The sequence below is a fragment of the Shinella sp. OV683 genome (assembly GCF_057787725.1).
The window spans coordinates 5,176,719-5,561,554 of record NZ_CM173543.1 but is presented as its reverse complement, the minus strand read 5'-3'; the positions used below and the strand labels follow the sequence as shown (position 1 = coordinate 5,561,554).

Annotated in this window: 380 protein-coding genes, 2 tRNA genes, 2 pseudogenes and 1 riboswitch (1 of these 385 only partly in view); of the genes and pseudogenes, 180 read left to right on the top strand and 204 right to left on the bottom strand. The window is 59.6% G+C overall.

Annotated elements, in window-relative coordinates:
* Window positions 1-267: 267 nt before the first annotated feature.
* The gene (locus ACXHRN_RS26920) at window positions 268-2,214 is read left to right on the top strand and encodes a M23 family metallopeptidase (RefSeq protein WP_488639325.1); all 1,947 of its coding nucleotides are present in this window, start codon (window positions 268-270) and stop codon (window positions 2,212-2,214) included.
* 70 nt (window positions 2,215-2,284) lie between these two features.
* Here ACXHRN_RS26920 and clpB read toward each other — a convergent pair whose 3' ends face one another.
* The 4 genes from clpB to ACXHRN_RS26900 all read right to left on the bottom strand — a co-directional run bounded on the left by clpB (window position 2,285) and on the right by ACXHRN_RS26900 (window position 8,058).
* Window positions 2,285-4,891, bottom strand: a complete 2,607-nt coding sequence (gene clpB, locus ACXHRN_RS26915) for an ATP-dependent chaperone ClpB (protein ID WP_488639324.1) — start codon at window positions 4,889-4,891, stop codon at window positions 2,285-2,287.
* A gap of 28 nt (window positions 4,892-4,919) precedes the next feature.
* Window positions 4,920-5,129: a hypothetical protein gene (locus ACXHRN_RS26910; protein WP_488639323.1), complete on the bottom strand. Its 210-nt coding sequence runs from the start codon at window positions 5,127-5,129 to the stop codon at window positions 4,920-4,922.
* 695 nt (window positions 5,130-5,824) lie between these two features.
* A complete protein-coding gene (locus ACXHRN_RS26905) occupies window positions 5,825-6,976 on the bottom strand; it encodes a CobW family GTP-binding protein (protein ID WP_488639322.1) in 1,152 nt (383 codons plus the stop codon).
* On the bottom strand, window positions 6,976-8,058 hold the full coding sequence (locus tag ACXHRN_RS26900; protein WP_488642039.1) for a D-alanyl-D-alanine carboxypeptidase family protein: 1,083 nt from the start codon (window positions 8,056-8,058) through the stop codon (window positions 6,976-6,978). Before ACXHRN_RS26900 ends, ACXHRN_RS26905 begins: the two co-directional genes overlap by 1 nt.
* Window positions 8,059-8,253: 195 nt before the next feature.
* On the opposite strand from ACXHRN_RS26900, the gene ACXHRN_RS26895 reads away from it, so the two are divergent.
* The 3 genes from ACXHRN_RS26895 to tsaA are packed head-to-tail and all read left to right on the top strand — an operon-like array spanning window position 8,254 to window position 11,229.
* Window positions 8,254-9,423: a M20 aminoacylase family protein gene (locus tag ACXHRN_RS26895; protein ID WP_488639321.1), complete on the top strand. Its 1,170-nt coding sequence runs from the start codon at window positions 8,254-8,256 to the stop codon at window positions 9,421-9,423.
* A gap of 52 nt (window positions 9,424-9,475) precedes the next feature.
* Complete coding sequence (locus tag ACXHRN_RS26890) at window positions 9,476-10,702, top strand: AGE family epimerase/isomerase (RefSeq protein WP_488639320.1); 1,227 nt, start codon at window positions 9,476-9,478, stop codon at window positions 10,700-10,702.
* 11 nt (window positions 10,703-10,713) lie between these two features.
* On the top strand, window positions 10,714-11,229 hold the full coding sequence (gene tsaA / locus ACXHRN_RS26885) for a tRNA (N6-threonylcarbamoyladenosine(37)-N6)-methyltransferase TrmO (protein ID WP_488639319.1): 516 nt from the start codon (window positions 10,714-10,716) through the stop codon (window positions 11,227-11,229).
* Between the two features lie 16 nt (window positions 11,230-11,245).
* Here tsaA and ACXHRN_RS26880 read toward each other — a convergent pair.
* From ACXHRN_RS26880 to ACXHRN_RS26870, 3 genes and pseudogenes are all read right to left on the bottom strand, one after another.
* Window positions 11,246-11,448, bottom strand: a pseudogene (locus ACXHRN_RS26880) (TOBE domain-containing protein).
* Window positions 11,449-11,505: 57 nt separating this feature from the next.
* Window positions 11,506-11,943, bottom strand: coding sequence for a YqaA family protein (locus ACXHRN_RS26875; protein WP_488639318.1), 438 nt, complete (start codon window positions 11,941-11,943; stop codon window positions 11,506-11,508).
* Window positions 11,944-11,955: 12 nt separating this feature from the next.
* On the bottom strand, window positions 11,956-12,918 hold the full coding sequence (locus ACXHRN_RS26870; protein ID WP_488642038.1) for an endonuclease/exonuclease/phosphatase family protein: 963 nt from the start codon (window positions 12,916-12,918) through the stop codon (window positions 11,956-11,958).
* Between the two features lie 227 nt (window positions 12,919-13,145).
* Here ACXHRN_RS26870 and melA point away from each other — a divergent pair, with 227 nt between their 5' ends.
* Complete coding sequence (gene melA, locus ACXHRN_RS26865; RefSeq protein WP_488639317.1) at window positions 13,146-14,498, top strand: alpha-galactosidase; 1,353 nt, start codon at window positions 13,146-13,148, stop codon at window positions 14,496-14,498.
* Between the two features lie 476 nt (window positions 14,499-14,974).
* Here melA and ACXHRN_RS26860 read toward each other — a convergent pair whose 3' ends face one another.
* The 3 genes from ACXHRN_RS26860 to tesB all read right to left on the bottom strand — a co-directional run bounded on the left by ACXHRN_RS26860 (window position 14,975) and on the right by tesB (window position 17,888).
* Window positions 14,975-16,399, bottom strand: coding sequence for an ammonium transporter (locus ACXHRN_RS26860; RefSeq protein ID WP_488639316.1), 1,425 nt, complete (start codon window positions 16,397-16,399; stop codon window positions 14,975-14,977).
* 30 nt (window positions 16,400-16,429) lie between these two features.
* Window positions 16,430-16,780, bottom strand: a complete 351-nt coding sequence (locus ACXHRN_RS26855; RefSeq protein ID WP_488639315.1) for a P-II family nitrogen regulator — start codon at window positions 16,778-16,780, stop codon at window positions 16,430-16,432.
* A gap of 223 nt (window positions 16,781-17,003) precedes the next feature.
* Window positions 17,004-17,888 carry an acyl-CoA thioesterase II gene (gene tesB / locus ACXHRN_RS26850; protein ID WP_488639314.1) on the bottom strand — a complete coding sequence of 295 codons (885 nt, stop codon included), beginning with the start codon at window positions 17,886-17,888 and terminating at the stop codon, window positions 17,004-17,006.
* 78 nt (window positions 17,889-17,966) lie between these two features.
* On the opposite strand from tesB, the gene ACXHRN_RS26845 reads away from it, so the two are divergent.
* The 7 genes from ACXHRN_RS26845 to ACXHRN_RS26815 all read left to right on the top strand — a co-directional run bounded on the left by ACXHRN_RS26845 (window position 17,967) and on the right by ACXHRN_RS26815 (window position 24,906).
* A complete protein-coding gene (locus ACXHRN_RS26845) occupies window positions 17,967-19,181 on the top strand; it encodes a ubiquinone biosynthesis hydroxylase (RefSeq protein ID WP_488639313.1) in 1,215 nt (404 codons plus the stop codon).
* A gap of 105 nt (window positions 19,182-19,286) precedes the next feature.
* Window positions 19,287-19,715 (top strand): ribosome silencing factor, encoded by a 429-nt coding sequence (gene rsfS / locus ACXHRN_RS26840; RefSeq protein WP_488639312.1) that lies wholly within the window; start codon window positions 19,287-19,289, stop codon window positions 19,713-19,715.
* A 109-nt stretch (window positions 19,716-19,824) separates the two neighbouring features.
* Window positions 19,825-20,307 (top strand): 23S rRNA (pseudouridine(1915)-N(3))-methyltransferase RlmH, encoded by a 483-nt coding sequence (gene rlmH / locus ACXHRN_RS26835; RefSeq protein ID WP_488639311.1) that lies wholly within the window; start codon window positions 19,825-19,827, stop codon window positions 20,305-20,307.
* 82 nt (window positions 20,308-20,389) lie between these two features.
* Window positions 20,390-21,787, top strand: coding sequence for a murein hydrolase activator EnvC family protein (locus ACXHRN_RS26830; RefSeq protein WP_488642037.1), 1,398 nt, complete (start codon window positions 20,390-20,392; stop codon window positions 21,785-21,787).
* Entirely contained in the window at window positions 21,777-23,108 is a 1,332-nt protein-coding gene (locus ACXHRN_RS26825; RefSeq protein ID WP_488639310.1) for a S41 family peptidase, read from the top strand. The genes ACXHRN_RS26830 and ACXHRN_RS26825 overlap by 11 nt, the downstream gene beginning before the upstream one ends.
* 66 nt (window positions 23,109-23,174) lie before the next feature.
* Window positions 23,175-24,374: a divergent polysaccharide deacetylase family protein gene (locus ACXHRN_RS26820; RefSeq protein ID WP_488639309.1), complete on the top strand. Its 1,200-nt coding sequence runs from the start codon at window positions 23,175-23,177 to the stop codon at window positions 24,372-24,374.
* A gap of 7 nt (window positions 24,375-24,381) precedes the next feature.
* Entirely contained in the window at window positions 24,382-24,906 is a 525-nt protein-coding gene (locus ACXHRN_RS26815) for an RNA pyrophosphohydrolase (RefSeq protein ID WP_488639308.1), read from the top strand.
* An 84-nt stretch (window positions 24,907-24,990) separates the two neighbouring features.
* Here ACXHRN_RS26815 and bfr read toward each other — a convergent pair whose 3' ends face one another.
* The 6 genes from bfr to ACXHRN_RS26785 all read right to left on the bottom strand — a co-directional run bounded on the left by bfr (window position 24,991) and on the right by ACXHRN_RS26785 (window position 30,273).
* A complete protein-coding gene (bfr, locus tag ACXHRN_RS26810; protein ID WP_488639307.1) occupies window positions 24,991-25,476 on the bottom strand; it encodes a bacterioferritin in 486 nt (161 codons plus the stop codon).
* 188 nt (window positions 25,477-25,664) lie between these two features.
* Window positions 25,665-25,976, bottom strand: coding sequence for a (2Fe-2S)-binding protein (locus ACXHRN_RS26805; RefSeq protein ID WP_488639306.1), 312 nt, complete (start codon window positions 25,974-25,976; stop codon window positions 25,665-25,667).
* Window positions 25,977-26,140: 164 nt separating this feature from the next.
* Window positions 26,141-27,448 (bottom strand): nicotinate phosphoribosyltransferase, encoded by a 1,308-nt coding sequence (pncB, locus tag ACXHRN_RS26800; protein WP_488639305.1) that lies wholly within the window; start codon window positions 27,446-27,448, stop codon window positions 26,141-26,143.
* A gap of 21 nt (window positions 27,449-27,469) precedes the next feature.
* Window positions 27,470-28,069: a bifunctional nicotinamidase/pyrazinamidase gene (gene pncA / locus ACXHRN_RS26795; RefSeq protein ID WP_488639304.1), complete on the bottom strand. Its 600-nt coding sequence runs from the start codon at window positions 28,067-28,069 to the stop codon at window positions 27,470-27,472.
* Between the two features lie 86 nt (window positions 28,070-28,155).
* Window positions 28,156-29,361 carry an MFS transporter gene (locus tag ACXHRN_RS26790; RefSeq protein WP_488639303.1) on the bottom strand — a complete coding sequence of 402 codons (1,206 nt, stop codon included), beginning with the start codon at window positions 29,359-29,361 and terminating at the stop codon, window positions 28,156-28,158.
* A gap of 132 nt (window positions 29,362-29,493) precedes the next feature.
* Window positions 29,494-30,273: a DeoR/GlpR family DNA-binding transcription regulator gene (locus ACXHRN_RS26785; RefSeq protein WP_488639302.1), complete on the bottom strand. Its 780-nt coding sequence runs from the start codon at window positions 30,271-30,273 to the stop codon at window positions 29,494-29,496.
* Between the two features lie 157 nt (window positions 30,274-30,430).
* On the opposite strand from ACXHRN_RS26785, the gene ACXHRN_RS26780 reads away from it, so the two are divergent.
* Together ACXHRN_RS26780 and ACXHRN_RS26775 are read left to right on the top strand one after the other, a co-directional pair.
* Window positions 30,431-30,886: a hypothetical protein gene (locus ACXHRN_RS26780; RefSeq protein WP_488639301.1), complete on the top strand. Its 456-nt coding sequence runs from the start codon at window positions 30,431-30,433 to the stop codon at window positions 30,884-30,886.
* A 6-nt stretch (window positions 30,887-30,892) separates the two neighbouring features.
* The gene (locus ACXHRN_RS26775) at window positions 30,893-31,726 is read left to right on the top strand and encodes a DUF2066 domain-containing protein (RefSeq protein ID WP_488639300.1); all 834 of its coding nucleotides are present in this window, start codon (window positions 30,893-30,895) and stop codon (window positions 31,724-31,726) included.
* Between the two features lie 106 nt (window positions 31,727-31,832).
* Here ACXHRN_RS26775 and ACXHRN_RS26770 read toward each other — a convergent pair whose 3' ends face one another.
* The 13 genes from ACXHRN_RS26770 to ACXHRN_RS26710 all read right to left on the bottom strand — a co-directional run bounded on the left by ACXHRN_RS26770 (window position 31,833) and on the right by ACXHRN_RS26710 (window position 47,321).
* Complete coding sequence (locus tag ACXHRN_RS26770) at window positions 31,833-33,494, bottom strand: putative bifunctional diguanylate cyclase/phosphodiesterase (protein ID WP_488639299.1); 1,662 nt, start codon at window positions 33,492-33,494, stop codon at window positions 31,833-31,835.
* Between the two features lie 199 nt (window positions 33,495-33,693).
* On the bottom strand, window positions 33,694-37,152 hold the full coding sequence (gene pyc / locus ACXHRN_RS26765) for a pyruvate carboxylase (protein ID WP_488639298.1): 3,459 nt from the start codon (window positions 37,150-37,152) through the stop codon (window positions 33,694-33,696).
* A 326-nt stretch (window positions 37,153-37,478) separates the two neighbouring features.
* Window positions 37,479-38,222 (bottom strand): autoinducer binding domain-containing protein, encoded by a 744-nt coding sequence (locus tag ACXHRN_RS26760; protein WP_488639297.1) that lies wholly within the window; start codon window positions 38,220-38,222, stop codon window positions 37,479-37,481.
* Between the two features lie 285 nt (window positions 38,223-38,507).
* The gene (gene purU, locus ACXHRN_RS26755; protein ID WP_488639296.1) at window positions 38,508-39,392 is read right to left on the bottom strand and encodes a formyltetrahydrofolate deformylase; all 885 of its coding nucleotides are present in this window, start codon (window positions 39,390-39,392) and stop codon (window positions 38,508-38,510) included.
* Between the two features lie 214 nt (window positions 39,393-39,606).
* Window positions 39,607-40,914, bottom strand: a complete 1,308-nt coding sequence (glnT, locus tag ACXHRN_RS26750; protein WP_488639295.1) for a type III glutamate--ammonia ligase — start codon at window positions 40,912-40,914, stop codon at window positions 39,607-39,609.
* Between the two features lie 44 nt (window positions 40,915-40,958).
* Window positions 40,959-41,420 (bottom strand): OsmC family protein, encoded by a 462-nt coding sequence (locus ACXHRN_RS26745; RefSeq protein ID WP_488639294.1) that lies wholly within the window; start codon window positions 41,418-41,420, stop codon window positions 40,959-40,961.
* Window position 41,421: 1 nt separating this feature from the next.
* The gene (locus ACXHRN_RS26740; protein ID WP_488639293.1) at window positions 41,422-42,747 is read right to left on the bottom strand and encodes an FMN-binding glutamate synthase family protein; all 1,326 of its coding nucleotides are present in this window, start codon (window positions 42,745-42,747) and stop codon (window positions 41,422-41,424) included.
* Between the two features lie 14 nt (window positions 42,748-42,761).
* The gene (locus ACXHRN_RS26735) at window positions 42,762-43,445 is read right to left on the bottom strand and encodes a protein GlxC (protein ID WP_488639292.1); all 684 of its coding nucleotides are present in this window, start codon (window positions 43,443-43,445) and stop codon (window positions 42,762-42,764) included.
* A 32-nt stretch (window positions 43,446-43,477) separates the two neighbouring features.
* Window positions 43,478-44,374 (bottom strand): class II glutamine amidotransferase, encoded by an 897-nt coding sequence (locus ACXHRN_RS26730; protein WP_488639291.1) that lies wholly within the window; start codon window positions 44,372-44,374, stop codon window positions 43,478-43,480.
* Window positions 44,375-44,448: 74 nt separating this feature from the next.
* Entirely contained in the window at window positions 44,449-45,138 is a 690-nt protein-coding gene (locus ACXHRN_RS26725) for a helix-turn-helix domain-containing protein (protein WP_488639290.1), read from the bottom strand.
* A 69-nt stretch (window positions 45,139-45,207) separates the two neighbouring features.
* The gene (locus ACXHRN_RS26720; RefSeq protein WP_488639289.1) at window positions 45,208-46,152 is read right to left on the bottom strand and encodes a GlxA family transcriptional regulator; all 945 of its coding nucleotides are present in this window, start codon (window positions 46,150-46,152) and stop codon (window positions 45,208-45,210) included.
* A 14-nt stretch (window positions 46,153-46,166) separates the two neighbouring features.
* The gene (locus ACXHRN_RS26715; RefSeq protein ID WP_488639288.1) at window positions 46,167-46,622 is read right to left on the bottom strand and encodes a cyclic nucleotide-binding domain-containing protein; all 456 of its coding nucleotides are present in this window, start codon (window positions 46,620-46,622) and stop codon (window positions 46,167-46,169) included.
* A 15-nt stretch (window positions 46,623-46,637) separates the two neighbouring features.
* Window positions 46,638-47,321 (bottom strand): response regulator transcription factor, encoded by a 684-nt coding sequence (locus tag ACXHRN_RS26710; RefSeq protein ID WP_488639287.1) that lies wholly within the window; start codon window positions 47,319-47,321, stop codon window positions 46,638-46,640.
* Window positions 47,322-47,488: 167 nt separating this feature from the next.
* Here ACXHRN_RS26710 and ACXHRN_RS26705 point away from each other — a divergent pair, with 167 nt between their 5' ends.
* The gene (locus tag ACXHRN_RS26705; protein WP_488639286.1) at window positions 47,489-48,016 is read left to right on the top strand and encodes a L,D-transpeptidase family protein; all 528 of its coding nucleotides are present in this window, start codon (window positions 47,489-47,491) and stop codon (window positions 48,014-48,016) included.
* A 219-nt stretch (window positions 48,017-48,235) separates the two neighbouring features.
* Window positions 48,236-50,545, top strand: coding sequence for a rhodanese-like domain-containing protein (locus ACXHRN_RS26700; RefSeq protein WP_488639285.1), 2,310 nt, complete (start codon window positions 48,236-48,238; stop codon window positions 50,543-50,545).
* A 173-nt stretch (window positions 50,546-50,718) separates the two neighbouring features.
* Here the strand turns inward: ACXHRN_RS26700 and ACXHRN_RS26695 are convergent, their stop codons facing one another.
* Complete coding sequence (locus tag ACXHRN_RS26695; protein ID WP_488639284.1) at window positions 50,719-51,249, bottom strand: SixA phosphatase family protein; 531 nt, start codon at window positions 51,247-51,249, stop codon at window positions 50,719-50,721.
* A 188-nt stretch (window positions 51,250-51,437) separates the two neighbouring features.
* Between ACXHRN_RS26695 and ACXHRN_RS26690 the strand changes: the two genes are divergently transcribed.
* Window positions 51,438-52,268 carry an aldo/keto reductase gene (locus ACXHRN_RS26690; RefSeq protein WP_488639283.1) on the top strand — a complete coding sequence of 277 codons (831 nt, stop codon included), beginning with the start codon at window positions 51,438-51,440 and terminating at the stop codon, window positions 52,266-52,268.
* Between the two features lie 9 nt (window positions 52,269-52,277).
* Here ACXHRN_RS26690 and ACXHRN_RS26685 read toward each other — a convergent pair whose 3' ends face one another.
* From ACXHRN_RS26685 to ACXHRN_RS26655, 7 genes are all read right to left on the bottom strand, one after another.
* Window positions 52,278-53,090, bottom strand: a complete 813-nt coding sequence (locus tag ACXHRN_RS26685; RefSeq protein ID WP_488639282.1) for a class I SAM-dependent methyltransferase — start codon at window positions 53,088-53,090, stop codon at window positions 52,278-52,280.
* A 154-nt stretch (window positions 53,091-53,244) separates the two neighbouring features.
* Window positions 53,245-54,654, bottom strand: coding sequence for a 3-isopropylmalate dehydratase large subunit (gene leuC, locus ACXHRN_RS26680; protein ID WP_488639281.1), 1,410 nt, complete (start codon window positions 54,652-54,654; stop codon window positions 53,245-53,247).
* A gap of 234 nt (window positions 54,655-54,888) precedes the next feature.
* On the bottom strand, window positions 54,889-55,128 hold the full coding sequence (locus ACXHRN_RS26675) for a formate dehydrogenase subunit delta (protein ID WP_488639280.1): 240 nt from the start codon (window positions 55,126-55,128) through the stop codon (window positions 54,889-54,891).
* On the bottom strand, window positions 55,118-55,942 hold the full coding sequence (gene fdhD, locus ACXHRN_RS26670; RefSeq protein ID WP_488639279.1) for a formate dehydrogenase accessory sulfurtransferase FdhD: 825 nt from the start codon (window positions 55,940-55,942) through the stop codon (window positions 55,118-55,120). Before fdhD ends, ACXHRN_RS26675 begins: the two co-directional genes overlap by 11 nt.
* Before the next feature lie 150 nt (window positions 55,943-56,092).
* Entirely contained in the window at window positions 56,093-58,972 is a 2,880-nt protein-coding gene (gene fdhF / locus ACXHRN_RS26665; protein WP_488639278.1) for a formate dehydrogenase subunit alpha, read from the bottom strand.
* A gap of 4 nt (window positions 58,973-58,976) precedes the next feature.
* Complete coding sequence (locus tag ACXHRN_RS26660; RefSeq protein ID WP_488639277.1) at window positions 58,977-60,533, bottom strand: formate dehydrogenase beta subunit; 1,557 nt, start codon at window positions 60,531-60,533, stop codon at window positions 58,977-58,979.
* The gene (locus ACXHRN_RS26655) at window positions 60,530-61,006 is read right to left on the bottom strand and encodes a formate dehydrogenase subunit gamma (protein WP_488639276.1); all 477 of its coding nucleotides are present in this window, start codon (window positions 61,004-61,006) and stop codon (window positions 60,530-60,532) included. Before ACXHRN_RS26655 ends, ACXHRN_RS26660 begins: the two co-directional genes overlap by 4 nt.
* A gap of 304 nt (window positions 61,007-61,310) precedes the next feature.
* On the opposite strand from ACXHRN_RS26655, the gene ACXHRN_RS26650 reads away from it, so the two are divergent.
* Complete coding sequence (locus ACXHRN_RS26650) at window positions 61,311-61,580, top strand: type II toxin-antitoxin system prevent-host-death family antitoxin (protein WP_488639275.1); 270 nt, start codon at window positions 61,311-61,313, stop codon at window positions 61,578-61,580.
* Between the two features lie 420 nt (window positions 61,581-62,000).
* On the opposite strand, the gene ACXHRN_RS26645 is transcribed toward ACXHRN_RS26650, so the two are convergent.
* The gene (locus tag ACXHRN_RS26645) at window positions 62,001-62,879 is read right to left on the bottom strand and encodes a LysR family transcriptional regulator (RefSeq protein ID WP_488639274.1); all 879 of its coding nucleotides are present in this window, start codon (window positions 62,877-62,879) and stop codon (window positions 62,001-62,003) included.
* Between the two features lie 143 nt (window positions 62,880-63,022).
* Between ACXHRN_RS26645 and leuD the strand changes: the two genes are divergently transcribed.
* On the top strand, window positions 63,023-63,631 hold the full coding sequence (gene leuD, locus ACXHRN_RS26640; RefSeq protein ID WP_488639273.1) for a 3-isopropylmalate dehydratase small subunit: 609 nt from the start codon (window positions 63,023-63,025) through the stop codon (window positions 63,629-63,631).
* 68 nt (window positions 63,632-63,699) lie between these two features.
* On the opposite strand, the gene ACXHRN_RS26635 is transcribed toward leuD, so the two are convergent.
* On the bottom strand, window positions 63,700-64,638 hold the full coding sequence (locus ACXHRN_RS26635) for an NAD(P)H-binding protein (protein ID WP_488639272.1): 939 nt from the start codon (window positions 64,636-64,638) through the stop codon (window positions 63,700-63,702).
* Window positions 64,639-64,737: 99 nt separating this feature from the next.
* On the opposite strand from ACXHRN_RS26635, the gene ACXHRN_RS26630 reads away from it, so the two are divergent.
* Window positions 64,738-65,634, top strand: a complete 897-nt coding sequence (locus ACXHRN_RS26630; protein ID WP_488639271.1) for a LysR family transcriptional regulator — start codon at window positions 64,738-64,740, stop codon at window positions 65,632-65,634.
* Here the strand turns inward: ACXHRN_RS26630 and ACXHRN_RS26625 are convergent.
* The 4 genes from ACXHRN_RS26625 to ACXHRN_RS26610 all read right to left on the bottom strand — a co-directional run bounded on the left by ACXHRN_RS26625 (window position 65,628) and on the right by ACXHRN_RS26610 (window position 67,092).
* Window positions 65,628-66,068 (bottom strand): metallopeptidase family protein, encoded by a 441-nt coding sequence (locus ACXHRN_RS26625; RefSeq protein ID WP_488639270.1) that lies wholly within the window; start codon window positions 66,066-66,068, stop codon window positions 65,628-65,630. The two genes, ACXHRN_RS26630 and ACXHRN_RS26625, sit on opposite strands and share 7 nt — an antisense overlap.
* 66 nt (window positions 66,069-66,134) lie before the next feature.
* A complete protein-coding gene (locus tag ACXHRN_RS26620; protein ID WP_488642036.1) occupies window positions 66,135-66,293 on the bottom strand; it encodes a M15 family metallopeptidase in 159 nt (52 codons plus the stop codon).
* 266 nt (window positions 66,294-66,559) lie between these two features.
* On the bottom strand, window positions 66,560-66,838 hold the full coding sequence (locus ACXHRN_RS26615; RefSeq protein WP_488639269.1) for a hypothetical protein: 279 nt from the start codon (window positions 66,836-66,838) through the stop codon (window positions 66,560-66,562).
* The gene (locus tag ACXHRN_RS26610) at window positions 66,838-67,092 is read right to left on the bottom strand and encodes a GlsB/YeaQ/YmgE family stress response membrane protein (protein WP_488639268.1); all 255 of its coding nucleotides are present in this window, start codon (window positions 67,090-67,092) and stop codon (window positions 66,838-66,840) included. The genes ACXHRN_RS26615 and ACXHRN_RS26610 overlap by 1 nt, the downstream gene beginning before the upstream one ends.
* Before the next feature lie 155 nt (window positions 67,093-67,247).
* Here ACXHRN_RS26610 and ACXHRN_RS26605 point away from each other — a divergent pair, with 155 nt between their 5' ends.
* A complete protein-coding gene (locus ACXHRN_RS26605) occupies window positions 67,248-68,075 on the top strand; it encodes an alpha/beta fold hydrolase (protein WP_488639267.1) in 828 nt (275 codons plus the stop codon).
* 236 nt (window positions 68,076-68,311) lie between these two features.
* Here the strand turns inward: ACXHRN_RS26605 and rhaI are convergent, their stop codons facing one another.
* Both rhaI and ACXHRN_RS26595 read right to left on the bottom strand, forming a co-directional pair.
* Window positions 68,312-69,601, bottom strand: coding sequence for an L-rhamnose catabolism isomerase (gene rhaI / locus ACXHRN_RS26600; protein ID WP_488639266.1), 1,290 nt, complete (start codon window positions 69,599-69,601; stop codon window positions 68,312-68,314).
* Window positions 69,602-69,770: 169 nt separating this feature from the next.
* The gene (locus ACXHRN_RS26595) at window positions 69,771-71,870 is read right to left on the bottom strand and encodes a bifunctional rhamnulose-1-phosphate aldolase/short-chain dehydrogenase (RefSeq protein WP_488639265.1); all 2,100 of its coding nucleotides are present in this window, start codon (window positions 71,868-71,870) and stop codon (window positions 69,771-69,773) included.
* A gap of 199 nt (window positions 71,871-72,069) precedes the next feature.
* On the opposite strand from ACXHRN_RS26595, the gene ACXHRN_RS26590 reads away from it, so the two are divergent.
* From ACXHRN_RS26590 to ACXHRN_RS26540, 11 genes are all read left to right on the top strand, one after another.
* The gene (locus ACXHRN_RS26590) at window positions 72,070-72,879 is read left to right on the top strand and encodes a DeoR/GlpR family DNA-binding transcription regulator (RefSeq protein WP_488639264.1); all 810 of its coding nucleotides are present in this window, start codon (window positions 72,070-72,072) and stop codon (window positions 72,877-72,879) included.
* A 44-nt stretch (window positions 72,880-72,923) separates the two neighbouring features.
* Window positions 72,924-73,913, top strand: coding sequence for a rhamnose ABC transporter substrate-binding protein (rhaS, locus tag ACXHRN_RS26585; RefSeq protein WP_488639263.1), 990 nt, complete (start codon window positions 72,924-72,926; stop codon window positions 73,911-73,913).
* A 245-nt stretch (window positions 73,914-74,158) separates the two neighbouring features.
* Window positions 74,159-75,676, top strand: coding sequence for a sugar ABC transporter ATP-binding protein (locus ACXHRN_RS26580; protein WP_488639262.1), 1,518 nt, complete (start codon window positions 74,159-74,161; stop codon window positions 75,674-75,676).
* Window positions 75,673-76,653, top strand: coding sequence for an ABC transporter permease (locus ACXHRN_RS26575; protein ID WP_488639261.1), 981 nt, complete (start codon window positions 75,673-75,675; stop codon window positions 76,651-76,653). The genes ACXHRN_RS26580 and ACXHRN_RS26575 overlap by 4 nt, the downstream gene beginning before the upstream one ends.
* Window positions 76,650-77,657 carry an ABC transporter permease gene (locus tag ACXHRN_RS26570; RefSeq protein ID WP_488639260.1) on the top strand — a complete coding sequence of 336 codons (1,008 nt, stop codon included), beginning with the start codon at window positions 76,650-76,652 and terminating at the stop codon, window positions 77,655-77,657. The genes ACXHRN_RS26575 and ACXHRN_RS26570 overlap by 4 nt, the downstream gene beginning before the upstream one ends.
* Window positions 77,658-77,675: 18 nt before the next feature.
* Window positions 77,676-79,055 (top strand): FGGY-family carbohydrate kinase, encoded by a 1,380-nt coding sequence (locus tag ACXHRN_RS26565; RefSeq protein ID WP_488639259.1) that lies wholly within the window; start codon window positions 77,676-77,678, stop codon window positions 79,053-79,055.
* Between the two features lie 133 nt (window positions 79,056-79,188).
* Window positions 79,189-81,936, top strand: a complete 2,748-nt coding sequence (locus ACXHRN_RS26560) for an FtsK/SpoIIIE family DNA translocase (RefSeq protein WP_488639258.1) — start codon at window positions 79,189-79,191, stop codon at window positions 81,934-81,936.
* Window positions 81,937-82,138: 202 nt separating this feature from the next.
* Window positions 82,139-82,813: an outer membrane lipoprotein carrier protein LolA gene (locus ACXHRN_RS26555; RefSeq protein WP_488639257.1), complete on the top strand. Its 675-nt coding sequence runs from the start codon at window positions 82,139-82,141 to the stop codon at window positions 82,811-82,813.
* A 127-nt stretch (window positions 82,814-82,940) separates the two neighbouring features.
* Window positions 82,941-83,744, top strand: coding sequence for an exodeoxyribonuclease III (locus tag ACXHRN_RS26550; RefSeq protein WP_488639256.1), 804 nt, complete (start codon window positions 82,941-82,943; stop codon window positions 83,742-83,744).
* An 18-nt stretch (window positions 83,745-83,762) separates the two neighbouring features.
* Window positions 83,763-84,341, top strand: a complete 579-nt coding sequence (locus ACXHRN_RS26545) for a hypothetical protein (protein WP_488639255.1) — start codon at window positions 83,763-83,765, stop codon at window positions 84,339-84,341.
* An 11-nt stretch (window positions 84,342-84,352) separates the two neighbouring features.
* Window positions 84,353-85,573: a glycosyltransferase gene (locus ACXHRN_RS26540; RefSeq protein ID WP_488639254.1), complete on the top strand. Its 1,221-nt coding sequence runs from the start codon at window positions 84,353-84,355 to the stop codon at window positions 85,571-85,573.
* Here ACXHRN_RS26540 and ACXHRN_RS26535 read toward each other — a convergent pair.
* The 4 genes from ACXHRN_RS26535 to ACXHRN_RS26520 are packed head-to-tail and all read right to left on the bottom strand — an operon-like array spanning window position 85,566 to window position 92,026.
* On the bottom strand, window positions 85,566-86,816 hold the full coding sequence (locus ACXHRN_RS26535; RefSeq protein ID WP_488639253.1) for a glycosyltransferase: 1,251 nt from the start codon (window positions 86,814-86,816) through the stop codon (window positions 85,566-85,568). The genes ACXHRN_RS26540 and ACXHRN_RS26535 overlap by 8 nt on opposite strands.
* Window positions 86,813-88,903 (bottom strand): glycosyltransferase family 2 protein, encoded by a 2,091-nt coding sequence (locus tag ACXHRN_RS26530; RefSeq protein WP_488639252.1) that lies wholly within the window; start codon window positions 88,901-88,903, stop codon window positions 86,813-86,815. The genes ACXHRN_RS26535 and ACXHRN_RS26530 overlap by 4 nt, the downstream gene beginning before the upstream one ends.
* Window positions 88,893-90,281, bottom strand: coding sequence for an HlyD family type I secretion periplasmic adaptor subunit (locus ACXHRN_RS26525; RefSeq protein ID WP_488639251.1), 1,389 nt, complete (start codon window positions 90,279-90,281; stop codon window positions 88,893-88,895). The genes ACXHRN_RS26530 and ACXHRN_RS26525 overlap by 11 nt, the downstream gene beginning before the upstream one ends.
* A complete protein-coding gene (locus ACXHRN_RS26520) occupies window positions 90,278-92,026 on the bottom strand; it encodes a type I secretion system permease/ATPase (protein WP_488639250.1) in 1,749 nt (582 codons plus the stop codon). Before ACXHRN_RS26520 ends, ACXHRN_RS26525 begins: the two co-directional genes overlap by 4 nt.
* 255 nt (window positions 92,027-92,281) lie before the next feature.
* Between ACXHRN_RS26520 and ACXHRN_RS26515 the strand changes: the two genes are divergently transcribed.
* Window positions 92,282-93,106 (top strand): glycosyltransferase family 2 protein, encoded by an 825-nt coding sequence (locus ACXHRN_RS26515; RefSeq protein ID WP_488639249.1) that lies wholly within the window; start codon window positions 92,282-92,284, stop codon window positions 93,104-93,106.
* On the opposite strand, the gene ACXHRN_RS26510 is transcribed toward ACXHRN_RS26515, so the two are convergent.
* The 4 genes from ACXHRN_RS26510 to ACXHRN_RS26495 form a co-directional block, all read right to left on the bottom strand.
* A complete protein-coding gene (locus ACXHRN_RS26510; protein ID WP_488639248.1) occupies window positions 93,103-94,236 on the bottom strand; it encodes a polysaccharide pyruvyl transferase family protein in 1,134 nt (377 codons plus the stop codon). The two genes, ACXHRN_RS26515 and ACXHRN_RS26510, sit on opposite strands and share 4 nt — an antisense overlap.
* Window positions 94,237-94,341: 105 nt before the next feature.
* Window positions 94,342-95,724 (bottom strand): glycosyltransferase family 2 protein, encoded by a 1,383-nt coding sequence (locus tag ACXHRN_RS26505; protein WP_488639247.1) that lies wholly within the window; start codon window positions 95,722-95,724, stop codon window positions 94,342-94,344.
* A gap of 15 nt (window positions 95,725-95,739) precedes the next feature.
* Entirely contained in the window at window positions 95,740-96,984 is a 1,245-nt protein-coding gene (locus ACXHRN_RS26500) for a glycosyltransferase family 4 protein (RefSeq protein WP_488639246.1), read from the bottom strand.
* A gap of 7 nt (window positions 96,985-96,991) precedes the next feature.
* Window positions 96,992-98,794, bottom strand: a complete 1,803-nt coding sequence (locus tag ACXHRN_RS26495) for a glycosyltransferase family 2 protein (protein WP_488639245.1) — start codon at window positions 98,792-98,794, stop codon at window positions 96,992-96,994.
* Window positions 98,795-99,081: 287 nt separating this feature from the next.
* Here ACXHRN_RS26495 and ACXHRN_RS26490 point away from each other — a divergent pair, with 287 nt between their 5' ends.
* Window positions 99,082-99,504, top strand: coding sequence for a hypothetical protein (locus ACXHRN_RS26490; RefSeq protein ID WP_488639244.1), 423 nt, complete (start codon window positions 99,082-99,084; stop codon window positions 99,502-99,504).
* A 67-nt stretch (window positions 99,505-99,571) separates the two neighbouring features.
* Here ACXHRN_RS26490 and ACXHRN_RS26485 read toward each other — a convergent pair whose 3' ends face one another.
* The 8 genes from ACXHRN_RS26485 to ACXHRN_RS26450 all read right to left on the bottom strand — a co-directional run bounded on the left by ACXHRN_RS26485 (window position 99,572) and on the right by ACXHRN_RS26450 (window position 108,402).
* Window positions 99,572-101,071: an aldehyde dehydrogenase gene (locus ACXHRN_RS26485; RefSeq protein ID WP_488639243.1), complete on the bottom strand. Its 1,500-nt coding sequence runs from the start codon at window positions 101,069-101,071 to the stop codon at window positions 99,572-99,574.
* A 9-nt stretch (window positions 101,072-101,080) separates the two neighbouring features.
* On the bottom strand, window positions 101,081-102,217 hold the full coding sequence (locus ACXHRN_RS26480) for an iron-containing alcohol dehydrogenase (RefSeq protein ID WP_488639242.1): 1,137 nt from the start codon (window positions 102,215-102,217) through the stop codon (window positions 101,081-101,083).
* Between the two features lie 180 nt (window positions 102,218-102,397).
* The gene (locus tag ACXHRN_RS26475; protein WP_488639241.1) at window positions 102,398-102,799 is read right to left on the bottom strand and encodes a F0F1 ATP synthase subunit epsilon; all 402 of its coding nucleotides are present in this window, start codon (window positions 102,797-102,799) and stop codon (window positions 102,398-102,400) included.
* Between the two features lie 65 nt (window positions 102,800-102,864).
* Window positions 102,865-104,331, bottom strand: a complete 1,467-nt coding sequence (gene atpD / locus ACXHRN_RS26470) for a F0F1 ATP synthase subunit beta (RefSeq protein ID WP_488639240.1) — start codon at window positions 104,329-104,331, stop codon at window positions 102,865-102,867.
* 22 nt (window positions 104,332-104,353) lie between these two features.
* Window positions 104,354-105,235, bottom strand: coding sequence for a F0F1 ATP synthase subunit gamma (locus ACXHRN_RS26465; RefSeq protein WP_488639239.1), 882 nt, complete (start codon window positions 105,233-105,235; stop codon window positions 104,354-104,356).
* 25 nt (window positions 105,236-105,260) lie between these two features.
* Window positions 105,261-106,790, bottom strand: a complete 1,530-nt coding sequence (atpA, locus tag ACXHRN_RS26460) for a F0F1 ATP synthase subunit alpha (RefSeq protein ID WP_488639238.1) — start codon at window positions 106,788-106,790, stop codon at window positions 105,261-105,263.
* Window positions 106,790-107,350, bottom strand: coding sequence for a F0F1 ATP synthase subunit delta (locus ACXHRN_RS26455; RefSeq protein WP_488639237.1), 561 nt, complete (start codon window positions 107,348-107,350; stop codon window positions 106,790-106,792). Before ACXHRN_RS26455 ends, atpA begins: the two co-directional genes overlap by 1 nt.
* 269 nt (window positions 107,351-107,619) lie before the next feature.
* Window positions 107,620-108,402, bottom strand: a complete 783-nt coding sequence (locus ACXHRN_RS26450; RefSeq protein ID WP_488639236.1) for a hypothetical protein — start codon at window positions 108,400-108,402, stop codon at window positions 107,620-107,622.
* Between the two features lie 268 nt (window positions 108,403-108,670).
* Between ACXHRN_RS26450 and ACXHRN_RS26445 the strand changes: the two genes are divergently transcribed.
* The gene (locus tag ACXHRN_RS26445) at window positions 108,671-109,708 is read left to right on the top strand and encodes a GSU2403 family nucleotidyltransferase fold protein (RefSeq protein WP_488639235.1); all 1,038 of its coding nucleotides are present in this window, start codon (window positions 108,671-108,673) and stop codon (window positions 109,706-109,708) included.
* Between the two features lies 1 nt (window position 109,709).
* Here the strand turns inward: ACXHRN_RS26445 and ACXHRN_RS26440 are convergent, their stop codons facing one another.
* On the bottom strand, window positions 109,710-111,917 hold the full coding sequence (locus tag ACXHRN_RS26440; RefSeq protein WP_488639234.1) for a primosomal protein N': 2,208 nt from the start codon (window positions 111,915-111,917) through the stop codon (window positions 109,710-109,712).
* Between the two features lie 80 nt (window positions 111,918-111,997).
* On the opposite strand from ACXHRN_RS26440, the gene fsa reads away from it, so the two are divergent.
* Together fsa and ACXHRN_RS26430 are read left to right on the top strand one after the other, a co-directional pair.
* Window positions 111,998-112,651: a fructose-6-phosphate aldolase gene (gene fsa, locus ACXHRN_RS26435; RefSeq protein ID WP_488639233.1), complete on the top strand. Its 654-nt coding sequence runs from the start codon at window positions 111,998-112,000 to the stop codon at window positions 112,649-112,651.
* A 192-nt stretch (window positions 112,652-112,843) separates the two neighbouring features.
* Window positions 112,844-113,080 carry a hypothetical protein gene (locus ACXHRN_RS26430; protein ID WP_488639232.1) on the top strand — a complete coding sequence of 79 codons (237 nt, stop codon included), beginning with the start codon at window positions 112,844-112,846 and terminating at the stop codon, window positions 113,078-113,080.
* 108 nt (window positions 113,081-113,188) lie between these two features.
* Here ACXHRN_RS26430 and ACXHRN_RS26425 read toward each other — a convergent pair whose 3' ends face one another.
* The 5 genes from ACXHRN_RS26425 to ACXHRN_RS26405 form a co-directional block, all read right to left on the bottom strand.
* A complete protein-coding gene (locus tag ACXHRN_RS26425; RefSeq protein ID WP_488639231.1) occupies window positions 113,189-114,013 on the bottom strand; it encodes an amino acid ABC transporter permease in 825 nt (274 codons plus the stop codon).
* A 10-nt stretch (window positions 114,014-114,023) separates the two neighbouring features.
* Window positions 114,024-114,821 (bottom strand): basic amino acid ABC transporter substrate-binding protein, encoded by a 798-nt coding sequence (locus ACXHRN_RS26420; RefSeq protein WP_488639230.1) that lies wholly within the window; start codon window positions 114,819-114,821, stop codon window positions 114,024-114,026.
* 114 nt (window positions 114,822-114,935) lie between these two features.
* Entirely contained in the window at window positions 114,936-115,997 is a 1,062-nt protein-coding gene (locus ACXHRN_RS26415) for a 5-(carboxyamino)imidazole ribonucleotide synthase (RefSeq protein WP_488639229.1), read from the bottom strand.
* A 13-nt stretch (window positions 115,998-116,010) separates the two neighbouring features.
* Window positions 116,011-116,505, bottom strand: a complete 495-nt coding sequence (purE, locus tag ACXHRN_RS26410; RefSeq protein ID WP_488639228.1) for a 5-(carboxyamino)imidazole ribonucleotide mutase — start codon at window positions 116,503-116,505, stop codon at window positions 116,011-116,013.
* Window positions 116,506-116,522: 17 nt separating this feature from the next.
* Entirely contained in the window at window positions 116,523-116,726 is a 204-nt protein-coding gene (locus tag ACXHRN_RS26405; RefSeq protein ID WP_488639227.1) for a YdcH family protein, read from the bottom strand.
* Window positions 116,727-116,947: 221 nt separating this feature from the next.
* On the opposite strand from ACXHRN_RS26405, the gene ACXHRN_RS26400 reads away from it, so the two are divergent.
* Complete coding sequence (locus tag ACXHRN_RS26400; protein WP_488639226.1) at window positions 116,948-117,124, top strand: YdcH family protein; 177 nt, start codon at window positions 116,948-116,950, stop codon at window positions 117,122-117,124.
* Window positions 117,125-117,223: 99 nt separating this feature from the next.
* On the opposite strand, the gene ACXHRN_RS26395 is transcribed toward ACXHRN_RS26400, so the two are convergent.
* Both ACXHRN_RS26395 and ACXHRN_RS26390 read right to left on the bottom strand, forming a co-directional pair.
* Entirely contained in the window at window positions 117,224-117,481 is a 258-nt protein-coding gene (locus tag ACXHRN_RS26395; RefSeq protein ID WP_488639225.1) for an ArsR/SmtB family transcription factor, read from the bottom strand.
* A gap of 97 nt (window positions 117,482-117,578) precedes the next feature.
* Window positions 117,579-118,358: a sulfite exporter TauE/SafE family protein gene (locus tag ACXHRN_RS26390; RefSeq protein WP_488639224.1), complete on the bottom strand. Its 780-nt coding sequence runs from the start codon at window positions 118,356-118,358 to the stop codon at window positions 117,579-117,581.
* A 128-nt stretch (window positions 118,359-118,486) separates the two neighbouring features.
* Between ACXHRN_RS26390 and ACXHRN_RS26385 the strand changes: the two genes are divergently transcribed.
* A complete protein-coding gene (locus ACXHRN_RS26385; protein ID WP_488639223.1) occupies window positions 118,487-119,140 on the top strand; it encodes a thiamine phosphate synthase in 654 nt (217 codons plus the stop codon).
* A 26-nt stretch (window positions 119,141-119,166) separates the two neighbouring features.
* Window positions 119,167-120,291: a tetratricopeptide repeat protein gene (locus ACXHRN_RS26380; RefSeq protein ID WP_488639222.1), complete on the top strand. Its 1,125-nt coding sequence runs from the start codon at window positions 119,167-119,169 to the stop codon at window positions 120,289-120,291.
* 115 nt (window positions 120,292-120,406) lie between these two features.
* Here the strand turns inward: ACXHRN_RS26380 and ACXHRN_RS26375 are convergent, their stop codons facing one another.
* From ACXHRN_RS26375 to ACXHRN_RS26365, 3 genes are all read right to left on the bottom strand, one after another.
* Window positions 120,407-120,937 (bottom strand): GNAT family N-acetyltransferase, encoded by a 531-nt coding sequence (locus ACXHRN_RS26375; protein WP_488639221.1) that lies wholly within the window; start codon window positions 120,935-120,937, stop codon window positions 120,407-120,409.
* 271 nt (window positions 120,938-121,208) lie between these two features.
* Complete coding sequence (locus ACXHRN_RS26370) at window positions 121,209-121,394, bottom strand: hypothetical protein (protein ID WP_488639220.1); 186 nt, start codon at window positions 121,392-121,394, stop codon at window positions 121,209-121,211.
* 22 nt (window positions 121,395-121,416) lie between these two features.
* The gene (locus ACXHRN_RS26365) at window positions 121,417-121,662 is read right to left on the bottom strand and encodes a hypothetical protein (protein ID WP_488639219.1); all 246 of its coding nucleotides are present in this window, start codon (window positions 121,660-121,662) and stop codon (window positions 121,417-121,419) included.
* Window positions 121,663-121,877: 215 nt separating this feature from the next.
* On the opposite strand from ACXHRN_RS26365, the gene ACXHRN_RS26360 reads away from it, so the two are divergent.
* On the top strand, window positions 121,878-122,684 hold the full coding sequence (locus tag ACXHRN_RS26360; RefSeq protein WP_488639218.1) for an inositol monophosphatase family protein: 807 nt from the start codon (window positions 121,878-121,880) through the stop codon (window positions 122,682-122,684).
* A gap of 51 nt (window positions 122,685-122,735) precedes the next feature.
* Here the strand turns inward: ACXHRN_RS26360 and ACXHRN_RS26355 are convergent, their stop codons facing one another.
* Both ACXHRN_RS26355 and ACXHRN_RS26350 read right to left on the bottom strand, forming a co-directional pair.
* Window positions 122,736-122,951, bottom strand: a complete 216-nt coding sequence (locus ACXHRN_RS26355; RefSeq protein WP_488639217.1) for a hypothetical protein — start codon at window positions 122,949-122,951, stop codon at window positions 122,736-122,738.
* A gap of 134 nt (window positions 122,952-123,085) precedes the next feature.
* Entirely contained in the window at window positions 123,086-123,325 is a 240-nt protein-coding gene (locus ACXHRN_RS26350) for a hypothetical protein (RefSeq protein ID WP_488639216.1), read from the bottom strand.
* A gap of 247 nt (window positions 123,326-123,572) precedes the next feature.
* Between ACXHRN_RS26350 and ACXHRN_RS26345 the strand changes: the two genes are divergently transcribed.
* Together ACXHRN_RS26345 and ACXHRN_RS26340 are read left to right on the top strand one after the other, a co-directional pair.
* Window positions 123,573-125,216, top strand: coding sequence for an FAD-binding dehydrogenase (locus tag ACXHRN_RS26345; RefSeq protein WP_488639215.1), 1,644 nt, complete (start codon window positions 123,573-123,575; stop codon window positions 125,214-125,216).
* A 140-nt stretch (window positions 125,217-125,356) separates the two neighbouring features.
* Window positions 125,357-125,644, top strand: a complete 288-nt coding sequence (locus ACXHRN_RS26340) for a DUF6894 family protein (RefSeq protein WP_488639214.1) — start codon at window positions 125,357-125,359, stop codon at window positions 125,642-125,644.
* A 3-nt stretch (window positions 125,645-125,647) separates the two neighbouring features.
* Here ACXHRN_RS26340 and ACXHRN_RS26335 read toward each other — a convergent pair whose 3' ends face one another.
* Entirely contained in the window at window positions 125,648-127,444 is a 1,797-nt protein-coding gene (locus ACXHRN_RS26335; RefSeq protein ID WP_488639213.1) for an ABC transporter transmembrane domain-containing protein, read from the bottom strand.
* Between the two features lie 199 nt (window positions 127,445-127,643).
* Between ACXHRN_RS26335 and rpmE the strand changes: the two genes are divergently transcribed.
* Entirely contained in the window at window positions 127,644-127,865 is a 222-nt protein-coding gene (gene rpmE, locus ACXHRN_RS26330) for a 50S ribosomal protein L31 (protein ID WP_488639212.1), read from the top strand.
* 114 nt (window positions 127,866-127,979) lie between these two features.
* Here the strand turns inward: rpmE and ACXHRN_RS26325 are convergent, their stop codons facing one another.
* The 7 genes from ACXHRN_RS26325 to ffh all read right to left on the bottom strand — a co-directional run bounded on the left by ACXHRN_RS26325 (window position 127,980) and on the right by ffh (window position 133,336).
* A complete protein-coding gene (locus ACXHRN_RS26325; RefSeq protein WP_488639211.1) occupies window positions 127,980-128,672 on the bottom strand; it encodes a pentapeptide repeat-containing protein in 693 nt (230 codons plus the stop codon).
* Between the two features lie 98 nt (window positions 128,673-128,770).
* Complete coding sequence (gene rplS, locus ACXHRN_RS26320) at window positions 128,771-129,343, bottom strand: 50S ribosomal protein L19 (protein WP_488639210.1); 573 nt, start codon at window positions 129,341-129,343, stop codon at window positions 128,771-128,773.
* 305 nt (window positions 129,344-129,648) lie between these two features.
* Entirely contained in the window at window positions 129,649-130,341 is a 693-nt protein-coding gene (gene trmD / locus ACXHRN_RS26315) for a tRNA (guanosine(37)-N1)-methyltransferase TrmD (RefSeq protein ID WP_488639209.1), read from the bottom strand.
* Window positions 130,342-130,917: a ribosome maturation factor RimM gene (gene rimM, locus ACXHRN_RS26310; protein WP_488639208.1), complete on the bottom strand. Its 576-nt coding sequence runs from the start codon at window positions 130,915-130,917 to the stop codon at window positions 130,342-130,344.
* A 109-nt stretch (window positions 130,918-131,026) separates the two neighbouring features.
* Window positions 131,027-131,389 (bottom strand): 30S ribosomal protein S16, encoded by a 363-nt coding sequence (gene rpsP / locus ACXHRN_RS26305; protein WP_488639207.1) that lies wholly within the window; start codon window positions 131,387-131,389, stop codon window positions 131,027-131,029.
* A gap of 42 nt (window positions 131,390-131,431) precedes the next feature.
* On the bottom strand, window positions 131,432-131,755 hold the full coding sequence (locus tag ACXHRN_RS26300; protein WP_488639206.1) for a chorismate mutase: 324 nt from the start codon (window positions 131,753-131,755) through the stop codon (window positions 131,432-131,434).
* Window positions 131,756-131,767: 12 nt separating this feature from the next.
* Window positions 131,768-133,336 (bottom strand): signal recognition particle protein, encoded by a 1,569-nt coding sequence (gene ffh, locus ACXHRN_RS26295; RefSeq protein ID WP_488639205.1) that lies wholly within the window; start codon window positions 133,334-133,336, stop codon window positions 131,768-131,770.
* Between the two features lie 348 nt (window positions 133,337-133,684).
* Between ffh and ACXHRN_RS26290 the strand changes: the two genes are divergently transcribed.
* Window positions 133,685-133,933, top strand: a complete 249-nt coding sequence (locus ACXHRN_RS26290) for a hypothetical protein (protein ID WP_488639204.1) — start codon at window positions 133,685-133,687, stop codon at window positions 133,931-133,933.
* A 69-nt stretch (window positions 133,934-134,002) separates the two neighbouring features.
* Here the strand turns inward: ACXHRN_RS26290 and ACXHRN_RS26285 are convergent, their stop codons facing one another.
* Window positions 134,003-134,776 (bottom strand): sulfotransferase family 2 domain-containing protein, encoded by a 774-nt coding sequence (locus tag ACXHRN_RS26285; protein WP_488639203.1) that lies wholly within the window; start codon window positions 134,774-134,776, stop codon window positions 134,003-134,005.
* Window positions 134,777-134,845: 69 nt separating this feature from the next.
* Window positions 134,846-135,616 (bottom strand): hypothetical protein, encoded by a 771-nt coding sequence (locus ACXHRN_RS26280; RefSeq protein WP_488639202.1) that lies wholly within the window; start codon window positions 135,614-135,616, stop codon window positions 134,846-134,848.
* A gap of 214 nt (window positions 135,617-135,830) precedes the next feature.
* Between ACXHRN_RS26280 and ACXHRN_RS26275 the strand changes: the two genes are divergently transcribed.
* From ACXHRN_RS26275 to ACXHRN_RS26250, 6 genes are all read left to right on the top strand, one after another.
* Window positions 135,831-136,844 (top strand): MBL fold metallo-hydrolase, encoded by a 1,014-nt coding sequence (locus ACXHRN_RS26275; protein WP_488639201.1) that lies wholly within the window; start codon window positions 135,831-135,833, stop codon window positions 136,842-136,844.
* Window positions 136,845-136,917: 73 nt separating this feature from the next.
* Window positions 136,918-137,808: a diaminopimelate epimerase gene (gene dapF, locus ACXHRN_RS26270; RefSeq protein WP_488639200.1), complete on the top strand. Its 891-nt coding sequence runs from the start codon at window positions 136,918-136,920 to the stop codon at window positions 137,806-137,808.
* The gene (gene mtaB / locus ACXHRN_RS26265; protein ID WP_488639199.1) at window positions 137,805-139,079 is read left to right on the top strand and encodes a tRNA (N(6)-L-threonylcarbamoyladenosine(37)-C(2))-methylthiotransferase MtaB; all 1,275 of its coding nucleotides are present in this window, start codon (window positions 137,805-137,807) and stop codon (window positions 139,077-139,079) included. The genes dapF and mtaB overlap by 4 nt, the downstream gene beginning before the upstream one ends.
* A gap of 21 nt (window positions 139,080-139,100) precedes the next feature.
* The gene (gene ftsY / locus ACXHRN_RS26260) at window positions 139,101-140,573 is read left to right on the top strand and encodes a signal recognition particle-docking protein FtsY (protein ID WP_488639198.1); all 1,473 of its coding nucleotides are present in this window, start codon (window positions 139,101-139,103) and stop codon (window positions 140,571-140,573) included.
* A 65-nt stretch (window positions 140,574-140,638) separates the two neighbouring features.
* On the top strand, window positions 140,639-141,307 hold the full coding sequence (locus ACXHRN_RS26255; protein ID WP_488639197.1) for a septation protein A: 669 nt from the start codon (window positions 140,639-140,641) through the stop codon (window positions 141,305-141,307).
* Window positions 141,304-141,891 (top strand): DUF2585 domain-containing protein, encoded by a 588-nt coding sequence (locus tag ACXHRN_RS26250; protein ID WP_488639196.1) that lies wholly within the window; start codon window positions 141,304-141,306, stop codon window positions 141,889-141,891. Before ACXHRN_RS26255 ends, ACXHRN_RS26250 begins: the two co-directional genes overlap by 4 nt.
* 3 nt (window positions 141,892-141,894) lie before the next feature.
* On the opposite strand, the gene ACXHRN_RS26245 is transcribed toward ACXHRN_RS26250, so the two are convergent.
* The 7 genes from ACXHRN_RS26245 to ccmA form a co-directional block, all read right to left on the bottom strand.
* Entirely contained in the window at window positions 141,895-142,194 is a 300-nt protein-coding gene (locus ACXHRN_RS26245; RefSeq protein ID WP_488639195.1) for a HigA family addiction module antitoxin, read from the bottom strand.
* A gap of 19 nt (window positions 142,195-142,213) precedes the next feature.
* Window positions 142,214-142,495, bottom strand: a complete 282-nt coding sequence (locus ACXHRN_RS26240) for a type II toxin-antitoxin system RelE/ParE family toxin (protein ID WP_488639194.1) — start codon at window positions 142,493-142,495, stop codon at window positions 142,214-142,216.
* A gap of 92 nt (window positions 142,496-142,587) precedes the next feature.
* On the bottom strand, window positions 142,588-143,190 hold the full coding sequence (locus ACXHRN_RS26235) for a DsbE family thiol:disulfide interchange protein (protein WP_488642035.1): 603 nt from the start codon (window positions 143,188-143,190) through the stop codon (window positions 142,588-142,590).
* Between the two features lie 8 nt (window positions 143,191-143,198).
* Window positions 143,199-143,369 carry a heme exporter protein CcmD gene (gene ccmD, locus ACXHRN_RS26230; RefSeq protein ID WP_488639193.1) on the bottom strand — a complete coding sequence of 57 codons (171 nt, stop codon included), beginning with the start codon at window positions 143,367-143,369 and terminating at the stop codon, window positions 143,199-143,201.
* Entirely contained in the window at window positions 143,366-144,136 is a 771-nt protein-coding gene (locus tag ACXHRN_RS26225; protein ID WP_488639192.1) for a heme ABC transporter permease, read from the bottom strand. Before ACXHRN_RS26225 ends, ccmD begins: the two co-directional genes overlap by 4 nt.
* Window positions 144,137-144,204: 68 nt before the next feature.
* Complete coding sequence (gene ccmB / locus ACXHRN_RS26220; protein WP_488639191.1) at window positions 144,205-144,864, bottom strand: heme exporter protein CcmB; 660 nt, start codon at window positions 144,862-144,864, stop codon at window positions 144,205-144,207.
* A 228-nt stretch (window positions 144,865-145,092) separates the two neighbouring features.
* Complete coding sequence (gene ccmA, locus ACXHRN_RS26215; protein WP_488639190.1) at window positions 145,093-145,728, bottom strand: heme ABC exporter ATP-binding protein CcmA; 636 nt, start codon at window positions 145,726-145,728, stop codon at window positions 145,093-145,095.
* A gap of 271 nt (window positions 145,729-145,999) precedes the next feature.
* On the opposite strand from ccmA, the gene acnA reads away from it, so the two are divergent.
* Window positions 146,000-148,690: an aconitate hydratase AcnA gene (gene acnA / locus ACXHRN_RS26210; protein WP_488639189.1), complete on the top strand. Its 2,691-nt coding sequence runs from the start codon at window positions 146,000-146,002 to the stop codon at window positions 148,688-148,690.
* Between the two features lie 62 nt (window positions 148,691-148,752).
* Here the strand turns inward: acnA and ACXHRN_RS26205 are convergent, their stop codons facing one another.
* The gene (locus ACXHRN_RS26205; protein ID WP_488639188.1) at window positions 148,753-149,223 is read right to left on the bottom strand and encodes a hypothetical protein; all 471 of its coding nucleotides are present in this window, start codon (window positions 149,221-149,223) and stop codon (window positions 148,753-148,755) included.
* 245 nt (window positions 149,224-149,468) lie between these two features.
* Between ACXHRN_RS26205 and ACXHRN_RS26200 the strand changes: the two genes are divergently transcribed.
* A complete protein-coding gene (locus ACXHRN_RS26200) occupies window positions 149,469-150,107 on the top strand; it encodes a LysE family translocator (RefSeq protein ID WP_488639187.1) in 639 nt (212 codons plus the stop codon).
* A 59-nt stretch (window positions 150,108-150,166) separates the two neighbouring features.
* Here the strand turns inward: ACXHRN_RS26200 and ACXHRN_RS26195 are convergent, their stop codons facing one another.
* Window positions 150,167-150,832 carry a YiaD family glycine zipper/OmpA-like lipoprotein gene (locus tag ACXHRN_RS26195; protein WP_488639186.1) on the bottom strand — a complete coding sequence of 222 codons (666 nt, stop codon included), beginning with the start codon at window positions 150,830-150,832 and terminating at the stop codon, window positions 150,167-150,169.
* Window positions 150,833-151,101: 269 nt separating this feature from the next.
* Here ACXHRN_RS26195 and ACXHRN_RS26190 point away from each other — a divergent pair, with 269 nt between their 5' ends.
* Complete coding sequence (locus ACXHRN_RS26190) at window positions 151,102-151,500, top strand: VOC family protein (protein ID WP_488639185.1); 399 nt, start codon at window positions 151,102-151,104, stop codon at window positions 151,498-151,500.
* Window positions 151,501-151,515: 15 nt separating this feature from the next.
* On the opposite strand, the gene ispG is transcribed toward ACXHRN_RS26190, so the two are convergent.
* Together ispG and ACXHRN_RS26180 are read right to left on the bottom strand one after the other, a co-directional pair.
* On the bottom strand, window positions 151,516-152,769 hold the full coding sequence (ispG, locus tag ACXHRN_RS26185; protein ID WP_488639184.1) for a flavodoxin-dependent (E)-4-hydroxy-3-methylbut-2-enyl-diphosphate synthase: 1,254 nt from the start codon (window positions 152,767-152,769) through the stop codon (window positions 151,516-151,518).
* A 98-nt stretch (window positions 152,770-152,867) separates the two neighbouring features.
* Window positions 152,868-153,464, bottom strand: a complete 597-nt coding sequence (locus ACXHRN_RS26180) for a TetR/AcrR family transcriptional regulator (protein WP_488639183.1) — start codon at window positions 153,462-153,464, stop codon at window positions 152,868-152,870.
* A 59-nt stretch (window positions 153,465-153,523) separates the two neighbouring features.
* Between ACXHRN_RS26180 and ACXHRN_RS26175 the strand changes: the two genes are divergently transcribed.
* The 3 genes from ACXHRN_RS26175 (at window position 153,524) to ACXHRN_RS26165 (ending at window position 157,334) form a co-directional block, all read left to right on the top strand.
* Window positions 153,524-153,982 (top strand): (2Fe-2S)-binding protein, encoded by a 459-nt coding sequence (locus tag ACXHRN_RS26175; RefSeq protein WP_488639182.1) that lies wholly within the window; start codon window positions 153,524-153,526, stop codon window positions 153,980-153,982.
* A gap of 2 nt (window positions 153,983-153,984) precedes the next feature.
* Window positions 153,985-156,261: a xanthine dehydrogenase family protein molybdopterin-binding subunit gene (locus ACXHRN_RS26170; protein WP_488639181.1), complete on the top strand. Its 2,277-nt coding sequence runs from the start codon at window positions 153,985-153,987 to the stop codon at window positions 156,259-156,261.
* A gap of 77 nt (window positions 156,262-156,338) precedes the next feature.
* Window positions 156,339-157,334 carry an MDR family oxidoreductase gene (locus ACXHRN_RS26165; RefSeq protein ID WP_488639180.1) on the top strand — a complete coding sequence of 332 codons (996 nt, stop codon included), beginning with the start codon at window positions 156,339-156,341 and terminating at the stop codon, window positions 157,332-157,334.
* Window positions 157,335-157,434: 100 nt separating this feature from the next.
* Here ACXHRN_RS26165 and ACXHRN_RS26160 read toward each other — a convergent pair whose 3' ends face one another.
* Complete coding sequence (locus tag ACXHRN_RS26160; protein WP_488639179.1) at window positions 157,435-157,890, bottom strand: Lrp/AsnC family transcriptional regulator; 456 nt, start codon at window positions 157,888-157,890, stop codon at window positions 157,435-157,437.
* Between the two features lie 273 nt (window positions 157,891-158,163).
* Between ACXHRN_RS26160 and ACXHRN_RS26155 the strand changes: the two genes are divergently transcribed.
* The 4 genes from ACXHRN_RS26155 (at window position 158,164) to ACXHRN_RS26140 (ending at window position 161,964) form a co-directional block, all read left to right on the top strand.
* Window positions 158,164-158,907 carry a DUF1223 domain-containing protein gene (locus ACXHRN_RS26155; protein WP_488639178.1) on the top strand — a complete coding sequence of 248 codons (744 nt, stop codon included), beginning with the start codon at window positions 158,164-158,166 and terminating at the stop codon, window positions 158,905-158,907.
* A gap of 129 nt (window positions 158,908-159,036) precedes the next feature.
* On the top strand, window positions 159,037-159,423 hold the full coding sequence (locus ACXHRN_RS26150; RefSeq protein ID WP_488639177.1) for a DUF2794 domain-containing protein: 387 nt from the start codon (window positions 159,037-159,039) through the stop codon (window positions 159,421-159,423).
* A 73-nt stretch (window positions 159,424-159,496) separates the two neighbouring features.
* Window positions 159,497-160,141: a thiamine diphosphokinase gene (locus ACXHRN_RS26145; RefSeq protein ID WP_488639176.1), complete on the top strand. Its 645-nt coding sequence runs from the start codon at window positions 159,497-159,499 to the stop codon at window positions 160,139-160,141.
* A gap of 2 nt (window positions 160,142-160,143) precedes the next feature.
* On the top strand, window positions 160,144-161,964 hold the full coding sequence (locus ACXHRN_RS26140) for an ABC-F family ATP-binding cassette domain-containing protein (protein WP_488639175.1): 1,821 nt from the start codon (window positions 160,144-160,146) through the stop codon (window positions 161,962-161,964).
* A 113-nt stretch (window positions 161,965-162,077) separates the two neighbouring features.
* Here the strand turns inward: ACXHRN_RS26140 and ACXHRN_RS26135 are convergent, their stop codons facing one another.
* Window positions 162,078-162,314: a hypothetical protein gene (locus ACXHRN_RS26135; protein WP_488637952.1), complete on the bottom strand. Its 237-nt coding sequence runs from the start codon at window positions 162,312-162,314 to the stop codon at window positions 162,078-162,080.
* Between the two features lie 199 nt (window positions 162,315-162,513).
* Here ACXHRN_RS26135 and ACXHRN_RS26130 point away from each other — a divergent pair.
* From ACXHRN_RS26130 to aspT, 5 genes are all read left to right on the top strand, one after another.
* A tRNA-Arg gene (locus ACXHRN_RS26130) sits at window positions 162,514-162,590 on the top strand.
* Between the two features lie 666 nt (window positions 162,591-163,256).
* Window positions 163,257-163,445: an NAD(P)(+) transhydrogenase (Re/Si-specific) subunit beta gene (locus ACXHRN_RS26125; RefSeq protein ID WP_488639174.1), complete on the top strand. Its 189-nt coding sequence runs from the start codon at window positions 163,257-163,259 to the stop codon at window positions 163,443-163,445.
* A gap of 68 nt (window positions 163,446-163,513) precedes the next feature.
* A complete protein-coding gene (locus tag ACXHRN_RS26120) occupies window positions 163,514-164,512 on the top strand; it encodes a 2-hydroxyacid dehydrogenase (protein ID WP_488639173.1) in 999 nt (332 codons plus the stop codon).
* 48 nt (window positions 164,513-164,560) lie between these two features.
* Window positions 164,561-166,180: an L-lactate permease gene (locus ACXHRN_RS26115; protein ID WP_488639172.1), complete on the top strand. Its 1,620-nt coding sequence runs from the start codon at window positions 164,561-164,563 to the stop codon at window positions 166,178-166,180.
* A 195-nt stretch (window positions 166,181-166,375) separates the two neighbouring features.
* Window positions 166,376-168,046, top strand: coding sequence for an aspartate-alanine antiporter (gene aspT, locus ACXHRN_RS26110; RefSeq protein ID WP_488639171.1), 1,671 nt, complete (start codon window positions 166,376-166,378; stop codon window positions 168,044-168,046).
* A gap of 249 nt (window positions 168,047-168,295) precedes the next feature.
* On the opposite strand, the gene ACXHRN_RS26105 is transcribed toward aspT, so the two are convergent.
* The 7 genes from ACXHRN_RS26105 to ACXHRN_RS26075 all read right to left on the bottom strand — a co-directional run bounded on the left by ACXHRN_RS26105 (window position 168,296) and on the right by ACXHRN_RS26075 (window position 178,466).
* Complete coding sequence (locus ACXHRN_RS26105) at window positions 168,296-169,387, bottom strand: porin (protein ID WP_488639170.1); 1,092 nt, start codon at window positions 169,385-169,387, stop codon at window positions 168,296-168,298.
* Window positions 169,388-169,652: 265 nt separating this feature from the next.
* Entirely contained in the window at window positions 169,653-171,134 is a 1,482-nt protein-coding gene (locus ACXHRN_RS26100) for a Na+/H+ antiporter NhaC family protein (protein WP_488639169.1), read from the bottom strand.
* Window positions 171,135-171,184: 50 nt separating this feature from the next.
* Window positions 171,185-172,123, bottom strand: coding sequence for a carbamate kinase (gene arcC, locus ACXHRN_RS26095; protein WP_488639168.1), 939 nt, complete (start codon window positions 172,121-172,123; stop codon window positions 171,185-171,187).
* 2 nt (window positions 172,124-172,125) lie between these two features.
* The gene (locus ACXHRN_RS26090; RefSeq protein ID WP_488639167.1) at window positions 172,126-173,130 is read right to left on the bottom strand and encodes an ornithine carbamoyltransferase; all 1,005 of its coding nucleotides are present in this window, start codon (window positions 173,128-173,130) and stop codon (window positions 172,126-172,128) included.
* Between the two features lie 41 nt (window positions 173,131-173,171).
* Entirely contained in the window at window positions 173,172-174,401 is a 1,230-nt protein-coding gene (arcA, locus tag ACXHRN_RS26085; RefSeq protein WP_488639166.1) for an arginine deiminase, read from the bottom strand.
* A gap of 54 nt (window positions 174,402-174,455) precedes the next feature.
* On the bottom strand, window positions 174,456-175,928 hold the full coding sequence (gene arcD, locus ACXHRN_RS26080; protein WP_488639165.1) for an arginine-ornithine antiporter: 1,473 nt from the start codon (window positions 175,926-175,928) through the stop codon (window positions 174,456-174,458).
* A gap of 609 nt (window positions 175,929-176,537) precedes the next feature.
* Window positions 176,538-178,466, bottom strand: a complete 1,929-nt coding sequence (locus ACXHRN_RS26075) for an adenylate/guanylate cyclase domain-containing protein (RefSeq protein ID WP_488639164.1) — start codon at window positions 178,464-178,466, stop codon at window positions 176,538-176,540.
* Here ACXHRN_RS26075 and ACXHRN_RS26070 point away from each other — a divergent pair.
* Entirely contained in the window at window positions 178,424-178,711 is a 288-nt protein-coding gene (locus ACXHRN_RS26070) for a hypothetical protein (RefSeq protein ID WP_488642042.1), read from the top strand. The genes ACXHRN_RS26075 and ACXHRN_RS26070 overlap by 43 nt on opposite strands.
* Window positions 178,712-178,714: 3 nt before the next feature.
* On the top strand, window positions 178,715-178,957 hold the full coding sequence (locus tag ACXHRN_RS26065; protein WP_488639163.1) for a hypothetical protein: 243 nt from the start codon (window positions 178,715-178,717) through the stop codon (window positions 178,955-178,957).
* A 370-nt stretch (window positions 178,958-179,327) separates the two neighbouring features.
* Here the strand turns inward: ACXHRN_RS26065 and ACXHRN_RS26060 are convergent, their stop codons facing one another.
* The 4 genes from ACXHRN_RS26060 to ACXHRN_RS26045 are packed head-to-tail and all read right to left on the bottom strand — an operon-like array spanning window position 179,328 to window position 182,873.
* On the bottom strand, window positions 179,328-180,071 hold the full coding sequence (locus tag ACXHRN_RS26060; RefSeq protein ID WP_488639162.1) for an ABC transporter ATP-binding protein: 744 nt from the start codon (window positions 180,069-180,071) through the stop codon (window positions 179,328-179,330).
* A complete protein-coding gene (locus ACXHRN_RS26055) occupies window positions 180,068-180,904 on the bottom strand; it encodes an ABC transporter ATP-binding protein (RefSeq protein WP_488639161.1) in 837 nt (278 codons plus the stop codon). Before ACXHRN_RS26055 ends, ACXHRN_RS26060 begins: the two co-directional genes overlap by 4 nt.
* Window positions 180,901-181,806, bottom strand: coding sequence for an ABC transporter permease (locus ACXHRN_RS26050; protein WP_488639160.1), 906 nt, complete (start codon window positions 181,804-181,806; stop codon window positions 180,901-180,903). Before ACXHRN_RS26050 ends, ACXHRN_RS26055 begins: the two co-directional genes overlap by 4 nt.
* The gene (locus ACXHRN_RS26045) at window positions 181,806-182,873 is read right to left on the bottom strand and encodes an ABC transporter permease (protein WP_488642034.1); all 1,068 of its coding nucleotides are present in this window, start codon (window positions 182,871-182,873) and stop codon (window positions 181,806-181,808) included. Before ACXHRN_RS26045 ends, ACXHRN_RS26050 begins: the two co-directional genes overlap by 1 nt.
* 141 nt (window positions 182,874-183,014) lie before the next feature.
* On the opposite strand from ACXHRN_RS26045, the gene ACXHRN_RS26040 reads away from it, so the two are divergent.
* Window positions 183,015-183,617, top strand: a complete 603-nt coding sequence (locus ACXHRN_RS26040) for a helix-turn-helix domain-containing protein (protein WP_488639159.1) — start codon at window positions 183,015-183,017, stop codon at window positions 183,615-183,617.
* A gap of 66 nt (window positions 183,618-183,683) precedes the next feature.
* Window positions 183,684-185,267, top strand: a complete 1,584-nt coding sequence (locus ACXHRN_RS26035) for an ABC transporter substrate-binding protein (RefSeq protein ID WP_488639158.1) — start codon at window positions 183,684-183,686, stop codon at window positions 185,265-185,267.
* Window positions 185,268-185,307: 40 nt separating this feature from the next.
* On the opposite strand, the gene ACXHRN_RS26030 is transcribed toward ACXHRN_RS26035, so the two are convergent.
* A complete protein-coding gene (locus ACXHRN_RS26030) occupies window positions 185,308-186,264 on the bottom strand; it encodes a LysR family transcriptional regulator (RefSeq protein ID WP_488639157.1) in 957 nt (318 codons plus the stop codon).
* Between the two features lie 108 nt (window positions 186,265-186,372).
* Between ACXHRN_RS26030 and ACXHRN_RS26025 the strand changes: the two genes are divergently transcribed.
* Window positions 186,373-187,209, top strand: a complete 837-nt coding sequence (locus ACXHRN_RS26025; RefSeq protein WP_488639156.1) for an oxidoreductase — start codon at window positions 186,373-186,375, stop codon at window positions 187,207-187,209.
* A gap of 60 nt (window positions 187,210-187,269) precedes the next feature.
* On the opposite strand, the gene ACXHRN_RS26020 is transcribed toward ACXHRN_RS26025, so the two are convergent.
* The 6 genes from ACXHRN_RS26020 to ACXHRN_RS25995 form a co-directional block, all read right to left on the bottom strand.
* Window positions 187,270-188,529 carry an ABC transporter substrate-binding protein gene (locus ACXHRN_RS26020; RefSeq protein ID WP_488639155.1) on the bottom strand — a complete coding sequence of 420 codons (1,260 nt, stop codon included), beginning with the start codon at window positions 188,527-188,529 and terminating at the stop codon, window positions 187,270-187,272.
* A 66-nt stretch (window positions 188,530-188,595) separates the two neighbouring features.
* Window positions 188,596-189,024: a hypothetical protein gene (locus ACXHRN_RS26015; RefSeq protein ID WP_488639154.1), complete on the bottom strand. Its 429-nt coding sequence runs from the start codon at window positions 189,022-189,024 to the stop codon at window positions 188,596-188,598.
* Window positions 189,021-190,073: an aldo/keto reductase gene (locus ACXHRN_RS26010; RefSeq protein ID WP_488639153.1), complete on the bottom strand. Its 1,053-nt coding sequence runs from the start codon at window positions 190,071-190,073 to the stop codon at window positions 189,021-189,023. Before ACXHRN_RS26010 ends, ACXHRN_RS26015 begins: the two co-directional genes overlap by 4 nt.
* Before the next feature lie 5 nt (window positions 190,074-190,078).
* Window positions 190,079-190,429: a TIGR04076 family protein gene (locus tag ACXHRN_RS26005; protein ID WP_488639152.1), complete on the bottom strand. Its 351-nt coding sequence runs from the start codon at window positions 190,427-190,429 to the stop codon at window positions 190,079-190,081.
* A 1-nt stretch (window position 190,430) separates the two neighbouring features.
* The gene (locus ACXHRN_RS26000) at window positions 190,431-190,919 is read right to left on the bottom strand and encodes a DUF3830 family protein (protein WP_488639151.1); all 489 of its coding nucleotides are present in this window, start codon (window positions 190,917-190,919) and stop codon (window positions 190,431-190,433) included.
* Window positions 190,916-191,653 (bottom strand): GntR family transcriptional regulator, encoded by a 738-nt coding sequence (locus tag ACXHRN_RS25995; RefSeq protein WP_488642033.1) that lies wholly within the window; start codon window positions 191,651-191,653, stop codon window positions 190,916-190,918. The genes ACXHRN_RS26000 and ACXHRN_RS25995 overlap by 4 nt, the downstream gene beginning before the upstream one ends.
* A 130-nt stretch (window positions 191,654-191,783) precedes the next feature.
* On the opposite strand from ACXHRN_RS25995, the gene ACXHRN_RS25990 reads away from it, so the two are divergent.
* From ACXHRN_RS25990 to ACXHRN_RS25970, 5 genes are read left to right on the top strand one after another with little or no spacing between them, the layout of a single operon-like run.
* Entirely contained in the window at window positions 191,784-192,584 is an 801-nt protein-coding gene (locus tag ACXHRN_RS25990) for an ABC transporter ATP-binding protein (RefSeq protein WP_488639150.1), read from the top strand.
* Window positions 192,581-193,327 carry an ABC transporter ATP-binding protein gene (locus ACXHRN_RS25985; protein ID WP_488639149.1) on the top strand — a complete coding sequence of 249 codons (747 nt, stop codon included), beginning with the start codon at window positions 192,581-192,583 and terminating at the stop codon, window positions 193,325-193,327. The genes ACXHRN_RS25990 and ACXHRN_RS25985 overlap by 4 nt, the downstream gene beginning before the upstream one ends.
* Window positions 193,324-194,232 carry a branched-chain amino acid ABC transporter permease gene (locus ACXHRN_RS25980; protein ID WP_488639148.1) on the top strand — a complete coding sequence of 303 codons (909 nt, stop codon included), beginning with the start codon at window positions 193,324-193,326 and terminating at the stop codon, window positions 194,230-194,232. Before ACXHRN_RS25985 ends, ACXHRN_RS25980 begins: the two co-directional genes overlap by 4 nt.
* Window positions 194,229-195,209, top strand: a complete 981-nt coding sequence (locus tag ACXHRN_RS25975) for a branched-chain amino acid ABC transporter permease (protein WP_488639147.1) — start codon at window positions 194,229-194,231, stop codon at window positions 195,207-195,209. Before ACXHRN_RS25980 ends, ACXHRN_RS25975 begins: the two co-directional genes overlap by 4 nt.
* A complete protein-coding gene (locus ACXHRN_RS25970) occupies window positions 195,206-196,492 on the top strand; it encodes an NAD(P)/FAD-dependent oxidoreductase (protein ID WP_488639146.1) in 1,287 nt (428 codons plus the stop codon). Before ACXHRN_RS25975 ends, ACXHRN_RS25970 begins: the two co-directional genes overlap by 4 nt.
* Here ACXHRN_RS25970 and ACXHRN_RS25965 read toward each other — a convergent pair whose 3' ends face one another.
* Window positions 196,493-197,248 (bottom strand): tryptophan 2,3-dioxygenase family protein, encoded by a 756-nt coding sequence (locus ACXHRN_RS25965; protein ID WP_488639145.1) that lies wholly within the window; start codon window positions 197,246-197,248, stop codon window positions 196,493-196,495.
* 125 nt (window positions 197,249-197,373) lie between these two features.
* Between ACXHRN_RS25965 and ACXHRN_RS25960 the strand changes: the two genes are divergently transcribed.
* On the top strand, window positions 197,374-197,850 hold the full coding sequence (locus ACXHRN_RS25960; protein ID WP_488639144.1) for an Lrp/AsnC family transcriptional regulator: 477 nt from the start codon (window positions 197,374-197,376) through the stop codon (window positions 197,848-197,850).
* Between the two features lie 128 nt (window positions 197,851-197,978).
* Here the strand turns inward: ACXHRN_RS25960 and ACXHRN_RS25955 are convergent, their stop codons facing one another.
* A complete protein-coding gene (locus tag ACXHRN_RS25955; protein WP_488639143.1) occupies window positions 197,979-198,293 on the bottom strand; it encodes a hypothetical protein in 315 nt (104 codons plus the stop codon).
* A gap of 164 nt (window positions 198,294-198,457) precedes the next feature.
* Here ACXHRN_RS25955 and ACXHRN_RS25950 point away from each other — a divergent pair, with 164 nt between their 5' ends.
* Window positions 198,458-199,465, top strand: a complete 1,008-nt coding sequence (locus ACXHRN_RS25950; RefSeq protein WP_488639142.1) for a glycosyltransferase family 4 protein — start codon at window positions 198,458-198,460, stop codon at window positions 199,463-199,465.
* Between the two features lie 69 nt (window positions 199,466-199,534).
* Here ACXHRN_RS25950 and ACXHRN_RS25945 read toward each other — a convergent pair whose 3' ends face one another.
* Window positions 199,535-201,826: a polysaccharide biosynthesis tyrosine autokinase gene (locus ACXHRN_RS25945; RefSeq protein ID WP_488639141.1), complete on the bottom strand. Its 2,292-nt coding sequence runs from the start codon at window positions 201,824-201,826 to the stop codon at window positions 199,535-199,537.
* A 466-nt stretch (window positions 201,827-202,292) separates the two neighbouring features.
* Here ACXHRN_RS25945 and ACXHRN_RS25940 point away from each other — a divergent pair, with 466 nt between their 5' ends.
* The 6 genes from ACXHRN_RS25940 to aguB all read left to right on the top strand — a co-directional run bounded on the left by ACXHRN_RS25940 (window position 202,293) and on the right by aguB (window position 207,492).
* Window positions 202,293-202,496, top strand: coding sequence for a hypothetical protein (locus ACXHRN_RS25940; RefSeq protein WP_488639140.1), 204 nt, complete (start codon window positions 202,293-202,295; stop codon window positions 202,494-202,496).
* 2 nt (window positions 202,497-202,498) lie between these two features.
* Complete coding sequence (locus ACXHRN_RS25935; RefSeq protein ID WP_488639139.1) at window positions 202,499-203,887, top strand: oligosaccharide flippase family protein; 1,389 nt, start codon at window positions 202,499-202,501, stop codon at window positions 203,885-203,887.
* Complete coding sequence (locus ACXHRN_RS25930; protein ID WP_488639138.1) at window positions 203,887-204,924, top strand: glycosyltransferase family protein; 1,038 nt, start codon at window positions 203,887-203,889, stop codon at window positions 204,922-204,924. Before ACXHRN_RS25935 ends, ACXHRN_RS25930 begins: the two co-directional genes overlap by 1 nt.
* Before the next feature lie 193 nt (window positions 204,925-205,117).
* Window positions 205,118-205,459 carry a hypothetical protein gene (locus tag ACXHRN_RS25925; protein ID WP_488639137.1) on the top strand — a complete coding sequence of 114 codons (342 nt, stop codon included), beginning with the start codon at window positions 205,118-205,120 and terminating at the stop codon, window positions 205,457-205,459.
* The gene (locus ACXHRN_RS25920; protein ID WP_488639136.1) at window positions 205,456-206,523 is read left to right on the top strand and encodes an acyltransferase family protein; all 1,068 of its coding nucleotides are present in this window, start codon (window positions 205,456-205,458) and stop codon (window positions 206,521-206,523) included. The genes ACXHRN_RS25925 and ACXHRN_RS25920 overlap by 4 nt, the downstream gene beginning before the upstream one ends.
* Window positions 206,524-206,625: 102 nt before the next feature.
* On the top strand, window positions 206,626-207,492 hold the full coding sequence (aguB, locus tag ACXHRN_RS25915; protein ID WP_488639135.1) for an N-carbamoylputrescine amidase: 867 nt from the start codon (window positions 206,626-206,628) through the stop codon (window positions 207,490-207,492).
* Window positions 207,493-207,495: 3 nt separating this feature from the next.
* Here the strand turns inward: aguB and ACXHRN_RS25910 are convergent, their stop codons facing one another.
* Complete coding sequence (locus tag ACXHRN_RS25910) at window positions 207,496-208,089, bottom strand: hypothetical protein (RefSeq protein WP_488639134.1); 594 nt, start codon at window positions 208,087-208,089, stop codon at window positions 207,496-207,498.
* A gap of 109 nt (window positions 208,090-208,198) precedes the next feature.
* Between ACXHRN_RS25910 and dxr the strand changes: the two genes are divergently transcribed.
* Window positions 208,199-209,377: a 1-deoxy-D-xylulose-5-phosphate reductoisomerase gene (dxr, locus tag ACXHRN_RS25905; protein ID WP_488639133.1), complete on the top strand. Its 1,179-nt coding sequence runs from the start codon at window positions 208,199-208,201 to the stop codon at window positions 209,375-209,377.
* 182 nt (window positions 209,378-209,559) lie between these two features.
* On the opposite strand, the gene ACXHRN_RS25900 is transcribed toward dxr, so the two are convergent.
* The 6 genes from ACXHRN_RS25900 to ACXHRN_RS25875 all read right to left on the bottom strand — a co-directional run bounded on the left by ACXHRN_RS25900 (window position 209,560) and on the right by ACXHRN_RS25875 (window position 217,698).
* Window positions 209,560-210,678: a serine hydrolase domain-containing protein gene (locus ACXHRN_RS25900; protein ID WP_488639132.1), complete on the bottom strand. Its 1,119-nt coding sequence runs from the start codon at window positions 210,676-210,678 to the stop codon at window positions 209,560-209,562.
* 100 nt (window positions 210,679-210,778) lie between these two features.
* Window positions 210,779-211,993: a 5-aminolevulinate synthase gene (gene hemA / locus ACXHRN_RS25895; RefSeq protein WP_488642032.1), complete on the bottom strand. Its 1,215-nt coding sequence runs from the start codon at window positions 211,991-211,993 to the stop codon at window positions 210,779-210,781.
* Between the two features lie 194 nt (window positions 211,994-212,187).
* The gene (locus tag ACXHRN_RS25890; protein WP_488639131.1) at window positions 212,188-213,816 is read right to left on the bottom strand and encodes a methyl-accepting chemotaxis protein; all 1,629 of its coding nucleotides are present in this window, start codon (window positions 213,814-213,816) and stop codon (window positions 212,188-212,190) included.
* A gap of 209 nt (window positions 213,817-214,025) precedes the next feature.
* Entirely contained in the window at window positions 214,026-214,826 is an 801-nt protein-coding gene (locus tag ACXHRN_RS25885) for an FAD binding domain-containing protein (RefSeq protein ID WP_488639130.1), read from the bottom strand.
* Between the two features lie 18 nt (window positions 214,827-214,844).
* Window positions 214,845-217,184: a xanthine dehydrogenase family protein molybdopterin-binding subunit gene (locus ACXHRN_RS25880; protein ID WP_488639129.1), complete on the bottom strand. Its 2,340-nt coding sequence runs from the start codon at window positions 217,182-217,184 to the stop codon at window positions 214,845-214,847.
* 28 nt (window positions 217,185-217,212) lie between these two features.
* Window positions 217,213-217,698, bottom strand: a complete 486-nt coding sequence (locus tag ACXHRN_RS25875) for a (2Fe-2S)-binding protein (protein ID WP_488639128.1) — start codon at window positions 217,696-217,698, stop codon at window positions 217,213-217,215.
* 307 nt (window positions 217,699-218,005) lie between these two features.
* Between ACXHRN_RS25875 and ACXHRN_RS25870 the strand changes: the two genes are divergently transcribed.
* From ACXHRN_RS25870 to ACXHRN_RS25860, 3 genes are all read left to right on the top strand, one after another.
* Complete coding sequence (locus tag ACXHRN_RS25870; protein WP_488639127.1) at window positions 218,006-218,284, top strand: YMGG-like glycine zipper-containing protein; 279 nt, start codon at window positions 218,006-218,008, stop codon at window positions 218,282-218,284.
* A 162-nt stretch (window positions 218,285-218,446) separates the two neighbouring features.
* A tRNA-Leu gene (locus ACXHRN_RS25865) sits at window positions 218,447-218,531 on the top strand.
* 186 nt (window positions 218,532-218,717) lie between these two features.
* Window positions 218,718-219,932: a tyrosine-type recombinase/integrase gene (locus ACXHRN_RS25860; protein WP_488639126.1), complete on the top strand. Its 1,215-nt coding sequence runs from the start codon at window positions 218,718-218,720 to the stop codon at window positions 219,930-219,932.
* Between the two features lie 637 nt (window positions 219,933-220,569).
* Here the strand turns inward: ACXHRN_RS25860 and ACXHRN_RS25855 are convergent.
* The 5 genes from ACXHRN_RS25855 to ACXHRN_RS25835 form a co-directional block, all read right to left on the bottom strand.
* Entirely contained in the window at window positions 220,570-221,550 is a 981-nt protein-coding gene (locus tag ACXHRN_RS25855; RefSeq protein ID WP_488639125.1) for a restriction endonuclease, read from the bottom strand.
* A 230-nt stretch (window positions 221,551-221,780) separates the two neighbouring features.
* Window positions 221,781-223,082 (bottom strand): type I restriction-modification system subunit M, encoded by a 1,302-nt coding sequence (locus tag ACXHRN_RS25850; RefSeq protein WP_488639124.1) that lies wholly within the window; start codon window positions 223,080-223,082, stop codon window positions 221,781-221,783.
* Between the two features lie 187 nt (window positions 223,083-223,269).
* Window positions 223,270-223,959 (bottom strand): restriction endonuclease subunit S, encoded by a 690-nt coding sequence (locus ACXHRN_RS25845; RefSeq protein WP_488639123.1) that lies wholly within the window; start codon window positions 223,957-223,959, stop codon window positions 223,270-223,272.
* A gap of 16 nt (window positions 223,960-223,975) precedes the next feature.
* Window positions 223,976-226,798 carry a type I restriction endonuclease subunit R, EcoR124 family gene (locus tag ACXHRN_RS25840; RefSeq protein WP_488639122.1) on the bottom strand — a complete coding sequence of 941 codons (2,823 nt, stop codon included), beginning with the start codon at window positions 226,796-226,798 and terminating at the stop codon, window positions 223,976-223,978.
* Entirely contained in the window at window positions 226,795-226,980 is a 186-nt protein-coding gene (locus ACXHRN_RS25835; protein WP_488639121.1) for a helix-turn-helix transcriptional regulator, read from the bottom strand. Before ACXHRN_RS25835 ends, ACXHRN_RS25840 begins: the two co-directional genes overlap by 4 nt.
* A 995-nt stretch (window positions 226,981-227,975) precedes the next feature.
* Here ACXHRN_RS25835 and ACXHRN_RS25830 point away from each other — a divergent pair.
* A complete protein-coding gene (locus ACXHRN_RS25830) occupies window positions 227,976-228,611 on the top strand; it encodes a hypothetical protein (RefSeq protein ID WP_488639120.1) in 636 nt (211 codons plus the stop codon).
* Window positions 228,612-228,705: 94 nt separating this feature from the next.
* Here ACXHRN_RS25830 and ACXHRN_RS25825 read toward each other — a convergent pair whose 3' ends face one another.
* The 3 genes from ACXHRN_RS25825 to ACXHRN_RS25815 form a co-directional block, all read right to left on the bottom strand.
* The gene (locus ACXHRN_RS25825; RefSeq protein ID WP_488639119.1) at window positions 228,706-229,512 is read right to left on the bottom strand and encodes a hypothetical protein; all 807 of its coding nucleotides are present in this window, start codon (window positions 229,510-229,512) and stop codon (window positions 228,706-228,708) included.
* A 317-nt stretch (window positions 229,513-229,829) separates the two neighbouring features.
* On the bottom strand, window positions 229,830-230,177 hold the full coding sequence (locus ACXHRN_RS25820; protein WP_488639118.1) for a YidB family protein: 348 nt from the start codon (window positions 230,175-230,177) through the stop codon (window positions 229,830-229,832).
* A 146-nt stretch (window positions 230,178-230,323) separates the two neighbouring features.
* The gene (locus tag ACXHRN_RS25815) at window positions 230,324-231,124 is read right to left on the bottom strand and encodes a DUF72 domain-containing protein (RefSeq protein ID WP_488639117.1); all 801 of its coding nucleotides are present in this window, start codon (window positions 231,122-231,124) and stop codon (window positions 230,324-230,326) included.
* A gap of 146 nt (window positions 231,125-231,270) precedes the next feature.
* Here ACXHRN_RS25815 and ACXHRN_RS25810 point away from each other — a divergent pair, with 146 nt between their 5' ends.
* Both ACXHRN_RS25810 and ACXHRN_RS25805 read left to right on the top strand, forming a co-directional pair.
* The gene (locus tag ACXHRN_RS25810; protein ID WP_488639116.1) at window positions 231,271-231,861 is read left to right on the top strand and encodes a hypothetical protein; all 591 of its coding nucleotides are present in this window, start codon (window positions 231,271-231,273) and stop codon (window positions 231,859-231,861) included.
* Between the two features lie 91 nt (window positions 231,862-231,952).
* Entirely contained in the window at window positions 231,953-233,623 is a 1,671-nt protein-coding gene (locus tag ACXHRN_RS25805) for an AMP-binding protein (protein ID WP_488639115.1), read from the top strand.
* Between the two features lie 2 nt (window positions 233,624-233,625).
* Here the strand turns inward: ACXHRN_RS25805 and ACXHRN_RS25800 are convergent, their stop codons facing one another.
* Window positions 233,626-234,630, bottom strand: a complete 1,005-nt coding sequence (locus tag ACXHRN_RS25800) for a DUF2125 domain-containing protein (protein WP_488639114.1) — start codon at window positions 234,628-234,630, stop codon at window positions 233,626-233,628.
* A 39-nt stretch (window positions 234,631-234,669) separates the two neighbouring features.
* Between ACXHRN_RS25800 and ACXHRN_RS25795 the strand changes: the two genes are divergently transcribed.
* Complete coding sequence (locus tag ACXHRN_RS25795; RefSeq protein ID WP_488642031.1) at window positions 234,670-235,215, top strand: gamma-glutamylcyclotransferase; 546 nt, start codon at window positions 234,670-234,672, stop codon at window positions 235,213-235,215.
* Window positions 235,216-235,221: 6 nt separating this feature from the next.
* Here ACXHRN_RS25795 and ACXHRN_RS25790 read toward each other — a convergent pair whose 3' ends face one another.
* From ACXHRN_RS25790 to ACXHRN_RS25780, 3 genes are all read right to left on the bottom strand, one after another.
* Entirely contained in the window at window positions 235,222-237,210 is a 1,989-nt protein-coding gene (locus ACXHRN_RS25790) for an ABC transporter permease (RefSeq protein WP_488639113.1), read from the bottom strand.
* The gene (locus tag ACXHRN_RS25785) at window positions 237,191-238,294 is read right to left on the bottom strand and encodes a quaternary amine ABC transporter ATP-binding protein (RefSeq protein ID WP_488639112.1); all 1,104 of its coding nucleotides are present in this window, start codon (window positions 238,292-238,294) and stop codon (window positions 237,191-237,193) included. The genes ACXHRN_RS25790 and ACXHRN_RS25785 overlap by 20 nt, the downstream gene beginning before the upstream one ends.
* A gap of 235 nt (window positions 238,295-238,529) precedes the next feature.
* Complete coding sequence (locus ACXHRN_RS25780; protein WP_488639111.1) at window positions 238,530-239,504, bottom strand: ABC transporter substrate-binding protein; 975 nt, start codon at window positions 239,502-239,504, stop codon at window positions 238,530-238,532.
* Between the two features lie 468 nt (window positions 239,505-239,972).
* Here ACXHRN_RS25780 and ACXHRN_RS25775 point away from each other — a divergent pair, with 468 nt between their 5' ends.
* The gene (locus tag ACXHRN_RS25775) at window positions 239,973-240,335 is read left to right on the top strand and encodes a cupin domain-containing protein (RefSeq protein WP_488639110.1); all 363 of its coding nucleotides are present in this window, start codon (window positions 239,973-239,975) and stop codon (window positions 240,333-240,335) included.
* Between the two features lie 72 nt (window positions 240,336-240,407).
* Here the strand turns inward: ACXHRN_RS25775 and ACXHRN_RS25770 are convergent, their stop codons facing one another.
* Window positions 240,408-242,195, bottom strand: coding sequence for a trimethylamine N-oxide permease (locus ACXHRN_RS25770; protein ID WP_488639109.1), 1,788 nt, complete (start codon window positions 242,193-242,195; stop codon window positions 240,408-240,410).
* Between the two features lie 268 nt (window positions 242,196-242,463).
* Between ACXHRN_RS25770 and ACXHRN_RS25765 the strand changes: the two genes are divergently transcribed.
* Window positions 242,464-244,818, top strand: coding sequence for a trimethylamine N-oxide demethylase (locus ACXHRN_RS25765; protein WP_488639108.1), 2,355 nt, complete (start codon window positions 242,464-242,466; stop codon window positions 244,816-244,818).
* 63 nt (window positions 244,819-244,881) lie between these two features.
* Here ACXHRN_RS25765 and ACXHRN_RS25760 read toward each other — a convergent pair whose 3' ends face one another.
* The 3 genes from ACXHRN_RS25760 to ACXHRN_RS25750 form a co-directional block, all read right to left on the bottom strand.
* On the bottom strand, window positions 244,882-245,391 hold the full coding sequence (locus ACXHRN_RS25760) for an invasion associated locus B family protein (RefSeq protein WP_488639107.1): 510 nt from the start codon (window positions 245,389-245,391) through the stop codon (window positions 244,882-244,884).
* Window positions 245,392-245,631: 240 nt separating this feature from the next.
* Complete coding sequence (locus ACXHRN_RS25755) at window positions 245,632-246,012, bottom strand: YkvA family protein (protein ID WP_488639106.1); 381 nt, start codon at window positions 246,010-246,012, stop codon at window positions 245,632-245,634.
* A gap of 53 nt (window positions 246,013-246,065) precedes the next feature.
* Window positions 246,066-246,368 carry a 4a-hydroxytetrahydrobiopterin dehydratase gene (locus ACXHRN_RS25750; protein WP_488639105.1) on the bottom strand — a complete coding sequence of 101 codons (303 nt, stop codon included), beginning with the start codon at window positions 246,366-246,368 and terminating at the stop codon, window positions 246,066-246,068.
* A 30-nt stretch (window positions 246,369-246,398) separates the two neighbouring features.
* On the opposite strand from ACXHRN_RS25750, the gene ACXHRN_RS25745 reads away from it, so the two are divergent.
* Entirely contained in the window at window positions 246,399-246,872 is a 474-nt protein-coding gene (locus tag ACXHRN_RS25745) for a low molecular weight protein-tyrosine-phosphatase (protein WP_488639104.1), read from the top strand.
* Here ACXHRN_RS25745 and ACXHRN_RS25740 read toward each other — a convergent pair whose 3' ends face one another.
* The 3 genes from ACXHRN_RS25740 to ACXHRN_RS25730 form a co-directional block, all read right to left on the bottom strand.
* Entirely contained in the window at window positions 246,873-247,154 is a 282-nt protein-coding gene (locus ACXHRN_RS25740) for a hypothetical protein (RefSeq protein WP_488639103.1), read from the bottom strand. It lies immediately after the preceding gene.
* Window positions 247,155-247,375: 221 nt separating this feature from the next.
* Window positions 247,376-247,951, bottom strand: coding sequence for an RNA 2',3'-cyclic phosphodiesterase (gene thpR / locus ACXHRN_RS25735; protein WP_488639102.1), 576 nt, complete (start codon window positions 247,949-247,951; stop codon window positions 247,376-247,378).
* Window positions 247,952-248,039: 88 nt separating this feature from the next.
* A complete protein-coding gene (locus tag ACXHRN_RS25730) occupies window positions 248,040-248,675 on the bottom strand; it encodes an arylesterase (RefSeq protein WP_488642030.1) in 636 nt (211 codons plus the stop codon).
* A 65-nt stretch (window positions 248,676-248,740) separates the two neighbouring features.
* Between ACXHRN_RS25730 and ACXHRN_RS25725 the strand changes: the two genes are divergently transcribed.
* From ACXHRN_RS25725 to ACXHRN_RS25710, 4 genes are all read left to right on the top strand, one after another.
* On the top strand, window positions 248,741-249,421 hold the full coding sequence (locus tag ACXHRN_RS25725; protein ID WP_488639101.1) for an ABC transporter ATP-binding protein: 681 nt from the start codon (window positions 248,741-248,743) through the stop codon (window positions 249,419-249,421).
* Complete coding sequence (locus ACXHRN_RS25720) at window positions 249,421-251,976, top strand: ABC transporter permease (RefSeq protein WP_488639100.1); 2,556 nt, start codon at window positions 249,421-249,423, stop codon at window positions 251,974-251,976. Before ACXHRN_RS25725 ends, ACXHRN_RS25720 begins: the two co-directional genes overlap by 1 nt.
* Window positions 251,977-252,185: 209 nt before the next feature.
* A complete protein-coding gene (locus ACXHRN_RS25715; RefSeq protein ID WP_488639099.1) occupies window positions 252,186-252,932 on the top strand; it encodes a Bax inhibitor-1/YccA family protein in 747 nt (248 codons plus the stop codon).
* Window positions 252,933-253,003: 71 nt separating this feature from the next.
* Window positions 253,004-253,552, top strand: coding sequence for a GNAT family N-acetyltransferase (locus ACXHRN_RS25710; RefSeq protein ID WP_488639098.1), 549 nt, complete (start codon window positions 253,004-253,006; stop codon window positions 253,550-253,552).
* A gap of 181 nt (window positions 253,553-253,733) precedes the next feature.
* On the opposite strand, the gene ACXHRN_RS25705 is transcribed toward ACXHRN_RS25710, so the two are convergent.
* On the bottom strand, window positions 253,734-253,940 hold the full coding sequence (locus ACXHRN_RS25705; protein ID WP_488639097.1) for a DUF1737 domain-containing protein: 207 nt from the start codon (window positions 253,938-253,940) through the stop codon (window positions 253,734-253,736).
* A complete protein-coding gene (locus tag ACXHRN_RS25700) occupies window positions 253,937-254,842 on the bottom strand; it encodes an HpcH/HpaI aldolase/citrate lyase family protein (RefSeq protein ID WP_488639096.1) in 906 nt (301 codons plus the stop codon). Before ACXHRN_RS25700 ends, ACXHRN_RS25705 begins: the two co-directional genes overlap by 4 nt.
* Before the next feature lie 120 nt (window positions 254,843-254,962).
* Here ACXHRN_RS25700 and ACXHRN_RS25695 point away from each other — a divergent pair, with 120 nt between their 5' ends.
* The 6 genes and pseudogenes from ACXHRN_RS25695 (at window position 254,963) to rhuM (ending at window position 260,405) form a co-directional block, all read left to right on the top strand.
* Complete coding sequence (locus ACXHRN_RS25695; protein WP_488639095.1) at window positions 254,963-255,226, top strand: hypothetical protein; 264 nt, start codon at window positions 254,963-254,965, stop codon at window positions 255,224-255,226.
* Between the two features lie 122 nt (window positions 255,227-255,348).
* On the top strand, window positions 255,349-256,191 hold the full coding sequence (locus ACXHRN_RS25690) for an AAA family ATPase (protein WP_488639094.1): 843 nt from the start codon (window positions 255,349-255,351) through the stop codon (window positions 256,189-256,191).
* A 78-nt stretch (window positions 256,192-256,269) separates the two neighbouring features.
* A riboswitch (SAM riboswitch) is annotated at window positions 256,270-256,347 on the top strand.
* A 43-nt stretch (window positions 256,348-256,390) separates the two neighbouring features.
* Window positions 256,391-257,338, top strand: coding sequence for a homoserine O-acetyltransferase MetA (gene metA, locus ACXHRN_RS25685; RefSeq protein ID WP_488639093.1), 948 nt, complete (start codon window positions 256,391-256,393; stop codon window positions 257,336-257,338).
* A gap of 12 nt (window positions 257,339-257,350) precedes the next feature.
* Window positions 257,351-258,535 (top strand): vWA domain-containing protein, encoded by a 1,185-nt coding sequence (locus ACXHRN_RS25680; protein ID WP_488639092.1) that lies wholly within the window; start codon window positions 257,351-257,353, stop codon window positions 258,533-258,535.
* A gap of 50 nt (window positions 258,536-258,585) precedes the next feature.
* Complete coding sequence (gene ubiG, locus ACXHRN_RS25675; protein WP_488639091.1) at window positions 258,586-259,332, top strand: bifunctional 2-polyprenyl-6-hydroxyphenol methylase/3-demethylubiquinol 3-O-methyltransferase UbiG; 747 nt, start codon at window positions 258,586-258,588, stop codon at window positions 259,330-259,332.
* 44 nt (window positions 259,333-259,376) lie between these two features.
* Window positions 259,377-260,405 (top strand): annotated as a pseudogene (rhuM, locus tag ACXHRN_RS25670) (RhuM family protein).
* A 96-nt stretch (window positions 260,406-260,501) separates the two neighbouring features.
* On the opposite strand, the gene secA reads toward rhuM, so the two are convergent.
* A complete protein-coding gene (secA, locus tag ACXHRN_RS25665; protein ID WP_488639090.1) occupies window positions 260,502-263,216 on the bottom strand; it encodes a preprotein translocase subunit SecA in 2,715 nt (904 codons plus the stop codon).
* 243 nt (window positions 263,217-263,459) lie between these two features.
* Between secA and ACXHRN_RS25660 the strand changes: the two genes are divergently transcribed.
* The 5 genes from ACXHRN_RS25660 (at window position 263,460) to ACXHRN_RS25640 (ending at window position 267,271) form a co-directional block, all read left to right on the top strand.
* A complete protein-coding gene (locus tag ACXHRN_RS25660; protein ID WP_488639089.1) occupies window positions 263,460-264,317 on the top strand; it encodes a peptidylprolyl isomerase in 858 nt (285 codons plus the stop codon).
* 96 nt (window positions 264,318-264,413) lie between these two features.
* On the top strand, window positions 264,414-265,655 hold the full coding sequence (argJ, locus tag ACXHRN_RS25655) for a bifunctional glutamate N-acetyltransferase/amino-acid acetyltransferase ArgJ (protein ID WP_488639088.1): 1,242 nt from the start codon (window positions 264,414-264,416) through the stop codon (window positions 265,653-265,655).
* Window positions 265,636-266,415 carry a GNAT family N-acetyltransferase gene (locus tag ACXHRN_RS25650; RefSeq protein WP_488639087.1) on the top strand — a complete coding sequence of 260 codons (780 nt, stop codon included), beginning with the start codon at window positions 265,636-265,638 and terminating at the stop codon, window positions 266,413-266,415. The genes argJ and ACXHRN_RS25650 overlap by 20 nt, the downstream gene beginning before the upstream one ends.
* Window positions 266,412-266,828: an 8-oxo-dGTP diphosphatase MutT gene (mutT, locus tag ACXHRN_RS25645; RefSeq protein ID WP_488639086.1), complete on the top strand. Its 417-nt coding sequence runs from the start codon at window positions 266,412-266,414 to the stop codon at window positions 266,826-266,828. Before ACXHRN_RS25650 ends, mutT begins: the two co-directional genes overlap by 4 nt.
* Window positions 266,829-266,953: 125 nt before the next feature.
* Window positions 266,954-267,271 (top strand): hypothetical protein, encoded by a 318-nt coding sequence (locus ACXHRN_RS25640; protein WP_488639085.1) that lies wholly within the window; start codon window positions 266,954-266,956, stop codon window positions 267,269-267,271.
* A gap of 220 nt (window positions 267,272-267,491) precedes the next feature.
* Here ACXHRN_RS25640 and ACXHRN_RS25635 read toward each other — a convergent pair whose 3' ends face one another.
* Window positions 267,492-268,355 carry a methyltransferase domain-containing protein gene (locus ACXHRN_RS25635; protein ID WP_488639084.1) on the bottom strand — a complete coding sequence of 288 codons (864 nt, stop codon included), beginning with the start codon at window positions 268,353-268,355 and terminating at the stop codon, window positions 267,492-267,494.
* 112 nt (window positions 268,356-268,467) lie between these two features.
* On the opposite strand from ACXHRN_RS25635, the gene gloA2 reads away from it, so the two are divergent.
* The 8 genes from gloA2 (at window position 268,468) to ACXHRN_RS25595 (ending at window position 275,767) form a co-directional block, all read left to right on the top strand.
* The gene (gene gloA2 / locus ACXHRN_RS25630) at window positions 268,468-268,881 is read left to right on the top strand and encodes an SMU1112c/YaeR family gloxylase I-like metalloprotein (RefSeq protein WP_488639083.1); all 414 of its coding nucleotides are present in this window, start codon (window positions 268,468-268,470) and stop codon (window positions 268,879-268,881) included.
* Window positions 268,881-269,621: a ComF family protein gene (locus ACXHRN_RS25625; RefSeq protein ID WP_488639082.1), complete on the top strand. Its 741-nt coding sequence runs from the start codon at window positions 268,881-268,883 to the stop codon at window positions 269,619-269,621. Before gloA2 ends, ACXHRN_RS25625 begins: the two co-directional genes overlap by 1 nt.
* A gap of 63 nt (window positions 269,622-269,684) precedes the next feature.
* Window positions 269,685-269,942 (top strand): glutaredoxin 3, encoded by a 258-nt coding sequence (grxC, locus tag ACXHRN_RS25620; protein ID WP_488639081.1) that lies wholly within the window; start codon window positions 269,685-269,687, stop codon window positions 269,940-269,942.
* A complete protein-coding gene (locus ACXHRN_RS25615; protein WP_488639080.1) occupies window positions 269,939-270,790 on the top strand; it encodes a carbon-nitrogen hydrolase family protein in 852 nt (283 codons plus the stop codon). Before grxC ends, ACXHRN_RS25615 begins: the two co-directional genes overlap by 4 nt.
* A 4-nt stretch (window positions 270,791-270,794) precedes the next feature.
* Window positions 270,795-271,223: a DUF1178 family protein gene (locus tag ACXHRN_RS25610; RefSeq protein WP_488639079.1), complete on the top strand. Its 429-nt coding sequence runs from the start codon at window positions 270,795-270,797 to the stop codon at window positions 271,221-271,223.
* Window positions 271,224-271,728: 505 nt separating this feature from the next.
* Window positions 271,729-272,748, top strand: a complete 1,020-nt coding sequence (locus tag ACXHRN_RS25605; RefSeq protein ID WP_488639078.1) for a calcium-binding protein — start codon at window positions 271,729-271,731, stop codon at window positions 272,746-272,748.
* A gap of 323 nt (window positions 272,749-273,071) precedes the next feature.
* Window positions 273,072-274,493: a lipopolysaccharide biosynthesis protein gene (locus ACXHRN_RS25600; protein WP_488639077.1), complete on the top strand. Its 1,422-nt coding sequence runs from the start codon at window positions 273,072-273,074 to the stop codon at window positions 274,491-274,493.
* Window positions 274,490-275,767: a GNAT family N-acetyltransferase gene (locus tag ACXHRN_RS25595; RefSeq protein ID WP_488639076.1), complete on the top strand. Its 1,278-nt coding sequence runs from the start codon at window positions 274,490-274,492 to the stop codon at window positions 275,765-275,767. Before ACXHRN_RS25600 ends, ACXHRN_RS25595 begins: the two co-directional genes overlap by 4 nt.
* A 12-nt stretch (window positions 275,768-275,779) precedes the next feature.
* On the opposite strand, the gene ACXHRN_RS25590 is transcribed toward ACXHRN_RS25595, so the two are convergent.
* Both ACXHRN_RS25590 and ACXHRN_RS25585 read right to left on the bottom strand, forming a co-directional pair.
* The gene (locus ACXHRN_RS25590) at window positions 275,780-276,706 is read right to left on the bottom strand and encodes a prephenate/arogenate dehydrogenase family protein (RefSeq protein WP_488639075.1); all 927 of its coding nucleotides are present in this window, start codon (window positions 276,704-276,706) and stop codon (window positions 275,780-275,782) included.
* Between the two features lie 50 nt (window positions 276,707-276,756).
* Window positions 276,757-277,512: a class I SAM-dependent methyltransferase gene (locus tag ACXHRN_RS25585; protein WP_488639074.1), complete on the bottom strand. Its 756-nt coding sequence runs from the start codon at window positions 277,510-277,512 to the stop codon at window positions 276,757-276,759.
* Window positions 277,513-277,605: 93 nt separating this feature from the next.
* Between ACXHRN_RS25585 and gloB the strand changes: the two genes are divergently transcribed.
* From gloB to ACXHRN_RS25570, 3 genes are all read left to right on the top strand, one after another.
* The gene (gene gloB, locus ACXHRN_RS25580) at window positions 277,606-278,376 is read left to right on the top strand and encodes a hydroxyacylglutathione hydrolase (protein WP_488639073.1); all 771 of its coding nucleotides are present in this window, start codon (window positions 277,606-277,608) and stop codon (window positions 278,374-278,376) included.
* Window positions 278,377-278,379: 3 nt separating this feature from the next.
* Entirely contained in the window at window positions 278,380-279,021 is a 642-nt protein-coding gene (locus ACXHRN_RS25575; protein ID WP_488639072.1) for a DNA-3-methyladenine glycosylase family protein, read from the top strand.
* 104 nt (window positions 279,022-279,125) lie between these two features.
* Window positions 279,126-279,683 (top strand): HNH endonuclease, encoded by a 558-nt coding sequence (locus ACXHRN_RS25570; RefSeq protein ID WP_488639071.1) that lies wholly within the window; start codon window positions 279,126-279,128, stop codon window positions 279,681-279,683.
* A gap of 332 nt (window positions 279,684-280,015) precedes the next feature.
* On the opposite strand, the gene ACXHRN_RS25565 is transcribed toward ACXHRN_RS25570, so the two are convergent.
* Together ACXHRN_RS25565 and ACXHRN_RS25560 are read right to left on the bottom strand one after the other, a co-directional pair.
* Entirely contained in the window at window positions 280,016-280,525 is a 510-nt protein-coding gene (locus ACXHRN_RS25565; RefSeq protein WP_488639070.1) for a disulfide bond formation protein B, read from the bottom strand.
* A 12-nt stretch (window positions 280,526-280,537) separates the two neighbouring features.
* On the bottom strand, window positions 280,538-281,128 hold the full coding sequence (locus tag ACXHRN_RS25560) for a YqaA family protein (RefSeq protein WP_488639069.1): 591 nt from the start codon (window positions 281,126-281,128) through the stop codon (window positions 280,538-280,540).
* A 422-nt stretch (window positions 281,129-281,550) separates the two neighbouring features.
* On the opposite strand from ACXHRN_RS25560, the gene ACXHRN_RS25555 reads away from it, so the two are divergent.
* Together ACXHRN_RS25555 and ACXHRN_RS25550 are read left to right on the top strand one after the other, a co-directional pair.
* The gene (locus tag ACXHRN_RS25555; protein WP_488639068.1) at window positions 281,551-283,347 is read left to right on the top strand and encodes a methyl-accepting chemotaxis protein; all 1,797 of its coding nucleotides are present in this window, start codon (window positions 281,551-281,553) and stop codon (window positions 283,345-283,347) included.
* A 2-nt stretch (window positions 283,348-283,349) separates the two neighbouring features.
* A complete protein-coding gene (locus tag ACXHRN_RS25550; RefSeq protein WP_488639067.1) occupies window positions 283,350-283,823 on the top strand; it encodes a chemotaxis protein CheW in 474 nt (157 codons plus the stop codon).
* A 169-nt stretch (window positions 283,824-283,992) separates the two neighbouring features.
* Here the strand turns inward: ACXHRN_RS25550 and ACXHRN_RS25545 are convergent, their stop codons facing one another.
* The 10 genes from ACXHRN_RS25545 to tlpA all read right to left on the bottom strand — a co-directional run bounded on the left by ACXHRN_RS25545 (window position 283,993) and on the right by tlpA (window position 294,776).
* A complete protein-coding gene (locus tag ACXHRN_RS25545; protein ID WP_488639066.1) occupies window positions 283,993-284,763 on the bottom strand; it encodes a DUF4167 domain-containing protein in 771 nt (256 codons plus the stop codon).
* 70 nt (window positions 284,764-284,833) lie between these two features.
* Entirely contained in the window at window positions 284,834-285,088 is a 255-nt protein-coding gene (locus tag ACXHRN_RS25540) for a hypothetical protein (RefSeq protein ID WP_488639065.1), read from the bottom strand.
* Window positions 285,089-285,943 (bottom strand): peptide chain release factor N(5)-glutamine methyltransferase, encoded by an 855-nt coding sequence (gene prmC, locus ACXHRN_RS25535; RefSeq protein ID WP_488639064.1) that lies wholly within the window; start codon window positions 285,941-285,943, stop codon window positions 285,089-285,091. It abuts the gene before it with no gap.
* Window positions 285,944-285,946: 3 nt separating this feature from the next.
* Entirely contained in the window at window positions 285,947-287,026 is a 1,080-nt protein-coding gene (gene prfA, locus ACXHRN_RS25530) for a peptide chain release factor 1 (protein ID WP_488639063.1), read from the bottom strand.
* Window positions 287,027-287,038: 12 nt separating this feature from the next.
* A complete protein-coding gene (gene ptsP / locus ACXHRN_RS25525; RefSeq protein ID WP_488642029.1) occupies window positions 287,039-289,306 on the bottom strand; it encodes a phosphoenolpyruvate--protein phosphotransferase in 2,268 nt (755 codons plus the stop codon).
* Window positions 289,307-289,397: 91 nt separating this feature from the next.
* Window positions 289,398-290,651, bottom strand: coding sequence for an aspartate kinase (locus ACXHRN_RS25520; RefSeq protein WP_488639062.1), 1,254 nt, complete (start codon window positions 290,649-290,651; stop codon window positions 289,398-289,400).
* Window positions 290,652-290,797: 146 nt separating this feature from the next.
* Entirely contained in the window at window positions 290,798-291,247 is a 450-nt protein-coding gene (locus ACXHRN_RS25515) for a hypothetical protein (protein ID WP_488639061.1), read from the bottom strand.
* Window positions 291,229-292,278: a hypothetical protein gene (locus ACXHRN_RS25510; RefSeq protein WP_488639060.1), complete on the bottom strand. Its 1,050-nt coding sequence runs from the start codon at window positions 292,276-292,278 to the stop codon at window positions 291,229-291,231. Before ACXHRN_RS25510 ends, ACXHRN_RS25515 begins: the two co-directional genes overlap by 19 nt.
* Window positions 292,279-292,474: 196 nt before the next feature.
* Window positions 292,475-292,897 carry a hypothetical protein gene (locus ACXHRN_RS25505; protein WP_488639059.1) on the bottom strand — a complete coding sequence of 141 codons (423 nt, stop codon included), beginning with the start codon at window positions 292,895-292,897 and terminating at the stop codon, window positions 292,475-292,477.
* Window positions 292,898-294,104: 1,207 nt separating this feature from the next.
* Window positions 294,105-294,776 (bottom strand): thiol:disulfide interchange protein TlpA, encoded by a 672-nt coding sequence (tlpA, locus tag ACXHRN_RS25500; protein WP_488639058.1) that lies wholly within the window; start codon window positions 294,774-294,776, stop codon window positions 294,105-294,107.
* A gap of 32 nt (window positions 294,777-294,808) precedes the next feature.
* On the opposite strand from tlpA, the gene argH reads away from it, so the two are divergent.
* The 3 genes from argH to lysA all read left to right on the top strand — a co-directional run bounded on the left by argH (window position 294,809) and on the right by lysA (window position 298,055).
* The gene (gene argH, locus ACXHRN_RS25495; RefSeq protein ID WP_488639057.1) at window positions 294,809-296,209 is read left to right on the top strand and encodes an argininosuccinate lyase; all 1,401 of its coding nucleotides are present in this window, start codon (window positions 294,809-294,811) and stop codon (window positions 296,207-296,209) included.
* Window positions 296,210-296,561: 352 nt separating this feature from the next.
* Window positions 296,562-296,774, top strand: a complete 213-nt coding sequence (gene lptM, locus ACXHRN_RS25490; protein WP_488639056.1) for an LPS translocon maturation chaperone LptM — start codon at window positions 296,562-296,564, stop codon at window positions 296,772-296,774.
* A 12-nt stretch (window positions 296,775-296,786) separates the two neighbouring features.
* Window positions 296,787-298,055, top strand: a complete 1,269-nt coding sequence (gene lysA, locus ACXHRN_RS25485; protein WP_488639055.1) for a diaminopimelate decarboxylase — start codon at window positions 296,787-296,789, stop codon at window positions 298,053-298,055.
* On the opposite strand, the gene ACXHRN_RS25480 is transcribed toward lysA, so the two are convergent.
* A complete protein-coding gene (locus ACXHRN_RS25480) occupies window positions 298,056-298,367 on the bottom strand; it encodes a BrnA antitoxin family protein (protein WP_488639054.1) in 312 nt (103 codons plus the stop codon).
* Entirely contained in the window at window positions 298,351-298,611 is a 261-nt protein-coding gene (locus ACXHRN_RS25475; RefSeq protein WP_488639053.1) for a BrnT family toxin, read from the bottom strand. The genes ACXHRN_RS25480 and ACXHRN_RS25475 overlap by 17 nt, the downstream gene beginning before the upstream one ends.
* A gap of 159 nt (window positions 298,612-298,770) precedes the next feature.
* Here ACXHRN_RS25475 and ACXHRN_RS25470 point away from each other — a divergent pair, with 159 nt between their 5' ends.
* A complete protein-coding gene (locus tag ACXHRN_RS25470; protein ID WP_488639052.1) occupies window positions 298,771-301,386 on the top strand; it encodes a TIGR02302 family protein in 2,616 nt (871 codons plus the stop codon).
* A gap of 214 nt (window positions 301,387-301,600) precedes the next feature.
* On the opposite strand, the gene ACXHRN_RS25465 is transcribed toward ACXHRN_RS25470, so the two are convergent.
* The 3 genes from ACXHRN_RS25465 to ACXHRN_RS25455 form a co-directional block, all read right to left on the bottom strand.
* Window positions 301,601-301,960 carry a response regulator gene (locus ACXHRN_RS25465; protein WP_488639051.1) on the bottom strand — a complete coding sequence of 120 codons (360 nt, stop codon included), beginning with the start codon at window positions 301,958-301,960 and terminating at the stop codon, window positions 301,601-301,603.
* A gap of 125 nt (window positions 301,961-302,085) precedes the next feature.
* Complete coding sequence (hpt, locus tag ACXHRN_RS25460; RefSeq protein ID WP_488639050.1) at window positions 302,086-302,628, bottom strand: hypoxanthine phosphoribosyltransferase; 543 nt, start codon at window positions 302,626-302,628, stop codon at window positions 302,086-302,088.
* Window positions 302,629-302,689: 61 nt separating this feature from the next.
* The gene (locus ACXHRN_RS25455; protein ID WP_488639049.1) at window positions 302,690-303,349 is read right to left on the bottom strand and encodes a hypothetical protein; all 660 of its coding nucleotides are present in this window, start codon (window positions 303,347-303,349) and stop codon (window positions 302,690-302,692) included.
* Between the two features lie 157 nt (window positions 303,350-303,506).
* Here ACXHRN_RS25455 and ftsE point away from each other — a divergent pair, with 157 nt between their 5' ends.
* The 4 genes from ftsE to ACXHRN_RS25435 all read left to right on the top strand — a co-directional run bounded on the left by ftsE (window position 303,507) and on the right by ACXHRN_RS25435 (window position 306,754).
* Complete coding sequence (ftsE, locus tag ACXHRN_RS25450) at window positions 303,507-304,166, top strand: cell division ATP-binding protein FtsE (RefSeq protein ID WP_488639048.1); 660 nt, start codon at window positions 303,507-303,509, stop codon at window positions 304,164-304,166.
* Window positions 304,159-305,166, top strand: coding sequence for a cell division protein FtsX (locus ACXHRN_RS25445; protein ID WP_488639047.1), 1,008 nt, complete (start codon window positions 304,159-304,161; stop codon window positions 305,164-305,166). Before ftsE ends, ACXHRN_RS25445 begins: the two co-directional genes overlap by 8 nt.
* 58 nt (window positions 305,167-305,224) lie before the next feature.
* Window positions 305,225-305,887 carry a YdcF family protein gene (locus tag ACXHRN_RS25440; RefSeq protein WP_488639046.1) on the top strand — a complete coding sequence of 221 codons (663 nt, stop codon included), beginning with the start codon at window positions 305,225-305,227 and terminating at the stop codon, window positions 305,885-305,887.
* 69 nt (window positions 305,888-305,956) lie between these two features.
* Window positions 305,957-306,754: a lysophospholipid acyltransferase family protein gene (locus ACXHRN_RS25435; protein WP_488639045.1), complete on the top strand. Its 798-nt coding sequence runs from the start codon at window positions 305,957-305,959 to the stop codon at window positions 306,752-306,754.
* A 7-nt stretch (window positions 306,755-306,761) separates the two neighbouring features.
* Here the strand turns inward: ACXHRN_RS25435 and mtgA are convergent, their stop codons facing one another.
* Window positions 306,762-307,436 (bottom strand): monofunctional biosynthetic peptidoglycan transglycosylase, encoded by a 675-nt coding sequence (gene mtgA, locus ACXHRN_RS25430; RefSeq protein WP_488639044.1) that lies wholly within the window; start codon window positions 307,434-307,436, stop codon window positions 306,762-306,764.
* Window positions 307,437-307,655: 219 nt separating this feature from the next.
* Here mtgA and ACXHRN_RS25425 point away from each other — a divergent pair, with 219 nt between their 5' ends.
* Both ACXHRN_RS25425 and hisC read left to right on the top strand, forming a co-directional pair.
* Window positions 307,656-308,582 (top strand): polyprenyl synthetase family protein, encoded by a 927-nt coding sequence (locus ACXHRN_RS25425; RefSeq protein WP_488639043.1) that lies wholly within the window; start codon window positions 307,656-307,658, stop codon window positions 308,580-308,582.
* A gap of 1 nt (window position 308,583) precedes the next feature.
* Window positions 308,584-309,648, top strand: a complete 1,065-nt coding sequence (gene hisC, locus ACXHRN_RS25420) for a histidinol-phosphate transaminase (protein ID WP_488639042.1) — start codon at window positions 308,584-308,586, stop codon at window positions 309,646-309,648.
* 1 nt (window position 309,649) lies between these two features.
* Here hisC and ACXHRN_RS25415 read toward each other — a convergent pair whose 3' ends face one another.
* From ACXHRN_RS25415 to ACXHRN_RS25405, 3 genes are all read right to left on the bottom strand, one after another.
* On the bottom strand, window positions 309,650-310,063 hold the full coding sequence (locus tag ACXHRN_RS25415) for a PIN domain-containing protein (RefSeq protein ID WP_488639041.1): 414 nt from the start codon (window positions 310,061-310,063) through the stop codon (window positions 309,650-309,652).
* Window positions 310,060-310,308, bottom strand: a complete 249-nt coding sequence (locus ACXHRN_RS25410; protein WP_488639040.1) for a plasmid stabilization protein — start codon at window positions 310,306-310,308, stop codon at window positions 310,060-310,062. The genes ACXHRN_RS25415 and ACXHRN_RS25410 overlap by 4 nt, the downstream gene beginning before the upstream one ends.
* A 93-nt stretch (window positions 310,309-310,401) precedes the next feature.
* Window positions 310,402-310,845 carry a hypothetical protein gene (locus tag ACXHRN_RS25405; RefSeq protein ID WP_488639039.1) on the bottom strand — a complete coding sequence of 148 codons (444 nt, stop codon included), beginning with the start codon at window positions 310,843-310,845 and terminating at the stop codon, window positions 310,402-310,404.
* A gap of 326 nt (window positions 310,846-311,171) precedes the next feature.
* Here ACXHRN_RS25405 and sdhC point away from each other — a divergent pair, with 326 nt between their 5' ends.
* The 23 genes from sdhC (at window position 311,172) to ACXHRN_RS25290 (ending at window position 331,129) form a co-directional block, all read left to right on the top strand.
* Window positions 311,172-311,564 (top strand): succinate dehydrogenase, cytochrome b556 subunit, encoded by a 393-nt coding sequence (gene sdhC, locus ACXHRN_RS25400; RefSeq protein ID WP_488639038.1) that lies wholly within the window; start codon window positions 311,172-311,174, stop codon window positions 311,562-311,564.
* Window positions 311,565-311,574: 10 nt separating this feature from the next.
* Complete coding sequence (gene sdhD / locus ACXHRN_RS25395; RefSeq protein WP_488639037.1) at window positions 311,575-311,955, top strand: succinate dehydrogenase, hydrophobic membrane anchor protein; 381 nt, start codon at window positions 311,575-311,577, stop codon at window positions 311,953-311,955.
* 5 nt (window positions 311,956-311,960) lie between these two features.
* Window positions 311,961-313,802, top strand: a complete 1,842-nt coding sequence (gene sdhA / locus ACXHRN_RS25390) for a succinate dehydrogenase flavoprotein subunit (protein ID WP_488639036.1) — start codon at window positions 311,961-311,963, stop codon at window positions 313,800-313,802.
* Between the two features lie 63 nt (window positions 313,803-313,865).
* Window positions 313,866-314,105, top strand: a complete 240-nt coding sequence (locus ACXHRN_RS25385) for a FitA-like ribbon-helix-helix domain-containing protein (RefSeq protein ID WP_488639035.1) — start codon at window positions 313,866-313,868, stop codon at window positions 314,103-314,105.
* A gap of 5 nt (window positions 314,106-314,110) precedes the next feature.
* On the top strand, window positions 314,111-314,551 hold the full coding sequence (locus ACXHRN_RS25380; protein ID WP_488642028.1) for a type II toxin-antitoxin system VapC family toxin: 441 nt from the start codon (window positions 314,111-314,113) through the stop codon (window positions 314,549-314,551).
* Window positions 314,551-315,330 (top strand): succinate dehydrogenase iron-sulfur subunit, encoded by a 780-nt coding sequence (locus tag ACXHRN_RS25375; RefSeq protein WP_488639034.1) that lies wholly within the window; start codon window positions 314,551-314,553, stop codon window positions 315,328-315,330. The genes ACXHRN_RS25380 and ACXHRN_RS25375 overlap by 1 nt, the downstream gene beginning before the upstream one ends.
* 5 nt (window positions 315,331-315,335) lie before the next feature.
* Window positions 315,336-316,142, top strand: a complete 807-nt coding sequence (locus ACXHRN_RS25370; protein WP_488639033.1) for a nucleotidyltransferase domain-containing protein — start codon at window positions 315,336-315,338, stop codon at window positions 316,140-316,142.
* 103 nt (window positions 316,143-316,245) lie between these two features.
* On the top strand, window positions 316,246-316,782 hold the full coding sequence (locus ACXHRN_RS25365) for a protease inhibitor Inh/omp19 family protein (RefSeq protein WP_488639032.1): 537 nt from the start codon (window positions 316,246-316,248) through the stop codon (window positions 316,780-316,782).
* Window positions 316,783-316,803: 21 nt separating this feature from the next.
* The gene (gene zapE / locus ACXHRN_RS25360) at window positions 316,804-317,976 is read left to right on the top strand and encodes a cell division protein ZapE (protein ID WP_488639031.1); all 1,173 of its coding nucleotides are present in this window, start codon (window positions 316,804-316,806) and stop codon (window positions 317,974-317,976) included.
* A gap of 161 nt (window positions 317,977-318,137) precedes the next feature.
* Window positions 318,138-319,100, top strand: coding sequence for a malate dehydrogenase (gene mdh / locus ACXHRN_RS25355; RefSeq protein WP_488639030.1), 963 nt, complete (start codon window positions 318,138-318,140; stop codon window positions 319,098-319,100).
* Between the two features lie 45 nt (window positions 319,101-319,145).
* A complete protein-coding gene (gene sucC, locus ACXHRN_RS25350; RefSeq protein WP_488639029.1) occupies window positions 319,146-320,339 on the top strand; it encodes an ADP-forming succinate--CoA ligase subunit beta in 1,194 nt (397 codons plus the stop codon).
* A 5-nt stretch (window positions 320,340-320,344) separates the two neighbouring features.
* Entirely contained in the window at window positions 320,345-320,557 is a 213-nt protein-coding gene (locus ACXHRN_RS25345) for a hypothetical protein (RefSeq protein WP_488639028.1), read from the top strand.
* A gap of 16 nt (window positions 320,558-320,573) precedes the next feature.
* A complete protein-coding gene (gene sucD / locus ACXHRN_RS25340; protein WP_488639027.1) occupies window positions 320,574-321,476 on the top strand; it encodes a succinate--CoA ligase subunit alpha in 903 nt (300 codons plus the stop codon).
* 101 nt (window positions 321,477-321,577) lie between these two features.
* Window positions 321,578-324,565, top strand: coding sequence for a 2-oxoglutarate dehydrogenase E1 component (locus ACXHRN_RS25335; RefSeq protein WP_488639026.1), 2,988 nt, complete (start codon window positions 321,578-321,580; stop codon window positions 324,563-324,565).
* A 10-nt stretch (window positions 324,566-324,575) separates the two neighbouring features.
* Window positions 324,576-324,878 carry a YciI family protein gene (locus ACXHRN_RS25330; protein WP_488639025.1) on the top strand — a complete coding sequence of 101 codons (303 nt, stop codon included), beginning with the start codon at window positions 324,576-324,578 and terminating at the stop codon, window positions 324,876-324,878.
* 42 nt (window positions 324,879-324,920) lie between these two features.
* Window positions 324,921-326,129 carry a 2-oxoglutarate dehydrogenase complex dihydrolipoyllysine-residue succinyltransferase gene (gene odhB / locus ACXHRN_RS25325; RefSeq protein WP_488639024.1) on the top strand — a complete coding sequence of 403 codons (1,209 nt, stop codon included), beginning with the start codon at window positions 324,921-324,923 and terminating at the stop codon, window positions 326,127-326,129.
* Between the two features lie 53 nt (window positions 326,130-326,182).
* Window positions 326,183-326,572: an MAPEG family protein gene (locus ACXHRN_RS25320; RefSeq protein WP_488639023.1), complete on the top strand. Its 390-nt coding sequence runs from the start codon at window positions 326,183-326,185 to the stop codon at window positions 326,570-326,572.
* A 31-nt stretch (window positions 326,573-326,603) separates the two neighbouring features.
* On the top strand, window positions 326,604-327,245 hold the full coding sequence (locus ACXHRN_RS25315) for a LysE family transporter (protein ID WP_488639022.1): 642 nt from the start codon (window positions 326,604-326,606) through the stop codon (window positions 327,243-327,245).
* A gap of 16 nt (window positions 327,246-327,261) precedes the next feature.
* Window positions 327,262-327,741, top strand: coding sequence for a hypothetical protein (locus ACXHRN_RS25310; protein WP_488639021.1), 480 nt, complete (start codon window positions 327,262-327,264; stop codon window positions 327,739-327,741).
* Complete coding sequence (locus ACXHRN_RS25305) at window positions 327,741-328,493, top strand: SDR family oxidoreductase (protein ID WP_488639020.1); 753 nt, start codon at window positions 327,741-327,743, stop codon at window positions 328,491-328,493. Before ACXHRN_RS25310 ends, ACXHRN_RS25305 begins: the two co-directional genes overlap by 1 nt.
* A 24-nt stretch (window positions 328,494-328,517) precedes the next feature.
* On the top strand, window positions 328,518-329,924 hold the full coding sequence (gene lpdA / locus ACXHRN_RS25300) for a dihydrolipoyl dehydrogenase (protein ID WP_488639019.1): 1,407 nt from the start codon (window positions 328,518-328,520) through the stop codon (window positions 329,922-329,924).
* 120 nt (window positions 329,925-330,044) lie between these two features.
* Window positions 330,045-330,536 (top strand): cytochrome b, encoded by a 492-nt coding sequence (locus ACXHRN_RS25295; RefSeq protein WP_488639018.1) that lies wholly within the window; start codon window positions 330,045-330,047, stop codon window positions 330,534-330,536.
* 98 nt (window positions 330,537-330,634) lie between these two features.
* On the top strand, window positions 330,635-331,129 hold the full coding sequence (locus ACXHRN_RS25290; protein ID WP_488639017.1) for a DUF2867 domain-containing protein: 495 nt from the start codon (window positions 330,635-330,637) through the stop codon (window positions 331,127-331,129).
* Here ACXHRN_RS25290 and ACXHRN_RS25285 read toward each other — a convergent pair.
* From ACXHRN_RS25285 to tsaD, 7 genes are all read right to left on the bottom strand, one after another.
* On the bottom strand, window positions 331,122-332,228 hold the full coding sequence (locus ACXHRN_RS25285) for a TraB/GumN family protein (RefSeq protein WP_488639016.1): 1,107 nt from the start codon (window positions 332,226-332,228) through the stop codon (window positions 331,122-331,124). The genes ACXHRN_RS25290 and ACXHRN_RS25285 overlap by 8 nt on opposite strands.
* Before the next feature lie 70 nt (window positions 332,229-332,298).
* On the bottom strand, window positions 332,299-333,237 hold the full coding sequence (locus ACXHRN_RS25280) for a tyrosine recombinase XerC (protein ID WP_488639015.1): 939 nt from the start codon (window positions 333,235-333,237) through the stop codon (window positions 332,299-332,301).
* 48 nt (window positions 333,238-333,285) lie between these two features.
* Window positions 333,286-333,930 (bottom strand): class I SAM-dependent methyltransferase, encoded by a 645-nt coding sequence (locus tag ACXHRN_RS25275; RefSeq protein ID WP_488639014.1) that lies wholly within the window; start codon window positions 333,928-333,930, stop codon window positions 333,286-333,288.
* On the bottom strand, window positions 333,927-334,361 hold the full coding sequence (locus ACXHRN_RS25270; protein WP_488639013.1) for an EVE domain-containing protein: 435 nt from the start codon (window positions 334,359-334,361) through the stop codon (window positions 333,927-333,929). Before ACXHRN_RS25270 ends, ACXHRN_RS25275 begins: the two co-directional genes overlap by 4 nt.
* A gap of 3 nt (window positions 334,362-334,364) precedes the next feature.
* Window positions 334,365-334,658, bottom strand: coding sequence for a YciI-like protein (locus ACXHRN_RS25265; RefSeq protein WP_488639012.1), 294 nt, complete (start codon window positions 334,656-334,658; stop codon window positions 334,365-334,367).
* An 11-nt stretch (window positions 334,659-334,669) separates the two neighbouring features.
* Window positions 334,670-335,659 carry an NAD(P)H-dependent glycerol-3-phosphate dehydrogenase gene (locus tag ACXHRN_RS25260; protein ID WP_488639011.1) on the bottom strand — a complete coding sequence of 330 codons (990 nt, stop codon included), beginning with the start codon at window positions 335,657-335,659 and terminating at the stop codon, window positions 334,670-334,672.
* Complete coding sequence (gene tsaD / locus ACXHRN_RS25255) at window positions 335,656-336,750, bottom strand: tRNA (adenosine(37)-N6)-threonylcarbamoyltransferase complex transferase subunit TsaD (protein WP_488639010.1); 1,095 nt, start codon at window positions 336,748-336,750, stop codon at window positions 335,656-335,658. Before tsaD ends, ACXHRN_RS25260 begins: the two co-directional genes overlap by 4 nt.
* A 74-nt stretch (window positions 336,751-336,824) precedes the next feature.
* Here tsaD and hemC point away from each other — a divergent pair, with 74 nt between their 5' ends.
* From hemC to ACXHRN_RS25225, 6 genes are all read left to right on the top strand, one after another.
* On the top strand, window positions 336,825-337,754 hold the full coding sequence (gene hemC, locus ACXHRN_RS25250) for a hydroxymethylbilane synthase (RefSeq protein WP_488639009.1): 930 nt from the start codon (window positions 336,825-336,827) through the stop codon (window positions 337,752-337,754).
* Window positions 337,755-337,756: 2 nt separating this feature from the next.
* Complete coding sequence (locus ACXHRN_RS25245; protein WP_488639008.1) at window positions 337,757-338,482, top strand: uroporphyrinogen-III synthase; 726 nt, start codon at window positions 337,757-337,759, stop codon at window positions 338,480-338,482.
* A gap of 79 nt (window positions 338,483-338,561) precedes the next feature.
* Window positions 338,562-339,737: a COG4223 family protein gene (locus ACXHRN_RS25240; RefSeq protein WP_488639007.1), complete on the top strand. Its 1,176-nt coding sequence runs from the start codon at window positions 338,562-338,564 to the stop codon at window positions 339,735-339,737.
* A 14-nt stretch (window positions 339,738-339,751) separates the two neighbouring features.
* Complete coding sequence (locus tag ACXHRN_RS25235) at window positions 339,752-341,383, top strand: heme biosynthesis HemY N-terminal domain-containing protein (protein ID WP_488639006.1); 1,632 nt, start codon at window positions 339,752-339,754, stop codon at window positions 341,381-341,383.
* Between the two features lie 34 nt (window positions 341,384-341,417).
* On the top strand, window positions 341,418-341,879 hold the full coding sequence (locus ACXHRN_RS25230; RefSeq protein ID WP_488639005.1) for a tellurite resistance TerB family protein: 462 nt from the start codon (window positions 341,418-341,420) through the stop codon (window positions 341,877-341,879).
* A gap of 80 nt (window positions 341,880-341,959) precedes the next feature.
* A complete protein-coding gene (locus ACXHRN_RS25225) occupies window positions 341,960-342,697 on the top strand; it encodes a glutamine amidotransferase (protein ID WP_488642027.1) in 738 nt (245 codons plus the stop codon).
* On the opposite strand, the gene ACXHRN_RS25220 is transcribed toward ACXHRN_RS25225, so the two are convergent.
* Window positions 342,694-343,932 carry an MFS transporter gene (locus ACXHRN_RS25220; RefSeq protein ID WP_488639004.1) on the bottom strand — a complete coding sequence of 413 codons (1,239 nt, stop codon included), beginning with the start codon at window positions 343,930-343,932 and terminating at the stop codon, window positions 342,694-342,696. The genes ACXHRN_RS25225 and ACXHRN_RS25220 overlap by 4 nt on opposite strands.
* Window positions 343,933-344,060: 128 nt before the next feature.
* Between ACXHRN_RS25220 and ACXHRN_RS25215 the strand changes: the two genes are divergently transcribed.
* Complete coding sequence (locus ACXHRN_RS25215; protein ID WP_488639003.1) at window positions 344,061-344,351, top strand: YggT family protein; 291 nt, start codon at window positions 344,061-344,063, stop codon at window positions 344,349-344,351.
* A gap of 116 nt (window positions 344,352-344,467) precedes the next feature.
* Here the strand turns inward: ACXHRN_RS25215 and ppa are convergent, their stop codons facing one another.
* Window positions 344,468-345,007, bottom strand: coding sequence for an inorganic diphosphatase (gene ppa / locus ACXHRN_RS25210; RefSeq protein WP_488639002.1), 540 nt, complete (start codon window positions 345,005-345,007; stop codon window positions 344,468-344,470).
* 173 nt (window positions 345,008-345,180) lie between these two features.
* On the opposite strand from ppa, the gene ACXHRN_RS25205 reads away from it, so the two are divergent.
* A complete protein-coding gene (locus ACXHRN_RS25205) occupies window positions 345,181-345,819 on the top strand; it encodes a hypothetical protein (protein WP_488639001.1) in 639 nt (212 codons plus the stop codon).
* 41 nt (window positions 345,820-345,860) lie between these two features.
* Window positions 345,861-346,475 (top strand): hypothetical protein, encoded by a 615-nt coding sequence (locus ACXHRN_RS25200; RefSeq protein ID WP_488639000.1) that lies wholly within the window; start codon window positions 345,861-345,863, stop codon window positions 346,473-346,475.
* Between the two features lie 7 nt (window positions 346,476-346,482).
* Here the strand turns inward: ACXHRN_RS25200 and ACXHRN_RS25195 are convergent, their stop codons facing one another.
* The 6 genes from ACXHRN_RS25195 to ACXHRN_RS25170 form a co-directional block, all read right to left on the bottom strand.
* Window positions 346,483-346,992 (bottom strand): GNAT family N-acetyltransferase, encoded by a 510-nt coding sequence (locus ACXHRN_RS25195; protein ID WP_488638999.1) that lies wholly within the window; start codon window positions 346,990-346,992, stop codon window positions 346,483-346,485.
* A gap of 195 nt (window positions 346,993-347,187) precedes the next feature.
* Window positions 347,188-349,020 (bottom strand): translational GTPase TypA, encoded by a 1,833-nt coding sequence (gene typA / locus ACXHRN_RS25190; protein ID WP_488638998.1) that lies wholly within the window; start codon window positions 349,018-349,020, stop codon window positions 347,188-347,190.
* Between the two features lie 120 nt (window positions 349,021-349,140).
* Entirely contained in the window at window positions 349,141-349,626 is a 486-nt protein-coding gene (locus ACXHRN_RS25185) for a hypothetical protein (RefSeq protein ID WP_488638997.1), read from the bottom strand.
* A complete protein-coding gene (locus tag ACXHRN_RS25180; RefSeq protein ID WP_488638996.1) occupies window positions 349,623-350,105 on the bottom strand; it encodes a hypothetical protein in 483 nt (160 codons plus the stop codon). The genes ACXHRN_RS25185 and ACXHRN_RS25180 overlap by 4 nt, the downstream gene beginning before the upstream one ends.
* A gap of 209 nt (window positions 350,106-350,314) precedes the next feature.
* Window positions 350,315-351,895, bottom strand: a complete 1,581-nt coding sequence (locus tag ACXHRN_RS25175; protein ID WP_488638995.1) for an alkaline phosphatase D family protein — start codon at window positions 351,893-351,895, stop codon at window positions 350,315-350,317.
* A 117-nt stretch (window positions 351,896-352,012) separates the two neighbouring features.
* Window positions 352,013-354,076, bottom strand: coding sequence for a M3 family metallopeptidase (locus tag ACXHRN_RS25170; RefSeq protein WP_488638994.1), 2,064 nt, complete (start codon window positions 354,074-354,076; stop codon window positions 352,013-352,015).
* A 166-nt stretch (window positions 354,077-354,242) separates the two neighbouring features.
* On the opposite strand from ACXHRN_RS25170, the gene ACXHRN_RS25165 reads away from it, so the two are divergent.
* Together ACXHRN_RS25165 and ACXHRN_RS25160 are read left to right on the top strand one after the other, a co-directional pair.
* Window positions 354,243-354,728 carry a MarR family winged helix-turn-helix transcriptional regulator gene (locus ACXHRN_RS25165; RefSeq protein WP_488638993.1) on the top strand — a complete coding sequence of 162 codons (486 nt, stop codon included), beginning with the start codon at window positions 354,243-354,245 and terminating at the stop codon, window positions 354,726-354,728.
* Window positions 354,725-355,981 carry a multidrug effflux MFS transporter gene (locus ACXHRN_RS25160; protein WP_488638992.1) on the top strand — a complete coding sequence of 419 codons (1,257 nt, stop codon included), beginning with the start codon at window positions 354,725-354,727 and terminating at the stop codon, window positions 355,979-355,981. The genes ACXHRN_RS25165 and ACXHRN_RS25160 overlap by 4 nt, the downstream gene beginning before the upstream one ends.
* A gap of 46 nt (window positions 355,982-356,027) precedes the next feature.
* On the opposite strand, the gene ACXHRN_RS25155 is transcribed toward ACXHRN_RS25160, so the two are convergent.
* Window positions 356,028-357,251 carry an argininosuccinate synthase gene (locus ACXHRN_RS25155; protein WP_488638991.1) on the bottom strand — a complete coding sequence of 408 codons (1,224 nt, stop codon included), beginning with the start codon at window positions 357,249-357,251 and terminating at the stop codon, window positions 356,028-356,030.
* Window positions 357,252-357,510: 259 nt separating this feature from the next.
* On the opposite strand from ACXHRN_RS25155, the gene ACXHRN_RS25150 reads away from it, so the two are divergent.
* Both ACXHRN_RS25150 and ACXHRN_RS25145 read left to right on the top strand, forming a co-directional pair.
* On the top strand, window positions 357,511-358,380 hold the full coding sequence (locus ACXHRN_RS25150) for an SDR family NAD(P)-dependent oxidoreductase (protein ID WP_488638990.1): 870 nt from the start codon (window positions 357,511-357,513) through the stop codon (window positions 358,378-358,380).
* Window positions 358,381-358,382: 2 nt separating this feature from the next.
* Window positions 358,383-359,024, top strand: coding sequence for a LysE family translocator (locus ACXHRN_RS25145; RefSeq protein ID WP_488642026.1), 642 nt, complete (start codon window positions 358,383-358,385; stop codon window positions 359,022-359,024).
* Here the strand turns inward: ACXHRN_RS25145 and ACXHRN_RS25140 are convergent.
* From ACXHRN_RS25140 to ACXHRN_RS25070, 15 genes are all read right to left on the bottom strand, one after another.
* Entirely contained in the window at window positions 359,005-359,418 is a 414-nt protein-coding gene (locus ACXHRN_RS25140) for an iron chaperone (protein WP_488638989.1), read from the bottom strand. The two genes, ACXHRN_RS25145 and ACXHRN_RS25140, sit on opposite strands and share 20 nt — an antisense overlap.
* 41 nt (window positions 359,419-359,459) lie before the next feature.
* Complete coding sequence (locus tag ACXHRN_RS25135) at window positions 359,460-360,710, bottom strand: RNA polymerase sigma factor (protein WP_488638988.1); 1,251 nt, start codon at window positions 360,708-360,710, stop codon at window positions 359,460-359,462.
* The gene (locus ACXHRN_RS25130) at window positions 360,710-361,063 is read right to left on the bottom strand and encodes a YciI family protein (protein ID WP_488638987.1); all 354 of its coding nucleotides are present in this window, start codon (window positions 361,061-361,063) and stop codon (window positions 360,710-360,712) included. Before ACXHRN_RS25130 ends, ACXHRN_RS25135 begins: the two co-directional genes overlap by 1 nt.
* A 93-nt stretch (window positions 361,064-361,156) precedes the next feature.
* Window positions 361,157-361,543 carry an MAPEG family protein gene (locus ACXHRN_RS25125; RefSeq protein WP_488638986.1) on the bottom strand — a complete coding sequence of 129 codons (387 nt, stop codon included), beginning with the start codon at window positions 361,541-361,543 and terminating at the stop codon, window positions 361,157-361,159.
* An 88-nt stretch (window positions 361,544-361,631) separates the two neighbouring features.
* On the bottom strand, window positions 361,632-362,258 hold the full coding sequence (locus ACXHRN_RS25120; RefSeq protein ID WP_488638985.1) for a DUF1287 domain-containing protein: 627 nt from the start codon (window positions 362,256-362,258) through the stop codon (window positions 361,632-361,634).
* 99 nt (window positions 362,259-362,357) lie between these two features.
* Window positions 362,358-363,152 carry an ABC transporter ATP-binding protein gene (locus ACXHRN_RS25115; RefSeq protein ID WP_488638984.1) on the bottom strand — a complete coding sequence of 265 codons (795 nt, stop codon included), beginning with the start codon at window positions 363,150-363,152 and terminating at the stop codon, window positions 362,358-362,360.
* Complete coding sequence (locus ACXHRN_RS25110; protein ID WP_488638983.1) at window positions 363,149-364,030, bottom strand: ABC transporter permease; 882 nt, start codon at window positions 364,028-364,030, stop codon at window positions 363,149-363,151. Before ACXHRN_RS25110 ends, ACXHRN_RS25115 begins: the two co-directional genes overlap by 4 nt.
* Window positions 364,031-364,115: 85 nt before the next feature.
* A complete protein-coding gene (locus ACXHRN_RS25105) occupies window positions 364,116-365,069 on the bottom strand; it encodes an ABC transporter substrate-binding protein (protein WP_488638982.1) in 954 nt (317 codons plus the stop codon).
* Between the two features lie 136 nt (window positions 365,070-365,205).
* On the bottom strand, window positions 365,206-366,429 hold the full coding sequence (gene rlmN, locus ACXHRN_RS25100) for a dual-specificity RNA methyltransferase RlmN (RefSeq protein ID WP_488642025.1): 1,224 nt from the start codon (window positions 366,427-366,429) through the stop codon (window positions 365,206-365,208).
* 161 nt (window positions 366,430-366,590) lie between these two features.
* Window positions 366,591-367,190 carry a PAS domain-containing protein gene (locus ACXHRN_RS25095; protein ID WP_488638981.1) on the bottom strand — a complete coding sequence of 200 codons (600 nt, stop codon included), beginning with the start codon at window positions 367,188-367,190 and terminating at the stop codon, window positions 366,591-366,593.
* A 188-nt stretch (window positions 367,191-367,378) separates the two neighbouring features.
* A complete protein-coding gene (locus tag ACXHRN_RS25090; RefSeq protein WP_488638980.1) occupies window positions 367,379-368,716 on the bottom strand; it encodes a trimethylamine monooxygenase in 1,338 nt (445 codons plus the stop codon).
* A gap of 50 nt (window positions 368,717-368,766) precedes the next feature.
* On the bottom strand, window positions 368,767-369,807 hold the full coding sequence (locus ACXHRN_RS25085) for a heme-dependent oxidative N-demethylase family protein (protein WP_488638979.1): 1,041 nt from the start codon (window positions 369,805-369,807) through the stop codon (window positions 368,767-368,769).
* A 33-nt stretch (window positions 369,808-369,840) separates the two neighbouring features.
* Window positions 369,841-370,806, bottom strand: coding sequence for a PDR/VanB family oxidoreductase (locus tag ACXHRN_RS25080; protein WP_488638978.1), 966 nt, complete (start codon window positions 370,804-370,806; stop codon window positions 369,841-369,843).
* Complete coding sequence (locus tag ACXHRN_RS25075; protein ID WP_488638977.1) at window positions 370,803-371,402, bottom strand: dimethylamine monooxygenase subunit DmmA family protein; 600 nt, start codon at window positions 371,400-371,402, stop codon at window positions 370,803-370,805. Before ACXHRN_RS25075 ends, ACXHRN_RS25080 begins: the two co-directional genes overlap by 4 nt.
* Before the next feature lie 10 nt (window positions 371,403-371,412).
* Complete coding sequence (locus ACXHRN_RS25070) at window positions 371,413-372,546, bottom strand: aminomethyl transferase family protein (RefSeq protein WP_488638976.1); 1,134 nt, start codon at window positions 372,544-372,546, stop codon at window positions 371,413-371,415.
* Between the two features lie 288 nt (window positions 372,547-372,834).
* Here ACXHRN_RS25070 and ACXHRN_RS25065 point away from each other — a divergent pair, with 288 nt between their 5' ends.
* From ACXHRN_RS25065 to ACXHRN_RS25040, 6 genes are all read left to right on the top strand, one after another.
* On the top strand, window positions 372,835-374,037 hold the full coding sequence (locus ACXHRN_RS25065) for a hypothetical protein (RefSeq protein ID WP_488638975.1): 1,203 nt from the start codon (window positions 372,835-372,837) through the stop codon (window positions 374,035-374,037).
* 199 nt (window positions 374,038-374,236) lie between these two features.
* Complete coding sequence (locus ACXHRN_RS25060) at window positions 374,237-375,529, top strand: ABC transporter substrate-binding protein (protein WP_488638974.1); 1,293 nt, start codon at window positions 374,237-374,239, stop codon at window positions 375,527-375,529.
* A gap of 124 nt (window positions 375,530-375,653) precedes the next feature.
* The gene (locus ACXHRN_RS25055) at window positions 375,654-376,535 is read left to right on the top strand and encodes a branched-chain amino acid ABC transporter permease (RefSeq protein WP_488638973.1); all 882 of its coding nucleotides are present in this window, start codon (window positions 375,654-375,656) and stop codon (window positions 376,533-376,535) included.
* The gene (locus ACXHRN_RS25050; RefSeq protein WP_488638972.1) at window positions 376,532-377,494 is read left to right on the top strand and encodes a branched-chain amino acid ABC transporter permease; all 963 of its coding nucleotides are present in this window, start codon (window positions 376,532-376,534) and stop codon (window positions 377,492-377,494) included. Before ACXHRN_RS25055 ends, ACXHRN_RS25050 begins: the two co-directional genes overlap by 4 nt.
* On the top strand, window positions 377,491-378,219 hold the full coding sequence (locus ACXHRN_RS25045) for an ABC transporter ATP-binding protein (protein WP_488642024.1): 729 nt from the start codon (window positions 377,491-377,493) through the stop codon (window positions 378,217-378,219). Before ACXHRN_RS25050 ends, ACXHRN_RS25045 begins: the two co-directional genes overlap by 4 nt.
* Window positions 378,210-378,920: an ABC transporter ATP-binding protein gene (locus ACXHRN_RS25040; protein WP_488642023.1), complete on the top strand. Its 711-nt coding sequence runs from the start codon at window positions 378,210-378,212 to the stop codon at window positions 378,918-378,920. The genes ACXHRN_RS25045 and ACXHRN_RS25040 overlap by 10 nt, the downstream gene beginning before the upstream one ends.
* Here ACXHRN_RS25040 and ACXHRN_RS25035 read toward each other — a convergent pair.
* The gene (locus ACXHRN_RS25035; RefSeq protein ID WP_488638971.1) at window positions 378,917-380,335 is read right to left on the bottom strand and encodes a hypothetical protein; all 1,419 of its coding nucleotides are present in this window, start codon (window positions 380,333-380,335) and stop codon (window positions 378,917-378,919) included. The two genes, ACXHRN_RS25040 and ACXHRN_RS25035, sit on opposite strands and share 4 nt — an antisense overlap.
* A gap of 144 nt (window positions 380,336-380,479) precedes the next feature.
* On the opposite strand from ACXHRN_RS25035, the gene ACXHRN_RS25030 reads away from it, so the two are divergent.
* The 3 genes from ACXHRN_RS25030 to ACXHRN_RS25020 all read left to right on the top strand — a co-directional run bounded on the left by ACXHRN_RS25030 (window position 380,480) and on the right by ACXHRN_RS25020 (window position 382,071).
* Window positions 380,480-381,127, top strand: a complete 648-nt coding sequence (locus ACXHRN_RS25030) for a glutathione S-transferase family protein (protein WP_488638970.1) — start codon at window positions 380,480-380,482, stop codon at window positions 381,125-381,127.
* 156 nt (window positions 381,128-381,283) lie between these two features.
* A complete protein-coding gene (gene rpmF / locus ACXHRN_RS25025) occupies window positions 381,284-381,469 on the top strand; it encodes a 50S ribosomal protein L32 (RefSeq protein WP_488638969.1) in 186 nt (61 codons plus the stop codon).
* A gap of 194 nt (window positions 381,470-381,663) precedes the next feature.
* Window positions 381,664-382,071: a hypothetical protein gene (locus tag ACXHRN_RS25020; protein ID WP_488638968.1), complete on the top strand. Its 408-nt coding sequence runs from the start codon at window positions 381,664-381,666 to the stop codon at window positions 382,069-382,071.
* Window positions 382,072-382,137: 66 nt separating this feature from the next.
* Here the strand turns inward: ACXHRN_RS25020 and phaR are convergent, their stop codons facing one another.
* A complete protein-coding gene (gene phaR, locus ACXHRN_RS25015; RefSeq protein WP_488642022.1) occupies window positions 382,138-382,728 on the bottom strand; it encodes a polyhydroxyalkanoate synthesis repressor PhaR in 591 nt (196 codons plus the stop codon).
* Window positions 382,729-383,026: 298 nt separating this feature from the next.
* On the opposite strand from phaR, the gene ACXHRN_RS25010 reads away from it, so the two are divergent.
* Window positions 383,027-384,208 (top strand): acetyl-CoA C-acetyltransferase, encoded by a 1,182-nt coding sequence (locus tag ACXHRN_RS25010; protein ID WP_488638967.1) that lies wholly within the window; start codon window positions 383,027-383,029, stop codon window positions 384,206-384,208.
* Window positions 384,209-384,286: 78 nt separating this feature from the next.
* Window positions 384,287-384,836: the 5' portion of an acetoacetyl-CoA reductase gene (gene phbB / locus ACXHRN_RS25005; protein ID WP_488638966.1), read on the top strand. The gene runs 176 nt beyond the window's last position; 550 of the gene's 726 nt are visible here — the first part of the coding sequence; the start codon lies at window positions 384,287-384,289; its stop codon lies off the right edge, out of view.

The following is a 384,836-nucleotide window of genomic DNA, read 5'->3' as shown; positions in this document are numbered from 1 at the left end:
TCGAGAAATGTGAAGTTTTTTTGAAAACGCGAGATTTCCAGTGCTTTGCGGTGCAATAATTATTGGAAGGCGCTTGTGCGGCGCGAAAAGTCACTGGTTTTTGCCGATTTGCCCCGAACTTTTCACATTTTCGGTCGATCTCCCTTACGTGCGTATACGTGCGCACCGCGCGGGCACGGTCAGTTTGACTTGATCGGCGGAATGTTGCACTCATGGCGCCACCGGACAGGGCGCACAGCAGGCAGATAGAAAAGCAATGGCTCATCCATGACAGATGCGAGACTCCTCCGTTCGATCGGCGAACAGCCGCCGATCCTTGCTGACGGAAGACGCACTCCGGATCGGCGTGAAGTGTCGCTGCGCTGGCTGTCGGGAACATTCCTGACCGGCCTCACCAGCTCCATCCTTATGGGCGTTGCGCTGTTTGCCGCGCTTGAGGGCCGCGAGATCCTCGCGATCCCTGCCGAAGCCTCCGCGATGATTCGCTCGAATGCCGGCAGCAAGGACGACGGTACCGAGGCCGTGCAGAAGGGCAAGCGGCTGATTGCCAATGCCGTTGCCGCCAAGCCGGCCGACAAATCGATCATGGATGTGCCGACCGTCGTCATCGAGGGCGAAAAGCAGGTGATCCGCAAGCGGCCCTTCGCACATGTGAAGATGGCGCTCGCCATGAACTACCCCCGGGATGAAGACTATCCGCGCTTCGATCCGCTCAACATCGCCTCTTCCGGCGAGAAAGCCGTCGCTGCCGCCCCCTCACCTGTCTTCTATGGTTCCGATATCGAATCGGAAGTGGCGCTGAAGACCACGGACTTTCCGACCAAGCAATCACATTTCCCGCTCGCGGCTTCGATGTCGCTCGACGAGGTCGAGGAAAACGTTCGCACCAACGGTTCGGTGCTGACCGATGGTGACGCACAGGTGGCCACGCTTAATTACGTCGACCCACAGCGTTTCGCCTCCAGCACCGACACGCTCGACATCATCCCTCGTCTTTCCGCCCGCGTGGTAGAAGAGAACACCACCGTCACCACTCCGACAACGGTCAATCCGAACACGCCCGAATATGCCGACGACATCATCCCCGTTCGCAATGCTGCAAGCCTCAGCGCCGTCATGGCATCGGCCGGCTATGCCAGGGCGCAGTCGGAAGAGATCGAGGACTTCGTCTCGACCATCCTGCAGCGCCGTGAACTGAATGAAGGCGAAGTGCTGCGGGTGGGCATCATTCAGGAGGGCGAGAAGGCCAGCATCGTCCGAGTCAGCGTCTACAAGCGCACCAGCCACGAACTAACCGTGGCGATGGACGACGAGGGCAAGTTCGTCCCCGGTACCGAGCCGCCCTATCTCTCCGCAATCGCCAATGCCTTCGACGAAAATGCACCTGCCGTTGCCGATACCGGCGACCTGCCGCGCGTTTATGACGGTATCTACCGCGCATCCCTCTCTTATGGGATGAGCAAGGACATGACCGCTCGGATGATCCGGCTGTTGTCGTCGAGCGTCGACTTCCAGGCACGACTGAAGCCTTCCGACCAGCTCGAGGCCTTCTATTCGGTCGAGGACGAGACCGGCGAGGCCACCAAGGATTCGGAACTGCTTTATGTGCATGCCAAATTCGGCGACACCGACACTAGGCTCTACCGCTTCCAGGACCCGTCCGACATGTCGGTCGATTACTACGACCAGGACGGCAAGAGCCTGAAGCAGTTCCTGATCCGCAATCCTCTCCCCAACGGCACATTCCGTTCCGGCTTCGGCATGCGCCGCCACCCGATCCTCGGCTACATGCGCATGCATACCGGCGTCGACTGGTCCGCTCCCAAGGGCAGCCCGATCATCGCCGCCGGCAATGGCACGGTCATCAAGGCCGGCTGGGACAAGGGCGGCTATGGCAACCAGACGCTGATCCAGCATCCCAATGGCTATGTCACCTCCTATAATCACCAGTCGGCGATCGCCAAGGGCGTCGTCGAAGGCGCCAAGGTAACCCAAGGCCAGGTAATCGGCTGGGTCGGCACGACAGGCCAATCGACCGGCCCGCATCTGCATTATGAAGTCATCGTCAACGGCAACAAGGTCGACCCGCAGCGCATCCGCCTGCCGGGCGGCAAGAGCCTCGGCGGCGATCTGCTCGCCAAGTTCGAGCAGGAGCGCAAGCGCATCGACGACCTCCTGAACAAGGGCGACGCCAAGCAGGTCGCCAGCCAGTAATTGATTCCCACAGACGCAAAAACCGGCGGCATTTCTGCCGCCGGTTCTGTTTCATCCAATCTCGCAGTCCTTATGCCGCTTCCTGTGCCTCGGCGGGCTTGGCCGTGAACACCAGCCGGTCGGAACCAGCCGCAACACGGATCTTCGATCCATCCGGGAAATCGCCGGACAGGATGCGCTCCGAAAGCGGATCCTGAACATAGCGCTGGATCGCTCGCTTCAGCGGCCGCGCGCCATAGATCGGATCGTAGCCCTTGTCGGCCAGCCAGTTCCGAGCATCGGCACCCAGCTCCAGCTCGATCTTGCGATCGGCCAGCAGCCGCAGCAGGCGGGTCAGCTGGATGTCGACGATGGCGCCCATCTGATCGCGATGCAGCTTGTGGAACAGGATGATCTCATCGACGCGGTTGAGGAATTCCGGCCGGAACGAGGCCTTCACCACGTCCATGACCTGATCGCGCACCTTGTCGCTGTCATCATTTTCACCGAGCTGGACGAGATATTCCGCGCCCAGATTCGACGTCATGATGATGATCGTGTTCTTGAAATCCACGGTGCGGCCCTGGCCATCGGTCAGACGACCATCATCGAGCACCTGCAAGAGCACATTGAACACATCTGGATGCGCCTTCTCGATCTCGTCGAACAGCACGACCTGGTAGGGCCGCCTGCGGATCGCCTCGGTCAGAGCGCCACCTTCGTCATAGCCGACATAGCCCGGAGGGGCGCCAATCAGCCGCGAGACGGAGTGCTTCTCCATGAATTCCGACATGTCCATGCGGGTGATCGCGCTTTCGTCGTCGAACAGGAAGCGTGCCAGCGACTTGGTCAGTTCGGTCTTGCCGACACCGGTGGGACCGAGGAAGATGAACGAGCCGATCGGCCGGTTCGGATCCTGCAGACCTGCCCGCGCACGGCGAACCGCCCGCGACACGGCCTGGACGGCATCGCCCTGCCCGACCACCGTTTTCGCCAGTTCGTCTTCCATCCTGAGCAGCTTGTCGCGCTCGCCCTGCAGCATCTTGTCGACCGGAATGCCGGTCCAGCGGGAGACGATGTGGGCGATATTGTCGGGGGTCACGACCTCCTGCACCATGGCAGCGGCCTGGCCGACACCTTCGCTTTCGGCATCCACCAGCTGCTTTTCAAGGCCCGGGATCGTGCCATAAGCGAGCTCGCCGGCGCGCTGGTACTCGCCCTTGCGCTGGGCAATCGCCAACTCGTTGCGGGCGTCTTCAAGCTGCTTCTTGAGATCGGCGGCAAGGCCGAGCTTTTGCTTTTCCGCCTGCCAGCGATTGGTCAGCGCATTGGCTTCTTCCTCGAAGCGGGCCAGATCAAGATCGAGCTTTTCCAGCCGATCGCGCGAGGCATTGTCGGTTTCCTTCTTCAGGGCCTCGCGCTCGATCTTCAGCTGCATGATGCGGCGGTCGAGTTCGTCGAGCTCCTCGGGCTTGGAATCCACCTGCATGCGCAGCCGCGAGGCGGCTTCGTCAACCAGGTCGATTGCCTTGTCCGGCAGGAAGCGGTCGGTGATGTAGCGGTTCGAAAGTGTTGCCGCCGCCACAAGCGCCGAATCCGAGATCCGCACCTTGTGATGCTGCTCGTATTTTTCTTTCAGGCCGCGCAGGATCGAGATCGTGTCCTCGACCGTCGGTTCGCTGACGAACACCGGCTGGAACCGGCGGGCAAGTGCCGCATCCTTTTCCACATGCTTGCGGTATTCGTTCAGCGTGGTGGCGCCGACGCAATGCAGTTCGCCGCGAGCAAGTGCCGGCTTCAGGAGGTTGGATGCATCCATCGCGCCTTCCGCCTTGCCGGCACCGACCAACGTATGCATCTCGTCGATGAACAGGATGATCTCGCCGTCCGCGGCCTGCACTTCGTTGAGCACGGCCTTCAGCCGCTCCTCGAACTCGCCGCGGAACTTGGCACCGGCAATGAGCGAACCCATGTCGAGCGCCATCAACTTTTTTTCTTTCAGCGATTCAGGCACGTCGCCATTGACGATGCGCAAGGCAAGGCCCTCGGCGATCGCCGTCTTGCCGACGCCGGGTTCACCGATCAGCACGGGATTGTTCTTGGTACGGCGGCTGAGCACCTGGATCGTCCGACGAATTTCCTCGTCACGACCGATAACGGGATCAAGCCGGCCTTCGCGGGCTTCGGCTGTCAGGTCACGCGCATATTTCTTCAGCGAATCGAAGCCCGCTTCAGCATTCGCACCATCGGCGGTGCGGCCCTTGCGAATTTCGTTGATGACCTGATTGAGCGATTGCGCAGAGACCCCGGCCTTCTTCAGCGAATCCGCCGTCGAGGCAGTCGATTCGACAGCCAGAGCAACCAGCAGCCGTTCGACGGTGACAAACGAGTCGCCGGCCTTCTTGGCCTGCTCCTCGGCACCGTTGAAAATACGCGCCAAAGGCTGGGCAAGCGAAAGCTGGCCGTTGCCACCGGTCGATTTCGGCAGCTTCTTGAGCGCTTCGTCATTGGCAAGTCTGGCGATCTTGGCGTCGCCACCGGCACGATCGATCAGCGATGCCGCCATGCCCTGCTCATCATCAAGCAGCGCCTTCAGCACATGCTCGGCGGTAAATTGCGGATTGCCTTCACCCAGCGCATAGGTCTGCGCATTCTGAAGGAATCCGCGGACTCGTTCGGAATACTTCTCTAAGTTCATATTTTATCTCCGTTTCCCGCTCCGCCCATCAGGCACGGAACGAACAGTCAGGAACTGGCTCCCATTGCGGCAAGCCGTCTGGAGAAGTTGCCTTCTCCGTTGACCAGAATATGGGATCGATTTCCACGAAATAAAGAGCGGCCCCAGCAGTTTTTGGCACGTTTTCAGTAATTTGCGAATCGACAAGCAGATCGACCCCGGCAAGGAGATTTCCTTCCGGGTGATGCATCATTTTCATGTGATCCTAAAGCTATCTGCCTTGCAGATGCATAGAGGATCGGCCGGGGCGCAAATCGTGCCTCGTAAGTAAATAATATACGGCGCGCTTTGCGCCCCGTTTCGGTGGTTTTTGCCTGCGAACCTGGAGATCTGCTTCCCCACCGCGGCAGTGTGCCGGGTGGGGAGATGTGTGCCTCTGAGGCACGTCCGCGGCCAGTCGCGCTCTTTCGAACGCCGCCGAAGAGGTCTCCGTTTCTCACAAACCCCCGATAAGAGAATTTACGTCGTCCTCTCAAACCAGGCACCGACCCCACCTCGCCATGACGCCTCATGGTGTATCCGTGATGGGACGGGAATCAGTATAAGCGGGTTGGAAAGGGCGGAGATATTGGCGGATAAGGCATTGAGTATGTTGGCGGATCTCAATTCACATGATGGCAGGTTTGGTTTGTTTCCACCTCATGAGCCCCTCATCTGCAATTTCTATCGTTTAGCGATTGCGCGCACGTCCCACTTGTAGACACCCTTTTCGGGCGCAATCGCTAAGCCGATGAAATTGCTTCTTCTCCCACAAGGGGAGAAGTAGAGGTGCGGCGCAGCCTCGATTTTGCCTCTCCCCTTGTGGGAGAGGATAGCAAGCCCGCGAGAGGCAAAGCCCATCGCTTGGGCGCGCTTGGTGAGGGGTGCCCTTGGCCATAACCGGCCAACAGCCCCTTACATCCGCATCCCCGGAATCGCCAGCGGATTGTCCTCCAGCGCTTGCCGATCCGGCCGGTCGATGCGTGGCGTGCCGGTGAAGGCGTCGAACAGGCTCTGGACGAAGTCCTGTGGCAGGTCCTTGGTGATCAGCACCATGCGGGTGCGGCGATCTGTCTGGTCCTGCCATTTTGCCAGCCGTTCCGGCGGATGAAACACCGATTGCACGCCATGCAGGATCAGCGGCCGGTCGGGATCGTCGGCCAGCGCCACCACTGCCTTCATGCGCAAGAGCTTCTCGCCGTGTGCCGAACGCAACAGATCGATGAACATGCCAAGCGCCTGCGGCGCAATCGGCTTGTCGTGGATGATGCTGAACGACTGTATGCCGTCGTCGTGCCGGCCATGGTGATGGTCATGTGAATGATCGTGACCATGGTGATCATGATGGTGGTGATCGTGGCCGCAATTGTCGTCGCAGATATGGTCGTGATGATCATCATCATGTAGCCAGCGGCCGACATCGGCAATCTTGGTGGCGGGATCATAGAGCCCGGCAGACAGTGTCGCATACTGTGCCGCCCGCGCGGAATCGCCATCGATGATCTCGGCCAGCGGATTGAGCGCGCGGATGCGATCGGTGAGTTCAGTGACCTGCCCCGGCGAAGCCAGCTTGAGCTTGGTGAAGACGAGCCGGTCCGCGACGGCAGCCTGGCGGCGTGCTTCTTCATGATGGTCGAGTGTGGACAGACCGTTGACCGCATCGACCAGCGTGATCACGCCATCGACCGAAAAATCCTGGGAGATTGCCGGATTGCCGATGATCGACTGGATGACCGGCGCCGGATCGGCAAGCCCGGTCGTCTCGATCACCACGCGCTGCATGGCCTTTATGCGGCCGTCGGCCAGCGCTTCGCGGAAATAGACCAGCGTGTCGGTGAGTTCCCCGCGTACCGTGCAGCAGACGCAACCATTGGAGAGCTCGACCAGCGCATCGCCCGAAGACTCGACCAGCAGGTGATCGATACCGACCTCACCATATTCATTGATGATCACGGCCGTGTCGGCCATCTCAGGATCTTTCAGCAGCCGGTTGAGCAAGGTCGACTTGCCGGCGCCGAGAAATCCGGTGAGGATCGAGACGGGAATGCGTTCGGCAGCCGCGGCCATCAGTTCAGCGGGCGCGGTTCGGGGATAGGGACGTTGAAGCCGACGTCGACATCGCCCTGGCCCGCATCCAGCTGGACATCGGCAACTTTCTTGCCGGCAGGAATGACGGTGACCAGCGCCACGTTCAGCGGCCGGTTGATTTTGACGCTGTAAGGCGATTTTACCTTCGGATCATGCGCCTCGTCGGTGGACTCGGAGCGGACCTTCTTGCCCTTCCGCTTGCAGATCTGCTGGGTGACATCATTGACCATGTCGAGATGAGCGCCGTAGGGCTTGAGCTTGTAAAGCGAGGTCATGCCGAAGCTGGTCTTGCCCGCCAGGCCCTTCTCCAGAAGATCTGCCGAAAGATCGGCGCGACCGACGAGACTGTCGGCGCCGAGCACGACCGACAACACGGTGTGGCCGTTACGGGTCGCCGTCGAAACCTGGTTGAAGCCCGAGGCGCAGATAAAGCCGGTCTTCATGCCGTCAGCGCCGGCGAAGCGGCCGATCAGCTTGTTGTAATTGCCGTAATCCCTGTTGCCAACTCGCACGCCTTCCAGCCGGAAATAGCCGGAATATTCCGGAAACTCGCGGCGGATTGCCATGGTCAGCACGGCCAGATCGCGCGCCGTCGTATATTGCCCCTTGCCGGGCAGGCCGTTTGGATTGATGAAATGGCTCGAACTCATGCCGAGACGAGCAGCCTCGGCGTTCATCATACCAACGAAATTGTCCTTGCTGCCGCCGACATTCTCGGCGATCGCATAGGCGATGTCATTGGCGGATTTTACCAACAGAACCTTCAGTGCATCGTCGAGCGTCAGCGAATCGCCGGGCTTGAGATACATTTTCGACGCGGGCTCGGCGGCCGAGCGCTTGCTCATGACGATGGGGGTGTCGAGCGAGATGCGACCGGCCTTGATCTGGGTGAAGGTGACGTAAGCGGTCATCAGCTTGGTCAGCGATGCCGGATACCACTTCTGGAAAGCGTCCTCATGCTCGATGACTTTGCCGGTCTTCACATCGACCAGAATATGCGGCTCGGCAAAGGTCTCGGCAGCACCGCCGATTGCAAGCAGCGTGCCCAGGCCAATCACCATCGCCCGCTTGGCTCCATGCCGCAAAATCTCTCTCATCGCGCTAACCGCTCCAAATTCCAACCATCGAAGTGCATTGTTTACCGCCCGTTATTTAGACTATATGGCAGGGAAATGGCAGCCGTCTTTTTTATATAAGCAAAAACTGTTGCGGAAAAGCCGGGCTGCGCGCCGACCAGCTGAGAGGATCAACCCGAGATGCCAATCCTGAACCGCGCAAGCGAGATGCACGACGAGATCACCGCATGGCGCCGCGAGCTGCACCAGATGCCGGAGCTGATGTTCGACGTGAAGCGGACCGCGGCCTTCGTTGAATCGAAGCTGAAAGCGTTTGGCATCGATGAAATCGTGACTGGCCTCGGCCGCACCGGCGTCGTGGGACTGATCAAGGGTGCCAATGGCCCCGGCCCGACCATCGGCCTGCGCGCCGACATGGATGCGCTGCCGCTGACCGAGGTCACCGGCAAGGACTGGGCCTCCAAGACTCCCGGTAAGATGCATGCCTGCGGCCATGACGGGCACACCGCGATGCTCTTGGGCGCAGCAAAGTACCTCGCTGAAACCCGCAATTTCGCGGGCTCGATCGCGGTGATCTTCCAGCCGGCGGAAGAAGGTGGCGGTGGCGGCAACGAGATGGTCAAGGACGGGATGATGGAGAAATTCGCCATCTCCGAAGTCTATGGCATGCACAACATACCGGGCCTGCCGATCGGCACCTTCGCCAGCCGCAGCGGCCCGATCATGGCCTCGACCGACGAATTCACCATCTCCGTACGCGGCCGTGGCGCCCACGCCGCCATGCCCAACAAGGGCATCGACCCGGTGGTGATCGCTGCCCATATCATCACCTCGCTGCAGTCGATCGCCTCGCGCGTCACCGACCCGTTCGATTCGACCGTTGTCTCGGTCACCAAGATGCAGGGCGGCAATGCCCATAATGTCATCCCGGACGAAGCGACACTCGGCGGCACGATCCGCACGCTGACGCCGGAACTCAGGACGCTCACCCAGCAGAAGCTCAGGCAGATCGCCGAGGGTGTTGCCGCGGCCCATGACGCCGTGGCCACGGTCCGCGTCCATGCCGGCTATCCGGTCACCGTCAATCACAGCGCCCAGACCGAGGTGGCGCTGGCGGTTGCCAATGAGATCGCCGGTTCCGCCAATGTCGATTGCGAAGTGCGGCCGACCATGGGCGGGGAGGATTTCTCCTACATGCTCAACGCCCGGCCCGGCAATTTCATCTTCATAGGCAACGGCGAAACGGCGGGGCTCCACAATCCCGGCTACGACTTCAACGACGAGATCATCCCGTTCGGCGTCTCATACTGGGTGCGTCTAGCCGAAAGCCGCCTGACTTCGCTCGCCTGACCTATCGCAAGGCCGACCCATTGCAAGGCCGCGCTACCCTAAGGATTGCATCATGACTGCTGACAACTGGCTGAACCTTCCCACCCATCGCGACTGGCTGCGCGGCGAAGCCAATCGCCTGTTTGACTATTTTCAGTGGCGTTCAATCAATCCCAAGGGCGGCTTTTACGATTTCGATCCGGACGGCAAGCCGCTGAACCCGGACAATGCCGTGCGCGGCATCCATTCGACCGCGCGCATGGTCCACTGCATGACCATCGGCCATCTGCTCGGCCGTCCCGGCTCGGCCGATCTCGTCGATCATGGCATGGACTTCCTCTGGAACGCCCATCGCGACACCAAGCATGGCGGCTATTACTGGCAGGTCGACAATTCCGGCCCGGTCGATGCGACCAAGCAGGGCTACGGCCACGCCTTCGTGCTGCTGGCGGCATCGTCGGCCTCGCTGATCGGCCATCCGCTGGCCGAAGACATGCTGGCCGACGTCACTGAAATCCTCGACACCAAATTCTGGGAAGAAAAGCACGGCGCGATCGCCGAAGAGTTTGCTGCGGACTGGTCACCGATTCCTGGCTATCGCGGCCAGAATTCCAACATGCACCTGACCGAAGCCCTGATGGCGGCCTATGAGGCAACCGACGAGGACCACTATCTCCAAAAGGCCGAGCGCATCGCCGATCTCATCATCAACAGGCGCGCGCGCGAGACGGGCTTCCGGGTCGGCGAGCATTTCGACGAGAACTGGAACCTGCTGAAGGACTACAAGGGCAACGAAATGTTCCGGCCTTCGGGCACCACGCCCGGCCATTGGCTGGAATGGTCACGCCTGCTGTTGCAACTCTATGCACTCGGCGACCGCCAGCACGACTGGATGCTGGAAGCGGCACAGGCGCTGTTCGCCCAATCGATGGCGCTCGGCTGGGATATCAACAAGGGTGGCTTCTTCTATACGCTGGACTGGAACGACGAGCCGGCCAAACGCTCGAAGCTCTGGTGGCCGATGGTCGAAGGCGCGGGCGCTGCGTCCTTCCTCATCAATCACGCGCCGTCGGACATGCATGAAGAGTGCTACCGACTGATCTGGAACACCATTGCCTCCAAATTTCTCGACCGCGACAAAGGCGGCTGGCACGAAGAGCTCGACGAGAACCTGGTACCGTCGCATGAGCTGTTTGTCGGCAAGGCCGACATTTATCATGCGCTGCAGGCCTGCCTGATCCCGATCTATCCGGCCGACGGCTCGCTGACCAAGGGCATCATCGAGCAACAGGCAGAATAGAGGACACAGCCGTGGTGCGCGAAAACGAGATCCGCGAAAACGAAGTGGCGGTGACGTCACCAGAACCGTCGGACGCGCATCTCCGCTATATCGGCCGGATCTCGACGCCCTGGACATCGCGGATGATGACGCCGCGCCAGGGCCGCCACGACGGCCCCATCTGCACGATCGAGATCTTCGAGCCGTGGGTTGCGGCACTCCAGGGCATTGAGAGATTCGAGCGACTGGAAGTGCTTTACTGGCTGGATCAATCGCGACGGGATCTCGTGCTGCAAAGCCCGGCCAGCAGCGGCAAGGTGCATGGCACGTTTTCGCTCAGATCGCCGGTCCGGCCAAACCCAATCGGCACGTCGATCGTCGTGCTCGACAAGGTCGACGGCGCGCTACTCTATGTGCGCGGCATGGATTGCCTCGATGGCACGCCGCTTCTCGACATCAAGCCCGACCGGACGCTTTTCAAACCGATCGCGCCACCCCAGCCCGGCGATTTCGAAACCGGGCCGAAGGGTCATTGCGAAAAAATCTGATCCGAAGACGAGATCCTCAGCCGATGGCGACCATGACGTCGGATGCCTTGACGACCGCATAGGCATCACCACCGACGGCCAGGCCGAGTTCGGCAACCGCCTCGTTGGTGATCGACGCAGGATCGAGCCGCCGACATCGATGCAGACATGTGCAGTGGTCGCACCGAGCTTGACGTCGACGATCTTGCCCTTGAGGCGATTGCGTGCGCTGATCTTCATGGTGCAGTTTGATTTGCACGGTACATAGCATGCCGGCTAAAGCGCTCAAATGACGGCTCACATCCAGCTCAGGGTAATCGTCGCGACGGCGATATAGCGACCGGTCTTGGCGATCGCCACCAGCAGGATGAACATGCCAAGCGGCTCTCGCATCACTCCGGCAATCACCGTCAGCGGATCGCCTATGATCGGCACCCAACTGAGCAGCAAGCTCCATTTGCCGTAGCGCTGGTAGCGGGCCTGCGCACGCTCAAGGGTCGCGGGACCTGCCGGAAACCAGCGGCGATCGCGAAAGCGTTCGATCCCCCGACCCAGCAGCCAGTTGATGACGGCGCCCAGCGTGTTGCCGACACTGGCGGTGAGAACCAGCAGGACGACCGAATAGTCCGTCGTCAACAGCAGTGTCGCAAGCACGGTTTCGGATTGCAGCGGCAGAAACGAACCGGCAATCAACGCGGCAAGAAACAGGCCGCCAAAGGCCGCGAGCAGGCTCATCGGCGCAATCGGCTATTTCTGAGCCAGCGCCGCAGTGTGCGGTACGCCGAGATCGACAATGACGGGCAGGTGGTTTGAGCCGAATTTCGGTCCGATCTGCCAATCCGACATCGTCACGTCAGGCGACAACGCAACATGATCGATCGTCGAACCGAAGGTCATGAAGGACTCGAACCGCATGAGAAATCGCGTCGTTGCGGGCCAGGAACACCCCTGGAGATAGCGGTAGCCGGTCTTGTCGAAAAACGCCCTGAAAAAGGCCGACCATGGTGGCGTGTTCCAGTCGCCAGCAACGACGACCGGCAAGGTCTTCGGCTCCGCAGCGACATAATGCGCCAATGTCTCAAGATAGAGATTGCGTTGCTGCCAGCGATCGGGATCGCGCGGGCTGTCGGGATGGACAGCGTAGAGGACAAGCGGCCCGCTCGGCGTATCGACCACCAGCCGCATCGGATGACGCTCCAGCACCGACGAGCCGACTGACTCACTGACCTGGGTTTCCTCTCTCAAAGGAAAGCGGCTGAATACCTTCTTGTCGTCGCGCGCCCGCATGTCGCGGCTGCTCTCGAACGGAAACAGGCCGGAATTGCGGATCGCATCCTCGAAGGCCGGCGTCGTCTCCTGGGTCACCACGATATCCGGCTGCTCCTTGACCAGAAAGGCCACGAACTCGCGCGGATCGGTATTCTCGACGAACAGATTGGCAGTGATGAGCCGGAGATTGTGTTCCTCGGCCGTCGTCGGTGCCGGCGGCATACGGATCACCGGCACGCAGGCGATACCGATGGCGATCACCGCAACAATCTTGACGCCGAGACCAGGCAGGAACAGCGACGCCAGCAACACCAGCACCGCAAAGGCGATCACCAAGGTCCAGAAGAAGGTGAGGAGATCAAGCGGCCAAAATTGCCGTCCGGAAAAAACAGTCAGCGACAATCCGGCGAGAAAGACGACTTCGAAGATGAGGAATAACATTCGCAGCACGTCATATCATCCTGTTAAGTATCGCTGCCTTCTACAGGGGATTGCGTGGCCAAGGCAATCACCAAGTCGTCCATCCCGCCGGTGGGCAGGACATCGAGCAAATTTCCAGCCTGAGCACAAAATTACCCGCAAAAGCATATCCGTCCTCTTATCGGTTTTTTTCTTTGTTTATATGCTGGTCGTCAACTCAGTTGGCTTGATTTCGGAGTAAGCATAAAATGACACGGAACCCAAAGATCGCCTTTATCGGCGCCGGTTCAACGGTTTTCATGAAGAACATCATCGGCGACGTGCTGCAGCGCCAGGCTCTGGGCGGTGCGACGATCGCGTTGATGGACATCAATCCCGAGCGTCTGGCCGAAAGCGCTGTCGTCGCCGGCAAGATCGTCTCGACCCTCGGCGTCGCGGCCAAGGTCGAGACCCACGACAACCAGCGCCGGGCGCTCGACAAGGCCGACTTCGTCATCGTCGCCTTCCAGATCGGCGGCTTTGAACCCTGCACCGTCACCGATTTCGAATTGCCGAAAAAGTTCGGACTGCGCCAGACGATCGCCGATACGCTCGGCGTCGGCGGCATCATGCGCGGCCTGCGCACCGTGCCACATCTCTGGTCGATCTGCGAGGACATGCTTCAGGTCTGCCCGAACGCCATCCTGCTGCAATATGTCAACCCAATGGCGATCAACACCTGGTCGATCGCCGAGAAATTTCCGACGATCAAGCAGGTCGGCCTCTGCCATTCGGTGCAGGGCACGGCGTTTGAGCTGGCCCGCGACCTCGACATCCCGGTCTCGGAAATCCGCTATCGCGCCGCCGGCATCAACCACATGGCCTTCTATCTCAACTTCGAGCATCGCCAGCCCGACGGCTCCTACAAGAACCTCTATCCCGATCTGCTGGCCGGCTATCGCGAGGGCCGTTTCCCGAAGCCGAGCCACTGGAACCCGCGCTGCCCCAACAAGGTGCGTTACGAAATGCTGACCCGTCTCGGCTATTTCGTCACCGAAAGCTCGGAGCATTTCGCCGAATATACGCCGTGGTTCATCAAGGATGGCCGCGAGGATCTGATCGAAAAGTTCGGCATTCCGCTTGATGAATATCCAAAACGCTGCGTCGAGCAGATCGCCCGCTGGAAGAACGAGGCCGAGGTGCTGAAGAACACCAATACGATCGAGATCAAGGAAAGCCACGAATATGCCTCCGAGATCATCAACTCGGTCTGGACCGGCGCACCGTCGGTGATCTACGGCAATGTCCGCAACAATGGCTGCATCACCTCGCTGCCTGAGAATTGTGCCGCCGAAGTGCCGTGCCTGGTGGATTCCAACGGCATCCAGCCGACCTTTATCGGCGAGTTGCCGACCCAGCTGACGGCGCTGATCCGCACCAACATCAACGTCCAAGAACTGACGGTGAAGGCGCTGATGACCGAAAACCGCGAGCACATCTACCACGCCGCGATGATGGATCCGCACACGGCGGCCGAACTCGACCTCGACCAGATCTGGGAGCTGGTTGACGGCTTGCTCGAGGCGCATGGCACCTGGCTGCCTGAATGGGCTCGGGGGTGATCTTTCTACTGGTCACGACCGGAAGCATGAAAACCCTCCGCCGGCAGCCGGCGGAGGGTTTTTGTTTGAGCTAACTCTTATCTGCAATCTTTAGATTGCATAAAGTTGCATATCTCGTAAAAGTTGATTTTCCCTGAAGATGATGGTAATTACGCTGCGTTTATGAACACATCAGGGAGCACCAGCATGCCGAAGAAATCGCCTTGGCATTCCGTGAAGCAGAACGTCCATCACGACAATACGAACTGCAATATTGGCAATAACATAGAGACGGAAAATCTCAGACAGGGCACAGGCGGCAAGCCGCTATGCTCAGAATGCTCGAGGCTTGATAGCGCCGGCAAATAATTTCCGACCCGAACTTGCTCTGCACAAAAAAAGCCCGAAGCTTTCGCCTCGGGCCAAGAGCGGCATAGTTTCCCATTGCCGCGACAGGAGTGTGAGCGGCGCCCGATGAGGGCGCCGCAATTGCTTTATCAGTTGTGGTAGGCGGTTTCGCCGTGGAACGAGAGGTCGAGACCTTCGCGTTCGGCTTCCACCGAGACACGCAGACCGAAGATCAGGTCGGTGATCTTCCACAGGATGGCCGAGCCGATACCCGACCAGAGCAGCGTCACGAGAACACCCTTGAGCTGGTTGAAGACCTGCGTAGCAGTTCCGGCGTAGGTCGCTGCGAAGTCGGCGGTCGAGTAATCAACGATGCCGGCGCCGCCGAGAGCTGGGTTGACCAGGATACCGGTCATGAGGGCGCCGAAAATGCCGCCGATGCAATGGACGCCGAAGACGTCCAGGCTGTCGTCATATTCGAACTTGTTCTTCACCGCGCCGACGAAGAAGTAGCACAGCGGCGAGACGAGAAGGCCGAGAACGATCGAACCGAGCGGACCTGCAAAGCCTGCAGCCGGGGTCACGGCAACCAGACCGGCAACCACGCCGGATACGGCGCCGAGCATCGAGGCCTTGCCGCGCATGAGCGTTTCAACCACGCACCACGACACAGCCGCAGCAGCGGTGGCCACGAAGGTGTTGATGAAGGCGAGCGAGGCATAAGCGTTGGCTTCGAGGTTGGAGCCGGCATTGAAGCCGAACCAGCCGACCCACAGAAGGGCAGCACCGACCATGGTCAGCGTCATCGAATGCGGAGCCATGACTTCCTTCTTGAAGCCGATGCGCTTGCCTAGCATGATCGCGCCCACCAGACCGGCAATACCGGCATTGATGTGAACGACGGTGCCGCCGGCAAAATCAATCGCGCCGAACGAGAAGATCAGGCCAGACGGATCGCCATATGCGCTCGGACCGCCCCAGAACCAGACCATGTGGGCGATCGGGAAGTAGATGAAGGTCACCCAGAGGATCGCAAACAGGATCATCGACTTGAACTTGATGCGTTCGGCAACTGCACCGACGATCAGGCCCGGCGTGATGCAGGCAAACGTCATCTGGAAGATCACGAAGGTGAGCTCGGGAATAGCAACGCCCTTCGAGAATGTTTCCGCCAGCGACGACGTCGTGACACCGTTGAGGAACATCTTGGAGAAGCCGCCGACGAAGCTGTTCAGGCTGCCACCGTTGGTGAAGGCCATCGAGTAGCCGTAGACGATCCAGATCAGCGACACGACGGCTGCGATGACCAGCACCTGCATGAGCACCGAAAGCATGTTCTTGGTGCGCACGAGGCCGCCGTAGAACAGTGCGAGGCCCGGCACGGTCATCAGAAGGACGAGGGCCGAGGAAACGAGCATCCAGGTGTTATCACCCTTGTCCATCGTCATGGCGGGCGCGACGGCGGGGGCTGCTGCGGTCGTCGCTTCCTGCGCGAACGCGATAGCCGGCGCAAGCATTGCGCCAAGCGCAATACCTACCCGGCTGAGAGAATATGTAAGCTTGGTTAGTGACATCAGGTAAAACTCCCCTGCAATTTCCGGCCGTCAGAGCGCTTCGGAATCGGTTTCGCCGGTGCGGATGCGCACGGCATGATCAATCGAGTAAACAAAGATTTTGCCGTCGCCGATCTGGCCGGTCTTGGCTGCGGTGGCGATTGCCTCGACGGCCTTGTCCACCAGTTCGCTCGAAACGGCGAGTTCGATCTTCAGCTTCGGCAGGAAGCTGACGGCGTATTCGGTGCCGCGATAGATTTCCGTGTGTCCCTTCTGCCGGCCGTAACCCTTTACCTCGGTCACGGTCAGGCCCTGAATGCCGACAGCTGTGAGCGCTTCGCGCACTTCATCCAGCTTGAACGGCTTGATAATGGCCATCACTATTTTCATCTGGTTTCCCATCCTTTGACGAATAACTCTGGCGGCGGGCCGCCTCTCCGTAATCGCGGGATAACCTTGCTGCCCTCCCGTGACTCCCCTCTCTCATACAAGGGGCGTGCCAGTTTCACGGACGGTGAGTAAGTTACTGTTTTTTAAGGAAAATTTTTAAATGCACTAAAAAACGTGCAAATGTTTCCGAGATCGTCGGTTAAAAAATAGGCAACTTTTGAAAAATGCGCTCTATTTAATCATTTGCACGATTACGAATCAGACCTTCCTGGGCAACCGACGCAATAAGCCGTCCAGAACGGTTGTAGATGGACCCAAAACTCAATCCACGGGCGCCGCCGGCGAACGGACTGTCCTGCGTATAGAGAAACCAGTCGTCGATTTTCTCCGAACTGTGAAACCACATGGCATGGTCGAGACTGGCCACCTGCAGTGTCTGGTCGAACACCGAACGGCCATGCGGAAACAGCGATGTGTCGAGCAGGGTCATATCGGAGAGATAGGCGAGGAAAGCCGATTGCAGCGCCCGGTCGTCGGGAACAACACCATTCGGCTTGACCCAGATATGCTGCAGCGGCGGCTGCGGCTCGTCTGAGATGTAGTGGGTCATCGAAACCGGACGCATTTCGAATGGCCGCTCGCGCAGCCAGTAGCGCTTGATATGCTCGGGCGCGCCCTTGAGGAATTTTTCCGCCACCGACGCCGGATCGTCGAGTTCTTCCGGCGGCGGCACATCGGGCATCGTGGACAGATGTTCGAAGCCCGGCTCGTCGAGCTGGAAGGAGGCCGAAAGCGTGAAGATCGGTTTGCCATGCTGGATTGCCACGACGCGACGGGTGGTAAAGCTGCCGCCATCGCGGATGCGCTCGACGTCGTAGAGAATCGGCACCGAGGGATCGCCGGGCCTGAGGAAATAGCTGTGCAGCGAATGCACGAAGCGATCGGCGACCACGGTGCGTTGCGCCGCCACCAGCGCCTGCGAGATCACCAGCCCGCCGAACACTCGCTGCCAGCCGACATTGGGGCTGGAGCCTCGAAAAAGGTTCTCCTCGATCTTCTCGAGGTCCAGAATGCCGATCAGATGTTGCATGTTCGAGACAACGATGTCTGGGCGCGTCATTTTGGCATTCTCCGGCGGTTTCTTCGCAGTTGCACATCCTCTATACTCCAAGCCAATTCATCAGCAAGGGAGTTTCCGATGCTCGATATTCTGGTCGCCGGCGGCGGATATGTCGGCCTTTCGGTCGCGGTCTCGATCAAGCAGGCAGCGCCGCATCTCAAGATCATGGTGGTCGATGCCGGCGCGCGCGACGGCTGGAAGAAGGACGGACGCGCATCGGCCATCGCCGCCGCGGCCGGCCGTATGCTGAATGCGCTGGGCGTCTGGGAAGAAATGCTGCCCGAGGCGCAGCCGATCAACAAGATGATCATCACCGATTCGAAAACGGCCGATCCCGTTCGCCCGGTCTTCCTGACCTTCGATGGCGACGTCGCGGCCGGCGAACCGTTTGCCCATATGGTGCCGAATCCCGCCATGGTCGGCCCGCTCGTCCGCAGGGCCGAGGAACTCGGCGTCGAACTGCGCTACGGCGCCACCGTCGACGATTTCAAGAATGTTCCGGGCTCCGTGACGGCAACGCTCTCCGATGGCTCGACGCTATCGGCCCGGCTGCTGGTCGCCTGTGACGGCGTCAAATCCAAGCTCCGCGATATCGCCGGTATCAAGACCGTGCATTTCGATTACGGCCAGTCGGGCATCGTCACCACAGTCGAGCACGAACGCCCGCATGACGGCATCGCCGAGGAACATTTCCTGCCGGCCGGACCGTTCGCCATCCTGCCGCTGAAGAACAACCGCTCATCGCTGGTCTGGACAGAACGCACACCGGATGCAGAGCGGCTTGTCGCCTCCGACGACCTGGTGTTCGAGGAAGAGCTGGAGCGCCGCTTCGGCCACAAGCTGGGCACGCTCAAAGTGGTCGCCGGCCGGCGCGCCTTTCCGCTCGGCCTGACCATGGCACGCGCCTTCGTCGCCGATCGTTTCGCGCTTGCCGGCGATTCCGCCCACGGCATCCATCCGATTTCCGGCCAGGGCCTCAATCTCGGCTTCAAGGATGTCGCAGCCCTTGCCGAGACGATCGTCGACGCCGACCGGCTGGGGCTCGACATCGGCGCACTCACCGCGCTTGAACGCTATCAGTCCTGGCGGCGCTTCGACACGTTCCGCATGGGCGTCACCACGGATGTGCTCAATCGGCTGTTTTCCAACGACATCACGCCCATTCGCGTCGCCCGCGATTTCGGACTTGGCCTGGTCGAGCGGATGCCGGGATTGAAGAGCTTCTTCATCAAGCAGGCGGCCGGCGTGGGCAACACGCAGGACCCAAAACTGTTGCAGGGCTTGCTGCCTTAACGGCTCATACAAAATAGTTAACTTCCTTGTCTTGAAAGTTTTAAGGTTTGATGACTATCTTTAGACATCCGGGTGCGTCGCATCTGGGTGCCTGTCCTGTTCAAGATGAAAGGAATGACTCTGACAACAGTGCACGCAAAAGGAGTAGCGCCTTTTGCCTACTCCCCGAGCATGGAGCGCAGTAACGATACTGCCGCCAACGCTCTTAAGCTGGTCCTTGAAAGCCTCGAGGACTCAAAAGCGGAAAACGTCACCCCAATCAACATCACTGGCAAATCTGCGCTCGGCGACTACATGGTCGTGGTCACGGGCCGGTCGAACAGGCATGTCACGGCAATTGCCGACCACCTGATCGATGACATCAAGGCCGGTGGCTTCGGTTCGGCGCGCGTCGAAGGTCTGGAGACCGGCGACTGGGTGCTGATCGACGCAGGTGACATCATCATCCACATCTTCCGTCCGGAAATTCGCGAGTTCTACAATCTTGAAAAGATGTGGGCTGCGCCGGATCTCGATGAGGAAACGGTACACTAGTAGATCCACGCGGCCGCATAAAACGGCTGTGGGTATGGCATGATATGCAATCTGCGGAAGGGCTTTCCTTCCGCAAGAGAAGATTTGGTCCGGAATTGGAGTGCCGACAGTGCGGATTTCCTTGTTCGCGGTGGGCAGGCTGAAAAACGGGCCTGAAAAAGAGTTGGCCGAGCGCTATTTCGATCGCTTCGCCAAGGCAGGGCCTGCTATCGGCCTCGAACTCGCCAAAATCAACGAAATCACCGAAAGCCGCGCCTCGAACGCCGAGACCCGCAAGCGCGAGGAAGCCACCCATCTCGACAAGATGCTGGGCGAAGGCGCCGTGCTCATCCTGCTCGACGAACGCGGCAAGGCGCTCGACAGCCCCGGCTTCGCCGACCTCATCGGCGGCATCCGCGACCAGGGCAAGCGCGACCTGGTCGTGGCGATCGGCGGCCCCGATGGCCTCGACCCAGCGCTTGCCGAGCGCGCGGCGCACATGATTTGCTTCGGCAAGATGACCTGGCCGCACCAGATGGTGCGGGTGATGATCGCCGAACAGCTCTATCGCGCCGTCACCATCCTGTCGGGCCATCCCTACCACCGGGTCTGACCCAATCAAATGAGTTGGCCATTCCAACAAATCAGCATAAAGTTCGCGCCGATTGCTAGGGATGCGGCGAATTCTGGTGCGGATGATTTTGCGTAGGACGACGAAAGGTCGATGGACGGCGGGTGCAATCGCGCTCTGTGCTGCCCTGACCGGTATGCCGTCCCATTCGCAAGAGACCCAATCGATCCCCGGCGCCGCAGCGCAAGAGACCAGTTCGGTTAGCGCCGAAGGCGTGCTGACGATCCGCCGCAATGCCACCGCCAGCGAATTGCGCGACCTCGCCAAATCCATCGCCGATGCCAAGTCCAAGACCCAGGCCCTTGAGATCAACCTTGCCGGCATCGAGAAGACCTCGGCCGGCATCCGCTCGGCGCTGGTCGCCTCCGCTGCCCGCCGCAAGGATCTCGAACGTCAGGTGCTGGGCAACGAGGCCCGGCTGAAGGAACTCGAGGGCAAGGAGAAGGCGACAAAGGCATCGCTCAAATCCCGGCGCGGCGTGCTGGCCGAGGTGCTTGCGGCCCTGCAACGCATGGGGCGCAATCCGCCCCCCGCCCTTTTGGTAACGCCCGACGATGCGCTTTCCTCGGTCCGGAGCGCCATCCTGCTCGGCGCCGTGGTGCCCGGCATTCGCGGCGAAACCGAGAAACTTGCGGCGGACCTAAAATCGCTCATGGACCTGAAGGTCGCGATTGCCTCGGAAAAAGAGCGCTATGTCGCCACGATGGCGTCGGCTCTCGAGGAAGAAGGCCGGATGACCAAACTGGTTGCCGCCAACGACCAGCTCAGCAAGAAGAACCGTGAGGAGTTGCAGAGCGAAAGCAAGCGCGCCGCCGAGCTGGCAGCCCGCGCGACCAGCCTCGAAGGCCTGATTTCCTCGATGGAGCGCGACATCGCCTCGGCCCGCGATGCCGCCGCTGCCGCCAAGGCCGAGGACCTCAAGCGCAAGAACCTGACCGCGGACGAAATCGAAACTGCCAGGCGCGAGGCCGAGACTGGATTGCCCGACAAAAACCGCATTGCTCCAGCATATGCGTTTTCAACGCTGACGGCCAAGCTCGACCTGCCGGTGGCCGGTAATGTGCTGCGGTTCTTCGGCGACGACGATGGCACCGGCCATCCCGCGCAGGGCTTGACGGTGGCGGCCGGAGCGGGTCTTGTAGTGACGGCGCCCGCGGATGGATGGGTGATGTTTGCCGGACCGTTCCGCAGCTACGGCCAGATGGTAATCATGAATGCCGGGGAGAATTATCACATTGTTCTTTCAGGCATGGACATGGTGACCGCCCGGCAGGGACAATTCGTCGTGGCCGGCGAACCGATCGGCCAGATGGGAGCAAAGAGAATTGCTAGTGCGGCGGGACTTAATCTGGAAACGGATCGTCCGACACTATACATAGAATTCCGAAAGGACGGAAAACCGGTCGATTCGCGATCTTGGTGGTCCGCCAAAGACCTTGGAAAGGCACGAAATGATACGTAAAACTTCTTTGGTGCTTCTCGGCGCGTTGTTGGGTTCGACGGCGATGATGGCGGTCAATGCCGCCGGCATTCCGGCCGAAGCCGCGGGAACATCGACCTACCGGGAGCTCAGCATATTCGGCGAAGTCTTCGAACGCGTGCGGGCGCAGTATGTGACCCCGCCGAACGAGGAAAAGCTCGTCGAAGCCGCGATCAACGGCATGCTTACTTCGCTTGACCCGCATTCGAGCTACATGAACGCCAAGGATGCGGACGACATGCGCACCCAGACGCGTGGCGAGTTCGGCGGCCTCGGTATCGAAGTCACCATGGAAAATGATCTGGTCAAGGTCATCACCCCGATCGACGACACACCGGCAGCCAAGGCTGGCGTGCTGGCCGGCGACCTGATCTCCAAGATCGACGGCACGGATGTGCGCGGCTTCAAGCTTGAAGACGCTGTCGACAAGATGCGCGGCGAAGTCGGCACACCGATCAAGCTGACTATCCTGCGCAAGGGCGCCGACAAGCCGATCGAAATCACCATCAAGCGCGACATCATCGCCGTGCAGGCTGTCAAGGTTCGTGTCGAAGGCGACGTGGGTTATCTCCGCGTCATCTCCTTCACTGAAAAGACCTATGACGACCTGAAGAAGGCGATCGAGAAGATCCAGGCACAGGTGCCGGACGACAAGCTCAAGGGCTATGTCCTCGACCTGCGCCTCAATCCGGGTGGTCTGCTCGACCAGGCGATCAACGTCTCCGACGCCTTCCTCAACAAGGGCGAGATCGTTTCGACGCGCGGCCGCGTCGAAAGCGAAACCCGACGCTTCTCGGCAACCGAAGGCGACCTCGTCAACGGCAAGCCGGTAATCGTGCTGACCAACGGCGGCTCGGCTTCGGCATCTGAAATCGTCGCCGGCGCCCTTCAGGACCTCAAGCGTGCGACCATTCTCGGCACCCGCTCGTTCGGCAAGGGTTCGGTCCAGACGATCATCCCGCTCGGCGACAACGGCGCGCTGCGCCTGACCACGGCGCTCTATTACACGCCGTCGGGCAAGTCGATCCAGGGCATCGGCATCACGCCTGACATTAAGGTCGAAGAGCCGATCCCGCCTGAATTGCAGGGCAAGATCGAAAAGGCTGCCGAATCCGCGCTGACCGGCCACATCAAGGGCCAGAACGAAACCGACGAAGGCTCCGGCTCGCAGGCCTATGTTCCGCCGGATCCGAAGAACGACGTCCAGCTTAACTACGCCTTCGATCTCTTGCGCGGCAAGAAGATCGACCCGGCCTACCCGCCGGACCAGGCCAAGGCGGTTGCCGCCGAACAGGCAAAGTAAATCGATCGCGGCGGGATTTTCGGATCCCGCCGCTTCTCTCTTCTTCCAGGGGCAGGCGGGCACCCTTTGAATTCCGGTATTCACACACCCCTGGGCCAGGACCGAAAGAACCCAACTCCGCGCCGGTCCTTCCTCACGCTTGGCCGCCTGCTGGCCGTCCTTGTCGTGATCGGCGCAGTCGGCGCCTCGGTCTATCCGCTGACCCGCCCGGAAAAGCTCGAGAAACCCGCCGTCGCGGTGGCCGACGCCACCAAGACCGAGAAAGCCACTCCCGAACTTCTCGCGGACGAGGCAGATTCCAGTTCCAGCCAATTCGACAAGCTCAAGCGCACCAAACCGCTCGATGCCGCCAATGTCGAAAGGCAAGTGATGGACGACGGCTCGATCGTCACCAAGATCACCCCGCGCGACCGTGACAAGAACGGTCCGGTGATCATCGACGCGACTGCCAACTCCGCCCAGGATCCGAACATGGCGGCCTATCCGGACGATGCCCTGATCGAGGACACGCCGGAGGGCAAGCTGCCTGTTGTCTCCGCTGACGGCACCCGTCCGGTCGATCGCTACGCCCGCCCCTGGTCAGGCGCCCGTGGCACGCGCATCGCCATCGTTATCGGCGGGCTGGGGCTCAGCCAGACCGGCACCCAGCGGGCGCTAAAGACGTTGCCCGAGGAAATCACCGTCGCCTTCGCGGCCAATGGCAATTCGCTGACGCGCTGGATGCCCGAAGCTCGGCGCGGCGGCCATGAAGTGCTGCTGCAGGTGCCGCTCGAGCCCTTCGACTACCCCGACAACGATCCCGGCCCGCTGACATTGCTGCATGACAATTCCGAAGCCAAGAATCTGAAACTGCTGCACGAATCGATGGGCAAGATGACCAACTACACCGGCATCATGAACTATCTCGGCGGCCGGATGCTGGCGGACACGACGGCGCTGGAGCCGATCATGCGCGACATCGGTAGCCGTGGCCTGCTGTTTCTCGACGATGGCTCGTCGGCACAATCACTCTCAGCGACTTACGCCAAGGCCTTTACCATGCCGCAAGCCTTTGCCGACGTCGTGCTCGACAATGAGGTCAACCGCACCGCCATCCTGAAGAAGCTCGACGAACTCGAGCGCGTCGCTTTCCGCAAGGGCAGCGCCATCGGCGTCGCCTCGGGTTTCGACGAAAGCATTGACGCGATCAGCGAATGGGCGAAGGAAGCCGGCGGCCGCGGCATCGAGGTTGTCGGCGTCTCAGTGCTGGCCGAAGTCCCGAATTGAGGAAGATATGAGCAAGAAGATCAAGGCCGAAGACCTGCCCTACCGCCCCTGCGTCGGCATCATGGTGCTGAACCGTGACGGCCTGGTCTGGGCCGGCCACCGCATTCCGGTGGGCAATTCCGAATATGACGGCTCGCCCGAACTCTGGCAGATGCCGCAGGGCGGCATCGACAAGGGCGAAGACCCCGAAAAGGCCGCTTATCGTGAACTCTACGAGGAAACCGGAATCACGTCAGCAAAAGTGATTGCCAGGGCAAGCGACTGGATCAACTACGATCTGCCGGAACACCTGATCGGCATCGGCCTGAAGGGCAAATATCGCGGCCAGACCCAGGCCTGGTTTGCCTTCCGCTTCGAAGGCGACGACAGCGAGATCGCCATCAACCCGCCGCCGGGCGGCCACGAGCCGGAATTCGACCAGTGGGAATGGAAGCGCATGGAAGAGTTGCCGAAGCTGATCGTGCATTTCAAGCGCAATGTCTATGACCAGGTGGTCAAGGAATTCGCGCATCTGTCGGGCGTGAAAGCTTAAGCAATCCCGTCCGACGGGCATTGCTCTAAACAAAAACCCGCCGATCGCTCGGCGGGTTTTTCGTTGATGTCTTAGCCCAAAAGCTTACTCGGCTTCGTTTGCCGGCTCTGCATTGAGCTGGCCATACTTCTCTTCGCCGAGCTTGGCGAACAGGTCGAGCTGCGTTTCGAGGAAGTCGATATGGCCTTCTTCGTCCGCCAGCAGCGTTTCGAACAACTTCATCGACACATAGTCGCCGGCGTCGTGACAGATGTCGCGCGACTGCTTGTAGGCGGTGCGGGCGTCATATTCGCCGGCGAGATCGGCTTCCAGCACTTCCTTGAGGTTCTGGCCGATCCGGAGCGGCGCCAGTGTCTGCAGGTTCGGATGGCCTTCGAGGAAGATGATTCGTGCCACGAGCTTGTCGGCATGGTGCATTTCCTCGATCGATTCGGCCCGCTCCTTCTTGGCGAGCTTCTGGAAGCCCCAGTCCTCGAGAAGACGGTAATGGACCCAGTACTGGTTGACCGCACCGAGCTCCAGGAACAGCGCCTGATTCAACCGTTCGATGACTTTTGCATCGCCCTTCATGACCGAATACTCCTTCTTATGACATTCAAATTCCGTGGCGATAAAAACAGCATTGCACTCGAAAGTCGAGAAATTTTTAGAATCATTCCAGTTTTATTTCATCGATCACAGATCGCCGCCGCGAAAAATGGGCACGCGCAATACTCCGCAAAAGCGGTGCAACAGTATGGAAGGGGAAATCGAGAAAATCAGGCGGCAGAAGCGGTGCGATGGCGGCGCTCGATGATGGCCGTCTTCTGTTCGACATGGAAAGCCTTCAGGCGCTCCATGAAATCGATGACTTCGACACCGTTGGAATCGCGCGAGGCATGATAATCCTGCGTGGTCTTGACGATGATATCGACGACATTGGGGAAGCATCCGCAGCAACGACCACGCTTCTGCATGGCGTGATAGACCTTGCCCGGCACGATCAGCTGCCAACAGTCTTCATCGAGGAGTGAGGTGATCACATCCCTGATGTCCTTGTCGGTAATGATATTGCAGCTGCAAACCATCATGGCCGGAGAATCCGTTCGAAAACTAACTCGCCCTCTTTAATCAAAAGGGGAGTGTATGTGTCAAGATAACTTATGTCGCAGGCGTGCGAAATTCAACAAACTGCGACAAGTTTTCCTGATGCAAAACCATCATTCGGCGATCGGTCGAGCAGGAATTGATGAAATCAGACCTTGACCAGCAATTCGTGGAAATCCTCGGTGCCGAAATAGCGCTTGTAGCGCTCGACTTCGGAGGGTTCGCCGGTCGCCTTGCGCGGGTTGTCCGAGAGCTTCACCGCGGGCCTGCCATTGGCTTCCGTCACCTTGCAGACCACCGAGATCGGCTCGAGCCCGACCACGCCGTCGGGCGCGCAATCGTGGAAATCGTTGGTGAGGTTGGTGCCCCAGCCAAAGCTCATCCGCACCCGCCCCTGGAAATGCCTATAGGTCGCGATGATCGTATCGACATCCAGTCCATCGGAGAAGATCAGCAGCTTTTCGCGGGGATCGCGGCCATGCTCCTTCCACCATGTGATGATCTTCTCGCCGCCCTCGATCGGCGGGGCGCTGTCGGGCCTGAAACCCGTCCAGTCTGCCACCCAATCCGGCGCGTTGCGCAGGAAGGCCGCCGTGCCGAACGAATCGGGCAGCACGATCAGCAGGTTGCCGCCGTAAAGCTGCGTCCAGTCCTCGAGCACCCTGTACGGCGCCTCGCCCAATTCCTTGTCGGTCCGGGCAAGCGCGGCTTTCACCATCGGCAGTTCATGCGCATTGGTACCGACCGCTTCGAGATCGGTGTCCATGGCGAGCAGGACGTTGGATGTGCCGGTAAAGGCAGGGCCGATACCTTCCTTCAACGCTTCCACACACCAACGCTGCCAGAGAAAGGAATGCCGGCGCCGCGTGCCGAAATCAGAGATTCGCAGGCCCGGATATTGCCGCAGCCGCTGCACCTTGTCCCACATGCGCGACTTGGCGCGCGCATAGATGATGTCGAGCGTAAATTGGCCAAGACCCTTCATCGCCGCGCGCGAGCGCAGCTCGTTGATGATCGCCAGTGCCGGGATTTCCCACATCGTGGTTTCCACCCAGCGGCCTTCGAACGTGATCTCGTATTGACCGTCCTTGCGTGACAGCTCATAGGCCGGCAGCTGGAAATTGGCGAGCCAGGCGAGGAACTCGGGCTCGAAAATCTGGCGGCGGCCGTAGAAGGTGTTACCCGCCAGCCAGATCATTTCCTTCTTGCTGAAGCGCAATTCGCGGCAATGATCGAGTTGCTCGCGTAATTCCATCTCGTCGATATCATCGGCAAGCCGCACCGACTTGGTCCGGTTGATCACCGAAAACGTCGCATTGACGTCCGGATGAAGCTTCCAGATCATCTGCAGCATCAAAAGCTTGTAGAAGTCCGTGTCCAGCAGGCTGCGGACGATCGGGTCGAGCTTCCAGGCGTGATTGTAGACACGCCTGGCGATATCAGTCTTGGCCGCCATGCGGCACCTCCCCTTGCAATGCTATGACAGCGCGACGCCGGCCTGCTTCATCCGGTCGAGCATGGCGGCCATCGAGCCGCCGAGATCTATTCCCCGGCAGGCGTCCAGCACCAGCTCTACTTCGAAGCCGCTGTTGATGGCGTCCAGCGCCGAAAAGCCGACGCAGAAATCGGTCGCCAGCCCACACAGCGTGATCTTGCCGATGCCGCGTTCCTTGAGATAGCCGCCGAGCCCGGTCGGCGTCTTGCGATCGTTCTCGAAGAACGCCGAATAGGAATCGATATCCCTCCGATAACCCTTGCGGATGATGTTTTCGGCCTTGGTCCAGACGAGCCCCGGGTGAAACTCGGCACCCGTCGTGCCCTGGATGCAGTGATCCGGCCACAGCGTCTGCTCGCCATAGGGCATGGCGACCGTCTCGAACGGAGACTTGCCGGGATGCGTGGAGGCAAAGCTGGAATGCTGAGGGGGATGCCAATCCTGTGTCAACACCACATGCTGGAAGCGCTCGATCAGCAGGTTGACGGCCGGCACGATCCGATCGCCGTCGGTGACGCCAAGCGCGCCGCCGGGGCAGAAATCGTTCTGGACATCGATCACGACAAGCGCTTCAGCCGCCATTTGGACACCTCATTTTTCAGAGCATCAAGGTCAACCATGTTTGACGCCCGGAGACAAGCCACGAAGTCAGCAAAAGCGCGGCGAAATCAATGTCCGCCGCCTTTGATTCCATCGGCGTGGCGCGCAAGGCCGGACAAGGCCATGACCACGATCAGCAGCATCGGGGTGGCGATGTAGATGGCCTGGTAGCCGGTATGCTCGACAACGAAACCAAACAAAGTGGGCGCAAACAAGGTGCCGGAATAGCCCATGGCGGTGACAACGGACAGGCCCACGCCCTTGGCCATGCCGGGCAGATTGCCGGCTGCGGAAAAGGCAATCGGCACGAGGTTGGAAACGCCGAGGCCGGACAGAGCAAAACCTGCGATCGCCACCCAGGCATTGGGCGCAAAACCACCGATCAGCATGCCGATAAAGGCAATCACGCCAGAGACCTGCATTGTCCGCACCGCGCCGAGACGGTCGCGGATGCCGTCGCCGAAGAAGCGCATGACGGTCATCGTGCCATGGAACGCGGCCGCGCCGAAGGCTGCGACCGTCAAGGTCGCCTGCAGTTCGCGGTTGAGATAGAGCGCGCTCCAGTCGATGACGATGCCTTCCTGGATCATGCAGAACAGCGCCATGATGCCAAGCAGCCACGGAAGCGGGCTCTTGAAGATGCTGGTCTTCGGTGCGGCCTCATGCGTCTCCTCATGATGCGGACCGTCCGGCAGGATTGTCGGAAAGGCGATCAGCATCGCCAGCGCTGCGGCCGCAGTTGCAATGAAGGCATGCGGGATTTCGCCGAAATGGTCGATCAGGAAACCACCGGTGGCGGCACCGATCAATGCACCCAGGCTCCAGAACGCATGGCAGGACGACATGATCGACTTGCGCATGGCCTTTTCGACCTCGACCGCATTGGCATTCATGGCGATATCCATTGCGCCGGCAAAACCGCCATAGAGGAACACCCCGAGCGCCGCCACGTAGACATTGGGCGCAAACGTGATGATCAGCATGACCGGCAGGAACATCAGCGATGTCGCCTTGAGCACGGCGGTCGAGCCGAACCTGGCGATCTGGGCGCCGCCGATCGGCATGATGACGATCGAGCCGACGCCGAACGCGACGAGCAGGAGCCCGACGAACTGCGGCGTCAAACCCAATCTGAGCGACAATTCAGGGATTTTCGCCGACCAGCCACCGATATAGAGGCCATTGGCCAGAAACAGCAGGCAGACGGCGATCCGCTCCCTGGGTATCGATCCAACCAGGCGCGGCGGGCTCGCGGTTGCGGATTGCTCGGTCATGTTCCCTCCAGACAAAGGCAGTCTCTCTGGCTGCCCTCTTGGCTTTCCGGCTGCGAGCAACCCTTGAAAGCGATTTCAATTTCTTGGCAAAGCAGACTGGCCGGAGCTGTTCCCGCCAATTGCCACATTCAATCAGGCTTTAGCCCGGATTACATTCGTGCCAGGCTGGGCGATGGCATCAGCCGCCGTCTTGTCGGCATCATGCTCCACCACGACGTGCCGGCAATTTTCGAGCGGGATCACCGCAAATGGAGCCGGCACGCCGAGCTTCTCATTGGTGATGGCCGCGACCACTGCACGGCTGCGCAGGGCAATGTATCGCTTGAACTCGGCCTCCTCGAAAAAGGAAGCTGTGACGCCAGTCCTGACATCGAGGCCGCAACTGCCGAGCACACAGAGGTCCGGATGAAAGCCGGCCACATCCTGCATCGCCTTGGAACCCAGCACCGCGCCGGATTTCTGATCGAGCCTGCCACCGATCACCACGACATCGACGCCCGGCTTGTCCAGAAGGGCCGCAGCGATCACCGGCGCATTGGTGATGACAACAAGGGGCAGCCCTGCCGGGATTGCCTGCGCGATTGCCAGATTGGTGCTGCCTGCGTCGATGAACAGGGTCATGCCGGCAGAAAACAGGCCGATGGTCGCCTGCGCCAAGGCATGCTTGCGCTCAGGCTGGGCGGACACGCGCTTGGTCAAAGTATCGTAGTCCAGCACATCCGCCGGCAAGGCACCGCCATAAACTCGCTTGCAGAGCCCGGCCGCCGCCATTTCCCGGAGATCGCGGCGTATCGTGTCCTCAGACGTCGAGAATTCCTGTGCGAGATCGGCCGCAATCACCCGCCCTTCGTCCGCAAGGCGCTTGCGGATGAGGTTTTGGCGTTCATGAAGAAGGAGTTCCAAGTTGGACATGCACGAATCCGGTATTAATTGGCACAAACATGCATAAACGTGCAAACGATGTCAAGGGCGGCGAACAAATTTTGGTGAGCTTGAAGTGTGCTCTTGGCAGCCGTGCAAAACGGGCGCAATTTTCGTGATGGCTTACCAAAACTCATTGGAATGCGCCATGTCGACAAAAGCTCACCTTTCCTCACTACTCTGGCTCGTTCTCACCATTCCCGCTGTCGGCTATGCGCATACCGACGCGGAGACCGGGCAGGACTATAGCGGTTTTGAGCGCAATGACGGCCGGGGCTCGTGTTGCAATTGGCTGGATTGCCGCCCGGCCTCCGAGCCCTTCATGGAAAAGGACGGCGAAAAGATAACCGACCGTGCCGGCAGCAAGTTCTTCTTCGACCCAAGCAAGGTGGTGAAACGCCCGTCCGACGACGGCAACTGGCATCTCTGCGGCAATGGCACGACGCTCAAATGCATCATAGCGCCGGCGGAAACGTTGCGTGAATCCATCCCGCTCGAAGGACTGTTCGGCTGGATCACGCCAAAGCGCCCCACAAACCAGAGCCCGTTGCCCAGCGCCGAGGAAATCGAACTGCAACTCACCCTCGCCCCCATTTGCAAGTGAGGCTCAATGCACAGATGGTCCGCTCTGCTCTGCATGATACCAACACTTTGCATAGGGCATTCTGCAGCCATCGCAGGCAGCAAGGCTTCTCTTTATCAAGCGGTGACGATAGTCACCGGGCAAGGCGCGAAGAACAGGCAGGCCGGCTTGAAGGATTGTCTCGACAAGGTTCTGGTGCGCGTTTCCGGCGACCAACGGCTACCGAAGCGGCCGCAAATGGCCGAACTGCGGGCAAGAGCGGGTGACTTCGTTCACTCTTATTCCTATCGCGACAGACTGGAAGGCATCCCCATTCATGACGAACAGGGTACCTATGATCGTCCGCATGACCTCACCTGTCGATATCAGCCAGAGACAATCGATCGGCTTCTTGCGCAGCTTGGAAGCCGGCCCTGGCTGTCGGCTCGACCAAAGCTGACGATCTTCCTGGATGTCCAACGTGACGAGCAAGCCTATGACGTCGTCGCTGACAATGATCGCGACAAGGCCATGCGCGAGGCCTTCGATGCCGCGGCCACGCCGCTGGCCTTCACGATCGATTTCCCGACACGCGCGCAGGCGACGGAATTGCTCGCAAAATCGAATCGAGATCGAATCGGCGAACTTGAACCCAGCGATATTCCGTCGACCGATGATGTCGCCGTGATGGGCCAGCTGATATGGAGCGACCAGGATCTCGGGTGGGTCGCCACTTGGCGGATTGAGTCGCACGGCAAGCCCGTCCAATGGATGGTACGCGGTGTCAATTTCGACGAAGCCTTCAGGGTCGCCGTCAGGGGCGCGGCGCAGATCCTGTCGAGGAACGGCAATCCCGATCCTTCCGTTCGCGGCGAAAACTAAAGCATGTTGCGCAAAAGTGTGCAGCGGTTTTGCACTTAAACATGCGTCAAAACAAAGAGCTAAAGTGCCACAAGCGAGTCCGAAGGATCGCGGCACACTTTAGGGGTCAGGCGCTCAGTCGCTGCGGTCCGATATCGATCTCGGGGCGATCGAAGGAGGTCTTCTGTTCCGGGCGGCCGAACAGGTAGCCCTGGCCTTCGCTGCAGCCCCAATCGGCCAGCATCTGCAGCTCGCCCTGATGCTCGATGCCTTCCGCCGTGCAGCGGACGCCAAAGCTGCGCGACAGGTTGAGAATGGCATCGACGATCTTGCGGCTGTCGCTGTTGTCGGAGAGCGAACCGATGAAGGTGCGGTCGATCTTGATCCGGTCGAAATGACAGACCTTGAGGTGATTGAGCGTCGAATGACCCGTACCGAAATCGTCGAGCGCCACCGAGACACCGGAGGCGCGCAACTGGCGGATTGTGTCGCCGGCGGTTTGCAGATCGGAAACAAGCGCATTTTCGGTGATCTCGATCTCGAGCCGGCTCGCAGGGAAATCGGCAACCGCCAAAATGTCCAGCACTTTGCGGGCAAGGCCCTTGTCACGCAGCTGCACCGGGGAAAGATTGACCGAGAGCATGATATGGGCCGGCCAGTGGCGGGCAACCGCGCAGGCTTTGGCCAGCATCATCTCGCCGAGTTGCGAGATAAGCCCGCACTCTTCGGCAACCGTGATGAAGTCTGCCGGACTGATCAGCCCGCGCTCCGCATGCTGCCAGCGCGCCAGTGCTTCGTAACCGATGACATCGCGCGTGGCGAGATCGACCACCGGCTGGAAATAGGGGATGATATCGCCATTGGTCAGCGCCGTGCGCAGCTCGGTTTCGATCCAGTTGCGCTCCTTGACGATACGCTCAAGCGTATCTTCGAAGAAGGCGATCTGCATGCGGCCGCCGCGCTTGGCCTTGTATAGCGCGATATCGGCGCGCCGAAGCGCCTCGGCGATCGTCTGTTCGCCATTGCCGATCATCGCCACGCCGACCGAAGAGCCGAGATGCAGCAGCGTACCGTTGTAATCGAAAGGTTCGGACACACCGGCGATGCAGAAGCGCGCGTAGTGATTGGCTTCGCTGTTTTCCTTCAGCGGCGGCGTGATGACGGCAAATTCATCGCCGCCGAAACGGGCAACGATACCACCCGGAAAATGGTTCTGGATACGGCTGGCGTAATCGATCAGCACCTTGTCGCCAGCCGCGTGGCCGTAGACGTCGTTGACTGTCTTGAAGTGATCGAGGTCGATCAGAAAGACCGCGCGGCGCTCCGAGGCAGGCCGCTCGAACGTTACGCGCTGGCCGAATTCCTCGAAATTGCGGCGATTGGCAAGGCCGGTCAGTTGGTCGTGCATGGCGAGCTGCCGTGATTGTTTTTCAGCTTCGCGCTGGCTCTTCAAAGCGCGGCGAAGCCGGCCGTATTGAACAAATGCAAAGGCCGTCAGGCCGAGGCTGGCGGCCAGGCCGAAGGACATCAGCACGGCAAGGTCGATGTCAACCGGTTCGGCCGCTTGTACCCCGGCGGGAAAAATCAGCGACTTTGAATCTTCAAGCGCCCGCATCTTGAAATGGGTCGCCGGGCTGCTGCCGTTGACGAAATCATGGATCAGCTCATGGAAGTTGCCAAACATGGCGGCCAGGAATAGGCCGACGCTGACAGTCAGGATCGCCACATTCTCGATCATGTAGCGTCGCGTCACTTTGCTTGGCGCCAAATTCCCGTCATCGCTGCGCATGGCCGATCCCCAAAAGGCTGTTGCGGTGACATCAATACCAACGGCGCATTGCGGAAAAGTTTAATTTTGAGTCCAATTGTAATAAAAAGCCGCGTTTCTTGCCTGCATGCTTAACCGATGCTGAAAATAGACCTCTATAGGTAAGAAAGCCTGGCATCGATATCGAGCCCGGCTCCCCGTTACTTAAGAAGTGGCAATATTAGCCGTAAACAACCAGCAGATCCTTGGCGTCGATCTGATCGCCGGCGCGCACCAGCACCTCGGCGATCGTGCCGTCCTTTTCGGCATGCAGCGCCGTTTCCATCTTCATCGCCTCGATGGAGAGCAGCACATCGCCGGCCTTGACCGCCTGGCCGGCAGCAACGCCGACCGTCGAGATGACACCCGGCATGGGTGCCCCGACCTGCAGCGCATTGCCCAGCTCCGCCTTGCGGCGGACCGCGCCATTCGTCGCGCCATGTGCCCGATCGGGCACCTTGATGCGGCGCGGCTGGCCGTTGAGCTCGAAGAACACGGTGACATTGCCCTTCTGGTCGAGCTCGCCGTGCGCCTGATTGAGAACGACCAGCGTCTTGCCGCGTTCGATCTCTGCAAACAATTCCTCCCCCGCCGGCAGGCCGTAGAAATAGGCATGGGTCGGCAGCACCGAAACCGGACCATAGATATCGGCGGCAATGGCGAAGTCGGTGAACACTTTCGGATACATCAGGTAGGAGGCAAACTCGTAGTCGCTGACCTTGCGTTCCAGCTTGGTCTCGATATCCGAGCGCTCCTTGGTAAGGTCGGCGTCGGGCAGCAGCGAGCCGGGACGCACGGTGTAGGGCTTCTCGCCCTTCAGCGCCTTTTTCTGCAACGCTTCCGGCCAACCCGACGGCGGCTGGCCGAGATCACCCTTCAGCATCGACACCACCGATTCCGGGAAGGAGATTTCCTTGGCCGGATTGACGACATCCTCGACCGTCAGGTCCTGGCTGACCATCATCAACGCCATGTCGCCCACCACCTTGGAGGACGGCGTCACCTTGACGATGTCGCCGAACATCTGGTTGGCATCGGCATAGGCCTGCGCCACCTTGTGCCACTTGGTTTCCAGACCGAGCGAACGCGCCTGTTCCTTGAGGTTGGTGAACTGTCCGCCCGGCATTTCATGCAGGTAGACTTCCGATGCCGGTCCCTTGAGATCGCTCTCGAAGGCGGCATACTGGGTGCGGACGTTTTCCCAATAGAAGGAAATGCGGCGGATCCATGCCGGGTCGAGGCCGGGATCGCGCTCGGTGCCGGCCAGCGCCTCGACGATCGAGCCGAGGCAGGGCTGCGAGGTGTTGCCCGAAAGCGCATCCATCGCCGCATCGACCGCATCAACGCCCGATTCGACAGCCGCCAGCACGGTGGCGGCGGCAATGCCCGACGTGTCATGCGTATGGAAGTGAATCGGCAGCGATGTCGCCTGCTTGAGCTCGCGGAACAGAACGCGGGCGGCCTGCGGCTTCAGCAAGCCGGCCATGTCCTTCAGCGCAATGATGTGCGCACCGGCCTTTTCCAGTTCCTTGGCGAGGTTCACATAGTATTTGAGGTCGTATTTCGGCCGGGCGGAGTTGAGGATATCGCCGGTGTAGCAGATCGCCGCTTCGCAGAGCTTGTTCTCCTCGGCAACCGCATCCATCGACACCCGCATGTTCTCGACCCAGTTCAGGCAGTCGAATACCCGGAAAAGGTCGATGCCGCCCTTCGCTGCCTGGCGGACGAAATACTTCACGACATTGTCGGGATAGTTCTTGTAGCCGACGCCGTTGGCGCCGCGCAGCAGCATCTGCAGCAGGAAGTTCGGCGCGTTTTCGCGAATCCGCGCCAGACGCTCCCACGGATCCTCGGTCAGGAAGCGCATGGAAACGTCGAATGTCGCGCCACCCCAGCATTCCAGCGACAACAGGTTCGGCAGCGCCTTGGAATAGGTGCCGGCAATGTTGGCGATGTCGAAGGTGCGGACGCGGGTTGCGAGCAGCGACTGATGGCCATCACGCATCGTCGTGTCAGTCACCAGCACGCGTTTCTGCGCCACCATCCACTCGGCAAACTTCTGCGGACCAAGCTCGTCGAGCAACTGCTTGGTGCCGGGCTGCTGCGGCAGGTCGCAATACGGAACCACTGGCAAAGCGGCATCCACCGGCGGCCGGGCGCGGCCCTTGGCTTCAGGGTGGCCATTGACCGTGACATCGGCGATGTAGGTCAAGAGCTTGGTGGCACGGTCCTGGCGCTTGACCTGCTGGAAGAGTTCCGGCGTCGTGTCGATGAAGCGCGTCGTATAGGAATTGTTCTGGAACGACGGATGCGTGATAATCGCTTCAAGGAAGGTCAGGTTGGTCGCCACCCCACGGATACGGAATTCGCGGAGCGCGCGATGCATGCGGTGGATCGCCTCGATCGGCGTCGGCGCCCAGGCGGTCACCTTTTCCAGAAGCGGATCATAAAAGCGCGTGATCACCGCGCCGGAATAGGCCGTGCCGCCGTCGAGCCGGATACCGAATCCGGTGGCGCCGCGATAGGCGGTGATGCGGCCGTAGTCGGGAATGAAATTCTGCTCCGGGTCTTCGGTGGTGATACGGCATTGCAGGGCATGGCCGTTGAGCTTGATGTCTTCCTGCCTGGGTACGCCCGATTCCGGCGTACCGATCGCAAAGCCATCGAGGATGTGGATCTGCGCCTTGACGATATCGATACCGGTCACCTGTTCGGTGACGGTATGCTCGACCTGGATGCGCGGATTGACTTCGATGAAGTAGAACTTGCCGCTGTCCATATCCATCAAATATTCGACCGTGCCGGCGCCGATATAATTGGTGGATTGCGCGATCTTCAGCGAGTAGGCGGCAAGCTCGGCGCGCTGCGCTTCGGTGAGATAGGGCGCAGGCGCACGCTCGACGACCTTCTGGTTGCGGCGCTGGACGGAACAATCGCGCTCGAACAGATGCACGACATTGCCATGCGTGTCGCCGAGCACCTGGCTTTCGACGTGACGGGCACGCTCGACCAGCTTTTCGAGATAGACTTCGTCCTTGCCAAAAGCGGCCTTGGCCTCGCGCTTGGCTTCCACCACCTCGCGGGCCAGATCCTTGGGATCGCGGATCGCCCGCATGCCGCGGCCACCGCCGCCCCAGGAGGCCTTGAGCATGATCGGATAGCCGATCTCCTCGGCCATCTTGGCCACCACGGCCATATCATCTGGCAGCGGATCGGTGGCGGGCACGACCGGCACGCCGATTTCAATGGCGAGATTGCGCGCTGCCACCTTGTTGCCGAGCCTGCGCATCGTATCGGGCTTCGGACCGATGAAGATGATGCCGGCTTCAGCACATGCGTCCGCGAATTCAGGGCTTTCGGACAAAAGCCCGTAGCCGGGATGAATGGCATCGGCGCCAGAAAGCTTGGCAACGCGGATCACCTCCTCGATCGACAGGTAGCTTTCGATCGGCCCGAGATCGCGTTCAAGATGCGGCCCGCGGCCAACCTGGTAGGACTCATCCGCCTTGAAGCGATGCAGCGCGAGCTTGTCTTCTTCGGCCCAGATGGCGACTGTTTTCAGTCCCAGCTCATTGGCGGCACGAAAAATGCGGATGGCGATTTCAGATCGGTTGGCAACGAGGATTTTCTTGATCGGCAAGGCCGGGGCTCCTGGGACTAGAGGCAGGGTCGAACGCTAGAGTGGGAGATGTTCACATGGAATAGGGCAGCCGAAACCAGCAGCCCGCCGCATCAGATGCAGCGGTTCCGGTTCGAGCCGACAGAATTGATTCCATTTGAACATCCCCCACCTCAGCACATCTATCTCCCCGTCATCACCAATTCGGGCCTGAACCCGACCACCGGATGTTGGATTCCGGCAGGATATTGTGCAGGACGGCAAGACTTTTGTGCAAGCGCGAAGAAATCCTAGCGCGTTGCAAAGCGAAGTGCAAATTCGAAAATTGTTGCAGGGGCCGGCTTATTTCACGATATCAGCCCGCGCCGGAACGCCAGGGCCACCGCATGGCTGCGATTGCGTGCATCGAGCTTGGCCTGCACGCTGTTGACATACCAGTCAACAGTGTTGGAAGAGACGTCCAGAATGTTGGCGATCTCGGGCGATGTGCCGCCTTCGGCAATATTGTTGAGCGCCTGCATCTCGCGATGGGTCATGGTGATTTCCTTGCCGGTGCCGATGCTGTCGGCATGCTTGTCACCCATGAATTCGAGGTATTTGAGATAGGCGGTGCGGAACGCCGTTTCCAGCAACGCGACCTCGACAAGCGTCAGCTCGATTTCCTTCGGCCCGCCGATCGTGGTGGCGCCGATCAGGCCGTTGCGGCTGAAAACCGGAAAGATATAGCCCGATGCCAGGCCATGCGCCTTGCCATCGGCCATCATCGTCTTCATGCGACGATAATGTGGATTTTCCTTGTAGGCTTCCACGGCTTGCGCCCAGGAAAAGCTGCGGTTGGCACGCAACAGGAAGCGGATCGTCGGATCCATGACGATGTATTTCTTGGCAACGTAGCGCGCGACCCATTCCGGCGGCCAGTTTGCGGCGACGATCAGTTCGGCTGCATTCTCGATGGGCTTGGGCTGGTGGAAAACGCAGTAATATTTGAATTCGAAGAAATCCAGCAGGCGCTCGATTTCGAGTGTCAAGGTTTCGGCCGACGGCACTTCGCCGATTGTCACGAGAAAATGAAGTATGGTCCTGAACCGCAAGATATTCCCCAATATGTATGCGCTACGAATAATCGATAAATCCGCGCGCGACGCTCCAAAGCCACTTTCCGGTTAACAAAAACAAAACACCTACCGATGCCAGAGAACACCATCGAAAGGCTTGTTTTTGTGCAGGAAAGTTCAATTGCGACACGCGCAATCCAATAGCGTCATTGTGCCAGAATAATACATACAGGAAAAGCGAAAAAAATAGGCAGGGGTAATAAGGGCATCGAAACAGCGGGATAGCATCCGCCAGCTTATGCCGGCGGATGCCGAGTTCTATCAGCCCATGCGCTCGGAAGCGTAGGAACCCGGGCTGGCCGGGAACACGATCGTCTTGTTGCCATTCATGAACACGCGGTTGTTGACATGCGCATGGATGGCGCGCGCCAGCACCTGGCTTTCCACGTCACGGCCAATCGATACGTAGTCGGCCGCGCTCTGGGCATGGGTGATGCGGGCAACGTCCTGCTCGATGATCGGACCTTCATCGAGGTCCTCGGTGACGTAGTGGGCGGTGGCGCCGATCAGCTTCACACCGCGCTCATAAGCCTGCTTGTAAGGGTTGGCACCCTTGAACGACGGCAGGAACGAGTGATGAATGTTGATGATGCGGCCCGACATCTTCTTGCAGACGGCGTCGGACAGAACCTGCATGTAGCGCGCCAGCACGATCAGTTCCGCACCCGAGCTTGTTACCACATCCATCAGGCGTGCTTCGGCTTCCGGCTTGTTGGCCTTGGTGACGTTGATGTGGTGGAACGGGATGTCGTGATTGACGACGACCTTTTGATACTCGAAATGGTTGGAAACGACGCCGACGATATCGATCGGCAGCGCGCCGATCTTCCAGCGGTAGAGCAGGTCGTTGAGGCAATGGCCGAAGCGCGACACCATCAGCATCACCTTCATGCGATGGTCGCTGTCATGAAACTGGCAGGTCATGCCGAACTTCGCCTTCACAGCTTCGAAGCCGGAAGTGATCTCCTCGATCGTGGCACCTTCCTGGCTGGTGAAGGTCACGCGCATGAAGAACAGCCCGGTTTCCAGATCGTCGAACTGTGAGGAGTCGATGATGTAGCAACCCTTGTCGGCGAGGAAGCCGGAAATCGCAGCGACGATGCCGCGTGTGGAGGTACAGGTGACGGTGAGGACGTAGCTCTTCATGGGGCGCCTTCGGAGGTTATGATGCGTTGCAACAATTCATGCTTCCAACCCGCAAATATAGCGCCTTCAGAGAGGTGGCAAGGGCCACAGGCCCCCACCACCCCCGAAGCTGTCAAAATTGCAAGAGGCTGTCGGAAAGCCTGATATGAAACGTAGCATAGGGCATTTCAGGTGTCGCAATTTTCTGTTTGCGACACCGCCGTGATGCCGCCCGTCAAATATCGAGCGTGTTGGCCTTTTCCCATTCGTTGAAATGCGAGCAGAATGCATTCCATTCCTGCTGCTTCAGCTTGAGATAGGCGGCCGAGAACTCTTCGCCCATCAGTGCCTTGAGCTCGGTATCCTTGTCGTATTCGCGCAACGCGTCGAGCAGGTTGAGCGGCAGCTTCGCCCCACCATTCAGCGTGTGGCCATCCTTGTACATGTCGATATCGGAGTGCGGGCCGGGATCGGCCTTCGAATTGATACCGGAAAGGCCGGCGGCGATGATGATCGACTGCAACAGGTACGGATTGACTGCTCCATCGGGCAGGCGCAGCTCGAAGCGGCCGGGGCCGGGCACGCGCACCATGTGCGTACGGTTGTTACCGGTCCAGGTCACCGTGTTCGGCGCCCAGGTCGCACCGGAGATCGTGCGCGGCGCGTTGATGCGCTTGTAGGAATTGACGGTCGGATTGGTTACTGCGGCAAGCGCCGATGCATGCTTCATGATGCCGCCGAGGAAGGTGCGACCCTGGGCGGAGAGGCCGAACGGCATCTCCTTGTCGGCAAATGCATTCTTCTTGCCGTCGAGATCCCAGACCGAGATATGCGCATGGCAGCCATTGCCGGTCTTGCCCTGGAAAGGCTTGGGCATGAAGGTGGCGCGCAAACCGTGCTTTTCGGCGACGGACTTGACCATGAACTTGAAGAACGAATGCTTGTCGGCGGTCGACAGCGCATCGTCATATTCCCAGTTCATTTCGAACTGGCCGTTGGCGTCCTCGTGGTCGTTCTGGTAGGGACCCCAGCCGAGCTCGAGCATGTAGTCGCAGATTTCGGCGATCACGTCATAGCGTCGCAACAAAGCCTGCTGGTCGTAGCAGGGCTTCTCGGCAGTATCGGCGGCGTCGGAAATTGCCGAACCATCCGGCGTGATCAGGAAGAATTCCGGTTCGACACCGGTCTTGACGCGCAGACCTTGCTTGGCCGCCTCGCTGACCAGACGCTTCAATGTCACGCGCGGTGCCTGATCGACTGCCTTGTCGTCCATCACGCAATCGGCAGCGACCCACGCGGTCTCCTTCTTCCATGGGAGCTGGATGACGGAGGATGGATCTGGCTTGGCGAAAAGGTCGGGATGGGCGGGGGTAAGGTCAAGCCACGTGGCAAAGCCGGCAAAGCCCGCGCCATCTTCCTGCATGCCCTTGATCGCCTGTGTCGGCACCAGCTTGGCACGCTGGCCACCGAACAGATCGGTATAGCTGATCATGAAATACTTGACGCCGCGTTCCTTCGCCCACGCCTCGAGATCGATAGTCATTCGCACGTTCCCCATACATTGTTTTCAATCGGCCCAAAGGGCCATCATTCAGCCGGCTCGCACCGAACGTCGGTGCGGACCGAATTGGCTATGAAGCACTCTTCGTGTGCCGCATGGTGAAGCTCGTCTATGGTCTCTGCTCCGGGCGCCGTACCTTCCCAGTCAATGCGCGGATGCAGAACCACCTGGGACACCCACATGCGTCCCAGGTCATTTTTTGCCATGATGCCTTCGGCGGTATCCTCGTAGCGATTGATGGCCAGTCCCCGCTTTGCCGCCAGATAAAGAAACGTCATCATGTGGCAGGAGGACAAGCTGGCGACAAACGCCTCTTCCGGATCGACACCGGCAGGATCCGAGTAGCGGGGCACGACATGCGGTGACGACGACGCCCGGAAGCTGACGCCGCCATCGAACGACCAGGTATGGCCACGGCTATAACGGTTGTCCGTGAACGCTTCTCCAGGAGAGCGTTCCCACACAATCGTTGCCGTGTACTTGCCCATCTTAGAAGCCCTTACCCGGGATCCAGCTCGTACCGGCGAGCGGCACCTGTGCCATCGCCGAAGCCTCGATCGTCAAGGCGACCAGATCTTCCGGCTCGAGATTGTGCAGGTGGTTCTTACCGCAGGCGCGCGCGATCGTCTGCGCTTCGAGCGTCATGACCTTGAGATAGTTCGCAAGGCGACGGCCTGCAGCCACCGGATCGAGGCGCTTCATCAGCTCCGGATCCTGGGTGGTGATGCCGGCGGGGTCCTTGCCCTCATGCCAGTCATCATAGGCACCGGCTGTCGTGCCGAGCTTCTGGTATTCCTCTTCCCACTTCGGGTCGTTGTCGCCGATTGCTACCAGTGCTGCAGTACCGATCGCCACCGCATCGGCGCCAAGCGCCAGCGCCTTGGCAACATCGGCGCCCGAGCGAATGCCGCCCGAGACGATCAGCTGCACCTTGCGATGCATACCGAGATCCTGCAGCGCCTGAACCGCCGGACGGATGCAGGCAAGCGTCGGCATGCCGACATTTTCGATGAACACATCCTGGGTGGCCGCCGTGCCGCCCTGCATGCCGTCGAGCACGACGACATCGGCGCCGGCCTTCACGGCAAGCGCGGTGTCGTAATAGGGGCGCGCGCCACCGACCTTGACGTAGATCGGCTTTTCCCAATCGGTGATTTCGCGGATTTCGAGGATCTTGATTTCCAGATCGTCCGGGCCGGTCCAGTCAGGATGGCGGCAGGCCGAGCGCTGGTCGATGCCCTTGGGCAGGTTGCGCATGTTGGCGACGCGATCCGAAATCTTCTGGCCGAGCAGCATACCGCCGCCGCCCGGCTTGGCGCCCTGGCCGACAACGATCTCGATCGCATCGGCACGACGCAAGTCCTTGGGGTTCATGCCATAACGCGAAGGCAGGTACTGGTAGACGAGCGTCTGACTATGGCCGCGTTCTTCGTCGGTCATGCCGCCGTCGCCAGTGGTGGTCGACGTTCCGGCAATCGTCGCACCGCGGCCAAGTGCCTCCTTGGCATGGCCGGACAACGCGCCAAAACTCATGCCGGCAATGGTGATCGGCGTCTTCAGCGTGATCGGCTTCTTGGCATGGCGCGCACCGAGCACGACGGTCGTGTCGCATTTTTCGCGATAGCCTTCGAGCGGATAGCGAGAGATCGAGGCACCAAGGAACAACAGGTCGTCGAAATGCGGCACCTTGCGCTTGGTGCCGGCGCCGCGAATGTCATAAATGCCGGTGGCAGCCGCGCGGCGGATTTCGGCCAGCGTATAGTCATCGAAAGTCGCCGACTTGCGGGGCGGGGTATAGGGGTTGTGATAGGACATATTCTTTCCCTGCCTCAATACGCGTCAGCGTTGTCGATATTGAAATTGTAGAGCTTGCGCGCCGAGCCGTAACGCTTGAATTCCTTGGGGCTGGCGTCCATGCCGGTCTTTTCGAGAATGTCGGCCAGAAATTCGAGGTGCTCGGGACGCATTTCCTTCTCGATGCAATCGGCACCGAGGCTTTTGACACTGCCGCGCACGAACAGGCGCGCTTCATAGAGCGAGTCGCCCAGCGCTTCACCTGCATTGCCGAGCACGACGAGGTTGCCGGACTGGCCCATGAAGGCCGACATATGGCCGATATTGCCACCGACGACGATATCGATGCCCTTCATAGAGATGCCGCAGCGCGAGGCTGCATTGCCCTTGATCACCAAGAGGCCACCGCGACCGGTGGCACCGGCATACTGGCTGGCATCGCCTTCGATGACGACGGAACCCGACATCATGTTCTCAGCAACGCCGGGGCCAGCCGAACCGTGAACGGTGACCGCACCGCCGTCATTCATGCCGGCGCAATAGTAACCGACGCTGCCGCGTACCTCGACGGTAATCGGCGCATCGATACCAACCGCGACGGCATGGCTGCCGCGCGGATTGACGACTTCGAAAGCCGTCTCGTTGGAGCCTTGGGGGATATTGTGAAGCTTTGCGTTCAGGTCGCGAAGCGGAGTCTCAAGTAGGTCGATGACCGGCATGTTGTAACCTTGCTCTCGTGGGCCAAGTATGATCAGTGTTCCCAGAAATAGACGGTCGCTGGCTCCGGCTCCCAGATGCGCGCATTGGCGATGCCCGGCAGGTTGACGAGCGCACGGTATTCCGAACCGAAGGCGACGTAGCGATCGGTCTCGGCCATGACAGCAGGCTTGCAGGCGATCGGATCGCGCAGCACGCCAAAGCCATTATGTGTGCCGACGACGAAAGTGTAGAAACCGTCGAGATCGTCGAGCGCCGAGGTCAGTGCCTGACCGAGATCCTTGCCCTTGGCCATCTCGGCCGTGAGGTAGGCAGCGGCAACTTCGGAGTCGTTTTCAGTCTCGAAGGTCATGCCGAGGCGCTTCAGTTCGCGGCGGATATTGTTGTGGTTCGACAGCGAGCCGTTGTGTACCAGGCACTGGTCGGCTCCGGTGGAGAACGGATGAGCGCCGAGCGTCGTCACTGCCGATTCCGTCGCCATGCGGGTATGGCCGATGCCGTGGCTGCCGGACATCTGGCGGATCGCAAAGCGCGACACGACGTCCTTCGGCAGTCCGGTTTCCTTGTAGATTTCGATCGTGTCGCCGGCACCCATGACGCGCACGCTTGGCAGCGTCGTGCGCAGAGCAGCGCGCGCCGCATCGATCCTGTCCGCAGCGATGGCGGCCACCGCATGCGTGTCCTTGACGTGCAGCGAAGCCACAGCAACACCCGCTTCGCTCAAAACGTCGGCAAGCATCGCAAAATCGCGAGCCGGCGTAGCCGACTGAACGGTCAGCTTGGCCAGCCCTTCGGCACCACCGCCATAAATGGCGATGCCCGCGCTGTCCGGCCCGCGGTCGGTCAGGGTCACCAGCATGTCAGAAAGCAGGACGCCCAATTCGGGCTCCAGCGACTTGTCCTTGAGAAAGAGGCCAGCAATGCCGCACATGGTTTTATACTCCAAGTTAGATGGTGGAGAATTATCACTCACATGAAATTAAATCAACTACCATGAAAATCATTTTATCGCTTGCCGCGGCTTTTTTCAGGGTAGCAAATGATCGACAGATAGCGCGCCGGAAGCTTCACCAGTACCTCCGGCCCATGCGGCGCATCGGCATCGAAAAACAGGCTGTCGCCCGGCGTCATCGGGTAAAGCTTGTCGTCGTGGCGGTAGTGCACCTCGCCTTCGAGCATGTAGAGAAACTCCAGCCCCTCGTGCTGGAAAGTCGGAAACACGTCTGAATCGGTATTGAGCGAAATGAGATAGGGCTCGACCAGCACGCCAGACGTGTTGTTGCTGATATGGCCGAGCAGATTGTATTGATGGCCGGCACGCGTGCCGCGACGTTCGAGCTCCACCCCCTCACCTGCCTTGACGAAGACCGCGTTGCGGGTTTCCTCGAAGCGGCGGAAGAACGCAGTGACCGGCACGCCAAGCGCCTTCGCCAGCGCCTGGAGCGTCGTCAGCGAGGGAGACGTATTGCCGTTCTCGATCTTCGACAGCATGCCGAGCGAGATGCCTGTGGCCGAAGCCAAGTCGGCACCGGTGATGCCGAGCTTTTTCCTCAGGGTCCGAACCTCGTGGCCGATGGCCATTTCGAGATTGTTTTCCTTGGCCTCACGCACCGCATGCGGATCCTGGAATGGCAGAGCAACCTCGTCATCGTCAGGGGTTTCAGTCGCACGTCCGGGTATCGTGGCTTTGGCCATGGGTGCTCCTTGCTTTCCTCAAGGGAAAGAAACTATCAAATGACGAATAATTTGGAACAGCAGAAATGACTATTTCCGCATAGCGCCCGGGTTTTCCCCGAATTGCGCGCGAAATGCCCGCGCGAATTGCGACGGCCCCGCAAACCCGCACGCCAAAGCGATCTCGGAAATCTTCATCGGGCTCTGTTTGAGCAGCATGCGGGCGCGTTCCAGCCGGATTTTCAGATATTCCTTCTGGAAGCCGGATTTCATCACGGTCAGGAACAGTCGGTCGAGATGGCGTTCCGAGATGCCGGCGAACCTCGCCATGTCATGACGGCTGAGCGGCTTTTCGACATGGCTCTCCATCCTCTCGAGGATACCAGCCAGCCCCTTGTGATGGATGCGATAGCGCTCTGCGATCGAGGAACGCTGCGGGCTGGCCGGCTCATCGACGTGGGTATGCAGGAACCAGTCGCTGACCGAGCGGGCAAAGTCAGGCCCCTCGCGGGCCTCGATCAACGCATGCATGAGATCGAGCGGCGCCACACCGCCACCGCAGGTAATTCGGTCGCGATCGATGACGAAACGAACACGCTCCGGGTGCAGATCGGGCCATCGTTCCATCAGTGCCGAGGCATGCTCCCAGTGGATGGTGAAGCGCCGATCCGCCAGCAATCCTGCGGCCGCCAGCAGGTGGGGTCCACCGGATATGCCGCCGATCGTCAGCCCCGACCGTGCCATGCGGCGCAGGCAGGAAAACAGCGCCGCATCCGGCTTCGATCCCGCCGGGTCGCCACCGGCGACCACGAACAGCGCATCCAGTCCATCCGCCTTGCGCGGCAACGGCTCGGTCTGCATCATCGCGCCGGCAGAAGCGGCGACGGGACTGGCATCGCTGGAGAAGAACCGGATCTCGAACACGGCGCGTCCGGCCAGAAGGTTGGCCGCCCGCAAGGGCTCGACGGCCGAGGCAAACGACATCAGCGCATAGCCGGGCACCAGGATGAAACCGATCCGGTAGGAATCCGACATCGGCCCCGCAGCCCTCAACTGAACTTGTCGGTGGAGGTCTGCGCCGCCGAGACCAGTCGGGTGAAATTCTCACGTAGGCGGCGGTCGGTGGCGACGGCCACTTCGGGATATTCCTCCAGCATGCGCCTGAAGAGAATGCGGCTGATGCGGATCACTTCGCTTTCCTCGAGCGCGCTGGCAGTAAAATGCCGTTCGGCCTCGGTGATCATGGCAATCTCGGTGAGGATCGATCCCGGACCCGCCTCGCCCAGTTGGCGGTCGCCGCCGGTCGCCGCATGCATCGTGAGCTTCAACCGGCCCCTGGTAATGACAAAGGCGGAATCAGCCGACGCCCCCTGACGGAAGAGCACATGGCCTTTTTCCAGCCGGCGCCGTTCGGCGCCGAAGGCGAGCAGGCGCAAATGTTCCTCCGACAGTCCTTCGAAAATCGAAAGCTGCTGGAAAAGCGCGATGTCGTCTTTCAGTGCCATCTATGCGGCGTTCCCTCAGGGTATGATTTTATAGCCGCCATTCTCGGTCACAAGAATCTCGGCATTGGACGGATCTTTCTCGATCTTCTGCCGAAGGCGATAGACATGCGTTTCGAGCGTGTGGGTGGTGACGCCGGAATTGTAGCCCCAGACTTCTTCCAGCAATTCGTCGCGAGTCACGGATTTCTGTCCGGCACGGAAGAGATAGCGGATGATCGCCGCTTCCTTTTCGGTCAGGCGGATCTTCTTGCCATCGCCATCGGTCAAAAGCTTCTGGGCCGGCTTGAAAATATACGGCCCGACATTGAAGGTCGCGTCCTCGCTCTGCTCATACTGGCGAAGCTGGGCGCGGATGCGCGCGAGCAGCACCGCCAGCCGGAACGGCTTGGTGACATAATCGTTGGCGCCGGCTTCAAGGCCGAGGATTGTGTCGGCATCTGTGTCATGACCGGTCAGCATGATGACGGGACTTTTGAACCCGCCCTTGCGCAGCAGCTTCACCGCCTCGCGGCCATCCATGTCGGGAAGGCCGACATCCATGACCAGCAGATCGATCTGGCCGGCGCGCGCCGCCTGAATCCCCTTGGTGGCCGTTGCCTCCTGGAGCACGGAGAATTCCTCATAGAGTCCCAATTGCTCGACGAGTGTTTCACGCAGGTCCTGATCGTCATCGACCAGCAGGATTGTCCGGGCTGTCATATCAGTTATACTTCCGGTTTTTCACGTAGAGTGATGATTGGTATGCCATATTCGCAGGCAAGAGCAAGGGTTTGCGGCCACGTGAGCCGGCATGCACCGGCTTTTCGCTCACCTGCAACGCAATTAGTTGTGAAAAGTCGAGAGCAAGCGTTTCGCGAGGAATCATATTGAAAAGAACGATTTCCGAAATCCTCGTCCGCCCGGCGCCGGGAAATCCACGCCAGGCGATCGTGCAGGCCGGACCCTGGACCTTTCGTGCCGCACTGGGCCGCAGCGGCCGCACATCCAACAAACGCGAAGGCGACGGCGCAACGCCGATCACCGAAATGCGCCTGATACGCGGCTATTATCGCGGCGACCATGTAGCCCCGCCGAAGACCAGCCTGCCCATGCTGCCGATCCGCCAGTCCATGCTCTGGTGCGATGCGCCCAACAACGCCAATTACAACAGGCCGGTGAGCTCCCCCTTCAAGCCGAGCCACGAGCAGATGTCGCGCACCGATCACCTCTACGACATCTGTTTGGTGATGGACTGGAACATCTCCTCGCGCCAGCGCAACAAGGGCTCGGCGATCTTCTTCCATCTCGCCAAGCCCGGCTACCAGCCTACCGAAGGCTGCGTCGCCATCAAGCTCCGCGACATGCAGCGCCTGCTGCCGCTGATCGGGACGGAGACGGTGGTGCGGGTGGTTTGATGGGGCGGGGCAAGGGATTGCCCTCCTCAACCCCTCGGCGGTCGGGCGTGGGGTCTGCTTTTGGCCCGAAACGGCCATTCCGGCAAGGTCCCAAGCCAGGCAATAAATCTGGCACGAGCGAGGAAACAAGTATAGCTTGCGAGGGCTGGGAGGCTGGGAAGTTCCCATCCTGAACCGACGCAATAGCGACGCCTTCTACACCTTGCGGGAGAGGTGGCCATGGGAGCAGTTCACGCCGAACGGCGGCTGGTTGCGATCCTCGCCGTCGACATTGTTGGTTATTCGCGACTCATCGAAGCCGACGAGACCCGCACCCTGGCAGCAATGAAGGCTTGGCGTTCCGAAATCTTCGATCCCTTTCTGGAAGATTATCGCGGACGCATCGTGAAGCTCATGGGCGATGGTGCGATCGTGGAATTCAGCTCCGTGGTCGACGCCGTCGCTTGCGCAGTCGCGTCGCAAAGTAAGCTCGCTGCACGCCAAGTGGATGTCGCATCCCAATATCGACTTCTCTTCCGCATGGGCATCAATCTCGGCGATGTAGTCATCGACGGGGATGATTTGCTGGGCGATGGCGTCAACGTCGCGGCTCGCCTTGAGCAGATGTGTGAGCCGGGAGGACTTTTCGTATCTGGCACTGCTTTTGATCATTTGCAGGGCAAGTTCGAATTGCCGCTGGAATTCATCGGCGAGCAGCATGTGAAGAACATCCAGCGGCCTGTCCGTGTCTACCGGGTGAGGTTCGAGGGAAATGCGCGGCTTCGGCGCTTCAACGTCAGAAGCTTTCGCAGTTGGACAATTCCGGCAGCTTTGGCCCTCCTGCTCCTGATCGTCGTTCCCGCAGTATGGCTGGCCCAGAGGCGCGAGAGTGCCGACGCGGCGTCCGTTGCGCGGATGGCTTTTCCGCTACCGAAAAAACCCTCGATCGCCGTCCTGCCATTCGACAACCTCAGTTCTGATGCCGGGCAGAGCTATTTCGCCGACGGAATGACTGACGACCTTATCACTGAACTCTCAAAACTGTCTGGCATCTTCGTGATCGCGCGCAACTCTACCTTCACCTACAAGGACAAGCCCACCAAGGTGCAGGAGGTGGCCAAGGAACTGGGCGTCCATTACATCCTGGAGGGCAGCGTACGTCGAGAGGGAAACCATGTCCGGGTCAACGCCCAATTGATTGATGCGATTGACGGACACCACCTCTGGGCTGAGCGCTATGATGGTGAAATGAGCGGCGTCTTCGGGCTGCAGGATAGAGTGATAGGACAGATCGTGTCGACGCTCTCCGTGAAGTTGACGAGTGCTGAACAGGGCGTAGCAACAGTACCGGAAACGACGAATCCGCAAGCCTACGATACTTTACTACGAGGCTGGGATCATCTTCGCCGGGACAGCGAGTCGGAAACGGTCACGGCCGCCCTATTCTTCCAGAAGGCTATAGTGCTCGATCGGAACTACAGCCGCGCCTATGCGTCGCTGGCGGCTGCAAACTGGAGGATTAGCGTCTCATCCTGGGATGTTGCCCGTAGAGAGAACGCTTCCAAGAACCTAGACAGAAATATTGCAAAAGCCATGGAGAAGCCGACGCCGCTTGCCTATGCGATATCGGCGCAATTGCTTGCTCAACAGGGGCGTTATGACGACGCATTCGCTGCCATCGACCGGGCGATGAAGCTTGCGCCGAATGATCCCGACAACCAAGTCAGCATGGCGCGGATTCTCAACGCGACGGGACATGCGGCGGAGGCGGAACAGCAAGTCCGCCTGGCGATGAGAATCGACCCCCATCCCCCGCAGGCAACGCTGCGTATGCTCGCAATCTCGTTCTTCTCCCAGGGAAAATACGACGAAGCCGTCAACTCCCTTAAACGCGTGATCGAAAAAAAGTCTGATATACTAGCGGATTACGCCACGCTGATATCGAGCTACGGGCACCTCGGACGCACTGATGGCATTCAGGCACTGATCGACAAGTACAACAAGTTAGCTATGTCCTCCTACTCCGATCCGCTCACTGTCCAGGAAAGTGCGTTTGGTTGGTATGGTAGCGTGTTCAGCTATCATAGGCCGTACATTACCCGCCTGCAGGATGGACTCCGCAAGGCTGGAGTGCCCGAGGGGGCTGGTACCGACCTCGCCCTTGACGACTACGTCAAGTTCATGAGGCTGACGAAGGGCGAACTCAGTATCGACAAAACGATAAAAATCGATGTGACGGAAGCAAGGGCGCTGCTCGCACGCGGCGTGCTCTTCATCGACGTGCGTGCCCCGTTCAACTATGACAATGGCCATATCCCCCAGGCCATCAACTTATCGCTGGTCACCGGCCTGTCGAAGGAAAACCTCGCCAAGGTGGCGGGCAAGCAAGACGAGGTCGCCTTCTATTCCCAGGGCAAAAGTTCCCCCTATTCCGCCTATGCTTCGGCCAAGGCGATTGCCTGGGGTTACACGCACATCTACTATTTTGCCGGCGGATTTTTGGAGTGGAGCGACGAGGGCTATCCTCTTGTGATCGAGGTCAAGAGGTAGCTTGGGCAGGAATTGCCACATAAAACCACATGAGTTGTCAAACGCCATCCGCGATCTCAGCGGCTGCTACTTGGCGTGTTCCGGACATCACCGCAGTGCCGCTGTTGGCGCAAAGCAGACCCCGATTTACACGATGGATTAGCTATAGGCCGTGACGGGGGTTTCTCACAACATCAACCGATCGACTTCGGCGTTACAAACCGATCGAGCGAGCCGGTTTCCGCTGCGATGTCAGCCCAGGATTCGACCTCGAACGACAGCACAGCAATCGCGGCCGTCGGATATTTCTCGCGCATGCGCTTGCCAGCATCGCCGCCGAGATCCTTCATCAGCATCCGCGCAAGCTCTTCCAGCCCCGGATTGTGGCCGACAAGCATCAGCGTACCCACAGACGCGTCGACGCCGTGAATGACATCGAGCAGCCTCTCCGCCGACGCCGCATAAATCTCTTTGGTGTTGCGCGCCTCGATCGGACCTTTCATGGCCCGAAGCGCGCGGCTCCAGGTCTCCTGCGCCCGCCTTGCCGTCGAGACCAGAACCAGATCCGGCTGCAGGCGCGCCTTGGCGAGATAATGGCCGATAACCGGTGCTGCCCTCCGACCGCGATCCGCCAGCGGCCGTTCATGATCTTCCAGGCCTTCCGACCAGGAGGACTTCGCATGACGAAAAAGAATGAGACGCTTACGCTTGCTTGATTTGATCATGACCGGAAAAAGGCACTGGGAAATTGGAATTGTCTCAGCCTAGCAGGTTTTTGCAACCCGTCAGGTAAAAATTGCTGCATTGCGACCTATATGCAAGATTGTGCTTTGCACATCAGCGGGACATTGCGTTCCCGATCCCACCATTTCGCGCGCCTCGCGCATATCCGCCAAACAATCGGAGTTGATACATGTCCGCTCAAACCCATCTTACCCTCAATGATGGACGAACGATCCCGCAGGTCGGGCTCGGCGTCTGGCAGACGCCCAATGACACCGCCACCCCCGCAGTCAAAGCCGCGCTCGATGCCGGCTACCGCCACATCGATACGGCGGCCATCTACGGCAACGAAGACGGGGTCGGCGCCGGCATCCGTGCCTCCGGCGTCGCACGTGGCGATATTTTCCTGACCACCAAGATCTGGAACGAGGCACAAGGCTATGACTCGACGCTGAAGGCCGCGCGAGAGAGCCTGAAGCGGCTCGGCACCGACTATGTCGACCTGTTGCTGATCCACTGGCCCTCGCCCCGCCGCAATCTCTATCTCGAAACCTGGAAGGCGCTGATCCAGTTGCAGAAGGACGGCTTGGCAAAATCCATCGGCGTCTCCAATTTCGGTGCCGAGCATCTGGAGCGGATCATCGCCGACACGGGCGTCACCCCTGTACTTAACCAGATCGAGCTTCATCCGGATTTCGAGCAGCACGAACTGCGCAAGATACATGGCCGGCTCGGCATTTCGACAGAATCCTGGAGTCCGCTCGGCCAAGGAAAGTTGCTCGACAATCCGGTGATCGGCAAGATTGCCGCCAAGCACGGCCGCACGCCGGCGCAGACAATCGTCCGCTGGCACATCCAGAACGGCCTGATCGTCATTCCGAAATCGGTTACGCCAAGCCGGATCGTCGAGAATTTCAAGGTCTTCGATTTTGAACTTGACGAGAGCGATCTCGAGACCATCGCTAAGCTCGACGACCCCAACGGCCGCATCGGCCCCAACCCGATGACCGCATCGTTCTGACCGATCGGGCTAGCGGACAGCCGTGATGATATGGGCGCGGATCTTGCCCTGAATAGCCCCGTGGCCGAACCGCTTCTCCAGCGCTTCGGCCACACCTTCAGTGACCTCCTGAAGCTGGCCCGGCGCACGCGCCTCGATCTCGCCGCTGAGTGGATTGCCCTGACAGTAGGCCGTTGCGGCATGCAGTGCCGAGGTGGCCGTGCTGATCTCGTCCACCGTCTCGGTATCCACTGACGCAAAACCCGCAGCGTCGAGTTCGCCGCTGATGACCTTCAGGTCGTGGTATCCATGTGGCACGCGCGACATGAACCGTGGCGGATCATCCGGAAACCGGTTCGCCAGCGCCTCACTCACGGTGGTGATAAATTCATTTGAATCGAGCCTGTCCCAGACGGCGAAGATATAGTTTCCGCCAGGCCTGAGAACGCGGCGTGCCTCGCGATAACCCTGCACCTTGTCGGGAAAGAACATCACGCCGAACTGGCAGGCAACAGCGTCGAATGACTGATCCTCGAACGGTAAGGCAAGCCCGTCAGCCTGCCTCCAGGTCATGACGCTGCCGGCACTTTGCTTGACAATCGCGACATCGAGCATCGCTTGATTGAGGTCGGTGGCGGTGATGTGCACGTCAGGGCCGAGACTGACGGCCATTGCCCGCGTCAGCACCCCGGTGCCTGCAGCGACCTCCAGCACATCACGTGGTTTGAGCTCGGCCAGGCGTTTGGCGATCTCCACCGCATAAGGCTCAAAAATCATCGGCACCAGGAAATTTTCATAGATAGCCGGTATGCCGCCGGCAAACACCTTGTCTGCGCCCGTCATGGAATTTCTCCGTCGAAGACCCCTCATCCTGTGGGGCTGGCCGAAACGAGCATACCTTGCAAACGCCAAGGGCGGAAGCAATCGCTTCCGCCCTTTTCGATATTCCAAAAATCCAGCACTATGAACGCCGAGAGCCTGGGCTCACGGCGCGACTTTAGCTCCAGTCGCGGATATCGACGAAATGGCCCTCGATCGCCGCTGCGGCGGCCATCGCCGGCGAGACGAGATGGGTGCGGCCCTTAAAACCCTGGCGGCCTTCGAAATTGCGGTTCGAGGTCGAGGCGCAACGCTCGCCCGGCTTCAGCCGGTCGTCGTTCATCGCCAGGCACATCGAGCAGCCCGGCTCGCGCCATTCGAAACCAGCAGCCAGGAAGATCTTGTCGAGGCCTTCGGCTTCCGCCTGCTCCTTCACGAGACCCGAACCCGGCACGATCATGGCGTTGACGGTCGATGCCACAGTCTTGCCTTCGACCACCTTGGCGACTTCGCGCAGGTCCTCGATGCGGCCGTTGGTGCAGGAGCCGATGAACACTCGATCAACCGCAATATCGGTGATCGGCGTGCCGGGCTTCAGGCCCATGTAATCGAGCGCGCGCCACTTCGACGTCCGCTTGTTTTCGTCGGCGATCTCGTCGGGGTTGGGAACCACGCCCTGTACCGAGATCACGTCTTCCGGCGACGAACCCCAAGAAACGATCGGCGGCAGGTCGGCGGCATTCAGCACGACGACGCGATCATAATGAGCGCCTTCGTCCGTCTTCAACGTCTTCCAGTACTCGATCGCCGCTTCGAGCTCTTCGCCCTTCGGCGCGCGCGGACGACCCTTGATATATTCGAAGGTCTTCTCATCGGGCGCGATCAGGCCGGCGCGGGCGCCGCCTTCGATCGTCATGTTGCAGACGGTCATGCGGCCTTCCATCGACAGCGCGCGGATCGCTTCGCCGGCAAATTCGATGACGCTGCCAGTGCCGCCGGCGGTACCGATCTCGCCGATGATGGCCAGGATGATGTCCTTGGCGGTGACGTGGTCGGGCAGGACGCCATCGACACGCACCAGCATGTTCTTGGCCTTCTTCTGGATCAGCGTCTGGGTGGCCAGCACATGCTCGACTTCCGACGTACCGATGCCATGCGCGAGCGCCCCGAAGGCACCATGGGTCGAGGTGTGGCTGTCGCCGCAGACGATGGTCATGCCCGGCAGGGTAAAGCCTTGCTCGGGGCCGACGATGTGGACGATGCCTTGGCGCTTGTCGTGCTCGGAATAGTATTCGACACCGAACTCGGCGGCATTGGTCGCCAGCGCCTCGACCTGGATGCGGCTTTCCTCGTTCTTGATGCCCTCATAGCGGTCGAGCGTGGTCGGCACATTGTGGTCGACGACGGCGAGCGTCTTCTGCGGTGCGCGCACCGTGCGGTGGGTCATGCGAAGACCCTCGAACGCCTGCGGACTTGTCACCTCGTGAACGAGATGACGATCGATATAGAGAAGACAGGTGCCGTCGGCCTGCTGGTCGACGACGTGGTCGTCCCAGATCTTGTCATAGAGTGTGCGAGGTGCGCTCATTGGATTCACCATGGAAATACGATTGATGGTTTTGGAAGATATGTGGGGCAGCCGATCGCCGCCAGCAAGCCCTAGCGAAGGTGGGCGGTCGCAAGGCCGGAGAGCTCGGCAAAAAACCGCGCCGGCAGACGCTTGCGGTCCTGCAGCACGAAGAGATGGTTTTGTGCGGTTCTCTGCCTCATGGCGTCGCCATTAGCATTTTTTGGATGGGGGGGCAATGGAGGAGTTGCCGCCTCAATGGACCGGCGTGGCTTCCTTGACCGCTGGCCGGTTGACCAGCTTTGCAGCCTCGATCACCAGAGGCTGCAATCCTTCGCCGCCAGCATCGACATGCGCAAAGAACGCGCTACGCATGCGCGGTTCCCAGAACTTGTTGATATGGTTGGCCACGCCCTTGGCGCGCTCGGCTTCCGGCTGGGAGCTGAAGAACGTGGCAATCTGGTTTGCCATGCGGACGAGTTTATCAGGCTGCATCGGCCTTTGCTCCCATTTTGATCCGGTCCGAGCCGGTGAATATTTCATAATCTTCGCCGCGCGCCAGCGCCACCAATGTCATGCCGGCGCGCGTCGCCATGTCGATGGCGAGCGCGGTCGGCGCCGAGATGCCTATCAGCATGCCGCTGCCGAGTTTGGCTGACTTCTGGATCAGCTCGACCGAGAGCCGCGAGGTCATGATGACGGCACCCTCAGAGCCCCCAACCCCACTACGGGCGAGATGACCGATCAGCTTGTCCAACGCATTGTGCCGGCCGACATCCTCGCGGACGGCGATCATGCCCTTGCCCGGAATGTAGAATCCGGCCGCATGCACGGCACGTGTCTCAGCATTCAGCGGCTGGTTGGCCGACAGCGATGCCATGGCATCTGCGATATCGGCTTGTGACATCGCCAGGACAACGTCGGAGACATCTGCCGCCGGCTTCAGCGCTTCCTCGATCGATTCCACACCGCAAAGCCCGCAACCGACCGGGCCGGCCTTGGCCCGCCTGCGGGCGCGCAATGTCATGTCGACATCGTCCTTGAGGCTGATCTGCAGGTCGATGCCGCCTGAGGCTTGCTCGACGGCAATTTCGGTGACCTCATTGATCGAGCCAATAATGCCTTCCGACAGTGAAAAGCCGATGGCGAAATCTTCGAGATCGGCCGGGCTCGCCATCATCACCGCTTCCGTCGAACCGCCATAGGAGAGCGCGATCGCAGCCTCTTCGGCGACGATGCGATAGCCGCTGGAGAGGACGGCGTTCTTGAAGATGACTTCAGGGACTCTCTTGGACGTTTTGATTGTCATATCTGCCCCTCATCCGCCTACCGGCACCTTCTCCCCGTTGAAACGGGGAGAAGGTACCTGTGGCAGTGTCGGTGCCCCATCGTCCCCTCGCCCCGCTTGCGGGGAGAGGGCTAGGGTGAGGGGCAAATGATCAATCTGCAAGGGCAAAGTTTACTCCGCAGCTTCCAGCTTGCCGACGATGCGGCGCGACTGGCGGGAAAGCTCGCTATAGTCTTCCTGCCATTCCGACGGACCGTTGGAGGGCGAGATCTGCACCGCCGTCACCTTGTATTCCGGGCAATTGGTCGCCCAGTCCGAGAAGTCGGTGGTGATGACATTGGCCTGCGTGTCGGGATGGTGGAAGGTCGTATAGACCACGCCCGCCGCCACCTTGTCGGTGATCAGGGCCTGCAGCGACGTCTCGCCGGCACGCGATGCGAGCCGCACCCAGTTGCCGTCGCGAATGCCACGCAATTCGGCGTCATGCGGATTGATTTCCAGCCGATCCTCGGCATGCCAGGCGACATTGCCGGTACGCCGCGTCTGGGCGCCGACATTGTACTGGCTGAGCACGCGGCCGGTGGTGAGCAGCAGCGGGAAGCGCGGACCGGTCTTTTCGTCCGTCGCCACATATTCGGTGCGGATGAACTTGCCCTTGCCGCGCACGAAGCCGTTGACATGCATGATCGGCGACCCCTCGGGGAACTTCTCGTTGCATGGCCACTGCACCGAGCCCAGCTTCTCCAGATAGTCGTAGGACACCAGTGCAAAGCTCGGCGTCGTCGCGGCAATCTCGTCCATGATCTGCGAGGGGTGGGTATAGTTCCAGGCCAGCCCCATCGCCTTGGCCAGTTCCTGGGTGACTTCCCAATCGGCATAGCCGTTCTTCGGGCTCATCACCTTGCGGACGCGATTGATGCGGCGTTCGGCATTGGTGAATGTGCCGTCCTTTTCGAGGAAGGTCGAACCCGGCAGGAACACATGCGCATAATTGGCGGTTTCGTTGAGGAACAGGTCCTGGACAACAACGCATTCCATCGCGGCCAGACCGGCAGAAACGTGCTTGGTGTCCGGGTCGGACTGGAGGATATCCTCACCCTGGATATAGATACCCCGGAACGTACCATCGACGGCGGCATCCAGCATGTTGGGGATGCGCAGGCCCTGTTCAGCCGAGAGTTCGACGCCCCAGAGTTTTTCGAAGATCGCACGCGTCGCGTCATCAGAGACGTGACGATAGCCGGGGAATTCGTGCGGGAACGAGCCCATGTCACAGGAGCCCTGGACATTGTTCTGGCCGCGCAGCGGGTTCACACCGACGCCAGGACGACCGATATTGCCGGTGGCCATTGCCAGGTTGGCGATGGCCATGACTGTGGTGGAGCCCTGGCTGTGCTCGGTAACACCGAGGCCGTAATAGATCGCGCCATTGCCGCCACGGGCAAACAGCCGCGCCGCGCCGCGGATCAATTCGGCATCGACACCGGAATAGGCTTGGATCGCCTCTGGGCTGTGGCGTTCTTCCGAAACGAACTCGGCCCAATCCTGGAATTCCGACCAGTCGCAACGCTCGCGGATGAAGGCCTCATCATAGAGGCCCTCGGTGACGATGACATGGGCGAGCGCGGTGACGACAGCGACATTGGTGCCGGGCTTCAGCGGCAGATGGTAGTCGGCCTTGACGTGGGCCGTCGAGACAAGCTCGGTCTTGCGCGGATCGACGACGATCAGCTTGGCGCCCTGGCGCAGGCGCTTCTTGAGACGCGAGGCGAATACCGGATGGCCTTCGGTCGGGTTGGCGCCGATGACGATGACGACGTCGGTCTGTTCGACCGAATCGAAATCCTGCGTGCCGGCCGAAGTGCCGAATGTCTGGCCGAGGCCGTAGCCGGTCGGCGAATGGCAGACGCGGGCACAGGTATCGACATTGTTGTTGCGGAAGCCCGAGCGGATGAGCTTCTGCACCAGATAGGTTTCTTCATTGGTGCAGCGCGACGAGGTGATGCCGCCGATCGAGTCGCGTCCATATTGATACTGGATGCGGCGGAACTCGGAAGCGGTATGCGCAAGCGCTTCTTCCCAGGTCACCTCGCGCCACGGATCGGAAATCTTTTCGCGAATCATCGGATTGAGGATGCGGTCCTTATGGGTCGCATAGCCCCAGGCGAACCGGCCCTTGACGCAGGAATGGCCACGGTTGGCCTTGCCATCCTTCCAAGGCACCATGCGCACCAGTTCTTCGCCCCGCATCTCGGCCTTGAAGGAACAACCGACGCCGCAATAGGCGCAGGTGGTGACTTCCGAATGTTCCGGCTGACCGATTTCGATGACGGATTTTTCAATAAGCGTCGCGGTCGGGCAGGCCTGCACGCAGGCGCCGCAGGAAACGCACTCGGAAGACAGAAAATCCTCGCTCATTCCGGCCGACACGCGGCTGTCGAAACCGCGGCCCGAAATCGTCAGGGCGAACGTGCCCTGCACTTCCTCGCAGGCACGGACACAGCGCGAGCAGACGATGCACTTGGCGGGATCATAGGTGAAATACGGATTGGATTCGTCCTTCGGCATCCATTTGAGATTGGCTTCGCCATTGGAGCGCGCCGTGACATGGTTCTCGCCTTCGTAGCCATAGCGCACGTCGCGCAGGCCGACAGCGCCGGCCATGTCCTGCAGCTCGCAGTCGCCATTGGCTGCGCAGGTCAGACAGTCCAAGGGATGGTCGGAGATATAAAGCTCCATCACGCCCTTGCGGATGTCCTTCAAGCGGCTCGTCTGGGTATGGACCTTGAGGCCAGGTGCAACCGGCGTGGTGCAGGAGGCGGGCGTGCCGGCCCGGCCCTCGATCTCGATGAGGCAGAGCCGACAGGAGCCGAAGGCGTCCATCATGTCCGTGGCACAGAGTTTGGGAATTTCGATGCCGGCATCCATGGAGGCGCGCATGATCGAAGTACCTTCCGGCACGGTGATCTCGCGATCATCGATCATCAGGGTAACCATCTTCTCGGATTTCGAGGCAGGCGTACCAAAGTCGATTTCGTGAATAAGGCCCATGATACTACTCCGCTGCCTGAAGGGTCGCTGCCGGACGGAAGTCATCCGGGAAGTGGGTGATGGCACTCATGACCGGATAGGGCGTGAACCCGCCCAAGGCGCAGAGCGAACCGAATTTCATCGTGTTGCTGAGATCCTTGACCAGCGCGAGGTTCTTCTCGGGCTCGATACCGGCAACGATCTTGTCGATGGTCTCGGCGCCGCGCGTCGAGCCGATGCGGCAAGGCGTGCATTTGCCGCAGGATTCGACCGCACAGAACTCGAAGGCGAACTTGGCCTGCGCCGCCATGTCAGCGGTATCGTCAAACACGACGATGCCGGCATGGCCAATGAGGCCGTCCCGCGCCGCGAAGGCTTCGTAGTCAAACGGCGTATCGAACAGCGACACCGGGAAATAGGCGCCCAGGGGACCGCCGACCTGCACCGCCTTGACCGGCCGGCCGCTTGCGGTGCCGCCGCCAATGTCGTTGATGATCGCGCCGAGCGTCAGCCCGAATGCCACCTCGTAGAGACCGCCATGTCGGACGTTGCCAGCGATCTGGATCGGGATCGTGCCGCGCGAGCGGCCCATGCCGAAATTCTTGTAGAACTCGGCGCCGCGCTCCATGATCACGGGCACGGAGGCCAGCGAGATGACATTGTTGACCACCGTGGGCTTGCCGAGGAAGCCCTCGAGCGCCGGCAGCGGCGGCTTGGCGCGGACGATGCCGCGCTTGCCTTCGAGCGAGTTGAGCAGCGCCGTTTCTTCGCCGCAGACATAGGCACCCGCACCGGCCCGCACTTCCATGTCGTAGGCCTTGCCGGAACCGAGAACGGAGCTGCCGAGTACGCCTGCCTTGCGGGCGATCTCGATCGCCTCGCTCATGATCAGGATCGCGTTCGGATATTCCGAGCGCGTATAGATGTAACCCTTGGTCGCGCCGACTGCGATGCCGGCGATTGCCATGCCTTCGATCAGCACGAAAGGGTCGCCTTCCATGATCATCCGGTCAGCGAATGTGCCGCTGTCGCCCTCGTCGGCATTGCAGACGATGTATTTCTGCGGGCCGGCGGCGTCATGCACCGTCTTCCACTTGATGCCGGTCGGGAAGCCTGCGCCGCCGCGACCGCGCAGGCCGGAATCGGTGACTTCCTTGACCACCTCGGCGCCGCTCATCGAAATGGCGCGTTCAAGACCCTTCAAGCCGCCCAGCGCCTTGTAGTCTTCCAGCGACAGCGGATCGGTGATACCGCAACGGAAGAAGGTCAGGCGCGTCTGGTTCTTGAGCCAGGAAATTTCCTCTGTCAGCCCATGGCCAAGCGCATGGCTCTTGCCGTCCAGCATTCCTGCATCCAGCAGAGCAGCGACATCGCGTGCCCTGACCGGCCCATAGGCGACCCGACCCGCCGGCGTCTCGACCTCGACCAGCGTCTCCAGCCAGTGCAGGCCACGCGAGCCGTTGCGGACGACATTGGCATCGAGGTTGCGAGTGGCGATTTCGGTCTCGAAAGCCTTGGCGACCTTGTCGGCGCCAACGGCGAGTGCGGCGGAATCACGGGGAACGAAAATCTTGGTGGTCATGCACGCACCTCCTTCAAGAGGGCAGTGAGTTCGTCGCGGTCGAGGCGGCCGTGGAGCTCACCGTCGACTTGCGCCGAGGGAGCGATGGAACAGAGCCCGAGACAGTAGACAGGCTCCAACGTCACCTTGCCGTCCGCCGCCGTCTCATGCCAATCGAGGTCGAGGGTCTTGCAGGCATGCTCGGCGAGCTCGCGCCCACCCATGGATTGGCAGGCTTCGGCGCGACAGATGCGTACGACGTGTTTGCCCGCCGGATGACTACGGAACTCATGATAGAACGTCACGACACCGTGCACTTCAGCCCGGGAGAGATTGAGTTCGCGGGCGATCAGCGGCAGGGCAGCTTCCGGCACATAGCCATAGTCTTCCTGCAGCGCATGCAGGATCGGCAAGAGCGGGCCTTCAAGCGATTTGAGCTCGTTGACGATTTCAAGCGTACGCTCGGACACGTCGTCTTTCACATGGATGTTCATCGGGCCTCCACCCTCGGCATAACCTCCGCGCGGGACCGGCAGATCACCGCCATTCCGCATTATGCCAGAAATATCAGGAAGTTTCATGGCGGAATCGGAACCCTGTCGATCACGCCGCATATTTTAGCGAATGATGGCGAGAGGGCAGCGAAAGGTCAATAACGTCGTTTCGTCGGTCGATAGAAATTTTCTATCGACTTGATCAGCAAAATAATGCGCAGCGTACTTTCCAATACAATTCGTATTGATGACTTGCAAAAGAAGCGTATAATTCAGAACATTCGAAACTTTCGAGGAATTCGCTATGAAAGTCTCATCTGCGGAATTTATCAAGAACTATGGCAGCCTGTCCGACAAGGCACTTCAGGAACCCGTGACGATCACCAGAAACGGCCGCGACCGGCTCGTGCTGATCTCGACCGAGGAATATGCGCGACTCAGGGCAAGTTATCGCCGCGCGATAAAGGTCGAAGATCTTTCCGACGAGGACATGGAGCTGATTTCTAAGGCCGAAGTACCAGCGGAATACGCCTATCTCGACGAACTTCTGAAGGACTGGAAGCCTGAAGAATGAGCTGGCCGGCACCAGTTCCCGGCATGGTCGTTCGCTATTCCTTCCTTTGGTCGATGGAGGCCGCTGAGTGCCGCGAAGAAAGGATGAAGGACAGGCCATGCGCAATAATACTTGCCACAAGCGACGTCGAAACCGGAACCCGGACACATATCCTGCCTATCACGCATACGCCACCTGCAAACCCGCGAGACGCCGTCGAGCTTCCGCAGCCGCTGAAAGCGCATCTTGGTCTGGATCCCGAGCGGTCATGGATCGTGCTTAACGAACTCAACGTATTCGTTTGGCCGGGCTATGATCCGCGACCGGTCGGACGAACCGCAAGCCCTGTATACGGCGTGCTTCCACCGACATTTTTCCGCCATTTGCGCGCACGCTTCGTTGCGCATCGAAATCCGGCTGTCACCAACCGCACCTAGCCTGCTATCCCAAACCCCGCGCCGCATTGAGCAGTGCCGACACCAGCGGCGTATTCGGATCCCGCTCCAGCGCCACCACACCAACGGAATGGCTGACCTCCGGCTCCACTAGCGGAATAACCACGACATCGTCGACAAAGCCGAATGACCGCACCGCCTCCAGCGGCATGATCGACGCCCATTGGCCGGTCAGCACATGCGTAAACAGCACGATCATCGAATTTGATTCGAGCCGCGGTGCGATCGTGGCTCCGGCATCTGCCATGTGCCGGTTGATGATGCGGCGGTTCTGCATGTCCGTGGTCAGCAGGCAGAGCGGCATTTGGCTGGCTTCCCGCCAGGTGATCGAGGCGCGATTGGCGGGTGCGGCCGCTTTTGCGGCCACCAGATGATAGCGTTCTTCAATCAGCGGCACGGTGACGACCCGGCCAAGCGGCTCGTTTTCCAGATAAGTGATGCCGATATCGGTCTCGAGATTTTCCAGCCGGCTCATAACCTGCAATGAGGTTGCCGACTGAATCGAGAAGGTGACGTCGGGATGCTTCGCCTGGAAGGGCGCAGTGATCTTGGGGATCAGCGACAATGCAGTCGGAATCGCCGCGATCCGTACATGCCCGGAAAGACCGGTGCGAGCCGCACGCATCTCCTCCTTCATCGTGCGGGCGTCGCCGACGATGCGCCGCGACCATTCCAGCACCCGCTGTCCCTCGGGCGTCAGTCCTTGATAACGCGAGCCGCGATTGACCAGCATGACGCCGAGTTCGTTTTCGAGCTGGCGGATGGCGGCTGAAAGCGTAGGCTGGGTGATGCCACACTCCTCGGCGGCACGACCGAAATGCTGCTCACGCGCCAGCGCCAGGAAAAACTGCAGCTTGTCGATCATCCCACTCACCTCCCAAGCCCAACGCGACTTGCAGGGGCAATTGCACCGGACTATAGGACGATTGCAAGATTCTCCTTCAAAAAGCCGACGATCTGCGCTATGGCGCAGGCACGTACAGTTAGTCTACCCAGAAGGCCTGACCCATGGACAAGTTCAATACGCTGACCGGCATTGCTGCGCCCTACCCCGTCATCAATATCGATACGGACATGATCATTCCGAAGGATTACCTGAAGACGATCAAGCGCACCGGCCTCGGCACCGGCCTGTTTGCCGAAGCGCGCTACAAGGACGATGGCTCGGAAAACCCCGACTTCGTGCTCAACAAGCCTGCCTATCGCCATTCGCAGATTTTGGTCGCGGGCGACAATTTCGGCTGCGGCTCTTCGCGCGAACATGCGCCCTGGGCGCTGCTGGATTTCGGCATTCGCTGCGTGATCTCCACCAGCTTCGCCGACATCTTCTACAACAACTGCTTCAAGAACGGCATCCTGCCGATTGTCGTCAAGCCGGACGAACTGGAAAAGCTTCTCGACGATGCAAGCCGCGGCTCCAACGCCACGCTCACCGTCGATCTCGAAGCCCAGGAAATCAAGGGCCCGGATGGCGGCACGATCAAGTTCGATATCGATCCCTTCCGCAAGCATTGCCTGCTCAACGGCCTCGACGATATCGGCCTGACGCTTGAAAAGGCCACCTCGATCGACACATACGAAAAGAAGGCTGCTGGCACCCACCCCTGGGCGGCCTGATTTAATCCTTGCAATAGAACAAATGGCCCGGATTTCCGAGCCATTTTCATTTTGGCCAGAGATTGCTCTCAGGCGACCTTCTTGCCCTGATCGATGAGCGACTGGCGGATCGCCACATCCGCCGGCGTGACCGCAAGCGCGCCAACCAGGGCCTTGAGCTTGGCACCATCAAGCGAATGCGGCGTATTCCACAGATAGCGCATTTCCAGCACTTCCCGGGCGATGCCATAAAACGGGCTGATCAGCCGGAACATCCACCAGGGCGCGGCGCCAAGCTTCATCTTCCGGCCTGTCGCCTTTTCCACGCTGCGCTTGAACTCGCTGCCATTCAGCGTGTGGCCTTCGAATGTGTAGGCGTCGAATACCGGCAGCGTATCGATCTTCTCGGCCAGCAGGACGAAGGCGTTGCCAAGGTCCGGCAGATAGGCAAGCGCATGCGGAATATTGGCGGGACCGGGCCAGGTGAAGGTGCCCTTGTTGACGCCCTTGATCATGAACAGGTCGAACCACGACCCGGTACCGGATGTGCCGTAGAAATCGCCGGCGCGCAGGATGACGGTCTTGGTGCCGTTGCGGCGGGCTTCATCTTCGAACATCCGCTCCATCTCGATGCGGATCTTGCCCTTGCGGGTTTCGGCGAACTGTCTTGTGTCCGGGCCGGCATTCACCGGAATGGCATGGCCATAGTTGTAGACATTGCCGATAAACAGATGTGGCACCCCATGCGCCTTGGCTGCAGCCATGACATTGCGCGCCATCGGCATCACCTTCTTGGCCCATTGATCATAGGGCGGGTTCAGGCCGTTGAAGATCAGGTCGACACCAGCCGTCGCGGCAATCAGTGCAGCCTCCGACATCGCATCGGCGGCACGGAACTCGACCTTGCCTTCAACGCCTTCGCAGCGACCGCTGCGAGTGACGGCGACGACGTCATGGCCCTGTGCGAGAAAGGCTTTGGCGACCTCATGGGCGATGCGGCCATTGGCTCCGAGAATTGCGATGCGCATGTCATTCACTCCATTTGGTGTTTGCTATGCGTCGGATATAATCGGTGTTTTTGTTATAATAAATTGACGTATTTTTATATCTTATATAACAATTGGCATATGAACGAACTCGACTGGAATCTCATCCGCACCTTCATCGCCGTCGCCGACAGCGGCAGCCTGTTGGCGGCGGCGGCAAAGCTCGGCGTCACCCAGCCGGGAGTGGGCCGGCACATCAATCAACTCGAAGAGGCTCTTGGCCTGACGCTGTTCATCCGCGGTCGCAGCGGCATGAAGCTGACCGATGCCGGCCTAGCGGTGCTCGATGACGCGCGCGCCATGCGCGCCGAGTTCGACCGCTTCATGCTGAAGGCCGGTGGCCATGACGAACGTGTGGCGGGTCCGGTGCGGATCACCGCGAGCCGCATCGTTTCGGTCTACATCCTGCCATCAATGCTGGCCCGATTGCGCGCCGCGGAGCCGGAACTGGAGATCGAGCTGGTGCCGGACAACGCGGTCGCCAACCTGCTGGCGCGCGATGCCGATATTGCCATCCGCATGGTCCGCCCGACCCAGAACGACCTGATCGCCACCAAGATCACCGATATTCCGCTCGGTGCCTTTGCCCATGTCGACTATCTCACCGCACATGGCACGCCGGACAGAATCGAGGATCTGAAGGGACATGCGGTCATCGGCTACGACCGGGAGGATCGCATTCTGCTCGCCATGCGGCAACTGGGCCTGCCGGCGGAGCGCTCGATGTTTGCCTTCAGGACGGATGACGAAGTGGCTGCACTGGAATTGGTCAAGGCAGGCGCCGGCATCGGCTTTGCACAGCTGCATCTGGCCGCGAAAATCCCGACGCTGCGGCGCGTGCTGCTCGATCTTGCTATTCCGTCGCTGCCTGTGTGGCTGTGCGCACATCAGGATCTCAAGACCAGCCGCCGGATTCGCCGGACGATGGATTTTCTGCAAGAGGAATTGAGGAAGCTGCCGGTATCAGGTAGTCACTGAATTTCGTTCGGCGAGACGACAGTGGCTTCGATCGCCTCGATATCATCGTCGGAGAGGCCGAAATGGTGGCCGATCTCATGGATCAGCACGTGGCTGATAATATCGCCAAGCGTCTCTTCATTTTCGGCCCAGTAATCGAGGATCGGCCGGCGATAGAGCGAAATTCGGTTCGGCAATTCGCCATTTTCGACCGAGAAACGCTCGGTGACGCCGCGGCCCTCGAACAGGCCCAGCAGGTCGAACGGGGTTTCCAGCGCCATGTCCTCAAACACGTCGTCGGACGGAAAGTCGGAGATTTCGATGATCAGGTCCTGACAGAGCGCACGGAAATGCTCGGGCAGCTGCCCATAGGCCTCACGGGCCAGTTGCTCGATTGCTTCCAATGTCGGGGCATATGCGTCCCGCCACTCGTCTGTCTGGTCTATACTGGCCATATCAACTCCTGTCCGCCCTATATAGAGAGTCCATCCGGCTTTTGCGAGCACGAAAACGGAGGCTGTTCAGGACGGTTTCGGCGGGATATCGAAATCGAAGCGGCGGGTTGGAAACGGTGCCAGGCGATGGCTGAAATGCCACCATTCGCGCCGATAGCCCGTGAAGCCACGCCGCGCCATGGCCTCGGCAAGCAGCAATCGAAGTTTGCGCGCATCTTCCGGTATGGCGACACTGTCGATATGGGCGCGCGGGTCGAAGAAGTCGAATGGCGTGCCAGATCAAGCGTCGTGAAGCTGTCCTTGGTGAGCCGAACCAGCGTCAGGTCAACGGTGCCGCCCGAGGAATGCGCGGACGCCTTGCCGATATAGCCCTCGGCGACCAGCCGGTTGCGCGGCACATTGGGATTATGATCGGGATCTGCCGGGCCGTTTTCCCAGGCCCATTCGACGAAGTGCTTCACCGCCTTGACCGGCCGGTAGCAATCGAGAACCTAGATAGCGTAGCCCTTGGGCATCAGATCACGCTGCACGGCCGCCAGCGCCTTTGCGGTCCGCTCCGTCAGAATGCATTCACCGGCGAGGTAGCCGGGCACCCGCGCGTGGGTAAAGTTGTTTTCACCCGCATAGCGCATGTCCTGCGCGATGGTCGGATCGATATCGGAGAGATAGACAAAACCCCGCGGCAACTCGGTCGCGAATGCCGCCGCTGTCAGAAAAGACGAGAAAACGCCGGCCACCAGGACGGTGGCCGGGCGAAAGTGCAAGAACATCAGACCCTTTTGACCAACCGGATCAGAAGTAGCAGGATGATCGCACCGATCGCTGCCGATATGATTGAGCCGATCCATCCGCCGCCAAGGCTGATGCCGATACGCGGAAACAGAAAGCCCGCGATAAAGGCGCCGACAATGCCGACGACGATGTTGCCGATCAGGCCGAAACCGTAACCCGTGACGATCAGCCCGGCCAGCCAGCCGGCGATAGCGCCGATAATAAGAAATATGAGAAGACTCTCGATGCCCATGATTGCTCCCTTGATGCTGTAGCGGAAACTGAACGCACTTCCCGCACTTTGGTTCCTCGCCCCCGCTGATATCACACGCCTAAGTACTCGACATGTCAAACTGATTTGTTGAGGATTGACTCGCGGGCAAATGATGAGGCTACAAGAGCACGACGATGGCAATGAAGACGATGGCAATTGCGGGCGCAGATTTCGACTGTCTCGATCTCGGCAGCGGCACTCCCGTGATCTTCCTGCACGGTGCGCTGGGCGACGTCCGAACCTTTGCGCCACATTGCGAGATTCTCGCCACGGGCTTCCGGGCGATCACCTATAGCCAGCGCTATTTCGGCACAAAGCCTTGGCCGGAAAACGGTCCCACCTTCGGCATCGAAACCCATGCGGCCGATCTCGTCGCTTTGGTCGAGGCGTTGGGCATCGGGCCGGTCCTTGTCGTGGCATGGTCCTATGCCGGGCACGCTGCCTTGCGGGCAGCACAAATGCGGTGTGACCTTTTCCGAGCGATGCTGATTTATGAAACCGGCTTCCAGACCTTCATGACCGACAAGGCGGAGATCGCAGCCTTCAAGGCTGACCTCAACGAGATGTTTGCGCCGATCCTTGCCGCAGCGAGCGAGGGCCGGTTGGAGGATGCCGCACGACTTGTGATCGATGGGTCGGCGGGCGAGGCAGGATATTTCGATCGACAATCGCAGCGCAGCCAGACTATCGAGCTTGAAAACGCGCACATGCTGCCGCTGCTGCTTAACCAGACGCCGCCGCCGCGCATCACAGCAGATGATCTCAAGGCATTGGATGTGCCCGCGACCATCGCCTGCGGCGAATGCTCACGCCCGGCCTACAGGCTCGTATCGGAAGCGGCAATGCGCATTCTACCCGGCCCGCACCATGTCGTCGCTGGCGCCAGCCATTTCTGGCCGGACGCCGAGCCCGCGGCGTTTTGTGGGTTGGTGAGGGATTGGGTGAATGCTCCGAGAGCATAAGGCCCGCTCATCCGGCCTTCGGCCACCTTCTCCCCGCTGGGGAGAAGAGGGATAGTGTCTAAAGCCGCCCAAGGTGGGCATCACCCAAAGCGCAGGAGTGATTGACGCAAAACAGGGCAACAAACCGGTCTTCTCCCCTTGGGGAGAAGGTGGCCCGAAGGGCCGGATGAGGGGGTTGGCACCCATGACGGTGAATCAAGGGCACGAGTCTTCCCAGCCGACTTTTGGGCAGTCTATCAAACGATCCCGCCGCCCGAACCAGTCACCGCCGGACGCTCGTCCGAGACCTTGGCTCGATAGCCAGACGCGCGATAGGTCGCGACCGGATTGATCGCGCCTTCCTGCTCCAACCGTGCCATGGCGAGAATCGGCTCGACGTCGGTACGGAACGCCTTCTTCAGCGTCTCGTATGCCATCAGCGCATCGCCGCCTTCCTGGTAGCCGGAAAGCGCTTCGCGATCGACAATGAGGGCCTGTGCATAGGCGCGCGACACCTCCATCGCGGAAGTCATCAGGCTCTCGATCGGGTCGGTGACATTGTGGCTCTGGTCGAGCATATGCGCCGGGCTGAAACCATCGGCCTCCGAAAGCTCGGCATCGGCCAGTTCGTTGAACACGAGGAAAAGACGGTAGGGGTCGATCGAGCCCGTATCGAGGTCGTCGTCGCCATATTTTGAATCGTTGAAGTGGAAACCGCCGAGCTTCTTGAACTGGATCAGCCGCGAGACGATCATTTCGATATTCACATTCGGAGCGTGATGGCCGAGATCGACCAGGCAGAAAGCCTTGGGGCCAAGCTCCTGGGCGATCATGTAGTTGGTGCCCCAATCCTGCACCACGGTCGAATAGAAGGCCGGCTCGTACATCTTGTGTTCGGAGAAGATCCGCCAGTCATCCGGCAGCTTGCTGTAGATCGATTTCATCGACTCCAGATAACGCTCGAAGCTCCTGGCAAAATGGCTCTGGCCGGGAAAGTTCGAGCCGTCGCCGATCCACACGGTCAGCGCCTTGGAGCCCAGCGCCTGGCCGATCTCGATGCATTCGAGATTGTGATCGACCGCCTGCTGGCGAGTGGCGCTGTCGGCATTCGACAGCGAGCCGTATTTGTAGGACAGCCGCTGCTGCGGCTGGTCCTGGAAGGTATTGGAATTCATCGCGTCGAAACCGAGGCCAAGTTCATCGCCCCGCTGCTTCAGCGCCTTGAGGTCATCGACCTTGTCCCACGGGATATGCAGCGACACCGTCGGCGTCGCCCGCGTCAGCTGCTGGATGACCGAACAATCCTCGAGCTTGTCGAAGATGTTGCGCGGCTCACCCTTGCCGGGGAAACGCGCAAACCGCGTGCCACCGGTGCCGACACCCCATGAGGGAACGGCGACGCCATAGGCAGCGACCTTGTCCTTGACCCAACCGATATCGACGCCGCGGCGCGACAGCACCTCGCCGAGATGATCGTAATCCGCTTCAAGCGCCGCATGCGCCTTTTCGTTCTCGGCGTCGATAACGCCGTTGGAAATCATCGTCATCTCTTTCCTCCCAATATAACTTTGCGGCCGTGGCTGCCCCTCATCCGGCTGCCGCCACCTTCTCCCCGTTAAAACGGGACGAAGGGACTTGTGGCACTGTCAGCACTTCTAGCGTCCCCTCTCCCCGTTCTTACCGGGAGAGGGTTAGGGTGAGGGGCAGCCCAAAGGCTTACCGCGTGAATGCCTGGGCGTTGCCCGCGTCGACATTCAATATGTTGCCCGTCGATTTGGCCGAGGCCGGCGAGGCGAAGAAGTAGATGCCTTCGGCTATGTCTTCCGGGAACACCGACAGCTTCAGCATCGAGCGCGAACGATAGTGCTCCTCAAGATCGTCGGTCGACATCTTGTAGGCCGCCGCGCGTTGTTCCTTCCACTCGCCACTCCAGATCTTCGAGCCGCGCAGCACAGCATCCGGATTGACGGTGTTGACGCGGATGCCCTTTTCCGCACCTTCAAGCGCCAGGCAGCGGGCGAGATGGATTTCGGCCGCCTTGCCGGTGCAATAGGCCGCAGCATTCGGCGATGCCGCAAGGCCGTTCTTGGATGCGACGAAAACGATATTGCCGCCGATCTTCTGGCTCTCGAACACCCGGAAGGCCTCGCGCGACACGAGGAAATAGCCCTTGGCGAGAATGTCGATATTCTTGTCCCACAGTGCCAGCGTCGTCTCGGTGATCGAGGCCGAAGAGGCCAGTCCGGCATTCGACACCAATATGTCGAGGCCGCCATATTCGGTCACCGAGCTGGCAAAGCCGGCGATCACGGCGTCTTCGCTGGTGACGTTGATCAGCGCCGAACGCACCTGGTCGGCGCCATAGCGCTTGGAGAAATCGTCACTTGCGGCTTCGAGCGCGCCGGCGTCGATATCGGCGAGCACCACGCAAGCGCCCTCTTTCAGGAACCGTTCAGCCGTCGCGCGGCCGATACCGCCGGCACCGCCGGTGATCAGCGCGACCTTGCCGGCCAGCGATTTCGACTTTGGCATACGCTGCAGCTTGGCTTCCTCGAGCAGCCAGTATTCGATGTCGAAGGCTTCCTGCTCCGGCAGGCCCATATAGGTCGAGACCGAGGACGAACCGCGCATGACGTTGATGGCGTTGACATAGAACTCGCCGGAAATTCGCGCTGTCGCCTTGTCCTTGGCAAAGGTGATCATGCCGACGCCGGGCACCAGATAGACCACGGCATTCGGATCGCGCATGCCAGGCGAATTGCCGTGCTTGCAACGCTCGTAATAGGCCTTGTAGCCCTCGCGATAGTCGGCGACCGCCTGGTCGAGACCAGCCAGCGTGCCGGCGACATCCGGGTTGCCGGGGTCGAAATTTACCACCAGCGGGCGGATCTTGGTGCGCAGGAAATGGTCGGGGCAGGATGTGCCGAGTGCGGCCAACGGCTCAAGATTGTTGGAGGACACGAATTCCAGCACCGCGTCGCTGTCGTCGAAATGACCGACCTTTGCTTCCGATGACGAGATCATGCCGCGAATGACCGGCATAAGCGCACCGGCGACCTTCTTGCGTTCGTCAGCGCCGAGCGGGCGATACTTGTCGCCGCCGAACACCGGGCCGGTGATCTTCTTTTCAAACCAGGCAATCGCCGTGTTGATGATTTCGATCGTGGTCAGATAGCTCTCTTCAGCCGTGTCGCCCCAGGTGAACAGGCCATGGCTTTCCAGCACCAGGCCGCGCGCCTTGGGATTTTCCAGGCAGAATTTTTCGAGCCATAGACCCAGTTCGTAACCCGGACGCTTCCATGGCAACCAGCCGATCTCGCCGCCGAAGATTTCCTGCGTCAGCTCCTTGGAATTCTTGGCCGCGGCAATGGCAATGATCGCGTCGGGATGCATATGGTCCACGTGCTTGCGCGGCACATAGGCATGCAGGGGCGTATCGATCGAGGCGGCACGCGGATTGAGATTGTAGGTGCAATGGGGGAGAAGATCGACCATCTCGTCTTCGAACTGGACGCCGCGATAGACATTCTTCAGCGCCTGCAGCTTGTCCATGTAGAGTGTCGCAAAACCGTCGCGCTTGATCGTGCCGACGTCGCCGCCCGAGCCTTTGACCCACATGACTTCGACCATCTGGCCAATGAGCGGATCCTTCTCCATCACCTTGGCCGAGGTGTTGCCGCCGCCGTAATTGGTGATGCGCTTGTCCGACCCCAGGAGATTGGAGCGGTATATCAGCCGCTCCGACTCGCTCATGCCAGCGGCACGGTCCTTGTCCCACAGGTTGGCAAGGCGCGCGCCTTTCTGCTCAGCACTCATGATATTTCCTCCCGGCATGTTTTTGTCCGCGTGAAAGTGCGCGGTGACGATTGGCGATCAAATCACACGGATTGGCGCAAGTTGTCAATCATAAATGATCATTTCCGATCATATTGCAACGCACAATGAAATAATTTGATCGTATGTGATTGACACTGCGCGAAATTGATGGAACGTTAAGGACATTGGGGGAGGCCATATGCACGAGAAAGAGCGCCACAGGATCATCATGTCAGCGGTTCAGGAGAAGCCGGTTGTCACCGTGCCTGAGCTCGTTGAACTGACTGACAGCTCGGAGGCGACGATCCGGCGTGATATCGCGGCGTTGCATGTGCAGAAGAAAGTGCGTCGCGTTCGTGGCGGCGCCGAAGCCCTTCACCCGCCGCAATTCGTCGGCCTGGCCGGACGACCCTTTTCCGTCAACGAAACGATCAACAGTCGTCAGAAGCAACAGATCGCCCGCGAGGCGGTGGCGCTGTGCGAGGACGGCGATGCGGTGATCATCAATGGCGGCACCACGACCTTCCAGATGGTGCACTTTCTCTCCAATCGCCGTCTGCAGGTGTTTACCAACTCGTTTCCGATCGCCGAGCATCTGCTGAAGAATTCCAAGAACACCGTGATGCTGTCGGGCGGCGTGATCTATCGCGAGCAGAACATCATCCTGTCGCCGTTCGACAATGACGTGACGCGCAATTTCTATGCGCAACGGATGTTCATGGGCGCACAGGGGCTCGGGCCCCTTGGACTGATGGAAGCCGATCCGCTGCTGATCCAAGCGGAACAGAAACTCATCGACCAGGCAGACGATCTGATCGTGCTGGTCGATTCATCGAAATTCAGCAAGCGTTCGAGCCTCATCCTTTGCGGCCTCAAGCGCATTGCCACTGTCATTACAGATTCCGGCATCGAGGACAGGCATGCCGCGATGCTAGAAGCCGCCGGCGTCACATTGATCGTCGCCGGTCGTGAAGAAATGAAGACAGAGAAATCGTCCGTCGGATCCTGAAGGAGGGGATCAGGCGGGAGACATTAAACCCCAGGGAGGAAATCATGGGTATTCTGAAGAAAATTCTAATGACTGCAGCCATTTCGACGGCGCTGATCGCCAATGTGGCGCATGCTGAAAACAAGAAGATCGCCATCGTCGTCAAGGCGCTCGGCATCGGCTTCTTCGACGCCGCCAACAAGGGCGCCCAGGAAGCCGCCAAGGAACTCGGCGACGTCGACATCATCTATACCGGCCCGACGACGACGACGGCCGAAGGCCAGATCGAAGTCATCAATTCGCTGATCGCCCAGAAGGTCGATGCCATTGCCGTTTCGGCCAATGACGCCGACGCGCTGGTTCCGGCGCTCAAGAAAGCCATGGATCGCGGCATCAAGGTGATCTCGTGGGATTCGGGTGTCGCCAAGGACGGCCGCATGATGCACCTCAACCCGTCGTCCAACCCGCTGATCGGCAACATGATCATCAAGCTGGCTGCCGACAACCTGCCTGAAGGCGGCGACGTTGCCGTTCTCTCGGCAACCGCGACAGCGACGAACCAGAACACCTGGATCGCCGAAATGAACAAGGTGCTCCCGAACTACAAGGGCATCAACGTCGTTGCCACCGTCTATGGCGACGACCTCGCCGACAAGTCCTATCGCGAAACGCAAGGCCTGATCCAGAAGTACCCCAACCTCAAGGCCATCATTGCGCCGACCTCCGTTGGCATCGTTGCGGCTGCCCAGGCAGTTGAAGACGGCGGCAAGGTCGGCCAGATCAATGTCACCGGTCTCGGCCTTCCCTCCGAAATGGCAGGCCACGTGAAGGCCGGCTCGTCCAAGTCTTTCGCGATCTGGAACCCGATCGACCTCGGCTATACCGCAACCATGATCTCCTACGACCTGATCAATGGCGCCGAAGCCAAGCCGGGCGCGGAACTGAAGACCGGCCGCATGGGCAGCGTCAAGCTCGACGACAACAACGAAGCGGCCATGTCCGATCCGTTCGTCTACGACGCCACGAACGTCGAGGAATTCGCCAAGATCTTCTGATCTCAGCGACGACCCTTACCCGGCCTCCTGATCGGAGGCCGGCTTCTATTGAATGGCGAGGCTGCACCGGGCACCCTCTTCTCCCCTTGGGGAGAAGGTGGCTCGAAGAGCCGGATGAGGGGTTCTCATTCCAACTAAAACCCCTCATCGCCTCGCATTCGCTCGGCTCTTCTCCCCAAGGGGAGAAGAGGGTGCACGACGCGCCTTCGCTATAAAATCCATCACTCCGACCTTGCAGATTGCCCATGGACGCCATGACACCAAAACCGGACGCAACGATCAGGCTCGAAGGAATTTCCAAATCCTTCCCCGGCGTCAAGGCGCTGAGCGGCGTGTCGCTCTCTCTCTATCCCGGCCAGGTCACAGCGTTGGTGGGCGAAAATGGCGCGGGCAAGTCGACGCTCGTCAAGGTCCTGACCGGCATCTATCAGCCCGACGAGGGCGAAATCCATCTGGGCGATGTCCACACCATTTTCCCGACCGCACATGCGGCCCTGAAAGCCGGCATCACCGCCATTCATCAGGAAACAGTGCTGTTCGATGAGTTGTCGGTCGCCGAGAACATCTTCATCGGCCACTCGCCGCGCAATCGCTTCGGGCTTATCGACTGGTCTGTCATGCTCGACAAGGCACGCGGCCTGCTCAAGCGCGCGGGCGCCGACATCGACCCGAAAATGCGGCTTCGCGATCTCTCCATTGCCTCTCGACACCTGGTCGCCATCGCCCGGGCGCTGTCTGTCGATGCGCGCGTCGTCGTCATGGACGAACCGACTGCCGCCCTCTCCCACAAGGAGATCGGCGAACTCTATGAACTGGTTGATCGCCTGAAGGCCGACGGCAAGGCGATCCTGTTCATCTCCCACAAATTCGACGAGATCTTCCGCATCGCCGATCGCTACACCGTCTTCCGCGATGGCCAGATGGTCGGCGAGGGCCTGATCCGTGACACCAACAACAACGACCTCGTCCGCATGATGGTCGGCCGCGACATTGGCCAGGTTTTCCCCAAGAAGCAGGTGGAGCCGGGCGCATCGGTGCTCACCGTGTCCGGCTACTGCCATCCCACCGAATTCGAGGACATCGGCTTTGAGCTAAAGAAAGGCGAGATCCTCGGCTTCTACGGCCTGATCGGCGCCGGCCGCTCGGAATTCATGCAGTCATTGTTCGGCATCACCAAGCCGTCCAAGGGCGCGATCAAGATCGACGGCGAGATCGCCGTCATCCGCAGCCCCGCCGAAGCGGTCGACAAGGGCATCGTCTATGTGCCCGAAGAGCGCGGCCGCCAGGGTGCGATCACCGCCATGCCGATCTTCCAGAATGTGACGCTCCCGTCGATTTCGAAGACCTCGCGCGCAGGTTTCCTGCGGCTGGCCGAGGAGTTCAAGCTGGCACGCGAATATACATCGCGGCTTGACCTGCGCGCCGCCTCGCTCGACCAGGATGTCGGCACGCTGTCCGGCGGCAACCAGCAGAAGGTGGTCATCGCCAAATGGCTGGCCACCAAGCCAAAAGTCATCATTCTCGACGAACCCACCAAGGGCATCGACATCGGCTCCAAAGCCGCCGTGCATGAATTCATGAGCGAACTCGCGGCCGCTGGCCTGTCGGTGATCATGGTGTCCTCGGAAATCCCTGAAATCCTCGGCATGGCCGATCGCGTCATCGTCATGCGCGCAGGCCGGATCGCTGGCCAATTCGCGCGCGAGGGCCTGACCGCCGAGACGCTGGTGCGCACAGCCGCCGGCATTGGAGAAGCAGCATGATGCGCCTGCTGAAATATCGCGAAATCCAGCTGCTGTCGGCGATCATCGCGCTGACGCTGCTGATCTCGCTCCGTGTGCCAGTGTTCCTGACCCCCGCCAGCCTCGGCAATGTCTATAACGACACGTCGATCCTGATCATCCTGGCGCTCGGCCAGATGGGTGTCATCCTGACCAAATGCGTTGATCTGTCGATGGCCGCCAATCTGGCGCTCTGCGGCATGGTCACCGCGATGCTGAACCTGGCCTTTCCGGGCATTCCGGTACCGCTGCTGATCCTTGCGGCCATCGCGCTCGGCGTCTTCCTCGGTTCGATCAACGGCCTGCTGGTCTGGAAACTCGACATGCCGCCGATCGTCGCCACACTCGGTACGATGACGATTTTTCGCGGCATCATTTTCCTGCTGACCGACGGCAAGTGGATCAATGCCCACCAGATGTCGGCGGCCTACAAGGCGTTCCCACGTGATTTGCTGCTGGGGATCCCGGTATTGAGCTGGACCTCGATCATCGTCGTGCTGATCATGCTTATCGTCATTGGCCGCACCGCACTCGGCCGCTCGTTCTTCGCCGTCGGTGGCAACGCCAATGCCGCCATCTATGCCGGCATCGATCCCGGCCGCACCCGCTTCGTGGCCTTTACCATCTCCGGCGCGCTGTCCGGGCTGGCGGGCTACCTGTGGATTTCACGCTATGCCGTCGCCTATGTCGATATAGCACTCGGCTTCGAGCTCGATGTCGTCGCAGCCTGCGTCATTGGCGGCGTCTCGATTGCCGGCGGCATCGGCTCCGTACCGGGTGCCCTGCTCGGCGCCTTATTTCTCGGCATCATCAAGAACGCGCTGCCGGTCATCAATGTCTCGCCCTTCTGGCAATTGGCGATCTCCGGCACCGTCATCATCATCGCCGTCGCCTTCAATGCCCGCGCCGAGCGCAAGAAGGGCCGCATCATTCTCAAGAAAGCCGAGGTTCTGGCATGAGCACGGTCGAACATACCTCCCGCCAGATCCCTGATCGCCTGAAGGGCGGTGCCGAACGCTTCTTCAAGAGCTGGGAGAGCCTGCTGTTCGTGGTTGTCGTGATGATTTTCATCGTCAACTCCTTCGCCTCCCCCTATTTTCTCGACCCATGGAACCTGTCGGACGCCACGTTCAATTTCACCGAGAAGGCGCTGGTGGCGCTGGCGATGGCGCTGGTGATCATCTCGGGCGAGATCGACCTTTCGGTCGCCTCGATCATCGCCATTGCCTCGACGATGATGGGCACCGCCCTGCAATATGGTGCTGGCCCGTTCGAACTCGTGCTGGTGGGCCTTGCAACGGGCGTCATCTGCGGCGCCATCAATGGCTGGCTGGTCACGGGTCTCGGCCTTCCCTCGATTGTTGTCACCATCGGCACGATGAGTCTCTTCCGCGGCCTCGCCTACATCATTCTCGGCGACAAGGCCTATACCGGCTACCCCTCCGACTTCGCCTGGTTCGGCCAAGGTTATGTCTGGTGGGTGTTCTCGTTCGAGCTCGTGCTGTTCGTCGTCATGGCGCTGGTATTCTATGTCCTGCTGCAGCGGACGAGTTTCGGCCGGCTGGTCTATTCTATCGGCAACAACCAGACAGCTGCGATGTTTTCCGGCGTCAAGGTCGCCCGGGTCAAGTTCATCCTGTTCGTGCTGACCGGCCTGATGTCCGGCGTCGCCGCCGTCTGCCTGACCTCACGGCTTGGCTCGACACGGCCGTCGATCGCCACGGGGCTTGAACTCGAAGCCATCACCATGGTCGTCTTGGGAGGCGTCGCCATCAACGGCGGCTCGGGCAGTATTCTCGGCGTCGTGCTGGCCGCCATCATCATGGGGCTGGTCACTTTCGGATTCGGCCTGCTCAATGTCCCCGGCATTGTCATGTCGATCTTCATCGGCCTGTTGCTGATCCTGGTGATTGCAATTCCCGTCATTCTCGGGAAAATCGGCCGCAGCCGCAAAGCCGGCTGACGGGGGGACGAAGCCAGAATGAATGCATACCGCAATATCGCCGTGATCGACATTGGCAAGACCAATGCGAAGGTCACGCTGTTCGACCTCGAAACATCAACCGAATCCGACGTGTTCTCGATCGAAAACAAAGTGGTGCCAACGGGGCTCTATCCGCATCACGATATCGATGGCATCTGGGCCTTCCTGCTGTCATCGTTGAAGAAGCTCCAGGCCAACACGTCAATTGATGCAATTGCGATTTCAGCCCATGGCGGCTCGGTCACATTGGTCGGTGCCGATGGCGAACTTGCCATGCCGATGCTCGACTATGAGCATGACGGACCTGACAGCCTGGGCACGGACTACGACGCCATCCGTCCTCCTTTCTCCGAAACCGGATCGCCGAGGCTCGCCACCGGCTTGAATGTCGGCGCGCAGATCTACTGGCAGGCAAAGACCTTTCCCGCAGAGTTCGCCAAGGTCACCGCAATCGTCCCCTATCCACAGTTCTGGGCACTGCGCCTGACCGGCAAAAGCGCCATGGAAATGACCTCGATCGGTGCGCACACCGATCTGTGGAACCCCTATAAGAAAGACTACTCGTCGCTGGTCGACAGCATGGGCTGGCGAAAGCTGATGCCGCCGATGAGCAGCGCCTTCGACATTCTCGGCACTATCAAGCCCGATGTCGCCGCCGCGACCGGCCTTTCTGTCAGCACACCGGTCTTCAGCGGCTTGCACGATTCCAATGCCTCGCTGCTGACACATCTGAAATCACGCCCGTCACCGTTCTCCGTTGTCTCGACCGGAACCTGGGTAATCTGCTTCTCGGTAGGCGGTAAAAAGGTCGTGCTCGACGAGACGCGCGACACACTGATGAATGTCAACGCCTATGGCGATCCGGTGCCCTCCGCCCGCTTCATGGGCGGCCGCGCTTTCTCACTGTTGAAGGCGGACGGCAAGGCCGGGATCACCGAGGCCGATCGCGATCAGGTGCTCGACGGCGGCATCATGCTGCTGCCGTCGGTTCCGGACGATTCCGGCCCCTTCGTGCATCGCAAAGGCAGCTGGCTGGGCGATGTCGAAGCGCTGACGCCGGGCGGGTACCTCTTCGCCGTGTCGCTGCATCTCGGCATGATGACATCGACCTCGCTCGAACTGATCGGAGCGGATGGCCCGGTGATAGTGGAAGGCCCATTTGCCGCCAATCGCACGTTCCTCGAGGTGCTCAATATCATGACCGGCCGCGATATCGTCACCGGCGGCGGCATTACCGGCACCAGCGCGGGTGCGGCATGCGTGGCGCTTGGCCGCGAGGCGACTATCACCACGGGCGCCAAGGTCGTGACGCTTTTGCCCGATCCGCGTATCGCTTCCTATGTTGCCAAATGGCAGCAGACGATCGCAAACGGGTAGGCAACACCTACATTTCTATCTGCGCAAACACGCATGGTTAATGGTCGATTAACCCCTCGCCGATACGATTGGATCAATATGGCCGCATCCTCCCCGCGGCCATGATTCCTTTCGAGTTGGCGGGTCGATCTACATGGCAAGAAGCATTCCGGCGGATTACGAGAGTCAGTCCCTGCGCTTCACTCTGACATCCTTTCTCTGGCGACAGGCCAAGGTCATGGCCGGGCTTGCCCTGCTTGCCGTGCTGGCGCTGGCGATCACGGCACTGTCGACCTGGAATGTGCTCGACCCCAGCTATTCCAATGCCACCTCGCGCGAGCCATCGAACCTGCTCGGCGCCTGGGGCGCCTACTTTGCCGACCTGATGATGCAGTTCTTCGGCCTTGGCGCGGTCGTGGCCCTGCTGCCGGTATTTGCCTGGTCGCTGATGATGATCTTCAATGTCCCGGTCCATCGGCTGATCAAGCGTCTGTTCGCCTGGTTCGGCGGCTCCATTTTTGCCGCAGCTGCCCTGTCCTGCTTTCAGGCGCCGGTGACATGGCCAATCCCCAACGGTCTTGGTGGCGTGTTCGGCGACCTGATTCTCAAATTCCCCGCTCTCTTTCTCGGCAACTATCCGCACGGGCTGGTCGCCGGCTTCATCGGCACGCTCTGCGCCGCCCCCGCCCTCGGGCTGCTGGCCTTCGCCGCCAACCTGATCGTCACATCGGAACCTGAAGTGATCGCAAAGCCGGGCGGCAAAGCTGTGATGCCCGTCAAGATCGTCAAGCAACAGCCCATCGTGCCCGACGAGGACGATGAGGAGGAGCGCGAATCGCCGTTCTCCTACATCATGGGCTATGCAACGCACGCCTGGTACTCGACCCAGGCCCGCCTTCGCCGCCTCAGCGGGGCACCCGCCAAGCGCCCGCAGCAGCGCCGCGAGATCGATACGCCCTACGATCTCAACGAGGACGAATTCGGCCTCATGCATGTCAGCGCGTCCGAAGCGCGTACCAAGGGCCGCGCCGAGCCTTCGATGTTTGCCGAGGACGGCAAGCAGCCGATGTCGACGCTTCGTCGCATCATATCAGCGCCCTCGATGAACCCCGACATCGACGACGATGACGAACCGCCATTCGACCTCGATCGCCATCATCCCGACGGACTTCTCGCCGATGAAGACGACGACGAAGATCTTGATGATTGGCAAGTAAAGCCTGAAGTCCGCGCTCCGCAGCGTGTTGCGGCAGCCGGCCGCGGCGCGACCCCGGTCGCAAAGCAGGCTCAGCAGCCACAAATGATCCAGCAGCCTGCGCGCCCAAAGCCGGCCCCAGCCGCCCCGCCGCGGTTCATCGCAGGTAATCGCGGCGAAGGCTTCGACCTGCCGCCGATTGAACTGCTGACCGAGCCCAAGAACGTAGCCAAGGACGCCAGCCTCTCCAACGAGTCGCTCGAGCAGAACGCCCGCATCCTTGAAGGCGTGCTGGATGACTTTGGCGTCAAGGGCAACATCATCCACGTCCGCCCCGGCCCTGTGGTTACGCTCTATGAACTGGAACCGGCACCGGGCATCAAGTCTTCGCGGGTCATCGGCCTCGCCGACGATATCGCCCGCTCGATGAGCGCGATCGCCGCCCGCGTCGCCGTGGTTCCCGGCCGCAACGCCATCGGCATCGAACTGCCCAACAAGATCCGTGAAATGGTCTTCCTGCGTGAAATGTTCGCAGCACGCGATTTCGACACATCCAAGGCCAAGCTTGCGGTAGCGCTCGGCAAGACGATCGGCGGCGAACCGGTCATTGCCGATCTCGCCAAGATGCCGCATCTGCTGGTCGCCGGCACCACCGGCTCGGGTAAATCGGTCGCCATCAACACGATGATCCTGTCGCTGCTCTACCGGATGACACCGGAACAGTGCCGCCTGATCATGATTGACCCGAAAATGCTCGAGCTCTCTGTCTATGATGGCATCCCGCATTTGCTGTCGCCCGTTGTCACCGATCCGAAGAAGGCCGTCGTCGCGCTCAAATGGACCGTCCGCGAGATGGAAGAGCGCTACAAGAAGATGTCGAAGATCGGCGTCCGCAACATCGACGGCTTCAATGCGCGCGTCAGCCAGGCCATGGAAAAGGGCGAGGCGATTACCCGCACCGTGCAGACCGGTTTTGACCGCCAGACAGGCGAGGCGATCTACGAGAGCGAGGAATTCGACCTCAAGCCGATCCCCTATATCGTCGTGATCATCGACGAAATGGCCGACCTGATGATGGTCGCCGGCAAGGATATCGAAGGGGCAGTCCAGCGCCTGGCGCAGATGGCGCGTGCTGCCGGCATCCATGTGATCATGGCCACTCAGCGTCCGTCGGTCGATGTCATCACCGGTACCATCAAGGCGAATTTCCCGACCCGCATTTCCTTCCAGGTGACGTCGAAGATCGACAGCCGCACGATCCTGGGCGAACAGGGCGCCGAACAGCTGCTCGGCATGGGCGACATGCTCTACATGGCCGGTGGCGGCCGTATCCAGCGTGTCCACGGCCCGTTCGTCTCCGACCTCGAGGTCGAAGATGTGGTGGCCTTCCTGAAAACGCAGGGCACGCCGCAATATCTCGATGCCATCACCGCCGATGACGAGGAAGATGATGACGGCGACGGTCGCGGCCCCTCCGGAACCTCGAACCTCTCCGATTCCGATGACCCCTACGACCAGGCGGTCGCCGTGGTGCTGCGCGACGGCAAGGCCTCAACATCCTATGTGCAACGGCGCCTCGGCATCGGCTACAACAGGGCGGCGTCGATTATCGAGCGGATGGAAAAGGAAGGTATCGTCGGACCGGCAAATCACGCCGGAAAGCGTGAGATTCTCGTGCCGACCGAAGACGATATCCTGGCACGCTAAGCATGTTGCGCAAAAGTGTGCTGCGGTTTTGCGCTTACGGCATACGTCAAACAAAGAGCTAAAGCGCGACAAACGAATCCTGAGGATCATGACGCGCTTTAGATGATCACGCAAATTTGTCGCGACTGAAATCAGCCCCGTGGGGAACGCCTTGAAGGTGCCCCAGTTTCTGTTCAAGGAAGAACGGAAAAAGGAGACCGGAATGGACCGAATCGAAAAAGCCAAGCCCTTCACCGAAGCCAGCGTGAGCCGGCGCACCCTGATAGGTAGCGCTGGTGCGCTGTTTTTGGCGTCGATGCTGCCGCCGGACTTCGCGCATGCGCAGGGTTCGGCAACGGCGCAGAAGATCGCCGATCATTTCTCCTCGGTCAAAACCATGCAAGGCGAGTTCGTCCAGTTTGGCCCGCGTGGCGAACAAACCGGCGGCAAGTTCTATCTCGAACGGCCAGGTAGGATCCGCTTCAATTTCGAAGCGCCCTCGCCAATGCGGGTGATTTCAGACGGCAAGTCCGTCGTCATCGGCAACAGCAAGCTCAAGACCTGGGACATTTATCCGCTGTCGAAGACACCGCTGGCACTGCTGCTCAGCAACAAGATCGACCTCGGCAGCAAGACGGTTCGCGACGTCAAGGAAGAGCCAGACCTGATCACCATCAAGCTCGGCGACAAATCCCTGTTTGCCGATTCGACCATCACCATGATGTTCGACCCCAAGACCTACGATCTCAGGCAGTGGACGATCACCGACCAGCAGGGCAAGGACACGTCGGTAATGATCTTCAACGTCCAGACCGGTGTGACGCTCGACGACAAGGTCTTCAGGGTTCCCTACGACGAAGTTCACAAGCAGAATGCCGGCGGCAACCCCAGCCGTTGAGTGCTGCGACTGGCCGGATTGTGGAGAATCGTCGCATTCGTACGTCGGTGACCAGTTTTGGCTTATAAGCGCATAAATTAGTTGCTAGTGTCCGGCGCGATTTGCATGGCGGGCCGGGGAATTTTGAATGCAGCTGAGTATAGCCTCTTGGAACATCAATTCGATCCGCCTACGCATGCCGATCGTCGAGAAATTCCTGGACCAGTGGCAACCCGACATCCTGTGCCTGCAGGAAATCAAATGCCCGAACGGCGAATTTCCGTCAGCGCCGCTGAACGCGCGCGGCTACGTCCATCAGGCCATTCACGGCCAGAAGGGCTATCATGGCGTCGCGATCATCTCGAAACTGCCGCTCGACAGCCATGACCGTCGCGACTACTGCAATGTCGGCGATTCCCGGCATATCTCGGCACTGGTCAAAGCCGGCGGCAAGTCGATCCGGCTGCACAATTTCTATGTCCCGGCCGGTGGCGACGAACCCGACCGCACCATCAATCCGAAATTTGGCCATAAGCTCGATTTCCTCGAGGAGATGAAGCTGCTTGAAGCCGATGGCGAGGATGGCATCTCGTCGATCCTGGTTGGCGACCTCAATATCGCGCCCTATGAGCACGATGTCTGGTCACACAAGCAGCTCCTCAAGATCGTCAGCCATACACCAGTCGAGACCGACGGCATGAAGGAAGTTCTGGCGCGCGGCAAATGGCTGGATCTGATCCGCCACCGGACGCCGGAGCCGGAAAAGATCTACACGTGGTGGAGCTACCGCTCTGCCAACTGGCAACTCGCCAACAAGGGCCGCCGTCTCGATCATATCTGGTCGTCGCAGGACCTCGGCCCACATCTCGTTTCCACCGAAATCGTTACCGAGGCGCGTGGCTGGGACCGCCCTTCGGACCACGTTCCGGTGATCGTCCGGCTGGACGTCTAATCTAGGAAGGAATTCACCATGCTGATGGGCCGTGTCGATAGAATTTTCAGCGGCAAGATTTGCGGCTGGGCGTTTAGCAGCGATACACCCGCAGAGCATCTCGTTATTCGCGTCATGCAGGGTCCGAAGGTCATCGCCAGCGGCGTTGCGAACTTCGTTCGCGACGACCTCCCGGAGGCCGGTATCGGTGAGGGCGACCATGCCTTCAAGATTCCGCTGCCGGATGGCGTGACCACGATGCAGGGGCTGCTGCTGATTGCGCAATCGACCAAGCATGGCGAGATCGTGCTGCCGATGGCGGACAACGACGATCGGCGCATCGACCAGCTTTTCACGATGTTTTCCAATCAATACGAAGAAGCGCTGGTCGCCCTCAAGGAAGAGCTCGACACGACCAAGGAGCGCTGCGAAGTGCTCGAAAGCGCGCCGCCTGCTGAAAGTGCCGCGTTGCCCCCAGATCTCGCTGACAGACTTGCCCGGCTGGAATCGCGCATGGAGGCAGCCGAGGTCTTCTTCATCCGTATCGATGAGATGGTCCATAGGCTCGTTGCGGACCAGAAGAAGGGCAAGCGGAAACGCGTCCTCGGCATCTTTTAGGTTCCATGCCGATGCGCATCCTGTTCGCCCATCAGTACTTCCCCGGTCAGTTCCAGCGGATCGCACGGCACTATGTCGAAAGCGGCAGGCACGACATCGTCGCCTTCCACCGCGGCCTGCGAGACGGCCGCTCGATGCCGCTGATCGACGGCATCAGGATGCTCGAATACGGCCAGGAAGTGGTGGCCGACCGGCCTCGCGATCACGTCCTCTTTGGTACCGAGGAATTCATCCGGGAATCGGCAAGCCTCGCGATCCACGCCCATGAACTGAAAGAAAGTGGATGGCTGCCGGATATCGTCTATAGCCACACCGGCTGGGGCACCGGCGCCTTTCTGCATGACATCTTTCCCAATGCGAAATTCGTCAAATACTGCGAATGGTTTTATAACAACTCAGCTGAAAGCGGCGAGTTTCTCAATCCAGATCCGCCATTTGAATCGCGAATCATGATGAGCCTGATGAACATTCCGGTTCTCAGCGACCTCGCCCGCGCAGACCTGCTGATCGCACCGACCGAATGGCAGAGATCGCAATTTCCGTCACATATGCGCAATGCGATCGAGATTGCGCCCGACGGCGTCGATACCGCGCTCCTCAAACCTGATCCGCATGCCACGTTCGAACTTGCCAATGGTCGCCGCTTCTCCGCCGGTGATCGCGTTATCACTTACGTCGCACGCGGAGCTGATCCCTTCCGTGGATTTCGACAGTTCATCGACGCGCTGGCGCTCGTCCAGGAGCGTGATCTCGGTGTCGAGGCGATCATCGTTGGCGACAAGACTGTCTATTACGGAGCCGGAAACGGCACGGATCGCCACTTCAACGACGTCATGGCGTCGGCCCAGATCGATATGGCGCGTACCCACTTCACGGGCACCCTGCCCTATGAAGACTATCGCAAGGTGCTGCAGGTGTCGGCCGCACATGTCTATCTGACGGTGCCGTTCATCCTGTCGTGGTCGGCGTTCGAAGCGCTGTCGACGGGCTGCGCCTTCATCGGCTCGGATACATCGCCGGTACAGGAGTTCGTGACCCACGGCGAAAACGGCCTGCTCGCGGATTTCTTCGATGCAGAAGCACTGGCTGCCAACATCGCTCGCGCGCTGCCTGGTGGCAGCGAGATCGAGGCAATGCGCAGGAAGGCCCGCGAGACGGTCCTTGAGAGATGGTCGGCAGAGGGCGCAATCGCGCGCCACGAGGCGCTGATCGCCACGTTGATGGTCAGCTGAAATAGACCCTGGAATAGGCATCGAGCAATTCCGCACGGGCTGGAACGGGCGGGTTGGCCTTGACCTCCGCAAGCCGGGGATTGTCGATCACTCCACGCATTGCGGCGGCCAGGGCTTGCGGCTCCGAGCGGTCGGCGAAGATGCCTGCGCCGTGACGCTTGAGTATTTCCGGCGCGCCTCCATGCGGATAGGTTATGACCTGCTTTGAATGGTAAAGCGCCTCGTAGATCACCAGCGGCGCGTTTTCCCACCAGACCGAAGGGAAAACCATGCAATCGATATCGGCAAGCAGTTGCGGCATTTCCTCGGCCTTGTAGCTACCAGAGAAATGGACGCGCTTGCCGAGCATCTCGCTCGCTGCCTGCATGCGGCGATGAAGCACAGTATCCTCGATCAGTTGCGCACCATGCACGTTCAGCCTGAAATCCAACTTATCGTCCGACGCGAGCAACTCGATGGCATCGAGCAAGTCGCCAAGCCCCTTGACGGCGGCGATGTTGCCGAAATAGCCGAAGCACACCGGTCTGCCGCCGCGGCTCCGATGCGCTGAGCTCTCGACCGGCGTGCCCACATAGCCGTTTTCCACGACAGCGATCCGATCACCGTTTCCGAGTGCGCGATCGAACATTTGCTTGAGGAAATGCGACGGCGACACCAGCCGGTCGCACAAGGAAAGCGCATTCTTGACATTGAGCGCCCGCATGGCGAATTCATTGGCATTGCGGTCAGGCAAACACTTCAGACATTCATGCAGCTCCGGGCCGCCGCACCTCTCCTTGCTGGCCTGCTTGTAGAGCTGACCGTTGTTGGCACAGATCAGATAATAGTCATGCAAGGTCAGCACGATTCGCGTATCCGGCAGCACATTGCGGACCATGTGAATGGCCTCAAGTCCGAAATTGATCACGTGATGAAAATGCACGACATCGGGACGGAGATGTTCGAGATAACAGCGAAACTCGCGCAGGAACTCGAAATGGTCGTCCTGTTCGAGCGCGAACCAGACAAAGCGCGGCGCATAAAGTGCCGCCTCGCGATTGTCCGGCGACAGCGCAAGCATGCGCGCCCCCTGCGCTGTCTGAAATCGAGATTCGCTGTGAGCCCCGAGATACCAACTGTCGAGACCGGATTTCAGCGCTTCGCGATGCAGCGCCAGCGCCGTCAGCTCCGTCCCGCCCGGGAAGAAATGCGGATGGCCATGCGCGATCTGCAGGATGCGCTTTGCTTGTCCGGGCTGCGTCATATCGACATTCCGTCCGCCATGATCTCTTCGATCTGGCTCGACCATCTCAATGTATGGAGTGCCTGGTTATAGGCTAATGTACCTGAGATCAGCTGCCCCAGATCCTTCGGCATGGACTGCCGCTCGAAATGAAACAGCAAGATTGACGGCATATACAAGCTGACACCGCCGTTTTGGCGCAGCTTGAGGCAAAGATCGCTGTCCTCGAAATCACCGATGATGTAGTCGCTGGTGAAACCGCCGACCGCCAAGTAGTCCGCCTTGCGGATCAGCATGCAGGCGCCGGTCACCGCCGACACGGCCCATTCGACATTTGCGGCCGCGAAATCCGAGCCGTAACCCTTCCAGTAATGCATGTTCTGCCATTGGCCATTCGACAGTCGGTAGAAATACATCCCGGCATGCTGGAGCGTCATATCGGCATAGACCAGCTTTGGCCCAATGACCGAGAAGGCTGGCAAGGTGCCAAGCCGCCGAAGGGCGGGCTCAAGCCAGCCTTTGCCCTCCGGGATGACATCGGAATTCATCAGGACGAGCGTGTCACCGGCTGCTTCGTCGACGCCGAAATTGTTGGCGAGCGCATAGCCGCCATTGACGGCGAGCATGACCAGCTTCATGTCCAGCGGATAGACAAAGGCCGAACCCTCAAGAATGCCGGCCACCTCAAGCGCGATCAACGGATCATCGAGCACATAGACGATCTCGCAATTCTCGCGAATGAACGGATCAGCGGAAAACGCCATCAGTTGCGAGCGAATGAAGCCAGTTTCCCGATAGAGTGGGATGATCAGCGAAACCGCTTGCCGCGATCGTGTGCCGTAGACGCGTGTCTCGCGCACGGACTGCCGTGTGTTTATCGCGGCCTGCAAAGGTTCGAGCGCGGGCGCATAGATCTTCTCGAGCATGTCCAAATCGAACGCATGAGCGGCGATTGAATCGACAATGAGCTTGCGCTTGCCGATCAAATCCTGTGTCCCGGATTCCGCCGAGGCGATATGGCTTTCGCCGATGGAAAGCGTGATCCGCACGGCAGGTGCCGCCAAAGGCATGCGCGTCTCGGGCTTGCGCGGCAGGAAAGCCACGAACCGCTTGATCTGCTTTTCACCGCTGCCAAGATCGGCTCGCCCATCGAAGCTGATCCAACTCTCCATTACGTCCTGGTCTTCAAGCCCGGGATCGATGGCGATGAAGGCCTCGACCAGCCCATCCGGATCCAGATACCAGCCGCTCAGAAACAGCCCGCTCTCAAGCGGAACGGAGGTCACGAGCTCGAAATGGAAATTGTAGAACGTCTCATCGACGACGGCACCGTTGTCGTTGCGGCGGCTGAGCCGGTCGAGCAACGGGCCGGCCTCGTCATCGGCGAGAGCCAGAAGCGCGACGAGATCGGGATTTTTGCGTGAATGTTCCGCGTGAAATTTCTCAACACTCGGCTGGCTTCTCACTGTGGCCTCGACCAGTGCCGGCCCCTTGTCGCCGATTAGGAGATAGTCGTTGCCGGCTGGCCTAGCGGAAAACCGCACGGCCGCCAGCTTCCTCTTATCGTCATCACGGGCGAGAAAATGTGTGACGTGCTCGACTGTGCCGATATCCACGGTCTCACCGATTTCGACCAGCAAGTCACCCGCCGCAATGCCCGCACGCGCAGGCACGGTCGCGATGGTAGTATCCAGGCCTTCAATGACGTCCAGGGCGATCCCCGCCTTGCGCAGATCTCCTGTCGCCCGGAGCGTACGTGCCAGCTCTGCAAACACCGGATCAGAGCTGAGCTGAAACATGCGGGCGATGCCGAACAGCCGTTTGAGGAACAAGCCATGTGCAGCAGGCGCGAGCGCCACGGCAAGGAAGCTGCCGATATCCTTGGCCACTTCAACCGTGCCGGAGTGGCTATCGACGTCAGACAGATCCTCGCCAGCGGGCATCTGCAACAGGAAAAACCGCTCGCCGCCCGCGGTAAATTCCATCTGCCGTGCGGCACGTTCCGCCAGCGCCTCGACTACGTTTGGGTTGGCGCCAGCAACCGCGACGAGCACGCGCTGGCCGATGCGACAGAGCCGGACATTGGCCGACGTCAGACTACTGCTCACGGAAAGCCCTGTTGAAGCTCTTTTCGATCGGCTCGGCGAGGTAGGCGAGCGCCGTCCGGTGGCCGTTGACGATGAACACCTCAGCCATCATGCCGGGATAGAGAAACAGGTTCGGCTGCTTCTTCATGTCTTCCGTGTCGATGGTGGCGCGGAACACATAGCTGACTTCCCCGGTCCGCTCGTCAGCGGTACCATCGGGCGCGACATAGCTGACCTTGCCGATCAGCGGCTGCGCCTCGGATGAACCGAAGGCCGAAAGCCGGATCTCGACCTTTTCGCCGAGATGGATCGAATCGATATCGGCGGCGCGCGCATGGCCCTCGATCAGCATCGGCTGGTTGTCCGGAACGATATCCAGCACCGGCTGGCCGGCGATCACCGCCGAACCCTGGGTACGAATCTTGATATTGGCGATGACGCCGTCCTGCGGCGAACGGATCGTTGACTTGGCAACCACGTCCTCGGCCGATATCACCTCCTGCTGGACGCGGGCGACATCCGACTGCACCTGGGAAATCTGCTCCGAAATGCTGCGGAAATAATCCGACCGGCGATTGGCAAGCGACAGTTCGAGCTGGTTCTTGCGCTGGCTGTTTTCGGCGATCGCGGCATTGGATTCGGCGATCCGCGCTTCCATATCCACCACCTGCAGCTTCTTTTCGTTGACGACGCTCTTGGTCACCAGCTGCTTGACCTGCAGCGCCTGGTAGGATTCGTAATCGAAGCGCATCACCTTGGCCTGCTCGATCGATGACAGCCGACGGGCAACAAGCGCCTCGCGTTGGCTCTGCAACTGGTCGATCGACGACTGGTCCGCGGCGAGTTGGTCGGCAAACTGGTTGCGCCGCTCGGCAAACAGCTTGCGCTCCGTGCTGACGATCTGCGCGGCACTGTCCGGATTCATGCCATCAGGCACTTTCTGGTCGAAGGTGAATTCGGATTTCTCGTCCTTTTCGGCATAGAGCCGCGCCAGCCGCACACCCTGCACGAAAAGCTGCTGCCGGAGCTGGGTGGCGGTCGATTGGCTACGCGTCACATCCAGCGTCGCCAGCAGCGCGCCTTCCTTGACCTTTTCGCCCTCATGCACCAACAGCGCCTTGAGTGTACCGCCTTCGAGATGCGTCACCGTCTTGGTGTTGCTCTGGACGATGACGCGGCCGGAGGCGACGGAGGCCTGCACCACCGGCGTCGTCGACGCCCATGCAAAGAAGCCGCCGACGCCGATGACCAGCGTCGCAAGCCCGACCAGAACTGGACCCCAAAGCGTGACCGAGCCGCTGGTTTCCTCGGCAACCACCGTGTCCCAGTCGCTCAACGGCCGGGTAGTGCTACCGGTGCGATGGAATTCGGAAGGTGAAAGCGTGATCGGCTTGCTCATTCCTTGTCTCCCTGCGAGGAGACGACCCGGATGCCGCTGTTGCGGCGGCGATCACTCATCGCACGCGCTTCCGGCGAGATCATTTCGATGACTTCAGTGCGCGGGCCGAACTGGGTGATGACGCCGTGTTCGATGACCATGATCTTGTCGGCGGCCGCCATGACCGATGGCCGGTGGGCGATCATGATGACGATGGCGCCGCGCGCACGCGCCACTTCGATCGCGCCGATCAGCGCCTGCTCGCCACTGCTGTCAAGATTGGAGTTGGGCTCGTCGAGGATCAGCAGTTTCGGATCGCCATAGAGCGCGCGGGCCAGCGCCAGCCGCTGCATCTGGCCACCCGACAGCATGTGCAGCCCTTCGCGCACCGGCGTATCATAGCCATGCGGCAACTTGCCGATCATTTCATGGATGCCGGCCGACTGGGCGGCGGCGATGACATCGCGCGGATCGCTGTCCTGCATGCGGGCGATCGTCTGGCGGATGGTGCCGTCGATCAACGACAGGCTCTGCGGCAGGTAGCCGACGGCACGCCCGAAGGATCCGCGCTCCCAGAGATAGGTGGAGTGACCGTCGAGATAGACGCCGCCGGCGGTCGGCTTGATAATGCCGGTCAGACAGCGCGCCAAGGTAGACTTACCAGCACCGGATGGCCCGGCAATGCCGAGCACCTCGCCCGGCGACAGCGAAAAGGTCAGGCCGCGAAGCACCGGGATATCATGGCCGTCCGGCAGGTAGACGAGATTTTCGACCGACAGATCCCCATCGCCGACCGGCGCCGGCATCGTCTGGCGCACCGAACCTTCTTCATTGATCAGTTTCTTGATGCGACCCCATGCCTGGCCGGCATTGACCCACTGCTGCCAGCTCTCGATCATCCCGGCAAACGGCCCGACGGCCTGGCTGGTCAGCACCATGCCGGCAAACAGCACGCCGGCATTGATGGCGCCGGACAGGACCAGAAACGCACCGGTCGCAACCGTCACCATCTGCAGGCTTTTTTGCAGCGACTTGGTGATGGCGAGCACGACGCGGGTGCGGACATTGGCGGTGTTGGAATATTCCAGCATCTCGCCCTGCGAGCGGCGCCACATGCGCACCAAAGCCGGCAACATGCCCATCGCCTCGATCGCCTCGGCATGGCGCATGGAATTGGCAACTTCCTGCACATGCCGTTGCTGGGCGGCATTCGCCTCCTTGATCGCCTGACGCGTCAATGCGTCGGTGATCAGGTTCATCACCACCATGACGACGATGAAACCCAAGGCCACCATCGCATAAACCGGATGGATGAAAAGCAGGGCGACGAGGAAAAGGATAGACCAGAAAGCATCTAGCGGCATCGAAACCGAATTGCTGAGGACGAACTGACGGACCTCATTGATGTCGCGGATCACCGCGCCACCTTCACCCACACCACCCTCGATCGATTTCATCACCCCCGCCTGCAAGGCAGGCAGGTTGAGCCGCTGGGCAAAGCCATGCGCCATCACCGAATAGGTCCAGCTGCGGACGAAATCGAGCACGCCATACAGCACGATGCCGAAGATGCCGATGACGATCAGCCCATACAGCGTGTCGTAGCTCTTTGCCGGAAGGACGCGCTGATAGACCTGGATCATGAAGATCGGCCCGATCAGCATCGCGAGATTCACGAAAAAGCTGACGATCCCCGCATAGATGAAACCACGCAGGAAAATTTTACGCGCGGATTGCAGGAGAGTGAGCTGGCTATTTTTGTGCATACGACAGTCCAATGCTTACACGGCGCTTTTGCCATATAACTCGAATCCATTCTAGGTACGGTTCAGTTAAAATGGGATTTCGCCTATGCAAAAAATTGCGCACGAATCGGGCTTACCTAGCCTTTGACTACTCTGTTCTGGGGCCTTAGGAAACAATCAAAGCCAGCTTGCAGCAAACCAAGTTAGTGATTGCATGCCAGGTTCAGAGCCGAGATAGACAGATCGATGGCTACTATTGAGTAAAGTGGAGCAGATATGAGAACCGCAATATGCGCAATTGTTAAAAATGAGGCACCGTATCTGGCCGATTGGATCGCTTACCATAAGACTATCGGATTCGATAAATTCTTTATTTGCAACAACGAAAGCGAAGATAAAACGGGAGATATACTTGAAGAGGCAAAGAGCCTCGGGATATGCGAATGTTATTACTGGCCATACAAGGACGGCGTTCGAACTCAGGACGCGGCCTACAAACATTTGCTGAACGAGCACAGAGCAGATGTGGATTGGATGCTATTTCTCGATGTCGATGAATATTTGCTTTTGAAGAAGCATCCCGATGTTAAGGCGCTCTTGAACGATTATGATGGTATTTCAGCCATAGGAATGAATTGGCGAATTTTCGGTGATTCGGGTCAGTCTTCATACGACACGGCGCCGCTGTTCGAGAGGTTTTTGCAAGCCTCGCCCCGCAATTTTGGACCAAATCATCTCATCAAGACAATTGCCAGAACGGCAGACATTGTTACTGCTGGCGTTCATACTCACGAACTTGTTGAAAATGCTAAGTTCATCAATCCTATCGGCACGAACCTAAAACACTACCCCTCTGCGAGGCAAGATTCTGTCTCCCACGATATTGTGCAGATAAATCACTACTACTCCAAAACACTCGAGGAATATGTTTGGAAGAAAAACAGAGGCTCCGCCACCTTGTGGAAAGGCCACAAGGATTTCATCAGTCGGAACGATGACCACTTCAACTTTCACAACAGGAATGATTTTGTCGACGACGAAATTTTGACAAAAATCACCGAGGAATTTCGCTTGCTGAGATCCAATTTTAGAGACTGCTAAATAGCTCTTAGGATTCGATTTGAGGCCTTAATGCCGGCCGATTCCAACAGATGCAGATAGGTAGCCCCATGCATGGCACGGAGGCGCAGAAACTCGTCCCTATCGAATGCAAACATTTGCTGCAAACGTGACCGAGAAATTCCGCCGCAGATCTCCTCATATTTCACAACAGGCACGCCCATTGTCTGGCACATCTCATAAACGCGGCTGTCGTGCGAGATGCAGCCGGCCGGCGTGCCAGCCTGTATTGCCAACATCGCGCCATGGAAGCGCGTCCCCACAGCAAAATCGTGGCGGTGCAGTTCGTCCATCCATTGCCGAACGTCGGTGAAAGCGCGCGCATAGTTCCGGCACCACAGTTTGAAGGCTTCTGTCGGCAAATGCGGCGCGATATAGGCGCGATTGAATTCAACGGCCTCGTCGGTCAGCGAGTGAAACTCGCCGCGCCCCAGGCGGATCATATCGAGACTGTGCTGGACGATGTAGAGGCCGTGCGTCGAGGTGGCCAGATCAGCCAGATCCTGTTCGATCTTCGCAAGCTTCGGCAAATGCGGAATGCCCGCCGTAACGGCAACATTCTGTATCGGTCTGGCGAGCTTCATCTGGATCTGATCCAGGAAGGACATATCCGGCGCTATGAAGTTCGAGGGACAGCCCATCACCACTGCGCTGTCGCCCAAACCCAGCTTTTCCAGCTGCTGCCGCGTATATTCGCCGCGTACGCCGAGGTTGGGTCCACCCGTTGGCGACAGCGAAGCCATGGTCCTGACCCAACGCTCTGTGCCTTCAGTCAGCTTGATATCCTGCGCCTGGTCTGGCGCTTGCGCACCCAAGCCGATACCGATCACCGGAAGCTGCGCAGCCTCAAGCGTGTCAGCGATGTTGCCGAGATCGGTGTGGCTTCCCAATTGGTTGGCAAGCGGCATGACGATGATGTCGCCCGCTTCCTTCAACGCTTCCGGTCTCGAACCCAAGGGCATGATCCGATGTTCAGACGCGATGTGTTGCAGAACGGCAAACTGGAACGCCATATTGCCAGTGTTGCCGCCGGTGAGATCAAATAATCTTTCAGCACTAACCGTCCATGGATCAGGTATAAAAGGGCTCAGGCTGAGGACGATGACGCGCATGGGGATTCCGATTGTTTCGAGGATCTATGCGACTACTGTCCGATGTTGATGGCGTCAAGCTGACTGACGCTATGATTCGTTGAACCGACATATCTTTGGCGCTCGCTACGCCACGCCTTCATGCAAAGATGCGGCACCGAGAACCTCCTTCGCATACAGGTCCCTGCCTTCGATTTTCACCAGCAAGGAAAACTCTGCACCAAGCTTTCGCGTCTCAAACAGGACACCAATCACCTGTTGCTCGCGCTCGCTAATATTGGCCTTTAGAATCATCAAGCTAGAACGATCGCAAACGTAATTGAATGCGGCGATGGCCGCAGCGTGTATTCCACCGATTACAACAACGTCTGCACCCTCTCCCAATCGACAATAGTCAAGAGCGGACACAGACCCATCCGCAATCCCCTGCACGAGGCGAATACCGATTTTCTCCAGATTCTCCGAAAAGTCTTCCGGCGCGCGCCTTTCCTTATCTTTCATTGGAGCTGCCACGCCCGACACTGAAGCAAAACCAGCCGCAACGGCCGCAAGCGACAGGTCGGAGATGCCGTACTCGAACAGTTTCTGGCTGGGTGTCATCAGCCGCAGCGCCTGCTTGATATTATCGCCTATCGCGTCCCATTGCGGAGCATCGATATTGAGCTCGCTGTAGAGCATATCCCTCAGCGCATCGGTGAAGACCGGCGCCCGGCTCGAATATGGTATCGGCAATTGAGCCATCAATTGCAGCCCGCCAAGGTTGAACTTAGTCTCCCGAAAAGACCCGTAATATTCCTGTTCGGAGATCTCGAAATACCTGCAGATATGCCGCCCCGCCCCCCGATAATTCTTCAGCGTTTCTTTGGAAAAATCGGGCACGCGCAACCTGAGTTTTTGCCGCGCAGCCGCAAGAAGATCCGGGAAAAAGCGATTGTGAAGATGAGCGTATCCAATCCCCGTCGGTGCGAAGTTGGCCGCGTCGATCGTTGGCGTTTTGGTATCCCAGGAAAACAGATGATATCCCATATCCAGATCTATCCCCGAGCCGGTACGGACGATGGTCTTCTGAAAGCCCAAAGGATACGCACCCGTCGTTTGCGGAACATTCCAATACGAGCGCGACACTCGCAACACCGGGCGGCCTTCAGATGCCGCGCGGTCAAGCTCCGCAAATATGTCTTCACGCGCAGTCGAAAGGCGCCCATCGATCTCGAGCACGACAAGTTCGTCTATATCGAGGGGAAAAATCCAGTCGTAGCTGTCCTTCTCGGTTTCGATTATCTCGGAGACAATCGCGCCCTTGTATTCGAAATCGTAGCGACCACTCTTTTCGAATACGCGCACGCCAAGGCGTTCGAGATTCGCCAATATCTTCAATGTGTCGATATTGCTCGATCCGTTGTCGAGTATCATAAGGTTCTGGTAGCCGAACAGCCTGCCGTGGTAAGCAGCCCAGAAATCGAGCAGTTCCGTCTCGTCTCTTTGCATTGCGACCGCAGCGATCCGCATGCGATTACCTCTATGCTATTCTGTCGAAGCGCACGTCGTGGAAAGATGCTGCTGGACGATCTCGGTCCGTTCCGCTGGCGGCCTAACATTGCCCGCCAGCGTCGCCCAGCCCCCCGCGTTGCTTGCGGCCGTTCTCAGCGTGTCGGCCCAGGCGAGCACATTGCCGACCGGTACATGGATGCCGTCGATGCCGTCGCGGACCTTTTCGGCCATGCCGCCGATATCCGAGCAAATGACCGGCCGGCCGCAGGAAAACGCTTCCTGGATGATCATCGGCGAATTCTCCCACCACACCGACGGCATCACCACCCAGTCGACATGCGCCATGCGACGCGGCAGGTCCTCGGGCTCATAGGCGCCGACCCATTGCAGCACGCCACGCGCTTCGAGCGTCTCGCGAAGCACGCCGACCTTTTCCCGGAAGTCCTCAGGCTGCTCGTCGAGCTTGGCGCCATGTACCTCGAGAAAGAGCGGCGCCTCGATCTGCCTTGAGGCCTGTTCGAAGGCCTGCAGCAGCATATCCACGCCCTTAAAGCGATTGACCTGGCCGAAATAGCCAAACCGGTTGCGCGCCTCGCCCTGGCCAAGCATGCGCGGCGCAATCGTGCCGTGATCGACCTGGGCGTTCTCGATCACGCTGATCCTCTCCGCCGGCAGGCCCCAGTCGACGTAGCGCTGCTTGAGGAAGTGTGATGGCGCAATGAAGCCGTCGATGATCGAAAATGCATTCAGCAGCGAATTCTTCCGCAGCCAGATGTCTTCGCGGCTTGTGTCGGGGAAACACTGGCCGCAGGCTTCCAGCGAGGCGGCGCGACAGAGCCGTCCGCTGCCTGTCTTGATCATCTGGCCGTTGTTCTGACAGATCGCCATGAACTCATGCAGCGTCAAATAGATCTTCGCATCCGGCAGCGCGTTGCGGATCACTCGGAACAGGTCCAGCCCCATATGCGCGTAATGATGGGCATGCACGACATCCGGACGGGCAAATTGCAGCCACTCGGCAAGGTTCCTGGCGCCGGCGCGGCGCTCGACGCCCCGGAGAAACGTCCAGTCATGCATCGACTGTTCCCAGAAGAACTCGTTGTCGCGATACCAGCTGATGCCACCGGTCGGCGGTCGCTTGCGGTCGATACGGGCGAGATAGAAGGCCTGCTCGACCTCGGGGCTCTGGCTATAGCCCTGAAACAGGTTGTAGGAGGCGGTCTCGGCGCCGCCTGCGGAGAATTCCGGATGTCCCAGCGAAATGACGGCAATACGCATTGATTCTTCAAGCCTCTTGGGTGGTGGCGTCTTCGCTGGCTTGCCCGGCGCTTTCAAGAATGGCGCGCTTCCAGCGATTGAAATGCCGCCAGGCATTGAAGATGACCACCATCTGACGATAGCCGCCGTCTCCGATCGAGCCGAAGGATTGCCGCTCGAGATGCGTGAGCGTGAAGTCGTTGCTATAACCGATTCGCTTACCTGTGGCCTTGATCTTGAGACAAAGGTCGGAATCCTCGAAGTCGCCGATCAGGTAGCCCATGTCGAAACCCTCGACAGCCCAGAAATCTTGCGAGCTGATGGCCATGCAGGCGCCGGTCACCGCTATGCGCTCCTCAAGGCCACGCGCGGTATCAGCCGCCACAGGCAAGCCAGCCAGCGGATGCTTGTTCACCCAGATGGAGAATTCCGGCTCGTATTGGAATGCCATGCCGGCATGCTGGATCGAGCCGTTGGGATAGACCAGTCGTGGCGCGACAATGCCGTAGTCCGGGTTGGCCCGCAGCAATTCGGCAAGCCCGCTCGCCCATCCCGGTTGTGAGGGAAAGACGTCGCTGTTGAGCAGGATCAGGGTGTCGCCACTCGCATTCGCTGCACCAAAATTATTGGCGCCGGAATAGCCGCGATTCAGTCCGCCCCAGATAATCCTAAACGGGACGCGATAAAGCTCGTAAAGCAGCGGCGCTTCCCGCTTGAGCGCCTCAACAATGCCCGGATCGTCGATGACATAGAGCAGTTCGATCCTGTCCCGGAAATCCGCATCACCACTGAATGCCGCAAGCTGGTGCTCGACAAAATCCCAGCGCTTGTAGAGCGGCACGATCACGCTGATATCGCAGTCTTCGCTGATCTCGCCAAAACGCAGATCGAGTTCGCAGTCATCCGACCAGCCGGCCGCGCGCTGTTCGATGAGGGCAGAAAGTGCGGCGCCTTCGTTGCGCTCCAGCCGCTCGGCAAAGGTTGTAGGTGACGGTGCCAGCGCGAACAGCAACTTCGACAGCTTTATCGGGTCGTCGTGGGTGATCGCCGCCGATCCCGCCGCAGCGATACAGATCGTGCCAGGCCCGACTGCGATCAGCGCAACCTCATCACCCCTGGAAAACGCACCGGCAAAGCAGGTATAAAAGCCGGACTTTGTCGCCATGGCGCGAGGATCATCGTCATGAGCGCCAGCGACATCGTCACGCTCCAGGCCAATGGTGTCGTCGAGGGAACGCCACATGCCCCTGGCGACCAGCCAGTAATTCGTTTTTTGCGGCCCGAGAATCCACCCGGTGACCACAAGCCCGACGTTACCGACAGTTGCAACACCATCGATCGCGCAGGAGATGCTGGAGGGGCGCTCGGTGGAGGTCAGCGCGTTGAACAGCGGCCGCCAGGTAGCCTTACGCACCAGCAGGGGAAAAAGCAGATGTATGCGAGGCATCTGCTCGTTGAGAACCCGTTCGCCCTCCCGGATATCGGACGACAGCGAAATGGCGGTGACCTGGTTGATGTCGCCATGGCTGATAAACAGTTCGACAGAGGGCGCGGGTTCCTCGATATCACAAACAATCAGGAAACCATTGATATCGTCGCCGACCACGCCGTTGACATCAGCCCTTTCATGCCTGTGGTTCAGCCGCGCTTTTGATATTCGGAGCGCTATCGACTTCGAGCACCAGCCTGTCAGCACCACCGATCCATCGAGATAAACCGCATGGTCTATTTTCAGGACTGCACCTTCACGGAGGTATTTCAGCGTCGACCCGAAACTCTCGAGTCTCTGCCAATCGATTCTCGTACGTGAGGGGCGTATAGAGATTTCCATAAATTGCCTTTTCTCGAGCACAACTGTGGCATGCAAGTCACACCCAAAAAATATGTCAACCTGACTTACCCATCCAGCATGCTGTTTTAGACCAGGGCAGAGCGCACCACCATTGTGAAAACGGCCTTTTGCACCAGTTTCGCCCAATATTTGGTCGCTAGCATCAAAAAGCTGAAAATCAATTACCGCGCAAGTTCTAGATCTCGCAGTTGGAACCTTGAGGGGTAGCGTGTATCAGTCGATCTCGTCTCACATTCATCATGATTCGCGCAAGCAGGGGAGTTAGCATGGCAACGAATATCGGCAATAACAAAGATAACACCATCATTGGCAAATCCTTCAAGGATCAGCTGTTTGGCAACGGCGGCAACGACACCCTGAAGGGCCAGGACGGCAACGACAAGATCGAGGGCGGCAAGGGCAACGACACCCTGACCGGCGACAAGGCTGGCGGCAGCTTCAAGGACACTTTCGTGTTCGGCAAGGACTCCGGCAAGGATGTCATCACCGATTTCGACGTCAAGAAGGACGTCATCGAAATCGCCAAGGGCATCAACGGCATCAAGAAGGCCGCTGACGTTCTCAAGCATGCAACGCAGAAGGGCAAGGACGTTGTCATCGACCTCGGTGGCGGCAACAAGATTACCCTCAAGGACGTCAAGATCTCCGAGCTCAAGAAGGCTCCTGGCGATCACTTCGACATCGGCTAATCGCTGACATCGGCAAGCAAAAGGGCGCTTTCGGCGCCCTTTTTTGTTGCGTTGATTTCCGACGAAATCAGTTGAAGCGCTGCCAGATGGTCTTGTAATCGCAGTATTTATCGATCGCGTGCACGGAGCGATCGCGGCCGAAACCGGATTGCTTGAAGCCGCCGAACGGCGTCGCAAAATTCGACAGGTCATAGCAGTTGACCCAGACCGTTCCGGCATGGATGGATTCGGACATCCGGTGGGCACGATTCATGTCCGAGGTGAATACCGCGCCAGCGAGACCGAACGCCGTATCATTGGCAATATCAAGCGCCTGTTCTTCGGTGTCGAACGGGATGGCGGTCAGGACCGGGCCGAAAATCTCCTGGCGGGCGAGTGAAGCATCGTTCGTTGGCGCGATGAACACGCCTGGCGAAAGATAGTAGCCGCCTGTCTCGGCCATCACCCGCTCGGCGCCGAAAGCGCGCTTCGCACCCTCACGTTCGCCGGCTTCGATCATGCCCAGAACCTTACCGAGATGTGCGTCTTCGATCAACGCGCCGATCTGTGCTGCGGGATCCAGGGGATGAGCCAACGTGATTTCACGAGCGGTGACTTCCCGGATCTTTTCGACCAGGGCGTCCATGATGCTGGCTTCCGCGACCAGCCGCGTCGAGGCATGGCAAGTCTCGCCGGAGTTGTAAAAACAACCCCAGGCGGCAGCAGAGGCTGCTGCATCGAGATCGGCGTCGGCAAATACAACCAGTGGTGACTTGCCGCCGAGTTCCAAAGCCACGCGCTTGAGATTGCTCGCCGCCGCATACCCCATGATCAGCTTGCCGACTTCGGTCGAGCCGGTGAATGCGATCATGTCGACATCCATATGCTTGGCCAGCGCCTGGCCAACCTCTTCGCCATAGCCGGTGACGACATTGAACACGCCATCGGGAAGACCCGCTTCGCTGGCGAGCTCGGCCAGGCGAATCGCCGACAGCGATGATTGCTCGGCAGGCTTCAGCACCACGGAATTGCCCGCAGCGAGCGCCGGACCGAGCTTCCAGGTCTCGATGATCATCGGATAGTTCCAAGGCGTGATCGCGCCGATGACGCCGATTGGCACCTTTCGGACCAATGCCCGATCATTCGGGCCGGTGGGTGCGATCTCGTCATAGAGCTTGTCGCACATCTCGGCGTAGTACTGGATGCAATTGGCGGCCAGCGTCACGTCGACATTCAGCGATGCCATCACCGGCTTGCCGACATCGATGGTCTCGAGCAGCGCCAGTTCCTCTGCATGCTTGCGGACCAGATCGGCCCAGGCGAGCATGATCTTCTTCCGGGCCACAGGCTCCATCTTCCGCCAGACGCCGCTCTCAAACGCCTTGCGGGCAGAAGCGACCGCGCGGTCGATGTCATTGATGCCGCCGCGGGCGATATCGGCGGCGGGCTTGCCGTCCATAGGACGGATGCGGGTAAACGTCAGGCCGGTCGCAGCCGGCGCGCGGGCGCCATCGATAAACAGGCTACCATTCGGCTTGATGTCAGCAAGGGCTTTTTCCCAATAGGCGCGGGTATATTCGGTGGTCATCTCAAATCCTTACTTCATGGCGATCATGGCAGCGGCGATCCGGTCGATGTCGGCGTCCGTGACATCGCGGATCGTCGACTTGCGCATCGGCTGGTTTTCCGGCGCGCGCATCTCGGCAGCGAGATCGGCGGCGCTGACGTTGGCAAAGGCGTCGGGCAGCTTGCGGGCGATGCCACAACGATCCATCAGATCACTGATGAAGCCGGGCAGCTCGGCGGCCGATGTGAGACCACAAGCGCGGGCGGCCGCATTGAGATCGTCGGTATTCGCTTCCACCAACCACGGCAGCGTCGCCTCAAACCCGAGCGCAGTGGCAAAGCCGTGATGGACCGGTGCCAGGCCAGCCATAGCATGCGATATATTGTGCGCGATTGCCGTGCCACAATTGTCGATCGCAGCACCCGCGTAGCAGGAGCCGAGCAGGACATTGCCGCGCGCAACGAGATCGTCGGGATGCTTGACGGCGGCTTCGAGATTGGCCGACAGCAGCCGCAACGCCTCGTGCCCGAACAACTTGCCGGTCGGGTTGGCGTTTCGATTGGTCGAGGCCTCAAAGGCATGCACCAGCGCATCCAGACCGCACCACGCGGTCATATTGGCCGGCAGCGACACCGTGAGTGCCGGATCGAGGATGACTAGATCCGACTTGGTCTCCGGACCCCAGATCCAAAGCTTCTTGCCCTCGGAACCAGCGAAGATGTTGGTCGCCGATGTCTCGGACCCTGTCCCGGCCGTGGTCGGGATCATGATCTTCTTCAGCGCATTCTTCGGCAGCGGATTGGCCGCCAGCGCATAATGCATCGCGTCCTCACCCGATGCGACAGTGCAGGCGGTGATCTTGGCGATATCAAGTGCCGAACCGCCGCCGATGCCGATCACCAGGCTCGCACCTTCGGCCACCCTGCTCGCTGCCTGCACATGCTTCAACTTCGGCTCACCGGCAAAATCCGAATAGACCGCGGCATAGACGCCTTCCTTCGCAAGCAGGTCGACGACCTTAGCTCCGAGGCCCGAGGCCGTGAGGAAACCATCCATGACCACAACGGCCTTGCCGTTGTCGCACAGCGACTTGGCATGTGCGCCAATCCGATCGATTTCATTGATTCCGAACTGGATGTCGGGAACCTTCGAGAGGGAAAAATTCATAAAATCTCCGAGAGAAGCTTTCGGCGACGCTGGGAGTGCGCCGCGAATTCGGAGAAAAGCTATCTTTTTCCCGACGTCATTTCACGCATCAAATGCGACATGAAAACAGGGATAAAAGTGTAAAACAGCAAAGCCCCCGACAATGCGGGGGCTTCGGCAAAAACAGTCCGGAAAATCGGATCAGATACTCAGCGAATTGAGGCCGTCGAGATCGGCGATCAACTGAGCGAGCCGCGTCTTGGCCTCGTCGCTCGGTGCATTGGCGAGATCAGCCTTTGCGACTTCCAGGCGCTTGGCCAGCAGGTCCTTGCTGAAATCGGCAACAGCGAGCGCCGATTCGGCGAGAACCGTGCAACCGGTCGGCAGGATGTCGGCAAAACCACCGAACACCACGAAGCGATCGGTTTGGCCGGAAGCGCTCTTGACCGTCAGCACGCCCGGACGGATCGTGGTCATGACAGGAGCATGATTGGCCATCACGGTCATCTCGCCTTCCGAACCCGGAAGCACGACTTCGCTAACCGCTTCCGAGAGAAGCAGCTTTTCCGGCGAAACGAGTTCAAAATTGAAGCTTTCAGCCATTTAATCTAACTCTTCCATTCAGAGATGGTGAAAGCGCCCGCTGACGGGCGCTTTCGAACCGGTCATCAAGCGGCTTCAGCAGCCAGCTTCTTGGCCTTCTCGATTGCTTCCTCGATCGTGCCGACCATGTAGAAGGCAGCTTCCGGAAGATGGTCGTAGTCGCCGTTGACGAGGCCCTTGAAGCCCTTGATCGTGTCTTCGAGCGCAACCAGCTTGCCCGGCGAACCGGTGAACACTTCGGCAACGAAGAACGGCTGCGACAGGAAGCGCTCGATCTTGCGGGCGCGGGCAACGGCCAACTTGTCGTCTTCCGAGAGTTCGTCCATGCCGAGGATGGCGATGATGTCCTGGAGCGACTTGTAGCGCTGCAAAGTCGTCTGCACGCGGCGCGACACTTCGTAATGCTCTTCGCCGACGACCATCGGGTCGAGCATGCGCGAGGTCGAGTCGAGCGGGTCAACAGCCGGGTAGATACCCTTTTCAGCAATCGAGCGCGACAGAACGGTCGTTGCGTCCAAGTGGGCGAACGAAGTTGCCGGCGCTGGGTCGGTCAAGTCGTCGGCGGGGACGTAAATCGCCTGCACCGAGGTAATCGAGCCCTTCGTTGTGGTGGTGATGCGTTCCTGCATCTGGCCCATGTCGGTGGCCAGCGTCGGCTGGTAACCAACGGCCGAAGGAATACGGCCGAGCAAAGCCGACACTTCCGAACCTGCCTGGGTGAAGCGGAAAATGTTGTCGACGAAGAACAGAACGTCCTGGCCCTTGTCGCGGAAGTCTTCGGCGACGGTCAGACCGGTCAGAGCAACACGGGCGCGGGCGCCCGGCGGCTCATTCATCTGGCCGTAAACAAGAGCAGCCTTGGAGCCTTCGCCGCCACCGTGCTTGTTAACGCCGGATTCGATCATTTCGTGGTAAAGGTCGTTGCCTTCGCGGGTACGCTCACCAACGCCGGCGAACACCGAGTAACCACCATGCGCCTTGGCGACGTTGTTGATCAGTTCCATGATCAGAACGGTCTTGCCGACGCCGGCGCCGCCGAACAGGCCGATCTTGCCGCCCTTGGCGTAAGGCGCGAGCAGATCAACGACCTTGATGCCGGTGACGAGGATCTGTGCTTCCGTCGACTGCTCGACATAGGCTGGTGCGTCCTGGTGGATGGCGCGCTTGTATGGGGTCGTCAGCGGGCCGGCTTCATCGACGGGCTCGCCGATGACGTTCATGATGCGGCCGAGCGTTTCAGCGCCGACCGGAACCATGATCGGTGCACCGGTATCGACGACTTCCTGCCCACGAACGAGACCTTCGGTCGCGTCCATGGCGATCGTGCGGACAGTGTTTTCACCGAGGTGCTGGGCAACTTCGAGAACCAGGCGGTTGCCCAGGTTCTGCGTTTCCAGCGCGTTCAGGATCGGCGGCAGAACGCCACCTGCGAATGACACGTCGACGACGGCGCCGATGACCTGGGTCACCTTGCCGACTGCGCCTGATGCAGCCGTTTCCACTGCGGATTTCTTCGTAGCTGCACGAGCCATGATATATCCTCTTTCCTAACCCTTAGAGCGCTTCCGCGCCCGAAATAATTTCGATCAGTTCCTTGGTGATCTGCGCCTGCCGCTGACGGTTGAACGTCAAGGTCAGCTTATTGATCATATCACCAGCATTGCGCGTGGCATTGTCCATCGCGCTCATCTTTGCGCCCATCTCGCCGGCGACGTTCTCGAGCAGCGCCCGGAAGATCTGGACCGTGATATTGCGCGGAATAAGGTCGCCGAGAATGGCGCCCGCATCTGGTTCATAGTCATAAACCGCCGACGCGGAAGTCTGCTGCACAGGAGCCGCCGGAGGCGCAGCCGGGATCAACTGCAACGCCGTCGGGACCTGCGAGATGACCGACTTGAACTCGGAATAGAACAACGTGCAGATGTCAAACTCGCCCTTGTCGAACAGTCCGATCACTTTGCGACCGATCGCTTCGGCATTCTCGTAGCCGATCTTCTTGACTTCGCGGAGATCTACACGGTCGATGATCAGGCTTGCGAATTCGCGGCGAAGGATATCGTAGCCCTTCTTGCCGACGCAGATGATCTTGACCGTCTTGCCCTCGCTAACAAGCCGGCGGGTGTGATCGCGCGCGAGACGCGCGATCTGCGAATTGAAGCCGCCACAAAGGCCGCGTTCCGCGGTGCAGACCACGAGAAGGTGGGTCTGGTCGCGACCGGTACCCGTCATCAGGGTCGGAGCATCGCTTCCGCCAGCCGCAGCCTGGGCGATATTGGCAAGAACCACACCCATGCGTTGCGAATAGGGGCGCGCTGCTTCAGCCGCTTCCTGGGCACGCCGAAGCTTTGCCGCGGCGACCATTTTCATCGCCTTGGTAATCTTCTGCGTCGCCTTGACGGAGGCGATCCGGTTTTTCAGATCCTTTAGTGAAGGCATCCGTTTTCCGTCCTAACTATGCCGCTCAGGCGAAGGTCTTGGAGAAGCTGTCGAGCGTCGCCTTCAGCTTCGCACGCGTATCATCGCTCAGGGCCTTTTCCGTGCGAATGGTGTCGAGCAGAGCCTTGCCTTCGCTACGAACGTTGGCCAGCAGGGCCTGTTCGAACTTGCCGACCTGGTTGACGGCGATCCTGTCGAGGTAGCCATTGACGCCGGCGAAGATCACGACGACCTGTTCTTCCGTCTTCAGCGGCGAGAACTGCGGCTGCTTGAGAAGTTCGGTCAGACGCGCACCGCGGTTAAGCAGGCGCTGGGTCGAAGCGTCAAGGTCCGAGCCGAACTGGGCGAAGGCGGCCATTTCACGATACTGGGCGAGTTCGCCCTTGATCGAGCCGGCAACCTGCTTCATGGCCTTGACCTGGGCAGCAGAACCGACGCGCGACACCGACAGACCGACGTTAACAGCCGGGCGGATACCCTGGTAGAACAGGTCGGTTTCGAGGAAGATCTGGCCGTCGGTGATCGAGATCACGTTGGTCGGAATGAACGCCGACACGTCGTTGCCCTGCGTTTCGATGACCGGAAGAGCGGTCAGCGAACCAGCGCCCTTGTCGTCATTGAGCTTGGCAGCGCGCTCGAGCAGACGCGAATGGAGATAGAAGACGTCGCCCGGATAGGCTTCGCGGCCCGGCGGGCGGCGCAGCAGCAGCGACATCTGGCGATAGGAAACGGCCTGCTTGGACAAGTCGTCGTAGCCGATCAAAGCGTGCATGCCATTGTCGCGGAAATATTCGCCCATCGCGCAACCGGCGAACGGCGCGAGATACTGCATCGGAGCCGGCTCGGAAGCCGTGGCAGCGACGATGATCGAATACTGCAGGGCGCCGCGCTCTTCGAGCACCTTGACGAACTGGGCAACGGTCGAGCGCTTCTGGCCGATCGCGACGTAGACGCAATAAAGCTTCTCAGCCTCGGGGCCATTGTCGTGAACTGACTTCTGGTTGAGGATCGTGTCGAGAATGATGGCGGTCTTGCCGGTCTGGCGGTCGCCGATCACCAGCTCGCGCTGGCCGCGGCCAACCGGGATGAGGGCGTCGACGGCCTTGAGGCCAGTCGACATCGGCTCATGCACCGACTTGCGCGGAATGATGCCGGGAGCCTTGATGTCGACGCGCGAGCGGCGCGTGGCGTTGATCGGGCCCTTGCCGTCGATCGGGTTGCCCAGCGCATCGACGACGCGGCCGAGCAGTTCCGGGCCAACCGGAACGTCAACGATGGCGCCAGTCCGCTTGACGGTGTCGCCTTCCTTGATGTCGCGGTCGTTGCCGAAGATAACCACGCCGACATTGTCGGCTTCAAGGTTCAGCGCCATACCACGGATGCCGCCGGGGAATTCGACCATTTCACCGGCCTGGACATTGTCGAGGCCATAGACACGGGCAATACCGTCGCCGACGGACAGAACCTGTCCAACTTCGGAGACTTCAGCCTCTTTGCCGAAATTCTTGATCTGGTCTTTGAGAATTGCGGAAATTTCCGCGGCGCGGATATCCATCAGCCAACCTCTTTCAGTGAAAGCTTAAGAGTAGAGAGTTTTGTGCGAAGCGATGAGTCGATCTGCCGGGACCCGACCTTGACGATCAGACCGCCGAGAATGGACGGGTCCACCGTGACATTGATCGTCACATCTTTTCCAGTGACGCCCTTGAGCGCCTCCTTCAATTCTTTTTCCTGCGCTGCCGAGAGCGCATGCGCCGAAGTGACGTCGGCGGACGCCTCGCCGCGATGGCGAGCATAGATTTCGCGGAACGACTTGATCATGCCGGGAACCGCAAACAGCCGACGGTTGGATGCCGCCACCTTGATGAAATTCGCAGCCAGGCCGGTGATGCCGGCCTTGTCGAGGATCGCGGAAACCGCGCTCAACTGCTCTTCTGCCGTAAACACCGGGCTCTTGACGAGGCGGCCGAGATCTTCCGAGCTGTCGACCAGGCCCTGAAACGCATCCAGTGCTGCCGAGACTTCAGGCAACGCGTTTGCTTCAAGCGCAAGTTCGAAAAGCGATGAGGCGTAACGTTCGGCGACGCCTGAAACGGATTGCGATGAACCTGCCACGCTCTGAGTTTCCCTAATTCCTCTCAAGACTCTCTCGCCGTGATTGCTCAGGCAAAACAAAATCTTGATTTCGTTGCATTTTTTGCGGTTTGCAGCGGGCTTTGAGCCCCATATCCCCCAAAAACTCGAAAGCCATCTAACATAGCTCGTTTGGACTCGCAACACAGGATATTACCGAATGTTACGGCAGTTGCGCTTTTCTTTGCCAATCGAGGAAGGAAAAGAATTTGCTCGTAGAAAATTTTTCCTTTTGCCCTGAGGGCAGTCTATCACATCATGGCCGTGACATAGGAAATAATGAGCGCCGCACCCGCCCCTTCGACCACCAGCGCAATGACGGCATAGACGTAGTTGCCGCGGTTGAACGCGAGCGCAATCAGCCGTCCTATAACAGCGAGACCCAGCGCCGCGCCAAAGCCGAGATCGACCATCGGATTGGAAATCGCCATGCCGGCAAGCCCCGCCCCCAGTGCAAAGCCTCCGGCGGAACGAATCGTTGTGATCGCCGACGGCTTCTGGGCAGTGACGCCCAGTCCGGAGATCGCCATGGACATGCGCGGGCCGAACATGACAAGCGCGCCGAGCACGGCAAGCGCCGCATAGGTGTAGAAGACAAGTTTGGCGTCGAACGCTTCCGGCACGGCAAACTGCATGTCTGGCGTGAAGACATCGAAGAAGTAATAGAGCGTCGCCCCCGTCAACACGATCTGCACCGCAAGTAGCAGAAAGTTCAGCAGCGTCGCCGCGCTATCGGACATCAGCGACAGGACGCGCCCGAACGTGGATATAAGAAGCGCGATCGCCAGCGCCGTATAGAGCACCGGCTGGTCGAACATCAGCGTAGCAATCGCGAGACCCGCCAGCAGACCACCGGCAGCACGCAGTTCGCCAATCGCGCCGGGCCGCGTCTCGCGGCTCTCAAGCCCGAGAAATCTGCCCACCGAAGCCGGGAAAATCAAGAACAACAGGCCGACGAGAATCAGGAAGCACACGGCGGCAAATGCCGCTTGTGCTCCCGGCGCAGCCGGAAACTCGGGTAGTGAAAATTCCATGGCGCCCCTCAATCCGCCGCGATGTCTGTGATTCTTATGACATATCAGCATTTCGGAGGGAATGCGGCTGATCTCCGATGCCGGATTTTCTTGAAGGAATCTGCCGATCTACCAGCGGTAATTTCGGAGAAATTAGCACAAGTCATTATAAAGCAAAGAATTATCCCTTTTATATCGTATTTCGCCATAAAAGAGATAATCCATTGCAAGCTATTGATTTCAAATCTATTATCCCTATATGGGAGTATTTTCTCTCCAGAGGGATAATGTGAACCAGTTCAAGGAATTGACGGGCGAGCAAATCCGCCAGACGATCGATACTGAGCAGGTCTTTGCGGAATGGACGCGCACATCATTCGAGGTCGGCCATCGTTTTCACGGCGCCATGGGCTGGAAGGTCGTGTCTGGCAAAAAATATCTGTATCGGAAGAGTGGCGCGATCTGGAAATCCCTGGGCCCGCGATCCGAAGAGACCGAACGGATGCACCAGCAATTTCACGAGGGGCGTGAGATTGCCAAGATGCGGCTGCGAGCACTGACCACGCGCCTTGACGAAATGGCGGCAATCAATCGCGCCATGCGTATTGGGCGCTTTCCGACACTCACTGCCCGTCTGTTGCGCACGCTTGGTCGTTCCGGCCTGATCGGCACGGCATTCGACATTGTCGGCACGAATGCACTTTATGTCTATGAGCGGCTCGCGGGCGTGCGGATAGACAGCAGCTTGCTGGCAACGGGCGATGTCGACAGACGCGCAAAACTGAAACTGATCGGCAGGTCGGCCAATCCTGCCAGCCTGTTGTCGATACTTCAAGGCGTCGACAAGTCGTTCAGGCTGACATCGAAAAACAGCTTTCGTGCCGCAAACGAAGACGGCTTTCTGGTCGATCTCATCATGCCCACTGCAAAGGACCAGTTGAAACATGCAAAGAAAACCGGACTTGGCGAGTCCGGTGACGATCTCGTTGCGGTGGAAATCGAGGGGCTTCAGTGGTTGGTCAACAGCCCCAAAATCGAGGCCTCGCTCATCGACGAAAGAGGATATCCGCTTAATTGCTCCAGTCCTGACCCAAGGAGCTTCGCCATTCATAAACTGTGGCTGGCAAAGCGTGAAGATCGGGATCTCTTAAAGCGAACGCGCGACCGGCAACAGGCAGAGTTGGTGCACGCGATGGTCACGCGCCATCTCAGCCACTTGCAATTCGATGATCCGTCTCTCGGGGCAATGCCCAAGGCATTGCGCGAACAGGTCGGATATTTCACCAAGGACGGGAAATCGGGCTCAGCCCTGGAACCCGATTGGTAAATCAGAGAAAACTCTGCGGATCGATATCGAGCTGCACCTGCACCGAGCCTCGCTCCTTCGGCCCATTGTCCACCATTGCGCGGATAAAACCCTGCATGTCAGCTCCGCGCTTACCGTGGATCAAAAGCCGAAAGCGATGGCGCCCGCGCACTAGCGCCAGCGGCGCCTCAGCTGGGCCTAGCACCGATATGCCCGATGCATTGGGCGCAGCTTGCCGCAATCCGCGCGCATGGCTCTCGGCGTCGTTGCGCGAATCGGCCGATACGATAATCGAGGCCAGCCGCCCGAATGGCGGCATCATCGCCCTTTCGCGTTCCGCCACCTCGCGCTCATAGAAAGCCTCCGCATCGCCGGAAACGATCGCCTGCATCACCGGATGCATCGGCTGGTAGGTCTGGATCAGCCCGACGCTCTTGAGGCCTGTCCGCCCTGCCCGGCCGGTTACCTGCGACAACAGCTGGAACGTTCTCTCCGCTGCGCGCGGATCGCCATTGGCGAGCCCGAGATCGGCGTCGACGATCCCGACCAGCGTCATCTTCGGAAAGTTGTGGCCCTTGGCCACCAGCTGCGTGCCGATGACGATGTCGGCCTCGCCGTTGGCGATTGCTTCGAGCTCAAGCCTGAGCCGCTTGACGCCGCCGGCCATGTCGGAGGACAGCACGATGATCCGGCTTTCTGGAAAGATCTTCTCGACCTCTTCGGCAATCCGTTCCACGCCCGGCCCGCAAGCGGCGAGATGGTCGAGCGTGCCGCATTCCGGGCAGGACTCCGGGGATTTTTCCGTATGTCCGCAATGATGGCACTGCAGGATGCCGCGAAACCGGTGCTCTACCAGCCAGGCCGCGCAATTGGGGCACTGGAAGCGGTGCCCGCAGACCCGGCACAGCGTCAGTGGCGCATAGCCGCGTCGATTGAGAAACAGCAGTGCCTGCTCGCCGCGCGCCAGCGTCTTCTCGATGCCCTTGGTCATGACGGGCGACAGAAAACCACCTCGCAGCGGCGGATGCCGCCGCATGTCGATGAGATGCAGATCGGGAAGGGCCGCTCCGCCGAACCGGCCCGGCAGATGGACTTTGGCATATCGCCCTTGATCGGCATTCACCCGACTCTCGACCGACGGGGTCGCCGACACCAGCACGACGGGAAAATCGCCGATCCGGCCGCGCACCACAGCCATGTCGCGGGCATTGTAGAAGACGCGGTCTTCCTGCTTGTAGGCGGGGTCGTGTTCTTCATCGACGATGATCAGTCCGAGATTTTCAAACGGCAGGAACAGCGCCGAACGGGCGCCTGCCACCACATGTACCCGTCCCTCGGTCACCTGCCGCCAAACACGCTCGCGGGTCTTGGGTGCAAGGTCGGAATGCCATTCGGCCGGCTTGGCGCCGAAGCGGTCCTGGAAGCGCTCGAGGAAGGCCGGTGTCAGCGCGATTTCCGGCAGCATGATCAGCACCTGCTTGCCCTGCCGAAGTGTCTCGGCAATCGCCTCGAAATAGACCTCGGTCTTGCCGGAACCGGTCACGCCATCGATCAGCGTCACGCCGAAGCTGCCGGCACGCACCGCCTCGATCAGCGCATCTGCCGCATCCTTCTGGTCGGCTTCGAGCTCGGAATGGGCATAATCCGGGTCGGGTGGCGGCGTGACCGGCGGCGGCGAAAGGAACACATGCTCGAACACGCCATGCGTGGCCAAACCGTCGATGACCGAGGTCGAAACGCCGGCGGCATGTGCAAGCCCGCTGCGCGTCCAGGCCGGGCCGTCCTCGGCCGTGGCGATCACACGGCTACGCGCGGGGGTCATCCGCTCGGGCCGCTCATCGGTCAGCTTCAGGCCCTCGATCATCGGTTCCGGATCAAAGGCCGGCGGCGCCCGCAACGCCATGCGCGCCACCAGCCCCGGCGGCGACAATGTATAGCCCGCGATCCATTCGAGAAAATCCCGCATGTCGCCCTTGAGCGGCGGGCAATCGAACACGGTGGTGATCGCCTTCAGTTTCGACGGGTCGACCTTGTCCTCATCCACGTCATTCCAGACGACGCCGAACACCTGCCGCGGCCCGAGCGGCACCTGCACGATCGACCCGGACTCGACATGCACGCCTTCCGGCACCAGATAGGAGTAGGGTTTTGGTACCGGCAGTGGTACCATCACAGGCACTGCCCTCAGCGCTTTCGGTGCGCCAAACAAATCGAGCGAATCTTTTCCCATGCGCACGACCTTGCACTTGCTTTTGGGCAAAGAAAACATCAAATACACATAAAAGTTTGCCGCCTAGGGAGTGCACGGACATGAAGTTTTTCGTCGATACCGCTGATATCAAGGACATCAAGGAGCTGAACGACCTTGGTCTCCTCGATGGCGTGACCACCAATCCGTCGCTGATCCTGAAATCCGGCCGCAACATCTTCGAAGTCACCAAGGAAATCTGCGGCATCGTCGATGGCCCGGTTTCGGCCGAAGTCGCTGCGACCGATTACGAGCAGATCATGAAGGAAGCCGCGGTCATCGCCAAGATCGCCGACAATATCTGCATCAAGCTGCCGCTGACGCTCGACGGCCTCAAGGCCTGCAAGGCACTGAGCTCGGATGGTCACCAGACCAATGTGACTCTGTGCTTCTCGGCCAACCAAGCTCTGCTTGCCGCCAAGGCTGGCGCGACCTTCATTTCGCCTTTCGTCGGCCGGCTCGATGACATCGCCTTCGACGGCATGGACCTGATCCGCGAGATCCGCCAGATCTATGACAACTACGGCTTCGAGACCGAAATCCTCGCCGCCTCGATCCGCACAGTCAACCACGTCAAGGATGCCGCTCTGATCGGCGCCGATGTCGTCACCGTGCCACCGGCAACGCTGAAGGCGCTCGTCAAGCATCCGCTGACCGACAAGGGCCTCGAGCAATTCGTCGCCGACTGGGCCAAGACCGGCCAGAAGATCGCCTGATCGATCTCATACTTCTGAATCAGTGAAGCCCGGCGGAGAGATCCGCCGGGCTTTTTCGTGTGGATTTTCCGACCTGTTCCCATGGAAACAGCGCGGGCAGGGTGGATGTGGGAAAAAGGCTTCAACGGATGGAAATAGGCATCCAGACAAATGAAACCAGAACCAAGCCAATTCACTCCGAGGAGAACTCAAATGAAAAAGTACATCATCGCTGCCGTCGCTGCCGTTGTCGCCACCGTGTCGCTGTCGTCGGTTGCCGAGGCCGGCTGGCGCCGCCATCATGGCTGGTATGGCCATCACGGCTACTGGGGCGGCCCGCGCATCGTCATCCGCCCGGCTTACTACAACGACTATTGCTTCATCAAGAAGGTCCGTCGTTACGACGATTGGGGCAATGTCTACATCAAGCGCGTTCGCATCTGCGGCTGATTTCTAACCCTTCGCATACCTGATCATCCGGCGCTTCCCCTGCAACCCGGATGGTCAGCGCTCTGATCCTCCCCAGAATTCGCCCGGTTCCTCCAGAACCGGGCTTTTTCATTTGCGTTCCTGCTTTTCGCGCATGCGCTTCTCCACCTGGCGGAGCGCGAGAGAAAGCCCGATCGTCAGGACGAGATAGATATAGGCGACGATCGAATAGGTCTCGAAGAAGCGGAACGATCCCGATGCATAGACTTTGCCCATCTGGGTAATGTCGGCAACGCCGAGCACCGAGACCAGCGACGAGTCCTTGACCATCGCCACGAAATCGTTCGACAGCGGCGGAAAGATCACCTTCAGCGCCTGCGGAAAGACGATGAAGCGGAAGCGCTGGAACCGCGACAAGCCAAGCGCCTTGGCCGCTTCGATCTGCCCCTTGTCGACCGACTGGATGCCGGCCCGGAAGATCTCGGCGATAAAGGCGGAATAGGCGATCATCAACGCCAGGATCGCCCGCCACATCAATGACAGGTCGCGCACCAGCAGAGGCTCGGTCCAGCCGGCATTGATCAGCGGCTTCGCCAGGAAATTCCACGCATAGACGATGCCCGGGGCACCGACGAAGGCGATGTAGAACAGCAGCACCAGCACCGGAATGCCGCGGATCAGCTCGATATAGAACCGCGAGAATTGCCTGAGCACCTTGTGGTCGGAAAGCCCGAGCAAGGCCATGCCGAGACCCAGCAGGATGGCCAAGGTGAAGGCGATCAACGTCACCATGACGGTGACCGTCAGACCCTGCACGACCTTGTCGAACACCTGCGAATAAAGGTCGCTCGAGACGATGACCGCCCCGATGCCAATACCAATGACAGAGAGGGCGACCAGCCACCAGGGAAAGTCGCCCTCTCCGGCCTGCCCAGAATTTTGCGAAGCGGCCATTGTCCGGGGACTACTGGCCCATTTTGTAGTTCAGGAACCACTTGGTGTTGAGCTTGTCGAATGTGCCATCGGCCTTCAGTGCCGCAATCGCTGCATTGACCGGGCCCACCAGTTCAGAGCCCTTGGGGAAGATGAAGCCGAAATCCTCGGTGCCGAGCGGGCCGCCGATCAGCTTCAGGCCGCCGGAAGAGGCGTCGACATAGCCCTTGCCGGCAGTGCCGTCGGTGAGCACGACATCGACATCGCCCGACTTGAGTGCCTGCACGGTCGCGCCGAAGGTTTCAAACAGCTTGATACGTGGATTCTGTTCGTTGCCGTCCAGCACGCTGTAGACCGCGGTGTAGAACGGCGTCGTGCCCGGCTGCGCGCCGACCAGGCCATCCTTGAAGGCGCCGAATGTCTTGGCGTCGGTAAAGCGGTTCTCGTCGCCACGCACCAGCATGAACTGTTCCGAACGCATATAGGGATCGGAGAAGTCGACCTTGGCCTTGCGCTCGTCCTTGATGGTGATGCCGGTCATGCCGATATTGTACTGGTTGTCCGATACCGCCTGGATCATCGCGTCCCAGGAGGTGTTCTGGTACTCGACCTGGAAATTCAGCCGCTTGGCGATCTCGTTCATCGCGTCATATTCCCAGCCGATCTGCTTGCCGGTCTTGGGATCGATGAACTGCAGCGGCGGATAGGCGTTTTCAGTGACGACAACGACCTTCTTGCCGCCAAGATCGGGCAGGTCAGCCGCAAAGGCGGCGAGTGGCGTGAGCGCAATGGCGGCGAGGCCGAGAAGAAAGCTGCGGCGCAAAGTCATGTCTGAAACTCCGAAAAGATGTGGCTGGCGAAACTGTCACAAATCGACCACATTTGGCAAGCCGCAAAGCGACTGCCGCGACGCTCGCCGGGTGGAAGAATTGCGCCGAGTGGGCTATTTCCGGCCGGTCAGCCGTGTGATGTGACCCATCTTGCGGCCCGGCCGTGGCTCGGTCTTGCCATAGAGATGGATCAGCACGTCCTTTTCCAGCGCCCAGCTTTCGAGCGCCAGTATATCGTCGCCGATCAGGTTCTGCATCACGCAATCGCTGTGGCGATGGGGCGAGCCGAGCGGCAGGTCGCCGACGGCGCGGATATGCTGCTCGAATTGGGAGATCACCGAGGCGGCTTCCGTCCAGTGGCCGGAATTATGGACGCGCGGCGCGATTTCATTGGCGATCAGCTGGCCGTCTGATGTGACAAAGAACTCGATCCCCAGCACACCAACATAATCGAGTGCCGAAAGCAGTCGGATCGCGCAATCGCGGGCATGGGCGGCGACATCGGCCGAGACATTGGCCGGCAGCGTCGAGGTGTGCAGAATGCCGTTGCGATGCACATTCTCAGCCGGATCATAGCATTCGATGCGACCGTCGAGCCCACGCGCGGCAATGATGGAGATCTCACGGACAAACGGCACGAAGCTTTCGAGGATCAGCGGCACGCCGCCCAGCCGGTCGAAAGCGCCATCCGCCAGGTCACCCTTGCGGAACACCACCTGGCCCTTGCCGTCATAGCCGAGACGCCGGGTCTTCAATACGCCTTCGCCGTCAAACTCTTCCAGGGCAGTCTCAAGATCTGCCTGGTCGTTGATGGCGCGAAAGCCGGCGGTCGGAATGCCACAGGAGTTGAGATACTGCTTTTCGGTCAGCCGGTCCTGCGCCACTTCCAGCGCCTGCGGCGGCGGGTAGACCGGAACCAGCTTTTCGAGGAAGCGCGCGGCCTCGACGGGCACGTTCTCGAATTCGTAGGTGACGACAGCGCATTCATCGGCAAGCTGCTGGAGGGCGGCACGGTCGTCATAGGCCCCAACGATCTGGCTGTTGGCGAGCTGGGCCGCCGGGCAGTCGGCCTGCGGCTCTAGAATGACGGTGCGGAAGTTCAGTCGGCTGGCGGCAATCGCCAGCATGCGTCCAAGCTGGCCGCCGCCAATGATGCCGATTGTCTTGGTTTTCACGTCTGGTTTTCCACTACTTATCCACAGGATATTCAGCCACGGAGGCGCTCTGTTCCTCGCGCCACGTATCGAGCCGATCGGCGATTTCCTCGTCCGAAAGTGCAAGGACAGCGGCAGCCAGCAAGGCTGCATTGACGGCACCGGCGCGCCCGATCGCCAGCGTTCCCACCGGAATCCCGGCCGGCATCTGGACGATCGAAAGCAGGCTGTCCTGGCCCGAAAGCGCCTTGGATTGCACCGGAACGCCGAATACCGGCAGCGGCGTCATCGCAGCCGCCATTCCCGGCAGGTGGGCGGCACCGCCGGCACCTGCAATGATCACCTTGAAGCCTTCGTCGCGGGCCCCCTTGGCGAAATTGACGAGACGATCCGGCGTGCGATGGGCGGAAATAATCCGCGCTTCATAAGGAATTTCAAGCGCGTCGAGCGTGTCGGCAGCGTTCTTCATAGTTTCCCAGTCGGACTGGCTGCCCATGATGATCGCAACGGGAGGTCTGGAAATCTGCATCGGTCCGCGCCTCGCCTTCAGGCTATGATATCGGGGATGATCTGGTCGTCGACCTGGGTGAGCTTGTCCTTGATGGCAAGCTTCTTCTTCTTCATCCGCTGGATACGGAGCGCATCACAACCGGTCGCGATCATCGCATTGATCGCCACATCGTAATCCTCATGCTCCTGCCGCAGTCTTGCCGCATTCAACCTCAGCTCAGCCTGCTCCTGATCTGGCATCCCGTCATTTCCCCATTTTCCGGCATTCCTGGCAACGACTGCTATCCCCGTGCCTGCATCGATTTGCTCCTATCACAAAATATCCGCTAACGGGAAGTTTTCCTTTTTGAAGAATTCGGCTTCGACAAACGCAAAATTACGTGGCAGACTTCCTCTGTTGCAGCCTGAGACATCCGGTGGAAGGATGGCCGGATGTGGGCCGAGACGGGAAGGAAATGTCTATGACAATTGAAGCCCACATCGAGACTCTTGAAAAGAAGCACGGAGCTCTCGAAGACGAATTGCACACTGCAATGTTGCACCCATCCACAGGCGACGTCACTATCGCCGAGCTGAAAAGACAAAAACTCAAGATCAAGGACGAAATCGAACGACTGCGTTACACCACGCAACACTGACGCTCAATGAGCGGGTGGCCGCCGGATGACGGATTCTAGAAGCTGAACGTGTAAAGATTTCGCCGGAACCGACTGATGGCGGCCATCGCCGCCAACCTCTCACACCCAGAACTGATCCAGCCAGAAACCGATTTTTTGAAAGCCTTGCGGGTTGATCGCATAGATCCGCCGGGTGCCTTGCGTCTGGACGGTGACGAGATGGCAATCGAGCAGCGCCTTGAGATGCTGCGACACAGCCGGACGGCTAACCGGCAAGAGTGATGCGAGGTCGTTGACCGTGCGCGGCGCGCGCCTGAGTTCCTCAAGCAGGAACCGGCGGTTTGAATCCGAAATTGCTGCGAATGGATCAGTGCTCATCGACCGAAAGCTAAGCCAGACTTTCAGGCAGGACAAGTATTTTTGTGCGCCGCATCAAAAATACTTCGCGCCGCACTGTCCGTACACGATGCGCCCCTCAGAACACCACCTTCAGAAGGGGCATTATACCTTCATAGGTGAGCTTCATCCCCGCGAGCGCGCACATCGCATACATGAACGGATAGAAGAAATCCGGCCGCATGCGCCGGACGATCATCGCGCCGCAAATCGTGGCGATCGGTGCGAAGGGAAACAGCGTCGCCGACAGATAGAGATTGGTGAAATCGAGCTGGCCGAGCTGATAGTAGGGGATCAGCTTCACCGCGTTCAGGATCGCAAAGGTCCGCACCGCCGCTCCTGTGTAGTCGCGCGGCGGCAGCTTCAACGGCAGCGCATACACCTGGAAGGGCGCCCCACCGGCATGGGCAACGAAGCTTCCATAGCCGCAAAGCGTGCTCCAGATACCGGCGCGGGCGATGTTGTGAGGCTGGGCCTCCACGACGACGTTTCGCGCGAAATACCTGTTGTAATAGAATCGCGCGGTAAAACTGAGCGCCACCAGGCCGATAATCAGTTCCATCATGTATTTCGGCACGACGGACCAAGTGAGCCACCCCACCGCGATGCCGACTAGGGCGCCTGGTAGCATGGTCTTCACCAGTGTGGGATTATTGTGCTTGCGCCACATCCACAGCGAGGCGAAATCCATGAGGATCAGGATCGGCAATAGGATAGCTGCAGCCTGATTGGGAGCGATGACGAAGGAGAGGATTGGCACACCCAGAAGCCCCAGCGCATCCCCCATTCCCCCCTTGCTTAGACCAACCAGAATAACCGCCGGAATGGCGACAAGATAAAATGTGGAATCGATAGGCATATTGATCGTTTTCTCTAGGCGGTCTATCGGATTGCTGATGGAGCGCGCAAAGCGGGCTTCGAGGCGGGACCCTAGACCTATCGTGCCAATCGGCATGTGGGAAGACCACAAGTGAGGTAAAAGAAATCATGTCAACATCTGAAAGCCGTTGCCGGCTGGTTCTGGTCACGCCGGAGATCGCCGATCCCGCTGAGGCGGCGCGGATCATCGGCGATGCTCTCAAGGGTGGCGATGTCGCCTCGGTGATCATCCCGCAATATGATCTCGACGATACTGCCTTCCAGAAACTTGCCGAAGCCATCGTGCCGGTGGTGCAGGCTGCGGGTGCCGCAGCGCTCATTTGCGGCGACAGCCGCGTGGCCGGACGGGTCAAGGCCGATGGCCTGCACATTCCGGGCGGCCTGGAGCCACTCGGGGAGGCAATCGAGAAATTTACGCCGAAGATGATCGTCGGCGGCGGCAATGCCCAGGACCGGCACCACGCGCTGGAGATCGGCGAATTGCAGCCCGATTATATCTTCTTCGGCAAGATCGACGGCGACATCAAGCCCGAAGCGCACCCGAAGAACGTCGCACTGGCCGAATGGTGGGCATCGATGGTGGCCATTCCCTGCATTGTCATGGGTGGCACGGATGCGGCGTCGGCGCTTGATATCGCCGAGTCGGGCGCGGAATTTGCAGCCCTTCGCCTCGCAGTGTTTGCCGAGCCCGCGCGTGCGGCGGCCATAATTCAGGAAACAAATGCGTTGCTTGACGAAAAAGCGCCACGCTTTGGAGCTTGATAGGGCCGATGTCAGGGCATAGGCGGATGAGATTTGGATATTTGGGCGCGGTCTTCGTGATCGCGACTGCTTATGCGTGGCCGGCTGCAGCGCAGACCCCGGCGGCGAATTCGATCCCCAACCGGCCGCTCGACGCGGGCGTCGACAGCCAGAAGCTCGAAAAGACCGAGCGGCTGTTTCCGACCGACAATGACAAGAAGCTGCCAATTCTGGCTTTTCCGGACGATTCCAAGAAGAAGGACGCACCGTCTGCCGGCCTCATCCTTCTCGACCGCATGGGCGGCACCTTGCCCGATTTGCCGCCGGAGAAGAAATATAGCGGCAAGCTCGATGACGCCTATGGCGCCTTCCAGCGCGGCATGTATCTGACGGCGATGAACCTGGCGCTGCCGAAGGCGCAGTTGGGCGAAGCTGCGGCCCAGACGCTGGTCGCCGAACTTCTCAACAATGGCCTCGGCGTGCGCCGCAATCCTTCGGACGCCGCCTTCTGGTATGAGCAGGCCGCCAATGCGGGCGATGCCAACGCCCAGTTCAAATATGCCATGATGCTGATGGACGGCCAGATTGTCGCGCAGGACAAGAAGAAAGCCGACGTGATGATGCACAAGGCTGCGGAAGGTGGAAACCGCGAAGCCCAGTTCAACATCGCCCAGTTGCTGGTGGCGGCGACGCCGGGCGAAAAGGGCCTCACCGCGGCCCTGCCCTGGTATGAGAAATCAGCCGAGCAGGGCGTGCCCGATGCGCAATACGCGGTTGCCGAGCTCTATATCAACCTGCCGGTCTCCAAGGAGAAGAAAGAGCAGGCCCGAAGCTGGATGATCAAGGCCGCCAATGCGCGCTTCGACACCGCGCTTTATGACATGGCCGTCTGGTACATTAACGGCGTCGGTGGCGAGCGGGACTATGAACAAGGCTTCGAGTGGATGAAGCGGGCGGCCAATCGCGGCCATGTCGTCGCCCAGAACAAGCTCGCCCACCTCTACATCAACGCGATCGGCACAAGGCCCGACCCGATCGAAGCGGCCAAGTGGTATATTCTTTCACGTCGCGCAGGCCTTGCCGATCTCGAGCTCGAGGATTTCTATCTCGGGATCGAAGATGCGACCCAGAAGGAAGCACTGCATCGGGCCAATCGCTTCCGCACGCAGTGAATCAGAAAGGCCACCCTTCCGAAGGGTGGCCACATGCTGCGATGTGTCTCGTGTGTCAGTCAGCAAGTAGAGAAGCCCACACATGATTTCCATGGCGGGCCTTCGGACAATGCACCTACCCGCTGCGGGAACGCCAACTCTCAAGCGACTGGCCATAGAGATCGACAGCTACTTTCTCGGACGGGGGCGGGAGCTGGCCAGGTCCCAGTCGTCGCGACCCCAAACGCAATGCGACCTTAATGGATGCTTGGTTCTCGGGTGCGATCACATGAATCACGTTAAGCCATCCCAATTCATCGAAAACATAGCCCATGCAGGCGATGGCGGCTTCCGTTGCATAGCCCTTGCCCCAAGCAGCACGATCAAAGGCCCAGCCCACTTCCGGTCCCGGCCAAGCGGCAGGCATCCACGGGCCAGCCCGGCCAATCCAACGCCCAGAGGCTTTCTCGATCACCGAGAAGTTGCTGTAGCCATTGATCGTCCAACTCCCTGCCATAAGGGAAAGGTTGCGCCATGCTCCATTTTCGGACTGGACGCCGCCGATGAATCTCGATGCCTCGGGGTCGGAAAGCATAGCCCCCCACGGTGCCAGATCGTCGGCCATCGGTGGCCGCAAAAATAGCCGTGCGGTTTCAATGGTTATCATTCACATTGTCCTCGAAGCTTGCCCTTCGATGCAAGGTCAGCCGTGCCATGCCGGCCATACGTTTACGGAGGCTCCAAGAGCATACTTTTCCACCGCTAACCAGTAATTTTCGATCGTTTCCCCGCAGGGTAGTCGGCGCAGGCGTAGTCGTCAGAGCAGTCCGAAGTGAACTTCTCCAGCGATGGCTGACTTGTCCTTAGCCCGCCCCGTAGGAAACAGTTTCTCGCTCATCCTGCTCCTATATCGGAGCAGGAGCACTCGTTGTGCGCGCTCATCGATCCTGAGTGGAGAGATGCGTTGACGTGTTGATCCGCGTGTTGGCCTGCTGGCCCTGCTTGGCGGGATCGGGGACGCCGCCGCCATGCATCGCGTGGGTCTTGTCATGCAGATGCGCGTCCTCACCGGGACCCTTGTCGCTGCGGTTTGCCGGCGGGACCGGCGGTGCCTTGGTGTTCATGGCTGTGTCCTTTCCTGGCCTGTCATGATCCAGGGAACTTTCTGTTGAGTTCGGCAATCGGGATCAGACGATTGGCGGCATGGTCCTGATATTGTTCGCTTTTGGCCGTGTTGCCGTCGAGGCCTCTGCCATCGCGTCTTGACTTGTCGCGATTGGACAGGATGTCATTTTCGCCGATCTTTTCGAGATCCATATGCGTTGAGGCGCCTGTTCCGGATTTCTTGCCGCGGCTGCCCTCGCCGAACTCTTTCTGGCTGGCATGCGCCATGTCTGTCTCCTTGTTGATTATACTAAGGGTTCAGCCGGCGAGCCATAGGAATGTTCCACCTGCGAGCCACGGACCGGAACATCGCGATTAGACTTGAAAAAAGCGGGCTTTTATGGTCTTGAGGCGCCAAACACGCAGGCTGCAGTGCATACCGGCCAGCAATATCCTCTTTGCCGGCCCCTGACGGGGCCGATTGATTTTGAAGGAATCCGAAAATGGCCCGTTCGGCGCTGTTGAATGTGATGGTGCAATCTGCACTCAAGGCCGGCAAGTCGCTGACCCGCGATTTTGGTGAGGTGCAGAACCTGCAGGTCTCGCTGAAGGGTCCAGGCGACTATGTCACCCAGGCCGACCGCCGCTCGGAGCGGATTGTACGCGAGGAACTGCTGCGCGCCCGTCCGACCTACGGGTTCCTCGGCGAGGAAAGCGAAGAGATCAAGGGAACCGACGGCGCGCATCGCTGGATCGTCGATCCGCTCGATGGCACCACCAACTTCCTGCACGGCATTCCGATGTTTGCCGTCTCGATCGCACTGGAGCGCAACGGCGAAATCGTCGCCGGCGTCATCTATAATCCGGCCACCGACGATCTCTATACGAGTGAAAAAGGTGGCGGCGCCTTCGTCAACGATCGCCGCCTGCGCGTTTCAGCCCGCAAGAACCTGTCCGATTCCGTCGTCGGTTGCGGCGTGCCGCATCTCGGCCGTGGCATGCATGGCCGTTTCCTTGTCCAGCTTCGGCATGTGATGGGTGAAGTCGCTGGCATTCGCCGTTTTGGCGCGGCCTCGCTCGATCTCGCCTATATCGCAGCGGGCCGCATGGATGGCTTCTGGGAAGAAGGCCTGAACGCCTGGGATATCGCCGCCGGCATCATCCTCATCCGCGAAGCGGGCGGCTTTGTCAGCGATCTCTCGGGCGGCGCCGACATGTTCGGCAGCGGTACTCTCGCAGCCGGCAACGAACACATCCACAAAGCGTTGATCGACGTGGCCAACCGGCCGGTTCCGAAGGCCTCGGCCTGATAGGCCGTATCGCGGCAGTCCCGGTCTATTACCGCCGGGACTGAGATCCCGTCACATCATGTTCATCGCGCTGCTGTGGCGCTTCGTGCAGTCGGATCGGCCGTCTTCGATGTAGACCGGCTTTGCGGCATTGTCTTTGCTGACCGCACTCGCGGCGCTTGCCTTGGCCATTTCAGGCGTCTGGCCCTTATTCGTCGTCGCATCATCAGCGAATGCCGGGAGTGCGAAAGCTGCCAGCACCGCCGCAGTGATCACTGTCCTTCTCATCGGTATTCCCCTCTTGACTTGAGTTGAACGCGGCCTGGAGTGTGCAGCCACTTGGAGGGCAATGCCAGTCACCTTTTTGTGAGCCGAAAATCCGTCGCGCCGCAATGGAGTGCGGAGCGACGGGATAGGCAGCGTCACATCTGCTTCATGGCCTTGTCGAGATGCATCGAGCAATCGTCCTTCTTGCCGTCCTTCATGGACGACTTGGCCATGTCGACTTCCTTCATCGCCATGGTCATGGAGTCGCCCTTCATCATCTTGGCGTGGTCCTCGGCTTTCATCATCGAGGCGTCGTCGCATTTCATCATGTCCATGGCGAAGACCGGCATGGCGAAGGATGCGAGCAAGCCCGCTGCAATAAGTGTCCTGATCATCGAAAGTCTCCTCAGCATTCGGTTAAGGGCCGTTGCCCACGCAGAATTTGCGGTGTTTCAGCGCTCACTTACAAATCACCACGCCGTGTGGCACGCAGTTGTGACCAGGCGTCACACGGTGGTGATATAGCTTCCGCCGGCGCACTACTTTCCAAAAAATGTGATCAACGATCATAAATTTGCCTGCCGACACATTGCGCCTGACGAAATCCCGCCGTAGAAATTTCCATCGGTTCGGGAGGAGCCTATGGATTGTGATGTTCTTGTGGTGGGTGCGGGGCTGGCGGGACTGGTTGCCGCAGCAGAGGCGGCTGACCGTGGCCTGAAAGTGATCATCCTCGATCAGGAAGGTGAACAGTCGCTCGGCGGACAAGCCTTCTGGTCGCTCGGCGGATTGTTTTTCGTTGATAGTCCCGAACAGCGTTTCATGGGCATTCGCGACAATGCAGAACTCGCCCGCCAGGACTGGATGGGTTCTGCCGCCTTCGACCGGCCCGAGGATCATTGGCCGCGGCAATGGGCGGAAGCCTATCTCGATTTCGCCGGCGGTGAGAAGCGTAGCTGGCTGCATCAGCAGGGCATGCGCTGGTTTCCCGTAGTCGGCTGGGCCGAACGCGGTGGCGGTCTGGCATCCGGTCATGGCAATTCGGTGCCACGCTTCCATGTCACCTGGGGCACCGGGCCAGGCGTGCTGGCCCCTTTCCTTCGCCGGGTGAAGGAGCATCAGGCCGCCGGTCGGATTGCCTTTCGATTCCGCCATCGGGTCGACGGGCTGGTCACCACGGATGGCGCGGTCACTGGCGCGCGCGGCACGGTCCTTACGCTGGACAATGCCCAGCGCGGCGCCAAAAGTAATCGCGATGTTAGCGGGACATTCGAGATCTCCGCCGGTGCGACAATCGTGTCTTCCGGCGGTATCGGCGGCAATCATGATCTCGTGCGCAAGAACTGGCCGGTTGACCGGCTGGGCCAACCGCCACAATTCATGGTCACGGGCGTGCCGGATCACGTGGACGGCCGCATGCTAGCGATCACCGAAAACGCCGGCGGGCGCATCATCAATTCCGACCGCATGTGGCATTATACCGAGGGCGTCCGGAACTGGGATCCGATCTGGCCTGGGCACGGAATTCGTATCCTGCCCGGGCCGTCGTCGCTCTGGTTCGACGCCGAGGGGAATCGTTTTTCGGCGCCCGCCATGCCGGGCTTCGACACACTGGGCACGCTGGAGGCCATTCTCGCGACAGGCCATGACTATTCCTGGTTCATTCTCGACAAGGCGATCATCAAGAAGGAATTCGCGCTCTCCGGCAGCGAACAAAATCCCGATCTCACCGGCAAGGATATCCGGCTGCTGCTGAAGCGGCTCGGCAAGGAACCGCCTGGCCCCGTCAAGGCCTTCATGGACAAGGGCGAGGATTTCGTCGTCCGCAACACACTGGAGGAACTGGTTGAGGGCATGAACCAGCTCGCGGGCTCCAACCTGTTGGACACTGCACATGTCCGCTCACAGATCGAGGCACGTGACCGCGAGATAAACAATGCCTTCTCCAAGGATGCACAGGTCACCGCCATTCGCGGCGCCCGCAATTATCGCGGCGACAGACTGATGCGCACCGCCAAACCGCATCGCATCCTCGACCCCAAGGCAGGACCGCTGATCGCCGTTCGCCTCAACATCCTCACCCGCAAGACGCTGGGTGGCCTCGAGACCGATTTGCAGGCGCGGGTACTGGGCAGCGACGGCCAAGCAGTGCCCGGCCTCTATGCGGCGGGCGAAGCCGCCGGCTTCGGCGGCGGCGGGGTACATGGCTATAATGCACTGGAAGGCACCTTCCTCGGCGGCTGTATTTTCTCGGGCCGGATCGCGGGGAGAAGTGTCGGCAAGTAAAGACGTTTTCCCTGCAGCATTCAACGCGCCGCCAAGCTGAACGCCAGGTGAACGAGCAATTCAGCGCCCGTTCGACTCAAGTATGGTTTTATCGGTCAGGATCGGCGCCGCAATCGGCGTCCGTCAGCCGAGGGGCCGACATGCAGCACTACTTCTTCGACATATGCTGGAACGACGAAACTGTCGTGGACGACGAAGGCACCGGCCATTTCGACGATGGATCGGCCATCTACTACGGCCGCACCGTGGCAAGCCGCATCGCGCGCTGCGGCAGCGGTGAATCGGTCCGCATCCATGTCCGCGACAGCCGGGGTCGGCTGCTCTCGATCGTGACACCCGGCATCTATCGCTACACCGCACAGTCCCAGGCGCCGATACGCGCCATCATCGAACGCGATCTTGCACGGCAGTCCATCGCAATCGGCTAAAGCCTATCGCACCACATGCAGCACATTGTGCCGGTCGACGCCGAATTGCAGGCTGGCGAGCCGTGCATAGATGCCGCCCTTGGCCACAAGACTTTGATGCGTGCCTTCCTCAACCACCTCACCCTGATCCATGACGAGAATACGGTCGGCCTTGAGCACGGTCGCCAGCCTGTGGGCGATGACGATCGTGGTGCGGCCTTGCATCAGGCCGTCGAGCGCAGTCTGCACCAGCGTCTCGCTTTCGGCATCCAGCGCCGAGGTGGCCTCGTCGAGCAGCAGGATCGGTGCGTTGCGGAGGATGGCGCGGGCGATGGCGATGCGCTGGCGCTGGCCGCCGGATAGCATGATACCGCGCTCGCCGACTTCCGTGTCATAGCCGTTCTCCAGGCGCAGGATGAATTCTTCCGCATGTGCGGACCGCGCCGCTGCCTCAACCGCGTCACGGGTGGCGCCCGGGGCACCGAAAGCGATGTTGTCATGGATGGAGGCTGCAAAGATCGTCGTGTCCTGCGGCACGATGGCGATGCGGGCGCGGATATCGCTGGGATCTGCGTCCCGGACATCCACGCCATCGATCAGCACCTTGCCCGACGACGGATCGTAATAGCGCAGGATCAGCGAAAACAGCGTGCTCTTGCCAGCCCCCGAGGAGCCTACGACCGCGACCCGCTCGCCGGGTTGAACGGACAATGTCAGTCCTTCGAGCGCTGACGCGCCCGGCCGGCTGGGATAGGAAAAGCGCACATCCTCGAAAGCGACGCTGCCGATCGGCGGCTGCGGTAGGGCAACCGGCTTGGCCGGCGCCAGGATCGCCGGCTTCTCGGCCAGCAGTTCCATCAGGCGTGAGGAGGCGCCAGCGGCCTGGCTGAGTTCGCTCCAGACTTCCGAAAGGGCTGCGAGCGCGCCGGCTGCCATCACCGAATAGAGCAGAAACTGGCTGAGTGTGCCGGGCGTGATCGTGCCGGCCAGCACGCCTTGTGCGCCGAACCACAACACGGCGACGACGCTGCCGAACACCATGGTGATGGCAAAGCCGGTGAGGATGGCGCGCTGACGGGTGGACATCCGCGCTGCATCGAAGGCGTTCTCGGCGGCGGCGCCAAACCGATCCCGCGACAGGCCGGAGTTGTTGAAGGCCTGGACGGTGCGGATGGCGCCGATCGCTTCGGAAGCATAGGCCGAGGCGCCCGCAAGCCTATCCTGCGCTTCCCGCGCGCGCTTGCGCACCGAGCGACCGAAGCCGACCAGCGGGAAGACGATCAGCGGAATAGCCAAAAGCACCAGGCTGGAGAGCTTCGGGCTGGTATAGACCATCATCACGATAGCGCCGAGACAGAGGATGGTGTTGCGCAGCGCCAGCGACGCCGATGCGCCGACAGCGGATTTGATCTGCACCGTATCGGCCGTCAGCCGCGAGACGATTTCGCCGGACTGATTGACGTCGAAGAAGGCCGGCGACAGGCGGGTGATGTGATCGAAGACATCGCGGCGGAGATCGGCAACGATGCGCTCGCCGAGTGTGATGACGAAGTAGTAGCGCAGCGCAGAAGCGGCAGCCAGCACCACGGCAAGCACCATCAGCATGCCGAAATAGGTATTGACGAAGCTGGCGTCCGAATTGGAGAAACCGTGATCGATCAGCCGACGGACGGCGGTGGGCAGCAGCAGCGTGGTGACGGCGGCAAGAAACAGGAAGACCAGTGCCCCGGCGACCAGCTTCTTGTAGCGCAGCATGTATGGAAATAGCCTTGCGAGCGGACGCATCGTGGTGCGACCTGCATTGGTGTCCTGAGCTGCCATCGGCTGAATGCCTTCCGATTCGTGCGCCTCAGGGCTTGAATCCTGCGAACTGGCACTTGTTAAATCACTATGCTTCATGTATACGCCACGCCATCAAACGAAGCCGTGGTTCTGAAACGTACTGCGGCTTCATTTATTCGTTTGGATCGGAAGCTGCAAGTCATGCGGCAAAAGACCACTGTCACCGCAGGACAATGTCATGAGAGATAAGATTCATCCCGACTACCACAAGATCAAGGTCGTCATGACCGATGGCACCGAATACGAAACCTACTCAACCTGGGGTTCCGAGGGCCAGACTATGAATCTTGAAATCGATTCCAAGTCGCACCCAGCATGGACCGGCGGCAACCAGCAGCTTATGGACCGCGGCGGCCGCGTCTCGAAGTTCAACAAGCGCTTCTCCGGCCTCGGCATCTAATAGACGCCAAAGTCGACCTATCGAAAAAGCTCGGCTTCGTCCGGGCTTTTTGTCGTTGGGTCCGGTCATCGCAGCCAGTCACGCGCGGCCGGCTTTGAAGGCAGTGGCTGAGGTTCAAAGAACCTTCAGCCCCAACTCAGCCAGCAGTTGACCAGCCTGAGCGCGAGAGATCGTCGCACCCTTGAACAGCTTGGCATTCAGCAGGCGAATTCCACCGAGATCGGCGCCGCGCAGATCCGCACCCTCGAAACGGCAGTCGGCGAGATTGGCATCGCGCAGGATGCAATCGTGAAATACCGCCTCGCGGAAGTCGCAGCGCTTAAGATCCGCAAGCTCGAAATCCAGCTGCCGGAGCACCGCCTTCCGGAATGAAAATCCCGGCATTCGCGCACTGCCCAGCCGGCATTCCTGGAAGGTGGCGTTCAGCGTCTTGGTCTCGGCCAGGTTGGCGCCCGTCACCTTGCAACCGACGAAAGACGCACCGGTCAGCATCGCGCCGCGATAGTTGCTGTTGTTGAAATCGCTCGACTGGAACTTCGCCTCGCTGAGATCGGCACCGGTGAAATCGGCAAATGCGCCCCGGCAGCCGGAAAACGAAACCTCGGCAAGCTTTGCGCCCACCAGCCGTGCGTGCTTGAAGACACAGGAATCGAAAGCCCAACCGCCCAGCTCAAGGCCCCCGAGATCCGCCTCTTCGAGATCACAGCGCCGCAGTAGGACCGACGACTTGCCGGCCACCAAGGTCTCGAGAGCCGCACGATCGAGCGTTTGATCCTCGATCACGGTGTGCGGCGATGCATCGGTCATGTCCGGCTCCGTTCGGCTTTCGAGAGACTTTCAGATCAGCAAAGAAAAAGGCGACATCCGGAGATGCCGCCCTTTGCATGCAAGCGATCAGAAAGATCTTATTCTTCGGTCTTGACTTCGGCAGCAGCAGCTTCTGCGGCAGCGGCTTCAGCAGCAGCCTTTTCGGCAGCAACCTTCTCAGCGGCAGCAGCGGCTTCCTGGGCGGCCTTCTCGGCAGCCAGAGCCTGTGCGGCAGCGATCTTTTCAGCTTCCAGACGGGCCTTCTCGGCATGAGCGGCCTGACGTTCGCCGTCATTGAGCTTGCGGGCGCGGACGCTGGTGTTCTCGATGATGCGGGCCTTTTTGCCGCGCAGGTCGCGCAGGTAGTAAAGCTTGGCGCGACGGACCTTGCCGCGGCGAACGATTTCGACGCCTTCGACGAGCGGCGAATAGATCGGGAACACGCGCTCGACGCCTTCGCCGTAGGAGATCTTGCGAACCGTGAAGTTCTCGTTCAGGCCGGCGCCTGAGCGGGCGATGCAGACGCCTTCATAGGCCTGCACGCGGGTACGCGTACCTTCAACAACGCGAACGTTGACGCGAACCGTGTCACCCGGCGAAAAGTCGGGGAAGGTGCGCTTGGCAGCGATCTTGGCCATCTGTTCAGCGTTCAGCTGTTCAATGATATTCATGTCTTCAACCTCGTTTTTGGTTCGACAGCCAGAGCGCTCGACATAGAACCCTTGGTCTTGCCTCGGGTGCTTGCCTTTCGGCAGGAGTGGATGCATCTGTCATTCATTGCTGGTTGATGGGTTTTGCCCATTCCGGTCGCGCACATACAGGATGATCCGGCGCTTGTCACCCCCTTGGAGACAAAAAAGGCGCGCAAACCGGTCGAATATCAGGCTTTCGCTGCGATCCGTCGAAACAGTTGCGCAGATGGCTTCGCAGTCGCAGTCGGCCGGAGTGAGTTCAGGCTGACTGAGATCGGCGACCGTTAAGGCTTCTTGGCCGGTTGATCGAGCAGATCCGGGCGGCGTTCCGCTGTCAGCAGGCGCGCCTCCTCGAGCCGCCACTCATCTATCGCCGCATGGTTGCCCGAGGTCAGCACACCGGGGATTTCCATGCCTTCGAACACCTGCGGCCGCGTGTAGTGCGGATATTCCAATAGCCCGTTCTCGAAGCTCTCATGGGTGCCGGAATCCGGATTGCCCATCACGCCGGGCAGCACGCGGACCACCGCATCAACCAGGATCAGCGCCGCAGGCTCACCGCCCGAGAGAATATAGTCGCCTATCGACACCTCTTCGAGCCCTCGGGAATCGATCACCCGCTGGTCGACACCTTCGAAACGGCCACAGACGATCACCGCGCCTTCGCCGCTTGCAAGTGCCCGAACTCGCGCCTGGCTCAAGGGCTTGCCTCGCGGGCTCATCAGCAGGCGCGGTCGTCCATCGTCTGCTATGGAATCGATGGCGCGCGCCAGAACGTCGGGCCGAAGCACCATGCCCGCGCCGCCGCCGGCCGGCGTATCATCAACGCTGCGATGCCTGTCGGTGGCGAAATCGCGGATCTGTATCGCTTCCAGCGACCAGTCGCCGCGCGCCAGCGCCTTGCCGGAAAGAGATTCTCCCAGAAAGCCCGGAAACATCTCGGGATAAAGCGTCAGGACCGAGGCATGGAAAGGCATTCAGGCGCCTTTCCCCTCTTGGTCGTCGTCATCATCGTCGTCGCCAACCAACCCGGCAGCGACAGGATCGATGAGGATCGTGCCGCCATCGAAATCGATCTCCAGCACGGAGTTCTCGGAGAAGGGAATCATCTGGGCGCGCTTGCCGGATTGGGTGATTTCGAGGATATCGCCAGCGCCGAAATCAAAGATCGCGGTAATAATCCCGTAGGAATTGCCCTCGCCGTCGCGCACTTCCAGCCCTTCGAGATCGGCGTAGAAATATTCGTCCTCGTCGAGATCGTCATCATCAAGGCTGTCGCGTTCGACAAACAGCTGCGTGCCGTTCAGCGCCTCGGCCTGGTTGCGGTCATTGACGCCACGGAAGCGGATCACGGCCATTTCCTTCGCCTGACGGACGTCCAGAACTTCGAAGGCCCTGCCATCGGCGCCATAAAGGGTGCCGTATTCGCCAATCGCCAGTGGATCATCGGTAAAGGGTTTGACGCGAACTTCGCCGCGCAGCCCCTGGGCGGCACCAATCACGCCCATCAGGACAGGATTTTCGAGTTTGGTGGCGGGCTTTTTTCCATTCATGCGAACGTTCCGGCAATGGGACCACGGGAGGGAAGGTCAGGTCATACTATAAAGAAAATCCTCCGCACGGCAAATGCGGAGGATTTTCAATTCATGCGGCAGCTGAAGATTATTCAGCGGCAGCAGCAGCGGCGTCAGCGATCTTCTGAGCCTTTTCAGCAACGCGCTCCTGGGCCTTCTTGCCCGGGGCTGCCTTTTCCGGATTGTTGCGGGCTTCGCGCTTGGCAAGGCCGGCATCGTTCAGGAAGCGCAGGACGCGGTCGGTCGGCTGGGCGCCGTTGTCGAGCCAATGCTTGACGCGCTCGCCGTTGATGACGATGCGGTTGGCATCGTCCTTGGCAAGCATCGGGTTCCAGGAGCCGAGCTTTTCGATGAAGCGGCCGTCGCGCGGGCTGCGTGCATCGGCAACGACGACGGTGTAGTAAGGACGCTTCTTGGAGCCGCCGCGGGCAAGACGAATTTTCAGGGACATGTTGTTTCTCCTTGGTCTCTGTATCTGGTGGCCACTTCCCGGTCAGGAAGCGGTATTCTCTGTAACGCCACCGAAATCGGCAGCAATGGCCTCATGATGCCGGATGACTTCCTTGATGATGAAGTTCAGGAATTTCTCGGCAAAATCAGGGTCCAGGTCGGCGTCTTTGGCAAGCTGCCGGAGACGGTTGATCTGGTATTCCTCGCGCGCCGGATCGGCCGGCGGCAAATTGTATGTGGCTTTCAGAACGCCGACTGCCTTGGTGCAGCGGAAGCGCTCGGCGAGCATATGGATTAGGGCCGCATCGATATTGTCGATCGACTGGCGATAGCCGGAAAGCTGGCTCTTGACGTCTGGATCAATCATTCAATCCGTTCCTCACTTCTTCTTTGGCAATCCGGGCAGGCCCGGAAATCCGCCACCCAGGCCGGGAAGCTTCGGGCCACCCAGCCCCGGCATGCCGCCAAGACCGGACATTCCGCCCGGACGTCCAAGGCCGGCCGCTTCCGCTTGCTTCTGCAGGGCTTCGAGCTGCTTGGGGTCGAGCTTTGAGAGGTCGGGCATGCCACCCATGCCGCCGCCGAGGCCACCAAGGCCCATCTTGTTGGCGAGGCCGCCCATCATCTGCTTCATCATGCCGCCGCCCTTGCCGCCGCCCATGGCCTTCATCATGTCGGCCATGCCGCGATGCATTTTGAGCAGCTTGTTGATTTCGGCGGCATCGGTGCCGGAGCCGGCAGCGATGCGCTTCTTGCGCGAATGCTTGAGCAGGTCGGGATTGGCGCGCTCGGCCTTGGTCATCGAGCCGATGATGGCGATCTGGCGCTTGATCGACTTGTCGTCGAAGCCGGCGCCGGCCAGCTTGTCCTTCATGCCATTCATGCCGGGCATCATGGACATGATGCCGCCCATGCCGCCCATCTTCTGCATCTGGCCGAGCTGGTCGGCGAGGTCGTTCAGGTCGAACTTGCCCTTAGCCATCTTGGCAGCCATGGCGGCAGCTTTTTCGGCATCGATATTCTCGGCAGCCTTTTCGACCAGCGAGACGATGTCGCCCATGCCGAGGATACGGTCGGCGATACGGCGGGGATGGAACTCCTCGAGCTCCGTCATCTTTTCACCGGCGCCGATCAGCTTGACCGGCTTGCCGGTGACGGCACGCATCGAAAGGGCTGCACCACCGCGTCCATCACCGTCCATGCGGGTGAGCACGAGACCGGTAATGCCGACGCGTTCGTCGAAATTGCGGGCGAGGTTGACGGCGTCCTGGCCGGTCAGCGCATCGGCGACCAGCAGGATTTCATGCGGATTGGACTTCCGCTTGATTTCCGCCATCTCGATCATCAGCGGCTCGTCGATATGCGTACGGCCAGCGGTGTCGAGGATGACGACGTCATGGCCGCCGAGCCTGGCAGCCTGCAGCGCGCGCGAGGCGATATCAACCGGCGACTGGCCGGCTATGATCGGCAGCGTGTCGACATTGGTCTGGACGCCCAGCTGGCGGAGCTGTTCCTGCGCGGCCGGACGGCGCGTGTCGAGCGACGCCATCAGCACTTTCTTGCGTTCGCGCGTCGTCAGCCGCAGCGCCAGCTTGCCTGATGTCGTTGTTTTGCCCGAGCCCTGCAGACCAACCATCATGATGACGACGGGGGCCGCAGCATTCAAATCGACCGAGGAGCTCTCGGAACCCAGCATTTCGATCAACTCGTCATGGACGATCTTGACGACCATCTGGCCGGGCTTGATCGATTTCAGGACTTCGGCACCAACGGCCTTGGCACGAACGCGATCGGTAAACGAGCGAACGACCTCGAGCGCCACGTCGGCTTCGAGCAGGGCACGGCGAACCTCGCGCAGGGCTGCGGCAACATCAGCTTCCGAAAGTGCACCGCGGCCAGTCAGTCCGTTCAATATCGCGCCAAGGCGTTCCTGAAGGCTCTCAAACATCCATTCAATCCTTTTGTCCGGAGATATCTCCGCAACATCGGTATCTCGCCAATATGAAACAAGAGACAAAGCGAAAAAGCACCCGAGGGCGCATCGCGCTGTCGGGTGTTGACCTCCGGGATCGGCTTCAGACCGTCCTGGTCGGCTGCGTCATCATTGTCTCAGACTGGCAGATGGCGGGCTTAAACAACAAGCCTTGGCAAAAGTCAAGCGCAGCCGGGAAACGGCACTGTTTTGCCGGTGATCCAAGGCCGAGTTCCCGCGGAAACAGCGCCAGCGGACGAGCCATGCGACAAAGAGATCACGAACGCGGCGTCCCGCACCAAACAGGCACACGGAGAAACAATCATGAAAAAGATCATCCTCGCATCGGCAGCAACCGTTATCGCAGCACTTTCCTTCGCCTCCGTCTCGGAAGCCGGCTGGCGCCATCACCATGGCCCGCACTTCTTCGGCGGCATCGACCTCGTCCTTGATGGCCCAAGCTACGTCTCCGACGACTATTACGGCGACGAGGGCGATTGCTACCTCAAGAAGATCCGCAAGTACAACCGCTACGGCGAACTGATCATCAAGCGCGTCCAGGTCTGCGATTGATTCCTGTCATAATACCGACAACCCAAACCCGGCTGCCCAAGGCGCCGGGTTTTCGTTTTGGTGGCATGATCAGAATTCGTAGCCGAACAGCTCGATGAACATCCGGTCGCGCTTGGCGACGAGGTCACGCAGCTCGGGTGTGTAATAGTCGCGATAGGATTTCAGCGTGCGGTCGGATGTGTTCTTCAACGTCGGAGCGTTGCGCTTGAGAATTCCCACAGCATTCGGCTTGAAGCCGCAACGCTCCTTGTTTGCAAGCACGAATTCGGAAAATTCTTCCGTCAGCGTCTCGCTCTTGAACACCTTGTCGTAGATCGCCCAGCGCTTCTGGTGGGCAATGGCGGCGTCCACGCTACGCATGTACCAGGTGTGCAGGAAGAGTTCGGGATGCGGTGTGGTCACACGGATGAAGCGGTAGGAATAGAAGCCGAGAAACTTGTTGACCGCAGAGCGCGAATAAGGATGACCGCGCATGACCTGCTTGAGGAAAACCGGATCGTTGATGGACTTGAGCCAGATAGCGAAAGACTCTTTCGGATGCTCCGGATCAAAGAGCTTTTTTGCGCCCTCTTCGCCGAGCGCGGTACGAACATCGCGGAAAAACAGCACATTCGGCTGCTTGATCGAATAGGCCCACATCGAGACATACCAGTCCCACGGGTTGCGGACCGTTGCGAAGGCGAATTTGCCCTTTTTCCAAAAGAAGGGCCGGCCTTTGGTTAGCGGCGCGTGGCGCGTCGAGCGCATCGGCTTCTTGGCCATGAGCTTGTTGAGAAGCGAAACGACATAGGTGCTGCCAGTCTTGTACACATCCAGATATATGAACTTCTCGTACTCGATCATGTGCACCTCATGCGCCTTGGTTGCGCGTCTTTATGACGGATTCCTAACCAGGTCAAACCGGCCGGGCACTCAGAACGTGTAGCCGAAGAGATCGATGAACAGCCGGTCGCGTCGAGCAACGAGATCGCGAAGTTCGTCAGTGTAATAGTCGCGATAGGAAGCTAGCGTCCGCACCGAAGTGTTCTTGCGCTTTTCGGCCTTTTCCCTGACGAGATCGCCGGCCTGGTGGATGAAGCCGCAGCGCTCGCGATATTTGACGACGAAATCGGCGAATTCCTCGTCGAGCGTTTCGCTCTTCATCATCACGTCATAGGTAGCAAACCGCTTCTGCAGCGAAATCGCCCCATCCAGCGATCGGATGAATGGCTTGCGAAGTAGGAGCTCGGGGTAGGGAAGCGTTACCCGCATGAAACGGTAGGTGTAAAAGCCCATGAAATTCGCCAGACCGGACGTCGGAAGCCTGTGGCCGGCCAGCACTTTCGCAAGAAACGCGGGGTCATGAATCGACGACAGCCAGAGTGGAAACGACGTCTTGGGATTTTCGATATCGTAGAGCTTGCCCAGTTCCTTCTTTCCGAGCGCGTCGCGGATATGGCTGTAAAGTGGGTTTTCCTTGGTATGGCCATAGGCCCACATCGAAACATACCAATCCCACGGATTGCGTACGGTGGCAAAGACCAGCTTGCCGCCCTTCCAGGTGAGTGGCCGCACCTTGGTGAGCGGCGCGTGCCGATTCCGGCGTATTTCCGGTTCGAGAGAAATCTGCTGAAGCAGCCCGTTGATATGTGTGCTGCCCGTTTTGTAGACATCAAGGTAGATGAACTTCTTATACTCGATCATGCGTTCCCCGCCAGTTCTGCAAAGCCGTAATCCCTTGGCGAATGGAGGTCAACTCGCGAGCTTTCAAACGCATGCCCGAAGAGTGGCACGACCGGATTTTGCCGGTCGAACATCAACCGCATTTCCCTCAAACGCAGATCGACGCAAAAGTTCGACTTGAAATCGACGGGAAGCCGACTATTTCGAACCTGAAACCAGCAGTGACCGAGGGCCGATGGCAGAAAACGAAAAACGGGTTCGGAACGGCTACTATCAGGGGCCGAAATCCGACCACTTCAACGGAAGACGATTTTTCAATCCGGGCGGCATCGCTCCCTTGGGCTTCCGCGAATTGTGGAAATGGAAGACCCGGGACAAGGCGGAGATCTGGCCAAAACTGTTTGCCAGTCCCTTTGCGGGCACGAGGCCGGAAGAGCGTATCGATGGCGATAGCTTGCGTGTGACCATGATCGGGCATGCGAGCCTGCTGATCCAGGTCGCCGGCGTCAATATCCTCACCGACCCTCTCTGGTCCGATCGCGTCAGCCCCGTCTGGTTTGCGGGGCCCAAGCGGCACAATCCGCCGGGGGTCGCACTCGGCGACCTGCCGCCGATCGACATCATTCTGGTCACCCACAACCATTATGATCATCTCGATCTCGCAACGCTCAAGGCTCTTCACCGCGCGCATTCGCCCCGAATCGTCACGCCGCTCGGCAATGATGCTGTCATCGGCAAGGCAGTGCACAAGGCTCGCCTGTCCGTGACCGATTGGGGCGATGAAACCCGGCTCGACAACGGCATTACAATCCATACCGAGCCATGTCATCACTGGTCGGCGCGCGGTTCGCGCGACCGGCGGATGGCGCTTTGGGCGGCCTTCGTGATCGAGACACCTGCCGGCAAAATCTACCACATTGGGGATACGGGCTTTCACGACGGCATCAACTACCGCGCCGCAGCCGAAAGGCATGGCGGCTTTCGCCTCGCCAACCTGCCGATCGGCGCCTATGAGCCACGCTGGTTCATGCAGGCGCAGCATCAGAATCCTGAGGAGGCCGTGGAAGGAATGGTGCTCGCTAATGCCGCCCATGCCATCGGCCATCATTGGGGCACGTTCCAGCTGACCAACGAGGCGGCGGATGCGCCGATCAAGGCGCTCGATGTGGCCTTGGCGGAAAAGCAGGTCGATCCCGCGCGCTTCCGGGCCTTGCGGCCGGGCGAAGCCTTTGATGTGCCCCCGGCGTAGTTCGGGAAAGGACTGGCAATTTCGACCTGTTTGCTCCATATAGAGGCCAAATTGCAAGCATACGGCCGAGAGCATGACCACCGATACGCCATTCGCCAAGATGAACGGGCTGGGAAACAAGATCCTGGTGGTGGATATGCGTGGCCGCAAGGATAAGGTCGTGCCGGAAGCCGCCATCGCGCTTGCCGGCAATCCGCTGACCTCTTTCGACCAGATCATGGCAATACACGACCCCAAGGCCGACGGCACCGACGCCTGGATCGACATCATCAATTCCGACGGCTCTCTTGCCCAGGCATGCGGCAACGGTACGCGTTGCGTCGTGCAGGCGCTCGCCGCCGAGACCGGACGCAAGGCCTTCACCTTCCAGACCATCGCCGGCATCCTCAATGCCGAGGAACACGACGACGGCTCGATTTCCGTCGATATGGGCAAGCCGGAATTTGCCTGGAACAGGATTCCGCTGTCGGAAGAATTCCACGACACGCGTCGCATCGAGCTGCAGATCGGCCCGATTGACAATCCCATCCTGCATTCGCCTTCGGTCGCCTCGATGGGCAATCCGCATGCAATCTTCTGGGTCGATCGCGATGTCTGGGATTTCGAGCTCGATCGTTTCGGACCGCTGCTCGAGAACCATCCGATGTTCCCCGAGCGCGCCAACATCTCGATCGCCCGCATCCGCTCGGATCGTGAACTCGACCTGCGCACCTGGGAGCGCGGCGCCGGCCTGACGCTCGCTTGCGGTTCTGCTGCCTGCGCGGCTGCTGTTTCCGCCGCACGCACTAACCGCACGAGGCGTACTGTCAAGGTCAATATGCCCAGCGGCGGCGCACTCAATATCGTCTGGCGCGACGACGACCATGTCGTCATGACAGGCCCGGCCGAATGGGAATGGTCCGGCATGCTCGATCCCGCCAGCGGCAGCTTCTCGCGCGATGCGCAGGAGGCGGTGGCGCAGTGAGCGGGGTCGACGTCATCACCTTCGGCTGTCGGCTCAACACCTATGAATCCGAGATCATCAAGGCGGAGGCGGGCAAGGCCGGTCTCAACAACGCGTTGATCTTCAACACCTGCGCGGTAACCTCCGAGGCCGTGCGTCAGGCGCGCCAGGCCATTCGCCGTGCCCGCCGCGAAAACCCCGAAAGCCGCATTATCGTCACGGGCTGTGCCGCCCAGACCGAAGGCTCGGTTTTCGCCGAAATGCCTGAGGTCGACACCGTGCTTGGCAACGAAGAAAAGCTCACTTCTGCCAGCTACCGCAAGCTGCCGGATTTCGGCGTCGCCGCGAGCGAGAAGCTGCGGGTGAACGACATCATGAGCGTGCGGGCCACCGCACCGCAGATGGTCGAGCTGATTGACGGCCATGTCCGCGCCTTCATCCAGGTGCAGAATGGCTGCGACCATCGTTGCACCTTCTGCATCATCCCCTACGGCCGTGGCAATTCGCGCTCGGTGCCGATGGGTGCCGTCGTCGAGCAGGCCCGAATGCTGGCCGAGAGCGGCTACCGCGAAGTCGTGCTGACCGGCGTCGATGCCACCAGCTACGGCGCCGACCTGCCCGGCACTCCGTCGCTGGGCCAATTGGCAAAGTCGATCCTCAAGCATGTGCCGGAGATTAGCCGGCTAAGATTGTCGTCGATCGACAGTATCGAAGCCGACGATCACCTCTGGGATCTGATCGCCGACGAGCCGCGCTTCATGCCGCATCTGCACCTCAGCTTGCAGCACGGCGACAACATGATCCTCAAGCGGATGAAGCGCCGGCATGCGCGCGACGACGCCATCGCCTTTACCGACCGCGCCCGTACGCTCCGTCCGGACATCAGTTTCAGCGCCGACATCATTGCCGGTTTTCCCACCGAAGACGAAGAGATGTTTTTGAATTCCGAGCGGCTTGCCGAGGAATGCGCGCTTTCACGGCTGCACGTCTTTCCATTCTCGCCCCGACCGGGTACCCCTGCCGCCCGCATGCCGCAGCTCGATCGTGGCCTGATCAAGGAACGCGCGGCGCGTCTTCGCGCTGTTGGCGAACGGCTGCACCATGCCCATCTCGACTCAATGGTCGGCACATCGCAGGTGCTGCTGATCGAGAACTCGGGCATGGCGCATACCGAAAATTTCACGCTGGTTGATGCCAAGACCTGGAAGCCGCGCATGTTCGTGCCGGTGCGCATCAGCGGCCACAACGGCAAGCATCTGATTGCCGAATCCCTTCAGGAGGCGGCGGCCTGACGGCCTGACCGAAAGCATTTCATGGCGTTAGGTTTCATCAAGAAGATCTTTTCCTTCGGCAAGGAAGACAAGCCGCCGGCTGCTCCGGCCCCGGAAGAAGCCGTGGTGCTGGAAGAGGCGACGCCTGCCGTCGAGCATTTCCCTGCAGAGAGTGCCCCGGCCTTCACGCCCGAAACCGCCGACGAACCCGACCTTTCGACACCAACACCTGCCGACGCTGAGCATGCCGCCGAGCCCGGCGAAGTCAGGGAGCCCGCCGTTCTCTCCGAAGATCTGCCGCAGTTGCTTGACGACGACCGGGCGCGGTTTGAGACGCTGCGCGATCAGGAAGAAAACCTTCCCGCGTCCATCATCGACGAGATCATCGGTGAGGAAGAGGACGCGCCGGTCGAGACCGTCGAGGATATTCTCCACGACGAGGACCAGCAGGCGCTTGAGATCGCTGACGAACAGCATCCGGCCTCAGACGTGGTCGAGCCGATCACGAAAGCCGAGCCTGTGCTTCCCGCCGGTTTCACGACCGCATCCTCGCGCCTGCCCGAACCTGTTGCTGAGCCGGAAAAGCGCCGCACTTGGATCGAGCGTTTGCGCCAGGGGCTTGCCCGCACATCCCAACAGCTTTCGTCGCAGATCACATCGCTGTTCACCAAGCGCAAGCTGGACGAAGAAACGCTGCAGGATCTGGAAGACCTGCTGATCCAGGCAGATCTCGGCGTCGAGACCGCATTGCGCATCACCGACACGCTGTCGTCGGAACGCTACGGCAAAGATGTCAGCGGCGACGATGTCAGCCGCATCATGGCGGGCGAAATCACCAAGGTGCTGGCGCCGGTCGCCAAGCCGCTTGAACTCGATCTCAGCCACAAGCCGCATGTCATCCTCGTCGTCGGCGTCAATGGTACCGGCAAGACGACAACCATCGGCAAGCTTGCCGCAAAACTGTCGCGCTCGGGCCTCAAGGTCATGCTGGCCGCCGGCGATACATTTCGTGCCGCTGCGATCGAGCAATTGCATATCTGGGCACAAAGGACCGGCGCCGACATCGTCTCCAGCAAGCTCGGCTCGGATGCCGCCGGCCTTGCGTTTGAAGCCTACGAGAAGGCCAAGCAATCCGGCCATGACGTGCTGATCATCGACACCGCCGGCCGGCTGCAGAACAAGAAAGAGCTGATGGCCGAGCTTGAAAAGATCGTCCGGGTGCTCGGCAAGCTCGACCCGGATGCGCCGCATACCGTACTGCAGACGCTGGATGCCACGACCGGGCAGAATGCGCTGAACCAGGTGGAGATCTTCCGCAACATCGCCGGCGTATCAGGGCTGGTGATGACCAAGCTCGACGGCACGGCGCGCGGCGGCATCCTCGTGGCGATCTCGGCCAAGCACAAGCTGCCGATATATTTCATCGGCGTCGGCGAAGGCGTCGATGATCTCGAACCGTTCAATGCGAGTGACTTCGCCGAAGCCATTGCGGGCCTGCAAGCCACGAACAAATAGCGCTTTCCAGCCGTTACGCTTGCGACTATAGCGAAAAGCACTGAATTTACGGAAGACTGACAGACATGGCCGGGAATATCGAAACGAAATTGCCGGAAGGCCATGCCAAGGAAAATGTCGGGCTAAAGCTCGTGCTTGAGCTCGGCCCGCTGCTGGTGTTCTTCTTCGGCAATATCTACGGCGAAACGCTCGCCAAGAAATTCCCGTTTCTCGCCTCGCTGGGCGGTCCGCTCTTCGTGGCGACCGGCCTGTTCATGGCCGCAACCGTTCTCTCGCTGGTCGTTTCCAAGATCCTGATCGGCAAGCTGCCGCTGATGCCATTGGTGTCTGGGGTCGTCGTGCTGGTTTTCGGCGGGCTGTCGATCTGGCTTCAGAACGAGATGTTCATCAAGATGAAGCCGACCATCATCAACACGCTGTTCGGCGTCATCCTGCTCGGCGGCCTTGTGTTTGGGCGTTCGCTGCTCGGCTATGTCTTCAATTCAGCCTTCCAGCTGGATGACGAGGGCTGGAACAAGCTAACGCTGCGCTGGGGGCTGTTCTTCCTGTTTCTCGCCGTGATGAACGAAGTCGCCTGGCGCGGTCTCAACTGGTATTACCTGCCCGATACCAAGCGCGCCGACGATCTTTGGGTGCTGTTCAAGGTCTGGGGCACGATGCCCATCACCTTCCTGTTCACGCTCAGCCAGATGCCGCTGATCATGAAGCATTCCATCGACGCCAAGGAGCAATGATGCCGCAAAGCCAACCGGACGTCAGACGCCAGCTTGCCATCGGGCTTTGCATCTTCCTTGCCATTCTCCTCATCCAAGTCATCACCGAGCGGCTGATGGGCCGCGTCTGGATTTGCACCTGCGGCTATGTAAAGCTGTTCGAAAGCCAAGTGCATTCGGCCGGCAATTCGCAGCATCTGTCGGACTGGTACACGCCGAGCCATATCATCCATGGCTTCCTGTTCTATGGGCTCGGCTGGCTGCTGTTTCGTAAACGCTCGATCGCCTTTCGCCTTGGCTTTGCCACGCTGATCGAGGCCGGCTGGGAAATCCTCGAAAACAGTCCGCTGATCATCAATCGCTATCGCGCCGCCACCATCGCCTACGACTATGTAGGCGACTCCATCCTCAATTCGGGCATGGATACAGTATTCATGGCACTCGGCTTCCTCGCCGCCTGGCGCCTGCCGATCTGGGTGACGATCGCGCTGGCCGTGATCGCCGAGATCACCACGGCAATACTAATCCGCGACAATCTCACCCTCAATGTGCTGATGCTGATCTATCCGGTGGATGCGATCAAGGTCTGGCAGGGCGGGGTTTAGCCCTCAGGCAGCTTCCAGCTCAGGAATTTCAGCGAGTTCATCCTTCATGGCGGCCTCTGCAATCTTGATATCGTAACTCGCCTGCATGTTGAGCCAGAACTGCGGCGTGGTCTTGAAGAACTTGCCAAGGCGCAAAGCCGTATCGGCACTGATGCCGATCTTCTCCGCCACGATCCGCTCGATACGAGTACGAGGAACCTTGAGGCTCTTCGCCAGCGCATAGGGTGTCATTTCAAGAGGCTCCAAATAGATCTCCCGCAGAATTTCGCCGGGATGAATGGCGGGAAGCATGTCGCGGAGCATGGTGGTTTCCTCATGGTCGTTAACGGTAGTCTGTGATCTCAACCTCATCAGGACCGGCATCGGTCCAGACAAAACAAATTCGCCATTGTTTATTTATCCGAATGGAATGCTGGCCGTCACGATCAACAGAAAGCTTCTCAAGCCGATTGCCAGGTGGAGAGCGCAATTCACTCAAATCGCCGGCGGCTTTCAACACGATTAGAAGCTGTTGAGCGCGGCGCACCAAATCTGCCGGAAAACCCTTCTTCACAGTGCCGCTAGCGATCGACTCAGTAAGCTTGTCCTTAAAGGAGCAGATCACGTTTGGCCCCTATTGCCGGTATCATAGATTGATACGAATGTAAGTCAATATGAGCGTATCAATAAATGATACTAAATTTTGATTGGGCCAAATCAGCCCTGCGCTCCACGTACAGCCTTCTCGATCGCCGGCAACAGCTCGTTCTGCACCGAATTGTCATCGAATGGGCCGACATGCTTGTAGAGGATCACGCCGTCGGGACTGACGAGGAAGGATTCGGGGATGCCATAGACGCCCCAGTCGATGGCTGCAGCACCCTTCGGATCGACACCGATCGCCTTGAAGGGATTGCCAAGTTCGCCGAGGAAGCCCAGCGCCGCATCGTTGCGGTCCTTGTAGTTGATGCCGACGACATTCAGGCGGTCATCGCGCGACAGACCCAGAATGACGGGATGTTCCTGTCGGCAGGGAATGCACCATGATGCCCAGACATTGACCAGCGTCAGCTTGCCCTTGATCGCCTCCGTCGTCAGCGCCGGTGCTGGCTTGCCGGCAATCACTGCGCCATCGAGTGGCGCGAGCATGAGCGTCGGCGCAGGCTTGCCAATCAGTGCCGAGGGCAACACCGATGTATCTCCGCCGGAGATGAGCTGTTTCATGAAGATTCCGGCAAGGCCGAGAAACAGGATGAGCGGGATCAGCGCGACGACGATGCGGCGCGACCTGGATGGTGGCTGGGGGATTTCCGGAAGCATTTGACTGGTCACTTTTTTCCGCCCTGCGGTTCTGCAGAACGCCGCCGAATTCCCTTGGCTTCCAGCCGCTTCAGCTCTGCCTGCAGGCGGAAATTCTCGACCAGCGTGTAACCGACCACGCCCAGCACAGTGACGGCGGACACTCCCCAAGCGGAGTAGATATAGAACGCATGGGTCAACGGCCTTCACTCCCGGCTTGCGCGGCGCGGGCGGCATGCCTGCGCATCACGGAAATCCGCCGCCGCCAGATCTCGTTGCGCATCGCCATCAGATGCAGCGTGAAAAACAACAACGTGAAGCCGATCGCCATCACCAGCAGCGGCCGCAGGAATTCCGGGTCGATGGTCGAACCACCAAGCCGCATGACGCTTGCCGGCTGGTGCAGCGTATTCCACCATTCCACCGAAAACTTGATGATCGGGATGTTGACGAAGCCGACCAGGATCATGATGGCGCTGACACGTGCCGCACGACCCGGATCATCCATGGCACGGTTGAAGGCGATCAGCCCGAGATACATCAGGAAGAGAATGAAGACGGAGGTCAGTCGTGCGTCCCACACCCACCATGTGCCCCACATCGGCTTGCCCCAGAGCGAGCCGGTGATCAGCGCCAGAAAGGTGAAGGTCGCGCCGATCGGTGCTGCCGTCTTTGCCGCCACATCGGCCAGTGGATGGCGCCAGACAAGTGTGCCGAGCGCCGCAATCGCCATGACCGTGTAGCACATCATAGACAGCCAGGCCGACGGGACATGGATATACATGATCCGCACCGTCTCGCCCTGCTGGTAGTCGCCTTCGGTTGTGAAGCTCAGCCACACTCCGGCCGCGAGACAGACGAAGGTCAATCCGGCGAGCCACGGCAGGATCCTGCCCGCGAGCGCGAGAAAGCGCGTCGGGTTGGCAAGTGCCGAGATCCTGGAAATGGGAAGGCTCGTTTCGGTCATGGCGATCTCATAGCGTTTTTGGTCCGAGGCTGCAATTGATCCACATCATAGACGGCCTCACTTTCCTGTCATTCCGACGAAGCCCGCAGCGCCAGCGCCGCTGCCAGCGGGCCGAGCACTGCGAAGAACAGACTGAGCGCGACCAGCGCCATGAACGGCGGCAGAAACGGCGCGGGCTCTTCCACCGCAGCATAAACGGCCGACACGCCGAAAATCAGCACCGGCACGGTCAGCGGCAGCACAAGAATGGAGACGATCAACCCGCCGCGCGGCAAGGCAACGGCGACCGCAGCACCGGCCGCACCGATAAACGTGATCGCTGGCGATCCCGCCAGTAGCGTCAGCATCAAGGCACCGATAGAGATCTCGTCCATATTCATGAACAGGCTGAGCAGCGGTGAGGCGACGATCAGCGGCAGCACGGCCGACACCCAATGCGCCAGGCATTTGACCAGCACGATCAGCGGCAACGGCGTTTCCTGCATCAGCAGCAGATCGAGCGAACCATCCTCGCGCTCCGCCTGGAAGAGGCGGTCGAGACCAAGCAGCGAGGCGAGCAATGCGCCAACCCAGAGGATTGCCGGCCCGATTCGCGCCAGCAGCTTCAGGTCCGGCCCGACGCCGAATGGGATGACGGCAACGATGGTCATGAAAAACAGCACGCCTGTAAGCACGCCACCACCGGCACGGAAGCCGAGTTTGAGGTCGCGGAGGAAGAGGGCGATCATGGGCGCTCTCGCGATCCGGGGCCATACCCCCCTCTGCCCTGCCGGGCATCTCCCCCACAAGGGGGGAGAGCAGATGGAGCGGCCGCGTCATCCACAACTGCGCATCCGTTGCTCAGCGCTTCTTCCAGTGAGGCAGGGAGCAAGCCGACAGCCACTCTCCCCCCTTGTGGGGGAGATGCCCGGCAGGGCAGAGGGGGGTAAGCTGGCGCCGAAACAAATGCGTCGGGTTCAACTCGCAGCATACTCAAACCCCTTCATCACCAGCTCCTGCGCCCCATCCAGCCCCAACTCCTGATGCGTCGCCGCAACCACCATCCCGCCCCTTGCTCGATGCGCCTGCATCAGTCCGGCAAAAATCTCTTCGGATTGCACATCCAGCGCCGCGGTGGGCTCGTCGAGTAGCCACACCGGCCGCCAGGCGCAAAGCAGTTTCGCCATTGCCATGCGGCGCTGCTGGCCGGCCGAGAGGTAGCCGAAGGGTAGATGCAGTAGGCTTTCGAGACCGAGCGCCTCGGCGGCATCTTCCGGATCGAGGCTCTTGCCGCCGGCGAAATCGCCCATCAGATTTTTCCAGAACCGCAGGTTTTCTTCCACCGTCAGTTCGCGCTTCATTGCATTGCGGTGACCGAGATAATGACACGCCTCGGCGGCACGGGGAATCACCCCTGCCGCATCATAAATTTTCACCTCGCCGCCATCCTGGGAAAGCAGGCCGGCCAACACCCGCAGAAGGGTGGATTTGCCGCTGCCATTGCGGCCGCGAACCATCAGGGCATCGCCTGAATCCAGTGAAAATGCCAGGCCGGAAAATATTCGTTCTTCCCCTCTGATCGCCGAGAGATTCCGGACTTCCAATCGCGTCACACCTACCTCCGAACGACGCTTTTCGCCGCAATGCAAAAATATTTTTTATATGACCTTGGTATGTATGGAACCTTGTTTAGAAATTATCTATAAGGTCCGCAATCGCGCCAGCAGCCGGCGTGAATATCATCCTAGCGCCGAACTTGGAATTGCGGCTTAAGCAATTTCGCGTGCGGACAGCGGAAATGGCTGTACCCGCATCCCATCAAGCGCTTCCCGCGCCGGGCGTTCGCACGTCAGTTCAAGCTGATCAGACGAAACGGGTCAACCCATGTCGCACTCTCTCGATAGTTTCAAATGCCGCTCGACGCTGACGGTCAACGGCAAAAACTATGTCTATTACAGCCTCCCCAAGGCCGAGGCCAACGGCCTTACGGGTGTTTCAAAACTTCCCTATTCCATGAAGGTTCTGCTCGAGAATCTCCTCCGCAATGAAGACGACCGTTCCGTCACCAAGGAAGACATCCAGGCGGTTGCCGACTGGCTGGTCAACAAGGGCAAGACCGAATACGAAATCGCCTATCGCCCGGCTCGCGTGCTGATGCAGGACTTCACCGGCGTTCCCGCCGTCGTTGACCTCGCCGCGATGCGCGATGCGATGGCATCGCTCGGTGGCGACCCGGAAAAGATCAACCCGCTGGTTCCCGTCGACCTCGTCATCGACCACTCCGTCATCGTCGACGAATTCGGCACCCGCACCGCTCTCGCCCGCAATGTCGAGCTTGAATATGAGCGCAACGGCGAGCGCTACCGCTTCCTCAAGTGGGGCCAGCAGGCATTCGAAAACTTCCGGGTCGTGCCCCCGGGCACTGGCATCTGTCACCAGGTGAATCTTGAGTATCTCGGCCAGACCGTGTGGATCCGCGAAGAAGACGGCGAAACAGTTGCCTATCCCGACACCTGCGTCGGCACTGATTCGCACACGACGATGATCAACGGTCTCGGCGTGCTCGGCTGGGGCGTCGGTGGCATCGAAGCCGAAGCCGCCATGCTCGGCCAGCCGGTTTCCATGCTGCTGCCTGAGGTCATCGGCTTCAAGCTCACCGGCAAGGTCAAGGAAGGCGTCACCGCCACCGACCTGGTACTGACCGTGGTGCAGATGCTGCGCAAGAAGGGCGTTGTTTCGAAGTTCGTCGAATTCTTCGGCCCCGGCCTTGATTCGATGTCGCTCGCCGACCGCGCCACCATCGGCAATATGGGTCCGGAATATGGTGCCACCTGCGGCTTCTTCCCGGTCGATGGCGAAACCATCAACTACCTCACCATGTCCGGCCGCGAAACCGACCGCATTGCCCTCGTCGAAGCCTATTCCAAGGCGCAGGACATGTGGCGCACGGGTGACGGTGCCGATCTGGTCTTCACCGACACGCTGGAGCTCGATCTCGGCGATGTCGTGCCGTCGATGGCCGGCCCGAAGCGTCCGGAAGGCCGCATCGCGCTTGAAGGCATTGCGCCCGGCTTTGCAGCCGCTCTCGAAGGCGACTACAAGAAGCCGGGCCAGTTGACCAACCGCTACCCGGTCGAAGGCACCGACTACGATCTCGGCCATGGCGATGTGGCGATTGCCGCCATCACGTCGTGCACCAACACCTCAAACCCCTCGGTACTGATCGCCGCCGGCCTGCTGGCCCGCAACGCTGTCGCCAAGGGCCTGAAGTCCAAGCCGTGGGTCAAGACCTCGCTGGCACCGGGATCACAGGTAGTCGCCGAATATCTGTCGAAGTCCGGCCTGCAGACCGATCTCGATGCACTGGGCTTCAATCTCGTCGGCTTCGGCTGCACGACATGCATCGGCAATTCCGGCCCGCTGCCGGCGCCGATTTCCAAGACCATCAACGACAAGGGCCTGATTGCCGCCGGCGTACTCTCCGGCAATCGTAATTTCGAAGGCCGCGTGTCTCCGGACGTCCAGGCAAACTACCTGGCTTCGCCGCCGCTGGTCGTGGCCTACGCGCTGGCCGGCTCAGTGCAGAAAGACCTGACCTCCGAGCCGATCGGCGAAGACCAGCAGGGCAACCCGGTCTACCTCAAGGATATCTGGCCCTCCTCCAAGGAGATCCAGGAATTCATCATGAAGTATGTGACGCGCGAACTCTACGCGTCGAAATACGCTGATGTCTTCAAGGGTGACGAGAACTGGCAGGCCGTTCAGATCCCCGACGGCAAGACCTATGCCTGGGACGACAACTCGACCTATGTGCAGAACCCACCCTACTTCGTCGGCATGGGCCTCAAGGCCGGTGGCGTCACCGACATCAAGGGCGCGCGCGTGCTCGGCCTGTTCGGCGACAAGATCACCACCGACCACATCTCGCCGGCCGGTTCGATCAAGGCAGCATCGCCGGCTGGTGCCTACCTCATCGACCATGGCGTTGGTGTCGCGGACTTCAACCAGTACGGCACCCGTCGCGGCAATCATGAAGTGATGATGCGTGGCACCTTCGCCAATATCCGCATCCGCAACCACATGCTCGGGCCGAACGGCAAGGAAGGTGGCTACACCATCCACTATCCGTCGAAGGAGGAGATGTCGATCTACGATGCGGCCATGATGTACAAGGAAGAAGGCGTTCCGCTCGTCATCTTCGCCGGTGTCGAATATGGCAACGGCTCGTCGCGCGACTGGGCTGCCAAGGGCACCAACCTGCTCGGCGTCCGCGCCGTCATCGCCCAGTCCTTCGAGCGTATCCACCGCTCCAACCTCGTCGGTATGGGCATCGTGCCCTTCGTCTTCGAGGAAGGCGCTGGCTGGGCATCGCTTGGCCTCAAGGGCGACGAGATCGTGACGATCGAGGGTCTGGCCACGATCAAGCCGCGTCAGAAGACGGTCGCCAAGGTGACCTACGGCGACGGATCGGTGAAGGAAATCCCCATCATCTGCCGCATCGATACGCTCGACGAGATCGACTACTACCACAATGGCGGCATCCTGCAGACGGTGCTGCGCGATCTGGCGGCTTGATTTCACGGTGCAGAACAAGCAAGCCGCCGGGAGTAATCCCGGCGGTGTCTTAATCCAAGGACCTAACTCTTCCTCGATTTTTCGAGAACTTTGGTGATTATTTCGTCTTCGGAACTGAAGTGTCCTTCAATCTTTTCCAAGAGCAGTTTCAGTCTTTTCTTATAAGAAGATTCTCGTTGTGGCATTTCTGGAGCCGCAATGAGAAATCGCAGATGTCTGACACTTAGGTTGCGGCTTAAAATTCGCGCACCTTTTTCATTCGATAGTCCAAATTTTCTTGCGTCGAACGACGCCGGTATTCCAACAAGCTCTGAAAAAAGCTCCCCTTGAGTCGAGTCAAAATTGCGAACCTGCTTTGCGTCAACGTCAGCCAACAAACGCTTCAAGGCGACGTCCTCGAGTCTGCGAGAATTGGCAGTAACCAACTCAGGATATTTTTTGCGCAGTTCGCGAATAACGTCAATGTGACTATAAAGCTGGCCGGTTTGACCCAACTGATTTGATATTAATCTTAAAGCTGCGCGAAGATTCACATCAGACTCCTTATGTTGGCCCGAAAAATTGACTACGTATTGATTCCAATGAAATTGATCAAATCGTGAACATACAGCACAACCCTGTCAAGCTATGATGAAGCAAATGCACCTATAAGATTTGCTAGTCCACCGAGATCCGGTGCCCTTGATCAATTTCTGTGAACCTGACGTCAATTTTTTTCGTTATTTCGCGACAGGCCTGTGGCTTAGGGTCTCACTCTCTCTCCGGAGGATGTGCACAAATGTCTGCTAGCGAATATCTGCCCTATCTCGCCGCTGCATGGTCGGTGTATTTCATCGCTGTCGTCAGCCCCGGCCCGGCGGTGGTGGCGTTGATCAACACGTCGATGACCAAGGGTCGCAAGGCTGGAATGGCGTTTGCAACCGGCATCATGACGGGCTCGCTGGTCTGGGCCAGCCTTTCAGCGATCGGCCTTGCTGCGCTGATCGCCGCCTACGCCGAATTGCTCGTTGTCATCAAAATCGCGGGCGGGCTCTATTTGCTCTATCTCGCCTGGAAGGCTTTCAGGAGTGCAGCGTCTACGGATGACGCAGTCCGACACGCGTCCGGCAACGGCGGCGAAACGCTCGGACGCCTTTATCTGAAAGGCTTCCTGCTGCACCTCACCAATCCCAAGGCGATATTTATCTGGATTTCGCTGGTATCGCTCGGGCTCCCCAGCGGTGCACCGGCCTCCATCATGGCCGTCTATATCGTCGGCTGCCTCAGCATCGGCCTTCTGTCGCTCAACGCGATGGCGCTGATGTTCTCCACGTCGCCGGTCGTTGCCGGCTACCGCAAGGCGCGCCGCTATATCGAGGCGACGATGGGCGCGTTCTTTGCCTTTGCCGGGGTGAAGATGCTGACGACGCAGGTGTGAATGCAAAAACGCCGCCCAGCAAGGCGGCGTCTCCGATTTTTTCGTCAAGCCAGACCCGATCAGGCAGCCTTGAGCGGCGAAATCGAGATTTCGACGCGGCGATTTTGCGCGCGGCCATCCGGGGTGGCATTGGAGGCGATCGGCAGGTCAGCCCCATTGCCGATGGCAGCCATGCGGCGCACGTCGACACCCTGCGAACCCAGATAGTTCGCGACCGAAACGGCGCGGCGTTCCGACAGTGCCTGATTGTGCTCGGCGCTGCCAGTCGAGTCGGTGTTGCCCGCGACATCGACCAGCGTCTTGTTGAATTTCTTCAGTACCAGCGCGACCGAGTTGAGCGTCGGGTAGAATTCCGGCATCACCGCATCCTGGTCGGTCGCAAAGGTGATGTTGGACGGCATGTTGAGAATGATCCGTTCGCCCTTGCGGGTCACGGAAACTCCGGTTCCCTCGAGCTGGGCCCGCAATTCGGACTCCTGGGTGTCCATATAGTTGCCGACAGCGCCGCCGGCCAACGCACCAACCGCCGCGCCGATCAGCGCCGCATTGCGCTTGCCGACACCGGGTTTGCCGACGGCGAGGCCGGCCAAGGCGCCGAGGCTCGCGCCGATCACCGCGCCGCTTGTCGTGTTGGAGACTTTCTTCTCGCCCGTATAAGGATCCGTCGTCGTGCAGGCCGACAGATAGGTTGCGCAAAGCGCAAGTAGCATGAATCGCTTGATCACCGTGTTCCCTCCATGATGCCGCAGTCCGCAAGATAGAATAATTGCGGCAAAATGAGGAGCGTTTTGGCGAACCGCCGCTGATCAAGGGCAATCGTGCACAGATCTCTGTCGCGAGTACGGTGCGGCTGCTTGGCCGGCGTCAGGACGCTGATCAAGCGGTGACCATCCGCGCGCCGCCGCAACCGGTGTGATACTGCCAAATTGAGGAATCGAACTGGCGTAAAAGCCTCTCGACTTAAATTGCCGAAAACAATCCAGCGGAGTCCTCAATGAAATTTGCCTCAACCCGACTGATTTGCGCTGATATCAAAGCCATGGTGGAGTTTTACGAGATGGTCACCGCTCAATCGGCGGAGTGGCTTGTGCCGGTCTTCGCCGAAATCGTTACGCCCACCGCCACGCTTGCCCTAGGAAGCGCCGAGACCGTGGCCTTGTTCAAGGAGGGCAGTGCGGAGCCCGGCGCCAATCGCACCGCAATCATCGAATTCCGCGTCGACGACATCGATGCCGAGTTTGAGCGTTTGCAGGGCAAGGTCGATTTCGTCCACGAACCCAAGATGATGCCGTGGGGCAATCGTTCGCTGCAGATGCGCGATCCGGAAGGCAACATCGTCGCCTTCTTCATGCCGGTCACCGACGCGGCAAAGGCGCGCTTCGGCTCGCGGTAGAGTGAAGGGTGCCTTCTATTCCGCCGCCTGCGCCCCGCGCCCAAAGCGCTTTTCGATGTAATCGAGAACCAGCGCCTCGAAATCCTCGGCGATTTTCGGGCCCCGCAATGTCAGCGCCTTCTGGCCGTCGATGAAGACGGGCGCGGCTGGATTTTCACCGGTACCGGGCAGCGAGATGCCGATATCGGCGTGCTTGCTTTCACCCGGACCGTTGACGATGCAGCCCATGACGGCGACGTTGAGTGCCTCGACGCCCGGATATTTTTCGCGCCAGACCGGCATGTTCTTGCGCAGGTCACGCTCGATATTCTGCGCCAGCTCCTGGAACACGGTGGAGGTCGTGCGGCCGCAACCGGGACAGGCGGCGACGACCGGCAGGAACTGCCGGAAACCCATGACCTGAAGCAGTTCCTGCGCGACGATGACTTCCTTGGTGCGGTCGCCATTCGGCTCGGGCGTCAGCGATACACGGATCGTGTCGCCAATACCCTGCTGCAGCACATAGCCCATGGCAGCGGACGAGGCGACGATGCCCTTAGAGCCCATGCCGGCCTCGGTCAGGCCGAGATGCAGAGCGTGATTGGAGCGATCGGCCAGCATCGAATAGCAGGCAATGAGGTCCTGGACCTGGGAAACCTTGGCCGACAGAATGATGCGGTTGCGCGGCAGACCGATCTCCTCGGCAAGCTCGGCCGACAGCAGCGCCGACTGGACGATCGCTTCGCGGGTGACCTGGCGCGCAGTGAGCGGAAAGCCCTCGGCCTGGTTCTTGTCCATCAGGCTGGTCAGCAATTCCTGATCCAGCGAGCCCCAGTTGACGCCGATGCGCACCGGCTTGTTGTACTTGATCGCCGTCTCGACGATATCGCCGAACTGCTTGTCCTTCTTGTCCTTGAAGCCGACATTGCCGGGATTGATGCGGTACTTCGCGAGAGCCTCGGCGCAGGCCGGATGATCGGCAAGAAGCTTGTGGCCGATATAGTGGAAATCGCCGATCAGCGGCACGTCCAAGCCAAGGCGCAGAAGGCGATCGCGGATCTTCGGGACGGCAGCGGCGCTTTCGTCGCGATCGACGGTGATGCGCACGACTTCGGAGCCGGCACGCGACAGCGCCGCGACCTGGGCAACGGTGGCATCGATATCGGCCGTGTCTGTGTTGGTCATAGATTGGACGACGACCGGCGCTCCACCGCCGATGATCACCCCGCCGACATCGACGGCGACGGACGCCCGGCGCGGTTTCGGATCAAAATCAGTGACGGACGACATGGATGGCCTCACGGGAAGCAGGAATAGACATTCAGGTGGCAAAGACCGAGTTCAATGTCAACCTTGAGGCTTTTCGATGACAACCATTTGATCGCCGCTTAATGAGCGCGCTGTACCAGCGGCCGCACCATCAGGTCAATCAGGCGCGCAATGTCGGCTTCCGCCTCATCCCAGTCGCCCACCCGTTTCTTCAGGCCCTCGATCGTCGATACTATCAGGCGGGAAAGGTTGCCAGCCGACACGCTGGCTGCGGGAAGGGCAATCTCGCCGGCTGTGTCGGCGCGCCTAATGGCGCGCTCCAGGGTTCGCTCCAGCACAGTGCTCCAATCATCGCCGAGATCGCCCGCCAGTTCCTGCTTGATCTCGAAGAGTTCGGCGCCATGCGGCATGCTGGCGATCCGCCGCATCGGCGTAATGATGGCCGCATCGAGCGCCGCAATCAACCGGTCAGGGAAAGGCGCCTCGCCTTCGAGTTCCGCATCGACGTCGCGGAATGTCTTTTCCAGCATATCGACAAAGCCGGCACGATAGATGTCTGCCTTGTTCTTGAACTCGAGATAGAGCACCGGCCGCGAGATCCCGGCGGCAACGGCAATATCGGCCATCGTCGTGCGCTTGAAACCATAGGACATGAAGACTTTGAATGCGGCTTCCAGGATGATCGAGCGGCGATCGAGTGTTTCTGTATTTTCCATATTTGACATTCTGACATTATTTGATATTTTGTCAACGACGTGATTTGGAGGACAGTGTGATGAAGCTGACGGTGAATGGCAAGCTCCACGAGGTTGATGTCGAAGAGGATATGCCTCTCCTCTGGGTGCTTCGCGATGAACTCGACATCAAGGGTCCCAAATTCGGCTGCGGCCAGGCGCTGTGTGGCGCCTGCACGGTTTTGATTGATGGCGATCCAGTCCGCTCCTGCTCGGTGCCTATCGGCACGGTGCAGGGCAAAGTCACCACGATCGACGGCATTTCCGATGGTACAACTTTGCACGTGGTGCAAAGAGCCTGGATGGAAGAGCAGGTCGCCCAATGCGGCTACTGCCAGTCCGGCCAGATCATGAGCGCGGTCGCGCTCCTCAGCCAGAATCCCAATCCCGACGACCAGGCCATCAACGACGCGATGAGCGGCAATCTCTGTCGATGCGGCACCTATCCGCGCATCCGCGCAGCCATCCTGCGTGCCGCAACCGAATTGCAGGGAGCCTGACCATGGGCGCGATCGCAAAATTCACCCGACGTACTCTCCTCGTGGGCGCAGCAGCCATCGCTGGCGGAGTGGCCTTCGGCTACTACAAATACAAGCAGCCCTTCGCCAATCCGCTGGAGGACGGCCTCGCCGACGGCGAGCAGACCTTCAATCCCTATGTGAAGATCGCCAACGACAATACCATCACGGTGATCGCGCCCCGCGCGGAGATGGGCCAGGGCATTTTTACCATGCTTGCGGCGCTGGTCGCAGAAGAACTCGACGTCAGTCTTGACCAGATCAAGATCGAGCACGGCCCCGCCGCGCCTGCCTATTACAACAGGGCAGCACTGGAGGAAGGCGCTCCCTTTCCCCGCTTCGATGAGAGTTTTACCGCCGAAGCCGTTCGTTCGGCGATGGGCGTGGTAGCGAAGTTCCTGGCGCTGCAACTGACCGGCGGCTCGACCTCGACGGTAGATCATTACGAGAAGATGCGGCTGGCCGGTGCCGCCGCCCGCGAAATGCTGAAATCCGCCGCCGCCAAGAGTTTTGGCGTCGACGTTTCGACATTGACCACATCGGACGGCAAGGTGACGGACCCGAAAAGCGGCAAGAGCCTTGCCTATGGCGAGCTTGCCGAAGCAGCTGCAAAGCTCGCACCGCCCCAAGAGATCAAGCTCAGGGGAAAGGCCGAGTGGAAGATCCTCGGCAAGTCGCCGCCGCGCCGCGACATGCTGGCCAAGGTCACCGGCGGCCGGATCTTCGGCATCGATGTCGCGGAAGCCGACATGGTCTATGCGACGATCCGCATGAATCCCAATCTGGGCGGCAAACTGGAGTCGCTCGATGCATCTGCCGCCAAGGCGATGCGTGGCGTCAAGAAAGTCGTTGAGATAAAGAGCCCGCTCGGCGAAGGCTTCGGGGTCATCGCCGACAATACCTGGCGCGCCTTCCAGGCAGCCGATGCGGTGACTGCCAAATGGGGCAAGGCCGCCTATCCCCAGACATCGGACGGTATCGAAAAGCTGCTCGACAACCAGCTCAATGGCGAAGTCGGTTTCACGCTCCGGACGCTTGGCGATCCCGATCGGGTATTTGCCGAAGCGCCCAAGGAACGCGTTGTCGAGGCCGAGTACTTCGCGCCCTTCCTGTCACATGCAGCCATGGAGCCGATGAACGCCACAGCGCGCCTCAAGGACGGCTGGCTCGATATCTGGGCACCGCACCAGTCGCCCTCGATCGTCAAGATGATCGGCGCTGAGATCTCGGGTCTTCCGGAAGATCGCGTCCGCGCCCATATCACCTTCCTCGGTGGTGGATTCGGCCGTCGCGCCGAGCCGGATTTCATCGATTACACCGTGCGCATGGCTCTCGAAATGCAGGGCAAGCCGGTTAAGCTCACCTGGACGCGCGAGGAGGACATGACTCACAGCCCGCTCCGGCCCGTCGCCAAGTCGCGCTATCGGGCGGTGCTCAACGAGGACGGCACGCCGAAGGCGCTTACGGGTTCCATCGCGTCGCCTTCGATCACCAAGAGCTTTGTCGGGCGCGTCTACCCATCGGTACCGATGGGCGGACCCGATATCGCGCTGATCGACGGCGCCTACAACCAGCCCTACCAGATCGAGAATTACCGTATCGACGGGCGGCCGATCGAACTCGCCATCCCGACCACCTTCTGGCGCTCGGTGGGTTGCTCCTACAATGCTTTCATGCACGAAAGCTTCATCGACGAGGTGGCTAGTGTCGGCAAAACCGATCCGCTGGCGCTGCGCCAAAAGCTGATGGCGCCATATCCGGTGGCAACCAAGCTGCTGGAAACCGTCGCTGGTATGTCGGACTGGCAGACGCCGTTGCCCAAAGGCAAGGCGCGGGGGCTCGCCTTCACGCTGTCCTTCGGCACCTGGGTCACGCAAGTGGTGCAGGTCGCGCAGGAAGAAGGCGGCATCCGCATCGAGAAAGTCTTTTGCGCGGCAGACGCCGGCCTCGTGCTCGACGAGCGGAATTTCCGCGCCCAGATGATGTCTGGCATCATTTTTGGTCTGTCGGCCGCAACCGGTCAGAAGATCACCTTTGCCGATGGCATGGTCGAACAGCAGAACTTCTCCGATCATGACGGCATGCGCATGTACCAGTGCCCTGTGATAGAGGTCGAGCTGCTGGAAAACTCCAAGCATATGGGTGGCGCGGGCGAGCCGGCGACCCCGCCCGTTATGCCAGCGCTTGCCAATGCAATCTTCGCGTTGACCGGCAAACGCGTCCGCCGCATGCCGCTTTTCGACGAGGTGACGTTCGTCTGAGGCCGCGTTCAAAACTTGCTCCTGGCGGTGTTTTCGTTGCAGATATCAGTAAGAAAACAGCGACAGAAAGAACGGCCATGACATTTCGCGCGCTCGTGATCGAAAAGGCGGAAGACGGGAGCCTCTCCCAGACGGTGCAGGAACTTGACGACAGCAGGTTGCCTGCCGGCGATGTCACGGTAAAGGTCGAATATTCGACGCTGAACTACAAGGACGGGCTCTGCATGCACGGCCGGGGCGGTCTGGTGCGCACCTACCCGCATATTCCCGGCGTCGACTTTTCCGGTGTGGTCGAACAATCCGACGATCCGCGCTATCTCCCGGGCGATCGGGTCGTGCTGACCGGCTGGCGTGTCGGCGAGGCCTGGTGGGGCGGTTACGCCACGTGCGCCAGGGTCAAGGCCGACTGGCTGGTCAAGCTGCCGGACGAAATCTCCACCCGGCTCGCCATGGCAATCGGCACGGCCGGCCTGACCTCGATGCTCGCCGTCATCGCGCTGGAAAAGGCCGGATTGACACCGGACCAGGGCGAAGTGCTGGTGATGGGCGCTGCGGGCGGCGTCGGATCCGTTGCCGTGGCGATCCTGGCAAAGCTCGGCTATTCCGTCGCTGGCGTCACTGGGCGGCCCGAAGCGGCCGACTATCTCCGAGCGCTGGGCGCCGCCACCATTATCGACCGGTCCGAACTGACCGAGCCCAGCAGCAAGCCACTGGAGTCCGAGCGCTGGGCCGCAGCCGTCGACGCTGTCGGCGGGCAGATGCTCGCCCGCGTGCTCAGGCAGGTGAAGTACAATGGTTCTGTTGCAGCCATCGGGCTTGCCGGAGGCGCAGATGTGCCGGGCTTCACGGTCATTCCGTTCCTGCTGCGCGGCGTCAACCTGCTCGGCATCGATTCGGTCATGCGGCCCTATCCCGACCGTGTCGAGGCCTGGAAGCGGCTGGTCACCGACCTGCCGCGGGAAAAGTTAGAAAGCATGATTTCCGAACATGGCCTTGCAGAGATGCCCGCCCTCGGCGCCTCGATCCTGAAGGGCGGGGTCAGGGGTCGCGTCGTGGTCAACACGGCGATCTGACACGGCTGAGCCGCGCAGTTGTACGCGAAAGTCAGGCAAGGACTTTGGCTGGCAATGACCGGCGGACTCTGAAAATCATTCGCAAGAAAAGATAAAAAAATCAGACGTCGAGCGTCGACACTTCCTTGGCGGAGGAAAGCACGATCAATGTCTCCGTGCGCATCAGGCCTTCGATGCCCTTGAGTTCTTGGGCGAGGAAGCGTTCCAGCTCGCGCGTGTTTTTCAGCCGCACCTTGAGCAGATAGTTCCAGGCACCGGTCACGTGATGACATTCCAGCACCGCGCCACTATTGGCGATCTTGGTGAGGAAGGCGGCCTCGACCTCCGGTTCGTTCCAGCCGACGAAGACGAAGGCCAGCAGGTCGAGCCCGACTTTCTCGGGATTGACGGCCGCATGGAAGCCGGAAATGATCTCGTTGCGGATCAGGCGCTTGATGCGATCGTTGACGGTGGACGGTGCCAGCTTGAGCTCCTGGCCGATTTCAGCCAGCGACAGCCTGTCGTTTCGTTGCAAGAGAGCAAGGAGGTTTCGATCCGTCTCATCCAAAATACTCATCTTGCAGTCTCCAAATCGATTAAGCTTAAACTAAGCATCTAGAGCGAAATTTTCCACGCCGAAAGTGCAATATTTCGCATCTTAAGCGGTCGGCACAACCGCACGATGCGATTCGATACCGCGCAGTGGCCATATTGATAATTCTATCAAACGCCAGTCAACCGATTTTGATTTAAACGTGATGGCACAATGCACTATAGGAAGGGGATGCGGCCTGCAGGACCGGACGAGTTTGTCCGGCAGTGGGTCGGCGATCGTTGACCAGGAATTTCAATGCGCTTTTCAGGATATTTTATCGTGGCGGCTGCCGGTTTGGCGGCGGGCTTGCTTGCGCAGGCTGCGAATGCCGATGAAGTCGCACATTCACGCCCCATCGGTGTCGTGGAACTCTTCACGTCGCAGGGCTGCTCCTCCTGTCCGAAGGCGGATCGGGCGATCTCCGAAATGGCCGACCGGCCCGACGTGGTGACGATCACCTATCACGTCGACTACTGGAACTATCTCGGCTGGCAGGACACACTGAGCGCCAAGGCCAATACCGACCGGCAATATGCCTATGCCAAGACATTGGGCAACACCAACGTCTATACACCGCAGATCGTGCTGAACGGCACGCATGACATGAAAGCGGCAGCGCCCTTCGTCATCCAGGCCAATCTGAAGAAACTCGCCGAGAACGGCGAAGGCGTCACCGTGCCCGTGACCGCCACGCTGTCATCCGATGAATTGACCATTTCCGTTGGCGAGGGATCGGGCAAGGCCGACGTGGTCATCGCCTATTTCAAGAAGGCGACCGTGGTCGATATCAAGAGCGGCGAAAACCAGGGCAAGCAGATGACCTATCGCAACTCCGTGACCAAGCTGGAGACGGTCGGCATGTGGGACGGCAAGGCGCTGACGGTCAAATTACCCGCGGCGATGATCGGCAAGCAGGGCCAGGACGGCTGCGCTATCCTGCTGCAATCGCACGATAAGGACGGCAATCCGGGTCGGATTCTGGGTGCGGCGGCACTGTGAAACGGCGCCGGAATCGGTAAAACTTCGGCTTGCAATTCATTTCTCTTCAGGCAAACTGTCACTGTTCCGTCACCAAGGGCCTGTTCGAATCGGGCTGCCGCCCGGCGGAAACCTTGGAAAAGGCTTGAGATGGCAGATCAGTCGGAGCATTCAGGGGCATCCAGCCGAAAGAGCGAGGGTGTCGTCGATCTCAGGGAATATCGCGACGCACGCGACCCGATGCCGGTCACCTTCCATCGACTCGAACTCAACCAGATCTTGCGTATCTACGGCCGCATGGTCGGCGAAGGCGAGTGGCGCGATTACGCGATCGATTTCTTCAAGGACAAGGCGGTGTTTTCCGTCTTCAAGCGGTCGGGTGACCTTCCCCTCTACCAAGTCGAGAAGAATCCGAAATTCGCATCCAAGCAAGGCGCATTCTCCATCGTCAACACCCAGGGCAAGATCCTCAAGCGCGGCCACGAATTGGCGCAGGTGTTGAAATTCTTCGACAAGGTGCAGTTCCTGCGCGACTGAGATCTCCCTCCCCCTGCTTTTCCCGGACTTTACCCCTTCCCCCTGATGGCCACTTTGCGTTAGAGCATCGGCCATGACGACATTTGCCATCCTGCTTGGCGGCCCGCTCCGCAACACCAGCCGCCTTGCCGACGTCCTCGGCGGTGCGCGCTTCATCGCGGCCGATGGCGGCATGAAGCATGCGGCATTGCTCGGAATCGTGCCCGAGCTGTGGGTCGGCGATTTCGATTCCGTCACCGACGGGCTGATCGAGCATTACCAGTCCGTCGAGCGGCAGACCTATCCCGCCGAAAAAGCGATGACCGACGGCGAGATCGCCATCGACGAGGCGCTGGCACGTGGCGCAAGCCGGCTCGTGCTCGCCGGGGCGCTGGGTGGCGAACGCACCGACCACTCGATGGGGCACTATGTCAACGCGCTGTCGCTGACCGGCAAGGGCCACGATGTGTTGCTGACCTCGGGCGAGGAGGAGGCCTATCCGCTGATTGCCGGCACGCTGTCGCTCGATCTGCCCGCCGGCAGCCTGTTCTCGATTATCGGCTTTGAGGATCTCCACGGCCTGTCTATCGAAAATGCCCGCTATCCGCTGTCGGACTTTACCCTGCCTTTCGGCTCGTCCCGCACCCTTTCCAATGTCGCCGAAGGTGCGATCACCGTCCGCCTCGAAAGAGGCCGCGCCATGGTGTTCGCTCGGCCCTACGATTTTTCCGGAGTATAGATTTGGCCCCGCCAATCCTGAAACTTGACGATATCTTCCTGAGCTTCGGAGGCGCCCCACTCTTGGCCGGCGTCAATATGCAGATCGAACCCGGCGAGCGCGTCTGCCTCGTCGGTCGCAATGGTTCCGGCAAATCGACATTGCTGAAAATGGCCGCCGGCCTTGCCGAACCGCAGAGCGGCGATATCTTCCGTCATCCGTCTTCGACCGTGCGCTATCTCAACCAGGCACCGGACTTCGATGGCTATTCGACCGTCGAAGCCTATGCGGCGGCCGGCCTCGGCCCGTCCGACGATCCCTATCGCGTCACCTATCTGCTCGAGCATCTCGGCCTGTCCGGCGACCAGAACCCGGAAAGCCTGTCTGGCGGTGAGGCGAGGCGCGCAGCGCTCGCCCGCGTGCTGGCGCCCGAACCCGACATCCTGCTGCTCGACGAGCCAACCAACCACCTCGACCTGCCGACCATCGAATGGCTGGAAACCGAACTGACCAAGACCCGCAGCGCGCTGATCGTCATCTCACATGACCGTCGCTTTCTCGAAAAGGTCTCGACCGCGACCATCTGGCTCGACCGTGGCGTCGCTCGCCGGCTCGACCAGGGTTTCGGCTATTTCGAGGCCTGGCGCGACAAGGTGCTTGAGGAGGAAGAACTCGAACAGCACAAGCTCGGCAAGCAGATCGAACGCGAGGAACACTGGCTGCGCTATGGCGTCACCGCGCGGCGCAAGCGCAACATGCGCCGTCTCGGCCAGTTGCAGGACCTGCGCCAGGAACACCGCACGCATAAGGGCGCGCTCGGGCGCGCCGAGGCCACCGTCGCCGAGGCGCGAGAGTCCGGCAAGCTGGTTGCCGAAGCCGACAAAATCACCAAGGCCTATGGCGACCGAACGATCGTCGCGCCGTTTTCGATCCGCGTGCATCGCGGCGACCGCATCGGTCTCGTCGGCCCCAACGGCGCCGGCAAGACGACGCTGCTCAAGATGCTGACCGGCCAGCTCGAGCCTGACAGCGGCACGATCAAGCTCGGCACCAATCTCGAGATCGCCACGCTCGACCAGCGCCGCGACGGGCTTGATCTCAGCGACACGCTAGCGGGCTACCTCACCGACGGTCGCGGCGAGAGCTTGTTGGTCAATGGTGTGCAGCGTCACGTCACCGGCTATATGAAGGAATTCCTGTTCCAGCCCGAACAGGCCCGCACGCCGATCCTCAATCTTTCGGGCGGCGAGCGCGCCCGGCTGATCCTCGCCCGCATCCTGGCAAAGCCGTCAAACCTGCTGATCCTCGACGAGCCGACCAACGATCTCGACATCGAGACGCTCGACCTGTTGCAGGAAGTCGTCTCTGGCTATCAGGGCACCGTCATTCTCGTCAGCCACGACCGCGACTTCCTCGACCGCACCGTGACCTCGACGATTGCGCCGGCCAATCCCGAATTTCCCGATGGCCAGTGGATCGAATATGCCGGCGGCTACACCGACATGCTCGCGCAACGCAAATCGCTCGCCGACGAGAAGAAGAAAGCGGAGAAGCCTGCCGCCAAGACCGACACGGCTTCGTCTCGCGGCGATGGCGGCCAGCAGAAAGGCAAGCTCTCCTTCAAGCAGAAATTCGCTATCGAGAACCTTCCCAAGCAGATGGCGGCCAAGGAAGCGGAAATCGCCGGCTTCGAGAAGAAGATGGCCGACTCGAAATTCTTCGCCCGCGACCCCGATGGCTTTTCCAAGGTCGCCGCACAGCTGGAAGCCGCCCGCAACGCCATCCACAAGATGGAAGAAGAATGGCTGGAACTCGAAATGCTGCGCGAGGAACTCGAAGGTTGAATAAAAAAAGCCCGGTTCTTAAAGAACCGGGCGAATTCTGGGGAGGATCAGAGCGCTGACCATCCGGGTTGCAGGGGAGGCGCCGGACGGTCAGATATGCGAAGGGCTAGACATCAGCCGCAGATGCGGACGCGCTTGATGTAGACATTGCCCCAATCGTCGTAACGACGGACCTTCTTGATGAAGCAATAGTCGTTGTAATAGGCCGGGCGGATGACGATGCGTGGGCCGCCCCAGTAGTGGTGATGGCCATACCAGCCATGATGGCGGCGCCAGCCGGCTTCGGCAACCGACGACAGCGATACGGTGGCGACGACGGCGGCAACGGCAGCGATGATGTACTTTTTCATTTGAGTTCTCCTCGGAGTGAATTGGCTTGGTTCTGGTTTCATTCGGTTCGGATGCTTATTTCCATCCGTTGAAACCTTTTTCCCACACCTACACTGCCCGCGCTGTTTCCATGGGAACAGCTCTGTGCTGCGATGATTTTTCAGGTGAGACCGAAAAGCCCTTGGCGAACCGCATCCACTTTTGTAAGGAAGGGTAAGTGGTCCCGTAGCTCAGCAGGATAGAGCACCAGATTCCTAATCTGGGGGTCGCGCGTTCGAATCGCGCCGGGATCACCATTTTTGTCAATGGCTTGCAAAATCGAAACGTCGATCTGTTTTCATGTAGTCACACTGTAGTCACAGTGAGACATTTATGGCGACGTTTAGAAAGCGGAACAACAAGTGGCCGGGCCAAATCCGTCGGCAGGACAGCAAGCCGATTTCCAAGAGTTTCCTTAATCGAAAAGACGCGGAAATCTGGGCACGTGGCATAGAGCGTCGCTTGGATCAGGGCGAGATTGCCCTGCCTTCCAAAGAAATTGACGAACGCACTTTGCGGGATTGTTGAGCACCTAGAGGGAAAGAACACGCCTGGCAAAAAGAGTGCGCCCCAAGAAGGTTATCGGATTGGGAAACTCCAACGGCACCAGATCGGGTCAGTCCTTGCGACCACAATCACTTCAGAACACATTGCTGCCTTTCGTGACGAGCGGCTGAAGGATGTGTCTGGCGAAACGACCCGTCAAGATTTGGTTCTTATCCGCTGCGAGCGCCAACCTGATGCGCCCGCACCATGACGTTGTCGATCAGAACATCATTCATTCGAGGTCAGCTCGCACTCGACCCGAAAACCTCAAACGTCATTCAGAATCACATTGCCAAGCAGGCGTCATCCAGACATGATCGGTGCCTGCGACATGGTCAATTCATGCCGCCCGCGTGGATAAGCCATCAGCGATCGACATGCCCATTCTCGATGCCGACAAGGCTCATCAAGTGTACGTCGTCAAGCGCGGCGAGGGAAAAGGCTATGCAGGAATCGTCAATACTCTTTTCTACAATGACAATTACAACATGGTATACGGCGATGTGCGTGCGGTTCGTGTCAAGATGATCGAAGGCATCCGCGGCCCTGGATCCGCCGCCGCCTGAGCTGTTTCCAAGCAGACCGACGCGGGCCTCCGCCAGTCGCCGCTCCTCATCTACGATAGGATTCTTCGATGAAAATTGCAGTGTTCAGCGCTCAAAGCTACGACAAGCGATTTTTGGACGAGGCGAACCAGCGTGAGGCGGTGCCCTTCGATCTGCTCTATCAAGAGGCCGGCCTGTCTCTGCAGACGGCCACCTTTGCGCAAGGCTGCGATGCCGTATGCATCTTTGTCAACGACCTGGCCGATTCGCGCGTACTTGAAGCGCTACACAATCTCGGTGTAAGGGGCATCCTTTTGCGGTGCGCTGGTTTCAACAACGTCGATATAGAGGCGGCCGACAAACTTGGCCTCCTTGTGGCGCGTGTACCGGCCTATTCGCCGGAGGCCGTCGCCGAGCACACGGTCGCACTGATCATGACGCTCAACAGGCACACGCATCGTGCCTATAACCGCGTTCGTGAAGGCAATTTCATGCTCGACGGTCTGTTGGGCATGACACTTCACGAAAAGACGGTCGGCATTGTCGGCATGGGCAAGATCGGACTTGCTACCGCGAAGATTGTGAACGGTTTTGGCTGCCGTGTACTGGGGTTCGATCCGGTGGCTTCTCCAGAGTTTGCAACTCTAGGCGAGATGGTAGACCTCAATACCCTGCTGGCGCGCTCCGATATCGTCACGCTCCATTGCCCGCTTTTTGAAGATAACCGGCACATGATCAACGTAGAGACACTGGGTTTGATGAAACCGGGCGCAATGTTGATCAATACTTCGCGCGGAGCATTGATCGATACGCGGGCGGTCATCCGTGCACTCAAATCCGGTCGCCTGGGCGCTCTCGGTATCGATGTCTACGAACAGGAGAGCGCACTTTTCTTTCACGATCGATCCTCCGACATCATTGCCGACGATGTCTTCCAGCGGCTGATGACGTTTCCCAATGTGCTGGTGACAGGACATCAGGGCTTTTTCACTACCGAAGCCATGCGCGAGATTGCGGAAGTGACTTTTCAAAACACGCACTGCCTTGCCGACGGAACCAAGTGCCCAAACGCCCTCGGGAAGGCGTGATTTCTCCTCCTGCGCTACGTTCAAACCACACAAGTCAGGACATAGCTGATGTGGCAACAAGTATACGACCCGTTGGGAAATCCATATCTTTCGGCATTGGTCGCAGCGCTTCCAATCTTGTTCTTCCTCGTCGCATTGACGTTCCTGAAGCTCAAGGGATTGAATGCCGCGATCGTCACGTTGGCACTATCGATCGCCGTATCTTTCATCGTAGTTGATATGCCGATGGAAAAGATACTTGGGGCGGCCGTCTTCGGCATCCTCAGCGGTCTGTGGCCGATCGGCTATATCGTGCTCATGGCGGTCTGGCTGTATAAGTTGGCGGTCAAAAGCGGCAAGTTCGATGTTATCCGGGGAAGTATTGCAACGATATCGGATGATCAGCGCATTCAGGTCATTCTAATTGCTTTCTGCTTCGGTGCCTTTCTTGAAGGTGCGGCTGGATTCGGTGTGCCCATCGCCATCTGCGCCGCGCTACTCGTGGAGCTGGGTTTCAAGCCGATCAAAGCAGCTATGCTCTGCCTGTTGGCCAACGCTGCCTCTGGCGCATATGGCGCCATCGGCATTCCCGTTGTGGTCGGGGCTCGCGTGGGTGGGGTCGATCTCACTGAAATGTCTCTCATGATGATCGCCATCGTCCAGCTGTCCACGCTGTTCGTGCCACTGTTGCTCATTCTTGTTCTCGATGGCTTTCGCGGCGTGACCGAAACCTGGCCAGTGGTGGTCCTGATTGGCGTACTCTTCAGTAGTCTTCAAAGTCTCACATTGTATTTCCTTGGCCCGGAACTGACTGACATCGTAGCCCCGTTGGCCTCGATGGGCACACTGGCCTTGTTCATGCAGTTCTGGCAACCGAAGCGGATTTACAGAGAGGATGGCGCTCCGCCCGTATCGGCTCAACGCTGGTCCCTCACGGAGGTAATCAGGGCCTGGTCTCCCTTTTACATTCTGACCGGTGTTATCTTCGTATGGAGCATGCCGCAGTTTAAGCAGCTCTTTGCGGATGATGGTCTTTTCGCGGCCGCGGTGTTGAAACTGCCAATCCCGTTCCTGCATTTGCAGGTCGAGGAAATACCTCCGATTGTCGATGCAGCCCATGCTCTGCCTGCTGTCTGGAACGTAGCTCTGATCAGCGCATCGGGAACGGCAATTCTAATCGCCGTAATCATCACAACATTGTTCTCGTCGAATTTGTCAATTTCGGAAGCATTCAACCAGCTCAAGACCGCAATCCGTGAGCTGTGGAGCCCGCTGACCATGATCTCTCTCATCATGGCCGTCGCCTATATCGCTAATTTCTCTGGAGCATCATCCAGCATCGGCCTGGGATTGGCTCAAACCGGCCGGATCTTTCCGCTGATTGCGCCTGTAATCGGTTGGTTTGGCGTGTTCATCACCGGATCGGTTGTCAACAGCAATACCCTCTTTGCCCATCTGCAATCGGTTACAGCTGCCCAGATCGGCACCAGCCAAGCCCTGTTGGTGGCCGCCAATACGAGTGGTGGAGTGATGGCAAAACTAATCTCGCCGCAGTCCATCGCAATAGCCGCCGCCGCTGTTGGCCAAGTCGGCCGAGAATCCGACATCATGCGGACGACTCTGTTCTACAGTTTTGCGCTTCTCGTTTATGTCTCCCTGTGGACACTTATGTTGTCATTCATAGTTTGAGCGAAATAAAATCGATAATTGCTGAAGATCGCGCCGCATGCAGATCTTGAGGCCGAGGTGATGTCCGCAGATTGCCATGGCGACCCTTTCGCGATGGACAGTTCATGCGATATCTCTAAGATATCTAGCGTAGAAATTGCCGAGCGTCGACCGGCGCAATCTGCCCGGAGTGACGGCACAGGAACGGGGGCTCGCTTGCTGTGGCTGCTTGCCGAATTGAAGTCGCATCCGGAAATGGTCGTGTTCCTCACGCTTGCTTTGGGCTACACCGTCGGCCGGATCAGGATCGGCAGTTTCACCCTCGGCTCGGTCACCGGCGTGCTGTTCTGCGGCGTGCTGATCGGGCAGATCCGTGTGCCGGTTTCCGATGATCTCAAGGCGACGTTCTTTCTGCTGTTCCTCTTCTCCATCGGCTACAAGGTCGGCCCGCAATTCTTCTCGAGCCTGAAGAAGGAGGGACTGCAGCAGTTCGCCGTCACCATCCTTTTTTGTTTCGCCGCGCTGGCCGCCAGCCTGGTCGCGGCCGTCGTCTTTCAATTCGATCCCGGCACGGCTGCGGGGCTAGCCGCCGGCGCACTGACGGAATCGGCCGCCGTCGGCACGGCTGGCGATGCGATACGTTCGATGAATCACGATCCCGCCCGGATCGCTGAACTCACCGCAAACGTTGCGACGGCTTTCGCCGTCGCCTATCTGGTCGGCGTGGTCGGGGTGACCTGGCTGCTCGGAACACTGGCGCCGCGCCTAATGGGCATCGATCTCGCAGCCGAATGCCGCAGCCTTGAGGCACAAATGAACCTCGGCCGGGATACGGACTTCTTGTCGGCTCGGCGAGCATTCGAACTGCGTGCCTTTGAAATCAAGGACAGCTTCGACGGCAAGACGATCGCGGAGTTCGAAAACTCGATCGGCGACCGCTTGTTCGTTGAGAGAATCCACCAGTCCGGTACGATCATCGATGCAACGCCGAAGATGGTTTTGCACAGCGGCGATATCATCGCGCTCTCCGGCCGGCGTGAATTCCTGGTGCATGACCGCCTCGGCCAGATGGCCGAAGTCGAGAATGTCGAGCTCCTCGATATCCCCATCGACACCGTCGACGTCATCGTCACCAGCGGCAACATCATCGGCAAGACGCTTGCCGAATTGTCCGAGGCTCCCATGGCACGCGGGGTATTTCTCCGGCGCATCGCCCGGTTGGGCAACGAACTGCCCCTGACCCCTGCAACCATGATACAGCGCGGCGATGCCTTGACGCTCGTCGGCCTGCAGCCGCGCATCGCGAGCGCGATTTCGTTGCTCGGCTATGCCGACCGCCCGACATCTGTCACCAACATGTCCGTGGTCGCGACTGCGATCTTTCTCGGCGCGTTGATTGGTCTGCCGGCACTACATATCGGCAGCGTCGAGATTGGCCTGGGAACGAGCGTCGGCACATTGCTGGGCGGGCTTGTCTGCGGTTGGCTGCGAGCAACGCGCCGCACCTTCAGCCGCGTGCCGGAAGCCGCACTCTGGATATTCGACTCGCTCGGCCTCAACGCCTTCATCGCCATCGTCGGTCTGACGGCAGGGCCGCGTTTCTTCAGCAGCCTGATGGATTCCGGCCTTTCGCTGTTCGTCGCGGCGGTCTGCGTCGCCTTCCTACCGCATCTTCTCACCATCTTGGTCGGCCGGAAGCTGATGCACATCCATCCGGGAACCCTGCTCGGCATCTGCGCCGGCGCGGGAACCTCAGGTCCCGCCCTCGCAGCGATACAGGAAACGGCGCAAAGCAAGATCCCGACGCTGGGTTATGGCGTTTCCTACGCTGTGGGCAATGTGCTCCTCGCGCTCTGGGGCACTGTCGTGGTGTATGTGGTGCATTGAAGAGACGGTCAGGAAGGCTTCAGGCGAAGAGGTGGACTTGCGCCCTTTGGAATGGACCGTTTCAGGCTGCGGGGTTGCCGGTGAGTCCTCGAACTGTTGTGGGAGGAGATAGCCCAATGCGGAATGGAGACTGCACCGTGTGACCGATAAGGTTCATGATGCGTACCTTGTTTTGACAGGGCGTCTCAGAGGCAGTCGACCGATGCGGAAGGCCAGGTCTTCGGGCCTTCCCCTCGTCATATCGTCAGATCAGAACGCGCGCTCGAAGCGGAGCATAGCAGACTTGGTATCCGGGCCCTGATCGAGGTCATAGTAGATGCCTTCGAAGAGAACCGAGAAGCCAGAAGCAACTTCCCAGTTGACATCGCCAACCAACCGCCAGGAGCCATCATCCCACCACTGGATGTCCTTCGACAACGTGATGGTGTCGGTAACCTTGGCCTGCAGGCCGAGAATCGCGCTGAAGCCGTCGTAGGCGAAGAAGATGTTCTGCGAGCTATCAGACCACAAAGGCATGAAGCGGACGCCGAACATTCCGAAGTTGCCGGCAACCAAGCCCTTCAGCGAGACTGATTCAGCCGATTCGTCGTAAGCTGCACCACCAGCAACCTCCCACTCGCCGACTTTAACGGACACACCGCCAGTGACGTCGGGCATATACTTACGACCACGATTCAGGTCGTTGAGGTCAGCACCGCTATGGTCCTCGCCGCGGTAGAGCTTACCGTTTACATCCGACGTGGAGTAGTACTCGTCAGCATCGTTGTCCAACGAAATATAGGCCTTCCAACTGCCAAATTCAGCGGTGTAGCTGACATACTGGCGAGAATCCGGGTAGTCCCAATCGGTTTGGTAGATTCCGCCGTCATCGGTGAAGCCGCCGTTGTCGCCGAAAAACTTGGCCCACTGGCTGTCCCAGTTGCCAAATTCCAGGCCGCCGATGCCGAAGTAGTAGTACCAGACCAATGAGTCAGCGGGGCCGGAACCGTCTATATCGGTTCCATTGTTGACCTGGTTGCCTTCAAGGCGCACCCAACTGAAGACCGTACCCCATTCGGAATCGTTCTTGGCTTCGACGTTGAGCCTGATGCGGCCGTGGTTGTCGTAGACCTCGTCTTGGTTGCCTGTCTTTTGGACGCGCTTTTCATAGCGCAGCGTGCCGCCGATCTTGAGGCAGGTTTCCGTTCCCGGAATGTAAAAGAAGCCCGTGCCGTAAGCATCGCAGACTTTGACATATTCCATGGGTTCCGGTTCAGCCGCAACCACTGCATCGGCAGCGCTGGCGCCGGAGACGACCGCAAACGCTGCCGCAGTTCCAAGAAGAAGGCTCTTCATGCTCATTTCCCCATCTCCAGTAACTCTTCAGGAGCCGGGCTCTGTCGCTATGCGATGCCCTCGTCCAGATCCTTGCGCGGAAAAGATCGCTCCTCTTGATCCCGACCGGAGAATTAGCATTTCAGTGAATCGTGAACAATGGCAAGAAAGCTCGACTGGCAATGGCAGCGGCGATCTGGAGAATGGTGTTGTATAATTAACACTGCATATACGAAGAACCCGCATTTCCGTCACATCGCCCATGCTGCTGAGATGCGGTGTATGTGTACTGCTACGGCGATTGCATTTCACCATTGGGCGGCCGGTTAGCAGGGACCGTAGTAATCACGCGCCACCCTAACCATGTGAATGCGATACTCACGAGGGGATTGAGTATGTTGAAAAAGCAGAACCCGAAATATGCTGTGGTGCTCACTCCCAGTGCTGATGCCATGTAGGCACCGCAGCTGTTCCACGGAATAAGCGGTGACGTGACGGTTGCCGAGTCCCCCACCACCCTTGAAAGCATTACTGGAGCCAATCGACGGGCGGCGAACGACGGCCCGAACAGCCGGGCGGGCAGGGCGATGGAGATGTATTGGTCTGAGGTGACGATATTCGAAAGCACGGAGGTGCCCACCACGGTCGAGACGAGACCACCGTCCGATTTCGCACGCCGGATCAGAGGATCGACAAGCCGGTTCAGGAGGCCGGCATGCTCCATGACGGCTCCAAAGGCGAGCGCGGTGATGATCAGCCAGACGGTGTTCATCATGCTGGACATGCCGCCTCGCGTCATGATTTGATCAAGTGCTTTGTCTCCCGTCGAGGCGACATATCCATTCGAAAGCACTGACCATACTCCCTTGAGCAGGCCCAAGCTTCGGGGAAGTTCCGGCGCATTGGCAAACGCCAGCACTCTTTCTGGATCCTGGAGGATGGCGAGCAGGGCACCTGCGACCGCGCCCGCGAAGATCGCCACGAATGGCGCGATTCGGGCTACGGAAAGCGTGAAGACAAGCACGAGGGGGATAAATGCCCAGATGGAAACGTGCATTTTGCTATCGATGGCGCGAAGAAACACGGTTGCGTCGAAATCACCGGGTCGGCCGAGCATCGAGAAGGCCACGGCTGCGATGCCGAGCGACGGAATAGATGTCCAGAGCGATTCACGGATATGTCTGTAGATGTCCGAACCAGCGGTCGCTGTCGCCAGGTTGACCGTGTCGGACAGTGGTGACGCCTTGTCACCGAAATAGGCTCCGGAAATGATTGCTCCGCCTGTGATAGCGGGCGAGAGGCCCATACTGGCAGCAACGCCCATCAACCCGATACCGATCGTGCCGGCAACCGTCCATGAGCTGCCTATGCTAAAGGCCACGAAAGCACAGACGAGCAGGGTTGTTGCGTAGAAAAAATTAGGACTGAGCAGCTTCAGGCCATAATAAACCATTGACGTGATCGTACCGCTGATCGCCCAGGCGCCGATCAGGGAGCCGACAGCAAGCAGGATCAGGATTGCCGGAAGACCCGTGGCGATACCATTGACGACAGCCTCCCTTATCCCCTCCCAGGACATGCCGTTCTTGTATGCAACACCGGCTGCAATCGCGCCGCAAAGCAAGAGCGCCACCTGATTAGGGCCCGATGATGCGGCATCGCCATAAAGCAGATACGAAAGTGCCAGGAGAGCGATCAGCGCGATGCTCGGAATCAGCGCATCGGTCAGTGACGGCGGTCGAATACCATTTTCACGTTCCGTTTTCTCAACCATGGCTACGACCTTGTTAGAAGACGGCGTACATCCTTAGCGCCGGGCGTTGGTCAGCCATGCCATGCTATTCCGGAAAAGGCCGGACTGATGATTGTGCCGCGCTCATGGTTCAAAATTGCAGGAATGTCAGCCAATGCACCGATAGCTGCTGCCTTTCCGGTCGACGTGGCGAAATGACAGGCAGCGTCGACTTTTGGACCCATCGAACCTGCCGGAAACTTATATTGGCTCATTGCTTCCGGATTCGCTTTATGGATTGCCTTTTGTTGTGGGGTTCCCCAGTCAGTGAATACCGCGTCCGCATCGGTGGCCATGATGAAAAGATCGGCATTCAATTCGCGCGCCAACAGTTCCGTGCACAGGTCCTTGTCGATCACAGCCTCGACACCGATCAGTTTCCGATCTTCGCCCGCCGCATACATTGTCGGGATGCCACCGCCGCCGGCACATATGACGATCGTTCCTTTTTCGAGAAGCCAATGGATCGGACGATTCTCAAAAATGCGTTTGGGCACAGGTGACGGCACAACGCGACGCCATTTCTCGCCATCCTGCTTGAAAACCCACCCTTTGTCCTGTTTAAGCCGGTCTGCATCTGCCTTCTCGTAGACCGGGCCCACGAATTTCGTGGGATTCTTGAAACCCGGATCATCACCATCGACCTCGACCATGGTCAACAGCGTCGCGAAAGGCACTTCGAAGGGCAGGAGGTTGCCGAGCTCCTGCTCTAGCATATAGCCGATCATGCCTTCCGTCTCAGCACCCAGCACGTCGAGCGGATAGGCTTCATCAGGCTTGTAGGACGCGCCCTGCAGGGCAAGCAGCCCCACCTGCGGACCGTTGCCATGGGTGATCACCACCTGATGCTCCTTTGTGATCGGCGCAATAGCTTCCGCAGCCACCTTGATGTTCTTGCGTTGCATCTCGGCAGTCATTGGCTCGCCACGTTTGAGAAGCGCATTTCCGCCCAAGGCGATGACGATACGCATGATCAATCCCCCAGAGTGGCGACGAGCAGAGCCTTGATGGAATGGAGGCGGTTCTCCGCCTGTTCGAAGGCGATATTGGCCTCGGATTCGAAGACGTCATTGGTCACTTCGAGTCCATTAGACATGCCGTAATCGTTGGCGATCTGCTTGCCGAGCACGGTCTCCGTGTCGTGGAAGGCCGGCAGGCAGTGCATGAACTTGACATGCGCGTTGCCGGACGCCTTCATCAGTTCGGGATTGACCTGGTAAGGCGTGAGAAGCTTGATGCGCTCCTTCCAGACTTCTTTCGGCTCGCCCATCGACACCCAGACGTCGGTGTGGATGAAGTCGACATCCTTGACGGCAGCCTTAGGGTCCTCGGTGATCGTCAGGCGGGCGCCGGATTTTGCCGCCAATTCATCGGCAATCTTGCGATACTCATCGGCGGGCCACAGCGACTTCGGGCCACATATGCGGACATCCATGCCCATCAGGCAACCGACGATCAGCAGTGAATGCCCCATGTTCGACCGGGTGTCGCCGACATAGGCGTATTTGATCTGCTCGATCGGCCTGTCGCTGAATTCACGCATCGTCATGACGTCAGCGAGCATCTGGGTGGGGTGATACTCATCCGTCAGGCCGTTGTAGACCGGGACACCCGCCCATTTTGCCAGCGTTTCCACGCCGCCCTGGGCCGCGCCGCGATACTCGATCGCGTCATACATGCGGCCCAGCACGCGAGCTGTGTCCTTGAAAGATTCCTTATGACCGATCTGCGAGCCGGCCGGATCGAGATAGGTGACGTTCGCTCCCTGGTCGGAGCAGGCGACCTCGAAAGCGCAGCGCGTCCGGGTCGAGGTCTTTTCGAAGATCAGGCAGATTTCCTTGCCCGCGAGGTGCTGCTGTTCGGTGCGGGCATATTTGGCCCGCTTCAGGTCGCGGCCAAGGTCGAGCAGGAAACGGAACTCGCGCGGCGTGTAGTCCTGGACGGTCAACAGCGAGCGGTTGCGAAGATTGAGACTCATGATGCTTCTCCAGATTTTTCGAGATTTCGGTTTGGATCCCGTCAGTAAGCCGGATCCCGTGAAATCGGGCAGGTCATGCAGTGGCCGCCGCCACGACCGCGGCCGAGTTCGGAACCGCGGATCGTGATGACTTCAATGCCTGCCTTGCGCAGCAGCGTGTTGGTGTGAGTGTTGCGGTCATAAGCCACGACCACGCCAGGCTCGAGGGCGACGACATTGTTGCCGTCATCCCACTGCTCGCGCTCGGCCTCATAGGCATCACCACCGGTGGCGACAGTCCTGAGTTTGCCGATGCCAAGGGCCTCGCTGACCACTTCCAGCATGGGTTTCTCGTCTTCTCGGACTTCGAAGCCGCCGTTGTCGTCCTTGGGATAGATGCTGTAGCAGCGGATCTGGTCGACGACATCGCGAAACAGGGTAACGACATCGCGGTCGCAAAAGCTGAAGACGGTATCGAGATGCATAGCGGCCCGGCTCTTGGGCATCAGGCAGCCGATGACACGCTCCGCTGCCTTGTTCTTGAAGAGTGAACTCGCGACCTGGCTGACCGCCTGGTAGGTCGTGCGCTCGCCCATACCGATCAGCACGTTACCCTTGCCGATCGGCATGACGTCGCCACCCTCCATTGTGGAGTTGGCGAATTGTTCGTCTGAGTCGCCCCACCAGATCTTGAAGTCGCCACCCTTGAAAGACGGATGGAACTTGTAGATCGCCCGCTGGATAAGCGTTTCCGGACGGCGCGCGGGCCAGAACATCGGATTGACGGTCACGCCGTTGTAGATCCAACACGAGGGGTCGCGCTGAAACAATGTGTTGGGAATAGGCGGGGTGACAAATTCCGACGGTCCAAAGGCGTCGAGCAGCATTGTCTTGGCTTTGGAATCGGGAAGATCGGCATTGGCGATGCCGCCGATCAGGAAGGCTGCCAGCTGCTCTGCAGGCAATTCGTCCAGCCACGGACGAACGGTGTCGACAATTTGCATGCCGAGGGCATTGTGGACAATCCGCCTGTCGAGCACAAACTTGCGAGCCTCGGCATCTGCCACCGTCTCGGCCAACAGATCATGCATTTCCAGGACTTCAACGCCCCGTTCCTGCATTTTCAGCACGAAATCGTAGTGGTCTTTCTGGGCCTCGTGGACCCAGATGACATCGTCGAACAGGAGGTCGTGGCAATTGCCGGGAGTGAGCCTTTGATGTGCAAGCGATGGCCTGCATACCATCACCGTCCTTAGCTTGCCGACTTCCGAATGGACACCAAAATTAGGCACGATTAGGTCCTCCATTGGTCACTGGAATGTTCAAGGCCTGCAGGTCGCGTTCGATCAGAGCGGGCTGATCTTCCCGACGATGAGCAGGTATGCCGCTATCAACGCCAGCACGACTATGATGCCCGCGATCAGAGCCTCGGCGCCGGTAAATATCTTTTCGCCGTGCTCCCGCCTTGCCATGACGAAGACAAGGATGCCCGGGGCAAACAGGATCGTGCACATCAGCAGGTATGTAAGTCCGGCGGCATAGACCAGCCACAGGCCGTAAAGCGTGGCGACCAAGCCGACGATCAAGTCGCGGTTGCGTCCCGAGCCGTTGGTGTAGGTTTCGCCCGTCAGTGCAAGCTTCAGCGCATAAGCTCCCGAGAACACGTAGGGAGGCAGAATGGCGACCGAAGCAATGAAGTAGAAGAACTGGTAGGCGCTCTTCGAGAAGAAGCTGAGTACGAGGAACACTTGGATGAGCGTGTTGGTCGCCCACAGGGAGTTGACCGGTGATCCGTTTGAGTTTTCCACTCCGAACCATTTCGGAAACGTACCATCCCGTCCGCATGTGAAGGGAATTTCGGCGCAAAGCAGTGTCCAGGACAGGAACGCACCGCCGACCGATATCATCAGCCCGACATTGATCAGCGCCGCGCCCCAGCGCCCGACGAGCGGCTCCAGTACGCCGGCCATGGACGGAACCTTCAGGCCGGCAAGTTCAGGCTGGCTGAGCACGCCGGTTGATATCAGAGAAACGAGAACATAGACTCCGAGGGCGCCGATGAAGCCGATAACCGTGGCGCGCCCGACGTCGGAGCGTCTGGCCGCGCGTGCGGAATAGACGCTGGCCCCCTCTATGCCGATGAACACCCAGAGCGTCACGAGCATCGTGCTCTTGACCTGATTGACGATGCTGCCGAGACCGGTATCGCCCTCCGCGCCGGTCGGGTTGCCCCAGAAATTGAAGGTGAACTTGTCCCAGTTGAAGGCGATGATCGCGATAACCACGAACAACAGCAGCGGCACGAGTTTTGCAACCGTCGTGATGATGTTGATGAAGGCGGCTTGCTTCACGCCCTTCAGCACGAGGAAATGTACCAGCCACAGGCAGATCGAGGCACCGGCAATGGAGATCAGATTGTTGCCGTCGCCGAAAGCCGGGACGAAGAAGGACAGCGCGGAAAATATGGCTACGGCATAGGCAACGTTGCCCAGGAAGGCGCTGAGCCAATATCCCCAGGCACTGTTGAAGCCTATAAACGCGCCGAAACCGGCTTTCGCATAGGCGTAAGGCCCGGCATTGAGATCCGGCTTCCGCACGGCGAGTGACTGGTAGACGAATGCGAGCATCAGCATGCCGATGCCGGTAATGATCCAGCCGATGATGATCGCCCCGGGCGAAGCTCCACGGGACATGTCGGAGGGCAGGTTGAAGACGCCGCCGCCGATCATCGAGCCTACCACGAGAGCCGTCAGCGGCAGGAGAGTGAGTTTGTCGGAGCGTTCCTCTGTTGCGAATGCTTGCTCATGAACAGCTGCCATGTTGACACCTTCGCTAGCTAAGAAAAGCAATGAGTAGATTGTGTCCTCGATAACGCAGTTCAGTTCCGTTGGTGCACGGCTTTCAACTTCGGTATCGTTTTAGGGCAGCGTGCGTTGAGAATCCGCTGCGTGTGCAAGGGCAATGGGTTTCGTGCAATGCTTAGGTTGCACAATTTTCGGATGTCCGAGACAATCGGACCAAGATCCGAGAATGCATAATTGTCGGAATGGGTTTGGCCACCCATCCGCATCGCTAGGGCCCCGCCAGTAGCTGTAGTGGCGGCCCCTCGCTCTCCGTTATGTATATTTCCAGTATCTATATTAGAATATATTAATGGTAGACGCTTGAACCGAAATGTCAACACCGTCGCGTGAGCCTTCATCGAAATCGCCTGCAAGACAACTGCCGTATACGTTTAGGCATTCAAATGTGCTGATCGAGCGCCCCATCGCTAAATCGGTGAGGCGTTGAGAGACTGCACGGGCAAAGTCGCACATGGGGCCCAATGCGCGACTGGGTGCATGTCCTTGCATTCGAAGATGGAAAACAGCCTGGGGCTTGCAGGAACGATTCATGCACTCCACATAAATGCATTGCGTGACGATTGCTCAGAGCTTTTCCGGCGCCTGGACATCGACGATCTCATAGATCTCCAGGGCACCTTCGCGTCCCTTCGCCGTCGCCTTTCCCAGCGGCTTGAAATTTGATCTGTCATGACATTTCGCAACAACAGCGGCTGTCGTCAGGATGGCCGTACCATAAGTCTTGTTCATTCCCTCGAGCCGTGAGGCAACGTTGATCGTGTCGCCCATGGCGGTATATTGCAGGCGATCGCGTGCACCGACGCTGCCAACGACGGCCATGCCGGTATGAATTCCGCAACGTGTGCGGAATTCCGGAAGGTTTCTGGCTTGTTGCCTGGAGTTGAAATCCTTCAATCTCCTGTTCATGTCGATCGCGCAGCGACAAGCGCTTTCTGCGTGCTGGGCATCAGCGACGGGTGCATTCCACATCGCAAAGATGGAGTCTCCGAGAAATTGAATGATCGTGCCGCCGTGCGCCTCGACACTCTCATTGAGGATATCGAAATATTCCGAGAGCATCGCCACGACATCTTCCGGCGTGTGGTGTTCGCTGATCGTCGTGAAATCGTAGATATCGGTGAACAGTGCCGTGACTTCCTGCCGGCGTGCCGATCTGCCCGAGAAGTGCCCGGCTTCTATTCCTTTGCGAACAAACTCTTTCGGAACGTAGAGGGTGAACGTGAAAATCGCGTCACGCGCCCTGTTCATCGCTGTTCCAAGGGCGCTGATCTCGCGGACGCGGCTTGGTACGTCGATAGGCGTCCTGAACTCAAGATGCTGAAAGCGGTTGGCGCTCTCTGTCAATTGAGAGAGAGATTTGGTGATCAGATGGGCCAGCAGCAGAGCACAGAGAATCGCCAATGCCAGTACGGCACCGGCAATTGCAAGCCCTTGTATGAAGCCGCGTTTGGCGGACACCATAAGCTCTTCCAGCGGCGCTGCAATGACCAGCCTGTCTCCGGAAAACAGCAGGGCGGATTTGATCGGCGTGGCCATCACGACGAAGGTCCGGCCCTCGACATCAACGAAGCTCGTCTTTCCAGGCACAGGAGGTTCTGCCTTGATCCTTCTCAGGAGCGGATCGGAGAGCATTGATTGGTCGAAATCGCGCTCGACCTTGGAGGTCATGATACGATTGTTGATCGCCTTGTCGGAATGAATGATCAGCTTGGCATCGGCATTGATCAGAAAGGCGACGGAACCGGGGGTGATCCGCTCCTGTGCCAGGAAGTCGGTGACCGTTTGCAGAACGACATCCGCCCCGATGACGATCTTGGGATTGTGGATATGCGCCTGCGATATCGTCATGCCGAGCGCGCCGGTGGTTGCCATCACATAGGGGCCGGTGGCAACAGGCTCGGTCCCGTCCACCGCCATGACATACCAGGCGCGCAGCCGCGGATCGAAGCGGGATGTGCTTATCTTCTCACCTGACACTCGGTTTCCCATCGCGTCAAAGAAGAGAACATGCACCATAGGCAGCCCGCCACCGGTCGGAACAATCAGTCGGATCGCAAGTTTTGCTTCGTCGGGCGCGTTAAGAACCTTACGCCATGCGACGCTTCTCAGATCGACGACATGGAAAAATGAGCCGTCAGGATAGCCAGCGTAAACGCCTTCGATGTGATGGGATCGCCTGATGACCTCGCGCAACACCGCGAACTTGTCATCCACTCGTTCTGTCGATTTTGCCAGCAGTGAATTTGAAACCGATGCGACCATTCCGACCAGCGCCGACGTGTCTCCCGAAAGCACTTCCAATCGCCCGACCAGGCGGTCCGCAAAGCCGTGCATGTTGTCTTCGACGCGTTCAATCGCGAGATTGCGTGCACGGATATAGGTGATCCCCACCAGCGTCGCAGATACTGCCGTCAGCAAGGCGACCATGACGAAGCCTAGGATCAGTCTCAATGATGCCCTTCGAGGTACATCTGCTGCCGTTCTCCCGATCATGCGCGTCACATTCCTTTGCTGCCGCCCGTCAACAGCAATTTTACCTTCGTAAGGTAACTTTGCGGGCTCGTCAGAAGAAGTACGTTACAGTAACAACAATGCAAATCCGCCGCGAATATATCGAGAAGCAATGTTCTGCACAGACGGAAGCTTGCGAACTGCTCCATGCAAACGGATGGCATATCGGCGAGCTTGACTCTCTCTCGTCGCTGACCCACCGTGCTGGTCCTATGCGCGCGGAGTGAAGCATGACGACCAAACCGAAACTCATCGTCCTGGCCGCCTTTAACGAGACCGACGAGGGCGAGATGACGCCGGCTTTCGATGCCAGGCAGTTCGACAGCGAAGAACGTGCCATCCGCGAAGCCAGGAAGATCTCAGGGGACCATGCCGCGGTCGTCGCATGGTCGCGCGAGGCTGATCCGGATCTCGGCGATTATGGCCCGCCGAAAGTGCTTTTTCAGCAAGGCAATATTCCAGACATGGAGTAGCATGGCTTTCGGTCCCATTCCGATGAGACCGCATATCGACACTGGCTTGCTGGGGAGATGGCACATGACGCTTGATGTGAAGTTATCGGCAGCCGCTGACGGCGACTCGTCCAAACATCTCTGTCGTCACGCTGGCTGCAAGAGATGGGGCGGATGGGGATATGACGCAGGCGCAGGCATCAGCGAATGGTGGTGCTTGGAACATCGCCCCAATCACGATCCAGTCCAGCCGACCATGGAGGCGAACTGGATCTCGGACGGCAACGAGGGTTGACTGTTCCGTCAAATTCCACGCCCAAATCGCCCAGATGCTCTGGCGGCCGTTGTGCTTGTTGAAGCCGGTCGCCGACTTTTGCTCGCCATTTCCCCGCTACGCGACCAGGTCGCCGATACTGGCGGCGTAAAGCGCCTGGCCATAAGTCGAGCCGAGCTTGCCGGCCTTGAGCTGGGCAACATCGGCAATCTCCTCGATCCGACCCTTGCGCATGACGGCGAGCCTGTCGCAGAGGAAGGACACCACCGGCAGATTGTGCGTCACCAGCACATAGGTCAGGCCGCGTTCCTTCCTCAGCCGCTTCAGCAGGTTGAGCACCTCGGCCTGCACCGATACGTCCAGCGCCGAGGTCGGCTCATCAAGCAGCAGCACCTTCGGCTCCAGCATCAGGGCGCGGGCAATGGCCACACGCTGGCGCTGGCCGCCGGAAAGCTGGTGCGGAAAGCGGAAGCGGAAGCGACGGTCCAGCCCGACAGCCTCCATCGCCGCCTCGACCTTGGCGCCGCGATTGCCGATTCCATGGATGACCAGTGGCTCGGTCAATGTCGCGTCAATCGTTTTCTTGGGATGCAGCGAGCCGTAGGGGTCCTGAAACACCATCTGGCACATGAGCGCGATATCGCGCGAAATGCGGTGATGCACGGGCTTGCCCAGCATGCTGATCGAGCCGGACCATTCGGTCGCGAGACCGGCGATGGCTTTCAATACGGTCGATTTTCCCGAGCCGCTTTCCCCCACCAGCGCAAAACTCTCGCCAGCCGCGACGTCGAAGCTGATGTCATGGGTGATCTTCGACGGACCATAGGAGATGTCGAGATTCTTCAGGCTGAGCGCTGTCATGTCCGAGCCCCTTGGGTACGGGCGAGAACGGGCAGTTCGTCGCGGGTTTCGTTCATGCGCGGCATCGCGGCCAGCAGGCCACGCGTATAGGGATGCTGCGCCTCGGACAGTTTCGAAGCGATGCATTCCTCGACGATTTTGCCGCCATTCATCACCAGGATGCGATCGCAGTAGCGCGACACCAGCGCGAGATCATGGCTGATCAGGATCAGCCCCATGCCGCGCCGCGTCACCAGCTCGTCGATGATATTAAGCACTTCGGCCTGCACCGAAACGTCGAGAGCCGATGTTGGCTCGTCGGCGATCAGCAGATCCGGTTCCGGGATCAGCATCATGGCGATCATCACCCGCTGTCCCATGCCGCCGGAGATTTCATGCGGATAGAGCTTGAAGACCCTCTCAGGATCGTTGATCTGCACTGCCCTTAGCATCTCGAAGACGCGGGTGCGGATATCGCGGCCGGAGAGCTTCGTATGGATTTTCAGCGCTTCGGCGATCTGTTCGCCGATCGTCATCACAGGATTGAGCGAGAATTTCGGGTCCTGCATGACCATGGAGATCCGCGCACCGCGGATTGCCCGCATCTGCCTCTCGCTCTGGGTCAGCAGGTCGATGCCCTCGAATGACATCTTCTTGGCACTGACCTTGCCGGGCGAACGCACGAGCTTGAGGATCGAGCGGCCGGTCATGGATTTGCCGGAGCCGCTTTCACCGACGATGCCGAGGCGTTCACGACCCAGCGTGAAGGATATGCCACCGACCACGTCGACATCGCCGTTGAGGCCGGGGAATGTGACGCGCAGGCTTTCGACTTCAAGAATTGTCTCGCTCATTTCTTTTCTCCCTGCCGAGGATCGAGCACATCGCGCAATCCGTCACCGAGGAAGCAGAAGCCGAGGCTGACCACGATGATGGCGATGCCGGGCATGGTCGCCACCCACCACTGGTCGAAGATGAATGTGCGGCCGCGCGAGATCATCGCGCCCCATTCGGGCAGCGGCGGCTGCGCACCGAGACCGATGAAGCCGAGGCCGGCAGCGGTGAGGATGATGCCCGCCATGTCGAGCGTCACACGAATGATCATCGACGATGTGCAGAGCGGCAGGATATGCCGCAGCACCACGCGCATGGCGGATGCCCCCTGCAACTGGATAGCAGAGATGAATTCCGAATTGCGAAAGGTCAGCGTTTCGGCCCGCGCGATGCGGGCATAGGCCGGCCATGTGGTGATGGCGATGGCGATGATCGCGTTTTCAATGCCGGGTCCGAGCGCGGCGACAAAGGCCAGTGCCAGGATCAACTTCGGCATCGACAAGAAAATGTCGGTGATCCCCATGAGGATGCGGTCCACCCAACCGCCAGCATAGCCGGAGACAGCGCCGATCACCAGGCCGAGCGGGGCAGCGATCACGGCCACCAAAAGCACGATGGTCAGCGTGATGCGCGAGCCGTAGACGATACGCGAAAAGATATCGCGACCGAGCTCGTCGGTGCCCATCCAATGCGTCAGGCTCGGATGCGCAAGCCGGTTGGCCAGATCCTGCCCATCCGAGACATAGGGCGCGATCCAGGGCGCAAACAGCCCGGTGATGATCAGGATGAAGATGATGATTGCGCCGATCACCGCCAGCGGATTGCGCGCCAGCGCCAGCACGATGCGGTAAAAGCGGCCGATATCGGCCTGTAGCCGGGACTGCGGAAATTCGTCCAGCAGCCATTCGCGAGTAGTCGACATCAGCGAGCCCTCGGATCGAGGACGCGGTAGAGAACGTCCGATAGTTTGTTGATAAAAATGAACACGGCGCCGATGACCAACGTCGAGCCGAGCACGGCATTCATGTCGGCATTCAGAAGCGCGGAGGTCAGGTAGTTGCCGATGCCGGGCCAGGAAAACACGGTCTCGATCATCACGGAGCCTTCGAGCAGGCCGGCATAGGAGAGCGCGATGACGGTGATCAACGGCACGCGGATCGGCCTTAGTGCATGCCGCCAGAGCACCAGCCGTTCCGGCACGCCCTTGACCCGCGCAGTGGTGATATATTCCTGGCCGAGCTGGTCCAGCATGAAGGAACGCGTCATGCGGGCGATATAGGCGAGGCTGTAGAAGCCCAGTACGAAGGCCGGCAGCATTATATGGCTGACCGCACTCCAAAACACGTCCATGTCGCCGGCGACCAGGCTATCGACAAGCAGCAGGCCGGTGATCGGCGCGACCATGCCGTCGTAATAAATCTCGACGCGGCCCGGCCCGCCGACCCATTGCAGCTTTGCATAGAACAGCGCCAGCCCGACAAGACCGAGCCAGAAAGCCGGTACGGAATAGCCGAGCAGCCCCAGCACGCGGATAATCTGGTCGGTGAGCGAGCCCTGTCGACTGGCGGCATAGATGCCCATCGGCACGCCGATGACGACGCCGATGATGATGCCGAGCGTTGCCATTTCCAGCGTCGCCGGAAAGACACGGGCAAGGTCATCGATCACCAGGTTCTTGGTTGAGACTGAAGTGCCGAAATCGCCATGCAGGATATTCCAGACATAGTGCAGGAATTGCATGATCCACGGCTGGTCGAGGCCCAGTGCAAGCCGCGCCTTCTCATAGACGGCCGGCGGCGCACGGTCGCCAACGACGGCCAGAACCGGATCGATCGGCACGACACGGCCGATGAAGAATGTGATGGCCAGCAAGCCAAGGAAGGTCAGCGCCACGGTCAGCACGAATCCGGCAAATCCACGAAGAAATGACAAGGATCCCTTGGAAATTCGATTCGGACCCGGATCGCCCAAGGCGTTTCCTGGTGGCATCGCGTCTATGGTGCTCAAGCTGTTTCCCTTCGTCCGGCGCCAATCTCAACACCGGCAATTTTCCGGAAGCATAAAAATATGCTTGGAGGATGCAAGTTTATTTGCTTATATCAAAAAAATTTTTGTGGGAGAAAAACTTTTTTGCCGAATTCCGCACTCGCAAAGGAGGCGCCGGGAGCGCCCAAAGTCGGCGCCCTGATCAGGGCGCGGCGCCAGCAACTGAAGATGACGCTGTCGGATCTCGGCACCGCGTCAGGCGTCTCGGTCGGCTATCTCAGCCAGGTCGAGCGCGATCAGGCGACTCCGTCTCTCGGCACGCTGACCCAGGTGGCGCGTGCGCTCGATGTTGGCGTCGAGTATTTTATTGCCACGCCCAGCGCCCAGGACGCTTTCAGCCGCGCCGGCCAGCGGCCCAAATTCTCCATCGACGGCTCATCGATCATCTATGAGCGCTTGGGCGCCGATTTTCCCGGCAGCTCGCTGTCCTCCTACATCCTCACCGTGCCGCCGGGTTACCGCTCTGAGATGGTCAGCCACGAAGGCGAGGAGATTCTCTACATTCTCGAGGGTGAGATCACCCAGCGCGTCGATGACGACGAGTTCGTCATGCGGGCGGGCGACAGCCTGCATTTCCGGGGCAATCGGCCGCATGCCTGGAGAAACAATTCCGAACAATCCGCCCGACTCTTCTGGGCCGGCACGTTGGCGATGTTCCGCACCGGCAACGACAAACCATCCGAATAGGATATTCCGCCGGGCTGTTGTTCCGGCGGCAATGAAACCGACCTTGTTGAAAAGGGGGACTAAAAAATGAAGCTCTTCAAAGCGGCACTACTCGCCGCAGCACTCGCGATTCCCTTCGCGCCGCTCGCCGCCAAGGCCGAGACGCCGCCGAACGTTCTCGTCGTCGCCCAGAACATCGATGATATCGTCGCCATCGATCCGGCCGAGGCGTATGAGTTCTCCTCGGGCGAATATGTCACCCAGGTTTATGATCGCCTCGTTCAGTACGAGCCCGAGGACCTGACCAAGGTCAGCCCGGGTCTCGCTGAAAAGTGGACAGCCGACGAAGCGGCCAAGACCATCACGTTTACGTTGCGCGAAGGCGTCAAGTTCCATTCCGGCAACCCGCTGCGTGGCGAAGACGTCGTCTATTCGCTTGCCCGCGTCGTCAAACTCAACAAGGCCCCGGCCTTCATCCTGACCCAGCTCGGCTGGACGCCTGAAAACATCGGCGACATGGTCAAGGCCGATGGCAACACGGTGACCGTCAAGTTCACCGGCTCGTTCTCCTCGGCCTTCGTGCTCAATGTGCTGGCTGCCCGTCCGGGCTCGATCGTCGACGCGGAAACCGTCAAGGCCAACGAGAAGGACGGCGACTTCGGCAACGCCTGGCTGAACGCCAATTCGGCCGGTACCGGCCCGTTCAAGCTCAAGACCTATCGCGCCGGCGAAATGCTGGCGCTCGACGCCAACCCGGATTATTTCAAGGGTGCGCCGGCGGTAAAATCGGTCATCATCCGCCACGTTGCTGAATCGGCCACCCAGCAACTGCTGCTGCAGTCGGGTGACGTCGATATCGCCAAGAACCTGACGCCCGACCAGATCGCCGGCCTTAAGGATCTGACGGTCGAGACCTATCCACAGGCTGCTGTCCACTTCCTCAGCCTCAACCAGAAGGCCGCCGCGCTTCAGCCGGAGGCCGTCTGGGAAGCTGCGCGCTACCTCGTCGACTACAACGGCATGACGGATTCGTTCCTCAAGGGCCAGATGGATGTCCACCAGGCCTTCTGGCCGAAGGGTTTTCCCGGCTCCTATGACGAGAACCCCTACAGCTACAATCCGGAAAAGGCCAAGCAGATCCTGGCTGACGCCGGCATCAAGACGCCGGTCAAGGTGACCCTCGACGTCATCAACTCGGCGCCGTTCACCGACATGGCCCAATCACTGCAGGCATCGTTCGCCAAGGGCGGCATCGAGTTTGAAATCCTGCCGGGCACCGGCGGCCAGGTGATCACCAAGTACCGCGCCCGCACCCACGAAGCCATGCTGCTCTATTGGGGCCCGGACTTCATGGATCCGGATTCCAACGCCCATGCCTTTGCCTTCAATGAAGACAATGCCGATGACAAGTACCAGTCGACCACGACCTGGCGCAACGCCTGGGCCGTGCCGAAGGAGCTGAACGACGAAACCAAGGCGGCTCTTGCCGAGCCCGACCAGGCCAAGCGCAACGAGATGTATGTCGACTTGCAGAAAAAGGTGCAGGCCAAGTCGCCGATCATTGTCATGTTCCAGGCCGAGCTGCAAATTGCCATGTCCAAGAAGGTGCATGGTTATGTCAACGGCGCCCTGCCCGACTTCGTCTTCTACCGCACGGTCAAGAAAGACTAAGCTTGAACAATCGCTCCGGGCCGCTTGCCGGCCCGGAATCTCACTTGCCGCTTGATGTGGCGGTGGCTGTCTGTGGAGCGTCTTGGACCGAGCCCCCGATCGAACGCACCACGTCGATGAAGGCACGCAGGGCCGGCGCCATCTGCCGCTGCTGCGGATAGCACAAGAAATGCCCGGGGAAAGCCACGGACCAGCGTTCAAGCAGCGCCACCAGCCGTCCCGCATCTATATCGTCCCGGACAGCCTCCTCGGTCGAAAATCCGATACCGATCCCCTTCAACGCCGCCTGGGCTGCAAACTGCTTGTCATTGACGATCAGCGGGCCATTGACTGCGACCGAAAACCAGGCGCCGTTCTCGAAAAACTCCCAGGCATAGGGCGTCGTATGACCGGGCCAGCGCCACCGTATGCATCTGTGTTTCAAGAGATCCCGTGGATGTTCCGGACGGCCATGAACTGCCAGATATTCCGGCGACGCCACGGCGATTTGCCTGAGGTCCGGGCCTAGCCGCACCGCAACCATATCCCGCTCGATCACCTCGCTGATTCGGATCGACGCATCGTAACCACTGCCGACGAGATCGACCACGGCATCGTCCAGGGTGATGTCCAGGACGACGTCCGGGTAGTCCACGGCAAACCTCGTCAAGATCGGGTCAACGTATTTGGCGGCGGCTGAGCGAAATGCATGAATGCGCACCGTACCTGCAGGCCGCTCGCGATAAAGGCGGACCGAGCCGATCGCATCACCGAGTTCCGAAACCGCCGGCTGCACGCGCTTGAACAAGTTCTCCCCGGCTTCGGTCAGTCCGACACTGCGTGTCGTGCGATTGAGAAGCCGGATACCCACCCGCTCCTCAAAGCTCCGCACCATCTGGCTGAGCGCCGATGGAGAGACGCCGAGCATCTCGGCGGCACGGCTGAAGCTCAGCAATTCAGCGACGGCCACGAAGGCGCGCAGTTGGTTGTAGTCACTTCCGGACAGAACAGGTTCCATCCGCACTTATCACATTGTTTAGCCAGTCTTACAAGCACAGTAAGAAATGGCACCATTATGCATAACGATAACAAGTCCTATTTCCATGGCGTCACAGGAGATATCCACATGAAGACTTGGTTTATTACAGGCATTTCACGCGGGCTCGGCCTCGCATTGGCTAAGGCGGCTTTGGCACAGGGCGATACCGTCATAGGTACCGTCCGCAGCGGACATCCCGATCTGCCGGCCAGCAAGGGCTCGCTGCATGTCGTCACCACCGACGTGACCGACGCCGCGGCGATCCAGACGGCTGTAAGACAGGCGTTCGAACAGGTGGGCCAGATAGATGTCATCGTCAACAATGCAGGTTACGGCCTGCTTGGCGCGATAGAAAGCGCGGCGGACGAAGAGGTTGCGCGTCTGTTCGAGGTCGACGTGTTCGCGCCATTCCGTATCATCCGCGAGGCGCTGCCCTATCTCCGCAAGCAGAAAGGCGGCCACATCATCAATGTCACTTCGATCGCAGGGCGGGCGCCCGGTGCGGCATCGGGGATGTATTCCGCGGCGAAATATGCGCTGGAAGGCATGTCGGCGGCGCTCGCGCAGGAGGTGGCACCGCTGGGCATCAAGGTTACCGCTGTCGCGCCGGGCGCATTCCGCACGGATTTTCTATCGACCCATTCGATCCGCAAAAGCGAAACCCAGGCCGACGCTTATGCCGACAGCGTCGGTCGCGCCTATGCCGCACTCGATGCCATGGCAGGCAGCCAGATAGGCGATCCGGAACGCGCCGCCCATGCAATTCTGCAGCTTGTGCAGAGCGACAATCCGCCATTGCACCTTCTGTTGGGATCCGATGCGCTGCGTCGCGCCCGCATCAAGCTCGATGCCATGATCGAGGAGATCGACCGCTGGGAAGACGTCACCCTCAGCACCGATTTCGAGAAAGAGGCCGCAGGCTAAACAACGGGGACGGCGGCACATGCATGGATGCGCCGCCGTCCAATATCGTGAGTTCGACGCTTACTTGATCTGCGCCTGCAGCTTGCCGACATCGTCGGTGGTCATTTCACCTTCGGTCTCGACCTTGCCGTCCTTGATCTTCCAGAGGCGGAATGGGCCGGTGATGTCGCCATACTGGTCAAAATTGACCGGGCCGATCACGCCTTCATACTTGATCGGCTTGCCATCCTTGATCAGGCCGAGCGCCTTTGCGAACTCTTCCTTGCCGGCAAAGATCGGCGTGCCGGCCGGATCAACTGCCTTGAACATTGCATCCTTGATCTTGGCCGGATCTTCCGAGCCGGCAATCGCGATGGCCAGGCCGACAATGGCGCCGGCATCATAGGAGCGGTCGGCAGCCGGGTTGGATGGCTCGATGCCGGAGAATTCCTTGTAGTTCTTCATGAAATAATCGGTCGAGGCCGTCGGGCTGGTGCCGGACGACGTGCCGTAGGCTTCCTTCAGATAATCGGCGCCGACCGAGTCGATGAAGTCGGGGCTGTTCATGCCGTCATTGAGCAGGAATTTCTGCACGCCACCCTGCGAGATCCATGTGCGGGCAATGGTTGCGCCATCGACGGGATAGCTGATGAGATAGAGGCCATCCGGCTCGCCGCCCATGGCAGCAGTGACTTCAGAAGCATAGCTCGACTGCTTCTCATTGTAGGGCGTGTCGGAGACGATCGTGCCGCCGAGCGCCTTATAGGCGCGTGAGAATTCGGCCACCATGTTGACGCCGAAGTCGTTGTTGACATGGATGATCGACAGTTTCTTGAAGCCCTTGTCGATGGCATATTTCGCAGCCGCAACGCCCTGCAGCGCATCCGACGTGATGGTGCGGAAGAAGATGCCGTTGGTCTTGCCGTCGCGGCCGAGCGCGGTCAGCGTCGGCGAGGACGAGGCGGGCGAAACCTGGACGATCTTGGCCGGACCGGTGACCGAGGTCAGGATCGGGATCGACACCGACGAAATGATGCCGCCGATGACGACAGGCACCTTCTTGACTTGCACGAGCTGCGTGGCAGCGTCGACGGCGACATTGCCCTGGCTCTGGCTGTCGCGGGTATCTGTGGCGAGATCGCAACCGCGCACGCCGCCGGCGGCGTTGATGTCGCGGAACGCCATTTCGACGGATTTCGCGCCCGCCTGGCCGTATTCGCCGGCCGGGCCGGTCAGTTCCATCACCAGGCCGACGGTGATCTTGCAATCGGCGGCGTTGGCGATACCGGCGGTGCCGGCAAGCAGCAGCGCTACAGTGAGTTGAATGAGTGTCTTCTTCATCGTGGTTCCCTCTTTTTAGATGTGACTTATTCCCAGATTTGAAGGCGGACGTTATCCGCCGGCCTGTCAGGTCTCGACCGTCTGCATCCAGGTTTCATGCAGATGGCGCCATTCGACGCCGCACGGCGCCGATGAACTCTCGATGAAAAGCGCGCTTGCACGACGGGCGGTTCGTGCGCCATCGCGATGCTGCTTTTCGATATAGGTGACCGCGATCATGTCATTGCGCTGCCAGAGCGGCGTGATGTCGATGATCTCGATGCTGAAATTGCCGGCATGGCTGCCGCGATTGGCGCGCACGTAGTCGACCACGGCGGTGCGATCGAGCATGGCGCCGCTCGGTGGGATCATGTGCATGTCCTGGCCCATCGCGCGCTCGAACCGACCGAAATCGGTATCCGCTGAAGTCGCCTTGTCGTACCACGCGACGAAGAAGTCGTGCAGTCCGACGATTTCGGCAGTGGCGCGTTCAAGCAGCGAGGGCGAATTGCTCATTGCTTCCCCGCATTCAGGTTGTAATGCATGATCGAGCCGTGGCGGCCGTTGCGATCGCGTTCCAGCGTATAGACGTCGCCGAGCGGGCCCGTGCTCTGGTCGATGATTGCCCTGATCTTTTCGTGGTCGGCCGCGCTCAAAGCGATGTCCATGATGCCGGCATTGGCCATCGCATGCGCCTGGTTGCGGGCGCCGACGATGACGGCGGCCACCTGCGGCTGGGTCAGAACCCAGGCGCTGGCGATAGTGGCGACATCGACACCATATTGATCGCCGATGCTCTTCAACGTTCCGAGCAGTTGCTGGAACAGGTCCCAACCGCCGAAATCGTCGATGATCAGCTTGTATTTGACCAGCGAACGGTTTTCGAGCGGCATATCGGGTTCCGGCTGGCCAAGCCACTTGTCGCTGAGGAAGCCGCCGGCGACCGAGCCATAGCAGAGGAACTTGACGTTGTTCTCCACGGCAAGCGCTGTCAGATGATTGGCGGCTCGCTGGTCGAGTACCGAATATTGCAGCTGCTGGCTGACCAAAGGAATGCCGGCCTTGAGGATTTCGGCGACGCGCGGCGTGTCGAAATTGGTGGTGCCGACATTGCGCACCTTGCCTTCGATGCGCATCTCGTTCAGCCAGCCCATCGCATCGACATAGCCGGACTGGGCGTAGTCCCACCAATGGAACTGGACGAGATCGAGCCGCTCTGTCTTCAGCCGTTTCAGCGATTGCTCGACGATGCCTCTGATATAGTCTCGGCTGATGCGCGGCAGCACTTCGAGGTCGGGCACCAGCTTGGTGTGCACCTTCATGCTGGCGGCGACATCGAGACCGCGTTCGCTGGCGAGCCGAAGACGCGCGGCACCGATCAGTTCCTCGACGCCTGCGTAGATGTCGGCGCAATCATAAGTGGTGATACCGGCATCGAAGGCGGCGATGAGGTCGGTGACCGCCTGGTCGCGGTCGACCGCTCCATGTCCGCCAGCCAGCTGCCAGCCGCCGCGAATGACGCGGGAAATAGTGTATCCGGGGCTGAGTTCGAAGGTCTTGGTCATGTCACTTACTCTTTCTCGGCGTCCGGCAGCGGCACAGCCGTCGTGGCCGCGTGGCTGAATTTGCGCTTCTCGAGCCGCACGATCCGCAGCCGGCTGGCACAATGAGGGTCCGGGCAGGCGATCTCGGCATCCGAGGTCATCCAGTCGTTCTTGTGGGTCGGCCGCTGCTTGGCTGCCAGAAGAGGCAATACGGCGGAAATCGAATAGATCGAAAATCCCTGGCCGGCCGGCATCGACAGCATCTCGCCCTTGAGCTCGAAGTAATCGCCTTCCTTAGCCCCGCAATAGATCGGCTTGCCCTCGGGGATCACCGCCTCGACGCGCAGGTCGTAGAGTTCGAAGCTGTCGTCGCTCATCTCACACCTCCGTGCGCGAGAAGGTCACCTCGCATGCGCCGTTCTGGCGAATGATGCCGCAGGCCGTAGCGAAATGCTCGCGTTCCTCAGGCCGCACCTGCGCCACGACACTGCCGGCCAGCCAGCCGATGGGGAACAGCAGCCGCGCGCCGGCACCATAATAAAGGCCGATATCGAAGACCGGGTCGGGATTGCCGCCCCACATGCGCGGCGGCACGTAGGAGAGAACGATATCGCCGGGCTGCGGATTGAGAGTCGCGTTTTCCGGCGGCAACGCCACGGCATAGGAAGCGCCGACGAGATGTGCCGACGGGATCGGGCAGGAGATTTCCGGACCGGTCCACATCGCATGGATGCCCCCGACCACGCGCGGCTCCGAGAGATAATCCCAGAAAAAGGCTGCATTGTCCGGCGCCTTGGCTGGCAGCAGCGGGGCAGTGACGGAAAGGCCGGATCTCGGCTCGGTGATGAGGATTGCTGATGTGCTCATGCGTTGTTTTCCTGTGCTTGGGCGTCAGCCAGCAGCTTGGTGCGGAGAAAGGCGAAGGGGCGGCTGATATCGGCGGCCAGCGCCTCGCGGGCTGCTTGCTGATCCTTGGCGGCGAGAGCCGTGACGATGCTGCGGTGATAGTGGGCGGTGTCGACCTCGCCGGCCTCCGAGAAGGCATAGATTGCCACGCGGATGCAGGGGCCGGATTGCAGCCAGAGGCTCTCGATCATCGGGATCAGCACGGCCGAGCCACAGGCGCGGTAGATCTCGAAATGGAAGCTCTGGTTGAGCGTTACCTCGCGGTCGACATCCTTTTTCTGTTTCAGCGCGCGCATCTCGTCCCACTCGCCGAGCATGCCTTCAGTGATGGCGATCTGGCGCGGCGTCATGCGGCTGGCGGCAAGGGCGATCGCCTCGCCCTCGATGAGGATCCGGGTGCGAAGCAGGTCGTCCATGCGTTCAAGCGTAATCGGCGGCACGCGGACGGAGCGATTGGGCAAGGCTTCCAATGCTTTTTCGGTGATCAGCCGCCCCACGGCTTCGCGCACCGGCATGGTGCTGGTCGCCAGCGCATCGGCCAGACCGCGAATAGTCAACACCTGGCCGGGCTCGAACAAGCCGCCGATCAGTGCGCGCCGTAGCTCGGTGTAGACGCGATCCTGCACGGTCTCACGTCCCACAGGCGCCAGCTGCACTGTCGCAACGTCATTGGTTTTTTCCAGGCTGGGCTTCATCAACATCGGTCATCCAAATTTTTTGCTTGCGAATTATTTTAAGCTTAATATTGTGATCAATGCAAGTGTGATCACAGATCACAACAAAAAATCATGAGGCGGCGATGATCCGTTTCGGCCAGAGGGTACGATGAGTTCAGTTTCAATGAGAGAGGCGCAACCTCCCGGCGGCTCCGTGCTCGCGGCGCGGAATATCGTCCGCCGCTTCGGCGGGCTCTATGCCGTCAACGATGTGTCGTTCGAAGTGCGGCGTGGCGAAATCCTCGGGCTGATCGGGCCTAACGGCGCCGGCAAGACGACGATGTTCGATCTTCTCGCCGGCAGCATCCCGCCGAGCAGCGGCAGGATCATATTGAACGATGTCGACGTTTCCGGCGAGGTGCCGCACCGGCGCATCAACCGTGGGCTTGGCCGCACGTTCCAGATCCCGCGGCCGCTCGCCAATCTCAGCCTGGTCGAAAATGTCATGCTCGCCGGCCAGAACCAGACGGGCGAAAGCTTGATCGCCAATTTCCTGAAACCGTTCCGCGTCGCGGCCGAGGAGAGGATCGCCGAGGAAAAGGCGATGGAACTGCTGGACCTCGTGCTTCTGTCACGGCTGGCCCACGAGCCCGCCCGCGTGCTTTCCGGCGGCCAGCGCAAGCTGCTGGAACTCGCTCGCGTCATGATGGCCGACCCCGCGATCATCCTGCTCGACGAGCCAGCCGCCGGCGTCAATGCCACGCTTCTCGAGGTGATCATGGACCGCATCCGCGAGATCAATGCCCGCGGCGTCACCTTCCTGCTCATCGAGCACAATATCGATATGGTCACCCGGCTCTGCCACCGTGTGCTGGTGATGGCCAGCGGGCAGTTGATCTGCGAGGGCACCGCAGCGGAAGTCGCGCGTGATCCAAGGGTCATCGAAGCCTATTTGGGAGGTGCGGCATGAGCGAAGCGGTCCTTCAGGTTCGAGATCTCGTCGCCGGCTATGAGCCCGGCGTTCCGATCGTGCGTAGCGCGTCCATCACGGTCAATCGCGGCGAGATCGTCGTGGTGCTCGGCCCCAATGGTGCCGGCAAATCCAGCCTTATCAAGGCAATCGCCGGCCTTGTTCCTGTGTCGAGCGGCACCGTGCTGCTTGAGGGGAAGGACATCACCACCACGCCTGCTCACCAGATGGTGCGCATGGGCCTGGCCTTCGTGCCGCAGACGGAAAACATCTTTCCGCTGATGAGCGTCGAGGACAACCTCAAGACCGCGGGCGGCATCCTCAAGCCCAGGGAAGCGGCCGAACGCATCGACAAGATGTATGTGACCTTTCCCGATCTCAAGGCGTTCCGCCGCACAGGCGCTGGTAATCTCTCCGGCGGCCAGCGGCAGATGCTGGCGGTTGCGCGTGCGCTGATCGTCGAGCCGAAACTTCTGGTGCTTGACGAGCCTTCGGCAGGCCTGTCGCCCAAATTCGTCTCGATGGTGTTTTCGATGCTCAGCGATATCCGCAATTCCGGCGTCACCATCCTGCTGGTCGAGCAGAACGCCAAGGCAGCCCTGAAGATCGGCGACCGCGCCTATGTGTTGGTCGAAGGCAAGGATGCGCATGAGGGTGTTGCTTCCGAACTCTGGAACGATCCTGTCGTCGCCGAGCTCTATCTCGGCCAGCGTGCCCATAAGAATGCAGGAGGCACAGCATGAACCTGCAATTCATCGTCGACGGATTGCTCACCGGCTCGATGATCGGCCTTGGTGCGATTGGCGTCACGCTGACCTATTCGATCCTCCGCTTTTCGAATTTCGCGCATGGCGACTTCATGGCCTGGGGCACCTATGCAACGCTGGCCGTGGTCAGCGCCATTGGCGCGATGTTCGGTAAATTTGCACCGATCGGCGCGCTGTCCTTCGGCTGGCCGCTGATCGTTGCCGTCATTCTCGGCTGTGCCCTGACAGGCGTCCTGGCGCTGACGCTTGATCTCGTGTTGTTTTCTCGGCTACGTTCGAAGGGCCAGTCGATCATCGTCGTGATGGCCAGTTTCGGCGCCTCGATGGCACTCAGGAGCCTGCTGGAATTCATCTTCACATCGCGGCCGGCCTATTTCTCCAAGGCGATCCAGATGGCGATGCCGGTCGGTTTCGGCATCCGCATCACGCCTGACCAGATCGCACTGTTGCTCGTCACCGCCGCATTGGTTGCCGGTACGCATCTCCTTATGACGCGCACGCAGACCGGACGCTCCATGCAGGCCGTAAGCCAGAATGCGGCGCTCGCCCGTGTTGTCGGTATCGACGTTAACAGGGTCATTCGCGTTACCTGGGTGTTGGGCGGCGCACTCGCCTGCGTGGCGGGCGCTATGATCGGCATTCTCGTGCAGATCCGGCCGCTGATGGGCTTTGACATGCTGCTGCCGATGTTTGCGGCGGCGATCCTTGGCGGGATCGGCAGTGTGCCGGGCGCGGTGCTGGGCGGGCTGATCATCGGCGTCGCCGAAGCCGGCGCCGTGCAACTCGTCGGCGCGGAATGGCGCGCCGCGATCTCCTTCGTCATCCTCATGGCGGTTTTGTTCGTCCGACCTATCGGCATATTCGGAGTGCGCGAGAGATGATCGATCTTCTTGGATATGGCGCGTTCTTCCTGACCACAGCGCTGATTTTCGCGCTCATTACCCTTGGTCTGAACCTGCAATGGGGCCTGACCGGCCTCTTCAACGTCGGTGTCGCCGGTTTCGTGGCGATCGGCGCCTACACATCGGCGTTGCTGACCACGCCGGACGATATCGCCCGCTTCGGTGGCTTTGACATGCCGATCGTTATCGGCTGGCTGGGCGCGATGCTGGTGGCTGGCCTCGCGGCTGCCGTCACCGGTTTTGCGACGCTCAGGCTGAAATCGGATTATCTGGCGATCACGACATTCGGCGTTGCCGTCGTCGTGCAACTCGTGGCGCTGAATGCGCAAGGGCTGACTGGCGGCGCGTTCGGCATCGGCTTCATTCCCCGGCCGTTTGCCAGTCTTGCCGAAACCCCGCTGTTGTTCAATCTCTCCAACGTGGCAATCGTCGCCGTCGTGACGCTGGTGACCTATCTCGCGCTCCAGCATCTGACGAGAAGCCCGTGGGGTCGGGTGCTGAAGGCGCTGCGTGAAGACGAACGTGCCGCGATCTCGCTCGGCAAGAGCGCGCGTTTCTATCGCGTCCAGGCCTTTGCGGTCGGCGGTGCCTTGATGGGTCTGGCGGGCGCCGTGCAGGCACATTTCATCGGCTTCATCGCGCCGGAAAATTACCTGCCGATGCTGACATTCCAGGTCTGGGTGATGCTGATCGTCGGCGGATCGGGAAGCAACAAGGGTGCTGTGATCGGCGCTATCCTCGTCTGGGCAATCTGGGCTGGATCGGGCACCTTTGTCAGCACCTTCGTTCCGCCCGAGCAACAGGCGCGTGCCGCCGCGCTGCAGATCGTCGCCATCGGCGTCATGCTCTGCGTCATCCTGCTGGTGCGACCGAATGGATTGTTTGGCAACATGACGGAACGCCGCCGCTTCGGGCTCAGGAAGCAAGCCGCGGATGCAGCCGGTCCAGCGAAATGACCGACATCTCGCTCTGGCATGCTGTGGGCCGCAATCGCCGGGACCGCCCAAGGCTGGAAACAGAAGTGGTGGCCGATCTCGCCGTTATCGGCGGCGGCTTTTCCGGCCTGTCGGCTGCCTTGCATGCGGCGGAACGAGGCCTCTCGGTTGTCGTGCTCGAGGCCGAGATCATCGCCTGGGGCGCGACTGGCCGGAATGCCGGTTTTGTCGTGCCGAACTTTGCCAAGATGGACCCGGATCACATCACGGCCTATCTCGGTGCCGAGCGCGGCGAGCGCCTGATCGACTTCGCCAGCGGAAGCGGCGACCTCGTGTTCGATCTCATCAAGCGCCACGGCATGGAGTGTGATGCGGAGCAAAGTGGCTGGATCCAGCCGGCGCATTCGGAGGCCGCCTTCGACAAGGTGAAGTCCCGGGCTGATCAATGGGCCAGGCGGGATCGATCTGCCGTGGTTCTCGACGCCAGCGAGATAGAGAAGACGACCGGGGCCAAGGGCTACGCTGGCGGCTGGACGGATCGTTCCGGCGGGCTTCTCAATCCGGTGGAGTATGCGCGTGGTCTGGCCGATGCGGCTGAAGCAGCCGGGGCTCAAATCTTTGAACGCAGCCCCGTAACCGCGATTGCCCGAGAGAAGAATGGATACCGGCTGAAGACGCCACTGGGTTCAGTGCGTGCCGGCAAGGTCTTCATCGCCACCAATGCTTATGGCGGTGCACTCGACCCGACGCTTGCCAGGACCTATTTTCCGCTCAGGGTTTTCCAGATCGCTACCGAGCCCCTACCGCAATCGGTTCGTTCGCACCTGCTGCCGGGCAATCAATGTGTCTCCGATACCCGGCGAAATCTTTTCACCTTCCGTTTTGACGCTGCAAACCGGCTGATCTCGGGGGGCATGCACATTTTCAGCCCGGGAGCCGAAGAACGGGTGCCCCGTGCCATCCGTCAACGCTTGGCCTATATGCTGGAACTCCAAGATATTCCGCCGATCGCCTATGCCTGGTCGGGGATGGCGGCTGTGGAGCCGGATTTCCTGCCGCATCTCGTCGATCTCGGCCCCGGGCTGATCGCAGGTTTCGCCTGTAATGGTCGCGGGATTGCATTGACGACGGCCATGGGCAAGGTGCTGGCCGATTGGGCCAGTGGCGCGAACGCCAGGGATCTGGCCATTCCGTTCTCGCCGCCGAAAGCCATTCCGCTGCACGGTCTCGTGAAACACGCGCCCAACATGCTCCTGCCATGGAGCATGCTGCGTGACAGACTCGACGAGGTCGGATCGGTCTGATCAGGAGCCGGCGGCCTCTTTCGGATGGCTGATCGAGTCGCGCACCTTGCCATATTCGCTGCCCCAGTCGTCGGTCATGTCGCAACGGACATCCCACAATTCCGGGAAGAAGCGATGCCGTCCGCCGGCGGCCAGCAATTCGACTGGTCGGCCCTTCAGCGACTTCGAGCCCAAGCCAATCGAGCGGTGAATAAGGTAAAGGTGCATGGCGCGGAATTTCTGGAACAGTTCGTCGAACTCGATCAGCGCCTCGGCGACGACATAGCTGTCGCCATGATCGTATTTGGTATCGTAGATATCACGGACGGTCTGGCCGCGACCATCGAGGTAATGGGTCTTGAAGGCTTCCCACAGATCCATCGGCATGCGCAGCAGAAACTTGAAACCGGGCGATTCCTGGCCGCTGCCATTGCCAAGCTGCAAGCGGATTTCCTGATATTCCTTGGGCGACATGGTTTCGAGCACATCGAGTTGCTCGGTCATCATCCGCATCAGCCGATGGACGCGGCCCATCAGCGTGACGATGCGATGGGCATTCTGCTTTTCGATGTAATCGATGACATCAACCAGCGTATAGGCGATCAGCTTCATCCAGAGCTCTTCAACCTGGTGGACGATCTGGAATTGCAACTCGTCTGAGTTGGCCATGTCAGCCAACGGCTTCTGACAGTCGAGCAGCCTGTCGACATTGAGATAGACGCCGTAATCGAGCATCTGCGGCGCTTCGATGCGGGCGTAATAGTCTTGTTTGTTCATGTCGATGTCGCTCCAGTCGTTTTTCGTTCCCGAGGGAAGTTTACGCTTCGGCGCACAGATATTGTTCTTATTTGTTGTGCGATGTAAGGGTATGGGAGAACGATGCATTCGGATGGACGAAATTTATGGAACAATCGAATCTGGATGCGATCGATCTGAAGATCGTCGCGCTTCTGGAGGCCGATGCCCGGCTCTCATTTGCGGAATTGGCAGAGCAGGTGGCGCTCAGCAAGACGCCGTGCTGGAAACGCGTCAAGGCGCTTGAGGAGGCCGGCATCATTCGCGGCTATGGCGCGCGGCTCGATCCCGCGAGGCTGGGCTTCAGCCTCGAAGCGTTCGTGCAGGTGTCGATCGACAATGAGCAATCGCACGCCTTCGAAGCCGCAGTTCTGAGGCATCCATTGATCCGTCGCTGTCATGCCACGACCGGCGAGGCCGACTATCTCCTGCACATCATCGCCACCGACATGGTTGCGCTCGACGACCTGCTGCGCGAGGGCATCAGCCGCCTGCCGGGCGTCAGGCGAACGGTCACGTCGATGTCCACCAGGGCGATCAAGACGGATATCTCGCTCGCCGCCGCACAGAGGTTTCGATCGTAGCGGCGAGGCAAGAGCATGTTGCACAAAAGTGTGCAGCGGTTTTGCGCCGAAAACATGCGTCAAAACAAAGAGCTGAAGCGCTGTAAGCGAATCCGAAGGATCGCGACGCGCTCTAGGTCGACCATCCGTTACTTTTCGGTGCTCGAGCGACGCATGCCGCATTTTGTCAGATCACGCGCAATATAGATGTTACCGGGATCCTTGCGGCGCTTCGTCAAGAGATCGGCGCAAGTGGCCCGCAACTTCGCTTCCTGCGCTTCACGATAAGCCCGTTGCTGGGCATAATCATTATAGAAAAACCAGTTGGCGCCGATACTGAGGCCCACGGACAACACGAAAGCCAGACATGCCAGAAGAAGGTTCTCGATAGTCTGGCTGCCGCGGGTCGAAGCTGTGCGCTCCTTCATGATCATTCCAAATAGAAAAGAGGAGAGATTATCCAATCCACTATCCGGACTGCGGTTCCATAAATCAAGATGGGAAAGCTATTGTCTTCCCGACTGCGTTGCAGCTAAAGTCAGAAATTGTGCAATGCAGCGAAAATCTCGCGCATCAACCGAAAGGGCGATGGATGAAAATTATGGTCTGGTGTGCGGCGCGAGGCGGAATGCGCAGCGTCGTGGAAGCCTATCAGCGGGATGGCTTCCTGGATCGCGAAAACGTGCGGCTTGTCACGTCCTATGTCGATGGCAATGTGCTTACGCGCCAGCTTGTCCTCGCCAAGGCGCTGTGCGTCTATCTCTATCTGCTCACCACGAAAAGGGTAGAACTCGTACATGCCCATGCTGCGATGCGCGGCAGCTTCTGGCGCAAGGGACTGTTTGCGTCTCTCGCCAGGCTCTTTGGCATCCCCGTAATCCTGCATCTGCATGGCTCTGAAATGAAGCCGTTTTACCAGAGCCAGCGGCCCTTCCTGCAGAGGCTCATCCGCCGGCATCTCGAGCGCGCCAGCAGCGTCGTCGTACTGTCGGAGAGCTGGCGCCAATTCGTTGGCTCCATAGCACCGGCCGCAAAGATTATCGTCGTGCCGAACTATGTGACCGTTCCCCCGGCAAGCGATCCTGCTGCACGGGCAGAGCACGACATCCTGTTTCTCGGCCTGATCGGCGAACGCAAGGGCGTGTTCGACATGATTCCCGCCTTTGCCCGGATTGCCGATGATTTTCCCGACGCCCGCCTGATCATCGGCGGCAACGGCCAGGTCGAAGTGGCAGAAAAACTGATCAAGGAACTCAATCTCCATGGCCGCGCCGTGCTTGCAGGCTGGGTCGGTGGCGATACCAAGGAAGAGCTTTTGAAGTCCAGCAGCATCTATATCCTGCCGTCCTATAATGAAGGCCTGCCAATGAGCGTTCTCGAAGCCATGGCCGCTAACCTCGCTGTCATTACCACCAAGGTCGGTGGCATTCCGGAATTGATCACCGATGGTGTCGATGGTGTTTTGCTCGAACCGGGCGACAAGGCTGCGCTGGCAAATGCCATGGCCTCGCTTCTCAGGGATCGACAGCTGCGGCTCCGCCTGGCGGACGCCGGACGTCAGCGCGTCAAGGACCACTATAGCGATGTCGCTGTTCTGCCGATGCTACATGACCTCTACAAGGCCACCGCGAAATAGGGGCAAAAAGAAAGGCGGCCAACGGCCGCCTTTTTTATGATCATGCGAGTTCGGCACAGCAGGCCGAGCCTAGTCGTTGCGATAATAGGACGAGTAGCGCGAATAATAGAACTCTGACGACCCATAGGTCTGGTAGAATTTCATCCGCTCGGTATCGACCTTGTTCAGGATGGCGCCGGCGCATTTCGCCGCCACGGAGGAATTGGCAATCAGCGTCTTCTTGATGACGTTGCGCGCCGTCTTGCCCCACTCCACCACGAAGAGATAGGTGTCGAGCTTGCTGCTCATCGCACGCGCATCAACGACGGGCGCCAGGGGCGGAAGGTCGAAGATGATGTAGTCGAAGGCGTCGGAAACGTCCCGCACCAACCGGTCCATAGCCTCGGATGCCAGGAGCTCGGACGAGTAGGGAATGCGGCGCTTGATCACGGCTGGCAGGAAAGCCAGCTTGGTGTCCGGATTGATCATGATGATATCGCGCACCGGAACGCCGTCCTGCAACGCTTCCAGAATGCCGCGCTCTGCATGACGTGCGATCTGGCGGGTGGCACCCGGATTGCGCAGGTCGGCGTCGATCAGCAGCACCCGCGAACCCTGGCTGGCAAGCAGTTCGGCGAAGTTGATCGAGATGGTGGATTTTCCTTCGCCGGGCAGCACGGATACGATGCCGACCGTTTTCGGCTTTTTCTGCCCGACGAACACGTCGATTGCAATCTTCGAACTGCGCATCGTCTCGGAGAATGACGACAGCGGGTGATCGATGACATAGTTCGAGATCGGACTTGCCTTGCTGACGACCCGGCTGCTTGCAGCAACGCTGACAGAATCCCTATGCTTGATCATCTCGGTCGGCTGGGTGAGCGGCACCATGCCCAGAGGCTCAAGCTCGAAATGTTCGCGGATCTGGTCGATGGTACGCACGAAGCGATCGCGGAATTCACGGAACGCGCCGACACCGGAGCCTACCATCAAGCCGAGAAAAATCGAAACGGCGAGGGCCATACTTAGCTTGGGTGAGCTGGGGCGGTCAGGCGTCGTCGCTTCCGAAATGACGCGAGCTTCGTTGACCGGGAATGACTGCTGCTGCACCGACTCCTGGTAACGCTGCAGGAACGTCTCGTAAAGCTTCCTGTAAGTCTGGGATTCGCGTGTCAGTTCGCGCAGTTGAACCTGGGCGTCATTGGCGCTCGCGCTCGTGCTGGTTGCTTGGGCGACCTGCGACTTCAGGCTGTTTTCGCGAGCAAGAGCCACATCCAGGTTGCTCTGGTAGCCTTGGGCGATGCGTGAGAGTTCGTCGAACATCAGGCGCTGGTATTCCGCCATCTCGTTTCGGAGGCGAACAGCCTGCACATGCGTGCGGCCAAGCCGGCTCGAAATGTCGGCCTCCTTGCGGGACGCCTCGAGATACTTCGTGCGAAGATCGGCAATGATCGAGCTGTCGAGCGATTCCGTCACAGCACCCTGCATGTCGCGAGAACTGATGATGCTCTTGATCCGGTTGGCCTTGGCCTCGGCACTTGCCGATTCCGAACGCGCGATAATCAGCTGACTGTTGATCTCCGTAAGCTGCTGATCACTGACAAGCCGGCCGTCGCTGGTGATCAGACCATTGACGGCCTTGAATTTCTGCACTGCAAGGTCGGTTTCCAGTGACTTCTGCCGGAGTTCGGCAATGCGCTTCTGCAACCACTCGCCGGCGCTGCGCGTCGCCTCGTACTTGGCGTCGAGCTGGTCGGTCATGTAAGCATCCGCATATGCATGCGTGATTGACGCCGCCAAGCCGGGATCAGGCGAAGCAAACGACAGTTCGAGCACGTAGCTCTTGCCTACGCGCTCAACATTCACACCCTTGATGAGACCATCGACGATGTCTTGCTGGATTGCTTCGTCGCTCTCCACCGTCTCGCTTCTGAACCACGCCGGGAAGTTGATGACGGAAACCAGCGACTTCATCATCGCCTGGAGGGGGTAAAGCCTGGGCTCCATGAAGACTTCATTGTTCTTCAGATCCAGTGCCTGGCTGACATTGCGGGCGATCTTCTGCGACTTCAGCAATTCAACTTGGCTGAGTATGGAGGACTCGTCATCCAATACACCTTCGAGCGCAAATATCTTGTCGCCTATCTGATTATTATTCTTGTCGATAAGAATGCTTGTCGACGCGGAATATATCGGTGTCGCCGTGAACTTGTAAATGACCCCGAGCACAGCAAAGAAAGCGACAGCTAGCGCCACCACTCTCCATTGCCGCCGGATAATGGCGAATACCTTGTCAAAATCGATGACGTTTTCATTTTCATGAAATGAATCCAACAGCCTGTAGTCCTGATTTCTGTCGTTCATCTCGAGAGAATACTTCATGAAATAACGTCTCTCCAGTTTATCCCGTCCGTACTGAGCCGGCAGCTCGGAAAGATTGGCCAATCACACGCGTAGTGGTGTGCCGAGTTGAACACGAGCAGTGCCGGATACTAGTCACTTTTCGCTGCAGCGCAAGAGCGCGCAGGTTGGCGAAGGCGTTTCGATGTCCCGGATTGCACCATGCGAAGCTCTCGTGAAAGCACCTGTAAACCGTCGCCACCAGCGTCCACCAACTCTGCAAAACCCCGAAAGCCACTGAATTATCGACGTTTTCTTTCTCGTCAAATCTACTTTCCGTCAAATAGGACATGTGACGGGGTAGCGCTGAACTGGTAGATCCTGAAAAATGTTGCATAGCAAAAAAAATCATATACCGTCGCCACGTCCAACCTGGAGATCGCGGCAATACATCTCCGCTATTGTGGTATCGGCCTAGAAGGCTCGCGGTTTTTCAATGGTATAGCGCATGAGTGAACAAAGCCTGAATTGTGTTGCCCGGTCGATATCCGCCGAGATAAACGGCTTTCGCCTTGTGTGCGGCATGCTGGACCCGGGTGGATCTTCAAGACGATTGAGAAAAATTGAACCGAACTGGGGCCACCGAGCAATGAACTTTCTGCGCCAAGCTGAAAAATCATCGACATCATCTTCCAACGGCGTGCATGATTGACCATGGCATCGACTGAAACCCTCCGCCAGACCGCGCTCAAGGGTGGCGCCTATCTCGTTGGCCGGCAGGTCGTCTCGATTGCGCTCAAGGCCTTCGGCGTCCTTGTCATCACCCGCCTGCTTGGGCCTTCGGGCTATGGGACCTACGTGTCCGCCTTCAGCGTCTACCAGTATATCCTGATGCTCGGCCAGGCGGGCGTCGGCGTCTACCTGTTGCGGCAGGAGGGTGACGTTGCCGACAAGGCCTATGGCACAGCCTATACGATGCTGGCCTGCATGACCGTCGTGCTGATGGCGGCGCTGGAGTTCGGAAGAGGCTCGCTTGCAAGCTGGATCAGCGTTGAAGGCTTTTCGCAGGTCGCAGCGGTTATCGTCTTCGCGCTGCCCTTCCAGCTGATTTGCGTGCCGGCAACGGTAAGGCTTGAGCGCGCGCTGAATTTTCGGGCTATCGCATTTCTGGAAATCACCGGCCAGGTTTTCTTCTATCTCGTTGGCGCGCCATTGGTCTGGATGCAGGTCGGGCCTGTCTCGCTGGCAATCGCACTGGTGGTCCAGCAGGCTGTGACCTGCATCGCGACCTTCGCTCTGGTGAAAACCTATCCCAAATTCGATTTCGACGGCGGCATTGCCAAGGCGATCTTCGTCTATGCCGCGAGCTACTCGTTTTCAAACTGGGTCTGGCAGCTGCGCATGCTGGTCAATCCGATGATTGTCGGCCCCGCATTGGGCGCCCAAGCGGTCGGTCTGGTCGGGATGACGGCGGGCCTCCTCGATATGATCAGCGTCATCAAGACCATCGTCTGGCGGCTGTCAGTGGCGATTCTTGCCCGCTTCCAGGATGATCTCGCCAAGCTGAGAATTGCCGTGCGCGAGGGGATGGAACTCCAGGCCCTGGCGATCGGCGCGGCGATGGTCGGCTTTGCCTGGTTCGGCCCGGTTCTGGTGCCGTGGTTCTTCGGCGAGCGCTGGGCGCCGGTGATGGATATCTACCCCTATGTCGCGCTCGGCTATTTCACCAATGCGCTGTTCAACATGCATTCCTCGGTGCTGTCGCTGCTGAAGCGCAACTTTCGCGTGGCGATTTTCCATGCCGTTCATGTCTGCCTGTTTGCTGGCGTGGCGGCGATCATGGTGCCGAAAGTCGGCATGCTGGGATATGGCTACGGCGAAGTCGCTGCCTTGCTGAGCTACGTCGTCATCCACTATTTCACGGCGCGCGCGGTCGGCAGCCCCAATTACATGCCGGCTGCCGTCTGGTGGGTTGGCATTGCGATCGGCCTGTTCTGGCGCGATCTTGGCTGGTGGGCTATCGCAGCGCCCTTCGTGGCGCTGGCGCTGCCGCCTTCGCCCGGCCGCATCCGCTATTACTTCGACAAGATCCGGGGACGCTGATGCCCAATACACCGACCAAGCCCTGGCATGTCCTGTTGCTGACATGCAGGGATCCCGAAACGGACTTCCGGCTGCCGCTGGCCAAGGAACTGCAGGCGCTCGGCCATGACGTCTACTACATCTATCTGAAGCGGCGCCCGGTGGTCATTTCGATGAGCGGCAAGGATCCGCGCCTGGAGTTTTCGATATTCGCCTTCCTCCTCCATGCGTTCAGAAACTTTCGCCCGCTTTCACCGCTGCTCGTCTTCAATTCCACCAATCTGGTTTTTCCGGGTATCAGCCGCATCCTTCGGCTGATATGTGGCGGCTTCTGGATTCTCGACATGCATGACGAGCTGACCTACGGCAAGACCGGACCAGCGAAGGACAAGGCGCTGAAGGCCTTGCAGACGCTGCTTTCCGGGTCAGACATGATCGTTCATGCGGCACCGACGCTGAAGGAGCTGTTTCCGACCTCACAGCATCTCGGCAATGCATCCACGGTCACGGCAATCGTCCGGCCACAACCGGATTTCAGCAAGGTGCTGATTCTCGCCAGCATCGATGAACGGCTGGATTTCGATTTCCTGCTGTCGGCCGCCCGCGCTGCGCCGGAACTGACATTCGAGATCTATGGACAGATCGCCGGCAACAATCCGGAAATCAGGAAACGTGTCGACGACGCTGTCAGGACGCAAGCCAACATTCGCCATCGTGGCGCCTATGTGAACAGCGACCTGCCGCGCATCCTGGGAGACTACGCCGTCACCGTGGCACCCTACATGCTATCCTCGCCGCTCACCTATTACATCGATCCGCTGCGCTATTATCACTGCCTGAATTCCGGCATGGAAGTGATCTCGACCGCGATTCCCAAGGCCGAGGATTTTGGCAAACAGATTCACATCGCCCGCGATCCCACCGAGATCGGGCCGCTGGTGAAAGGCCTTGCCGACGGCACGATCGCCAAACGCAATGCCGGCTCGACGGCAGCGGTTCACAACTGGAAGAACCGGGCGATGCGTGTCATCGAATTGGCAAACGCCGCGCAAGCTTAGAGTCTGTCAGAGCTAAATAGAGGCAGTTCTGTTGGCTCAAACGGAGTCGGATGTTTGGCCGGCTGGCGCGCGTCGTAGCCAAAGCATACGGCCAAGCTAGCCGGCCAAACAGCCGGCCCGTTTCAGCCAACCCGAAGGGCCGGGCATCTTTCCGCCGGGATCAGAGGCGACTGGCTCGACCATACCTGCGCGTATGACCTTCGCCAATCGCCTCTGCCCCGACACAAACCTGCTCCGGCAGAACTGCCTCTATTTAGCTCTGACAGACTCTAGGGTAGACAGCCAAGGAAATGGGGTCGACCCGGGCGCACAAGAGCGCTATGCTGCACCGCAAACAGAAATCGCATTGGACGAAATCTTGCCAGCAAGTGCCAATCCCTCCCCGGAAGATCATCCGATCTTGTGTCTTAGGAACGCGGTTTTGATCGCGACTTTTGATGATGGCAGGAACCATGTCTTCAATGAGACAGGCGTGATCGATGCATTGCGAGAACGCCTGAAGGTGTCCGCACGATTCAAGGCTGCAGTGGAATGAGCCAGCAAAAATCGAACAAGTTCCAGCTTCTCGAGGCAGGCCGCGGATTTGCCGCGCTGCTCGTGGTCGTTCTCCATACCCGCAACATGATGGCGCAGCCGCGGTTCTTCAACACCGAGCTTCTCGGCGGCTACCTGGGGAATTTCAACGTCGGCGTCGATTTCTTCTTTGTGCTTAGCGGCTTCATCATCGCCTGGGTTCATTGGGGTGATATCGGCAATCGCCAGCGCATCGGCAACTACGCCACAAAGCGCTTCCTCAGGATCTATCCGCCCTATTGGGGCATCGTGATTCCGCTGATCGTGCTCTACCTGATCTTCCCGCGCGCCGGCATTCCCAGCCAGCACGATCCGGTCAATATCGTGCTGTCCGTTTTCCTGGCACCCTACACCAGCCAGCCAGTGCTTGGCGTAGCATGGACGCTGACGCACGAAATTTTCTTTTATCTGCTGTTCGGTCTCATCATCTATCTCGGACGCAACGCACTGCTGGTGTTGCCGATCTGGGCGGCCGCGATTGTTGCCGCGAATCTCGCCGGTCCGCTGGACTACCCGCTTTCCTTCTTCCTCAGCCCATTCAATCTCGAATTCATTATGGGGATTGCAGCCGGTGCGCTCCTGCGTCGCTATTCGATTCCGATACCCCGAGTGATGCTGGTTGTCAGTGCGACGGTCTTTATCGCGATCATGGTGTTCGCCCATCATATCCAGGACAACAATCTTTTCGCTCGTATTGCCTTCGGCATCCCGGCGATGGTCTTCGTGCTCGCAGCCGTGGAAATCGATCGCATGAAACCGATCCCCGTGCCGAAATTCGCACTACTCTTGGGTGCCGCTTCCTACTCGATCTACCTGATCCATCCGGTGGCGCTGTCATTCATGACCAATGCGCTGTCGAGGATCCATTTCGACCTGCTGCCGATCGGCGTTGCAGCTGTGATCATCTTCGTGGTCGGTGTAGCGGTCGGTGTGATCTATCACCTGCTGTTTGAGAAGCGGTTGATGAACCTGTTTCGCAATCTGCTGAGCGCGTGGTTCGGTCAGAGAAAGCCGTCCACGGTGTAAGGCATTAGGCGCTGACCTACTGGATCCGCAATATTTCTGCTCGGCCTTGATTTCCCAGGCCTGCTCTCAATAGAGTGCCGCCAGGGAAATAAGGAAAGCAGAATGCGCAATGTCACCGTCGCCGCCACGCAGATGTCCTGCAGCTGGACCATCGAGGACAATCTCGCCAAGGCCGAACGGTTGATCCGGCAGGCCGCGAGCGATGGTGCGCAGATCGTGCTGATCCAGGAGTTGTTTGCGACACCCTATTTCTGCCAGGACCAGATCGCCGATTTCTTCGATCTCGCCCAGCCACTCGACGGCAACCCGATTGTCGAGCGATTCTCTAAGCTGGCCGCAGAACTGAATGTCGTGCTGCCGATCAGCTATTTCGAGAAATCGGGCAAGACCTATTTCAACTCGATCGCCATCATTGACGCCGACGGCGAGGTGCTCGGCAATTACCGCAAGAGCCACATCCCCGATGGTCCAGGCTACACCGAGAAATTCTACTTCTCGCCCGGCGACACGGGCTTCAAGGTCTGGAAAACCCGCCACGCGACGATCGGCGTCGGCGTCTGCTGGGACCAGTGGTTTCCCGAAGCCGCCCGCGCCATGGCGCTGCAGGGCGCCGAGATTCTGTTTTATCCCACCGCTATCGGCTCGGAGCCACAGGATGCTACCATCGATTCATCAGCCCATTGGCAGCGGGTGATGCAGGGCCACGCGGGCGCCAACTTAATGCCGGTCATTGCGTCCAACCGCATCGGCACCGAGCCGGGCCGCGATGGCACGGAAATCACCTTCTATGGCTCGTCCTTTATTGCCAGTCAGACGGGCGAAAAGATTGCTGAAGCGGATCGCGCCACGGAAACCGTGCTGACGGCAACCTTCGATCTTGACGCTATAGAGAAACAGCGTCGCGCCTGGGGTCTGTTCCGCGACCGGCGGCCGGAGCTTTACGCGCCGCTGATGTCGCTAAGTGGCTGAGCCTCAGCTGAAAACCGCGCTGGCGTCGGCCACAACCGACGTCCCGAGATAAATGGCAAAGCCGCAGAGAATCACCGCTGCGGCTTTGCCTATCCCGTTCGAGCCGACGCTGCCGGCCGACAGCATCGCACCGGCAAAGATCCAGGCAATGCCGGCAACCACGGCCAGGATCACGAACAATACTGCTTTCACCAGAACGTCCGTTGCGCCGAGCACCGGTGGAAAGATCGCAAACGCAAAGATCAGTGCTTTGGGATTGAACAACGTCATCCAGAATATGTCAGGCATCGTCACCAGCCGGGCCGCGCCCGAACCGGCCGGCCTTGCCCGCCACAGCCGATAGGCGATCACCAGGATGATGGCGATAGCGATCGATTTCAGCACCAACCCACCGACTGCACGCCAGGCACCCAGTGCTTCATGAAAGATCAGTAGCGGTGCAATCGCCAGCGCATAGGCCACCAGTTCGGCCGCAATCAGCGGCAATGCCCGGCGCAGCTTGTGGCCGGCACCTGCCGTCATCAGCAGCGCATTGGTCGGACCTGGCAGGATCAGCAGCAGGCCGGCGGCAGCGATGAAGGCGAGATAAGTGTCCATGATACTCGTTCGAATGCGTGGCGCGATACTGGAATTCGGCTACCGCGCCTTGCCGCTCCCTGCAAGCTTCTATAGAGAATGAACACGGATATGTAACGGGCCGACCAGCATGAGTGCGCAGACGATTACCATTCTCGGCTCGACGGGCTCGATCGGCTGCAGTACGCTCGACGTCCTGAGCCAGCTGCGCGGCGACCATCGCATCGAGGTCGCAGCACTGACCGGCAACGGCAATATTGCACTGCTCGCCGCCCAGGCGCGTGTCTCCGGCGCCCGCCTTGTGGTGACGGCGGATGACAGCCGCTATCTCGATCTCAAGGAGGCACTGGCCGATACCGGCATTGCAGTGGCTGCCGGGCGTAGCGGCCTGATCGAAGCCGCCGAAATGCAATCGGACTGGGTGATGGCGGCCATCGTCGGCACGGCGGGCCTCGCGCCCACATTGGCGGCCGCCAAGCGCGGCGCCGATATCGCGCTTGCCAACAAGGAATGCCTGGTGTCCGCGGGCGATCTGTTCCTCAAAGCCGTGGAACTCGGCGGCGGCCGGTTGATCCCGGTCGACAGTGAGCACAACGCCATCTTCCAGGTGCTGGAGGAAAACCAGCGGCATGCACTCGAGCGCATCGTGCTGACCGCATCCGGCGGTCCGTTCCGCACCTGGAGCCGCGAGCAGATGGCCAATGTCACCGCCGCCACCGCGCGCGCCCACCCCAACTGGTCCATGGGCCTGAAGATCTCGATCGATTCCGCTTCGATGTTCAACAAAGCGCTGGAGATGATCGAGGCCAAGCATCTCTTCAATGTGGCGCCCGAACAGATCGAGGTCATCGTCCATCCGCAATCCGTCATCCATTCGATGGTCGGCTACAAGGATGGTTCGGTTCTCGCCCAGCTCGGCTGTCCGGATATGCGCACGGCGATCGGTTACGCGCTGACCTATCCGCGCCGGCCGACGCTTTCGGTCGAACGGCTTGATTTCGCAAAACTGTCGCGGCTCGATTTCGAGGCGCCGGATGAGGCCCGCTTCCCGGCCCTGCGCCTGGCACGGCTGGCCATGACGCGCGGCGGATTGCAGGGTGCTGTGCTCAACGCCGCAAAGGAAGTCGCGCTCGACGCCTTTATCGAGGGCCGCTCGGGTTTCCTGCAGATGGCCGACGTCACCGAAGGTGTGATGGACGCGATGCTGTCGGTACCGCAGGCGTCGTCTATGGATGACGTCTTTGCCGTCGATGCCGAGGCTCGACGACTGGCAGGCTCGGCGATTGAACAAAGCGTAGCTGCGGCTTAGCATCTAAGAAAGACCCCTCCCAAAACCTCCCCACAAGGGGGAGGGCTTAAGATGTGGCACCCCTTCCTCCATCAAGCGACCGTCCAGCATTTGGGACACTCATCTTTACAGATGGACGCGCAGCGGATTAAGCCCTCCCCCTTGTGGGAAGGGTTTGGGAGCGGTCTTGGATATTGGCAGGACTAAACCCCATAGACCGCGTTGACGATGCGGTTGGGATAGTCGCCCAGGCAGCCCTCGAGGGCATTGTTGGTGAAACTCATCACGGTCAGCCCCTTTTCGGGGTCCACGCACCAGTTATGGCCGTAAACCCCGCCCCAGCGCAATGTCCCCTTGGATTGCGGCGTCACCGCCAGTGCCGGATTGTCGACGATGCCGCCGAAATAGCCGAATTTCATGCCGACATCCTGGTCCACGGTGCCGATCTGGTTGGAGAAGGCTGCCTTGACTGTCTCGGGCTTGAGAATGCCCTTGCCGCCCAGCCGCATTGCCTCAAGGAAGGTCAGGAAATCCTCGGCCGTTCCGGCCGCACCTGCGCCGCCGGACTGGAACGCCTTCGGATTGAAAATCCGGCTTGGCGAAAAAGCCAGCGCCCAGTCGAACGGCGCACCGGCCACCCATGGATCCGGCATCCTGATCGGAAGGTCTTCCGTGTCGCCGTAGGCCGTCGCCAGCCGGTCTGGATCGGCGACATGGAAGCGCGTGTCGTGCATACCGAGCGGTCCCGCGACATAGGCGACGACCGCATCCTCCAGCGTGCCGCCATGCGTCTTGGCCACCACGGCGCCTAGAATGTCGGTCGCAAATGAATAGAGCCATTGCGTGCCGGGCTCGAAGGCCAGCGGCAGGGCATTGTGACGGCCGAAGTTGGACTCGTAGTCGAGATCGGTATTGGAAAGGCCCGCCGTGATCCGCTGCATCTTCGGCAGAAGTTCGAGCGCCGGATCATAGGCAAGACCCGATGTGTGGGTGAGCAGATGATGCAGCGTAATGTCGGGCACCTTGCCGTCCGACGTCTTCGGGCGGAACCAGGGGAGGTGATCGGCCACCTTGTCATCCAGGCCGATCAGGCCTTTCTCGACCATTGCCAACGCGGTGGCAGCGACAATCGGCTTGGTCACCGATGCCAGGCGAAAGATCGTGTCGAAAGCCACCGGCTTGCCGACTTCGCGATCTGCAAACCCCGCCGCGCGCCGTACAATCGGGTTGCCATCCTGGTAGACGAACACCACGGTGCCGGTGATCTTGCCGCTTTTCAGGGTCTCGTCAACAACGCGGTTGACCCGTTCCTCAATACCCATTCACTCCCCCCGAAAAATCCATAAATTAAAAAATGCGGATCATATGTCGATGATCCGCATTCCAATTTCAAGTCGAAAGACGCCCAAGTCAGGTGACCTGTCAGGCGACGGCGCGGGCCAGCGCGCAACGCGCCCAAAGCTGCTGCAGCGAGCTGACGAGATGCTCGATATCGGCGTCGGAATGGTAAGGAGCCGGGGTGATGCGCAGGCGCTCGGTCTTCTTCGGCACCGTTGGGTAATTGATCGGCTGGACATAGATGCCGCAATTGTCGAGCAGCAGGTCCGAGATCCACTTGCACTTCGCCGCATCCTTGACCATCACGGGCACGATGTGGCTGGCATTGTTGAGATGCGGGATACCGGCGGCATCGAGTGCGGCGCGCAGCTTGCGGACGCGATCCTGATGACGGGCGCGTTCGAACGGGCTGATCTTCAGGTGCTGGATCGAAGCCAAGGCGCCTGCGGCAATCGCCGGCGGCAGCGAGGTGGTGAAGATGAAGCCCGAAGCGAACGAGCGTACAAAATCGCAAAGCGCGGTGGAGCCGGTGATATAGCCACCCATGACACCGAATGCCTTGCCAAGCGTGCCTTCGATCACATCGAGGCGATGCATCTGGCCGTCGCGCTCGGCAATGCCGCCGCCGCGCGGGCCATAGAGGCCCACGGCGTGAACTTCGTCGAGATAGGTCATCGCGCCGTACTTGTCGGCGAGGTCGCAGATTTCCTTGATGGGAGCGATGTCGCCATCCATCGAGTAGACCGATTCGAAAGCGATCAGCTTCGGCGCTGCCGGGTCGGCGGCCGCAAGGCGCTCTTCGAGATCGCGCAAATCATTGTGCTTGAAGATGACGCGTTCGCATTTCGAATGGCGAATGCCCTCGATCATCGAAGCGTGGTTACCAGCATCCGAGAACACGATCATTCCCGGGATCTTCGAACAGAGCGTCGAAAGCGTCGTCCAGTTGGACATGTAGCCGGAATTGAACAGCAGTGCGGCTTCCTTGCCATGCAGGTCTGCGAGCTCCCGCTCAAGCAGTACATGGTAGTGGTTGGTACCGGAAATGTTGCGCGTGCCACCGGCGCCTGCGCCACAAGAGTCGATCGCCTCTTTCATCGCGGCAATGACCTTGGGATGCTGGCCCATGCCGAGATAGTCGTTCGAGCACCAGACGGTTACTTCCTGCTGGCCATTTTCCGTATGGCGGATCGCCTTCGGGAAGCTGCCGGCCTGGCGTTCGAGATCGGCAAAAACGCGATAGCGTCCTTCCTGGTGAAGGCCGTCCAGCGCGTCTTTGAAAAAGGCTTCGAATTCCATCATTCTCTCCAGATAACAGACGATTGTTTTGTTTTGAATCATTCCAATCGTCAACCCCCGGGCGCCAGCTTTTGACGATTCCGCGGCGTTAGGGCGCATCACGCTGCCGTGATGCCCGTGATTCTATATCTGGACGTTCCAGAGTCCGATTTCATTGACCTCGATCAAGAAATTCCTACAGGTGGCTGGATTCCTCAGAATTCTTCCCATGCGTCCTGTGCGAGCGCCGTGTTGCCGACGATTGCTGGCATACGCCTCGCCGCTACAACCTGCTTTGCTGCGGGGGGAGCGGCGGTCTTTGAAATCGGTCGCGCGGCGCGACGCGGCTCGGCTGCAGCCGGGGCCTGCTCATAGCCGGTGCTGAACTCGGAAAGCATCTGGTTGATCCGCACCGCTTCCTCGGCCAACCTGTCGCTGGCGACATTGGTTTCCTGCACCATGACGGCGTTCTGCTGCGTGCCCTGGTCCATGACGTTGACGGCGACATTGATCTCGGAAAGCGCCGAGGTCTGTTCGCGCGCGGCCTGATAGATGGCGTTGATATGCTGGCTGATCTCGGTGACCTCGCTGACGATTGTACCAAGCGCCTCTCCGGTCTCGGCCACCAACGCCACGCCGGCCTTCACCTGGTCGCCGGAGGTGGAGATCAGGTTCTTGATTTCCTTGGCAGCCTTTGCCGTGCGCTGGGCAAGTTCGCGCACTTCCTGTGCGACAACAGCAAAGCCCTTGCCGGCGTCGCCGGCGCGCGCTGCTTCGACGCCCGCGTTCAGCGCCAGAAGGTTGGTCTGGAAGGCGATCTCGTCGATCACACCGATGATGTTGGAAATCTCGTGCGAGGAATGCTCGATCGCGCCCATGGCGGTGACCGCCTTGTTGACGACATCGCCGGAGCGTTCGGCGCCGGACCGCGCCTTGGCCGCAAGGCTGTTGGCCTCTTCGGCGCGTTTGGTCGAATCGGTGACGGTTGCGGTGATCTGTTCGAGCGCGGCTGCAGTTTCCTCTACCGAGGCGGCCTGCTGTTCGGTGCGCTTGGCGAGGCTGTCGGCGGACGAGTGGATTTCCGTGGCCGCGTGGCTGACGCCTGAAGCCGAGGCTTCGATCCGCGCGATCGTCTGGCCGAGTTCGGCCACTGCGTCATTGAAGGCATCGCGCATACAGGCAAAGGCATCCGGCAACGGCTCATCGATACGATGGTCTAGCCGCTTGTCGGAAACGGCGGAAATCGCCCGGCCGAACACGTCGGTAACCGCCTTGGCTTCTTCGAGAATACGGTCCTGCGTCTTCTGGATCGCGGCTTCCTTCTCGTCGATATAGACCGAGATCGCCAGATCCATGTCGAGCATCACGGCTTTCGCGAGGCTGCCAAGCATTGTGCCGAGGGCGTCAGCGTCGACGGTGCGTTTGGAGAACAGGCCGCCCTTGGGGAAATGTTCCTTGATGCTTTCCTTGATCAGGTGATCGAGGATCATTGCATAGCCACCGATATACCATTGCGGCTCAAGCCCGATGCGGGCATGCACCTTACCGATGGTCTGCACATTGCTGCCATACTGCGCATTGAAGTCGCCCTTGGCGATATTGGCCCAATGACCCACCTGTGCACCCTTTGCGCCGGCGACATGTTGGTCGGACGAAAAGAACTTGCTGGTCTCGGGTGTCTTGCGGACCATCTGATAGAACTTGTCGAGCGCCTTCGGCAGCTCGCGTTCGACGACCGGACGAAGCTCTCGCAACTTCTTGCGGCTATCCTCGCCGAGTTGCATGAAATCCAGCCGCTGCTCGATGTTGATGGGCTTTTCGGAGGGGGATTTTGCAGCGCTCATGGTTCTATCCTGTTCTGGCATGTGCCAGCTCCACGGATCACCTTCCGACGACCGGAGCATCTGGCTTCCAGTCCCGATTAACCAACGAAGTTAAAGATTTAATAAACTTAAAATGCTGATTTTATGGCTTTATCAATCGGTGAGACGAGCTGTCGCATACGGAAAGGCCCGCGCTAGGCGGGCCCTCATCTCTCAGTGTTTGGTGTTGATCATCCGGCGGCAATAACCGCGCGCTTGGCCATGACCTTCACCAGGTTCGCCCGATATTCCGACGAGCCATGGATATCGGCAAGCATGTCGCTGGGATCCACGGATTGGCCGGCGATCGCATCCGGCGACCACTTGGCCGCCAATGCCTGCTCCATGCCCTGATGCCGGAAGACACCATCCGAGCCGGCCCCGGTCACCGCGACGCGAACACTGCCGTCGCTGGCCTTGGCGACGAACACACCGGCCATCGCATAGCGTGATGCCGGGTTCGGGAATTTCGAGTAGCCCGCCTTGGCGGGCGCCTCGAATTCAAAGGCGATGATGATTTCGCCATTCTCCAGCGCCGTTTCGAACATGCCCTGAAAATAATCGTCCGCAGCGATCGTCCGCTTGTTGGTGATCACCTTGGCATTCAGCGCCAGCACTGCCGAGGGATAATCCGCGGCCGGGTCGTTGTTGGCAACCGAGCCGCCGATCGTGCCCATATGACGAACATGGGGATCGCCGATCATGCCGGCGAGCGCCGAGATCGCCGGGCAAACGGCCTTCAACGCCGTCGACGTGGCGACCTCGAAATGCGTTGACGCGGCACCGATCCGCACGGTCCGTCCGTTGACGCTGATGCCCTTGAGCTCAGGGATATGACGGAGATCAACGAGATCGCTCGGCGCGGCCAGTCGTTGCTTCATCGTGGCGATCAGCGTCATGCCGCCGGAGACATATTTACCCTCGTCGGCCGCCGCCTGCTGGGCGACAGCATCTGCAACCGAAGAGGCGCGATGATAAGTGGTGTTATACATAGCTCAATCCTCCTGCAGTCAGGCATGTGCCAGCGACCAGACCTTTTCAGGTGTCGCGGGCATGCTGAGATTGTTGTTGCCGATGGCATCGGTAATCGCATTGATCAACGCCGGCGGCGAGCCGATGGCGCCGGCTTCGCCGCAGCCCTTGATCCCGAGCGGATTGCTGGGGCACGGGGTGTTCTGGTGCGACAGATCGAACGACGGCAGGTCGTCGGCGCGCGGCATGGCATAGTCCATGTAGCTTGCCGTCAGGAGCTGCCCCGTTTCGTCATAATGGACACCTTCCAGCAGCGCCTGGCCGATGCCCTGGGCGATGCCGCCATGCACCTGGCCCTCGACAATCATCGGATTGATGATGTTGCCGAAATCATCGGCGGCGACGAACTGGATGATCTTCGTCTTGCCGGTTTCCGGATCGACCTCCACCTCGGCGATGTAGCAACCCGCCGGGAAGGTGAAGTTCGATGGATCGTAGAAGGCGGTTTCCTTGAGGCCCGGCTCCATTCCCGACGGCAGGTTGTGGGCGGTGTAGGCCGCAAGCGCCACCTGGAACCACGGCAGCTTCTTGTCGGTGCCGGCCACCACCAGCTCGCCGTTCTCGATGCGGATGTCGGCCTCATCGGCTTCCATCAGGTGGGCGGCGATCTTTTTCGCCTTGGCCTCGACCTTGTCGAGCGCCTTGACCACCGCCGACATGCCGACGGCACCCGAGCGCGATCCATAGGTGCCCATGCCCATCTGCACCTTGTCGGTGTCACCGTGGACGATGTTGACGCTATCGATCGGCACGCCCAGTCGTTCGGCGACCAGCTGCGCAAAGGTCGTCTCATGGCCCTGGCCATGGCTGTGCGAGCCGGTGAGCACCTCGATCGTGCCAACGGCATTGACCCGCACCTCCGCCGATTCCCACAGGCCGACGCCGGCGCCGAGCGAACCGACGGCTGCCGACGGCGCGATGCCGCAGGCTTCGATATAACAGCTCATGCCGATGCCGCGCAGCATGCCGCGCGACTTGGCCGCCGCCTTGCGCGCCGCAAAGCCGTTCCAGTCGGCAGCGGCCATGGCGGCATTCAGCGAAGCCTCGTAGTCACCCGCGTCATAAGTCATGATCACCGGCGTCTGATGCGGGAAGGTGCGGATGAAGTTGGTTTTCCTGAGTTCGGCCGGCGAGACGCCGAGCTCGCGCGCCGCAGTCTCCACGGTACGCTCGAGAAGATAGGTCGCTTCCGGACGGCCGGCGCCGCGATAAGCGTCGACCGGGACAGTATTGGTATAGACGGTCCGCACATTGCAATGGATCGCTGGGATATCATATTGCCCTGACAAAAGCGTCGCATAGAGATAGGTCGGCACCGCCGAGGAAAACAGCGACATATAGGCGCCGAGATTGGCTATCGTGTCGACCTTCAGCGCCGTGATCCGGTTGTTGGCGTCGAACGCCATCTTGACGGTCGAGACATGGTCGCGGCCATGCGCATCAGTGAGGAATGCCTCGGTGCGGTCGGACGTCCATTTCACCGGCACGCCGGTCTTCTTGGAAGCCCAGAGACAGACGATCTCCTCCGGATAGATGTAGATCTTGGACCCGAAGCCACCGCCGACATCCGGCGCAATGACGCGCAGCTTGTTTTCCGGAGCGACATTGTAGAACGCGCTCATCACCAGCCGCGCGACATGCGGATTCTGCGAGGTCGTGTAGCAGGTGTAATGGTCCTCGGCCGAATCGTAGATACCGAGCGTTGCGCGCGGCTCCATCGGATTGGGCGACAGCCGATTGTTGGTGAGCCGTATTTCGGTGACATGGGTCGCCGCCGCAATCGCCGCATCCGCCGCGGTGCTGTCGCCGATCTCCCAGTCGAAGATGACATTATCGGACGATTCCGGATGGATCTGCGGCGCACCGAGCTTGATCGCATCGATAGCCTCGGTTACCGCGTCGAGCACTTCGTAATCGATCGCGACCTTCTCGGCCGCGTCGCGCGCTTCCGCCACGCTATCGGCGACCACGATGGCCACCGCGTCACCGACATATCTAACCGTGTCGACGGCCAGCGGACGCCACGCGCCCATCTTCATCGGCGAGCCATCCCTGGAATGGATCATCCAGCCGCAGATGATGTTGCCGATGCCATCGTCCAGCAATTGCTTGCCGCCGAGAACGCCGATCACGCCCGGCATCTCCTTCGCCTCAGTGAAATCGATGCTCTTGATCCTGGCATGCGCATGCGGGCTACGGACGAAGGCCGCATATTTCATGCCCGGCACGCTCATGTCATCCGTGTACCGGCCCTTGCCGGTGAGGAAGCGCTTGTCTTCCTTGCGCGTCACGCGCGCTCCAATTCCTTCGACACCCATCTTGTTCCTCCTCCGAGAAAGCTGGTGATTATTCGGCGGCCTGCTTGGCGCCCATTTCATGGGCGGCGGCCAGCACGGACTTGACGATATTGTGGTAGCCGGTGCAGCGACAGATATTGCCCTCGAGCTCGTGGCGCACCGTCGCCTCGTCGAGATTGCCGCCATGCCGGCGGATCATGTCGACCGACGTCATCACCATGCCCGGCGTGCAGAAGCCGCATTGCAGGCCGTGATTTTCCTTGAAGGCCGCCTGCACCGGATGCAGCTCGCCGTCCTTGGCAAGACCCTCGATGGTGGTGATGTCCGAACCGCTGGCCTGCACGGCCAGGATGGAGCAGCTCTTCACCGAGAGGCCGTCCATATGAATCACGCAGGCGCCGCATTGCGTCGTGTCGCAGCCGACATGCGTGCCTGTCAGTCCCAGATTGTCGCGTATGAAGTTGACCAGCAGGATACGATCATCACAATCACCGCTTACCTTGCGGCCGTTGACCGTCAACGTCACCTTTGTCATTTTTTCCTCCCTTATCAGTAGGATCTCATGTTGCCACATTCCCAGCGAGTTCCAAGCAATGATTGGACGAAGCATTTCGATGGCCGCACAAACTGGCGCAACTGTGAGACACTGGCTTCAAAAGGGTGATTTTAACGTTTCATAAGCCGTCTCGAACAAACATGACGAGCCTGGGAACATTTTCACAATTTAAACTCTTTTACGCCCTAGCCGGAAAAAGCTGGACATCGACTTTCGGCTTGACCGTCCGAGGCAATACTGAAATTTCTTAAGCCGCTTAAACGGCATACTTACGGAGGCAATGCAAATGTACAAGGCAATCGCTGTTCTTCTGATGGGTCTTTCCGTCGCCAGCTGCACGCAGACCGAAAAGGGTGCCGCGGTCGGCGCTACATCCGGCGCCATCATCGGCGGCGTGCTTGGCAACGACGTCCGCAGCGCAGCAGTCGGCGCAGCCATCGGTGGCGTGCTCGGCGCCGTCGCGGCCCAGCCCGGCCAGTGCTACTATCGCGACCGCTACGGCCGCCGCTATATCGACGATTGCCCGGCACGCTACCGCACCCGCACCAGGGTCGTGGTTTATTGATTTTCAAATGAGGTCCGGGGCGCGTCAATCGCGCCCCGAAATCTGTCCGCAGCCGTTCCGGCTAAATGCCGAATTCCCTAGATCAAGCAGAAAAAGCGGTTGACCGCACGACGGTCATTCGTATAGTCCGCCGCTGTCTCCGATTGATTTCCCTGACGGAATGCCCCATTGGCGGAACTGGTAGACGCGCTCGACTCAAAATCGAGTTCCGAAAGGAGTGCTGGTTCGATTCCGGCATGGGGCACCACCTTCTGTTCCACCACCATCTATGATAGTCCATATGCTAGACGCAAAGAGCTGATTTATCAAACTCTTCCGTCTACGACTGTCCACGGCTGTCCACTTGCAGCCAAGATGTTTGGGGGTATGTCTGGGGGTGCTACTTTGATGGTGCCCTCGCCAATACCCCCATAATGCCCCCAGGAGGTTTGACATGAGTTTGACGGACACAGCGATTCGAAGTCTCAAGTCCACAGACAAGCCGAAAAAATATGCGGATGGCGAGGGGCTGTATCTTCTGGTTAACCCCAACGGCTCAAAACTGTGGCGGCTGAAGTACCGGTTCGGTGGTAAGGAGAAGACGCTTTCTTTCGGAGCCTATCCCTCCATCACTCTCAAGGATGCCCGGAAGCTGCGCGATGAAGCCAAGGCTTCTTTGGCGAAGGCGGTCGACCCATCCGTGACCGCGAAAATTGAAAAAGCTCAACGCCTTGTTGGTGGGAACAGCTTCAAGGAAGTCGCTGACGAACTGGTGGCCAAGAAGCTGGCCGAAGGCAAGGCAGCAGCAACAATGAAGAACAAACACTTCTATCTGGGGTTTGCCATAGCCGACCTGGGTTCAAGGCCTATTTTTGAGATCAAAGCACCGGAAATTCTTGTCACACTCCGCAAGCTGGAAAAGCGTGAAAAGTTGGCAACAGCTGGCAGAGTGCGGGCTGTGATTGGCGAAGTATTCCGCTACGCCATTGCCACCGCACGGGCTGAGAGCGATCCTACTGGCGCTCTAAGGGGTGCTATTAAAGCCCATAAGGCAAAGCACCAATCCGCCATCACCGATGCAAAGGGCTTTGGGGACTTGCTCCGGGCCATTGATGCCTATGAGGGTCGTGGGCCGGGTGTGAAGGTGGCGCTGCAGTTGATGGCTCTGCTTTACCCGAGGCCGGGTGAACTCCGTCAAGCGGAATGGAAGGAATTCGATCTTGACAAGGCCACATGGACGATCCCCGCAAGTCGGGCGAAGATGCGGCGGGATCATAAGAAGCCTCTGCCTCCGCAAGCTGTGGTGCTGTTGAAAGGCATGCAAGAGTGGACGGGCGATGGACGCTACGTCTTTCCTTCGGAGCGGACCGTCAAGCGTCCCATGAGCGACATGGCCATGAACACGGCCCTGAAAAGCATGGGCTTTTCCAAAGACACGCATGTCCCGCACGGCTTCCGCACAACGGCTTCAACGCTCTTGAATCAGAGCGGCAAGTTCAACCCGGATGCTATTGAAGCAGAGCTGGCGCACATGGATCAAAATACCGTCCGCGCTGCCTATCATCGTGGCGTTTATTGGGATGAGCGCATTCGCATGGTGGCATGGTGGGTAGGTGAGTGCGATAAGATGCGCCGTGGGGCGGAGGTTGTTCAACTGAAAAGAGGCTAAAGCACACTCGCGGCATCGGATGCTCTGTCCTGCCACACTACCACCTACTGTCCGGACGTCATGCCCCGTCTCCCATAAGCACCGACGAGCTAGCACAACGTAAAAATCCGTTCTCTATGCGCGCACGAACTGACCAAAAGTTGCGAGGCACTGAGGCATTTTCTAAAGTCATCAATGAATTCAACGAAAAGCCATGCCTCGCAACTCGGAATATTGTGAGGCAGTGGTGAGGCATTTGGGGAGTCGCGAGGCAATTTGGAATAGAGGCGAGAAACAGTAACCCGTGCTCCGGCCCCACGTTGTCCTCGCCGCCCTTAACCAGGACACTTACCGCGATCGTCTACAGCCACAAGCCGAGCCGGATCGAAGAGCTTCTGCCTTGGAAAGGTGGAAGAGATTCAAGCGCCCCAGAATTCTCCTTGTCCCGTTTAGGATAGACTAAGGAAAACGATCATCAATTGGCCGTCGCTCTGCCGTTCGATGCAGGTGCACAGGGAGTCTCCGCCCTCATCAGCGACGGCATTTTCCCGAGATTATGACCGCGCAGCAGCGCGGCTGCAAATATTTTGGCGCGGATCGTGATGCGTTTCGCTACATTGGCATCAGCTCGCATTCGTCGCGGCGACTCGGAAGGGAGCTAGCTATTACCCCGCAGCGTTCTATCAATCCACTGGTCGAGGTCGTTACGATCAACCTTTCCTAGCAAGAACTTATCGCGCTCAACACGTTGAAGCGCGCCGCTTGTAAGGAACGACGTAGTAACGATGAATGCCTTGCTGGCCTTATGCTCGAGTCGGGTGTCGGCGAGCTCGCGGACAATCGATAGGCCTACTTTTCGGTCAATGTGGTTCTTCTTGGCTTGCCATATCGACTTCATAAGGCCAGCAGTGCCAAGATCTCTGACCGCAACGACGTCGACGCCTCCGTCCTTGGTACCCTGCATTAGATCGACACTATAACCGTCGGCTTCAAGCATCTTAGCAATCAGCTCTTCGAACTCTCGCCAAGAAAGATCATCGAGTTGTAGCAGCTTGCGCTGTACCTTCTGTAAGAGCCCTAAGCTCGGCGCAAACTTTTGAAGAATCGTCTGCGTGTCCGGCCGCGCCAGGGCATCGCTGCCGAAGAATTCGAACGTGAACTGCCAATCCACTGTGATCGGTGGAACCTCGGTGGACACAAACAGCGCACGCGAGCCGGGGAACCGTGCGATTGCGTCAGCTGCTATCGCTTCGGCCTTTTCACCGGCCCAATCTACTTCATCGAAAACGAAAAGCCAACGCGTATGGGGAGCGACGTCCCTCCACATCCGATCCGGATCGCGGGTCAATGCGGCATAAGTGGTAGTAACCGATATGCCGTCTACCGCATCGATTGGCCATGGATCGGTGTTTTGACCGACATGTTGCCACTGGTCCCCTAGCGCCCGGTGAGCGCTTATGAGCAGAACCTTATCGACGAGGCCAGCCGCAACCATGCGGGTCGCCGCAACGTGGGATGTCACGGTCTTGCCCGTACCCGGTGCCGCGACGAGCAAAGTTCGCGGGTCGCTTCTCGTGAGAAAACCTTGCAAGAAGTTTTCCTGAAGCGGCGCAAGCTGTAGTGAACGGAATTCGGTCAATCAACGTTCCTCAATGCCTTGGTCATCGGCCGAAACGCTGACCTCCGCCTCATATTTCAGCAGGCCAGGCAAGCGCATTAAGTGCGGGTGGATTAGTTCTACCCATCGGGACCACGTCGCAGTCGTTGAAGCCAACTTCGCCATCAATTGGGATATCCCTTCTTTAGCGTTGCTCGATGTCTTAACTCGCAGGGCCTAAGTCCGAATAATCGGACTATAGGCCCAAGTCACTAATCGGCAGTTGGCAAAAGGGGAAGCCCAAGCTCCTGTAGAAATGTGTTGTGTTTCGCTGCCGCCTCGCCAACCTGCTTCTCGATCTCGACCAACTCCCTGTGCGTGGCTGACAGATCGATCGCGGTCTCCTGTTCGGCTGTGCTGATATAGCGGGAGATATTGAGGTTGTAGCCTTCCTCGGCGATACGCTCCATACCAATGCGCCTGGAGTATCGGTCCTCTTCCTTCCGGAATTGGTAGGTGTCGATGATCTTGGCGATGTGCTTGTCTGAGAGTTGGTTCTGGCGCTTGCCCTTATCAAAATGCTCAGGCCCAGCCGCGTTGATAAACAAGACGTCGTCCGGTTTCTTGCACTTCTTCAGCACGAGGATGCAGACCGGAATGCCCGTGGAATAAAAAAGGTTGGCCGGTAGGCCTATGACGGTGTCAATATGACCGTCCTTGAGAAGCTTGGTGCGGATGCGTTCTTCAGTACCGCCCCGGAAGAGCACGCCATGGGGCATGATGATGGCCATCACGCCTTCTTCTTTCAAAAAGTGGAAGCCGTGCAGCAAGAAGGCGAAGTCGGCGGCGGATTTTGGGGCCAGGCCATAGTTCTTGAACCGCACGTCGTCGCCCATTGCCTCGGTCGGTTCCCACCGGAAGCTAAAGGGTGGATTGGCGACGATGGCGTCAAACGCGGGTTTTCTGGCGGGGTTTTGCTCGCGCAGCATGTCCCAGTCGTTGGTCAGCGTATCACCATGGTAGATTTCGAATTCCGTGTCCTTCACCCCGTGCAGCAGCATGTTCATCCGGGCAAGGTTGTAGGTGGTGATGTTGCTTTCCTGGCCGAAAATTTTGCCAATGCCATGCGGCCCCATGCGGTTGCGGACATTGAGCAACAGGGAGCCGGAACCGCAGGCGAAGTCGAGCACGCTCGCGAGGCGATCCTTCTTGCCCGTGGCGGGCTCCTGGCTGTCGAGAATGACGATGGCTGAGAGGATATCGGAAATCTGCTGTGGGGTATAGAACTCGCCCGCCTTCTTGCCTGAGCCCGCCGCAAACTGGCCGATCAGATATTCATAGGCATCGCCCAGAGTATCAATTTCGGAAGAAAATTCCGCCAAGCCTTTGGCGATTTCGGTGATGATGGCACAGAGCTTGGCATTGCGGTCCTCATACTTACGACCCAGCTTGTCTGAACCGAGATTGATCTCGGAGAATAGGCCGTTGAAAGTGCTCTGAAATGACTCCGTTTCGATGTACTTGAAGCCCGCCTGCAGCGTGTTGAGCAGTTCGCCATCTTGGGTGCGGGCCATGTTGGCGATGCTGTTCCACAGGTGGGGTGGCTGGATACCTCCTTGAACTCCATGGACAGCCGTGTTTTTCCCGTTCCGTTGTAAGCGTAGAGCAAGACAAAGTCCTGATTGCCGCTGGTCAGGTCGTCCCGTAGGCGAGTGACAAGTTTCTGCATGTTTGGAAAGCGATGAATCTTTGGCTTGCCGCTCATGCTTCAACCTCCTCCATCAATGGGAAAAGCTGCTGCATCAGGCCTTTTTTGTGGGTCGTGAGGGCGCTGAGTTTTAGGGTTGCGGCGGTGATGAGGTTGTCAAGCGAGGCGAGGCAGTCGGCTATGCGTTGCTGTTCGGGCGGACATGGAAGAACTAACTCGTACGCCAGGAGAGAGTCGCGGTTCACTTTTGGGATTTTACTTCGGTCTGAATGTCTTGTGGTATATGCAAGAAAGCCATCCGTCTGAAGAAGATAAGCGAGGTATTGCCGATTCAATTTTCGATTGGATGGTCGGAGCGGGTAGATATCGGCGCTACAAATTCCTTCGAAGTCCGGAGTGGCCACTTTGTTCAAGGCAGGGCGAATCTTCGAGTAAAGAACATCACTTCCGTCGAAGAGATACTTTCCGCTAATAAGTCCAAGCTCTCTTGCTGTCCTCACGCCTTGTAGTTTCCCTGTTTGTGACTCAATATTTTCGCCGCCGATATGCGGCATGTCGCAATATGGCGCCTCCGTCGGATCAACCTGACCGGATGCTACTTCCACAATTTCTCCAAGAATTGTCTCCTCCCAGATCCCGGCATCTTGGAATTCGGGGAAGTGGAGACGGGGTTGGGTTTCGCCTTCGTAGGGGAACCCCGGAAAGCGCAGTTTCGGCATCAATACGGGTTTGTCGTCGTTCATGGCCATGGTTCTAGTCTTATTGTTCATAGGCGCTGAGTCCGGAGATTTCGCGCCCTCCGGCGCGTTTGGTGAGGAGAGGCAGAAGTTGGGTCATGAGGTCAAGTTCCGCCACACGGCGGGCTTTCCAGTTCAAACCGAGCGGTTCCATCAGGTCGGTGAGTTGCTCACCATCGAAGATCATGCGTTGCAGGACGCCATCCACGAACGTTTCCAAGGCGGGGGTGGTTAGGCCATGTTTGTCCGCGATGCCAGCCAGTTCCGCCGCTTCCTGTTCGCCTTTGAAGCGCGTGTAGCCATCGCGGATGGCTTTTTCGCTTAGCCCCTCGCCTGCTTTCAAGGTGGCAATGTAAGCGGCAATGTCCGCGCTTTGGTTCATGAACTTGGCGTCGGACTGGATGAGGCCAACGAGCTGCTCGCGGCTCATTTTCTGCTTGCCCGGCGTCGCTTGAGAGAAGCGAGCGATAAGTCCCATGATATAGTCGTAGTCAATGACGGCAGAAGCAAAGAGGACGAACTCGAAATCGAGCTGGTCCACTTCCGGGCTCGGCTTGTCCGTGACCTTGTCCTGTTGGGCTTTGAGGCGTTGGGCGGTTTCCAGATAGGCACCGCGGAAGCCGAGAAGATTTTCCTTGGGCATAATCTGCTCGATGGCGGCGGCGTTTTCGTCGGTGATGTCGGTGTATTGGTCAAGTTGGGTCTTGAGGCGCTGGACTTCCTTGAAGCGCTCAATGAAAACGGCACGGGCGGCGTCGCCCTTGAGGCTTGGCACCGCGTCCGGGGCGCAGTCGAGGCCCTGGGATTTCATGAAGGCATCCAGTTTCTCCACCGCGGCTTCCAGTTTCTGGATGACGACGGGGGCCTTGTCGACCAGCCAGATTTCGCGGGCTTTTTCCCCCGCTGACTCGCCAGAAAAAAGGGCGATGGCGGCATCGACGGCGTCCTGCTGCTGACGGAAGTCGAGAATGTTGCCATAAGGTTTCGTGGCGTTGAGCACGCGGTTGGTACGGGAGAAGGCCTGGATCAAACCGTGGTGCTTGAGCTTCTTGTCCACATAGAGCGTGTTCAAGTATTTGGAATCGAAGCCGGTGAGCAGCATGTCCACCACGATGGTGATGTCGATTTTCTGCGCATGCGGCTGGTTGTCATTGGGCCACTGCTGGTCTTTGATGCGCTTTTGCACATCCTGATAATAGAGGTCGAACTCGCCAATGCTGTGGTTATGGGCGTTGAATTTTTCGCCAAAATCCTCGCCTTCGATGGTCTGGTGATTGTCCGGCCCCAGAAGGCTCTTGATGAGTTCCAAGAGCTGCCCCTTGCCGATCTGTTGTTCCGGGCTGGCAAGCAGATAGGCGTGGCGGATTTTTTCACCCGGATGCTGAACGATATAAGAGAGGCAATTCAGCAGGTGTTCGAAGGCGATCGCGCCGTCATCAGGATCTGAAAATAGCAGGTCGAGATGACGCCGGAAAACGGGCCAATCCCCTTGCACGGGTTGGAGTGGCGAGGGCGTCCAAAGATTCAGGGCAGGGATGCCGTCATCGGTTTTGGTGATGCGGTCGTGATTGCCCGGCAGGTATTGGGCAAGGCGGACGCGCTGGGCCTCGGGAGACGCCATGAAGGCAGCATGGGCCTTCCCTTCAAAAAGATAGCCAATCTCAGAGTCGAGGGCGTCCGGCAGAAGCTCTATGTCCCGGCTCAAATGATCCAGATCGAAGTAGCGAACATTGGGTGTCGCAACACGGATGAAACGACGGATGGCATCAGCTTTTTCAATATCGGAGGGGAGGCGAAAGCCAAAGGTGATGGGCGAGCGACCCTGATCCATCAGCGGACAGCCAGCACATTTCTTAGTACCGCACGTCTGTTGAATGGTCTCGCACTTGTGGGGCGGCGTGCGGCGTCCCATGTAGGCAGTGAATTCGACCTCGTTGAAACGGTCATCAAGCTGCGAGAGGTCGCGAGCGATGGCTTCGCCATCATCGCAGGCGCAGGCAAGGCTCAGAAAGTGGCGCCATTCAGGCTCGGGGAGATGAACGCCATTCATCATGCGGGCGACCCAATCGGCCACGACAGGGCAATTGGTTTTGATGTCATCGAAATCAGCGACCTTGCGCCGATCGTTATGATCGGCCGTGTTCAGCTTGTTGGTTACGAGGGCAGCGTCGAGAGCTGCGGTACGCGGGTGAGCTTTGGTGACCCATTCATCAAGTTCGGCGGCGCTGTAGCGAAGATTCTCATCTGCACTGACAAGCAGCACCGGCGTGACGATGTCCCTCTTCCGGTTCCAAGTGCCAGGGTACCGAAGCACGCGGGCCAGGTCCGAGGTATTGTCGAGCTTCCACCGCTTCTTCTTGTGAGCAAGTTCAATGATAGCCCGCTGGAAACGGCGATGGGCGGTCTGGGCTTCATACGCCGGCATAGGGCTATTCAGAAACCAGTACGTGTGCAAACCGTTGCCGGAATGTACAATGGCGCTTGGCGGGGGAAGACCAATGTCATCCATAAATGCCTGAAGCTCATCGACGCTCTGCGGAATTGCCGTTTCGGCGTGAGCGTTGACGTTACTGGGGTTCAGAACGTCGAAATCAAAGATGAATGCGGAGATATGGCCGATGTAGCTACCGTCACCCCGTTTGCCCTCAGGAGGGCGCCTGTCCAGCGGGGCGACAGTGCAATAGACCTCTTGAGTGACGGCTGCTTTTCGCATGAAGGCATCGGCTTCGGGCAGCTGCTTCATCGTAAAGAAGCCGAGCGGAGGGAATGCGTTTCCAACCTTATGGCTGATGGAAATGAGACCATCCGCCGGGCTGTGCCGGTGGAGCATTTCGAGGAAATTCAATGGCGAACCTCCCGGCCGTTTTCAAGAAGAGCTTCAATGTCAGAGATTTTCAGGAGCGTGCGCTTACCGACCTTGACGTAGGGAAGGTGCTTAGCCTTCATGAGATTGTAGAGAGTGGAGCGGGAAAGGCCAGTTGCCTTAGTGGCATTGGCAATGGTGCAAGTGATCGGTGCGACGTTCATAAACGGTGGTCCTCTGTGCTGTATTTTCGCGACAGAGGGGAAGTAAGAGGGGTAGTGTAGGTCCGCAACGTTCAGAATTAATCGTAGCGATGCAGAATGCATCATGGTTGTGTACTTGAATTTATGATTGACCAACCCACTGCGATGATATCAGTCCCGTTTTCTAAAAATCGCCCGGAGTTTCTCTGACCCTGTTTGAGCCGCTATGCGCTGGGATCGCAGGAAAATCGTGGTACCCTTCCGATTGCTACAATTCCTGGGTTGCTATATAAAAATCTGTTCACGCAGCGATGGTATCTGGATGATGCAATCATTTGATGCTTTACATAAATATTGCAATCTTGAGAATGCAGTAGGAACGGTAGCCTCTGGGTTTGGGGGTATTATTGGGGGTGCGGCGTAAGCTGTCGAAAGATACTTGTGAGCTTAATCAATGAGTTATGCGATATCTTCGAATTCGGCATGGCACCACTAGGTTTTTTTGGCCTTGAAATCGTTGGGTAAATTAGGTCAAAGTGTCCAGAAAATTTGCACCAGTTGAAAAAGCTGGGCACATTTGTTCTGGTTTTGCACTCACTCACCGACAGAAACATCGCAGTTGGCTGATACTAGCGATACGTCCGATGGCGGGCATCGCACCACTCAAGGCGCAATAAAGGGGGCTGCGGTTATCGCGGGCATAGCAGGTATGTAGCTTCATTCGTGAGCAAGATAGCAAGCGCCCGCGTCTAGTCGAAAGGTTCCCGCATATGAAGACACCGCGTATTCGATATCAGCTGAGCGCAGGTGGCCTACCTCTGAACATTTTTTCGCTACAGCTCACAAGCGACGGAACGCTTTTCTACGTCGCTCGAGCGGGTCGAAATCATGGGTTCACAAGTGAGAGCGAAATTGTTGAAAAAGGGGTATCTGTTCACTTTGGGACCCGAAGCCCTCAATTCTCCACGATAAAATCTCACTATCGGCACGCAGAGTTGGAGAAGGAACTGACCTCAGTGGCACTTACCTCCGCGGTTAAGCAAAATGGTACCTTTGCTTGGGTAGGCTCAACGCTATGCGAGTTCATGCCATCCTTGCATTACATGGCGGAGCCCGCGGATCAGCCCGGTGTGATATTTGGGGAGCTCACCTCGTCAAATGGACAGATTTTCTATTCCGTGTTCGTTGGGCACAAGGACACCGCGTTTGGCGCCGACGAGGCATGCGAACATGCCGAGGCAACGAAATTCGAGATCGTTTTGGGGGCGTTCAGGGTCGTCGTGTTGTGGCGAATGCTGCTGATGCCGCCAACGAGGCTCGGCCACGCAATGCGACCAAAAACTTTCGACCCTGCAGCGCTGGACGCCGAAGGCAAAAGTAAGATGGAAAAGCTGATGCAAGGGGATGCACCCGCCACATGCGCAGCCAACAGCTACATGTGGTCGGCGGTAGCGGCATATAAGGTCGCTGATGCAGTCGTATCGGGCGTTGTTGGCCAAAACGCATTGGTGCTGCATGATATGAGTATTGCGAAAGAAATTTTCGAACACCTGCGTCATGACGCGTACGAGATGCTCCAAGAATGCAACGCACTACATTACATAGGCGAGGTCCCACATCCGCTGAGCGAGTGGTTTCCCGATCAATCTTGATATAGCGACGGACTGCGACGGCCCATCAGCGGGCTTGTACCGGTTGATTGCACCGTGCTCATCAGCAGATGTGGGGTGCGGAACGCTGCCTAAATCAATTGATGGGAAAGATCGGTTGGCCATCCAACAACAGCTTGCTGCGGTCCGCATAAAACCAAACGCGGTGAGCGATCATCTTGTTGCAATGTGCTTTTGAGGTCTTCGAGCAATGCCTGGCAACCAAGTCGACGGCCATGCGCCGGGACCACTCCATTAGTAATTCGGGGAGCTTCTCGGGCGGATGTGACGCAATGCCGTCTCCGAACGGCTCGCGCTGAGGTACATCATCAATCCTCTCCGGCGAGGTCATGAGTATAAGAAATGACCCGGAATCCAAGCCGGGAACGTTCGCAATCGTTGTGTAAACGAGCACCCTAAACCGGGAAAAGTCTGTCGCCTGAAGAGAATATCCTTCGAGTTCCGGTGCGGAAAAATCGCGGTCGCAGACCAATACATGGTACATGAGGCAGGCGTGATCGTACTTACCAAACGTCGCTATGGTCAGGACTTTGTCCCGCGCCTTCGGCTGACAGAGGTATCGATCGGCGGGCATCGGTACGCGGAATGATAGAACGTGAGCAAGTAAGTTCTGCTTTGAATTCTGAATGAACGACGCGAAAGTTCGCTTGGTCTCGTCGCCGAGAAGGTAGGTGCACTTTATCGTCGTCCCAGTGCTGTCCTTGCTAGAATGGATGGAATGGTGTGTTTCCCTGATCGCGATATTTTTTCCACCAGCTAAGTCCTCATAGTTGGTGGACTTTTTAACGAACAGGATCAGGCTTTCATCCGACAGCTCAGAGATCGAAAAGACCTCATATAGCCGTTCTCCGCTCCTAAAGGCGTATCGCGTCTTAGACCGCATTCTTTAGACGCTCTCCCCGTAGTTGAGAGCGATGATGCCACGAGTGGCGGAGGTGTCAACCAAACGCACTGTGGCGACGTAGGCTACCCCACGCCTCAACATCAATTAGGGGGTACCAGGCGGTCGCAGGGGAGCGAAGATTGTGCGTCTCACTTCACTTTCTTGATGCCGCATGGCGCAGCATCCCCGCCCGGTTTCTAATATATACCATTAAGCGAAATGACCGGCCATCCCCCAAGGGATGACACATCCCACACAGCAAAACGACGGCAAATGCCGTCGCTGCCATTCAGATTGACGTGGTGTCGGCTCGAAAATCAGACCTGAAGCTGGCCGTCCGGGCTTGCCTGGTCGACGGCGTTCGGCAGATGTTGCGCCAGGACTTGCGAGACCTGGCTGACGTCGATGCCGAAGGATGCTGCAAGCTTGGCAAGTTGCTCGTTGCTCAGCGCAGCCTGGATCTGCTCGGCTGAGATCGGCAGGTTGGAGCCCTTGCCGAGCCAGGACGAAACCTGGTCGCCAAGGCCGGCCGACTGAAGCTGTGAAAGAATACCGCCAACGCCGCCGCTGGATGCGAATGCCTGCTCTGCAAGGCCGACGAGGTCCACCTGCTTGCCAGCCATGATATCCCCGAGGATACCGCCGATATTATCTAGGAGACTCATGGATTTATCCTCCAGTTGATACCACACCCGCCACCTGCGATAGTACCCTCGGTTTGATACGAGTCAATGACAGTGCCCGCGACAAAAGCGGCACGCCGGTCAGGACACTGATAGCAAGGCTTCCAAACTGCGCGCCGGGAGCCCGACTATTTCACCCGCTCGATCAGTTCCATCGCCGCGGCCGGATTCTTTTCCTTGAAGCCGCTGATCACGTAGAGATAGACGTCGCGCGGCTCGGGCTTCGGTTGGTCCTGGCCGGCCGATTTGAGGTCCTTCGGTACCTCGCCGGCCGCCCATTCCTTGGCGCGCTCGGCCCAGCGGTCGAGTTCGCCAGGCGTGTAGCCCAGCTTGTGACCTTCCGTCGTGCCCATGATGCGGGAATAGACGAAGGGCGCAGTGATATCGGCGATTTGCGGGAATTTGGAATCACCGGCGGCGATGACGGCCACCTTGTATTGCCTCAGCAGCGCGATGAAATCCGGTGCGTTGAAACTGTCGTGACGGACCTCGACGGCGTGCCGTAGCTGCCTGCCGTCGACCTCGTGCGGCAGGAGCTTGAGGAAGGCCTCGAAATCGTCGGGATCAAATTTCTTGGTGGCCATGAACTGCCAGTTGATCGGCCCGAGCTTGTCCTTGAGTTCAGTGATACCGCCGGTGATGAATTTCTCGATCGAGCCTCCGGCCTCGGCCAGCACCTTGCGATTGGTGGCAAAGCGTGGCGCCTTGAGCGAAAAGACGAAATTCTCCGGTGTCTCGTCATGCCACTTGGCAAAGCTGTCGGCCTTGATGGAACCGTAGTAGGTGCCATTGACTTCGATCGAGGTCATCTTGCTGGCGGCGTATTCAAGTTCGCGCTTCTGGGATAGCTTGTCGGGATAAAAAGGGCCGCGCCAGGGCTCGAAGGTCCAGCCGCCAATGCCCATGCGGATCGTGCCTGTCTTGCTCATGCGATTCCTCCTGTGTCTTTGGTACAATTTGTAGTGCCGGAAGCCAAAAGCGGCAAGCAACCCGAAAATATTCATCGCGTCCAAGACGTCATAACCAGGCTAACTGCCTTTTCTTGTCAGCATGTCCCGCCAAAACGGAGTTTCCGATGCTCAGAATGATTGCCTATAGCATGCTGTTCATTCTCGCCTTTGGTGGCAGCAGCGAGGCGGAGGAGAAATTCCTCGGCTTCAATATCGGCGGCGAGGTCATCAACCCGATGTGCCTACAGAAGATGCGCCCGTGGTTCAGCGACGGAGCAATCATCATCAAATCCATCGTGCTCGACAATTGCCAGAACAGCAACTGGGCCTATGCCGTCAATCCGATCACCATTGGCGGGAATGTTGTGTCGACGAAGGTCGAGGACGCTGTCGCCTCCGAGGTGGAGTCGGAGGTTTTCAGCTATGAGGTCGTCGGCCGGACCGACAGCGGCGTGTTCGTATTGAGGCTGTCGAACAACTGGGTTGCCGCCTACCGCATCGATGAGCAGGTGATGAAGGACGAGCTATTCAAGCCGCAAACCGCAAAGGTGCATGTGCTCACTGCACTGGGAGAATCCTGGGTGCCATGTCTGCAGACGGTGAAAGTGAAGGGCAACAAGGTCGTTATCGAAAAGCAGATCTATCATCAGGATGCCGCGCGCCCGGACCAGTGCGACACCAGGATGGAGACGCTGGAATACGACATTGGCAAATAGCCCGGCAGACAAACAAATTCAGCCTTGAACTAAATATTCCCAGCGCCGCGGAAAAGTGCTATTGCAATGCACAAAGTGCGGAGTTTTGTGAATGTTTCTGCCGAAACGCAGCGATTATGCCAGCCTGATCCGGGATTTTCGCTGGGAAATCCCCGAAAAATTCAATATTGGCCGCGCGGTGGCCGATGATTGGGCCGAGCGCGATCCGTCGCGCCTTGCGCTGCAGCATTTCTCCACAGACGGCGCGCACCGCTCGATGAGCTATGGTGAGTTGCGGGATCGCTCCAACCAGTTGGCCAATGGCCTTGTGGCTCTTGGCATCCGGCCCGGTGATCGCGTGGCGATCCTGCTACCGCAGAGTTTTGAGACGGTCATCGCCCATGTGGCGATCTACAAGCTGGGCGGCATTGCGCTGCCGCTGGCGCTGCTGTTCGGCGCCGATGCTCTCGAATACCGCCTGAAGGATTCCGGCGCGGCTGCGGTGATTACCAATGCGTTCGGCTGGACGAAGCTCGATGGCATACGCGCCGAGCTTTCGGCGCTCCGAAGCATTGTCGTCACTGGCGATGGCGAACATGCCGACGCCATTTCGTTTGATGCACTCTGCGCCGCGCACCCGGCTCTCTTCGATGTCGCCGACACGTCGAAAGACGATCCGGCGCTGATGATCTACACATCAGGCACTACGGGGCCACCCAAGGGCGCGTTGCACGCCCATCGGGTGCTTCCCGGCCATGTACCCGGTGTGCAGATGGCACAGGAATTCATGCCGCAGCCTGGCGATCTGTTCTGGACGCCTTCGGACTGGGCTTGGGCGGGCGGCTTGCTCAACTGTCTGCTGCCGGGACTGATGATGGGTGTACCCTGTGTCTGTTCGCCGGCCCAGAAATTCGATCCCGACCTCGCCTATCGGATCATGGCCGAGATGGGCGTCACAAACGCCTTCATTCCGCCGACCGCGCTGCGGTTGATGGCTGCGATCGAAAGTCCACGCGACAAATACGATCTCAAGCTCAGGGCGATCGGCTCGGCTGGCGAATCGCTTGGCCGCGAAACCTATGAATGGGCAAAGCGCGCGCTCGGCATCACCGTCAACGAGTTTTACGGCCAGACGGAATGCAATATCGTGCTGGGATCGATGATCTCGCTTGGTGTCAGCCGCGCCGGCGCCATCGGCAAGGTGACCGCAGGCCACATAGTGGCGATCATCGATCCGCAGGGTCGTGAACTGCCGGCGGGTACCGCTGGCCAGATTGCCGTACGAAGACCTGATCCCGTGATGTTCCGGGGCTATTGGAACAACCCGGAAGCAACGGAAAAAAAATTCATCGGCGACTGGATGCTGACCGGCGATGAAGGCGTCATGGACCGCGAAGGCTATGTCGACTTCTTCGGTCGCGATGACGACGTGATCACTTCGTCCGGCTATCGCATCGGCCCGGCCGAAATCGAGGACTGTCTGTTGTCGCATCCCTCGGTGCAACTGGCTGCCGCCATCGGCAAGCCCGACCCGATGCGCACCGAGATCGTCAAGGCCTATGTCGTCCTCAAGCCTGCCTTCCAGCCGTCGGATGCGCTTGCCGTAGAAATCTCGGCCTGGGTCAAGAATCGCTTGTCGATGCACGAATATCCGCGCGAAGTTGCGTTCGTCGACGCCCTGCCGTTGACGACGACCGGCAAGGTCATCCGGCGGATCTTGCGCGACCAGGCGATTGCCGAAGCCGGTAGCGCTGCGTCAGTGAAGAAGTCCGCGCGCCGATAGGTTCAAATTGGCGGAATTTTTCCGAGCGGCAGCAGGCTGAGCGAGATGTTGCCATCATTGACCTTGAGCTTGACAGTCACCTCATCCTTGCCCTTGGCAAGTCCCTTGAGCAGGATCGCCACGGCTGAAATCGTGTCGCCCGCCTCGGGGAAAATGCCGCGCAGCCTGTCTTCCCAGAGATCGAGCTTTTCCAGCTTGGTCTTGAACGTGCCCGAGATGTAGCCCTCGTCATCGACGGTAAACGGACCCGACATCTCTCCATAGATACCGTCTGAAGTCTCGATCTTGAAGCTGGTGAGCTTGCCCTTCATCGCCTTCGACCCAAAGAGCATACCTTCGAGCACAGCGCCTTTGCCAGCCAAAGTAAGCTCTACGCTTGTCGACAACAACGGCAGCAGCCGCGTATTCGAGCTATCGGTGAGCGAGAAATCCGCAGCACTCACGGCGGCGTCCAGATCGCCAGCGTTGTTGCGCAGATGCAGCTGTCCATCCTTGGCGGCGAAGGTCAGGGCGTCCACGAGTTCCGGCGAATTCACCTTGATGTTCAGCGCCTTGCCGTCACTCGAAAATGTCGAGAGGCCGGAGAAATTCGCCTGGAAAGACGCCCTGAGCTGGTCCCATTGGCCCTCGATCGTACCGCCGTTTTCCAGCGCGACATTGGCCGGACCCTTGAGCTCGACCACCGCCGTGCCGGGATTATAGATGCGGGCGGCGACGTTCAGAGCGCCGGCCATCAGCATATTGCCGTTGTTCTTGTCGCTGATCGCCGTTCGGTCGCAGGAAAATCCGATCAGGAAAGGAAAACCCGATGTGGTGGGTTTGTCGCACTGGACATTCAGCCCGCCCGGCCCGGTGTGGTTGACCATCCCGTCGAGATAGGTTTCGATTTTGCTTGCAACGAAGAACCAGCCGGCGGAATAAAGAACAACGATGACTGCCACCGTGATGCCAAGCCGCCGGATCTTCCGCGAGGCTGGCGAAGGCCCGGCAATATCGGATGCAGCCATGCGTTACTCCTTACGAGCGGAATCAATTTCTCTATGCCAATGCCTGCGGATATGGACGAATTTTGGGTGTTTGGCTATGGCTCGCTCATGTGGCATCCCGGCTTCGAATTCGAAGAGCGGCGGCTCGCGGTGCTCAGGGGCTATCGGCGGGCGCTTTGCATCCATTCCTGGGTACATCGCGGAACACAGGATGCGCCGGGACTGGTGCTCGGCCTCGACCGTGGCGGCGCCTGCAAGGGAGCGGCCTTCCGCATCCATCCCGACAACCGCGACGATGTCGTCGCCTATCTCCGCGAGCGCGAACTGGTCACCAATGTCTATCTCGAACGCTGCCTGCCGGTGCACATCGAGGACGGCAGGCGAGCGGTGGCGATCACCTATGTCGCCGACCGAAACCACGTCCAATATGCCGCCGGCCTGACGATCGACACAGCAGCCAGGACAGTCGCGACCTCCGTGGGCAAATCCGGCAAGAATTCCGATTATGTCGCCAACACGCTGGCCCACCTGCGCGAACTCGGCATTCGCGACAACTGGCTCGAAGCCGTGGCGGACAAGATGCCGGCCTATCAGGACGCGATCTAGATTTCTCTAGGCCACCAGACGACTGCGGCTGCGGGCGCTCATGGCGTTGAACAGCCGGTCGGCGATGATTCCAATGAATGCGATGGCGAGGCCGGCGACGATGCCTCGCCCCGAATCGGCCTTTGACAAGGCGATAAATACTTCCTGCCCAAGATCGCGAGTGCCGATCATGGCGCAGATGATGATCATCGCCAGCGCCATCAGGATCGTCTGGTTGATGCCTAGCATGATCTCGGGCAGCGCCAGCGGCAATTGCACCCGCCAGAACATCTGCCGCTTCGTGCAGCCCGAGACAACAGCTGCTTCGATCAGCGAAGGCGGAACCTGGCGTATGCCATGATTGGTGTAGCGGATGGCCGGCACGATGGCGAAGGCGACCGTGGCGATCATGGCGGTCACATCGCCGACCCGGAACAGCATCACCACTGGAATGATGAAGCAGAAGGATGGCATGACCTGCAGCGTGTCGATGACCGGTGTGATGATGCGCTCGAACCGGTCGCTCCGCGAGGCCATCAGGCCGATCGGGATGCCGATCAGGCAGGCGATCACCGCCGAGATACCGCAGAGATAGACCGTCGACATGGTCTTTTCCCAAAGCCCGGTGACAGCGCAGAACGTCGTCAACAGCGCGACGGTTACGGCCAGACGCGGGCCGCCCAGCTGGTAGCCAGCCAGCCCAAGCAGCAGCACGGCGCCGAGCCACGGAAACCCTTCGCAAAAGGCACGCACGGGATTGAGCACATAGAGGATCAGCGTGACGCGAAAGACCTCGATGACATCGAAGAGGTTGACCGTCACCCAGTTGAGCGACGCCTTCCAGAGCGGCGCCGTCGACAGCGTCAGCGATTTTGGCAGTTGCACCAGCGCCGGCACGGTGAGGCTGAGAGCAGTAGTGAGGAGGAGGATGGCGATTGCCAGCGTGAGATTGGGATAGCGCTTCCAGAATGGCTTGGCCGCGTCGTCCGGCGCATCGGCATGCGTCTGCTTCACCGCCATCGCCTGGCTCAATCGGTCGAGTGCAATCGCCAGCGCCACGATTGCCAGCCCGGCCTCCATCGCCTCGCCTACTTTCAGCGCCCGAAGCGCCAGCAGCACGTCATAGCCAAGCCCGCCGGCGCCGATCATCGAGGCGATGATCACCATGTTGAGCGCCAGCATGATCACCTGGTTGACGCCGATCATCAATGTCGGCCGGGCCGACGGGATCAGCACCCGCCAAAGCTTCTGGCGCCTTGTACAGCCCGCCATGTCGCTGAAATCAACGATTTCAGGGGGCACACGTTGCAGGCCGAGGATCGTGGCGCGCACCATTGGCGGCGTCGCGAAAATTGCCGTGGCGATCATCGCGGAAACCGGGCTGTTGCCGAACAGTAGCAGCATCGGGATGAGATAGGCGAAGGTCGGGATCGTCTGGGCAAGATCGAGCGCCGGAGATACGATCAGCCGATTGGCCCAAGGCCGCCGCCACGCCCAGATACCCAGCAGCAGGCCGGTGAGTATGCAGAACGGCACGGCGATCGAAATCAGCGCCAGCGTCAGCATCGCGCTCGTCCACTTGCCGAACAAAGCCACATAGAGAAAACAGCCGCCGACAATGAAGGCGAGCCTAGTACCTTCATAAGCGCGGCCAGCCAGGAAGGCGGCGGCAACGATGCCGAGCCATGACAGGCGCGGGATGACCGTCGCCTCCAGGCCATGGCCGATCTTGAAATTCTTGGCGAGCAGCTCGAGCGCAAAATCCAGCGGCACGCCGAGGATGGTGGTGATCAGCCGCGTCAGCCAGGTGATGTTGGTCTTCAGCCATTGCATGATTGCCGTGATCCAGTCGGCCAGCGGCACGACGGCACTTTCGGGATAGTTGACGGCAAAGGCGAACCTGTCGCGCAACAGGAAGAGCACCAGCACGGCTGCCAGCGCCAGTGCCCAGACCATCAGCCAAGCCTGCGCCGGCCGCGGCTCCGATGTGCCGGCCTCAGAGGTGAGCAGCGCCATGCGCAGGCTCCTCTTCGCCAAGTCCGGCCAAAAGAGCGATCACCGAATCCGGGGTGACCTCGCCCAGGATTTCGCCCGACGGATCGACGACGGCAAACGGCTTGCCCGACGCCACGATCGCAGCCGAAAAGCTCGAGATGCGCGCATCCGGTCCGACCGAACCGCCATAGTCTCCGCCCGCGGTAGCCCGCATCAGGCGTCGCGCCGAGACCACCTTGGCTCGCTGCACATCCCGCGTGAATTCCGCGACATAGTCGGTTGCCGGATGAACGACCAGTTCCTCCGGCGTGCCGATCTGGATGATTTCGCCATCCTTCATGATCGCGACGCGGTCCGCCAGCCGAATGGCCTCGTCGAAATCATGGGTGATGAACACGATGGTCTTGTGGAGCACGGCCTGCAGGCGCATCAGCTGATCCTGCATCTCGCGCCGGATGAGCGGATCGAGCGCTGAAAACGGCTCGTCGAGAAACCAGATTTCCGGCTTGGTGGCGAGGCTGCGGGCAATGCCAACGCGCTGCTGCTGGCCACCCGAGAGTTCGCGGGGGTAGAAATGCTCGCGCCCCTTGAGGCCCACGAGTTCGATGACTTCGCGGGCGCGCTTGTCACGATCTCCCCTGCCCATGCCCTGGATCGACAGCGGAAAGGCGATGTTCTCCAGCACGTTGAGATGCGGCAGCAGCGCGAAATTCTGGAACACCATGCCCATGCGATGCCGTCGGATCTCGATCAGCTCGGCATCGGAGATGGTCAGCAGGTCCTTGCCCTCGAATTCCACCTTGCCGAAGGTCGGCTCGATCAGCCGCGACATGCAGCGCACCAGCGTCGACTTACCCGAACCCGAAAGGCCCATGATGATGAAAATCTCGCCCTGGCGGATTTCGAGGTCAACGCCGCGAACCGCGCCCACCAGCCCTGCCTGCGTCAGATCTTCGGCGCTGGCCCTGCCATCACGTGTCGAAATGAAAGGCCCGGCGTTGGCCCCGAAGAGTTTCCAGACTTTCCGACAGGCGAGCTTGATTGGTCTCGAGTCAGGTAAGTCGTCGGAGGACGAGATCGCACGTACCTCGGCAACAGTATTCATGGAATTTCCTCGGCTCTAATCGACATGCGGTGCAGTTGCTCAGGGGGTACGCAGTGAGCGCCGCATTCTCCCTCTTCTCCCCTAGGGGAGAAGTGCCGAGCGAATGCGAGGCGATGAGGGGTTCCAACCCGGGTGAAAACCAGTTCTAACCAAGGTGAAAACCCCTCATCCGGCGCTGCGCGCCACCTTCTCCCCAAGGGGAGAAGAGGCAGCCCCTCGGCCGGTCTCGCCCGACCTACTTCGCCCATTCCTTCCAGGTTGCCTCATTGGCATCGATCCACTCGGCGGCGACATCCTCGGGTGTCTTGCCGTCCAGGTCGATCTCGCCGCTCATCTTGTTAAGCACGTCGGTGTCGATCTTGTAGTTCTTGGCGATGTTGTAGGCGATCGGCCACTTCTCCTTCATGCCCTTCCAGGAGTATTTGTAGATCTCGCCATGCGGCTTGCCGCAGTCATACTTGGCATCGGGGTTGGAGCCCCATTTGGGATCGGTGTAGCATTCCTTGGTATATTCCGGGAACTGCACCCATTCGCCCTTGTATTTCGCCGGCGCCCAATGCGGCGAGTACACCCAGAGCATGATTGGCGCCTTGCGCTGATAGGCCGAGTCGAGTTCGGCAAACATCGCCGCATCCGTGCCGGCATGGATGACGGTAAACGGCAGCTTCAATGCCGCGACCCGTTCGTCGTCAAAGCCTTCCCAGGTCACCGGTCCGCCGAGGTAGCGGCCCTTCGGAGCTGTTTCCGGCGTCGAAAAGGCCTCGGCGCATTTCGGATCCTTCAGCGCTTCCCCATTGGGCAGGCCCGGGCACTTTTCCTTCATATATTCAGGGAACCACCATTCCTCCTTGGCGGCCGGGCCAAGTGGTCCGAGATTTTCGGTCTGGCTCGTGGCGTCGGATGCCGCCATCGCCTCGCCCGCCGTCGTCGCCCAGAATTCCATGCCGATGGTCAGGTCGCCATTGGTCAGGCCGGTCGTCAAGCTGGAGAGATAGTCGGCTGTGGGATACTCGACCGTGTAGCCCATCTTCTCGAGGATGCCGCCGAGGATCTTGGCGTTGAGATTGACGCTGGTCCAGTCGAACAGAGCGATTTTGATCGGGTCGCTGGATTCAGGCGCGTCGGCATAGGCAAGGGGTGCAAATGAGGTCACCGCCGCAAAAGCGAGCGCCCCGACTTTCATTTTCGAAAGCAGTCCGGATACTAGCATGCTGAAATCTCCCGTTTGAACTCTGCATTGCGGAGGTTGTTCCCCAAAGTATTTTCATGGACGAATGGATGCCGTCTCTGCTGATACGTATGGATAGTGGGAAGTTTCGAGGTTCCTTATGACGTGATTGCGGAGTGGCTGCCTGTGGCTAGAGGCATAAAATAAATGGTGGCTGTACGAATTCTTTCGTCCGAGGAATATTAATACACTGCTAGTAACATTTGCAAAGCGCAAACCTCGTCAGAAGCCGGCATTTTCGGTATTTCTTGCGGGAATTCATGTTTTTAGCTGCAGCCTGCATAGTAGATCAGCGCGTTGCTTAACAATCAATCCTGTTCTGCCTGCTTGCTATGCAGATAGAAACTCTGGCGCCGCTTTCGCGCTCCCGGCATGCGGGAATTGGCTGGTATTTTCGCATGTGCTGGCGATAATGGGCGCCGACCGCAGCAATAAATGAGGGAGAAACACATGCAGCCAGTCAAGCCGGAAGACCGCAAAGTCGCCAATATCTATTCCGCCGCGTTCAAACCTTTCGTCTATGACGATGGCTTGGCGCTCGGCGACAGCGTTCTGCAGCTCGATCAGCAGCTGCCGCTGGGCATCGGCTTTCACGTCTACCGCATGCCGCCGGGCATGACCTCTCGTCCACATCGCCACAACGGCCACGAACAGTTCCTGATCCTCGACGGTGAGCTGATCGAAAACGACGGCACGGTGTTCAAGAAGGGTGATCTCGTCTGGTTCAAGGACGGTACGGAACATTGCTCCTACACGCCCGAGGGCTGTCTGCTCGCGGTCCATATTGCCGGGCCGGAAGTCACGGTCGAGTAATCAGTCCATGCATAGGCAGAAAAAGAAATGCGCGGCCTGGGCCGCGCATTTTGCATTTCAGCTGATGGCTGCTCAGCCCGGCAGGACGAAGAACCAGTTGGCCCAGAGCACGATGGCGAGACCTACCGCCAGTGTCAGATAGGGCAGCATGCCCGCCTTCTTGACGCCGAGATCCTGGCCGATCAGACCGAGATCCTCCATTGCACCCGCCGGGAACTTGCCACCGTCCCTGACATAGTGACGGAAGGCGAAGACCGGCAGAATGAGGGCTGCGAAGATGAAACCAACCCACAGAGCATTCGAATAGCCCCAGACCTTGGCGCCGGCGCCGAGGAATAGAACGTTGACAAAGGCGAGGATGGTGTTCAACCCGATCAGCCAGGTCGGCGCCTTCCACGGGCGTTCGATATGACCCGAATCCACACGGTGGATCCAGCCGGCGTTGAGGTTGAGGAAGTTGAAGATGATATAGCCGACATTCGAGACGGCGAGCACGAAGAAGTAGCCCGCGGCATCGGATGCGATCGCCAGGAGGAAGAGGTTGAAGGCGAAATCGGTCCACATCGCCCGGGTCGGGGCGCCATGCTCGTTGGTATGGTCGAGGTACTTCGGCAGCCAGCCGTCCTTGGAACCCTGGTAGAGGGTACGCGAGGAGCCGGCCATTGCCGTCATGATCGCCAGGAACAGCGCCATGATCATCAGGATGACCAGGATCTGTGTAACCACCTTGCCGCCATGAACCATGTTCCCCAGTGCTTCGCCGACACCCGTACCGTCAACGATACCAGGTGCGAGCATGCCGGCATGGCCGAGCACGCCCTGGAAGGTGAACGGGATCAGGAAGAAGAACAGGCAGCAGAGCAGGCCGGAATAGAAGATCGCCTTGAACGTATCCCGCTTCGGATCCTTGAGTTCGCGCGTGTAGCAGACTGCGGTCTCGAAGCCGTATGTCGACCATGCCGCGATGTAGAGGCCGCCGAGGAACAACGTCCAGCCACCGAGCGACCACGTCCCATCAACACCGGAATAGCCTGCCGTCGGTGGCACGAGGCCCGTGACATTGGTGTAATCGATCGCGCCGGTCAGGATCGGATAGATGCCGATTAGCAGCAACGGCACGAGCACGATGATCGCCAGCCACTTCTGCACGCTCGCCGTACCCTGGATTCCGCGATGCTGGATCGCGAAGATGATCAGCATCAGGATACCGCCGATGACAAAGGTCATGTTGATATTGGCAGCGGCGAGATAGGGAATCTGGAAGCTGAACAGCGACCAGCTGCGGATCGCCGGCGTCAGTGCCGCAACGGCATCCGTCGAAAGCAGCGCTTGGATGGCCGCATCCGGCGCGGTGCCGGCATGGGCGGCGATATATTCGACTACGCGCGGGCTGTCAGCCGTCAAAGAGGCGGCGTTGGCCTTGATCCAGTCGAGCACTGGCTGCGAATCTGCCAGCGGGATCGGGAAAAGCGAATTGAGGATGTAGCCGGCTGCAATGGCGCAACCCAGCGACAGAACCGGCGACCAGGCAAACCAGTTGCACCAGACCGACAGCGGAGCGATGAATTTCGAGTAGCGCAGCCAGGCCGTGGCACCATAGACAGATGCACCGCCCGACTTGTTGCCGAACATGCCTGCAATTTCCGCGTAGGTGAAGGATTGCAGGAAGCCCATGACCATCGAGATGATCCAGACCAGGAAGGCAAGCTTGCCGGTGGTGCCGGCGATGCCGCCGATAGAGAACAGGACGAGCGGCGGTACGCCCGCGGCGACCCAGAAGGCGCCTTTCCAGTCGAGTGCGCGGTGGAGGTTGCTGCTCTCCGCCGCCGGAGTTGCCCCCGCTTCCAATACTTGTGTCATTGATATCAGGCTCCTCAGCCAGTTTTCGTAGCGCGGATTACGCGCAGTCCCCTTTTTGTGCGGCGCATCATTCCAGATGCCTCGACAGCCCGAGTTTTCTCGGCATTCTGCCACTGTCGATCGGCGATTCACCCGGCGCCGGCGCGTTACTAAGAGTGAATAATTTTTCATACAGGTCAAGAGGGCTTTACATTGGCAACCGGTTTTGAAAATATTATTGCACTGCTTTTATGGGAGTAGGGCTCTAATTGCCCGCTTAGGAGTCCTCATGCAGGAAACGGTTCTCTCGCCGCCCAGGCCAAGTCTCGTTCTGCAGCCTGGTCTGCGGACATTCGTGCCCGGTATGGAACGCTATCGCGTGCGGGGCGGCGGCTCTGTCGTGGTGCGCGTTGCACCGGGCGATAAGGTGTCGCTCAGAGACCTCGAGGGCTGCCAGCCCTGTGAAGTAACCTTCGTCGACACAAAGGGGCAATTCGATGCCGGGGCGCTGGGAACAGCCTTCACCGGACAGGCAGACGGCCTCAAGATGATCCTCGCCTCCGACGATCCGAGCGCAGCACGGACGCTGGCGGCCCTCAAGCGCCGCAAGGTCGACCTCGCGCGCGCTGGCGCGTTGCGCCTGTTCGGTGGAGCGAGCCTGCCAGGCACCTGTGCCGACCTGTCGATCTCACGCGAAGGGCTACTGATCGTTGCTGCCCCGGGCACTCCGATGGCGCCGGACGAGCAATCCACCGCGACACCGATCGAGATGCGCATCCAGCGCAGCCATGTCGATCGTTCCTACGAATCGCTGCTGCCCGAGCCGATGGCCGATCCGCTTCAGGACATCAGGGTGCGCGCAGCTCATGCTTCGGCCTATTTCGTGCGCGCCGGCGAATTCATCCAGATCATCGACGTTTCGGGCCGCCAGTGCACCGACTTCCAGGCGTTTGCGGCGCGCAATGTCGACAAGGGTCTGGATCTTGCGCTCGACGCAACAATCACCCGCACATTGCTCGGCCGCTCCTACCCGACGCCGGGCCTGCCGTCGAAGGCCTTCGACCGTGATTTCCAGCCGCTGGTCGAGATCGTGCAGGATACGGTCGGCCGGCACGATGCCTTCGCCACCGCCTGCAATTCGCGCTACTATGACGACATGGGCTATCCTGGCCATGTCAATTGCACCGACAACTTCAACCATGCCCTGGCGCCGTATGGCATTGCTCCACGCAAGGGCTGGGAAGCCATCAACTATTTCTACAACACCAATATCGACCATAACAACCAGCTCTATCTCGACGAGCCGTGGTCGCGGCCGGGTGACTATGTGCTGATGCGGGCGGTGACCGACCTGGTCTGCGTGTCATCCTCCTGCCCCGACGACATCGACGCCGCCAATGGCTGGAATCCGACCGACATCCATGTCCGGACCTTTTCGGATAAAGAGAAATTCACACGAGCGGTAGCCTATCGAATGACCCCAGATGCCGACGCCGAACTGACGCGCGAAACAGCGTTCCATCCGCGCTTCTCCGAGATGACCCGCGACTTCGCCGAATATCGCGGCTACTGGCTCGCCAATCGCTTCACATCGACCGGGCCGATCGAAGAATATTGGGCCTGTCGCGAGGCCGCCATCGTCACTGACCTCTCCCCGCTGCGGAAGTTCGAAGTCACAGGCCCCGATGCCGAATCCTTGTTGCAATACTGCCTCACCCGCGACGTCAGAAAACTCTCGACGGGCCAGGTTGTCTATTCCGCCATGTGCTACGAACACGGTGGCATGATCGACGACGGCACGCTGTTTCGTCTGGGCGATAACAACTTTCGCTGGATTGGTGGCGACGACCAGAGCGGCATCTGGTTGCGCCAGCAGGCCGAGAAGATGCGTTATCGCGCCTGGGTGCGGTCGTCGACCGATCAGATGCACAATATCGCCGTGCAGGGCCCGAAAAGCCGCGACATCCTCAAGGAGATCATCTGGACGGCGCCCAAGCAGCCGACGATTGCCGAGCTCGAATGGTTCCGCTTCGCGGTCGGCCGCATCGGCAGCTTCGAAGGCGCACCGATCGTCGTCTCGCGCACCGGCTATACCGGCGAACTCGGCTACGAAATCTTCTGTCATCCCAAGGATGCGCTGACGGTCCTCGATGCGGTTCTGACGGCGGGCGAACCGCATGGGCTGAAGCCGATGGGACTCGAGGCGCTGGACATGTTGCGCATCGAAGCGGGATTGATCTTCGCCAACCACGAATTCACCGACCAGACCGATCCGTTCGAGGCTGGTATCGGCTTTACCGTGCCGCTGAAATCCAAGGGCGACGATTTTATCGGCCGCGACGCGTTGATCAAGCGCAAGGAAAATCCGCGCCATATTCTGGTCGGTCTCGATATCGCATCGAGCGAAGGCGCCGGCCATGGCGATTGCATCCATATCGGCCGCGCCCAGATCGGCGTCGTGACGTCGGCGACGCGCTCGCCGATCCTCAAGAAATCCATAGCGCTGGCGCGGGTCGAGGCGATCCATGCCGCGGTCGGCACCGAAGTCGAGATTGGCAAGCTCGACGGGCATCAGAAGCGGCTTCCCGCTGTGATCGTGCCGCTCTCGCACTACGATCCGCAGAAGACGCGCCCAAGAATCTGAACCAATCGAAGATACGAAAAAGGCCGGCAATGCCGGCCTTTTTCAATAGGTGCTCAATGCCGCTTACTGGCAGCCTTCGATCTTCTTCAGGGCAGCCGAGATTCCCGACAGCGAGAACACATAACCAGTCTGGGTGCCCTTCTTGGACACGGCGCCCATCGTCATGCTGTGGCCGGTGCGCATGGCATTGACCAGCGCGGGTTCCTCGGCGGCATTTTCGAGCCATGCCGATTTGCCCTTGGTGAACATGGTGAAGGTCTTCTCGTCGACCTTGATGGTGACCTTCGAGCCCGCTTGCATCTCGTAGCCGACCATCGCCTGTGGTTCATAGGAGATGTTCTGGCCGGGACGCTGGGTCACCAGGAAAAACACGTCGCCATGATCGACCTTCGGCGGCGTCAGCTGCTTGGGATCGGGAACGGTCAGCACATAGCAGACCTTGCCGCTGGCGCCCTGGTAGAAATACGCGCCCCAAGCCTTGAACTGCTCGATACGGGTCGGCGCCTGTGCGGCAGCGGATGAAGCAATGGCCATGACAGCCAGGAGGGCGGCAGCCAGTTTTCTCACGAACATGTTTTCCTTCCGATTTTATTCACGGCCGGCCGGGGATGGGGACGAACCTGGATTTTTCCATTCATTATGACTTAATTCAGGTTACCAATCCGTCAACGCCGATGGTCCGGGGGGTTTTATTGCCTCGAACTGGCACATCAGATTTATCTTACGAACCGGAAGCTTGTAAAGTTTCGCGGCCGGGCAAGCAAACCCAGTTCTGATCGAAAGAATCAGGCAAGAATTTGGCGGAGTTCCACGTCAAGTTAATGTATCTTCACTGGCGAGCGCATCATCGGCCTTTTGATAGTGATCCGGACGGATATGTGCGCGCACGGCGGCGAGTGCGGCCGCCAGCACGGCGATATCGTCGGTGAAGCCGACGACGGCCAGGATATCGGGAACGGCGTCGAAGGGCAGGATGAAATAGGCGAGCGCCCCGAGCAGGATCGCCCGCACCCGTCTGGGTGTCGTCGGATCCATCGCACAGTAATAACCGGCCGCGACGTCGCGCGAAAACGGCAACTGCTTGAAGGCACGCTTGAAAACCGGCCAGAAACCTTTCTTGACCTTCTTCGCGCGCTTTTCAGTATCGGATTCCTCACCTGGCAGCAGGATCTCGCCGATCTTGATGTCGTCCATCGTCTTCCTCAAAGAATACACCAAATCCGATATGGTATATGATCGCAGCGGATTCAATGATGCGATGCGGCCGTGTCCATGAAGGCGGCGAGATCGAAATCGAGTTGGCTCAGGCCTTTTGCCGTATGTGTGCTGAGTTTGACAACGACGGTGCGGTAGACGTTGCTCCATTCGGGATGATGGTCGGCCTTCTCGGCAAACAGCGCACATTCCGCCATGAAACCAAAGGCCTGGGCGAAGCCGGAAAACTTGAATGTCCGTTCGATCGCCAACCCGTCCGCACTCAGCGACCAGCCATTCAACGCTTGAAGCTTCGTCTCGACGTCTTTACTGGATAGCTTCTCGCGACTCATCATCCCTCTCCCGAATTATTGCGGCAGTTTACCATGGATTCCAGACGGATTCTCTTTGTTTGTCTCGGCAACATCTGCCGTTCGCCGCTCGCCGAGGGCATTTTGCGCAAATTGGCGGACGAGCGCGGCCTGGCGTCGAAGGTCGAGACCGACTCGGCCGGCACCGGCGGCTGGCACCAGGGCGATCCGCCAGACATGCGGTCGATCGATACCGGTCGGGCGCACGGCATCGATATCTCACGTTTGCGCGGCCGGAAGGTAACGTCGAGCGATTTCAACACATTCGACCTGATTTTCGCGATGGACCGCAGCAATCTGCGCGATCTCGTCAAGATCGCGCCACATGATTCCTCGGCCGACATCCACCTGTTCATGGATTTCGTCAGCGGCGAAAAGCGCGACGTTCCCGACCCCTATTACGGCGACATGCAGGATTTCGAATCTGTCTATGCGATGCTGGCGACGGGTTGCGACAGATTGCTCGCAACCCTGTTCAAGCCAGCCTGATCACGCCGCAGGGCAGGCCTTGGATTGGGAGGCCTGGTTGATCGCGTTGATCTGCCCCTTCACGCGGGAAATCTGCGGCTCGAGATCGCCACCGCTCATCGAGGCGACCGGCACGTGGACGATGGTCATCCAGGCCTTATCGCGATTGGACGTTTCGGTCTGAACATCTTCGTGGCGCTTTAGCTCGGCCTGCTTGGCTCGCCGCTCCTGCGCCAGCCCCTCACACGACATCTGCATATAGGGGTCCGCCGACACCGCAGTCGGTGCAATATCTTTCGGCATTTTCGCGCATCCTGCCAGCAGCAGCAACGCGCATATCCAAGCTCTCTTCATGAAATGATTCCGTGCGCCTATTGTCCCAGTCAACCACGTCTCGTTTATGGAATGTCGATCGCAGCTTGTAAAGCGCGGGATAATCTGTCCCACGCAAACAAATGCTCTCGATCTCATTTACGAGAGGCGAGGCGTACTGGATTTGTCGCCAAACGTGGAAACTCTTACCTTTAAGGGCGGAGTTCCAACGGCGCGACACGTGGCGCAAGCGGCAGGTCGAGAGGATAGGCTTCCTCGACCATGTAAGGCCCGCCACCCACCGAATCCCGCGACGACATCAGCACGAAGCGCGAGCAGGTAAACGCCCCGGCCGCGAAATTGCCGCGTCCGGTGAGATAGTGGACCACGTCGTCGACCCGGGCATTCCGGAGCCGGGCCAGCGTCACATGCGGCGTGAATTTCCGGGGCTCGGCGGGAAGGCCGATGCGCTGGCAAATCCGCTCATGCTCGGCCTGAAGCGCCATCAGCGCCGGGGTCGGCTGCACGCCTGCCCAGATGCTGTGTGGTTTCTTCGAGCCGAAAAATCCGGTTCCGGAAAGGGTGAGATCGAATTGCTGCCGGCGTACACGGTCGAAGGCGGCAACCACCTCGTCGGCGGTGCGGTGATCGACGTCACCGATGAAGCGCAGGGTAATGTGATAGTTTTCCCTGTCGATCCAGCGTGCACCCGGAAGACCACCCCGCAACAACGACAGACTCATTGCAGCATTCTGCGGGATTTCGAGGGCGGTAAACAATCGCGGCATTTAGGCCTCCTCGAATCGCTTCTACTTCTTCAACGAATCACCGAATGGAAGTCGGCGCAATCAATTTGCATCTTTCATTAACAATTAATCATGGTGTGAGGCTTTTGAGAAACGCTTCTGCTGTTGGCAAGAACTTCTCTGCCATCATCTTTGTTCCATCGCCGTTGGGGTGCATGCCGTCTTTAAGTTGCAAGCTCGGCTGCATCGCGACACCGTCCAGAAAGAACGGATAGAGGGGTGCCGAGTAGTTCGCGGCAAGATCCTTGTAAATCGAATTGAACTTCGCCTCATAGTCGGTTCCCATATTGGGAGGTGCTACGATGCCGACCAGTAATACCGGAATCTCTCGTTCTTTCAAGCGCTTGAGGATGGCATCGAGATTGCTGCGACTTTCCTCGGGCGACAAGCCACGCAGCGCATCATTGGCGCCGAGCTCGAGGATCACACCCCGAGTGCCATCCGGGATCGACCAGTCCACGCGGGCAAGCCCATCCGCTGTCGTGTCGCCGGACACGCCGGCATTGGTGATCGTGACGTCATGGCCCTTGTCTTTCAGCAGCTTTTCCAGCCGCACCGGAAAGGCCTGGTCGGCCGGCAATTCATAGCCCGCCATCAGCGAATCACCGAAGCCGACGAGGTTGATTGGCTGCGCCTGACCCTTCGCGCTTGCGAAAAAGAATAGGCCGAGGGCAAGGAATGTGCTCGCAAGCGCTTTAAATCTCATGGCTACTTCCCTAAATCTCGATGCACTGGCCAACAAACTCTCCCGACAATATAGGAACGGACCGCATGGATGAAACCATCATCGAGCTGAAAGATGCGGATCTCACCCTGGGTCATGGCGCGAGCGCGGTCCATGTCCTCAAGAAGCTGCAGCTTAGTATCGGTGCGGGAACATCCAATGGCATCACCGGTCCTTCGGGGTCCGGCAAGTCGACATTGCTGATGGTACTCGCAGGCCTCGAACGGCTCGACGCCGGCGAGATCCGCATTTCGGGCCACGCGCTGCACGATGCCAGCGAGGATAATCTTGCCGCCTTCCGTGGCCGCAACATCGGCATCGTCTTCCAGTCCTTCCATCTCATCCCCAACATGACGGCACTCGAAAACGTCGCCGTGCCGCTGGAACTGGCAGGCCGCCGCGATGCTTTCGAAATCGCCAGGGCGGAGTTGAAAGCCGTGGGGCTCGGCGAGCGGCTCGAACACTATCCCGGCCAGCTTTCCGGTGGCGAACAGCAGCGCGTGGCCATCGCCCGCGCCCTCGCCCCATCACCGAAACTGTTGATCGCCGATGAACCCACCGGCAATCTCGATGGCGAGACCGGCCGCCAGATCGCCGATCTGCTATTCTCCAAGCAGGCCGAGCGCGGCATGACGCTGTTGCTGGTCACCCACGACACGTCGCTTGCCGCCCGTTGCAGCCGCCAGATCAAGATCCGCTCCGGCGAGATCGTGGACGCTGGTCTCTGATGGTCAACGCGATCACCTTTTTTCAAAGCCTGCCGCTCGCCATCCGCTTCGCGCTGCGCGAGATGCGCGGTGGACTGGGCGGCTTCTACATCTTCATCCTCTGCATCCTGCTCGGAACCGGCGCGATCGCCGGCGTCAACTCCGTCGCCCAGTCGATGACCCAGGCGATTCATGCCAAGGGCCAGGAAATCCTTGCCGGTGACATCCGCTTCGAGCTCAAGCAGCGCGAGGCCAAGCCCGAGGAACGTGCCTATCTCGACAGCCTCGGCAAGGTCGCGGTCTCCAGCAATCTCCGCTCGATGGTGCGCAGCGAAGACAAGTCGGCGCAGGCCTTGACGGAGCTCAAGGCGGTCGACGACGCCTATCCGCTCTACGGCAAGTTCGTTTCCGATCCGGAAAGGCCGCTGAGCGAGCTGCTCGCCGAAAAGGACGGCGTGTTTGGTGCGCTGGCCGCACCTGCCTTGCTCGACCGGCTCGGCCTGAAGCCGGGCGACCGTATCCTGCTCGGCGATATGCTACTGGAAATCCGTGGCCGGGTGGTCAGCGAACCCGACCAGCTCTCCGACGGCTTTGCTTTTGCGCCACGGCTGATGATCTCGCGAAATGCGCTCGCCAGGACAGGTCTGGTGCGCATCGGCAGCCTCGTCGACAACAACTATCGTATCAAACTGGACGAGCCTACCAACCGGCCCGGCGTGATCCGCCGTGAGGCAAAGGCAAAGTTTCCCGAGGCCGGCTGGGCCATCCGCACCGCCAACAATGCCGCGCCATCGCTGACCGACAATATCAGACGCTTCTCCACCTTCCTGACGCTGGTCGGGCTCGCAGCCCTGGCCGCCGGCGGCGTCGGCGTCGCCAATGCGGTTACCGCATTTCTCGACCAGAAGCGTCAGGTCATCGCCTCCTTCAAGAGCCTTGGCGCACCCGGCCATCTGATCGTATCGATCTACCTCATCCAGATCCTCTCGATCGCCGCATTGGCGATAGCGGGCGGGCTGATCGTCGGCATCTTCATCACGCCCATCGCCGGCTATTTCCTGCGCGGCTTCCTGCCGGTGCCGGATGGCTTCCCGATCTATCCGCGCGCTTTGGCAATTGCCGCAGCCTTCGGCCTCCTGACAACGGCAGCCTTCTCGATCCTGCCACTCGGGCGGGCGCGGCTGGTGCGGGCCACCGAACTGTTCCGTTCGCAATCCTATGACGGATGGCGCATCGTACCATGGCACTATTACCTCGCAGCTTTCATCGCCTTCGGCCTGATCGCAGCGCTAGCGATCGTCACCTCCGCCGACAAGTTCATCGCCTCGTGGTTCCTGGGCGCGACCGCCGCCGCCTTCGTGGTGCTCAGGCTGGTCGCGGCAGGCATTTCCGCCATCGCGCGACGGGCGCCAAAAGTCCGTTCACCGGCGCTCAGGCTGGCGATCGGCAATATTCACCGGCCGGGCTCGCTGACCTCAGCAGTGGTCCTGTCACTCGGTCTCGGCCTGACGCTGCTGGCGTCGCTGGCACTTATCGAGGGCAATCTGCGCGGCAGCCTGACCGGCTCGCTCGCCGACAAGGCACCGAACTTCTTCTTCGTCGATATCCAGGGCAAGGATGTCGATTCCTTCCGCACCCTGTTGCAGCAGCAGTCGCCCAAGGGCAGGATCGCCGAAGTGCCGATGCTGCGCGGCCGTATCGTCGCCTTCAACGGCGAGGACGTGCAGAAGCGCAACGTGCCGCGGAGCGCCCGCTGGGTGCTGCAAGGCGATCGCGGCATCACCTATTCGGAGACGGTGCCGGCCAATGCCTCGCTGGATGAGGGCAAATGGTGGGCCAAGGACTATGGCGGCGAGCCGCTGGTGTCCTTCTCGGGTGAAGAAGGCCGCGAGCTGGGCCTGAAGATCGGCGACACCGTCACCGTTAATGTATTGGGTCGAAACATCACCGCGAAAATTGCCAATTTCCGGGCGGTCGAATGGCGCTCGATGTCTATCAATTTCGTCATGGTCTTCTCGCCAAACACATTCAAGGGCGCGCCGCATGCCTGGCTGGCGACGCTGACCAGCCCCAGCGCCCCGGCATCGGAAGAGGCTGCCGTGATGAAGGCTATCACCAATGCCTTTCCCGCCATCACCACGATCCGCACCAAGGACGCGCTCAACACAGCGCAGGATATGATCGGCCAGATGGCGGTCGGCGTGCGTGCCGCCTCGTCGATTGCGCTGGTAGTCTCGGTGCTGGTGCTGGCTGGGGCGATTGCCGCCGGCAACAGGGCCCGCATCCATGACGCGGTGGTGCTCAAGACGCTCGGCGCCCGGCGGACGATGCTGATGTCGGCCTATCTCTACGAATATGTGCTGCTGGGGCTCTCCGCTTCGGTCTTCGCGCTCGCCGCCGCCACGGCCGCATCCTGGTATGTGGTCACCGAAATCATGGAACTGCCATTCACTTTCCTGGCCACGACGGCGTTGACGACCCTGCTGGTCGCACTGGCGGTGACAGCGGGGACAGGGCTCGCCGGCACCTGGTCGGTACTTGGCCAGAAGGCGGCGCCGGTGCTTCGCGAACTGTAGCAAAACGGGAAAAGATAGAGCGACTCAATCGAAAGACGCAAAACATGACTCTTTTGTCATGGTAAGGCCCTTGCTTCAAATTGAAAGCGCCCCCATATTCAGCCCATGCTTGCTGGAGCTCCGCAGCGGCGCACGGGCGATGACTGCCATGGGTGGCCTATGGTCCGGTACCGTGAAATCTGAGAAACCGGAGCTTTTTAGAGGGAACTATGTCTGATATCAGAGACTTCCAAACCCGAACCGTCAATCCGGCTGTCGGTCGCACCGATGCCGCGATCGACCAGGGTCTGCGCTCTTATATGCTCAAGGTCTACAACCTTATGGCCGTGGGCGTGGCGCTGACCGGACTGGTCGCCTATGCCTTTTCAGAGATGGCCGGTACCCGTGAAGCGCTGACGCCGTTCGGCGTCGCCATCTATACGAGCCCGCTCCGCTGGGCCATCCTTTTCGCTCCGCTTGCGTTGGTGTTCTTCATCAGCTTCCGGATCGAAAAGATGAGCGCCTTTGCCGCTCAGCTGACGTACTGGATCTATGCCGGCCTGGTTGGCGCTTCGCTGTCGAGCATCTTCCTGGTCTATACCGACGCCTCGATCGTCAAGACCTTTGCGGTGACCGCTGCCTCGTTCGCGGCGCTTTCGCTTTACGGTTACACGACCAAGCGTGATCTTTCGGCCATGGGCTCGTTCCTGGTCATGGGTCTTTTCGGCCTGATCATCGCCTCGCTCGTCAACATCTTCCTGAAATCTTCGGCGCTGGATTTCGCGCTGTCGGCCATCGGCGTGCTCATCTTCGCCGGCCTGACCGCCTGGGACACCCAGAAGATCAAGGAAATGTACCTCGAAAGCGACGGCGTGGAAGCCATGAGCAAGAAGGCCATCATGGGCGCGCTTGCCCTGTACATGGACTTCATCAACCTGTTCCTTTTCCTGTTGCGCTTCATGGGCAACCGCGAATAAGACAGGTCGAAAGCCTGAACTATCAAGGGCGGCTCTCAAGCCGCCCTTTTGCTATGTGGAGAATTTGAGCGATGAAGATCCGCGTTCGCGATGCCGCCGTCACCGACGTTTCCATCATCACCGAGATCTATCGGGAATCGGTGCTCAATGGCATCGGCACCTACGAGCTCGAGGCGCCGTCCGAGACCGAGATGACATCGCGGTTCAACACGATCGCATCGCAGAACTATCCCTACCTCATCGCCGAGGATGAAAACGGCGGCGTATTGGGATATGCCTACGCCTCGCCTTTCCGCACCCGCCCCGCCTATCGCTATCTCGCCGAGGACTCGATCTATGTCTCCGCCGACGCGCGGGGTTTGGGCGTCGGCGCCATCCTGCTGGATGCGTTGTTGAGCCGTACAGCCGAACTCGGCATCCGCCAGATGGTGGCCGTCATCGGCGGCGCCAATCCGGCCTCGGTCGCGTTGCATGAAAAGGCCGGCTTCAAGCATACAGGACTGATGCCCGCCAGCGGTTTCAAATTCGGCAAATGGGTCGATACCGTTCTGATGCAGCTGGAACTCGGCGAAGGCGCCGACACGATTCCGACAGAAGAGCCGAAGCTCAAGACGGTTTGAGGGCCGGGGCGCTAAGATGAACCTTTCCTCTTCTCCCCACGGGGAGAAGGTGGCCCGAAGGGCCGGATGAGGGGCATCGCCGCATTTGCAAGCACCCCTCATCGCCTCGCATACGCTCGGTACTTCTCCCCGCAGGGGAGAAGAGGGAGTTCGCCTCTAACTAACCCCGATACTCAATAGCCTACTGCTCACCGAGCTTGATATCAGGCGTATATTCCTTGCCCTCGACCTCCTTGACGACCGCCTGGCCCGCCATCATCAGGTTGGTCTGGGAATTATAGGCGTAGCTCGGCGAACCGTGCAGCGACCAGCCGTTGTTGAGCGCCGCCGTGACGCGGTGGCAGAATGCGGAATCGTCCTGGCCGGTGAGGAAGCGGTAGAGTTTCATGCTGATGTCCTTGACTTGATCTTGTCCGCGCGGGCGGCGAGCGCCAGCGCCTGATTGTAGTGCAGCCGCTCGACCATCTTGCCGTCTACGTCAATCGCGTTGAGTGTCTTGGCGGTGGGATTCGAGAAAGCCTTGATGATCGCCTCGGCCTCGGCAACATCTGCGGCTGACGGCTGGAACAGTCTGTTGGCGGCCTCGACCTGGGAAGGATGAATGAGCATCTTGCCGTCAAAGCCCATTGCGCGGCCCTGCGCGCATTCGGCCTCGTACGGCGCCAGATCGCGAAAATCGTTCGACACCGAGTCCAGTACCGAAAGTCCGAAGGCGCGGCCGGCCAGCACCACCTGCATCAGCCAGGGCACCAGATAGGTGCGCGCCGGATCAGCCAGCACGCCGGTATCCTTGCGCAGATCGTTGAGCCCGACCACGAGGCAATCCAGCCGCCCGCCGCGTGTCCTGCCGGTCTCGGCGATCGAGCCGGCATTGAGGATGCCGAGCGGCGTTTCCATCATCGCCCAGATCCGCAAGGTTTCAGGCGCGTCGTTGTCGGCGAGGAAGCCGGAGAGGTCGAGAATGTCGTCCGCGGTATTTACCTTGGGCACGAGCACCGCATCCGGCTCACATTCCACCACCAGCGCCAGATCGGCCTCGTAGTGGGCCGTCGAGGCGGCATTGATGCGGATGACGATCTCGCGATCCTTCAAAGGACGGGCAGCCAGAAAATCGCGGATATTCTTGCGTGCCTCTTCCTTCTGTTCCTCGGCCACAGCATCCTCGAGATCGAGGATGACGGCATCCATTTCGAGGCTCGAAAGCTTGGCGATGGCGCGCGCGTTGGATGCAGGCAGGCACAATACAGAGCGGCGAAGAGGGAGGGACGTGGGATCGGAATTCAGTGTCATGGTCGTTTTATGGCCCGAATTCCGCCGGAGTTCAAGAATATGTGACGGAGGCTAGACCATGGGACCCTTGCAATTGAGGGGAAACTACCTCATCTTATGGTCAAAGGAATGGTGATTACCATGAGAAGCTTGCGTTCATTCTTGCTCACGCTCAGCGGCTTGACCTTCGTCGCAGTTGCAGCCTTGTTTACAGCGTCCATCGGCCTGGCGATCGCTGGCGCCGTGACGGTGCTGTTGTTTGGCCAATGGCTTTCCAATGTGCTTTCCGGCAACCAGCCGCAGCCTGTGCGCGCCTATACGCGGCCACGCCGCACGACTGCAGAGCAGCATGCCGAGGCGCTCCGCATCTGGAATGACGGCAAGGGCACGATCATCGACATGTGATACATCGGCCGGGCTTTCAGCCTTGGCCGGATAGAAGGCGGACGTTCACGTTCCGCCTTTTTTGTTGCCTAGAATTTCCCCAAATACCAATGACCGAATGAATTCAGATAACGGATAGAGACATGCAGTTTACCGGCACCAAACACTACATCGCCGACAAGGACCTGATGGTCGCGGTCAATGCCGCCATCCGGCTCGAACGGCCGCTGCTGGTGAAAGGCGAGCCGGGTACCGGCAAGACGGAGCTTGCGCGGCAGGTGGCGGAAAGCCTCGGCCTGCGGCTGATCGAATGGAACGTCAAATCCACCACCAAGGCCCAGCAGGGCCTTTATGAGTACGATGCCGTCTCGCGCCTGCGCGACAGCCAGCTCGGCGATATCAGAGTCCACGACATCAAGAACTATATCCGCAAGGGCAAGCTCTGGGACGCGTTTCAGGCAAACGAGAAAGTCGTGCTGCTGATCGACGAGATCGACAAGGCCGATATCGAGTTTCCCAACGACCTCCTGCAGGAACTCGACCGCATGGAGTTCCACGTCTACGAGACCAACGAGACGATCGAGGCGCGTGTACGGCCGATCGTCATCATCACCTCCAACAACGAGAAAGAGCTGCCGGACGCATTCCTGCGCCGCTGCTTCTTCCATTACATCCGCTTTCCCGACGCCGATACGCTGGCAGCAATCGTCGAGGTGCATTATCCAGGCATCAAGAAGCGCCTGCTGTCCGAGGCGCTGAGCCGTTTCTTCGAGATCAGGGAAATGCCCGGCCTGAAGAAGAAGCCATCGACATCGGAAGCACTCGACTGGATCCGCCTGCTCGTTGCCGATGACGTCGAGCCCGAAACGCTTGCCGCCAGCGACAAGAACGCTTTGCCCAAGCTACATGGCGCACTGCTCAAGAACGAGCAGGACGTTCACCTGTTCGAGCGGCTGGCATTCATGGCGCGCAGAGAGATGCGCTAGGGCGTATGCCCAAGAGGCCTACGCCCGCCAAATCGCCTGCTTTCAACCCGATTGATAAATTTCTTCACCCGGTATATGAGACATATCCGTGGTGATTTGCCGGCCGGCTTGCAGCCACGTTAAACAAATTGCTAAATGGGGCCACCGCATTCGGGGACCGGCAATCTGTTTAAGCGCCGGTAATCTATGGAGTACCCCGATGCCTATCAAGATTCCAGACCAGCTCCCTGCCTTCCAGACGCTCATCGACGAGGGCGTTTCGGTGATGACGGATTCCGTCGCCATCCGCCAGGATATCCGCCCGCTGCATATCGGTCTGCTGAACCTCATGCCCAACAAGATCAAGACAGAGATCCAGATCGCGCGGCTGGTTGGCGCGTCGCCGCTGCAAGTGGAGCTGTCGCTGATCCGCATCGGCGGCCACAAGTCAAAGAACACGTCCGAAGATCACATCCTGTCGTTCTACAAGACCTGGGACGAGGTGAAGCACCGCAAGTTCGACGGCTTCATCATCACCGGCGCGCCGGTCGAGATGCTCGACTACGAGGACGTGACCTATTGGGACGAGCTCAAGCAGATCCTCGATTGGACGACAACGCATGTCCATTCGACGCTCAACATCTGCTGGGGGGCGATGGCGGCGATCTATCATTTCCACAAAGTGCCGAAGTATACGCTGTCGGAGAAGGCCTTCGGGGTTTATCAGCACCGCAACCTCAAGCCCACCTCACCCTATCTGCTGGGTTTTTCGGATGATTTTGCCGTGCCGGTGTCGCGCTGGACAGAGGTGCTGCGGAGGGATATCGACCCGTCTTCCGGGCTTGAAGTGCTGATGACCTCGCACGATGCGGGCCTGTGCCTCGTCGCCGAAAAGAAGGGCAACCGGCTCTACATGTTCAATCATGTCGAATATGACTCGACGTCGTTGGCCGACGAATATTTCCGCGACCAGTCCGCAGGCATTCCGATCAAGATGCCGGCACACTATTTTCCGCACAACGATCCCAGCCAGGTGCCGCTCAACCGCTGGCGCAGCCACGCGCATCTGCTGTTCGGTAACTGGATCAACCAAGTCTACCAGACGACAGAGTTCAACATCGCCGACATCGGCGAGAAAGAGAAGTCGCCGCAATTGCTGCCGGCATGAGGTCACGCCGGCATGTTCCTCCCGTTCTTCCTCGAGCTCAAGGCAGCGAAAGTCCCGGTGACCCTCCGGGAATTTCTGCTGCTGCTCAAGGGAATGGAAGCCCACATAGCCGACTATGATATCGAGGCGTTCTATTATCTCGCCCGTGCCTCGCTGGTGAAGGACGAGCGCTTCATCGACCGCTTCGACCGCGTCTTCGCTCACTGCTTCAAGGGCGTACAAGCTGTCGGCGGCACATCCGTGATCGATGTCGCAGAGATACCGGACGAATGGCTGATGCGGCTGGCCGACAAACACTTGAGCCCGGAAGAAAAGGCGCTGGTGGAAAGCCTCGGCGGCTTCGAGAAGTTGATGGAGACGCTGAAGGAGCGACTGGCCGAACAGAAGGGCCGGCATCAGGGCGGCAACAAGTGGATCGGTACGGGCGGCACCTCGCCGTTTGGTGCCGGTGGCTACAATCCGGAAGGCGTTCGCATCGGCCAGAATGAATCGCGCCATCGCCGTGCGGTGAAAGTCTGGGACAAGCGTGCATTCAGGAATCTCGATGATTCCGTCGAACTCGGTACGCGCAATATCAAGGTGGCGCTGAAGCGCCTGCGGCGTTGGGTGCGCGACGGCGCCGACGAGGAACTCGATCTCGACAACACCATCCGTGCCACGGCTGAGCATGGCTGGCTGGACGTGCAGACACGGCCGGAGCGCAAGAACAAGGTCAAGCTGCTGATGTTCTTCGATATCGGCGGCTCGATGGATGATCACCTGAAAATCGCCGAGGAACTGTTTTCTGCCGCCAAGGCCGAATTCCGGCAGCTGGAATATTTCTACTTCCACAATTGCCTTTATGAGGGCGTCTGGAAGGACAATTACCGCCGCAAGTCGTCGATGATCGACACGTCGGAGATCATCCGCACCTATGGGCCGGACTACAAGGTGATCTTCGCCGGCGACGCCTCGATGAGCCCCTATGAGATCACCATGGCCGGTGGGTCGGTCGAGCATTGGAACAAGGAACCGGGTGCTGCGTGGCTCAACCGCGTGACCGGGCATTTCCGCAAATGCGTGTGGCTCAACCCGATCAACGAGCAATATTGGGGCCATACCCAGTCGACCGGCATCATCCGCGAACTTTTTGCGGGGAAGATGTATCCGCTGACCCTCGGCGGGCTGGAGGCTGCGGCAAAAGAACTGTCGCGATAGGCTGTATCGGCCTATATAGAGCATGTATCGAGCATAGCCGGAGTATCACCATGTCCGAAGCCGCCAAGACCACTATCGACCAGACGGAAGTCGACCGTTTTTCGGCCATGGCCGCCGAGTGGTGGGATCCGACAGGCAAATTCCGGCCACTGCACAAGTTCAATCCGGTGCGCATCGAATATATCCGCAACAAGGTGGCCGAAAAATTCGGCCGCGATCCGAAATCCCGGCCATTCGAGGGCCTGCGCGTGCTCGATATCGGCTGCGGCGGCGGCCTTCTGTCCGAGCCGATTGCCCGGATGGGCGCCAATGTGCTCGGCGCCGACGCCTCGGAACGCAATATCGGCATTGCCAAAACCCATGCCGAACAGACCGGCGTCGTGGTCGACTACCGAGCCGTGACCGCCGAGGCACTGGCGGCCGATGACGAGAAGTTCGACGTCGTGCTGAACATGGAAGTCGTCGAGCATGTCTCCGACGTGCCGTTCTTCATCGAGACCTGCGCCACCATGGTCAAGCCGGGTGGGCTGATGTTCGTCGCCACCATCAACCGCACCTTCAAGGCCGCAGCCCTTGCCATTGTCGGCGCCGAATATGTGCTGAAATGGCTGCCGCGCGGCACCCATCAATATGAAAAGCTTGTGCGCCCGGAAGAAATCGAGGCTCCCCTGAACGCCGCCGGCATGACGGTGGTGGAGCGCACCGGCGTGTTCTTCAACCCGCTCTCCAACCAGTGGAACCTGTCCAAGGACATGGACGTGAATTACATGCTGGTGGCGGAAAGATCAGCGGAATAGACTTCTTCTCACAGCGATTCTGTTGATATTCGTTTGGGGACTGCATGAGCGACGAGAAGAATGAGCCGGTTCACCTGACTGAAGATTCAACGACGGGGGACAGATTTCTAGTCTATGGAACCAGCAAAGGCCTGAAATTGGACATCCGATTTGAGGGCGAAACGCTTTGGATGACGCAGGCTCAAATCGGAGACCTTTTTGGCCGCGATGTTTCCAGTATCTCTCGGCATATTACTAACATCTTCGAAGAAGGCGAACTTGACGAGCCGACTTCTTTGCAAAAAGTGCAAACAACTGCTGGTAGGCCAGCCGTCATTTATAATCTGGATGTGATCATTTCCGTTGGTTACCGCGTCTCATCGACGCAAGCGACGCTCTTTAGACGTTGGGCGACGGGCGTCCTTGTCCAATATGCCAAACGAGGTTTTGTGGTCGACTCGCCACGTCTGAAGCTACCCGAAAATCACGACAGAATTGCTGAGCTTCGCGAGATAATCCGAGATATTCGGTCGGATGAAGCAAACATCTATCGCGAGCTACGGCAAATATGCTCGATGTGCCAGGATTACGATGGCACGACAGAGGCCGCTCGCGAATTCTATCAGCGCATACAGGCAAAGCTGATCCATGCAGTCACGTCACACACTCCAGCTGAAATCATCGTTGCCCGAGCGGATCATCATATCGAGAATATGGGACTTCAAACCTAGCAAAATGACAATATCCGTAAGAGCGACGTGTCCATTTCCAAGAACTATCTAACTGCGCGGGAAGTCAAGGAATTGAACAGGCTTACAACAATCTTGCTCGATATTTTTGAAGACCAATTGGACATCGGCCGGCTGGTTATCATGCAAGATGCGCAGAATTTTCTTGATCAGCAATTGGCTCAGTTGGGACGGTCAGTGTTGAAGAGTGGCGGTTCGATCAAATCCTCCGAAGCAAAACGGCGCTCGGAGGAAGAGTATCAAAAGTTCGATCAAATCAGGAAAATCCAGCGACAAAAAGAGGCGGACTCGTTGATCGATGATCTGACGGCCGAGGCGAAGAAACTGCCGCGTACAAAGAAATAGCGCTCGTTACATTGGACGGGCTGTCAAAAGGCCATCACAAATGAAAAAACGCCGCCCTTTCAGGCAGCGTTTCGCATTTCCGGCAATATCGAGGCCTCAGGCGATCGTCTCGTAGGCGCCATGGCAATGCTTGTACTTCTTGCCGGAGCCGCAGGGGCAAGGCTCGTTACGACCGACGTCACCCCAGGTCGCGGGGTTGTTCGGATCGCGCTTGACCTCGTTTGCGGCAAAACCAACCGAAACGCCTTCGCGGAAATCGTCCTCGCCCGTCGTCGCATCGATGTGATGGCCGACCATGAAGGGCAACTCCTCGGGCTCCGGCGCGTTCTGCGCGAGTTCGACGCGCATCAGCTGGCTGACCACCTGATTGCGGAGATTGGCAAGCAGCGCCTGGAAGAGTTCGAAGGCTTCCTGCTTGTATTCCTGCAGCGGGTCGCGCTGCGCATAACCACGGAAACCGACCACCGAGCGCAGATGCTCGAGGTTGACGATATGCTCGCGCCAGAGCGTGTCCAGCGTTTGCAGCAGCACGGAGCGCTCGACATAGGCCATCAGCTCGGGACCGAAACGCTCGGCCTTGGCCTTCATCTCGCTGTCGGCGGCTTCCTTGATGCGATTGTAGACATCGTCTTCCGCGATGCCTTCCTCGGCAGCCCATTCTTCGATCGGCAGGTCGAGATTGAGGCTTTCGAGCACGTCCTGGCGCAGGGCCTTGACGTCCCACTGTTCGGCATAGGCCTTTTCCGGCATATGCTTGCCGGTGATCACCTGGATCACGCCATCGCGCATATCCTCGATGGTCTCGGTCATGCCTTCGGCTTCCATCAGCTCGAGGCGCTGCTCGTAGATCACCTTGCGCTGGTCGTTGAGCACGTCGTCATACTTGAGCAGATTCTTGCGGATATCGAAGTTCCGGGCTTCGACCTTCTTCTGGGCGCGTTCCAGCGCCTTGTTGATCCAAGGATGGACGATCGCCTCGCCTTCCTTGAGTCCAAGCTTGACAAGCATCGAATCCATCCGCTCGGAACCGAAGATGCGCATCAGGTCGTCCTGCAGCGACAGGAAGAACTTCGAACGGCCCGGGTCGCCCTGGCGGCCGGAGCGGCCACGCAGCTGGTTGTCGATGCGGCGGCTTTCGTGACGTTCGGTTGCCAGCACGTAAAGACCGCCGGCGGTAATCGCCTTTTCCTTGAGAACCTGGATTTCGGCGCGGATGGCCGCTTCGCGTGCATCGCGCTCGGGACCCGCCTCGACATCAGCCAGTTCCGCGGCAACCCGCATATCGGCATTGCCGCCAAGCTGGATGTCAGTGCCGCGACCGGCCATGTTGGTGGCGATGGTGATCGCGCCTGGCACACCGGCCTGGGCGACGATGAAAGCTTCCTGCTCGTGATAGCGAGCATTCAGCACCTGGAATTCGCTAAAACCTTCCTTGCGCAGGCGGTCGGCGAGATATTCCGACTTTTCGATCGAGGTCGTGCCGACCAGCACCGGCTGGCCGAGCTTGGCGGATTCGAGGATGTCGGCGATGATCGCCTTGTATTTCTCCTCGACGGTCCGGTAGACCTCATCGTCCTCGTCGATACGCTTGATCGGCACGTTGGTCGGCACCTCGACGACTTCGAGGCCGTAGATATTGCCGAATTCTTCCGCTTCCGTCGATGCGGTACCGGTCATGCCAGCGAGCTTGTCATACATGCGGAAATAGTTCTGGAAGGTGATCGAGGCCAGCGTCTGGTTTTCCGGCTGGATCTGCACCTTTTCCTTGGCTTCGAGCGCCTGGTGCAGGCCTTCGGAGAAACGGCGGCCCGGCATCATGCGGCCGGTGAATTCGTCGATGATGACAACTTCGCCGTTGCGGACGATGTAGTCCTTGTCTCGCGCAAACATCTTGTGCGCTTTCAGCGCATTGTTCACGTGGTGGACGATGGCGACGTTCTCGACATCATAGAGGGATTCGCCCTTGAGATGGCCGGCCGCACGCAGCAGGTTCTCGAGCTTTTCGGTACCGGATTCGGAGAAGTTGACCGAGCGCTGCTTTTCATCGAGCTCGTAGTCGCTTTCGACCAGCATCGGGATGAAGGCGTCGATGGTGTTGTAGAGTTCCGAACGGTCGTCGAGCGGGCCGGAAATGATCAGCGGCGTGCGCGCTTCGTCGACCAGGATCGAGTCGACTTCGTCGACGATCGCAAAGAAGTGATCGCGCTGGACCATCTGGCCCTTCTCGAATTTCATATTATCGCGGAGATAATCGAAGCCGAGTTCGTTGTTGGTGGCGTAAGTGACGTCGCAGGCATAGGCCTCGCGGCGCTGGTCGTCGTCGAGACCGTGAATGATGACGCCGGTCGACAGGCCCAGGAACGCGTAGATCTTGCCCATCTGTGCGGAGTCGCGCTGGGCGAGGTAGTCGTTGACGGTCACCACATGCACGCCCTTGCCGGCGAGCGCGTTGAGGTAGACGGGCAAGGTCGCAACCAGCGTCTTGCCTTCGCCGGTCTTCATTTCGGCGATACCCTTTTCATGCAGGATCATGCCGCCGGTAAGCTGTACGTCGAAAGGCCTGAGCCCCAGCACGCGCTTGGCGGCTTCGCGAGCAACCGCGAATGCCGAGGGCAGCAGGTCATCCAGCGTCTTGCCGTCGGCGAGTTCCTTGCGGAAGGCCGCCGTCTTTTCGCGCAGCTGCTCGTCGGTCAGAGCCTGGACCTGCGCTTCCAGTGCATTGATTTCCACAACGCGCGTTGCATAGGAGCGAATGCGGCGATCGTTGGACGAGCCAAACAATTTGCGGGCGAGGCCGCCAAGACTGACCATCGTCGTGGTCCTTTCTGAACTATAACCAGCACGTTCAAACGTTTTCGGCGATTCAATCAAATCTGCCAGTAAACGTTCCGCAGCGCCGAACTATTCGTGTGCACAAAACTGCGAGACAGATAAGAGTGGGCACTGTTCATGTCAACTCGAACCGCTGTCGCACCCGCTTTTCCGATTGCGTTTTGGCCGGAAAAATGCAAATCCCGAGCACCAAAACTCAAATTGTTCCAAAATGGTGAGAAGATGTTTCGCAAAGGCCTGTTCGCAGCCACCGCACTGACCGCCCTCGTGGCCCTGTCCCACACTGCCTATGCGGCAGATGCCAAGGACCCGGTCGTCGCCACGGTCAATGGCGTTGACGTCACAAAGACCGATCTTGACCTGGCTGAAGGCAATATCGACCCGCAGCTTTCGCAGCTGCCGCCCGAGCAGAAGAAGCTCGCAGCGCTGACCGCCGTCATCGACTCCAAGCTCATCGCCGCCAAGGCGAAGACCGAAAAGCTCGACGATACCCAGGACTTCAAGGATCGCATGGAGTTCATCACCGACCGCGAACTTCACAATGCCTACTTCAAGAAGCATGTCGTCGATGTCGTCACCGACGCCGACGTCAAGGCGCGCTACGACAAGGAAGTTGCTGGCATGCCGAAGCAGGAAGAGGTTCACGCCCGCCACATCCTCGTCAAGACCGAGGATGAAGCCAAGGCCGTGATCAAGGCGCTCGGCGAAGGCAAGGATTTTGCCGAACTCGCCAAGGAAAAGTCCACCGATCCGAACAAGTCGGATGGCGGCGACCTCGGCTATTTCCACAAGGGCCAGATGGTTCCGGAATTCGAAACCGCTGCGTTCGCGATGAACAAGGGCGACGTCTCCAAGGTTCCGGTCAAGACCCAGTTCGGCTACCACGTCATCAAGGTCGAGGACAAGCGCGACGCACCGCCGCCGGCACTCGACAAGGTCAAGGATCAGGTTCGCCAGATCATCATGCGCGACAAGTATATCGAGTTGCTCAAGACCTCCAAGGAAGAAGCCAAGATCGTCATCGTCGATCCCGAGCTGAAGAAGGGCTACGACGAAGCCAACAAGGCTCCGGCAAAGTAATTCGGTCGGGGGCCGCCTTCGGACGGCCCTCTCGTCATTCCAACGTCACGTTTCTACCTTGCTATGGGACATCACCGGTCCTGAATTGAGGTCAGCATGTCCCACACCGTCTCCCCGCTCGCACCGAAATCCTTTGCCGAGATGCCCGCCATCGACGGCGTCCGCATGGCAACTGCCGAAGCCGGTATCAAATACAAGAACCGCACCGACGTGCTGCTGATGGTGTTCGACGAGGTCGCCAGCGTCGCCGGCGTCTTCACCCGCTCGAAGTGCCCCTCGGCACCAGTGGATTTCTGCCGCCAGAACCTTCCCGCGGGACGCGCTCGCGCCGTGGTCGTCAATTCCGGCAATGCCAACGCCTTCACCGGCAAGAAGGGCAGGGCAGCAACTGAACTGACCGCCAAATCCGCTTCCGAAGCCGTGGGCTGCGCCACCGACGAGATCTATCTCGCTTCGACCGGCGTGATCGGCGAACCGCTTGACGCCACCAAATTTGCCGGCGTTCTCGGCGACATGAACAGCCGCGCCACGGGTGACTTCTGGTTCGAGGCCGCCAAGGCGATCATGACCACCGACACCTATCCCAAGGTCGCTACGCGCTCGGCCAAGATCGGTGGCATCGACGTCACCATCAACGGCATCGCCAAGGGTGCGGGCATGATCGCGCCCGACATGGCCACAATGCTGTCCTTCGTGGTCACCGATGCCGATATCGCACCGAACGTGTTGCAGTCACTACTGTCGGCTGGCGTCGGCCCGAGCTTCAATTCCGTCACTGTCGATAGCGATACATCGACATCAGACACGCTGATGCTGTTTGCTACCGGCGCTGCCGCCAAGCGCGGCCAGAAGAAGGTCGTCAGCGCTTCCGCCAGCGAACTCGCCGATTTCGCCGAGGCGCTGAACAGCCTGTTGCTCGACCTCGCCCATCAGGTCGTCTGCGACGGCGAAGGCGCCCGCAAGATGGTCGCCGTCACGGTGAGCGGTGCCGTCAGTGACGATAGCGCCAAGAGAGTCGCGCTTTCGATTGCTAATTCGCCTTTGGTCAAGACGGCCGTTGCCGGCGAAGATGCCAATTGGGGCCGTGTGGTGATGGCGGTCGGCAAATCCGGCGAACCCGCCGATCGCGACCTGCTGCAGATCAGCTTCGGCGACGTACGCGTGGCATTTGAGGGTGAGCGCGATCCGGATTACTCCGAAGCTGCGGCCTCCGCCGTGATGAAGGAACCGAAAATCCCGATCAATGTCGATCTCGGCCTCGGCTCGGGGCAGGCCACCGTCTGGACCTGCGATCTCACCAAGGAATATGTCGAAATCAATGGCGACTATCGCAGCTGACATCACCAAGCCCTGGCTGCCGGCGGTCCGCCGGCTGGAAGCGGCGGGCTTTCGTGCCTGGCCGGCTGCGGAGGTGTCTTTCGATGGCAGCTGGCAATTGCGCCTGACACCCGGCCATCCCTCGAAGCGATTGAACAGCCTCGTGCCGCTCGATCCCGCCGACGCCCGTGACATGAAGGCCCGCGTCGCGCATGCACGCGGTCTGTTCGACGTCGCCGGGGTGAAGGCTGCCATCCGCCAGTCGCCACTCTGCCCGCCGGGTCTGCTCAATATCCTCTCCGACGATGGCTGGACTCCGGGATACGAAACCATCGTCATGGCCGCCGATCTCGATAAGATCGACATCCCGGCCGGCATGGACCACCTGCCGACCCATGATATCCTGCGGTTTACCGAAGCCTGCGTGCGGATTGACAGTCGCGAGACAACGGCACCGGTGCTGGCCAATATCATCTCATCCATCGAGCCCACCGCCGGCCTCTTCCTGATGGAAGGGTCCGAAGGCCCGAAAGCGGTCGGCATCTGCGTGCAGGACAACGATCTCGCCGGCCTGCAGCAGGTCGTCGTCGAGCCGTCGCTGCGGCGGCAGGGCATCGGCCTCGAGCTGGTGACGGCAGCTTTGCGCTGGGCGAAATTGCGTGGCGCCCGCTATGCATGGCTGCAGGTGATCGCCGACAATCACCCGGCCCGCAGCCTTTACGAACAGCTCGGCTTCAAATCGATCTACCAATACGCCTATTGGCAGAAGGCCGATCGATGACGGAAGAATCCAAGCGCATGCTTCTGGTCGCGGCCTGCGCGCTGATCGATGCCGATGGCCGCGTTCTGCTCAGCCAGCGCCCGGAGGGCAAGTCGCTGGCCGGCCTCTGGGAGTTTCCCGGCGGCAAGGTGGAAGTCGGCGAGACTCCAGAGGAGGCGCTGATCCGCGAGCTCCGCGAGGAACTCGGCATCGAAACCAAGGTGGCGTGCCTCGCACCTCTGACCTTTGCGAGCCATACCTACGACGATTTTCATCTGCTGATGCCACTCTATATATGCCGCCGCTATGAAGGCATCGCGCGCGGGCTCGAAGGCCAGGCAATCAAGTGGGTGCGCGCGAAAGACCTGCGCAACTATGCGATGCCGCCGGCGGATGACCCGCTTGTGCCATTTTTGGTCGATCTTCTCCCCTGAAATGTGGATAAATAACGATCTGTTAAGAGATCGTTTAGCACCTCGTGGCAATTATCATTCCAGTAACCAATATCGGCCGGCGAGTTTGCCGCCAATCCCGAGTCTGGAATCACACAGGATTGCCCATGATGGACGATGAATTCTGGAAAACGCAAGGCGACCAGGAGTTTAAGGGCGAACGCGCCAACCGCATCGGCGCGGTCAACATGGCGTTGCTTTTTGGCACGGTGGCGATTGCACTGACTCTGATCCTCACACCAGTGCTTTCCCCCGACAAAAATCAGATGGCCTCGAGCAACATGGCCTATGACGATATCAAGACCGGCTCGATCCCGACCCACGACGGCAAGGTCAAGCGCTATACCATCCGACGCAGCATCCTGCAGAAGGATCCCAGCGAGGTCTGCATCATCGATGAGAACCGCAACAAGAGCGGTTGCTGAGACCCGTCTGAAGGCCCCCTCATCCGGCCTTCGGCCACCTTCTCCCCGCTGGGGAGAAGAGGTAATATGCTGAACCCCTCCGCCAAAAAAAGCGGAACCCGCACGTTCTGAAATACTTCATGGAAGTGAACCGATACAGCGAACTCCCTCTTCTCCACTTGGGGAGAAGGTGGCCCGAAGGGCCGGATGAGGGGTCTTCACTCCGACATCACTTGGAATGTTACGACGGCCGGACCGCCTTGATCGCGTCTTCCAGCCGCATCTTCGCCGAGCCCGGCTTCAAGGGCTTCTGCTGGCTGACATGCGGCGCCCAGCCGGAGAGGTAGATGAACGAAAACGTCGCGCGGATGCGACCATCCGAATCTGCGTGCCGCTCCTGATAGAGCTTGGCAGCCTCGAGAAAAAACGCCTGCGATACCGGCCGCCGCGACCGCGCTGTCAGCGCATTGGTCATGCCCATCGCCCGAAGGTCGGCCATCAGCCCGAACAGGGAATCATAGCGAACCGTATAAGTGTCGACATCGGCAACCGGCAGCGCAAATCCGGCCCGCTGCAGCAGCGCCCCCATGGCGCGGACCTCGCCGAACGGCGTGACACGCGGGCTTGCACCACCGTAAAGCCGCGTCTCGGTGTCGAGCAGCACGTCGTTGAGTTCGCCTAGAGTTCCGGCACCGGGAAGGGCGGCCAGAAACAGGCCGTCGGGTTTGAGGCTGCGCTGGATGCGGATCAGGCTGCCCGGCAGGTCGTTGACCAGATGCAGGAACAGCGGCGCCAGAACCAGATTGTATGTCTGCGCCTCAAGCGGCACATCCTCGAACGAGTCGGTGAGCCGGGTCTCGCCGCCACCGACGATATCGACGCTGGTGAGCTCGCCGATCTTGCCGGTTGCCAGGCATTCCCGCCCGACCGCACCGGTGCCACCAAACAGCTCTGCCGCCCGGTCGAAATGGCGCTCGACGGTGGAGAGGCGCATTGCCAGCTCCTCGGCCGCGACATCCATCAGGAATCCGGATTTGGGGTCGAAATTCCGTGCAGCGCGCTTGCGCCGTGTCGCGGCAAGTGCCGCGTCGATCAATATGTCCATAGTCTCAAGGCCTGTTCGTCACGCTGTCGCAAAGTCACCAAACATGCATTAATGTCAAGCAACTGGGCCGGCTGGCAGCCAGCTGTAATAATATAGGAAACAAGGTCGGGTCATGCTGCATCGCTTCCATCACATCGCAATCCTTTGCAGCGGCTATGCGGTGTCGAAGGCGTTCTATGTCGAACGCCTCGATTTCGAAGTAATCGCCGAGAACTGGCGGGAACAGAGCCGTTCGTGGAAATGCGACCTCAGGCGCGGCGATGCCCAGATAGAGCTCTTTCATTTTCCCGCCTCCCCACCACGTCCGTCGCGGCCCGAGGCGTGCGGCTTGCGGCATCTGGCGTTCGCGATCGACAACATGAGCGAAACCCTGTCGTGGCTCGCAAGCCGCGGCATCGAAACCGAGCCAGTTAGGATCGACCCCTATACGCAATGCGCTTTCACTTTCTTTGCCGATCCCGACGGTCTGCCGATCGAGATCTATGAGGTTCCACCCGTCAACCCATCGAAGGAGGAACGGGGATAGTGCTTGGCACCCTGTCGAAGCTGGCACGCCAGACCGGCGATTTCCTGTTTCCGCCGGCCTGTCCGGGCTGCGGCAGGATGCTGTCGCGCCATGCTGCGGTCTGCCAGGCCTGCTGGTCGTCGATCGTCTTCATCGAACGGCCCTATTGCGAGGTACTGGGTGTACCTTTCTCGCATGATCTCGGCGCCGGCATCCTGTCGGCCGAGGCGATCGCCAATCCACCGGATTTCGACCGGCTCCGCTCGGTCTGCGCCTTCGATGGCGCGGCCAAGAGCCTCGTCCACTCACTCAAATATCGTGACCGCACCGAACTCGCCGGCATGATGGCGGGATGGATGGTCCGTTCCGGCCATCAGGTGCTCACCGATTGCGACGCGCTGATCCCCGTGCCGCTGCACACATTCCGGCTGATGAGCCGCAAATTCAATCAGGCAGCGGAATTGGCCAGTGTCATCTCGCGGCTTACGGGCAAGCCCATGCTCGCCTCCGCCGTCCGCCGCACCCGCAACACTGAACACCAGGTTGGGCTCGGCCGCACAGGCCGCGAGGAAAATGTCCGCGGCGCTTTCAAAGTAACCGAACGCGGCAAGCAGGACGTGCTCGGCAAGCGCATCGTGCTGATCGACGACGTCTACACGACGGGAGCGACCGTTACGGCGATATCGAGGGTTTTGCGTCGCGCAGGGGTGACCGACATTTCGGTTTTAACCTTTGCAAGGGCGCTGCCAGACACTATATGAATTTGAAATGACAGGTTTAACCGCCAGGGCCTATGCGCACCGGGGCGTTTTGCGGAGACTTCCATGACGTCCGTCGTCATCTATACCAGACAGTTCTGCGGCTACTGTTCCGCCGCCAAGGCGCTGCTTGCCAACAAGGGCGTCGATTTCGTCGAACATGACGCAACCGGCAATCCGGAACTACGCGCTGAAATGATCCAGAAGGCGCGTGGCGGCAGCACGTTCCCGCAAATTTTCATCAACGACAAGCATGTCGGCGGCTGCGACGACCTGCATGCACTCGATCGGGCCGGCAAGCTCGATCCCCTGCTGGCGGTATGACGATGACCAAGGTCGCGGCCATCCAGATGTGCTCCGGCACCGATCCGGTCAAGAATGCCGAGCGTCTCGAAGCGCTGGTGCGCGAAGCCAATGCCCAAGGTGCCGTCTACATCCAGTCGCCGGAAATGACCGGCGCCCTGCAGCGTGACCGCAAGGGCCTGGCTGCGATCCTGAGGCCGGAAGAAACCGATCTCATCGTCGCCAAGGCGGCGTCGCTGGCGCGCGAGTTGAAAGTCCACCTGCATGTCGGCTCGACGGCCATCGCGCTTGCCGACGGCAAGATCGCCAATCGCGGCTTCCTTTTCGGACCGGATGGCGCAATCGTCTGCCGCTATGACAAGATCCACATGTTCGACGTCGATCTCGACAATGGCGAGAGCTGGCGAGAGAGCGCGGTCTATCGTCCCGGTTCCGAAGCCCGCACCGCTGACCTGCCCTTCGGCCGGTTGGGCTTTGCCATCTGTTACGATGTGCGCTTTCCGCAATTGTTCCGGGCCGAAGCGCTGGCCGGCGCTGATATCATCAGCCTGCCCGCCGCCTTCACCCGCCAAACCGGTGAGGCGCATTGGGAAATCCTCATCCGCGCCCGCGCCATCGAAAATGGCGTCTTCATGATCGCCGCCGCACAGGGTGGCGTACATGAGGACGGCCGCGAAACCTTCGGCCATTCGATGATCGTCGATCCCTGGGGCCGCATCCTCGCCGAGGCCTCGGCATCGGGCGAGGCCGTGATCGTGGCCGATATCGATCGTGCCGCGGTGCTCGCGGCCCGCTCCAAGATCCCCAATCTCAAGAATGGCCGCGATTTCGAGGTCGTTGCGGCCCAAACGACAGCAATGGCGGACTAACATTGTGATCCACTACTCCCTGCGCTGCGACAATGGACATGATTTCGAGGGCTGGTTCGGCTCGTCGGCCGATTTCGACGACCAGTCGTCAGCCGGCCATGTCTCCTGTCCTGCCTGCAACTCGCAAGCCGTGACCAAAGTGCTGATGGCACCCAATGTCACCACCGGCCGCCAGAAGGATCAGACCAAGGCGCTGGTGATGGACAATACCCGCCGCGAGATGATCGCCAAGCTCAAGGAAGCGGTCGGCGAAATCCGCAAGAACGCCGAGGACGTCGGCGAAAAATTCCCCGAGGAAGCCCGCAAGATCCATTATGGCGAGAGCCAGGCGCGCGGTATTATCGGCCAGGCAAGCACGGACGAGGCCGAAGCGCTGATCGACGAAGGCATCGAGATATCGGCCCTTCCCGTCTTTCCTGACGACGTCAACTAAACTCACCCAGCAAGCCCCGGCATTTACAATCAACAGTTATGCGGATGTGTACTATTTTGCAGCATCCACGCTTGCCTTGTGCTGCTATCTATGGCATCCGCCAGGTCATGTTTCAAAACGGCACAACTCCGGCAGCACCGATACTCAAAATTACTCCACCCAAAAAAAGTTCTTAACTTTGACGTACAGCGCTCTATTATCACTACATGCCTGCAATAGTCTGCGGTCAGTCAAAGCAAACAACCGCAAAAACGCAACCTTTGCGTGAGGCAGCGATGTATTCTCAATAGCATAGACATATTTGTCTCTATTGTGACGAAAATTGAAAAAAATGATTTAATATTTCGTTAGGAAAGTGAGTGACAAGTGCAGTGCAATATGCTTTGTGTTCTGAATGTATGAACGAAAGCAATGGACATGGAAACTCTTCGCCCCGAAGCAATGATGTGTCCTGACCGCAACAAATATCAATAAATAAACTCCCGTAACAGTATAAGGATGAAAAATGTCTAAGCGCTTTGGAAGAGCACTGGGTAGCACTGTGTATGGTGATGCGCAGGATAACACGATTTATGGCGGAGCTGATGACGACACCATCTGGGGCCAGAAGGGCAACGATTGGATCTTCGGCGGCCAGGGCAACGACACGCTTCACGGCGGCGATGACAACGACCGCGTCGTTGGCGGCCTTGGCGACGACAAGATAACAGGCGATGCTGGCGACGACGTGCTGCAGGGCAGCGCGGGCGACGACAACATGAATGGCGGCGACGGTTCCGATAACATCGGCGGCGGCGACGACGATGACGTCATGAATGGCGGAGCCGGCGACGACACCATCAACGGTGACGACGGCAACGACTATTTGAACGGCGGGATCGGAAACGATTTCCTTTACGGCGCGGCTGGCGATGACACGCTGGATGGTGGCGACGGTGATGACAATCTGGAAGGCGGAAGCGGCGACGACGTGATCGGCGGCGGCGCCGGTAGCGACTTCATCTCCGGCGGCGGTGGCGACGATCACCTGGTCGGCGGCGCAGGAAGCGACCATCTGGTTGGCGGATTGGGCAAGAATTACCTCAGCGGTGGCGCTGGCGGCGATTTGCTCATCGGTGGCGGCGAGCGCGACTACCTCCTGGGCGACGCTGGAGCCGACACACTGTTTGGCAATACCGGCAATGACATCATGTATGGCGGTGCCGGCAATGATACGTTCCAGTTCCGCGACATCGCAGAAAGCGGCGTTGGCTTTGGCAATCGCGATACGATCTTGGACTGGAATACCGGTGACAAGATCGACGTCAGCTTCATCGATGCTGACAGCGCCGAGAAGAACGGCAACCAGGCATTTGAATTCGTCGGCACCGACGCTTTCACCGGCGCTGGCCAGATCCGCTACGTACAGGACGACCACGGCAACACGGTCGTTCAGGTCAATGCAGACTCCGATGCGAGCACTGTCGAGTTCGAAATTGAACTTCAGGGCCAGATCACACTGACGGAAGGTGATTTCCAGCTCTAAGCCGGATCGCCATCACGGAAGACAGAAGCCCGGCATATCTGTTATGCCGGGCTTTTCAGCTTAAATGGCTTCCGGTTTTTGCAACGCTCGTTCAACAAACATCTCGTTCGAAACAGCGTCTTACGGGTGGGCCGCTTCGGCATTGCCGATGATCAAATGACCTGTTTCATTCCGCAATCATCCTCATGAAAAAGCTGCGTTTTGATGCCGATGCACGCGAACCCGTGCGAAAGCAAGAACCCGCCCCTCGAACCGTTTCTTAACCTCGTTGTGCCTAGAATGCGGACGTTGTTTTTGCGTCACAAAGTCGGGTACTGCGTTTCATGGCCATTCTCCAGGCATCCGCAAAGGATCTGCCGGAAAACCGCATTGCGAGGTTGAAGACCTTTGCAGGCAGGGCCGCGACCTATTTGACGGCGGAAGATGGTGCCGGCCGCGCCGGCCGCATGGCACTGATAGCCTTCTTCATCCGCGTCTTTTCCGCGGCAATCGCCTTCGTCTCGCAGATCATTCTCGCCCGCATCATGGGTGAACACGAATACGGCATCTTCGTTTTCGTCTGGGTACTGGTGATCCTGATCGGCAATCTCTCCTGTCTTGGCTTTCATTCGGCCCAGATTCGCTTCCTGCCGCAATTCGAGGCCGACAACGACTATGAGCGGGTCCGCGGTCTGGCGATCACCGCGCGTGTCTTTGCGCTTCTGTCCTCGACCACGGTGGCGCTGGTCGGCTTTGTGGCGCTCAAGCTGTTCGGCGCCGCGGTCCAGAGCTATTATCTCGTGCCGCTGTTCATCGCGCTCTGCATCCTGCCGATGGTGGCGTTGGGCGACACGATGGAGGGCACGGCGCGTGCCAATTCCTGGGCCTTCGTGGCGCTATCCCCCACCTACATCATCCGCCCGACGTTGATTCTCGTCTTCATGCTGGCAGCAATCTGGTATGGCGCGCCGCAGACCGCCGAAACCGCGATGCTGACCAGCCTTGCCGCGACCTATGTCACCACTATCGGCCAGTTCTTCAACATCAAGTGGCGGCTTCATCGGCGCTACGAGAAGGGGCCGATGCATATCGAATTCGGCGCGTGGCTCCGAGTGGCCCTGCCGATCTTCCTGATCGAGGGTTTCGGCTTTCTGCTGACCAATTCAGACACGGTGGTCACCGGCCTGTTTCTCGAACCCGCCCAGGTCGGCATTTATTTCGCAGCATCCAAGACCATGGCGCTGGTGCAGTTCGTCTACTTCTCGGTCAAGGCCGCCTCCGCGCCGCGCTTCTCGGCGCTCTATGGCGCAGGCGAGCATGCCGAACTCAGCCAGTTTGCGGGACAGACCGTGCGCTGGGCCTTCTGGCCCGCTCTGGGCGTCGGCCTGGTGATGCTGGCGGCCGGGCATTTCCTGCTTGGCATGTTCGGCGCGGGGTTCACTTCCGGCTATTCGGTGATGGTCATCCTGTTCTTCGGCATTCTCGCCAAGGCCTCGGTCGGGCCCGGTGAAGTGCTGCTGACCATGGCTGGCGAGCAGGCGCTCTGTGTCAAGCTCTATGCCTTCGCGCTTGCCGCCAATATCGGTCTCAACATCATCCTCGTGCCGCTCTATGGCATCGAGGGTGCCGCCTTTGCCGCCGCCGGCGCGATGTTCATCGAAGCCATCCTGCTGCATGTCACGGTGCGGCGTAAACTCTCCATAGTACTCTTCGCCTTTGCCCGCCCCGATGGCCCGCAAGGCGCAGTCGAGGATACCAGCAAATGACGCCCGCCCCGGTCTATCACGACGATACGCTCGAGACTTCGATGCGGCTTGCCCACGGAGACATTGGAACGGTGAGCCAGTTGCCGGTGCCGATGCTCGAGCTGAAGACAGCCAAGGAAGGCCGCACGCTTTCCGTCTATCACACCGCTGCCGGCTATGACCTGCAGGAAGAACTCGACTTCCTCTCCAATCGCGCCATGGAGCCGAATGTCTTCTTCTCGAGCCGTTTCCTGGCACCCGCCATGCCCCGTCTCGACGATCGCGAAATCCGTTTGGCCGTCATTCGCGACGACAATGGCCAGCGCAGCCGATTGCGTCTTCTGCTGCCGTTCTCGATCGAAAAGCCCGGATTTTCGATCGGCACGCCGATCATGCGCGCCTGGGCCAATCCATTCGGCCCGATCGGCACGCCATTGGTCGACAGCGAGAATGCCGCCGAGACGATCGACCATTTCTTTGATGTCCTGGCTCGCGAACGCAGCCAGTTGCCGCCGGTTCTGGTGCTGCCCGATGTCCGCCTGCATGGCCCCGTCACCCTGTTGATCAAGGCGATCGCGCTGTCACGCAACCTGCCGCTGACCATCGCCGATCCCTATCTGCGGCCGATGCTGGAAAGCGTGAAGGACGGTGAGACCTACCTGCGCGGCTCGATCAAATCGTCGCATATGCGCGAGATGCGCCGTCAGTGGTCCCTGTTGGAGAAAATCGGCAAGCCCAGCTACTCGGTTGCCCGTCAACCCAGGGAAATCCGTGCGCGCATGGAGGAGTTCCTGCTGCTCGAAGCCTCGGGATGGAAAGGCAAGAAACGTTCCGCCATGCTGTCGGATCGATACCGTGCCGCGTTCGCCCGCGAGGCAGTCAACAATCTCGCCGAGATCGACGGCGCCCGCATCCACACAATCGACCTCGACGGTCGCGCTATCGCCTCGATGATCGTGCTGATCATGAATGGCGAGGCCTATACCTGGAAGACAGCCTACGATGAAAGCCTTGCCCGCTTCTCGCCCGGCAAGCTGTTGGTCGCGCAACTGACGGAATGGCATCTCGACGACGCCAACATCACACGCACCGATTCCTGCGCGGTGCCCGACCACCCGATCATGAGCCGCCTTTGGCAGGAGCGCGAGGAGATGGGCACGCTGATCATCGGCCTGACGCCGGACGCCGACCGCATGACCCGGCAGGCCGCAACCCAGCTGCATCTATACAAGAACACCCGCAACGTCGCACGGCTGATCCGCGAAAAGATCCGCTCGATGGCCGGCAGGGGCTGACCCTTTCGGCGGCTACTTCTCGTGCTTGACGTGGCGGCCGAAATCGGCCTCTGATGTGTCTTGCCCAGCCTCGATGATCGAGCGGCGCACGGCACGCGTGCGGGTGAAGAGATCAAACAGCTTGTCGCCTTCGCCCCAGCGGATTGCCCGCTGCAGAAACGCCAGATCCTCGGAGAACCGCGCCAGCATTTCGAGCAGCGCATCCTTGTTGTGCAGGCAGACGTCACGCCACATCACCGGATCGGATGCTGCGAGTCGGGTGAAATCGCGAAAACCGGAAGCGGAATACTTGATGACTTCCGATTCCGTCACCGTCTCGAGATCGGCCGCCGTGCCGACGATATTGTAGGCGATGATGTGCGGCAGGTGCGAAACGATCGCCAGCACCTTGTCATGGTGCTCGGGATCCATCTCATCGACCCGTGAGCCCAGCGACTCCCAAAACGTCCGAAGCTTCTGGATCGCACCGGCATCGGTATCGGCGACCGGGGTCAGAATGCACCAGCGGCCCTCGAAAAGATCCGCGAAGCCGGCATCGGGACCGGAATGTTCCGTGCCGGCGATCGGATGGCCGGGTATGAAGTGGACGCCGCGCTGGATATAGGGCGCCATCTGGCTGATCACCGACGCCTTGGTCGAGCCGACATCGGTGAGGATCGCGCCCGGCTTCATCGCACCTGAAATTTCCTTGGCAACGGCACCGGATGCACCGACCGGCACCGAGACGACGACCAGGTCCGCATCGCGAACGGCTTCGGCAGCACTTTCGGTATAGAATGTGCCCAGTTCCAATTCCTCAGCGCGCGCCAGCGTCAGCGCGCTGCGGGTGGTGATCGCCACCTCGCGGGCAAGGCCCTTTTCCTTGACGGCACGTGCAATGGACGAGCCGATCAGGCCGATGCCGATCAATGCGATCTTTTCAAACTGGATGTCGCTCATATCTTGGAAATTCCGTTAGGCAGGATATGGGCAAAGGCAATAGCGGCCACTCAGTCCTTTGTCGAGAGGCCGACACGCGTCGTTGGTACGCCCTGCGGCGCTAGAACCGGCACGAAGACGCGGCGTGACGCCCGCGCAAACACCGGCAGGCCCTGATAGAGCCGCTTCTGCGCCTCGACCGCGATCACCCCTGAAAACACCGGCATCAGCCGGCGGCCAATCGGTTCTATGCCGTGGAAGAGCTTCAGCAGCCATCGCGTACGATAGGGCGGATAGAACAGCGCATCCGCATAGGCGCCGGGCGTGAAATTGGTCTCGCGCAACAGCGACGTGAGCTGGCCGCGCGAATAAGGCCGACCGGCCCCGAACGGTGTGTGCTCGAACCGCGCCCAGACGCCGCGCCGGTTGGGCACGACGATGACCAGCCGCCCGCCGGGCGCCAGAACCCGCCAAAGTTCCTTCAGCGTCTCACGTGGATTTTCGGCAAATTCCAGCGAATGCACCAGCAGTATCCGATCGATGGACGAATCCGGCAGCGGCAGTTCTTCGTCGAAGATCAGCGCCGTGGCCGAAAGCGCGCCGGGTGGCCAATTCACCGCCCCCTGTCCCGCCGGCATGAAGGCGAAGGCGCGCTCGGCGTCGCCCTTGAAGCGCTCGAGATAGGGAAGCGCATAGCCGATACCGACCAGCCTTTCGTCCGGCAGCCGCGACCAGAGTGACGCCAGCGCGTGGCTGATCGACGCCTCGGCGAACTGGCCGAGCTGGGAATGATAAAACTCACGTAAATCAACGATATCGGTCTGCATCCCACGAATGTAACCCTGCCGGGCTGGACTTCAAGGCCGCAAAACCTAAATAATGCAGCATAAAATCAAGATGATAATTGGGACGAACATGCCATGGCCGAACTTCAGATCGAACTCTTCAGCGCCCGCGGCGACAATTTCGGCGTGCTTATCCACGATCCGGACACCGGCCGCACGGCATCGATCGATGCGCCGGAGGAAGCCCCGATCATTGCTGCACTGGAGCGCCGCGGCTGGTATCTCACCGATATCTTCACCACCCACCACCATCAGGACCATGTCGAGGCCAATCTGGCGCTGAAGGCAAAATACGATTGCGAAATCACCGGCCCGAAGAACGAGGCGGACAAGATTCCCGGTCTCGGCTTCGCCTTCGGCGATGGCGGTGCCTTCATCTGGGCGGGCCGGCCTGTGATGGTGATCGAAACGCCCGGCCACACGGCGGGCCATATCTGCTACTACCTGCCGGACGACCACCTGCTATTTTCCGCCGACACGCTGTTTGCGTTGGGCTGCGGCCGACTGTTCGAGCGTCCTGCCCGCGATATGTGGACATCGCTCTCCAAGCTGAAGGAACTGCCGGAAGAGACGACGGTCTATTTCGGCCACGAATACACGTTGTCCAATGCCCGCTTTGCCGTGACCGTCGATCCGCGCAACGATGAGTTGCTGGCGCGCGCCCGTGACATCGAAGCGCTGCGTGCCGAAGGCAAATTCACCGCACCGACGACAATTGGGCTGGAACTACGCACCAACCCGTTCCTGCGCGCTGATGACACCGAGATCCGCAAGCATCTCGCCATGGAAGGCGCCGAAGACTGGGAAGTGTTTGCCGAGATTCGTTCGCGCAAGGATAATTTCTAGGCCATGCGGCCGATCCGCACCGAAGCCGATATCGAGGCGGCGATCGCTGATCTGGCCGCCATCGCACCCGACTTTGCTGTGGTGGCTGAAAAGGCGCGACCGATTCCGCTGCGCTACCAGCCGCCGGGCTATCGCGGATTGGCCAGCATCGTCATCTCGCAGATGGTGTCGCGCGCCTCGGCCGATGCGATCTGGGCGCGCCTCGAAACGCTCGCCGGCGAAGTCAGCGTCGAATCAATTCTGGCGCTCAGCGAAGACCAGATGCGCGGCGCCGGCCTCTCCGGTGCCAAGGCGGGAACCCTGCGACGTCTGGCTGCAGCATGCCATGACGGACTCGATCTCGAACACACCGCTTTCCTGCCGGTAGACGAGGCACTTCACGCACTGACATCGGTAAAAGGCATCGGCCCCTGGTCGGCCGAGGTGTTCCTGCTGTTTTCCGCCGGCCACCCCGATATCTTCCCGGCCGGCGACGTCGCCTTGCTGAGCGCTTATGTCAATGCCTTCGGGCTCGAGACCCGCCCGACGACGAAGCAATTCCGTGCGCTTGCCGAGCCTTGGCAACCCTATCGATCGATTGCCGCGCGCCTGCTTTGGGCCTATTATGGCCGGCAGATGAGACGCAACGGCCTGCCTGTTGCCTGAAAACAACAGAGGCAAAAAACTCTTTCTTTTCAGGGCTTCACAATCCTGTTGCAATCCGCCTAGTATGAAGAAGCAGGGAAATCGAATCGGTCAGGGAGCACGTCTTGACGATTGCAGTGTCACCCCAGTCATTACCGGCGCTGGTCCTCAATGCGGACTATCGGCCGCTGAGCTATTACCCCTTGTCGCTATGGTCCTGGCAGGACGCGATCAAGGCGGTCTTCCTTGACCGCGTCAATATCATCGCGGAATACGAGCATTCGGTCTCATCGCCCAGCTATTCGATGAAGCTGCCGAGCGTCGTCTGCCTGAAATCCTATGTGCAGCCGTCGCGTTATCCCGCGTTTACGCGCTTCAACGTCTTCCTGCGCGACAAGTTCGAATGCCAGTATTGCTCGGACGACGACGACCTGACCTTCGATCACGTCACGCCGCGCGCGCTGGGCGGCCAGACGACGTGGGAAAACGTCGTAACGGCCTGCGCGCCCTGCAATCTCCGCAAAGGCTCGAAGCTGCCGAAGCAAGCCGGCATGTTCCCCAACCAGAAGCCTTACCGGCCGACGGTGCAGGACCTGCACAACAACGGCCGGCTGTTCCCGCCCAACTACCTGCATGAAAGCTGGATGGACTATCTTTACTGGGATACCGAGCTGCAGCCGTAAGAAGGTTTGGCTTTTCCTGGAATGGACCCGCGCCTTGCAGCCATGGTTTTGCTCTTGCCAAATTGACTATCAGGGTCGCTGAAAATTCGAGGATGGATTGAAGCGAGGCGACAGCGGCAGGTCTATCTCGCCCCTGGCGGGCGAGAAAGCAATTTCAGCATTTAGCTTGAGCGAATAAGGGGCTTCACCAGGCTCGGCAGCCAGCGCGAAAGCTAAGTGCTAGAAATTGCCAGAGCCGGGGTCAGGAACAGGAACATTGCCAGATAAGTCACTAAAAATTGTCTTATCTCGATTTTCACTATTGCCGCGTATTTGCCTTCCGCCGCCTTGCCTCACCCCTTTACAGCCCCCCGAAATCCGATGGCTGCCAGCACCAGGCTGCAGATCACGTTCCAGCCCGCAAACGATAGCCCGAGCACCCGCAGCGTCGCATCGGTACAGGACGGACCATGCTGCGTGTTGAGATCGTCGAGCAGGTTGCCGGCGTTCTGGGTCACCGCATTGACCGAAGTCGAGCAGCTGGCCGGACCTTCCCAGAACTTCCATTCGACGCCGGCGTGATAGACGCCGAGGCCTGCGCCGATCAGCATGGCGATACCGGCCAGCGCAAACAGCGTCCTGGTTACCGCCGGCGGCAGGCCGAGGGCGGACGAAATCACGGCGAGAAGCGCAATCGGCACGCCGATGTAATAGGGCCAGCGCTGCAACAGGCAGAGCGCGCAGGGAATATAGCCACCGATATACTGGAAGCCCAGGGCCGAAAGGATCACCGCGGCCATGGCGACCGTCAGCAGCAAGGCGTGGGTGAGGGATGGCTTTTGACCGCTAGTCGTCGATGTCATCGGTGCATTCCGTCAATGCTTGAGAAAGTGATAGGCGATGTAGGCGAGGATCAGCAATCCCGCGACCAGTCCTGCCAGAAGATTGAGGCGCTTTTCGATGAAGTCGCGGATCGACGGACCGTATTTTGCAAACAGCCATGAGAGCAGCATGAACTTGCCGCCACGCGCCACCACCGCTGCGATGAAAAACAGCAAAAGATTCACGTGAAGCACGCCGGCAAGGATCGTCACCACCTTCAGCGGCGGCAGATGCGCCGCGCCCGATGTGACCAGGAACAGCAGCACCAACTCGATGCTGACGGCATTCTTTAGCGAGTCGAAACTGTCCATCTTGCCGTAGAATTCGAGGATCGGCCGGGCGATGGTCTCGAAGGCGTAGTAGCCGATCATCCAGCCGGCAACGCCGCCCAGGATAGATCCGGCAGCCGCAATCAGCCCATAGCGCCAGACCTTCTTGGGATTGGCGATCGCCATCGGCAGGAACAGCACTTCGGCCGGAACGAGAAAGATGGAGCTTTCGACAAACGAGATGATGAACAGCCAGATTTCGGCGGATGGACGTTCTGCAAGCCGCATCGTCCAGTCGTAAAGTCGCTTCAGCATGAATATTCCTGAGCCGTGTTCGTTGACGCTGTTAAAGCCGGATATCAGCTATTTGTAAACCGATGGCGCTGATGGGAATGTCTCCTGTCACGGAGTTTTGAAGACAATACGGCCCAGCGATACGTTTGGGCGTGATCGAATTGCGAAGAGAACGAATTAGAAGCATTCACTAATTTAGCCTACAGTAATTTTCGAGACTATTTACATCAAGATGTATATGTTAAGTTTTTCTTTCGTATTATACATCGCTATGGTAGTATAATGCGCCACATTAGCGCTCATTTAAGTCCCCGTTAACCAATTCATCCTATTTCTCCTATAGCCAAGCGCCACTCTCCATGAACGCGCCCAGCCACAGTGCGAAGCGACATCGAAACCATTGGCAGGCAATCCCGCAAGCCGGGATAATAAGGGAAAGTACCATGAGCCTTCTTTCAATCGCATTGCGTTCCGACGCACGTCATGTGCTGGATGCCTTCGGCAAATCCCAGGCAATCATCGAGTTTTCGCTGGATGGCAACATCCTCACCGCCAACCAGAACTTCTGCCAGGCGCTGGGCTACGAACTCTCTGATATCATCGGCAAGCATCACCGGATGTTTGTTGATCCCGCTGAAGCATCGGTCAGCAACTATGCGACATTCTGGGCTCGCCTTAACAGTGGCCAGTTCGATCGCGGCCAGTACAAACGCATCGCCAAAAGCGGTCGCGAAGTCTGGATCGAAGCCTCCTACAATCCGGTCTTTTCCGGTGGCAAACCCTATAAGGTCGTCAAGATCGCCACCGATATCACCGCAGCCAAGCTGAGGACTGCCGAGGACGCCGGCAAGATCGATGCGCTGTCACGAGCCCAGGCGGTGATCGAGTTCACGCCGGCGGGCGACATCCTCACTGCAAACAGCAATTTCCTCGGCGCGTTGGGTTATGAATTGTCCGAGATTACCGGCCGCCATCATGCGATGTTCTGCGAACCGGATTACACGCGCTCGGACGCATACAAAAAGTTCTGGGCCGATCTTGCTGCGGGCCAATTCCAGGCGGACGAGTTCCGCCGCATCGGCAAGGGTGGCCGCGACGTCTGGATCCAGGCTTCCTACAATCCGATCTTCGACATGAACGGCAAGGTGTTCAAGGTCGTGAAGTTCGCCACCGACGTCACCCCGCGCGTCCATGCCGTCGGCAATCTGGCGAAGGGTTTGCAGGAGCTTTCCCAAGGCAATCTCGAGCAACAGATCACGACCGTCTTCCCGCAGAATCTCGAGACGCTTCGCCAGGATTTCAACGACTCGATCGAGCGGCTGCGGCATGCCATGAGGGAAGTCGGCGAAAACGCCCAGGCGATCGGCAGCAGCGCCAACGAGATTCGCGGCGCGGCCGATGCGCTTGCCCAGCGCACTGCCCAGCAGGCGTCATCGGTCGAGGAGACGGCAGCTGCACTCGAGCAGATCTCCACCGCCGTCGCCGATTCGACCCGCCGGGCCGAGGATGCGGGCAAGCTCGTCACGCTCACCAAGCAGGGCGCCCAACGCTCGGGTGACGTGGTCAGAAGCGCCATCAACGCCATGGGCGAGATCGAAAGCTCCTCCAAGGCTATTTCCAGCATCATCGGCGTCATCGACGACATTGCCTTCCAGACCAATCTGCTCGCACTGAATGCCGGTGTGGAAGCAGCCCGCGCTGGCGATGCCGGTAAGGGCTTCGCCGTCGTCGCCCAGGAAGTGCGCGAACTGGCCCAGCGCTCGGCGCAGGCCGCCAGGGAAATCAAGACGCTGATCAACACCTCCTCCGAGCAGGTGAAGAAGGGCGTCGGCCTCGTCGGCCAGACGGGCGCCTCGCTTGGCGAGATCGTCACCCAGGTGCAGGAAATCGATCTCAATGTCAGCGCCATCGTCGTTTCGGCACGCGAGCAGGCCGGCGGTTTAAAGGAAATTAACGAAGCTGTTGTAACTCTGGATCAGGGCACACAGCAGAACGCCGCGATGGTGGAAGAATCGACAGCCGCAAGCCATGCTCTGGCGACGGAAGTCGAAGCACTGAACCGGCTGCTCGCCACTTTCCGCACCGGCGGGGAAACGCCCGTTTCCTCACCAGTCCGGAAAATGACCGCCCGACCCGCCTCCGCGCCGGTCCGACCGATGGCGCAGAAAACCACAAGGGCATTGGCCTTCAACGGCAATGCCGCCATCGCTCAATCAGCCGAAAGCTGGGAGGAGTTCTGAGAATGACCGCTGCGAATTCGACCACGATGTTCGAAACCGACACGCTCGAGATCATCGCCTTTCACCTGCATGACCAGGAATTCTGCGTCAAGACGACCACGATCCGCGAAATCCGCGGCTGGGCGCCCTCGACCCCGATCCCGCATGCACCGAAGGATGTCGTCGGCGTCATGAACCTGCGCGGCACCGTCATTCCGATCATCGATCTCGCCTACAAGCTCGGCATGCAGTCGACGGCGGCAAACGAGCGCAGCGCCATCGTGGTGACCGAAGTCAAGAACATGATCATCGGCATGCTGGTCGACAAGGTCTCCGACATCCTGACGATCAAGAGCTCCGACGTGCAGCCAGCACCGGAAATCACCACGTCCTTCGACAAATCCTACACCGACGGTATCATCGCCCGCGAAAACGGCATGATCTGCTTCCTGAATCTCGCCAAGATGTTCCAGGACCAGGAAGCACTGGCGGCCTGATCTTTTACTTGATGACAAGCAGAAGCCGCCGGCATGAACCGGCGGCTTTCTGTTTTCAAGCATCTGGGCGTCTCTCAGGCTTGCACACGCAGCATGAGATCACGCGCCTCAAACAAAAATGCCGCGCCCTCTCGGACGCGGCAGTTTGATCTTGTTGTAGCGAACCGCCTTATTCGGCGGGTTCGTCGACCGGAGCCGGGGTGTCCGCAGCGACAGCGCCTTCAGCCTTCGGCTGGCGCGGCGTGCGGCGCGGTCGGGCCGGGGCGCGGCGGCGCGGCTGGGACTGCTCGGCATTCTCCTGCGCCGATGTCTCCTGCTCGATTTGAACTTCCGCTGGCGTGCCTTCAAACACCGGCTGAGGCGTCGAAGCGTCGATCACGATTGGCTGTGGCTGCTGCTGCGGCACTTGGTGCTCGTTGCGGCGCGGTGCCTGTTGCTGATGCTCGCGACGAGGTGCCTGCTGCTGATGTTCACGACGTGGCGCCTGCTGTTCGGCGGGCTGCATATCGCTGTCCGACGTACCGTTCGATGAATTTTCATTGTCGTTGCTGTCGCTGTCGTCGTCTTCGCGCTCATTGTAGTCTTGGCGCTCGGATGAGAACTCCTGGCGTTCGTCGCGCTGGAAGCGCTCCTGATACATCGCCTGGGCGGCCGCAATGATGCGATTGTAGTGTTCGGCGTGCTGGAGATAGTTTTCGGCCATCACCCGGTCGCCCGAACTGGTCGCATCGCGCGCCAGCGTCATGTATTTCTCGGCAATGCTCTGTGCAGTGCCGCGAACCTTTACATCGGGACCGGAACTGTCATAGCTCCGCGTCAGCGGATTCTGGCCCTTGCGCTGGTTGTTGTTGTTATTATTGTTATTGTTGTTGCTGCCACCACCGCCGTTATTGTTACGACCGCGGCTGCGCTGCTTCTGCTGTTGTTGTCCAGGCCTCATCAATCACTCACCCGAAAATTGCGGTTTCCATTGCGAACCATCCGTGCCCGACCTCCGCCGCGGTTCAGGCTCACCTGATCCTTGGCTGAAGCGTCGCGGACGCCGCTGATCCCGGAATCAATCCAAAAATCCAGAGTCCAGCACCAGTTCCGTTAAAGCCGGTAATTTCTCTTGAGATAACCCAAAGCGCGACAGTCCATCTTCGAATCATTTGATTTCTTTGGAAGTCGCCCGGTGCTGCCTTGGAACCTAGACCGCTTTTTGCGCGAATCCAAGCCTTTTCTTTGGCCAGATTGCGAAAAAAGCAGGAATTCAGATAAACCATTCACATTTCACTGCGAAACGCCTGAACCCGGTCGTTTCCACCGTAATCCTTAACGGTAAAGACCTGCGCGAAACTGTTTTTTTCGAAGATCGCCTTCACCTCATCGTGCTGGTCGAAGCCGGTTTCAACGGCAATCAACCCTTTCTCGGAGAGATGGTTTTTGGCTTCCTTCGCAATAGCCCTGTAGGCGTCGAGCCCGTCTTCACCGCCATCGAGGGCGATCAAGGGGTCGTGTTCGCGCACTTCGCGGTCGAGCAGCGGAATGGTTCCGCTACTGATATAGGGAGGGTTCGAGACGATTACATCATATCGCCCGGAAATATCTTCAAACCAGCTGCTCTGCACCGCCTCGAAGCGATCGCCAAGACCATTGGCGGCGGCATTCTCGACCGCCGTCCTGAGTGCATCCTGGGAGACATCGACGCCCGTGCCTCGCGCATTGGGCAATTGCGACAAAAGTGCCAGGCAGATCGCACCGGTGCCGGTGCCAAGATCGAGGATGCTGAGGGGTTCGTCTTCCCGACCCTTCAACGCATCGAGCACCGCATCGACAAGAATCTCCGTATCCGGGCGCGGCTCGAGCGTGCCCGCGCTGAGCTTCAGCTCCAACCCGTGAAACCCCCGCGATCCGAGGATGCGGTAGGGCGGCTCGCCACGTGTGCGGCGGCCGACGGCATCATGAATGCGGGCTTCGTCGTCGAGCGCGAGCTGCATGTCGCCCCGCGTGATCAGCTCAGTACGCGACAGGCCGAGCAAGCCGCCCACGAGGATGCGTGCCTCGGCGGCTGGATCCTCGACGCCCGCAACCGACAGGCGGTTGCGGATCTGGTTCATCGTCTCCGCAAGCGAGGTCATGGCCTAGTTGTCACTGCCGAGCCGGGCGAGTTCACCGGCCTGGTAGTCCGCAATCAGCGCATCGACGACTTCGTCGAGATCGCCGGCAATGATCCGGTCCAGCGAATAGAGCGTCAGGTTGATGCGATGGTCGGTAAGCCGTCCCTGCGGAAAATTATAGGTGCGGATACGTTCGGAACGATCGCCCGAACCGACCTGGCTCTTGCGGTCGGCCGAGCGGGCATTGTCGATCTTCTGCCGTTCCATGTCGAACAGCCGCGAGCGCAGCACCGCCATCGCCTTGGCGCGGTTCTGGTGCTGGGATTTTTCCGAGCTCGTCACCACGATGCCACTCGGCAGATGGGTGATGCGCACCGCCGAATCCGTCGTATTGACGTGCTGGCCGCCGGCGCCTGACGAGCGCATCGTGTCGATGCGGATGTCCTCGTTGCGGACTTCGATATCGATGTCTTCGGCTTCCGGCAACACGGCCACGGTCGCCGCTGAAGTATGGATGCGGCCCTGCGATTCGGTCGCTGGCACCCGCTGCACGCGATGCACGCCGGATTCGAATTTGAGCTTGGAAAACACCCCGCGGCCGGAAATCTCGGCAATGACTTCCTTGTAGCCGCCAGCCTCGCCTTCGCTTTCAGACAGCACTTCGACCTTCCAGCCCTTAGTCGAGGCATAGCGCTCGTACATCCGGAACAGGTCGCCGGCAAACAGCGCTGCCTCGTTGCCGCCGGTGCCGGCGCGGATTTCGACGATCGCGCTACGCTCGTCCGCCGCGTCCTTGGGCAGCAGCTGAATCAGCATCTCTTTTTCGAGCTCTTCGATCCGTTCCTGGATTTCCGGCAGCTCCATTTCGGCGAGGTCGCGCATCTCGCGGTCCGTGCCGGAATCGGCGAGCATGGCCCTGATACCGGTCAGCTCGTCGCTGGCCCGGTTATAGTCGCGGATCTTGCCGACAACAGGCTGCAGCTCGGCATACTCGGCGGCCAGCTTGACATAGACATCCGCCGCCGGACCCTCGCCCATGCGTGCCTCGACCTCCTGGTAGCGGCGTTCGAGGTCTCTCATCTTGTCAAGCGGAAGCGTGGCCACGTCGGTCCTATTTCACAGCGGGATATTGTTGGTTTCGGCGAAGCGCTTGAGGATTTCCCTCATCGGCACGTCACCGGCCGGGCTGTCCAGCGCCTCGGTCATCACCTGGTTGAGCGCCGTCGTGTCGAGCCCGAGCAGCATCGCCTTGACCGGACCGATCGACGCCGGCGACATCGATACCGAACGGAAGCCGATGCCGAGCAGCGCCATTGCCGAGAGCGGCTTGCCGGCCATCTCGCCGCACAGCGTCACCGTCGTCTTGTTGCGCTCGCCAGCGCGCACGATGTCGCGCAGCAGCCTGAGGAACGGCCGGCCGAGAATGTCGAAGCGATCGGACACCCGCGCATTGCCGCGATCCACCGCCATGGCAAACTGGAAGAGGTCGTTGGAGCCGACCGAGACGAAATCCACCTCCGCCATCAGCTCATCGAGCTGCCAGAGCAGCGCCGGCACTTCCAGCATCGCGCCATATTGCAGCTTGCGCGGCAAGGGATGGGCGAATTTCGACAGGTGCTGCACTTCCTTCTGCAGCAGCGCCCGCACTGCCTTCAGCTCCTCGACCTCGGTGACCATGGGAATCATGATCTTGAGTTCGGTACCGGCGGCAGCCTTCAGCAGCGCGCGCAGTTGCGTCCGCAGCAAGCCGGGCCGGTCAAGCGCCAGGCGAATTGCCCGCCACCCAAGGGCGGGGTTCTCTTCCTTGATCGCCTGGAAATACGGAACGACCTTGTCGGAACCGATATCGAGCGTCCGAAACGTCACCGGCCGGCCAGCGGCCTGCTTGATGACGCTGCGATAAAAAGCTTCCTGTTCCTCACCGCGCGGCATGGTCGAGGCGATCATGAACTGCAGCTCGGTCCGGAACAGCCCGATGCCCTCGGCACCCGATTCCGCCAGCTGCGGCAGATCGACCAGCAGGCCGGCATTCATGTTGAGGCTGATGCGCTTGCCGTCGCGCGTCACCGGCTCGACCGAGCGAAGCGCGCGGAACTGTTCCTGCCGGCGGGCGCGGAAGCGGGCCTTTTCCTCGTAAGCCTTCTGCACGTCCTGTGCGGGCCTGAGATGCACCTTGCCGTCCTCGCCGTCAATGATGACGGCATCGCCCTTTTCAGCCAGCCCGACAACACCCTCTGCCTGGCCGACGACCGGAATGCCCATGGCCTTGGCGACTATGACCACATGACTGGTAATGGCGCCTTCCTCAAGCACCAGGCCGCGCAGATTGGCACGCGGATAATCGAGCAGCTCGGCCGCACCCATGGCGCGGGCAATGACGATCGCATCGTTGGGAAATTCTTCGCCCGCCGCATGCGCCCCGAAACCGGAGAGCTGCCGCAGCAGCCGGTTGGCGAGATCGTCGAAATCATGCATCCGCTCGCGCAGATAAGGGTCCGTCAGCCGCATCATCCGGGCGCGCGTCTCGTTCTGGACGCGCTCGACAGCCGCTTCGGCGGTGAGACCGTTGCGGATCGCCTCTTCCAGCTTGCGCACCCAGCCGCGATCATGCGCAAACATCCGGTAGGCTTCCAGCACCGCCCGGTGCTCGCCTTCCATCGACACTTCGCGCCGCGAGAGCATGTCGTCGATATGGATGCGCAACGAACCAAGTGCCTCGCCGAGCCGGTTGAGCTCGAGTTCGACATCTTCGTTCAGCAGGTTGGTGACCACGACACGCGGATCGTGCAGCACGACATAGCCCAGCCCGATACCATCGCCATAGGCGTCGCCGTCGACTGTAACGGGGCGGGAGAGATCGAGTTCCTGACCCGGCTTGGTAAGCTTCTTGAGCTCGCCCGACGCCACCATTTCGGCGAGCACCATGGCGATGGTCTCGAGCGCCTCGACCTCGTCGTCGCTGTAATGGCGCTGGGCGCGGTTCTGCACGACGAGAACGCCGAGCGAACGGCCGGCGCGCAGGATCGGCACGCCGAGGAACGAGTGGTAGAGTTCTTCGCCGGTTTCCGGCAGGTATTGGAAGGCGGGATGTGCCTGGGCGTCGGAAAGATTGAGCGGCTGGGCCGATGCGGCGATGGTACCGACAAGGCCTTCGCCCATCTTCAATTGCGCTAAGTGGACCGATTCCTTGTTCAGGCCTTCGGTCGCATAGAGTTCGAGCACGCCGTCAGCACGCAGCACGTAGACGGAGCAGACCTCCGCCACCATGTTGCGGGCGATCTGCATGACGATCCGGTCGAGCCTGTCCTGCGGATCGAGCGGCTCGGCGGAAAGTTCCCGCAATCGTCTCAGCAGGATGCGAGGACCGGCAGCTAGGTCTCTGATCACTGGGCGCCCTTCTGAATTGCAACATCAAGAAGAGGGCTTACCGCAGATCGAGAAGATTCGCCTACTGCCAAAGCCCTCCAGGCTCAAACTATTTCTTATCGAGTCCGTAGGCCGAATGCAAAGTGCGTACGGCCAGTTCACCATAGGCGCCATCGATCAAAATTGAAATCTTGATTTCAGACGTCGTGATCGCCTTGATGTTGATGCCCTTTTCGGCCAGCGCCTTGAAGGCGGTAGCGGCAACGCCCGCATGGCTGCGCATGCCGACGCCGATGACCGACACCTTGACCAGGCCCGACTCGCTCTGGATGACGTCGAAGCCGACGGTTGGCTTCTGCTCGTCCAGTACCTTCAGCGCCTTGTCGAGATCGCCGGTGGGCACGGTGAATGTCATGTCGGTGCGCGAACCGTCTTCGGAGATGTTCTGCACGATCATGTCGACATTGATGTGGGATTCGGCCAGCGGCCCGAAGATGGCAGCGGACACGCCCGGCCGGTCGGCGACGCGGCGCAGCGAAATCTGGGCTTCATCCTTGGCATATGCGATGCCGGTTACGACTTCCTGTTCCACGATTTCTTCCTCATCACAAATCAGCGTACCGGGGGGATTTAGGAAATCACCCATGCCCGGCGCATCGGGATCCTCGAATGACGAGCGCACGAAAGTGCGCACCTTGAATACCATGGCCAGTTCGACGGAGCGAACCTGCAGGACCTTGGATCCGAGTGATGCCATTTCCAGCATTTCCTCGAATCCGACCTTCTTCAGGCGCCGCGCCTTCGGCTCGATGCGCGGATCAGTCGTATAGACACCATCGACATCGGTGTAGATATCGCAACGGTCAGCCTTGACAGCGGCGGCAATCGCCACAGCCGAGGTATCCGAGCCACCGCGGCCGAGCGTGGCGATCCGGTTATCCGGGCCGAGACCCTGGAAGCCGGCAACAACGGCTACCTGGCCCTCGCCCATGCGCTTGATGATTTCCGAACCGTCGATCTCGAGGATGCGGGCCGCGCCATGGGTGTTGTCGGTGCGGATCGGGATCTGCCATCCCTGCCAGGAGCGGGCATTGATGCCCATCGACTGCAGCGTGATTGCCAGCAGGCCTGATGTCACCTGTTCGCCAGAGGCAACCACGGCGTCATATTCGCGGGCATCATGCATGGCGTCGGCGGCCTTGGTCCAGCCCACCAGCTCATTGGTCTTGCCGGACATGGCGGAGACGACCACCGCCACCTCGTGGCCGGCGTCGACCTCGCGCTTGACGTGACGGGCGACATTGCGGATGCGGTCGATATCGGCGACCGACGTTCCGCCGAACTTCATGACGATGCGTGCCATTCTCTTTACGTTTCCAGTCCCTTTGCGCGCCTGGGATGGATCGGCCTTGGCACGCCCGCTTTCTCAACCCCGCCATCGGGCGGATTTGGCGGTCTCTTAGCGGAAGAAGATCAGGGATTCAATGGTTCGTATCTGCCTCAGAACTTTTAGCCCCGTTTGTGCGGCGCCTTCCTTCCTACAGGTCTTTTCCTTTCCGCGATTGAATTCACTTCGCCGTCTTCGACCGAGGGTGGGGAACCTTGCAAATTCTCTGACGCCACTTCGGGTGGACCACTTATGATTTTAACACTTACTTTCGGCTCCGGCGCCGCTACGAAATCCAACCCAAAAATCTCGCGATACTTTGCTAGGAACTCTGGAGTTTTGCGCGTCTTAAAAAAAACCGGCCACTCCCTGAAATCTTCTATTGTGATATCCTCCTGAAGATCCACTTTGTCCATAAGGGTGCAAACCTCCTGAATATCCCCAAGCACTGAGGCCTTGCACAGGCAAAACACATTATTTGCGGACGACCAATCTTCGGCACTAATTACTGCTTTTGCTCCGTCAGCATCGTCATCCAACCTACATGCGTTTGCTAGATTAATTGCATACATCTTCTTATCTGAATCTGACGCACTCTTCTTATATATATATCTGCCAAAAAACTGTAATAAGCACGCGAAAACTTATAACGCCTATTTATCAGCATTCCATACCCCGTATTGAGTATAGTTTTGTTGGCCTCGTCGCTCTCCGTCTTAAACAATTTACGCCAAACCAGCTGATGAACCAACGTTCCGCCAATAAAAACTCTCTGGATTGCTCTATCGATATACTCGTTGTCTACGTTTATTACTTCTCCAATATTTCCGTACGAGTCGCCGTACCGATCAATGAAATTCTTATTAACTCTTCCGTTATTATGTACGAACAAATTTCTTCTATCGATTATCTCCTTGATATCATTAAAAAATATCAATTTATCCTGAATATTTTTTTCTCCGATGCGCACGCCAATCCATTTTAGTTGTCCTGATATATTCTCATAAAGCAAACGCTCTATTTCTGAGTCTACAAGTTTGGTCTTGAGCTCTTCAATACTGGACGATTCCAAAACGCTGAACACTTCGACCTTCTTATCTTCGCCGAATGCCGCGCGTGGATTTGTTTCGATAATTTTCCTGATAATATTCGAGATAAAAAACTCGAAGCTCGTTACAACGGATATCAAAATACTGCGTACGAACGTCTTGTGGTAATGAAACGCGCTAGATAATTTGTCGTGTATTCTTTTGTACTCGCGATATTGTTCAGATGTCAGCTCATATAGAATCTCATCTTCAGTTATCTTTTCACGATGACATTTATCCAGATGACTTTGGATAGCGCCTGACCACATATTTATTGTGATAGCGGAGGTCATCTCGGCCAATACGGGCGAGAAGTCCAAAATTGAGTACATCGAATCTACGAAATCTCCGTAGATTAAATCCATGTCAAATATGACTATATTTCCGTTGGAATCAAATTTGCTTCGATCAAAATACCTTTTCTCCGAGCCATCTAATTGATAATTGTTATTGCTGCCAAACTGACGCCTTGTGGCAATTCCATCTTTTCGAAATTCTCTTATGTAATACTTCATCAGAACCCATCCCATAGAAGACAAATGTTATTCGCCGTCATATCCCCGCCGAGCACCCAATTCGTTCAATAAAATCTTGATTAGAGTGGCCTACGGCGGGCAAAGAAAATGCCACGATCCATCATGCATTTTCAAATTGAAGATCGCGGCGTTGGTCATGGAAAAAGTCTATCAAAGTAAAGGTGGTTTGCAACACCTAGTTGATGATCACGCCGGAGCCATCGGCAAATTCGACGCTGTCGACGCAGGCGATCACATCCACATCGTTCTTGGTTCTGGCGAGCAGCCGCTTGTTGGCTTCGGTCGCAGGTTCGGCATAGACGATGACGGTCTCACCCTTGGCTTCAACGACGTCGGCAAGGCGGATCTGGATCCGTGTCACCGGTTGCATGCCCTGGTCGACGAATTCGACTGTGCCGCCAACGCCCTTGATCGCTTTTTCATGGCCAGACTTCAGCGTGACGGTGAACTGGATCTTGTCGCCCGTGGCCTCGGCTCGCCAATCTTTCACGCCCAGCACGGTGGCAGAGCGGAGCCCGCAATAATCCTTGGCCTGTGCTGCGGTGGACACCCAAAGACCGAGCAATGCGACGACAATAGCAATGAGATACATTTTCATAAGTATTCCCCAGTAATCGATATGATTGTCCCGCAATGCCGAAACGGGTGGGTGTGGGGAATTATTCGGTAGGATGGGATTGGCGGTGCGTCGGTGACCAGCACCTATTGTCCAGAGTCCTTTCGCCTCATGACCCCCGCTCTTGCGATTTCTAACACTTAAGCTTTGCGAGCCACGTCGCACTCGCCTAACCGTTTCCAGACGCAAAGCTTAAGAGTTGAAATCGCTTTCTCGGCCGCCAGGGGCGAGATAGAAGCTCGCGGTTCTCGCCCGCCAAAATTCGATGTCGAGATTGCAGCACGAGGGTGCAGCAGGTTTATCTCGCCCCTGGCGGGCGAGAAAGCAATTTCAGTATTTAGCTTGAGCGAACGAGACGCGTCCGCACGCTGGGCAGCCAACGCGAAAGCTAAGTGCTAGAAATTGCCAGAGCGGGGGTCGGGAGGCAATTGGCCAGCAACCGTTCGAATTGAGATACACCAACATACTCAATGCCTTATCCGCCAATATCCCCGCCCTCTTCACCTCGCATATACTGATCCCCGTCCCATCACGGATACACCATGAGGCGTCATGGCGAGGTGGGGCCGGTGACCGGTTGGAGAGGATGACGTAAATTCTCTTATCGGGGGCCTGCGAGAAACGGAGACCCCTTCGGAGGCGCTCGAAAGAGCGCGGCTGGCCGCGGGCGTGCCTCAGAGGCACACATCTCCCCACCGGGCGCACTGTCGCGGTGGGGAAGCAGAGCTCCAGGTTCGCAGGTAAAAACCACCGAAGCGGGGCGCATTATGCGCCACATATAAATTACTGAACGAGGCACGTAATGCGCCCCGGCCGGCCCTAACGGGCCAAGAGAATGGAAATGCCGCATGCCACGGACGGAATCCCGCCGCGTGAACGCTCTTGACATCTTGGAATCAGTAATACCGGCGATCTGCCTCATACTTGTCCCGCAACTTTCGAAAGAACGCTGTGATGGGAACTCCGAATAAGACCTGCAAAAACAGAACGCTGAAGAAGCCAACTTTCAAGTCGAGACCAAAAACAAGGTGTAACGCCACAACAAGCAGAAGCCCTATCAACGCATTGGTTTGGGAGCTGAGAGGACCAGTCAGAAGCCAGAACAGCAGTCTCATTAGGAAACCCATCGAGGATCGTTGTGTCAGTGGCAACTTGGCGCAAAGATCCTAAAAACTCAAAAACTGAATAGTTAAACTCCCTCGCCAACCGCCGCCTTGATCAGTGCCTTGGCATCGTCGCTTTCCCAGGCCGCCGGGCCGTTGAGCGCACCCAGCATGCAGCCCTTGCCATCGACCAGCACGCTGGCGGGCAGGCCCATGGCGACGCCGGCCTTTTTCAAGGTGTTGAAGCTCGCCAGCCCGCCATCGTGATAGAGCGCCAGCGCATCGATCTTGGTCTCGGCCAAAAATTCCTTGGGCTTGGTCTGGTCGTCGCCATTGTCGAGATTGATCGCAGTCACCTGGAATTTTGGGCCGCCCAGGGCTTTCTGCAGACCATTGAGCGCCGGCATTTCCTCGCGGCACGGCACGCACCATGTCGCCCAGAGATTGACGAGCTGTACCTTGCCGGCAAAGTCTGTGAGCTTGACGTCCTTGCCCTCGCCATTCTTGAAGGCCGGCAGCAGCAGCGCCGTCGAATTGGCCGACGGCACGAAAGCGGCCACCTGACCCCTCGCAAACGGCGTCAGCCGGGCAATCGCAGCTGCGGCCGGCGCACAATCGACGCTGGCGACCTGATCAACGCCATTGCCATTGGCCGTCTCCTTCATGTAAACGGCGACACCACCGGCGATGATGCCCGCAAGGGCCGCGATTGCCACCAGTTTCATCGAGGGGAAGAGGCTCGGCTTCTTGTCCTGCATTCGGTTCACTCTCGTATCTCTCAAGGCGCGCCATGTCCGACGGCAATTCCAATTCTTCTTCCAACCAGATGTGGGGCGGCCGCTTTGCCGCCGGTCCTTCCGCGATCATGGAGGAGATCAACGCCTCGATCGGGTTCGACAAGAAGCTCTACGCCCAGGACATCCAGGGCTCGATCGCCCATGCCACGATGCTGGCCGCACAGGGCATCATCACCTCGGCCGATCGCGACCAGATCGTCCAAGGCTTGAAACAGATAGAGACCGAGATTGAAAGCGGCAAGTTCGAATTCTCACGCAAACTTGAAGACATTCATATGAATGTCGAATCCCGGCTCGCGACGCTAATCGGCCCGGCCGCTGGACGCCTCCACACCGCCCGCTCGCGCAACGACCAGGTGGCGCTGGATTTCCGCCTCTGGGTCAAGGCCGAGATGCAGAAGACCGAAAAGATGCTAACCGGCCTGATCGGTGCCTTCCTCGACAAGGCCGAACAGCACGCCGCCACCGTCATGCCGGGCTTCACCCATCTGCAGACCGCCCAGCCCGTCACTTTCGGCCATCATTGCATGGCCTACGTGGAGATGTTCGGACGCGACCGCAGCCGCGTCCGCCACGCCATAGAGCATCTCGACGAGTCCCCTATCGGCGCAGCTGCCCTTGCCGGCACGCCCTATCCGATCGACCGGCACATGACCGCCAAGGCACTCGGTTTTCGCGAGCCGACCCGCAATTCGATCGACACCGTTTCGGATCGCGACTTCGCGCTGGAGTTCCTGTCGATTGCGGCGATCTGCGCCGTGCATCTGTCGCGCTTTGCCGAGGAAATCGTTATCTGGACGACGCCGCAATTCGGCTTCGTGCGCCTGTCTGACGCGTTTTCGACCGGCTCCTCGATTATGCCGCAGAAGAAGAACCCCGATGCCGCCGAACTGGTGCGCGCCAAGACCGGCCGCATCAACGGTTCGCTGGTCGCACTCCTGACCATCATGAAGGGCCTGCCGCTCGCCTATTCCAAGGACATGCAGGAAGACAAGGAACAGGTGTTCGACTCCGCCGAGAACCTCGAGCTGGCAATCGCCGCCATGACCGGCATGGTCGCCGACCTCACCGTCAATGAAGCGAAGATGAAGCAGGCAGCGGGCTCCGGCTATTCGACAGCCACCGATCTCGCGGACTGGCTGGTGCGCACGGTTGGCCTGCCCTTCCGCGATGCCCACCACGTGACCGGCCGTGTCGTGGCGCTCGCTGAAAGCAAGGGCTGCGATCTCGCCGACCTCTCGCTCACCGAATTGCAGGCGATCCACCCCGAGATCACCGACGCGGTCTACGATGTCGTCACCGTCGAGGCCTCGGTCGCCTCGCGCAAAAGCTTCGGCGGCACGGCACCCGACGAGGTGCGCAAGCAGATCGCCTGGTGGCGGGCGCGGAACTAAACCACGGCATTTGCAAATAACAGGGGCGGCCGAACCGTTACAGATCAGCCGGATAGCATCTCATCCGGCCCTGCCGGTTCGGCCACTCTGTTAAAGGAATTGCCTTGTGAATATTTCCAGATCGATGCTGCTGTTCTTCATTGTCCTGATGCCTGTTCTTGTAGTTGTCAGTGGCTGCGGCACCCGCAACGGCGGCAATCTGATCGTCAACCGGCTGATGTAATATCTGCGGTGCATGCCCATCTTGGCAATGATCGATCTTGTTAATGGGTCCATCATCAGATTAGGGATGCCAAGCGCATCAGAATTGACTATGACTGGCGCCAAACCAATTGCTGCCTGAAGGATAACCATGCTGGCCTCGCTTCGAACATTCCTCGCTCCAGTCATTTTCATGGCCTGCGCCGGGCTGGCTCTGTCCGGCTGCGGCCGCAAGGGCGATCTCGATGTGCCGGGCGCGCCGCCAACTGCCAAGACCGACAACAGTTTCAGCAGCACCAGCACGACGCCCAAGCCGAAACCCAAGGTAGAGGACCGCCCGTTCTTCCTTGATCCGATACTTTAAGGCCTGAAACCCGTGAATCATTTTGAATACAGGAACGGCGTTCTGCACGCCGAAAACGTTGCTGTCCCGGAGATCGCCGCTGCGGTCGGGACACCCTTCTATCTCTATTCCACGGCCACGCTCGAGCGCCATGTCCGCGTCTTCCAGGAAGCCTTTGCCGATGTCGATTCGCTGACCTGCTACGCGATGAAGGCCAATTCCAACCAGGCGGTGCTGAAGACGATCGGCCGCATGGGCGCCGGCATCGACGTGGTGTCCGAGGGCGAATTGCGCCGGGCGCTGAAGGCCGGCATTCCCGCCAACCGCATCATGTTCTCCGGCGTCGGCAAGAAGCCGCGCGAGATGGACTATGCGCTCGACGCCGGCATCTATTGCTTCAATGTCGAAAGCGAGCCGGAACTCGAAGTGTTGAATGCACGCGCGCTCGCCAAGGGAAAGAGGGCGCCCGTCTCCTTCCGCATCAATCCGGATGTCGACGCCAAGACCCATGCCAAGATCTCGACCGGCAAGAAAGAAAACAAGTTCGGCATCGCCTATGAGCGGGCGCGATCGATCTACAAGCATGCCGCGACACTGGCCGGCATCGAAGTCACCGGCATCGACATGCATATCGGCAGCCAGATCACCGAGCTGCAACCCTTCGACGACGCCTTCAAGCTGCTGCGCGAACTGGTGGAGACGCTGCGCGCCGATGGTCATCTTATCGAACATGTCGACATCGGCGGCGGCCTCGGCATCCCCTACAAGCTCGACAACGATCCGCCGCCGAACCCCGACGCCTACGCCACGGTCGCCAAGAACCAGCTCAAGAGCCTCAACTGTAAGATCGTCACCGAACCCGGGCGGCTGATCGTCGGCAATGCCGGTATCCTGGTGACCGAAGTCATCTACGTGAAGGACGGCGGCGAAAAGACCTTCGTGATCGTCGATGCCGCGATGAACGACCTGATCCGCCCGACGCTCTACGAGGCCTGGCATGAAATCGCACCGGTGACGATCCAGGCTGCGAATGCCCCACGCATCCGCGCCGATGTCGTCGGCCCGGTCTGCGAGACCGGCGACTACCTGGCGCTCGACCGCGAAATGGCGATGCCCAAGCCGGGCGATCTGATGTCGGTGGGCTCGGCCGGTGCCTATGGCGCAGTGCAGGCCGGCGAATACAATTCCCGGCCGCTGGTGCCCGAAGTGCTGGTCAAGGGCGACCAGTTCCACGTCATCCGCCCCCGCCCCACCTACGACGAGATGATCGGCGCCGACAGCCTGCCGGCCTGGCTCGATTGATCAGAGGCCTGCGGCCTTCCGTAGCGCCTCGTTCATCCGGCTCTGCCAGCCTTCACCACCGGCCTTGAAATGCTCGACCACATCCTGGTCGAGCCGGATGCTGACGGGCTGCTTGGGGTGTTCGAGCTTCGGCCGCCCGCCGAGATTCTTGGCAATGCTTTCGGCAAGCTCCGGAAAGACCTCGGCGAAAGGCCGGGCATTCTTGAAATCGTCCTCGGTCCATTCCGGATTGTCGGAAACCGCGTCCCAATCTTCTTTGGTAAAGCCATGCCCCGGTTCGAACTGCTTCAATGTCTTATGTTTTTTGAGCATCAAACAGGCTCCTTTCCTTATCACTGGCCGGACGCATCGAAATGATCGAGATTGCTTCCATACCCAGCGTGGCGAAGATCACCGAGAGCGTTCCATCCGCAAGCCGGCCAATTGCCTGAAAACGGCCATGCTTGGCATTCTTGATCGTGGCTTCGAGGAAAAATGCATCTGTCAGGTCTGCGAAATCGAGACCGTGTTTCTCGAGATTGGCCTCGCGCTTCGGCTCATCCCATGTGATCAACATGGTATTCGTATATACGAAAACATGTCCTCGGTCAATCGGAGACGTCGGACCACCGCACTTGCACTAAAATCATTGTGATCGGTTAATCGCCCGCTTCGCCTCGCCTTTGCCCAAAACAATGCTATGCTTGTGCTTCGTAAGAATTGGCAAAGGCAAGGAATGACGGAGATCGGCAGGCAGGCGCCTGATCCATCGAGAAGCAGATTGAAATGGCGGATCGCCGGCATGCGCGCGGTCGGCTATACGGTGCTGCTGATCGAGCGGTTGCTGATCACGGCTCTTCCGGCGCTCGGCGTTGTCGCTCTTTTTCTCGTCATCAGCTGGTTCGGCCTCTGGCGAATGATGCCCCCACTTGCGAAGGGGGCAGTGACCACCGCGCTGCTCGTGGCATTCGCCGCAACGCTCGTGCGTTTCCGGAATTTTCGCCTACCGGGCCAGTCTTCGATCGACCGGCGGCTGGAGGAAAGAAGCGGACTTGCGCATCAGGCCATAAGCATCCAGACAGATGTCCCGGTCGGCAACGATCCGTTCTCGCTAGCGCTCTGGAAGACCCATCAGCAGCGCATGGCCAAGTCGATCTCGGCCATCGATAGTGGTGGCCCCGCCCCCGATATTGCCCGGCACGACCCTTTCGCGCTACGTGCTCTGGCCGTACTGGGCTTAATCGTCGCCTGGACCTTCTCCTGGTCCAACTATGGCGGCCGCATCGCCGACATGTTCGACTACAGCCGTCAGACCATCGCCGGAACCGGCCTGAGGATCGACGCCTGGGTGACGCCGCCAACCTATACATCAGTCGCACCGATCTACCTCAGCGGCATGCAAGCCAAGGTGCCTGACGAGCCGATCCGCGTGCCGCAGTTTTCCGAACTGACCATCCGCATCAGCGGCAAGGGCAGCGATGCGCCGGTCCGCTTCAATCCCGCTGGCAAGCACGCACCCGTCGTCCTGACCGCCGAAAAGGCCGAGGCGGCCGACGGAAATCAACCAGTCACCGATGAAGGCGCAAGCCACACCTACAAGGTCAAGCTTGCCCGTGACGGCGATGTCAGCGTCGATAGTTTGAGCTTCGCATTCCTGATCACACCGGACAAGCCACCAACGATCAGCTTCTCGAAGGAGCCGGGCAGGGCCGTCAATGGTGCGCTGGAAGTGGCTTTCGAGGCGAAAGATGACTATGGCGTCTCGGAAGCCAGGGCGGAAATCCTGCCGGTTGAAAGCGATGCCGAGGCGATCCCGTTGTTTGCGGCGCCGGAATTCCGGCTCGACTTGCCGGGCGGTGATGCCAAGGACGTCAAGTCGACCGTCAGTCGCGATCTCACCGAGCATCCGCTGTCGGGCAAGAAGGTCCGCCTGACGCTGATTGCCAAGGATGCCGCCGGCGTCGAAGGCCGAAGCGAAACCAAGACCATCGTGTTGCCGGCGCGCTTCTTCAACGAGCCGCTGGCCGGATCGGTTGCGGAACAGCGCCAGATCTTCAGTCTCGACATCAACAAAATCCCCCGGGCGCTGGAACTCAACGAAGCCGCAAGCTTCCGTCCCGAGGACCAGATTCCCAACCTCAATCATTACCTGCTGCTGCAATCGGCCAAGAATCGGCTGAAATTCGCCCAGAGTATTGCCGCTTTGGAAGAGACCTCCGCCTATTTCTGGGATATTGCCCGCTATATCGAGGACGGTGATCTCTCTGCCGCTGAAAAGCGGCTGCGCGATGCGCAGGACAAGCTCGCCGATGCGCTCTCGAAGAATGCGTCGGACGAGGAAATCAAGAAGCTGATGGACGAGTTGCGCAAGGCGATGAAGGACTATCTCTCCGAGATGGCCAAGCGCATGCAAAACCCAGACAATATGCAGATGTCGCGCCAGGCGATGCGCATGATGCGCGCCCAGGATTTCGACAACATGCTGAACCAGCTGGAAAACCTCGCGCGTTCCGGCTCCAAGGACGAGGCACGGAAGCTGCTTTCGGAAATGCAGCGCATGCTCAACAACATGCAGACGGCGCGACCGCGCAACGGCGACCAGCAACAGCAGAATCCGATGCGGGAGCAGATCGACAAGCTCGGCGAGCTGATGCAGAAGCAGCAGAAGCTGATGGAGGATACCCATCGCACCGAGCAGGCACTGCGCGACCGAATGCAGCGCGGCGATCCCACCGATGAGGACGGGCTTTCCGACGACGAGCAGCAGGGCGAGAACCAGCCGCCGCTCACCGAGGACCAGAAGCCGCAGGACAAGGCCGATGGCCAGCAAACGCCCGAGCAGAAGATGACGGCCGACGAGCTGCGACAGGCGCTGAAGGACATGAAGGAGCGCCAGCAACAGCTGCAAGGCGACCTCAAGAAGCTCCAGAAGGGTCTTGCCGATCTCGGCATGAAGCCGATACCCGGCTTCGGTGATGCCGGCAAGGAAATGGGCGAATCAGCGGATGCACTCGACAAGTCGCAGGGCCAGCGTTCCGCTGATGCTCAGGGCAGGGCACTAGAAGCGTTGCGCAAGGGTGCGGGCGATCTGATGCAGCAGATGCAGCAAGCGGGAAAGAATGGCCAGCCGGGCATGCCGATGCCAGGCGGCGAACAGGCTGAGGGCAACGATCCGCTGGGCCGTCGTTCGGGCCAACTCGGCAGCGAAGTCGATGACCAGGTAAAGGTGCCGGACCAGATCGACGTCCAGCGTGCCCGCGAAATTCTCGACCAGATCCGCCGCAAGCTGGGCGACGGCCCAGCCAGCATCATCGAGAAGGAATACCTCGAACGGTTGCTGGATTTGCGGTGAGGTTCAACTCTGCGTCACCCCCTCATCCGGCGCTGCGCGCCACCTTCTCCCCGCTGGGGAGAAGAGACAACTCGCTTCGCCACCTCGCATGATCGCAATCCCGAATATGTAGAGCGGCATTTTTAGGGTGAAGCTATCGACAACGCTCCCTCTTCTCCCCAGCGGGGAGAAGGTGGCCGAAGGCCGGATGAGGGGGTCTGCGGCAGATGAAATTTTACGCCGCCAAAGCCAGCGCCACCGCTTTGCGGATATCAGGCAGTGTAAACGGCTTGGAGACGACATCGACGATTTTTTCCATCAGATCGTCGGCGCGCTCGCGCTGCTCGGCATAGCCGGTCATCAGCAGGATTTTCAGGCCCGGCTGGCTGGCAGAAGCCTTATGGGCAAGCTCGATGCCGTCCATCACCGGCATGCGGATATCGGAAAGCAAGAGGTCGAAACGGCTGGCGCTGAGCGCCTCCAGCCCTTCAGCGCCGTCAGCGGCTTCCACCGTATCATGACCATCCATACGCAGGGCCCGGGCCACGAATGTGCGTAGCGAGTCCTCGTCCTCGGTAATGAGAATGCGTGCCATAGTGTTTACTCCGCTTTAACTGCTGGCGGCAGCTAACACCCCCGGCACTTTGAGAAGGGTAAACGGCAATTAGGATCGGCGGGCTAATTCCGATTATGCTTGCTCAAATCTTTACAGCAGCGCTTTCACGCGTCGCCGGTGACGACGCCGACAAAGGGCAATTCGCGGAAGGCATAAGCGACATCCATGCCGTAGCCGACGACGAAATGATCGGGGCATTTGAAGCCGACATAATCGGCTTCGAGCGTCGTCTGACGCTTGTCATGCTTGTCGAGCAGAACGGCGATCGACACGTGGTTCGCGCCGCGCTCGATCATCAGATCCTTGGCAAACTGCAGCGTCCGGCCCGATTCGAGGATATCGTCGATCAGCAGGATATCACGGCCCTTCACTTCGCTGTCGATGTCCTTGATGATGCGCACGCCCTGCGACACGGTGCCGATGCCATAGCTCGAAAGCGTGATGAATTCGACTTCCGGCGCCAGGCCGACATGGTGCAGCGAGCGGATCAGGTCGGCGGCGAAAATGAACGAGCCCTTGAGGACGGCAATGACCAGCATGTCCTTGGTCGGTCCGGTCGCAATCTGGTCGGCAAGCTCGTCGTTGCGCTTGGCGATCATCTCGGCGGTGAACAGCGGCTCGATTTTTTTGCCGCGAATGACGTGCATACTGGTGCTCCGGTAACTCTAAAATGGGAGCCAGCGTTAACACATGCCTGCCGCGCCCGCATCACTGCGTTTCCGGAATTATCGCGATATCGCCGAATTTTCCACCGGCAAGCTTGAAGCGCCCTGAGAAACGGACAGAAGCCGCGGCATCGATTTTGAGAGATGACGAGGCAATGGTGCCGAATGTGGTCTTGCCATCGCGACTCACGACCCTGAGCCCCGGCGTGACCTTTGCGACGCTCGATCTATTGGTCAGTGTCCCGGTCACCGAGAGGACTTTCATGCCATTGGCATCCTCGCTCTCCACGGAAATATCGCCGATGGTGAAGGGGACGAAAGGCGCTTCAACCACTTTGGCCGAGCTGAGCGCGGAAAAGCCCCCACACAGCCAGAAGACCGCAAAGAACACCGTCACCAGCATGGTGCTGAAGGCCGGCGCCGAGAGTTTTAGCAGCTGGCGTTCGACCACGGCGATCGCGCTGACGGCGACGCGCGTCGCCAGCGGCAGGATCTCGGGCGGCTTGGCTTTGATGCGTGGCCGTGGATTGTCGTTGACCCGGCTCGGCCGGTTCGGCTGACTGCCAATGACTTCGAAGACGGCATCCTCGACAGCAGCGTCACGCGTGGCATCCGGCTCGATGCGTTTGCGGCGCTGAGGCTCCGGCAGCAGGAAGTCTGACGCGTCGATGGTGCGGAAGGCAGTCTTGCGCTGTGCTTGCATGGGGTCGTCCACCGTTCGTTGATGGGGCAAGGCGGATCGAGCCGCAAATGCCGCCATTGAACTTCACGTTTACGAGAAGTAAACTGATATGGTTAATGCTTCGCAAATCACTCGCATTGACGCATTTCCCCTGATTTCGCAGGAACTGGACGAAACATTGATTCATTTCGAAAATGTCGGCCTGCGCTATGGCATGGGGCCAGAGATCCTCAAGGATCTGACATTTGATATTCCGAAAAAATCGTTCCAGTTTCTCACCGGCCCATCGGGCGCCGGCAAGACGACGCTGCTTCGCCTGCTGTTCATGTCGCTGAAGCCGACGCGCGGCCTAATAAAAGTGTTCGGCCGCGACATGTCGGCCATCCCGCAGGCAGAGTTGCCGATGCTGCGGCGTCGCGTCGGTATCGTCTTCCAGGATTTCCGGCTGCTCGACCATCTCACCACCTACGAGAATGTGGCGCTGCCACTCAGGGTGCGCGGCAAGGACGAATCAGGCTATCGCAACGATGTGCTCGAGCTTTTGAAATGGGTGGGTCTCGGTGACCGGATCAACGTGCTGCCGCCGGTTCTTTCTGGCGGCGAAAAGCAGCGCGTGGCAATCGCGCGCGCCCTGATCGACCAGCCCGAGCTGTTGCTGGCCGACGAGCCCACCGGCAATGTCGATCCACCGATGGCCAAGCGCATCCTCAAGTTGTTCATGGAGCTCAATCGCTTTGGAACCGCCGTGGTCATCGCCACCCACGACCTGACGTTGATGGACCAGGTAGAGGCGCGCCGCATGATCCTGACGGCCGGACGGCTAGACCTCTATGACTGACGCCCCATCCGCGCCCGACACCACGAAGAAACAACAGCTGCCGCAACGCGACATAACCTTGCGCCGTATGGCGTCGATCGTGCCGCAGCAGAGTGTCCAGAGCCGTTCGCTGCTGGCGGTGATCGTCATCATGTCGTTTCTGGCCTGCCTGACGATCGGCGCAGTCGGCATGATCCGCGCCACGGCGTCTTCCTGGGCAAGCCAGATTTCGCGCGAGATCACCATCCAGATCAAGCCCGACGACACGATCGACATGGAGAAGGCGCTGGTCCAGGCGCGCGACCTGGCACTGTCCTTCGTCGGCACCAAGAGCGGCAGCATCCTCGACAAGGACGCCACCGCCCGCCTGCTCGAACCCTGGCTCGGCGCGGGCCTGGATATCGACGAATTGCCGGTGCCGCGGCTGGTGATCATCACCATCGACGAGCAGAACCCTCCCGATTTCACCGCCATGCGCACTGAACTGCAGAAGAAGATCCCGCAGGCCTATCTCGACGATCACCGCACTTGGGTCGATCGCTTGGTATCGATGGCGCGGACCACCGTGATCATCGGTTCGGCGGTGTTGGGCCTGGTGTTCTTCGCCATGGTGCTGACCGTAATCTTCGCGACCCGGGGCGCGCTGGCCGGCAATCGGCACATCATCGAGGTGCTGCATTTCGTCGGCGCCGAATCGTCCTTCGTAGCCGAGCAGTTCCAGAAGCACTTCCTGCTGATCTCGCTGAAAGGGGCCCTGGCCGGCGCCTTCCTCGCCGCCTTCTGCTTCGCCGCCGCCGGCTGGTGGCAGACACGCACCATTGCCACCCCGGAAGGCGATCAGGCTGCGGCTCTATTCGGGTCCTTTACGATCGACTGGACCGGCTATGTCGGCATATTCCTGACCATGGTGGTGATCGCAGCGCTCACAACCCTGACGGCACGTTTCACGGTGATGAAGACAATCGACGATATAGATCACATCCGCTCCGACCCCGGCCGGATCGACCAATATCAGCCATGACGAATTCAACGTAGGATGCCTATTTAAAACCCCAAAGTTTGATTAAAATGCGCAAATCATGTCGAATGGCGCTGAAATGAGTGGCGAGGTGAACGACGGGCAAGCGTTTGCTCCCGGCGTCGTCAGTCGGCTTGTGCGCTACTTCCTCAGATTGATCGGCTTTGTCTTGCTGGTTTCATTCGCCGCCTTTTTCGGCGGCTTCCTGATTTTCTACCAGCATGTCGCGACGATGAGCCCGCCTATCCATCCGAAAGCGGATGCGATCGTGGTTCTGACCGGCGGCTACCAGCGCGTCGACCAGGGCGTGCAGCTGCTCGCCAATGGTTCGGGCCAGCGCCTGCTGATCTCCGGCGTCAATCCGGCCACGACAGGCAAGCAGATACGCATGTTGACCCGCAGCCCCACCGATCTCTTCGACTGCTGCGTCGATATCGGCCATGATGCGCTCGACACCGCCGGCAATGCCTCGGAAACCGCTCGCTGGATCAAGGCCAACCACTTCAAGACGGTGATCCTGGTCACCAACAATTATCACATGCCGCGCAGCCTGGCGGAAATCCGCCGTGCCGACGGGCATACCAATTTCATTCCCTATCCCGTCGAAAATGGCCTGTCTCTCAGCGACCTTGCGGCCAAGCCGCTGCTGATCCGCACGCTTGCTTCGGAATATGTAAAGTTCCTGCTGGTCGAAAGCCGCGACTGGATCGGAATTTCGATCTGATCTCCCTTTTCCTTATCCCGTCTATCGGCTAATCAGGGAGCCTCGCCGCTTACCCAGGAAACTTCCGGCATGATCTATCTGCGCTCCGGCCTCTTTCAGCTCGCCTTTTATGTGAGCTTCATCGTCCAGATGATCATCTTCACGCCGATCTATTTCTTCCTGCCGCGTAAAGTCGCCTACAAGATCCCCAAGAACTGGGCAGCCGGCAATCTGTGGCTGGCGGAAAAGATCATCGGCCTGCATTATACGATCGAAGGGCTCGAGAACCTTCCCAAGGGTGGCTACATCATTTCGGCAAAGCACCAGTGCTTCTGGGATACTTTCGCCCTGATCCCGACGCTTCCCGACCCGGTCTACATCCTCAAGCGCGAGCTTCTGTGGATCCCGCTGTTCGGCTGGTATGCCGCCAAGCAGAAGATGATCCCGATCAATCGCGCCGCCAAGAGCCGCGCCATCCCCGAAATGGTCGCCCGCGCCAAGGTGGAACTGGCCCAAGGTCGCGAGCTGATCATCTATCCCGAAGGCACCCGCAAGGCGCCGGGCGACGAGCCGGACTACAAGTATGGCATCGCCCGTCTCTACAGCGACCTCAAGGTTCCGGTCGTGCCGATCGTCATGCATCCCGGCCTGTTCTGGCCGCGGCACGGCTTCATCCGCTATCCCGGTCACGTGAGAATCCGCATCCTCAAGCCGATCGAACCGGGCATGCCGCCGACGGACTTCTTCCGCCATCTCATCGACTATACCGAAACCGCGAGCGACCAGATGCTCCTGCAGACGGTGGCCGAGAACCCGCACGTGCCACTGCCGGAGGTGACGCAGAAGCGTTTGGTGGAGCTTCGCGCCGACAACCAGTCCGTCGCCTGAACCGGGTTTAATCGTAGAGGCACCGGATGTAGTCGCCGGAGCCCTTGGCCCGACGCTCGATCAATCCGGCAAGACGCTTCATGCCCTTGCCGGGCTTCGAGGCAATGCGGGTGATCGGATTGGGCAGCGAGACCGCCAGCAAGGCCGCCTGACGGCGCGTCAACTTCGACGCCGGCACCTTGAAATGATATTGCGACGCCGCCTCGATGCCGTAGATGCCCGGACCCCATTCGGCGATGTTGAGATAGATCTCCATCAACCGCTGCTTGGACCAGACGAAATCGGCGCCAAGGGCCAGCGGCAGTTCCAGCCCCTTGCGGATGAACGACCGTCCGTTCCAAAGGAACAGATTCTTGGCCGTTTGCATCGGAATGGTCGAGGCGCCGCGCGTCGACTCGCCATCCAGCGCATCCTGGATGACCCCATTCATCTGCACCCAGTCGACGCCGTTGTGGATGCAGAACTGGCCATCCTCCGACATCATTACCGCTTGCACGAGATTGGGCGAAATGTCCTCGAACGCTACCCAGCGACGATCATAGCCCTTGAGCGTTGCGAGATCCCAGAGCATCAGGGTCGAGACTGGGTGGACGAACGGCAATGCATAAAGAAGGATCAGCGCACAAGGCAGAAGAGCAAGCGCAATCACCCATTTGACGATCTTTCGGAGACGTTTTCGCATCGGACTGTCAGCGTCTTGCCCTGCCGTGGCCGATGTCTCGGCAACGGGTGACGACTGCTGCACCAAAGCTGCCTCTGGGGTGATGTCCAAATTCCAATGCCCCGGTTTTCCTCGCGTCCCGACACGTGTTCATAAACTGTGAAACGCCGCATTGCCAGTATTTTGACGGCAATTTGCCCTTTCCACAGGCACCTGCCCTGTTGCAAGGCTGGAATTGGCATGCCAAAGAGCGTTTCCATGCAGGACAGGGAATTCTTCGACAGGCTGAAAGCAAACGCACAGGCAGTGGAGACACTGCTGGGCGAACTCCTCTCATCCGATGTGCGCAGCGGCGAGATTGCGCGGCCCGAGCAAATGTTCGCCGCCATGCGCCATGGGGCGCTGAATGGCGGCAAGCGCATGCGGCCGGCGCTGGTGATTGAAAGCGCTGCGCTTTGCGGCGGCGATCCGATCGCAGCCTTGCGTGTCGCCACCGCACTTGAATGTATCCACTGCTATTCGCTGATCCATGACGACTTGCCGGCGATGGACGACGACGATCTTCGCCGCGGCCAGCCGACGGTGCACAAAGCCTTCGACGAGGCCGCCGCAATCCTTGCTGGCGACAGCCTGCTGACCTATGCCTTCGAGCTCGTCGCATCCGACGACACACCCCTGTCGCCCGAGCGCAAGGTGCAGCTGACGGTGGCTCTGGCGCGCGCGGCCGGCGGCGGCGGCATGGCCGGCGGTCAGGCACTCGACCTGCAAGCCGAGACGCGCGCACTCTCCGAGGCCGAAATCACCACAATGCAGGCGATGAAGACCGGCGCCTTGATCCGATTTGCCTGCGAAGCCGGCGCGATCATCGCCGGCGCGAACGCCGAAGAGCGTGCAAACCTGCGCCGCTTCGGCGAGATCATCGGCCTGGCATTCCAGCTGCGCGACGACCTGCTCGACCTCACAGGCGATGGTGCCACGCTCGGCAAAGCAGCCGGCAAGGATGCGGCGCGCGGCAAGGGTACGCTCCCGTCACTTCACGGCGTCGAATGGACCGAGCGGCGGCTGGCGGAGCTGATCGATGAAGCGCAGGCCCTGCTTTCTGCTCATGGTGCAAAAGCCGACATGCTGACCAAACTCGCCTCCTATGTCGCAACGAGAGAACATTGAGATGAGCAAGTTCTGGTCGCCGATCGTCTCGAACCTCAAGCCCTATGTGGCCGGCGAACAGCCGCGCCTTGCTGAACTCATCAAGCTCAACACCAACGAAAACCCCTACGGCCCGTCGCCGAAGGCAATTGCGGCGATCGCCGCCGAAGCGGGCGAACGGCTGCGGCTCTATCCCGATCCATCATCGATGAAGCTCCGGCAAGCCATTGCCAAACGTCATGGCGTTGAAGTCAACGAAGTCTTTGTCGGCAACGGCTCTGACGAGGTGTTGGCACACGCTTTCCAGGCGCTGCTGAAGCATGACAAGCCGCTGTTCTACCCGGATATCACCTACAGTTTCTATCCCACCTATTGCCTGCTGTTCGGCATCACGGCGCAGGAAATTCCGCTCGACGAAAATTTCCTTATCCGGCTAAGCGATTATGGCGCGGATTGCGGCGCGATTATCCTGCCCAATCCGAATGCCCCGACCGGCATCGGCCTGCCGCTCCCCGAAATCGAAGCACTCGTTTCATCGCACCCGGATGTGCCTGTCGTGATCGATGAGGCCTATATCGATTTTGGCGGCGAAACAGCCATTCCGCTGACCCGCAAGTATGACAACCTGCTGGTCGTTCATACCCTGTCCAAGTCACGCTCGCTGGCGGGTCTGCGCGTCGGCTTTGCGATCGGCCAGCGCCCGCTGATCGAGGCGCTGGAGCGGGTCAAGGATTCGTTCAACTCCTATCCGATCGACCGCCTCGCCGAAGCCGGCGCAACTGCCGCCATCGAGGACGAGGAATGGTTCGATGAGACGCGCCGCAAGGTAATGGAATCGCGCGAACGCGTCACCGGCGCGCTCCGCCAGCGTGGTTTCGAAGTACTGCCTTCGCAGGCGAATTTCATCTTCGCTCGCCACAACAAGCACGCGGGCACCGATCTCGCCGCAGCACTTCGCGCTCAGTCGATTCTGGTGCGGCATTTCAACAAACCGAGGATTTCCGATTTTTTGCGCATTTCGATCGGCACGGCAGAAGAATGCGACCGCCTGATCGAAGCGGTCGATTCGATCGTCAGCAACGCTTAAGTCAAAACTCCCATGGGGATATCAGCTCTATCCCTGTCGGCTGGAAATCCTTCAGATTGCGCGTAGCCAGACGGCCTCCATTGACCCGCGTGATCGCTGCAATCATTCCATCTGGCACGGACATGCCCAGGCCTAGCTGTTTCGCCGTGCCCATGATTTCGCCGTAAGCCAGCGCGGCCTCTTCGGTGAGCCCAAAAATCCGGCTTGCAAATCGGCGCCGCCAATCCGACAGCCCTTGTTCAAGCCGGTCGGCTCGCTGATCGGGTCGAATTTTCTGGATGCCAAATGCAATCTCGGCAATGGTGACGGTTGGAAGGGCAAGCTCTGCGTCAAACCGGATCAACCAGGTGATAACCGCTGGATCAGGTGACTTCTTCAACGTTTCGGAAACGACATTTGTGTCGACGAAAATCAAAGATCGATTCCCTCGTGGACTTGCCTGTCCTGTTTAATCAAAGCTTCAAGATCGATATCAGCGGCGCCGTGTTCCGCCAGACGCTGATAGAAGGCGGAGGCCGGCTCGCGGCCAGCCTCGCGGACCTCGTAGGCCTCGAGTGCGCGCTCGACAATATCTGCGATAGAGCGGTTCTCGCGTCGGGCAAGACGATGCGCGATGTCGCGTGCCCGCGCACTGCGTACAGAGAGTTGAGGTTCAGCCATTTCGCTTCTCCTTTTCCCTCAATATAAAGCAACGGCGGCCAGCCATCAAGATGGCAGCGGCCGGCATGATGGCTCAGCAACGCGTGAACGCCATCAAGGCCGGATGACGCAGACGCCTCTTTCCATCGAGCAATCGTTGTTGCTGCTGTTAAGGTCGATGATTCTCACAGTCGAGCTTTCAACGACGACTTCAGATTGAAGCGCAGAGGTTGTGCCGTATGACCACGTGCCCACGCCAGGCTGGTAGTTTATGTCGACGTCACCGGAATAGGTATTGACGCCGCGAACATTGCGATAGGCGCGATAGCCGTCATAACGATGATAATGGCGGCGCGTGTCGATGTTGATCACCACCTTTTGTCGAACACTCACGCGCGGCCTGCCGATCCTGCCCATCACCTGGTGGACGCTGTGATGAGCATGAAACCCCGAATGGCGGTGGCGCTGGTGGCGATTGCCGGCATCGGCATCCGCCACGATCATCGTCGAGGCCAGCAGACCGAGCAATAGGACGAGGGTCTTGGAACGCAAAGACATGACCATCCCTTTCGATGACCGACGGGCCGGCCGAAGCAGCCGCCACAATCGTTAACAAATAGTTAACACCCGACATTCATGGAAATCAATGCTGGTGCCGTGTCGCGCGCCGCGAACTTCCACTATGGTTAACGACCGCTGGCGATGTTTTTGAAAAGACTTGAAATAAATAATCGATTAAATCGGACTTACATCTTTCGCAGGGCTTGCAGCGGCGCAATACGGCTATTAAACAGCGTTTTGACGCAGTGCACATCAAACACGCCAGCGCCTTTTCGACTGCGCCGAATTCAGGCGCGTGACATTGCCCTCCCGGGAGGTTCCTAATGGCGAACGCGGCAAAAAACCGTCCTTTGTCTCCCCACCTGCAAATCTACAAGTTCATCCCGACGATGGCCAGTTCCATCACCCACCGCATCACCGGCGGTGCGCTGTATTTCGGTACGTTGCTTGTCGCCTGGTGGCTGATCGCAATCGCCTCCGGCGAAAATTATTATGCCGTCGTCAGCGCGGTGTTCGGCTCGATCATCGGCCAGATCATCCTGTTCGGCTTCACATGGGCGCTGGTGCAGCATCTGCTCGGCGGACTGCGCCATTTCATGTGGGACCTCGGCTACGGTTTCGAAAAACATTTCACCACCAGGATGGCCAAGGCGACCTTCGTCGCCGCGCCCATCATCACGGTCCTGCTCTGGGTCGTCGGTTATCTCGTTCGCTGAGGATTACTCCATGGATATGCGTACGCCTCTCGGCAAGGTTCGCGGGCTTGGCTCGGCCAAGGACGGCACCGATCATTTCTGGCGCCAGCGCCTGACGGCAGCGGCCAATGTGCCGCTCATCCTGTTCTTCATCGGGTTCATCATCGCCCACAGCAACTCGTCCTATGCAGAAGTGCGTACTGCCCTCGGCAACCCCTTCGTGGCTGTCATCATGGGCCTGGTGGTGATTTCCGGCCTCGTTCACATGCGCCTCGGCATGCAGGTGATCATCGAGGATTACGTCCATCACGAGGGCGGTAAAGTCGCCCTTCTGATGCTGAATACATTTTTCACGGTTCTCGTCGGCGCGCTCTGTCTTTTCGCCGTCCTGAAGACCGGTTTTGCAGGATAATGGTCATGGCAGTACCTTCTTCTCCCGCGTCTGGCGGCAAGGCCTATGAGTATGTCGACCATTCCTACGACGTCGTCGTCGTGGGTGCCGGCGGCGCTGGCCTCCGCGCCACGCTCGGCATGGCCGAACAGGGCTTCAAGACGGCCTGCATCACCAAGGTCTTCCCGACCCGCTCGCATACGGTCGCGGCCCAGGGCGGCATTGCCGCTTCGCTGCGCAACATGACGCCGGACAGCTGGCAATGGCACCTCTACGACACCGTCAAGGGTTCCGACTGGCTCGGCGACGTCGATGCCATGCAGTATCTGACCATGGAAGCGCCGAAGGCTGTTTACGAGCTTGAACACTACGGCGTGCCCTTCTCGCGCACCGAAGACGGTCGCATCTACCAGCGCCCATTCGGCGGCCACATGCAGAATTACGGCGAAGGTCCTCCGGTGCAGCGCACCTGCGCGGCTGCCGACCGCACCGGCCACGCCATCCTGCATACGCTTTACGGCCAATCGCTGCGCCACAACGCCGAATTCTTCATCGAGTATTTCGCGCTCGACCTGATCATGTCGGCCGATGGCCGCTGCACCGGCGTCGTCGCCTGGAACCTCGACGACGGCACGATCCATCGCTTTAGCGCCAAGATGGTCGTGCTGGCGACCGGCGGCTACGGCCGCGCTTATTTCTCCGCCACCTCGGCACATACCTGCACCGGCGACGGCGGCGGCATGATCGCTCGTGCCGGCCTACCACTCCAGGACATGGAATTCGTGCAGTTCCACCCGACCGGTATCTATGGCGCCGGCTGTCTGATCACCGAAGGCGCGCGCGGCGAAGGCGGTTACCTCGTCAACTCCGAGGGCGAGCGTTTCATGGAGCGCTATGCACCGAACGCGAAGGATCTTGCCTCGCGGGACGTCGTATCGCGCTGCATGACGCTGGAGATTCGCGAAGGTCGCGGCGTCGGCAAGGCCAAGGACCATATCTTCCTGCATCTCGACCATCTCGACCCGGCCGTGCTGCACGAACGCCTGCCCGGCATTTCCGAATCGGCAAAGATTTTTGCTGGTGTCGATGTGACACGCGAGCCAATCCCGGTGCTGCCGACCGTCCATTACAACATGGGCGGCATCCCGACCAACTATTGGGGCGAAGTCCTCAATGCCAATGCCGACAATCCCGAGCGGATCGCGCCGGGCCTGATGGCTGTCGGCGAAGCCGGCTGCGCCTCAGTGCATGGTGCCAATCGCCTCGGTTCCAACTCGCTGATCGACCTCGTCGTCTTCGGCCGCGCCGCCGCCATCCGCGCCGGTGAAGTCATCGACCGCGCCTCGTCGATTCCGGCGCTCGATGTCGCCGCTTGCGACAAGATCATGGAACGCTTCGACAAACTGCGCCACGCCAACGGCTCGACGCCGACCGCAGTGCTGCGTGAAAAGATGCAGCGGACGATGCAGGAAGACGCAGCCGTGTTCCGCACGCAGGAATCGCTGGAATCCGGCTGCAAGCGCATGAGCGCCATCTGGAAGGAACTGCCCGACATCAAGGTCACCGACCGCTCGATGATCTGGAATTCCGATCTGGTCGAAACGCTGGAGCTCGAAAACCTGATGGCCAACGCCATCACCACGGTCTATGGCGCCGAGGCCCGCAAGGAGAGCCGCGGGTCACATGCCCGCGAAGACTATGTCGACGGCCCGTTCGGCGGCCGCGATGATGTCAACTGGCGCAAGCACACCCTTTCCTGGGTCAGCGACGCAGGCGACGTCAAGCTCGACTACCGCCCGGTGCATACAAAGCTCATCGCAGAAGGCATCGATCCGCACAAGATCGAGCCGAAGGCACGGGTGTATTGAGTGGGCATCGGTGGTATTTTGTCGAGATATGAGGTTTGATTTTCCGGAATACGGAGCGTTGCAATGGGTGAAATGCGCATCAAAATCGAGGACGAAGTTCTCTTAACACGGCTTGCAGATCTTGCCCGAGAGCATAACCGATCCGTCGATCAGGAAATTGTGGCGTTGTTGCAGGTAGCGCTTGCGGCGCGCCCGCGCCGTGAAGATCTTCCGGCAATAGCAGCGCGGATCGCGGCAATGACGCCGAAAGGCGTAAAGCAGACGGACAGTGTCGAGATCTTGCGCGAGGTGCGCGACAATTGAAGCTGGTGATCGATACTTCGGTGGTCATCAAGTGGTTCGTCGAGGAGGCCGACTTCGATAGGGCACGCCTTCTGGTTGAGCCCTCGATTCAACGGATTGCCCCGGAATTGGTGATAGCCGAAGCAGCGAATGTGCTGCAGAGGAAAATGCGTGTCGGTGAGTTGGGCGCTGGTCATGCGACATACGCTGTGGGGAACCTGCAGTATTTTTTTGATGAACTTATCGCCTCGGTTTCCCTGATCGAAAAGGGATTTGAATTGTCGAAGTCACTCGATCATTCGGTTTACGATTGTATGTATCTTGCGGCAGCCTTGATGGAAGATGATCGAAGGCTGGTTACGAGCGATATGAAGTTCGTCGATAAGGCCGCGGCCGCCGGCTTCGGCGAAAGAATATGGAACTTGAAAGTCGCCAGCGAGGCTTTCGCCCGGACAGGAAAACGGTAATGGTTGAACTCACTCTCCCCAAGAATTCGACGATGTCGGAAGGCAAGACCTGGCCGAAGCCGGAAGGCGCCAGGAATGTCCGCGAGTACCGCATCTATCGCTGGTCGCCGGATGACGGCAAGAACCCGACGATCGACACATTCTACATCGATGTCGACGATTGCGGTCCGATGGTGCTCGACGCGCTGATCTACATCAAGAACAACATCGATCCGACGTTGACCTTCCGCCGTTCCTGCCGCGAAGGCATCTGTGGCTCTTGCGCCATGAACATCGACGGCACCAACACGCTCGCCTGCACCAAGGGCATGGAAGAGGTCAAGGGCACGGTCAAGATCTACCCGCTGCCGCACATGCCCGTCGTCAAGGACCTGGTGCCGGACCTCAGCAATTTCTACGCCCAGCACCGCTCCATCGAGCCCTGGCTGAAGACCGTGTCGCCCGAGCCGGCCAAGGAATGGAAGCAGAGCCACGAGGATCGCCAGAAGCTCGACGGCCTCTATGAATGCATCCTCTGCGCCTGCTGCTCGGCCTCCTGTCCCAGCTACTGGTGGACCGGCGATCGCTATCTCGGTCCCGCCGTGCTGCTGCAGGCCTATCGCTGGCTGATCGATTCCAGAGACGAAGCCAAGGGCGAGCGCCTCGACAATCTCGAGGACCCGTTCCGGCTCTATCGCTGCCACACGATCATGAACTGCGCCCAGGCCTGCCCGAAAGGCCTGAACCCGGCCAAGGCCATCGCTGAAATCAAGAAGATGATGGTGGAGCGCCGGCTCTGACCACGATGCTCGCAGGTTTTGCTGCCGATTCCGTCCAGCAGATTAGAGCCCGGCTCGATCTTGCCCGGCAAACGGGGGCAAAGATCCTGTTCGCAATCGAAAGCGGCAGCCGTGCATGGGGCTTTCCGTCGCCGGACAGCGATTACGACTGCCGCTTCATCTATATTTGGCCAGCCGAAGACCATCTGGCATTAAACGTCCAGCGCGACGTCATCGAGTTCCCGATCGAGAGCGAGATCGATGCAGGTGGCTGGGATCTGCGTAAGGCACTGCTGCTGGCGTTGAAGGGCAATGCCGTCATCGTCGAATGGGTAAACTCGCCGCATGTCTACGAGGAAGTCGACGGCTTCCGTGCATCGCTGAGGAAGTTGCTGGCCGAGATTGTCGAACCCGGCCTTGTAGCCCGTCACTATGTCGGACTTCTGAGGCGGCATAGCCCGGCGAATACCGCTGACGTCAAGCTGAAAAGGCTGTTCTACGCACTTCGGCCGGCACTTTCGCTCCAATATATGCAAGAGCGCGGCTTTCGAGAATTGCCTCCCATGGATCTCGGGCAACTGCTCGAGGGTGTCACTCTAAGCCAGGACCTCCGCCAACTCATTGATGTCATGGTAGAAACTAAGAAGATCACCCGTGAGATGGGAACCGGGCCAGTGCCTGCACCATTGACGGAGTATCTCGACATCGCGATGGCAAACTACGCAGATCTCGCCGACAGGCTGGACAAGCCCAGCCCATCCGATGTAACGGAGCGCTACCGCGTTGCACAAAATTTTTATCGGAATACAGTTCTGGGTGCTTCGATAGGATGAAACCTCGGCAGTTATCGCTTGATTAACCATATCGGCCTACGGTAATTCCGCCATATTTTTCCGGTTGTGAGTGACAAGCCGGTACGAGTTCAAGGAGTTGGGGATGCGGATTTCGCTTTCTGTCGTGTCAATCGCGGTGGCCGTCATGCTGTCTGGCTGCGCCAGCGACCGGATGGATACCTATCAGGATTCTGCCGCCAAGCCGCAGCCGCTGGAAGCGCAGCCCGTGGCGCCGGTCGAGGCTGGCCAGCTGCCGGACCCGACCACCGATACCGCCCAATTCCCGCAAAAGCCGGTCGTTGATCCCGCGCTCGGACAGACCCAGACGGCGGACGCCTCCGCTGCGGCAGCCGGCATGGACGTCAAGAAGGAGCAGATGGTGGGTGGCTGGAAGGTCAATGCCGGCGGCTCCAACTGTGATATGTTCCTGACGCTGACCAATCTCGGCTCCGGCTCGCGCGGTGGCACCCGCGGCTGCTCAGGCGAACTGGTGGCGATGGGCTCCTGGGAAGTCGCAGGCAAGCAGGTCGTTCTCAAGGATCGCGCCGGCAATCCCCTGGCACGTCTCTACAAGACAGCCGAGAACCGCTTCGATGGTTCACTCGCTTCGTCCGGCCAGCCTGTGAGCCTTTCCCGCTAAGCCTGAACCGGATTTTTCCCGATGAAGCCACCGCCGGACTACTCCGCAAGCGTCGTCGAGCGCTTGGAAGTCATGGTGGCCGAGGGAAAAGTCCAGAAAGACCCGCAGCAATTTGCCATTGCGCGCCGTCTCGACGGCGTGCTGGACGCCTTTCATGCGCGCAAGCCCGCTGCAAAAGGCTCGGCGCTCGGCTGGCTGTTTGCCTCTCGGCGCAAAACTGAAGATCCGATAAAGGGCCTTTATATCCACGGCAGCGTCGGCCGCGGCAAGACCATGCTGATGGACATGTTCTTCGGCATTGCGCCGATCCAGCGCAAGCGCCGCGCGCATTTCAATGAATTCATGGCCGATGTGCACAATCGCATCCACGCCCATCGGCAGAAGCTGAAGAATGGCGAGACCCGCCAGGCCGACCCCGTGCCGCCGGTCGCTGCCAGCCTGCATGCCGAGGCCGTACTCCTCTGCTTCGACGAATTCTCGGTGACCGACATCGCCGACGCGATGATCCTGTCACGCCTGTTCACCGAGCTTTTCCGGCTGGGTTCCGTATTGATAGCCACGTCGAATGTCGAGCCGGACAATCTCTATCGTGACGGTCTTAATCGAGGCCTGTTCCTGCCCTTCCTTAATGTCCTCAAGCAGAATGTCGATATCGTCTCGCTCGACACGCCAACCGACTACCGGATGGAAAAAACCAGGAGCCTGCCGGTCTGGCTGGTGCCGATCGATGGGGTCAACGACACGCGAATCGAGGCCGCCTGGCGCGAGGTGACCGCCGGGGAAAAATGCCTGCCTGAGTCGATTCAGATGAAGGGCCGCCACATCGTCGTGCCCAGCGCGGCAAACGGTTGCGCCCGTTTTACTTTCCGCGATCTCTGCGAAGCACCACTTGGAGCAACCGACTTTCTGGCCATCGCGGCGCGCTACCACACCTTGGTGGTGGAGCACATACCGATTCTGGCACCAGAAAAGCGCAATGAAACCAAACGCTTCATCAATCTCATCGATACGTTATATGATCATCAAATTCGCCTGATAGCATCCGCTGCAGCAATGCCGGAAGACCTGCTTCCGGTGCGCAAGGGAACGGTCGGCTTCGAGTTCGACCGCACCGCCTCCCGCCTCTTCGAGATGCGCAGCGCGGACTATCTGCAAGCCTGGAGCAAGGCTCGCGAAAATTTGGTTGCCTCGTAAATTAATTGACGTTTACGTAAGAACATTTATATCTAACCGATTGAATTTGCTAGGCCCAAATTTATCTGTTGAAATTTTAAGGTTTTGAGCTTAAGCCCATCGCCATTGGAGCGAGGTATGCCAAACCGCGCCCCGCAGTCTAACTATGAAGGACATATTCCATGGCGCGTAAGAAAATCGCACTCATCGGTTCGGGCATGATCGGCGGCACGCTGGCGCATCTCGCGGGCATGAAGGAACTGGGTGACGTCGTATTGTTCGACATTGCCGACGGCATTCCGCAGGGCAAGGGTCTCGATATTGCTGAATCCTCCCCTGTCGACGGCTTCGACGCCAATTATTCCGGCGCGAGTGATTACTCCGCCATCGAAGGTGCTGATGTCTGCATCGTCACCGCAGGCGTGCCGCGCAAGCCCGGCATGAGCCGTGACGATCTGCTCGGCATCAACCTCAAGGTCATGGAACAGGTCGGCGCGGGCATCAAGAAATATGCCCCCAACGCTTTCGTGATCTGCATCACCAACCCGCTCGACGCTATGGTCTGGGCACTGCAGAAGTTCTCCGGCCTGCCGAAGAACATGGTCGTCGGCATGGCCGGCGTTCTCGACTCTGCGCGCTTCCGCTATTTCCTGGCGCAGGAATTCAACGTCTCCGTCGAAGACGTCACCGGCTTCGTGCTTGGCGGCCACGGCGACACGATGGTTCCCCTTGCTCGTTACTCGACGATCGGCGGCATTCCGCTGACCGACCTCGTCACCATGGGCTGGGTCACCAAGGAACGCCTCGAAGAAATCATCCAGCGCACCCGTGACGGCGGCGCCGAGATCGTCGGCCTGCTGAAGACCGGCTCGGCCTATTACGCTCCGGCGGCTGCGGCCATCATGATGGCTGAATCCTTCCTGAAGGACAAGAAACGCGTCCTGCCCTGCGCGGCGCACCTCACCGGCCAGTACGGCGTCAAGGACATGTATGTCGGCGTTCCCACGGTCATCGGTGCCGGCGGCGTCGAGCGCATCATTGAAGTCGACCTCAACGGTCCGGAAAAGGCAGCTTTCGACAAGTCCGTCGGCGCCGTCGCCGGTCTTTGCGAGGCCTGCATCACCATCGCGCCGGCTCTCAAGTAAGCCCGACCAGCAAGCTCGATACGTCCCACTGACAGGATCAGAGACATGAACATTCATGAATATCAGGCCAAAGCCCTTCTCAAGGGTTTTGGCGCCCCGGTGGCCGAAGGTGTCGCCATCTTCTCCGCCGGTGAAGCGGAAGCCGCTGCCAAGCAGCTCCCCGGCCCGCTTTACGTGGTCAAGAGCCAGATCCACGCCGGCGGCCGCGGCAAGGGCAAGTTCAAGGAGCTCGGCCCCGACGCCAAGGGGGGCGTGCGCCTCGCCAAGTCGATCGACGAAGTCGTTGCCAACTCCAAGGAGATGCTCGGCAACACGCTGGTGACCAAGCAGACCGGTCCCGCCGGCAAGCAGGTTAATCGTCTTTACATCGAAGACGGCGCCGACATCGACCGCGAGCTTTATCTCTCGCTGCTCGTCGACCGCGCGGTCGGCCAGGTTTCCTTCGTCGTTTCGACCGAAGGCGGCATGGACATCGAAACCGTGGCCCACGAGACGCCGGAAAAGATCATCAACGTCGCGATCGACCCGGTTGCCGGCGTTACCGCCGAAAACCTCAAGGCACTGACCTCGGCGCTGAAGCTCGAAGGCGAAGCCAAGGCCGACGCCGAAAAGCTCTTCCCGATCCTCTACAAGGCCTTTGTCGAAAAGGACATGAGCCTGCTCGAGGTCAACCCGCTGATCGTCATGAAGAATGGCCGCATGCGGGTTCTGGACGCCAAGATGTCCTTCGACGGCAACGCCCTGTTCCGTCACGAAGACGTGGTTGCACTCCGCGACACGACCGAGGAAGACGCCAAGGAAATCGAGGCATCCAAGTATGACCTCGCCTATGTCGCTCTCGATGGCAATATCGGCTGCATGGTCAATGGTGCCGGCCTTGCCATGGCAACCATGGACATTATCAAGCTCTATGGCGCAGAGCCCGCGAACTTCCTCGATGTTGGCGGTGGCGCCAACAAGGAGAAGGTTACGGCTGCCTTCAAGATCATCACCGCCGATCCGGCCGTGAAGGGCATCCTGGTCAACATCTTCGGCGGCATCATGAAATGCGATGTCATCGCCGAAGGCGTGATCGCTGCCGTCAAGGAAGTCGGCCTCAAGGTTCCGCTTGTGGTTCGCCTCGAAGGCACCAATGTCGAACTGGGCAAAAAGATCATCAACGAAAGCGGCCTGAACGTGATTTCGGCCGACGACCTCGATGACGCCGCCCAGAAGATCGTCAAAGCCGTCAAGGGCTAAGGAATATGAGAGCCGTCATCGCCTTTGCTGTGATGGCTCTTATCGCTTGCTGGTTTTGGTGGCAGGAAGAAGAAAAATGGTGCGGGGCTTTCTACGAAGGTACCTCACCGGTGGCGGCTACGATTTGCTTGCCCCTTTCTCCTTTCGTCGCCCTCGGCATTGTTTTGATTAGTGGCGTCGCCATCCTCTGGATGAAGCTTCGCAAACGCCAAACTTAGAGATCGGGATTTACGCATGTCCATTCTCATCGACAAAAACACAAAGATCCTGGTTCAGGGTCTGACCGGCAAGACCGGCACGTTCCACACCGAACAGGCGCTCGCCTATCACGGCACCAAGATGGTCGGTGGTATCCATCCCAAGAAGGGTGGCGAGACCTGGACCGGCGCCAAGGGCGAACAGCTGCCGATCTTCAAGTCGGTTGCCGAAGGCCGCGATGCCACCGGCGCCGATGCCTCGGTCATCTACGTGCCGCCAGCCGGTGCCGCCGAAGCGATCATCGAAGCCATCGATGCCGAGATCCCGCTGATCGTCTGCATCACCGAAGGCATTCCGGTCGCCGACATGATCAAGGTCAAGGCCAGGCTCGACAAGTCGAAGTCGCGCCTGATCGGACCGAACTGCCCGGGCGTCATGACCCCGGACGAGTGCAAGATCGGCATCATGCCGGGAAATATCTTCAAGAAGGGTTCGGTCGGGGTTCTTTCCCGTTCCGGAACGCTTACATATGAAGCTGTGTTCCAGACCACCAATGAAGGCCTCGGCCAGACGACGGCTGTCGGCATCGGCGGCGACCCGGTCAAGGGTACCGAATTCATCGATATCCTCGAAATGTTCCTGGCTGACGACGCGACCAAGTCGATCATCATGATCGGCGAAATCGGCGGTTCGGCCGAGGAAGATGCTGCCCAGTTCATCAAGGACGAAGCCAAGAAGGGCCGAGCTAAGCCGATGGTCGGCTTTATCGCCGGCCGCACGGCACCTGCGGGCCGCACCATGGGCCATGCCGGCGCCGTGATTTCGGGCGGCAAGGGTGGCGCTGAAGACAAGATCGCAGCGATGGAATCGGCAGGCATCCGTGTCTCGCCGTCACCCGCACGCCTTGGAAAAACCTTGGTCGAAGTGCTCAAGGGTTGATCCCGAAAGCGGGAGCCAACGCTCCCGCTCTCACCACTTTGCCGGCAGCGTCCGGTGACGAAAAACGACAGGAGGCGGAGCAAAAACTCCGCAATGGAAAAATGGCAAGGCAAGAGGCCAACCAGCAGTTTTCAGCAACTTCGTTCCTCGATGGCGCCAATGCGCTCTATATCGAGCAGCTCTATGCACGCTTCCAGGAAAATCCCGGATCGGTGAGCGCCGAGTGGCAGGAATTCTTCCGTGCCCTCGAAGATAGCCCCGCAGATATTTCCAAGGCAGCCAAGGGCGCCTCCTGGCAGAAGAAGAACTGGCCCGTGCCACTCAACGGCGAGCTGGTCAGTGCGCTGGATGGCGACTGGCCGGCGGTCGAAAAGGCCGTAGCCAAGAAGATCGAGGCGAAAGCTGTCGAGATCACCGGCAAGCCTGCAAGCCCCGAAGAAATCCAGCGGGCCGCGCGTGATTCCGTCCGCGCCATCATGATGATCCGCGCCTATCGCATGCGCGGTCACCTGCATGCCAAGCTCGATCCGCTGGAAATTGCCGCCCCCGTCGAGGATTACCGCGAACTGTCGCCGTCCAATTACGGCTTCGGCCCCGAAGACATGGATCGCAAGATCTTCATCGACAACGTGCTTGGCCTGCAATACGCGACCGCGCGCGAGATGATCGAACTGCTTGAGCGCACCTACTGCTCGACGCTCGGCGTCGAGTTCATGCATATCTCCGATCCGGAGATCAAGCAGTGGATCCAGGAACGCATCGAAGGCCCCGACAAGGGCGTCGATTTCACCCCTGAAGGCAAGAAGGCGATCCTCTCCAAGCTGATCGAGGCCGAGGGCTTCGAACAGTTCATCGACGTCAAGTACAAGGGCACCAAGCGCTTTGGTCTCGACGGCTCGGAATCGCTGATTCCGGCGCTTGAACAGATCATCAAGCGTGGCGGCTCCGAAGGCTTGCAGGAAATCGTCCTCGGCATGGCCCATCGCGGCCGCCTCAACGTGCTGACCAACGTCATGCACAAGCCGCACCGCGCGGTCTTCCACGAATTCAAGGGCGGCTCCTATGCGCCTGACGATGTCGAAGGCTCGGGCGACGTCAAGTACCATCTCGGCGCCTCCTCCGACCGTGAATTCGACGGCAACAAGGTTCACCTGTCGCTGACAGCCAACCCATCGCATCTGGAAATCGTCGACCCCGTCGTCATGGGCAAGGCGCGCGCCAAGCAGGACCAGCTCGCCACCCAGTGGGACGGCGATATCATTCCGCTCAAGGAGCGCTCCAAGGTGCTGCCGCTGCTGCTGCACGGCGATGCGGCATTTGCCGGCCAGGGCGTGATTTCCGAAATTCTCGGCCTGTCCGGCCTGCGCGGCCACCGTGTCGCCGGCACGATGCATTTCATCATCAACAACCAGATCGGTTTCACCACCAATCCGGCCTTCTCGCGCTCGTCGCCCTATCCGTCCGACGTTGCCAAGACGATCGAGGCGCCGATCTTCCACGTCAACGGTGACGATCCGGAAGCTGTCGTTTTTGCGGCGAAGATCGCCACCGAATTCCGCATGAAGTTCTACAAGCCTGTCGTCATCGACATGTTCTGCTACCGCCGCTACGGCCACAATGAAGGCGACGAGCCTTCATTCACGCAGCCGAAGATGTACAAGGTCATCCGATCGCACAAAACGGTCGTGCAGATCTATGGCGAACGCCTGATTGCCGAGGGCCTGATCACCCAGGGCGAGCTTGAGAAGATGCGGGCCGATTGGCGCGCCAGTCTCGAGCAGGAATTCGAAGCCGGCCAGGCCTACAAGCCCAACAAGGCCGACTGGCTCGACGGCGTGTGGTCCGGTCTCAGGACCGCAGACAATGCCGACGAGCAGCGTCGCGGCAAGACTGCCGTGCCGATGAAGCAGCTCAAGGAAATTGGCCGCAAGCTCTCCGAGATTCCGGAAGGCTTCAAGGCGCACAAGACCATCCAGCGCTTCATGGAAAACCGCTCGCAGATGGTCCAGACGGGTGAAGGTATCGACTGGGCAATGGGCGAAGCCCTTGCCTTCGGCGCACTCTGCCTCGATGGCCACAAGATCCGCCTGTCCGGCCAGGATTGCGAACGCGGCACGTTCTCGCAGCGTCATTCGGTTCTCTACGATCAGGAAACCGAAGACCGTTACATCCCGCTCGCCAATCTGTCGGCGACCCAGGCAAAGTTCGAGGTCATCAACTCGATGCTGTCCGAAGAAGCCGTGCTTGGCTTCGAATACGGCTACTCGCTGGCCCGTCCGAACGCGCTGACGCTCTGGGAAGCCCAGTTCGGCGACTTCGCCAACGGCGCCCAGGTGGTGTTCGACCAGTTCATCTCGTCGGGCGAACGCAAGTGGCTGCGCATGTCAGGCCTCGTCTGCCTGCTGCCGCACGGCTATGAAGGTCAGGGTCCGGAGCATTCCTCGGCCCGCCTTGAGCGCTTCCTGCAGATGTGCGCCGAAGACAACATGCAGGTCGCCAACGTCACGACCCCGGCCAACTACTTCCACATCCTGCGCCGGCAGATGAAGCGCGACTTCCGCAAGCCGCTGATCCTGATGACGCCGAAGTCATTGCTGCGCCACAAGAAGGCAGTTTCTTCGCTGTCCGAGATGGCAGGCGAATCCTCTTTCCATCGCCTGCTCTGGGACGATGCGGAAGTCATCAAGGACGGCCCGATCAAGCTGCAGAAGGATGCCAAGATCCGTCGCGTCGTGATCTGCACCGGCAAGGTCTATTACGACCTGCTGGAGGAACGCGAAAAGCGCGGTATCGACGACATCTACCTGTTGCGCGTCGAACAGCTCTATCCGTTCCCGGCCAAGGCACTGATCAACGAACTCAGCCGCTTCCGTCATGCCGAAATGGTCTGGTGCCAGGAAGAGCCGAAGAACATGGGCGCCTGGTCGTTCATCGATCCGTATCTGGAATGGGTGCTGGCGCATATCGATGCCAAGTATCAGCGCGTTCGCTATACGGGCCGGCCGGCCGCTGCCTCCACGGCAACGGGCTTGATGTCCAAGCATCTTGCGCAGCTCGCCGCCTTCCTCGAAGACGCACTCGGCAGCTGAGGACAGAGCGATGGGCTACTTTCATCTGAAGCTCATCGCACCGCGACCGACTTTTCCCTTCGACATGAGCGAAGCGGAAAAGACGGCCATGAACGCGCATGCCCAATATTGGCGGGGGCTGGCTGAAAAGAAGCTGGCCGTCGCCGTCGGACCGGTATTCGATCCCAAAGGCCCGTGGGGCATGGCGGTGGTCGAGACCGAAAACGAGGCGGAAGCAGAAGCGCTCGGCGAGGCCGATCCGGTCGTCAAGGCGCTACTCGGTTTTCGCTATGAAGTTGCACCTATTCCTTCGCTCATTCTTCGCGAAAACTGAAACCAGACATTCCTCAAACGTCAAACATTCAGGAACTGAACAATGTCCACCGAAATCCGCGTCCCTACCCTTGGCGAATCCGTCAGCGAAGCCACGATTGGATCCTGGTTCAAGAACGTCGGGGATACGGTCAAGGCCGATGAAATTCTCTGTGAGCTCGAAACCGACAAGGTGACGGTCGAAGTCCCCGCACCGGCCGCCGGCATTCTTTCCGAAATCACCGCCAAGGCTGGCGACACCGTCGCGCCGGGTGGCCTGCTCGGCCAGATCTCGGCCAGCACCGGTGCTGCCGCGGCCCCCGCTGCCAAGCCTGCCGAACCCGCGCCTGTCGCTGCGGCTCCGGTGGCAGCACCTGCCCAGGCAGCCATGCCCGCTGCGCCCTCTGCTGCCAAGCTGATAGCCGACAGCAGTGTCGCTGTGGCCGAAGGTTCGGGCAAGCGCGGCCAGGTGCTCAAGGAAGACGTGCTCGCCGCCATCGCCAAGAGCTCGTCCGTTGCAGCGCCGGCCGTCGTGCCTGCTGCTGCGCGCCCGACTTCATCGGCTGACGACCAGGTTCGTGAAGAACGCGTCAAGATGACCCGTCTTCGCCAGACGATCGCACGCCGGCTCAAGGACGCACAGAACGCTGCGGCCATGCTGACCACCTATAACGAAGTCGATATGTCGGCCGTCATGGCGCTGCGCACCAAATACAAGGACGTCTTTGAGAAGAAGCATGGCGTCAAGCTCGGCTTCATGGGCTTCTTCACCAAGGCCGTGACCCACGCGCTCAAGGAAATTCCATCCGTCAACGCCGAGATCGACGGCACCGACATCATCTTCAAGAACTATGCCCATATCGGCGTCGCCGTCGGGACCGACAAGGGTCTTGTCGTGCCTGTCGTGCGCGATGCTGACCAGATGTCGATCGCCGAGATCGAGAAGGATATCAGTCGGTTGGGCAAGGCTGCCCGCGATGGGCAGCTTTCGATGGCCGACATGCAGGGCGGCACCTTCACCATCTCCAACGGTGGCGTCTATGGTTCGCTGATGTCCTCGCCGATCCTCAATGCACCGCAGTCCGGCATTCTCGGCATGCACAAGATCCAGGATCGCCCGATGGCGATCGGCGGTCAGGTCGTCATCCGCCCGATGATGTATCTGGCGCTCAGCTACGATCACCGCATCGTCGACGGCAAGGAAGCGGTCACCTTCCTCGTCCGCGTCAAGGAAAGCCTCGAGGATCCGGAACGCCTGATTCTCGACCTCTAAGAACTAGCCAAGGCCGCCTTCGGGCGGCCTTTCCTTCCCGCGAGACGTTGCCGATGTCGACCGAATTGCTTTGCCTTGTCTGGAGTACGGCCCTCGGCTTCGCCTATATCAGCGGGCAAGTCGTCGTGCTCTATGCCGAGCGAGGAATTCGCAGCTATGATTCCAGGCGCGACAGGGTGTTCACGCCAGGACTTTACACATCACGCAGCGATCGGGCGCTGAGGAATCTCCTCGAGACCTATCCGTTCTTCGTCGCTCTCGTGGTAGCCGCCGAGCTTTCCGGCGGCAGGGACTGGTTCACGGCCTGGGGCGCGATCGTCTATATCGCCGCCCGGGTGTTATATTGGCCGTTCTATGTGGCAGGCCTCGGCTACCTGCGGACAACAACCTGGACCATTGCCGGCATCGGCCTTGCCATGATGTTCATCGGCGTGCTTTTCTGATTGCATTCAACTGGCCTGCTCGGAGACTGACATGCATCACTATCTCATCGAAATAGCCTCGCTGATGGCGATCTTCTCCTTCGTGATCGTCTCGCCGGGCGCGGATCTCGCCATGGTCATCCGCCAATCCGTCGTGCATGGCAGGCGCGCAGCGATCTTGACGTCATTCGGCATCGGCACGTCGCTGATATTCCACATGACCTATACGATCCTCGGGCTTGGGCTGATCATCTCGCAGTCGATCCTGCTGTTCAACATCGTCAAGTGGCTGGGCGTCGCCTACCTCATCTATATCGGCATTTCGGCGCTGAGGGCCGGCAAGACCGACGTCAACGCCATGGCTGCAACCGGCACCAGCGATAGCAGGCGGCAATCGAAGAAAAAGGCGTTCCTGCTCGGCTTCATGGCCAATGCGCTGAACCCGAAGCCAGTGTTCTTCTTCCTGTCGGTGTTTTCGAGTGTCGTCAGTCACGACACGCCCGACAGCGTCAAATTCGTCTATGGCTTGGTGATGGCGAGCGGCCTGATCGCCTGGTTCGTCGGCGTCTCCTTCTTCATGACCACGGCGCGGATGCGTGCAGCTTTCAGCCGGGCCTCGAAATGGATCGACCGCGTCAGCGGCGTGGTGTTCATAGGCTTCGGCCTGAAACTCGCGACTGAAAAGGCTGGCTGAGATGATGCGCCGCTGGATGACAATAATGACCAGTGCCGCGCTCCTGGCGCCATCTCTTGGCCATGCCGCATGCGTCCAGCAGAAAGCCTTCTACGGCGACAGGGACGGCGCCTATGAACTGTCCTTCGAGCCGGTGGATTCCGACGCTGCGTCCTCCAGCCACCGCATCAAGGTCAAAATCAACAATTCCGAAGTGGTGCTCGACGGCTATGTCATGCCGTCCGAACCCGTCAACCGATCGAACGGCATCCTGTTCAACAATTGCCCCGAAGGCGACGTAACCGGCGCCGACCTCGCCGCCTGCACCGTCTGGGAAGGCTTCGTCTACGCCAACAATGCGGGCAGGCTGGATCTGTTGCCATCGCAGGAGGCTGACGCCGCACCAGAAATCTTGTTGGCCGGCTTCGGCCCATCGCTCGCCCAATCGAGCGCCTGGGGTCCGAAAAAGGCCACGGTTGCGCCCTGGGACGTATTCACGTTGAAAGGTTGCCGCTGATGAGCGACGGACCCGTTCTTCTCGTCACCGGAGGAAGCCGAGGCATCGGCGCCAGCGTCTGCCGCAAAGCGGGGGCTGCTGGGTGGTGCGTGCTGATCAACTATGTCTCCAACGAGAGCGCCGCCAAGACCCTTGCAAGTGAAATCACCACGGCAGGCGGCATTGCGGAGATCATTCGGGGCGACACTGGTACGGAAGAGGGCGTTCTCGCAATCTTCGACGCGGTCGACAAAAAATTTGGCCGGCTCGATGGCTTGTTCAACAATGCCGGCGTCGTCGACCAAAAGGCCAGGCTGGACAGCTTTTCGCGCGAGCGGCTCGAGCGAATGTTCAATATCAATGTCATCGGCGCGATCCGTTGCGCCGGCGAGGCGGTCAAGCGCATGTCCACTGTCCATGGCGGCCATGGTGGCGCGATCGTCAACAATTCCTCGGTCGCAGCTCTGCTGGGTGGTCCGAACTACTACATCGACTACGCCGCATCGAAGGGCGCGATCGACACTCTCACGGTCGGTCTTGCGCGCGAAGTGGCAGCGGAAGGCATCCGCGTCAACGCAGTGCGGCCGGGCATCATCGACACTGACATCCATGCCTCCGGCGGCACGCCCGACCGGGCCCGAGAGGCTGCAGATGGCATCCCGATGCAACGCGCCGGCCAGGCGGACGAAGTCGCCGATGCGGTGCTCTTTCTTCTATCCAACCAGGCTTCCTATATTACGGGTGCCATTCTGAATGTCAGCGGCGGGCGATAGCCGCCTGAAACAAGGGAAATGTTCATGTCTTACGATGTTGTTGTTATCGGTAGCGGCCCGGGGGGCTATGTTTGCGCCATCAAGGCCGCCCAGCTCGGCCTGAAGGTCGCAGTGGTGGAGAAAATGGCCACCTTCGGCGGCACCTGCCTGAACATCGGCTGCATTCCCTCCAAGGCGCTGCTGCACGCTTCCGAACTCTATGCCCACGCCTCGCACGGCATGGACAGCCTCGGCATCGAACTCGGCAAGCCCAAGCTCAATCTTGAAAAGATGCTCGCCTTCAAGGACAGCGTCGTGAAGTCGAATGTCGATGGCGTCTCGTTCCTGTTCAAGAAGAACAAGATCGACGGCATCCACGGCACCGGCCGCATTCTCGGCCAGGGCAAGGTCGAGGTCACCAGCCCGACCGGCGAGGCTCAGGTGCTTGAGACGAAGAACATCGTCATTGCCACCGGCTCCGATGTTGCCGGCATTCCGGGCGTCAAGGTCGATATCGACGAGAAGATCATTATCTCCTCGACCGGCGCGCTGGCGCTCGAAAAAGTACCGGCAAACCTCGTCGTGGTCGGCGGCGGCGTCATCGGCCTCGAACTTGGATCGGTCTGGAGCCGGCTGGGCGCCAAGGTCACGGTCGTCGAATATCTCGACACCATTCTCGGCGGCATGGATGGCGAAGTCTCCAAGCAGTTCCAACGCATGCTCGCCAAGCAGGGTTTTGAATTCAAGCTCGGCGCCAAGGTGACCGGGGTCGAAAAATCCGGCAAGGGCGCCAAGGTGACTTTCGAGCCCGTCAAGGGTGGTGAGGCCACCACCATCGATGCCGATGTCGTGCTGATCGCCACCGGCCGCAAGGCTTTCAGCGACAAGCTCGGCCTCGCCGAAGCGGGCGTCGTGATGGACAACCGTGGCCGCGTCGAAGTCAACCTCTCCTACCAGACCTCGGTCACCGGCATCTACGCGATCGGTGACGTCATCAAGGGACCCATGCTCGCCCACAAGGCCGAGGACGAAGGCGTTGCCGTCGCCGAAATCCTGGCCGGCCAGCATGGTCACGTGAATTACGATGCCATCCCGGGCGTGGTCTATACCCAGCCGGAAGTCGCCTCGGTCGGCAAGACAGAGGAAGAGCTGAAGGCTGCCGGCATCAACTACAAGGCCGGCAAGTTCCCCTTCACCGCCAATGGCCGCGCGCGCGCCATGGAGGCCACTGAAGGTTTCGTCAAAATCCTCGCCGATGCGACGACTGACCGCGTGCTTGGCGTCCACATCGTCGGTTTCGGCGCCGGCGAGATGATTCACGAGGCCGTGGTGCTGATGGAATTCGGCGGCTCGTCGGAAGATCTCGCTCGCTCTACGCATGCCCATCCAACCATGTCGGAAGCGGTCAAGGAGGCTGCACTGGCGACCTTCTTCAAGCCGATCCATATGTGATCCGCGGCGATGTTACGGCAAGTTTAAATCGCCGTAAGAAATGAGATTGCGCCTTGGTCCTGGCGCAATCTGTCATTCTATTGCCCAGTACCCACTATCATCTTGATAAAAGGCAATAAAATGAAACCGTTGGCCTACAGTATTCCCCAGCGCGTCATCCATTGGCTGACGACGCTGCTGATCTTCTTCAACCTGCTCCTTCCGGGACAGATCGAACGCGTCGCCGACCTTCTGGATGGTGGCAAGACGCCGACGCCGGACCAATGGACCTCGGCTAGCATCCACATTTACACAGGCTTTACGATCCTCGGCCTGACACTATTGCGGCTGATCCTGCGCCTCGTGCAGGGCGCACCCGAAGCGCCTGCAGATGAGCCCGCGCTCTTCCGCCTCCTGTCAAAGGTCGCACACGGACTTCTCTATCTGCTGCTGATCGCCATGCCGATCACTGGCATATCCAAGTTTTACTGGGGCGTGGATTTCAATGGCTTCCTCCACAGCGGACCTCTTAAGCTGGTGCTTTGGGTGCTACTCATCGGCCATATAGCTGCGGTCTTCGTGCACAAATTCTATTGGAGAACCAATGTGCTGGAACGCATGACGCGAGGATAGCAGGCAAGCGCGTGCATATTGCCGCAGCCAGCCGAAATAACCACTGTCGAAGCCGGAGATGGGGTAGGATCAAGCGATCGACAAAGGGTAGTTCGGCCATGACGCAAAAACCGGTTTCGGTAAAGCCATACCTGCCGCATCCGGCATTGCCGACGGCCAATTGGGCCGATTGCTACGAGCTCGAGATTAGCACGCCTGACCTCTCGGCAGTGGCTGCTGCACACATGGCGGTCGGCCAGTTTCCACCCTGGGTCCGGCTGCTGATGCGCCTGCGCAACGCTGCGACCAGCTTGGTTGGCTTGAAACCCGCAACCGTGCAATCACCCGGCCAAATCGAGATGATCGGCATGTTCCCGGTGGTCAGCAAGAGCGATCGCGAAGTCGTGCTCGGCTTCGACGACCGGCACCTGGATTTTCGCATTGTCATCGAGGTCCGGAACGCCGGCGGCATGCACAAGATCGTCAGCGCCACGACACTGGTCAATCGCAAGATCCTGCTGGGCCGGATATACATCGCCGCCGTTACGCCATTTCACCGACTGATCGTTGTGTCGACGCTGACGGCTCTTGGCAGACGTTTCGCGCCTACATGATCGGCGTTGCGGTGTAGCCCTCCTGCCGCAGAAGTTCGATCAGGCCCTCGTCGCCGATCAGATGCAGGGCGCCGACAGCCATGAACACATTGCCCCTGGCGAGAATGGGTGCGCCGCGATCGGCCATGTGATGATTGCGGTCGGTGATAAGGCGCTGCTCGAACACCTGCTGGTCCTTGAAGTCCTGATCGTTCTTCTCCGGCGCGAAATAGATGGTCGCCGGAAACACAAGGCCGATATCGCCTGTGAGATAGAGGCCCAGCGTGGTTTCCATCATGTCGGCGGTGAATTGCGGATAGCGCGCAATGCTGACAAGCGCCCGCACGTGAAAATCCATAGGCAGGCTGGCCATCGCCTCGATCTGTTCGGCAAGCGTCTCGACGCCCTTGACGTCCTTGCCGGCAGCTTGCGCTTCCTGGGCGAGCTTCTGGTCGAGGAACGGCGCACCGCCGGCCTTGCGGGACAACTCGCAGGGCGACAACGCCACCATCGACGACAGGATGTAAGGCTTCATCTTGATGACGGTACCAAGCGGAATGCCACGCGCCTTCAACTGCTGCTCGAGCACGATCGTGTCAGCAGGGTTGAGATAATCGCGAATGCTTTGCGTGCCGGAAAACATCATCAGGTCGGGCTTGGCCATCAGCTTGGCCGCCGCCCTGGTCTGATCGAGGATCTCGTCGGATTCCAGCACCACGGTAGAGGCGTTGTCGAAGGCGGATCTCGCCTCGGCCGGCATGCTGGTGACGCGGGGGTCGGAAAGGTGCATCGTGCCAAGCAGCCAATTGGGCTCCTGGCCCGGCTTTTCCAGCTTCCAGAATCGCGTGCCGGAATTCTTGATCTTCGCGCCCTCGGCCCTCAGCTTGGCATAGGCTGCGGGATCCTTGATCTTCAACTCGGCCACGAGATCCTTGGCGCCACAGGCAAGATCCTCGGCCGCTGCGGCCGGACGCGCAAACGCCAAGATCATCACCAGCGACAGCGCCGCCAGCAGATGAATGACAATCAGCGAATAGAGCGCGCCGCTGGCCAGCCGCTCACCGAGCAAGGAAGCGAGCTTGCGGGTGGAAAATGTGTTTTCGGGCGCGGCAGCGGACATGGAAACCCCATTTCAAACAGTCGGGCGGAGAATAGGCAACCAGCCGCTCATTTTCCCTTAACCGATATGGTTAACCGGCGCGCGGATGCGCCCGCTCGAAGATGTCGAGCAGCCGGGCGGCATCGACGCCCGTATAGATCTGCGTGGTCGACAGGCTGGCATGGCCCAGCAATTCCTGGATGGCGCGAAGATCACCGCCAGCCGACAAAAGATGCGTGGCAAAAGAATGGCGTAATGCATGCGGCGTTGCCGTTTCCGGCAGGCCGAGGGCCGACCGCATCTTCTGCATTTCGCGCTGGATGATCGCCGGCTGCAGCTGCCCGCCACGCGCACCACGAAACAGTGGTGCATCCGCATCGATGGCGAAAGGGCAGGTCTTGAGATAGGCTGCAATCGCCTCCTTCGCCGCCGCCAGCAGCGGTACGATGCGCGTCTTGTTGCCCTTGCCGGTGATCCGCAGCGAATTTGTGCTGTCGGGAATATCATTGCGCGTCAGTGCAAGCGCTTCGGAGATACGCAAGCCCGATCCGTAAAGCAGCGTCAGGATCGCCGCATTGCGCGCCGAGATCCACGGCTCGTCGGCCAATTGCCCGGCATCCGACGACACCAGCAGCGCCTGTTCGGCCGACAGGGGCTTCGGCAGGCTTTTGGGCTGCTTCGGCGAGCGCACGGCACGCGAGCCCGCCGCATTCGCCATGCCCTTCTTTTCCAGAAATCGCAGGAAGGAGCGCAAGCCTGCCAGCGAACGCCCCAGCGTACGGGCGCCGGCGCCATCCTTGCGGCGGCGGGCAAGAAAAGCGCGCAAATCGGCCGGTCTCAGCGCCTTGATATCAGAGAGCCGCGCCGGCCCACCGGCATGGCCGGACAGGAAGAACAGAAACTGTCGCGTGTCGCGCTCATAGGCCTCGACGGTGAGATCCGACAGCCGCCGCTCATGCGCCAACCCGTCAAGCCAGAGCTTTCGCTCGGCCAGCAGGGCCTCATCGGCCATGACAAGGATTTCGTTCACATTCATCTCCGCAATCTGCCTGAGCATTGCGGCGAAATAGTTAGGACTTTATGAAAACCGCCAGACCGTCGTCTTCTTGACTTCGGCATCTTCCAGCGCCCTCGTCACCGGCACCTGATAGGTCGCCAGCGACTGCATGCGGTCGCGCGGGCAATAGGAGCGTCCGGGATCGCCGACGATGATGGTCATGCCAGCCTTGGCGAGCGCTTCAAACCAGGGAATCAGGCGGTCCGCGAAGCTCTTGTCGTAGAACACGTCACCAGCGAGCAGCACATCGGCATCGAGCCGGGAGCCGATAATGTCGGCACCGGAGAAATCCAGCTCCATATTGTTTAGCCGGCTATTGAGCTTGATCGCCGCCTGTGTCCAGGGATCGATATCGACCGCCTGCACCGAGGCTGCGCCCGCCATGCAGGCCGCAATCGCCACCAGCCCCGAACCGGAAGCGAAATCGACAACCCGCTTGCCGACGATCGCTTCGGGATGATCGAGGATGTAGCGCGCCAATCCCTGACCGCCCGCCCAGGCAAAGGCCCAGAAGGGTGGCGGCAGGCCGATCTCCTCGAGTTCCTCCTCGGTCCTCAGCCAGAGATCGTGCGCCTCATCCGCAAGCTGCAGCCGGATTTCCGGCACATGCGGCGGCGACATTACCGAGGTATTGTCGAGAATGAACCGTTCGGGATCGGTCTTCATGGAGAGCGGGGCGGATTGTCCACGCCGCCCATGCGGCAGATGATCTCATATTCCGCAGGTGTAACCGGCTGGACGGACAGGCGCGACAGCTTGACCAGCGCCGTTTCGCTGAGTTCCGGCGTCGCCTTGACCACTTCGAGCGTCACCGGCTTGGGCACGTCGACCACGGCCTTGATATCAACGCATTCCCAGGTGGGATTGTCGGCGGTGGAATCGCGATGCGCAAGGGCGCAGACCTCGACGATACCCACGACGGCTAGGCCTTCGTTGGAATGGTAGAAGAACCCCTTGTCGCCGATCTGCATCGCCCGCATGTTGTTGCGGGCGGCATAATTGCGCACACCATCCCATTCCTGTCCGGCGTCGCCCTTGGCCTTCAGCATCTCCCAGGAGAACTTGAAGGGTTCGGACTTGAATAGCCAATAGGCCATCGATCAGGCCTCCGGATTGTTGAACACCCAGTTCCACGGGCGGATATCGACGGAGGCGAACAGGCCGGCCTTGGCGAAAGGGTCGGCGGCAGAAATGGCCTTGGCTTCCTCAAGCGACTCGGCCTTGACCACGACGAGGCTGCCATTCGACTTGCCCTCGGCATCCAGGAACGGGCCGGCGAATTTCAGCGTGCCGGCGGCGTTGATGCTGTTGAGCCACTCGACATGAACGGGACGCGTATCGGTGCGAAGCTGCAATGAATTCGGCTTGTCCTGGCAGATAAAAGCAAAAAGCATGGGTCTCCCTTTCATTCCGTGGTGATGGGCCGGCTCATCAGGCCTGATATGGCTGACTTTACGTCGATGCGTCCTTCTATGATCGAAGCGACCGCATTTGTCACCGGCATTTCAATGTGTTTTTCAGAGGCCAGACGCGCAGCAACGGCTGCGGCATGCGCGCCTTCGACCAGTTCGCCTTCGGGCAGTACGGCGCGCCCGGTGCGGCCGGTCTCGATGCCGAAGCGCAGGTTGCGCGACTGGTGGCTCGTGGCCGTCAGCACGAGGTCGCCCAACCCAGATAGGCCCATCAGCGTATCCGGGCTGGCACCATAGGCCGAAGCCAGCCGCGACATCTCGGCAAGCCCACGCGAGATCAGGGCGGCACGCGCAGAATCGCCGAGCCCCGCGCCCTCGACAATGCCGCAAGCAATCGCCAGCACGTTCTTGAGCGCGCCACCCAATTGCACGCCGATACGATCGGCTGAAGGATAGAGCCGGAAGGTCGGCCCCGAGATCAGTCTTGCGATCCGCTCGGCCTCTTTGATCGTCGGCGAGGCGACGACCATGGCGGTCGGCAGGCCCTTGGCAATATCGGCGGCAAAGCCCGGACCGGACAGCACCGAGATCTGGTGTTCCGGCAGCTCCTCTTCCAGCACCGTGGTCAGCAATTCGCCGGACGATTTCTCGATGCCCTTGGCACAGGTGACGATCGATTGATGTTGCAAGAGATGCGAGTGGAGTGCACGGGCGGCCTGCCGGTGCGCCTGGCTCGGCATCGCAAACAGCACGATGGATGCCGTCCGAATCACGCTCTCGTCTGCGGTATAGGCCAACCCCTTGGGCAACTTGATCCCCGGAAGATTTCGTTCGTTGACACCCGTGGCAATCAGCGTCTGCAACTGCTCGGCGCTGCGACAGACGAGGGTCACATCGGCATTGCCCGAAATCGCTGAAGCGGCGGCCAGCGCCGTGCCGAAGGCACCTGAACCGACGACAGCGATCCGTTCGCGACGGCTCATGCCTTGGCCCCACGCTTGCCGGTGCCGAGCAGGGTCTGGGCATTCTGGTCGAGCGGCCAGCGCGAGCGCGGCGACACGTCGAGATCGTCGGCGGGGAAATGTTCTGCCACGCGTTCCAACCCAGCCCAGGCGATCATGGCGGCATTGTCGGTGCAGAGCGCAAGGGGCGGCGCGATGAAGCGGAAATTGTTGCCGTCGCAGATCGATTGCAGCGTCTGGCGCAACTCCGTGTTGGCGGCCACGCCGCCGGCGACGACCAAGGCCGGCTTGTCCGCCGATTTGCCGAACCGTTCGTTGAAGCGCTGCAGCCCGCGTCCGATGCGATCACGCATTGTGCGGCTGACGGCATTCTGGAAGGAGGCGCAGATGTCGGAAATATCCTGGTCGGTAACCGGTGCGATCGATTCCGCAGCCTGCCGCACGGCCGTCTTCAATCCGGAAAACGAGAAATCCAGTCGCGCTTCCCCCACCAGCGGGCGCGGAAAGGCAAACCGGGTGGGATTGCCGGTGCGGGCAGCCTTCTCGACGGCTGGACCGCCGGGATAGGGCAGGCCCAGCAACTTGGCTGTCTTGTCGAAGGCTTCGCCGAGCGCATCGTCGATTGTCGTGCCCCAGCGTTCATAGTCGCCGACAGCCTTCACCAGAATCAATTGCGTATGGCCGCCCGAAACCAGCAGCAACAGATAGGGGAATGCCAGCCCGTCGGTCAGCCGTGCCGTCAGCGCATGACCTTCGAGGTGATTGATCGCGTAAAGCGGCTTGCCGGTCGCCATGGAAATAGCCTTGCCGGTCATCAGCCCGACGATCAGCCCGCCGATCAGGCCCGGGCCCGAGGTGGCGGCGATGGCATCGACCTGATCGAGCGTGGTATCTGCGCGTAAAAGCGCTTCCTCGATCAGCGCATCCAGCGCCTCGACATGGGCGCGCGCAGCAATCTCCGGAACCACACCGCCATAGGCGGAATGCTCCTCGAGTTGCGACAGCACCACGTCGGACAGGATGCGTCCAGAACCATCCTCGGCGCGCTCGACGATGGAAGCGGCGGTTTCGTCGCAGCTTGTCTCGATCCCGAGGACGCGAAGAACGGGCATGTTGGACCTTTTGGCAGATTGCAGATGTAGCGAAAGATGGTTACTTGGAACGCGATTACAACGGATTCCGGTAAATGCAAACAAAAGCTTTCAGGATCGGCACCAGGGGCAGTCCACTGGCTTTGGCACAGGCCCATGAAACCAGGCAGCGCCTGATGGACGCGCATGGCTTGCCCGTGGACACGTTCGAGATCGTCTCGCTTTCGACCAAGGGCGATCGCATCACCGATCGCGCGCTTTCCGAGATCGGCGGCAAGGGCCTGTTCACGCTCGAACTCGAAGAGCAGTTGCTGAGCGGCGAACTCGATTTCGCCGTCCATTCCTCCAAGGACATGGCGACGAAGCTGCCTGCGGGCCTGACGATCTCCGCCTATCTGCCGCGCGAGGATATGCGCGACGTCTTCGTCAGCCACGTCGCAGCGCGGCTGATGGACTTGCCGCAAGGTGCCGTGGTTGGCACGGCCTCGCTGCGTCGTCAGGCGCTGGTGCGCAGGCTGAGGCCCGATCTGCAGGTCAAGATTTTCCGCGGTCAGGTGGACACGCGGCTGCGCAAGCTCGCCGAAGGCGAGGCGGACGCCACCCTGCTCGCCTATGCCGGGCTCAAGCGGCTCGGCAAGCCTGAAGTGGCCACCGAATTGCTGGATCCCGAAATCTTTCCGCCAGCACCGGCACAGGGCGCGATCTGCATCGAGACCCGCGAGAACGACAAGGCGATCCTCGACCTGCTGGCCCCGATCAATGACGCCGACACCTTCGCGGCCGTCAGCTGCGAGCGCGCCTTTCTCGAAGTGCTGGACGGCTCCTGCCGCGCGCCGATCGCCGGTTATGCAACGATCCAGGGCGGCCGGCTGCGCTTTTCCGGAATGGTATTGACCCCGGATGGCCAGACCCATCACAGCATTGTCGATGAAGGCCCCGTGACAGAAGCAGCCGAGATAGGCCATCGCGCCGGACATGCTATAAGGCAAAAAGCGGGACCGTCGTTTTTCGAAAGCTGGAGTTAGAGATGCGCGTGCTGGTGATACGGCCTGAACTCCAGGGCCTGCGAACGGCCGGCAAGCTTGCAGCGCTGGGGCACGAAGCAGTGATCATGCCGCTGCTTGCGCCGGTGCACGATCTGGCATTGACCCTAGACGCGCTGAAATCGCCCTACTGGGCACTTGCCGTCACTTCGGCGGAGGCCGTCCGCTGTCTGCAGCAATTGGGCCCGCTGCTGGACCCTTATCTCGCCACACCGATTTTCACCGTTGGCAAAGCGACCGCCTGGGCCGCACAGGAAGCGGGCTTCACCGACGTCAATGCTGCCGGCGGCAATGGCCGCGAACTGGCCGCCATGGTTGCGGGCTATTATGCCGCCAAGGGCGGGCCATCCAAGCCGCTCCTCTATCTGGCCGGCGCCAAGCGCTCCGGCATGTTCGAGCGCACGCTGAGGGAAAACGGCATCGATTGCGTCACGGCCGAAATTTATGACATGTCCGAGCTGCATTATCCGATCGAGCAGCAGCAGGCGTTGCTGGTCGGTAAGTCCGTGGACGCCGTCTTCCTTTTCTCACGCGAGAACGCGAAGGCGTTCTTTTCGCTTGAGGTTTTCCAGGTGAGTAAGGAAGCATTAAGAAAAACACTGTTTTTCTGCCTTAGCCGCAATATTGCCGAAGCGGTACCGGAAGAGTTCGCCAACAGCGCCGTCGTCAGCCAGCAACCGGACGAAGACGAGCTGATCGACCTGCTCTGATTTCGCTGACGCGACAGAATCGTCTTGCAGCGCGTTATAGGCAGGTTAAGGTTTAGGACGAAAAGCAAAGGGACGACCCATGGACACGGACCCAACCCGCCATTCAAAGCCGAATGACGAACCCCGCACCATCGATCTCTCCGCCGAGGAAGTGCGGGATATCGCACCGGGCGAAGCGGAAGGCACGGAGGAGGACGTATCCGCGTCCTCTGCGGCTGAGTCGGTAGAGGAGCCCGCAAGCACCGCGTCATCCGCAGATGCGAGCAATACGCCGCCATCAAATTCCGCTTCCCCCAAGCCCGCCGGCAGCCTGTCGATGATTGCCGCCGCTGTTATCGGCGGCGTTATTACGCTCGGTGGCGCGGCTGGCCTGCAATATTGGGGCGTGCTGCCGTCGCTGGCAGCCGAAAACCGCAACGCCGAATCGCTCAAGCTCCTGTCCAGCGAAATGGAAAGCCTCAAGACATCGGTCGCCAATGTCGAGAACGCCAAGCCACCGACAGTCGATCTTTCACCGGTCAACGACAAGATCGCGGCAATCGAGCAGAAGATGGCCAGCCTGCCCGCCGCCAATGGCCTGTCGGTGGATGCCGATACAAGACTATCAGCGCTCGGCAGCGACATCTCAGCGATTCGCACCTCGCTTGATGAGACAAAGAAGGCCCAGGATGAAGCCAAGGCCGCGCTGCTGATCCGCATCGAGGCGCTGGAAAAGAAGTCCAACGAGCCGCGCGATGATGTTCAGGTGGCCGTCGCCATCGCCTCGGCGGGCCTCAAGGCTGCGATCGACCGCGGCGGTCCGTTCGGCCCCGAGTTGCAGGCGCTCGAAGGCATCAATCCCAACGATCCCTCCGTGAAGGAACTCAAGACCTTCGCGGCCACCGGTGTGCCGGCGCGCGCCAAGCTCGTCAGCGATTTCTCTGGCGTCGCAGACATCATGCTGGCCGAAGTGGCCGGCCAACAGCCCGACCAGAGCTTTGCTGATCGGCTGTGGTCGAGCGCCACATCCGTCATCAAGGTCCGGCCTGTCGGCTATGTCGAGGGTGAGGGCGCCGATGCCGTTGTTGCGCGTATCGAGGCCAATCTCACCGATGGCAATCTCAAGGGCGCGGCCGCTGAATGGGCTAAGCTTCCCGAAGCAGCCAGGAAGGCCGGAGCCGATTTCAAGGCATCGCTCGATGCACGCATCAAGGTCGAGGATCTCGTCGGATCGACGCTGTCCAAGGCGATCAGCACCACAGAGCCCAAGGGCTGAAGAAGGAATTTTTGATGATTCGTATCCTTTTCTTCATCGCCGTTATCCTCGCTCTTGCCTTTGGCTTTTCCTGGCTTGCCGAGCGTCCGGGTGATCTCACCCTGATGTGGCAGGGCAGGCGCATTGAAATGAGCCTGATGGTGGCAGCGACGCTGATTGTCGCGCTCGTGGCGATCGTGATGTTTGCGTGGTGGGTCGTCCGGGTGATCTGGACTTCGCCGCAATCGATGACCCGCTATTTCCGCGCCCGCAAGCGCGACCGTGGCTACCAAGCCCTATCGACAGGGCTGATCGCCGTTGGCTCCGGCGATGCCCCGCTGGCCCACAAGATGCTAGATCGCACCAAGGGACTGATCTCAAGCGATTCCGAACCGCTGATTCATCTGCTGGAGGCCCAGGCCGCGCTGATCGAAGGCCGGACTGAGGACGCCCGCAAGAAATTCGAGGCGATGGCGGAAGATCCGGAAACACGCGAGCTTGGCCTTCGCGGGCTCTATCTCGAGGCACAGCGGCTGGGCGCCCACGAGGCGGCCCGCCACTACGCCGAGAAAGCCGTCGAGAAGGCGCCGCACTTGCCCTGGGCGGCGGAGGCAACACTGGAATACCGCACCCAGGCCGGCCGCTACGACGATGCGATTCGTCTGCTCGAGACCCAGCGCGTGCTGGCGGGCATGGACCGCAAGAAGCATGACCGCAAGAAAGCCGTGCTGCTGGCTGGCCGTGCGCTGTCGAAGCTCAATGGCGACCCCAAAGGCGCCCGCGAGGATGCCGTTCATGCACTGAAGCTCGCGCCGGACCTCATGCCGGCGGCGTCCATAGCCGCCAAGGCCTATGTCAGGGAAAGCAACGTCCGGAAGGCAACCTCCGTTCTCGAACAGGCCTTCAAGCAGGACGCCCATCCGGAAATCGCCGCAGCTTATGTCGCGGCCGGTGGTGGCTCCGCGCAGGAAAAACTCAAGCGCGCCGAACGGCTGGAAAGCATGAAGCCCGATAGCTACGCAGCGCTTTATGCAATCGCCTCGGCTGCTTTCGATGCCCGCATCTTCCCGCTGGCGCGGGCCAAGGCGGAAGCTGCGGCGAAGATCGAAGAACGCGAAAGCATATACCTGCTGATGGCCGACATCGAAGAGGCCGAGACCGGTGATCAGGGCCGCGTTCGCCATTGGCTGTCGCAGGCACTGCGCGCGCGCCGCGACCCCGAATGGGTGGCCGACGGCCAGATCTCGGAACATTGGCTGCCGATCTCGCCTGTAACGGGCCGTCTCGACGCATTCGAATGGAAACGTGCTTACGCACCGGCCGGTGCAACGATCGACGCCGACGGCAACCAGGCCGACGAGGCATTCAGGCTGCTGCCGGCCGCCGACAACATTCGGGTGGTAGAACCCGCCCCTGCTGCTACAGTCATCGTCGAAGAGCGTCTGCCGGCCAACGATATCAAGCCGGTTGTCGTCGTGGCCGACGCCAAGCCGCCGAAGGTTGCTGTGGAGGGCAAGCCAGCGGTCATCGCGGCAGAGGCAAAAGCTGCAGGCGGCGACAACCGAGAACGTGACAAGGCGGAAGCCGTGCCCTTCTACGGCAGGCCACCGGATGATCCGGGCGTCAAGATCAAGCCGGTCGAAAAGACCGCATTCCGTCTCTTCTGACGGGCATGAAGGGTGAGCATGGGGCAAGGACGCGATGTTTGACAAGGTGATGGCGTTTCTCAACTCGCTCGGCGGCGAAAGCCAGGGCGTCGAACTGGACAGCACGACCATCGCCGTCATCGCGCTGGCGCTCAATGTCGTCCAGGCCGACGGTGTGATCCAGGAATCCGAGACCGAAACGCTGGAATCGGTGATCCGCGCCTATTTCAATCTTAGCAAGGGCGAATTCGACCAGATGCTGGCCGCCGCGCGCAAGGAGGAGGAGGACGCGATCGACCTTTTCCGCTTTACATCACGAATCAATCGCGCTCTTGATGAGAGCCAGAAGACCGAGTTTATCGGCATGCTTTGGCAGATCGTGCACGCGGACAATGACCGCAACGAGCTGGAAGACCACCTTGTGTGGCGGATTGCAGAGCTGATCGGCGTCTCCGATCGCGACCGCGTTTCCAAGCGCAAGGAAGCCGAACAGCGGCAGCAGGAGAATAAGAGTTAAAGCCATTTCCAGGCGACCTGGGAGGATTTCGCTATCCGGAAATGGTGAAACTAACCGTGTGGGGTTATCGAACGCAGATGATGCTGAGACATGCCGTTAAAACCAAGAAGGTCGATGATCGGCCCGTTTTGATCGTTCTTCACCAGGAAAACTCGACACCCGGCCGCGCCGGCCAGATGCTCGAGGCACGCGGCTATCGCCTTGATATCCGCCGACCGGCGCTCGGCCAGAGGCTGCCGGACACCATGCGCAATCATTCCGGCGCCATCATCTTCGGCGGACCGATGAGCGCCAACGATCCCGATGACTTCGTCAAGCATGAGATCGACTGGATTTCCGTACCCCTCAGTGAAAATCGCCCTTTTTTGGGGATCTGCCTCGGCGCGCAGATGCTGGTCAAGCATCTCGGCGGCAAGGTCGAGAGCCACACGGAGGGCCATACCGAGATCGGCTGGTATCCGATCGAATCAACCGAAGCCGGTCGCAAGATCATGGACTGGCCCGATATGGTCTATCACTTTCACCGTGAAGGCTTCGACCTGCCGTCGGGCGCGACACTGCTGGCGACCGGCAAGACCTACGAGAATCAGGCGATCCGCTATGGCGAGAATGCCTGGGGCGTCCAGTTCCATGGCGAACTGACGCGCGTGATGATGCATCGTTGGGTCGTGCGTGGCGCGCACCGCTTCGAGTTGCCGAACGCCCAGACCGGCGACCGCCATCTCGAAGGCCGCTTCCTGCATGACGCAGCGCTCAAGAACTGGATGTCTGGCATGCTCGACACCGTGTTTGGTCATAGGCTGGTGGCCGCGGCTTAGCTCCTGTCCGGGGCGGCCAATGAATCGATCTTGCGGAGTTTGGGAAAGAGTCCCGCCCAGGCGAGCGACACGACAAGCGTTCCGACCCCACCGATCACGACGGCCGGGATAGCACCGAAAGCCGCCGCCATCGTGCCGGCGCGGAACTCGCCGAGTTCGTTGGATGCGCCGACAAACACCATGTTGACCGCATTGACGCGCCCGCGCACTTCGTCCGGCGTCCAGAGCGCAATTAGCGTCTCGCGGACATAGACGGATATCATGTCGCCGGCGCCCATGAGGACCAGCGCGACGATGGAAATCCAGGTCGTGTTGGACAGGCCGAAAACCAAGGTGGCGACTCCGAAGATTGCCACCCCGGTGAACATCGCCACGCCAGCACTGCGTTTGATCGGGAAGCTTGCCAGATAGAGCGCCATCGCGATGCCGCCGATGCCCGGCGCTGAACGCAGCAGGCCGAGCCCAAGCGGTCCAAGCACCAGGATCTCCGAGGCAAACACCGGCATCAGCGCGGTTGCCCCGCCCAGCAGCACGGCAAACAGGTCGAGCGAGATCGCGCCGAGCACGATCTTCTCCTTGCTGATGAAATCGAACCCGGCGATCAGATATTCCCAACTATGGGGCTCTGCAGATGTTCGTTGCGCGGGCTTGGGGATCATCGCCACCAGCACGGCACCGGCGATCATGAACACCAGTGCCGCGGAATAGGCGACCTCCGCGCCCAGCCCATAGAGCAGGCCGCCGGCCACCGGTCCGGCAATTGATGCCGTCTGCCACGAACTCGAGTTCCACGCAAATGAGTTTGGCAGCGCTTCAACGGAGACGAGGTTGGGCGCCAGCGACTGCACTGCCGGGCCGGCAAATGCGCGCTCGATGCCGAACACTCCAAGAATGCCGAACACGATCAGCGGCGAAAATCCGCCCGTTAGTGTCAGCACCAGCAGTGCCAGGGCGCAAAGCGAGCTGACGGTCAGGCAGATGGAGACGATCGCGCGCCGGTTGTAGCGGTCGGTGACCGAACCCGTGACCAGGATCAGCAGCAAGGACGGCAGGAATTGCACAAGCCCGATCAGGCCGAGATAGAGCGTGCTCTTGGTCTGGTCGTACATCTGCCAGCCGACGGCGACTGAGATGATCTGTGTTGCAAAACCGGAAAGGAAGCGGGCAAAGAAGAAAAGAGTATAGGAGCGATGCCGAAACGCTGCGAAGCGGTCGTCAGCTTGGTCTAGGGACATGCGAGGGAGGCTTTCTCGACGATAAATCTGCGCTGGACGTTAAGCATGTGATTGATGCGATGCCGCGCGCTCTTGCCCGATAAAGAGCCAATGATTAGATGTCTGTCAACGTCTAAACGGAGACCACAATGATTCCGCTTCTCAACACGCTGATGTACGCGCTGAATATCTACATCTGGATCCTTATCGCGGCCGCAGTCTTTTCCTGGTTGTTTGCATTCAACGTGATCAATTCGCGCAATCAGTTCGTCAACATGCTCGGCCGCGCCCTTTATAACATGACCGAACCGGTGCTGAAGCCAATCCGGCGCTTCATGCCCGATCTCGGCGGCGTCGACATTTCTCCGATCGTGGTGTTCATCCTGATCTACCTGATCCAGCAGCTGATCATCTATTATCTCTATCCGCTGGCGATGTGACCGGGCGGGCTTCGGCCCATCGCGTCTGATCCTTCAGCAGCACTGAGAACAACACATAAAAAATCCTCCGGATCGCCAGCGACCCGGAGGATTTAATTGTGCCTTAGCAGGACTGATTACTTGCCCTTGGCAGCCTTGGCGCGCTCGATCGCCTCGACGATCAGTTCCTTGGCCTTGGCGGAGCCTTCCCAGCCGAACAGCTTCACCCACTTGCCGGGCTCGAGATCCTTGTAATGCTGGAAGAAGTGCTCGATCTGCTTGATGGTGATTTCGGGCATGTCGGTATATTCATGCACCTTCTCGTAGCGCAGCGTCAACTTCGGCGACGGCACGGCGATGATCTTTTCATCCTTGCCGGAATTGTCTTCCATCATCAGCACGCCGATCGGGCGGACATTGATGACGCAGCCCGGAACCAGCGGGCGGGTCGAGGCAATCAGCACGTCGATCGGATCGCCGTCGTCGGACAGCGTGTGCGGCACGAAACCGTAATTGCCGGGATAGGTCATCGGCGTATAGAGAAAGCGGTCGACGACCAGCGTGCCGGCTTCCTTGTCCATTTCGTACTTGATCGGGTCGCCGCCAACCGGCACTTCGACGATGACATTGACGTCTTCGGGTGGGTTCTTGCCGATGGAAATGGCGTCGATACGCATAGGGAGTGCCTCCAGATCAGGATTTTGCACCGCAATATAGGAATCCGGCAGGGATGACAATATTGTTCTTCGAAACAAAACCGCGCGACAAGGATAGGCTTACGTAGACCGGGTGGCTGAGAATATCGCAGCGTGATGACCCGTTACCCCTGAAGGAAACAAGGATTGGTCCCATGCATTTTCGCGCCGCCGCATTTGGTTTGCTGATGGCCCTGCCCGCCGCTCACCATGTTTCTGCGGCCGAAAGCGTCTATACCAACCTCAATTTCAGCGACGACAGCTGCAAACCGGTCAATCCGGTGGTCACGAAGGAAGACGAGGAAATGGGCGTGGTCGCGGTCACCTGTCCGGGCTACAAGGGCTATTCCGTCCAGTTCGATTCAAACGACGAGCGCGAAAGCGTCCACTACGGCGATCCTGCTACGGCAACGGCAGGCGCGGCCTGGGAGTCCTTCGCCCCATTCAACAGCATCGTGGACAAGGTCGAGTGGCGCCTCGAGGGCGGCGTGCCCTTCGCCGCCATCCAGCGCTTCATGATTTCAACGGGCGAGGAGGAACCGGCACCCGGCTCTACCGCCAAGGGCCCGATCAAGGGACAGGTGCTGGTCATCTCAAGGGTCGGCCAGCCCGGCGAACCTTCAGGCTGCGTCGTCGGCCTGGTCGATGCGCTCGCCAATCCCGACGCCAATGAGCTGGCCCGCAATACCGCAGACGCGCTTGCGCGCGGCTTCAGATGCGGGCAGGACAAGGCGGTCTATCATGGGAAGCGCGGCGACAAGGCGGCTGATCTGCAGGCCTACTTCGGCGAATAGGGAACGGTTCGGGGGATGTGATGATCCGAAGCTTCAGCGCAATGACACTGCTCCTTGGCATCCTGCTGCCGACAGCTGCCTTCGCCGCCGAGAGCGCCTATACCGATGTAAACCTCGATCATTGCAAGACCATATCGCAGACCGCACCGGATGAGCCCGGCGACTTCGTCTCGATGAAATGCGAGGGCTACAAGGACTATCCGTTGTATTTCAAGGAAGGCGATGTCCGGCAGGCCGTGTATTTCGGCCATCTCGACCAGGAAATCATCGACAACGCATTCGACACATTCGGCCCGTTCAACCATATCGGCACCAAGGCGGAATGGCGGCTCGATGACACGGGCAAGCCCTATGCCGCGATTCTACGCTTCCATATCGAAAACTCGAACCCCGAAACCGGCATGTCGGACAAGGCGCATGCGGGACAGGTGCTGGTGATCTCACGCGTCGGCCAGATCGATGATTCCAGAGGCTGCGTCGTCGGCTATGTCGACGCCCTCGCCAATTCCGATCCGAACACGCTGGCGCGCAAAGTGGCGGACGACAAGGCGGTCGCCTTTGCCTGCGGCAAGGACAAGCCGATCTTCTATGGTGTGAAGGGCGAGAAGGCTGGGGAGCCGAGCAACAATCTCCCCGAAGCCGAGACCGCGCAATAGGCGCTGATCAGTTCTGCCAGACGAAGCCGAGCTTGCGCAGCGACGTACCGTCGAAATCTTCCAAACCTTCGGCAACGTCCATGCCACCGATGGCGCGGAAGAAGGTTACGGCATTCTCGCTGTCTTCGAGACACCATGCCACGAGGCCGTTGAAGCCGAGATTTCTGAGGATGGCGCGGCATTCGCGGAACATGTAGCCGCCAAGGCCCGTGCCCTGGCATTCCGGCAACAGGTAGAGTTCGTAGATCTCGCCTTCCTGCTTCAATGCAGTCGCGCGGTTGAGCCCGATCGTTGCATAGCCCGCGATTCGTCCGGAGATTTCCAGCACCAGCAACGTCGAGGGGCCATTGGCCGCGCGGCGCCACCAGGCATCGCCACGGCGCTCGAGCATAGCAAGCAGTGCTCTGTGGGGGATCAGGCCACTATAGGCGTGCAACCACGATGCACGGTGGACATCCGCCACGGCCCGCGCATCACTCGGTTCGGCCCGCCTGACCTCAATCGACAACGTCTTCATGACGCTATTTCACCCGTACGCTCGGAAACTGGAAGACAGCGCATTCGCCTTCACGAGGTTTCCCACACAAGAATTAATACACGCCCGAAAATTTAACGCTTTTTTAACCTTGCCCGCAAGCGGCAACGATGATTGTCCCAACAAAAAACCCGGCCATTGAGGCCGGGTTTCGCATTCAGGATAGACAGCGGATAATCAGGCAGCGCCCGCGTTGCGGGACTTTTCCTGACGCTTGCGCTCATTGGGGTCGAGATACATCTTGCGCAGACGGATCGACTTCGGCGTGACTTCCATCAGCTCATCGTCCTGGATCCAGCTGAGCGCCCGGTCGAGCGTCATGCGGATCGGCGGCGTCAGCTTGACGGCCTCGTCCTTGTTGACCGAGCGGATGTTGGTCAGCTGCTTGCCCTTGAGCACGTTGACTTCCAGATCGTTGTCTCTGGAGTGGATACCGATGATCATGCCTGCATAGACTTTTTCGCCCGGCTCAATGATCATTGGGCCGCGATCTTCCAGGTTGAACATTGCATAGGCAACGGCTTCGCCGGATGCATTGGAAAGCAGGACACCATTGGTGCGGCCACCGATTGCGCCCCGGAAAGGCTGGTATTCGTGGAACAGGCGGTTCATGATCGCCGTACCGCGCGTATCCGTCAGCAGTTCCGACTGGTAGCCGATCAGGCCGCGGGTCGGGGCGAAGAAGCGCAGGCGCAGGCGGTTGCCGCCGGACGGACGAAGCTCGACCATCTCGGCCTTGCGCTCGGACATCTTCTGCACGACGATACCGGAATGCTCTTCATCGACGTCGATGACGACTTCTTCGACCGGCTCCATCAGCGTGCCGTTCTCGTCCTTGTGCATGACGACGCGCGGACGCGACACGGCAAGCTCGAAGCCTTCGCGGCGCATGGTTTCGATCAGCACGGCAAGCTGCAATTCGCCGCGGCCGGACACGAAGAACGAGTCCTTGCCTTCGGCTTCTTCGATCTTCAGCGCGACATTGCCTTCGGCTTCCTTGAACAGGCGATCGCGAATGACGCGGCTGGTGACCTTGTCACCTTCGGTGCCGGCGAGCGGGCTGTCATTGACGATGAAGGACATGGTGACGGTCGGCGGATCGATCGGCTGGGCAACCAGCGCTTCGGTGACCGACGGATCACAGAACGTGTCAGCGACGGTGCCCTTGGACAGGCCGGCGATGGCAACGATGTCGCCAGCATGGGCTTCATCCAGCGCCGTGCGCTCGATGCCGCGAAAGGCTAGGATCTTGGAAATACGACCATTTTCGATCAGCTTGCCGTCCTGGCCCAGAACCTTGACGGACTGGTTTGGCTTGATCGAACCGGAATGGATGCGGCCGGTGATGATGCGACCGAGGAACGGATTGGCTTCGAGAATGGTGCCGATCATGCGGAACGCGCCGTCTTCCTCGCCAACGCTCGGCTCAGGAACATGTTCAAGCACGAGATCGAGCAGCGGCGCGAGGCCGGCATCCTTCGGACCTTCCGGATTGACGTTCATCCAGCCATCACGGCCCGAACCATAAAGGATCGGGAAGTCGAGCTGCTCGTCGGTGGCGTCGAGATTGGCGAACAGGTCGAAGACTTCGTTGATGACTTCTTCGTGGCGGCCGTCCGGACGGTCGATCTTGTTGATCGCGACGATCGGGCGAAGGCCGACCTTCAGGGCCTTGGAGACCACGAACTTGGTCTGCGGCATCGGGCCTTCGGAGGAGTCGACCAGAACGATCGCGCCATCCACCATCGACAGGATACGTTCGACTTCACCGCCGAAGTCGGCGTGGCCTGGCGTATCGACGATGTTGATGCGGGTACCCTTCCACTCGATCGACGTCGCCTTGGCGAGGATGGTGATGCCACGCTCTTTTTCGAGGTCGTTGGAATCCATCATGCGCTCGACGGTGCGCTGGTTGTCGCGGAACGAGCCGGACTGCTTCAGGAGTTCGTCGACAAGCGTGGTCTTCCCATGGTCAACGTGTGCGATAATCGCGATATTGCGCATTTTCATGTTTTGAATCTCTGAGCTCTTGGCGCGGCAATGGGAGGCGGCACCCAATTCGTTTGGCGGCCTCATACCTCGTTTTTTGCATTTGCGAAAGAGGGGATGCCGACAAAGTGCGAACCAGCCTTAATTTCTCGGCAGTTCAGCCGTCCGATGGGCATTCCACCAATGCAGGAATGGCGGACCGGAGACGACAACCAGCGCGACGATAGATGCGACCAGCATGATGATCGGGGTCTCCGTATCGTCCGGCGTGATGGCATCCAGCATCAGTTGGTATCCCATGACGATGCTGATGACGGAGATTATGGCCAGCACCAGACTGGCGACCGGAGCTTTGCGCCAGCGTGCAAATCGCAGGACGATCCCGACCGTCACCACCGAGAACAGGATCAAGACGACAGACGGAATGATGAACAGCGCCATCCATTCGCGATCGGAGCCCAGAAAGCGATAGCCTTCGTAGATCCAGATGCCAGTCACGCCACCCAGCACCGCCACCCCGGCCATACCGGGGAGAAGCAGCAGGACGGACAGGAGAATTCTGAGCACCACCGGCGCATTGCTGACCGGGACGGTTGGGTGTGGCCCATTGCCGATCGGCTCGCTCATTTCACCACTCCCTTGTCGTCGGGCGATGGCGCCGCCGCCTGCCGCGTTGTAAACCAATGGAGGAATGGCGGCAGCGCGACGATCAACAGGCTGAGGACGCTCCCGGCCTGCAGGATAAGCATGTCCACGCTGTCGCTGCTATTGTTCGTCTGCGAGAAAATCGCATAGACACCGAGGATGCAGGCGGTCGAGACGATGGACAGGCCGAGGCTGGCGATCGGCGCCCTGTCCCACTTGATAAACCGGAAGATGAAGCCGGCGATCAACAGGCCGATGCCGACGAGACCGGCGCCCAGCAAACCCACCAGCCAATCCAGCATGCCCCAGCCGGAGAACAGGTAATCGTGTTCTGCCCAGGTCTGGATGGCATATCCACACGCCGCGCCGCCCGTGGCGATACAGGCAATGCTGACAAGGGCCATGAGCCCGAACAGCATCCAGATCAACCAGCCGCTCGCGGAAGTGTTTTGTTGTGTCATCGACATGCCCCGCGCCGCAGCGCTTGTCCCTCGTATTGAACATAGTGCATGTCATGACAAAGTCATAAGGCAAATTCGGAGTTCTACGGCTCTCGACTTGCATGGCGTGCCACTGCAAGACGAAGCAGCAGGCAGGTTTATTCCACACTCTGACGCGCAATCGAAAAGGCGCGCCGGAGAGCGCGCCTTTGTTCTGCCGGAAGACAGGATCAGGCCGCGCGGACCGGATCGAGCGTGATCTTCCAGAGTTCCTTGTCGTCGCGGTTCATCAACCGGACCGTCAGCTGTTCCGTGCCGCCGTCGATATCGACCAGGCCGAAGAACTGCAAACCCGCCGATGGCGGCAGGTTCTGGCCCTGCTCCTTGGTCGGCGCGCTAACGAACTTCACCTCGGGACCGAAGGTCATGTCCATGTCGTTCGGGCCAAACGTGCCGGCATGGATCGGACCGGAGACGAATTCCCAGAAGGGTTCGAAATCCTGAAACTGCGCCTTTTCCGGATTGTAGTAATGCGCGGCGGTGTAATGCACGTCAGCGGTCAGCCACAGCGTGTTGGTGATGCCGGCATTCTTGATGTAGCGCAGGAGATCGGCGATCTCGAGTTCACGGCCGCTGGCCGGGCCGTTGTCGCCATTGGCGACGGCTTCGGCACCCTTCAGTTCCTTGAAATTATCCCAGACGATGACGCCGAGCGGCATGTCGCAGGCGAGCACCTTCCAGGTGGCACGGGAATTGGCGAGTTCGCGCTTCAGCCAGGCGACCTGCTCGGCGCCGATGATGCGCGACTTGTCGTCCAGCACCGTTTCCTTGTCCTCGCCGTTCGGGCCGCGATAGGAGCGCAGATCGATGAAGAACACGTCAAGCATCGGGCCATAGGAGATCTTGCGATAGACACGGCCCGGCTCAGCCGGGGTGTAGCGGATCGGCGTCATCTCATGGAAGGCGCGGGCCGCACGGGCCGAAAGCATGAAAACCGACTTTTCCGTGTAGCGGTCGTCGCCCATCAGGTTCTTGGAGGCAGACCAGTTGTTGACGACTTCATGGTCGTCCCACTGGAAGAACGTCGGACAGACCGCAGAGAGGGCACGCACGTGCTCGTCCATCATGTTGTATTTCCACTGGCCGCGATACTCGGCGAGCGTCTCGGCGACCTTGCTTTTCTCTGCGGTGACGACCTTGTTGACCCACTTGGTACCGTCAGGCAGATCGACGCTTTCCTTGAGCGGACCATCGGCATAGATCGTGTCGCCCGAATGAATGAAGAAATCCGGCTGGTGCTTGGCCATCGTGCCGTAGGTATACATACCTTTGTCGTCAATGCCCCAGCCCTGGCCGACCGTGTCGCCGGACCAAGCGAAGCGCACGCTGCGGCGGGACGACGGGCCCGTGCGGAAACGGCCGGTGACTGCCTCGGACATGACATTGATGTCCTGGAGATCGGCGGCAACGAAACGGTAGAAGATATCCTGGTCGGACGGCAGGTTCTCGATCAGGCGCTTGGCTGTGAAATCACTTTCCGGCAGCGCATTCATTGGCGGCAGCCGGATGGCATCCTTGAAGCTCTCCGTTGTCGAGACTTCCATCTGGATCCGCGACGGGCGATCGACGCGCGTCCAGATCATGCCGGAGGAGGCATCGACATCGCCGGACTGCACACCGTGGGTGAAGACCGGCGCATTGGCGGCGCGGGCATAAAACGGCATCGCCAGGCCAGACGCAGCAACGAGGCCGGTGGCGCCGGCGCTCTGCAAAAGCGTCCGGCGGGTGACGGATTTTGAAATGATCGACATGGATCTCTCCTGTTTCGGGCGCGGGCGCATCTCGCCCGGAGGGGCAACCAAACAGGGATTCATGTCACTGCATTAATAACAGCATGACATCTTGATGATGGTTTGATGACCGCCTGTTCAGGCGGCCAATCCCTTTTTCCGCAGCATCGCATCCGGGCTCGGCAGCTTGCCGCGGAAGCCCTTGTAGGCGTCTTCCGGGTCGATGGAGCCGCCGATCGAATAGATATTGTCCTTCAGCTTCTTCGCCGTTTCGGCATTGAACGCATCACCCGTTTCCAGGAAGGCGTCGAAGGCATCGGCGTCCAGCACCTCGGACCACATGTAGGAGTAATATCCCGCCGAATACCCGTCCCCGGAAAAGACGTGGCTGAAATGCGGGGTGGCATGGCGCATGACGATCGATGACGGCATGCCTATGGTTGCCAGCACCTCGCGCTGCACGACCATCGGATCCTCAGCGGGCGGGCGCGTGTGAAACGCCATGTCCACCAGCGCCGACGAGGTGAATTCCACCGTGGCAAATCCGGAGTTGAACGTGCGGGCCGCCAGCACCTTGTCGAGCAGCACCTGCGGCATCGGCTCGCCGGTTTCGAAATGGACGGCGTACTCCCTGAGCACCTCAGGCACCGTCAGCCAATGCTCATAGAGCTGCGACGGCAGCTCGACGAAGTCGCGCGACACACCGGTGCCCGAAACCGTGGGATAGGTGACGTCAGACAACATGCCATGCAGCGCATGGCCGAATTCGTGAAACAGCGTCCGCGCATCGTCGAGCGACAAGAGCGCCGGCTTGCCTTCGGCAGGCTTGGCGAAGTTGCAGACATTGTAGATGATCGGCATTTCGCCGATGACGCCACTCTTGAGCGGCAGCTTGTGCTGGCTTTGGAACGAGCTCATCCAGGCGCCGGAACGCTTGGACGGCCGGGCAAAGTAATCGCCGAGAAACAGGGCAACCAGCTTGTCGCTGGTGTCGCGAATCTCGAAGACGCGGACATCGGGGTGGTAGCCGGCAATATCGGCGCGACGCACCGCCGTGATGCCAAACAGCCTTGTCGCCACCGCAAAGCAGGCCTCGATGATCTTCTCGAGCTGCAGATAGGGCTTGAGTTCGCCTTCCGAGAAATTGAACTTCTGCGACCGCAGCTTTTCGGCGTAGTGGCGCCAGTCCCAAGGCTCGACCGCATGGTTTTTGCCCTCGTCGGCGATTAGCGTGGCGAGATCAGCCTCTTCTTCATAGGCGCGCAGCCGGGCCTTTTCCCACACCTTCATCAGCAAGTCGTCGACATGCTGGGCCGTCTTGGCCATCGTATTGTCGAGCTTCAATGCGGCATAGTTGGCATATCCGAGCAGCTTGGCCTTTTCATCGCGCAGCTCCAGCGTCTCGGCAACGATCCGCCTGTTGTCGGTCGGGCCTTCGTTCTCGCCACGCGCCGTCCAGGCGCGGAACGCCTCTTCACGCAAGGCGCGGTTTTCGGAGAAGGTCAGGAAAGGCTCTATGATCGAGCGGGACAGCGTCACGGCATACTTGCCGCTCTCGCCACGGTTGGCGGCCGCTCCCGACATCGCATCGCGCAGAAAATCCGGCAGGCCGGCAAGTTCTTCGTCGCTCGTCAAATAGAGCGCCCAGTCCTTTTCGTCGGCCAGCACGTTCTGGCCGAAATTGGCGCCGAGGCTCGCGAGCCGCTCATTGATCTCGGCAAGCCGTTGCTGCTGCTCCTTGGGCAATTTTGCGCCCGATTTGACAAACCCCTTCCAGTGGCGCTCGAGCACGCGGGTTTGCTCAAGCGTCAGGCCGAGCGTCTCCTTGGCTTCCCAGAGCGCATCGATACGCTTGAAGAGTGGCTCGTTCTGGCCGATCTTCGAGTAATGGCGCGACATGACGGGCGAGATCTCGCGCTCGAGCTGCTGGATCGCGTCGTTGGTATCCGAACCCGCCTTGTTCCAGAACACCGCCGAGACACGCGACAGTTCGTCGCCGGCAATTTCCAACGCGATGATAGTGTTGGCGAAATCAGGCGCTTCGGCATTGTTGGCGATCGCATCGATCTCGGCCTCATGGGCAGAGATGGCCCAATCGAAGGCCGGCTTGAAATCCACGTCGCTGATGCCGCTGAATTGCGGAAGCCCGTGTTCGCCGCTCCAGTTGAAAATCTCGGCATTCAGGTTCGGCTTGGACGTCATGAGCATTTCCTCGGCAAATCACACTTCTTCTGCCCGACTATATAAGGACAAACCGGACGGTTTTGCGAGGCGCTGCGCATGGCAGGCCAAAATTTATCGCGCCGTGCAACTTGAATGCGCCGCGCCACTATAATAAGTATTGCTTATTATCAGCGAGATTTACAAAATGCCCAAAGCCAACCCCGATTCCTTCGGCTTCGTGTTCACCGAGACCTCACGCCTGTTGCGGGCTGCCCTTGAACGCAAGATTGCCGCTGTCGGCCTCGACGTCACGCCGGCGGAGGCGCGCGCGCTGATGCATGTTGCCGCCGCCGAAGGTGCCCGACAGAATGTCATTGCCGAACGCATGGGTGTCGAGCCGATGACCGTCTGTTCCTATCTCGACAAGCTGGAACGTCTGGGATTGGTGGAAAGAAACGCCGACCCGAAGGACCGTCGCGCCAAGAACGTGACCACGACCGAGGCTGCCGACAAGCTGATCGCCGCCGTCCGCAGACAGTCCGAACAGCTCTACCAGGAAATCCAGGAAGGCCTCGACGCCGAGACACGTGCCCTGTTTTTCAGTGCCCTCAAGACGATCAGAACCAACCTTCAGGGGCTTCTGGCCGACAAGCCGGCAGAACAAGCATTGCCCGAGGACGAAATCGCATGACTGCCGCTCGCATGACCGCAGCCCGCACCAGCATCATCGGTGCGTTTCTCGTTGCACTCGGCCCAATTTCCATGGCGCTCTACACGCCGGCGATGCCGGAACTGGTCAGTGCCTTCCACACCAGCGATTCCATGATCAAGCTGACGCTGTCGCTTTATTTCGGCGGCTTTGCCGTGTCGCAACTGGTTGCCGGCTCGCTGTCGGACGCATTCGGCCGCAAGCCGGTGACGATCGCCTTCATGGGCATCTATCTCGTCGGCAGCCTGATGTCAGCCTTTGCGCCAACGGTTCATGTGCTGATCCTTGGCCGCCTGATCCAGGGCATCGGCGCATCGGCCGGCATGACCGTGTCGCGCGCCATCGTGCGTGACCAGTTTACCGGCGACAAGGCGGCCGGAATCATGAATCTGATCGGCATGATGCTGGCAGTCGGTCCCGCACTGGCGCCAACCATCGGCAGCATCGCGCTGGGTCTGGCCGGCTGGCGGTCGATCTTCTTCGTCATGCTCGGCTTTTCCGCTGTCGCCTGCCTGATCGCCTATGTCTTCCTTGAGGAAACCAGCATCCCCGATCGGCGCAAGGCGCATGTCGGACCGATCATCTCGGCCTATAGTGAGATCCTCACAGATATCCGTTTCGTCTCGGCGACATTGGTGATCGGCGGCGCCGTCGGCGTGCTCTATACGCTGGCGACGATCCTGCCCTTCATCCTGATCGACAAGGTGGGCCTGACGCCGCTGCAATTCGGTGTCGGCATGCTGCTGCAATCCGGCATGTATTTCGCGGGTTCTGTGGTGGTTCGCCTGCTGCTCAGCCGCTTCAGCGCCCGGCAGCTGATAGGACCCGGCCTGATCCTGATCGGTATCGGCGCGATGGCTGTGGCGGCCGCGATACATTTCGTGCCGCTATCCTATCTGTCGGTTATGGGACCAGTCGGAATCATGGCTTTCGGCATTGCCTTCATCACGCCCTATATGATGACGGCGGCGGTCGCGCCCTTTCCGCACATTGCCGGCACCGCGTCGGCGCTGATGGGTTTCGTGCAGATGGGTTCTGGATTGGTAGGCGGTCTGATCTGTGCCATCATCGGCATCCCGGTGCTGGCCATGGCGACAGTCATCCCAGCCTTCGCGGTCATCAGTATCCTGAGCTACTTCGTCTACCTCAACGCGATCCGCACCAATCCATTGCCGAGCGCAGATGTGATCACCCAAGAATACGAAACGGCGGCAGAAATGTCTGCCGCCGCCTGAATTCTCTGGGATGATGGCGGTCCAACATTTCGGACCCCATTGAGCCTTAGCCCTTGAGATTGCGCTTGCCGAGCGTGCGCAGGCGCAGCGCATTGAGCTTGATGAAGCCGGCGGCATCCTTCTGGTCATAGGCGCCCTGGTCATCCTCGAAGGTGACCAGCTTGTCGGAATAGAGCGACTTGTCGCTCTCGCGGCCGATGACCATCACATTGCCCTTGTAGAGCTTGAGCGTGACTTCGCCCTCGACATGGCGCTGGCTGAGGTCGATTGCCGCCTGCAGCATTTCACGCTCCGGCGAGAACCAGAAGCCGTAGTAGATCAGCTCGGCATAGCGCGGCATCAGGTCGTCCTTGAGATGCGCCGCACCCCGGTCGAGCGTGATGGATTCGATGGCGCGATGCGCGGAAAGCAGGATCGTGCCGCCGGGCGTCTCGTAGACGCCTCGCGACTTCATGCCGACAAAACGGTTCTCGACGAGATCGAGGCGGCCGATGCCGTTGTCGCGACCATAATCGTTGAGCTTGGCGAGCAGCGTCGCCGGCGACAGGCGAACGCCGTTGATCGAGACGGCATCACCCTTCTCGAAGCCGACCTTGATGATCGTCGCCTTGTCGGGCGCGGCTTCCGGGGAAATGGTGCGCATATGCACATATTCCGGCGCCTCGACGCTCGGGTCTTCCAGCACCTTGCCCTCGGACGACGAGTGCAGAAGATTGGCATCCACCGAGAACGGCGCTTCACCTTTCTTGTCCTTGGCAACCGGGATCTGGTGCTGTTCGGCAAATTCCAGAAGGTCGGTGCGGCTCTTGAAGGTCCAGTCGCGCCAAGGAGCGATGATCTTGATGTCCGGGTTCAGTGCATAAGCTGACAGTTCGAAGCGGACCTGGTCGTTGCCCTTGCCGGTCGCGCCATGGGCGATGGCATCGGCGCCGGTCTTTTTGGCGATCTCGACGAGGTGCTTGGAGATCAGCGGGCGGGCGATCGAGGTGCCCAGCAGGTAGACACCTTCATAGACGGCATTGGCTCGGAACATCGGGAAGACGAAATCGCGGACGAATTCCTCGCGCACATCTTCGATGAAGATTTCCTTGATGCCCATCATCTCGGCCTTCTTGCGGGCCGGCTCAAGCTCTTCGCCCTGGCCGAGATCGGCGGTGAAGGTGACGACTTCAGCACCGAGTTCGGTCTGCAGCCACTTGAGGATAATCGAGGTATCGAGGCCGCCAGAATAGGCCAGCACGACTTTCTTCACGTCTTTGGGGAGCGCCATAGCAAGGTTCCGTTACTTGAAGCACAGGGATTGCCGGTCTTTTAGCGTGATTGGCGGGAGTTGCAAGTGCTGGCGCGCACGGAAAGGGACAGCATCAAATGAATCAATCGATCCTCAAAACAGTGTTATGCATCTGGCTTTTCGCGGCGGGAGCAAATCGGTGCCAGATTTCTTGAAAGACAGCGGCCACAGCCTTTGCTTGGCTGCACGATTTGGATAAAAGCAACAGAATGGAAAATTCGGCAGATTGGATCTCGCCATGCCCAACACATCGCTTCATCCCGCTTTCAAATCCGGCAACACAGCTGTCATCACCGGCGCCGCTTCCGGTATCGGCCTGGCTGCTGCAAAATCCGTTGCTGCACTCGGCCTTAATGTCGTGCTGGCCGATCTCGGCGGCGACCGGCTGAACGAGGCAGGCCATGACGTCGCCAAGCTCTCGCCGCGCGGCAAGGATGCGGTTGCCGCGATCCCGACCGACGTGTCGTTCCTCGCGGACATCGAAGTGCTGGCCGAAGATACGGCGGCCCGTTTCGGCAATGTGCACGTGGTGATGAACAATGCCGGCATTCAGCCCGGCAGCTCTCTGTTCGGGCCGCTGGAAAACTGGGAGAAGGTCTTTGCCGTCAACCTCTGGGGTGTGATCCACGGCTCCCGGGTATTTGCGCCGAAAATGCTGGCGCATGGCGAGCGCGGCCTGATTATCAACACCGGCTCCAAGCAGGGCATCACCACCCCGCCGGGCGACCCCGGCTACAACACGGCCAAGGCCGGCGTCAAAGCCTTCACTGAGGCCTTGCAGCATGAGTTGCGCAACACGGCCAATTCTGCCGTCTCCGCTCACTTGCTTATCCCCGGCTTCGTGTTCACGGCCCTCACCAGAGGCGATCGCACCGAAAAGCCCGCAGGCGCATGGACCTCAGAACAAACCGTGGATTTCATGATGGCTTCGCTGGCAAAGGATGACTTCTACATCCTCTGCCCCGACAATGACGTGCCTCGATCACTTGATGAGAAGCGCATCGAATGGGCGGCGCACGACATCATCGACAATCGCCCGCCGCTGTCGCGCTGGCATCCTGACTATGCCGACGCATTCAAGGCATTCCTCGACAAGGACAAGGCATGATCATGGAATTCCTGCCCGACCTCACCACCTTCATCACCTTTACGATCGCCGTATGGGTGCTCGCCTTCACGCCCGGCCCCGACATGACCGTCTCGATCGCCCGGGCGCTGGCCGACGGCAAGCTCGGCGGATTGATGGTCGTGCTCGGCACCTCGACGGGGCTGGTCGTCCACACGCTGCTGGTGGCGCTCGGCGTTTCCGCGCTGATCATCGCTTCGCCCACCGCCTTCCTGATCCTCAAGACAGGCGGTGCCGCCTATCTGGTCTGGCTGGCGATCCAGGCCGTCCGCGTCGGCTCGAGCTTGTCGGTGAAGCGGGCGGACGGCCCCGCCAATTCTGCCGCAAAGAACTACCTGACGGGTTTCTGGGTCAATCTCCTCAACCCCAAGGTCATCATTTTCTTCATGACCTTTCTGCCGCAATTCGTCACGGCCCATGACCCGCATGTCACAGGCAAGCTGATCTTTCTCGGCTTCTGGGCAATTCTGATGGGCATGCCGGTCAACCTTCTGGTGGTTTTCGTGGCCGAAAAGCTGTCCGCCTGGCTGCAGAACAATCGCGGTGTTCTGCGTGGCATCGACTACAGCTTTGCCGGCGTCTTTTCGCTGTTTGCGGTCAAGATCTTCATGACCCAGGCGAAGTAGCCGGCTTTGCCTTTTTGGCTTTCTTCGCCGCTGCGGCATCGCGATTTTCCGCAATCCGCATGGTGGTGATCTTGCGGACCAGATCATCCGGCAGCGGGTTGTCCACGGTGAACTGGATCGTGCCCTTGGAGATCTTGTAGCGCGCCAGTTCGTCCTTGAAAGCCTCGTTCTTCAGGGTGCTGCCCGGGAAGAACGAGCAATGGTTCTTGAAAGCGGCATAGTGGACGAGATTGCCATCGAGCTTGAAGGTCGGAATGCCATAGGCGATGACTTCCTCCGCTTCCGGCACCAGCGATCGGACCACGGTGCGGATCCTTTCGAGCATGCCGCGCGCCGGCTCGGGCACATCTGTGAGATAGGCTTCCACTTCGGGGGAGGTCTTTTGCTCGATCATAGCGGCTCCTTCCTCTGCACAGAGTAGCGCCGCCATTCGTGTCAGCCAAGCGCTTCCAGCTTTGCCCTCAGGAACAACTTCTCGGCCTTGGATTGCGAAAGCACGATGGCCGAGCGATAGGCGACGCGGGCTTCTTCAGCGCGGCCGGTTCTGGCAAGCAGATCGGCCATCACGGCGTGAAAGGGCTGATATTGCTGCAGAGCCCGGGCAAGCGACCCCAACATCGAAAGCGCGATTTCCGGACCTTCCGCATAGGAGATCGCCACGATGCGGTTGAGTTCGAAGACAGGATTGTCTGACGTCTGGGACAGGGCACGATAGAGAAGTGCGATCTCTGCCCAGTTGGTATCCGCAAAGCTTTCCGCATTGGAATGGACGGCGATAATCGCGGCCTGCAACTGATACGGCCCGGCTCGCCCGCGCCTGAGGGCATCCTCGACAAGCGCCATCCCTTCGTCAATCTGCATCCGGTCCCAAAGACTGCGGTCCTGATCCTCAAGCGAGATGATCTCACCCACAGGACCAAGCCGCGCCGTCCGCCGCGCATGATGCAGCAGCATCAAAGCCAGCAGCCCCTCGACCTCCGCCTCACCGGGACGCAACGTCTTGAGCAACCGGCCCAGGCGGATCGCTTCTTCGCAGAGGTCAGCGCGGATATGGCTTTCGCCACCAGATGCATAGCCTTCGTTGAATATCAGGTAGATCACCGCCAGCACGCTTTCGAGCCGCTCGGCCCAGCCCTCCGGTCCGGGTACCTCATAAGCGATACCGGCCTTGGCGATCTTGTGGCGCGCCCGAACCAGCCGCTGCGCCATCGCGTCATGGCCATCGAGATAGGCGTCGGCGATCTCCTCGGTCTTCAGGCCGCAGACGGAGCGGAGGGTCAACGCAACACAGGTCTTGCGATCGAGCGCAGGGTGGCAGCAGGTGAAGATCAGCTTCAGCCGTTCATCCATGATCGGATCCTCGCCGCTCTCCTCGCCAGACTGATTTTCAAGTTCGATCAGATGGGTAATCTCGGCGGATTTGGCGCGGAAATTCGCCGAACGTCGGAGGCGATCGATGGCCTTGCGCTTGGCTGTCTGTGTCAGCCAGCCCAACGGCGAGGCGGGCAAGCCGTTGCGGCCCCAATGCACCAGCGCCGATTCCAACGCATCCTGCAGACTGTCCTCGGCGAGCTGGAAATCCCTGATCTCGCCGATGAGATTGGACAGAAGCCGCCCCCGGTCACCCCGGGCGATCATGTCGATCGCCGAGGTGACGGAGACAGCCTCTGCCGGATGGCGGTTCATCAGCGATCGAACACCATGATCGGCCGCACTTCAACCGCACCATTGGCAGCATGCGGGATCATCGCCGCATAGCGGATGGCTTCATCGAGATCCTTGCAGTCGAGGATATAGAAGCCGCCGAGCTGTTCCTTGGTTTCGGCAAACGGGCCATCCATGGATTCCGTCTTGCCGCCGCGCACCTTTACGGTCGTTGCCGTCGTCGACGGTTGCAGGGCATCACCGGTCACATAGACGCCATCGTTCCGATAGGTCTCGTTGCAAACCTGGTAGCCAGCCATCATCTTGCCGAATTCCGGCGAGTCCGGCGGCGTCGCATTGTCGGGGTTCATGTAGATCAAAGCCATGTACTTCATGTTCATCTCCTCTTGTTTTCAACCAATCCGTTGTTGCGATTGGCGCATGATGACGAATGAGAAATTCCAGATCGACATGTCAGCGGAAAAAAATCAGAAAAGCGACCACAGCATGAAGGCAGCAGCCCCGAGCATGCAGAGCTGAGTGCCCGCAGCTCCGGAAACCCGCAGCGCACCGGTGGGATTGTCGGCCTTGAGCCCGATGACGTGGATCAGTCTGGCGGCGAGCAGCAGGATGCCGATCGCATGCAGCCATGCCGCCGGCATGCCGCGTCCTTCCGCAAGCGCCATCAGAAGGATGGCGAAGGGAACATTCTCTACGAAATTGCCGTGCCTGCGAATCCACACCGCGAGGTCCGTATTGCCGCCGTCCATGATGGCAACTCCCGTCTTGCCGCGCTTGGTGCTGACAATGATGGAGAGAACGATGGCTGCAATTGCCAGGATCGATGCGTAGAGTGCCGTTACCTGAAAAGTCATGATCTTGTCTCCCGTGTTGACGATACAGCACGGTAACGATTGGCAAAGAGCCCAATCGACATGTCATAAAGATTAATTCGCCGATGTGTCAGCCGCGATAACGATAGTGGCCCGTCACCTCATGGGCAAACAGAACGTCCTCGATCTTCGCGCCCCGGCCGATATTGTGAATGACCAGCGGCCGTGTGCTCTCCGAGTTCAATGTATCGGAAGCCAGCACGATATGCGGCTTGCTGCCGGGCAGCATCTGCGTGACGATATCGCCGGGCTTGTAGTCCATCCCTTGGTCGCTCACCGGCAGATCAGCCTTCTTGCGCGTGAGGAAGGTCTGGAGATTGGGCACGCGGCGATGGTCGATATTGCTGTCAGGCGCCTTGAGGCCCCACGTTTTCGGATAGGCGGCGAAGGCCGTTTTCATGTCGTCGTGGACGAGTTGCTGCAGATCGAGGCCCAAAGCATCGCGATAGGCCCGCACGATAACATCGGTGCAGACTCCCATGGAACGCGGCACATCGCCGCCGGGATAATCGAGCCTGGTGTAACTGGGGTCGTAGACCAGCGTCACGCCGACTTGGCTTTGGCCGGCCTCGACCAGCTTTTCCGCCCAATCTTCTGTCGGGATCGTGGCGGCCGATGCCGGTCTACTGGTCGGCAAGGCGAAGTAGGCGGCACCGGCGGTCAATGATCCGGCAAGCAACCAACGGCGCGTCAGCATCCACTGCCCCCAACTCGATAATATCAGGGAGCAGACTTGGAACAGATTCAGGCGAATTTCGGGCGGCAAACCACCATTGCTTGCAGCGCGATTAACGCCTCAGCCGATCAGCAGCGCATCGTCATCCAGCGTCTGGCCGCGAATCTTGCGGAACATCGCAATCAGGTCTTCGACCTGCATATCCCGACGGCTATCGCCGGTGACGTCGAGCACGATTTCCCCGCCATGCAGCATCACGGTGCGGGTACCGAAATCCAGCGCCTGCCGCATCGAATGGGTCACCATCAATGTCGTCAGCTTGCGCTCGGACACGACCTTCTGGGTGAGCTCCATGATGAATTCGGCCATGCCGGGATCGAGTGCCGCCGTATGCTCGTCGAGCAGCAGTACTTCCGAACCGCTGAGTGTCGCCATGACCAGCGAAACGGCTTGTCGCTGGCCGCCCGAAAGCAGGTCCATGCGGTCCTTCATGCGATTTTCTAGCCCGAGATTGAGGGCGGCGATGCGTTCGCGGAAATAGTCGCGACGTTTTCCGCTAAGTGCCGGCGCCAGTCCGCGGTTCTGTCCGCGCGTATAGGCGAGCGCCAGGTTTTCCTCGATGCTGAGCGGTCCACAACTGCCCGCCAGCGGGTCCTGGAACACGCGCGCAACGAGGCCAGCACGGCTCGCTGTCGGCTTGCGCGTCACGTCGGTGGTCCCGATGGTCACGCGGCCGGAGGTCGGCAACACGTCGCCGGCAAGCACGCCAAGCAAGGTCGATTTGCCGGCACCATTCGAGCCAATGACGGTGACGAATGATCCGGTCTCGATTGTCAGGTTGACGCCGTTGAGCGCCTGCTTCTGCAACGGCGTGCCGCGGCCAAAGACGACTTCGAGGTTTTCGACGTTGATCATGTCGAGGCTCCTCCACGACGCAGGCGCGGCAGGATGAGCGCGATGGCAACCAGCACGGCAGTGACCAGATTGAGGTCCGATGCCTTGAGCCCCAGCACGTCGGTCGAAAGCGCCAGCTGGATTGCCAGGCGGTAGATGATCGAGCCGAACACGCAGCCGATCAGCGCGATCAGCAACCCGCGCTTGCCAAACAGGGTCTCGCCGACGATGACGGCTGCAAGCCCCACGACGATGGTGCCGACACCGGACGTGACGTCGGCAAAGCCGTTGGTCTGCGCAAACAGCGCGCCGCCCAGCGCCACCAGTGCATTGGACAGCGAGATGCCGAGATAGATCTGGTTGCCGGTCTTGACACCCTGGGCGCGGGCCATGCGGGCATTGGTGCCGGTCGCGCGCATCGCCAGACCCGCATCGCTTTCGAGGAAGCGCCAGACGAGCACGATGGCGATGGCGACCAGCACGAAAATGAATATCGGCCGGACGAGATATTCCTTCAGGCCCAGACCGTAAAACGGCGTCAGCATCGTCTCTTCGTTCAACAGCGCGACATTCGGCTTGCCCATGACGCGCAGGTTGACGGAGAACAGCGCGATCATCGTCAAGATCGAGGCGAGCAGATTGAGGATCTTGAAGCGGACATTCAGCGTCGCGGTCACCATGCCGGTTAAAGCGCCGGCGGCCATCGCCGCAAGGCTGGCAAGCCAGGCATTGACGCCGGCAATGATCAGCACCGCGGCCACCGCAGCACCCAGCGGGAAGGAGCCGTCCACCGTGAGATCGGGAAAATCGAGAATGCGGAAAGCGAGATAGACCCCGATCGCGACAAAGGCATAGACAAGGCCCAGCTCGACGGCACCCCAGAAGGCGATGTGACTCACGGTAGTTCGTTCCTGTTGTTTCCGCTTCCAGTATGAAACGGAGCGAGGCGGGACCGCAAGCCGCGGCCCCGCCTCGGAGACTGACTTATTCGATGACCTTGGTGGCGCGCTTGACGAGCGCGTCAGAGAAGGTGACGCCCATCTTGGCTGCAGCCTTCTTGTTGATCACGAGGTCGCTGCCGACGGCGATGGTCACCGGGATATCGCCTGGGGCTTCGCCCTTGAGCACGCGGGCGACGATGGCGCCGGTCTGCTTGCCCACGTCGAAGTAGTTGAAGCTGACCGAGGCCAGTGCTCCGCGAGCAACCGAGTCCGTGTCGCCGGAATAGAGCGGAACCTTAGCTTCCTCGGCAACACCGACGGCAGCTTCGAGTGCGGAAACGATGGTGTTGTCGGTCGGGATGTAGATCGCGTCGACGCGGCCGATCAGCGAGCGGGTGGCGCCCTGGACTTCGGACGACTTGGTGGCGACGGATTCAACGATGGTCACGCCGGCCTTTTCAGCCTCGACCTTCATTGCAGCCAGCGTCGAGACCGAATTGGCTTCGGCCGTGTTGTAGACAAAGCCCAGATTCTTGACGTTGGGGGTGATTTCCTTGATCAGCTTGATGTGATCGGCAACCGGCGACATGTCGGAAAGACCGGTGACATTGCCGCCCGGCTTGCTCATGTCCTTGACCAACTGCGCGCCGACCGGATCGGAAACGGCGGTGAAAACAACCGGAATGTCGCGGGTGGCAGCGACGACGGCCTGAGCCGACGGCGTCGAGATCGGTACGATCACGGTGGGCTCGTCGCCGACGAACTGGCGGGCGATCTGTGCTGCGGTGCCGGGATTGCCCTGCGCGGATTCATACAGGAACTTGATGTTCTCACCTTCCTTGTAGCCGGCCTCGGCCAGCGCTGCCTTGACGCCATCGCGGGCGGCATCAAGAGCCGGATGTTCGACGATCGCGGTGATGGCAACGGTGACTTCCTCGGCCTTGACCGGCAGGGCCATGACGGTAGCGGCAGCGAGTGCCAGAAGAATTGCGCGCATGTGGGTGACCTCCATATTTTGTTATTTCTGCCTCTCTATTAGGCAGGCGAGCACCCAAAATCAATCACACAACCCGCGTCCTCAACGCGGATTGATGTAAATGAATGGGATCATAACAACATCGAATGGATGGGTCTCAGTCTTCGCCGTGGTTGGCGATCATCATCGCCTCGAATGCCAGCCGATCGGTCTTGCGCATGCGCTCGGATTCCGACTTGAGCTGGCCGCAGGCGGCAAGGATATCACGGCCGCGCGGCGTGCGGATCGGCGAGGCAAAGCCGGCCTGGTTGACGAAATCGGCAAACGCTTCGATCGTCTCCCAATCCGAACATTCGTATTTCGAGCCCGGCCACGGGTTGAAGGGGATCAGGTTGATCTTGGCCGGCACGTTCTTCAGTAGCTTCACCAGATCGCGCGCGTCGGCCAGGGAATCGTTGACGCCCTTGAGCATGACATATTCGAACGTGATACGGCGGGCGTTGGAAATGCCGGGATAGGCGCGGCAGGCTTCCATCAGCTGCTTGAGCGGGAACTTCTTGTTGATCGGCACGAGGTGATCGCGCAGGTCGTCGCGCACGGCATGCAGCGAAATCGCCAGCATGACGCCGATTTCCTCGCCGGTGCGATAGATTTCAGGCACCACGCCCGAGGTCGACAGGGTCACGCGGCGCTTGGACAGCGAAAGTCCGTCGCCGTCGGTGGCGATCAGCAGTGCCGTCTTGACGTTCTCGAAATTATAGAGCGGCTCGCCCATCCCCATCATCACCATGTTGGAAACCTTGCGGCCCTCCGCCGGAACGATAGCGCCCTGCGGCGTGTCCCGGTCAGGAAAATCGCCGAGCTTGTCACGCGCCAGCAGCAACTGCGACAGGATTTCCTCGGCGGTCAGGTTGCGAACCAGCCGCTGCGTGCCGGTGTGACAGAAGTCGCAGGTCAGCGTGCAGCCGACCTGGCTGGAAACGCAGAGCGTACCGCGGCCTTCTTCCGGAATGTAAACCGTCTCGACCTCGACCGGACGGCCGGCACCGCGCGGCGGAAACCGCAGCAGCCACTTGCGCGTGCCGTCGTTGGAGATCTGCTCTTCGACGATCTCCGGCCGCTGTATGGTGAAATGGGTCCGCAACAGCTCTCGCAGATCCTTCGACACATTCAGCATATCGTCGAAATCGGAAATGCCGCGCACATACAACCAATGCCAGATTTGCTGCACGCGCATCTTTACCTGGCGCTCCGCAATACCCTTTTCGACCAGCGCCTTGGCGAGCTCTTCCCGCGAAAGGCCGACCAGCGACGGCTTGGTCTCGTAAAGCGCCGGATTGGCAAACGCCATTTGGGGAGCAGGCGCGCTCAAAACGTCCATTTGTGTCATGTCAGAATCCTGTGCCGCGGGTCGCCGGCGAGAGGCCGGTTCGGCGGTAGTCCCGGAAGTTCGGGGATTTTGCGTGCGCATAACACGGTTTTACGCTCGAGTCACCCCTGGGCGCGGAACGGCACCTATTCCGATATGCCTGGGCTGGCGGGCTAGGCCGACTTCTTCTGGGCCGCCGCAATCGCGCGGGCCGCCGCCTCGGAATCGTTGGCGAGCGTGCGCATCTCGGTAGCCAGCACCGCAAAGCCCTGGCCAGCAGACCCTGCGCGCGCCGCCTCGATACCGGCATTGACGGCGAGCAGCTTCAGGTAGCGCAAAGAATGCAGGATTTCCGTGGTTCGCGACGCAGCGACGCGCATGTCGGCGGTCTGTTCGTCGAGCCGCTGGTAGAGGGATTCGATATTGATGATGCTGCCTTCGAGATAGAGCAGCTCGCCATCCGCGTCCCAGACGCCGCCGCCGGTCTCGGTCACCCAGACATAGTGACCCTTGTGATGACGGATGCGATATTCCATCGTCCAGTCGGTCTTCTTCTCAAGCCCCAAAGCGACCAGCTCATCCATGCGCGGTATGTCTTCCTCGCACATGATTGACGTGAAGGTGCGGATGCGGTTGCCGACAATCTCGTCAGGCGGATAGCCGAACACGCGGGCAACGCCATCGGTCATTTCAAGCATCGTATAATTTTCATCGGCACGGCATCTGTAGAGAAAACCGTTCATGCGACCCAGGACGCTATTTTGGAAATCCATGGCGACCACGCAAAAAAAAGGACATTATCGCGAGAGATTATTGGTGCATATGGATAATAAATTCTTACTATCGGTCTGCTTTCGTTTAACAAAAGCAGAAATATATACGTTTTGTGACGCACTATAAAAGATAAGGCGCAGGTAGAGGTGGCGCGACTTGCTTCATCAAGCGGCGCCACCGGATCTCGTTAGTTCCTCAGATAGGCTTCCATGGAATCGTCGAGTTCTTCCAGCCAAGGCGTATGGTGCTTCGGAGACATCGTGCCGGTCATCAGGGAGCGATAGGCATTGTCGCGGAAGCCCATGATGTTTTCGGCCTTGTGGTGTTCCCATTCCATGAAGGTCTTGTTGGTCGCCTGGATGTCGAAGCTCGGATAGTCCGTCGCGTCGATCAGCTCCTGCACATAGTCGCCCTGGAACCAGATCATCTGCTCGGCGTCTTCGAGCGTATCCTCGCGCGCACGCCATTTGTCGAAATCGGCCTGCAGCGTAGCCGCATCCGGCAGCGTGATACGACCGAGAACGATGTCACGCACATACCAGGCCTGGGCGTCGAACATGTTGAATGTATAGAACTGGTCCTGCATGCCGATGTAGAAGAGTTTCGGATTGCGCTCGAAAACCACGCCCTTGTGCAGCATATCCGACCACATGCGGTTTGCGGTCTTGAGACGCAGCGAATCCGGCAGGAACGGGAAATGGTGGAGATAGCCGGTGCAGAGGATCAGCGCATCGACTTCCTTGGTCGTGCCGTCCTTGAAATGTGCCGTCTTGCCGCGCAGCTTGGTCAGCAGCGGCCGCTCTTCAAAACGCTCCGGCCAGTTGAAGCCCATCGGCTTGGAGCGATAGCTCGTGGTCACCGACTTGGCGCCGTATTTCCAGCACTGCGAGCCGATGTCTTCGGCAGAATAGGACCGGCCAACGAGCAGCACGTCCTTGTCCTTGAACTCCATCGCATCGCGGAAATCATGGCTATGCAGCACCCGGCCATTGAAGGCTTCGACACCTTCGAAATAGGGCACGTTCGGCGTCGAGAAATGACCAGAGCAGACGATCACATAGTCGAATTCCTCGTCATACATGATGTCGTTGACGCGATCATGCGCGGTCACCGTGAATTTCTCGGTCGCCTCGTCATAATTGACCATGCGCACCGGCGTGTTGAAACGCACCCAGTCCTTGACATTGGCCTTCTCGACCCGGCCCTTGATGTAGTCCCAAAGCACCGCGCGTGGCGGATAGGAGGCGATCGGCTGGCCGAAATGTTCCTCGAACGAGTAGTCGGCAAATTCCAGGCATTCCTTCGGGCCATTGGACCACAGGTAACGATACATCGATCCATGAACCGGTTCGCCGTGCTGATCGAGGCCGGTGCGCCAGGTGTAGTTCCACAGGCCGCCCCAATCAGCCTGTTTTTCGAAGCAGACGACTTCCGGGATTTCAGCACCCTTCTGGGCTGCGGATTGGAATGCTCTGAGTTGTGCGGTCCCGGATGGGCCTGCGCCGATGACAGCTACTCTGGTCATGAATCGTTCCCTTTATTGATTGTCTTTATTTCGGCCCCTGTGATCAGGGCCTAGTCCGGAGAAAAACCGGGGCTCGTCGGTGCCCCATCATCGTATTTCGATAGCCACTCGACGGTCGTTTCACGGAACCGCGTCAGGCCCTTATAGTCCACCAGTTCCGGCGGCAGCGTCCTCAGCACACGCGGGAAGCGCCTCGCCCATTTCGGCACGGTCACCAGCTCATTCATGTTCATGAGATAGCAGCGGATGACGAAAAGTATGGCGTTGGAGCGCGGCAGGCGCCAGAGCGTTTGCAACTCGACGCGCAGATGCACCTTCTCACCGACGTTTTCCGGCGTCACCGTCGTGCGGTCCGTGCCCCATTTCGGGTAATTTTCCGGTGAGGTGTCGAGGCGGGGATTGATCGTCATCGTCCAGTTGAACCGGCGAGTCGGCTTGCCCTGCTGCAGGTTTAGCAGGAACTTCAGCGCCCGCTCGAACACGCCGATCTGGTGCGCCAGCGGCACTGGCCCATGCCATTCCATGAAATTCATGCCGATGTCGAAATCGAGCGACCAGTCGGCCTGCGTGGTCACCATTCCGGCATCCATCCACAAATTGCCGTCGCGCTGGTCGACGATGCAGAAATCGCCCTGCGCCTGCCGGGTGATATATTCCATCGGCTCGTAGGGCAGGGTGGATCGATCGCCGAAGGTGAAGGTGTCATCGATGCCCATCGGCCGGTTGATCCAGCGCCACTGGTCGCCATTGCGGATCAGCGTGAAATGCTCGGGATAACCCGCAGCCTGCTGCTCCATCAGCAGTTCAAGCGTGTCCCACTGCGCCATCATCATATGCGGCAAGGCCTGGCAGCGGAGCGGATCTTCCTTGAGCACCAGCGCCCGGTCGTGCATCTCGGCGACATAGTGCTCGTCGACGTCGATCAGGCTTTCATAGACCGTATTCTTGGCGCCCAGTACATGCGGCTCCATGTTGACGGCATACATGTATTCGTCGCGATCGAAGGGGAACGGGAAACGCCTGATGTTTTCCGGACTATTGCGATAGCTGAAGTCATCGCGAAACGTCTCTTGCTTGAACATGATTGCCATTCGCTGAACTCCTTGCCGGATTATGTTTGCTGGCTAAATATCAAGCGCCAGCGTCTTCCCCTTGAACCGCGAGACGCAGACCATGATCTTGCGTCCCCCGGCCTTTTCCTCGTCCGTCAGATAGATATCGTTGTGTTCCAGCGAGCCGTCGCAGCTGACGACCCCCGTCTCACACTGGCCACAGGCACCGCCGCGGCACATATAGGGCGCATCGACACCGGCCTCCTCGATCGCCTCGAGGATGCTCTGGTGCTCGGCAACCGTGATCGTCTTGCCGGTCCGCACCAGCTCGACCGCAAATTTCTGGCCGGGTGGCGGTGCAAGAAACCGCTCGGAATGCAGGTTCTCCTTCGGCCAGCCCGCCTCGCGGGCCGTGCGAAGACAGAAGTCGATCATACCCGCCGGGCCGCAGACATAGAAATGCGTGCCGAGCGGCTGGTTGTCGAGGATCTGCGCCAGCGGGATGCGGGTGTTTTCCTCGTCGAAATAAACCTTGATCCGTTCGGCGCCGCACTGCTCGATCAACTGCTGCCAGTAAGCGCCGTGGCTTCGCGACCGCATCGCATAATGCAGTTCGAATTCGGTATGGCTTCGGCGGAATTGCGCCATCATCGCCAGGAACGGCGTGATGCCGATGCCGCCTGCCACCAGGATATGCTTGCGACCGCGCGCATCGGCCGGAAAGAGATTGACCGGCTGGCTGATGGTCATCGTATCGCCCTCGCGGACGCCACCATGCATGAAGGCGGAACCGCCGCGCGAATCCTCCACCTGCAGGACGCTGATCTCGTAGCAGGAGGGATCATGAGGCGGCGACATCAGCGAATAGGGATTGCGCCGCATATGCCCGTCATCATGCATGGTTACCACGACATGGGCGCCGGCGGAGAAAATCGGTAGAGGCTGGCCGTCCAGTCGCTCGAAGCGGAAGCGCTTGATCTTGTCGGTGACCGGCGTGACCTTGGTCACACGAACCGGGATATCCGAATTGATGCTCACGAAAACAATTCCTCCGGTTCAGGCGCCGTGCCGGGCTCTTCCGCATCGATATTGACGCCCTGGAATGCCGCGAGTCTACGGGAATAATGGTCGCGCACCAGCAATGTCAGGCCGCAATGGCTGCAGGTAAACGGGCTGATCGTCACGTTTTCCGTCGTACCCTTGCAATGGACGCACTGCACGCGGCGCGCCAGCGATCCGCGATGCTCGGTCGGGATGGAGCGATAATCCATGCCGAAATCGATCCCGAGCCCCATTGCCTGGCCGATGAAGCCTTCGGTGCCGGAGACATAGAGCCGCGTGCCCATGGTCGCATTGGTCAGCGAGCCCCGCAGCCTGAACAGCAAGGTCTCGATGCTCGGCGCCTGCCAACATTGGTCAGCTCCGAGCGCGAGCAGAGCGGGAAAGTGCTCCTTTTCGCGCGAAGCGCCCGCTGTGTAGAGGATCTCGCTGCGTGCGAGAACCTCGGACTCGACCGCCTGCTCAAGCAGAGCCAGTGCACCCTCACCTTCGAGCGCGAAAATATGCCGCTTGGCGTGAGCGTCTATCGTCAATCCGTCATAGACCGGGCGGCTCTTGATACCTTGGACGAGCATCGTGCACTCCTCAGCCCTGGGCCGTCCGCTTCTTCTTTTCCGGATCGTCGAAGGTGATGGTGTGGGCGATCGCCTTGGCCTTGACGTTTGCGCCGCGCACTTCAAGCGGCACGCCCTGCTTGGCAACATCGACATCCAGCCGCGCAATCGCCATCGAACGATTTGTGAGCTTGGAATAAGACGGGCAGGTGATGACGCCGACCTTTTTGTCGCCCTGATAGACCGCATCGCCGAGGTCGGTCGGACCATCGGCCTCGATCAGCAGGCCGAAAATCTTGAAGCGCTCTTTGCCCTTGAGGCGGGCATGTTCCTCGGCGCCACGGAAGCCGGTCTTGCCCGGGCTGACCGTGAAGTCGAGGCCAAGCTCCCACAGGCTGTCACCCGGCTGCTGGTCCGGGAACGGATACATCTGCGAATTGTCGTAGGGGTAGAACAGCAGGTAGCTTTCGACGCGCAGCATGTCGAGCACCGAGAAGCAGCACGGGATGATGCCAATGTCCTTGCCTTCGTCGAGGATGCGATCCCAGACCATTGGCGCATCCTGGCCACGCACGAACAGCTCATAGCCGCGCTCGCCGGTATAGCCGGTGCGCGAGATCATCACCGGCGCCCCGAACAGCGTTGTCTGCATGTGATGGAAGTATTTCAGGTCGCGAATTCCCGGCACGTGCTTGGCCAGAAAATCGACCGCCAGCGGACCCTGCAGCGACAGATCGTGCAGATCGTCATCGAACAAAACAGCGCAGTTGCGGCCTGCAGCCTGCTTGACGATTTCCTCATGACCAGAACCCGAGCCATGCACAAGCATCCACGAATTCGGGCCGGTGCGATAGACGATGCAATCATCCGTGAACATGCCGCGGTCATTGAGCATGCAGGCGTAGACCGACTTGCCGGGATAAACCTTGCTGACGTCGCGCGTGGTGATGTAGTCGAGCACGGTGATGGCATGCGGCCCGACCAGATGCACCTTCTTCAGGCCCGACACGTCCATCAGGCCCGCCTTGGTGCGGACCGCAATATGCTCCTGATAAATGTCCTTGTCGTAGGTCCAGGCGGTTCCCATCCCGCTCCAGTCTTCAAGCTTTGAACCCAGGGCGCGATGCCTGTCCGCCAGAGCTGAAAAACGCCACGATAGAGCCATAACCGTACCCCTTATTTTTTCCTGTGTGGAATATTTATTTCCTGACTATAATTGTTTTGTGAGGGATGACAAGCATCCCGAAACGCGACTTTTGCAAAAAGAAAAATCCTCATGTCGGACGGTTGGCGGATGGCTGCACCCGTTCCCCGAAGACCATATTGATTTGCACCTCGCGCCATGTAAAAATGCATCGACAGGTAGCAATTCTTCCGGAAAATCGCTTTTTCCACTGACCTCGGCAAGATGGCTCAATTTCATCGACAATGATTCCAACAAGGAGTGTCGACGATGAACTCCTCTGTCTCAAAACAAGAAAAGCCGCGTATTACATTCTCCGTCGCCCGCGGCGGTCCATACTACGAGTTGCAACGGCGCATGGGGCTGTTGACAGATGACAATCTGAATGTCGGTCGGCGAGCACTGGTATTTGCGGGTCTTGCATGGGCAGCGCCGCTGCTGCTCTCGGCGATCATCGCAGCGGGAGGCGATTGGACACAAATCCTGTCCTATCTCGGTGACCCCGGTACTTGGGCAAAGTTTCTGATTGCGATTGCTGCGTTCGTTCTGGCGGAAAATTTCGTGGACAAGGGCCTGCATGACAAACTTACCCAATTCATCCACGGACCGATCATTGCGCCCAAATCCTTTTCCGATGCCTCTGGAGCCACCAAGATACTGATCTCGCGCCGCGATTCCGGTTTCGCGGAGCTCATCTGCCTCTTTCTTTCCTGCTGCCTTTCGGTCCTTACCTTCTCCAACCTTCATGCAGCGAAACTATCATCCTGGGCTGTACAGGTAGGAACGGAAGGCAACCGCATCACGCTCGCCGGCTGGTGGGTGCTGCTAGTCAGCCTGCCGCTTTTCGGATTCCTTTTTTGGCGTGGAGTTTGGCGTCATTACTTGTGGTCTTGGCTGCTGCGTCGTTTCGCCAAACTGGATCTTCGCCTTGTCGCAACCCATCCGGACAAAAGCGGCGGCCTCGCATTCCTTTCCAGCTACCCAACATCCTACATATTGTTTGTGTTTGGCGCCAGCGTCGCGCTTTCCGGCGCCATGCTCAAGAACCAACATCTGTCAGAGCTCACATCCACGACATTCACGATCATCATGGTCGGTTGGCTGGTGATCGTACTGGCATTCTTCGCCTTTCCGCTGATGGCATTCGCAAAGCCTCTCGCGGAACTGAAGAAGGATACGTTGCTGCAAGCTGCAGCGCAGGCCACGCGGTTTTGGCGGCAGTCGGAGCGCAAGACGCTTGGCAAGAATACGGTCGCAGACGACGAGAGCGAGGAAATAGGCGACCCTGCACCGGAAATTCCCGACCCAGCCAAGTATTTCGATGCGGCCGCGAAGCTTTCCGCGATGCTTCTCGACCACAAGGCCGCAATCCCGATTGCCCTGGCGGCATTGCTTCCTGTCGCGGCCGTCGGCGCGACCAACCTGCCTTTCAAGGAGGTCGTCGCGGTTCTCAAGAAGCTGATCGTACTCTGAGCCCGACTTTGCGGACGATGTGGCTCGCGATGCCGAAACGGCGATTGACAGTTACGAAGGATCGGTCATATTCGTGTGTACACACATGAATTAAGGGACCGCAGAGTTCCATCAGGGGAGACATGCTCGGGAAGGTTGGCTTGCGCCGGCCAACGCAGGGCCGTAGACAGAATTCATCCGAAAACTGGGGACCGCAAACATGACGAAATCAATCCTTCAGACTGGTTCGATCACGCGCCGGACTGCCTTGAAAGGCCTCGCCGTCGCTGGCGCTTCTGCCCTCGCCTCACCGCTCATCATCCGCAACGCCTATGCCGAAACGGGCACGATCAAGCTAGGCGCGCCCTTCCATCGCACCGGTATCGGCGCCTCCTACGGACGCTGGTATGAGCGCACCGCCCAGGCGGCCATCAAGCTGATCAATGAAGGCGGCGGCATCAACGGCATGCAGGTCGACATGATCGTCGAGGATGACGGCACCGATCCCAAGCGCGGCACCGAAGTGATCGAGAAATTCGCCACCGAATACAAGGTCGACGCGGTTTTCGGGCACCTGTTCTCGCATGTCGTCGCCGCGGCTGGCCCGCGCGCCGGCGAACTCAAGATGCCCTACCTCGTCTGCTCTGAAGGCCATCAGCTGGCCGCGGGTGGCCTTAACCGCTACACATTCCAGCCGGGTATCACCGATGTGAAATCCCAGGTCGCCTCGATGGCACCGTGGATCGCCAAGAATCTCGGCAAGAAGGTCACGATGATCTTCCCGGACTATGCCTTTGGCCATAACCATCGCGACTTCTTCTCCGGCGCGATCAAGGCCCAGGGCGGCGAGATTTCGGCACTGATCCCGATCCCGCCGACGGAAAGCTCGTTTACCCGCTATTTCCCGCAGATCCCCGCCGACACCGATGTCATCTACCACGTCATGGTGGGTCCCGCCGTGCTGACCTTCGTCAAGGAAATGGGCGACCACTTCGGCAATCAGCGCCCTCAGATCTTCGGCTTCATCGACTCGCTCGAGGCCGTCGATCTTGCCACGCCGCAGCTCGAATATCTCGAAGGCACCTATTTCTGGGAAGCAGCCCCGCGCTACGCCCAGAAAGACCAGACGGCGTTCGACAAATTCTACCGCGAGAAGGTCGGCATAGACGCCAATGGCGCCAGCGCTAGCGATCCCAAGGATATTTCCACCTATTCGCACATGTTCTCCGTATGGGAGACTTTGTTCGTGATCAAACAAGCCATGGAGATGGCAAACTACAAGGGCAAGGAACAGAAGAACGACTTTATCGCCGCGCTGGAATCGCTCGAGAAATTCCCGGAAAGCAACGAGCATCCGCAAGGCGACAAGATCTTCAACGGCAAGACCCACCAGGTGTTCGGCAAGCAGCACATCTCCAAGGTCGAAAGCTCCAGGCTCAACGTCGTCCACACCACCTCGATCGAAGACGGTATCTACGAGCCGGAAGTCGACTACACCAAGATGGAACTCTAGGATCCGGCGTCACGCCAGGATCTTGCACTGATCGCCACGCCGGCTTCAACCCGGCGCGGCGGTCATTGGGCTTAATCGCGCCTGCTGGCAAGGGTCAGCAGGCGTTCACCGAGGGTGTTGTTGAATGGGGCTGGGACCCTATCTTTTTCTCGCTGTTCTGGAAGGCCTGGTACAGGCGGCCGTACTGACCGTAACCGCCGTTGGCCTATCGCTGGTCTTCGGCGTGATGCGCGTCGTCAATGTCGCCCATGGCGAGTTCTTCATGCTGGGCGCAGTGTTTGCCTGGTTCATTTCGACCATGCTGACCGGGCATCCGACGCTCGGCTTCATCGCCGCGCTGATCCTCAGCCCGTTGATCGTCGGTGCGATCGCACTTCTAAGCGAAAGGCTGATCCTCAAGCGGCTCAACTACGATCCCGAGGCAACCATCGTCGCCACGATCGGCCTGCTCTATGTCTTTCAGCAATCGGCGCTGATCTTCTTCGGACCAAATGCGCAGGCGGTCGAACCACCCTTCTATTACAAGATCCGTTTTCCGTGGTTCGGCTATGACGCCTATAAGCTGTTCATCATTGCTGCCGCCATCGCGCTGATGGCCGGCGTCTGGTTCCTGATGCGCAAGACCCGAATCGGCCTGGTCATGCGTGCCACCCAGATGGACCGCGAAACCGCCCAGGCCTTCGGTATCGGCGTCGACAATGTGTCGGCCGGCGTCTTTGCGCTCGGCGCCATGCTGGCAGCCATTGCCGCAGTGCTCGTCGTACCGATCCAGCAGGCGCATTACCTGATGGGGCTCGATCCGCTGCTGCTGTCCTTCATCGTCGTCATCATCGGCGGGCTCGGCAGCATCCAGGGCACCATTGTCGCAGCCATCCTGATCGGTCTCTCCGACGGCATTCTCTCGGTGTTTTTCTCGCCGACGCTGGCGAAGATCGTCTCCACCCTGCTCGTCGCCTTCGTGCTGGTGTTCAAGCCCAATGGCCTGTTCGGGAAGGCTGAGCGATGACGGGCGAGACGGTAAGGCGCAATTTCATCCTGCTGGTCGTGGTGTTGGCGGGGCTATTCCTGCTGCAATTCGTACTGCCCGAATATTATGTGCTGACGGTGACGCGGATGATGGTGCTTGCCGTCTTCGCGGTCGGCTACAACATGCTGCTCGGCTATCTCGGCCTACTCAGCCTCGGCCACGCGATCTTCTTCGCCGCCGGACTCTATGGCGCGGGCTTGGCAGCCTATCACCTCGGCATCAGCGTGCCACTGGCCTTCCTGATCGGCGTCGCGGCCGCGTTGATCCTGGCCTTTGCTATCGGCTGGGTAGCGCTGCCGACCATCCGTGTCTCCTTCATGATCGTCACGCTGATGTTTTCGCAGGTCGGATTCCTGTCGACGCTCTACTTTGCCAACTACACCGGCGGCCAGGACGGGCTGTCGTTGCCCGCATCGGCGCGACATTTCTCGATCGGTGGCTGGAAGGTCGATCTCGTCAATGAGATCACGCGCTATAACATCGCCTACGGGCTACTGCTGGCGTCGCTATTCGTTTCATTTGCAGTGCTTGTCAGCCGCAAGGGGCGGATCTTTGCCGCCATCCGCGAGAATGAAGGCCGGACCGAGATGCTCGGCTTCAATGTCTTTACCGCCAAGCTCGAGGCCTTCCTCTATTCCGGCGCGATCGCCGGCGCAGCGGGTGCAGCGTACGGGCTGTTGTTCGGCTATATCGGCTCGACGTTCGCCTCCATTCAATATTCCATCGAAGTGCTGCTGTTCACGCTGCTCGGTGGTGCCGGCACCCTGCTGGGGCCGTTGATCGGCGTCGTGCTGATGATGACGATGATCGACCGGCTGAGCGAAATCACCTCCGCCTATCTGCTGGTGGTCGGCGTCGCGCTGATCGTGCTGGTTCTGTGGTTCCCAAAAGGCATTCTCGGCACGATCAGGGAAAGGTGGCTGCCATGGCTGCTGTGACCCCCATTCTCGAAACCAGCGGACTAAAATGCTACTTCGGCGGCCTCAAGGCCGTCGACGGCATCGACTTCAGCCTTGAGGAGGGCGAGATTCGCGCCATCATCGGCCCGAATGGCGCCGGCAAGACCACCTTTGTCAGTTTGCTGTCCGGCCGCACACCGGTGACGGCGGGAACGGTGCGGTTTCGCGGCGAGGACGTGACGAAGATGCCGGCCTTCCAGCGCGTTCGGCGCGGTATCGCCTATACGTTCCAGATCACCAACATCTATACAAAACTGTCGGTTGCCGAAAATGTCGCGATTGCCGCACTCGGCCGCGCCCAGCGGGAGGGCAAGGCGGCCGTCGACTTCAAGCGCGAGACCGATGCGGCACTTCAGGCAGTCGGTCTCGCCGCCCGCGCCACCGAGAAAGCCGGCGAACTCGCTTATGGTCACCAGCGGCTGGTCGAGGTGGCGATGGGACTGGCGCTGCAGCCGTCATTGCTGATCCTCGATGAGCCGACCCAGGGCCTCGCGGATTCCGAGATCGAGAATTTCTGCGATTTGGTGCGCCAGATCGGCAAGACGGCGACCGTGCTGCTGATCGAGCACAATATGGATGTGGTGATGCAGCTTGCCGACAGGATCACCGTGCTCAATCGCGGCAAACTGCTGGCCGAGGGCACGCCGGAAGAAATCCGAGCCAATGCCGAGGTGCAGTCCGCCTATCTGGGGACATCAGCATGATGCTGAGGGTCGAAGGCTTCAACACCTACTACGGCAATCTGCAGGTCCTGCGGAATTTCTCGATCTCGGTTGCTGCTGGCGAAATCCTCTGCCTGCTTGGCCGCAACGGCGCGGGAAAGACCACCGCACTGAAATCGATCATCGGCATCGTCCCGCCACGCGACGGCACGTTGATGCTCGACGGCAAGGACATCTCCGATCTCACGCCGGAAGCCATTCCCCGCCAGGGTATCGGCTATGTGCCGCAGGGCAGGCGGCTGTTCAAGGAAATGACGGTTCGCGAAAATCTTGAAATCGGCCTGATGACCCGCAATTCAGGCAAGCCGGTGCTGGACAAGGCACTCTCCTACTTCCCCGCGCTGCAGAGCCGAATGAACCAGCAATCCGGCACGCTGTCCGGCGGCGAGCAGACGATGCTGGCGATTGCCCGGGCACTCTGTGTCAATCCCAAGGTGATCATGCTGGACGAACCCACCGAGGGCCTGATGCCATCGATGATCGCGGCAATCCGCGATGTCGTTACCCGGCTAAGGAGTGACGGCGTTGCCGTGCTGCTGGTCGAGCAGCGGATCGACGCTGTCCTGCCGGTCGCCGACCGCATCGCCTTCATGGACCAGGGCGTCGTACAGGGCGAATACACGGTGGATGCGGTCCGCGCCGATCCAACCCTGGTGCAGAAGTATCTCGGCGTCGGGCACTAAATCCGCGGCGTCGAGAGCAGCCAGAGGCCAAAGGCGGTGTAGGCGACCATCAGCACCGCCAGCGGAATCTGGCTCACGACCGCCGAACGCGAATTTCCAAATACCTTGAGCGCAATCAGATGCGCCATCACGATGCCTATCACATGGCCCAAAGTGATGATCGCCGTCTCGCTATTGAAAATCAGGCTCACCCCGTCAAGCGTGTTGAGAAACGAGGTCGTTGTATGCCAATGCGCTGTGCCGAACAGGTTCCAGCCCAGCGCGAATGGATCGGAAAGTGCGATCAGCACATTCTGCCCGTCAACCAGCACGGTTGTCAGATAATGCGCAGCCTGAAAGGCGAGTGCGATCGGCACAATTGAATAGATCAGCCGGCCCGCGGCCTCCCGCCACAGATCGCCGCGACCAGCGACGACGGCACCCATCACAACGGCACCTAGAAACAGCATGGACTGCACGGCAAACATGCCGAGCATCCCTAAGGTGCCAGAAACCACCACTGCACTGCGACCCGGAAATTCGAGCGGATTGATACCGATCGCCGACAGCCACAGGAAGGTGCGGGAAAAGCCATCGAAACTCACCGTCGAGAGCGTCAACAACACGAAAAATACTGCAACGAGCGGCAGCGCCCGCCGGTCGACCAAGCTGCGGCCCGGCCAGACCAGACCGAGCTTGATGTGCTGCTCGCCCGCCGGCCTCCGGTCGAAAGCTGAAAGCCTGCCGATCAATCCGAAGAAGATCGAGAAAGGCTCGGCACATTCAAACCACGCCTCTTCGCTGCAAATGGCGGCTCCGGCCAGATTGAACAGCCAGTAGAGGCTGGCGGCACCGGCCAAACGGCCGGGATCGCTGGGTGCCAGGTCGATAAGCTCGAACCACGCAAACAGCGCGAACTGCAGAACTGCGATGAAATAGCCCACATTCCGGGGCAAGTGCAGCAGCGGTCTAGTGCCAAACCCGGTTGCCTTGCGGATCAGCGCCAGCGGTCCGGTCCACGGATCGAGATGCGGCCACAGCGGGCCGACCAGCCCCTGAAGCAGGGTGAAGCACACCCACCACACCATCCAGATGACCAGCGGCAGCGGATTTTCGACCGGATCCCGCGTGCCGTAAATACCGGCCAGCACCAGAATTAGCAGGATTGCGAACGATACGAAGCTCGTTGCCGCATGCGGCAGCACCGGAATTCTCGCCAGGGACAAACGCATCGTCGCAAGCCGTCCGGGCAGGCGTTCGGGAAGGAAGGCCAGCAGCACGAAAGACGCCGCAATGGCCAGTGCTGCACCGAGCAGATAATACCCGGTCGGCAACAGCAGCACGATCGATGCCTCGCTGCCATGCGCGAAGGCAGCTTCGGGCAGCAGAACGATGACAAATGGCGCTAAGAACGAGGCAATGTGGGTGAGCTTCATGAAAACCTGTCTTTGGGGCAATACGTCATTGAAGCCGTCCCTGTGGCATCTGGCAAGAGCCCACCTGCAAAGCTCTGCTGCCTCTCGCGCTTTTCAATGCGACCTGCTAATCCTCGCCCGAAATCCAAAGATGAGGGCGTGGCCATGAGCGAATTGAAACTCTATGTCGGCAACAAGAATTACTCTTCATGGTCGATGCGCCCGTGGGTGGCGATGAAGGCGGCCGGCGTTAATTTCACCGACGAGGTGATCCCGTTTGATTTCGAGCACAGCAATCCGGCAATCAAGGCGATCTCCGAAACCGGCAAGGTGCCGCTGCTTGTGCACGGCACCTTCAAGATTTGGGAATCGCTCGCGATCATCGAATATATCGCCGAGCTCTTCCCGCAAAAGCCGGTCTGGCCGACAGACCGCGAGCAACGCGCGCTCGCCCGTGCCTACAGCGTGGAAATGGTGGCTGGCTTCCGTGGCATCCGCAACGCGTGCCCGATGAACCTGCGACGGCCGGTGAAGGCCATGCCTATCACGCCGGACATGCGCGCCGACATTATCCGCATCGAGACGATCTGGCACACGAGCATCGAGAAAAGCGGCGGACCCTACCTTTTCGGCGCGTTCTCGGCAGTGGACGCCATGTATGCCCCGGTCGTCAACCGCTTCGAAGCCTATGCACTTTCCGACGACCCGAAGACCCTAGCCTATATCGCTGCCGTCAAGGCTCATCCCGCCTGGATTGCCTGGGCAGAGGGTGCGTCGAAGGAAACCTGGATCGTCGCCGAAGACGAGGCGTAACCCGAGGATTCGGTGACTCAAGAAATTTTCTTGTGGGGACTGGTCAAGTGGGCTTTCGGCATGTATAAGCCGCTCAAATTTCCGGAAATGATCACTGACTGGTACGGCCTGTCTGGCTGATCGCTGGGATGTCCGGGTGATATTGGAGTTTGAAAAATGGCAGTTCCGAAAAGAAAAACAAGCCCGTCACGCCGTGGCATGCGCCGTTCCGCTGATGGTCTGAAGGCTTCGGCCTACGTTGAAGACAAGAATTCCGGCGAACTTCGCCGTCCGCACCATATCGATCTGAAGACCGGTATGTATCGCGGCCGTCAGGTTCTGACGCCGAAGGAAAGCAGCTGATATCATCAGCTCAGCTGATTTAGTCTTATCAGCGGTTTGACATGAAGATGAGGCTGGCCTTGCGCCGGCCTTTTTCTTTTGCGCAGCATTTTGTTTTCGCATGCTGAACCGTTATCTGAGTGTTGATACATGCCGGCCGTCAGGCTAAGCATCAATCAACGCTCTAAATAGCTGGGTCGATTGGGAGAATACTGATGCTGGCCGCAATTCCATTGATGATCATTCCTTTTATCCTCTACAATCTGACTCTGCTGGGACTGCTGGGCGACGGCGGCGTTTCGGCGCTCGAAAACGAAGTTTTCAGCCTGCACATGATGTCAGGGGCCACCTGGACGATGAGCCTCGGTGACCTGCTGGTGCTGATCGGCCTCTTCTTCCTGTTCTTGGAAATCCTGAAATCCACGCGCAGATCGTCTGCATCGATCCTGGATCATCTCCTGTCGATGGTGATGTTCATCGTCTATCTCGTGGAATTCCTGCTCGTCTCGAGCGCCGCCAACCACTTCTTCTTCATTCTGATGGCGGTGTGCCTGATCGATGTGCTTGCAGGCTTTGTGATATCGATCCGGACGGCCTCACGCGATGTGTCGATCGGGCTCTGACGCATTTCCAGGCGAAGTCAGCCGTTCGCCTTAAGGAAATGCGTAGAAAGCCTGCCCGTCGCTAGCTCACATCTTCTCGATCTTGGCCTGCAGCGCCTTCAGCTGTTCCTTCAGGTCGGCAATATCGGTGGTTTCCGACTTGGTGCGCGGCTCGGCCGCCTGGGCGGGCTTCGCGGCATTGGCCGTGAAAGGTGCGAACACTTCCATCGCCTGACGGAAGATTTCGGTGTTGCGCTTGATCTGCTCTTCCATCAGTTGCATCGGAATCTGCAGGTTCTTTGCGATAGGCGTATCGCCGAGCGATTTGGCAAGATGCTCGCGGATTTGCACCTGCTGCTCGCCGAATGCCTGCATCGATTGTTCAAGATAGGACGGCACGAAGGTCTGCATCTGGTCGCCGTAATAGGAAATTAGCTGACGCAGGAATGAGATCGGCAGAAGCGTGTTGCCGTTCTTGGATTCTTGCTCGAAAATGATCTGGGTCAGCACCGAATGGGTGATGTCGTCACCGGTCTTGGCGTCCTGAACGGTGAAATCCTCTCCGCGCTTGACCATTTGGGCAAGGTCGTCGAGCGTCACATAGGTGCTCGTTCCAGTATTGTACAGCCGCCGGTTGGCGTATTTCTTGATGACGATTTGCCCATCGTTCTTGGCCATGTGTTCCTCCTGACAGCCTTGATAAACGCCCTCTCTCCCAAGATTTTTGTGCGGCGTTTCCAACAGTCTATGCGGAAAATGCTCGCAAAGACAATCATTTTGTGCAATGCGGCGAGGTCGCCGCATTTTTTTATTGCGCAGTAGATGCGGTGCGGCAAAAGCCCCATATTGAGCGAAGGATGTTTTGCAACCGATGTCGCGTCGGGCAAGGCGCCCCCACCTCATCGGCCGGATATGATTTGACAGGTCACGGTCGGTTTGCCAGTGTCGGCCAAAGACTTTCCAGGAGGAAATACTCATGAGCAGCCCGTCCATCGTCATCGCCAGTGCCGCGCGCACGGCCGTCGGTTCATTCAATGGCAGCTTTGCCAATACACCAGCCCATGAACTCGGCATCGCCGTCGTCAAGGGTGTGCTGGAGCGCGCCGGCGTGGAAGCGGCCGAAGTCAATGAAGTCATCCTCGGCCAGGTGCTGCAGGCCGGCGAAGGCCAGAACCCGGCCCGCCAGGCTGCTGTGATGGCCGGCATTCCTGTCGAAGCAACCGCGATGGGCATCAACCAGCTGTGCGGATCCGGCCTGCGCGCCGTCGCACTCGGCATGCAGCAGATCGCGTCGGGCGATGCCTCGATCATCGTCGCCGGCGGCATGGAATCCATGTCGATGGCCCCGCATTGCCAGCATCTCCGCTCGGGCGTGAAGATGGGCGACTTCAAGATGATCGATACGATGATCAAGGATGGCCTGACGGACGCCTTCCACGGTTACCACATGGGCATCACTGCCGAAAACGTTGCCAAGCAGTGGCAGTTGACCCGCGAAGAGCAGGATGCGTTTGCACTCTCGTCGCAGAACAAGGCGGAAGCCGCGCAGGTCGCCGGTCGCTTCAAGGACGAAATCATTCCCTTCGTCATCAAGGGCAAGAAGGGCGACGTCACCGTCGACAGCGACGAATACATCCGCATCGGCGCGACCATGGATGGGCTCGCCAAGCTGCGTCCTGCCTTCGACAAGGAAGGCACCGTGACCGCCGGCAACGCATCGGGCCTCAATGACGGCGCCGCCGCCACCCTGCTGATGACCGAAGCAGAAGCCGCCAAGCGTGGCATTCAGCCGCTTGGCCGCATCGTTTCCTGGGCCACCGCCGGCGTCGATCCGAAGGTCATGGGCACCGGCCCGATCCCGGCCACCCGCAAGGCGCTTGCCAAGGCCGGCTGGTCGATCAGCGATCTCGATCTTGTCGAAGCCAATGAAGCGTTTGCTGCTCAGGCCTGCGCCGTCGGCAAGGATCTCGGCTGGGATCCGGCGATCCTCAACGTCAATGGCGGCGCAATCGCCATCGGCCACCCGATCGGTGCATCAGGCGCCCGCATTCTCAACACGTTGCTGTTCGAGCTCAAGCGTCGCGGCGCCAGGAAGGGCCTCGCAACCCTTTGCATCGGCGGCGGCATGGGCATCGCCATGTGCGTCGAGACGATGTGATCCGAGACTATTCCGCAGCCGGATCCAACAAGACCCGGCTGCCCATCCAACATGCGCAGCGAGAATGGGGAGGAAGGCATGAGCAGAACAGCAGTCGTCACAGGCGGAACAAGAGGCATCGGCGCAGCCATTTCAGTGGCTCTCAAGACGGCAGGATACAAGGTGGCGGCAGTCTATGCCGGCAATGACGAGGCGGCTGCAGCCTTCTCGAAAGCCAACGACATTTCCACCTACAAGTGGGACGTCTCCAACTATGAGGCTTGCAAGGAGGGCCTTGCCAAGATCGAAGCCGATCTCGGCCCGGTCGAAGTCCTGGTCAACAATGCCGGTATTACCCGCGACGGCATGTTCCATAAGATGACGCCGGACCAGTGGAGCCAGGTGATCAACACCAACCTCACCGGCCTCTACAACATGACCCATCCCGTCTGGACGGGCATGCGCGACCGATCCTTCGGCCGCGTCATCAATATCTCCTCGATCAATGGCCAGAAGGGCCAGATGGGCCAGGTGAACTATTCGGCGGCCAAGGCCGGCGATCTCGGCTTCACCAAGGCGCTCGCCCAGGAGGGTGCGGCCAAGGGCATCACCGTCAACGCCATCTGCCCGGGCTACATCGCCACCGAAA

Bases quoted from the DNA above. Each gene is read 5' to 3' on its own strand.
- ACXHRN_RS26245 (WP_488639195.1), bottom strand. From the start codon at position 142,194: ATGCTCCGCGACATGCTTCCCGCCATTCATCCCGGCGAAATTCTGCGG.
- ACXHRN_RS25985 (WP_488639149.1), top strand. From the start codon at position 192,581: ATGAGCGAAGCGGTCCTTCAGGTTCGAGATCTCGTCGCCGGCTATGAG.
- ubiG (WP_488639091.1), top strand. From the start codon at position 258,586: ATGTCCGAAGCCGCCAAGACCACTATCGACCAGACGGAAGTCGACCGT.
- ACXHRN_RS26715 (WP_488639288.1), bottom strand. From the start codon at position 46,622: ATGGCACTGAAAGACGACATCGCGCTTTTCCAGCAGCTTTCGATTTTC.
- ACXHRN_RS26635 (WP_488639272.1), bottom strand. From the start codon at position 64,638: ATGCGCATCGCAATTCTCGGAGCCAATGGCCGCATCGCCCATGAGGTC.
- ACXHRN_RS25960 (WP_488639144.1), top strand. From the start codon at position 197,374: ATGGAACAATCGAATCTGGATGCGATCGATCTGAAGATCGTCGCGCTT.
- ACXHRN_RS26090 (WP_488639167.1), bottom strand. From the start codon at position 173,130: ATGAGTCTCAATCTTCGCAACCGCTCGCTGTTGACCGTCCAGGACTAC.
- ACXHRN_RS26135 (WP_488637952.1), bottom strand. From the start codon at position 162,314: ATGAAAAAGTACATCATCGCTGCCGTTGCCGCCGTCGTCGCCACCGTA.
- atpA (WP_488639238.1), bottom strand. From the start codon at position 106,790: ATGGATATCCGCGCCGCGGAAATTTCCGCAATTCTCAAAGACCAGATC.
- ACXHRN_RS26030 (WP_488639157.1), bottom strand. From the start codon at position 186,264: ATGGAACCTGTTCTGTCCGGAAGTGACTACAACCAACTGCGCGCCTTC.
- ACXHRN_RS26475 (WP_488639241.1), bottom strand. From the start codon at position 102,799: ATGGCTGAAAGCTTCAATTTTGAACTCGTTTCGCCGGAAAAGCTGCTT.
- ACXHRN_RS25085 (WP_488638979.1), bottom strand. From the start codon at position 369,807: ATGGCAATCATGTTCAAGCAAGAGACGTTTCGCGATGACTTCAGCTAT.
- ACXHRN_RS25795 (WP_488642031.1), top strand. From the start codon at position 234,670: ATGCCTGCGGATATGGACGAATTTTGGGTGTTTGGCTATGGCTCGCTC.
- ACXHRN_RS25375 (WP_488639034.1), top strand. From the start codon at position 314,551: ATGGTTGAACTCACTCTCCCCAAGAATTCGACGATGTCGGAAGGCAAG.
- tsaD (WP_488639010.1), bottom strand. From the start codon at position 336,750: ATGCCCGTTCTTCGCGTCCTCGGGATCGAGACAAGCTGCGACGAAACC.
- bfr (WP_488639307.1), bottom strand. From the start codon at position 25,476: ATGAAGGGCGATGCAAAAGTCATCGAACGGTTGAATCAGGCGCTGTTC.
- ACXHRN_RS25860 (WP_488639126.1), top strand. From the start codon at position 218,718: ATGAGTTTGACGGACACAGCGATTCGAAGTCTCAAGTCCACAGACAAG.
- ACXHRN_RS25660 (WP_488639089.1), top strand. From the start codon at position 263,460: ATGTTTCGCAAAGGCCTGTTCGCAGCCACCGCACTGACCGCCCTCGTG.
- sdhA (WP_488639036.1), top strand. From the start codon at position 311,961: ATGGCAGTACCTTCTTCTCCCGCGTCTGGCGGCAAGGCCTATGAGTAT.
- rhaI (WP_488639266.1), bottom strand. From the start codon at position 69,601: ATGACGATGATTTCCAACGGCGTTATCGACGCCGAGAACGAAAAGGCG.
- ACXHRN_RS25310 (WP_488639021.1), top strand. From the start codon at position 327,262: ATGACAATAATGACCAGTGCCGCGCTCCTGGCGCCATCTCTTGGCCAT.
- rsfS (WP_488639312.1), top strand. From the start codon at position 19,287: ATGAAAGGAATGACTCTGACAACAGTGCACGCAAAAGGAGTAGCGCCT.
- mtgA (WP_488639044.1), bottom strand. From the start codon at position 307,436: ATGCGAAAACGTCTCCGAAAGATCGTCAAATGGGTGATTGCGCTTGCT.
- ACXHRN_RS26770 (WP_488639299.1), bottom strand. From the start codon at position 33,494: ATGCGCAGCGATGACGGGAATTTGGCGCCAAGCAAAGTGACGCGACGC.
- ACXHRN_RS25710 (WP_488639098.1), top strand. From the start codon at position 253,004: ATGAAGATCCGCGTTCGCGATGCCGCCGTCACCGACGTTTCCATCATC.
- ACXHRN_RS25370 (WP_488639033.1), top strand. From the start codon at position 315,336: ATGCTCGCAGGTTTTGCTGCCGATTCCGTCCAGCAGATTAGAGCCCGG.
- ACXHRN_RS26150 (WP_488639177.1), top strand. From the start codon at position 159,037: ATGGCAGATCAGTCGGAGCATTCAGGGGCATCCAGCCGAAAGAGCGAG.
- ACXHRN_RS25115 (WP_488638984.1), bottom strand. From the start codon at position 363,152: ATGATCAACGTCGAAAACCTCGAAGTCGTCTTTGGCCGCGGCACGCCG.
- ACXHRN_RS25480 (WP_488639054.1), bottom strand. From the start codon at position 298,367: ATGCTCAAAAAACATAAGACATTGAAGCAGTTCGAACCGGGGCATGGC.
- ACXHRN_RS26785 (WP_488639302.1), bottom strand. From the start codon at position 30,273: ATGTCCAACTTGGAACTCCTTCTTCATGAACGCCAAAACCTCATCCGC.
- ACXHRN_RS25950 (WP_488639142.1), top strand. From the start codon at position 198,458: ATGCGCAGCGTCGTGGAAGCCTATCAGCGGGATGGCTTCCTGGATCGC.
- argJ (WP_488639088.1), top strand. From the start codon at position 264,414: ATGTCCCACACCGTCTCCCCGCTCGCACCGAAATCCTTTGCCGAGATG.
- ftsY (WP_488639198.1), top strand. From the start codon at position 139,101: ATGGCGTTAGGTTTCATCAAGAAGATCTTTTCCTTCGGCAAGGAAGAC.
- ACXHRN_RS26340 (WP_488639214.1), top strand. From the start codon at position 125,357: ATGCAGCACTACTTCTTCGACATATGCTGGAACGACGAAACTGTCGTG.
- ACXHRN_RS26160 (WP_488639179.1), bottom strand. From the start codon at position 157,890: ATGAGTATTTTGGATGAGACGGATCGAAACCTCCTTGCTCTCTTGCAA.
- ACXHRN_RS25060 (WP_488638974.1), top strand. From the start codon at position 374,237: ATGACGAAATCAATCCTTCAGACTGGTTCGATCACGCGCCGGACTGCC.
- ACXHRN_RS25180 (WP_488638996.1), bottom strand. From the start codon at position 350,105: ATGACACAACAAAACACTTCCGCGAGCGGCTGGTTGATCTGGATGCTG.
- ACXHRN_RS25945 (WP_488639141.1), bottom strand. From the start codon at position 201,826: ATGAAGTATTCTCTCGAGATGAACGACAGAAATCAGGACTACAGGCTG.
- ACXHRN_RS25260 (WP_488639011.1), bottom strand. From the start codon at position 335,659: ATGAGCCGTCGCGAACGGATCGCTGTCGTCGGTTCAGGTGCCTTCGGC.
- ACXHRN_RS26180 (WP_488639183.1), bottom strand. From the start codon at position 153,464: ATGGAAAATACAGAAACACTCGATCGCCGCTCGATCATCCTGGAAGCC.
- ACXHRN_RS25090 (WP_488638980.1), bottom strand. From the start codon at position 368,716: ATGACCAGAGTAGCTGTCATCGGCGCAGGCCCATCCGGGACCGCACAA.
- ACXHRN_RS26720 (WP_488639289.1), bottom strand. From the start codon at position 46,152: ATGTCGGATTCCTACCGGATCGGTTTCATCCTGGTGCCCGGCTATGCG.
- ACXHRN_RS26420 (WP_488639230.1), bottom strand. From the start codon at position 114,821: ATGACTTTGCGCCGCAGCTTTCTTCTCGGCCTCGCCGCCATTGCGCTC.
- ACXHRN_RS25750 (WP_488639105.1), bottom strand. From the start codon at position 246,368: ATGATGAGTCGCGAGAAGCTATCCAGTAAAGACGTCGAGACGAAGCTT.
- ACXHRN_RS26540 (WP_488639254.1), top strand. From the start codon at position 84,353: ATGCGCATCCTGTTCGCCCATCAGTACTTCCCCGGTCAGTTCCAGCGG.
- ACXHRN_RS25010 (WP_488638967.1), top strand. From the start codon at position 383,027: ATGAGCAGCCCGTCCATCGTCATCGCCAGTGCCGCGCGCACGGCCGTC.
- clpB (WP_488639324.1), bottom strand. From the start codon at position 4,891: ATGAACTTAGAGAAGTATTCCGAACGAGTCCGCGGATTCCTTCAGAAT.
- ACXHRN_RS25880 (WP_488639129.1), bottom strand. From the start codon at position 217,184: ATGGGTGTCGAAGGAATTGGAGCGCGCGTGACGCGCAAGGAAGACAAG.
- ACXHRN_RS25070 (WP_488638976.1), bottom strand. From the start codon at position 372,546: ATGGCTCTATCGTGGCGTTTTTCAGCTCTGGCGGACAGGCATCGCGCC.
- ACXHRN_RS25640 (WP_488639085.1), top strand. From the start codon at position 266,954: ATGATGGACGATGAATTCTGGAAAACGCAAGGCGACCAGGAGTTTAAG.
- ACXHRN_RS25720 (WP_488639100.1), top strand. From the start codon at position 249,421: ATGGTCAACGCGATCACCTTTTTTCAAAGCCTGCCGCTCGCCATCCGC.
- ACXHRN_RS25245 (WP_488639008.1), top strand. From the start codon at position 337,757: ATGCGCGTGCTGGTGATACGGCCTGAACTCCAGGGCCTGCGAACGGCC.
- ACXHRN_RS26825 (WP_488639310.1), top strand. From the start codon at position 21,777: ATGATACGTAAAACTTCTTTGGTGCTTCTCGGCGCGTTGTTGGGTTCG.
- ACXHRN_RS25780 (WP_488639111.1), bottom strand. From the start codon at position 239,504: ATGCTAGTATCCGGACTGCTTTCGAAAATGAAAGTCGGGGCGCTCGCT.
- ACXHRN_RS26235 (WP_488642035.1), bottom strand. From the start codon at position 143,190: ATGCTTCCGGAAATCCCCCAGCCACCATCCAGGTCGCGCCGCATCGTC.
- ACXHRN_RS26395 (WP_488639225.1), bottom strand. From the start codon at position 117,481: ATGAGCACTGATCCATTCGCAGCAATTTCGGATTCAAACCGCCGGTTC.
- rpsP (WP_488639207.1), bottom strand. From the start codon at position 131,389: ATGTCCCTGAAAATTCGTCTTGCCCGCGGCGGCTCCAAGAAGCGTCCT.
- ACXHRN_RS26905 (WP_488639322.1), bottom strand. From the start codon at position 6,976: ATGGCCGCGGCTGCCGAACGCATTCCCGTCTCGATCCTCACCGGATTT.
- fdhF (WP_488639278.1), bottom strand. From the start codon at position 58,972: ATGGGCCTTATTCACGAAATCGACTTTGGTACGCCTGCCTCGAAATCC.
- ACXHRN_RS25690 (WP_488639094.1), top strand. From the start codon at position 255,349: ATGCAGTTTACCGGCACCAAACACTACATCGCCGACAAGGACCTGATG.
- ACXHRN_RS26580 (WP_488639262.1), top strand. From the start codon at position 74,159: ATGGACGCCATGACACCAAAACCGGACGCAACGATCAGGCTCGAAGGA.
- ACXHRN_RS26525 (WP_488639251.1), bottom strand. From the start codon at position 90,281: ATGAGCAAGCCGATCACGCTTTCACCTTCCGAATTCCATCGCACCGGT.
- ACXHRN_RS26725 (WP_488639290.1), bottom strand. From the start codon at position 45,138: ATGGCCAAAGCCACGATACCCGGACGTGCGACTGAAACCCCTGACGAT.
- ACXHRN_RS25935 (WP_488639139.1), top strand. From the start codon at position 202,499: ATGGCATCGACTGAAACCCTCCGCCAGACCGCGCTCAAGGGTGGCGCC.
- ACXHRN_RS25680 (WP_488639092.1), top strand. From the start codon at position 257,351: ATGTTCCTCCCGTTCTTCCTCGAGCTCAAGGCAGCGAAAGTCCCGGTG.
- odhB (WP_488639024.1), top strand. From the start codon at position 324,921: ATGTCCACCGAAATCCGCGTCCCTACCCTTGGCGAATCCGTCAGCGAA.
- ACXHRN_RS25205 (WP_488639001.1), top strand. From the start codon at position 345,181: ATGCATTTTCGCGCCGCCGCATTTGGTTTGCTGATGGCCCTGCCCGCC.
- ACXHRN_RS25095 (WP_488638981.1), bottom strand. From the start codon at position 367,190: ATGGATTTCCAAAATAGCGTCCTGGGTCGCATGAACGGTTTTCTCTAC.
- ACXHRN_RS26045 (WP_488642034.1), bottom strand. From the start codon at position 182,873: ATGCCACCAGGAAACGCCTTGGGCGATCCGGGTCCGAATCGAATTTCC.
- ACXHRN_RS26500 (WP_488639246.1), bottom strand. From the start codon at position 96,984: ATGCGTATTGCCGTCATTTCGCTGGGACATCCGGAATTCTCCGCAGGC.
- ACXHRN_RS26155 (WP_488639178.1), top strand. From the start codon at position 158,164: ATGCGCTTTTCAGGATATTTTATCGTGGCGGCTGCCGGTTTGGCGGCG.
- ACXHRN_RS25770 (WP_488639109.1), bottom strand. From the start codon at position 242,195: ATGACACAAGTATTGGAAGCGGGGGCAACTCCGGCGGCGGAGAGCAGC.
- ACXHRN_RS25740 (WP_488639103.1), bottom strand. From the start codon at position 247,154: ATGCCGAAAGATATTGCACCGACTGCGGTGTCGGCGGACCCCTATATG.
- secA (WP_488639090.1), bottom strand. From the start codon at position 263,216: ATGGTCAGTCTTGGCGGCCTCGCCCGCAAATTGTTTGGCTCGTCCAAC.
- ACXHRN_RS25800 (WP_488639114.1), bottom strand. From the start codon at position 234,630: ATGGCTGCATCCGATATTGCCGGGCCTTCGCCAGCCTCGCGGAAGATC.
- ACXHRN_RS26075 (WP_488639164.1), bottom strand. From the start codon at position 178,466: ATGATCGGGAGAACGGCAGCAGATGTACCTCGAAGGGCATCATTGAGA.
- ACXHRN_RS25225 (WP_488642027.1), top strand. From the start codon at position 341,960: ATGCTGAGACATGCCGTTAAAACCAAGAAGGTCGATGATCGGCCCGTT.
- ACXHRN_RS26065 (WP_488639163.1), top strand. From the start codon at position 178,715: ATGACGACCAAACCGAAACTCATCGTCCTGGCCGCCTTTAACGAGACC.
- ACXHRN_RS25920 (WP_488639136.1), top strand. From the start codon at position 205,456: ATGAGCCAGCAAAAATCGAACAAGTTCCAGCTTCTCGAGGCAGGCCGC.
- ACXHRN_RS25320 (WP_488639023.1), top strand. From the start codon at position 326,183: ATGTCGACCGAATTGCTTTGCCTTGTCTGGAGTACGGCCCTCGGCTTC.
- ACXHRN_RS25510 (WP_488639060.1), bottom strand. From the start codon at position 292,278: ATGAAGTATTACATAAGAGAATTTCGAAAAGATGGAATTGCCACAAGG.
- ACXHRN_RS25135 (WP_488638988.1), bottom strand. From the start codon at position 360,710: ATGAACCGCCATCCGGCAGAGGCTGTCTCCGTCACCTCGGCGATCGAC.
- ACXHRN_RS26900 (WP_488642039.1), bottom strand. From the start codon at position 8,058: ATGGTGATTGGCCTGGGCACGCTGCTTGCAATCGGCGGTGCTGCCGAG.
- ACXHRN_RS25465 (WP_488639051.1), bottom strand. From the start codon at position 301,960: ATGGCACGCATTCTCATTACCGAGGACGAGGACTCGCTACGCACATTC.
- ACXHRN_RS25765 (WP_488639108.1), top strand. From the start codon at position 242,464: ATGCAGGAAACGGTTCTCTCGCCGCCCAGGCCAAGTCTCGTTCTGCAG.
- ACXHRN_RS25910 (WP_488639134.1), bottom strand. From the start codon at position 208,089: ATGGACACTTATCTCGCCTTCATCGCTGCCGCCGGCCTGCTGCTGATC.
- ACXHRN_RS26545 (WP_488639255.1), top strand. From the start codon at position 83,763: ATGCTGATGGGCCGTGTCGATAGAATTTTCAGCGGCAAGATTTGCGGC.
- ACXHRN_RS26735 (WP_488639292.1), bottom strand. From the start codon at position 43,445: ATGCCGGTCATCGACCTACTTGAGACTCCGCTTCGCGACCTGAACGCA.
- ACXHRN_RS26275 (WP_488639201.1), top strand. From the start codon at position 135,831: ATGGCAGAAAACGAAAAACGGGTTCGGAACGGCTACTATCAGGGGCCG.
- pncA (WP_488639304.1), bottom strand. From the start codon at position 28,069: ATGGCGGCTGAAGCGCTTGTCGTGATCGATGTCCAGAACGATTTCTGC.
- ACXHRN_RS25805 (WP_488639115.1), top strand. From the start codon at position 231,953: ATGTTTCTGCCGAAACGCAGCGATTATGCCAGCCTGATCCGGGATTTT.
- ACXHRN_RS25105 (WP_488638982.1), bottom strand. From the start codon at position 365,069: ATGCGCGCAATTCTTCTGGCACTCGCTGCCGCTACCGTCATGGCCCTG.
- glnT (WP_488639295.1), bottom strand. From the start codon at position 40,914: ATGACTATCGATCTCGAGGCGTGGGCGAAGGAACGCGGCGTCAAGTAT.
- ACXHRN_RS25550 (WP_488639067.1), top strand. From the start codon at position 283,350: ATGACCGCTGCGAATTCGACCACGATGTTCGAAACCGACACGCTCGAG.
- ACXHRN_RS25035 (WP_488638971.1), bottom strand. From the start codon at position 380,335: ATGAAGCTCACCCACATTGCCTCGTTCTTAGCGCCATTTGTCATCGTT.
- ACXHRN_RS25050 (WP_488638972.1), top strand. From the start codon at position 376,532: ATGACGGGCGAGACGGTAAGGCGCAATTTCATCCTGCTGGTCGTGGTG.
- rhaS (WP_488639263.1), top strand. From the start codon at position 72,924: ATGGGTATTCTGAAGAAAATTCTAATGACTGCAGCCATTTCGACGGCG.
- thpR (WP_488639102.1), bottom strand. From the start codon at position 247,951: ATGCCGCGATTGTTTACCGCCCTCGAAATCCCGCAGAATGCTGCAATG.
- ACXHRN_RS25775 (WP_488639110.1), top strand. From the start codon at position 239,973: ATGCAGCCAGTCAAGCCGGAAGACCGCAAAGTCGCCAATATCTATTCC.
- ACXHRN_RS26290 (WP_488639204.1), top strand. From the start codon at position 133,685: ATGAAAAAGATCATCCTCGCATCGGCAGCAACCGTTATCGCAGCACTT.
- fsa (WP_488639233.1), top strand. From the start codon at position 111,998: ATGAAGTTTTTCGTCGATACCGCTGATATCAAGGACATCAAGGAGCTG.
- ACXHRN_RS26125 (WP_488639174.1), top strand. From the start codon at position 163,257: ATGCCCATTCTCGATGCCGACAAGGCTCATCAAGTGTACGTCGTCAAG.
- ACXHRN_RS25870 (WP_488639127.1), top strand. From the start codon at position 218,006: ATGTACAAGGCAATCGCTGTTCTTCTGATGGGTCTTTCCGTCGCCAGC.
- ACXHRN_RS25230 (WP_488639005.1), top strand. From the start codon at position 341,418: ATGTTTGACAAGGTGATGGCGTTTCTCAACTCGCTCGGCGGCGAAAGC.
- ACXHRN_RS26015 (WP_488639154.1), bottom strand. From the start codon at position 189,024: ATGAGCAATTCGCCCTCGCTGCTTGAACGCGCCACTGCCGAAATCGTC.
- ACXHRN_RS25715 (WP_488639099.1), top strand. From the start codon at position 252,186: ATGTCTGATATCAGAGACTTCCAAACCCGAACCGTCAATCCGGCTGTC.
- ACXHRN_RS26740 (WP_488639293.1), bottom strand. From the start codon at position 42,747: ATGTCCTATCACAACCCCTATACCCCGCCCCGCAAGTCGGCGACTTTC.
- ACXHRN_RS25595 (WP_488639076.1), top strand. From the start codon at position 274,490: ATGACGCCCGCCCCGGTCTATCACGACGATACGCTCGAGACTTCGATG.
- mutT (WP_488639086.1), top strand. From the start codon at position 266,412: ATGACGGAAGAATCCAAGCGCATGCTTCTGGTCGCGGCCTGCGCGCTG.
- ACXHRN_RS25170 (WP_488638994.1), bottom strand. From the start codon at position 354,076: ATGACGTCCAAGCCGAACCTGAATGCCGAGATTTTCAACTGGAGCGGC.
- ACXHRN_RS25575 (WP_488639072.1), top strand. From the start codon at position 278,380: ATGCGGCCGATCCGCACCGAAGCCGATATCGAGGCGGCGATCGCTGAT.
- ACXHRN_RS25020 (WP_488638968.1), top strand. From the start codon at position 381,664: ATGCTGGCCGCAATTCCATTGATGATCATTCCTTTTATCCTCTACAAT.
- ACXHRN_RS25330 (WP_488639025.1), top strand. From the start codon at position 324,576: ATGGGCTACTTTCATCTGAAGCTCATCGCACCGCGACCGACTTTTCCC.
- ACXHRN_RS25940 (WP_488639140.1), top strand. From the start codon at position 202,293: ATGAGTGAACAAAGCCTGAATTGTGTTGCCCGGTCGATATCCGCCGAG.
- ACXHRN_RS26005 (WP_488639152.1), bottom strand. From the start codon at position 190,429: ATGAGCGACGACAGCTTCGAACTCTACGACCTGCGCGTCGAGGCGGTG.
- ACXHRN_RS26250 (WP_488639196.1), top strand. From the start codon at position 141,304: ATGATGCCGCAAAGCCAACCGGACGTCAGACGCCAGCTTGCCATCGGG.
- ACXHRN_RS25590 (WP_488639075.1), bottom strand. From the start codon at position 276,706: ATGAGCGACATCCAGTTTGAAAAGATCGCATTGATCGGCATCGGCCTG.
- phaR (WP_488642022.1), bottom strand. From the start codon at position 382,728: ATGGCCAAGAACGATGGGCAAATCGTCATCAAGAAATACGCCAACCGG.
- gloA2 (WP_488639083.1), top strand. From the start codon at position 268,468: ATGCTGCATCGCTTCCATCACATCGCAATCCTTTGCAGCGGCTATGCG.
- ACXHRN_RS26630 (WP_488639271.1), top strand. From the start codon at position 64,738: ATGAACGAACTCGACTGGAATCTCATCCGCACCTTCATCGCCGTCGCC.
- ACXHRN_RS26650 (WP_488639275.1), top strand. From the start codon at position 61,311: ATGAAAGTCTCATCTGCGGAATTTATCAAGAACTATGGCAGCCTGTCC.
- ACXHRN_RS25585 (WP_488639074.1), bottom strand. From the start codon at position 277,512: ATGCAGACCGATATCGTTGATTTACGTGAGTTTTATCATTCCCAGCTC.
- ACXHRN_RS25290 (WP_488639017.1), top strand. From the start codon at position 330,635: ATGACGCAAAAACCGGTTTCGGTAAAGCCATACCTGCCGCATCCGGCA.
- ACXHRN_RS26710 (WP_488639287.1), bottom strand. From the start codon at position 47,321: ATGACAGCCCGGACAATCCTGCTGGTCGATGACGATCAGGACCTGCGT.
- ACXHRN_RS25990 (WP_488639150.1), top strand. From the start codon at position 191,784: ATGAGTTCAGTTTCAATGAGAGAGGCGCAACCTCCCGGCGGCTCCGTG.
- ACXHRN_RS25385 (WP_488639035.1), top strand. From the start codon at position 313,866: ATGGGTGAAATGCGCATCAAAATCGAGGACGAAGTTCTCTTAACACGG.
- dxr (WP_488639133.1), top strand. From the start codon at position 208,199: ATGAGTGCGCAGACGATTACCATTCTCGGCTCGACGGGCTCGATCGGC.
- leuD (WP_488639273.1), top strand. From the start codon at position 63,023: ATGGACAAGTTCAATACGCTGACCGGCATTGCTGCGCCCTACCCCGTC.
- ACXHRN_RS25635 (WP_488639084.1), bottom strand. From the start codon at position 268,355: ATGGACATATTGATCGACGCGGCACTTGCCGCGACACGGCGCAAGCGC.
- sdhD (WP_488639037.1), top strand. From the start codon at position 311,575: ATGGATATGCGTACGCCTCTCGGCAAGGTTCGCGGGCTTGGCTCGGCC.
- ACXHRN_RS26690 (WP_488639283.1), top strand. From the start codon at position 51,438: ATGTCCGCTCAAACCCATCTTACCCTCAATGATGGACGAACGATCCCG.
- ACXHRN_RS26355 (WP_488639217.1), bottom strand. From the start codon at position 122,951: ATGAGAAGGACAGTGATCACTGCGGCGGTGCTGGCAGCTTTCGCACTC.
- ACXHRN_RS26685 (WP_488639282.1), bottom strand. From the start codon at position 53,090: ATGACGGGCGCAGACAAGGTGTTTGCCGGCGGCATACCGGCTATCTAT.
- ACXHRN_RS26350 (WP_488639216.1), bottom strand. From the start codon at position 123,325: ATGATCAGGACACTTATTGCAGCGGGCTTGCTCGCATCCTTCGCCATG.
- hemC (WP_488639009.1), top strand. From the start codon at position 336,825: ATGCAAACAAAAGCTTTCAGGATCGGCACCAGGGGCAGTCCACTGGCT.
- ACXHRN_RS26070 (WP_488642042.1), top strand. From the start codon at position 178,424: ATGATGCCCTTCGAGGTACATCTGCTGCCGTTCTCCCGATCATGCGCG.
- ACXHRN_RS26845 (WP_488639313.1), top strand. From the start codon at position 17,967: ATGCTCGATATTCTGGTCGCCGGCGGCGGATATGTCGGCCTTTCGGTC.
- ACXHRN_RS25890 (WP_488639131.1), bottom strand. From the start codon at position 213,816: ATGAGCGCTGCAAAATCCCCCTCCGAAAAGCCCATCAACATCGAGCAG.
- arcD (WP_488639165.1), bottom strand. From the start codon at position 175,928: ATGGCAGCTGTTCATGAGCAAGCATTCGCAACAGAGGAACGCTCCGAC.
- ACXHRN_RS25835 (WP_488639121.1), bottom strand. From the start codon at position 226,980: ATGAACGTCGCACCGATCACTTGCACCATTGCCAATGCCACTAAGGCA.
- ACXHRN_RS25540 (WP_488639065.1), bottom strand. From the start codon at position 285,088: ATGGTTTATCTGAATTCCTGCTTTTTTCGCAATCTGGCCAAAGAAAAG.
- grxC (WP_488639081.1), top strand. From the start codon at position 269,685: ATGACGTCCGTCGTCATCTATACCAGACAGTTCTGCGGCTACTGTTCC.
- ACXHRN_RS25760 (WP_488639107.1), bottom strand. From the start codon at position 245,391: ATGTTCGTGAGAAAACTGGCTGCCGCCCTCCTGGCTGTCATGGCCATT.
- ACXHRN_RS26730 (WP_488639291.1), bottom strand. From the start codon at position 44,374: ATGTGCGGCATTGCTGGCCTCTTTCTCAAGGACAAGTCGCTGGAGCCC.
- ACXHRN_RS25695 (WP_488639095.1), top strand. From the start codon at position 254,963: ATGAGAAGCTTGCGTTCATTCTTGCTCACGCTCAGCGGCTTGACCTTC.
- ACXHRN_RS26385 (WP_488639223.1), top strand. From the start codon at position 118,487: ATGTCAACATCTGAAAGCCGTTGCCGGCTGGTTCTGGTCACGCCGGAG.
- leuC (WP_488639281.1), bottom strand. From the start codon at position 54,654: ATGAGCGCACCTCGCACACTCTATGACAAGATCTGGGACGACCACGTC.
- ACXHRN_RS25470 (WP_488639052.1), top strand. From the start codon at position 298,771: ATGACGGAGATCGGCAGGCAGGCGCCTGATCCATCGAGAAGCAGATTG.
- ACXHRN_RS26145 (WP_488639176.1), top strand. From the start codon at position 159,497: ATGACGACATTTGCCATCCTGCTTGGCGGCCCGCTCCGCAACACCAGC.
- ACXHRN_RS25220 (WP_488639004.1), bottom strand. From the start codon at position 343,932: ATGTCCCTAGACCAAGCTGACGACCGCTTCGCAGCGTTTCGGCATCGC.
- ACXHRN_RS25365 (WP_488639032.1), top strand. From the start codon at position 316,246: ATGCGGATTTCGCTTTCTGTCGTGTCAATCGCGGTGGCCGTCATGCTG.
- ACXHRN_RS26390 (WP_488639224.1), bottom strand. From the start codon at position 118,358: ATGCCTATCGATTCCACATTTTATCTTGTCGCCATTCCGGCGGTTATT.
- ACXHRN_RS25995 (WP_488642033.1), bottom strand. From the start codon at position 191,653: ATGAAGCCCAGCCTGGAAAAAACCAATGACGTTGCGACAGTGCAGCTG.
- pncB (WP_488639305.1), bottom strand. From the start codon at position 27,448: ATGGCGGCCAAGACTGATATCGCCAGGCGTGTCTACAATCACGCCTGG.
- ACXHRN_RS26910 (WP_488639323.1), bottom strand. From the start codon at position 5,129: ATGAAAATGATGCATCACCCGGAAGGAAATCTCCTTGCCGGGGTCGAT.
- ACXHRN_RS26360 (WP_488639218.1), top strand. From the start codon at position 121,878: ATGGCCCGTTCGGCGCTGTTGAATGTGATGGTGCAATCTGCACTCAAG.
- ACXHRN_RS25825 (WP_488639119.1), bottom strand. From the start codon at position 229,512: ATGCGGTCTAAGACGCGATACGCCTTTAGGAGCGGAGAACGGCTATAT.
- ACXHRN_RS25445 (WP_488639047.1), top strand. From the start codon at position 304,159: ATGACTGACGCCCCATCCGCGCCCGACACCACGAAGAAACAACAGCTG.
- trmD (WP_488639209.1), bottom strand. From the start codon at position 130,341: ATGCCTTTCCATGCCTCGGTCCTGACGCTTTATCCCGAGATGTTTCCG.
- ACXHRN_RS25700 (WP_488639096.1), bottom strand. From the start codon at position 254,842: ATGACACTGAATTCCGATCCCACGTCCCTCCCTCTTCGCCGCTCTGTA.
- ACXHRN_RS25165 (WP_488638993.1), top strand. From the start codon at position 354,243: ATGCCCAAAGCCAACCCCGATTCCTTCGGCTTCGTGTTCACCGAGACC.
- prmC (WP_488639064.1), bottom strand. From the start codon at position 285,943: ATGACCTCGCTTGCGGAGACGATGAACCAGATCCGCAACCGCCTGTCG.
- ACXHRN_RS25785 (WP_488639112.1), bottom strand. From the start codon at position 238,294: ATGAATACTGTTGCCGAGGTACGTGCGATCTCGTCCTCCGACGACTTA.
- ACXHRN_RS25790 (WP_488639113.1), bottom strand. From the start codon at position 237,210: ATGGCGCTGCTCACCTCTGAGGCCGGCACATCGGAGCCGCGGCCGGCG.
- ACXHRN_RS26655 (WP_488639276.1), bottom strand. From the start codon at position 61,006: ATGAACATCCATGTGAAAGACGACGTGTCCGAGCGTACGCTTGAAATC.
- ACXHRN_RS25970 (WP_488639146.1), top strand. From the start codon at position 195,206: ATGACCGACATCTCGCTCTGGCATGCTGTGGGCCGCAATCGCCGGGAC.
- ACXHRN_RS26560 (WP_488639258.1), top strand. From the start codon at position 79,189: ATGGCAAGAAGCATTCCGGCGGATTACGAGAGTCAGTCCCTGCGCTTC.
- ACXHRN_RS25140 (WP_488638989.1), bottom strand. From the start codon at position 359,418: ATGATCGAGCAAAAGACCTCCCCCGAAGTGGAAGCCTATCTCACAGAT.
- ACXHRN_RS25425 (WP_488639043.1), top strand. From the start codon at position 307,656: ATGCCAAAGAGCGTTTCCATGCAGGACAGGGAATTCTTCGACAGGCTG.
- ACXHRN_RS26285 (WP_488639203.1), bottom strand. From the start codon at position 134,776: ATGATCGAGTACGAGAAGTTCATATATCTGGATGTGTACAAGACTGGC.
- ACXHRN_RS26365 (WP_488639219.1), bottom strand. From the start codon at position 121,662: ATGGCGCATGCCAGCCAGAAAGAGTTCGGCGAGGGCAGCCGCGGCAAG.
- zapE (WP_488639031.1), top strand. From the start codon at position 316,804: ATGAAGCCACCGCCGGACTACTCCGCAAGCGTCGTCGAGCGCTTGGAA.
- ACXHRN_RS26625 (WP_488639270.1), bottom strand. From the start codon at position 66,068: ATGGCCAGTATAGACCAGACAGACGAGTGGCGGGACGCATATGCCCCG.
- rlmN (WP_488642025.1), bottom strand. From the start codon at position 366,429: ATGGACGTTTTGAGCGCGCCTGCTCCCCAAATGGCGTTTGCCAATCCG.
- ACXHRN_RS26830 (WP_488642037.1), top strand. From the start codon at position 20,390: ATGATTTTGCGTAGGACGACGAAAGGTCGATGGACGGCGGGTGCAATC.
- ACXHRN_RS26780 (WP_488639301.1), top strand. From the start codon at position 30,431: ATGTCGACAAAAGCTCACCTTTCCTCACTACTCTGGCTCGTTCTCACC.
- rimM (WP_488639208.1), bottom strand. From the start codon at position 130,917: ATGAATGGAAAAAAGCCCGCCACCAAACTCGAAAATCCTGTCCTGATG.
- ACXHRN_RS26100 (WP_488639169.1), bottom strand. From the start codon at position 171,134: ATGGTTGAGAAAACGGAACGTGAAAATGGTATTCGACCGCCGTCACTG.
- ACXHRN_RS26190 (WP_488639185.1), top strand. From the start codon at position 151,102: ATGAAATTTGCCTCAACCCGACTGATTTGCGCTGATATCAAAGCCATG.
- ACXHRN_RS26605 (WP_488639267.1), top strand. From the start codon at position 67,248: ATGGCAATGAAGACGATGGCAATTGCGGGCGCAGATTTCGACTGTCTC.
- ACXHRN_RS26440 (WP_488639234.1), bottom strand. From the start codon at position 111,917: ATGGGAAAAGATTCGCTCGATTTGTTTGGCGCACCGAAAGCGCTGAGG.
- ACXHRN_RS26035 (WP_488639158.1), top strand. From the start codon at position 183,684: ATGAAGCTCTTCAAAGCGGCACTACTCGCCGCAGCACTCGCGATTCCC.
- ACXHRN_RS25560 (WP_488639069.1), bottom strand. From the start codon at position 281,128: ATGCTGAAGCGACTTTACGACTGGACGATGCGGCTTGCAGAACGTCCA.
- ACXHRN_RS25150 (WP_488638990.1), top strand. From the start codon at position 357,511: ATGCCCAACACATCGCTTCATCCCGCTTTCAAATCCGGCAACACAGCT.
- ACXHRN_RS25055 (WP_488638973.1), top strand. From the start codon at position 375,654: ATGGGGCTGGGACCCTATCTTTTTCTCGCTGTTCTGGAAGGCCTGGTA.
- ACXHRN_RS25240 (WP_488639007.1), top strand. From the start codon at position 338,562: ATGGACACGGACCCAACCCGCCATTCAAAGCCGAATGACGAACCCCGC.
- ACXHRN_RS26890 (WP_488639320.1), top strand. From the start codon at position 9,476: ATGACTGCTGACAACTGGCTGAACCTTCCCACCCATCGCGACTGGCTG.
- ispG (WP_488639184.1), bottom strand. From the start codon at position 152,769: ATGTCGTCCGTCACTGATTTTGATCCGAAACCGCGCCGGGCGTCCGTC.
- ACXHRN_RS26790 (WP_488639303.1), bottom strand. From the start codon at position 29,361: ATGACCGAGCAATCCGCAACCGCGAGCCCGCCGCGCCTGGTTGGATCG.
- ACXHRN_RS25505 (WP_488639059.1), bottom strand. From the start codon at position 292,897: ATGAAAATGTATCTCATTGCTATTGTCGTCGCATTGCTCGGTCTTTGG.
- aguB (WP_488639135.1), top strand. From the start codon at position 206,626: ATGCGCAATGTCACCGTCGCCGCCACGCAGATGTCCTGCAGCTGGACC.
- ACXHRN_RS26165 (WP_488639180.1), top strand. From the start codon at position 156,339: ATGACATTTCGCGCGCTCGTGATCGAAAAGGCGGAAGACGGGAGCCTC.
- ACXHRN_RS25565 (WP_488639070.1), bottom strand. From the start codon at position 280,525: ATGACATCGACGACTAGCGGTCAAAAGCCATCCCTCACCCACGCCTTG.
- ACXHRN_RS25745 (WP_488639104.1), top strand. From the start codon at position 246,399: ATGGATTCCAGACGGATTCTCTTTGTTTGTCTCGGCAACATCTGCCGT.
- ACXHRN_RS26400 (WP_488639226.1), top strand. From the start codon at position 116,948: ATGACAATTGAAGCCCACATCGAGACTCTTGAAAAGAAGCACGGAGCT.
- ACXHRN_RS26425 (WP_488639231.1), bottom strand. From the start codon at position 114,013: ATGGCCGCTTCGCAAAATTCTGGGCAGGCCGGAGAGGGCGACTTTCCC.
- ACXHRN_RS25925 (WP_488639137.1), top strand. From the start codon at position 205,118: ATGACCTTCGCCAATCGCCTCTGCCCCGACACAAACCTGCTCCGGCAG.
- ACXHRN_RS26465 (WP_488639239.1), bottom strand. From the start codon at position 105,235: ATGCCTTCACTAAAGGATCTGAAAAACCGGATCGCCTCCGTCAAGGCG.
- ACXHRN_RS25305 (WP_488639020.1), top strand. From the start codon at position 327,741: ATGAGCGACGGACCCGTTCTTCTCGTCACCGGAGGAAGCCGAGGCATC.
- ACXHRN_RS25885 (WP_488639130.1), bottom strand. From the start codon at position 214,826: ATGTATAACACCACTTATCATCGCGCCTCTTCGGTTGCAGATGCTGTC.
- acnA (WP_488639189.1), top strand. From the start codon at position 146,000: ATGTCGCACTCTCTCGATAGTTTCAAATGCCGCTCGACGCTGACGGTC.
- ACXHRN_RS26000 (WP_488639151.1), bottom strand. From the start codon at position 190,919: ATGAGCACATCAGCAATCCTCATCACCGAGCCGAGATCCGGCCTTTCC.
- ACXHRN_RS25515 (WP_488639061.1), bottom strand. From the start codon at position 291,247: ATGTATGCAATTAATCTAGCAAACGCATGTAGGTTGGATGACGATGCT.
- ppa (WP_488639002.1), bottom strand. From the start codon at position 345,007: ATGCGTATCGACGCCATTTCCATCGGCAAGAACCCACCCGAAGACGTC.
- ACXHRN_RS25200 (WP_488639000.1), top strand. From the start codon at position 345,861: ATGACACTGCTCCTTGGCATCCTGCTGCCGACAGCTGCCTTCGCCGCC.
- ACXHRN_RS26675 (WP_488639280.1), bottom strand. From the start codon at position 55,128: ATGCAGCCTGATAAACTCGTCCGCATGGCAAACCAGATTGCCACGTTC.
- ACXHRN_RS25075 (WP_488638977.1), bottom strand. From the start codon at position 371,402: ATGCTCGTCCAAGGTATCAAGAGCCGCCCGGTCTATGACGGATTGACG.
- ACXHRN_RS26345 (WP_488639215.1), top strand. From the start codon at position 123,573: ATGGATTGTGATGTTCTTGTGGTGGGTGCGGGGCTGGCGGGACTGGTT.
- sdhC (WP_488639038.1), top strand. From the start codon at position 311,172: ATGGCGAACGCGGCAAAAAACCGTCCTTTGTCTCCCCACCTGCAAATC.
- argH (WP_488639057.1), top strand. From the start codon at position 294,809: ATGTCCGACGGCAATTCCAATTCTTCTTCCAACCAGATGTGGGGCGGC.
- tesB (WP_488639314.1), bottom strand. From the start codon at position 17,888: ATGACGCGCCCAGACATCGTTGTCTCGAACATGCAACATCTGATCGGC.
- ACXHRN_RS26175 (WP_488639182.1), top strand. From the start codon at position 153,524: ATGAAGCTGACGGTGAATGGCAAGCTCCACGAGGTTGATGTCGAAGAG.
- ACXHRN_RS26700 (WP_488639285.1), top strand. From the start codon at position 48,236: ATGGGAGCAGTTCACGCCGAACGGCGGCTGGTTGCGATCCTCGCCGTC.
- ACXHRN_RS26430 (WP_488639232.1), top strand. From the start codon at position 112,844: ATGAAAAAGTACATCATCGCTGCCGTCGCTGCCGTTGTCGCCACCGTG.
- ACXHRN_RS25215 (WP_488639003.1), top strand. From the start codon at position 344,061: ATGATTCCGCTTCTCAACACGCTGATGTACGCGCTGAATATCTACATC.
- ACXHRN_RS25155 (WP_488638991.1), bottom strand. From the start codon at position 357,251: ATGGCGCTCCCCAAAGACGTGAAGAAAGTCGTGCTGGCCTATTCTGGC.
- ACXHRN_RS25175 (WP_488638995.1), bottom strand. From the start codon at position 351,895: ATGTCGATCATTTCAAAATCCGTCACCCGCCGGACGCTTTTGCAGAGC.
- ACXHRN_RS25295 (WP_488639018.1), top strand. From the start codon at position 330,045: ATGAAACCGTTGGCCTACAGTATTCCCCAGCGCGTCATCCATTGGCTG.
- ACXHRN_RS25520 (WP_488639062.1), bottom strand. From the start codon at position 290,651: ATGGCACGCATCGTCATGAAGTTCGGCGGAACGTCGGTCGCCGATATC.
- ACXHRN_RS25335 (WP_488639026.1), top strand. From the start codon at position 321,578: ATGGCAAGGCAAGAGGCCAACCAGCAGTTTTCAGCAACTTCGTTCCTC.
- ACXHRN_RS26895 (WP_488639321.1), top strand. From the start codon at position 8,254: ATGCCAATCCTGAACCGCGCAAGCGAGATGCACGACGAGATCACCGCA.
- ACXHRN_RS25125 (WP_488638986.1), bottom strand. From the start codon at position 361,543: ATGACTTTTCAGGTAACGGCACTCTACGCATCGATCCTGGCAATTGCA.
- lpdA (WP_488639019.1), top strand. From the start codon at position 328,518: ATGTCTTACGATGTTGTTGTTATCGGTAGCGGCCCGGGGGGCTATGTT.
- ACXHRN_RS25965 (WP_488639145.1), bottom strand. From the start codon at position 197,248: ATGAACAAACAAGACTATTACGCCCGCATCGAAGCGCCGCAGATGCTC.
- ACXHRN_RS26010 (WP_488639153.1), bottom strand. From the start codon at position 190,073: ATGACCAAGACCTTCGAACTCAGCCCCGGATACACTATTTCCCGCGTC.
- ACXHRN_RS25235 (WP_488639006.1), top strand. From the start codon at position 339,752: ATGATTCGTATCCTTTTCTTCATCGCCGTTATCCTCGCTCTTGCCTTT.
- ACXHRN_RS26535 (WP_488639253.1), bottom strand. From the start codon at position 86,816: ATGACGCAGCCCGGACAAGCAAAGCGCATCCTGCAGATCGCGCATGGC.
- sucC (WP_488639029.1), top strand. From the start codon at position 319,146: ATGAACATTCATGAATATCAGGCCAAAGCCCTTCTCAAGGGTTTTGGC.
- melA (WP_488639317.1), top strand. From the start codon at position 13,146: ATGACACGGAACCCAAAGATCGCCTTTATCGGCGCCGGTTCAACGGTT.
- ACXHRN_RS26200 (WP_488639187.1), top strand. From the start codon at position 149,469: ATGTCTGCTAGCGAATATCTGCCCTATCTCGCCGCTGCATGGTCGGTG.
- ACXHRN_RS26590 (WP_488639264.1), top strand. From the start codon at position 72,070: ATGCACGAGAAAGAGCGCCACAGGATCATCATGTCAGCGGTTCAGGAG.
- ACXHRN_RS26870 (WP_488642038.1), bottom strand. From the start codon at position 12,918: ATGTTATTCCTCATCTTCGAAGTCGTCTTTCTCGCCGGATTGTCGCTG.
- ACXHRN_RS26280 (WP_488639202.1), bottom strand. From the start codon at position 135,616: ATGATCGAGTATAAGAAGTTCATCTACCTTGATGTCTACAAAACGGGC.
- ccmB (WP_488639191.1), bottom strand. From the start codon at position 144,864: ATGATCGCCCTCTTCCTCCGCGACCTCAAACTCGGCTTCCGTGCCGGT.
- ACXHRN_RS25730 (WP_488642030.1), bottom strand. From the start codon at position 248,675: ATGAGATTTAAAGCGCTTGCGAGCACATTCCTTGCCCTCGGCCTATTC.
- ACXHRN_RS25285 (WP_488639016.1), bottom strand. From the start codon at position 332,228: ATGTCCGCTGCCGCGCCCGAAAACACATTTTCCACCCGCAAGCTCGCT.
- ACXHRN_RS25845 (WP_488639123.1), bottom strand. From the start codon at position 223,959: ATGAACGACGACAAACCCGTATTGATGCCGAAACTGCGCTTTCCGGGG.
- metA (WP_488639093.1), top strand. From the start codon at position 256,391: ATGCCTATCAAGATTCCAGACCAGCTCCCTGCCTTCCAGACGCTCATC.
- ACXHRN_RS26520 (WP_488639250.1), bottom strand. From the start codon at position 92,026: ATGCACAAAAATAGCCAGCTCACTCTCCTGCAATCCGCGCGTAAAATT.
- ACXHRN_RS25275 (WP_488639014.1), bottom strand. From the start codon at position 333,930: ATGAAGACCGATCCCGAACGGTTCATTCTCGACAATACCTCGGTAATG.
- ACXHRN_RS26490 (WP_488639244.1), top strand. From the start codon at position 99,082: ATGGCAACGAATATCGGCAATAACAAAGATAACACCATCATTGGCAAA.
- ACXHRN_RS25435 (WP_488639045.1), top strand. From the start codon at position 305,957: ATGATCTATCTGCGCTCCGGCCTCTTTCAGCTCGCCTTTTATGTGAGC.
- ACXHRN_RS25120 (WP_488638985.1), bottom strand. From the start codon at position 362,258: ATGCTGACGCGCCGTTGGTTGCTTGCCGGATCATTGACCGCCGGTGCC.
- ACXHRN_RS26555 (WP_488639257.1), top strand. From the start codon at position 82,139: ATGGACCGAATCGAAAAAGCCAAGCCCTTCACCGAAGCCAGCGTGAGC.
- ACXHRN_RS26610 (WP_488639268.1), bottom strand. From the start codon at position 67,092: ATGGGCATCGAGAGTCTTCTCATATTTCTTATTATCGGCGCTATCGCC.
- ACXHRN_RS25130 (WP_488638987.1), bottom strand. From the start codon at position 361,063: ATGAAGTACATGGCTTTGATCTACATGAACCCCGACAATGCGACGCCG.
- ACXHRN_RS25555 (WP_488639068.1), top strand. From the start codon at position 281,551: ATGAGCCTTCTTTCAATCGCATTGCGTTCCGACGCACGTCATGTGCTG.
- ACXHRN_RS26450 (WP_488639236.1), bottom strand. From the start codon at position 108,402: ATGGAATTTTCACTACCCGAGTTTCCGGCTGCGCCGGGAGCACAAGCG.
- ACXHRN_RS26645 (WP_488639274.1), bottom strand. From the start codon at position 62,879: ATGATCGACAAGCTGCAGTTTTTCCTGGCGCTGGCGCGTGAGCAGCAT.
- ACXHRN_RS25650 (WP_488639087.1), top strand. From the start codon at position 265,636: ATGGCGACTATCGCAGCTGACATCACCAAGCCCTGGCTGCCGGCGGTC.
- ACXHRN_RS25145 (WP_488642026.1), top strand. From the start codon at position 358,383: ATGGAATTCCTGCCCGACCTCACCACCTTCATCACCTTTACGATCGCC.
- ACXHRN_RS26335 (WP_488639213.1), bottom strand. From the start codon at position 127,444: ATGGCAGCTCAGGACACCAATGCAGGTCGCACCACGATGCGTCCGCTC.
- ACXHRN_RS26120 (WP_488639173.1), top strand. From the start codon at position 163,514: ATGAAAATTGCAGTGTTCAGCGCTCAAAGCTACGACAAGCGATTTTTG.
- ACXHRN_RS26255 (WP_488639197.1), top strand. From the start codon at position 140,639: ATGGCCGGGAATATCGAAACGAAATTGCCGGAAGGCCATGCCAAGGAA.
- ACXHRN_RS25810 (WP_488639116.1), top strand. From the start codon at position 231,271: ATGCTCAGAATGATTGCCTATAGCATGCTGTTCATTCTCGCCTTTGGT.
- ACXHRN_RS25455 (WP_488639049.1), bottom strand. From the start codon at position 303,349: ATGCAAGCACAGCGCAAGACTGCCTTCCGCACCATCGACGCGTCAGAC.
- ACXHRN_RS25270 (WP_488639013.1), bottom strand. From the start codon at position 334,361: ATGGCCTATTGGCTATTCAAGTCCGAACCCTTCAAGTTCTCCTGGGAG.
- ACXHRN_RS26855 (WP_488639315.1), bottom strand. From the start codon at position 16,780: ATGGGAAACCAGATGAAAATAGTGATGGCCATTATCAAGCCGTTCAAG.
- ACXHRN_RS26485 (WP_488639243.1), bottom strand. From the start codon at position 101,071: ATGACCACCGAATATACCCGCGCCTATTGGGAAAAAGCCCTTGCTGAC.
- fdhD (WP_488639279.1), bottom strand. From the start codon at position 55,942: ATGACAATCAAAACGTCCAAGAGAGTCCCTGAAGTCATCTTCAAGAAC.
- ACXHRN_RS25615 (WP_488639080.1), top strand. From the start codon at position 269,939: ATGACGATGACCAAGGTCGCGGCCATCCAGATGTGCTCCGGCACCGAT.
- ACXHRN_RS26805 (WP_488639306.1), bottom strand. From the start codon at position 25,976: ATGATGGTTTGCAGCTGCAATATCATTACCGACAAGGACATCAGGGAT.
- hisC (WP_488639042.1), top strand. From the start codon at position 308,584: ATGAGCAAGTTCTGGTCGCCGATCGTCTCGAACCTCAAGCCCTATGTG.
- arcC (WP_488639168.1), bottom strand. From the start codon at position 172,123: ATGCGTATCGTCATCGCCTTGGGCGGAAATGCGCTTCTCAAACGTGGC.
- ACXHRN_RS26495 (WP_488639245.1), bottom strand. From the start codon at position 98,794: ATGGAAATCTCTATACGCCCCTCACGTACGAGAATCGATTGGCAGAGA.
- sucD (WP_488639027.1), top strand. From the start codon at position 320,574: ATGTCCATTCTCATCGACAAAAACACAAAGATCCTGGTTCAGGGTCTG.
- ACXHRN_RS25705 (WP_488639097.1), bottom strand. From the start codon at position 253,940: ATGAAACTCTACCGCTTCCTCACCGGCCAGGACGATTCCGCATTCTGC.
- purU (WP_488639296.1), bottom strand. From the start codon at position 39,392: ATGAAGAGCTACGTCCTCACCGTCACCTGTACCTCCACACGCGGCATC.
- ACXHRN_RS26300 (WP_488639206.1), bottom strand. From the start codon at position 131,755: ATGATTGATCCAGACGTCAAGAGCCAGCTTTCCGGCTATCGCCAGTCG.
- ACXHRN_RS26025 (WP_488639156.1), top strand. From the start codon at position 186,373: ATGAAGACTTGGTTTATTACAGGCATTTCACGCGGGCTCGGCCTCGCA.
- dapF (WP_488639200.1), top strand. From the start codon at position 136,918: ATGACCACCGATACGCCATTCGCCAAGATGAACGGGCTGGGAAACAAG.
- ACXHRN_RS26875 (WP_488639318.1), bottom strand. From the start codon at position 11,943: ATGAGCCTGCTCGCGGCCTTTGGCGGCCTGTTTCTTGCCGCGTTGATT.
- ACXHRN_RS26570 (WP_488639260.1), top strand. From the start codon at position 76,650: ATGAGCACGGTCGAACATACCTCCCGCCAGATCCCTGATCGCCTGAAG.
- ACXHRN_RS25815 (WP_488639117.1), bottom strand. From the start codon at position 231,124: ATGAGCAAGACAGGCACGATCCGCATGGGCATTGGCGGCTGGACCTTC.
- ACXHRN_RS25065 (WP_488638975.1), top strand. From the start codon at position 372,835: ATGAACTCCTCTGTCTCAAAACAAGAAAAGCCGCGTATTACATTCTCC.
- ACXHRN_RS26615 (WP_488639269.1), bottom strand. From the start codon at position 66,838: ATGTTCTTGCACTTTCGCCCGGCCACCGTCCTGGTGGCCGGCGTTTTC.
- rplS (WP_488639210.1), bottom strand. From the start codon at position 129,343: ATGAATATCATTGAACAGCTGAACGCTGAACAGATGGCCAAGATCGCT.
- purE (WP_488639228.1), bottom strand. From the start codon at position 116,505: ATGCAGATTTCCAGACCTCCCGTTGCGATCATCATGGGCAGCCAGTCC.
- ACXHRN_RS25755 (WP_488639106.1), bottom strand. From the start codon at position 246,012: ATGGACGACATCAAGATCGGCGAGATCCTGCTGCCAGGTGAGGAATCC.
- ACXHRN_RS26920 (WP_488639325.1), top strand. From the start codon at position 268: ATGACAGATGCGAGACTCCTCCGTTCGATCGGCGAACAGCCGCCGATC.
- ACXHRN_RS25195 (WP_488638999.1), bottom strand. From the start codon at position 346,992: ATGAAGACGTTGTCGATTGAGGTCAGGCGGGCCGAACCGAGTGATGCG.
- ACXHRN_RS25900 (WP_488639132.1), bottom strand. From the start codon at position 210,678: ATGGGTATTGAGGAACGGGTCAACCGCGTTGTTGACGAGACCCTGAAA.
- ACXHRN_RS25875 (WP_488639128.1), bottom strand. From the start codon at position 217,698: ATGACAAAGGTGACGTTGACGGTCAACGGCCGCAAGGTAAGCGGTGAT.
- ACXHRN_RS25975 (WP_488639147.1), top strand. From the start codon at position 194,229: ATGATCGATCTTCTTGGATATGGCGCGTTCTTCCTGACCACAGCGCTG.
- ACXHRN_RS25850 (WP_488639124.1), bottom strand. From the start codon at position 223,082: ATGGCCCGCACCCAAGATGGCGAACTGCTCAACACGCTGCAGGCGGGC.
- ACXHRN_RS26115 (WP_488639172.1), top strand. From the start codon at position 164,561: ATGTGGCAACAAGTATACGACCCGTTGGGAAATCCATATCTTTCGGCA.
- ACXHRN_RS25440 (WP_488639046.1), top strand. From the start codon at position 305,225: ATGTCGAATGGCGCTGAAATGAGTGGCGAGGTGAACGACGGGCAAGCG.
- mdh (WP_488639030.1), top strand. From the start codon at position 318,138: ATGGCGCGTAAGAAAATCGCACTCATCGGTTCGGGCATGATCGGCGGC.
- ACXHRN_RS26505 (WP_488639247.1), bottom strand. From the start codon at position 95,724: ATGCGGATCGCTGCGGTCGCAATGCAAAGAGACGAGACGGAACTGCTC.
- ACXHRN_RS26060 (WP_488639162.1), bottom strand. From the start codon at position 180,071: ATGACAGCGCTCAGCCTGAAGAATCTCGACATCTCCTATGGTCCGTCG.
- typA (WP_488638998.1), bottom strand. From the start codon at position 349,020: ATGAAAATGCGCAATATCGCGATTATCGCACACGTTGACCATGGGAAG.
- ACXHRN_RS25345 (WP_488639028.1), top strand. From the start codon at position 320,345: ATGAGAGCCGTCATCGCCTTTGCTGTGATGGCTCTTATCGCTTGCTGG.
- ACXHRN_RS26405 (WP_488639227.1), bottom strand. From the start codon at position 116,726: ATGCCAGATCAGGAGCAGGCTGAGCTGAGGTTGAATGCGGCAAGACTG.
- ACXHRN_RS26170 (WP_488639181.1), top strand. From the start codon at position 153,985: ATGGGCGCGATCGCAAAATTCACCCGACGTACTCTCCTCGTGGGCGCA.
- ACXHRN_RS26375 (WP_488639221.1), bottom strand. From the start codon at position 120,937: ATGATAACCATTGAAACCGCACGGCTATTTTTGCGGCCACCGATGGCC.
- rpmF (WP_488638969.1), top strand. From the start codon at position 381,284: ATGGCAGTTCCGAAAAGAAAAACAAGCCCGTCACGCCGTGGCATGCGC.
- ACXHRN_RS26815 (WP_488639308.1), top strand. From the start codon at position 24,382: ATGAGCAAGAAGATCAAGGCCGAAGACCTGCCCTACCGCCCCTGCGTC.
- ACXHRN_RS26380 (WP_488639222.1), top strand. From the start codon at position 119,167: ATGAGATTTGGATATTTGGGCGCGGTCTTCGTGATCGCGACTGCTTAT.
- ACXHRN_RS26745 (WP_488639294.1), bottom strand. From the start codon at position 41,420: ATGGGCAAGTACACGGCAACGATTGTGTGGGAACGCTCTCCTGGAGAA.
- rpmE (WP_488639212.1), top strand. From the start codon at position 127,644: ATGAGAGATAAGATTCATCCCGACTACCACAAGATCAAGGTCGTCATG.
- ACXHRN_RS26055 (WP_488639161.1), bottom strand. From the start codon at position 180,904: ATGAGCGAGACAATTCTTGAAGTCGAAAGCCTGCGCGTCACATTCCCC.
- ACXHRN_RS25820 (WP_488639118.1), bottom strand. From the start codon at position 230,177: ATGAGTCTCCTAGATAATATCGGCGGTATCCTCGGGGATATCATGGCT.
- ACXHRN_RS25930 (WP_488639138.1), top strand. From the start codon at position 203,887: ATGCCCAATACACCGACCAAGCCCTGGCATGTCCTGTTGCTGACATGC.
- ACXHRN_RS26225 (WP_488639192.1), bottom strand. From the start codon at position 144,136: ATGACCGAAACGAGCCTTCCCATTTCCAGGATCTCGGCACTTGCCAAC.
- ACXHRN_RS26370 (WP_488639220.1), bottom strand. From the start codon at position 121,394: ATGAACACCAAGGCACCGCCGGTCCCGCCGGCAAACCGCAGCGACAAG.
- ACXHRN_RS25405 (WP_488639039.1), bottom strand. From the start codon at position 310,845: ATGTCTTTGCGTTCCAAGACCCTCGTCCTATTGCTCGGTCTGCTGGCC.
- gloB (WP_488639073.1), top strand. From the start codon at position 277,606: ATGGCCGAACTTCAGATCGAACTCTTCAGCGCCCGCGGCGACAATTTC.
- ACXHRN_RS25475 (WP_488639053.1), bottom strand. From the start codon at position 298,611: ATGTTGATCACATGGGATGAGCCGAAGCGCGAGGCCAATCTCGAGAAA.
- ACXHRN_RS26565 (WP_488639259.1), top strand. From the start codon at position 77,676: ATGAATGCATACCGCAATATCGCCGTGATCGACATTGGCAAGACCAAT.
- ACXHRN_RS25605 (WP_488639078.1), top strand. From the start codon at position 271,729: ATGTCTAAGCGCTTTGGAAGAGCACTGGGTAGCACTGTGTATGGTGAT.
- ACXHRN_RS25185 (WP_488638997.1), bottom strand. From the start codon at position 349,626: ATGAGCGAGCCGATCGGCAATGGGCCACACCCAACCGTCCCGGTCAGC.
- ACXHRN_RS26775 (WP_488639300.1), top strand. From the start codon at position 30,893: ATGCACAGATGGTCCGCTCTGCTCTGCATGATACCAACACTTTGCATA.
- ACXHRN_RS26575 (WP_488639261.1), top strand. From the start codon at position 75,673: ATGATGCGCCTGCTGAAATATCGCGAAATCCAGCTGCTGTCGGCGATC.
- ACXHRN_RS26515 (WP_488639249.1), top strand. From the start codon at position 92,282: ATGAGAACCGCAATATGCGCAATTGTTAAAAATGAGGCACCGTATCTG.
- ACXHRN_RS25265 (WP_488639012.1), bottom strand. From the start codon at position 334,658: ATGCTTTTTGCTTTTATCTGCCAGGACAAGCCGAATTCATTGCAGCTT.
- ACXHRN_RS25030 (WP_488638970.1), top strand. From the start codon at position 380,480: ATGAGCGAATTGAAACTCTATGTCGGCAACAAGAATTACTCTTCATGG.
- hpt (WP_488639050.1), bottom strand. From the start codon at position 302,628: ATGCACGTCATTCGCGGCAAAAAAATCGAGCCGCTGTTCACCGCCGAG.
- ACXHRN_RS26510 (WP_488639248.1), bottom strand. From the start codon at position 94,236: ATGCGCGTCATCGTCCTCAGCCTGAGCCCTTTTATACCTGATCCATGG.
- ACXHRN_RS25315 (WP_488639022.1), top strand. From the start codon at position 326,604: ATGCATCACTATCTCATCGAAATAGCCTCGCTGATGGCGATCTTCTCC.
- ACXHRN_RS26480 (WP_488639242.1), bottom strand. From the start codon at position 102,217: ATGAATTTTTCCCTCTCGAAGGTTCCCGACATCCAGTTCGGAATCAAT.
- ACXHRN_RS26325 (WP_488639211.1), bottom strand. From the start codon at position 128,672: ATGACCGATGCATCGCCGCACACCGTGATCGAGGATCAAACGCTCGAT.
- ACXHRN_RS25160 (WP_488638992.1), top strand. From the start codon at position 354,725: ATGACTGCCGCTCGCATGACCGCAGCCCGCACCAGCATCATCGGTGCG.
- ACXHRN_RS26860 (WP_488639316.1), bottom strand. From the start codon at position 16,399: ATGTCACTAACCAAGCTTACATATTCTCTCAGCCGGGTAGGTATTGCG.
- hemA (WP_488642032.1), bottom strand. From the start codon at position 211,993: ATGGAATTCGAAGCCTTTTTCAAAGACGCGCTGGACGGCCTTCACCAG.
- ACXHRN_RS26105 (WP_488639170.1), bottom strand. From the start codon at position 169,387: ATGAGCATGAAGAGCCTTCTTCTTGGAACTGCGGCAGCGTTTGCGGTC.
- ACXHRN_RS25410 (WP_488639040.1), bottom strand. From the start codon at position 310,308: ATGGCTGAACCTCAACTCTCTGTACGCAGTGCGCGGGCACGCGACATC.
- ACXHRN_RS26595 (WP_488639265.1), bottom strand. From the start codon at position 71,870: ATGAGTGCTGAGCAGAAAGGCGCGCGCCTTGCCAACCTGTGGGACAAG.
- ACXHRN_RS25725 (WP_488639101.1), top strand. From the start codon at position 248,741: ATGGATGAAACCATCATCGAGCTGAAAGATGCGGATCTCACCCTGGGT.
- ACXHRN_RS26050 (WP_488639160.1), bottom strand. From the start codon at position 181,806: ATGTCGACTACTCGCGAATGGCTGCTGGACGAATTTCCGCAGTCCCGG.
- ACXHRN_RS25980 (WP_488639148.1), top strand. From the start codon at position 193,324: ATGAACCTGCAATTCATCGTCGACGGATTGCTCACCGGCTCGATGATC.
- ACXHRN_RS26660 (WP_488639277.1), bottom strand. From the start codon at position 60,533: ATGACCACCAAGATTTTCGTTCCCCGTGATTCCGCCGCACTCGCCGTT.
- lptM (WP_488639056.1), top strand. From the start codon at position 296,562: ATGCTGGCCTCGCTTCGAACATTCCTCGCTCCAGTCATTTTCATGGCC.
- ACXHRN_RS25600 (WP_488639077.1), top strand. From the start codon at position 273,072: ATGGCCATTCTCCAGGCATCCGCAAAGGATCTGCCGGAAAACCGCATT.
- ffh (WP_488639205.1), bottom strand. From the start codon at position 133,336: ATGTTTGAGAGCCTTCAGGAACGCCTTGGCGCGATATTGAACGGACTG.
- ACXHRN_RS26020 (WP_488639155.1), bottom strand. From the start codon at position 188,529: ATGAAGAAGACACTCATTCAACTCACTGTAGCGCTGCTGCTTGCCGGC.
- ACXHRN_RS26695 (WP_488639284.1), bottom strand. From the start codon at position 51,249: ATGATCAAATCAAGCAAGCGTAAGCGTCTCATTCTTTTTCGTCATGCG.
- ACXHRN_RS26550 (WP_488639256.1), top strand. From the start codon at position 82,941: ATGCAGCTGAGTATAGCCTCTTGGAACATCAATTCGATCCGCCTACGC.
- ACXHRN_RS25545 (WP_488639066.1), bottom strand. From the start codon at position 284,763: ATGAGGCCTGGACAACAACAGCAGAAGCAGCGCAGCCGCGGTCGTAAC.
- atpD (WP_488639240.1), bottom strand. From the start codon at position 104,331: ATGGCTCGTGCAGCTACGAAGAAATCCGCAGTGGAAACGGCTGCATCA.
- tlpA (WP_488639058.1), bottom strand. From the start codon at position 294,776: ATGCAGGACAAGAAGCCGAGCCTCTTCCCCTCGATGAAACTGGTGGCA.